The sequence below is a fragment of the Pseudomonas sp. DY-1 genome (genome assembly GCF_003626975.1).
Classification (GTDB): domain Bacteria; phylum Pseudomonadota; class Gammaproteobacteria; order Pseudomonadales; family Pseudomonadaceae; genus Metapseudomonas.
Window position 1 is genome coordinate 2479487 of sequence record NZ_CP032616.1, and the last position, 456521, is coordinate 2936007.

The 456521-nt window shown below is 63.1% G+C and carries 407 protein-coding genes, 8 tRNA genes, 3 pseudogenes and 1 riboswitch (2 of these 419 running past the window's edge); of the genes and pseudogenes, 183 read left to right on the forward strand and 235 right to left on the reverse strand.

Going from position 1 to position 456521, the window contains the following annotated elements:
• Positions 1-323 carry the 5' end (the start) of an IclR family transcriptional regulator gene (locus tag D6Z43_RS11775; protein WP_120652291.1) on the reverse strand. It extends 466 nt beyond the left edge of the window, so only the first 323 of its 789 coding nucleotides appear in the window; the start codon lies at positions 321-323; the stop codon falls past the left edge of the window.
• 103 nt (positions 324-426) lie between these two features.
• On the opposite strand from D6Z43_RS11775, the gene hmgA reads away from it, so the two are divergent.
• Positions 427-1722 carry a homogentisate 1,2-dioxygenase gene (gene hmgA / locus D6Z43_RS11780; protein WP_120652293.1) on the forward strand — a complete coding sequence of 432 codons (1296 nt, stop codon included), beginning with the start codon at positions 427-429 and terminating at the stop codon, positions 1720-1722.
• A gap of 1 nt (position 1723) precedes the next feature.
• A complete protein-coding gene (gene fahA, locus D6Z43_RS11785) occupies positions 1724-3028 on the forward strand; it encodes a fumarylacetoacetase (protein WP_120652295.1) in 1305 nt (434 codons plus the stop codon).
• Positions 3029-3067: 39 nt separating this feature from the next.
• Here fahA and D6Z43_RS11790 read toward each other — a convergent pair whose 3' ends face one another.
• Positions 3068-3559: a hypothetical protein gene (locus D6Z43_RS11790; RefSeq protein WP_256660996.1), complete on the reverse strand. Its 492-nt coding sequence runs from the start codon at positions 3557-3559 to the stop codon at positions 3068-3070.
• 231 nt (positions 3560-3790) lie between these two features.
• On the opposite strand from D6Z43_RS11790, the gene D6Z43_RS11795 reads away from it, so the two are divergent.
• The gene (locus D6Z43_RS11795) at positions 3791-4204 is read left to right on the forward strand and encodes an anti-virulence regulator CigR family protein (RefSeq protein WP_120652297.1); all 414 of its coding nucleotides are present in this window, start codon (positions 3791-3793) and stop codon (positions 4202-4204) included.
• A gap of 229 nt (positions 4205-4433) precedes the next feature.
• A complete protein-coding gene (locus D6Z43_RS11800; RefSeq protein ID WP_120652298.1) occupies positions 4434-4730 on the forward strand; it encodes a hypothetical protein in 297 nt (98 codons plus the stop codon).
• A 174-nt stretch (positions 4731-4904) separates the two neighbouring features.
• Here D6Z43_RS11800 and D6Z43_RS11805 read toward each other — a convergent pair whose 3' ends face one another.
• The 10 genes from D6Z43_RS11805 to D6Z43_RS11850 form a co-directional block, all read right to left on the reverse strand.
• Positions 4905-5558: a methionine ABC transporter permease gene (locus D6Z43_RS11805; protein ID WP_120652301.1), complete on the reverse strand. Its 654-nt coding sequence runs from the start codon at positions 5556-5558 to the stop codon at positions 4905-4907.
• Positions 5542-6621, reverse strand: coding sequence for a methionine ABC transporter ATP-binding protein (locus D6Z43_RS11810; protein ID WP_120652303.1), 1080 nt, complete (start codon positions 6619-6621; stop codon positions 5542-5544). Before D6Z43_RS11810 ends, D6Z43_RS11805 begins: the two co-directional genes overlap by 17 nt.
• A gap of 256 nt (positions 6622-6877) precedes the next feature.
• Entirely contained in the window at positions 6878-7675 is a 798-nt protein-coding gene (locus tag D6Z43_RS11815; protein WP_120652305.1) for a MetQ/NlpA family ABC transporter substrate-binding protein, read from the reverse strand.
• Between the two features lie 25 nt (positions 7676-7700).
• Positions 7701-9149, reverse strand: coding sequence for an LLM class flavin-dependent oxidoreductase (locus tag D6Z43_RS11820; RefSeq protein ID WP_120652307.1), 1449 nt, complete (start codon positions 9147-9149; stop codon positions 7701-7703).
• On the reverse strand, positions 9149-10357 hold the full coding sequence (locus D6Z43_RS11825) for an SfnB family sulfur acquisition oxidoreductase (protein WP_120652309.1): 1209 nt from the start codon (positions 10355-10357) through the stop codon (positions 9149-9151). The genes D6Z43_RS11820 and D6Z43_RS11825 overlap by 1 nt, the downstream gene beginning before the upstream one ends.
• 10 nt (positions 10358-10367) lie before the next feature.
• The gene (locus D6Z43_RS11830) at positions 10368-11603 is read right to left on the reverse strand and encodes an SfnB family sulfur acquisition oxidoreductase (protein WP_120652311.1); all 1236 of its coding nucleotides are present in this window, start codon (positions 11601-11603) and stop codon (positions 10368-10370) included.
• A 103-nt stretch (positions 11604-11706) separates the two neighbouring features.
• Complete coding sequence (locus D6Z43_RS11835; protein ID WP_120652312.1) at positions 11707-12477, reverse strand: MetQ/NlpA family ABC transporter substrate-binding protein; 771 nt, start codon at positions 12475-12477, stop codon at positions 11707-11709.
• Between the two features lie 94 nt (positions 12478-12571).
• Positions 12572-13237, reverse strand: coding sequence for a methionine ABC transporter permease (locus D6Z43_RS11840; protein ID WP_120652314.1), 666 nt, complete (start codon positions 13235-13237; stop codon positions 12572-12574).
• Entirely contained in the window at positions 13234-14607 is a 1374-nt protein-coding gene (locus D6Z43_RS11845; protein ID WP_120652316.1) for an LLM class flavin-dependent oxidoreductase, read from the reverse strand. The genes D6Z43_RS11840 and D6Z43_RS11845 overlap by 4 nt, the downstream gene beginning before the upstream one ends.
• Before the next feature lie 10 nt (positions 14608-14617).
• On the reverse strand, positions 14618-15841 hold the full coding sequence (locus tag D6Z43_RS11850; protein ID WP_120652317.1) for an SfnB family sulfur acquisition oxidoreductase: 1224 nt from the start codon (positions 15839-15841) through the stop codon (positions 14618-14620).
• A 509-nt stretch (positions 15842-16350) separates the two neighbouring features.
• On the opposite strand from D6Z43_RS11850, the gene D6Z43_RS11855 reads away from it, so the two are divergent.
• Positions 16351-17517, forward strand: coding sequence for a CBS domain-containing protein (locus D6Z43_RS11855; protein ID WP_120652319.1), 1167 nt, complete (start codon positions 16351-16353; stop codon positions 17515-17517).
• Positions 17518-17674: 157 nt separating this feature from the next.
• Here D6Z43_RS11855 and D6Z43_RS11860 read toward each other — a convergent pair whose 3' ends face one another.
• Complete coding sequence (locus tag D6Z43_RS11860; protein WP_120652321.1) at positions 17675-18535, reverse strand: LysR family transcriptional regulator; 861 nt, start codon at positions 18533-18535, stop codon at positions 17675-17677.
• Positions 18536-18611: 76 nt separating this feature from the next.
• Positions 18612-19580, reverse strand: coding sequence for a YafY family protein (locus tag D6Z43_RS11865; protein ID WP_120652323.1), 969 nt, complete (start codon positions 19578-19580; stop codon positions 18612-18614).
• A 128-nt stretch (positions 19581-19708) separates the two neighbouring features.
• Here D6Z43_RS11865 and D6Z43_RS11870 point away from each other — a divergent pair, with 128 nt between their 5' ends.
• Complete coding sequence (locus tag D6Z43_RS11870) at positions 19709-20416, forward strand: glutathione S-transferase family protein (protein ID WP_120652325.1); 708 nt, start codon at positions 19709-19711, stop codon at positions 20414-20416.
• 58 nt (positions 20417-20474) lie between these two features.
• Here the strand turns inward: D6Z43_RS11870 and D6Z43_RS11875 are convergent, their stop codons facing one another.
• The 5 genes from D6Z43_RS11875 to D6Z43_RS11895 form a co-directional block, all read right to left on the reverse strand.
• Positions 20475-20918, reverse strand: coding sequence for a nuclear transport factor 2 family protein (locus tag D6Z43_RS11875; protein WP_120652327.1), 444 nt, complete (start codon positions 20916-20918; stop codon positions 20475-20477).
• A 120-nt stretch (positions 20919-21038) separates the two neighbouring features.
• Complete coding sequence (locus tag D6Z43_RS11880; RefSeq protein WP_120655244.1) at positions 21039-22262, reverse strand: RNA polymerase sigma factor; 1224 nt, start codon at positions 22260-22262, stop codon at positions 21039-21041.
• Positions 22263-22293: 31 nt separating this feature from the next.
• Positions 22294-22671 (reverse strand): YciI family protein, encoded by a 378-nt coding sequence (locus D6Z43_RS11885; RefSeq protein ID WP_120652328.1) that lies wholly within the window; start codon positions 22669-22671, stop codon positions 22294-22296.
• Positions 22672-22861: 190 nt separating this feature from the next.
• Positions 22862-23389 carry an SRPBCC family protein gene (locus D6Z43_RS11890; protein ID WP_120652330.1) on the reverse strand — a complete coding sequence of 176 codons (528 nt, stop codon included), beginning with the start codon at positions 23387-23389 and terminating at the stop codon, positions 22862-22864.
• A 62-nt stretch (positions 23390-23451) separates the two neighbouring features.
• On the reverse strand, positions 23452-24345 hold the full coding sequence (locus tag D6Z43_RS11895; RefSeq protein ID WP_256660997.1) for a LysR family transcriptional regulator: 894 nt from the start codon (positions 24343-24345) through the stop codon (positions 23452-23454).
• 100 nt (positions 24346-24445) lie between these two features.
• Between D6Z43_RS11895 and D6Z43_RS11900 the strand changes: the two genes are divergently transcribed.
• Together D6Z43_RS11900 and D6Z43_RS11905 are read left to right on the forward strand one after the other, a co-directional pair.
• Positions 24446-25144: a CTP synthase gene (locus D6Z43_RS11900; protein ID WP_120652332.1), complete on the forward strand. Its 699-nt coding sequence runs from the start codon at positions 24446-24448 to the stop codon at positions 25142-25144.
• Positions 25141-25461 carry an antibiotic biosynthesis monooxygenase gene (locus D6Z43_RS11905; RefSeq protein ID WP_120652334.1) on the forward strand — a complete coding sequence of 107 codons (321 nt, stop codon included), beginning with the start codon at positions 25141-25143 and terminating at the stop codon, positions 25459-25461. The genes D6Z43_RS11900 and D6Z43_RS11905 overlap by 4 nt, the downstream gene beginning before the upstream one ends.
• A 20-nt stretch (positions 25462-25481) precedes the next feature.
• On the opposite strand, the gene D6Z43_RS11910 is transcribed toward D6Z43_RS11905, so the two are convergent.
• The 3 genes from D6Z43_RS11910 to ptsP are packed head-to-tail and all read right to left on the reverse strand — an operon-like array spanning position 25482 to position 31041.
• Complete coding sequence (locus tag D6Z43_RS11910) at positions 25482-27227, reverse strand: PTS fructose-like transporter subunit IIB (protein ID WP_120652336.1); 1746 nt, start codon at positions 27225-27227, stop codon at positions 25482-25484.
• Positions 27224-28180, reverse strand: coding sequence for a 1-phosphofructokinase (gene pfkB / locus D6Z43_RS11915; RefSeq protein ID WP_120652337.1), 957 nt, complete (start codon positions 28178-28180; stop codon positions 27224-27226). The genes D6Z43_RS11910 and pfkB overlap by 4 nt, the downstream gene beginning before the upstream one ends.
• Positions 28180-31041, reverse strand: coding sequence for a phosphoenolpyruvate--protein phosphotransferase (ptsP, locus tag D6Z43_RS11920; protein ID WP_120652339.1), 2862 nt, complete (start codon positions 31039-31041; stop codon positions 28180-28182). Before ptsP ends, pfkB begins: the two co-directional genes overlap by 1 nt.
• Before the next feature lie 203 nt (positions 31042-31244).
• Between ptsP and cra the strand changes: the two genes are divergently transcribed.
• Complete coding sequence (gene cra, locus D6Z43_RS11925) at positions 31245-32234, forward strand: catabolite repressor/activator (protein WP_120652341.1); 990 nt, start codon at positions 31245-31247, stop codon at positions 32232-32234.
• Between the two features lie 71 nt (positions 32235-32305).
• Here the strand turns inward: cra and feaR are convergent, their stop codons facing one another.
• From feaR to D6Z43_RS11945, 4 genes are all read right to left on the reverse strand, one after another.
• Positions 32306-33256 carry a transcriptional regulator FeaR gene (gene feaR / locus D6Z43_RS11930; RefSeq protein WP_120652342.1) on the reverse strand — a complete coding sequence of 317 codons (951 nt, stop codon included), beginning with the start codon at positions 33254-33256 and terminating at the stop codon, positions 32306-32308.
• Positions 33257-33396: 140 nt separating this feature from the next.
• Positions 33397-33975: a DUF3156 family protein gene (locus tag D6Z43_RS11935; protein ID WP_120652344.1), complete on the reverse strand. Its 579-nt coding sequence runs from the start codon at positions 33973-33975 to the stop codon at positions 33397-33399.
• A complete protein-coding gene (locus D6Z43_RS11940) occupies positions 33956-35455 on the reverse strand; it encodes an APC family permease (RefSeq protein ID WP_120652346.1) in 1500 nt (499 codons plus the stop codon). The genes D6Z43_RS11935 and D6Z43_RS11940 overlap by 20 nt, the downstream gene beginning before the upstream one ends.
• 143 nt (positions 35456-35598) lie before the next feature.
• A complete protein-coding gene (locus D6Z43_RS11945; RefSeq protein WP_120652348.1) occupies positions 35599-37086 on the reverse strand; it encodes an aldehyde dehydrogenase in 1488 nt (495 codons plus the stop codon).
• A gap of 332 nt (positions 37087-37418) precedes the next feature.
• Here D6Z43_RS11945 and D6Z43_RS11950 point away from each other — a divergent pair, with 332 nt between their 5' ends.
• On the forward strand, positions 37419-38756 hold the full coding sequence (locus tag D6Z43_RS11950) for an aspartate aminotransferase family protein (protein WP_120652350.1): 1338 nt from the start codon (positions 37419-37421) through the stop codon (positions 38754-38756).
• A 52-nt stretch (positions 38757-38808) separates the two neighbouring features.
• The gene (locus D6Z43_RS27910; RefSeq protein WP_153917707.1) at positions 38809-38982 is read left to right on the forward strand and encodes a hypothetical protein; all 174 of its coding nucleotides are present in this window, start codon (positions 38809-38811) and stop codon (positions 38980-38982) included.
• Here the strand turns inward: D6Z43_RS27910 and D6Z43_RS11955 are convergent.
• The gene (locus tag D6Z43_RS11955; RefSeq protein ID WP_120652352.1) at positions 38936-39712 is read right to left on the reverse strand and encodes an SDR family NAD(P)-dependent oxidoreductase; all 777 of its coding nucleotides are present in this window, start codon (positions 39710-39712) and stop codon (positions 38936-38938) included. The genes D6Z43_RS27910 and D6Z43_RS11955 overlap by 47 nt on opposite strands.
• 132 nt (positions 39713-39844) lie before the next feature.
• Here D6Z43_RS11955 and D6Z43_RS11960 point away from each other — a divergent pair.
• Positions 39845-40006, forward strand: a pseudogene (locus D6Z43_RS11960) (MoaF C-terminal domain-containing protein); the annotation flags it as partial.
• A 316-nt stretch (positions 40007-40322) separates the two neighbouring features.
• Here D6Z43_RS11960 and D6Z43_RS11965 read toward each other — a convergent pair.
• Positions 40323-40694 (reverse strand): phage infection protein, encoded by a 372-nt coding sequence (locus D6Z43_RS11965; protein WP_120652354.1) that lies wholly within the window; start codon positions 40692-40694, stop codon positions 40323-40325.
• A 266-nt stretch (positions 40695-40960) separates the two neighbouring features.
• Between D6Z43_RS11965 and D6Z43_RS11970 the strand changes: the two genes are divergently transcribed.
• Entirely contained in the window at positions 40961-42208 is a 1248-nt protein-coding gene (locus D6Z43_RS11970; protein ID WP_120652355.1) for an MFS transporter, read from the forward strand.
• A 195-nt stretch (positions 42209-42403) separates the two neighbouring features.
• Here the strand turns inward: D6Z43_RS11970 and hpaA are convergent, their stop codons facing one another.
• Positions 42404-43321: a 4-hydroxyphenylacetate catabolism regulatory protein HpaA gene (hpaA, locus tag D6Z43_RS11975; protein WP_120652357.1), complete on the reverse strand. Its 918-nt coding sequence runs from the start codon at positions 43319-43321 to the stop codon at positions 42404-42406.
• A 168-nt stretch (positions 43322-43489) separates the two neighbouring features.
• Between hpaA and D6Z43_RS11980 the strand changes: the two genes are divergently transcribed.
• The 8 genes from D6Z43_RS11980 to hpaI all read left to right on the forward strand — a co-directional run bounded on the left by D6Z43_RS11980 (position 43490) and on the right by hpaI (position 50926).
• A complete protein-coding gene (locus D6Z43_RS11980; protein ID WP_120652359.1) occupies positions 43490-44149 on the forward strand; it encodes a fumarylacetoacetate hydrolase family protein in 660 nt (219 codons plus the stop codon).
• A gap of 10 nt (positions 44150-44159) precedes the next feature.
• Positions 44160-44933: a fumarylacetoacetate hydrolase family protein gene (locus D6Z43_RS11985; RefSeq protein WP_120652361.1), complete on the forward strand. Its 774-nt coding sequence runs from the start codon at positions 44160-44162 to the stop codon at positions 44931-44933.
• Positions 44934-44938: 5 nt separating this feature from the next.
• A complete protein-coding gene (gene hpaE / locus D6Z43_RS11990) occupies positions 44939-46399 on the forward strand; it encodes a 5-carboxymethyl-2-hydroxymuconate semialdehyde dehydrogenase (protein WP_120655247.1) in 1461 nt (486 codons plus the stop codon).
• Between the two features lie 111 nt (positions 46400-46510).
• On the forward strand, positions 46511-47434 hold the full coding sequence (hpaD, locus tag D6Z43_RS11995) for a 3,4-dihydroxyphenylacetate 2,3-dioxygenase (protein WP_120652363.1): 924 nt from the start codon (positions 46511-46513) through the stop codon (positions 47432-47434).
• A 10-nt stretch (positions 47435-47444) separates the two neighbouring features.
• Complete coding sequence (locus D6Z43_RS12000; protein WP_120652364.1) at positions 47445-47837, forward strand: 5-carboxymethyl-2-hydroxymuconate Delta-isomerase; 393 nt, start codon at positions 47445-47447, stop codon at positions 47835-47837.
• Between the two features lie 50 nt (positions 47838-47887).
• On the forward strand, positions 47888-49198 hold the full coding sequence (locus tag D6Z43_RS12005; RefSeq protein ID WP_120652366.1) for an MFS transporter: 1311 nt from the start codon (positions 47888-47890) through the stop codon (positions 49196-49198).
• A gap of 11 nt (positions 49199-49209) precedes the next feature.
• A complete protein-coding gene (hpaH, locus tag D6Z43_RS12010) occupies positions 49210-50013 on the forward strand; it encodes a 2-oxo-hept-4-ene-1,7-dioate hydratase (protein WP_120652368.1) in 804 nt (267 codons plus the stop codon).
• A 112-nt stretch (positions 50014-50125) separates the two neighbouring features.
• A complete protein-coding gene (gene hpaI, locus D6Z43_RS12015; RefSeq protein WP_120652371.1) occupies positions 50126-50926 on the forward strand; it encodes a 4-hydroxy-2-oxoheptanedioate aldolase in 801 nt (266 codons plus the stop codon).
• 267 nt (positions 50927-51193) lie between these two features.
• Here the strand turns inward: hpaI and D6Z43_RS12020 are convergent, their stop codons facing one another.
• The 5 genes from D6Z43_RS12020 to D6Z43_RS12040 form a co-directional block, all read right to left on the reverse strand.
• Positions 51194-52132 carry a p-hydroxyphenylacetate 3-hydroxylase reductase component gene (locus D6Z43_RS12020; protein ID WP_120652373.1) on the reverse strand — a complete coding sequence of 313 codons (939 nt, stop codon included), beginning with the start codon at positions 52130-52132 and terminating at the stop codon, positions 51194-51196.
• Positions 52133-52232: 100 nt separating this feature from the next.
• Complete coding sequence (locus D6Z43_RS12025; RefSeq protein ID WP_120652375.1) at positions 52233-53402, reverse strand: p-hydroxyphenylacetate 3-hydroxylase oxygenase component; 1170 nt, start codon at positions 53400-53402, stop codon at positions 52233-52235.
• 233 nt (positions 53403-53635) lie between these two features.
• Positions 53636-54058 carry a homoprotocatechuate degradation operon regulator HpaR gene (hpaR, locus tag D6Z43_RS12030; RefSeq protein ID WP_120652376.1) on the reverse strand — a complete coding sequence of 141 codons (423 nt, stop codon included), beginning with the start codon at positions 54056-54058 and terminating at the stop codon, positions 53636-53638.
• Between the two features lie 107 nt (positions 54059-54165).
• Entirely contained in the window at positions 54166-55488 is a 1323-nt protein-coding gene (locus tag D6Z43_RS12035) for an APC family permease (RefSeq protein WP_120652378.1), read from the reverse strand.
• A gap of 85 nt (positions 55489-55573) precedes the next feature.
• Complete coding sequence (locus tag D6Z43_RS12040) at positions 55574-56389, reverse strand: carbon-nitrogen hydrolase family protein (protein ID WP_120652380.1); 816 nt, start codon at positions 56387-56389, stop codon at positions 55574-55576.
• Positions 56390-56523: 134 nt separating this feature from the next.
• Here D6Z43_RS12040 and D6Z43_RS12045 point away from each other — a divergent pair, with 134 nt between their 5' ends.
• Positions 56524-57312, forward strand: coding sequence for a helix-turn-helix transcriptional regulator (locus D6Z43_RS12045; RefSeq protein ID WP_120652382.1), 789 nt, complete (start codon positions 56524-56526; stop codon positions 57310-57312).
• Between the two features lie 60 nt (positions 57313-57372).
• On the opposite strand, the gene D6Z43_RS12050 is transcribed toward D6Z43_RS12045, so the two are convergent.
• The 5 genes from D6Z43_RS12050 to D6Z43_RS12070 form a co-directional block, all read right to left on the reverse strand.
• Entirely contained in the window at positions 57373-57636 is a 264-nt protein-coding gene (locus D6Z43_RS12050; RefSeq protein WP_120652384.1) for a DUF2790 domain-containing protein, read from the reverse strand.
• 179 nt (positions 57637-57815) lie between these two features.
• Positions 57816-58727 carry an HlyD family secretion protein gene (locus tag D6Z43_RS12055; protein WP_120652386.1) on the reverse strand — a complete coding sequence of 304 codons (912 nt, stop codon included), beginning with the start codon at positions 58725-58727 and terminating at the stop codon, positions 57816-57818.
• 7 nt (positions 58728-58734) lie between these two features.
• On the reverse strand, positions 58735-58935 hold the full coding sequence (locus D6Z43_RS12060; RefSeq protein WP_120652388.1) for a DUF1656 domain-containing protein: 201 nt from the start codon (positions 58933-58935) through the stop codon (positions 58735-58737).
• Positions 58925-61162, reverse strand: a complete 2238-nt coding sequence (locus D6Z43_RS12065; protein WP_120652390.1) for an FUSC family protein — start codon at positions 61160-61162, stop codon at positions 58925-58927. The genes D6Z43_RS12060 and D6Z43_RS12065 overlap by 11 nt, the downstream gene beginning before the upstream one ends.
• A 9-nt stretch (positions 61163-61171) precedes the next feature.
• Positions 61172-62680 carry an efflux transporter outer membrane subunit gene (locus D6Z43_RS12070; RefSeq protein WP_120652392.1) on the reverse strand — a complete coding sequence of 503 codons (1509 nt, stop codon included), beginning with the start codon at positions 62678-62680 and terminating at the stop codon, positions 61172-61174.
• Between the two features lie 178 nt (positions 62681-62858).
• On the opposite strand from D6Z43_RS12070, the gene D6Z43_RS12075 reads away from it, so the two are divergent.
• A complete protein-coding gene (locus D6Z43_RS12075; RefSeq protein WP_120652394.1) occupies positions 62859-63809 on the forward strand; it encodes a LysR family transcriptional regulator in 951 nt (316 codons plus the stop codon).
• A 446-nt stretch (positions 63810-64255) separates the two neighbouring features.
• Here D6Z43_RS12075 and D6Z43_RS12080 read toward each other — a convergent pair whose 3' ends face one another.
• The 7 genes from D6Z43_RS12080 to fadD2 form a co-directional block, all read right to left on the reverse strand.
• Complete coding sequence (locus D6Z43_RS12080) at positions 64256-64792, reverse strand: DUF3087 domain-containing protein (RefSeq protein ID WP_120652396.1); 537 nt, start codon at positions 64790-64792, stop codon at positions 64256-64258.
• Complete coding sequence (gene hrpA / locus D6Z43_RS12085; RefSeq protein ID WP_120652398.1) at positions 64792-68796, reverse strand: ATP-dependent RNA helicase HrpA; 4005 nt, start codon at positions 68794-68796, stop codon at positions 64792-64794. The genes D6Z43_RS12080 and hrpA overlap by 1 nt, the downstream gene beginning before the upstream one ends.
• A 133-nt stretch (positions 68797-68929) precedes the next feature.
• Positions 68930-69994: an HlyD family secretion protein gene (locus tag D6Z43_RS12090; protein ID WP_120652400.1), complete on the reverse strand. Its 1065-nt coding sequence runs from the start codon at positions 69992-69994 to the stop codon at positions 68930-68932.
• A 12-nt stretch (positions 69995-70006) separates the two neighbouring features.
• Positions 70007-71539, reverse strand: a complete 1533-nt coding sequence (locus tag D6Z43_RS12095; RefSeq protein WP_120652402.1) for an MFS transporter — start codon at positions 71537-71539, stop codon at positions 70007-70009.
• Positions 71540-71690: 151 nt separating this feature from the next.
• Positions 71691-72596 carry a LysR family transcriptional regulator gene (locus tag D6Z43_RS12100; RefSeq protein ID WP_120652403.1) on the reverse strand — a complete coding sequence of 302 codons (906 nt, stop codon included), beginning with the start codon at positions 72594-72596 and terminating at the stop codon, positions 71691-71693.
• A gap of 118 nt (positions 72597-72714) precedes the next feature.
• Positions 72715-74421, reverse strand: coding sequence for a long-chain-fatty-acid--CoA ligase FadD1 (fadD1, locus tag D6Z43_RS12105; RefSeq protein WP_120652405.1), 1707 nt, complete (start codon positions 74419-74421; stop codon positions 72715-72717).
• 356 nt (positions 74422-74777) lie between these two features.
• On the reverse strand, positions 74778-76466 hold the full coding sequence (gene fadD2 / locus D6Z43_RS12110) for a long-chain-fatty-acid--CoA ligase FadD2 (protein ID WP_120652407.1): 1689 nt from the start codon (positions 76464-76466) through the stop codon (positions 74778-74780).
• Positions 76467-76651: 185 nt separating this feature from the next.
• Between fadD2 and D6Z43_RS12115 the strand changes: the two genes are divergently transcribed.
• The 3 genes from D6Z43_RS12115 to D6Z43_RS12125 all read left to right on the forward strand — a co-directional run bounded on the left by D6Z43_RS12115 (position 76652) and on the right by D6Z43_RS12125 (position 78880).
• Positions 76652-77389: an ABC transporter substrate-binding protein gene (locus tag D6Z43_RS12115; protein ID WP_120652409.1), complete on the forward strand. Its 738-nt coding sequence runs from the start codon at positions 76652-76654 to the stop codon at positions 77387-77389.
• Between the two features lie 64 nt (positions 77390-77453).
• Positions 77454-78413, forward strand: coding sequence for an alpha/beta hydrolase (locus tag D6Z43_RS12120; protein ID WP_120652411.1), 960 nt, complete (start codon positions 77454-77456; stop codon positions 78411-78413).
• Positions 78410-78880 carry a MaoC family dehydratase gene (locus D6Z43_RS12125; protein WP_120652413.1) on the forward strand — a complete coding sequence of 157 codons (471 nt, stop codon included), beginning with the start codon at positions 78410-78412 and terminating at the stop codon, positions 78878-78880. The genes D6Z43_RS12120 and D6Z43_RS12125 overlap by 4 nt, the downstream gene beginning before the upstream one ends.
• 167 nt (positions 78881-79047) lie before the next feature.
• Here D6Z43_RS12125 and D6Z43_RS12130 read toward each other — a convergent pair whose 3' ends face one another.
• The 3 genes from D6Z43_RS12130 to D6Z43_RS12140 are packed head-to-tail and all read right to left on the reverse strand — an operon-like array spanning position 79048 to position 82095.
• Positions 79048-79902, reverse strand: coding sequence for an HlyD family secretion protein (locus D6Z43_RS12130; protein WP_120652415.1), 855 nt, complete (start codon positions 79900-79902; stop codon positions 79048-79050).
• A gap of 11 nt (positions 79903-79913) precedes the next feature.
• Positions 79914-80120 (reverse strand): DUF1656 domain-containing protein, encoded by a 207-nt coding sequence (locus D6Z43_RS12135; RefSeq protein WP_120652416.1) that lies wholly within the window; start codon positions 80118-80120, stop codon positions 79914-79916.
• On the reverse strand, positions 80107-82095 hold the full coding sequence (locus D6Z43_RS12140; RefSeq protein WP_120652418.1) for an FUSC family protein: 1989 nt from the start codon (positions 82093-82095) through the stop codon (positions 80107-80109). Before D6Z43_RS12140 ends, D6Z43_RS12135 begins: the two co-directional genes overlap by 14 nt.
• A gap of 192 nt (positions 82096-82287) precedes the next feature.
• Here D6Z43_RS12140 and D6Z43_RS12145 point away from each other — a divergent pair, with 192 nt between their 5' ends.
• The 4 genes from D6Z43_RS12145 to D6Z43_RS12160 are packed head-to-tail and all read left to right on the forward strand — an operon-like array spanning position 82288 to position 85895.
• Complete coding sequence (locus tag D6Z43_RS12145; protein WP_120652420.1) at positions 82288-82926, forward strand: TetR/AcrR family transcriptional regulator; 639 nt, start codon at positions 82288-82290, stop codon at positions 82924-82926.
• On the forward strand, positions 82923-83882 hold the full coding sequence (locus tag D6Z43_RS12150; RefSeq protein WP_120652422.1) for an HlyD family secretion protein: 960 nt from the start codon (positions 82923-82925) through the stop codon (positions 83880-83882). Before D6Z43_RS12145 ends, D6Z43_RS12150 begins: the two co-directional genes overlap by 4 nt.
• A complete protein-coding gene (locus D6Z43_RS12155) occupies positions 83872-84819 on the forward strand; it encodes an ABC transporter ATP-binding protein (RefSeq protein ID WP_153918798.1) in 948 nt (315 codons plus the stop codon). Before D6Z43_RS12150 ends, D6Z43_RS12155 begins: the two co-directional genes overlap by 11 nt.
• A complete protein-coding gene (locus D6Z43_RS12160; RefSeq protein ID WP_120652424.1) occupies positions 84816-85895 on the forward strand; it encodes an ABC transporter permease in 1080 nt (359 codons plus the stop codon). Before D6Z43_RS12155 ends, D6Z43_RS12160 begins: the two co-directional genes overlap by 4 nt.
• Before the next feature lie 96 nt (positions 85896-85991).
• Here D6Z43_RS12160 and D6Z43_RS12165 read toward each other — a convergent pair whose 3' ends face one another.
• From D6Z43_RS12165 to D6Z43_RS12190, 6 genes are all read right to left on the reverse strand, one after another.
• A complete protein-coding gene (locus D6Z43_RS12165) occupies positions 85992-87122 on the reverse strand; it encodes a TIGR03364 family FAD-dependent oxidoreductase (RefSeq protein WP_120652426.1) in 1131 nt (376 codons plus the stop codon).
• A 112-nt stretch (positions 87123-87234) separates the two neighbouring features.
• The gene (locus D6Z43_RS12170; RefSeq protein ID WP_120652428.1) at positions 87235-88254 is read right to left on the reverse strand and encodes a putative 2-aminoethylphosphonate ABC transporter substrate-binding protein; all 1020 of its coding nucleotides are present in this window, start codon (positions 88252-88254) and stop codon (positions 87235-87237) included.
• A 39-nt stretch (positions 88255-88293) separates the two neighbouring features.
• Positions 88294-90015: a putative 2-aminoethylphosphonate ABC transporter permease subunit gene (locus D6Z43_RS12175; RefSeq protein WP_120652430.1), complete on the reverse strand. Its 1722-nt coding sequence runs from the start codon at positions 90013-90015 to the stop codon at positions 88294-88296.
• A 1-nt stretch (position 90016) separates the two neighbouring features.
• The gene (locus D6Z43_RS12180; RefSeq protein WP_120652432.1) at positions 90017-91078 is read right to left on the reverse strand and encodes a putative 2-aminoethylphosphonate ABC transporter ATP-binding protein; all 1062 of its coding nucleotides are present in this window, start codon (positions 91076-91078) and stop codon (positions 90017-90019) included.
• A gap of 268 nt (positions 91079-91346) precedes the next feature.
• Positions 91347-92213, reverse strand: a complete 867-nt coding sequence (locus tag D6Z43_RS12185) for a LysR family transcriptional regulator (RefSeq protein WP_120652434.1) — start codon at positions 92211-92213, stop codon at positions 91347-91349.
• Positions 92214-92400: 187 nt separating this feature from the next.
• Positions 92401-93411: a GlxA family transcriptional regulator gene (locus D6Z43_RS12190; RefSeq protein ID WP_120652436.1), complete on the reverse strand. Its 1011-nt coding sequence runs from the start codon at positions 93409-93411 to the stop codon at positions 92401-92403.
• 99 nt (positions 93412-93510) lie between these two features.
• Here D6Z43_RS12190 and D6Z43_RS12195 point away from each other — a divergent pair, with 99 nt between their 5' ends.
• Entirely contained in the window at positions 93511-94122 is a 612-nt protein-coding gene (locus D6Z43_RS12195; RefSeq protein ID WP_120652438.1) for a LysE family translocator, read from the forward strand.
• A 47-nt stretch (positions 94123-94169) separates the two neighbouring features.
• Here the strand turns inward: D6Z43_RS12195 and D6Z43_RS28360 are convergent, their stop codons facing one another.
• The 4 genes from D6Z43_RS28360 to D6Z43_RS12210 form a co-directional block, all read right to left on the reverse strand.
• On the reverse strand, positions 94170-94301 hold the full coding sequence (locus D6Z43_RS28360; protein WP_256660999.1) for a hypothetical protein: 132 nt from the start codon (positions 94299-94301) through the stop codon (positions 94170-94172).
• A 118-nt stretch (positions 94302-94419) separates the two neighbouring features.
• A tRNA-Arg gene (locus D6Z43_RS12200) sits at positions 94420-94496 on the reverse strand.
• A 107-nt stretch (positions 94497-94603) separates the two neighbouring features.
• Positions 94604-95656 (reverse strand): Glu/Leu/Phe/Val dehydrogenase dimerization domain-containing protein, encoded by a 1053-nt coding sequence (locus D6Z43_RS12205; RefSeq protein WP_120652439.1) that lies wholly within the window; start codon positions 95654-95656, stop codon positions 94604-94606.
• Positions 95657-95810: 154 nt separating this feature from the next.
• The gene (locus D6Z43_RS12210; RefSeq protein ID WP_120652441.1) at positions 95811-99278 is read right to left on the reverse strand and encodes an indolepyruvate ferredoxin oxidoreductase family protein; all 3468 of its coding nucleotides are present in this window, start codon (positions 99276-99278) and stop codon (positions 95811-95813) included.
• Positions 99279-99478: 200 nt separating this feature from the next.
• On the opposite strand from D6Z43_RS12210, the gene D6Z43_RS12215 reads away from it, so the two are divergent.
• Positions 99479-99946: an Lrp/AsnC family transcriptional regulator gene (locus tag D6Z43_RS12215; RefSeq protein ID WP_120652443.1), complete on the forward strand. Its 468-nt coding sequence runs from the start codon at positions 99479-99481 to the stop codon at positions 99944-99946.
• A 3-nt stretch (positions 99947-99949) separates the two neighbouring features.
• Here the strand turns inward: D6Z43_RS12215 and phnN are convergent, their stop codons facing one another.
• Positions 99950-100534, reverse strand: a complete 585-nt coding sequence (gene phnN / locus D6Z43_RS12220; protein WP_120652445.1) for a phosphonate metabolism protein/1,5-bisphosphokinase (PRPP-forming) PhnN — start codon at positions 100532-100534, stop codon at positions 99950-99952.
• Between the two features lie 499 nt (positions 100535-101033).
• Here phnN and D6Z43_RS12225 point away from each other — a divergent pair, with 499 nt between their 5' ends.
• Positions 101034-101360, forward strand: coding sequence for an Arc family DNA-binding protein (locus D6Z43_RS12225; RefSeq protein ID WP_041770386.1), 327 nt, complete (start codon positions 101034-101036; stop codon positions 101358-101360).
• Between the two features lie 133 nt (positions 101361-101493).
• On the opposite strand, the gene mgtE is transcribed toward D6Z43_RS12225, so the two are convergent.
• Positions 101494-102936 carry a magnesium transporter gene (mgtE, locus tag D6Z43_RS12230; RefSeq protein ID WP_120652447.1) on the reverse strand — a complete coding sequence of 481 codons (1443 nt, stop codon included), beginning with the start codon at positions 102934-102936 and terminating at the stop codon, positions 101494-101496.
• Positions 102937-103252: 316 nt separating this feature from the next.
• Between mgtE and D6Z43_RS12235 the strand changes: the two genes are divergently transcribed.
• Complete coding sequence (locus D6Z43_RS12235; RefSeq protein ID WP_120652449.1) at positions 103253-103756, forward strand: DUF4124 domain-containing protein; 504 nt, start codon at positions 103253-103255, stop codon at positions 103754-103756.
• 45 nt (positions 103757-103801) lie between these two features.
• Here the strand turns inward: D6Z43_RS12235 and D6Z43_RS12240 are convergent.
• From D6Z43_RS12240 to D6Z43_RS12350, 23 genes are all read right to left on the reverse strand, one after another.
• Positions 103802-103878, reverse strand: a tRNA-Arg gene (locus D6Z43_RS12240).
• 71 nt (positions 103879-103949) lie between these two features.
• A tRNA-Arg gene (locus tag D6Z43_RS12245) sits at positions 103950-104026 on the reverse strand.
• Between the two features lie 106 nt (positions 104027-104132).
• Positions 104133-104223: transfer RNA gene (locus D6Z43_RS12250), tRNA-Ser, on the reverse strand.
• A gap of 62 nt (positions 104224-104285) precedes the next feature.
• Positions 104286-104471, reverse strand: coding sequence for a carbon storage regulator CsrA (gene csrA / locus D6Z43_RS12255; RefSeq protein WP_003283978.1), 186 nt, complete (start codon positions 104469-104471; stop codon positions 104286-104288).
• A gap of 185 nt (positions 104472-104656) precedes the next feature.
• Positions 104657-105892 carry an aspartate kinase gene (locus D6Z43_RS12260; protein WP_120652451.1) on the reverse strand — a complete coding sequence of 412 codons (1236 nt, stop codon included), beginning with the start codon at positions 105890-105892 and terminating at the stop codon, positions 104657-104659.
• Between the two features lie 100 nt (positions 105893-105992).
• Entirely contained in the window at positions 105993-108617 is a 2625-nt protein-coding gene (gene alaS, locus D6Z43_RS12265; RefSeq protein ID WP_120652454.1) for an alanine--tRNA ligase, read from the reverse strand.
• Between the two features lie 264 nt (positions 108618-108881).
• Entirely contained in the window at positions 108882-109886 is a 1005-nt protein-coding gene (gene ltaE / locus D6Z43_RS12270) for a low-specificity L-threonine aldolase (RefSeq protein WP_120652455.1), read from the reverse strand.
• A gap of 135 nt (positions 109887-110021) precedes the next feature.
• A complete protein-coding gene (gene astE, locus D6Z43_RS12275; RefSeq protein ID WP_120652457.1) occupies positions 110022-111020 on the reverse strand; it encodes a succinylglutamate desuccinylase in 999 nt (332 codons plus the stop codon).
• Between the two features lie 9 nt (positions 111021-111029).
• On the reverse strand, positions 111030-111314 hold the full coding sequence (locus D6Z43_RS12280) for a topoisomerase II (protein WP_120652459.1): 285 nt from the start codon (positions 111312-111314) through the stop codon (positions 111030-111032).
• Between the two features lie 10 nt (positions 111315-111324).
• Complete coding sequence (gene astB / locus D6Z43_RS12285; protein ID WP_120652460.1) at positions 111325-112671, reverse strand: N-succinylarginine dihydrolase; 1347 nt, start codon at positions 112669-112671, stop codon at positions 111325-111327.
• Entirely contained in the window at positions 112668-114131 is a 1464-nt protein-coding gene (gene astD, locus D6Z43_RS12290) for a succinylglutamate-semialdehyde dehydrogenase (protein WP_120652462.1), read from the reverse strand. The genes astB and astD overlap by 4 nt, the downstream gene beginning before the upstream one ends.
• Positions 114132-115154 carry an arginine N-succinyltransferase gene (gene astA / locus D6Z43_RS12295; protein WP_120652464.1) on the reverse strand — a complete coding sequence of 341 codons (1023 nt, stop codon included), beginning with the start codon at positions 115152-115154 and terminating at the stop codon, positions 114132-114134.
• 114 nt (positions 115155-115268) lie between these two features.
• On the reverse strand, positions 115269-116285 hold the full coding sequence (gene aruF / locus D6Z43_RS12300; RefSeq protein ID WP_120652466.1) for an arginine/ornithine succinyltransferase subunit alpha: 1017 nt from the start codon (positions 116283-116285) through the stop codon (positions 115269-115271).
• Positions 116286-116438: 153 nt separating this feature from the next.
• A complete protein-coding gene (locus D6Z43_RS12305; protein ID WP_120652468.1) occupies positions 116439-117659 on the reverse strand; it encodes an aspartate aminotransferase family protein in 1221 nt (406 codons plus the stop codon).
• A 359-nt stretch (positions 117660-118018) separates the two neighbouring features.
• Positions 118019-119005: a transcriptional regulator ArgR gene (gene argR, locus D6Z43_RS12310; protein ID WP_120652469.1), complete on the reverse strand. Its 987-nt coding sequence runs from the start codon at positions 119003-119005 to the stop codon at positions 118019-118021.
• 96 nt (positions 119006-119101) lie between these two features.
• Positions 119102-119866 (reverse strand): arginine/ornithine transport ATP-binding protein AotP, encoded by a 765-nt coding sequence (gene aotP / locus D6Z43_RS12315; RefSeq protein WP_028626373.1) that lies wholly within the window; start codon positions 119864-119866, stop codon positions 119102-119104.
• Positions 119867-119885: 19 nt separating this feature from the next.
• Entirely contained in the window at positions 119886-120998 is a 1113-nt protein-coding gene (locus tag D6Z43_RS12320) for a succinylglutamate desuccinylase/aspartoacylase family protein (protein WP_120652471.1), read from the reverse strand.
• Between the two features lie 3 nt (positions 120999-121001).
• Positions 121002-121700, reverse strand: coding sequence for an ABC transporter permease (locus tag D6Z43_RS12325; protein WP_120652473.1), 699 nt, complete (start codon positions 121698-121700; stop codon positions 121002-121004).
• Entirely contained in the window at positions 121697-122386 is a 690-nt protein-coding gene (locus D6Z43_RS12330; protein WP_120652475.1) for an ABC transporter permease, read from the reverse strand. Before D6Z43_RS12330 ends, D6Z43_RS12325 begins: the two co-directional genes overlap by 4 nt.
• 108 nt (positions 122387-122494) lie before the next feature.
• Positions 122495-123277 carry an ABC transporter substrate-binding protein gene (locus D6Z43_RS12335; RefSeq protein WP_120652476.1) on the reverse strand — a complete coding sequence of 261 codons (783 nt, stop codon included), beginning with the start codon at positions 123275-123277 and terminating at the stop codon, positions 122495-122497.
• Positions 123278-123885: 608 nt separating this feature from the next.
• Positions 123886-125841 (reverse strand): acetate--CoA ligase, encoded by a 1956-nt coding sequence (gene acs, locus D6Z43_RS12340; RefSeq protein WP_120652478.1) that lies wholly within the window; start codon positions 125839-125841, stop codon positions 123886-123888.
• 297 nt (positions 125842-126138) lie between these two features.
• Positions 126139-127632 carry a sodium/proline symporter PutP gene (putP, locus tag D6Z43_RS12345; RefSeq protein ID WP_120652479.1) on the reverse strand — a complete coding sequence of 498 codons (1494 nt, stop codon included), beginning with the start codon at positions 127630-127632 and terminating at the stop codon, positions 126139-126141.
• Between the two features lie 744 nt (positions 127633-128376).
• Positions 128377-129129 (reverse strand): AraC family transcriptional regulator, encoded by a 753-nt coding sequence (locus D6Z43_RS12350; protein WP_120652481.1) that lies wholly within the window; start codon positions 129127-129129, stop codon positions 128377-128379.
• Between the two features lie 147 nt (positions 129130-129276).
• On the opposite strand from D6Z43_RS12350, the gene lon reads away from it, so the two are divergent.
• The 6 genes from lon to cmoB all read left to right on the forward strand — a co-directional run bounded on the left by lon (position 129277) and on the right by cmoB (position 135405).
• On the forward strand, positions 129277-131676 hold the full coding sequence (gene lon / locus D6Z43_RS12355) for an endopeptidase La (RefSeq protein WP_120652483.1): 2400 nt from the start codon (positions 129277-129279) through the stop codon (positions 131674-131676).
• 170 nt (positions 131677-131846) lie between these two features.
• Positions 131847-132251: a protease inhibitor I42 family protein gene (locus D6Z43_RS12360; RefSeq protein ID WP_120652485.1), complete on the forward strand. Its 405-nt coding sequence runs from the start codon at positions 131847-131849 to the stop codon at positions 132249-132251.
• Positions 132252-132342: 91 nt separating this feature from the next.
• Entirely contained in the window at positions 132343-133032 is a 690-nt protein-coding gene (locus D6Z43_RS12365; RefSeq protein ID WP_120652487.1) for a lysoplasmalogenase, read from the forward strand.
• Between the two features lie 26 nt (positions 133033-133058).
• A complete protein-coding gene (locus D6Z43_RS12370) occupies positions 133059-133631 on the forward strand; it encodes a hypothetical protein (protein ID WP_120652489.1) in 573 nt (190 codons plus the stop codon).
• 65 nt (positions 133632-133696) lie between these two features.
• Positions 133697-134440, forward strand: coding sequence for a carboxy-S-adenosyl-L-methionine synthase CmoA (cmoA, locus tag D6Z43_RS12375; RefSeq protein ID WP_120652490.1), 744 nt, complete (start codon positions 133697-133699; stop codon positions 134438-134440).
• On the forward strand, positions 134437-135405 hold the full coding sequence (gene cmoB / locus D6Z43_RS12380; RefSeq protein ID WP_120652492.1) for a tRNA 5-methoxyuridine(34)/uridine 5-oxyacetic acid(34) synthase CmoB: 969 nt from the start codon (positions 134437-134439) through the stop codon (positions 135403-135405). The genes cmoA and cmoB overlap by 4 nt, the downstream gene beginning before the upstream one ends.
• A 149-nt stretch (positions 135406-135554) precedes the next feature.
• On the opposite strand, the gene pdxJ is transcribed toward cmoB, so the two are convergent.
• From pdxJ to rpoE, 11 genes are all read right to left on the reverse strand, one after another.
• Entirely contained in the window at positions 135555-136301 is a 747-nt protein-coding gene (gene pdxJ / locus D6Z43_RS12385; RefSeq protein WP_120652493.1) for a pyridoxine 5'-phosphate synthase, read from the reverse strand.
• Positions 136294-136992, reverse strand: coding sequence for a DNA repair protein RecO (gene recO / locus D6Z43_RS12390; protein ID WP_120652494.1), 699 nt, complete (start codon positions 136990-136992; stop codon positions 136294-136296). The genes pdxJ and recO overlap by 8 nt, the downstream gene beginning before the upstream one ends.
• 8 nt (positions 136993-137000) lie before the next feature.
• A complete protein-coding gene (era, locus tag D6Z43_RS12395) occupies positions 137001-137903 on the reverse strand; it encodes a GTPase Era (RefSeq protein WP_120652495.1) in 903 nt (300 codons plus the stop codon).
• The gene (gene rnc, locus D6Z43_RS12400) at positions 137896-138585 is read right to left on the reverse strand and encodes a ribonuclease III (RefSeq protein ID WP_077527417.1); all 690 of its coding nucleotides are present in this window, start codon (positions 138583-138585) and stop codon (positions 137896-137898) included. Before rnc ends, era begins: the two co-directional genes overlap by 8 nt.
• Entirely contained in the window at positions 138582-138959 is a 378-nt protein-coding gene (locus D6Z43_RS12405) for a DUF4845 domain-containing protein (RefSeq protein WP_120652496.1), read from the reverse strand. The genes rnc and D6Z43_RS12405 overlap by 4 nt, the downstream gene beginning before the upstream one ends.
• A 116-nt stretch (positions 138960-139075) precedes the next feature.
• Positions 139076-139930, reverse strand: a complete 855-nt coding sequence (gene lepB, locus D6Z43_RS12410) for a signal peptidase I (RefSeq protein ID WP_120652497.1) — start codon at positions 139928-139930, stop codon at positions 139076-139078.
• Between the two features lie 5 nt (positions 139931-139935).
• Positions 139936-141735, reverse strand: a complete 1800-nt coding sequence (gene lepA, locus D6Z43_RS12415) for a translation elongation factor 4 (protein WP_120652498.1) — start codon at positions 141733-141735, stop codon at positions 139936-139938.
• Positions 141736-141887: 152 nt separating this feature from the next.
• Positions 141888-143312, reverse strand: a complete 1425-nt coding sequence (locus D6Z43_RS12420; protein ID WP_120652499.1) for a DegQ family serine endoprotease — start codon at positions 143310-143312, stop codon at positions 141888-141890.
• Between the two features lie 192 nt (positions 143313-143504).
• Entirely contained in the window at positions 143505-144455 is a 951-nt protein-coding gene (locus tag D6Z43_RS12425) for a MucB/RseB C-terminal domain-containing protein (RefSeq protein WP_120652500.1), read from the reverse strand.
• Between the two features lie 8 nt (positions 144456-144463).
• Positions 144464-145057, reverse strand: coding sequence for an RseA family anti-sigma factor (locus D6Z43_RS12430; protein ID WP_120652501.1), 594 nt, complete (start codon positions 145055-145057; stop codon positions 144464-144466).
• A gap of 31 nt (positions 145058-145088) precedes the next feature.
• On the reverse strand, positions 145089-145670 hold the full coding sequence (gene rpoE / locus D6Z43_RS12435; RefSeq protein ID WP_077527424.1) for an RNA polymerase sigma factor RpoE: 582 nt from the start codon (positions 145668-145670) through the stop codon (positions 145089-145091).
• Between the two features lie 381 nt (positions 145671-146051).
• Between rpoE and nadB the strand changes: the two genes are divergently transcribed.
• Positions 146052-147668, forward strand: a complete 1617-nt coding sequence (nadB, locus tag D6Z43_RS12440) for an L-aspartate oxidase (RefSeq protein WP_120652502.1) — start codon at positions 146052-146054, stop codon at positions 147666-147668.
• Here the strand turns inward: nadB and D6Z43_RS12445 are convergent.
• On the reverse strand, positions 147637-148089 hold the full coding sequence (locus D6Z43_RS12445) for a protein YgfX (RefSeq protein WP_120652503.1): 453 nt from the start codon (positions 148087-148089) through the stop codon (positions 147637-147639). The two genes, nadB and D6Z43_RS12445, sit on opposite strands and share 32 nt — an antisense overlap.
• Entirely contained in the window at positions 148073-148327 is a 255-nt protein-coding gene (locus D6Z43_RS12450; protein WP_028626345.1) for a succinate dehydrogenase assembly factor 2, read from the reverse strand. Before D6Z43_RS12450 ends, D6Z43_RS12445 begins: the two co-directional genes overlap by 17 nt.
• Before the next feature lie 119 nt (positions 148328-148446).
• Here D6Z43_RS12450 and D6Z43_RS12455 point away from each other — a divergent pair, with 119 nt between their 5' ends.
• The 3 genes from D6Z43_RS12455 to D6Z43_RS12465 all read left to right on the forward strand — a co-directional run bounded on the left by D6Z43_RS12455 (position 148447) and on the right by D6Z43_RS12465 (position 151217).
• Positions 148447-149388 carry a folate-binding protein YgfZ gene (locus tag D6Z43_RS12455; protein WP_120652504.1) on the forward strand — a complete coding sequence of 314 codons (942 nt, stop codon included), beginning with the start codon at positions 148447-148449 and terminating at the stop codon, positions 149386-149388.
• 168 nt (positions 149389-149556) lie between these two features.
• Positions 149557-150393: an HDOD domain-containing protein gene (locus D6Z43_RS12460; protein WP_120652505.1), complete on the forward strand. Its 837-nt coding sequence runs from the start codon at positions 149557-149559 to the stop codon at positions 150391-150393.
• Positions 150394-150461: 68 nt separating this feature from the next.
• A complete protein-coding gene (locus tag D6Z43_RS12465; RefSeq protein WP_120652506.1) occupies positions 150462-151217 on the forward strand; it encodes an ABC transporter substrate-binding protein in 756 nt (251 codons plus the stop codon).
• Between the two features lie 121 nt (positions 151218-151338).
• Here D6Z43_RS12465 and D6Z43_RS12470 read toward each other — a convergent pair whose 3' ends face one another.
• Together D6Z43_RS12470 and D6Z43_RS12475 are read right to left on the reverse strand one after the other, a co-directional pair.
• Entirely contained in the window at positions 151339-152724 is a 1386-nt protein-coding gene (locus D6Z43_RS12470) for a sensor histidine kinase (RefSeq protein ID WP_120652507.1), read from the reverse strand.
• The gene (locus D6Z43_RS12475) at positions 152717-153388 is read right to left on the reverse strand and encodes a response regulator (protein ID WP_120652508.1); all 672 of its coding nucleotides are present in this window, start codon (positions 153386-153388) and stop codon (positions 152717-152719) included. The genes D6Z43_RS12470 and D6Z43_RS12475 overlap by 8 nt, the downstream gene beginning before the upstream one ends.
• A gap of 201 nt (positions 153389-153589) precedes the next feature.
• Between D6Z43_RS12475 and D6Z43_RS12480 the strand changes: the two genes are divergently transcribed.
• The 6 genes from D6Z43_RS12480 (at position 153590) to D6Z43_RS12505 (ending at position 159913) form a co-directional block, all read left to right on the forward strand.
• Positions 153590-154855 carry an OprD family porin gene (locus D6Z43_RS12480; RefSeq protein ID WP_120652509.1) on the forward strand — a complete coding sequence of 422 codons (1266 nt, stop codon included), beginning with the start codon at positions 153590-153592 and terminating at the stop codon, positions 154853-154855.
• Positions 154856-154886: 31 nt separating this feature from the next.
• Positions 154887-155861 carry a tripartite tricarboxylate transporter substrate binding protein gene (locus D6Z43_RS12485; RefSeq protein ID WP_120652510.1) on the forward strand — a complete coding sequence of 325 codons (975 nt, stop codon included), beginning with the start codon at positions 154887-154889 and terminating at the stop codon, positions 155859-155861.
• Between the two features lie 96 nt (positions 155862-155957).
• Entirely contained in the window at positions 155958-156401 is a 444-nt protein-coding gene (locus D6Z43_RS12490; protein ID WP_120652511.1) for a tripartite tricarboxylate transporter TctB family protein, read from the forward strand.
• Between the two features lies 1 nt (position 156402).
• On the forward strand, positions 156403-157914 hold the full coding sequence (locus D6Z43_RS12495; protein WP_120652512.1) for a tripartite tricarboxylate transporter permease: 1512 nt from the start codon (positions 156403-156405) through the stop codon (positions 157912-157914).
• The gene (locus D6Z43_RS12500; RefSeq protein WP_120652513.1) at positions 157907-158929 is read left to right on the forward strand and encodes an AbrB family transcriptional regulator; all 1023 of its coding nucleotides are present in this window, start codon (positions 157907-157909) and stop codon (positions 158927-158929) included. The genes D6Z43_RS12495 and D6Z43_RS12500 overlap by 8 nt, the downstream gene beginning before the upstream one ends.
• A gap of 120 nt (positions 158930-159049) precedes the next feature.
• On the forward strand, positions 159050-159913 hold the full coding sequence (locus D6Z43_RS12505) for a DUF6279 family lipoprotein (protein WP_120652514.1): 864 nt from the start codon (positions 159050-159052) through the stop codon (positions 159911-159913).
• Positions 159914-159923: 10 nt separating this feature from the next.
• Here D6Z43_RS12505 and ung read toward each other — a convergent pair whose 3' ends face one another.
• Positions 159924-160619: a uracil-DNA glycosylase gene (ung, locus tag D6Z43_RS12510; RefSeq protein ID WP_120652515.1), complete on the reverse strand. Its 696-nt coding sequence runs from the start codon at positions 160617-160619 to the stop codon at positions 159924-159926.
• 109 nt (positions 160620-160728) lie between these two features.
• Between ung and D6Z43_RS12515 the strand changes: the two genes are divergently transcribed.
• On the forward strand, positions 160729-161571 hold the full coding sequence (locus D6Z43_RS12515) for an HDOD domain-containing protein (protein ID WP_120652516.1): 843 nt from the start codon (positions 160729-160731) through the stop codon (positions 161569-161571).
• Between the two features lie 144 nt (positions 161572-161715).
• Here D6Z43_RS12515 and D6Z43_RS12520 read toward each other — a convergent pair whose 3' ends face one another.
• Complete coding sequence (locus D6Z43_RS12520; protein WP_120652517.1) at positions 161716-162597, reverse strand: AraC family transcriptional regulator; 882 nt, start codon at positions 162595-162597, stop codon at positions 161716-161718.
• A gap of 131 nt (positions 162598-162728) precedes the next feature.
• Between D6Z43_RS12520 and D6Z43_RS12525 the strand changes: the two genes are divergently transcribed.
• The 5 genes from D6Z43_RS12525 (at position 162729) to mmsB (ending at position 168333) form a co-directional block, all read left to right on the forward strand.
• Positions 162729-164222 (forward strand): CoA-acylating methylmalonate-semialdehyde dehydrogenase, encoded by a 1494-nt coding sequence (locus tag D6Z43_RS12525; RefSeq protein WP_120652518.1) that lies wholly within the window; start codon positions 162729-162731, stop codon positions 164220-164222.
• Positions 164223-164285: 63 nt separating this feature from the next.
• Positions 164286-165449: an isobutyryl-CoA dehydrogenase gene (locus D6Z43_RS12530; protein ID WP_120652519.1), complete on the forward strand. Its 1164-nt coding sequence runs from the start codon at positions 164286-164288 to the stop codon at positions 165447-165449.
• Positions 165450-165459: 10 nt separating this feature from the next.
• Positions 165460-166278, forward strand: a complete 819-nt coding sequence (locus D6Z43_RS12535) for an enoyl-CoA hydratase (protein WP_120652520.1) — start codon at positions 165460-165462, stop codon at positions 166276-166278.
• A gap of 23 nt (positions 166279-166301) precedes the next feature.
• The gene (locus tag D6Z43_RS12540) at positions 166302-167405 is read left to right on the forward strand and encodes an enoyl-CoA hydratase/isomerase family protein (protein ID WP_120652521.1); all 1104 of its coding nucleotides are present in this window, start codon (positions 166302-166304) and stop codon (positions 167403-167405) included.
• Between the two features lie 43 nt (positions 167406-167448).
• A complete protein-coding gene (gene mmsB / locus D6Z43_RS12545; RefSeq protein ID WP_120652522.1) occupies positions 167449-168333 on the forward strand; it encodes a 3-hydroxyisobutyrate dehydrogenase in 885 nt (294 codons plus the stop codon).
• Between the two features lie 63 nt (positions 168334-168396).
• Here mmsB and D6Z43_RS12550 read toward each other — a convergent pair whose 3' ends face one another.
• The 3 genes from D6Z43_RS12550 to D6Z43_RS12560 form a co-directional block, all read right to left on the reverse strand.
• Positions 168397-169755, reverse strand: coding sequence for an HlyD family type I secretion periplasmic adaptor subunit (locus D6Z43_RS12550; RefSeq protein ID WP_120652523.1), 1359 nt, complete (start codon positions 169753-169755; stop codon positions 168397-168399).
• Positions 169745-171901, reverse strand: coding sequence for a type I secretion system permease/ATPase (locus tag D6Z43_RS12555; RefSeq protein ID WP_120652524.1), 2157 nt, complete (start codon positions 171899-171901; stop codon positions 169745-169747). Before D6Z43_RS12555 ends, D6Z43_RS12550 begins: the two co-directional genes overlap by 11 nt.
• A gap of 110 nt (positions 171902-172011) precedes the next feature.
• Positions 172012-173364, reverse strand: coding sequence for a TolC family outer membrane protein (locus tag D6Z43_RS12560; protein WP_120655249.1), 1353 nt, complete (start codon positions 173362-173364; stop codon positions 172012-172014).
• A 337-nt stretch (positions 173365-173701) separates the two neighbouring features.
• Here D6Z43_RS12560 and D6Z43_RS12565 point away from each other — a divergent pair, with 337 nt between their 5' ends.
• Entirely contained in the window at positions 173702-184639 is a 10938-nt protein-coding gene (locus D6Z43_RS12565; protein ID WP_120652525.1) for a retention module-containing protein, read from the forward strand.
• 86 nt (positions 184640-184725) lie between these two features.
• Positions 184726-185076 (forward strand): tryptophan synthase subunit beta, encoded by a 351-nt coding sequence (locus tag D6Z43_RS12570; RefSeq protein ID WP_120652526.1) that lies wholly within the window; start codon positions 184726-184728, stop codon positions 185074-185076.
• 262 nt (positions 185077-185338) lie between these two features.
• Here D6Z43_RS12570 and lapD read toward each other — a convergent pair whose 3' ends face one another.
• The 4 genes from lapD to D6Z43_RS12590 all read right to left on the reverse strand — a co-directional run bounded on the left by lapD (position 185339) and on the right by D6Z43_RS12590 (position 190281).
• Positions 185339-187288: a cyclic di-GMP receptor LapD gene (lapD, locus tag D6Z43_RS12575; RefSeq protein WP_120652527.1), complete on the reverse strand. Its 1950-nt coding sequence runs from the start codon at positions 187286-187288 to the stop codon at positions 185339-185341.
• 8 nt (positions 187289-187296) lie between these two features.
• On the reverse strand, positions 187297-187956 hold the full coding sequence (lapG, locus tag D6Z43_RS12580) for a cysteine protease LapG (protein ID WP_174235582.1): 660 nt from the start codon (positions 187954-187956) through the stop codon (positions 187297-187299).
• 207 nt (positions 187957-188163) lie between these two features.
• The gene (locus D6Z43_RS12585) at positions 188164-188409 is read right to left on the reverse strand and encodes a DUF1145 domain-containing protein (protein WP_120655251.1); all 246 of its coding nucleotides are present in this window, start codon (positions 188407-188409) and stop codon (positions 188164-188166) included.
• 84 nt (positions 188410-188493) lie between these two features.
• Entirely contained in the window at positions 188494-190281 is a 1788-nt protein-coding gene (locus tag D6Z43_RS12590; protein WP_120652528.1) for an alkyl/aryl-sulfatase, read from the reverse strand.
• A gap of 98 nt (positions 190282-190379) precedes the next feature.
• Here D6Z43_RS12590 and D6Z43_RS12595 point away from each other — a divergent pair, with 98 nt between their 5' ends.
• Complete coding sequence (locus D6Z43_RS12595) at positions 190380-191282, forward strand: LysR family transcriptional regulator (protein WP_120652529.1); 903 nt, start codon at positions 190380-190382, stop codon at positions 191280-191282.
• On the opposite strand, the gene D6Z43_RS12600 is transcribed toward D6Z43_RS12595, so the two are convergent.
• Positions 191279-191827: a hypothetical protein gene (locus D6Z43_RS12600; protein WP_120652530.1), complete on the reverse strand. Its 549-nt coding sequence runs from the start codon at positions 191825-191827 to the stop codon at positions 191279-191281. The genes D6Z43_RS12595 and D6Z43_RS12600 overlap by 4 nt on opposite strands.
• 307 nt (positions 191828-192134) lie before the next feature.
• Positions 192135-192234: riboswitch (guanidine-I (ykkC/yxkD leader) on the forward strand.
• A gap of 64 nt (positions 192235-192298) precedes the next feature.
• Between D6Z43_RS12600 and D6Z43_RS12605 the strand changes: the two genes are divergently transcribed.
• From D6Z43_RS12605 to D6Z43_RS12645, 9 genes are all read left to right on the forward strand, one after another.
• A complete protein-coding gene (locus D6Z43_RS12605; RefSeq protein ID WP_120652531.1) occupies positions 192299-193366 on the forward strand; it encodes a putative urea ABC transporter substrate-binding protein in 1068 nt (355 codons plus the stop codon).
• A 107-nt stretch (positions 193367-193473) separates the two neighbouring features.
• Entirely contained in the window at positions 193474-194289 is an 816-nt protein-coding gene (locus D6Z43_RS12610; protein ID WP_120652532.1) for an ABC transporter permease, read from the forward strand.
• Positions 194286-195083 carry an ABC transporter ATP-binding protein gene (locus D6Z43_RS12615; RefSeq protein WP_120652533.1) on the forward strand — a complete coding sequence of 266 codons (798 nt, stop codon included), beginning with the start codon at positions 194286-194288 and terminating at the stop codon, positions 195081-195083. The genes D6Z43_RS12610 and D6Z43_RS12615 overlap by 4 nt, the downstream gene beginning before the upstream one ends.
• Positions 195084-195097: 14 nt before the next feature.
• Positions 195098-195826, forward strand: a complete 729-nt coding sequence (locus D6Z43_RS12620) for an urea amidolyase associated protein UAAP1 (protein WP_120652534.1) — start codon at positions 195098-195100, stop codon at positions 195824-195826.
• 11 nt (positions 195827-195837) lie between these two features.
• Positions 195838-196473, forward strand: coding sequence for an urea amidolyase associated protein UAAP2 (locus tag D6Z43_RS12625; RefSeq protein WP_120652535.1), 636 nt, complete (start codon positions 195838-195840; stop codon positions 196471-196473).
• Positions 196474-196693: 220 nt separating this feature from the next.
• Positions 196694-200296 (forward strand): urea carboxylase, encoded by a 3603-nt coding sequence (gene uca / locus D6Z43_RS12630; RefSeq protein WP_120652536.1) that lies wholly within the window; start codon positions 196694-196696, stop codon positions 200294-200296.
• 125 nt (positions 200297-200421) lie between these two features.
• Positions 200422-201492: a DUF2157 domain-containing protein gene (locus D6Z43_RS12635; protein WP_120652537.1), complete on the forward strand. Its 1071-nt coding sequence runs from the start codon at positions 200422-200424 to the stop codon at positions 201490-201492.
• Positions 201489-202343: a DUF4824 family protein gene (locus D6Z43_RS12640; RefSeq protein WP_120652538.1), complete on the forward strand. Its 855-nt coding sequence runs from the start codon at positions 201489-201491 to the stop codon at positions 202341-202343. The genes D6Z43_RS12635 and D6Z43_RS12640 overlap by 4 nt, the downstream gene beginning before the upstream one ends.
• 55 nt (positions 202344-202398) lie before the next feature.
• Positions 202399-203892 (forward strand): sensor domain-containing diguanylate cyclase, encoded by a 1494-nt coding sequence (locus D6Z43_RS12645; protein ID WP_120652539.1) that lies wholly within the window; start codon positions 202399-202401, stop codon positions 203890-203892.
• Positions 203893-203926: 34 nt separating this feature from the next.
• On the opposite strand, the gene D6Z43_RS12650 is transcribed toward D6Z43_RS12645, so the two are convergent.
• Entirely contained in the window at positions 203927-204685 is a 759-nt protein-coding gene (locus tag D6Z43_RS12650; RefSeq protein WP_120652540.1) for a cache domain-containing protein, read from the reverse strand.
• A gap of 110 nt (positions 204686-204795) precedes the next feature.
• The gene (locus tag D6Z43_RS12655; protein ID WP_256661000.1) at positions 204796-205542 is read right to left on the reverse strand and encodes a FadR/GntR family transcriptional regulator; all 747 of its coding nucleotides are present in this window, start codon (positions 205540-205542) and stop codon (positions 204796-204798) included.
• A gap of 356 nt (positions 205543-205898) precedes the next feature.
• Between D6Z43_RS12655 and D6Z43_RS12660 the strand changes: the two genes are divergently transcribed.
• Positions 205899-207392, forward strand: a complete 1494-nt coding sequence (locus D6Z43_RS12660; RefSeq protein WP_120652541.1) for an aldehyde dehydrogenase — start codon at positions 205899-205901, stop codon at positions 207390-207392.
• Between the two features lie 133 nt (positions 207393-207525).
• Positions 207526-209034 (forward strand): APC family permease, encoded by a 1509-nt coding sequence (locus D6Z43_RS12665; RefSeq protein ID WP_120652542.1) that lies wholly within the window; start codon positions 207526-207528, stop codon positions 209032-209034.
• Between the two features lie 41 nt (positions 209035-209075).
• Here the strand turns inward: D6Z43_RS12665 and modC are convergent, their stop codons facing one another.
• The 6 genes from modC to D6Z43_RS12695 all read right to left on the reverse strand — a co-directional run bounded on the left by modC (position 209076) and on the right by D6Z43_RS12695 (position 214872).
• Positions 209076-210161 (reverse strand): molybdenum ABC transporter ATP-binding protein, encoded by a 1086-nt coding sequence (modC, locus tag D6Z43_RS12670; protein WP_120652543.1) that lies wholly within the window; start codon positions 210159-210161, stop codon positions 209076-209078.
• 3 nt (positions 210162-210164) lie between these two features.
• Positions 210165-210851 (reverse strand): molybdate ABC transporter permease subunit, encoded by a 687-nt coding sequence (modB, locus tag D6Z43_RS12675; protein ID WP_120652544.1) that lies wholly within the window; start codon positions 210849-210851, stop codon positions 210165-210167.
• A gap of 74 nt (positions 210852-210925) precedes the next feature.
• The gene (locus D6Z43_RS12680; RefSeq protein ID WP_120652545.1) at positions 210926-211966 is read right to left on the reverse strand and encodes a sensor domain-containing diguanylate cyclase; all 1041 of its coding nucleotides are present in this window, start codon (positions 211964-211966) and stop codon (positions 210926-210928) included.
• 57 nt (positions 211967-212023) lie between these two features.
• Positions 212024-212416 (reverse strand): lactoylglutathione lyase, encoded by a 393-nt coding sequence (gene gloA / locus D6Z43_RS12685; protein ID WP_120652546.1) that lies wholly within the window; start codon positions 212414-212416, stop codon positions 212024-212026.
• 92 nt (positions 212417-212508) lie between these two features.
• Positions 212509-213726 carry an argininosuccinate synthase gene (locus D6Z43_RS12690; protein WP_120652547.1) on the reverse strand — a complete coding sequence of 406 codons (1218 nt, stop codon included), beginning with the start codon at positions 213724-213726 and terminating at the stop codon, positions 212509-212511.
• A 129-nt stretch (positions 213727-213855) separates the two neighbouring features.
• Positions 213856-214872 carry an OmpA family protein gene (locus tag D6Z43_RS12695; RefSeq protein WP_174235583.1) on the reverse strand — a complete coding sequence of 339 codons (1017 nt, stop codon included), beginning with the start codon at positions 214870-214872 and terminating at the stop codon, positions 213856-213858.
• A 167-nt stretch (positions 214873-215039) separates the two neighbouring features.
• Here D6Z43_RS12695 and pyrC point away from each other — a divergent pair, with 167 nt between their 5' ends.
• Both pyrC and rnt read left to right on the forward strand, forming a co-directional pair.
• Complete coding sequence (gene pyrC / locus D6Z43_RS12700) at positions 215040-216086, forward strand: dihydroorotase (RefSeq protein ID WP_120652548.1); 1047 nt, start codon at positions 215040-215042, stop codon at positions 216084-216086.
• Entirely contained in the window at positions 216083-216757 is a 675-nt protein-coding gene (gene rnt / locus D6Z43_RS12705) for a ribonuclease T (protein WP_120652549.1), read from the forward strand. The genes pyrC and rnt overlap by 4 nt, the downstream gene beginning before the upstream one ends.
• 68 nt (positions 216758-216825) lie before the next feature.
• On the opposite strand, the gene D6Z43_RS12710 is transcribed toward rnt, so the two are convergent.
• Positions 216826-217428 carry a peroxiredoxin gene (locus D6Z43_RS12710; protein WP_120652550.1) on the reverse strand — a complete coding sequence of 201 codons (603 nt, stop codon included), beginning with the start codon at positions 217426-217428 and terminating at the stop codon, positions 216826-216828.
• A gap of 281 nt (positions 217429-217709) precedes the next feature.
• Here D6Z43_RS12710 and D6Z43_RS12715 point away from each other — a divergent pair, with 281 nt between their 5' ends.
• Entirely contained in the window at positions 217710-217928 is a 219-nt protein-coding gene (locus tag D6Z43_RS12715) for a bacterioferritin-associated ferredoxin (RefSeq protein ID WP_069085145.1), read from the forward strand.
• 203 nt (positions 217929-218131) lie between these two features.
• Complete coding sequence (gene bfr, locus D6Z43_RS12720) at positions 218132-218602, forward strand: bacterioferritin (protein WP_120652551.1); 471 nt, start codon at positions 218132-218134, stop codon at positions 218600-218602.
• Between the two features lie 234 nt (positions 218603-218836).
• Here the strand turns inward: bfr and grxD are convergent, their stop codons facing one another.
• The 4 genes from grxD to D6Z43_RS12740 form a co-directional block, all read right to left on the reverse strand.
• The gene (grxD, locus tag D6Z43_RS12725) at positions 218837-219163 is read right to left on the reverse strand and encodes a Grx4 family monothiol glutaredoxin (protein WP_120652552.1); all 327 of its coding nucleotides are present in this window, start codon (positions 219161-219163) and stop codon (positions 218837-218839) included.
• A gap of 93 nt (positions 219164-219256) precedes the next feature.
• Positions 219257-221365: a molybdopterin oxidoreductase family protein gene (locus D6Z43_RS12730; protein WP_120652553.1), complete on the reverse strand. Its 2109-nt coding sequence runs from the start codon at positions 221363-221365 to the stop codon at positions 219257-219259.
• Positions 221366-221499: 134 nt separating this feature from the next.
• Positions 221500-221937 carry a hypothetical protein gene (locus D6Z43_RS12735; protein ID WP_120652554.1) on the reverse strand — a complete coding sequence of 146 codons (438 nt, stop codon included), beginning with the start codon at positions 221935-221937 and terminating at the stop codon, positions 221500-221502.
• A 195-nt stretch (positions 221938-222132) separates the two neighbouring features.
• Positions 222133-223656: a sensor domain-containing diguanylate cyclase gene (locus tag D6Z43_RS12740; RefSeq protein WP_120652555.1), complete on the reverse strand. Its 1524-nt coding sequence runs from the start codon at positions 223654-223656 to the stop codon at positions 222133-222135.
• Positions 223657-224016: 360 nt separating this feature from the next.
• Between D6Z43_RS12740 and argF the strand changes: the two genes are divergently transcribed.
• Positions 224017-224934 (forward strand): ornithine carbamoyltransferase, encoded by a 918-nt coding sequence (gene argF / locus D6Z43_RS12745; RefSeq protein WP_120652556.1) that lies wholly within the window; start codon positions 224017-224019, stop codon positions 224932-224934.
• Positions 224931-226040, forward strand: a complete 1110-nt coding sequence (locus D6Z43_RS12750) for an ABC transporter ATP-binding protein (RefSeq protein WP_120652557.1) — start codon at positions 224931-224933, stop codon at positions 226038-226040. The genes argF and D6Z43_RS12750 overlap by 4 nt, the downstream gene beginning before the upstream one ends.
• A gap of 59 nt (positions 226041-226099) precedes the next feature.
• On the opposite strand, the gene D6Z43_RS12755 is transcribed toward D6Z43_RS12750, so the two are convergent.
• From D6Z43_RS12755 to ybaK, 4 genes are all read right to left on the reverse strand, one after another.
• Entirely contained in the window at positions 226100-226882 is a 783-nt protein-coding gene (locus D6Z43_RS12755; RefSeq protein ID WP_120652558.1) for a PhzF family phenazine biosynthesis protein, read from the reverse strand.
• A gap of 100 nt (positions 226883-226982) precedes the next feature.
• A complete protein-coding gene (locus tag D6Z43_RS12760; RefSeq protein ID WP_256661001.1) occupies positions 226983-227711 on the reverse strand; it encodes an ABC transporter substrate-binding protein in 729 nt (242 codons plus the stop codon).
• Positions 227712-227802: 91 nt separating this feature from the next.
• A complete protein-coding gene (glpK, locus tag D6Z43_RS12765) occupies positions 227803-229290 on the reverse strand; it encodes a glycerol kinase GlpK (protein WP_120652560.1) in 1488 nt (495 codons plus the stop codon).
• A 29-nt stretch (positions 229291-229319) separates the two neighbouring features.
• Complete coding sequence (gene ybaK / locus D6Z43_RS12770) at positions 229320-229790, reverse strand: Cys-tRNA(Pro) deacylase (RefSeq protein WP_120652561.1); 471 nt, start codon at positions 229788-229790, stop codon at positions 229320-229322.
• 101 nt (positions 229791-229891) lie between these two features.
• Here ybaK and D6Z43_RS12775 point away from each other — a divergent pair, with 101 nt between their 5' ends.
• The 11 genes from D6Z43_RS12775 to D6Z43_RS12820 all read left to right on the forward strand — a co-directional run bounded on the left by D6Z43_RS12775 (position 229892) and on the right by D6Z43_RS12820 (position 241388).
• The gene (locus D6Z43_RS12775) at positions 229892-230650 is read left to right on the forward strand and encodes a DeoR/GlpR family DNA-binding transcription regulator (protein WP_120652562.1); all 759 of its coding nucleotides are present in this window, start codon (positions 229892-229894) and stop codon (positions 230648-230650) included.
• 138 nt (positions 230651-230788) lie between these two features.
• The gene (gene glpD / locus D6Z43_RS12780) at positions 230789-232318 is read left to right on the forward strand and encodes a glycerol-3-phosphate dehydrogenase (RefSeq protein WP_120652563.1); all 1530 of its coding nucleotides are present in this window, start codon (positions 230789-230791) and stop codon (positions 232316-232318) included.
• A 180-nt stretch (positions 232319-232498) separates the two neighbouring features.
• Positions 232499-232651: a PSPA7_2676 family Cys-rich small protein gene (locus D6Z43_RS27915; RefSeq protein ID WP_162945837.1), complete on the forward strand. Its 153-nt coding sequence runs from the start codon at positions 232499-232501 to the stop codon at positions 232649-232651.
• A gap of 533 nt (positions 232652-233184) precedes the next feature.
• Entirely contained in the window at positions 233185-233925 is a 741-nt protein-coding gene (locus D6Z43_RS28775) for a methyl-accepting chemotaxis protein (RefSeq protein WP_371924419.1), read from the forward strand.
• A gap of 202 nt (positions 233926-234127) precedes the next feature.
• On the forward strand, positions 234128-234493 hold the full coding sequence (locus tag D6Z43_RS12790; protein ID WP_077523849.1) for a response regulator: 366 nt from the start codon (positions 234128-234130) through the stop codon (positions 234491-234493).
• Positions 234494-234514: 21 nt separating this feature from the next.
• A complete protein-coding gene (locus D6Z43_RS12795) occupies positions 234515-236341 on the forward strand; it encodes a chemotaxis protein CheA (protein ID WP_120652565.1) in 1827 nt (608 codons plus the stop codon).
• Positions 236328-236813 (forward strand): chemotaxis protein CheW, encoded by a 486-nt coding sequence (locus D6Z43_RS12800; RefSeq protein ID WP_120652566.1) that lies wholly within the window; start codon positions 236328-236330, stop codon positions 236811-236813. The genes D6Z43_RS12795 and D6Z43_RS12800 overlap by 14 nt, the downstream gene beginning before the upstream one ends.
• Before the next feature lie 18 nt (positions 236814-236831).
• Entirely contained in the window at positions 236832-238835 is a 2004-nt protein-coding gene (locus D6Z43_RS12805; protein ID WP_120652567.1) for a methyl-accepting chemotaxis protein, read from the forward strand.
• Between the two features lie 48 nt (positions 238836-238883).
• A complete protein-coding gene (locus tag D6Z43_RS12810; protein WP_120652568.1) occupies positions 238884-239729 on the forward strand; it encodes a CheR family methyltransferase in 846 nt (281 codons plus the stop codon).
• Complete coding sequence (locus tag D6Z43_RS12815) at positions 239726-240337, forward strand: chemotaxis protein CheD (RefSeq protein WP_120652569.1); 612 nt, start codon at positions 239726-239728, stop codon at positions 240335-240337. The genes D6Z43_RS12810 and D6Z43_RS12815 overlap by 4 nt, the downstream gene beginning before the upstream one ends.
• A gap of 4 nt (positions 240338-240341) precedes the next feature.
• On the forward strand, positions 240342-241388 hold the full coding sequence (locus tag D6Z43_RS12820; RefSeq protein WP_120652570.1) for a chemotaxis response regulator protein-glutamate methylesterase: 1047 nt from the start codon (positions 240342-240344) through the stop codon (positions 241386-241388).
• A gap of 151 nt (positions 241389-241539) precedes the next feature.
• On the opposite strand, the gene D6Z43_RS12825 is transcribed toward D6Z43_RS12820, so the two are convergent.
• The 7 genes from D6Z43_RS12825 to D6Z43_RS12855 all read right to left on the reverse strand — a co-directional run bounded on the left by D6Z43_RS12825 (position 241540) and on the right by D6Z43_RS12855 (position 248715).
• Positions 241540-241941: a DUF1850 domain-containing protein gene (locus D6Z43_RS12825; RefSeq protein WP_120652571.1), complete on the reverse strand. Its 402-nt coding sequence runs from the start codon at positions 241939-241941 to the stop codon at positions 241540-241542.
• The gene (locus D6Z43_RS12830) at positions 241938-243965 is read right to left on the reverse strand and encodes a TRAP transporter permease (RefSeq protein ID WP_120652572.1); all 2028 of its coding nucleotides are present in this window, start codon (positions 243963-243965) and stop codon (positions 241938-241940) included. The genes D6Z43_RS12825 and D6Z43_RS12830 overlap by 4 nt, the downstream gene beginning before the upstream one ends.
• A gap of 54 nt (positions 243966-244019) precedes the next feature.
• Positions 244020-244976, reverse strand: coding sequence for a TAXI family TRAP transporter solute-binding subunit (locus D6Z43_RS12835; protein ID WP_120652573.1), 957 nt, complete (start codon positions 244974-244976; stop codon positions 244020-244022).
• Between the two features lie 150 nt (positions 244977-245126).
• Positions 245127-246161 (reverse strand): 4-hydroxy-2-oxovalerate aldolase, encoded by a 1035-nt coding sequence (gene dmpG, locus D6Z43_RS12840; RefSeq protein WP_120652574.1) that lies wholly within the window; start codon positions 246159-246161, stop codon positions 245127-245129.
• A 13-nt stretch (positions 246162-246174) separates the two neighbouring features.
• Positions 246175-247083: an acetaldehyde dehydrogenase (acetylating) gene (locus D6Z43_RS12845; RefSeq protein WP_120652575.1), complete on the reverse strand. Its 909-nt coding sequence runs from the start codon at positions 247081-247083 to the stop codon at positions 246175-246177.
• 16 nt (positions 247084-247099) lie between these two features.
• The gene (locus tag D6Z43_RS12850; protein WP_120652576.1) at positions 247100-247891 is read right to left on the reverse strand and encodes a fumarylacetoacetate hydrolase family protein; all 792 of its coding nucleotides are present in this window, start codon (positions 247889-247891) and stop codon (positions 247100-247102) included.
• Positions 247888-248715: an alpha/beta fold hydrolase gene (locus tag D6Z43_RS12855; RefSeq protein WP_120652577.1), complete on the reverse strand. Its 828-nt coding sequence runs from the start codon at positions 248713-248715 to the stop codon at positions 247888-247890. Before D6Z43_RS12855 ends, D6Z43_RS12850 begins: the two co-directional genes overlap by 4 nt.
• Positions 248716-249106: 391 nt before the next feature.
• Here D6Z43_RS12855 and D6Z43_RS12860 point away from each other — a divergent pair, with 391 nt between their 5' ends.
• The gene (locus D6Z43_RS12860; protein WP_120652578.1) at positions 249107-249880 is read left to right on the forward strand and encodes an SDR family oxidoreductase; all 774 of its coding nucleotides are present in this window, start codon (positions 249107-249109) and stop codon (positions 249878-249880) included.
• A 92-nt stretch (positions 249881-249972) separates the two neighbouring features.
• Here the strand turns inward: D6Z43_RS12860 and D6Z43_RS12865 are convergent, their stop codons facing one another.
• The 17 genes from D6Z43_RS12865 to D6Z43_RS12945 all read right to left on the reverse strand — a co-directional run bounded on the left by D6Z43_RS12865 (position 249973) and on the right by D6Z43_RS12945 (position 265899).
• The gene (locus tag D6Z43_RS12865) at positions 249973-250419 is read right to left on the reverse strand and encodes a nuclear transport factor 2 family protein (protein WP_120652579.1); all 447 of its coding nucleotides are present in this window, start codon (positions 250417-250419) and stop codon (positions 249973-249975) included.
• Complete coding sequence (locus tag D6Z43_RS12870; protein ID WP_120652580.1) at positions 250416-250805, reverse strand: nuclear transport factor 2 family protein; 390 nt, start codon at positions 250803-250805, stop codon at positions 250416-250418. Before D6Z43_RS12870 ends, D6Z43_RS12865 begins: the two co-directional genes overlap by 4 nt.
• A 10-nt stretch (positions 250806-250815) precedes the next feature.
• Complete coding sequence (locus tag D6Z43_RS12875) at positions 250816-252018, reverse strand: acetyl-CoA C-acyltransferase (RefSeq protein ID WP_120652581.1); 1203 nt, start codon at positions 252016-252018, stop codon at positions 250816-250818.
• A 158-nt stretch (positions 252019-252176) separates the two neighbouring features.
• Entirely contained in the window at positions 252177-252635 is a 459-nt protein-coding gene (locus tag D6Z43_RS12880; RefSeq protein WP_120652582.1) for a MaoC family dehydratase, read from the reverse strand.
• Positions 252636-252637: 2 nt separating this feature from the next.
• Positions 252638-253420 (reverse strand): SDR family oxidoreductase, encoded by a 783-nt coding sequence (locus D6Z43_RS12885; protein WP_120652583.1) that lies wholly within the window; start codon positions 253418-253420, stop codon positions 252638-252640.
• A 14-nt stretch (positions 253421-253434) separates the two neighbouring features.
• A complete protein-coding gene (locus tag D6Z43_RS12890; RefSeq protein WP_120652584.1) occupies positions 253435-254622 on the reverse strand; it encodes an acyl-CoA dehydrogenase family protein in 1188 nt (395 codons plus the stop codon).
• The gene (locus D6Z43_RS12895) at positions 254619-255776 is read right to left on the reverse strand and encodes an acyl-CoA dehydrogenase family protein (protein ID WP_120652585.1); all 1158 of its coding nucleotides are present in this window, start codon (positions 255774-255776) and stop codon (positions 254619-254621) included. Before D6Z43_RS12895 ends, D6Z43_RS12890 begins: the two co-directional genes overlap by 4 nt.
• A 210-nt stretch (positions 255777-255986) precedes the next feature.
• Positions 255987-256862, reverse strand: a complete 876-nt coding sequence (locus D6Z43_RS12900; protein ID WP_120652586.1) for an SDR family oxidoreductase — start codon at positions 256860-256862, stop codon at positions 255987-255989.
• Positions 256863-257020: 158 nt separating this feature from the next.
• Entirely contained in the window at positions 257021-258169 is a 1149-nt protein-coding gene (locus D6Z43_RS12905) for an acetyl-CoA C-acetyltransferase (protein WP_120652587.1), read from the reverse strand.
• 149 nt (positions 258170-258318) lie between these two features.
• A complete protein-coding gene (locus D6Z43_RS12910) occupies positions 258319-259371 on the reverse strand; it encodes an acyl-CoA dehydrogenase family protein (protein WP_120652588.1) in 1053 nt (350 codons plus the stop codon).
• Positions 259372-259381: 10 nt separating this feature from the next.
• A complete protein-coding gene (locus D6Z43_RS12915; RefSeq protein WP_120652589.1) occupies positions 259382-260548 on the reverse strand; it encodes an acyl-CoA dehydrogenase family protein in 1167 nt (388 codons plus the stop codon).
• A 4-nt stretch (positions 260549-260552) separates the two neighbouring features.
• Positions 260553-261311, reverse strand: a complete 759-nt coding sequence (locus D6Z43_RS12920) for an enoyl-CoA hydratase family protein (protein WP_120652590.1) — start codon at positions 261309-261311, stop codon at positions 260553-260555.
• A gap of 11 nt (positions 261312-261322) precedes the next feature.
• Positions 261323-262405, reverse strand: coding sequence for a nitronate monooxygenase family protein (locus D6Z43_RS12925; RefSeq protein WP_120652591.1), 1083 nt, complete (start codon positions 262403-262405; stop codon positions 261323-261325).
• Positions 262405-263274 carry an enoyl-CoA hydratase gene (locus tag D6Z43_RS12930; protein WP_120652592.1) on the reverse strand — a complete coding sequence of 290 codons (870 nt, stop codon included), beginning with the start codon at positions 263272-263274 and terminating at the stop codon, positions 262405-262407. The genes D6Z43_RS12925 and D6Z43_RS12930 overlap by 1 nt, the downstream gene beginning before the upstream one ends.
• A gap of 15 nt (positions 263275-263289) precedes the next feature.
• Entirely contained in the window at positions 263290-264102 is an 813-nt protein-coding gene (locus tag D6Z43_RS12935; protein ID WP_120652593.1) for a CoA-transferase subunit beta, read from the reverse strand.
• 10 nt (positions 264103-264112) lie between these two features.
• Positions 264113-264994, reverse strand: coding sequence for a CoA transferase subunit A (locus D6Z43_RS12940; protein ID WP_120652594.1), 882 nt, complete (start codon positions 264992-264994; stop codon positions 264113-264115).
• Between the two features lie 11 nt (positions 264995-265005).
• The gene (locus D6Z43_RS12945) at positions 265006-265899 is read right to left on the reverse strand and encodes a VOC family protein (RefSeq protein WP_120652595.1); all 894 of its coding nucleotides are present in this window, start codon (positions 265897-265899) and stop codon (positions 265006-265008) included.
• Between the two features lie 509 nt (positions 265900-266408).
• On the opposite strand from D6Z43_RS12945, the gene D6Z43_RS12950 reads away from it, so the two are divergent.
• From D6Z43_RS12950 to D6Z43_RS12960, 3 genes are all read left to right on the forward strand, one after another.
• Positions 266409-266699, forward strand: a complete 291-nt coding sequence (locus D6Z43_RS12950; protein ID WP_120652596.1) for a hypothetical protein — start codon at positions 266409-266411, stop codon at positions 266697-266699.
• Positions 266700-266890: 191 nt separating this feature from the next.
• Positions 266891-267928, forward strand: coding sequence for a metal-dependent hydrolase (locus tag D6Z43_RS12955; RefSeq protein WP_120652597.1), 1038 nt, complete (start codon positions 266891-266893; stop codon positions 267926-267928).
• A 118-nt stretch (positions 267929-268046) separates the two neighbouring features.
• Complete coding sequence (locus tag D6Z43_RS12960) at positions 268047-269654, forward strand: methyl-accepting chemotaxis protein (protein WP_120652598.1); 1608 nt, start codon at positions 268047-268049, stop codon at positions 269652-269654.
• A gap of 483 nt (positions 269655-270137) precedes the next feature.
• On the opposite strand, the gene D6Z43_RS12965 is transcribed toward D6Z43_RS12960, so the two are convergent.
• Both D6Z43_RS12965 and maiA read right to left on the reverse strand, forming a co-directional pair.
• A complete protein-coding gene (locus tag D6Z43_RS12965) occupies positions 270138-271553 on the reverse strand; it encodes an amino acid permease (RefSeq protein WP_120652599.1) in 1416 nt (471 codons plus the stop codon).
• Positions 271554-271640: 87 nt separating this feature from the next.
• Entirely contained in the window at positions 271641-272306 is a 666-nt protein-coding gene (gene maiA, locus D6Z43_RS12970; RefSeq protein WP_120652600.1) for a maleylacetoacetate isomerase, read from the reverse strand.
• 297 nt (positions 272307-272603) lie between these two features.
• On the opposite strand from maiA, the gene D6Z43_RS12975 reads away from it, so the two are divergent.
• Positions 272604-273701, forward strand: a complete 1098-nt coding sequence (locus tag D6Z43_RS12975; RefSeq protein ID WP_120652601.1) for a helix-turn-helix transcriptional regulator — start codon at positions 272604-272606, stop codon at positions 273699-273701.
• A gap of 153 nt (positions 273702-273854) precedes the next feature.
• The gene (locus D6Z43_RS12980; protein WP_120652602.1) at positions 273855-274751 is read left to right on the forward strand and encodes a class I SAM-dependent methyltransferase; all 897 of its coding nucleotides are present in this window, start codon (positions 273855-273857) and stop codon (positions 274749-274751) included.
• Positions 274752-274928: 177 nt separating this feature from the next.
• Here D6Z43_RS12980 and D6Z43_RS12985 read toward each other — a convergent pair whose 3' ends face one another.
• The 5 genes from D6Z43_RS12985 to D6Z43_RS13005 all read right to left on the reverse strand — a co-directional run bounded on the left by D6Z43_RS12985 (position 274929) and on the right by D6Z43_RS13005 (position 279320).
• The gene (locus D6Z43_RS12985) at positions 274929-276710 is read right to left on the reverse strand and encodes an ABC transporter ATP-binding protein (RefSeq protein WP_120652603.1); all 1782 of its coding nucleotides are present in this window, start codon (positions 276708-276710) and stop codon (positions 274929-274931) included.
• Positions 276703-277305 carry a DsbA family protein gene (locus D6Z43_RS12990; protein ID WP_162945897.1) on the reverse strand — a complete coding sequence of 201 codons (603 nt, stop codon included), beginning with the start codon at positions 277303-277305 and terminating at the stop codon, positions 276703-276705. The genes D6Z43_RS12985 and D6Z43_RS12990 overlap by 8 nt, the downstream gene beginning before the upstream one ends.
• A gap of 38 nt (positions 277306-277343) precedes the next feature.
• Entirely contained in the window at positions 277344-278279 is a 936-nt protein-coding gene (locus D6Z43_RS12995) for a rhodanese-related sulfurtransferase (protein WP_120652604.1), read from the reverse strand.
• Between the two features lie 212 nt (positions 278280-278491).
• Complete coding sequence (locus tag D6Z43_RS13000) at positions 278492-278797, reverse strand: BolA family transcriptional regulator (RefSeq protein ID WP_120652605.1); 306 nt, start codon at positions 278795-278797, stop codon at positions 278492-278494.
• 13 nt (positions 278798-278810) lie between these two features.
• Positions 278811-279320: a DUF2059 domain-containing protein gene (locus tag D6Z43_RS13005; protein WP_120652606.1), complete on the reverse strand. Its 510-nt coding sequence runs from the start codon at positions 279318-279320 to the stop codon at positions 278811-278813.
• Positions 279321-279662: 342 nt separating this feature from the next.
• Between D6Z43_RS13005 and D6Z43_RS13010 the strand changes: the two genes are divergently transcribed.
• From D6Z43_RS13010 to D6Z43_RS13020, 3 genes are all read left to right on the forward strand, one after another.
• Positions 279663-280673 (forward strand): DUF2804 domain-containing protein, encoded by a 1011-nt coding sequence (locus D6Z43_RS13010; protein ID WP_120652607.1) that lies wholly within the window; start codon positions 279663-279665, stop codon positions 280671-280673.
• Between the two features lie 72 nt (positions 280674-280745).
• Positions 280746-282140, forward strand: a complete 1395-nt coding sequence (locus tag D6Z43_RS13015; RefSeq protein WP_120652608.1) for a class II fumarate hydratase — start codon at positions 280746-280748, stop codon at positions 282138-282140.
• Positions 282133-282753: an NAD(P)H-dependent oxidoreductase gene (locus D6Z43_RS13020; protein WP_120652609.1), complete on the forward strand. Its 621-nt coding sequence runs from the start codon at positions 282133-282135 to the stop codon at positions 282751-282753. The genes D6Z43_RS13015 and D6Z43_RS13020 overlap by 8 nt, the downstream gene beginning before the upstream one ends.
• 63 nt (positions 282754-282816) lie before the next feature.
• Here D6Z43_RS13020 and D6Z43_RS13025 read toward each other — a convergent pair whose 3' ends face one another.
• Entirely contained in the window at positions 282817-283782 is a 966-nt protein-coding gene (locus D6Z43_RS13025) for a DMT family transporter (protein WP_120652610.1), read from the reverse strand.
• A 222-nt stretch (positions 283783-284004) separates the two neighbouring features.
• On the opposite strand from D6Z43_RS13025, the gene D6Z43_RS13030 reads away from it, so the two are divergent.
• Complete coding sequence (locus tag D6Z43_RS13030) at positions 284005-284214, forward strand: DUF6316 family protein (RefSeq protein ID WP_120652611.1); 210 nt, start codon at positions 284005-284007, stop codon at positions 284212-284214.
• 141 nt (positions 284215-284355) lie between these two features.
• Here the strand turns inward: D6Z43_RS13030 and D6Z43_RS13035 are convergent, their stop codons facing one another.
• Together D6Z43_RS13035 and pap are read right to left on the reverse strand one after the other, a co-directional pair.
• The gene (locus D6Z43_RS13035) at positions 284356-285540 is read right to left on the reverse strand and encodes a thiolase family protein (protein WP_120652612.1); all 1185 of its coding nucleotides are present in this window, start codon (positions 285538-285540) and stop codon (positions 284356-284358) included.
• Between the two features lie 105 nt (positions 285541-285645).
• Positions 285646-287133 (reverse strand): polyphosphate:AMP phosphotransferase, encoded by a 1488-nt coding sequence (pap, locus tag D6Z43_RS13040; RefSeq protein ID WP_120652613.1) that lies wholly within the window; start codon positions 287131-287133, stop codon positions 285646-285648.
• 200 nt (positions 287134-287333) lie between these two features.
• On the opposite strand from pap, the gene mnmC reads away from it, so the two are divergent.
• The 7 genes from mnmC (at position 287334) to D6Z43_RS13075 (ending at position 298186) form a co-directional block, all read left to right on the forward strand.
• A complete protein-coding gene (mnmC, locus tag D6Z43_RS13045; RefSeq protein WP_120655255.1) occupies positions 287334-289304 on the forward strand; it encodes a bifunctional tRNA (5-methylaminomethyl-2-thiouridine)(34)-methyltransferase MnmD/FAD-dependent 5-carboxymethylaminomethyl-2-thiouridine(34) oxidoreductase MnmC in 1971 nt (656 codons plus the stop codon).
• Between the two features lie 2 nt (positions 289305-289306).
• Positions 289307-290056 carry a sulfite exporter TauE/SafE family protein gene (locus D6Z43_RS13050; RefSeq protein WP_120652614.1) on the forward strand — a complete coding sequence of 250 codons (750 nt, stop codon included), beginning with the start codon at positions 289307-289309 and terminating at the stop codon, positions 290054-290056.
• Positions 290057-290175: 119 nt separating this feature from the next.
• Entirely contained in the window at positions 290176-291945 is a 1770-nt protein-coding gene (locus tag D6Z43_RS13055) for an N-acetylglutaminylglutamine amidotransferase (protein WP_120652615.1), read from the forward strand.
• Positions 291946-291949: 4 nt separating this feature from the next.
• On the forward strand, positions 291950-293695 hold the full coding sequence (gene ngg, locus D6Z43_RS13060) for an N-acetylglutaminylglutamine synthetase (protein WP_120652616.1): 1746 nt from the start codon (positions 291950-291952) through the stop codon (positions 293693-293695).
• 79 nt (positions 293696-293774) lie between these two features.
• Positions 293775-294968, forward strand: a complete 1194-nt coding sequence (locus tag D6Z43_RS13065) for an osmoprotectant NAGGN system M42 family peptidase (protein ID WP_120652617.1) — start codon at positions 293775-293777, stop codon at positions 294966-294968.
• Positions 294969-295128: 160 nt separating this feature from the next.
• The gene (locus tag D6Z43_RS13070) at positions 295129-297906 is read left to right on the forward strand and encodes a hybrid sensor histidine kinase/response regulator (RefSeq protein WP_120652618.1); all 2778 of its coding nucleotides are present in this window, start codon (positions 295129-295131) and stop codon (positions 297904-297906) included.
• 49 nt (positions 297907-297955) lie between these two features.
• Positions 297956-298186 (forward strand): YheU family protein, encoded by a 231-nt coding sequence (locus D6Z43_RS13075; RefSeq protein ID WP_120652619.1) that lies wholly within the window; start codon positions 297956-297958, stop codon positions 298184-298186.
• A 101-nt stretch (positions 298187-298287) separates the two neighbouring features.
• Here the strand turns inward: D6Z43_RS13075 and D6Z43_RS13080 are convergent, their stop codons facing one another.
• Positions 298288-299757 carry a multiheme c-type cytochrome gene (locus D6Z43_RS13080; protein WP_120652620.1) on the reverse strand — a complete coding sequence of 490 codons (1470 nt, stop codon included), beginning with the start codon at positions 299755-299757 and terminating at the stop codon, positions 298288-298290.
• Between the two features lie 824 nt (positions 299758-300581).
• Here D6Z43_RS13080 and D6Z43_RS13085 point away from each other — a divergent pair.
• Entirely contained in the window at positions 300582-300944 is a 363-nt protein-coding gene (locus D6Z43_RS13085) for a hypothetical protein (protein ID WP_256661002.1), read from the forward strand.
• Positions 300945-301103: 159 nt separating this feature from the next.
• Positions 301104-302189 carry an alpha/beta fold hydrolase gene (locus D6Z43_RS13090; RefSeq protein WP_256661003.1) on the forward strand — a complete coding sequence of 362 codons (1086 nt, stop codon included), beginning with the start codon at positions 301104-301106 and terminating at the stop codon, positions 302187-302189.
• 12 nt (positions 302190-302201) lie between these two features.
• Here the strand turns inward: D6Z43_RS13090 and cls are convergent, their stop codons facing one another.
• The 6 genes from cls to D6Z43_RS13120 all read right to left on the reverse strand — a co-directional run bounded on the left by cls (position 302202) and on the right by D6Z43_RS13120 (position 307317).
• On the reverse strand, positions 302202-303497 hold the full coding sequence (gene cls / locus D6Z43_RS13095; RefSeq protein WP_256661004.1) for a cardiolipin synthase: 1296 nt from the start codon (positions 303495-303497) through the stop codon (positions 302202-302204).
• A gap of 370 nt (positions 303498-303867) precedes the next feature.
• On the reverse strand, positions 303868-304200 hold the full coding sequence (locus tag D6Z43_RS13100) for a YnfA family protein (RefSeq protein WP_120652623.1): 333 nt from the start codon (positions 304198-304200) through the stop codon (positions 303868-303870).
• A 39-nt stretch (positions 304201-304239) separates the two neighbouring features.
• Positions 304240-304668, reverse strand: coding sequence for a hypothetical protein (locus D6Z43_RS13105; RefSeq protein ID WP_120652624.1), 429 nt, complete (start codon positions 304666-304668; stop codon positions 304240-304242).
• Between the two features lie 75 nt (positions 304669-304743).
• Entirely contained in the window at positions 304744-305898 is a 1155-nt protein-coding gene (locus D6Z43_RS13110; protein ID WP_120652625.1) for a CynX/NimT family MFS transporter, read from the reverse strand.
• A 133-nt stretch (positions 305899-306031) separates the two neighbouring features.
• Positions 306032-306844 carry an SDR family oxidoreductase gene (locus tag D6Z43_RS13115; protein WP_120652626.1) on the reverse strand — a complete coding sequence of 271 codons (813 nt, stop codon included), beginning with the start codon at positions 306842-306844 and terminating at the stop codon, positions 306032-306034.
• 104 nt (positions 306845-306948) lie between these two features.
• Positions 306949-307317, reverse strand: coding sequence for a DUF2784 domain-containing protein (locus D6Z43_RS13120; protein ID WP_120652627.1), 369 nt, complete (start codon positions 307315-307317; stop codon positions 306949-306951).
• A 136-nt stretch (positions 307318-307453) separates the two neighbouring features.
• On the opposite strand from D6Z43_RS13120, the gene D6Z43_RS13125 reads away from it, so the two are divergent.
• Entirely contained in the window at positions 307454-307609 is a 156-nt protein-coding gene (locus tag D6Z43_RS13125) for a DUF3309 family protein (RefSeq protein ID WP_107504050.1), read from the forward strand.
• Between the two features lie 223 nt (positions 307610-307832).
• On the opposite strand, the gene D6Z43_RS13130 is transcribed toward D6Z43_RS13125, so the two are convergent.
• Entirely contained in the window at positions 307833-309491 is a 1659-nt protein-coding gene (locus D6Z43_RS13130) for a cation acetate symporter (protein WP_120652628.1), read from the reverse strand.
• Positions 309491-309799, reverse strand: a complete 309-nt coding sequence (locus D6Z43_RS13135; RefSeq protein ID WP_120652629.1) for a DUF485 domain-containing protein — start codon at positions 309797-309799, stop codon at positions 309491-309493. Before D6Z43_RS13135 ends, D6Z43_RS13130 begins: the two co-directional genes overlap by 1 nt.
• A 223-nt stretch (positions 309800-310022) precedes the next feature.
• On the opposite strand from D6Z43_RS13135, the gene D6Z43_RS13140 reads away from it, so the two are divergent.
• Both D6Z43_RS13140 and D6Z43_RS13145 read left to right on the forward strand, forming a co-directional pair.
• Positions 310023-310247 (forward strand): DUF2061 domain-containing protein, encoded by a 225-nt coding sequence (locus D6Z43_RS13140; RefSeq protein ID WP_120652630.1) that lies wholly within the window; start codon positions 310023-310025, stop codon positions 310245-310247.
• 147 nt (positions 310248-310394) lie between these two features.
• Positions 310395-311945 (forward strand): beta (1-6) glucans synthase, encoded by a 1551-nt coding sequence (locus tag D6Z43_RS13145; RefSeq protein ID WP_120652631.1) that lies wholly within the window; start codon positions 310395-310397, stop codon positions 311943-311945.
• A gap of 134 nt (positions 311946-312079) precedes the next feature.
• On the opposite strand, the gene D6Z43_RS13150 is transcribed toward D6Z43_RS13145, so the two are convergent.
• The gene (locus tag D6Z43_RS13150; protein WP_120652632.1) at positions 312080-312463 is read right to left on the reverse strand and encodes a hypothetical protein; all 384 of its coding nucleotides are present in this window, start codon (positions 312461-312463) and stop codon (positions 312080-312082) included.
• Positions 312464-312731: 268 nt separating this feature from the next.
• Here D6Z43_RS13150 and D6Z43_RS13155 point away from each other — a divergent pair, with 268 nt between their 5' ends.
• From D6Z43_RS13155 to D6Z43_RS13165, 3 genes are all read left to right on the forward strand, one after another.
• Positions 312732-314027, forward strand: coding sequence for a serine/threonine protein kinase (locus tag D6Z43_RS13155; RefSeq protein ID WP_120652633.1), 1296 nt, complete (start codon positions 312732-312734; stop codon positions 314025-314027).
• Between the two features lie 13 nt (positions 314028-314040).
• Entirely contained in the window at positions 314041-314784 is a 744-nt protein-coding gene (locus D6Z43_RS13160; protein WP_371924420.1) for a VacJ family lipoprotein, read from the forward strand.
• A gap of 154 nt (positions 314785-314938) precedes the next feature.
• Complete coding sequence (locus tag D6Z43_RS13165) at positions 314939-315784, forward strand: pirin family protein (RefSeq protein ID WP_120652635.1); 846 nt, start codon at positions 314939-314941, stop codon at positions 315782-315784.
• 11 nt (positions 315785-315795) lie between these two features.
• Here the strand turns inward: D6Z43_RS13165 and D6Z43_RS13170 are convergent, their stop codons facing one another.
• Positions 315796-316998, reverse strand: coding sequence for a patatin-like phospholipase family protein (locus D6Z43_RS13170; protein ID WP_120652636.1), 1203 nt, complete (start codon positions 316996-316998; stop codon positions 315796-315798).
• A 43-nt stretch (positions 316999-317041) separates the two neighbouring features.
• Positions 317042-317962, reverse strand: coding sequence for a lipid A biosynthesis lauroyl acyltransferase (locus D6Z43_RS13175; protein WP_120652637.1), 921 nt, complete (start codon positions 317960-317962; stop codon positions 317042-317044).
• Between the two features lie 121 nt (positions 317963-318083).
• Here D6Z43_RS13175 and minC point away from each other — a divergent pair, with 121 nt between their 5' ends.
• The 7 genes from minC to lpcA all read left to right on the forward strand — a co-directional run bounded on the left by minC (position 318084) and on the right by lpcA (position 323371).
• Positions 318084-318830, forward strand: coding sequence for a septum site-determining protein MinC (gene minC, locus D6Z43_RS13180; RefSeq protein WP_120652638.1), 747 nt, complete (start codon positions 318084-318086; stop codon positions 318828-318830).
• Between the two features lie 99 nt (positions 318831-318929).
• Positions 318930-319745, forward strand: coding sequence for a septum site-determining protein MinD (gene minD, locus D6Z43_RS13185; protein WP_120652639.1), 816 nt, complete (start codon positions 318930-318932; stop codon positions 319743-319745).
• Complete coding sequence (gene minE / locus D6Z43_RS13190; RefSeq protein WP_120652640.1) at positions 319742-319996, forward strand: cell division topological specificity factor MinE; 255 nt, start codon at positions 319742-319744, stop codon at positions 319994-319996. The genes minD and minE overlap by 4 nt, the downstream gene beginning before the upstream one ends.
• Positions 319997-320059: 63 nt before the next feature.
• Positions 320060-320695, forward strand: a complete 636-nt coding sequence (locus D6Z43_RS13195) for an RluA family pseudouridine synthase (protein WP_120652641.1) — start codon at positions 320060-320062, stop codon at positions 320693-320695.
• 37 nt (positions 320696-320732) lie between these two features.
• Positions 320733-321308 (forward strand): trans-aconitate 2-methyltransferase, encoded by a 576-nt coding sequence (locus D6Z43_RS13200; RefSeq protein WP_120652642.1) that lies wholly within the window; start codon positions 320733-320735, stop codon positions 321306-321308.
• Between the two features lie 168 nt (positions 321309-321476).
• Entirely contained in the window at positions 321477-322766 is a 1290-nt protein-coding gene (locus D6Z43_RS13205) for a M18 family aminopeptidase (RefSeq protein WP_120652643.1), read from the forward strand.
• Between the two features lie 17 nt (positions 322767-322783).
• Positions 322784-323371: a D-sedoheptulose 7-phosphate isomerase gene (gene lpcA / locus D6Z43_RS13210; protein WP_120652644.1), complete on the forward strand. Its 588-nt coding sequence runs from the start codon at positions 322784-322786 to the stop codon at positions 323369-323371.
• A 255-nt stretch (positions 323372-323626) separates the two neighbouring features.
• On the opposite strand, the gene D6Z43_RS13215 is transcribed toward lpcA, so the two are convergent.
• Positions 323627-324343 carry a UTRA domain-containing protein gene (locus tag D6Z43_RS13215; RefSeq protein WP_120652645.1) on the reverse strand — a complete coding sequence of 239 codons (717 nt, stop codon included), beginning with the start codon at positions 324341-324343 and terminating at the stop codon, positions 323627-323629.
• Positions 324344-324644: 301 nt separating this feature from the next.
• Here D6Z43_RS13215 and D6Z43_RS13220 point away from each other — a divergent pair, with 301 nt between their 5' ends.
• Genes D6Z43_RS13220 through D6Z43_RS13245 form a run of 6 tightly spaced genes read left to right on the forward strand, consistent with a single transcriptional unit; the run spans position 324645 to position 329823 of the window.
• Entirely contained in the window at positions 324645-325703 is a 1059-nt protein-coding gene (locus D6Z43_RS13220) for an ABC transporter substrate-binding protein (protein ID WP_120652646.1), read from the forward strand.
• Between the two features lie 51 nt (positions 325704-325754).
• A complete protein-coding gene (locus D6Z43_RS13225) occupies positions 325755-326561 on the forward strand; it encodes an alkaline phosphatase family protein (RefSeq protein ID WP_120652647.1) in 807 nt (268 codons plus the stop codon).
• The gene (locus D6Z43_RS13230) at positions 326558-327400 is read left to right on the forward strand and encodes an ABC transporter permease subunit (RefSeq protein ID WP_120652648.1); all 843 of its coding nucleotides are present in this window, start codon (positions 326558-326560) and stop codon (positions 327398-327400) included. Before D6Z43_RS13225 ends, D6Z43_RS13230 begins: the two co-directional genes overlap by 4 nt.
• Positions 327387-328184, forward strand: a complete 798-nt coding sequence (locus D6Z43_RS13235; protein WP_120652649.1) for an ABC transporter permease — start codon at positions 327387-327389, stop codon at positions 328182-328184. Before D6Z43_RS13230 ends, D6Z43_RS13235 begins: the two co-directional genes overlap by 14 nt.
• On the forward strand, positions 328181-329170 hold the full coding sequence (locus tag D6Z43_RS13240; protein WP_120652650.1) for an ABC transporter ATP-binding protein: 990 nt from the start codon (positions 328181-328183) through the stop codon (positions 329168-329170). The genes D6Z43_RS13235 and D6Z43_RS13240 overlap by 4 nt, the downstream gene beginning before the upstream one ends.
• Positions 329170-329823 (forward strand): HAD family phosphatase, encoded by a 654-nt coding sequence (locus D6Z43_RS13245; RefSeq protein ID WP_120652651.1) that lies wholly within the window; start codon positions 329170-329172, stop codon positions 329821-329823. The genes D6Z43_RS13240 and D6Z43_RS13245 overlap by 1 nt, the downstream gene beginning before the upstream one ends.
• A gap of 232 nt (positions 329824-330055) precedes the next feature.
• On the opposite strand, the gene D6Z43_RS13250 is transcribed toward D6Z43_RS13245, so the two are convergent.
• Positions 330056-331387, reverse strand: a complete 1332-nt coding sequence (locus D6Z43_RS13250) for an OprD family porin (RefSeq protein ID WP_120652652.1) — start codon at positions 331385-331387, stop codon at positions 330056-330058.
• 254 nt (positions 331388-331641) lie between these two features.
• Here D6Z43_RS13250 and modA point away from each other — a divergent pair, with 254 nt between their 5' ends.
• A complete protein-coding gene (modA, locus tag D6Z43_RS13255) occupies positions 331642-332394 on the forward strand; it encodes a molybdate ABC transporter substrate-binding protein (protein ID WP_120652653.1) in 753 nt (250 codons plus the stop codon).
• Positions 332395-332467: 73 nt separating this feature from the next.
• Here the strand turns inward: modA and D6Z43_RS13260 are convergent, their stop codons facing one another.
• The 4 genes from D6Z43_RS13260 to D6Z43_RS13275 all read right to left on the reverse strand — a co-directional run bounded on the left by D6Z43_RS13260 (position 332468) and on the right by D6Z43_RS13275 (position 336625).
• Positions 332468-333007, reverse strand: coding sequence for a hypothetical protein (locus tag D6Z43_RS13260; RefSeq protein ID WP_120652654.1), 540 nt, complete (start codon positions 333005-333007; stop codon positions 332468-332470).
• A 119-nt stretch (positions 333008-333126) separates the two neighbouring features.
• On the reverse strand, positions 333127-334683 hold the full coding sequence (gene ahpF, locus D6Z43_RS13265) for an alkyl hydroperoxide reductase subunit F (RefSeq protein WP_120652655.1): 1557 nt from the start codon (positions 334681-334683) through the stop codon (positions 333127-333129).
• A 256-nt stretch (positions 334684-334939) separates the two neighbouring features.
• Positions 334940-335503, reverse strand: coding sequence for an alkyl hydroperoxide reductase subunit C (gene ahpC / locus D6Z43_RS13270; RefSeq protein WP_069082528.1), 564 nt, complete (start codon positions 335501-335503; stop codon positions 334940-334942).
• A 156-nt stretch (positions 335504-335659) separates the two neighbouring features.
• Positions 335660-336625, reverse strand: a complete 966-nt coding sequence (locus D6Z43_RS13275; RefSeq protein ID WP_120652656.1) for an NAD(P)H-quinone oxidoreductase — start codon at positions 336623-336625, stop codon at positions 335660-335662.
• Between the two features lie 126 nt (positions 336626-336751).
• On the opposite strand from D6Z43_RS13275, the gene D6Z43_RS13280 reads away from it, so the two are divergent.
• Positions 336752-338833, forward strand: coding sequence for a carboxy terminal-processing peptidase (locus D6Z43_RS13280; protein ID WP_120655257.1), 2082 nt, complete (start codon positions 336752-336754; stop codon positions 338831-338833).
• Between the two features lie 83 nt (positions 338834-338916).
• Complete coding sequence (locus tag D6Z43_RS13285) at positions 338917-340689, forward strand: bifunctional diguanylate cyclase/phosphodiesterase (protein ID WP_120652657.1); 1773 nt, start codon at positions 338917-338919, stop codon at positions 340687-340689.
• 1 nt (position 340690) lies between these two features.
• On the opposite strand, the gene D6Z43_RS13290 is transcribed toward D6Z43_RS13285, so the two are convergent.
• The 3 genes from D6Z43_RS13290 to D6Z43_RS13300 are packed head-to-tail and all read right to left on the reverse strand — an operon-like array spanning position 340691 to position 341834.
• Complete coding sequence (locus tag D6Z43_RS13290) at positions 340691-341158, reverse strand: tetratricopeptide repeat protein (protein WP_120652658.1); 468 nt, start codon at positions 341156-341158, stop codon at positions 340691-340693.
• Positions 341158-341523, reverse strand: coding sequence for a hypothetical protein (locus tag D6Z43_RS13295; RefSeq protein ID WP_153918869.1), 366 nt, complete (start codon positions 341521-341523; stop codon positions 341158-341160). The genes D6Z43_RS13290 and D6Z43_RS13295 overlap by 1 nt, the downstream gene beginning before the upstream one ends.
• Positions 341520-341834, reverse strand: a complete 315-nt coding sequence (locus D6Z43_RS13300; protein ID WP_120652660.1) for a helix-turn-helix domain-containing protein — start codon at positions 341832-341834, stop codon at positions 341520-341522. Before D6Z43_RS13300 ends, D6Z43_RS13295 begins: the two co-directional genes overlap by 4 nt.
• A 223-nt stretch (positions 341835-342057) precedes the next feature.
• Between D6Z43_RS13300 and D6Z43_RS13305 the strand changes: the two genes are divergently transcribed.
• Positions 342058-342717 carry an ABC transporter substrate-binding protein gene (locus tag D6Z43_RS13305; protein WP_256661005.1) on the forward strand — a complete coding sequence of 220 codons (660 nt, stop codon included), beginning with the start codon at positions 342058-342060 and terminating at the stop codon, positions 342715-342717.
• Here the strand turns inward: D6Z43_RS13305 and D6Z43_RS13310 are convergent.
• From D6Z43_RS13310 to D6Z43_RS13335, 6 genes are all read right to left on the reverse strand, one after another.
• Positions 342705-343139 (reverse strand): YkvA family protein, encoded by a 435-nt coding sequence (locus tag D6Z43_RS13310; RefSeq protein ID WP_120652662.1) that lies wholly within the window; start codon positions 343137-343139, stop codon positions 342705-342707. The two genes, D6Z43_RS13305 and D6Z43_RS13310, sit on opposite strands and share 13 nt — an antisense overlap.
• Before the next feature lie 372 nt (positions 343140-343511).
• Positions 343512-344222, reverse strand: a complete 711-nt coding sequence (locus D6Z43_RS13315) for an FKBP-type peptidyl-prolyl cis-trans isomerase (RefSeq protein WP_120652663.1) — start codon at positions 344220-344222, stop codon at positions 343512-343514.
• 213 nt (positions 344223-344435) lie between these two features.
• A tRNA-Asp gene (locus D6Z43_RS13320) sits at positions 344436-344512 on the reverse strand.
• Between the two features lie 15 nt (positions 344513-344527).
• A tRNA-Val gene (locus tag D6Z43_RS13325) sits at positions 344528-344603 on the reverse strand.
• Positions 344604-344677: 74 nt separating this feature from the next.
• Positions 344678-344754 (reverse strand) — tRNA-Asp (locus D6Z43_RS13330).
• Positions 344755-344769: 15 nt separating this feature from the next.
• Positions 344770-344845: transfer RNA gene (locus D6Z43_RS13335), tRNA-Val, on the reverse strand.
• A 159-nt stretch (positions 344846-345004) separates the two neighbouring features.
• Between D6Z43_RS13335 and rdgC the strand changes: the two genes are divergently transcribed.
• The 3 genes from rdgC (at position 345005) to sugE (ending at position 347382) form a co-directional block, all read left to right on the forward strand.
• Positions 345005-345925: a recombination-associated protein RdgC gene (gene rdgC, locus D6Z43_RS13340; protein ID WP_120652664.1), complete on the forward strand. Its 921-nt coding sequence runs from the start codon at positions 345005-345007 to the stop codon at positions 345923-345925.
• A gap of 56 nt (positions 345926-345981) precedes the next feature.
• A complete protein-coding gene (locus D6Z43_RS13345) occupies positions 345982-346926 on the forward strand; it encodes a bile acid:sodium symporter family protein (RefSeq protein WP_120652665.1) in 945 nt (314 codons plus the stop codon).
• Positions 346927-347067: 141 nt separating this feature from the next.
• Complete coding sequence (gene sugE, locus D6Z43_RS13350; protein WP_120652666.1) at positions 347068-347382, forward strand: quaternary ammonium compound efflux SMR transporter SugE; 315 nt, start codon at positions 347068-347070, stop codon at positions 347380-347382.
• Positions 347383-347424: 42 nt separating this feature from the next.
• On the opposite strand, the gene D6Z43_RS13355 is transcribed toward sugE, so the two are convergent.
• The 5 genes from D6Z43_RS13355 to D6Z43_RS13375 all read right to left on the reverse strand — a co-directional run bounded on the left by D6Z43_RS13355 (position 347425) and on the right by D6Z43_RS13375 (position 352024).
• Positions 347425-349299, reverse strand: coding sequence for an MFS transporter (locus D6Z43_RS13355; RefSeq protein ID WP_120652667.1), 1875 nt, complete (start codon positions 349297-349299; stop codon positions 347425-347427).
• 231 nt (positions 349300-349530) lie between these two features.
• A complete protein-coding gene (locus D6Z43_RS13360; protein WP_120652668.1) occupies positions 349531-349860 on the reverse strand; it encodes an AzlD domain-containing protein in 330 nt (109 codons plus the stop codon).
• Positions 349842-350573, reverse strand: a complete 732-nt coding sequence (locus tag D6Z43_RS13365; RefSeq protein WP_120652669.1) for an AzlC family ABC transporter permease — start codon at positions 350571-350573, stop codon at positions 349842-349844. The genes D6Z43_RS13360 and D6Z43_RS13365 overlap by 19 nt, the downstream gene beginning before the upstream one ends.
• 36 nt (positions 350574-350609) lie before the next feature.
• On the reverse strand, positions 350610-351452 hold the full coding sequence (locus D6Z43_RS13370; protein ID WP_120652670.1) for an AraC family transcriptional regulator: 843 nt from the start codon (positions 351450-351452) through the stop codon (positions 350610-350612).
• Positions 351453-351454: 2 nt separating this feature from the next.
• On the reverse strand, positions 351455-352024 hold the full coding sequence (locus tag D6Z43_RS13375; protein ID WP_120652671.1) for a GNAT family N-acetyltransferase: 570 nt from the start codon (positions 352022-352024) through the stop codon (positions 351455-351457).
• A 251-nt stretch (positions 352025-352275) separates the two neighbouring features.
• Between D6Z43_RS13375 and D6Z43_RS13380 the strand changes: the two genes are divergently transcribed.
• Positions 352276-355755, forward strand: coding sequence for a PAS domain-containing hybrid sensor histidine kinase/response regulator (locus D6Z43_RS13380; protein WP_120652672.1), 3480 nt, complete (start codon positions 352276-352278; stop codon positions 355753-355755).
• Between the two features lie 53 nt (positions 355756-355808).
• Here D6Z43_RS13380 and D6Z43_RS13385 read toward each other — a convergent pair whose 3' ends face one another.
• Entirely contained in the window at positions 355809-356228 is a 420-nt protein-coding gene (locus D6Z43_RS13385) for a hypothetical protein (RefSeq protein ID WP_120655258.1), read from the reverse strand.
• A 168-nt stretch (positions 356229-356396) separates the two neighbouring features.
• Here D6Z43_RS13385 and D6Z43_RS13390 point away from each other — a divergent pair, with 168 nt between their 5' ends.
• Positions 356397-356987, forward strand: coding sequence for a Crp/Fnr family transcriptional regulator (locus D6Z43_RS13390; protein ID WP_120652673.1), 591 nt, complete (start codon positions 356397-356399; stop codon positions 356985-356987).
• Here D6Z43_RS13390 and D6Z43_RS13395 read toward each other — a convergent pair.
• A complete protein-coding gene (locus D6Z43_RS13395) occupies positions 356965-358695 on the reverse strand; it encodes an AMP-binding protein (RefSeq protein WP_120652674.1) in 1731 nt (576 codons plus the stop codon). The genes D6Z43_RS13390 and D6Z43_RS13395 overlap by 23 nt on opposite strands.
• 274 nt (positions 358696-358969) lie before the next feature.
• Here D6Z43_RS13395 and D6Z43_RS13400 point away from each other — a divergent pair, with 274 nt between their 5' ends.
• Entirely contained in the window at positions 358970-359374 is a 405-nt protein-coding gene (locus tag D6Z43_RS13400; RefSeq protein WP_256661006.1) for a heme-binding protein, read from the forward strand.
• A gap of 9 nt (positions 359375-359383) precedes the next feature.
• Here the strand turns inward: D6Z43_RS13400 and zapE are convergent, their stop codons facing one another.
• Positions 359384-360490: a cell division protein ZapE gene (gene zapE, locus D6Z43_RS13405; protein ID WP_120652676.1), complete on the reverse strand. Its 1107-nt coding sequence runs from the start codon at positions 360488-360490 to the stop codon at positions 359384-359386.
• 156 nt (positions 360491-360646) lie between these two features.
• The gene (gene lysA / locus D6Z43_RS13410) at positions 360647-361885 is read right to left on the reverse strand and encodes a diaminopimelate decarboxylase (RefSeq protein WP_120652677.1); all 1239 of its coding nucleotides are present in this window, start codon (positions 361883-361885) and stop codon (positions 360647-360649) included.
• 113 nt (positions 361886-361998) lie between these two features.
• Here lysA and D6Z43_RS13415 point away from each other — a divergent pair, with 113 nt between their 5' ends.
• From D6Z43_RS13415 to D6Z43_RS13430, 4 genes are all read left to right on the forward strand, one after another.
• Entirely contained in the window at positions 361999-362925 is a 927-nt protein-coding gene (locus D6Z43_RS13415) for a LysR family transcriptional regulator (RefSeq protein ID WP_120652678.1), read from the forward strand.
• Between the two features lie 71 nt (positions 362926-362996).
• Entirely contained in the window at positions 362997-364493 is a 1497-nt protein-coding gene (locus D6Z43_RS13420) for a PLP-dependent aminotransferase family protein (RefSeq protein ID WP_120652679.1), read from the forward strand.
• 125 nt (positions 364494-364618) lie between these two features.
• Positions 364619-365686, forward strand: a complete 1068-nt coding sequence (locus D6Z43_RS13425; RefSeq protein WP_371924395.1) for a sugar phosphate isomerase/epimerase family protein — start codon at positions 364619-364621, stop codon at positions 365684-365686.
• 49 nt (positions 365687-365735) lie between these two features.
• Positions 365736-366995, forward strand: coding sequence for an MFS transporter (locus D6Z43_RS13430; protein WP_120652680.1), 1260 nt, complete (start codon positions 365736-365738; stop codon positions 366993-366995).
• 60 nt (positions 366996-367055) lie between these two features.
• Here D6Z43_RS13430 and pbpG read toward each other — a convergent pair whose 3' ends face one another.
• From pbpG to D6Z43_RS13445, 3 genes and pseudogenes are all read right to left on the reverse strand, one after another.
• On the reverse strand, positions 367056-368003 hold the full coding sequence (gene pbpG, locus D6Z43_RS13435) for a D-alanyl-D-alanine endopeptidase (protein WP_120652681.1): 948 nt from the start codon (positions 368001-368003) through the stop codon (positions 367056-367058).
• Between the two features lie 177 nt (positions 368004-368180).
• Positions 368181-368568, reverse strand: a pseudogene (locus D6Z43_RS13440) (DUF488 domain-containing protein).
• A 12-nt stretch (positions 368569-368580) separates the two neighbouring features.
• Positions 368581-369021: a thioesterase family protein gene (locus D6Z43_RS13445; RefSeq protein WP_120652682.1), complete on the reverse strand. Its 441-nt coding sequence runs from the start codon at positions 369019-369021 to the stop codon at positions 368581-368583.
• A gap of 96 nt (positions 369022-369117) precedes the next feature.
• On the opposite strand from D6Z43_RS13445, the gene D6Z43_RS13450 reads away from it, so the two are divergent.
• Positions 369118-370077: a GlxA family transcriptional regulator gene (locus tag D6Z43_RS13450; RefSeq protein WP_120652683.1), complete on the forward strand. Its 960-nt coding sequence runs from the start codon at positions 369118-369120 to the stop codon at positions 370075-370077.
• A 96-nt stretch (positions 370078-370173) separates the two neighbouring features.
• Positions 370174-370929 (forward strand): SDR family NAD(P)-dependent oxidoreductase, encoded by a 756-nt coding sequence (locus D6Z43_RS13455; RefSeq protein WP_256661007.1) that lies wholly within the window; start codon positions 370174-370176, stop codon positions 370927-370929.
• Between the two features lie 52 nt (positions 370930-370981).
• Here the strand turns inward: D6Z43_RS13455 and D6Z43_RS13460 are convergent, their stop codons facing one another.
• A complete protein-coding gene (locus D6Z43_RS13460; protein ID WP_120652685.1) occupies positions 370982-371860 on the reverse strand; it encodes an SDR family NAD(P)-dependent oxidoreductase in 879 nt (292 codons plus the stop codon).
• A gap of 112 nt (positions 371861-371972) precedes the next feature.
• On the reverse strand, positions 371973-373730 hold the full coding sequence (locus D6Z43_RS13465; protein WP_120652686.1) for an FAD-dependent oxidoreductase: 1758 nt from the start codon (positions 373728-373730) through the stop codon (positions 371973-371975).
• A gap of 233 nt (positions 373731-373963) precedes the next feature.
• Here D6Z43_RS13465 and D6Z43_RS13470 point away from each other — a divergent pair, with 233 nt between their 5' ends.
• From D6Z43_RS13470 to surE, 4 genes are all read left to right on the forward strand, one after another.
• Positions 373964-375601 (forward strand): DUF1302 domain-containing protein, encoded by a 1638-nt coding sequence (locus tag D6Z43_RS13470; protein ID WP_120652687.1) that lies wholly within the window; start codon positions 373964-373966, stop codon positions 375599-375601.
• Positions 375602-375624: 23 nt separating this feature from the next.
• Positions 375625-377001: a DUF1329 domain-containing protein gene (locus D6Z43_RS13475; protein WP_120652688.1), complete on the forward strand. Its 1377-nt coding sequence runs from the start codon at positions 375625-375627 to the stop codon at positions 376999-377001.
• An 80-nt stretch (positions 377002-377081) separates the two neighbouring features.
• Positions 377082-378458: a DUF1329 domain-containing protein gene (locus tag D6Z43_RS13480; protein ID WP_218569238.1), complete on the forward strand. Its 1377-nt coding sequence runs from the start codon at positions 377082-377084 to the stop codon at positions 378456-378458.
• 137 nt (positions 378459-378595) lie between these two features.
• Complete coding sequence (gene surE / locus D6Z43_RS13485) at positions 378596-379585, forward strand: 5'/3'-nucleotidase SurE (RefSeq protein WP_120652689.1); 990 nt, start codon at positions 378596-378598, stop codon at positions 379583-379585.
• Positions 379586-379852: 267 nt separating this feature from the next.
• On the opposite strand, the gene D6Z43_RS13490 is transcribed toward surE, so the two are convergent.
• From D6Z43_RS13490 to D6Z43_RS13525, 8 genes are all read right to left on the reverse strand, one after another.
• Positions 379853-380623: an SDR family NAD(P)-dependent oxidoreductase gene (locus tag D6Z43_RS13490; RefSeq protein WP_120652690.1), complete on the reverse strand. Its 771-nt coding sequence runs from the start codon at positions 380621-380623 to the stop codon at positions 379853-379855.
• A 133-nt stretch (positions 380624-380756) separates the two neighbouring features.
• On the reverse strand, positions 380757-381968 hold the full coding sequence (locus tag D6Z43_RS13495) for an NADH:flavin oxidoreductase (protein ID WP_120652691.1): 1212 nt from the start codon (positions 381966-381968) through the stop codon (positions 380757-380759).
• On the reverse strand, positions 381965-383050 hold the full coding sequence (gene ribB, locus D6Z43_RS13500) for a 3,4-dihydroxy-2-butanone-4-phosphate synthase (RefSeq protein WP_120652692.1): 1086 nt from the start codon (positions 383048-383050) through the stop codon (positions 381965-381967). Before ribB ends, D6Z43_RS13495 begins: the two co-directional genes overlap by 4 nt.
• Before the next feature lie 11 nt (positions 383051-383061).
• Complete coding sequence (locus D6Z43_RS13505; RefSeq protein ID WP_120652693.1) at positions 383062-383988, reverse strand: alpha/beta hydrolase; 927 nt, start codon at positions 383986-383988, stop codon at positions 383062-383064.
• Positions 383989-383998: 10 nt separating this feature from the next.
• The gene (locus D6Z43_RS13510; protein ID WP_120652694.1) at positions 383999-384814 is read right to left on the reverse strand and encodes an SDR family NAD(P)-dependent oxidoreductase; all 816 of its coding nucleotides are present in this window, start codon (positions 384812-384814) and stop codon (positions 383999-384001) included.
• Between the two features lie 88 nt (positions 384815-384902).
• Entirely contained in the window at positions 384903-385877 is a 975-nt protein-coding gene (locus tag D6Z43_RS13515; protein ID WP_120652695.1) for an NADP-dependent oxidoreductase, read from the reverse strand.
• Between the two features lie 13 nt (positions 385878-385890).
• Entirely contained in the window at positions 385891-386529 is a 639-nt protein-coding gene (locus D6Z43_RS13520) for a Dabb family protein (protein ID WP_120652696.1), read from the reverse strand.
• Positions 386519-386851, reverse strand: a complete 333-nt coding sequence (locus D6Z43_RS13525; protein ID WP_120652697.1) for a hypothetical protein — start codon at positions 386849-386851, stop codon at positions 386519-386521. The genes D6Z43_RS13520 and D6Z43_RS13525 overlap by 11 nt, the downstream gene beginning before the upstream one ends.
• 180 nt (positions 386852-387031) lie before the next feature.
• Here D6Z43_RS13525 and D6Z43_RS13530 point away from each other — a divergent pair, with 180 nt between their 5' ends.
• The 8 genes from D6Z43_RS13530 to D6Z43_RS13560 all read left to right on the forward strand — a co-directional run bounded on the left by D6Z43_RS13530 (position 387032) and on the right by D6Z43_RS13560 (position 395604).
• Positions 387032-388078 (forward strand): Rieske 2Fe-2S domain-containing protein, encoded by a 1047-nt coding sequence (locus D6Z43_RS13530; protein ID WP_120652698.1) that lies wholly within the window; start codon positions 387032-387034, stop codon positions 388076-388078.
• 108 nt (positions 388079-388186) lie between these two features.
• The gene (locus tag D6Z43_RS13535) at positions 388187-389317 is read left to right on the forward strand and encodes a LuxR C-terminal-related transcriptional regulator (protein WP_120652699.1); all 1131 of its coding nucleotides are present in this window, start codon (positions 388187-388189) and stop codon (positions 389315-389317) included.
• Between the two features lie 192 nt (positions 389318-389509).
• The gene (gene nudE, locus D6Z43_RS13540; RefSeq protein WP_120652700.1) at positions 389510-390094 is read left to right on the forward strand and encodes an ADP compounds hydrolase NudE; all 585 of its coding nucleotides are present in this window, start codon (positions 389510-389512) and stop codon (positions 390092-390094) included.
• A 44-nt stretch (positions 390095-390138) separates the two neighbouring features.
• Entirely contained in the window at positions 390139-390312 is a 174-nt protein-coding gene (locus D6Z43_RS27920) for a hypothetical protein (RefSeq protein ID WP_153922406.1), read from the forward strand.
• A 246-nt stretch (positions 390313-390558) separates the two neighbouring features.
• Complete coding sequence (gene ccoG, locus D6Z43_RS13545; RefSeq protein ID WP_120652701.1) at positions 390559-391974, forward strand: cytochrome c oxidase accessory protein CcoG; 1416 nt, start codon at positions 390559-390561, stop codon at positions 391972-391974.
• A gap of 81 nt (positions 391975-392055) precedes the next feature.
• Positions 392056-393477 (forward strand): GntR family transcriptional regulator MpaR, encoded by a 1422-nt coding sequence (mapR, locus tag D6Z43_RS13550; RefSeq protein WP_120655261.1) that lies wholly within the window; start codon positions 392056-392058, stop codon positions 393475-393477.
• A 302-nt stretch (positions 393478-393779) separates the two neighbouring features.
• Positions 393780-393977: a hypothetical protein gene (locus tag D6Z43_RS13555; RefSeq protein ID WP_028628576.1), complete on the forward strand. Its 198-nt coding sequence runs from the start codon at positions 393780-393782 to the stop codon at positions 393975-393977.
• Positions 393978-394131: 154 nt separating this feature from the next.
• Positions 394132-395604 carry an inorganic phosphate transporter gene (locus D6Z43_RS13560; protein ID WP_120652702.1) on the forward strand — a complete coding sequence of 491 codons (1473 nt, stop codon included), beginning with the start codon at positions 394132-394134 and terminating at the stop codon, positions 395602-395604.
• Between the two features lie 112 nt (positions 395605-395716).
• Here D6Z43_RS13560 and D6Z43_RS13565 read toward each other — a convergent pair whose 3' ends face one another.
• Positions 395717-397210 carry a helicase HerA-like domain-containing protein gene (locus D6Z43_RS13565; RefSeq protein WP_120652703.1) on the reverse strand — a complete coding sequence of 498 codons (1494 nt, stop codon included), beginning with the start codon at positions 397208-397210 and terminating at the stop codon, positions 395717-395719.
• A 124-nt stretch (positions 397211-397334) separates the two neighbouring features.
• Here D6Z43_RS13565 and D6Z43_RS13570 point away from each other — a divergent pair, with 124 nt between their 5' ends.
• Positions 397335-399212, forward strand: a complete 1878-nt coding sequence (locus D6Z43_RS13570; RefSeq protein ID WP_120652704.1) for a methyl-accepting chemotaxis protein — start codon at positions 397335-397337, stop codon at positions 399210-399212.
• Positions 399213-399459: 247 nt separating this feature from the next.
• Here D6Z43_RS13570 and D6Z43_RS13575 read toward each other — a convergent pair whose 3' ends face one another.
• Together D6Z43_RS13575 and purU are read right to left on the reverse strand one after the other, a co-directional pair.
• Positions 399460-399885, reverse strand: a complete 426-nt coding sequence (locus tag D6Z43_RS13575; RefSeq protein WP_120652705.1) for a CBS domain-containing protein — start codon at positions 399883-399885, stop codon at positions 399460-399462.
• Positions 399886-399933: 48 nt separating this feature from the next.
• Positions 399934-400785: a formyltetrahydrofolate deformylase gene (gene purU, locus D6Z43_RS13580; RefSeq protein WP_120652706.1), complete on the reverse strand. Its 852-nt coding sequence runs from the start codon at positions 400783-400785 to the stop codon at positions 399934-399936.
• Positions 400786-401110: 325 nt separating this feature from the next.
• On the opposite strand from purU, the gene mvaT reads away from it, so the two are divergent.
• Positions 401111-401491 carry a histone-like nucleoid-structuring protein MvaT gene (mvaT, locus tag D6Z43_RS13585; protein WP_120652707.1) on the forward strand — a complete coding sequence of 127 codons (381 nt, stop codon included), beginning with the start codon at positions 401111-401113 and terminating at the stop codon, positions 401489-401491.
• Positions 401492-401571: 80 nt separating this feature from the next.
• On the opposite strand, the gene sbcB is transcribed toward mvaT, so the two are convergent.
• On the reverse strand, positions 401572-403002 hold the full coding sequence (gene sbcB, locus D6Z43_RS13590) for an exodeoxyribonuclease I (RefSeq protein ID WP_120652708.1): 1431 nt from the start codon (positions 403000-403002) through the stop codon (positions 401572-401574).
• A 320-nt stretch (positions 403003-403322) separates the two neighbouring features.
• Here sbcB and D6Z43_RS13595 point away from each other — a divergent pair, with 320 nt between their 5' ends.
• The 8 genes from D6Z43_RS13595 to D6Z43_RS13630 all read left to right on the forward strand — a co-directional run bounded on the left by D6Z43_RS13595 (position 403323) and on the right by D6Z43_RS13630 (position 413149).
• Positions 403323-404057 (forward strand): RDD family protein, encoded by a 735-nt coding sequence (locus D6Z43_RS13595; RefSeq protein WP_120652709.1) that lies wholly within the window; start codon positions 403323-403325, stop codon positions 404055-404057.
• A complete protein-coding gene (locus D6Z43_RS13600; protein ID WP_120655262.1) occupies positions 404054-405034 on the forward strand; it encodes a stage II sporulation protein M in 981 nt (326 codons plus the stop codon). Before D6Z43_RS13595 ends, D6Z43_RS13600 begins: the two co-directional genes overlap by 4 nt.
• A complete protein-coding gene (locus D6Z43_RS13605; protein ID WP_120652710.1) occupies positions 405021-406604 on the forward strand; it encodes a DUF4129 domain-containing protein in 1584 nt (527 codons plus the stop codon). Before D6Z43_RS13600 ends, D6Z43_RS13605 begins: the two co-directional genes overlap by 14 nt.
• The gene (locus D6Z43_RS13610) at positions 406601-407842 is read left to right on the forward strand and encodes a DUF4350 domain-containing protein (protein WP_120652711.1); all 1242 of its coding nucleotides are present in this window, start codon (positions 406601-406603) and stop codon (positions 407840-407842) included. The genes D6Z43_RS13605 and D6Z43_RS13610 overlap by 4 nt, the downstream gene beginning before the upstream one ends.
• 156 nt (positions 407843-407998) lie before the next feature.
• The gene (locus D6Z43_RS13615) at positions 407999-409147 is read left to right on the forward strand and encodes a site-specific integrase (RefSeq protein WP_120652712.1); all 1149 of its coding nucleotides are present in this window, start codon (positions 407999-408001) and stop codon (positions 409145-409147) included.
• Positions 409147-410826 (forward strand): hypothetical protein, encoded by a 1680-nt coding sequence (locus tag D6Z43_RS13620; protein ID WP_120652713.1) that lies wholly within the window; start codon positions 409147-409149, stop codon positions 410824-410826. Before D6Z43_RS13615 ends, D6Z43_RS13620 begins: the two co-directional genes overlap by 1 nt.
• Positions 410823-412724, forward strand: coding sequence for an integrase (locus D6Z43_RS13625; RefSeq protein ID WP_120652714.1), 1902 nt, complete (start codon positions 410823-410825; stop codon positions 412722-412724). The genes D6Z43_RS13620 and D6Z43_RS13625 overlap by 4 nt, the downstream gene beginning before the upstream one ends.
• Positions 412721-413149, forward strand: a complete 429-nt coding sequence (locus tag D6Z43_RS13630; protein ID WP_120652715.1) for a DUF6262 family protein — start codon at positions 412721-412723, stop codon at positions 413147-413149. The genes D6Z43_RS13625 and D6Z43_RS13630 overlap by 4 nt, the downstream gene beginning before the upstream one ends.
• Before the next feature lie 208 nt (positions 413150-413357).
• On the opposite strand, the gene D6Z43_RS13635 is transcribed toward D6Z43_RS13630, so the two are convergent.
• The 6 genes from D6Z43_RS13635 to D6Z43_RS13660 form a co-directional block, all read right to left on the reverse strand.
• Positions 413358-414011 (reverse strand): peptidase M15, encoded by a 654-nt coding sequence (locus tag D6Z43_RS13635; protein WP_120652716.1) that lies wholly within the window; start codon positions 414009-414011, stop codon positions 413358-413360.
• Between the two features lie 52 nt (positions 414012-414063).
• Positions 414064-414621: an NADPH-dependent FMN reductase gene (locus D6Z43_RS13640; protein WP_120652717.1), complete on the reverse strand. Its 558-nt coding sequence runs from the start codon at positions 414619-414621 to the stop codon at positions 414064-414066.
• A gap of 12 nt (positions 414622-414633) precedes the next feature.
• Positions 414634-415815, reverse strand: coding sequence for an acetyl-CoA C-acetyltransferase (locus tag D6Z43_RS13645; protein WP_120652718.1), 1182 nt, complete (start codon positions 415813-415815; stop codon positions 414634-414636).
• A 63-nt stretch (positions 415816-415878) separates the two neighbouring features.
• Complete coding sequence (locus D6Z43_RS28365) at positions 415879-416166, reverse strand: cupin domain-containing protein (protein WP_120652719.1); 288 nt, start codon at positions 416164-416166, stop codon at positions 415879-415881.
• Positions 416167-416472: 306 nt separating this feature from the next.
• Positions 416473-417585 carry an alcohol dehydrogenase catalytic domain-containing protein gene (locus tag D6Z43_RS13655; RefSeq protein WP_120652720.1) on the reverse strand — a complete coding sequence of 371 codons (1113 nt, stop codon included), beginning with the start codon at positions 417583-417585 and terminating at the stop codon, positions 416473-416475.
• A gap of 84 nt (positions 417586-417669) precedes the next feature.
• Positions 417670-418251, reverse strand: coding sequence for an amino acid synthesis family protein (locus D6Z43_RS13660; RefSeq protein WP_120652721.1), 582 nt, complete (start codon positions 418249-418251; stop codon positions 417670-417672).
• A gap of 124 nt (positions 418252-418375) precedes the next feature.
• Here D6Z43_RS13660 and D6Z43_RS13665 point away from each other — a divergent pair, with 124 nt between their 5' ends.
• The 4 genes from D6Z43_RS13665 to D6Z43_RS13680 are packed head-to-tail and all read left to right on the forward strand — an operon-like array spanning position 418376 to position 422913.
• On the forward strand, positions 418376-419227 hold the full coding sequence (locus tag D6Z43_RS13665) for a fumarylacetoacetate hydrolase family protein (RefSeq protein WP_120652722.1): 852 nt from the start codon (positions 418376-418378) through the stop codon (positions 419225-419227).
• Positions 419228-419264: 37 nt separating this feature from the next.
• Positions 419265-419822, forward strand: coding sequence for a VOC family protein (locus D6Z43_RS13670; protein ID WP_120652723.1), 558 nt, complete (start codon positions 419265-419267; stop codon positions 419820-419822).
• 53 nt (positions 419823-419875) lie between these two features.
• On the forward strand, positions 419876-421306 hold the full coding sequence (locus tag D6Z43_RS13675; RefSeq protein ID WP_120652724.1) for an aldehyde dehydrogenase family protein: 1431 nt from the start codon (positions 419876-419878) through the stop codon (positions 421304-421306).
• Positions 421307-421350: 44 nt separating this feature from the next.
• Complete coding sequence (locus D6Z43_RS13680; RefSeq protein WP_120652725.1) at positions 421351-422913, forward strand: bifunctional 3-(3-hydroxy-phenyl)propionate/3-hydroxycinnamic acid hydroxylase; 1563 nt, start codon at positions 421351-421353, stop codon at positions 422911-422913.
• Positions 422914-423070: 157 nt separating this feature from the next.
• Here D6Z43_RS13680 and D6Z43_RS13685 read toward each other — a convergent pair whose 3' ends face one another.
• Both D6Z43_RS13685 and D6Z43_RS13690 read right to left on the reverse strand, forming a co-directional pair.
• On the reverse strand, positions 423071-423757 hold the full coding sequence (locus tag D6Z43_RS13685; RefSeq protein ID WP_120652726.1) for a GntR family transcriptional regulator: 687 nt from the start codon (positions 423755-423757) through the stop codon (positions 423071-423073).
• An 81-nt stretch (positions 423758-423838) separates the two neighbouring features.
• A complete protein-coding gene (locus D6Z43_RS13690; protein ID WP_256661008.1) occupies positions 423839-425779 on the reverse strand; it encodes a methyl-accepting chemotaxis protein in 1941 nt (646 codons plus the stop codon).
• 173 nt (positions 425780-425952) lie between these two features.
• Here D6Z43_RS13690 and D6Z43_RS13695 point away from each other — a divergent pair, with 173 nt between their 5' ends.
• The 7 genes from D6Z43_RS13695 to D6Z43_RS13725 all read left to right on the forward strand — a co-directional run bounded on the left by D6Z43_RS13695 (position 425953) and on the right by D6Z43_RS13725 (position 435242).
• Positions 425953-426360: a heme-binding protein gene (locus D6Z43_RS13695; RefSeq protein ID WP_120652727.1), complete on the forward strand. Its 408-nt coding sequence runs from the start codon at positions 425953-425955 to the stop codon at positions 426358-426360.
• A 107-nt stretch (positions 426361-426467) separates the two neighbouring features.
• Positions 426468-428120, forward strand: coding sequence for a DUF1302 domain-containing protein (locus D6Z43_RS13700; RefSeq protein ID WP_120652728.1), 1653 nt, complete (start codon positions 426468-426470; stop codon positions 428118-428120).
• Between the two features lie 24 nt (positions 428121-428144).
• Positions 428145-429497, forward strand: a complete 1353-nt coding sequence (locus tag D6Z43_RS13705; RefSeq protein WP_120652729.1) for a DUF1329 domain-containing protein — start codon at positions 428145-428147, stop codon at positions 429495-429497.
• A gap of 64 nt (positions 429498-429561) precedes the next feature.
• Positions 429562-430677 (forward strand): YCF48-related protein, encoded by a 1116-nt coding sequence (locus D6Z43_RS13710; RefSeq protein WP_256661009.1) that lies wholly within the window; start codon positions 429562-429564, stop codon positions 430675-430677.
• Positions 430667-433090 (forward strand): RND family transporter, encoded by a 2424-nt coding sequence (locus D6Z43_RS13715; RefSeq protein WP_256661010.1) that lies wholly within the window; start codon positions 430667-430669, stop codon positions 433088-433090. The genes D6Z43_RS13710 and D6Z43_RS13715 overlap by 11 nt, the downstream gene beginning before the upstream one ends.
• A 377-nt stretch (positions 433091-433467) precedes the next feature.
• A complete protein-coding gene (locus D6Z43_RS13720) occupies positions 433468-434763 on the forward strand; it encodes an AAA family ATPase (protein ID WP_120652731.1) in 1296 nt (431 codons plus the stop codon).
• Positions 434760-435242, forward strand: a complete 483-nt coding sequence (locus tag D6Z43_RS13725) for a hypothetical protein (RefSeq protein WP_120652732.1) — start codon at positions 434760-434762, stop codon at positions 435240-435242. Before D6Z43_RS13720 ends, D6Z43_RS13725 begins: the two co-directional genes overlap by 4 nt.
• Before the next feature lie 440 nt (positions 435243-435682).
• Here D6Z43_RS13725 and D6Z43_RS13730 read toward each other — a convergent pair whose 3' ends face one another.
• The 5 genes from D6Z43_RS13730 to D6Z43_RS28375 all read right to left on the reverse strand — a co-directional run bounded on the left by D6Z43_RS13730 (position 435683) and on the right by D6Z43_RS28375 (position 438990).
• Positions 435683-436150, reverse strand: a complete 468-nt coding sequence (locus tag D6Z43_RS13730) for a hypothetical protein (RefSeq protein WP_120652733.1) — start codon at positions 436148-436150, stop codon at positions 435683-435685.
• 168 nt (positions 436151-436318) lie between these two features.
• On the reverse strand, positions 436319-436672 hold the full coding sequence (locus D6Z43_RS28780) for a DUF6527 family protein (protein ID WP_371924397.1): 354 nt from the start codon (positions 436670-436672) through the stop codon (positions 436319-436321).
• A gap of 3 nt (positions 436673-436675) precedes the next feature.
• On the reverse strand, positions 436676-438088 hold the full coding sequence (locus D6Z43_RS13740) for a ThiF family adenylyltransferase (protein WP_120652735.1): 1413 nt from the start codon (positions 438086-438088) through the stop codon (positions 436676-436678).
• Positions 438085-438465: an E2/UBC family protein gene (locus D6Z43_RS28370; protein ID WP_256661011.1), complete on the reverse strand. Its 381-nt coding sequence runs from the start codon at positions 438463-438465 to the stop codon at positions 438085-438087. Before D6Z43_RS28370 ends, D6Z43_RS13740 begins: the two co-directional genes overlap by 4 nt.
• Positions 438466-438468: 3 nt before the next feature.
• Positions 438469-438990, reverse strand: a complete 522-nt coding sequence (locus tag D6Z43_RS28375; protein WP_256661012.1) for a multiubiquitin domain-containing protein — start codon at positions 438988-438990, stop codon at positions 438469-438471.
• Positions 438991-439135: 145 nt separating this feature from the next.
• Between D6Z43_RS28375 and D6Z43_RS13750 the strand changes: the two genes are divergently transcribed.
• Genes D6Z43_RS13750 through D6Z43_RS13770 form a run of 5 tightly spaced genes read left to right on the forward strand, consistent with a single transcriptional unit; the run spans position 439136 to position 441530 of the window.
• Positions 439136-439351, forward strand: a complete 216-nt coding sequence (locus D6Z43_RS13750) for a ribbon-helix-helix protein, CopG family (RefSeq protein ID WP_120652736.1) — start codon at positions 439136-439138, stop codon at positions 439349-439351.
• Entirely contained in the window at positions 439348-439965 is a 618-nt protein-coding gene (locus tag D6Z43_RS13755) for a GNAT family N-acetyltransferase (RefSeq protein WP_120652737.1), read from the forward strand. Before D6Z43_RS13750 ends, D6Z43_RS13755 begins: the two co-directional genes overlap by 4 nt.
• A gap of 1 nt (position 439966) precedes the next feature.
• Positions 439967-440449, forward strand: coding sequence for a helix-turn-helix transcriptional regulator (locus tag D6Z43_RS13760; RefSeq protein ID WP_120652738.1), 483 nt, complete (start codon positions 439967-439969; stop codon positions 440447-440449).
• An 8-nt stretch (positions 440450-440457) separates the two neighbouring features.
• A complete protein-coding gene (locus D6Z43_RS13765) occupies positions 440458-441387 on the forward strand; it encodes an ImmA/IrrE family metallo-endopeptidase (RefSeq protein ID WP_120652739.1) in 930 nt (309 codons plus the stop codon).
• Entirely contained in the window at positions 441384-441530 is a 147-nt protein-coding gene (locus D6Z43_RS13770) for a DUF3363 domain-containing protein (protein WP_371924399.1), read from the forward strand. Before D6Z43_RS13765 ends, D6Z43_RS13770 begins: the two co-directional genes overlap by 4 nt.
• 355 nt (positions 441531-441885) lie before the next feature.
• Here the strand turns inward: D6Z43_RS13770 and D6Z43_RS13775 are convergent.
• From D6Z43_RS13775 to D6Z43_RS13790, 4 genes and pseudogenes are all read right to left on the reverse strand, one after another.
• Positions 441886-441996: pseudogene (locus D6Z43_RS13775) on the reverse strand (ABC transporter ATP-binding protein); the annotation flags it as partial.
• Positions 441997-442086: 90 nt separating this feature from the next.
• On the reverse strand, positions 442087-442551 hold the full coding sequence (locus tag D6Z43_RS13780) for a hypothetical protein (protein ID WP_120652741.1): 465 nt from the start codon (positions 442549-442551) through the stop codon (positions 442087-442089).
• 84 nt (positions 442552-442635) lie between these two features.
• Positions 442636-444039 (reverse strand): DEAD/DEAH box helicase, encoded by a 1404-nt coding sequence (locus D6Z43_RS13785; protein WP_120652742.1) that lies wholly within the window; start codon positions 444037-444039, stop codon positions 442636-442638.
• Positions 444036-444626 carry a hypothetical protein gene (locus D6Z43_RS13790; protein ID WP_120652743.1) on the reverse strand — a complete coding sequence of 197 codons (591 nt, stop codon included), beginning with the start codon at positions 444624-444626 and terminating at the stop codon, positions 444036-444038. Before D6Z43_RS13790 ends, D6Z43_RS13785 begins: the two co-directional genes overlap by 4 nt.
• 104 nt (positions 444627-444730) lie before the next feature.
• Here D6Z43_RS13790 and D6Z43_RS13795 point away from each other — a divergent pair, with 104 nt between their 5' ends.
• The 3 genes from D6Z43_RS13795 (at position 444731) to D6Z43_RS13805 (ending at position 448679) form a co-directional block, all read left to right on the forward strand.
• Positions 444731-444952: a helix-turn-helix domain-containing protein gene (locus tag D6Z43_RS13795; protein WP_120652744.1), complete on the forward strand. Its 222-nt coding sequence runs from the start codon at positions 444731-444733 to the stop codon at positions 444950-444952.
• A gap of 1373 nt (positions 444953-446325) precedes the next feature.
• The gene (locus D6Z43_RS13800; RefSeq protein ID WP_120652745.1) at positions 446326-447351 is read left to right on the forward strand and encodes a MoxR family ATPase; all 1026 of its coding nucleotides are present in this window, start codon (positions 446326-446328) and stop codon (positions 447349-447351) included.
• Positions 447348-448679, forward strand: coding sequence for a DUF58 domain-containing protein (locus D6Z43_RS13805; RefSeq protein ID WP_120652746.1), 1332 nt, complete (start codon positions 447348-447350; stop codon positions 448677-448679). Before D6Z43_RS13800 ends, D6Z43_RS13805 begins: the two co-directional genes overlap by 4 nt.
• 99 nt (positions 448680-448778) lie before the next feature.
• On the opposite strand, the gene rhlB is transcribed toward D6Z43_RS13805, so the two are convergent.
• The 5 genes from rhlB to D6Z43_RS13830 form a co-directional block, all read right to left on the reverse strand.
• Positions 448779-450254 carry an ATP-dependent RNA helicase RhlB gene (gene rhlB / locus D6Z43_RS13810; protein WP_120652747.1) on the reverse strand — a complete coding sequence of 492 codons (1476 nt, stop codon included), beginning with the start codon at positions 450252-450254 and terminating at the stop codon, positions 448779-448781.
• A gap of 98 nt (positions 450255-450352) precedes the next feature.
• A complete protein-coding gene (locus D6Z43_RS13815; RefSeq protein ID WP_120652748.1) occupies positions 450353-451510 on the reverse strand; it encodes a dipeptidase in 1158 nt (385 codons plus the stop codon).
• 84 nt (positions 451511-451594) lie between these two features.
• Positions 451595-452533 (reverse strand): GGDEF domain-containing protein, encoded by a 939-nt coding sequence (locus D6Z43_RS13820; RefSeq protein ID WP_120652749.1) that lies wholly within the window; start codon positions 452531-452533, stop codon positions 451595-451597.
• Between the two features lie 310 nt (positions 452534-452843).
• On the reverse strand, positions 452844-454745 hold the full coding sequence (locus D6Z43_RS13825) for an acyl-CoA synthetase (RefSeq protein WP_120652750.1): 1902 nt from the start codon (positions 454743-454745) through the stop codon (positions 452844-452846).
• Positions 454746-454774: 29 nt separating this feature from the next.
• The gene (locus D6Z43_RS13830) at positions 454775-455434 is read right to left on the reverse strand and encodes an alpha/beta hydrolase (RefSeq protein ID WP_120652751.1); all 660 of its coding nucleotides are present in this window, start codon (positions 455432-455434) and stop codon (positions 454775-454777) included.
• 478 nt (positions 455435-455912) lie between these two features.
• Between D6Z43_RS13830 and D6Z43_RS13835 the strand changes: the two genes are divergently transcribed.
• Positions 455913-456521, forward strand: partial view of an amino acid ABC transporter substrate-binding protein gene (locus D6Z43_RS13835; RefSeq protein WP_120652752.1) — the 5' portion only. 420 nt of this gene lie beyond the right edge of the window; 609 of the gene's 1029 nt are visible here — the first part of the coding sequence; its start codon is at positions 455913-455915; its stop codon lies beyond the right edge, outside the window.

Here is a 456521-nt window from a genome sequence, read left to right on the forward strand (position 1 = left end):
AGCGCATCGCGCAACTCCACCAGATGTGGCATCGAGACTTTCACCACATCCAGCCGTCCGATGGCGGCCAGCCCAACCAGCAGCGCTTCGCGGCCAAGGCCATAGTGGTTGGTGGTGGCGTCCTGCTCGGCGAAACCGCTGGCGATCAGCGCTTGCAGGTAACGATGGACCTTGCTCGCCGGCATCCCGACGTGTTCGGCCAGTTTCGACAGCGAGGTGGCCGGCGCCAGCTCCGCCAGCCCCTTGAGGATGTCGGTGCCCACTTCCGCAGCCTGCACCTTCTGCCGGCGCGGTGCGCCTGCGCTGTCGTTGTCGTTCGTCATGTCCTGGCCTTGGTCGGAGTGGAGGGCGCTGTTATAGCTTGACCCCTTTTGCCTTTCAAATTACGTTATGCGTAATCAAATTACAAAAAACGTCGAGGTCGCCATGGTCTCCCCCACGCAGCTCACTTACCAATCCGGTTTCGATAACGAATTCAGCAGCGAAGCGCTGCCTGGCGCCCTGCCCGTTGGCCAGAACTCCCCGCAGAAAGTGCCCTACGGCCTTTATGCCGAACTGCTTTCCGGAACCGCCTTTACCGTTCCGCGCAGCGAAGCCCGGCGGACCTGGATGTACCGCATCAAGCCCTCGGCCAATCATCCGAAGTACCAGCGCCTGGAGCGCCAGATCGCTGGCAACCGCCTGGGTCCGGTGACGCCCAATCGCCTGCGCTGGAATCCGCAGGACATCCCCGCCGTTCCCACCGACTTCATCGACGGCCTGCTGACCATTGCAGCCACCGCCGATGCCGAACAGGCATCGGGCATCAGCGTGCACCTGTACTGCGCCAACATCTCGATGCAACGGGTGTTCTTCAATGCCGATGGCGAGCTGCTGATCGTTCCGGAACAAGGCCGACTGCGCATCGCCACCGAGCTGGGCCTGCTGGACGTGGAGCCGCTGGAAATCGCGGTAATCCCGCGTGGCATGAAGTTCCGTGTCGAACTGCTGGATGCCACCGCCCGTGGCTATATCAGCGAGAACCACGGCGCTGCGATGCGCTTGCCGGATCTCGGCCCTATCGGCAGCAACGGCCTGGCCAACCCGCGCGACTTCCTCGCCCCGGTGGCCCACTACGAAGACAGCGACACGCCGGTCACCCTGGTGCAGAAGTTCCTCGGCGAACTCTGGGCCACCGAGCTCGACCACTCGCCCCTGGATGTGGTCGCCTGGCACGGCAACAACGTGCCCTACAAGTACGACCTGCGCCGCTTCAACACCATCGGTACCGTGAGTTACGACCATCCGGACCCATCGATTTTCACCGTGCTCACCTCGCCCAGTGACACCCACGGCCAGGCCAACATCGACTTCGTGATCTTCCCGCCGCGCTGGATGGTGGCCGAGAAGACCTTCCGTCCGCCGTGGTTCCACCGCAACCTGATGAACGAATTCATGGGCCTGATCCAGGGCGCCTACGACGCGAAAGCCGAAGGCTTCTCCCCAGGCGGTGCCTCCCTGCACAACTGCATGAGCGCCCACGGCCCGGACAACGCCACTACCACCGGTGCCATCGCCGCGGATCTGAAACCGCACAAGATCGACAACACCATGGCCTTCATGTTCGAGACCAGCCGCGTGCTGCGCCCCAGCCAGTACGCGCTGGAATGCCCGCAATTGCAGAGCGACTACGATGCATGCTGGGCCGGCATGGCCAAGACTTTCGACAAGGGCAGGATTTGATATGACCCAAGCAGACAACCGCCGTAGCTGGATCGCCTCCGCCAACGGCCACCCGGACTTCCCGCTGCAGAACCTGCCGCTCGGTATCTTCAGCCCGGCTGGCGCCTCGCCGCGCGCTGGCGTGGCCATCGGCGACGCCATCTTCGACCTCAAGGTCGCCGCTGATGCCGGCCTGTTCAGTGGTGAAGCGGCTGAAGCCGCGCTCTCCGCCAGCGGTGACAGCCTCAATGCCTTCTTCGCCCTCGGGGCCTCCGCCCGCCGCGCCCTGCGCACCCAGCTGCAAGACCTGCTGGCCGAAGGCAGCAGTGCCCGCGAGCGCCTGGAAGCCATGGGCCAGGCGTTGCTGCCGTCCGCCGCCACGTGCCAGCTGCACCTGCCGGCCAGGGTTGGCGACTACACCGACTTCTACGTGGGCATCCACCACGCCAACAACGTCGGCCGCCTGTTCCGCCCGGACAACCCGCTGCTGCCCAACTACAAGTACGTGCCCATCGGCTACCACGGCCGTGCATCCACGGTGTGCGTCTCCGGTACCCCGGTGCGCCGCCCTGTCGGCCAGACCATGCCGCCGGGCCAGGAAGTACCGAGCTTTGGCCCCAGCAAGCGCCTGGACTACGAACTGGAACTGGGCATCTGGATCGGCCAGGGCAACGAGATGGGCGAGTCCATCGCCATCGCCGATGCCCAGCAGCACATCGCCGGCTACTGCCTGCTCAACGACTGGTCTGCCCGTGACGTGCAGGCCTGGGAATACCAGCCGCTCGGCCCCTTCCTGGCGAAGAACTTCGGCACCACAGTGTCGCCGTGGGTAGTCACAGCTGAAGCCCTGGAGCCCTTCCGCACAGCCCAGCCGGGGCGGCCGGAAGGTGATCCGCAACCGTTGCCCTACCTGCTGGACGAAGCGGACCAGGCCAAGGGCGCGTTCGATATCGAGCTGGAAGTGCTGATCCTCACCGCAGCCATGCGCGAGCAGGGCCTGGCGCCTCACCGACTGGCGCTGAGCAACACCCAGAACATGTACTGGACCGTGGCGCAGATGGTCGCCCACCACAGCGTAGGCGGCTGCAAGCTGCAAGCCGGCGATCTGTTCGGCTCCGGCACGCTCTCCGGTCCGCAACCCGAGGCCTTCGGCAGCCTGCTGGAGAGCACCTTCGGCGGCAAACAGGCCATCAGCCTGCCCAACGGCGAACAGCGCACCTTCCTGGAAGACGGGGATGAAGTGATTCTGCGTGCCCGTTGCCAGCGGGAGGGCTACCCCAGTATCGGCTTCGGCGAATGCCGTGGGGTATTGCTGGCGGCACGTTGAGATGAAAAAGGGGCAACCGATTGGTTGCCCCTTTCATGTTTAGCGATGGCTCTTGCCGTCGTTCTTGCTCGAAGACGCTTCAGCCCGATCACGGCCGCGGGCGTTGTGGTCGCCCGGCGTGGTCTCGGACACGGCGCGGGCGTTGGCCAGGCCGCGGCTGTCCTTGTCGCGGGCAACAGCGGACGTTGCATAGCCATGGCCATTGTCATCGTTGCGCAGGCTGCCGTAGCGGTTGCCCTTGTCCTCGCCATTGCGGGTCGCCTTGCCTGCATGATCGGCGCTCTTGCCGTAGCCGTGGCCCTTGCCGTCGTGGCTACCGGCATGACCGCCACCAACGCCGCCACCGAAGCCGCCGCCATGGCCACCGCCATGACCGCCACCGTTACCACCACCATTGCCGCCGCCGTTCCCGCCACCATTGCCGCGGGCATAGGCGGAGTCGACCAGGGATACGCCGCTTGGCAGCACGGTACTCGCCGCAAGGACCATCGCACAGGTGGCCGCGGCCAACAGGGTCTTCTTATTGATCAATTTGGAGCCTCCACAGGCTTCTTCACGATATGTGGTGAGACTCCGGGACCATGCGCCGGTTCAACTCCGGACGACGAGTGGAGGTCCCCTTCACAGCCAGGTTTCCGGGCTTTGAACCGGTTCATGTTTCGGCCTGCTCGCAGCAGCGGAATTTCTGCAATAGTTGCGGCACTCATCCCTGCATTCGCAGTCAATCAGCAAAGGGAAAAGCCCTTCATGGAGGCCACGGAAATGACCAGAACCCGCACCCTGATCGCCACCCTTGCCAGTATCGCCCTAATCACCAGCTCACCGGCCCTGCTCGCGGACCCGGGTAAAGGCAAGGGGCACGACAAGGGCCAGTCCAGTTCCCAAGGCAACAACTGGTCCGGCGGCCCGCAGGTGGATATCGGCGGCATCCGCATCATCCTCGACGACAACCGCGACTACTGGGGCCCAACCCAAGCCTTGCCTCCGGGCATCCAGAAGAACCTGGCGCGCGGCAAGCCGCTACCTCCGGGGATCGCCAAGAAACTCGACGGCCGACTGGTGAGCCGTCTACCGCACTACGAGGGCTACGACTGGGTCCGCGCCGGCACCGACCTGATCCTGGTCGCAGTGGCCACAGGGATCATCTATGAAGTGCTGCAGGACGTGATGGATTGACCCCCACAAGCCCCTCTTCCTGAAAGGGAGAGGGGTAATTCGCCCCCCCCCGGAGCGAATTCATTCGCAAAATTCCCGCTAGCTTGTTTACCCCTCTGATTAAAAAGCCCCTCACACACTATCAACAGTGTCGATGGCCCCTATCGAGAGTGATCACTTTTTAATCAATGCCCCATCCGTAAAATTGGCTCCGTACCCGGTTTCCAGCCCCGTTGAGGAGCCCACGATCATGAAAACCCAAGCCTTCGCCGTCCTGTTCATCGCCGCCCTGAGCACCAGCGCTTTCGCCCTGCCTGCCGCTTATCAGCCGGTACTGGGTGAATCGAAGGACAGCTCCAGCATCCAGATCATCGAACCGGTGGCCGAGGGGGGTTCCGACCGCACCGGCGCCAACCGCATCGCTGAAGGTGGTTCGGATCGCACCCATGGCTTCCGCGTAGCTGAAGGCGGCTCCGACCGCACCAACGCCCTGCGCGTTGCCGAAGGTGGCGCCGACCGCGTGCCTCAAGCCCAGCGCATCAGCTGATCGCACCTACCTGCATACAAAAAGCCCGGCAAATGCCGGGCTTTTCATTTGTGGGTATCCACCATCCCTCACCCCTACCCTCTCCCAGAGGGAGAGGGAGCCGCCCGCGCCCAGGCCAATCCGGGCACTTCCCTTTGGGAGCGAGTTCATTCGCGAACAGTCGGCTGCGGCGCGCTAAGTACGCTTGTTCAGCAACCGCGCCAGGCGGTCCCCGCCGAACTGGATCATCGTCACCAGCACCACCAGCAGAATGATCACGGTCAACATGATCTGCGTATCGAAACGCTGGTAGCCGTAGCGGTAGGCCAGGTCGCCGAGACCGCCCGCGCCGATGGCACCCGCCATGGCGGATGAGTTGATCATGGTCACCAGGGTGATGGTGAAGCCACCAACGATGCCCGACCGCGCTTCCGGCAGCAGCACGTTCCAGATGATGTGGCGCCGTTGGCAACCCATCGCCTGGGCCGCCTCCACCAGGCCGAAATCGACCTCGCGCAGGCTGACTTCGGCAATGCGTGCGAAGAACGGCGTAGCGGCGATGGTCAGCGGCACCACGGCAGCCCAGACGCCATAGCTGGTGCCGACGATCAGGCGGGTGAAGGGAATCAGCGCCACCATCAGGATCAGGAACGGGATCGAACGCAGCACGTTCACCACACTGCCCAGCGCACGGTTCAGCGTGCGGGCTTCGAAGATACCGCCGGGACCTGTGGTGACCAGCACCAGGGCTAGCGGTATTCCCACCAGGAACACGACCAGCGACGAAGCACCGATCATCAGCAGGGTGTCGAGGAAGCCCTGTAGCAGCCGGTCAAGCATGGGCGACATAGCCGAGCACCTCCGCCTTGTCCGCCAGGGGCCGCGCCCGCTCCAGCAGATCCAGCCCACCCTGCCCCGCCAGCGCCGCACTGAGCAGCAGATGGCCCTGGGCGCGCCCCTGGATGCGGTCGATACCGCCGTGCACCAGGCTCACACGCGTGCCGAGGGCCTGGGCGATGGCCAGCAGGTCCGGCTCACGGCCACTGGCGCCGGTGTAGTGCAGGTCCAGCAGCAGCGCGTTCGCGCCATCACCAGGCTGGTTGACCAGCCGCGCCAGCAAGTCGTCCGGCAAATCGTGACGCAGGGTGCCCAGCAGGGTGCGAGTGACATCGTGCTGCGGGTCACCGAACACCCGCCAGACCTCGCCCTGCTCCACCACCTGGCCGCGCTCCAGCACCACCACGCGGTCACAGATCTCGCGGATCACCGCCATCTCGTGGGTGATCAGTACGATGGTCAGCCCCAGCCGCTGGTTGATATCTCGCAGCAGGGCCAGGATGGCCTGGGTGCTTTCCGGGTCCAGCGCCGAAGTGGCTTCGTCGCAAAGCAGGATCTCCGGCTGATGCACCAGGGCACGGGCGATGCCAACGCGCTGCTTCTGCCCCCCGGAGAGTTGCGCCGGATAGGCATCGCGCTTGTCCGCGAGCCCTACCAGCTCCAGCAGTTCGCTGACCTTGCGCTCGATATCGGCCTTGGGCACGCCGGCAACTTTCAGCGGCAGCGCGACGTTCTGCCAGACAGTCTTGGCCGACATCAGGTTGAAGTGCTGGAAGATCATGCCGACCCGACGGCGCAGCAGCACGAGCTGCTTCTCGTCGAACTGGCCGATGTCTTCCTGGTCGATCACCACCTGGCCGCTGGTGGGCTTTTCCAGGCGGTTGAGGGTGCGGATCAACGACGACTTGCCCGCGCCGCTGCGGCCGATGATGCCGAACACTTCACCCCGACGGATCTCCAGGTCGATGCCCTGCAACGCCTGCACCGGCCCCTTGCTGCCCTGATAGGCCTTGCCCAACCCCTGCAGGCGGATATGCGGCAGGTCCAGGCTGATGTTGAGATTGAAACTGACCATATAGGGCCTCTCGTGATGCTGCTGTCTTTCCGTAGGAGCGAATTCATTCGCGATCAGGGCTTGCCCGGTAGCGCTTCGCGCTCCATTCGCGAATGAGTTCGCCCCTACAAGGATTCATCCTCGGACTCCAGGAGCGATCCCGGTGGTGCCAGGCAAGGCGCGAGGTTCGCGAAATTCATGAGCATGGTTCATCCATGTGATTGGATTTCGCGGTTCTCGCAACGCCGCATGGCGCCTCCGGGGACGTTCCCGTGCCTCATTCCCAGCCCGGTTGGTAGAGCTTGCCGTGTGCCTTATCCAGTGCAGCGCGCACCTGGGGCGAGTGCTGGTAGATGTCCACGAACTCGCCCAGGCGGCCGTCGTCCTGGTAGTCGGCCCGGGTGACGAACTGGATGATGTATTCCTTGTTTTCGATGCCGTCGAACAGCAGCGCACTGTTGGGATCGATGGTGCCGGCAAGTCGGATGTAGTGCGGGTAGCCCTGGGCCAGGTCGACGTCATCCAGGGCTCGCACCAACTGCACGGCTTCCAGTTCGATGATGTCGATCTTCTTCGGGTTCTCGACAATGTCGTCCAGCGTCGCCTTGTAGCCCACGCCTTCCTTGAGTTTCAGCAGCCCGGCCTTCTGCAGCAGTTGCAGGCCACGACCGCCGTTGATGGGGTCGTTGGCGATGGCCACCTTGGCTCCTTCCGGCAGGTCAGCTAGGCCCGCGTACTTCTTCGAGTAGAGGCCGACGTTGTTGATCACGCCGGGCGCGAAGGTCTTGAGCTGGAAGCCGCCCTCCTTCCTGGCGTTTTCCAGGAACGGCGTGTGTTGGAAGTAGTTCACGTCGATGTCGCCCGCGGCGAGGGTGATGTTCGGCGAGTTCCAGTCGGTGAACTCCACCAGCTCCACTTTCAGGCCTTTCTTCGCGGCCTCTTCCACCGCCACTTCCAGCGGCGGGGCGAAGGCGGCGGTGGTGCCGACCTTGAGTGTCTTGGAGTCGGCGGCATGGGCGATACCGGAGGCCATCAGCAGGCCGAGGGTGAGGGTCTTGAGGAGGTGTTTGGGCATGTCTGTAGTCCTTGGACAGTGGAATTCAGTGTGTAGGAGCGAATTCATTCGCGAAGGAAGGCGCAGCCTTTCCCTGGGAATTCGGGGTCAGCCCTAGGGACCGATTCGCGAATGAGTTCGCTCCCACAGAAAAGGCGGCGCCGCGGTGGTCAGCCGGCAGCCGGTCACCCGCACCAAACAACTTCTGGCGCAACGTGCCTTCGGCATACGCCGTCTTGTAGGCGCCGCGTGCCTGAAGCTCCGGCACAACAAGATCGATGAAGTCGGCGTAGCTTTCCGGGGTGACGATGCGGGTGAGGTTGAAACCGTCGAGGCCGGTCTCGTCCACCCAACTGAGCAGTTCATCGGCCACTTGTGTGGGCGAGCCCACTAGCAGGATGTAGCGCCCGCCCAAGGCGTGCTGCTCCAGCAACTGGCGGCGCGTCAGGCTGTTGTCCTTGAGCTTGCTGGCGGCCGACTCGATGGCGTTGGTCTTCACGTAGGGGATCGGCTCATCCAGCCCGAAGCGGGAGAAGTCGATGCCCGTGGAGCTGGCGAAGTGCGCCACACCCGCCTCGGCGCTGGCATGGGCCAGGTACTCGGCATGCTTGGCGCGTGCCTCGGCTTCCGTCGCGGCGACTATCACGCTGATGCCCATGAACACCTTCACCGACTGCGGATCACGGCCGGCGGCCTGGGCCGCCGCGCGTACCTTGTCCACCTGGGCACGGGTGGCGGCCTTGCTGTTGCCGCTGATGAACACGCACTCGGCATGCTCACCGGCAAAACGCAGCCCGCGAGCCGAGGCACCCGCCTGGAACAGCACCGGCGTGCGTTGCGGCGAGGGTTCGCAGAGGTGATAGCCCTCGACGTTGAAAAACTCACCTTCGTGACGAACCTTGTGCACCTTGTCCGCCTGGGCGTAGATGCGCCGCTGCCGGTCATTCAGCACGGCGCCCTCTTCCCAGCTGCCTTGCCAGAGCTTGTAGAGGACCTCCAGGTACTCGTCGGCCTGGTCATAGCGGCGGTCGTGCTCCACCTGCTGCGTCAGTCCCATGGCTCGGGCGGCGCTCTCCAGGTAGCCGGTGACGATGTTCCAGCCCACCCGGCCATCCGTGAGGTGGTCCAGCGTCGACATGCGCCGGGCGAACAGGTACGGCGCGTCGTAGCTGAGGTTCGCGGTCAGGCCGAAGCCGAGGTGGCGGGTCACGCCCGCCATGGCCGAGACCAGCAGCAGCGGATCGTTGACCGGAAGCTGGATGCTTTCCTTGAGGGTCAGGTCGACGTTGCCCTGGTAGACGTCGTAGACGCCGACGATGTCCGCCAGGAACAGGCCGTCGAACAATCCTCGCTCCAGCAACTGCGCCAGTTCGGTCCAGTAGGACAGCTTGCGATAGTCGGCCGAACGGTCGCGCGGGTGTGTCCAGAGCCCGTGATTGATATGCCCTACGCAATTCATGTTGAAGGCATTGAGGAGAATCTGCTTGCGCGCCATCAGATCGTCCCCCGGCGCGGTGGCAGTTTCTCGTTGAGATAGAAGTTGCCCACCGCGTGGTACTTCCAGCGCACCGGGTCGTGCAGCGTGTGCACGCGGGCGTTGCGCCAGTGGCGGTCGAGGTTGTGTTCGGCCAGGCTGGCGCGCGTGCCGGACAGCTCGAACAACTTGCTGCCGGCAGCCAGCGACACCTCGGTAGTCAGGGCACGGGCCTCGGCCACGCCAATGGACGCAGCCGCCACGCTGTCGGCGTCAGGATGGGTGGTGGCGGCATCCAGCAGGCGGCCGGCGCGGTCGAGGATCGCTTCGGCAGCATGCAGGCGGATCGCCAGGCGGCCGAATTCCTGGATGGTCAGCGGATCGTCGCTGGCCTTGTCCACCCCCGAGTCGATCCAAGGTCGCGAGCGGGTACGCACGAACTCCAGTGCATCCTCATAGGCAGCGCGGGCGATGCCGGCGTCGATGGCGGCGTGCAGGATCTGCGCGAAGGGGCCGACGGTGGTAGGACGCTCGAAGGCATCCTGGAAGGACACCAGGTCCTCGGTGCGCACCGGCACGTTCTCGAACACCACCGAACCACTGCCGGTAGTGCGCTGGCCGAAGCCGGACCAGTCATCGATGACCGTCAGGCCGGGCGCGTTGCGCGGCACGAAGGCGAGGTACTGGTGCCCGTCCTCGGCCACCACCAGGGTGGGCACCCGGTCGGCATAGAGGGCGCCGGTGCAATAGAACTTGCGGCCATTGATGCGGTATCCCGCACCTTCGCGGATCAGCCGGGTATTGCGGTCATTGGCGGTGCGCGTGCCGATTTCCGCCAGAGCGTTACCGAAGCGCTGGCCTGCCAGGGCTGCGGCGAACAGGCGCCGTTGCTGCGCCTTGCTGCCATTCACGCGGAGGACTTCCAGGGCGTAGAAATGGTTCTGTGGGATCTGCCCGAGGGAGGCGTCGGCGGCGCTGATGATGGCGATGACCCGGGCCAGGGTCACCCGCGATACACCAGCGCCACCGAATTCGCGCGGCACGCTGATGCCCCAGAGGCCGGAGCGGCTGAAGGCGTCGAGTTCCTCATGGGGCAGGCGACGGTCACGGTCACGCTCGGCGGCGCCGGGCTTGAATTCGGCGGCGATGCGGCGGGCCACGTCGATGGCCTCGGCATCGTCGCGAATGATGGCGACGCTGAAGGCCGGGGCGGGTTGCGGCAATGTCATGGAGAACTCCTCAAATCCAGGAATGACGGGCCGGCCGGGCACCGTTGAGATGCCAGGCTCCGACGGCCTGGACCTTCCAGCGCACCGGGTCGTGCAGTGTGTGGACGCGGGCGTTGCGCCAATGGCGATCGAGGTTGAACTCGGCGAGGCTGGCGCGGCTGCCGGCCAGTTCGAAGAGCTTTTCGCTGGCGAGCAGGCTGATCTCCGTCGTCAGCACCTTGGCCTCGGCCACGGCGATGGAGGCGCGGGCGGCGGCCTCGTCATCGATCGGCCCGGCGGCCACTTCGTCGAGTACCTGGCCGGCGCGTTCCAGCAGGGCGTTGGCAGCATTCAGCTCGGTCTTCAGGCGGCCGACCTCGGCGATGGTGTAGAGCTCCTCGCTGGCGCGTTCGACGCCGGCATCCACCCAGGGCCGCGAGCGTTCGCGGATGAAGGCGATGGTGTCGTCGATGGCCGCCTCGGCGATACCGGCGTCGATGGCGGCCTGGATCAGTTGCGAAACTGCACCCTGGATGCTCGGCACTTCGGCCAGTCGGCTGTTGTGGAAAACCAGGTCGTCAGCGACGGGCGCCTGGTCCAGCAACACGGTGCCGCTGGCAGTGGTGCGCTGGCCGAATCCGGACCAGTCATCGACTATGCGCAATCCCGGCACACCGCGCTCCACGAGGCCGAGCACGCCGACGCCGTTGTCGTCGATGGCCTTGACTGCCACCCAATGGGCGAACAGCGCGCCAGTGGAATAGAACTTCTCGCCGCTGACCTTCAGGCCCTCGCCGGTACGGGTGACGCGAGCCTTGATCTCCAGGGTGTGTTTCGTATTGCGCTCGGGGCCGGCATTGGCCAGCCGGCGCCCCGCGAGGATGCCGCCGAAGACTTTGCGCTTTTGCGCTTCGCTGCCGACGTTCTCGACTACGTTGAGCAGGCCGAACTGATTCTGCGGAATCTGCCCCAGGGCCGGGTCGGCGGCGCAGATGATGCGGAACACTTCGGCCAGGGTGACGTGGGACACCTCGGGCCCGCCGTATTGGCGTGGAATGCGAATGCCCCCCAGTCCCAGGCGGGTGAAGAGCTCCAGCTCGCGCCAGGGCAGCAGGCGGTCGCGGTCGCGTTGTGCCGCATTTTCCCTGGCCTGCCTCGCCACCTCGTGAGCGGCTTGCAGGGCCTGTGCATCGTTTTCGATCAGCGCCGCCGGGAGTAGTGACGGGGCTTCATCACGAAATGCGTTGTGGGCGGTTTCGTTTGTCATGCGGTATGGCCTTCAGCAATGGAGCGAGTCGGGTTTCCCTCACCCCAGCCCTCTCCCAAAGGGAGAGAGGGTCGTATCTGCGCCAGGGGAGGCAATGCGCGAGTCAGAACGCCGGGGCGATCTGGCCCTTGTAGCGGGTGACGATGAACTGGCGGACTTCCGGCGAGTTCAGGGCCTTGGCCAGCTTCTGCAGGCCGGGGTCCTGGAGGTTGTCCGGACGGGCGACGAGGAATTCGGCGTAGAGGTCCTTGCCCTTCTCGACGATCAGCGCGCTGTTGGTATCGATGCCGGCTTCCAGGGCGTAGTTGGCGAAGACGAAGGCCAGGTCCACCTGGCTGACGGAACGGGCCAGCAGTGCGCCTTCCAGTTCACGGATCTTCAGCTTCTTGGGGTTTTCGGCGATGTCGCGCTGGGTGGCCAGGGTGTTGCTCGGGTCCTTGAGCTTGATCAACCCGGCCTCGTGCAGCAGCACCAGTGCGCGTCCGGTGTTCACGGGGTCGTTGGGAATGGCCACTGACGCGCCGTCCTTCAGCTCGTCGAGTTTCTTGATCCTGGTGGAGTACGCGCCGAAGGGTTCGATGTGAATGCCCACCACCGGTACCAGGTTGGTGTGACGGCTCTTGTTGAACTCATCGAGGAAGGGTCGGTACTGGTAATAGTTGGCGTCGAGATTCTTCTCGGCCAATTGCACGTTGGGCTGGATGAAGTCGGTGAAGACCTTGATGTCCAGGTCCACGCCTTCCTTGGCCAGGGTGGGTTTGATGAACTCGAGGATTTCCGCGTGGGGGACCGGGGTGGCGCCGACCACCAGCTTCTCGCCGGCTTGGGCAGAGAAGGCGACGACGGCGGCGAGAATGGCGATAGCCTTTTTCATTGCAAGTGCTCCTGGGCAGATTTGGATTGGCCGTCGTGGGGTCAACGTGGGGCCTTGGGTGGGCAGCGAAAGCCGGCTGCCCTGCGGCGGGATTTCAACGGCGGCTGTAGCGGATCACGAGACGGTCGCCGCTCGTCTGCAGCGCCTGCACCAGCAGGACCAACAGGGCCACGGTGACCACCATTACGTCGGTCTGGAATCGCTGGTAGCCGAAGCGGATGGCCAGGTCGCCCAACCCACCGCCACCGATCACACCGGCCATGGCGGTGTAGTCCACCAGCACGATGGCGGTGACGGTCACGGCGGCGATCAACCCGGTGCGGGCTTCCGGTAGCAAGGTGTGCCAGATGATCTGCCAGGTGCTGGCACCCATGGCCTGAGTAGCCTCCACCAGTCCGCGGTCCACTTCGCGCAGGGCGGTTTCCACCAGCCGCGCGAAGAACGGCGTGCAGCCGGCCACCAGCGGCGGAATGGCCCCGGCGACGCCGAGGGAGGTGCCGGTGAGCAGCGTGGTCAGCGGGATCATCACGATCAGCAGGATGATGAAAGGCAGCGAGCGCAGCGTGTTCACCACCGCCGAAGCGAAGCGATAGAAACCAGGCTTCTCATGCATCTGCTTCTTGCCGGTGAGGTAGAGCAGTACGCCCAGCGGCAGGCCGAGCAGCACGGTAAAACCAAGCGCCAGGGCGAGCATGGTCAGGGTGTCGATGCAGGCCTGGCCGATCTCAACCCAATCGAGGTTGGCGAGCAGTTCGTTCATTGCCCCACCTTCCTGCGCAATCGCGCGGCCGGATGCGGCTCGACAAGACGGTCACCCTGGCCGAACAGCTTGTGGCGCAGGCTGCCGTCTTCGTACTCGCGCTTGAAAAGGCCACGGGCCTGAAGCTCCGGCACCAGCAGGTCGACGATATCCACAAAGGTTTCCGGCGCGACGATGCTGGACAGGTTGAAGCCGTCCACGTCGGTCTCTTCCACCCAGCCCTGCAGCTCATCGGCCACGGACTGCGGCGAACCCACCAGCAACGGGCCGTCACCGCCCAGGGCGCAGTAGTCGGCGATCTCGGCGGTGGTCCAGGTGCGGCTCGGGTCAGCGGCCGTGAAGGCATCCACCGCCGACTGGATGGCGTTGCTCTGGACCTGGCGCAGCACCAGGTCCGGCGCGTACGGGCCAAAGTCGATGCCGGTCCAGCCGGACATCAGCGTCAGGGCACCGTCATGGCTGGCGAACTCGCGGTACTCGCGCCACTTCGCCTGGGCCTCGGCATCGGTCCGCGCGACGATCACCGTGAGCTGGTTGAACACCCTGATGTCGCTGCCCTTGCGCCCAGCGGCTTCGGCCTGGCGGCGCAGGTCGGCCACCTGGTTGCGCAGGATGTGGCGGGTGGGCGCGGCGACGAACACGCACTCGGCATTACCGGCGGCGAAGGCCTTGCCCCGACTGGAAGCGCCGGCCTGGTAGAGCACCGGAGTGCGCTGCGGCGACGGCTCGCTGAGGTGGAAGCCGGGCACCTGGAAGTGCGCCCCCTCATGAGCAATCGGATGCACCTTCGTCGGGTCGGCATAGACACCGTGCTCGACGTCGGCGACCACTGCGTCCTCGTCCCAGCTGGCTTCCCAGAGCTTGTAGCAGACCTCCAGGTATTCCCCTGCCAGGGCATAACGCTGCTCATGATTGAGCTGCTGCTTGAGACCGATGTTGCGTGCGCCGCTCTCCAGGTAGGAGGTGACGATATTCCAGCCGGCACGACCGCCGGTGAGGTGATCCAGCGTGCTCATGCGCCGGGCGAACGGGTACGGGTGTTCGAAGGACACCGACGCGGTCACGCCGAAACCCAGGTGCCGGGTAGCGGCGGCCATTGCCGGCACCAGCAGCAGCGGGTCATTCACCGGCACCTGGGCGGCGGTGCGCAGCGCCTGCTCCGGTCCACCCTGGTAGACGTCGTAGACGCCCAGCACATCGGCGAGGAACAGGCCGTCGATCTTGCCGCGCTCCAGGGTTTGCGCCAGCTCGATCCAGTAGTGGATATCGGTGTAGCGCCGTGCCTGATCGCGCGGGTGGCGCCAGAGGCCGGGGGAAAGGTGGCCCACGGCGTTCATGGCAAAGGCGTTGAGGCGGATCTGCTTGCTCATGTCGCGCGCCTCAGGACCAGTCGTGACGCGGAGGCTTCACGCCGTTGAGCAGCCAGTTACCCACTACGTGGTACTTCCAGCGCACCGGGTCGTGCAGGGTATGCACGCGGGCATTTCGCCAGTGGCGATCATGGTTGTAGCGCGCCAGGGTGGATCGAGTGCCACCCAACTCGAACAGCTTGTTGGAGGCTTCGATGGCGACTTCGGTGGTCAGCACCTTGGCCTTGGCCACGGCTACCGAGGCGGCGGCCACATTGTCCTCGTCCGGTGCCGGGCGAGCGGCATCCATTACCTTGCCGGCACGCTCCAGCAGCGCTTCGGCGGCTTCCAGGCGAATCCCCAGGTTGCCCACCTGGATGATGGTCAGCGGGTCATCGCTGGCCTTCTCCACACCGGCATCGATCCACGGGCGCGCATGCTCACGGACGAAGGCGATGGTGTCGCGCAGGGCCGCACGGGCGATCCCGGCATCGATGGCAGCGGTGGTGATCTGGGCGAACGGGCCGGCCAGCGTCGGGCTCTCGTAGGAACGGTAGGTGGGGAACAGGTTAGTCGCCGGCACCCGCAGGTCCTGGGCCAGCACCGTGCCGCTGGAGGTGTTGCGCTGACCGATGCTGGACCAGTCGTCGACTATCACCAGCCCGTCGCTGCCACGCGGGACGAAAGCCAGCTGGGCCTTGTCGTCTTCGTCCACGGCCAGCACCGCCAGCCAGTGGGCGTAGAGCGAGCCGGTGCAGTAGCCCTTGCGACCGTTGATGACATGGGCATCACCGTCACGGCGGATGCGGGTCTGGATGTCCTGGACGTTCTTGCCGCCGGTTTCCGACAGGGCATTGGCGAAGCGGTTGCCCTTCAACGCCAGGCCGAAGAAGAGGCGCTTCTGTTCATAGGTGCCCTGCAGGCGAATGTCTTCCAGCAGGCAGTAGTGGTTCTGCGGGATCTGCCCGAGAGACGCATCGGCGGCCGAGATGATGGCGATCACCTCGGCCAGCGTGGCGTAGCTCACCTCGGCGCCGCCGAACACCTTGGGCACGGTAATGCCCCAGAGGCCGCTGTTGGAGAACACGTCCACGACTTCTGACGGAACCTGGCGAGTGCGATCGCGCTCGGCATCGCCCTCGAGCAGGAAGGCTGCAACGCGATGGGCCACTTCGATGGCTTGCGCATCGCTGCGAATGATCTGGGCGTCGGGGATACCAATGAGGTACTGGGCGGAAATCGGGGATTGCGACATGGGGCTCTCTGCACTGCTGTTTCGCCGCGAACAGTCGCGACCTTGCTTGCAGAGGGATAAAGCAGCACCCGTGCCAGTTCTGTTTTTATTTATAAATCAACGAGTTAGTAATTTCAGCAAACAGCCAATCCTGAATTAAGCAGGCAACTTGCTGCTCAGGTGTTGCTGGAGCAACACCTGGGAAGGGAAGAAAGAATCAGGAATTCATCTCCAGGTCCCAGTGCTTTAGTGCACTTTTTTTGCACTACACAAGCAATAACATTCATTAGTCTTCTATTTTTTCACCCCTTAGCATGCCCCCATCCCCGACGCCCGGCCCGGTGTGGCCTGCGCAAGCAGGCTCCCGAGGAACCGTGCGCGAGAGAAAACATTTCCATATCCAGGGATGGAGCTTCCCACTCCGGTGGGATTGAGAGGACCAGGGGTCTGTACGAAAAGCCGCCCGGCTCCGGCACTTTCCGTACAGCGCCTCCGGCCTCTCCCTTTATCAACTGCCTAGTGTCATGCCCATGCCCCAGAACCCATTGCGTCTCTGGCTGCAGCGACTGCTGCCGGACGCCAGTAATGCCCCTCCACGGGAGTGGCTGCGCGCTGCCATTGGTGGCTGCATCGCCGTCTTTCTCGCCGCGCTGGTTTGCAATCAGCTTTTCGGTACCGACCTGGCGTTGCGCCTGATCGCACCGTTCTCCGCCTCCGCGCTGCTGCTGTTTGCCGTCACCTCCAGTCCGGTTGCCCAGCCATGGCCAGTGGTCGCCGGCAATGTGCTGGCGGCAGCCATCGGCTTGCTGGTCAGCCACTGGGGCCTGCCCCCGCTGGCCGCCGCTGCAACCGCCTTCGGCCTGGCCCTGGTGGGTATGCAGGCGCTGCGTTGTCTGCATCCCCCCAGCTGCGCCATCGCCCTGGGGGCCGCGCTCGGTGGACCAGTCTTCTCCGCGCTCGGCTGGCATCTGCTGTTGCCCGTACTGTTGGGGTCGCTGGTACTGGTGAACACCGCACTGCTGTTCAACAACCTCAGCGGCGTCCCCTACCCGCGCAAGGTCGCGCACCCTGCCAGCGGCCCGCACCTGACCGCCGACCCCTTGCCCGGCGAGCGCAATGGCATCGCCGAGGTTGATCTGGACCGCGCACTGGCTGAGTTCGGCAGCTTCGTCGACGTCACCCGCGATGATCTCCAGCGCCTGCTCCAGCTCGCCGAAAAGCACGCGCTGCGCCGCACCATGGGCGACCTGCGAGCGGCACGGATCATGTCCCGCGACCTGCGCACCATCGGCCCCGAGGCCCCAGTCAGCGAGGCCTGGCGCCTGCTTGACCAGCATCATCTGAAAGCCCTGCCGGTACTGGACGACAAGCAGCACCTGGTGGGCATCCTGACCCTCTCCGACCTGCTCGGCCACGCGGCCAGCACGGCACCCCGCAGCCTCGCCGAACGCTTCCGCGCCCGCCGCGAAGCGCCCGTGTCGCGGCTGATGAGCCGGCCGGTGCGCTGCGTGACCGTGGACACGCCGTTGGTGGAGTTGGTGTCGCTGCTTTCCGACCAGGGCCTGCATTGCCTGCCGGTGCTGGACGACAGTGGCCGCGTGGTCGGGATCATCAGCCAAAGCGACCTGATCGCTGCGCTCTACCGCAACTGGCTGCAGGACCTGCAACAGCAGCCGGTACTGCAGCTGGCGAGTTGAGTCCCGCACACACCTGTGGGAGCGATTTCAATCGCGAATGAATTCGCTCCCATAATCGCTGCCCAGCTCCGTAGGGTGCGCCGCGCGCACCAACAATCCCGTGCTGGAACACTGGTGCGCATGGCGCACCCTACGGATTGACCTTGGCGGGATCGGCTCAGATCGGGTCCCAGCGCCGGGACCAGTCGATGTCCTCGGTCACCACGTCGCGCAGCACGTCGATGGCCTGGCGCAGGGCCGGGGAATCCTTCTCGCGGGAGTAGACCAGGTAGGTGGGATAGGTGAATTCCGGCGCCTTCTCCACCCGTTCCAGCTCGCCATTCTCCAGGTGCCCCTGCACCACGCGGGCCCGGAAGTAGCCGGAACCGCCGCACTGGAGGATGTAGTGGAGCGCCAGCGGCCCGAGATTGGTGGACAGCACGGCGCTGGCCTTTTCCGGTAGCGCGGCGTCATGGCGCTGGCGGAATTCCTGGCCCCAGTCGTTGTAGATGTAGGGCTCGGGATTGGTCGTCGAACGCACCTGGATCAGCTTCTCTTCCAGCAGCAACTCCACTTGCAGGCCCGGCCAGTAATCCGGGCGGTAGACCAGCGCGGCATCCAGCAGGCCGCGCTGCAGTTGCTGTTGCAGGTGGCCCGCCTCACCGACTTCCGCACGGACCGCATGGGATGGCATGCGCTCGCGCAGGCGGATTACCCAACTGAGCACCAGCGGACTGCACAGGCTGACTTCGCCGCCCAGGTTGAGCACGTCGCGAAAACCCTCGGGCAGCGGCAAATCGCGCCTGGCAGCCTCCCATGTCTGCACCAGTTGGCTGGCATAGGCAACGAACACTTCGCCATCGGCGGTCAGCCGCGCCCCCGCGCGATTGCGCACGAAGAGCCGGCAATCCAGTTGCTGCTCGAGGTTGTGCACCCGCGCGGTGATTGTGGTCTGGGTGACGTGCAGGCGCTCGGCCGCGGCGACGAAACTGCCGGTACGAACGATCTCCAGGAAGGTGCGCGCCAGGTCGATATCCATGGGTGTGCTCGGTGCGGAAAGAATGGCCGAGTTTAACGGCTGACGAAGCGCCTCGCGTCGACTTGTGGGGGCGAGTTCATTCGCCAATGGGCGTCCCCGTCTCCACCAGCCTCAGCAACCGTAAGGCACTGGCGCGAACTTCCTCACGCAAGGCCTCAGGTTCGCGCACCTCGAAATCGCAAGGCAGCTTCATCAGCTGTCGGGCGAACCAGCTCATGCTGTCGGTGCGGGTACGCAACAGCACGCCCTCCTCCTGCGGCTCCAGCAGGCCCATACCGCTGCTTAGCTCCTCGGCGGCACGGGCAAGGTCGCACTTGAGCAGCACTTCGACCGCCGTCGAACGGGGCAGTTGGGCGATGCTTCCGGTGAGGAAGGCGGCGGCGTCGAAGTCATGCGGACGTTCGAAGCGGGCGTCCAGAAGCAGCAGAGCCTGCATCCGGTCCAGGCGAAAGCTGCGTAGATCCCGGCGCAGATGACAGTAGCCGCTCATGTACCAGCGCCCGGCGCGATAGACCAGGCCATACGGATCGGCCTCGCGCTCGCTGCTTTCGCCATCGCTGGCGCTGTAGGTGAAACGCACCCGCTGGCGCATCTGCGTAGCGGCCGCGAGATCCAGCAACCAGCGCTCACTGGCATTGGCGCGCGATCCCGGCAAGTCCAGGGTGGCGGCTTCGCCCAGGGCCCGCAGCCGTGGCTTGAGGTTGGCCGGCATCACCCGCTCCAGCTTTGCACGGGCGCTGGCCACCGCTGGCGCCGCCTGATCCAGACCAAGGTTCTGCACCGCCAGCAGACCGAGGGACAGGGCCAGGGTTTCCTCGTTGGTGAACATCATGGGTGGCAGTTTGAAACCGGCTACCAGACGGTAGCCACCATGGCGGCCACGCTCGGCGGTCAGGGGAATGCCGATTTCCTCGAGGGTGGCGATGTAGCGCCGAAGGGTGCGGCTATCCACCTCCAGTCGCCGGGCCAGTTCGCTGCCACTGAGCTGGCCGTGGGTCTGCAGCAGCTCGAGTACGGCGAGCACGCGGGTGGTTGGATTAGGCATGGCCAGGCTCCCTGAAAAAAGTTCCAGGCACGAAATTAATTAGGGCGGAATATAGCCTGATTCACTCCTAAGGTGGTTCCACGGCCGCTCAGCAAGGCCTTTCACCCCCCACTACAAGGAGCAAGACTATGGAACCCGTTCTCTTCTATGGCGTACCGCAAGGTTGTTCGTTCGGCTCGATCGTGGCCCTCGAGTGGCTCGGCCTGCCCTACCGCCTGTGCCGCGTGGAGATGCTGGAGCAGCCTTGGGACCCGCTGTTCGCCCGCATCAATCCGTTGAACAAGACACCCGCCCTCCTGACCGAAAGCGGTCAGCCGGTCAGTGAAAGCCTGGCCATCCTGCTCAGCCTTGCCGGTCGGAATCCGGGCAGCGAGCTGTGCCCGATCCAGGGCAGTCCGGAATACGACCGCCTGAGCCAGATGCTGGCCTACCTGGTGACTGATTTCTTCGGCTCGTTCGCACCGCTCTGGGCGGCCTACGAGATGGCCGATGGCGATGACACCACCAAGGCCGTGCTACGCAAGAAAGGCACTGCGGACGTGAGAGTGCAATGCGCTTATCTGGATGGCCTGCTGCAGGATCGGGACTGGCTGCTAGGTGAACAACGCAGCCTGGCGGACGCTTACTTCGCCGGTGTCAGCCGCTGGGTGGAGTACATGAAGCTGTTCGACCTTGGCCGGGAGTGCCCGCACCTGCAACGCTACCTGCTGAAGCTGAAGGCCGACCCGGCCATCACCTTCGCCCGCGCCATCGAAGACGGCGAGCCGGCGCTCAGCGATGGAGGCTTCAAGGGGCATGTGACGCTGGAGCAACTGGCGCCACGCCTGGCGGCCTGATCCACCCTCGCGGGAGCGAGCCTTCGCGAGCAGAGGTCGCTCCTGCGGGGGATGGCGGTCAGGGCTGCAGATCGAACAGTGCGTTGCCGCTTTCGATATCGAAGGGCGCAGAGAAGTGCTCGTGGACGATCTTCCACTGTCCGCCACGCTTGACATAGCACTGGGTGCCGCGCATCCAGCTGGTCTTCACTTCCCCGTCCTGCTCACCGCCGCAGCGCACCAGGCAGTGCAGGAAGGCGACATTGGCATCGGCCTGGATGGTCGGGTCGGCCGGTTCGAAGATGCCGTCGCCAGCACACATCTCCATGCAGTAACGCCAGTGCTGGCCGTAGTCCTGGAGTCCCTTGAACTGCAACTTGAGGATCGCGTCATAGGCGATCACGTCGTCCGCATAACAGGTCAGGATGGCGTCCACGTTCTTGGCGCGGGCGGCTTTCAGCCACTGGTTGAAGACTTCGTGGACTTCCAGCTCTGCGGTGGCCTTGAGGGTTTCGCTGCTCATGGTGCGTCTCCTTGGTTCCGAAAAGGGGTTCCGTCGGCGGTTTGCCGGTGGGTTCACCCTTGGTCGTGGGCCGCTGTCCGGCTTCGACAAAGCGCTCGCCGGGATCGACGAACGGTGACGTCACTCCTCCAGTTCATGCAGGCGCATCTCGATGAAGCGCCGCTCGGGTTCCTGGCGTACCAGCGCCAGTGCGTTCTGGTACGCCGCACGCGCCTCGGCCTTGCGTCCGAGACGACGGCAGAAGTCAGCGCGGGTGGTATGCGCCAGGTGGTAGTCGCTGAGCTCGCCGGCATCCAACAAGGCGTCCACCTCGGCAAGCCCCGCTTCGGGACCATCGCGCATCGCAATGGCCACGGCGCGATTGAGCGCCACTACCGGCGACTGGACCAGCCGTTGCAGCAAATCGTAGAGCCCGACGATCTGTCCCCAGTCCGTTTGCGCGGCGCTCGCCGCCTGGGCATGCACGGCGCTGATCGCGGCCTGTAGCACATAGACGCCGGCGCGCCGGCTGGCCAGGGCTTGCGTAACCAGGGCGAGGCCTTCGGCTATCTGCGCCCGGTCCCACAGGGAGCGATCCTGTTGATCCAGCAGGATCAGGTCGCCGTTGTCGGTGGCACGGGCGGAACGGCGCGAGTCGTGCAGCAGCATCAGCGCCAGCAGGCCCATCACTTCCGGGTCCGGCAGCAACTCCAGCAGCAGCCGCGCCAGCCGGATGGCTTCGGCCGAAAGATCGGTACGGGTCAGGGAGTCGCCGGAGGACGCCGAATAGCCCTCGTTGAACACCAGATAGACGACCCGCAGGACGTTATCCAGCCGCTCCGGCAACTCGGCCAGCGACGGCACCTGATAGGGAATGCGCGCGTCGCGGATCTTCGTCTTGGCGCGGACGATGCGCTGGGCAATGGTGGATGGCGTACTCAGGAAGGCGCGGGCGATTTCTTCGGTCTTCAGGTCACAGACTTCACGCAGGGTCAGCGGTACCTGGGCATCGGCGGGCAGTGCCGGGTGGCAGCAGGTGAAGATCAGCCGCAGACGGTCGTCCTCCACATCCTCGCCCTCCTCGAACTCACTGGCAGCCTCTTCAAGTTCGGCCAGCAGGTGACGCTTCGACGCGTCGAAGCGGGCACGCCGGCGCAGGCCGTCGATGGCCTTGAAGCGGCCGGCCGAAACCAGCCAGGCGCGCGGATTGGTCGGAATGCCGTCCCGCGGCCACTGCTGCACGGCGGCGATGAAGGCATCGTGCAGGGCTTCCTCGGCCAGGTCGAAATCCCCCAGCAGACGGATCAGCGTGGCGAGGACGCGGCGCGAGTCGCTGCGATAGATCGCCTCGACCCGCTTGTGCAGTTCGGCCTCGTCCATCAGGCCCCCCGTTGCATCAGGAAACGGCACCCAGGGTCGGCCGGACCTCGGGCTCGCGCACAGGTCGCACCTCGATGCAGCCCAGGCGTGCCGGCGGGATCTTCGCGGCGATCTGCAGCGCCTCGTTGAGGTCGCGCGCCTCGATCAGGTAGAAGCCGCCGAGCTGCTCCTTGGTTTCCGCGAAGGGGCCGTCGGTCATCGATACGCGACCGCCCTGCAGGCGCAGTGTGGTGGCGGTCCGTACCGACTCCAGCGCATTGGACGCCAGGTAGTGGCCGCTGGCGGCGAGTTGCTCGGTGTATTCCACGCACTCACTGGCGATCGCCTGGTAGTCGGCGTCGGTCAGGGTGGCGAGCTTGGCTTCTTCGATATAGATCAGGCACAGGTATTTCATGATGGGCTCCTCGGGTGGCTGCGGGGTACTGACACCCATTGGTCGTTCGGCGCCAACGGGAATCGACAGCGGCGCGAGAAAATGTCGTGGCGAATTCATTCGCGAATGAATTCGCCCCCACGGGGGAGGAATTGAGGATAGCTCTGCCTGGCCGCCCGGCCCGCTGACGAGCCGAGCGGTCCGTTTCAGGTTATTTCTCGGCGGCGGCCTTGAGGTTCACCAGGCCCTGGTCGAACTTGCTGCCGACCATGTCATCCATGTCGAAGAACACCTGCATCAGGCGATGGGTATAGGGCGAAGGCCCGTACATGGCCCAGGTGACCTGGGTGCCGCCGTGCTGCGGCCGCAACATGAATTCGGCGGTGTTGTGGGCTTCGAAGGGCATCTGGAAGTCCAGCTTGATCTCCACCTTCGAGGCCGGCTCGCTCTGGGTGATTTCCATGCGCCCGGTGCCCACCTCGTTGTTGCCCTGCCAGGCATACGCGGCGCCGACGCCTTCCTTCGGGCCGCTGTAGCTGCGCTTGAGTGCCGGGTCGAGCTTTTCCCAGGGCGACCAGGACGTCCATTGGCGCAAGTCGTTGATCAGCGGGAAGACCTTCTCCGGTGGCGCCGCGATGGTGGTCGTGCGTTCGATGCGGAAATGATCCGGGCTGATCGCGGCGTACCCCAGCACGCCGAGTAACGCGATGACGATGATGGCGAGTATGGCTTTGAACATAGCGCCCTCCCGGGGCTTGCAGGCAGGTGGACTGGCACTTGGGCAGCATTGCCAGAACAAGGTTAGCCGCTCTGCGCCGCGACGCCTGGCAGCCGGATGTGTCGCCCCAACTCTTCGAACAGGGTGATGACCGAACGCAGCGCACGACAGTCCGGCCGGGTCAGTAGCCAGAGCGCGCTGGTGCAGCCGGGCAGGTCGCCTTCGAGAACCGTGAGTCCCGCTTCGCCACGCACCAGGAATTCCGGCAGCGCCGCCACACCGAGGCCGGCACGCACCAGTTGCGCCACCGACAGCATGCTGTTGCAGCGATGCATGGGCTGCACGTCGGGGAAGCGCTGGCGACGCCAGACCAGGCTGGGATGGTTGGGCAGGAAATCGTCAGGGGCTATCCAGGCCATGCGCGTCGGATCGCGTTCGGGCCAGCGCGCCAGATATGCATCCGCCGCGCAGAGGACGTAGGGCACCGGGCCCAGGCAGCGGCCCACAAGGTGGCCGGGCGGAGAGGTGGTCAGGCGCAGGGCGATATCCGCGTCGCGGCGGCTGAGGTTGGCGAAGTCGTTGGAGGTGGTCAGCTCCAGTTCCAGCGCGGGATAAGCGGGCATGAAGTGCGCGAGTGCGGGCAACAGCAGCCCGTGGAGTACGGCGTCGGTGCAGGTCAGGCGCAGGGTGCCACTGACAGCCTCGCTACCCTGCTCCAGGCCCAATCGCGCCGCTTCCAGCGCCTTCTCCGCCAGCTCGGCCTGCTGTGCCAGCAGTTGCGCCGCCATGTTGGGGAGGTAACCGGCGCGGCTTTTCTCGAACAGCACGCTGCCGAGCGCCTGTTCCAGGCGCCGGAGGGCGCGGAATACCGTGGAGACATCCACCTTGAGCTGCTCAGCGGCCCGAGCCAGGGTGCCACCACGAACCAGCGCAAGGACCAGAGCCAGGTCGGCGTGGTCGATCTTGTATTGCGTCACTGCAATCCCACCTTGCCAAATCGCCAATATTGATTGCCTTTTCGCAACTATATAGTCGACCGGAGCGGGCGCAAGCCGCGCCTGGCAATGGAGGACAGAGATGAAGCAACTGCGCATCGGCCTGGTTGGCGACAGGGACGACAACATCACCGCACACCGCGCCATTCCCCACGCCCTTGAGCTCGCCGCACGGGCCACCGGGAAGAACGTGGAAGGCATCTGGTTGGCTACGGAACGCATTGGCCAGACTCGGCTCGACAGCTTCGATGGCCTCTGGTGCATTCCCGCCACTCCTTACCGCAGCACCGAAGGCGCTCTGCAAGCGATTACCCACGCGCGCCGCAACGCCCAGCCATTTCTCGGCACCTGCGGTGGCTTCCAGCACGCGCTGCTGGAGTACGCGCGCAATGTGCTGGGCTGGTCCGATGCCGAGCACGCCGAAGAAGTCCCCCATGCATCGCGCGCCGTCATCAGCCCACTTGCATGCGCCCTGCGGGATACCCTGGAGCGCGTGCGACTGACCCCCGGCTCGCGCGTGGCCGAAGCCTACGGCGCCGAGGATGCCTTCGAGGGCTACTTCTGCGGATATGGACTCAACCCGACTTTCCGCGAAGCCCTCACCCAAGGTCCGCTGCGCGTTTCCGCCCAGGACCCCGCCGGGGCCGTGCGCGCAGTGGAACTGGACGACCACCCGTTCTTCATCGCCACCCTCTTCCAGCCGGAACGTGCTGCGCTGATCGGCCGCCTGCCACCGCTGGTACACGCCTTCGTCAATGCCTGCCAGGAGAATGCCCGATGATTGCCCAGACGCCGGAGCCGCCCTACTACGCAGTGATTTTCACCTCGCTGCGCAGTGAGACCGAGCAGGACTACGCCGCCACCGCCGAGCGCATGCTGGAACTGGCCGGTGACCAGCCCGGTTTCCTTGGCGTGGAATCCGCCCGTGGTGCCGACGGGCTGGGGATAACCGTGTCCTACTGGCGCAGCGAAGAAGACATCCGCACCTGGCGTCTCCAGGCCGAGCACCGTGAGGCGCAGCGGCGTGGACGGGAAGAGTGGTACCGGGCATTCCGCACCCGCGTGGCCCACGTCGAGCGGGACTACGGCAAGGCCTGAGCGCGGTGCACGACCAGGGGTCAGGCCACGCGCTGCGACTCCAGCACCAGCTCCTGCTCGGCTCCACGCTTGAGCAGCGCGTAGATCACTCCGGTCACCAGACTGCCGGCGACTATCGCCAGCAGGTAAAGCATCGCGTGGTTGATCGCGTTGGGGATCAGCAGCACGAACAGGCCACCATGGGGTGCCATCAGCTTGCAGCCGAAGTACATGGACAACGCGCCGGTCAGGGCACCGCCGGCGATGCTGGCCGGGATCACTCGCAACGGGTCCTTGGCAGCGAAGGGAATGGCGCCTTCGGAGATGAAGCACAACCCCAGCACAAGCGCCGCCTTGCCAGCCTCGCGTTCGCCCTGGGCGAACTTGCGACGCATCAGCAGGGTGGCGATGCCCATGCCGATGGGCGGCACCATGCCGGCGGCCATGGTGGCGGCCATCGGCGCATAGCTTTGCGATGCCAGCAGCCCCACGGAAAACGCGTAGGCGGCCTTGTTGATCGGCCCCCCGAGGTCCACGCACATCATCCCGCCCAGCAGCAGGCCAAGGAGGATGGCGTTGGACGTACCCATGTTGTCGAGGAAGTGGGTAAGGCTGGCGAGCATTCCCGCCACAGGCTTGCCCACCACGTAGATCATCACCAGGCCGGTGAACAGGCTGGCGAGCAACGGGATGATCAGGATCGGCTTCAGCGCCTCGACGCTCTGCGGCAGGTTCAGATGGCGATTGATCGCCCGCGCCGAGTAGCCCGCGAGAAAGCCCGCGACTATGCCGCCAATGAACCCGGCGCCGAGGATGCTGGCCAACAGGCCGCCGATCATGCCTGGCGCCAGGCCGGGACGGTCTGCAATGGAATAAGCGATGTAGCCGGCCAGCAGCGGCACCATCAGCTTGAAGGCCGCGTCGCCACCAATCTGCATCAGTGCGGCAGCGAGGCTGCCCTCCTCCTTGAACGCCTCGATGCCGAAGACGAAGGACAGGGCGATCAACAGCCCGCCCGCGACCACCATCGGCAGCATGTAGGAGACGCCGGTGAGCAAGTGCTTGTAGGCGCCCTTGGGTTCGGCCTTGGCCTTGCCTGCCTGGGCGTCAGTACCAGCCTTGGTGTCCAGCAACTGGCCTTCGCTCAGGGCACGCTTGAGGGTGGCTTCGGATTGCTTGAGGGCAACGCCGGTGCCGCAGCGAAAGACCTTCTTGCCGGCAAAGCGGGCTGTGTCCACTTCGATATCGGTAGCCAGCAGCACGGCGTCGGCGGCGGCGATGGCTTCGGGCGTCAGCGGATCACGGGCGCCTACCGAGCCCTGGGTTTCCACCTGGAGTTCGATGCCCAGGCGCTGCGCCGCCTGCTTCAGCGCTTCAGCCGCCATGAAGGTATGCGCCACACCGGTCGGGCAGGCGGTGACAGCGACGATGCGTGGCCGTGAACCCGCGACGGGAGCGGCAGTCGGTGCTTCGGCCGGCTGCTCCCGCGCATCGACGGCGGCGCGCAGAAGGAAGGACTCGCTGTCACGCAGGGCTTCGGCGGGGCTGGCGATGCACAGGCGCTTGCCGGTGAAGCGGGTCAGGTCCAGTGCACCGCTCTTGACTACCAGCACCCAGTCGGCGGCTTCCAGGGTAGCGGCCGACAACTGGTTTTCCGGGTGCTGCGGGTCGACGATTTCGACGCTGGTGCTCCAGCCCAGGCGCTGTGCGGCGGCGTCCAGCAGGCGCGCACAGAGCACGCTGGTAACCATGCCATTGGGGCAGGCAGTGACTATGGCGAGTTTCATCGGGACACCTCTTGTTGTTCTTCCAGCGCCCGGATCTCTACGGCGCCTTCGAGCTGTTGCAGTTGCGCGGCATCGCTGATGCCGAAGCCCACCTGGGTCACCGCCTGGGCGGCGATGGCGGTGGCGTGGCGCAGGGCGCGAGCGGCTGGCCAGTCCCAGAGCAGGCCGTGAACCATGCCGGCCAGCAGGGAATCGCCGGCACCCACGGTGCTGGCCACGCTGACCCTTGGCGGCTGGGCGTGCAGGGCGAAACCGGGGCCGAACCAGTTAACGCCGTCTGCGCCCTGGGAAATCACAATCTGCTCGATCCCCTGTGCCTGTAGCTGGCCAGCCTCTTCGCGTTGTGCCGCGATATCGGTCAGCGACCGGCCACAGAGTTCGCTCAGCTCTTCGGTGTTCGGCTTGATCAGCCAGGGCGAGGCCTGCAGGCCGGCACGCAAGGCTGCGCCGCTGGAATCCAGGGCCACTTTCAGGCCATGCCCCTTGAGCCGCGTGATCAGTTCGGCGAGAAAACACGGCGCCACACCTCGAGGCAGGCTGCCGGCCACCACGGCCAGATCATGCCCCGGCGCGACGGCATCCAGTCGCGACAGCAGCGCAGCCTGGGCGGAGGCATCCACCATCGGACCCGGGCCATTGATATCGGTGATGCGCCCGTCGGCTTCGGCCAACTTGATATTGCTGCGAGTTTCCCCCGGTACACGAACGAAGGCGTCGGAGAAACCACGCCGGGCGAACAACGCCTCGAAAGCTTCGGCGTTGTCCGCGCCGAGAAAGCCGGACACCGTCAGGTCGTGACCGAGGTCAGCCAGCACCTGGGCGACGTTCACGCCTTTACCGGCAGCATGGCTGGCTTGGGCCAGGCTGCGATTCACCCGGCCGGGTTCCAGGCGATCCAGGCGCAAGGTCAGGTCGAGGGCGGGGTTCAGGGTGATGCAGAGAATGCGAGCCATCAGAAACGCTCCGCCAGTTCGCGGACCGCCGCCGCGCTTTCCAGGGTCAGTGCACCTTCAGCCAGCTCACGGGCAGCACTCAGGTTGAACTCGCGCACCCGTGCCTTGACCTCGGCAATGCCACCCGTGGACAGGCTCAATTCATCCACGCCCAGCCCCACCAGCAGTGGCACCGCCAGCGGGTCGCCCGCCAGCTCGCCGCACACGCCCACCCATTTGCCCTGGGCGTGGGCTGCGCGCACCGTGAGGGCGATCAGTTGCAGCACTGCCGGGTGGAGGCCATCGGCCTGGGCGGAAAGCGTCGGGTGGCCACGGTCGATGGCGAGGCAGTACTGGGTCAGGTCGTTGGTGCCGATGCTGAAGAAGTCCACCTCGCGGGCCAGCACGGGGGCAATCAGAGCCGCGGACGGCACCTCGACCATGATCCCCAGTTGCAAGTCGGCCTGGGGAATCTCCGCGGCAACTTTCAGCGCCATGTCGCGGGCCTGACGCCATTCTTCGACCGTGCCGACCATGGGGAACATGATGCGCAGCGGCCGCCCTTCGCTGGCACGCATCAGCGCACGCAACTGGGTCTCCATCAGCTTCGGACGCTGCAGGGTCAGGCGCACCCCGCGCACGCCAAGGAAAGGGTTCTCCTCGTCCGGCACCGGCCAGTAAGGCAATGGCTTGTCACCACCGACATCCAGGGTACGGGCCACCAGCGGGCGGCCCTCGAGGGCGTCGAATACCCGGCGGTACTCCGCTTCCTGGGTGGCCAGGTCGGGCGCCTGCGGGTGAGCCATGAAGATGAACTCGGTGCGCAGCAGGCCGACGCCTTCCGCACCTTGCGCCACCGCCTTGGCGGCTCCCGCGCAGTCGCCCAGGTTGGCGCAGATTTCCACCCGGTGGCCATCGCGCGTCAGGGCCGGTTGCAGCTTGTCGGCATCGGCCAGTTGCAGGCGGCGCTGGCGCCCTTCCTGCTCCTGACGGGCCCGTTGCAGCTGTTCGGCATCGGGAGCAACGACCAGTCGGCCGCGCTGGCCGTCCAGCAGCAGCGGTGTAAGCGGTTCCAGCAGCAGCACACCGGCTCCGGCCCCAACCAGTGCGGGAATGCCCAGGGCACGGGCGACGATGGCGCTGTGGGAAGTGGCACCGCCACGGGCGGTGAGGATGCCAGCCACGCGGTCGCGGTCAAGGCGCGCAACGTCGGAAGGCGCCATCTCGTCCATCACCAGGACATAGGGCTCGTCCGGCTCGGAGGCCGCCTCCACGCCACAGAGCTGGGCCAGCACGCGGCGGCCGATATCCCGCAGGTCGGCGGCACGCTCGGCCAGCAGCGCATCGTGCAGGCTTTCCTGCTGGGCGGCGGCACCTTCCACCACCGCCAGCCAGGCAGCGGCTGCGCTTTCGCCCTGTTTCAGGCGGGCATCCACCTCGTCGCCCAGTTCCGGGTCGGTGAGCATTTCCAGATGGGTGATGAAGATTTCACGGATGGCTTTCGCCTCGCTGCGCAGCACCAGCGCCTCGATCTCGCCACGCACATGGCCGATGGCCTGTTGCAGGCGCGAGCGCTCGACGTCGGGGGACTCGCCACGCAGCGGATAGTCGAACTCCTTGTGCAGACGGATATGTGCAGGCCCAACGGCGATACCGGGGGCGGCGGGTACCGCGTGGAGCTGGCTGCCAGGCGTCGGGGCGGCGATGGGTTGCGCCTCCGCTTCGTCCTCCGGAGTGGCCTGCTCGCTGACCGGCAAGGGTTCGACCTCTTCGCCCAGACCCTGCTCGATGGCGGCTTTCAGCGCCGGCAAAGCGGCATCGGCGATAGCCGGTTCGGCAATGACCTCGATGAGCTGACCACGGCGGATGCCCAGGCTCAGGAGCTTGCTAAGGCTCTTGGCGGACACGGCGGCCGTGGCGCTGTCGGCAAGCCGCAGACGAATCTCGCCATCGAAGGTCTTGGCCAGTTGCGCCAGTTCCTTGGCCGGCCTCGCGTGCAGACCGTGAGCGTTGGCCAGGGGTAGACGCAGGCTCGGCCAGTCAGGCTGGATGTCTCCACCCAGGACCTCAAGTACCGCGCGACGTTGAGTGGCGCGGGCGAGCTCGCGGCCCCGCCCCTCGATCAACAGGGCGCATAGGCGTTCCAGCAGCGCCAGGTGGGCGTCGCCCAAGCTGGCCAGGCAGAACAGTCCGTTGAGGGGTTGGTCGAGAAGGCGCAGGGGTTTTTCCGGCGTCAGGTAGGCCAGGCCGGGACGCTGCACTGCCTGGTCGCTGTGCAGCCACCAGAGGCCCTCGCCCAGGGGCAGCGGTTCGCCCTGCAGCAACGCGGCGGCAAAGCTGCCGCCAACGCACTCGGCGCGACGCAACAGGCGAGCGCCTTGCAGCACCAGCTCGTCATAGTCTTCCACTGCCACGCCAAGGCCGATCAGTTGATCGTCCAGCGCCAGCTCCTGGGGAGCGCCCTGCAGCAGCTTGAGGATGTCTTCCGGGGTTTGCGCCTGTCGCAATTCGCTGCCGAGATCAGCTTCACCCAGGGCACGGGTGAGGATCTGCAGCAGGCGCAGGTGTTCATCGGATTTGGCGGCAATGCCGATGGCGAGGTAGACGATCTGTCCACCGCCCCAGTCGACCCCTTCGGGGAACTGCATCAGGCGCACGCCGGTGCTGAATACCAGCTCGCGGGTCTGCGGCGTGCCATGGGGAATGGCGATGCCCTGGCCAAGGAAGGTGGAGCCCTGGACCTCGCGAGCCTCGAGACCGGCGAGGTACCCCGCCGCCACCAGGCCATCGCCCTCAAGCAGCTCGGCGAGCATGCGCAACGCACCCGCCTTGTCCGCCGCGACCAGGCCCATGGAAATCTGCCCTGCGGTCAGTTCGAGCATCGCATCACCTCTTCGGGCCTTGCGCCCTTCTTATCGTTGTCACTTGCCATCAGCAGCGCCACCGAACGTCGGTTGGATCGGTCAAAGCGTAGACAGAGCGCTTGCTGAATCGTTTCACTAAACTGAGCTGGCACGTTACTCGATAATCTTCGATTCTTGAAGCCCGCCCGATGAAACACATCCGCATAACAGGAGTCGTGAACTTGAAACTCAGCGATATCGCCCGCCTGGCCGGTGTTTCGGTGACCACCGCCAGTTACGTGATCAACGGCAAGGCCGAGGAGAAGCGCATCAGCCCGGCCACCGTGGAGCGCGTGCAGGCGGTGGTGGATGAGCATGGTTTCAAGCCCAATCCCCAGGCCGCCGGCCTGCGCAGCCGACAGACGCGCACCCTGGGTTTCATCCTTCCAGACCTGGAAAACCCCAGCTACGCACGCCTGGCCAAGCTGCTCGAACAGGCCGCGCGGGCGCGGGGCTATCAGTTGCTGATCGCCAGTTCCGACGACGAGCCGGAAAGCGAGCGGCAGCTGCTCAAGCTGTTCCGCGCGCGGCGCTGCGATGCGCTGATAGTCGCCAGCTGCCTGCCGCCGGAAGACGACAGCCTCGCTCGTCTGCTGGACGAAGGATTGCCGGTGATCGCTGTCGACCGGGTGCGCGATCCGGCGCGCTTCTGTGCGGTGGTCAGCGACGACCGCCAGGCCAGCCTGCAGCTCACCCGCAGCCTTTTGAGCCCCGCTCCCCGCCGCGTCGCCCTGCTCGGTGCGCGGCCAGACCTGCCCATCAGCGCCGAACGCAGCGCGGGCTTCCATGACGCCTTGAAAGGGCTCAAGTGCGAAGTGCTGGAACTCCAGGGCGAAGACTTCAGTCGCGAGTGCGGCCAGCGCCTGATGGCCGACCTGCTCGGACAGGGCGAGTTGCCGGATGTGCTGATCACCACCGCCTACGTCCTGCTGGCAGGCGTGCTGGATGCCCTGCGCGAACACGGCGCCTGGCCGCAGGGGATGCGTGTGGGCACCTTCGGCGATACCCAGTTGCTGGACTTCCTGCCGCTACCGGTGAACTCCATGTACCAGCAGCACGAACTGATCGCCGAACAGGTCCTGGGGCTGGCCCTGGCGGCGGTTGAGCGGGACGTTTACGAGCCGGGCGTGCGCGGCGTAGCGCGGAAGTTGAAACAGAGGATTGCCCGGTAGGAGCGATCTTGCTCGCGAGAACTGCGCCGGAAGAGCTTCGCGGGCAAGCCCGCTCCTACAGAACCGCCCCCTCAACCGATGAACGCGTTTGCGCGGTAATCCCGCGGCGACTGCTCGAAGTGCTTCTTGAAGGTCCGGCTGAAATGCGCCGAATCGGTAAAGCCCCAGCGAAAGGCAATGTCGGTGATGGACTCATTACGCAGACGCGGATTGGAAAGGTCAGCGGCGCTGCGTTTCAGCCGAGCGCGCTGGATGAACCGGCAGACACTGTCGCCCTGGTCCTCGAACAGCCGGTAGAGCTGGCGCACGGAGATGTTCAGTTGCCTGGCCAGGGACAGCGGTGTCAGCCCGGGCTCTGACAGGGACTGGTCGATCAGTTGCTGGGCCATGCTGCGCAGGCCGGCATTGTGGCAGCCATCCTGTTCGCTGGTGGTTTGTCCGGGTTGCAGGCGCAGGGTCGGCGCCAACAGGGCGATCAGCGCTTCCTGCAGAGCCTCGCCCTCTTCGAGGCCAGCGCAATGGTCAAGCTCACCGCCGCATATCTGCTCCACCAGGGTTCGCAAGACCCGGCCGCTGGCGCAGTGCTGGGAGAGCTTGCCGAAGGTCGGCCGGCCTTCCGGCAAATGGCGGCAGACATCCTCGCGGGACAGGTGGAAGGAGGCGTGTTCGATCAGCCCGTGGGGGACGATCTCGCAACCGCGGGCCGAGTCCATCAAGGCCATCTCACCCGGAGCAAGCTCCACGCTTTCGCCATTCTGGCGCAATTGCGCACGACCTCTGCGCTGGACGATCAGGAAACAGTGGCGGTCATCGTCGTGGTCGATTGAGGTGCGCTGCCGGCTGATCATGCCGGCATTGGTGCGGATCTGGGCGACTTCCAGGCCGGCAAGGTCCTGGCGGGAGATTTCACCGATGAACAGCCCATGGCTGAGTGCGGGACGCGACTCGAAACGGCCGCAAACGCCTTGCAGAGAACGGAGCCAGGAATCGAAATCATGGGAGCGGACAGCTTGGGCAACCATCGGGAACCTCCGGATCGGGCTGACGCCACATTGTTGTTATGGCGACATTATTAACATGTTATCTATTTTGCCGACAAGGAAGCTGCCAGGCCCGAATAGATCGTTAATGCCTAAGCAAGAGGTGTACCCGTCCAGCTCGTTCAGTGGTTACCAAGAACGTCCTTGAATGCGCGCAACGCCTGCAACAGCAACTGCCGCTGTTCAGGCACGAGACGGATATAGCGGCGGAAGCCGGGCATCCGGTTGACCACTTCGCTGGCCCCCATGTGTTCCAGGCGGACTCTCCACTGCCGCCCTTCCCGCTCGATCACCAGACGTTTGAAATCCAGCGGCATCAGCGCCGCCCGCAACACCTGGTCGCTTTCCAGGCGCCCCAGCAACTCGCCCAGCGCGCGTGCATCGCCTGCACGCACATTGCAGGTGACTCCCTGGCGGCGAATCGCCCCACGATGGCTCAGTTCGATACGCACTGGTCCCACTCCGGTCGAAGGGACCTGCAAGACGAACTCGGTGAGCACCAGGTGCATGAGGAACTGCGCCTGGACCCGTTCACGAACATCGAAAACCAGGTCCCCGTCATCGCTGGAGAAGCGCGTGACCGCCCCCTCCAGCGTTTCGGCGCGCAAGCCTTGCAGGTCGCGCATCACCTTCAACAGCGTCGCCCCCGGCTGGTAGCCGGGAGGCGGCCGCCGCCAGTACTCAGACAGGCTTGGAAACATGGCTGAAATTCTCCACGGCGTGGGCAACAGGTTCGTGGCTGAACTCTTTTTCCAGCACTTCTTCCACCGGAACCGGAAGGAACGGATTGACCTTCTGAACCACCAGCGTCCAGAACAGCGCATAGGCAGCGGTAAGGCCCAACATCACGCCGAAGGGGATGTACACGTCACGGGGGTTCATGCCCGGCGGCGTGATGTACCAAAGACCGATGAGAATGCCGACGCTGGAGACGATCTGCGGCAGCGGGAACCAGGGCGAGCGATAGGCGCGCGGCAGGTCCGGACGACGGATGCGCAGCATCACCACCGACAGGGTCACCAGCAGGTAGGCGGTGCTCCAGGCGCAGACGGCGGCCAGAACCAGATTGAAGATGTCATCGGTATTGCCACCCAGCCACCAGGCGTGAATGCAGGGAATCGCTGCCGCCACGGCGATGCACAACAGCGGGGTCTTGAAGCGCGGATGCAGGTAGGTGAAGGCCTTGGGCAGCGCGCCATCGACGGCCATGCCGTACATGATGCGCGGAAGGCCGGCCATCAACGTGTTGATGGTGGCGGCACCGGCGAACAGGAAGCCGATACCCAGCCAGATCGGCCCGATATCGCCCATCACGGCCTGGGCGAACTGAGGAATGGCCATGGGCGTGTCCAGCAGATGCACGCCGGTCGCTTCGTCCAGCAGCACGTTTTCCACCTGGCGTTTCATGGCCGCGCCGTAGATGAACATGCAGGACGCCACTCCCAGAAGCCCAAGGGCCATCGCGCGCGGCAGGGTCCGGGCCGAACGGCGTACTTCCGGAGCCAGCGGGGTGACGAACTCGCAGCCGACGAACATGAACATCGCCATGCCCACCAGGGACAGGATGGTGGTCAGGTCAGTACCGATCAGCGAGGCGCCGAACCAGCCGTCCAGCTCCACCCTGGGCGCGGCAATGAGGCCAGCCACACCGAAGATCATCAGCGTCGTCCACATGCCAAAGGTGAGGATCACTTCGGCCTTGCTGAACACACTGATGCCAAACGCATTGAGGATGCCGAAGGTAATCACGAAGGCGACACCCAACAGCCAGGAGCCACCGGCGGACTCGACAAGGGTGTTGAGGTGCTCGAAGTTCACCAGGGCCATGACCCCGGAGAGGATGGTCTCGGCGGTGCCGGCGAACACATGCACGATCAGGTAGGCGGAAATGGTGCCGGTGATGGCGAAGAAGCGCCCCATGCCACAGGAGATGTAGTCGTATACCGAACCACTGGTGGGCAGGATCGATGCCGCCTCGGCAAAGGTGGTGGATTGCGCCAGCATCATCACGGCGGCGATCAGCATGGCCACGGCGAAGGCACTGCCACCGATACCGAAACCCATAGTGGCGGTGAGGATCACCGGGCTCGCCATGATCAGGCCGATGGTGCTGGCGAGCGCGGTGGGAAATCCGACCGTACCGCGATCCAGGTGTGCGGTGAGTCTTGCGTTGATGGACATGGTGGTGAACCTCGAAGGCGGATGTTGTCGTTGTTTGGTTCAAGGCATGTAAAAGGCCGGGCCTCCACAAGGGCCCGGCTTCGCCGCAGCAGGCGAAAGGTCTTCGGAGCGACGCCCGCACGGGTGTGCTCCTGGTACGGAACTCAGTAGGCGATGCAGACCGACTTGTTTTCGGTGAAGGCTTCGATGGCGGCATGCCCCATCTCGCGGCCGATGCCGGACTGCTTGAACCCGCCGAAAGGCATGGACGGGTCCAGCAGGTTGTGGGCGTTGACCCACACGGTGCCGGCCTTCAGGCGCGGGATCAGTCCCATGACCTGCTTCAGGTCGTTGGACCAGATGCTCGCCGCCAGGCCGTAGGGGCTATCGTTGGCCTGGTGCACCACTTCATCGATTTCGTCAAAGGCGGTGGCGACCACTACCGGACCGAAGATTTCCTCGCGCACCACCTGCATGTCCGAGCGCACGTTGGCGATCACCGTCGGCTTGACGAAGAAGCCTCGCTCGCCATGGGCCTCGCCACCGCAGATGACACTGGCGCCTTGGGCACGACCGCTCTCGATCATGCCCAGCACCCGGTGCTGCTGCTTGGCGGAGATCAGCGGATTGATCTGCGCGCTCGGATCCAGACCCGGACCAATGCTCAGGGAGCCAGCGATGCCCTGCAGGCGCTCCAGCACCTGGTCGAAGGACTTGCGCTGCACATAGAGGCGCGAACCGGCGGTACAGACCTGGCCCTGATTGAAGAAAATCGCCCCGGCGGCACCAGCAGCGGCGTTATCCAGAGCGATGTCGTCGAGCACGATCACCGGCGACTTGCCGCCCAGTTCCAGGGTGAAGCGGGTCATGTTCTCAACCGCCGCATGGCCGATCAGCTTGCCCACCGGGGTGGAGCCGGTGAACGCCAGCTTGTCGATCCCCGGATGGGCCGCCAGCGCGGCGCCCGCTTCGGCGCCCACACCGGTGACGATGTTCACCACGCCGGCAGGAATGCCCGCTTCCAGGCACAACTGGCCCAGGCGCAGGGCAGTAAGCGGGGTTTCGTCCGCTGGCTTGAGCACCACTGTGCAGCCACAGGCCAGGGCCGGCACGATCTTCCACAAGGCCATCATCAGCGGGAAGTTCCAGGGCACGATGGCCCCCACCACCCCCACCGGCTCCGGCACCGTGTAGGCGCGGAACTTGCCGCCGGGAATCGCTCCGATCGAGACATCCAGGCTCTTGCCCTCGATCTTGGTGGCCCAACCCGCCATATAGCGGGTGTACTCCACGCCTGCCCCCACTTCGATGGCGCGCGACAGGTTGATGGACTTGCCATTGTTCAGGGTTTCCAGCTGTGCCAGCTCTTCGCCGTGGGCCTCCAGCACGTCGGCCAACTTCAGCAGCAGGCGTTCTCGGTCGGCCGGGCGCTGTGCCGCCCAACTTCCATCGAAGGCACGGCGCGCCGCGGCCACTGCGAGGTCCACATCGGCCTTGCCGGCCACCGCCACCCGCGCCAGTTCTTCGCCCGTAGCCGGGTTATGCACCGGCATCTCGGCACCGGACAGAGCAGGACGGGACTGGCCGTCGATCAACAGGCCGTGGCGGGCCTCGACAAAGGCGGTCACGCGGGGGTCAAGGGCAATGCTCATCTCGGTTCCTCTTCTCGCTCGGCCGCTGGGGCGACCGGGTATCTCGGATAGTCGAGAGGCACTGTGCGCCAGGCCCGTGGCGCGATCTTGATCCTGGCTGCCGCCGGACTTGCCAATGGCTGCCAGGCACACTGGCAGGAAAAGGCAAACCCGCTGGCAGGCAGGTGCAAGTAATCAGCGGCGGCTTGAGGCACAAATGTAGCCACGCAGCTTGCACCGCTGCCCTTGGCGATGTTCGAAAAGTCGTCGAGCGACGGTCAGGCGAGCCGACTTTTAACGAAGCATCACCGATGCATAGGCACTTTTCGTACAAGGCCTGGAGGAGAATTCACATGACCACCCGCGACAATGCCTTCTGGCACCCCATGCTGCACCCCAACGAAATGAAGCAGCGCGAGCCCATCCGCATCCTCCGTGGCGAGGGCTGCTTCGTCTTCGATGACAAGGGCAACCGTCTGGTGGACGGCGTCGCCGGCCTGTGGAACGTCAACGTCGGCCACGGCCGCAAGGAGATCAAGGCGGCCATCGCCGCCCAGCTCGACGAGTTGGAATACTTCCAACTGTTCGACGGCATCAGCCACCCCCGCGCCGAAGAACTGGCCGCCAAGGTGATCGGCATGCTTGAACCCGAAGGCATGCGCCGTGTCGCCTTCAGCTCCGGCGGCTCGGATGCCGTGGAAACCGCGCTGAAGCTGGCCCGCCAGTACTGGAAGCTGCAGGGCCAGGCCGACCGCACCAAGTTCATCTCGCTGCGCCAGGGCTACCACGGCACCCACTTCGGCGGCGCCTCGGTCAACGGCAACACCGTATTCCGCCGCAACTACGAGCCGCTGCTGCCGGGCTGCTTCCATGTCGATACGCCCTGGCTCTACCGCAACCCCTACAGCCAGGACCCGGCAGAACTGGCACAGATCTGCGCCGACCTGCTGGAGCGGGAGATCCAGTTCCAGAGCCCGGACACCGTGGCCGCCTTCATCGCCGAGCCGATCCAGGGTGCTGGCGGCGTGATCGTGCCGCCGGAAAACTACTGGCCGCTGATCCGCAAGGTCTGCGACAAGTACGGCGTGCTGCTGATCGCCGACGAGATCGTTACCGGCTTCGGTCGTTCAGGCTCGATGTTCGGCAGCCGCCTGTGGGGCGTCAAACCCGACATCATGTGCCTGGCCAAGGGCATCTCCTCGGGTTACATCCCGCTGGGTGCCACCGTGGTCAATGAGCGCATCGAGCAGGCCTTTGCCAACAACGGCAACTTCACCGGCGCGATCATGCACGGCTACACCTACTCCGGGCACCCGGTGGCCTGCGCCGCCGGGCTGGCCAACCTGGACATCGTCGAGAAGGAAAACCTGCCGGCCAACGCAACGAAACAGGGCGACTACCTGCTGAAAAGCCTGGCCACCTTCCCCGAGCGTTTCGCCGCCGTGGGCGAAGTGCGCGGCAAGGGCCTGATGGTGGCGCTGGACCTGGTGAGCGACAAAACCACCCGCGAGCCCATCGACCCAATGGGCGGTTACGCCAACCGCGTCGCCGAAATCGCCCGCGCCAACGGCGTGATGGTGCGCCCGGTAGGCACCAAGATCATCCTGTCGCCGCCGCTGGTCATCGAGCAGGAGCAGATCGATACCATCGTCAATGCGCTGGCGATCGGCTTCCAGGAAGCGCATCGGTAAGCTCGACCCGGAGCGCGGAATTCCGCGCTCCGTCCCCCGTCGGGAGCCAACCATGAGCGACAACTTCGACCAGCAGTGCCTGACGGCTTTCAGCAAGGCCGTCCCGGCCACCTTCCTCGCCTTCTACCGGGTCGACGACCAGTTTCAGGCCCATGATTTCCAGTTGCTTGCGCCAGTCCTCAGACAGAGGAGAAGCAGTTATCCACAAAGAGATGCGCCCCACTGACGAAGGATGCCTCGTCCGATGCCAGGAACAACGCGGCACGGGCCACTTCCTCCGGCTCGCACAAACGCCCCTGCTGCAACGCGATGGCCGCCTCGCTGGCGTCCACGCCCATAGCCTGCAACTCCTTCATCTCGCGAACGCCATGAGCCGTGCGGATGAAGCCCGGCGCCACCGCATTGCAGCGGATTCCCCGGTCACGAAACTCCACTGCGATGGCCCTGGCGAACATCTGGCAGGCGCCCTTGGTGGCGTTGTAGACCACTTCGCCAGGCGTCGCGTATTCGGCGGAAATGGACGAGGTGCAGACGATGCTGCCTTTGCCTTTGGCGAGCATCTGCGGCAGCACGGCACGAGTCATCAGGTACATGCTCTTGACGTTGACCGCCATCAGCCAGTCCCACTCATCTTCCTCAACGTCGAGAAACGGCTTCACGATCAGGGTTCCGGCGTGATTGAACAGCACATCCGCGCCACCGAAGGTCGCCTCCGCTTTCGCCACGGCCGCGTTCACCTGGTCGGCCTTCGAAACGTCGGCGCCGATGCCAATCGCCTCACCACCGGCCGCCTTGATCTGCCGGGCCAGGTCCTCGGCGGCATCACCGTTGCGGTCGATGATCACCACCCTGGCACCTTCGGCAGCGAACAGACGACTGGCGGCTTCACCACAGCCACCCGCACCACCGCTGATGACAGCAACCTTGTCGAGCAGCCGGGGTCTTGCTAAGTGCATGGCGTACACCTCGTTTGCATGGGGACGTTCAGACCAGCGTAGTCCAGCCGGCTCCCACATCCGGCTGATACCGAACCGCCCCTATCCCACCCACCATCGACACACCCCAACCCACTGGAAACATGCGATGGAGAAAAGATCGTCCCGACGCTTGGCCTGGTCCTGATCGAACTGGAGAACCATCGCAGCGACGGCAAGATCCTCGGCTACGCCAGCGGCGATTCTGGCCAGCTGTCGCACGTCCCGATCAGTTCCCATTGCAGCGCGCTCAGTCGTACGGAGTACCCGCTGTGAAAGGCCTCGCCGTGCTGATTACCAGCGGCGGCACCGGCCAACAACCTACTGGCGACGGTACATATAGCGAACTACGGACAGGATCGGTTGAGCCTGTTCTGATCATGACGCGGATGAAGCCGCCCTTGTAGGTTGGGCACAGGAACGAAGCCCAACGGTGCGGGGTGGAGCGTTGCTTCGTCGGGCCTCGCCCCGCTCGACCAGCGTATCCCGGACCAACCTACGGGCCGCTGTGCGGCCATGTGCGAATGAATTTGCACCCACAAACAAAAAGCCCGGCATCTGCCGGGCTTTGAGGACTTGCAGCGAATTGCGATCAGCTGATGCGCTGGGCTTGCGGCAGACGGTCGGCGCCACCTTCGGCGACGCGCAGTGCCTTGGAGCGATCGGAGCCGCCTTCAGCTACGCGGAAGCCATGGGTGCGATCCGAGCCACTTTCGGCGATGCGGTTGGCACCGGTACGGTCGGAACCACCTTCGGCGATACGGTTGGCACCAGTGCGATCAGAACCACCTTCGGCCACGCGATCCAGGACCATGAAGCTGCCTTCGACTGCAACCGGATCGACAACCTGGATGTAGGCGCCTTCCTTCGACTCGCCCAACACCGGCTGGAAGTCGGACGGCAAGGCGAAGACGCTGGTGCTCAGGCTGGCGATGAACAGGGCGGCGAAGGCTTGGGTTTTCATGATCGTGGGCTCCTCGATGGGGGCTGGAAACTGAGTACGGAGCCCATATTACGGATGGGGATTCGATTAAAAAGTGATCACTCCCGATAGAGAACATCGACGCCGTTAATGGTCAATTAACCTAATAAATATCAATGACTTATCGATATAGAACAGACCGTTCAAGGTCAGATTCCGCACCTCAGTCGCCACGAGCAGGCCCGGGCAAACCCGGATTAAGTTAATATATTAACCTTTCCCCATCGCCGCTTTCCGCACTTATCCGAATGCCTGATCCTCGCCCCTGGCCCGTCGCCATCCGCGCCCTGCGCCATCGCAACTTCCGCTTGTACTTCGCCGGCCAGGCCATCTCCACCCTGGGTAGCTGGTTGCAGCAGGTCGCGCTGGCCTGGTTGATCTACCGCCTGACCGGTTCGGCCGCGTTGCTGGGCATCACCACCTTTGCGTCTTTACTGCCGCAATTGCTCGTAGGCCCGCTGGCCGGCGCCTGGATCGACCGGCATGACAAGCGCCGCCTGTTGATCGGCGTCCAGGGGCTGCTTGGACTCCAGGCCCTCAGCCTCGCGCTGTTGACTGCGACCGGCAGCATCGGCCCCGTACTGATCGTCGCCATGGCCGCGCTGCTGGGGGTGCTCAATGCCTTCGACACACCATTGCGGCAGTCCCTGCTGAGCCAGTTCGTCAGCGGCAAGCAGGATCTGCCGAACGCCCTTGCACTGAACGCGATGCTCTTCAACAGTTCGCGCTTCATTGGCCCGCCGCTGGCCGGACTGTTGCTGGGGTTCACCAGCGAAGCTGCCTGCTTCGCCCTCAACGCCCTCTCCTACATCGGCCTGGCCGTTGGACTCCTGATCATCCGCATGGCGCCGACACCGCGTGCCAGCGGGTCCACTGGAGACGTATTCCGCGAAGGGCTTGCGTATGTTGCCGGACGGCCGACCATTCGCCTGATGATGCTCAGTGTACTGGTGGTCAACCTCACCGCTTCCAGTTATGCAGTGCTGCTGCCGGTGTTCGCCAAGGACATCTTCGCTGGCGACGCGCGCACCCTTGGCTGGCTCTGGGGCGCCGCCGGGCTCGGCTCGTTGCTCGGTACGCTGTTCCTCGCCAATCGTCGCGGCCTTGCGGGGCTGGCAAACACCATCATGGGTTGCGCCATGGCTGGCGGTGCCGGCCTGCTGGCATTCGCCTTCAGCGAACGACTGGTGATCTCGCTGCTGGCCATGGCACTGCTCGGCTTCGCCATCACCAACTGCAACGTCGGCACCAACATCCTCCTGCAGAGCCTTGCCCCGGAGCATCTGCGTGGCCGCGTGGTATCGCTCTATACCTCGACGCGCTTCGGCTTCGACGCCATTGGTGGCCTGCTGGTGGGAGTGTTGGCCGAACATCTTGGCGCCCCCTGGGCCATGGCCAGCGCCGGGGTGCTGCTGCTCGGTTATTGCGCCTGGTTGCTACCGCGCCAGCGTCGGCTGGGCCGGGAGATTGCCGACTCGCCGACGGAGGACCATTGATCCCCATGCTGTCGGATCGATGTGTTGCATAGACTCGCCCAACGCCGACTCAACCTACCGGCCTGCAACGCAGAGATAGGGTCGTAGCTTCATCTAACTACCGGCCGTGTTGAGCAGGGTTTCGCTCGTTGGGTTTCGTGCCTCTACCCAACCTACAGCTCAACCCCAACGCCGTCCTTCCATGTGGCAGATGAATCAACGCCACGCATCTTCCTTGTCGGCGGCGCGGCGCTGGCGGTACTCGCCCGGAGTCATGCCGGCGTTACGGGCGAAGAAGCGGCTGAAGTAAGCCGGGTCCCTGAAGCCCAGCAGGTAGCAGATCTCATTGGCCGAGCTGCCGGTGAACAACAACAGGCGCTTGGCCTCCTGCATCACCCGGTCGTGGATCAGGCGCTTGGACGGCAGGTCAGCGATGCGTCGGCAGATGTCGTTCAGGCGCGCCTCGGTCACACCCATCTGCTCCGCGTACTGCCCAAGGGACCAGTGCTCGCGGTAGTGCGACTCGATCAAACCGTTGAAACGGTGGAACACCTGCAAGTCTTCATGCCGTGCCGGTTGCGCCTTCAGCGAACGGGCCGAAAGGCGCAACAGGCTGATGAAGATCAACCGGGTCAACGCCGACAGGCTGGCCTCGCGCCCCGGCCGGCTGGCGGTGAACTCGCTGCGCAGTTGGTCGAACAGCAGGTCGAGACGCTGCACCTCCTCGCGATACTCCTGCCCCAGTTCCGAAAAGGCTACGCAAACCGGCGCAATCTGCGGGCCATCGGCCAGACCCTGCTCAGCTTCCAGCAGCGGCCATACCAGTTGCTGACGAACCGTGAGTACGTGGCCATCGGCGTCCTGCTCGGTGACGAAGGCATGGGGAATGGTCGGTGGCGTGAGGAAGAACAGCGGCCCTTCCTGGCGGTACTGCTGCTCATCGAGGTAGACCCGCACCGAACCGCTCTTCACGTAATGCACCTGGAAGAAACGGTCGTGGCGGTGCACCGGCATGTTGCGACCGAAGAAGTCCGCCAGCTTGCCCAGGGCTTCGTAGTGCACCTCGGCATCGGCGTAACGCTGGTCGTAGACCTGGCCGATGTTGATGTTGGGAATGGGCTGGCGCTCTGCCATGGCGACCTTTCTCCGCTGCCTTCGCACACCTTCGATGACGAAAGGCGAAGACGCAAGGCTTGACGATCATTAACATGTTAAATATAACGTTAACACATTAACGAAATCCTCGTTACGGGTGGCGCTCCTGTCACGGCCCCACCCGTTTTTTATCCACAGGAGACGACCATGCGCCCCGCACTCGACCACGTCGCCACCGGTACCCTGTTCGGCGTTGCGCTGAATTACCGGGGCCTGCTGGAAAGCCGTCTGGACGAATTCCAGCAGCCGCCCTACCAGAAGCCGCCGGTCAAACCAGTTCTGTTCATCAAGACGCCCAATACCCGCAATGGCCACGGCCAGCAGGTGGTCTACCCGAAAGGCGTGGAACGCCTGCAGCCGGGCCCAGCCCTGGGCGTGGTGATCGGCAAGAGCGCCAGCCGCGTATCCGAGGCCAACGCCATGGCCCATGTGGCCGGCTACGTGATCGTCAACGAGTTCAGCCTGCCGGAAGAGAGCTACTACCGCCCGGCGGTGAAAGCCAAATGCCGCGACGGCTTCTGCCCCTTCGGCCCGGAACTCGTTCCCGCTGCCGATGTGCAGGACCCGCACGCGCTGACCCTGAAGCTGTTCGTCAACGGCGAACTGCGTCAGGAGAACAGCACCGCAAACCTGGTGCGCGGCATCCCGCGACTGATCGAGGAAATCAGCGAGTTCATGACCCTGCACGAGGGCGACGTGCTGATCACCGGCACCCCGGAAGGTCGCGTCGACGTGCATCCCGGTGACCTCGTGGAAGTGGAAATCAGCGGCCTTGGCCGCCTCGCCAACACCGTGGTTGCGGAATAAGGAGCCCGAGATGAAACACGCACGCATCCGTTACCAGGGCGAAGTCCACGCCGTTACCGTGGAAGGCGAAAATGCGGTCCGGCTCGCCGATGGCCGTCTGCTTGGTGAAAACCAGGTCGAGTGGCTGCCACCGGCCACCGGCAGCATGTTCGCCCTGGGCCTGAACTATGCCGACCACGCCGCCGAGCTGTCCTTCAAGGCGCCCACCGAACCACTGGCTTTCATCAAGTCGCCGGGCACCTATACCGGCCACAACCAAGTCACCTGGCGCCCGGACAACGTTGCCTACATGCACTACGAGTGCGAACTGGTGGCGGTGATCGGCAAGCCGGCGCGCAATGTGAAGCGCGAGGACGCCCTCGCCTACCTGGCCGGCTACACGGTGTGCAACGACTACGCCATCCGCGACTACCTGGAGAACTACTACCGGCCCAACTTGCGGGTGAAGAACCGCGACGCCAGCACTCCGGTCGGCCCGTGGATAGTCGACGCCGCCGACGTGCCCGATCCCTCGAAGCTCAAGCTGCGCACCTGGATCAACGGTGAGCTGAAGCAGGAAGGCACCACCGCGGACATGATCTTCGACATCCCCTACCTGATCGAATACTTCTCCAGCTTCATGAGCCTGCAGCCGGGCGACATGATCGCCACCGGCACGCCGGAGGGCCTGGCCGACGTGGTGCCTGGCGATGAAGTGGTAGTGGAAGTCGAAGGCGTGGGCCGCCTGGTCAACCGAATCGTCAGCGAAGAGGCCTTCTTCGCCCGCAAGCAACAAGAGGCATGAGCAGCATGATCAAGCACTGGATCAACGGCCAGGAAGTCGAGAGCAAAGAAGTTTTCGTCAACTACAACCCCGCCACCATGGACCCCATTGGCGAAGTCGCCAGCGGCGGTGCCGAGGAAATCGCCGCTGCCGTGGCCGCCGCCAAGGAAGCGTTCCCCAAGTGGGCCAACACCCCTGCGAAAGAGCGCGCGAAGCTGATGCGCAAGCTGGGTGAACTGATCGACCAGAACGTACCGCACCTGGCCGAACTGGAGACCCTGGACACCGGCCTGCCGATTCACCAGACGAAGAACGTGTTGATCCCCCGCGCCTCACACAACTTCGAGTTCTTCGCCGAGGTCTGCACCCGCATGGACGGCCACAGCTACCCGGTGGACGATCAGATGCTCAACTACACCCTCTACCAGCCGGTAGGCGTGTGCGGCCTGGTCTCCCCGTGGAACGTGCCCTTCATGACCGCCACCTGGAAGACCGCGCCTTGCCTCGCGCTGGGCAACACCGCAGTGCTGAAGATGAGCGAGCTGTCGCCTCTGACTGCCAATGAACTGGGCCGTCTGGCGCTGGAAGCCGGTATCCCGAAAGGCGTGCTGAACGTGGTGCAGGGCTACGGCTCCACCGCTGGTGACGCCCTGGTTCGTCACCCGGACGTGCGCGCGATCTCCTTCACCGGCGGCACCGCCACGGGGCGCAAGATCATGCAGACCGCCGGCCTGAAGAAATACTCCATGGAACTGGGCGGAAAGTCCCCGGTGCTGATCTTCGATGACGCCGACCTCGACCGCGCCCTGGACGCCGGGCTGTTCACCATCTTCTCGTTGAACGGCGAGCGCTGCACCGCGGGCAGCCGGATATTCATCCAGGAGTCCGTCTACGACCAATTCGTCGCCGAGTTCGCCGCCCGAGCCAAACGCCTGATCGTCGGCGACCCGCAGGACCCGAAGACCCAGGTCGGCTCGATGATCACCCAGCAGCACTACGACAAGGTCACCGGCTACATCCGCATCGGCATCGAGGAAGGCGCCACCCTGCTCGCGGGCGGCCTGGAGCGACCGGCCAACCTGCCGGCGCACCTGTCCCGTGGCCAGTTCATCCAGCCCACGGTGTTCGCCGATGTGGATAACCGCATGCGCATCGCCCAGGAAGAAATCTTCGGCCCGGTGGTCTGCCTGATGAAATTCAAGGACGAAGCCGAAGCCCTGCGCCTGGCCAACGACACCGAATATGGCCTGGCCTCGTATATCTGGACCCAGGACATCGGCAAGGCCCATCGCCTGGCCCGTGGCATCGAGGCCGGCATGGTCTTCATCAACAGCCAGAACGTACGCGACCTCCGCCAGCCCTTCGGCGGCGTGAAAGGCTCCGGCACCGGTCGCGAAGGCGGCCAGTACAGCTTCGAGGTCTTCGCCGAGATCAAGAACGTATGCATTTCCATGGGCAGCCACCACATCCCCCGTTGGGGCCTGTGAGATAACTGCTAATCCATGAAGAGGGGAGCACTGCTCCCCTCCCCGTGCCGGTGTGCAACCGACCCGATAACAAGGTTCCCCAAGAGGGGAATGACACGAGGAGTTACCGTCATGGGCAAACTTGCTCTGGCTGCCAAGATCACCCACGTCCCCTCCATGTACCTGTCCGAACTGCCGGGCCCGCGCCAGGGCTTTCGCCAGGCCGCCATCGACGGGCACCTCGAGATCAGCCGCCGCTGCCGCGAGCTGAACGTCGATACCATCGTCGTGTTCGATACCCACTGGCTGGTCAACGCGAACTACCACATCAACTGCGCGCTGAACTTCGAAGGCCTCTACACCAGCAACGAGCTGCCGCACTTCATCGCCAACATGGAGTACGGCTTCCCGGGCAATCCCGAACTGGGCCGCCTGCTGGCCGAGGAGTGCAATCGCTTCGGCGTGGAAACCATGGCCCACGACGCCACTACCCTGGCGCCGGAGTACGGCACCCTGGTGCCCATGCGCTACATGAACACCGACCGCCACTTCAAGGTGGTCTCGGTTTCGGCGCTGTGCACCTCCCACTACCTGAACGACAGCGCCCGTCTCGGCTGGGCCATGCGCAAAGCCGTGGAAGACCATTACGACGGCAACGTCGCCTTCCTCGCCAGCGGTTCGCTGTCCCACCGCTTCGCCCAGAACGGTCAGGCCCCGGACTTTGCCACCAGGGTCTGGAGCCCCTTCCTGGAAAACCTCGACCACCGCGTCGTGCAGATGTGGGAAGGCGGCGAGTGGGAGGATTTCTGCGCCATGCTTCCGGAGTACGCGGTCAAGGGCCACGGCGAAGGCTTCATGCACGACACCGCGATGTTGCTAGGCGCGCTGGGCTGGTCGAAGTACGACGGCAAGGCCGAAGTCGTCACCCCCTACTTCGGCTCCTCCGGCACCGGCCAGATCAACGCGATCTTCCCGGTTACGCCGCAGGACGGCTCCGCCATCCCCGCGGCCCAAGCCTCGAATCCGGCCGGCGTCGCCTCTAACAGCCGTCTCTGAGGGCCCCGCCGTGCCACATTTCATCGCCGAGTACACCCACAACATCGAAACCGAGGCGGACCTGCCGGGCCTCTTCGAGAAGGTCCATGCCTGCCTGGGCGCCTCGGGGGTCTTTCCCCTCGGAGGCATCCGCAGCCGCGCCATACGCCTGGATACCTGGCGCATGGCTGACGGAAAGCACGACTACGCGTTCGTCCACATGACCCTGAAGGTCGGTGCCGGCCGTGACCTGGAGACCCGGCGCAAGGTGGCCGACGAGCTGTTCGAGACGATCACCCGGCACTTCGCCGAGCTCCAGGCGCGTCGTCTGCTGGCCCTCTCCTTCGAGATGACCGAGCTGGATGCCGAGCTCAACTACAAGCTCAACAACGTGCATGCCTTCCTGAAGGGCCAGGGCGGCTGAAGTCGCCCCACCTTCCGCCGCTCTGCCTCATTCACAAAAAGTACAAGACCATGAGCACAGTCAATACTGCTTGTCCTGCCGACGCCGAAAACGCAGCCCGTGATGCGACCCATCGCGCCGTCACCTGGCGGCTGATGCCCCTGCTGCTGGTGTGTTACCTGTTCGCCCACCTTGACCGGATCAACATCGGCTTCGCCAAGATGCAGCTGAGCGCTGACCTGCAGTTCAGCGACACCGTCTACGGCCTCGGCGCCGGCCTGTTCTTCGTCGCCTACGCCCTGTTTGGCGTGCCCAGCAACCTCGCTCTGGAACGGGTCGGCCCGCGTCGCTGGATTGCCGTCCTGATGGTGGTCTGGGGCCTGTTGTCCACCGGCATGTTCCTGATCCAGGACGCCACCGGTTTCTACGCGCTGCGTTTCCTTCTTGGCGTGGCCGAGGCCGGTTTCTTCCCCGGCATCCTGGTTTACCTCAACCGCTGGTACCCAGCCCGCCGGCGCGCCCAGGTTACCGCCCTGTTCGCCATCGCCGTGCCAATGGCCGGGGTAATAGGGGGGCCGCTGTCTGGCGCCATACTCGAAGGCTTCCACGACCATCTTGGCCTGCGCGGCTGGCAGTGGATGTTCCTGCTCGAAGGTGCCCCGGTGATCCTCCTTGGCCTGGTTGTGTGGTTCAACCTGCCGGAGCGCTTTGATGCGGTTGCGTGGTTGAGCGAGGAACAGAAGCGCTGCTTGCGGGAGGACATGACGATCGAGGAGCAGCGCAAGCCCATCACCTCCTTCGCTGGCATCTTGCGCGATCGTTGGGTGTGGCTCCTGGTGGCCATCTACTTCGCAGTGATGCTGGCCGTTAATACCCTGGCCTTCTGGATGCCCACCCTGATCCACGGTGCCGGCGTCGCCCGCGACAGCCAGGTTGGCTTGCTCAGCGCCATACCCTATCTGGCGGGTGTTTGCTTCATGCTGGCCTGCGGCCGTTCCTCGGACCGCCACCGCGAGCGCCGCTGGCACCTGTGCGTGCCTCTACTGATGTGCGCCGCAGGCATTGCCCTCAGCGGGCTGCTACCTACCAGCACCGTCCCGGTGCTGGCCGGGCTGATTATCGCCGGCATGGGCGCCAGTGCTGCCCTGCCGATGTTCTGGCAGTTGCCGCCGGCCTTTCTCTCCATCCGCACCCAGGCTGCCGGAATCGGCTTGATCAGTTCCTTCGGCAGCATTGCCTCTTTCCTCGCGCCCTACCTGATCGGCTGGACGCGCGACACCACCCAGAGCGCCAGTCTCGCGCTGTTCGTCCTGGCCGTACTTATCGCCTTCGGCGCCGCGCTGGTGCTTCGCACTCCCGCCGATCTCGTCAATCCCCGCTAGAGAGACCCGTCATGCTCGACCCTACTCTGATCCAACAGGCCGCCGCTCGCCTCGACGCCGCCGAGCGCTCCCGCGAGCAGGTGCGTCAGTTCTCCCTCGACTACCCGTCCATCAGCATTGACGACGCCTACACCATCCAGCGCGCCTGGGTGGCGCAGAAAATCAAGGACGGCCGCAAGCTGGTGGGTCACAAGATTGGCCTCACCTCCCGCGCCATGCAGGTGTCGTCCAACATCACCGAGCCGGATTACGGCGCACTGCTGGACGACATGCTGTTCGAGGAAGGCAGCGACATTCCCTTCGAGCGCTTCATCGTCCCGCGTGTGGAGGTGGAGCTGGCCTTCATCCTCGGAAAGCCCCTGCGTGGCCCGAACTGCACCGTCTTCGACGTGCTGGAGGCCACCGAGTGGGTGATTCCAGCGCTGGAGATTATCGACGCGCGCATCCAGCAGGTGGACCCCGACACCAAGGTCACCCGCAAGGTGTTCGACACCATCTCCGATAACGCCGCCAACGCCGGCGTGGTGATGGGTGGGCGCGCCGTGCGCCCGACCGAGATCGACCTGCGCCGCGTGCCGGCAATCCTCTACCGCAATGGCGTGATCGAGGAATCCGGCGTTTCCGCCGCCGTGCTCAACCACCCGGCCAAGGGCGTGGCCTGGCTGGCCAATAAGCTGGCGCCCTACGACGTCACCCTGGAAGCCGGGCAGATCATCCTCGGCGGCTCCTTCACCCGTCCGGTGGCGGCCAATCCCGGCGACACCTTCCACGTCGACTACGACCAGCTGGGCTCTATCGCCTGCCGTTTCGTCTGACCACCACCCACCGTTGAACCGTAGGAGCGAGCTCTGCTCGCGAAGTGCCCGGGCAAAGAGCATTCGCCAGCAGAGCTGGCTCCTACATTTAATGCCTGCCAAGGAGTCCTCCATGGACCTGCCGATCAATACCTTCAAACAGCGCCTGCAATCCGGCCAGCCGCAGATCGGCCTCTGGCTGGGCCTGGCCGATGCCTACTGCGCGGAACTGGCGGCCAACGCTGGCTTCGACTGGCTGCTGCTGGACGGTGAACACGCCCCCAACGACCTGCGCAGTCTGCTCGCCCAGCTCCAGGCCATTGCGCCCTACCCGTCCCAGCCGATCATCCGTCCGCCCATCGGCGACACGGTGCTGATCAAGCAGCTACTGGACATAGGCGCCCAGACCCTGCTGGTGCCCATGGTGGAATCCGCCGAGCAGGCCGCCGAGCTGGTCCGAGCCATGCGCTACCCGCCGTTTGGCGTTCGGGGCGTGGGCAGCGCCCTGGCCCGAGCCTCCCGCTGGAACAGCATTCCCGGCTATCTGAATCACGCCGACGAGCAGATGTGCCTGCTGGTGCAGATCGAGAACCTCGACGGTCTGGCCAACCTGGATGTCATCGCTGCGGTGGAAGGCGTGGACGGTGTGTTCATTGGCCCGGCCGACCTCTCCGCCGCCATGGGGCATCGCGGTAACCCCGGTCACCCGGAGGTCCAGGCCGCCATCGAGGACGCCATCGTGCGCATCCGCAACGCCGGCAAGGCTGCCGGCATCCTCTCTGCCGACCAGGCCCTGGCGCGCCGCTACATCGAACTGGGCGCCGCCTTCGCCGCTGTTGGCGTGGATACCACGGTGCTGATGCGTGGCCTGCAGAGCCTGGCCGCGACTTTCAAGGGCACTGCGGCGCCGGTGAGCGGAGGCGGCGTGTATTGATTGCCCCGGTCATGACAGAAAGCCGGCTCAAGGAGCCGGCTTTCTTGTGCCTGTTTGTTGGCTCCGATAGGCGTGGAGTGCAGTCCCCATCGTAGGGTGCGCTGTGTGTTCAGCCGGGACACATGGCGCACCCTACGGCACCTGCCTCAACCTGCTGGTTCGCCGACTCGAAAGCCGACGACTGATGACCACGTCATCAGGAGCTGGTTTCACGCGCAAACGAAAATGGCGCCACTTGGGCGCCATTTTCACTGCACGGGTGCTCGATCAACCCAGCGCAATCACCGCCTTGAGCATGGCCTTGAAAGTCGACTGCTGCTCTTCGCTGAACTGCGCGAAGACCTTTTCCTGTTGCTCACGGGCGATACGCCAGAGTTCCTCCGCCTGCTGCACACCGAGCGGTGTCAGGACGTAGCGCTCATCGGAATCGACCACCATACCCTTGCGTTTGAGAATGGCCACGGCTTCCTCGATCTCGCGCATGGGCATTGCCACTTCACGCTGCAGGTCAGAGAGCCCCATGCCGGCGTCATTCTCCAGCACCATCAGCATCCGCGCCTCGCTGGTGCGCAGGCCGGTGGACAGCTGTTTCGGCTGGTAATCGGCCTGGTAGCCACGTACCGCCTGGGTCATCAGGTAGTAGAGGTTGTGCGCCAGGCGCCCCTGAAAAGCGCTGGAAGCGGGCTGGCCCTCGGACTTTCGAGTCATGCGGGTATGCGGCAGGACCATCGAATAGGCGCCCTGGTGATACAGCAGCGGCGAGCGACCGAAATCATCGAAACGGACCACCTTGCCGATGAGAATCCAGTGGTCGCCGCCTTCCACCCACTGGTGCATCTCGCATTCGAAACGCGCGGCGCAGTCGGGCAGCAGCGGCGCGCCACCAACGCCGGATTCCACCGCCACGCCCTCGAACTTGTCATCACGCGGGCGAGCGAACTGGTTGGACAAGTCGATCTGGTCGGCAGCGAGGATGTTCACCGCGAAATGGCTGGCCCGCTCGAACACGGCCAGGCTGCTGGAGCGCTTGTCGATGCTCCAGAGGATCAGCGGCGGCTCCAGCGACACCGAGTTGAAGCTGTTGGCGGTGACACCCACGCGAGTGCCATCAGGTGCAGTGGCGGTCACCACCGTGACACCGGTGGCGAAGTTGCCCAGGGCGCGACGGAAGGCACGGGAATCGAAGAGAGTTTCTTGAGAGGACATGACGCAACTCCTGGCGGCCGCCTTCCGGGACGGCCGCGCGTGAGTAGAGGATCGAGGCGGCGCGAGGCCGCCCCGCACGCAAGGGGATGGAGAGCCGGGCTCAGACCATGCTGGGGTCTGGCTCCAGCCCCATCAGCTCGCGGCCGAGGATTTGCGCGCAAACATCGTAGTCGGTGTAGGCATGGGCGCCGGTCATGTGGGAGTCGCGGAACAGGCGCTGCATTTCGTTGTTCTCGAACCAACTGGTACCGCCGGCGGCCTCGAACAGACGGTCCACGGCCTGGATGCACATCTTCACCGCGTAGGCCTGGTTGGTGCGCCAGAAGGCCAGGGTCTCACGGCTCGGGTACTGGTGGCGCTCACCGTGTTCGGCGTGCTCCTGCCAGGTCTTTTCCAGCAAGGCGCGGGCGGCGGCGACCTGGTGGGTGGATTCGGCCAGGCGCATCAGCGCCGGCGTGGCGGTTCCCACACTCACGCCGGTATAGGCGCGCACGCGGTTCTTCGTTTTCTCCTTGTAAGCCTCCAGCATGCGCTCGGCGATGCCCAGGCTGATGGCAGCAAAGCCGCTGGCAAAGTACGGACGGTAGGGTGCGTAGAAGATCTTGCTGTCCGGGTACAGGCCGAAGCCGTCGGAACGGCCCTCCATCATGTCCTTGGCCGCCTGGATGCGGTAGTTCGGCACGAAGGCGTCCCTGATGATCAGCGTCTTGGTTCCGCTGCCCTTCATGCCGGCGGCGTACCAGTCGTCGCGGATCTCGTAGTCGCTGCGCGGCAGTACGGCGAAGCAGTAGACCAGTTCGCCTTCGGTGCTCTTGCGGCGGCAGCCGACGATGGCCCACTCGGCATGGTCGCTACCACTGCTCCAGCCCATTTCGCCGCTGAACAGAACCCCGCCCTCGACCTCTTCCACCTTGCCGAATGGTGCGATGGAGCTGCTGGCAGTGGCGTCGGAATCCTCGCCCCAGACTTCCTCCTGCAGGCGTGCGGAGAACATCGCCAACTGATGGCTGTGGGTACACAGCAAACTGAAGGCCCAGGCAGTGCTGGCGCAGGCACCGGCCAGGGCAACCACGCAATCGGCGAACTCCGGCAGGGAGATTTCCATGCCGCCGTACTTCTTCGGTTGCAGCGCGCGGTGCAGGCCAATGCCCTTGAGGATGGCGATGTTCTCGTCCGGGACCTTGCGAAGCTGCTCGGCCCTGGCGGCGTTGGCTGCGATGGCCGGCAGGATCGCCCTGAGGTCATCGAGCAGTGGATTTGGCTTTTTCATGTCGAGGCCCTGCTTATTGTAAGTACTTGGAAAAGGCCAGGCGGATGGCTCATCTCGATGCGTAACGGCACGGGACGCCGGAGCCTGAAACGAGTAACCGAAGTGAATGCAGGGCGATTATGGGACGGGGCGTAGGCCCCAAAAATGGACGTTACGGTCTCTCGATTGCACTTTTCATGGCGCGCCGGGTGCATTGCACACCCGGCATATCCCCTAGGATGCCGTTGGTGCGATCAGGGCTTGATCTGCTTCAACTCGTTGAGCAATTCGAAGAGCTGCTTGAGCTTCGCCTCGCCGAACTGATCCTGGATCTTCTGGTAATTGGCTTCCATCCCCGAGCTCATGGAGACAAAGCACTGCTGGCCCTTTTCGGTGAGGTTCACCAACACACGGCGCTGGTCTTGCGGGGCCTTGCGGCGCACCACCATGCCATCACGCTCCAGACGCGCCAGCACGCCGGTCATGCTCGGCTTGAGGATGCAGGCAAGGTCGGCAAGCTGGTAACTCTCCAGTTCACCGTGCTGGCGCAGCAGGCGGATCACCCGCCATTGCTGTTCGGTCAGGTCGTGCTGGTTGAGCAGGGGACGGAAGAAACTCATGGTCGCTTCGCGCGCCTGCAACAGGGTGAGGGTCAGGGAGGGGCGGGTTTCGGGCATGGCGGCTGTGGTCCGGGAAGTATCGTGAATATTTTAACGAAAATATCCCCGGCACTGCAGCCCGGCAAGTGGAGCGGGCGGACGTCCGACGTCCGCCCGTTGACGCATCAGGCCTCTTCAAAGCTCAGTTCAGGTGGTTGGCGTCGGAAGCCACCGGTCAACCAGCCGAGGTAGATCACCCCCAGCGCCAGCCAGGAGAGGCCGAGGATGATTGCCAGGTGGTCCAGGCTGACCATCAGCCAGAGGGTCGCCACCATACCTGTCAGCGGGAACAGCAGGAACTGCACCAGCTCGCGCGGGCCGCGGCGATCACCGTTGAGCCAGTAGTGGAATATCACCGATAGGTTCACCAGGGTGAATGCCAGGAAGGCGCCGAAGTTGATGAAGGACGTGGACGTGGTCACGTCCATCTGCAGCGCCAGCAGGGCTACCACGCCACACAGCACGATGCTCCCAACCGGCGTGCCGAAGCGCTCGCTCAGGCGACCGAACAGGGATGGCGGCAGCACGCCGTCGCGCCCCATGGCGAACAGCAGGCGCGAGGCGCTGGCCTGGGCCGACAGGCCCGAGGTGAACTGCCCGACGATCAGGCCAATGAGGAAGATCGAGACGAACACATCGCCGCCGATGTTGCGGGCAATTTCGTAGGCCGCCGAATCGGCGCTCTGGAACTCGGTCGACGGGTGCGCCAGCTGCACGAAGTACGAGGTGGTGATAAAGATCAGCCCGCCGATCAGGGTAATCAGCAGGATTGCCTTGGGGATGGTGCGACGCGGGTCACGGGTTTCCTCGGTCAGGGTGCTCACGGCATCGAAGCCGAGGAAGGAATAGCAGGCGATGGCCGCGCCGCTCATGATCAGCGGCAGCTGCATCCCCTCCTTGATGAAGGGGGCCAGCGACCACAGCGGCTTGCTCGCATCACCCAGCACGTAGTGCACGCAGAGCGCGACGAAGGCGACCAATACCAGGAACTGCACCAGCATCAGTGCGCCGTTGACGTTCTTCGCCAGGCGCAATCCCACCACATTGATCGCAGTGGTCACCCCGATGAACGCCAGCACCCAGACGGGCTGGGGCACATTGGGAAACGCCGAGTGCAGGTACGCCGCACCGATCAACCAGATGGCCATCGGCAAGAAGAGGTAATCCAGCAATACCGCCCAGCCGGCAAGGAACCCCAGTTTGGGGTTGATGGCCTTGCGGACATAACTGTAGGCCGAGCCGGCCACCGGGAAGGCAGCGGCCATCCGGGCATAGCTGAACGCAGTGAAGAGCATGGCCACGGAAGCCGCCACGTAGGCGGCCGGGACCACACCGCCAGTGGTGTCGGCGAGGATGCCGAAGGTGCCAAGAACGATGATCGGGGTCATGTAGGCGATGCCGAAAAGCACCACCGACCCCAGCGACAAGGTGCGCTGAAGATGAGCCATTACCGCTACTCCGAATTGTTGGTTGTTGTGACAGAGCCGAAGTCGGCGTGAAGCGGCCGCCCTGCGGATGGGGCGGCCAAAGGGGTCAGGAAATCAGCAGCTCGCGACGACCGTCTGCGTGGTCGATACGCTCGCCCGGCAGCACGAACCGGCGCTCGTCCAGATAGCGATAGTCGCGGCGCGCAGATTCGAGTCGGGTCATGTCCAGTTCTACGATCTGCCGGCACTCCTCCCGCCCGGCCTCGCAGAGCAGTTGGCCGAAGGGGTCGACCACCGCGCTGCCACCCGCGAACACCAGGCTGCCATCACCCTCGCCCACGCGGTTCACCATCACGGCGTATGCCTGGTTCTCCATGGCACGGGCCATGATCGCGGTACGGTGGGTGGGGCCATAGGGGTCCATGTTGCCATTGGTCACCAGGATCAGCTCTGCACCCAATTGGCCAAGGGCGCGGGCGCTCTCCGGAAACTCGATGTCGAAACAGATCAGGATGCCGACGCGAATGCCTTTCCACAGCGCGGTGGCGTAACGGTCCCCGGGCGTGAAGATGCCGCGATCCGATGCCCACAAGTGAGTCTTGCGATAGCGCAGGGCGATGCCGTCCGGTGTGATCAGCAGCGTGGTGTTGTAGAAGGTTCCGGCATCGTTCTCCGCCACTCCGACGACCACCGCCACATTGCGCTCACGCGCAGCGCGCTGGACGGCCTGCACGCTGGGGCCATCCAGCGGCTCGGCAACGGCGGCGACGTTGGCTTCGGTGGGGAAACCCATCAATTGGGTTTCCGGAAAAACCACCAGGTCCGTACCCGGAGCACAGGCGGAGATGGCCTGGAGGGTACGTTCGAGGTTGTAGGCAGTGTCGCCGTCACGGCCGGCGAGTTGGACGAGTTCGACCTTCATGGGTGCTCCTGGTTCTTGTCAGCGGGCGAGCAGACGTCAGAATGCTCTGCACCCGCCCTGGCATGTCCGGAGTATGGAACGCGACAGGGCCTGGAGTAATTACGCGGGTGTGGTAACCCATCGGGGGTAGAAACATGAGTCTTACCTTGCAGGACATCGCCTGGCACCAGTCCGTCGGGCGGTTGATCGAACAGCTCGATCGCCCAGGCTTCTGGATCGCCCTGGTTCGCCAGCTGGAGCAGTACGTGCCTTTCGATAGCTGGGTCGCCCTGCTCTTCAGTCATGGACGCCCCCAGGTGCTCGCCGAATGTCCGGGCGCGGATGGCGGACCTGACCCGCTGTTCCAGGATTACCTGCGCGGCCTTTACCTGCTGGACCCCTTCTACATCGCCAGCCGCGAGCACAACACCGGCGGCCTGTTCCGTCTCGCTGACGTGGCGCCGGAATGCTTCGAGCAGACCGATTACTACCAGCGCTACTTCCGGCTCAACGTCGTAGCCGACGAGGTGCAGCTGAACGTGCCGCTCGATGGCGGGCGGACGCTATGCCTTTCGTTGGGCTCGCGGCAGCGCTTCAGCCCGGAGCAAATCGCCTTGCTCGGCCTGATCCAGCCCTGGGTTGCCGGTCTGATGCGCCAGCGCCTGGCTTTCGAGCAAGAGCTGATGGCCAACCCGCCTCCACCCGCCCCAGCTTGGCAGGAACAGCTGGAAGCCGCCGGCCAGAAGGTAGAAAGCGCCCTGACCGCCCGCGAACTGGAGGTCGGCCGCCTGATGCTGAGCGGCTGTTCGAGCAAGGAGATCGCACGCAAGCTGGATATCTCCGCCGAGACGGTGAAGGTCCACCGCAAGCACATCTACAGCAAGCTGGGGATCAAGTCTCAGTCGGAGCTGTTCCGCCTGTTCCTGAAGGCGCAGGAGGGGTAAGCGGGCTCGGTATTCTGCTTGCAGAGTGATAATTCGGTTTGATGAATGACATCCTGCCAATCAACCGTTACTGCAACCCTGGCCAAAAACCACATATTCCAGGCGATGAACTTTGCCCTGATGATCTTCGTAGGTCATATAGGCCGGAACCACGCCGCAGACATCGGAAATTTCACTTCGAGAAAGAACTTTGGCGATATCAAGTTCCATCCCGTAGTGATACTGCTCGATCACGGGTTCCCCGGCGACAGTGGATTCTGCCGGCTCTTCAGCCAAGGCGAAGGCAGACATGCCGGCAAGAACCAGCAAGGCAAGAGCTTTCATTGGATTGTTTCCCGAGTGCTTGGAATTTGGAACTTCGGCCAGCTCTCCACGAACTGGCCGAAGGTACAGCGCAACACCTTTCGGTGATGTTTACGGCAGCAAGTGCCTCATCGTGGGAGGCGGGATAATTTTAATATTCGGGAAACTTCACAAACAGCGCCGGATACAACAAGGACTGTTTACTGTGCGAACAGCAATCCATCGAGCCAGCCGGTAGTTTCCGGCCTGGCGCCCTTCTCCCCTATCACCACGGTGCAGGTCATGCCGGCAGCCAGCAGCACGCCTTCGGGAACCTCGTCCAGGTGGATGCGCACCGGCACCCGCTGGGCCAGTCGCACCCAGTTGAACGTCGGGTTCACGTCGGCGATCAGCTCGCGGCTTTCCGGGTTATCGCGGTCGTAGATGCCACGGGCGATGCTGTCCACTCGCCCGGTGAGGCGCTCGCCGCTCATCAGCCTGAGTTCGGCAAGATCCCCTACCTTGATGCGTGGCAGGCGGGTCTCTTCGAAGTAGCCGTTGACGTAGTAGGACTGCTCGTCCACCAGGGCCATGCTGGCTTCGCCGCGCTCGGCGAAGTCGCCCTTGTAGACGTTGAGGTTGGTGATATGCCCAGCCACCGGCGCCCGGACTTCGGTTCGCGCCAGGTTGAGCTTGGCGGCATCCAGGGCGGAGACAGCCTCCTGGTATTCAGCCAGGGCGGCGGCGGCCAGGTGGCCGGCGTCTTCGCGGCTCTCGCGGGATACCACCAGGTCGTCCATCTCGGCGCGGCGGTCGGCATTGACCTTGCGCATGGCGAGCGCCGCCTTGCGGGCCGCCACCAGGGCTTCGGCCTGCTCCACTACTACTGCGTAGTGGGACGGGTCGATGCGCAACAGCAGGTCACCGGCCTCTACCTGCTGGTTGTCGCGTACCGGCACGTCCACCACCAGGCCGGCCACGTCCGGGGCGATGTTGATCACATCGGCGCGCACGCGACCGTCGCGGGTCCAGGGCGAGTCCATGTAGTGCTGCCAGAGGGTGCGCACCAGCACGACCGCCAGCGCGAGGATGAGCAGGGTCGCGCCGACACTGATGATTCGTTTCAGGGACATGGAAGCCTCAACGGTAGATGGTCAGCGCCAGGGCGCCATACAGGCAGGTGAACAGGCCGACACGGAGCAGCGCCGGGTGCCAGGCGTGGCGGTAGAGGCCACACCAGGCGAACAGTCGATCCAGCGCCCAGCCGAGCAGGAACGCCACCAGGAACAAAAGGGTCAGGCTCGGCAGGTAGACACCGTGCAGTGCGATTTCACGCGGCATGGACGGTTCCTTGCGGATACGTCGTCGCTGCATCGCCGCCCAGCGGATTCTGAGGGTCCAGCAGCGAAGTACGGATGAAGTGCAGGTAACTCTGCAAGCGTCGCAGGGGCGAGGTTTCGAACTGCGGCGCGCATGGCTCGGCGGTGCTGCGCACGCTGTCGATGGCCTGTTCCACGGCGAACAGAGCGCGCTGGCGGTTGGTTTCCGAAGGCTGGATGAACAGCCGGATCAGTGCCCGGCCCATGGCACGGATGGCATTGCGCCAGGGCATGGATTCGGCATAGCAGGAGAGCGCCGGCAGGCGCGCCTGCTCCAGGCGCATCTCGATCACTGCATGCCCCACTTCCTGCACCAGGAACATCCAGCGCAGCAACTGGCGCTGCACGTCCGGGCGTCCGGCGGAATACAGGTAGGCCTGATTCAACAGGTCGCGGGTGCCGCTTTCGAAACCGGACACCAGCCCCTTCATCCGACCGCTCACGGCACGCACCACGCACATGCGCAGGTCGCGCTCCAGGCGCCGCCACAGCCAGGGCCGGTTGGGCGGCAGTAGCACCGCGGCGGCCGCGGTCGCCAGCGCCATGGAAATCACCGAGGCCAGGTATTCGTTGAGCACCCGGTGCGGGTCGAACAGTGTCTGGTTGGCCGGCATGGAGTTCATGCAGAACCAGATCAGCAGGCCCAGCCCGGCACCTGCCAGTTGCGGTCGCGCCAGCAGGTAGGCACCCAGCGCGACGACCGGCGCCAGGGCACAGCAGAGCAACGCGAAGCCGTCGATCTCGGGCAGGACACGGAAAGTCATGAAGATGCCCAGGCAAGCGCCCGCGCTGGCACCCAGGGTGAGTTGCAGTGAAAGGCGCCGAGGATTGGACGAGGATGATGCCAGCGCCGAAACCATGCCGATGGTCATGGCGAAGGTACCGCCGCTGGGCCAGGCGGTGGCCATCCAGAAGGCGCCGAGCAGCAGGATCAGCAGGCTGCTGCGCAGTCCCGCCACGGCCGCAGCCACGGCGTTGGCGCGGGGTCGGAAGCTTTCTTTCCACTGCTCGCGGGCATGGTGGTCATCCAACAGCGAGGCATGGGTCTGAGCGTAGCTGTGCAGGTCATCGGCAAAGCGGTAGAGCAGCTCGGCAGCCGTGTCGTAATCCAGGCTCTGGGCTTCACTGGGCTGCTGCACGGCAAGCTGCGCGCGACCGCTACGGATCAACTGCATCAGCTCTTGCTTGCAGGCCTCCAGGCGGATGGCGAGTCGGGTCGCGTCAGCCTCGCTGCTCAGGCGGTCACGCAGCGGCGCGAGCAGCCGTGAAACTTCCGCGAGGCAAGGCTGCAAAGCGTCGAGCACCATGCTCCCGTAGGAGCCAGCTCTGCTAGCGAACTCCATCGACTCCGAGCCTTCGCGAGCAGAGCTCGCTCCCACCTCTGGTGCAGGCGAGTTGGCCAGGCGCCGCAGCAACTGGTGCAGGCCATGGAAACGGGTGGAAAGCACCATGAATTCGTTGTTCAGGCGCGCCAGGCGCCCACTGCGCATGCGCATGTGCGGATCTTCGAAGGCGGTGGCGTTACGCATGTTCTCGAGATTCACGGCGGCGGCCGCAAAGCGCGCGTTGCTGGCATCAAAGCGTCCGGTATCGAGGCCGCCGGCCAGCCCTTCGCAGGCGAAAGCGGCGAAGTCGCGGAAACGTCCATGCAAGGTGTTGCGCAGGTCGGTACTGGTGCTCTGCGGCAGGATCAGGCCGTTGACCAGGCCGGTGCAAAGAATGCCCAGGCTGATCTCCAGGACCCGCCAGAGCGCGAGCATGAAGGCATCGTCCGGGTGCGAGGTGGCCGGCAGGCCGATCATCACCGCCGTGTAGCCCGCCAGTACGCATGCGTAGCCACGGAAATCCCGGTAGCGCGCGGCGCCGGCCGTGCACAGGCCGATCCAGATGGCCAGGCAGAGCATGAACAGCACCCGCTCCTGATTGAACAGGGCGATCAGCGCCACCATCACGGCCAGCCCCAGCAAGGTGCCGATGATGCGGTAGAAGCTCTTGGCCAGGACCTGTCCGCTCTGCGGCTGCATGACGATGAACACGGTCACCAGCACGGTGCCCGGTTGCGGCAGTTCCAGGCGATAGGCCAGCCAGAGGGCGAGGAAGGCGGTGAGCAGGGCCTTGAAGATGAAGGCCCAGGTCAGGCCGTCACTGCGCGCCCAATCGACCAGCGCGCGGTTGAAGGTTCGAACCATGTCGGGTCCTCAGTACTTGGGGAGAAAACGCAGGCGAGGTTCCTGCGGCGCCAGCGTTGCGGCGTCGGGGCCGCCGGGCTCGGGCAGCACACCGCCACCAAGGGCCAGCAGCAGGTCGGCCTGGGCGCCGAGCAATTCCGCGCGTACCTGCTGTTGCCGGAGCTGGCGCTGGAACAGGACGGGTTGGGTTTCCAGCACGGCGTCGAAGCCGGTGAGGCCGCGCTTCTGCGCCAGCAGCGCGAGGTCGCAGGTCTTTTGCGCGGCAGCCACCGCTTCAGCAGCGAGTGCCTGCTGCTGGTGCAGCGACCTGATGCGCACCAGGGCATCGGCCACCTGTTGCAGCGCACCGATCAAAGTCCGGTTGTACTGCTCCACCGCAATGTCGTACTCGGCGGCGGCAGCGCCCAACTGGCCACGGCGTAGCCCACCATCAAACACCGGCAGGCTGAGGGCCGGGCCAAGGTTGTAGGTGAGCTTGTCGTAGCGCAGGAAATCCAGCACGCCGCCCTGGGTGGCATTGGTGCCGATACCGCCCAGCAGGTTGACGTTGGGGTAGAAGCCCGCCTTGGCGACCTCGATGCCGCGCGCCTGCGCCGCCACCTGCCAGCGGCTGGCGACCAGGTCCGGTCGACGACCGAGTAGTTCCAGCGGCAGTTGCGCGGGAAGGCCGGGCAGCTGTTGCAGATCGAGCGTCGGACGCTGCAGGTGCTCGCCCTCCCCCGGCCCCTTGCCGGCCAGGGCGGCAAGCTGGTTGCGGGCAAGGTCGATGGATTCATCCAGGACGTCGATCTGCCGGTGGGACTCCGGCAATGGCGCTTCGGCACGACTGACTTCCAGGCGGGTGCCGATACCGTCGCGCAGGCGCTGTTCGGCCAACCGCAGGATTTGTTCCTGCTGTGCAAGAGCGGCCTGGGCTATGTCCTGTTGCGCATGCAAGAGGGCCAGGCGGACGTAGCTGCGCATCAGGTTGCCCTGAAGCTCCAGCGCCGCCAGGCGCCCTTCGGCCACCGCCATTCGGGCCCAGTCCAGCGCCTGGTGACTGCGGCTACGCTCGCGGCCCCAGAGGTCGAGGTCGTAGGAGAAGCCCAGCAGGCTGGCGTTGTTCCAGCTGGTGCTGCGGGCAAGATCGCCGGGACCATAGAAGTTGTCAGCCGGCCAGCGCTTGCGCTGCAGATTGGTATCGAAGGCGACCTGGGGCTGTTCAGCGGACTCCACCACCCCGGCCAGCGCCCGGGCCTTGCGCACACGGGCAGCGGCAATGGCCAGGCTGGGGCTGCCGGCAAGCGCCTGCTCCATCCAGGCGTCCAGCTGCGGGTCGCCATAGGCGCGCCACCATTGGGTGTCGGGCCAGGCGGCGTCACGCTCGGCGCGCCGAATGGCCGAGCCGGGGTCCAGTTGGGCAGCATCCAGGCGTTCTGCCTGGGGCGCTATGCCCTGACTATCGATACAAGCGGAGAGGAACGAAATGGCGGCGAACAGACTGGCGCGGGCGAAACCGGACCAAGGATTGCGGTGCACTGCGGCATATCCTGAATGCTGGGTAGCCAGGGACAGGGCCTGGATCGGCGGCGATTCTAGGGGCAGCCAGGGTGAAGGATAAGGCGACGGATAGATGAAGGATTGTGTACTGAATCAGCCATAATCCGGGGACATACTTCGTGACAAAATTTGCCTCCCTTCCGGGCCAGGACCCTCCATGGACATCCTCTTCAACATGCGCGCCTTCGTCTGTGTGGCGGAAACCGGCAGCTTCACCGCCGCTGCCCAGCGCATGGATCTCACGACCTCATACATCTCCCGCGCAGTCGCCACTCTCGAAACCCACCTGCGCACGCGCCTGCTGCACCGCACTACACGCCGCATCGCCCTGACCGAGGCCGGTCAGCGCTACCTGCTGCGCTGCGAACAGATCCTTGGCTACATCGAAGAAGCCGAGGCCGAGGCCAGCGAGGCCCATGCGCGCCCGGTGGGCAACCTGAAGGTGCATGCCATGACCGGCATCGGTCAGCACTACCTGATCAAGGCGATCGCCGGATACAGCGAGAAGTACCCGGACGTGAGCTTCGACCTGACCCTGGCCAACCGCACCACCGATATCCTCGACGAGGGGTACGACATCTCCGTGGTGATCGCCCAGGAACTGCCGGACTCGGGCTTCATTTCCAAGCAGCTCGGCACCACCTACAGCGTGCTTTGCGCTTCCCCCGGCTACATCGAGAAGCATGGGGCGCCGCGCATGCCTTCGGAGCTGTCGAAGCACCGCTGCCTGCGCCTGGTTAACAATGTGATGTCCCTGGACAAGTGGCTGTTCGAAGGCCCCGACGGACAGGAGATGGTCAGCGTCAACCAGACGCCCTTCCAGGTGAATACGGCCGATGCCATGACCGAAGCCATCAGGGCCGGGATAGGTGTGGGCGTGGTGCCGGTGTACTCGGCCATCAGCGGCCTGAAGGACGGCAGCCTCGTCCGCGTGCTGCCCAACCACAGCCTCTTCCCCCTCGGCATCTACGCGCTCTATCCGTCGCGACAGTTCCTCGATGCGAAGATCCGTACCTGGGTCGAGTTCCTTCGCGAGTTCCTGCCGGAGCGGGTCGCGGCGGACGAGAAGGCGGTGGCGGAGTACAGCTTGCGATTGGGGGTGCGTTAGCGACGACCCTGTCAGCGTTAGCGATTGCCAATCTGCGCCAGCCTGAGGAAACCCTCTTCCGAACGCGGCCCGCCCCCTCTCCCGCAGCCAGGCGAAGGGTGACTCGCGCTAGCGAGGCCCTTGCCATCCTGAAGCCGAAACGTGCCTGATAGTGAGCAACAGAGGCGGGGCAGCGACTCCGCCCCTTCAGCAGGCCGAGCGGAATCGTTGCGGAGGAGGACGAGCGGCATGGATGCCGCGAGAGGCGAGTGGGGCCATGGATGCCCCCTCGCACCGCGCCCCCGGCGCAACGATGAAGGGAGGGAACCCCGGCGAAGCCGGGGCCGAATGCAGGGGCAAGTTTTTTGCTTCCTTTTCAACGTTTGGAAAAGGGACTTACCTGGGAAGGCGAAACCAAAAATATCCGCAGAATTCGGTAAGCAGCTTGGCTCAGCGGGTTCTGGAAACTACTTGCCGTACCCCTTCACCGCTTCCAACCAGACCGGATCGAGGCGGTTCTGCTCCACCGGCAGTCCTTGCACTTCCATCGCTTCTCGGTGCCGGTCGATCTCGTGCACATGGTGGCTGAGGTCGGCGCTGTTGCCATCCAGTTGGTGCATCTGTGTCAGGCCCAGGTGGTAGAAGCGCAGCAGCTTCATCGCTGCCGGATCGCCGGCCGCCACCCCTGCCTTGACCTTGTGCATGACATTGGTCACGCGCATCAGATTGCGCTTGAGCTGCCAGCCGTAGACGGCCGGAGCCATCCACGGGCGTGGCCAGAGCTGAAGGCGCACGAAGGCGACGGTGAGCGCCAGGCCGGCCAGCACACCAATCAGGTTCCAGCGGAAATTGTCGCCACCAGGCGTACCAAACACCTGCACGCAAAAAGTGGACAACAGCAGCGCCAGGGCAATGAACAGGCCTGCGATGACCAGGGTGATGCGCCGGGTCTGCTGGCGATATTGCTCGGGGATCATCGGACGTATTTCGAAGGGCTCGCTCATCACGCTTCTACCTGGCTCCACTGTTTATTAAGACGCTTATCGGATACCGCCATCTTCGTGCCCAACTGCTGGGCGAACAGCGATACGCGGTATTCCTCCAGCATCCAGCGATAGAGCACCAGCTCCGGATCACGCTTACCCTCCTGGGCGTGCTTGGCCAGGCGGGCCTGGTACTGCTCCCAGTAGCCAGCCAACTCGCCGGACCAGACACGGTCACGTTGCAGCTGTGCGGCAATCTTGTCGAAGCGCTGCTCGATGGCCTTGAGGTAACGCGGCAGTTCCTTCAGCCACTCCGCCGGGGTTTCGCGAACGAAGCCCGGATAGACGAGATTACCCAGTTGCGCCTTGATGTCGTTGAGCGCCACTGCCTGCGCCAGGTCGATCCGGCCCTTGAAACGCTTCTGCAGGGCATGCCAGAGCTTGAGGATGTCCAGAGTCAGTCGCGCCAGCCGCTCGGCGTGCTCGGCCCAGGCGCCGCGTTTCTTCTCGGCGAGCGAGGCCAGGGCCGCGCCATCACGGGGCAGGTTGGCTTCGCCATCGAGGATGCAGCTGTCCAGACTGGCCAGGAGGATGTCCTCCACCAGCGCGTCGACACGTCCCATGTCGCGGTACAGCAGACCAAGTTCGGTAAGACCCGGCAGCTTGCCACGGAGGAACTTGGCGCTTTCGCCGAGCTGCTGCAGCAATAGGCGCTGCAGTGCGCGGCGATGCTGCCACTCGGCTTCGGCCTGGGTCGGGAAGCGGCTTTCCTTGACGGTGCCGCCCTCCTCTACCAGTGCCGGGTACACCGTCATGGAAAGACCGGCGACCTTTTGCTGGGTTTTCTCCGCGACCTGGGCGAAGCCCTTGGCTTCCACCGGCTTCTGTTCCTTCTGCGCCTGCGGAATGGCCAGGGCAGCCTGGCTGGCTTCGGCGAAGCGCGCGGTGATCTCGGCCAGTTCACGGCCTTCACCAAGGAACTTGCCGCGGGCGTCCACCACTTCGAGGTTCATCTTCAGGTGGCCTTCCAGCTGGGCAGCCGCCTCGACCCAGGCCTCTTCCGGCACGCGAGCACCGGTCATCCGCTGCAGCTCACGGCCGAGCGCTTCCGGCAACGAGCCTTGGGCGAACACCAATTTGGCCAAGGCCGCTTTCACGAAGTCCGGCACCGGCACGAAGTTCTTGCGGATGGCCTTGGGCAGGTTGCGCACCAGCGCCACGCACTTGGTTTCCAGCAGGCCGGGCACCAACCACTCAAGGCGCTCCGGCGGCAGCTGCGGCAGAAGCGGCGCGGGCACGCGCAGGGTCACGCCGTCACGGACGTGGCCGGGCTCGAAGTGGTAGGACAGCGGCAGTTCCAGTTCGCCCAGACGTAGTTTGTCCGGGTACTGCGCGGCGGTGACTTCACTGGCTTCGCGGGCCAGCACGTCTTCTTCGCGCATGATCAGCAGGTTCGGATTCTTCGCCCGCTCGCGCTCATACCAGCTATCAAAGCTGGCCGTCTGGTAGAGGTCTGCCGGCAGTCGCGCCGCGTAATAGGCGAAGAGGGTTTCTTCGTCGGCAAGGATGTCGCGGCGGCGTGCCTTGGCTTCCAGTTCGTCCAGCCGCTCCAGCAATTGGCGGTTGGCGGTCAGGCACTTCGCCTTGCTGTTGATCTCGCCACGTACCAGGCCTTCGCGAATGAACAACTCGCGGGAGACCTCCGGGTCCACCGGGCCGTAGTGCACAGCGCGACGGCCAACGATGATCAGGCCGTAGAGGGTGATCTGCTCGAAGGCCACGACCTGTCCGCGACGTTTCTCCCAATGGGGCTCCAGGTGATTCTTCTTCACCAGATGACCGGCCAGTGGCTCCAGCCAGTCCGGTTCGATCTTGGCCACCATGCGCGCGAACAGCTTGGTGGTTTCCACCAGTTCGGCGGCCATGATCCACTGCGGGCGCTTCTTCGCGATTGCGGTACCGGGGTGGATCCAGAAACGCCGTTGGCGGGCGCCCAGGTAGTCGCCGTCCTCGGTCTTCTGGCCGATCTGGCTCAGCAGGCCGCAGAGAATCGCCTTGTGCACCTTGGCGTAGTCGATGCTGCGTTCGGGCGTCTCCTCCTTGTGGGAGCCCCCTTGCTGGCGAACGGCGGAATCCTTCCGCGCCTTGCCAGATTCGCCAGCAAGCTGGCTCCTGCCGGCCTCGGGGAAGAGCTTCAGCTCACGGCAGATCAGCACCAGCTGGCGGTGGGCGTCACGCCATTCGCGCAGGCGCAGGTAGTTGAGGAAATTCTTCCGGCACCAGGTGCGCAGGGCGTTGGAGCCCAGCGCCTGGCGCTGTTCCTCGAAGCCGCGCCAGAGGTTGATAAGGGCAGCGAAATCGGAGTCCACATCCTTCCACTGGGCATGCGCCTGGTCGGCGGCCTGCTGGCGCTCCAGGGGGCGTTCACGCGGGTCCTGCACCGACAGCGCGGCCGTGATCACCAGCACTTCGTCCAGGCTGCCCTGGCGAACGCCTTCCAGCACCATGCGACCGAGGCGCGGGTCGATGGGCAGGCGCGCCAACTGGCGGCCGATGGGCGTGAGCTGGCACTCGCGGTTCACCGCCGAGAGTTCCTGCAGCAGCGTGAAGCCGTCCTTGATGGCCTTGCCGTCCGGCGGTTCGATGAAGGGGAAGGCCTCGATATCGCCCAGGCGCAGGTGGAGCATCTGCAGGATCACCGCCGCGAGGTTGGTGCGCAGGATCTCCGGGTCGGTGAAGGCCGGGCGGGAGATGAAATCCTCCTCGCTGTACAGCCGCACGCAGATACCCGGTTCGACACGGCCACAGCGGCCCTTGCGCTGGTTCGCGCTGGCCTGGGACACCGCTTCCACCGGCAGGCGCTGGACCTTGGCGCGATAGCTGTAGCGGCTGATGCGCGCGGTGCCACTGTCGATCACATAGCGGATGCCCGGTACCGTCAGCGACGTTTCCGCGACGTTGGTGGAAAGCACGATCTTGCGGCCCGGCATGGGGGCAAAAATCTTCTGTTGCTCGGCCGGCGTCAGCCGCGCGTACAGCGGCAGAACCTCGGTGTGCCTGAGGTTGGCCTTGCGCAGCACTTCTGCGCAATCGCGGATTTCCCGTTCGCCAGGGAGGAACACCAGCACGTCGCCGGGGCGCTTGCCCACTTCGCGTTCATGGGCGGTGATCTCGTCCAGGGCACGGAGGATGCCCTGGTCCACGGACAGGTCGTCGAACAGTGCTTCGCCGTCTTCGTCCACCTCGGCGGCCAGCGGCCGGTACCAGGTATCCACCGGATAGGTGCGGCCGGAAACCTCGATGATCGGGGCATCGCCAAAATGCTTCGAGAAGCGCTCCAGGTCGATGGTGGCCGAGGTGATGATCAGCTTGAGGTCCGGGCGGCGTGGCAGCAGGGTCTTGAGGTAGCCAAGGAGGAAGTCGATGTTCAGGCTGCGCTCGTGGGCCTCGTCGACAATGATCGTGTCGTAGCGTTCGAGAAAGCGGTCATGCTGGGTTTCAGCCAGCAGGATGCCGTCGGTCATCAGCTTGATCAGGCTGCGCTCGTTGGACTGGTCCTCGAAACGCACCTGGTAGCCCACCAGCTCGCCGAGCGGGCTGCCGATCTCTTCCGCCACGCGTGTCGCCACGCTACGCGCCGCCAGCCGGCGTGGCTGGGTGTGGCCGATCAGACCGTGGGTGCCACGGCCGATTTCCAGGCAGATCTTCGGCAATTGGGTCGTCTTGCCCGAGCCGGTTTCACCCGCGATCACCAGCACCTGGTGCTTTTCCAGCGCCGCCTTGATCTCGTCGCGTTTGGCGGCAATGGGCAGGGCGTCGTCGTAGCGCATCACCGGCACACTGGCGCGCCGCGCCTCGACCCGCGCGATGGAAGCCTGGAAGCGCTCGGCCCACTGCGCCAGCTTGGCGTCGTCCGGATGCTTGCGCAGCTCGTGGAGCTGTCGGCGCAGGCGATGGCGGTCGGCGCCCATGGCCTGGTCGAGGCGTTTCAGGAGTTGTTCGGCGCTGGGAGATTGCTCGCTCATCGGTTCCGCTGATTCTGCTGTCGTTTTCGGCAAGGGCGGAATTGTCGCAGATTTCCCAGCAGGCTGGCGTCTGTGTAGGAGCGAGCTTGCTCGCGAAAGGATGCGCTCAAAAGCTTCGCGGGCAAGCCCGCTCCTACAGGGGCACCTCGGCTACCGCCTCGGGTTCACTGCGCGTATCGATGCTCGCCTCTACTGACATTCCCACGCGCAGCTGGCCAAGCAGGGGCTGGCCGGCATCCAGCACGACCTTCACCGGAATGCGTTGCACCACCTTGGTGAAGTTGCCGGTGGCGTTGTCCGGCGCGATGGCGGCGAAGGTCACGCCGGTTGCTGGCGCAATGCTTTCCACACGGCCACGCAGGGATTCGCCGGGAAAGGTATCCACCGCGATCTCCACCTCCTGCCCCGGGCGCACGTGAGTGAGCTGGGTTTCCTGGAAGTTGGCCACCACATAGGCACGCTCCAGCGGCACCACCGCCAACAGCGCATCGCCGGGTTTGACGAAGGCGCCGACGCGCACGGCGCGGCGGCCGACCATGCCATCAATGGGCGCCCGCAGCTCGGTATGGGAAAGGTCCAGCTCGGCCTGGCGCAATGCCGCCTGGGCGCTGGACAGTGCAGCCTGCGCAGCATCGCGTTCGGCAGTGAGTATGTCGGTCTGCTTGCGCGTGGCGAGCAACGCGGCGCTGTGTTCGGCCTGTCGCGCCAGCACGCTGTCGAAACGGCTGCGGGCCAACTGCGCGGCCTGCAGTGTGCCGGCACCACGTCCTACCAGTTTCTGGTAGCGCTCCAGTTCATGCTGGGCGAAGACACGCTCGGCGCGGTCAGCCTCCAGCGTCGCCTGGGCCTGTTCGATCAGCGAATCCTGCCGCTCCAGGGTGGCCCCGGCATTTTCCAGTTGCGCTTGGGCACTGGCGACTTTCGCCCGCGCGCCTTCCAGGGCGGCACGGTAGTCGCGGTCATCGATGCGAGCGAGCAGCTGTCCGGCCTTCACCATCTGGTTGTCCTCCACCAGCACCTCGCGGATGAAGCCTGGCACCTTCGGTGCCGCCAAGGTGAAGTCAGCGTGAACGAAGGCGTCGTTGGTGTACTGGTCGGTGCTTTCGCCCAGCAGGTGCCAGGTGCCCCAGGCCAGCAGGCCGGCGCCCACCAGCAGGGCGACCGGGATAACGGGTTTGAGAATGCGGGATTGGTTCATGATCGACTCCGGTCAGGTCGGGGCGCGCGGCGGATAGATGCGCGTGGGCACGAAGGGAATGATGAGGAGCAGTGCGACCGCCACGGCGGACATGCAGAAATAGAGATCAGCGGATGTCAGCACCAGAGCCTGCAGATGCAGCCGGCGGGCGATTTCAACGCCTCCCTCGACCAGCGGGTTATTGCCCAGGCGGTCGACCAGTTGCGTCGAATGGAGATGCAGGCGCAGGGTGGCAAGCGCCTCCAGCACGCCGCCGGCAAGCACCGCGGCGAATCCCTTGACCGTGTTGAACCAGGCCGAGGCGAAAGGTCCGTCGGTGGGCTTGATGCTGCCTGTGGACAACATCAGCAGGGGCAGCACCGCCATCGGCTGGCCGAAGATCTGCAGCGCCTGCACCAGATAGAAATCGTCGCGGATCCAGGCCGATGTCAGCTGCGAAGCCAACCAGCAGGAACAGGCGAGCATGACCAGGCCGCAGGCGAGCACCCAGCGGCAATCGACCCAGCGCAGGTTGCACAGGGCCGCCACCAGCGGCAGCGCCAGCAGTTGCGGCAAGGCCACTACCAGCATGACCGGCGCGGTCTGCAACGGCCGATAGCCTTGCACCTGGGCCAGGTAGTTCGAGGGAATCATCACTGCCGCCAGCAGTACGAACAGCACCCCGCCCAGGGTGAACAGCGCAAAACTGAGGTTGCGCAGCTTGAGCAGTTGCAGCTTGAAGAACGGCAGTGGGTGCCTCCATTCGTTGAGCAGGAACAACACCAGCAACACGCTGCCGCCACCGAGCAGGACGCGGATCAAAGATGACTCGAACCAGTCCAGCCGCTCGCCCTGCACCAGGCCGACCACGAGCATGAACAGCGCGGGAAAGCCAAGCGCCAGACCCCGCCAGTTGAACTGACGGAAACGCTCCAGGCGCAACGGGTCCTGGGGCAACCCCCAGGCCACAGCGGCCATGGCCAGCAAGCTCGTTGGAACGATCTGCCAGAAGGCCCAGCGCCAACCTACGAACTCCACCCAGAACGCGGCCAGCGGCGTACCGAGGCTGGGGCCGAAGGTCGCGGTGAGGGCGTAGCTGGCGAGGCCGTAGATCTTGATGTTGGCGGGGAGGAAGCGCAGCGCCACGGTCATCAGGATCGGCGGCAAGGCTCCGCCGGCGAGCCCCTGCAGGCCGCGCAGCCACATCAGACTCTGCAGGTTCGGCGCCAGCGGGCTCAAAAGCCCGAGCAGCATGAAGGCGGCGATGGCCCAGAGGGTGAAGCGACGCAGGGACAAGGTCACCGCGAACCAGGGCGCGAAGGCCATGGCGCAAACCGAGGGCGCCGCATAGAGCGCCACCAGCCAGGTCCCTTCGTCACGACCAATGCCCATGGCGCCGCGGATATCCGCCAGGGCGATCTTGATCACGTTTTCATTGAAGCCGGAGACCAGGACAGCCAGCAGGACGCCGAGCATCCCGACCACCAGGCGTGGGGTGAAGGGAGTAGCGACAGGCGCCGCCACAGGGCCGGCGACCGGCAGCGGCATGGCCAGGGAGGCGTTCATCTGGACGCCTTTCCGCCGGCGCGAGAGGTGGAGTAAACGGACATGACGGGTTACCGGATTGCAGGCACGAGACTGAGTCTATTTGTGCTCCTGCCATGCCGATAACTGCAATTATGCGAATGAATCAGTGCGTTATACGCACGTATCCCCACTAGCTGCGCAGGCCCTCTTCGCAGCAGCGCTTGATCAGGCGGCGCAGCCAGCGATGGGCTGAATCGTTGTCGAAACGCGGATGCCAGGACTGGCGAACCCGCACCGATTCCAGCGGCAAGGGAATCGCAAACGAGCGCAGTGGCAGGCCGAGCCGCTCACACACCGAGATCACCGGGTCGGGCATGGGGAGGATCAGATCGGAATCGTGCAGGGCCAGCACCGCCGAGAAGAAGCTCGGGGAGATCAGCCCGACTCGGCGTGAAAGCCCCCGATCAGCGAGCGCCTGGTCGATGGGCCCGCGCGCCAGGCCTCGGCGCGAAACGCTGATCTGGTCGAAGGCGGCAAAGCGCTCCGCTGTGATGGGTGCGTCGAAGATCGGATGCCCCTCGCGCACCAGGCCGTTGAAACGGCATTCGAACAGGCCCTGGGACTTGATCTCGGGCGTCAGTTTGTCGGAAGCGCCGACGATCAGGTCGATGCGGCCGGCGCGCATGGCATCGTCGTCGCCATCGATCTCCGGAACGAAGCGCAGCACCGCGCCGGGCGCTTCCTGGCGCATCAGCTCGAACAGCCGGCCGCCATAGCAGACCATGAAGATGTCATTAGTCCGCACGTTGAACTGTCGCGCAAGACTCGAAAGGTCCACATCACGGGAATGGAAAAGTCCGCTGGCCTGCTCCACCAGCTCACGCACCTGTTCGCGCAGTTCCAGTGCGCGTGGCGTAGGCACCAGGCCGCGCCCGGCACGCACCAGGATCGGGTCGCCCACCGCATCGCGAATGCGCGCCAGCGTTCGGCTCATGGCCGGCGCACTCAGGTGCATGCGCCGTGCGGCGCCGGCCACGCTGCCCTCGTCGAGCAGAACATCCAGGGCCACCAGCAGGTTGAGGTCGGGCAATGACATTGCCGGCTCCAGCGCAAAAGAGAGATCGCCAATGTAGCGACCGGCCCGAATGCCGTCGATGGGACGCCATGAACGACAAGGCCCCGCGAGTGCGGGGCCTTGTCAGGAGCGATGGGGATCAGGCCTGGGCCTTCTCCTGCTTCGCCTTGAGCTTCTTCAGCTCTTCGTCACGCAGTTCGCGGCGCAGGATCTTGCCAACGTTGGTGGTCGGCAGCGCGTCGCGGAACTCGATGGCGCGCGGCACCTTGTAACCGGTGACGTTGCTGCGCATGTGCTCCATCACCTGTTCCTTGGTCAGGCTGACGCCGGGCTTGGCGACCACGAACATCTTGATCGCCTCGCCGGACTTCTCGTCCGGCACGCCGATGGCGGCGCACTGCAGCACGCCCGGCAGGGTCGCCAGCACGTCTTCCAGTTCGTTCGGGTACACGTTGAAGCCGGACACCAGGATCATGTCCTTCTTGCGGTCGACGATGCGCATGAAGCCGTCTTCCTGGATCACCGCAACGTCGCCGGTCTTCAGCCAGCCGTCGGCATCGAGGATTTCGTCGGTGGCTTCCTGGCGCTGCCAGTAGCCCTTCATCACCTGCGGGCCCTTCACGCACAGCTCGCCGGGCGCGCCCAGGCCAACGTCGTTGCCTTCGTCGTCCACCACCTTGCACAGGGTAGAGGGCACCGGAATGCCGATGGTGCCGATCTGGATGCTCTGGAAGGGGTTCACCGATACCACCGGGCTGGTCTCGGTCATGCCATAGCCTTCGCAGATGGCGCAGCCGGTGACCTGTTTCCAGCGCTCGGCGGCGGCCAGTTGCAGGGCCATGCCGCCTGACAGGGTCAGCTTCAGCGCGGAGAAGTCCAGCTTGCGGAAGTCCTCGTTGTTGCACAGGGCAACGAACAGGGTGTTCAGGCCCACGAAGCCGGTGAACTTGTACTTCGCCAGCTCCTTGGTCATGGACGGCAGGTCGCGCGGGTTGGAAATGAGGATGTTGTGGTTGCCGGTCAGCATCATCGCCATGCAATGGAAGGTGAAGGCGTAGATGTGATAGAGCGGCAGCGGGGTGATGAGGATCTCGCAACCTTCGTTCAGGTTGGCGCCCATCAGCGCCTTGCATTGCAGCATGTTGGCGATCAGGTTGCGGTGGGTCAGCATCGCGCCCTTGGCCACGCCGGTGGTGCCGCCGGTGTACTGCAGCACGGCGATGTCGCTGCCCTGCGGGCTGGCTTCGTTGACGGCACGGCCACGGCCCTTGGCCAGGGCATCGTTGAGCTTGACCGCCTGCGGCAGGCTGAACGGCGGCACCATCTTCTTCACGTGCTTGATCACGGCATTGACCAAGAGACGCTTGAAGGTCGGCAGCAGGTCGCCGACTTCAGTGACGACGACGTGCTTCACGCCGGTCCTGGGCAGCACTTCTTCAGCCAGGTGAGCCATGTTGGCCAGGCAGATAAGGGCCTTGGCGCCAGAGTCGTTGAACTGGTGCTCCATTTCCCGTGCGGTGTACAGCGGGTTGGTGTTGACCACGATCAGGCCGGCACGCATGGCGCCAAAGACGACTACCGGGTATTGCAGGATGTTCGGCAGTTGCACGGCGATGCGGTCGCCGGGCTTGAGATCGGTGTGACTCTGCAGGTAGGCGGCGAAGGCGCCGGAAAGTTCGTAGAGCTCACCGTAAGTGAGGGTCTTGCCCAGGTTGCTGAATGCGGGCTTGTCGGCAAAGCGTTGGCAGGACTGCTTCAATACCGCCTGGACGTTGGGGTATTGGTCGGCGTTGATCTCGGCAGGAACACCCGCCGGATATTTGTCCTTCCAGAAGTTTTCGGTCATGGAGGCCCACTCCTAAGCAACAGCTGATTTCACTGTCCTCGAGGGACAGTTGTTTGTTGTGTTCTGTGCGATTGTGCGCCCGTCCGGGCAAAAAAACGCGCCGAGATTAACAGCTTTGCCAGAGCCTCACCAGCACCAAAACAGCCCTTACCAGTAATAAAAATGACCAAATTCAGTGCATCTGGTCATTTTTGGAGTCTGAACTCTAATTAGCCGACAAACGGCGTATTTCGGGGCTTTCACGGGTTCTGAGGGGGGAGATTGACCGGGCGGACAGGCGGTTCGTGCTGAAATGCGGGGTGAAGAGGAGGCGGGAAGAACAAGGGCAGGACGGAAGACCCGCCCTGCCCTTTCGGTCAGGCGATATCGCGCAGTTCGCGACGCAGGATCTTGCCCACCGGAGTCATCGGCAGGGCTTCTTTCAGCACGATGTGCTTGGGCACTTTGTAACCCGTGAAGTTTTCCTTGCAGTAGGCCTTCAGCTCCTCGACGCTGACGCCGCCCTCGCGCGGCACCACGAAGAGCTTTACCGCCTCACCGGACTTGTCGTCGGGTACGCCGATGGCCGCGCAGTTGGCCACCTTCGGGTGGGCCATCACCACGTCCTCGATCTCGTTTGGATAGACGTTGAAGCCAGAAACGATGATCAGGTCCTTTTTGCGATCGACGATACGCACATAGCCGTCCGGATCGATCACCGCGATGTCGCCAGTCTTCAGCCAGCCTTCGGCATCCAGCACCTCGGCGCTGGCCTCGGGACGCTGCCAGTAGCCTTTCATCACCTGCGGCCCCTTGATGCACAGCTCGCCACGTTCCCCCAAGGGCAGTTCGTTGCCCGCATCGTCAATGGTCTTGAACGCGGTGCCCGGTACCGGAATGCCCACGGTCCCCAGGCGAGCCAGGCTGCCGTAGGGATTGGTGCTGGCCACGGGGGAGGTTTCGGTCAGGCCGTAGCCCTCCACCACGGAACAGCCGGTCATGGCCTGCCAGCGCTCGGCAGTAGCCTTGACCAGGGCGGTGCCGCCGGAATTGGTGACTTTGAGGTTGGAGAAGTCGAGGTTCTTGAACTCGGGGTGGTCCATCAGCGCAACGAACAGGGTGTTCAGGCCCAGCAGCGCAGAGAAACGCCACTTCTGCAGCTCCTTGATGAAGCCGCCGATATCGCGCGGGTTGGTGATGAGGATGTTGTGGTTGCCGTTGACCATCATGCACATGCAGTTCGCGGTGAAGGCATAGATGTGGTACAGCGGCAGCGGCGCAATCATGATTTCCTGGCCCTGCTTCATGAGCGGCGCGCCATCCGGGCCGTGCTGTGACAGGCAGGCGTCGACCTGCTGCATGTTGGCCACCAGGTTGCCGTGGGTCAGCATCGCGCCCTTGGCCACGCCCGTGGTGCCGCCGGTGTACTGCAGCACGGCGATGTCTTCCAGGCCGACCCGCACCGGCTTCAAGCCATGACCCTGGCCCTGCTTCAGCACGTCCTTGAAGGAGACGGCCTGGGGCAGGTGATAGTCGGGGACCATCTTCTTCAGCTTCTTCACCACGGTGTTGACGAGCCAGCCCTTGAGGCTTGGCAGCATGTCACCCATGCGCGCCTCGATCAGGTACTCGATCTCGGTGTCGGGCAGGACTTCCTCGACCAGCTTGCCGAACAGGTTGATGTAGACCAGCGCACGCACCCCGGCGTCCTTGAACTGGTGACGCATCTCACGGGCGGTATAGAGCGGGTTGGTGTTGACCACGATCAGGCCGGCGCGCAGGGCGCCGAACACGGCAATGGGGTACTGCAGCACGTTGGGCATCTGCACGGCGATGCGGTCGCCGGGTGCAAGGTCTGTGTTCTTCTGGAGGTAGGCGGCGAAGGCTGCGGACAGGCGATCCAGCTCGGCGTAGGTCAGGGTCACGCCCAGATTGCTGAAGGCCGGGCGGTCAGCGAACTTCTTGCAGGATCGTTCGAAGACCTCGATCACCGACTTGTAGGCGGCCAGATCGATTTGGTTGGGCACGCCGGCCGGGCGTTTGTCGCTCCAGAAATCAGGTTGCATTGTTCTTATCCTCGAAGCCCTGAAATAGTCTGGCCCGCACTGCGGGGCTGCCGGGAACTTAGCAGCTCCGAAGCGCAGCGCAAATATGCGACGGGGTGTCATTGACCGCGTGAATCTTACCGATAGTCCAGTTAGATTCGCCTAGCATCAGAACAAGAACATGACATCCGGATTACATATCACCCATGCGTTTCCCTCTGGCCCTGTGTGCGCTGCTGTCCTGCCTGTTCCTCAGCTGCGGCGTGCGGGCCGACCTCCGTCTGGCGACCCTGGAATATCCGCCCTACTGCTCACAGTCCCTGCCGCAAGGCGGCAGTATCATCGAGCTCACAACCCGCGCCTTCGCCACCCAGGGCTACAAGGTCCAGGTGGATTTCATGCCCTGGGCCCGCGTACGTGCAGCCCTGCACAGCGGCCACTACCAGGGCGCCCTGGCCCTCTGGCCGCGTGAAGTGGTGGAGGAGAACCTCCATGCTTCGCGCCCGCTGTTCTACAGCGAACTGGGATTCTTCGTACGCAAGGACACGCCTGTCAGCTTCAAGAGCCTCTCCGAACTCAAGGGACGCAAGGTGGGCGTGGTCAGGGGCTACGGCTACCCGACCCGTGTGCTGCGCTCGGGATTCAGTGCTGAAGAGGCGGTGGACGACATCTCCAACCTGCGCAAGCTGGATGCCCGACGTTTCGACCTGGTTCTGCTGGAGCGAGCCGTCGGCCAGTACCTGATCGCCACGGACGAGCACCTGCGCGGCAAGCTCCAATGGCAGCCGCCGGCCCTGGAACGCATCCCTCTGCTGGCGGGATTCAACGCGCCGCGTGCCGGACAACCGGACTGGGCGCAAATCTATGAGCGCGGCCTCAGGGCACTGCTGGCCAGCGGCGAATACATGCGCATCCTCGAACGCCACAACGTCCCGCCCAATTGAGCAGGCTTTGCGCCACCTTCGCCCCCGTGCACAATGCGCCGAATCCCCGGCAAAAGGATCGGCCATGCGCCACGACGCCTTCTGGCTAGACGCGAGCGATAGCGCGCCCCTGTACGTCAATCACTGGTCCGGCGAGACCCCGCCCAGGGCGGTAGTCATGCTCTCCCACGGCATGGCCGAGCACGGCGGCCGCTATGCCCGTCTGGGTGCGGCGCTGGTAGCCGTCGGTTTCGAGCTCTACGCCCTCGACCAGCGCGGTCATGGACGCAGCGCCGAGCATGGCGTTCTCGGCCAGTACGCGGCGGATGAAGGCTGGAGCAAGGTCATTGGCGACCTGGCGAGCCTCAATCACCACATCCGCCAACAGCACCCGCAAGTGCCGATCTTCCTCCTTGGCCACAGCATGGGCAGCTATATCGGCCAGGCCTACCTGATGCAGCACAGCTGCAGTCTGCAGGGCGCCATTCTTTCCGGCTCCAACTACCAGCCCGTCGCGCTGTACAAGGTGGCTGCACTGGTGGCCCGTTTCGAGCGCTGGCGCCAGGGCAAGGAAGGCCGTAGCGCGCTGATCGAGTTCCTCTCCTTCGGCTCCTTCAACAAGGCCTTCAAACCCAACCGCACGGCCTTCGACTGGCTCAGCCGCGACCCGGCTGAAGTGGACAAGTACGTCGAGGACCCGCTCTGCGGTTTCCGCTGCACCAACCAGTTGTGGCTCGACCTGCTTGGCGGGCTTCAGAACATCACCCCGCCGAAACACCTGGCGCAGATCGACCCCGATCTGCCGCTGCTGGTGATCGGCGGCGAACGCGATCCGGTCAGCGAGGGCCGGCGCCTGCAGGATCTTGCCGCGGCATTGCGCCGGGCCGGCATCAGGGACGTGCAGCTGAACATCTACCCTGACGCCCGTCATGAGCTGCTCAATGAGAGCAACCGCGACGAAGTGATCGAAGACTTGATCGACTGGCTGGAGCAGACCCTTGCCCACAGTCGGCACCAAAAAACGCAAGCCAAGGAGTCCGCATGAGCCAGGTAACCAACTTCACCTACGACGCCCTGGAAGTCGGCCAGAAAGCCACCTTCTCCACCACCGTCGAAGAGCGTCATATCCAGCTGTTCGCTGCCGTCTCCGGCGACCGCAACCCGGTGCACCTGGACGCCGAGTACGCTGCCGGCACCATGTTCAAGGAGCGCATCGCCCACGGCATGTTCACCGGCGCCCTGATCAGCGCCGCCATCGCCTGCGAAATGCCTGGCCCGGGCAGCATCTACCTCGGCCAGCAGCTCAAGTTCACCCGTCCGGTAAAACTGGGCGACACCCTGACCGTCGAGCTGGAAATCCTGGAGAAGCTGCCTAAGAACCGCGTACGCATCGCCACTCGCGTGTTCAACCAGAACTCGGACCAGGTCGTGGACGGCGAAGCCGAGGTGCTCGCGCCGAAGCAGCAGCTGTCGGTGGAACTGCCGGAACTGCCGCCGATCACCATCGGCTGAAGATGCAGCTGCCCAAAAAAAGCCCGGATGACTCCGGGCTTTTTTTGGGCACTGTCCCTGTGGGAGCGAATTCATTCGCGAAAGGGGTAGGCACCGAGCTGGCCTGACGCTGCCCTCACCCCAACCCTCTCCCAGAGTGAGAGGGGGTGGTCTGTGCCAGCCCTGCCCTACTCAGCCACCGTCACGCTGGCCGTCATCCCGGCGCTCAGTGTCACATCATCCGGCACCTTGTCCAGCTTGATCCGAACCGGAATCCGCTGGGCCAGGCGCACCCAGTTGAAGGTGGGTTCGACGTTCGCCAGCAACTGGGTATCGGGAATGGCATTGCGGTCGGTGATGCCACGGCTGATGCTTTCCACCTTACCGGTCAGCGGCTCCCCTGCACTCATCAACCAGACCTTCACTGGAGCGCCTACCTTGATGCGCGGCAGCTTGGTTTCTTCGAAATAGGCCTGGACGTAGAACGAACCGTCATCCACCAGCGCCATCACTGGCTGCCCGGCGCTCGCGTAGTTGCCCTGGGCCAGGCGCAGATTGGTCACTTGCCCACTACGTGGCGCACGCAACTCGCTGCGCGTGAGGTTGAGCTCGGCCACTCTCACCTCCGCCTGGGCTTCGCGGAATTCGGCACGGGCCACTTCCGCAGTGATCAGGGCGTTCTCCTTGAGCTCCGCACTGATCGCCTGGGGTCCCAGGTGCTCACGACGGGAGGCCTCGTGCTCGCGCAGGCGCAGCTGGTGCTGGCGGGTCTCGGCTACCGCGCGGGCCTTCTCCAGCGCCGCCTGGTAGCGCTCTCGGTCAATACTGAGCAACAGGTCGCCGGCCTTGACCTGCTGGTTGTCCTGGACCTTCAGCTCCATCACCCAGCCGGACACATCGGGCGATATCACCACCACGTCGGCGCGCACGCGCGCGTCGCGGGTCCAGGGTGCGAGCATGTAGTGCTGCCAGAGGCCATAGCCGGCCACGATGGCCACCACGACCAGGGCCAGGGTTACCATTACGCGCAGCGTGGAACGCATCTTCATCTCCTTCACGAGTGCCCGGTCAGCGCTACCAGCGCCGCCAGCACACAGACATACAAGGCACAGTCGAACAGCGCTTCGTGCCAGATCCAGCGCGCCAACCCGGCTCGAGCCAGACCGATTCGCAGTGCGCCGGTTACCAGCAGGGCCAGCAGCGCATAAAGCAGAAAGGGGCTGAGCAGCACGCCCCCCAGGGACCATTCACGCAAGCCCATGGCTCGCCTCCTGTTGTTCACACCATTGCCGCCAACTCTGCTGCAGCTGCAACAATGCCGCCTGGGCCAGGCGACGGTCGATACTCCTCCCGGCCCCCCGCAGAGCCTCCAGCAACTCTCCAACGGGCTCGTCGAGGGCCTGGGCGCGGCCCGGTGCCGGGCCTTGCAGCACGACGTGCTCGAGTTGCCGCATGAAGCGGTCCTCCGATGCGCCCAGCGGCCTGTCAGCCGCGGCCAGGCAGCGCCGCAGGTGCAGCAGTTCGTCGCCCAGGTCCAGGCTGGCGATACCATCGTCCCAGCGGCTGCGGCTCTGTTCCGGCAGCACCGGGTAGAGCCGCGCCAGTTGAAGCAAGCGGTCGGCCATGCGTCCGCCGAACCAGTTCTCCGCCCCGGCCAGGCGCACTCCGGTCAGGCGTGCCAGATCACTCAGGCTCGCCTTGAGCAGCCGCCGGCCGTGCCACACCGGATTGCGCAGTGGAATCAGGCGGAAGGTGAACACCGCGAAGCCGACTCCGAGCAGCATGGAAATCGCCTCATTGAAGAACAACCCGACATCGAAACGCATGAGGTTCTGTGGTGCACAGAGCACGATGAAATGCAGGCAGAAGGAGGTAGCCGTGGCACCCAGCGCAGGCTTGGCCATACCCAGCGCACCGAAGAACAGCGGTACACCGAGCGCCATGCAGAGCATCGCAAAGCCGCTGAGTTGGGGCAGGAACACCTGTCCAACGATAAAGGCCACGGGCAGCGCATAGACGATGCCGTGCAGGAACATCATGCCGATCTGCTCCGCGTTCTCGCGACTGGCGAACAGGCCACAGATCACGCAAGTCAGGGTCAGCGCGCCGACCGCGGAGGTCCAGGCGGTGGCCAGCCAGAAAGCCGACAGGCCGAGGAAGGCCAGGGCGCTGCGCAGGCCATAGATGGCGGCTGTCTGAACATCCCGGTGAGTAGACAGCGGCGGTGGTGCGTCCGCGGGCGCTTCGCCGCGTTCCACTGCATGCATGGCACCAACCGCCTCCGAGGCCTGGCGCATGACCACCGCCATGCGACCCAGACAGTATTGCTGGACAGTGGTCAGGGTCTCGTCCTCAGACGCCAACAGCAGCCGCTCGCGCAACGCATCCAGACGCGCCACATCAGGTTCGGCCAGGGTCTGTTCGACCTCTTCCACCCAGGGCCGCAGGCCATCGGCCTCGTCCTCGTCCAACTGACGCCACTGGCGCGCTACACCGCGAGCCAGACGTAGCAGACTGAGCAAGTCGCGACTGAGCACCTGCAAGGCCAGCGCACGCTGGCGACCAAGACTGCCTTCAAACCAGGCGTGCTCGCGCTGCGCATCCACCGCAACGATGCGCCCCAGCACACCCAGCAAGCCCTGGCGCTCCTGTCGCTCGCCCTTCAAGGCGGAGATCGACGCCTGGATGCCGCATTGCCAGGCGTCCCGTGCCTGGCGCGCCAGCTGGCGTTCCACCCGCTGCGGCCAGAGCAGTGCGCTGGTAAGGGTGGCGCAGATGATGCCGAGGCAGATTTCCGTGGAGCGCGCCACGGCCTGGTCGAACACCGCCAGCGGGTGGCTAATGGCGGGCAGGCCAATGATGGCGACCGTGTAACCGGCCAGCACGAAGGAATAGGACCAGGCACTGCGCATCATGGTCGAGGCGGCGGTGCAGATGCCCAACCAGGCGGCCAGGGCCAGCAGGAATAACCAGGGTGTCTGCGCGAAGAGGCCGACGATGGCCACTGACATGAACGTGCCGACCAAGGTGCCGAGCAGCCGCGCCAAGCCCTTCTGCACCACCATCCCGGACAACGGCTGTGCCACGATAAACGCCGTCATCAGCGCCCATTGCGGCTGCTGAAGATCGAAGCGAAAGGCACACCAGAGGGCAATGCCGCCTCCCAGCAAAGTCTTGATTGCGAATTGCAGCGCCGGAATGTCAGGCGCCAGGAAGGCACGCAGGGAATCGCGCACGGGCTAGGTCCAAGGATGATCCGTAGAAACTGAAGATAGCCCGCCAGAATCGGCAGGCCATAACCGCGAATATTGATAGCTTGCTAACAAAATCTCGTCCAGTGGGCGCTTCGCGTTCGTCGGCTGCTCGTTGTTAATTAATTAAATGCATATTTAAATAAACCCATCCCTTCTCGTCCGGAGATACTTACCGTGACCCGCCCTCGCTCCCCCGGCCGCCCCACGGGCGATTCCCAGCTCCAGCGCGAACGCCTGCTGGACGCCGCCACCGATGCGTTCGCCCATGTCGGCGTCCATGCTGCCAGCCTGCGGGGCATTGCCCAGCAGGCTGGCGTGACGCCCGCCCTGGTGAACTACTACTTCGGCAACAAGGAGCGCCTGGTGGAAGCCGTGGTCGAGGAGCGCCTGCTGCCCCTGTTCCAGGGCATGAGCGAACGCCTGCAACAGGTCGGTGACGATCCTATGGAACTGGTCGGCGCCTTCGTTCGCGGCATGAGCGCCAACCTCAGCAGGAACCCCTGGCTGCCGCCGCTCTGGGTCCGTGAAGTGCTCTGCGAAGGCGGTGCGCTGCGCGAAATGCTCACGTCCCGCTTCGCCCCGATGGTGCCCCTGCTGCTGGCCCAGCGCTTCGCTGCGGCGCAAGCGGGCGGTCGTCTCAACCCGGACGTCGACCCTCGCCTGCTGGTGGTTTCGCTGGTCGGCCTGGTGATGCTGCCCTACGCCGCCGGACAGATCTGGCGCGGCATTTTCGCCACGCCGGAACTGGGCGACGAAGCCATGGTGAAACACATCATGGCGCTACTCGAGCGCGGACTGGAGGTGAAGCCATGAAACACTTGCTTCCCTGTCTGCTGGCGTTCGCCCTGCTCAGTGGCTGCGAAGACCCCGCTCAACAGCCGCTGCTCGGCACCCTTGAATGGGACCGCATCGGGCTGCCCGCAGAAGCCTCGGAAACCATCCTCGCCTGGCGTGTGGCCGAGGGTGATCAGGTGCAGCAGGGCCAACTGCTGCTGGAACTGGACCCGCGTCGTCTCGATGCCCGTCTCAAGGAAGCGCAAGGCGACGTCGCCCAGGCAAAGGCGCGGCTTGACGAACTCAGCAATGGCGCCCGTAGCGAGACCGTGGACGCCGCCCGCGCCACCCTCACCCGCAATCGCGCGGAGCTGACCGACGCCGACCGAAACTTCCAGCGCATCGCCGCTCTCTATCAGCGCCGCCAGGTCGCCATTGCCGAGCTCGACCGCGCCCGCGCCGCCCGCGACCAGGCCAATGCTGCCGTGAACAATGCTGACGCCCAGCTGCGCGAACTCACCAACGGCACCCGTCCGGAACAGATCGAACAGGCCACCGCCCTGCTCCAGGCCGCCCAGGGCCGGCTGGCGCAATTGCAGGTCACCCGCGAGCACCTTAGCCTGCGCGCCCCCCGCGAGGGCCGGGTGGATACCCTCCCCTTCAAGCCTGGCGACCAACCGCCACTGAACGCCGAGCTGGTCAGCCTGCTGGTGGGTGAGGCGCCCTACGCGCGGGTCTACGTGCCTGCCTCGGTACGTACGCAGATCGCCATCGGCGATGCGCTCAAGGTGAAGGTCGAAGGCGTGGCCGAACCTTTCGACGCCACCGTGCGCAGCATCGCCAGCGAATCCAGCTTCACCCCCTACTTCGCCCTGACCGGCGACGACGCCAGCCGCCTGGTCTACCGCGCCGAACTGGTGCTGCAAGGCGAGGCTGCGCGCAAGCTGCCCGCGGGCTTGCCGGTGCAGGCGGAGCGAGTGAGCCATGAGCAGTGATGAAGCGGTAATCCGCGCCAGCGGCCTGACCAAGCGCTTCGGCCAGCTCACTGCCGTCGATGGGCTGAACCTGCACGTCAACCGCGCCGAAGTGTTCGGTTTCCTCGGTCCCAATGGCTGTGGCAAATCCACCACCATCCGCATGCTCTGTGGCCTGCTTCTGCCCAGCGCTGGCGAGATCGAAGTGCTCGGCTGCCGCATCCCGCAGGACGCCGAGGAACTGAAACGCCGCATCGGCTACATGACCCAGAAGTTCTCTCTGTACGAAGACCTGACGGTGGGCGAGAACCTGGAGTTCCTCGCTACCGTCCAGGGCCTGGATCGCCGCGAAGCCCGCCAGCGCATCGATGAACTGCTGGAGCGCTATTGGCTGGCGGATCGCCGCAAGCAGCTCGCCGGCACCATGAGCGGCGGCCAGAAACAGCGCCTGGCCCTGGCCGGCGCAGTGCTGCACAAGCCCGACCTGCTGCTCCTCGACGAACCCACCAGCGCCGTGGACCCGCAATCACGCCGGGAATTCTGGGATTCGCTCTTCGAACTGGCCGAAGCCGGCACCACCCTGCTGGTGTCCACCCACTATATGGATGAAGCCGAACGCTGCACCCGTCTGGGCATCCTCGATGCCGGACGCCTGGTGGCCGACGGCAGCCCCGCCGATCTGATGGCTGCCCTGCCAGGACGCCCGTTGCTGGTGGAATGCGCACAGCCACGCCAGGCCCAACGCGCCCTGCAAGGTGCCGAAGAAGTCATCGCCATGGCCCAGATCGGTGCCACGCTGCGCGTGCTCAGCGCCGTCGATGATGCTCGCGAACGCATCGCCCAACGCCTTGTCGACCAGGGCGTCGAGGCCGAGGTGAAGCCCACCGACGCCAACCTCGAAGATGTTTTCGTTGCCGTCACCCACCGCCCGCTGGAACGGGCCGGAGCCTCGTCATGAACCTGCGCCGCCTGGGGGCTATCGTCCTCAAGGAACTGCGCCAGCTGCGCCGCGACCGCCTGACCTTCGCCATGATCGTCGGCATCCCGATCATGCAACTGGTGCTCTTCGGCTACGCCATCAACATGGACGTGCGCGGCTTGCACGCCGCCGTGCTGGATCAGGCCGACACCGCCCGCTCCCGCGAAGTGATCGCCGAACTCGGCGCCAGCCAGGTGCTGGATTTCCGCTACCAGCTCGCCACGCCGCAAGAGCTGGACAAGCTGCTGCGCGAAGGCAACATCAGTGCAGCCCTGGTGGTGCCGCCGGACTTCGAAGCACGTCTGCAACGCAAGGACCGCCCGCCACTGCAGCTGGTGGTGGATGGTTCGGACCAGGTCGTGCAGGCCTCGGCCCGCCAACTGGCGGCCTACCCTCTGCCCGGCTGGCCGAACCTGACCGGCGTGCAGGTGGTGAACTTCTATAACCCCGAACGCCTGGCGCCCCTGAATACGGTGCCGGGGCTGATCGGAGTGATCCTCACCATGACCATGGTGCTGTTCACCGCCATCGCCCTGGTGCGCGAACGGGAACGCGGCAACATGGAACTGCTGATCACCACACCGCTCTCACCCTGGGAGCTGACCCTGGGCAAGGTCCTGCCCTTCGTCGGCATCGGCCTGGTGCAGGTGACAGTGATCCTGCTGGTGGGGCTGTGGCTGTTCGAGGTACCGGTGCGTGGCTCGCTGCTGGAACTCTATGGCGCGTCCCTGGTGTTCATCTTCGCCAGTCTGACCCTGGGGGTATTCATTTCCACCCTGGCGCGCAGCCAGTTCCAGGCCATGCAAATGGCCTTCTTCACCTTCCTGCCGCAGATCCTGCTGTCGGGTTTCATGTTCCCCTTCGCCGGCATGCCGCAGGCGGCGCAGTGGATCGCCGAAATCCTGCCGTTGACGCACTTCTTGCGTCTGACCCGCGGCATCATGCTGCGCGGCGCAGGCCTTGCCGATCTCTGGCTGGAACTGGTGGTGCTGCTGGTGTTCACCCTGGTGATGCTCACCTTCGCAGTAATGCGGGTGCACAAGCGGCTGGATTGAAATCCAGAAGGCCGAAACGCTTTTCGTAGGTTGGGTAGAGCGAAGCGAAACCCAACGATCAGCGCTCATTCGTTGGGCCTCGTTCCTCGGACCAACCTACGACAGCAACCCCGCCATGGTCCGCTCACCCAGTGCCGGTCCGACGCTCATGCCCACGCCACTGTGCATCAACACGGCAGTCACTCCCGGCGCGGCCTTGAGCACCGAGAAGGGCCCCGGCCCACGTGCGCCGTAGACGCCCTGCCAACGCTCCACCACGGTCAGGCGGGTACCCAGGGTGTGTTCGGCCAGTTCCAGCATGATTTCGTCCACCGCTTCGGCGTTGAAGGGCGAAGCATCTGTGCCGTAGTGGTGGGAATCGCCGACGATCAGCTCGCCATGGGGCGTCGGGCTGACCAAAAGGTGAATACCGTGCTCTTCCAGCTCCGGCTGCTCGCTCTGGATCTGCTCGCGAATGGCCTCGGCTTCCGGCAGGTCGGCGAACGCGCCGTAGTGCACGCAGCTGAGGCCCGTGAGCACCGCCTGATTCAAGCCAAAATCCTGTTCCGGGCGAACACGCAGCATCTGCAGGCGGCACACCTGGGGTTGCAGTGAAGCGATCTGCTCGGCCAGCAGGGTCTGGTAGTCATGCCCCGAGCAGACGACGATCTGCTCCGCGCGGCAGCTGCCTTTCGTGCTGTGGATAACCCCGGGTTCGACATCGCGCACCAGGGTGGAGAAATGGAACTCGACGCCGTGCTCGCGGCGCAGGTAATCCACCAGCGCGGGAACAGCCTCGCGGGAGTAGATCTGCTGGTCGTCCAGGCCCAGCAGCGCAGCGCGATGGTGGCTGAACTGGCCCCGGTACAGGTCGTGCAGACGTTCGCCACGCAGCAGTTCCACGTGATAGCCGTGCTCGGGCGCACGCACTTCGCAGAAGGCGTCCAGCAACTCTTCCTCGGCGCGGGTACGGGCGAACAGCAGGGAGCCATTGCGGCGGATTTGGAAGCCGGCGGCCTCGGCCCAACCGGCCCAGATTTCGCGACTGTCGCGGGCAAGCGCATGCATGGGGCCCGGCGGCTGGCCTGTGACCAGCGCCTGGCCGAAGTTGCGCACCGACGCGCCCAGCGGGGTGGCGCTGCGTTCGAAGACGCTGACGCGCAGTCCGCGGCGGGCGGCGGCATAGGCGTGGGATAGACCGAGGATGCCGGCGCCGACGATAGCGATATCGGTGTCTTGCAGGGGCATGGGGTTCTCCTTGAAAGCCCGTGCCTTCCCGCCCCCTCACCCCAGCCCTCTCCCAGAGGGAGAAAAGCAGCGAGGGAGAGGGGAAGGTTCGAGCGAGGGGATGATTGCGGAGTTACTGCGGCAGCTTCTCGGACTTGCCGTCGTAGCGCTTGCGCCATTCGGCCAGAATCTGGTCGCGGTTCTGCGAAGCCCAGGCGAAGTCGTTCTTGATCAGGCGCTGCTCGTAATCGGCGGGCAGTTCGGTCTGCGGCTTGGCGATACCGGGGGCGGCGAGTACGGCGAAGTTTTCCTTGTACAGCTCCATGGCCGCCGGGCTGGCGGAGAAGTCGGCGAGTTTCTTGGCCGCTTCAAGCTGGTCGGTGCCTTTCACGATACCGGTGGCTTCAATTTCCCAGCCCAGGCCTTCTTTCGGCAGGACGATGTCCAGCGGTGCGCCCTGGCGCTTGAGCTGCACGGCCGGGTATTCGAAAGAGATACCGATGGGGAACTCGCCGGCGGCGGCCAGCTTGCACGGCTTGGAGCCGGAATGGACGTACTGGCCGATGTTCTGGTGCAGGCCATCCATGTAGGTCCAGCCCTGCTTCTCGCCAAAGGTCTGCAGCCAGGCGCTGACGTCGAGGAATCCAGTGCCGGAGGACGCAGGGTTCGGCATCACGATCTTGCCCTTGTACTCCGGCTTGGTCAGGTCTTCCCAGCTATTGGGCTTGCTCAGGCCCTGCTTCTCGGCTTCCACGGTGTTGAAGCAGATGGTGGCGGCCCATACGTCCATGCCCACCCAGGCCGGCGGATTGGCAGCGTCGCGATAGTTGGCGCCGATGGTCTCCAGATGCTTGGGCGCGTACTTCTGCAACATGCCCTGTGCATCGAGGATGGCCAGGCTGGAAGCAGCCAGGCCCCACACGGCGTCGGCCTGCGGACGATCCTTCTCGGCCAGCAGCTTGGCGGTGATGATGCCGGTGGAGTCACGTACCCACTTGATCTCGATATCCGGGTTCTGCGCTTCGAAGGCCTTCTTGTAGGCCGACAGCTGCTCGGCTTCCAGGGCGGTGTAGACAGTCAGCTCGGTGGCGGCCTGGGCCTGGAGGCTGAAGCCGGCCATTACGGCGGCGGCGAGAGCGAGGCGTTTGAACATGGAAAGCTCCTTGTCGGGATTGCTTGGGGTTGTGGTTGTTCAGTGGGTGCCCGGCGTGCCCTGGCGCCAAGCCTGGGAGCGGCGCAGCAGGCCGCGCGAAGCCCAGGCCAGCAGCAGGGAAACCGTGGCGGAGGTCAGCAGGATCAGGGTGGACATGGCGGCCGCGCCGCCGACGTTGCCCGCGTCGTCCATGTTCAGCACAGCCACGGCGGCGAGGATGCTGTCGGGGCTGTAGAGGAAGATGGCGGCGGACACCGTGGTCATGGCCGAAACGAACAGGTAGCGGATGATGTCCAGCAGCGCCGGCAGGCAGATCGGCACCGTCACCCGCAGGTAGTGGCGCCAGAGCGGAGCCTTGAGCGACAGCGCGGCGGCCTCGAACTCGCCATCCAGCTGGCGCAGCGCGGTGGTGGCGGTCATCTGCGCAGTCGTCAGGAAGTGCGCGATGGAGCAGATCACCAGCAGGGTCATGCTGCCGTAGAGGGCGTGCAGCGGGTTGCCTGGCAGGTTGAAGAAGAACACGTAGCCAAGGCCGAGCACGAGGCCGGGTACGGCCATGGGCACGAAGCTGAGCAGGCGCAGCACCTGGTTGAGCCACTGCTGGCCACGGGTCTTCTCCATCAGGTAGGCGCCGGTGAAGATCAGCGCACTGCCGAAGATCGCGGTGCAGCTGGCCAGGGTCAGGCTGTTGCGGTAGGCCAGCCAGCCGCCACCGGCGGTTTCCTCGAATGCGTAATGACGCAGCGACAGCGACAGGTTGTAGGGCCAGAACTTCACCAGCGACGAATACACTGCCATGCCCAGCACCAGCAGGAGGATTGCGCAGACCGTCAGCACCAGGGCGAGGAAGCAGGCATCGCGGACCTTCGACGGTGTCGGGTGGAAGACCTGGGCCCGGCCGCTCATGGCCTCGCCCTGGCGACGACGCAACCAGGCGTCGACACCAAAGCTGAGCAGTGCCGGCAGCAGCAACACCATGCCGATCAGAGCGCCACGGCCGAACTGCTGCTGGCCGACCACGGCCTTGTAGGCTTCCAGCGCCAGCACCTGGTAGTCGCCACCGACGACCACGGGCACGCCGAAGTCGGTGATGGTCAGGGTGAACACCAGGCAGAAGGCGGCGAACGCAGCCTGGCGCGTCGCCGGCCAGGTGATGCTGCGAAAGGCCTTCCATGGACCGGCGCCCATGCTGGCGGCGGCGTCGAACAGGCGCGCATCGGCCATCGACAGCGCCGAGAGCAACACCATCAACGCATGTGGGAAGGTGTAGATGGCCTCACCGAGGACGATGCCCCAGAAGCCGTAGATGTTGTCCGGTAGCCAGTCACGCAGCAGTCCCTGGTTGCCGAACAGGTAGATCAGCGCGATGCCCGGCAGCATTGACGGTGCCAGCAACGGCAGCAGGGAGATTCCCCGCCAGAGGCCCTTGGCCGGAATCAACGTGCGTTGCAGGGCATAGGCGAACAGATAGGCGGTGGGCACCACGATGGCAGCCACGCTCAGAGACACCTTCAGGCTGTTTCCCAGCAGCCAATGGAAGTTGGCGCTGGCCAGCAGTTCCTTCGCCGCCAACAGACCACCCCCCTGCCCCGCCCCTGCGCTGAAGCCCCGCCAGAAGATCGCCAGCAGCGGCAGCAGCACAGCGAGAATCAGCAGGCCGAGGAACAGGTATTTACCACCGGTCACGAAGAGGCGGTCGAGCAGGTCACCACGCGCGGTGGCCCTGGCCGGAATCTTGTCCAGCTTGATCACGGCATCCATCTCAGGCGAACACCTGCAGGCTGTGCGCCGGAAGCGCCACCCAGATATCCGGGGTGCCGAGGCGCGGCAGGCTTTCAGGGCCCAGCTCGGCCAGCAGCGGATGGCCAGGCAGTTGCTCCAGCTCGAAGCTCATGCGGCAACGGTTGCCGAGGAAGGTGATCTCCCGCACCTGGGCACGGAAGCGATTGTCCTGCTGCTCGGCGGGATTGATAGCGATGGCCTCGGGGCGACAGAACAGGCGGCCGCGCGCGACACTGCCGGCGGTTTCAGGAAGGCGCAGGTGCATGTTGCCGACACGGGCGTGACCGCCCTGGCGCGAGTCGAAGGGCAGCCAGTTGCCCTGGCCGACGAACTCGGCAACGAAGGGTGTGGCGGGCTGGCGATAGATATCCTGGGGCGTGCCGTATTGTTCAACGCGGCCCTGGTTCATCACCGCAATTCGGTCGGCCATCAGCATGGCCTCGTCCTGGTTGTGGGTAACCATCAGCGTGGTGATGCCCAAGCGCTTCTGCAGTTGGCGCAGCTCGGTGCACAGATGCTCGCGGACGCGGGCGTCCAGCGCCGACATCGGCTCATCCAGCAGCAGCAGGGACGGCGCCGGAGCCAGGGCTCGGGCCAGGGCCACGCGCTGCTGCTGGCCACCGGAGAGCTGGCCGGGGAACTTCTTCTCGCTGCCGGCAAGGCCCACCAGCTCCAGCATCTCGGCAACGCGGGCACGCACCTGCTCGCGGCCGCTGCCGGACAGGCCATAGGCGATGTTCTGCTCCACCGTCAGGTTCGGGAACAGCGCATAGGACTGGAACAGGATGCCGTAGTCACGGGCCTGGGGCGGCAGGCGTGAGATATCCCGTGTGCCGATGTGGAGCGTGCCGCTGTCCTGCTGCTCCAAGCCGGCAATGCAGCGCAGCAGTGTCGTCTTGCCACAGCCGGACGGTCCCAGCAGGCACACGAGTTCGCCTGCAGCGATATCCAGGGAAACACCGCCCAACGCAGTGAAATGGCCGAAGCGCTTGTGGATATCTCGCACCCGCATATGGGTGGCGTGGTGATCGGCTGGGGTCATGGCGGTACCTCGTTAAGCAGTTGGCGTGCACGGGTGCACGGCTCGACGAGGTGGATGCTAGGGAGGCAATGCGAACGTCAGATGGCGATTGGGCAAATTACGCCGATAGTGGCATTGGTGGATTTGGGATAGGCCCCGGATCGGCGATTGCGCAATCCTCGTGGGAGCGATTTCAATCGCGAAGGGCAGCTCCGTTGCCCGTGTCTTCCAGGCACGCAGGACGCTCCTTCGGCCCGCTTCGCGAATGAATTCGCTCCTACAGGGCAGCCTATGACTGGTCAGCCGTATCCCGCGCTACGGCAAGGAACGCTGCGGGCAAGCGCGCCTGGCGGCGTTCCTTGAGGCAGTAGAGGTATTCGTCTATCTGCGGTGCGCCCTTGAGCGCGATCACCCGCAGTTCGGGGTTATCCGGCACTTCGTGGCGGGCGATGATGCTGATGCCGAGGTTTCGGATCACCGCTTCGCGGATGGATTCGCGGCTGCCGATCTCCAGCAGCGGGCCGATGGAAATGCCGGCATCCCTGAGCATGTCTTCGGTGAGCTGGCGAGTGGTCGAGCCTGGCTCACGCATCAACAGGCAATGGCCCCGGAGATCTTCGAGGCCGACCGACTTGCGCCGTGCCAGGGAATGCTCCCGGTGAACCGCCAGTACCAGCGGATCGCTGCCCAGCACCATGCGCGTCAGTCTGGCGTCATCCAGCTTCTGGGAAGACGCGGCAAGATCGACGCGGTACTCCTCCAGGGCTTCGATCACCTGCTGGGAATTGCCGATATCCAGGGAAACATCGATCTGCGGGAAGCGTTCGCGGAAGCTGCGCACCAGGTCGAGGATGTAGTAAGGCGCAGTGGCGCCGATGCGCAGGGTGCCCTGCATCTGTCCGCAATTGCGCAGGAAGAACTCGATATCGGCTTCCTGCTGCAACAGCACCTTGACCATGGGCAACAGTTTCGCCCCCTCCTCGCTCACCGTCAGGCGGCGCCCGCCACGATGGAACAGCTCGACGCCGTACTGGCCTTCCAGGTTGCGGATCTGCGTGGTCACCGTGGGCTGGCTGAGACCGAGCTTCTTCGCCGCCTGGGTAATGCTGCCCAGGCGGGCAACCATGTAGAAGGCCTTGAGCTCGGCGCTGAGCATGGGGGGTGGACCTCGGAGCGGTGGAATGCGGGCATTCTGCCTGCCGCCGGGTGGGCTGCACAGCCGTTGCAGCGGTCAGTGCTTGCGGTTTCAACGGAGAAGGATCAGGAAGTGATCGCGATAGCGCAGCAATACGCTCCGGACTCCAACGGCTCCTGGGGGCGCAAATTTGGCATTGATCCTCGGTTCAGCGATCAGACGACAGGCGCTCCACTGCCCTTTCCTGCCTCCGGAAAGCGGCAGGTGAAATGCCAAAGCGCGTACGAAACAACCTGGCCAGGTGGCTGGTATCCACCGCGCCGATTTCGTCGGCGATCAGCGCCAGGCTGTGATCGGAATTCAGCAGCCGCCATTTCACATGGTTCAGGCGCATCTCGGTCCAGTAGGCCTTTACCGTCACGCCGTGGCTGGCCTGGAACAATCGATCCAGCTGACGGCGACTGACGCCCACCACTTCCGAAAGCGCATCGGTGCCGGTTGCGGAATCCATCCATTGCCGCATCAGCGCGATGGCACGATCTACGTGCCGCCCATGTACCGTCGCGGCCTCTCGCGAGCGCAGCAGGTGTTCGCTGCTGCGGCTTTCATCCACCAGCATGTCGGCCAGTCCCTTGAGCGCCTTGATTCGGCCGCAGCCGCGCGACAGCAGTTCCACCGCCAGGTCGATGGCCGCAGCACCACCTGCACAGGAGATGCGATCGCCATCGAGGCAGTAGAGCTGCTCGTGCTGTAGCTGGATGCGAGGATAGGAGGCGCGGAACTCGGCTTCATGCCGCCAGTGCACCACCACCTTATGGCCGGCCAGCAGACCGCAGGCAGCGAAGAGGAAACAGGCGTTATCGATACACACCAGCTTCACGCCCTGTGCGGCGGCCTTGCGCAGGAATGGCCGGTAAATTGGTGCGAGGGCCTCGGTCGCGCCGGCACGTCGCCCCCCGAACACGACCAGGTAGTCGTAGTCGGCCAGCGCGACCTGCTCCGGACTGGCCTCCACCTGAACGGCCGCCCCGCTACTGGAAACCACGTGCCCGTGCTCGAGGCCGAGAATCGTCCAGCTGCAGTAGCGCTGCCGGCTGTAATCTTCGTCGTCGCCAGTGAAGCGCAGCTTGTCCAGGAAGCCACCGAATGGCAGCAGGCTGAATTCGGGAAGGGGCAGCAGGAGGAAGCGAACATCCGGTTGGCTGGCGTCTGCGTGCATGAGGGCATGTCCAGAAACTGCTAAACAATGTCTAGAAAATACCTCACTCCGAGACGAGCCGCCCCTAGACTGGCCGCAGGTTTTCACGAGGACTGGCACATGGCTCCGGACACCTGGCTGATCTACTTCATCGCCACCATCGGCCTGGCGCTCACCCCCGGCCCGAACAGCTTGCTTGCCCTGACTCACGGGGCACTGCACGGCTCGAAACGCACACTGTTCACCATCACCGGCAGCGTCTCCGGCTTCAGCGTACTGATCGCCTTGGCAATGTTCGGGCTGGGCGCTCTCCTGGAGGCCTCGTCGGCCGCGCTGACGGTGCTCAAGTGGGTTGGCGGCGCCTATCTGGTGTGGCTGGGCTTCCAGCTCTGGCGAGCCCCCGCCCTGCACCTGAATCCGCTGACCGGAACCGGCACACCGCCGCTGTCGAACCTGTTCCGCCAGGGGTTCCTGTCGGCGCTGGCCAATCCCAAGGTGCTGCTCTTCTACGGTGCTTTCCTGCCACAGTTCATCGATCTGCAGCGCTCGCTAGTCAGCCAGTTCATCGTCATGGCGGCGACCTTCGCGGCGGTGGAGTTCCTGGTGGAATACCTCCTGGCGCGCCTGGCGTTCAGGATCCGACCGTGGCTGGAGCGTGGTGGCAAGGGCTTCAACCGTGGCTGCGGGACGCTGTTCGCACTGATCGGCGCGGCCCTGCCCCTGACGCGCTGATGGCGCGACGACGAAGAAGCCCCGCAGGTCAGCGGGGCCTGTTCGTGTTAGTAGCCGCCGCTGCCCATTGGCTCGCTCTGCTGCGAACCACCACCGCCATCGTCGACGCCGTTACAGGACGAGCCACTGATCGCGATGAACAGCGCCACCATTACCAAGGGGATCAAGCGTCTGAGCATCTGAGTTCTCCCGTGAGGTGAGCCCCCAACATTCAGTCAAGCGTGGCGCACGGAGGGTCGCAAGCGCAGGCGGCCAGCGGTCGAGAACGGTCGGAAAGCTACGATCAGGCGGGAAAAATGGCGTCCCAGAGTGGGTTCGAACCACCAACCTTCCCCTTAGGAGGGGGATGCTCTATCCAATTGAGCTACTGGGACGCGGGGCTCGCCAGTTGCTGGCGAGGTCCGGAGGACGGGCGGCATGTTAGCGACGTCCGCGCCATTTGTCATGCCTCGCGGGACCAGTATCCCGCGAGGCATTCAGCTCAGCGACCGAAGCGCTCTTCGGCCAGGCGGTCGGCCACGGCGGTGGTAGTGCGGCCTTCGCTGTCGGCACGCACGAAGATTTCCCGCAGGGTCTCGCCAATGCCTTCGACATGCTGGCGCAGCGCCGCTTCGCTGCCGTTGCTGCGCTCGTACCAGACGTCGATGATGCCGCCGGCGTTGATGGCGTAGTCCGGTGCGTAGAGGGTACCGCGACGACGCAGCTCCTCGGCGAGGCCCGCGTCGGCCAACTGGTTATTGGCGGCACCGGCGATGATCGGCGCGCGCAGGGCTTCGAGGGTTTGCAGGTTGATGATGCCGCCCATGGCACAAGGGGCGAAGACATCCACATCGAGGCCGTAGATTTCATTCTGTCCTACCACCTGAGCACCCAGTTGCTCGGCGGCGCGACGGGCGTTGGCTTCGTGGATATCGCAGACCCAGAGCTGGGCACCGGCCTCCTTGAGGTACTGCGCCAAGCTGAAGCCCACCTGGCCGACGCCCTGGATGGCTACGCGCAGGCCGGTCAGGTCGTCGCGACCGAGGCGGTGCTTCGCCGCTACGCGGATACCGACGAAGGTGCCGTAAGCGGTGGACGGAGACGGGTTGCCGTCACGCACGCCGCCTCCCAGCGCTTCGCGGGTGCCGGAACCCGCCACGTGGCGGCTGCGCTCGGCCATGATGCGCATCTCGGTGACACCGGTGCCGGAGTCTGCGGCGGTGATATAGCGGCCGCCCAGACTGTCGACGAAATCGCCCATGGCCTGGAACAGCGCTTCGCTCTTGTCGCGGTGCGGGTCGCCAATGATCACGGCTTTACCACCGCCCAGCGGCAGGTTGGCCAGGGCGGACTTGTAGGTCATGCCGCGGGACAGCCGCAGTACGTCGCGCAGCGCCTGCTCGTCGTTCAGGTAGGGCCACATGCGGCAGCCGCCCAGGGCCGGGCCGAGGTTGCTGTTGTGGATGGCGATGATCGCCTTGAGACCGGTGGCCTTGTCGTGGCCATAGACCACCTGCTCGTGATCATCGAACTCGACATGGGTGAAGACGGACATGGGGGTTCCTCTGAATTCTTGTTGGCAACGTAGGGGGATTGATCAATCCCTTCTCCCTCTGGAAGAAGGTGGCCCGAAGTGACGGATGAGGGGAACGCGAGACAACTCGAGCTTCCCTCACCCCAACCCCTCTCCCGGAAGGAGAGGGGCTTTTTCAGGCAGCCGGGTCGAACAGGTGCAGCACCTGGATCTCGCTGGCGGTGAGGCGGGCGCGGAGCTGCTTCTCCTGCTCGCGGACCTTGGCCAGGGCGCGCTCCTTGACCGGGCCGTAGCCACGGATCTGCTCCGGCAGTTCGGCGAGGGCGACAGCGGCGGCGTAGTTGCTCGGTTTCAGCTCCTTGATGAGCAGGTCGACCGTGGCTTCGTACTCCGCGATCAGGTCGCGCTCGAGCTTGCGCTCCTCGCTGTAGCCGAAGGGGTCGAACGCGCTGCCTCGAAGGAACTTGAAGCCGGCGAGCACGCCGAAGGCCTTGAGCATCCAGGGCCCGAAACGACGCTTGCGCGGTTCGCCAGTCACCGGGTCAGCCTTGGCCAGCCAGGAAGGCGCCAGGTGGAACTCCAGGTGGTAGTCACCCTGGAACTGGGCGTCCAGTTGCTTGCGGAAGGTGGCATCGCTGTAGAGACGCGCCACTTCGTACTCGTCCTTGTAGGCCAGCAGCTTGGCGTAGTAGCGCGCAACGCTGAGGGTCAGGGCCTTGTCTTCGCCGATGTCGGCCTTACGCACGCGTTCCACCAGGGCACGGTAGCGCTCGGCGTAGGCGGCATTCTGGTAGGCACGAAGGTGGTCGGCGCGGTACTGGACGATCTCTTCAAGCGTCTCGCAGCGCGGGGCTTCTACTTCGGCTGGCTTGGCCAGCTTCTCCACTGCCGCCAAGTCATGGGCGGCACGGCGTCCCCATAGGAAGGCCTGTTGGTTGAGGTTGACCGATACGCCGTTGAGTTCGATGGCCTTGTCGATGGCTTCGGCGGAAATCGGGACCAGGCCGCGCTGGTAGGCGTAGCCGAGCATGAACAGGTTGGTGGCGATGCTGTCGCCCAGCAGGCGGGTAGCCAGGCGTGTGGCGTCGACAAAGTGGGTCTTGGCCACACCTACCGCTTCCACCAGGGCCTCGCGCATGGCAGCGCCCGGCACCTGGGCATCCGGGTTGCGGGTGAACTCGGCGGTCGCGGCTTCATGGCTGTTGACCACCGCGTGGGCGATGCGGTCGTTGAGCTTGGCCAGGGCTTCCTCGCTGGCGGCCACCACCAGGTCGCAACCAAGAAGCAGGTCGGTCTCGCCGGCGGCGATGCGCACGGCATAGATGTCGTCTTGCTTGGCGGCGATCCGGATATGGGTAACCACCGGACCGAACTTCTGAGCAAGGCCGGCCTGGTCGAGGACGGTGCAACCCTTGCCTTCGATGTGCGCAGCCATGCCCAGCAGCGCGCCGACAGTGGTCACGCCGCTGCCGCCGACGCCCGGCAGGAGGATGTTCCAGGGACGGTCCAGGCTCGGCTGACGCGGTTCCGGGAGGGCCACGAAGAGCGCCTTGGCACCCGCGGCTTCCGGCTTGCGCAGGCTACCGCCATGCACGGTGACGAAGCTCGGGCAGAAGCCTTCGACGCAGGAGAAGTCTTTGTTGCAGGCGTTCTGGTCGATCTGGCGCTTGCGCCCCAGTTCGGTTTCCAGGGGCAGCACGGACAAGCAATTGGATTTGACGCTGCAGTCGCCGCAGCCTTCGCATACGGCCGGGTTGATGAAGGCGCGCTTGGCCGGGTCGACCAGTTTGCCGCGCTTGCGGCGGCGGCGCTTCTCGGTGGCGCAGGTCTGGTCGTAGATCAGCACCGAAACGCCCTTGAACTCACGCAGCTCGCGCTGCACGGCATCCAGCTCGCGACGATGGTGGAAGGTGACGATGGGCGCGAAGGTGGCGCGGGTCGGATACTTCTCTGGCTCGTCGCTGACCAGGGCAATGCGCTTCACACCCTCGGCGAAGACCTGCTGGCTGAGTTGGTCGACGCGCAGTTCGCCGTCGATGGGCTGGCCACCAGTCATGGCCACGGCGTCGTTGTAGAGGATCTTGTAGGTGATGTTGACCCCGGCGGCGACGGCCGCGCGCAGGGCCAGTTGACCGGAGTGGAAGTAGGTGCCGTCACCCAGGTTCTGGAAGATGTGCGGGGTGTCGGTGAAGGGGGCCTGGCCGATCCAGGTGGCGCCCTCCCCGCCCATCTGGGTGAAGGTATCGGTGTTGCGGTCCATCCACTGGGTCATGTAGTGGCAACCGATGCCGCCCTGGGCGCGGCTGCCTTCCGGCAACTTGGTGGAACTGTTGTGCGGGCAGCCGGAGCAGAAATGCGGGGTGCGCGTGGTCGTGTGCTTAGGCTCGGCGAGGGCCTTTTCCTTCGCGGCGAGGAAGGCCAGGCGGGACTCGATCTGCTCACTGGAGTAGATCGGCGCCAGCCGCTTGGCGATGACGCGGGCGATCATCGCCGGCGTCAGTTCACTGAGGTTGGGCAGCAGCGAAGTGCCCTCCTCGTCGAACTCGCCCACCACGCGCGGGCGCTTGTCCACTGGCCAGTTGTAGAGCTGGCCGGTGACCTGGTCTTCGATGACGCTGCGCTTCTCTTCCACCACCAGGATCTCATCCAGGCCTTGGGCGAACTCGTGGACGGAGACAGGCTCCAGCGGCCAGCTCATGCCGACCTTGAGCACCCGCAGGCCGACCTTGGCGCAGAGTTCCTCGTCCAGGCCCAGGTCATTCAGGGCCTGGCGCACGTCGAGGTAGGACTTGCCGGTGGTGATGATGCCGAGGCGCGGGGTCGGCGAGTCGAGCATCACCTGGTTGAGGTTGTTGGCGCGGGCGAAGGCGCGGGCGGCGTAGATCTTGTACATGTTCAGGCGCTTTTCCTGCGCCAGGGGCGGATCCGGCCAGCGGATATGCACGCCATCTTCCGGCAGGACGAAGTCTTGCGGAATCTTCACATCCACGCGCAACGGGTCGACTTCCACCACCGCGGAGGAATCGACGTTCTCTGCAATGGTCTTCAGCGCCACCCAGCAGCCGCTGTAGCGCGACAGCTCCCAGCCGATGATCCCGTAGTCGAGAATCTCCTGGACGTTGGCCGGATTCAGTACCGGGATGGAGGCGCCAATGAAGGCATGCTCGCTCTGGTTGGCGATACTGGAGGACTTGCAACCGTGGTCGTCACCGGCCAGGAGCAAGACGCCGCCATGGGCCGAGACGCCGGCGGAGTTACCGTGCTTGAAGACGTCGCCGCAGCGATCCACGCCCGGCCCCTTGCCGTACCACATGGAAAACACGCCATCGTACTTGGCACCGGGGAACAGGCTGGTCTGCTGACTGCCCCAACAGGCGGTAGCCGCCAGTTCTTCGTTGACGCCGGGCTGGAAGTGAACGTGGTTTTCCTTGAGGAAGGACTTGGCTTCCCAGAGGCTCTTGTCGAGGTTGCCGAGCGGCGAACCGCGGTAGCCGGAAATGAAGCAGGCGGTGTTCAGGCCGTGAGCCTTGTCCCGCTGCTTCTGCAGCATCGGCAGGCGGGTAAGCGCCTGGGTGCCGGTGAGGTAGAGGTGACCGGTTTCGAGGCGGTATTTGTCATCCAGGCGGATCTCGGCCAGAGACATGTGGGCGCTCCTTTTATTTTTATGGCGACCTTGATGGCAACGGTGGGTGCCATCCTTTGTTCAGCCCGAAGCAGGATCGCTGCGTCGGACGCATGCCAAAACTATGACCGGACGGTGCTGATTTTTTCTTTCTATTTTCGGGTTTCAACGCCAGACTTGCGCATGATACTTCCAACAAAAACAAGTTTTCGGACTGATTCATGCAGAACCCTCTGAGTCCCATTGACCGCAAGATCTTGCGCCTACTGCAGCATGACGCCGACCTTTCCGCCGCCGAAGTGGCCGAAAGGGTGGAGCTGTCGCAGTCACCATGCTGGCGACGAATTCATCGCATGCAGGAAGACGGGTTGATCGAACGCAAGGTGGCCCTGCTCAATCCCAAATTGCTGGGTTTCTCGATCACGGTGTTCGTCAACATCAAGCTCTCCGCCCACGGCCGCAACAACCTCACGGAGTTCGAGGAGGCCATCGTCGGCTATCCGGAAGTGCTGGAGTGCTACACCATGGCCGGTGGCTCGGACTACCTGTTGAAGGTGGTGGCCAAGGACATCGCCAGCTACGAGCGCTTCCTGCGGGACCAGCTACTGCAGCGGCCCCATGTGCTGGAGGCGCACTCGAACATCGCCATGAGCGAGGTCAAGCGCACAACGGAGCTGCCGCTGGATTGAGGATCAGGCCGAATCAGGCCAGGCGACGGGGCGGTGTTCTTCGATGAGCTGCAGCAGGCGCTGGCAGGTCTCGGCGATGGAGCCGGAGTTATCCAGCAGGCAGAGGTCGGCGTTTTCGCCGGCGAGCAGGGTGTCGGCGAACCCGGTGTTGCGGGCCAGGCGAGCTTCGATCTCCTCCGCCGATTCACGACCACGGGTATGCAGGCGTCGACGCAGTACATCGTCCTCGACCGTCAACAGCACAGCCAGAAGGTGCGGGTAGCGCCGACGGGCTTCGGGAAGGTAGCCACGGGAACCGTTGACCAGCACGTCGTCGCCTGTTTCCAGCCAGTCGTCGATCAACCGGGGAATCCCGTAGGACAGGCCATTGGCGTACCAGCTCATGGCGAACTCGCCACGCTCCTCACGCTCGGCGAAGGCCTCGGGACTGACCGCCTCGGCGAGTTCCCCCTTGGCTTCTGCAGAACGGGTGATGACCCGGCGCGCTACGCGGCAGCCCTGCGCGTCCGAGCGCTCACGCACGGCATCGAGCAGGCTGTCTTTGCCGGAACCGGAAGGGCCTATCAGGTAGATGAGCCTGCCTTTCATGGGAACACCTGGAGGAATGCTAGTGGCCAAGGATCACAGCCGGGATTCGAAGAAATTCACCGCGAAAATTTTGAACCGCTTTTATGACAGCGCAAAGGATTCTTTTGCATAGGGCGTGGTCTGACAACTGCAGCTACCCTTTAGCATGATGGCCAGACAGCATCATGATGCCTTCATGGACCTTGAATGGGGCTTCGAGGGGCAATGCGGCTGTCGGACCGTGGTCAATGAAGGTTCTAGAGCGCTGGAAGAGGCATCCTGGAATTGTCTGTAAATTGTTCAGCCACTCGCAATTCGGACAATTGGTGCTGGCCAAAAGCCGCTATAATGATCACAATCCGACACCAAATTGACGTCAAGGAAACGTTTTGCTGACCTTAGGGTCATACCGATTCGAATCGCGAAACTGGTTGAACAATTGCTGCTAAGGACAGTCAAACCGGTGACAATCTTGCAGCTCATTGCCAGCATCGCTTTCCTGAACTAACCGGTTGAATGTATGCGCCCTATGAAACAGGCTATCTATTCCAGTCGCACGGCTGACAAATTCGTCGTTCGTCTCCCCGAGGGTATGCGAGAGCGCATTGCTGTCGTGGCCCGCAACCACCATCGCAGCATGAACTCCGAGATCATCGCCCGCCTCGAGCAGAGCATGCTCCAGGAAGGCGCGCTGGACGAAGGCGTTTCCATGCGCCTGGACAGCCCAGAGCTGACCCTGCATGAGCGCGAGCTGCTGCAGCGCTTCCGTCAGCTGTCGCGGCGCCAGCAGAATGCCCTGGTTGCCCTGATTGCCCACGATGCGGAACTGGCGGCTGAGGAATCCTGAAGCTCCCCGCATTGAATGAAAAAACCGGCTATTGCCGGTTTTTTCATGCCTTCGATTCGGAAGGGCCCCGTCTGGGACAGTCGCACTAACGAAAAAGCCGCCCTGCGGAGGCGGCTTCTTCGTTCATTCGATCTCAGAGCAGGAACAGGGTGGCCAGGCCAAGGAAGATGAAGAAGCCGCCGCTATCAGTCATGGCCGTGATCATCACACTGGAACCCATCGCCGGGTCGCGCCCCATGCGCGTCAGGGTCATGGGAATCAGCACCCCCATTAGCGCCGCCAGCAGCAGGTTGAGGGTCATCGCCCCCGTCATCACCACGCCCAGCGACCAGTTGCCATATAGATAGTAGGCAACCGCCCCAATTACCCCACCCCAGATCAGGCCATTGATCAGGGCTACACCCAGCTCTTTGCGCAGCAGGCGCGAAGTATTGCCGGGGCCCATCTGGTCCAGGGCCATGGCGCGGACGATCATGGTGATGGTCTGGTTGCCCGAGTTGCCGCCGATGCCAGCAACGATCGGCATCAGTGCCGCGAGTGCTACCAGCTTCTCGATGGAGCCCTCGAACAAACCGATCACACGGGACGCGATGAACGCAGTGACCAGGTTGACCGCCAACCAGGCCCAGCGGTTACCGACCGACTTCCAGACCGAGGCGAAGATGTCTTCCTCTTCGCGCAGACCGGCCATGTTGAGCACTTCGGTCTCACTTTCTTCCCGGATCAGGTCGACCATTTCGTCGATGGTCAAACGACCGATCAGCTTGCCGTTCTTGTCCACTACCGGTGCCGATACCAAGTCATAGCGCTCGAACGCCTGGGCAGCATCGTAAGCATCCTCATCCGGGTGGAAGCTCACCGGGTCGGTGGCCATGACTTCGGCCACTTCCTTGTCCGGGTCATTCACCAGCAGACGCTTGATGGGAAGAACGCCCTTGAGGACGCCATCGTAGTCCACCACGAAGAGCTTGTCGGTGTGGCCGGGCAGCTCCTTGAGACGGCGCAGGTAACGCAACACCACTTCGAGGGCCACATCATCGCGGATGGTGACCATCTCGAAATCCATCAGCGCGCCGACCTGGTCTTCCTCGTACGACAGCACGGAGCGAACACGCTCGCGCTGCTGCGCATCGAGGGACTCCATCAGCTCATGGATCACATCCCGCGGCAGCTCGGGCGCAAGGTCCGCCAGCTCGTCGGCGTCCATCTCCTTGGCAGCCGCGAGCAGCTCGTGATTGTCCATGTCCGCGATAAGCGTTTCGCGGACCGCATCGGACACTTCAAGGAGGATGTCGCCGTCGCGCTCAGCCTTGACCAGCTGCCAGACCGTCAGACGGTCCTGGAGCGGCAGGGCTTCGAGGATGTGGGCGATGTCGGCAGGGTGCAACTCGTCCAGCTTGCGCTGCAGTTCCGCGAGGTTCTGGCGGTGGACGAGATTTTCAACGAGGTCGCGATGCTGGCCTTCCTGACGATGCGTCAGGTCTTCCACCAGCTTGTGGCGATGCAGCAGTTCGATAACCTGGGCCAGACGGTCCTGCAGGCTCTCTTGCGGCTTTTTGGCTTCTACTTCAGTCATATAGCGCGCTCCACCCCCAGTGGCAGAGCACGCCAGAAGGGGTCAAACAGTCATTTCGCGATTGTGCAATCGGGATTCTGAGTAACTACTGGGTAAGTCCATGATGGTTGTCCGAATGCCCCGGCGGGGCTGACCGCGCAATGATAACACCGCCGTTAGACTCACGCGTTACAAAATCATGGAAAGAACAATCGCTTGCATCGCAAAGCTGGGATTGCCTTCACCCTCCTGCGACGTCGGCACGCATCTGTAGGACACGCGCACGCGTGGAGATTCAGCGGATACACTCGAGAGCCCATGCCAAGGAGAAGGCGCCATGAAACGACTCTCGATCCTCATCGTCACCGCCCTGCCCTGCTGGCCACAGCCCCCATTGAACGCGGCATCTGTCTTCCGCTGCAGCGATGCCGAGGGCAACGTCAGCTTCAACCAGCATGGCTGTCCAGTGGGCAGCCATGCCGAGCAACATCGCACCAGGACGCCAAACATCTTGAGTAGCGAACTGATACCGGGCGAACTGGGTGAGTCGTACTTTCCGATTCAGAAATGGGATAACCCCGAACTTCCTCAGGAAATAGTAGTGGTCGGTGAGCGGGAGGAGGTATGCGGCAACGCGATTTCGCCGCAGGATCGGCGCAGGGCGATTATCCGCAAGCAGATTCGCAGCGGCATGACCCGCTCAGATGTCGAGAGCGCCTTGGGCAAGCCGGACCGAATTAGCGGAAGCAGTGGCAAGTTGCGCTACCACTACAAGCCTAAGAAGGGCGTCAGCTACCACGTTGCGTTCAATGCCGAGGGATGCGTGATAGCGGGGAAGTAGAAGCGCAAAAGAAAAGGGCCTGCATTTCTGCAGGCCCTTTCGGTATGGCGCACTCAGGAGGATTCGAACCTCCGACCGCCCGGTTCGTAGCCGGGTACTCTATCCAGCTGAGCTATGAGTGCGCAGTTGGTGTTTTTAGACCAGATCACCGCTGGTTTTTTCACGACTCTGGCTACGCCACGAGTCTTGAAAATGGCGCACTCAGGAGGATTCGAACCTCCGACCGCCCGGTTCGTAGCCGGGTACTCTATCCAGCTGAGCTATGAGTGCGTTGTGGGCGCGCATTATAGGGATTTTCTTGCTTTGGTCAACTGCTTTTTCGAGAAGTTTCAATAACTTAACGATCTAGCAACCAACCACCCTACAACACGAAATATGGCGGAGAAGGGGGGATTCGAACCCCCGACACCCTTTTGAGGTGTACTCCCTTAGCAGGGGAGCGCCTTCGGCCACTCGGCCACCTCTCCGCAACACGGGGCGCATGATAACCATGTTTTCCCCGTTTGCAAAGCCAAAAATTGCAGAAAAATTAGTGGCTTGGTTCTTGGTCTTTCTCTTTCTGTATGCGCTGGTAAATTTCCTCACGGTGCACGGCAACCTCTTTGGGAGCATTGACACCAATGCGCACCTGATTACCTTTCACCCCAAGCACGGTCACAGTGACATCGTCACCCACCATCAGGGTCTCTCCGACCCGGCGAGTCAGAATCAGCATTCCTTTCTCCTTACGGATTCGTTTCGGGACAACAGTCTGCAAAAAAGAAATGGTTGCGGCCCCGGCACGGAATACGGCTGGAGCTTACACCCAAGTATTGACCAGCCCCGGCAAAAGGAAAGTTCCACCGTAGCAGCCAAAAACGACAAAAGGCGCGGGGTGAGCCGCGCCTTTTGAAAATTGCCTTATTCGCCCTGTCGGTTCGGGGCGTCTAGCTCGAACGCAGTGTGCAGTGCACGCACCGCCAGTTCGAGGTACTTCTCTTCGATGACCACGGACACCTTGATTTCCGAGGTAGAGATCATCTGGATGTTGATGGTTTCCTTGGCCAGGGCTTCGAACATGCGGCTGGCTACGCCGGCATGGGAGCGCATGCCAACACCCACGATGGAGACCTTGGCAATCTTGGTGTCGCCGATCACTTCACGGGCGCCGAGTTCGCTGGCGGTCTGCTCCAGCACGCGCTGGGCGTTCTGATAGTCGTTGCGGTGCACAGTGAAGGTGAAGTCGGTGGTGTTATCGTGCGCCACGTTCTGCACGATCATATCCACTTCGATATTTGCGGCACTGATCGGGCCCAGGATCTTGAAGGCCACGCCGGGGATGTCCGGCACGCCACGGATGGTCAGCTTGGCTTCGTCGCGATTGAAGGCGATGCCGGAGATGATCGGCTGTTCCATGGATTCCTCTTCATCAAGGGTAATGAGGGTGCCCGGACCCTCCTGGAAGCTGTGCAGCACGCGCAGCGGGACATTGTATTTGCCGGCGAACTCCACCGAGCGGATCTGCAGCACCTTGGAGCCGAGGCTGGCCATTTCCAGCATCTCTTCAAAGGTGATCTTGTCCAGGCGCTGGGCCTGGGGCACCACGCGCGGATCAGTGGTGTAGACGCCATCCACGTCGGTGTAGATCTGGCACTCGTCGGCCTTCAGGGCCGCTGCCAGGGCTACGCCGGTAGTGTCGGAACCGCCACGGCCGAGAGTGGTGATGTTGCCGTGCTCATCCACACCCTGGAAGCCCGCAACCACGACGACGCGACCTGCTTTGAGGTCGGCACGGATCTTCTGGTCGTCGATCTGCAGGATGCGCGCCTTGTTGTGGGCGCTGTCGGTAAGGATGCGCACCTGGTTACCGGTGTAGGAAACCGCCGGCACGCCGCGCTTGATCAGCGCCATGGCCAGCAGGGCGATGGTCACCTGCTCGCCGGTGGAGACCATTACGTCCAATTCGCGCGGTACCGGCTGCTCGCTGATCTGTTTGGCCAGATCGATCAGACGGTTGGTTTCGCCGCTCATGGCGGAAACCACGACCACGATGTCATCGCCGCCTTCGCGGAACTTCTTCACCTTCTCGGCCACCTGCTCGATGCGCTCGACAGTGCCGACCGAGGTCCCCCCAAACTTCTGTACGATCAAAGCCATTTCAAAAGCCGCCTAATCCCGTGAAGGGCGCCCATTAAACAATCAACGCAGAACACTGCCAAGGCCCGCCGGGCGTGGGGCGGACCGTTGGTGGCGGGCCTTAGAGGCCCTGTTCGACGAACGGTGCAGCCAGGGCCAGTGCCTGCTCAAGGGCCGCAGCGTCGGTACCGCCGCCACGCGCCATGTCAGGGCGGCCACCACCCTTGCCACCGACCGCCGCCGCGGCCTGCTTCATCAGATCGCCGGCTTTGAGTTGGCCGGTCAGGTCCTGGGTGACACCGGCGACCAGTGTCACCTTGCCCTCCAGCGCACTGCCGAGCAGGATCACCGCGCGGCCGAGCTTGTTCTTGAGTTGGTCGACCAGCGCCAAAAGCGCGTCGCCGTCCAGTCCGTCCAGGCGCGCCGCCAGGACCTTCACACCTTTGACGTCGATGGCCGAAGAAGCCAGATCGTCGCCGGCAGCACTGGCCGCCTTGGCTTTGAGCTGCTCCAGCTCTTTTTCCAGCTGACGGTTGCGCTCCAGCAAGGCGGACAGTTTGTCCAGCAGGTTGTCGCGACTGCCTTTCACCAGGCCCGCGGCTTCCTTGAGTTGTTCTTCGGCACCGTTGAGGTAGGCCAGGGCAGCAGCGCCAGTCACGGCTTCGATACGACGCACGCCAGCAGCCACACCGCCTTCGCTGGTGATCTTGAACAGGCCGATGTCGCCGGTACGGGATACGTGAGTACCACCGCAGAGCTCGACGGAGAAATCGCCACCCATGGTCAGTACGCGCACCTGATCGCCATACTTTTCACCAAACAGGGCCATGGCGCCTTTGGCCTTGGCAGTGTCGATGTCGGTCTCTTCGGTCTCGACTTCACTGTTCTTGCGGATTTCGGAGTTGACGATGTCTTCCAGAGCCTTCAGCTGCTCGGGCTTGATAGCCTCGAAATGGCTGAAGTCGAAGCGCAGGCGCTGGCTGTCGACCAGCGAGCCCTTCTGCTGGACATGATCACCCAGCACCTGGCGCAGCGCAGCGTGCAGCAGGTGAGTAGCGGAGTGGTTGAGTGCAGTCGCCTGACGAACGGTGGCATCCACCTGAGCAGTGACGGCAGAACCGACGCGCAGGGCGCCATGGTCGACCACGCCGTGGTGCAGGAAGGCGCCACCAGCCTTGGTGGTATCGCGCACGTCGAATCGCAGGCCGGCGGCGGCAATGAAACCGCAATCGCCCACCTGACCGCCGGACTCGGCATAGAACGGAGTGCGATCCAGGACCAGCACGCCCTCTTCGCCTTCGGCGAGCAGCTCGACTGCCTGGCCCTCCTTGAACAGGGCAACCACCTTGGCGTCGCCATGAGTGCACACGTAACCGGTGAAATCGGTATCGGCGTCCACCTTGACCAGGGAGTTGTAATCCATGCCGAAGGCGCTGGAGGCGCGGGACATCTCGCGCTGTTTCTCCATCTCGCGCTCGAAGCCTTCCTCATCGAGGGTCAGGCCGCGCTCACGGGCGATGTCACCGGTCAGGTCCATGGGGAAGCCGTAGGTGTCGTACAGCTTGAACACCACATCACCCGGGATCACGGTGCCGGAAAGACCGGACAGGTCCTGTTCGAGGATGCGCAAGCCCTGCTCCAGGGTCTTGGCGAACTGCTCTTCCTCGGTCTTCAGCACGCGCTCGATATGCGCTTGCTGCTGCTTGAGCTCAGGGAAGGCTTCGCCCATCTCGCCCACCAGAGCTGCGACGATCTTGTGGAAGAAGGCTCCGGTGGCGCCCAGCTTGTTACCGTGACGGCAGGCGCGGCGAATGATGCGGCGCAGTACATAACCACGGCCTTCGTTGGAAGGCAGCACGCCGTCGGCGATGAGGAAGGAGCAGGAACGGATGTGGTCGGCCACGACTTTCAGCGAGGGCGCGTCATCGTTGGCGCAACCGATAGCTTCAGCGGAAGCCTTCAGCAGGCTCTGGAACAGGTCGATCTCGTAGTTCGAGTGCACGTGCTGCAGCACGGCGCTGATACGCTCCAGGCCCATGCCAGTATCCACGCTCGGCGCCGGCAGCGGGTGCATCACGCCGTCCGCGGTGCGGTTGAACTGCATGAACACGTTGTTCCAGATCTCGATGTAGCGGTCGCCGTCTTCTTCCGGGGAGCCGGGCGGGCCGCCCCAGATTTCCGGGCCGTGGTCGAAGAAGATCTCGGTGCACGGACCGCAAGGACCGGTGTCGCCCATGGCCCAGAAGTTATCGGAGGCGTAAGGGGCACCCTTGTTGTCGCCAATGCGCACCATGCGCTCTTCCGGCACACCGACTTCCTTGGTCCAGATTTCGTAGGCCTCGTCGTCACTGGCGTAGACGGTGACCCAGAGCTTGTCCTTCGGCAGCTTCAGCCAATTGTCGCCGGTGAGGAATTCCCACGCGTAGTGAATGGCGTCGCGCTTGAAATAGTCACCGAAGCTGAAGTTACCCAGCATTTCGAAGAAAGTATGGTGACGCGCGGTGTAGCCGACGTTTTCCAGGTCGTTGTGCTTGCCGCCGGCACGTACGCATTTCTGGCTGGTGGTGGCACGGGTGTAGGCGCGCTTCTCCAGGCCAAGGAAGCAGTCCTTGAACTGGTTCATCCCCGCGTTAGTGAACAGCAGGGTCGGGTCGTTGCCCGGAATCAGGGAGCTGGAAGCGACACGGGTATGCCCCTTCTCTTCGAAGAAGCTCAGGAAGGCTTCACGGATTTCTGCGCTTTTCATAGGTTCTTCCACGGAAACTGCGGCCACGACGGCGGGTGCTAATCGTTATCGGCGAAGGGCGGCAAGCGGAAATCGGCGAAAAAGCAGCAGGTTCTCAAGAATATCCCGGCATTTAACGCCTGTTTCCCACATTGCGCGCGAAACTCGAAGCCGTCTGGCGACGGGCATACGAATCACCGGCAAAGGGCCGCATTATATCGGCCCTGCGCCAGCGGGATAGTCTCTTTGTGCGATAGATGGCGGCTATTTATGCGCGCCATCCGATCAGCCTTGCCGGAAAGTGGCAAAAGCCTCGATCACACGGGGAACATCGGCGGCTTGCACGTCCAGATGAGTCACCAGACGCAAGCGCGCGGCAGGGCTGACGCGAATGCCGCGAGCAGCGAGGAAGTCGCCCAGGGCGCGTGCCTGATCACCGATCTGCACGTAGACCATGTTGGTTTGCACCGGCTCGATGCTGTAACCCAGATCACGCAGGCCCGCCCCCAAGCGCTCAGCATTGGCGTGATCTTCCGCCAGACGTTCCACCTGCTGATCCAGTGCATAAATACCGGCCGCTGCCAGCAGACCGGCCTGGCGCATGCCACCACCAACCATCTTGCGCAGGCGTCGAGCCTTGGCGATCAGCGCCGCGCCACCACAGAGCACCGAACCCACCGGTGCCCCGAGGCCCTTGGACAGGCAAACGGATACCGAGTCGAAGTGCTGGGTAATCTCGCGGGCGTCCACTCCCAGCTTCACCGCAGCGTTGTACAACCGGGCGCCGTCCAGATGCAGGCCCAGACCACGACGACGAGTCAACTCGCGGGCAGCGGCCAGGTAATCAAGTGGCAGCACCTTGCCTTGCATGGTGTTTTCCAGCGCCAGCAGGCGGGTGCGTGCGAAGTGGAAATCGTCCTGCTTGATGGCAGCTTCGACCCTGGAGAGGTCCAGGCTGCCGTCAGCCTCGCCGTCGATGGGCTGGGGCTGGATAGAACCCAATACGGCGGCGCCACCGCCTTCGTACTTATAGGTATGCGCCTGCTGGCCGACGATGTACTCGTCGCCGCGCTCGCAATGGGCCATCAGGCCCAGCAAGTTGCTCATGGTTCCCGTCGGCACGAAGAGCGCTGCTTCGAAGCCCAGGCGTTCGGCCAGCGTAGCTTCCAGGCGGTTGACAGTCGGGTCTTCGCCATAGACGTCGTCGCCCAGTTCGGCACGCTGCATGGCCTCGCGCATCCCGGGCGTGGGTTGGGTGACGGTGTCGCTACGCAGATCGATCAGGCTCATGCCGGGCTCCTTGGATGGGCGAAGGACCCGATCCTAAATGCCGGCACCAGGCGGGTACAGGTACAGAAAGAAAGAAAGAAAGAAAGGCGCAGCACCTGTTCACGAACCGACGCGCAGCAGATCGTGGACAGGTTCTCAGACGTCGGCCGGAACTATCAGGATGCCGGCACGCAGGCCGTTCTTCACCTTGGGATTGGGGAAGATGATTCGCGCCCCCTGCTCTTCCACCACCCAGCGGGTACCGGCGATGTCTTCAGCCAGCAGGTAACCGACGGGTAGCTCGCTGAAGTTCTCGATATCCGGCGCAAGGTGCAGGCGGAAGGACTCGCTGTGCTTGATGATCTCGCGCGATACCGAGAACAGTTGCAGGCCGTCCAGGCTTTCACCATCAGCCTCTGGCTCGCACCCTTCGATCAGCCCATGCAGACGCGCCTCGAGCCGGTCGAGGTTGACCTCCTCGTTGCTGCCGAACGGACGTGCCTTGCCCAGTTCCAGGGTAAAGGCCTCGGCATCCAGTCGCGCGTACGTGTAGGAGCTGAAGGTGATGCCAGTCTTGTTCTGCAGCAGCACGGCGTCGATGCCGGCAGCGCGCAGGCGCGCCAGTTCCCTGCGCGAATGCTCGCGACCTTCGACATAGGGGTAGAGGGCGAACTGTTCAATCTTCGACCCACGAATGGCGGTATGCAGGTCGTAATGCAGGCGCAAGCGGTCGGGCTTGCTGAAGAAGGCAGCCGCGTAGCGCTCCAGCTCCCCGGCGCGCATGGCTTCGAAACCACTGGATTCGGCGTGCCGACCGTTGAACAGACGGTTGATGTCCTGCTCGACGAAGCGTTCGCCACGACGAATGGCTTCAGGGTTGCCCAGCAGGAAGAGAATGCGTGTACGCGGCTTCAACTGGCCGCGTGCGATGGCCTGGACCAGGCGGTCCAGCAATTCGATCGGAGCGGTCTCATTACCATGCACCCCGGCCGAAAGCAGCAGGTCGAGCCCACTGTCTTCGGCGGCCGGCGGGGTGACGTCCAGCGCCCCCTCCCCAAGCCAGTGCAGACGCACGCCCCCGGATGTCAGCTGGATCTTCTCGGTCGGCTCTCGGCCGGCGAGGGTCAGTTCGAGCAGTTTTCCGAGGGCTAGCATCCTGTTACCTCAATCGTGATCGCAGTCGGGACCATGTACATGGTCATCATCGTCGGCGTCGGCCGGTTCCATTTCCAGTTGCAGGCTGACCAGATTGGTGGCCAGCGGGCGCAGCAGCAGGTTGGCGTACTCGGTGTCGCCCTCCTCCACGTCCACGCCAATCAGCAGCTGGCCATTGCCGGCCTGCTGGATCCAGACTTCCTTGCCCTGCCAGACGACGGCGAAGCGGGTGCAAGAAGTTTCGAGCTGGGTGCCGTCGGTATCTTCGAGGATGAGTTGCAGGGCGTCGGACATTTCAGGTTTCTCAGTTGAGCTGGAAGGGATAAACAGCGCCCAGTTTAAGGATCTGCGTCAGTTCATCCAATGCCGTCCGGCACTCCACCAGCAATTGCGGATCAGCCAGGTCGGACTCGCTGAGTCGGTCGCGATAGTGTTTTTCGACCCAGGTGGTCAGGCTGGCGTGAAGTTGCGGGGTCATGATCACCCCTTGGTTCACCGCGGCCAGTTCGTCTTCCTTCAGTGCCACGCGCAGGCGCAGACAAGCCGGGCCACCTCCGTTCTGCATGCTCTGTTTGAGGTCGAAGACCTTCACTTCGCGGATCGGACCTTGCCCCGAGGTCAGCTCGTTCAGGTAGTTCCAGACATTGGCATTGCCACGGCATTCCTCCGGCACGATCAGCAGCATGCTGCCATCGGCGCGAGTGAGCAGCTGGCTGTTGAACAGGTAGGAACGCACTGCGTCTTCCACTCCCACCGCACTGCGCGGCACGCGCAACGCCTGGAAGCGACCACCACGCTTGCCAAGCTTGCTATCCAGCTCGGCCAGCACCTTGTCGGTCTCGAGGAAGGCATCCTCGTGATAGAACAGCACTTCGCCGTTACCCACAGAAATCACGTCGTTATGGAACACGCCCTGGTCGATAACCGCCGGGTTCTGTTGAGCGTAGACCACACCTTCCGCCCCTAGCCCGTGCAGCCGGGCGACCGCATGGCAGGCTTCCAGGGTCTGCCGCGCGGGATAACGCTGCGGCGACGGGAAACGGGTGTCGAAGGCGCTGCGGCCGAAGACGAAGAATTCAACGCCTGCCTCACCGTAGCCCTTGCAGAACCGCGTGTGGTTGGCCGCGCCTTCGTCGCCGAACTGGCCTACCGCTGGCAGCGCGGCATGGTGGGCGAAGTATTTGTCGTTGGCGAACATCGCGCCCAACACGCGACTGGTGGTCGGATGCTCGATGGAACGGTGGAACTTGCAGTTCAGGTTGGCAGCAGTGAAGTGCACACGGCCATCCGCGGTATCGGCACTGGGGCTGACGGTGCAGGAGTTGGCGGTCCACATGCTGGACGCGGAGCTGCAAGCGGCCAGCAATGGCATGGCCTCCTTCGCAGCCTGGGCGATGACCTGAGCATCGGTACCGGTGAAACCGAGGCTGCGCAAGGCGGCGACGTCCTGGCGCTCCTGCGGAGCGAACACGCCCTGCTTGAAGCCCATTTCCATCAGCGCCTTCATCTTGCCGAGGCCCTGCAGCGCCGCTTCCTTCGGGTTGGAAACCGCCTGGCTGTTGCTCTGCGAGGCGACGTTACCGTAGGACAGGCCACCGTAGTTATGGGTCGGGCCGACCAGTCCGTCGAAGTTCACTTCATAGGCGTTCACAGGCTGACTCCTGGGGTAAGGGTTGCAGGCAGGGCAAGGGTTTCGCTTTCCAGCGAGGCTACCGGGTAGGCGCAGTAGTCAGCGGCGTAATAAGCGCTGGCGCGGTGGTTGCCGGAGGCGCCGACGCCACCGAAGGGCGCGCTGCTGGCGGCACCGGTCAGCTGCTTGTTCCAGTTGACGATGCCGGCACGGCTCTCGATCAGGAATTGCTGGTAACGCTCGGCTGAATCCGACAGGAGGCCGGCGGCCAGGCCGTACTGGGTGGCATTGGCCTCGGTAATCGCCGCATCGAAGTCGCTGTAGCGAATCACCTGCAGCAGCGGTCCGAAGAACTCTTCATCCGGACGCTCAGCCACGGCGGTCACATCGAGGATGCCCGGAGTCAGCAGCGCCGCGTTCTCCAGCGGCTGGGACATGGCCAGCAGCACCGAGGCACCGCCCGCGATCAGGTGGTCCTGGGCCTTGAGCAGGTGGCGCGCCGCATCCAGGGAAATCACCGAGCCCATGAAAGGTGCGGGCTGGGCATCGAATGCGCCGACCTTGATGGTACTGGCGACGCTCACCAGGCGCGCCAGCAGGGCATCGCCCCAGGCACCCTCGGGCACCAGCAGGCGACGGGCGCAGGTGCAGCGCTGGCCGGCAGAAATGAAGGCCGACTGAATGATGGTGTAGACGGCGGCATCCACATCCTGAACCTGATCCACCACCAGCGGGTTGTTACCGCCCATTTCCAGGGCGAGGATCTTGTCCGGGCGGCCGGCGAACTGCTGGTGGAGCAGATTGCCGGTGCGGCTGGAGCCGGTAAAGAACAGGCCGTCGATCCCCGCATTGCCGGCCAGGGCAACACCGGTTTCACGGGCGCCCTGCACCAGATTGAGCACGCCGGCCGGCAGGCCAGCCTCGATCCAGCATTTCACCGTCAGCTCGGCGACCTTCGGGGTCAGCTCGCTGGGCTTGAAGATCACCGCGTTGCCGGCCAGCAGCGCAGGCACGATGTGGCCATTGGGCAGGTGGCCGGGGAAGTTGTAGGGACCGAACACCGCGACCACGCCGTGGGGCTTGTGGCGCAGCACCGCCGTAGCGTCAGCCAGAGGGCCACTTTTCTCGCCGGTGCGTTCACGGTAGCTCTGGATGGAAATGGCGACCTTGTTGACCATGCTGGTCACTTCGGTGGCCGACTCCCACAGCGGCTTGCCCGTTTCTTCGCCGATGCAACGGGCGAGTTCGTCGGCATGGCTGCGCAACGCCACGGCGAACTGTTCGAGAATGGCAATTCGTTCTTCCAGCGGGCGCCGTGCCCAGGCTGGGAACGCTGCACGGGCAGCCTTGACCGCTTCGTCCACCTGGACGGCGTTGGCGCCCTGGCCGGACCACACGACCGACTGCGTCACCGGATTCAGCGAATCAAAAGCCTCGCCCTGCCCTGCCTGCCAGTTACCAGCAATGAAATGGGTGCTCATTTAAACGGACTCCTTGGCCGACAGCGGAACAGCGCGAACCGAGGCACCGGCCGAGAGCTTCAGGCGCTTGGCCGTCAGTGCGTCGACCACTAGCGTTCCCGAGGCCAGGCGGGCCGGTGCAGCGGTGATGCGGCAGTCTTCGCGCTTGCGGTTATGGATCAGGAAAGGCGTAGCGTCATCACCTGGCGTACCGACGGCCAGCACCAGGCTCTGGCTGTCGCGCACAGCGCGAATCTTCGACGTTTGGCACTCGATGGCGGGACCGGCATCGAAGATGTCGACGTAGCCCTGGTAGCTGAAGCCCTCGCCCTTGAGCATGGCCAGCGCCGGCTCGGTGTCGGTGTGCACACGACCGATGATGTTGCGCGCTGCCTCGGAGAGGAAGCAGGTATACAGCGGGAAGCGGGGCATCAGTTCGGCGATGAAGGCCTTGTTGCCGACGCCGGTGAGGTAGTCGGCGCGGGAGAATTCCATCTTGAAGAAGTGCCGTCCGAGGCTTTCCCAGAACGGGGAAACGCCGTGTTCGTCGGACATACCGCGCATCTCGGCGATCACCTTGTCACCGAACAGCTCCGGGAATTCGGCGATGAACAGGAAGCGCGCCTTGGACAGCAACCGACCGTTCAGGCCGCTGCGGTGACCGGCATGGAGGAACAGCGAGCACAGCTCGGAGTTGCCGGTCAGGTCGTTGGCCAGGAACAGGGTGGGAATCTGCCGGTGGATGTGCAGTTCCTGCGAGGCGCTGACGGTCAGGCCGACCCGGTAGTTGTACCAGGGCTCGCGCAGACCCACGGCGCCTGCCACGGCGGAAATGCCAATGACGGTGCCATCGTCGTCCTCGAGAACGAACAGGTAGTCCGCGTCGGCACGCTCGGCCTCTCCACGGAAAGCCTTCTCCGCCCAGCCGACGCGATGCGCCAGGCGCTCCTCATTGGCCGGCAGCGTGGTCAGGCCTGCGCCGGTGCTGCGCGCCAGGTCGATCAGGGCCGGTAAGTCGGCGCTGCGTACGGGACGAACGATCATAGTGCCTCCAGAAATTGCGCCCCCTTCCGTCCGGGAAGGGAGCCAGGGAGAGAGCAGTGCCCTCATCCGGCCCAACCAGGGCCACCTCCTCCCGGCGGAAGGAGGGTCAAAGACTCAAACCGCAATCAGGCGGACGCTGGCGCCTTCGCCAACACCCAGCGCTTCGGCCGCTTCCTCGCCCAACACCACCGGCTTGCCGGGAACCCAGTCGAGCTCGGCGACGATCGCGCGAAAATCCTGCAGCTGGCCATTGCAAACCAGGTACTGGCGACCGCCCTTGCCCTGGTCGCCAAGCTTCACCGGAACCATGCGGCTCTGGGCGATCGAACGGATACTCGAGGTTCGGGCATGGAGGGTCGGACCGCCGTCGAAAATGTCGATGTAGTTGTCGGTCTCGAAGCCTTCGCGCATCAGGATGTCGAATGTAATCTGCGCACGTGGGTGCACCTGGCCCATGGATTCCTGGGCTTCATCCGGCAACAGCGGCACATAGATCGGGTAGTGCGGCATCAGCTCGGCAAGGAAAGTGCGGCTCTTCAGGCCCGACAGGCGTTCGGCCTCGGTGTAATTGAGGTCGAAGAAGTTGCGCCCCACAGCGTCCCAGAACGGCGACTCGCCGTGCTCATCGCTGTAACCCACGATTTCCACCACCACGGCATCGGCGAAGCGCTCCGGGTTGCTCGCCATGAACAGCAAGCGGCCACGCGAATTGAGTTCAGCAACGGAGGTGTTCACCAGGTCGCGTTCGACGTAGAAGCTGGTCAACAGGCTGTTGCCGGTGAGGTCGTGGCAGAGCGACAGGACGTGGATCTTGTTGTGGATCGAAAGCGAGCGAGAAGCGTGGACGAAGGTCTCGTTACGGAAGCTGTAGAAGGGCTCGGAGAAACCGGCCGAGGCAACGATCGCCGAGCAACCGGCGAGACGGCCGGTCTTGCTGTCTTCCAGGACGAAGAAATAGCTCTCCTCGCCATTGAAGCTCACTTCGGCGGCGAAAGACGCCTCGGACGCGGCAATCTTCTCGCCCAGCACTTCGGCGTCATCCGGCAACGAAGTGACACCCACGGGGCTATCCGCGGCCAGGCGCTGAACTTCAGCGAGATCGGCCATTTGCGCGGGGCGCATCACCAACATGGGGGTCACTCCTTTTCTTGTTGAAGACTCCGAACGAACCAGTGGTTCCATCCAGAGAAAAGACGGGCCCCTATGGCCCGCACTCACACATGAATCTGTTCCATCCCTGGGATCGCAGCGCAGCGCTTTCCCTGCACTGCGTCCAGCAGAGACTTAAGCCTGGGTCAGCTTGGCGACGGCGCGTTCGAAGCGGTCCAGACCTTCATCGATGTCCGCATCCGGGATTACCAGGCTGGGTGCGAAGCGCACCACATCCGGGCTGGCCTGGAGGACCATCACGGCTTCCTTCTCGGCTGCGTTAAGCACGTCTTTCGCCTTGCCCTGCCAGGCTTCGGAGAGAACGGCGCCAATCAGCAGGCCCAGGCCACGAACCTCGGTAAAGATGCCGTACTTGGTGCCGATGGCCTCGAGGCGAGCCTTGAAACGGTCATGCTTGGCATTGATGCCGCTGAGCACTTCCGGGGTGTTGATCACGTCCAGCACCGCTTCAGCAACAGCGCTGGCCAGCGGGTTGCCGCCATAGGTGGTGCCATGGGTGCCCACGGACAGGTGCTTGGCGATTTCGCTGGTGGTCAGCATGGCGCCGATAGGGAAACCACCGCCCAGGCTCTTGGCGCTGGAGAGGATGTCCGGGATCACGCCATAGTGCTCATAGGCGAACAGATGGCCGGTACGACCCATGCCACTCTGCACTTCGTCGAAGATCAGCAGCGCGTTGTGCTCGTCGCACAGCTTGCGGGCGCCTTCCAGGTAGGCCTTGTCGGCCGGCAGTACACCACCTTCGCCTTGCACGGGCTCCAGGACCACGGCACAGGTCTTGTCGGAGATGGCGGCCTTCAGGGCTTCCAGGTCGTTGTAGGGCACATGGCTGATGCCTTCCATCTTCGGACCGAAGCCGTCGGAATACTTCGGCTGGCCACCCACGGTCACGGTGAACAGGGTACGACCGTGGAAGCTGTTGGTGGCGGAGATAATCTCGTGTTTCTGCGGGCCATAGACGTCATGGGCATAACGACGGGCCAGTTTAAAAGCCGCTTCGTTGGCTTCAGCGCCGGAGTTGGCCAGGAACACGCGCTCGGCGAACGTGGCATCCACCAGCTTCTTGGCCAGGCGCAGGGCCGGCTCGTTGGTGAAGACGTTGGAGACGTGCCAGATCTTGTTGGCCTGCTCGGTCAGCGCCTTGACCAGCGCCGGGTGCGCGTGCCCCAGGGAGTTCACTGCGATACCGCCGGCAAAATCGATCAGCTCGCGACCGGATTGGTCCCAGACTCGGGAACCCTGACCACGCACCGGGATGAAAGCGGCGGGGGCGTAGTTGGGAACCATCACCTTGTCGAAATCGGCGCGCTCGACCTGCGCATGCTCAACGGACATCAGTTTCTCCTGCCATGAACGGCTAGTGATGAAAGGATTGTAGGGACTGATTCTGGGTTGGCATTGCCGCCATGCGACAACTTCTTACAGCGCCAACCCCGCTAAAACCGGCGCTTATGGAAATGCGACAGAAAGCGTCGGGAAGGCGCAGTTTAAACGCTGATCGCCACTGCTACGCACCCGACGGGAAAATTTCTCCACGGGGTGACTGGTGGGTATTGAGCAAAGGATCGCAGGAGGAATTGTGGGAGCGAATTCATTCGCGAAATGACCGCGACACATGCGCCGCCACTTCATGAGCAGGACTGTGTCCTGCAATCGCGAATGAATTCGCTCCCACAACGGAAGGAATTGCTTTCTTAGGTCCGCTCAGCCACAGGAGTCGGCTGCTGGGTCTCGAAGGGGCTGGCGCCGCGGCGCTGGTTGCGGTCTTCGCGCGGGGTAACACCGAAGAAATTGCGGTAGGCGCTGGAGAAATGCGGACCGGAAGAGAAGCCGCAGGACAGGCCGATCTGGATGATCGACTTGCTGGTCTGCATCAGCATCTGCCGGGCCTTGTTCAGGCGCAGCTCCAGGTAGTACTGGCTGGGTACGCGATTCAGGTACTGCTTGAAGATGCGCTCCAACTGGCGACGGGACACACAGACATGCTGAGCGATTTCGTCGGTGGTCAGCGGCTCTTCGATATTGGCTTCCATCAGCAGCACGGCCTGGGTCAGCTTCGGATGGCTGGAGCCCAGTCGATTCTGCAAAGGGATGCGCTGGCGTTCGCCACCCTCGCGGATGCGCTCCACAACCAGCTCTTCGGACACCGCACCGGCCAGCTCGGCGCCGTGATCTCGGGCCAGTACCGCCAGCAAAAGGTCAAGCACCGCCAACCCACCACATGCAGTCAGACGGTCACGATCCCAGTCGAACAGATGGCTGGTCGCAATGACCTTTGGGAAGCGCTCGGTGAAGTCGTCCTGCCAACGCCAGTGCACTGCGGCACGGTAACCATCCAGAAGACCCAGCTGTGCCAACGGATAGACGCCAGCGGAGAGGCCACCGACCACGCAACCGGCACGTACCGCCTGCTTGAGCGCAGCAGAGAGTGCAGGTGAAGTCTGTGCCGGCGGCTCGTCGGCCACCAGGAACAGGCGATGCAGGCCATCGAGCTTGCCGACCCAGGCGTCGCCCGGCAGGCGCCAGTTCCCCTCGGGGGCGGGCTCGGCCTGCAGGAAGGACATGTCGTAAACCACTTCCGGATGTAGTCGCTGGGCAACGCGCAGAGCTTCCTCGGCCAGCGCCAGGGTCAGCGCCTTGGTACCAGGCCAGAGGAGAAAAGCGATTCGATGGGCAGTCATGGCAGGCAGCTTAGCAGACCCCGGAGAAAGGAAAGAGACAAGGCGAATCAGGGATTCGAATGCGCTACGGCGGCCCCGAGGCCGCCGTAGCGGAGATCACTTCAGACTGCCGGAAAGGAACTGCTTGAGGCGATCGGATTGCGGGTTTGCCAGCACTTCCTTCGGGCAACCGCGCTCTTCCACCAGGCCCTTGTGCAGGAACACCAGCTGGTTGGACACCTCACGGGCAAAGCCCATTTCGTGCGTGACCACGACCATGGTGCGGCCTTCCACGGCCAGGTCCTTCATGACCTTCAGCACCTCGCCTACCAGTTCCGGGTCCAGGGCCGAAGTCGGCTCGTCAAACAACATCACTTCCGGTTCCATGGCCAGGGCACGGGCAATCGCCACGCGCTGTTGCTCACCACCGGACATGTGCGCCGGATAGGCGTCCTTGCGATGAGCCACACCCACCTTGGCCAGGTAATGCTCGGCTTTCTCGATGGCTTCCTTCTTCGGCACGCCGAGCACATGCACAGGCGCCTCGATGACGTTTTCCAGGGCGCTCATGTGCGACCAGAGGTTGAAATGCTGGAACACCATCGCCAGGCGCGAACGCATGCGCTGCAGCTGCTTGGCATCGGCCGCTTTCAGGCCGCCGTCCTTGTTGGCCACGAGCTTCAGCTCTTCTCCATTGAGGAGGATCTTGCCGCCGTGCGGCTGCTCCAGCATGTTGATGCAGCGCAGGAAGGTACTCTTGCCCGAGCCGCTCGAGCCGATGATGCTGATGACGTCGCCAGCCTTCGCCGCCAGGGACACGCCCTTGAGGACTTCGTGGCTGCCATAGCGCTTGTGCAGATCTTGGACTTCCAGTTTGTACATGGTTTCGGTCTCGTTTGGCTCAGTCGCTCAGCAGGCGTCCCTGACGAATGGGTTCACGGCCGGCCACCTTGGCCAGCCAAAGTCCAGGTTGCGCAAATCGCATCCTTTCACGCGCAAACAGCACGCCGTCCACCGACGCGCAAACCACCGCATGACGGTCTTCCAGCGGGTCAATCACCTCGAACAGCGGATCGCCAGCCTTGACCTTCGCACCGGCGCTCTGGAGGAAACTCACGACCCCTGAGTGCGGTGCGTAGAGATATTCAGCTCCCTCGAACGGCGTCGCCTCGCAGCAATCCTGCGGGGCCACCGGCCACTGGCCGGTGATCAGGCCCTGGTCGGCAAGGAAGGCCAGGATGGCTTCGGCGCGAGCCTCGGCCAGCGGCTTGTCGGTATCCGCCATGCTGCCCAGCTCCACGGTCGTCGCCATGCAAGCTGGAGGAATCGACGCTTCGGGGAAACGCTGGGCCAGTCGCAACCAGGGCAGCGAGCAGGACTCATCGAATGAACTGCCGCCGGAATCTTCGGCGGTCAGCACCGCGCCGGCTTCCAGGCGAGCAGCCAACGAACGCAGTTCGCTCCAGTGCTGCGGCAGGCAATAGAGATGCACCGCTGCCTCGAAATCGCAGTGCAGATCCAGCACCAGGTCGGCGTCGCAGGCATGCTGCAACAACAGACGCTGCATACCTGCCAGCTCTGAACCCGCCGCTGGCAACGCGGCCAGCGCCTCGCCCATGGCCTCGCGGATGAGCGCCACGTTCGCAGTTGCGTCGCTACCCAGACGGCCGTCCAGGTGCTCTGCCACAAGACTGGCAAGGTCCGCGAAATCACGGTTGAAGTTCTTGCCGCTACCCAGCTCGAAGCGACCCTGCTGGGCAGCCTGGACGAGCTGGCCAAGGCCGACGGGGTTGGCCACCGGCACCAACTCGATCAGGCCCTTCAGGCGACCCTGCTCTTCCAGCTCGCACAGGCGGCGCTTGAGCTCCACCGCCACTCGCATACCCGGCAGCTCATCAGCATGCAGGGACGCTTGGATGTAGGCCTTGCGCTCGCCGCTGCCGAAACGGAAAACCGTCAGCTGGCGGCGGGTCCCCAGGCATCCCCAGGGCAATTCATGGTCGATACGTTGCATGGATCAGGCCTTGCGCGGGGCCAGATAGGCCAGGTAGCGACGTTCGGCCGCCTTGAACAGGCGTACCAGAACGAAAGTCAGGCACAGGTAGAACGCACCCGCAGTGATGAAGGCTTCGAACGGCAGGTAGTACTGCGAGTTCACGGTACGCGCCGCACCGGTGATGTCGATCAGGGTGACGATGGACGCCAGGCTGGTGGTGTGCAGCATCATGATGACTTCGTTGCTGTATTGCGGCAGCGCACGACGCAGGGCCGACGGCAGCAGGATACGGCGGTAGAGCTTGCCGCGGGACATGCCCATGGCCTTGGCTGCCTCGATCTCGCCATGCGGCGTGGCCTTGATACTGCCGGCAAGAATCTCGGCGGTGTAGGCGCTGGTGTTTATCGCGAAAGCCAAGCAGGCGCAGAAGGTCGCATTGGACAGATAGGGCCAAAGCGCGCTTTCACGCACGGCCTCGAACTGGGCGAGCCCGTAGTAGATGAGGAACAGCTGCACCAGCATCGGGGTGCCACGGATCACATAGGTGTAGAGCCAGGCCGGCAAGTTCACCCAGGGCTGTTTGGAAACCCGCATCAGCGCCAGCGGCACAGCTGCGGTCAGGCCCAGCGCCAGGGAAATCGCCAGGAGCTTGAGGGTTACCAGCACACCGCCGAAGTAGAGCGGCAGGCTCTCCCAGATCACGTTGTAGTCGAAGATCATAGTTCAGCCGCCTTGATGCCCACCGAGTAACGTCGCTCCATGTACCGCAGCGCCAACAGCGAGACGCTGGTCAGCACCAGATAGAGCGCGGCAACCGCGAGGTAGAAAGTGAAGGGTTCACGGGTTGCATCCGCTGCACTCTTGGCCTTGAACATCATGTCCTGCAGGCCGACCACCGAAATCAGCGCGGTGGCCTTGGTCATCACCAGCCAGTTGTTGGTGAAGCCGGGAATCGCCAGGCGGATCATCTGCGGCACGAGGATGCGGAAGAACACCTTGGCACCGCTCATGCCATAGGCCATACCCGCCTCGCCCTGCCCTTTCGGGATCGCCATGAAGGCGCCCCGGAAGGTTTCCGAAAGGTAGGCGCCAAAGATGAAGCCGAGGGTGAAGACGCCGGACCAGAAAGGATCCAGATCGATGTAGTCGTCGTAGCCGACCATGGGGGCGACGACGTTCACGATCTGCTGGCCGCCGTAGAAGATCAGCAGGATCAGCACCAGGTCGGGAATGCCACGAATCACAGTGGCGTAGGTCTCGCCCAGCAGGGACAGCCACTTGATCGGGGACAGTCGGAAGGCGGCACCGATCAGGCCGAGTACCACTGCCATGGTTATGGAAGACAGGGCCAGCAACAGGGTGAGCCAGGCACCATCGAGTATGGTCGAGCCGTAGCCGTTGAGCATGATTCAGATCCTCATGCAGCGCGCCGGGATGCTCCGGGCGGCACCGCCACAACGAAAAAGTGGCACAAACCGCTATGTGAAGTTTGTGCCACTTTCAGGGAAAAGCGATTACTCGCCGTAGACGTCGAACTTGAAGTACTTGTCCTGCACTTCCTTGTACTTGCCATTGGCGCGGATGGCGGCGATGGCAGTGTTGATCTTCTCGGCCAGGGCCGTGTCGCCCTTGCGCACGGCAATGCCAGCGCCTTCACCGAAGTACTTTTTCTCGCTGAAGGCCGGACCTACCAGGGCGAAGCCTTTGCCGGCGTCGGTCTTGAGGAAGCCGTCGTCGATGTTCACCACGTCCGCCAGAGTGGCGTCGAGGCGGCCGGCGTTCATGTCCAGGAAGATTTCGTTCTGCGAGCTATAGCGAACCACTTCGACACCGGCCGGTGCAAAAACGTCGGTGGCGTAGCGATCGTAGATGGAAGCACGTTGCACACCGACTTTCTTGCCCTTGAGGTCAGTCAGCGGGTCATTGATGACGGTGCCTTCCTTCATCGCGAGACGAGCGGGGGTGTGGTAGTACTTCTTGGTGAAGTCCACAGACTTCAGGCGCTCTTCGGTGATGGTCATCGAGGAAAGTACGGCGTCGAACTTGCGTACTTTCAGGGCTGGGATCAGGCCGTCGAACTCCTGCTCGATCCATTTGCACTCGACTTTCATCTCTGCACACAGAGCGTTGCCGATGTCGTAGTCGAAGCCGGTGATCTTTCCTTCCGGAGTCTTGTAGGCGAAGGGCGGGTAAGCGGCTTCGATACCAATGCGCAGCGGCTTGGCGTCATCTGCAATGGCGGCCAACGGCGACAACAGGGACAGCGCCATGGCGCCGAGAAGTGCAATCTTCTTCATGTTATGACTCCTTCAAAGGGATATGGCTTCTGTTGGCAGCGTGAGATTCGCCCAGACGGTCCACGAATTGTAGAAAGAGTCGTCGTCTTTGCTGGCTGAATGCCGTGGGCAAAAGGCTCCGACTGGGTGTGCGGCATTCTAGCCACAGCCCCGAAGTCGATATTTCTTCAATGCGACAACAAATTACAGAAGCACTGGAGAGGGCTCAGAAGAGCATTGACAGGCACAGAGAAAAGTGCCGAAAAGATAACGCACAGAACCTGATTAAAAGGCAATTATCGGACCATAAAAAGCAGAAGCCCTCTATTCCGGGACCTGGCGAAACTCACATAGTTTTCAGAGCCGCGAAAAAAGCCCTGAAAGTGCGCGACACGTTCCCAATGGAACCAGTTTGGTGCATCTCGTAACCAGGACTGTTACCCAAGCTCCCCGCCCCCACCTGAAACCCGATAAGAAATCGGTAATTACAACGAGAGATTGATGCGCTACCCAAGAAGTGCCGATCGGTTATCGCGCTGCATTTCTGCAGCCCCTCATGTCCCCCATCGTAAAAATGCAAAACCCCGCCCCGGCTTGTGGCCAGAGCGGGGTTTTGCGACAAGCCCCGATCAGGCAGCTTGCATGGTGCGATGAGTATCGATGAGGTGCTGCACCACGCCGGGATCAGCCAGAGTGGAGATGTCGCCGAGGGCATCATATTCGGCAACGGCGATCTTGCGCAGGATACGGCGCATGATCTTGCCCGAGCGGGTCTTCGGAAGGCCCGGAGCCCACTGGATTACGTCCGGGGTCGCGATCGGACCGATCTCCTTGCGCACCCAGTTCCTCAGTTCCTGACGCAGTTGCTCGGAAGATTCCTCTCCCGCATTCAGAGTGACGTAAACGTAGATGCCCTGCCCTTTGATGTCGTGGGGCATACCCACCACCGCAGCCTCGGCAACTTTCGGGTGGGCGACCATCGCGCTCTCGATTTCTGCGGTACCCATGCGGTGGCCAGAGACGTTGAGCACATCATCCACACGACCGGTGATCCACCAGTAGCCGTCCTCGTCTCGACGCGCGCCGTCGCCGGTGAAGTACATGCCCTTGAAGGTCTTGAAGTAGGTGTCGACGAAGCGGTCGTGATCGCCGTACAGGGTGCGCGCCTGACCCGGCCAGGAATCGATGATCACCAGGTTGCCTTCGGTCGCGCCTTCCAGGATGTTGCCAAGGTTATCCACCAGTGCCGGTTGCACGCCGAAGAACGGCCGCGCAGCGGAGCCCGGCTTCATGGCGTGGGCGCCCGGCAGCGGGGTCATCAGGCAGGCGCCGGTTTCGGTCTGCCACCAGGTATCGACGATCGGGCAGCGGCCCTGGCCGACATTCTCGTAGTACCAGTGCCAGGCTTCCGGGTTGATCGGCTCACCCACCGAACCCAACAGACGCAGGCTGGAGCCGTCAGCGCCTTCGACCGCAGCCTTGCCCTCGGCCATCATGGCGCGAATAGCGGTGGGGGCGGTGTAGAGAACGTTGACCTTATGCTTATCGACGATTTTGGCGACGCGGGTCATGTCCGGGTAGTTCGGTACGCCTTCGAACATGACAGTCGTTGCGCCGTTGGACAGCGGACCGTACACCAGATAGGTGTGGCCGGTGACCCAACCGATGTCGGCGGTGCACCAGAACACTTCGCCCGGGCGGTAATCGAATACACGCTCATGGGTCAGCGAAGCGTAGGTGAGGTAGCCCCCGGTGGTGTGCAGTACACCCTTGGGTTTGCCGGTGGAGCCGGAGGTGTAGAGGATGAACAGCGGATCCTCGGCGCCCATTTCCTTCGGCGCGCAGGTGCTACCCGCCACCTTCATCAGATCCTCGTACCAGACATCGCGATGCTGATTCCACTTGATATCGCCACCGGTGCGCTTGACCACGATGATCTTCTGCACGCTGCTGGTTTCGGGGTTGGTCAGCGCGTCATCGACGTTGGCTTTCAGCGGGGTCTTCTTGCCGCCGCGCAAGCCTTCGTCGGCAGTGATCACCACCTTGGAACGGCAGTCTATGATGCGACCGGCCAGGGCTTCAGGGGAGAAGCCACCGAACACCACGGAGTGGATGGCACCGATACGGGTGCAGGCCAGCATGGCGACCACGGCTTCCGGGATCATCGGCATGTAGATGGTCACCACGTCACCGCGATGCACATCCTGGCCACGCAGGGCGTTGGCGAACTTGCAGACGCGCTCGTGCAGGTCGCGGTAGGTGATGTGCTCATGCTCGGAGGGATCGTCCCCCTCCCAGATGATCGCAACCTGGTCGCCACGCTCGGCAAGGTGGCGATCCAGGCAGTTGGCGGACACGTTGAGGGTGCCATCAGCGAACCACTTGATGTCGACATGGTGGTCGTCGAACGAAGTCTGCTTCACCTTGGTGAAGGGCTTGATCCAGTCGAGGCGCTTGGCCTGTTCACGCCAGAAGCCATCGGGGTTGATGACCGACTGCTGGTACATGGCTTTGTAGGTCGCTTCGTCGGTGAGGGACTGGGCGGCCACTTCAGGGCGGACCGGATACAGAGAAGCAGCACTCATGGGTCTTACCTCGGTGGGTAGTTGTTTTTGTATGGCGCCTTTTGTATCCCCCGCCCTTCTGTAGGGCCATTCGACCATGGTCTTACCAAACCCGGACTATGGTCTAAGCAGCGAGAATCGCGTAGTGCCGAGGCCTGGCGAACGAGCCGACCAGGAGCGCCCTCACCTTTCCACGGGCAAAAAAAACCGGCCCATATCCAGGGACATGGGCCGGTGAAGCACTATCGGGTCGTTGGTGAGAGCCCGGGATCAACCCGGAGCACGGCACACGGACGACCGGCCGCGTGCCGCACAGTGTCAGACGTGGGCGTCCTGGTATTCCTTCTCGGCTTCGTCGAAGCGCTTGATCATCGCGGCAGACGGGGCGTTGCCGATGCGGCTGAAGATCAGGATGCCGAGGGTGCAGAGGATGAAGCCCGGAACGATTTCGTACAGACCGGTCCAGCCGAAGAAGTTCTTCCACAGGACAACGGTCACAGCACCCAGGATCATACCGGCCAGAGCGCCGTTACGGGTCATGCCCTTCCAGACCAGGGACAGGATCACTACCGGACCGAAGGCAGCGCCGAAGCCAGCCCAGGCATAGGACACCAGGCCCAGCACCTTGCTTTCCGGGTCAGCGGCGATGGCGATAGCGATCACAGCCACCAGCAGCACCATGGCACGACCTACCCACACCAGCTCGGTCTGGCTGGCGTTCTTGCGGAAGAAGGCCTTGTAGAAGTCTTCGGTCAGGGCACTGGAGCACACCAGCAGCTGGCAGCTCAGGGTGGACATCACGGCAGCCAGGATAGCGGACAGCAGCACGCCAGCGACCCACGGGTTGAAGAGGATCTTGGCCAGCTCGATGAACACGCGCTCGTGGTTGGCAGTAACGGCACCAGCCTGGTCCGGATGAGCGGAGAAGTAGGCGATACCAAAGAAGCCCACGGCCACGGCGCCGGCCAGGCAGAAGATCATCCAGGCCATGGAGATGCGGCGGGCATTCGGGATGGACTTGACGGAGTCAGCAGCCATGAAGCGCGCCAGGATGTGCGGCTGACCGAAGTAGCCCAGGCCCCATGCCAGCAGGGAAATCACGCCGACGAAGCTGGCACCCTTGAGCATGTCGAAGTGGGCGGCATCTTTCATCTCGATGGCAGCGAAGGTGGTGTCCATGCCGCCGGTGGCAATCATCACGATGATCGGGGTGAGGATCAGGGCGAAGATCATCAGGCTGGCCTGCACAGTGTCAGTCCAGCTCACAGCCAGGAAGCCACCGACGAAGGTGTAGCAGATGGTCGCGGCTGCACCGGCCCACAGGGCGGTTTCGTAGGAAATGCCGAAGGTGCTCTCGAACAGGCGGGCACCGGCGACAACGCCAGAGGCGCAGTAGATGGTGAAGAACACCAGGATCACCACGGCGGAGAAGATGCGCAGGATGCGGCTGTTGTCTTCGAAGCGGTTGGTGAAGTAATCCGGCAGGGTCAGGGCGTTGCCGTTGTGTTCGGTCTGCACGCGCAGACGGCCGGCAACCAGCAGCCAGTTGAGGTAGGCGCCGATGATCAGGCCAATGGCGATCCAGCTTTCGGAGAGACCGGAGAGGTAGACGGCACCCGGCAGGCCCATCAGCAGCCAGCCACTCATGTCGGAGGCGCCGGCGGACAGTGCGGTAACGAAGCTACCGAGGCTGCGGCCACCGAGGATGTAGTCGGAAAGGTTGTTGGTGGAGCGATAGGCGGCAAAGCCGATCAGCACCATGGCCGCGATATAGATCACGAAAGTGATCAGCATCGGGTTGCTCATACTCATGGGGGTCTCCCCTGCTCGATTGTTTTTATTCGGAGGCGGCGGGTAGTCCGCTTCCGTGGTTGGTATTTGGCGGCCACTTGTGACGGCTACCGGTTTGCTTCCCGACCACGCCAGCCATGGGGCCGAGGTAATCCCGATCGGGCAATCATCACAGGGCGTCCGGCCCTGCCAATGCGACAGCGCACCGTGCCTCTGGAGGCTCGGTCCACCATGCGAATCAGTGGTAACGCCTGGTTGCCTCGCAATGGCCGCTCAAAGCGCGGCCAGCGAAAGGACTGGGCCGACTGGCCACGAGCAGCCAAAGGTAAGCAGGAGCAAGGGAATACCTGGCTCCGCTCGAGTAGGCGTGAATCGCTTTCGACATCACGCCCTCCTCTCTGGATTCGCTACTACTTCGGTCTAGTACAACCTCTCCAGCCCGCAAGAACGCTTCGAGCTCTGGGCAGCCGCAAGGCGAGTGCGGAATTTAGAGATATGGCACTGCGCCTTTCTTTTAGGATTCTCTGATTCCTTTGCCAGATCCTCTGATTCAGGGAACTTTCCGCCAAAAGGTGCAACCTGTTTGCAAGCCCATGAATAGGACATCCTGCGAATTTCACCAATGTCCACACGAAACAATGGGTTGCCCAAAAGGTACAACCTGATAGAGCCCACCCTGGCAAGGGTGCAACTCTTGGCAGCTAACCGGTGAAAAACTGATCGATGGCGGGCTCGGATGAATGCGACCGCCGCGACAGGAGGGAGCTACTTGCCGCCGCGCAGTCTCTTGGGCGTGAGCCCCAGGTAGCGGCGCATGGCGGTGGTCAACGCACTCTGGCTGGAGAAGCCGCACTCTTCGGCGATCCGCACCAGGGGTTGTTCGCTTTCACGCAACAGACGTGCGGCGCGATCGAGACGGGTTTTCAGCAGGTACTGGTGGGGCGTCAGGCCCAGGTTGTCCTTGAACTGGGCATGGAAATGACTCGGACTCAGGCAGGCGACCTGGGCCAGTTCCGCCACGCTGATCCGTCGCGACAGATTGCCCTGGATAAAGTCGTCCAGACGCTCGATATCGAGACTCCCCGCCGGGCGACGCTGCACATCCCCGAACAGGCGCAGGTACAGCGCACGCAAAAGAAGGCCGCCCAGGGAGCGAGCCAGCAGCGGATCGCTGCCGTAACGCGCCAGCTCCGCGCCGGCATAGCTCAGGAGGTTCTGGAAGTCCGCATCCAGTTCCGGATAACGCGGCGTCTCGAAAAGGCGCCCAAGCAACTCGAGGTCTTCGGCCGAAGTGCCGTGCTCATCCAGATCGAGGATGAGCATGCGATTCTCGCCCACACCTGCAAACCCGTGCCCGGCATCTCCCGGCACCAGGCAGGCACGCATCCGGCAGACCTCGCCACCGCGGCCGTCCACCTCGAACTCGGCGCGACCGGCAAGGGACATCACCAACTGGTGGTGGTCGTGGGCGTGGTGATGGGCCTGATCGTCCAGGCGCAGGAGGCGGGCTTCGAGCATGGTGCGATTTGATCAAAATTTGCGCATTCTAGCTGGTGCAACCGGGGTTGCACAGCGCCGCACGGCAGAAGGCCGTGGCTTTGGGTGGTTGAAAAGGCCATCGCCTTGCCCCATCTAGCCTGGGTAAGCCATTAGCCAGGTGCCCCCATGAGCGATCAGGACATCAACGCCGACATCGTCGAAGAAGCCACTTCCAGCCAGCGGACAGGCCTGGTACTGCCTGGCCAGACCCTGCCGGACAAGGTCTACATCATCCCCATCCACAACCGACCGTTCTTCCCGGCCCAGGTACTGCCGGTAATCGTCAACGAAGAACCCTGGGCGGAAACCCTCGAACTGGTATCCAAGACAGATCATCACTGCCTGGCGCTGTTCTTCATGGAAAACCCGCCGGAAGATCCACGTCATTTCGACCCCAGCACCCTGCCGGAACACGGAACCCTGGTGCGCGTACATCACGCCAGCCGCGAAGGCGGCAAGCTGCAATTCGTGGCCCAGGGGCTATCGCGCGTGCGCATCCGCGGCTGGCTCAAGCGCCATCGCCCGCCCTATCTGGTGGAAGTCGATTATCCACATAGCCCGCAGGACCCTCGCGATGAAGTGAAGGCCTACGGCATGGCGCTGATCAATGCGATCAAGGAACTGCTGCCGCTCAACCCGCTGTACAGCGAGGAATTGAAGAATTACCTCAACCGCTTCAGCCCGAACGACCCGTCGCCTCTGACGGACTTCGCCGCCGCACTGACTACGGCGCCCGCCCGTGAACTGCAGGAAGTGCTGGACACAGTGCCCATCCTCAAGCGCATGGAGAAGGTGCTGCCGCTGCTGCGCAAGGAAGTGGAAATGGCGCGACTGCAAAGCGAACTGTCCGCCGAGGTGAATCGCAAGATCGGCCAGCACCAGCGCGAGTTCTTCCTCAAGGAGCAGCTCAAGCTGATCCAGCAGGAGCTGGGCATCACCAAGGATGACCGCAGTGCCGACAGCGAGCAGTTCACCCAGCGCCTGGAAGGCAAGGTGCTGCCGGAACAGGCGAAGAAGCGCATCGACGATGAACTGAACAAGCTGTCGATCCTGGAAACCGGATCGCCGGAATACGCAGTCACCCGCAACTACCTGGACTGGGCTACGTCGGTGCCCTGGGGCGTCTATGGGGCGGACAGGCTCGATCTCAAGCACGCCCGCAGGGTGCTGGACAAGCACCACGCTGGGCTCGACGACGTGAAAAACCGCATCCTCGAATTTCTCGCCGTAGGTGCCTTCAAAGGTGAAATCTCGGGTTCCATTGTGCTGCTGGTCGGCCCGCCCGGCGTGGGCAAGACCAGCATTGGCAAGTCCATCGCCGAATCGCTGGGTCGCCCCTTCTACCGTTTCAGCGTCGGCGGCATGCGAGATGAGGCCGAAATCAAGGGCCATCGCCGCACTTACATTGGCGCCCTGCCCGGCAAGTTGGTGCAGGCGCTAAAGGAAGTGGAGGTGATGAACCCGGTCATCATGCTCGATGAGATCGACAAGCTCGGTGCCAGCTACCAGGGCGACCCGGCTTCAGCGCTGCTGGAGACACTCGACCCGGAGCAGAACGTCGAATTCCTCGACCACTACCTGGACCTGCGCCTGGACCTGTCCAAAGTGTTGTTCGTCTGCACGGCCAACACCATGGACTCCATCCCCGGCCCGCTGCTGGACCGTATGGAGACTATTCGCCTCTCCGGCTACATCACCGAAGAGAAGCATGCCATCGCCAAGCGCCATCTCTGGCCACGCCTGCTGGAACGTACCGGCGTGCCGAAGGATCGCCTGTCGATCACTGACGGCGCCCTGACCTCCGTGATCGACGGCTATGCGCGAGAGGCCGGCGTACGCCAGTTGGAGAAGCAGCTGGGCAAGATCATTCGCAAATCCGTGGTGCGACTGCTGGAGGAGCCCGAGGCGAGGATCAAGGTCGGGCAAAAGGATCTGGAAAGCTTCCTCGGCCTGCCGCCGTTCCGCAGGGAACAGCTGCTGACGGGTATCGGCGTGATCACCGGCCTGGCCTGGACGAGCCTGGGCGGTGCCACCCTGCCCATCGAAGCGACGCGCATTCACACGCTGAACCGGGGCTTCAAGCTCACCGGCCAGTTAGGCGACGTCATGAAGGAATCGGCCGAGATCGCCTACAGCTACATCAGCTCGCACCTGAAACGCTATGGCGGCGACCCGACGTTCTTCGACCAGGCGTTCGTCCACCTCCACGTGCCGGAAGGCGCCACACCCAAGGATGGCCCCAGCGCCGGTATCACCATGGCCAGCGCCCTGCTCTCTCTGGCGCGCAACCAGGCGCCGAAGAAAGGCGTGGCCATGACCGGCGAGCTGACGCTCACCGGCCAGGTGCTGCCCATCGGCGGAGTCCGCGAGAAAGTCATTGCCGCGCGCCGGCAGAAGATCTTCGAGCTGATCCTGCCCGAAGCCAACCGCGGTGCCTTCGAAGAGCTGCCGGATTACCTAAAGGACGGCCTGACGGTGCACTTCGCCAGACGCTTCGGGGACGTGGCGAAGGTGCTGTTCGACTGAGGCTGTGCGTCCGGTCCGCGGGAGCGAATTCATTCGCGATTGAATTCGCTCCCGCAGGCTTCTCCAAGCCAGGGGAAGCCGCGTCCCTTCCCCAAGATTTCTTCTCGGAGCCTACGCAAGGGCGAAGTCAGCCGTTATGCTGGCCCCGCCCTTGACCGACGGAGCCGCCGATGTCCTTCGTTCCCTCCCCTCGCCTGCTGTTACCCCTGGGACTCCTCCTGCTCACCGCCTGCGCCCAACAGAAGACCGGCCCGGTAGTACTCCAGGACCAGCAGGATGATTGCCCACTGTCACTCAGCCAGGGCCAACCGCTGGTGTTGACCCTGCCCAGCAATCCCACCACCGGCTTTCGCTGGGTAGTCCGCGACGCAGCCGCCAACGTGCTGCAAAGCCTCGGCCCGGAGGTCTATTCGACACCCGAAGACGCGGGCCTGGTTGGAAGCGCCGGGCAATCCACCTGGCGATTCAAGGCCAGCCAGCCCGGCGAGGGCCGCCTCCGCCTGGATTACCAGCGCCCCTGGGAGACCGACGTGGCGCCGGCCGAATCCTTCGACTGCCAGATCAGCGTCAAATAGCGCCAAATGACTGCACCAATGGCGTCCGCCGCCTGGCGAGCGCCGTGCTGCCTTTCCATAGTGCTGCTCTGACGGATTCGCAGGAGCATTCATGGGAACCTTGATCTTCGGACTGGCCGGGGCGCTGTCCTTCCTCGTCGGTGTAGCACTTGAACTGGACTGGTTGTGCCTGGTCAGCAAACCGGTCCCTATCGTCGCTCTGCTGCTTTGGTTGCGCCGTGCTCCGGCCGGGCCGTATCGCCGCTGGATCAGTATCGGCCTGCTCCTGTCCCTTCTCGGTGACATGTTGCTGGAATGGCCCGCCGACCTGTTCGTCTTCGGTCTTGGCGCCTTCCTGCTCGCCCACCTCGCCTACCTGTGCGCCTACCTACAGCAAAGCCGCCGACTGGCGCCCCTCGCCCTGCTGGTAGCGGCAGGCTGCGGAGGCGGCATCTTCGCACTGCTCGCCTCTGGCGGCCTGGGCGCCCTGCTCCTTCCGGTGGCCTGCTACGCCATCGCCATCAGCGCCATGCTCTGGCGTGCCCTGGCCCGCCTGGGTGCAGAACTCGACCGCAGGTCGGCAGTGCTGGCGGCAGGTGGCGCAGCACTATTCGTACTCTCCGACAGCCTCATCGGCATCAACCGTTTCGTCTCGCCATTCGACGGCGCGAGCTACTTCATCATTCTCAGCTACTGGCTGGGCCAGCTCGGAATCGCGGCCTCCGCTGCGGCATTTTCCAACGAGATACCATCCTCGAAAATTCCATCGGCACCCTCCCCGGAAATCGGCTATAGCAAATAGGCGGACACTCAAATAGGGAGCGTGTGATGGGCAGCCTGGTACGACTGTGGAGCCTGCTTTGCTGTGCGGTTCTTCTCGCAGGCTGCGGTAGCCTGCTGCCCAGCGAGCGAGCCGAAGTCCTGTCGCCATTCAGGGACTACACCGATGCAGAGATCCGTTATTCGCAGGCCGTACCGGGCAAGACAACACGCCCCGAGCTGTTTTCCCTGGGCTTCGATCCGCTGATCCAGGGCAATGGCAAGATGCTTTCCTTCATCGATGTGCGCCTGATGTTCGTCCAGCCGAACGTGCCCATCGACTACTTGCCTGAAGGCCTGATGAAGTGCCTGGAAGCCAAGGATCGCTGCATCGGCTACGCGTTCGAGTTCACCAAGACGGATACCCAGCGAGTCGGCAGCTTCTGGGCAGACGTATTCAACTTCCGCAAGAATCGGGAGTTGCAGGGCTGGATCTTCCGTGCGGTGTTCGTGCTGGTGGATGACACGCTGGTGCACAAGGTGAGCAATGGCGAGCCGAACATCCGCCGGCATGAAGTCAAGCGCAATCCGCTGGGCCCCTTGCAAGGCGCGGGCGAGTTCTTTTCCGATCAGCTGAAGTGAGGGTGGTTTGGCCGCGCCGCACAGTTCGTTAGAATGCCGGCCTTTTCCATTGCTGGTACCGGCCCGTGACCGAACGTCCCGATCGCATCTACGCCAATCCCCAGGCCCAAGTCGCCGACTTCGCCTTTAACGAGGACGTGGTCCGGGTCTTCCCGGACATGATCAAGCGCTCGGTACCGGGTTACCCCACCATCGTCGAGAACATTGGTGTGCTGGCGGCGCAGTTCGCCAAGCCCGGCACTCCGCTCTATGACCTGGGCAGTTCCCTCGGTGCAGTGACCCAGGCGCTGCGCCGCCACGTGAAGACCGACGGGTGCAAGGTCATCGCTGTGGATAACTCCAGCGCCATGGTGGAACGCTGCCGCGAATACCTGCACGCCCAGGACGCCATGTTCCAGGAGTTGCTGCCGGTCGATGTGGTCGAGGCCGATATCCTTGCCCTGGATTTCCAGCCCTGTTCACTGGTGGCGATGAACTTCACCCTGCAGTTCGTACCCCGCGAGCACCGCATCGAACTCCTCAGCCGCATCCGCAAGGCGCTGCTTCCGGGTGGTGCGTTGATCCTCTCCGAGAAGCTGCGCTTCGAAGACACCGAAGAGCACCAACTGCTCACCGAACTGCATATCGCCTTCAAACGTGCCAACGGCTACAGCGAGCTGGAAATCGCCCAGAAGCGCAGCGCGCTGGAAAACGTCATGCACCCGGACAGCCTGGAAGAACACCGCGAGCGCCTGCTGGCCGCCGGGTTTTCCAAGGTCGTGCCCTGGTTCCAGTGCCTCAACTTCGCCTCGCTGATCGCCCTGCCATGATTCGTACGCTGGACCTCGATGCCCTGCAGCAAAAGCTGGCGGGCACTCCCCTGCAGGATTGGGCAGCCGACCTGCCCGCACAACTCGATGCCAGGCTGGCGGTTGGCCACGGCGACCTTGAACGCTGGGGCGCTGCGGTCAACGCACTACCGCCACTACAGCCACAGCAGGTGGAGCTGGCGCAGCGCTTCCTGCTCGACGGCCCCTGTGACGAAGCGACTCGCGCCGCACTGAAGTCCGCGTTGCAGGGACTGATTCCATGGCGTAAAGGCCCGTTCGAACTATTCGGCGTACACGTCGATACCGAGTGGCGTTCAGACTGGAAGTGGTCACGGGTAGCGCCCCATCTGGACCTGCGCGGGCGCCGCGTGCTGGATGTCGGCTGTGGCAACGGCTACTACCAGTGGCGCATGTTGGGTGCCGGCGCCGACAGCGTAGTGGGTATCGATCCGAACTGGTTGTTCTTCTGCCAATTCCTCGCCATGAAGCGCTTTCTCCCAGAGCTCCCTGCCTGGCACCTGCCCCTGGCGCTCGAAGACCTGCCGCCGAAGCTGGAAGGTTTCGACACCGTGTTTTCCATGGGCGTGCTCTACCACCGCCGCTCGCCCATCGACCACTTGTTCGACCTCAAGGACTGCTTGCGCAGGAATGGCGAGCTGGTGCTGGAAACCCTGGTGGTGGAAGGTGACGCCCAGCAAGTGCTGGTGCCCGAGGACCGCTACGCGCAGATGCGCAACGTCTGGTTCCTGCCGTCGGTACCGGCGCTGGAATTGTGGCTGCGCCGCGCGGGCTACGTGGATGTCCGCTGCGTGGATGTCAGCTACACCAGCGTGGAAGAACAGCGCAGTACCGACTGGATGCGTTTCCAGTCGCTGCCCGAGTTCCTCGACCCTGCTGATCATAGCCGCACCATCGAAGGCCTGCCGGCACCCGCACGCGCCGTACTGATCGCGCGCAAGCCTTGACGCTCTCGATGTGTGGGAAAGAAATCGTTTGCGATTGAAGCCTCTCCCAAACGATGCGGCTGAAACAATTCGCCCCCACAGAAACGCAATCCTGTGGGGGCGAGTTCATTCGCCGAGCAGACCGCCGGCCCGGCTTCCGGAGACGCCTTTTATCGTTTGGGGGCGGCCGAAACGATCAGTTGCTTCATCTCGACCACCGCCTGCTTGAAGCCAACGAACAGCGCGTGGGCCACCAGGGCGTGGCCGATGTTCAGTTCGTTGATTCCAGGAATGGCCGCAACCGGCTCGACATTGTGGTAATGCAGGCCGTGGCCAGCATTGACGATAAGACCGAGCCTGAGGCCCAGCGCCACGCCTTCCTGGATGCGCTGCAGTTCGCGAGCGGCTTCTTCCGGATTATGGGCGTCGGCATAGCGGCCGGTATGCAACTCGATGGCCGGGGCGCCAACACGGTGGGCCGCCTCGATCTGCTGCGGATCGGCGTCGATGAACAGCGAAACCTCACTGCCAATTTTGGCCAGGCGCTCTACCGCAGCCTTGATGCGTGCCTCCTGGCCTGCAACGTCGAGGCCACCTTCAGTGGTCAGTTCCTGACGCGTCTCCGGCACCAGGCAGACATGCTCGGGACGAATCTCTTCGGCGAAGGCCATCATTTCTTCGGTCACCCCCATCTCGAAGTTCATGCGGGTCTGCAGAACTTCCTTGAGCAGGCGCACATCGCGCTCCTGGATGTGACGGCGGTCTTCACGCAGGTGCACGGTGATGCCGTCGGCGCCAGCCTCTTCAGCGTCCAGCGCTGCCTTCACCGGGTCCGGGTAACGGGTACCACGGGCCTGGCGAAGGGTTGCGACGTGGTCGATGTTTACGCCCAGAAGTACGCGGTTGGCTTCAGTCACGGGGAGGTTCCTTGATCGTCATGAATAGCTCGCGGCTGACCAGCGGCCGGCCGCCCAGATGAGGTGCCAGGGCCTGGCGCATCAAGCGCTTGGCCGCACCGAGGGCGCCTGGGGCGCTCCAGTCGGCTTCAGCCAGCGCAAGGAGTTCGCGGCCCTGGAACAGGCCGGGTTGCAACTGCCCCACCGGTTCCAGTCCGGCATCCGGCAGTAGGCGGTAGATGCCTTCTGGCGCGATGGGTTGCCCGGCGAGGTCCGAATCCAGGGCAAAACCATAGCCCAGCTCGTCCAGCAGACGCCATTCGAATGCGCGCAATAGAGGTTCCAGCGGACGGTTGGCGGCCAGCGCCTGGACGGTAACGGCGTAGTGCTCGAAAAGCGCCGGCTGCGGGTCTTCGGCCGGCAACAGGCGAACCAGCAGCTCGTTGAGGTAGAGGCCACTGAACAGCGCCTCGCCGGCCAGCAGGTTAGGGATGCCGGCGCTCTCCAGTCGGCCAACGTTCTTCAGCTCGCCCCGACCACGAAACTCGGCTTCCAGCGGCAAGAATGGCCTCGCCAAGGTACCGGCCTTGCCGCGGGCACCGCGAAGTACGGCGCGCAGACGGCCTTCGGGCGTAAAGAAGTCGACCAGCGCGCTGCTTTCCCGATAGGCCCTGCTGTGCAGGACGAATGCCGGTAGCGCCGCACTGATCATGGAGAGGCTCAGAGGTCGTTGTAGCCCAGGGAACGCAGGGCACGCTCGTCGTCGGACCAGCCGCCCTTCACTTTCACCCAGAGGTTGAGCATGACCTTGGAGTCGAACATGGTTTCCATGTCCTTGCGGGCATCCTGGCCGATGCGTTTGATGCGCTCACCACCGTCGCCGATGATGATCTTTTTCTGGCCATCGCGCTCGACGAGAATCAGGGCGTGGATATGCAGGACATGGCCTTCCTGCTTGAACTCTTCGATTTCCACGGTGATCTGGTAGGGCAGCTCGGCGCCCAGCTGGCGCATGATCTTCTCGCGAACGAGCTCTGCGGCAAGGAAGCGACTGCTGCGATCAGTGATCTGGTCTTCCGGGAAGAAGTGGTCGCCCTCCGGCAGACGCTCGGCCACCAGACGCTCCAGGGTATCCAGGTTGTGGCCCTGGAGAGCAGAGATCGGCACCAGTTCGGCATTAGGCAGCTGTTCCTGGAGCCAGGACAGGTGCGGGATCAGGTCACCCTTCTCGTCCATGCGGTCGGTCTTGTTCACGGCGAGCAGAACCGGGCCCTGCACATACTGCACTCGTTCCAGTACCAACTGGTCCTCTTCGGTCCAGCGGTCACGGTCGACAACGAAGACGACCACGTCCACGTCCTTCAACGCCGCCGAGGCGCTGCGGTTCATGTAGCGGTTCAGCGCCTTGTCGCTCTTCTTGTGCAGGCCGGGGGTGTCGACGTAAATCGCCTGGACACTACCCTCGGTCTTGATACCCAGCATGTTGTGGCGGGTGGTCTGGGGCTTGCGCGAAGTGATCGCCAGCTTCTGCCCGAGGATGTGGTTGAGCAGCGTGGACTTGCCCACATTGGGGCGGCCGACGATGGCGACATAGCCGCAGCGGGGGGTATCGATATCAGTCATTGCCATTCTCCACGCCGAGGGCGACCAGGGCGGCGGCCGCAGCCACCTGTTCGGCGATACGGCGGCTGGCGCCCTGGCCCTGGGTCTTGTCATTCAGCAGGGTGACCTGGCACTCGACGAAAAAGGTTCGGCAGTGCGGTTCACCCTGGATATCCACCACTTCATAACGTGGCAGTTCGCAGGCTCGCGATTGCAGGAATTCCTGCAGGCGGGTCTTGGGATCCTTGTTGGTATCTACCAGGGTCAGGCCTTCCAGTTCATTGGTCAGCCAGGCGAGTACGCGCTCACGCGCGGCCTCCATTCCGGAATCCAGGTAGATGGCGCCGATCAGTGCTTCCAGTGCATCGGCGAGGATCGACTCACGGCGAAATCCGCCGCTCTTCAGTTCGCCCGAACCCAAGCGCAGGTACTCGCCCAGTTCGAAACCACGAGCAAGAAGCGCCAGGGTCTCGCCCTTCACCAACCGTGCGCGCAAACGCGACAGCTGGCCCTCGCGGGCCTGGGGGAAGCGTTCGAACAGCGCCTCGCCAGCGACGAAATTGAGAATGGCGTCGCCGAGGAATTCGAGGCGTTCGTTGTTGCGCCCCGCAAAACTGCGGTGGGTCAGGGCCAGAGTCATCAGACTCTGGTCCTTGAAGGTATAGCCGAGCTTACGCTCGAGACGACTGAGGGATACGCTCACTGGGCTCGCACACGGAATTCTTTGTCGAAGCGCACCACCAGATCGAGGTTCTCGACCAGGGGTTCGCGTTTTTCATACTTCAGGTGTGCCTGGAACTCGTTGTTTTCCAGGGTCACCTTCAACGCCTTGTCCAGGTCCAGGTCTCGGATGCCGTTGACCTGCATGCCTTTGGACACATGGCTATAGAAGTCGGGAATAGTCCTGATTTCCAGGGCTTTCTCGGTTTCCACCGAGGTGATGATCTTCTCCAGGGAGAAGAAATCCAGGTAATGCGGGATGACCTTGAAAGCGGTGCTGGCCAGGAAAGCCACTACGGCCAGGACCAGCAGCCAGCCCATAACCGACATACCCTTCTGCTTACGCGCGAACGTCATGATCGACCTCAATGTCTGTTTTTATTGGAGGCCGGTTGGCCCGCAAGCAAGACTATATAGCGACTGCGGCGCTGTCATGAACAACGCCGCAAAACCGCGATGGCGAGGGGCCTGTGTCAGTGAATCAGGCCTACTCGAGAGAAGTTTGGCAAGTTTCGCAGTTTCGGATCGGGCCAGCTCATCCACACGGCGAACGCCTTGCCGACGATATTACGGTCCGGAACCATGCCGAGCAGGTCTTTCGGAATGCGGGGATCGTTCCAGTAGCGGCTGTCGTTGGAGTTGTCCCGGTTGTCGCCCATCATGAAGTAATGCCCCTGGGGCACCACCCATTCGCGGCCCGGCTCCATGCGGTAGCGCTTCATTTCCTTGCGGATCAGGTGTTCGGCTTCGCCCAACTTCTCCTGGTAGAGCATGGCGCTACCCAGGGTGCCCGGCTCTTCGCCCAGCAGCTTCTCGGCGACCGGCTGACCGTTGATGGTCAGGCGCTTGTCGCTGCTGTAGGCGATGCGGTCACCCGGTAGGCCGATAACACGCTTGATGTAGTTGATGTTCGGGTCGCTGGGGTAACGGAACACCATGACATCCCCGCGCTGTGGGTCACCCACTTCGATCACCTTGTTATCCAGCACGGGCAGGCGGATGCCATAGGCGAACTTGTTGACCAGGATGAAATCGCCCACTTCCAGAGTCGGCTTCATCGAGCCTGATGGGATCTGGAAAGGTTCGACCAGGAAAGAGCGCAGCACCAGCACGATGGCCAGCACCGGGAAGAACGACTTCCCATACTCCACCAGCAGCGGCTCCTTGTTCAGCCTGTCGAGGACGTCCGGATCGGGCTCGTTGACCTGCCCCTCGTAGGCGGCAATCGCTGAGCGCCGGCGCGGAGCCAGCAAAACAAGGTCGACAAGCGCGAGGACGCCGCTAACTGCCACGGCAATAACCAACAACAGCGGGAAATTGATCGACATAGACCCTAACTATCCACTTTGAGCACAGCAAGGAAGGCTTCCTGCGGGATTTCCACGCTGCCGACCTGCTTCATCCGTTTCTTACCGGCCTTCTGCTTTTCCAGCAGCTTTTTCTTGCGACTTACGTCACCGCCGTAGCATTTGGCCAGAACGTTCTTCCTGAGCGCCTTTACGGTAGTCCGTGCAACGATCTGTCCACCGATCGCTGCCTGAATCGCGACGTCGAACATCTGCCGCGGAATCAGTTCCTTCATTTTCTCGGTCAGCGCGCGGCCTTTGTAGTGGGCCTGGTCGCGGTGCACGATGAGTGCCAGGGCATCGACCTTCTCGCCATTGATCAGCACATCCAGCTTCACCAGATTAGCCGGTTCGAAACGATCGAAGCTGTAGTCCAGCGACGCATAGCCACGACTTACCGACTTCAGGCGATCGAAGAAGTCGAGTACCACCTCGTTCATCGGCAGGTCGTAGCAGACCTGGACCTGCGAACTGAGGAATTGCATGTCGCGCTGGACGCCACGCTTCTCGATGCACAGGGTGATGACGTTGCCGAGGTGCTCCTGAGGTACCAGGATGTTGGCGCGGACGATGGGTTCGCGCATTTCGGCGATAGAGGCGAGGTCGGGCAGCTTGGACGGGTTGTCGACGTATATCGTTTCGCCGTTCTTCTGCACGATCTCGAAGACCACGGTCGGCGCGGTGGTGATCAAGTCCAGGTCGTATTCGCGCTCCAGGCGCTCCTGGATGATCTCCATGTGCAGCATGCCGAGGAAGCCGATGCGGAAACCGAAGCCGAGGGCCTCGGAGCTTTCCGGCTCGTACTGCAGGGCCGCGTCGTTCAGGGTCAGCTTCTGCAGAGCTTCACGGAAGTCCTCGAAGTCGTCGGAACTGACCGGGAACAGACCGGCGTAAACCTGCGGCTTGATGCGCTGGAAGCCAGGTAAAACGTCCACGTCCGGAGTGTTGGACAGGGTCAGGGTATCGCCTACCGGTGCACCCAGGATGTCCTTGATACCGGCAATGATAAAACCTACTTCACCGGCCTTGAGGTCAGCCATTTCGGTGTGTTTCGGGGTGAATACGCCCACGCTGTCCACCTGGTGGATCTTGCCGGTGGACTTCACCAGAATCTTGTCGCCCTTCTTCACACGGCCATGCTTGACGCGTACCAGAGAGACTACGCCCAGGTAGTTGTCGAACCAGGAGTCGATGATCAGGGCCTGCAACGGTGCGTCGATCTCGCCTTCCGGAGCCGGGATCACTTCCACCAGGCGCTCCAGCACGTCGATCACACCCATGCCGCTCTTGGCGCTGCAGGGAACGGCGTCGGTGGCGTCGATGCCGATGATGTGTTCGATTTCTTCCTTCACCCGCTCCGGCTCGGCCTGGGGCAGGTCCATCTTGTTCAGCACGGGCATCACTTCCAGGCCCTGCTCGATGGCGGTGTAGCAGTTGGCCACGGACTGGGCTTCAACACCCTGGCCGGCATCCACCACCAGCAGCGCGCCCTCGCAGGCAGCCAGGGAACGGCTGACTTCATAGGTGAAGTCCACGTGGCCGGGGGTGTCGATGAAGTTCAGTTGGTAGGTCTTACCGTTCTGTGCCTTGTAGTGCAGGGTGACGCTGTGGGCCTTGATGGTGATGCCGCGCTCGCGTTCCAGGTCCATGGAGTCCAGTACCTGGGCCTCCATCTCGCGATCGGACAGGCCGCCGCACATCTGGATGAAGCGGTCAGCCAGGGTCGACTTGCCATGGTCGATGTGGGCGATGATGGAGAAATTGCGGATATGACTCAGGTCACTCACAGGTCAACACTCAAAAGAAGCCGCAAGCAGGTTGCTCGCCGAAAAATAGCGGGGGAGTTTACCTGATCGGCGACCTACCCGTCACGCCCATGCGGCGGAAGGCAGAAACGAAAAAGGGCGACCAATGGCCGCCCTCTCCTACTGCAACTGCTTTACTCGGCCAGCTTGAAGGTAATGAAGCTGGCGCGCCCCTGACGCAGGACACGCATGGACACCGAACGATTCTTCGGCAGGTCCTTAGCAACCTGGGTGAACGCCTTGGCAGAAGTGATGGCCTGATTGTTCAGGTGGGTAATCACATCACCCGGACGCAGCCCCATCATGGCAGCCGGACCATCCTGGACTTCCTTGATCACTACGCCGCCCTGGATATCCAGGGACTTTTTCTGCTCATCGGTCAACTCGACCACGCTCACACCGAGGCGATTACTGCTGCGCTCGACGCCGTCGCCGGTCGCGGCCGCCATTCCATCGCCATCCTCCGGAAGCGCGCCAATGGCCATGTCGAGCGACTTGCGGCTACCGCCACGCACTACATCGAGCTTGATCTTGCTACCCGGCTTGAGGTTACCCACCAGATGCGGCAGGTCGGCGGAAACCACGATGGGCTGGCCGTTCATGCTGAGAATGACGTCACCAACCTGCAGACCGCCCTTGGCCGCCGGACCACCTTCCTGGACCTGGGCAACCAGGGCACCGGCCGGCTTGTCCAGGCCGAAGGATTCGGCCAGGTCCTTGTTCACTTCCTGAATCACGACGCCCAGCCAACCGCGGCTGACCTTGCCTTCGGACTTGAGCTGGTCGGCCACGCTCATGGCCACGTCGATCGGGATGGCGAACGACAACCCCATGAAGCCACCGGAGCGGGTGAATATCTGGGAGTTGATGCCGACCACTTCGCCATCCAGGTTGAACAGCGGACCACCGGAGTTACCCGGGTTGATGGCTACGTCGGTCTGGATGAACGGTACATAGTTCTCGTTCGGCAGGCTGCGCCCCTTGGCACTGACGATACCGGCGGTCACCGAATGATCGAAGCCGAAGGGCGAACCAATGGCCAGCACCCAGCTTCCCACCTTGAGCTCGTCGGATTTGCCGATCTTCACGATTGGCAGATCCTTGCCCTCGACCTTCAACAGCGCCACGTCGGTACGCGGATCAGCACCGATCAGCTTGGCTTCCAACTCACTACGATCAGACAGACGCACGATGATCTCGTCGGCATCAGCCACCACATGGTTATTGGTCAGGACATAGCCGTCCTTGGAAATAATGAATCCGGAACCGAGGGACTGCGCCTCGCGCTGGCGGCCACCCTGGGGATTGCGCGGCACTTGCGGCATGTTGCGCTCGAAGAACTCGCGCAGCATGGGCGGCAGGCCTTCCAGGTCAGGCATTACCTGGGCACCGGCCGCACCGCGCTGGGGCAGTTTCTGCCGGGTACTGATGTTGACGACTGCCGGGGACGCCTCTTCGACCAGAGGCGTAAAGTCCGGCAGTTCGGCACGGGCCACGAGGGTTTGACCGAGCAGCAGCAAGGCTGCCACGGCGGTCATGCAGGATTTGAGGTTAAGCATCGACATACAGCTCCCGTCGCATAACGAGTGGTATGAACTCACCGGGCCGCCCGGCCCTGCGAGCAAAACAGAAACACAAAAGCAAAACAGGCCGGGAGCATCAGCTCCAGGCCCGGTGGAACATCGTGAAAAAGACAAGGCGGGAGCCTGGGCTCCCGCACTGCAATTCGGACGCAGATCCTGTAGCAGGGATCATTGTGTCGCAGTGGCCTCCGCTGCCCGCATGGACAGGGCAACCCGTTCGGCCGTTCCCAATGGAATCTCACCGACTACGGTCACCATAACGTCGCCATCTGGCGTACTGACCCGTTTGGACACCATGACTGTCGGCCCTAGCTGACTGCGCGCATCTTCGACGACGGCTCCATGCAGCGGCTCGAGGAATACCGAGAAGCGCGCCAGCCCGTCACTGTAGAGCAGGCTGGACACAGAGTCGGAGGACACCGGACTACGACGCTCCTGGGCACTGGAGAGGCTGAATCCCGGCGGCAGCCATTCGGAACGCCAGTGGGCCGGCTTATCGCCCGGCGCCTCGGTGAGCCGTACAGCCTTGCAAGCGGAGCTGGGCTGCACATCGGCATCAGCCGGAGTCCCAGCGGTATCGATGTTGGTAAACTGGAAGCGTTCCAGAAGCTGCCCCTTGTCGCTGAGGAGCAGGGACTTGAGCGGCAGGCCGGTATCCCGGTCCAGATGCAACTCGAAGCCATAACGATGCTGATCACGCGGGGTCAGGGTCAGCACCGTGGCCGGCCGCCCGGCTACACGTGACTCACCCGCCAGGCGCAGGTCATACCATTCGGAAAGCTGCTTGGCGTCGAGCGCCCTGGCAGGCCAGACTTGGCCATCGGACAACTGATCGGAAAGGGAACCACCCATGCACTGGGTGCGGCCATTAACCCGCACCACTTCCTGGGCCGGCCCATCGAGCTGTAGAAGACGCTCGCGCACCTCCCCACCCTGCTGGACCTGATGCCAGACTTTATGGGTGGAGAAGCTCCCATTTCGCTCGTAGACGAACGTTCCCTGGAAACTCTGGCGCTGCTCCGCGTCAGCGAGGCGCTGCAGCCAGTCCTGAGCGTCGGCGGCCAGAGCTGGTTGAGCCAACCAGCCGCCAAGCAAGATGATTACCGGTAGTGCGCGCATGTTCCTCCTCAGCGGCTCTCCAGACTGGCAGCGCGGGCGTATGGCAGAGCACTATCGCTACCGCTCATGGCCGCCTGCTGCGCGTGTTGCCGCAGGTAAGCCGGCAAGCGCTTCTCATGCCAACCAGAAGACGACTGGGTCGCGCCGATGGGCTGCTGCACCTGCTGGGCATCCTCACTATAGCCAGCCAGCACGGCACCTTGCTGGGCCTGCGGCATGACCATGGCGGGTTGGCCAGCTTGCTGCTGCGCCAGTTGCTGGGTACCTGCGGCTTCGTCCTGGTTGTACAGGCGCACACCTGCCAACACGGCCACAGTCACCGATGCGGCAACAGCAAGGCGACCCAGACTACGCCATGGCCCCCGAACCACCTTGACCGGCGGCGCGGCGTCCTCGGCCAGGGCAGCCGATACGGCAGCTGCGATGTCCAGGCGCGGCTCCAGTAACTCCTTGTGCATCACGGCCCGAGCAATCTGGTAACGCGACCAGGTTGCCCGCAACTCTTGATCTTCGCTGGCGGCGAGAACTCGACGCAGCTCCAGTTCGTCCGCCTCGTTATCCATCACCGCGGACAGCGATTCCTGCAAAGCTTCACGACTCATGGCGGTTCCCCTCTTGGCTGTCGCCGCTGTCTCAGGTTCCATGCAACAGAGGTTGCAAGGCTTTATCGATGGCTTCCCGCGCCCTGAAGATGCGGGATCGCACAGTACCGACCGGACACTGCATGACACTCGCAATGTCTTCGTAACTAAGTCCGTCGAACTCACGCAAGGTCAACGCCGTACGCAAGTCTTCTGGCAGTTGCTGGATGCTCCGGTGCACTGTGGCCTCGATCTCGTCGCGGAGCAGGGCTCGCTCTGGCGACTCGATATCCTTGAGGGCGTGGTCGCCGTCATAAAACTCGGCGTCCTCAGCACTTACATCGCTATCTGGCGGGCGTCTGCCACGCGCTACCAGATGGTTCTTCGCCGTGTTGATGGCGATACGGTACAGCCACGTATAAAACGCACTGTCGCCGCGGAAGTTTCCGAGCGCACGATAAGCCTTGATGAAGGCTTCCTGGGCTACGTCCTGGGCTTCCTGGGCGTCGTGCACGAACCGCACGATCAACCCGAGAATCTTGTGCTGGTATTTCAGCACCAGCAGATCGAAAGCCCGCTTGTCGCCTCGCTGCACCCGTTCGACCAGTTGCTGATCCTCTTCCTGGGTTAGCATGAACACTCCTCATCGATCTCGAAGGGGTGTTGCGCCAGCCAGTGGATCGGCTTGCCAAAATAGACTCGGGCGTTGCGCAAAAGTTCTCCCCTCCAAGCAAGCTTCCTGCAGATTGTTTTTTCATCTGCACGGAATGACGCAGCAGGGCTCGCGGCCGTGCTGCGCCGAATATAAGTCGCTTGATCTACAGGCATCCGGGTTGCACAGTTCAAGTGCATTCGTTGCATGAGTGTAAGCAAGCACCGTCTCTTCAAAATGGTGACCCTGAATGGAACCCGAACGACTAAAAAAGTTCCGTAGCACCATGCATGGTCATAAGCGCGCTATTGTGCCGTCCACCCCAGCTATATACTAGCCGCCGCTTTTTTCGCGGGAACCGACATGAGCCAACATTTCCAGCATGACGTACTGGTCATCGGCAGCGGCGCCGCCGGCCTGACCCTGGCCCTTACCCTGCCCTCGCACCTGAACATCGTGGTCCTGAGCAAGGCCGATCTCAGCAATGGTTCGACCTATTGGGCCCAAGGTGGTGTCGCCGCCGTGCTGGATGATACCGACACCGTTGACTCCCACGTCGAGGACACCCTCGTGGCCGGTGCCGGCCTGTGTCGCGAAGACGCCGTGCGCTTCACGGTAGAACACAGCCGCGCGGCCATCCAATGGCTGATCGACCAGGGCGTGCCGTTCACCCGCGACGACGAAAGCGCCCGCGAAGACGGCGGCTTCGAGTTCCACCTGACCCGCGAAGGCGGTCACAGCCATCGGCGCATCATCCATGCCGCCGACGCCACCGGCGCCGCCATCTTCAATACGCTGCTGGAACAGGCCAAGAAACGGCCCAACATCCAGTTGCTGGAGCAACGGGTGGCCGTCGACCTGATCACCGAGCGCAAGCTCGGCCGCGAGGGCCAGCGCTGCCTGGGCGCGTATGTACTGAACCGCAACAATGGTGAAGTGGATACCTTTCACGCCCGCTTCACGGTGCTCGCCTCCGGAGGCGCCGCCAAAGTCTACCTCTATACGAGCAATCCCGATGGTGCGTGCGGCGACGGTATCGCCATGGCCTGGCGCGCCGGCTGCCGGGTAGGCAACCTGGAGTTCAACCAGTTCCACCCCACCTGCCTCTATCACCCGCAAGCCAAGAGTTTCCTGATCACAGAAGCGGTACGGGGCGAGGGTGGACTGCTCAAGCTGCCCAACGGCGAGCGCTTCATGCAGCGCTTCCATCCGCGTGCCGAACTGGCCCCGCGCGATGTCGTGGCCCGGGCCATCGACCATGAGATGAAGCGCCTCGGCGTGGACTGCGTCTATCTGGACATCAGCCACAAACCAGCCGAGTTCGTGAAGAGCCACTTCCCCACTGTCTACGAACGCTGCCTGGACTTCGGCATCGACATCACCCGCGAGCCCATCCCGGTAGTTCCCGCGGCCCACTACACTTGCGGCGGCGTGGTGGTGGACAAGTTCGGGCGCACTGACATTCCCGGTCTCTACGCCATTGGCGAGACCAGCTTCACCGGCCTGCACGGTGCCAACCGCATGGCCAGCAACTCCCTGCTGGAGTGCTTCGTCTACGGCCGCTCGGCAGCGGAAGACATGCTCGGCCAGTTGGAGGCTGTACAAATGCCCACCAACCTGCCGACCTGGGACGCCAGCCAGGTAACCGACTCGGACGAGGACGTGATCATCGCCCACAACTGGGACGAACTGCGGCGCTTCATGTGGGACTACGTGGGCATCGTGCGTACCAACAAGCGCCTGCAGCGCGCCCAGCACCGGGTACGCCTGCTGCTCAGTGAAATCGACGAGTTCTACAGCAACTACAAAGTCAGCCGCGACCTGATCGAACTGCGCAACCTGGCGCAGGTGGCGGAACTGATCATCCGCTCTGCCATGCAACGCCACGAGAGCCGTGGCCTGCACTACACACTGGATTATCCGGACCTGCTTCCGGAAGCCAGGGACACTATCCTGGCTCCGTCCACCTTCGGCGACTGAATCCCAGCCTCACCCGCAACCGGCGGTGCTGCTCCCGATCGAGCGCATCCGCCGGAATGCATAAACCACCGCTCCGGAGCGTTCCTGGAACCCGAAAGCGCAGGATCACCGCCAGCGGTAACGCCATGCTGTCAGGGCGCAAGCGCACCGGCGTCCAGCCATCCACAGCTCGCCATAACTGCCAGCCATCGTCGTTCAGGCGTAATCCGGTAAAAGCCTTGGGGGACGTCAGGAGAATCTGCCTGGGCAGGCACCAGGCTGCGTGAGCCACGCAGGCAAGAAGGCCGCCCATCCGCGCCCAATGCGGTATGTCGGCAAGCGACAAGGCCAGAACGGCCAGGAATGACAGGATCAGGTAGAGCACCAGCAGGCGCCGCGACGGGCGCCAGTGGCATTCGAAGGCGTTACTTGGGCTGGACACGGTCCAGAATCATGCGAACCATGCGGCGCAAATCCGCATCTTCCGGCTCACCGCGCTGCATGAACCAGCCGAACATGTCCTGGTCTTCGCATTCCAGCAGTTTGCGGTAGCGGGCCTGGTCTTCGGCGTCGAGACTCGGATAGACCTCCTTCACGAAGGGGACGAGGAGCACGTCCAGTTCAAGCATGCCGCGACGGCTGTGCCAGAAGAGTCGGTTCAGTTCAATTGAGTCGGCCATCACAGCGCCTCCAGGAATGAGGCGCGCATTATAACCACAGCCGCCGCCCCGGGCACCCGCTGACAAGCCACCGGCGGGACTCTATGATGGCGCCCCAGACTTTTATCCAGCGATCCGCAATGGCCGACTCAGCATTCTTCTGTCCGCTCACCCATGAAGGCCTGCTCGCCGTCCGCGGCGTGGATGCCGCGAAATTCCTCCAGGGCCAGGTTACCTGCAACCTCAACTACCTGGACCAGGCCACCAGCAGCCTGGGCGCCCGTTGCACGCCAAAGGGCCGGATGACGTCCAGCTTCCGCATCCTCATCGAAGGCGAGGGTCTTCTCCTGGCCATGGCCAACGAGCTGGTCGAAACCCAACTGGCCGACCTGAAGAAATATGCCGTCTTCTCCAAGTCCACCTTGACCGACGAAAGCGCTGACTGGGTACGGTTTGGGCTCAGCCAGGGGGATGGGGTGCTACTTGCCCTGGGTCTCGACCTGCCACAGACCTCCGACAGCGTCGCCCGTGAGGGCAAGCTGATTGCCGTGCGCCTGGCCGACGGCCGCGTTGAGCTCTGGGCGCCCAAAGCCGAAGCCGCCACTCTGGAAGCCCGCCTGGCTGCGCAGCTGCCGCAAGCGCCGCTGGATGCCTGGCTGCTGGCCCAGGTGCGCGCTGGCATTGGCCAAGTGTTCGGCGCCACCCGCGAGCAGTTCATTCCGCAGATGATCAATCTCCAGGCCCTGGGCGGCGTCAGCTTCAAGAAAGGCTGCTATACGGGCCAGGAAATCGTTGCCCGCATGCAGTACCTGGGCAAACTCAAGCGCCGCCTCTACCGACTGGCTCTGGCCGCGGGCGAGCTGCCCCAGGCCGGCGCCGAACTTTATTCCCCGGTACACCAGAGCTCCGTGGGCGAAGTGGTGCTGGCAGCCCCGGCGCCGAACGGCTGCGAACTGCTCGCCGTGCTTCAGGAAGACGCCGTGAGCGATGGCCGCATCCACCTCGGCACCGCCGATGGCCCGGCACTAAACCTGCTCGACCTGCCCTATACCCTGGACGCCGACCGCGAAATTCAACGCTAGGTTTGTACGAAAGGCCGCCGAGCGAGGTCAGGCAAGGCGAAGTCGGCCGAAGAAGCACGGTTTGCATGTTGTAAATGAGCCTTCTGAGACCGACTTCAACGCAGCATCACTGAGCGCAGGCACTTTTCGTACATCACCTCCCCCTTCCGGCCACTGACGAGACATTCAATGAGCAAGCTTGCCGACAAAGTCCTACAAGACCTCACCAAAGCCATCGAATGCGATGAACTGGTGCTGCCGACCCTGCCGGAAGTGGCGCTGAAGGTGCGCGAAACTGCCGAAGACCCGAACTCCGGCATCCAGGACCTGGCCAAGGTCATCGGCAACGACGCCGCGCTGACCGCCCGAATCATCAAGGTGGTGAATAGCCCGCTGCTGCGTACCAGCAAGGAAATCACCGACCTGCAGATGGCTATCAGCCGTCTCGGCATCAACTACACCAGCAACCTCGCCACAGGCCTGGCCATGGAGCAGATGTTCCAGGCCACCACCGATGTGGTCGACCGCAAGATGCGCGAGGTCTGGAACAAGAGCACTGAAATCGCTGGAATCTGCCACGTGCTCTGCCGCCACTACACCCGCCTGATGCCCGACCAGGCCACCCTGGCCGGTCTGGTGCACCAGATTGGCGTACTGCCAATCCTCACCTATGCCGAAGAGCACAACGAGTTGCTGGCGGACTCCATCAGCCTCAACCACGTGATCGAGCGTATTCACCCGCTCATCGGCGACCGCATCCTGCGCGCCTGGGAATTCCCCGAGCCGATCGCCGCGGTTCCCAGCCAATACCTGGACTTCAGCCGCAACTCGGCCCGCGTCGACTACATCGACATCGTCCAGGTCGCCACCCTGCAGAGCTACCTCGGCAGCGAGCATCCCTACACCCAGCTGGACTGGGCCAATGTGCCCGCCTTCGCCAAGCTCGGCCTCGACCCGAACGTCGACATGCAGGCTGACGAAGACCTCTCTGCCGCCATGGAAGCGGCCATGGGCATGCTCCAGTAAACACCCACGCGCATTCATCCATCCGGCGCTAGACTCAGCCTTCTTCTGACGTCGCTGGATGGATCCGGATGCGCGTACTCCTTCTCGCCCTCTGCCTGCTGTGCCACTGCTTCGCCGCCGCGGAAGAGCTTCGCCTGACCAACGGCGAATGGGCGCCCTACCTTGGGGCCAAGCTACCTCACCAGGGCGTGGCATCGCGCATAGTCGAAGAAGCGTTCGCCCTGGAGGGCGTCAAGGTGCAGTGGGAGTTCTATCCCTGGGCCCGCTCGATGCACCTGGCCGAACGCGGCGAGCGCGCCGGCACCGCCGTCTGGCTGCGCAGCCCGGAACGGGAGCAACGCTTTTTCATCAGTGACCCGGTCGTGGAAAGCAGCTACTACCTCTTCCACCGTAAGGATCGCCCCCTCGACTGGACACACATCGCCGACCTCAAGGGAGTACGCCTGGGCGGCGCAATTGGCTATGACTACGGGACGACCTTCCAGCAGGCCGAGCGCAGCGGCCAGATCCAGGTCAAGCGCCTGAGCGGCGAGGAACAGGGCCTGCGCATGGTGCTTGCCGGACGGCTCGACGCATTTCCCATGGACAAGGTGGTCGCCTTCGCCCTGCTCAATGACAGGTTCAGCTCCACCGATCGCAAGCAAATGAGCTTCCATCCGCTGCCGCTGCGCAGCGACAGCCTGCACCTGATGCTCTCCCGCGAGGTGCCCGGCAATGCCGAGCTGATCGTCCGCTTCAACCAGGGTCTGGCCCGATTGCGCGAAAGCGGCAAGGTTGCCCAGTACCTGATGGAAGTCCAGCAGCCGCTGAGCCTGGCGCCTTGAATGTAGGGGCGATTTCAATCGCCAAGCAATCCGCAGGTTCGCCCAGCAAACTAAAGGGGGGCAGCTGCACCGCCCTTGGCGAATGAGTTCCCCCCCACAGGGGTTCAGCCTCGATACCAAATCAGGCCGGAGGGAAACTCACCCGTACCTTCAATCCGCCGCTGTCGCCATCGTGCAGGCTGATCTCCGCCTGATGGGCGCGGCAGATCTCACCGACGATGGCCAGACCCAGCCCTGCGCCGCCACTCTGGGCATTGCGGCGATAGAAGCGCTGGAACACCTTGTCGCGCTCCTCCGGTGGAATACCGCTGCCGTCGTCTTCGACTTCCAGCAAAGCAGGAGAACGCACCCGAAGGATCACATTGCCGCCCTTGGGCGTATGGGCCAGTGCGTTGTCCACCAGGTTGCAGAGCAGTTCATTGAGCAAGGTCGGCTCGCCCATTACCCAGACCTGATCTTCCGCCTCCAGGGCGAGTGCGATACCACGTGCGTGCGCCAGGGGCGCCAGCGCCATGCCCAGTTCCCGGGCCAGTTGGCCCAGTTCGATGCGCTCAGCACCGCCTTCGGCAATGGCCCGCGCACCGCTTTCGATACGTGCCAGGGACAACAACTGATTGGCCAGGTGGGTCAGGCGGTCGGTGTTCTGCGCCGCCTCCTCAAGGGTCGAGCGCCAAACCGCCGGTTCGTGCTCACGCAAGCCTAACTCCACCCGGGCCTTGAGGGCGGCCAGCGGCGTACGCAATTCGTGGGAAGCGTCGGCAATGAAGTCCGCCTGGCGCTGGAACAGCCCGCGCAGACGTTCGGTGAACTGATTCAGCGCATCCACCAGTGGACGCAATTCGCGCTGTACCGCCACTTCCGGCAACGGGCGAAGATCATCCACCTGACGCTCTTCCACCGCCAGGCGCAACTTGTTCAGCGGCCGGAGCGCAGCGCTAACCGCCAGCCAGACCAGCACCAGCGCCGCCACTACCAGCAACACCAGGCGCCACAGACTATCCACCAGCAGCCCCCTCGCCAGGCGCTCCCGTGCGCTTTCGGTTTCGGCCACGCGGATCTCCGCGATGCCATTCAGCCTGGGCTCGCTCACCGGCTGCAGCAGGCTTACCACCCGCACGCCCGTGCCTTCGTACTCGGCATCATAGAAGCGCGCCAGCGCCGGGTAATCGTCCGTACGAGGCGTACCCGGCGGCGGTGCCGGCAGGTGGTCGTAGCCGGAAACCAGCTTCCCGTCCGGGTCGATCACCTGGTAGAAAATGCGGCCGGCGCTGTCGTACGCGAAGACATCGAGCGCCACATAGGGCACGTCGGCCTTCAGGCGACCATCGGTCTCGTAGAGGCCATCGGCGATGGCTCGCGCCGAAGCCAGCAGAGTGCGGTCGTAGGCAGTATCGGCGGCTTCGCGGGCATTCCAGTAGGAACTCAGGCTGGCGATCAGCAGCAACGCACCCAGCATCAACGCCAAGCGCCGCAGCAGCCGTCCGCGCAGGCTGCCGGCTTCACGCATCCTGGCTCTCCAGCAGGTAGCCCAGGCCACGGAAAGTCACGATACGCACTGCGCTGCCCTCCAGCTTCTTGCGCAGGCGATGGATGTAGATCTCGATTGCGTCGGGACTGGCCTCCTCGTCGAGGCCGAATACCTGGGAAGCCAGTTGCTCCTTGCTCATCACTCGCCCCGGCCGGGCAATCAACGCTTCCAGCACAGACTGCTCCCGTGAGGTCAGGCTGAGGATTTCGTCCGCCAGGCTGAAGCGCCGCGTGCCCAGGTCATACACCAGGACGCCGCAGCGCTGTTGTTGCTCGCCACCGAGAACGCTACGGCGCAGCAGCGCTTTCACCCGCGCTTCCAGCTCGGTCAGTTCGAAAGGCTTGGCCAGGTAATCGTCGGCACCGAGATTCAGGCCATGGACCCGGTCCTTCACCTCTCCCCGGGCGGTCAGCATCAGCACCGGCAGCGTCTTGCCGCGTCCGCGCAAACGCGCCAGCACCTCGAAACCGTCCATGCGCGGCAAGCCAACGTCCAGCACCGCCAGCGCGTATTCCTCGCTGGCAAGTGCCAGGTCGGCGGCGACGCCGTCGTGCAATACGTCCACCGTCCAACCCGCGCCCTTGAGCACTTGGGCAACGCTCTCAGCCAACTGTGGATGGTCTTCGACCAACAGGATGCGCACGACAAATTCTCCGAAATGGCAGCGATCGCTCAGAAGTTTAACGGTGCTCCGGCCTCTGTGAACGACATGACGACTTTCTTTCACGCTGAAAGGCTGGCGAAAGTTTCACTGCATAGCATCGCGACAGGGTGGCAAGTACCACCCAATAAAAGTCGGCCCGTGGTTGCGCCGGCTTACAAGAACAACAATGGAGACCACTCGATGCTCACTGCCGCACGGCAGGCGCATGCGCCTGTTCGCACCCTCAGTCTCGCCATCGCTGGCTGCACCCTGGCCACCCAGGCCCATGCCGAGTTTTTCAAGGACAGCTCGGCGACCCTCGAAGCCCGCAACATCTACCTGAATCGCGACTTTCGCGATGGCAGTGGCCAGTCCAAGCGCGAAGAATGGGCGCAAGGCTTCATCCTCAATCTTGAATCCGGCTACACCGAAGGCACGGTCGGCGTGGGCCTCGACGCCCTTGGCATGCTCGGTATCAAGCTCGACTCAGGCCCCGGCCGCAGCGGCACGGACCTGCTTCCGGTGCAGGACGACGGCGGCACCCCGGACGAGTACAGCAAGCTCGGCCTGACCGCGAAAATCCGCGCTTCAAAGAGCGAGCTGCGGCTGGGAACGCACATTCCCGAGCTGCCGGTTGTTAAAGCCAGCGACAGCCGCATTCTGCCCCAGGTATTCGAGGGTGGGCTGCTCACTTCGAAGGAGATCAGCAACCTGACCTTCACCGGCGGGCGCCTGTCGGAGGTCAAGGATCGCGCTTCCACCAACTCCGAAGACCTGGCCATCAGCAACAAGAACAAGCGCTTCGCCGCAGCCGCCACTGGGGATCACTTCGATCTGGCCGGCGCCGATTACGCCTTCAACAAGCAGTTCACCGGCCGCTATTACTTCGCCGAACTGGACGACGTCTACCGCCAGAACTTCTTTGGCCTGCTGGCCATCCAGCCCCTCGGCGCGGGCACCCTGAGTGCCGACCTGCGCTATGCCATCAGCGCTGACGTCGGCCGAGCCGAGGCCGGCAAGGTGGACAACCGCGCCCTCAACGGCATGGTCAGCTACGGCCAGGGCAGCCACAAGTTCGGCCTGGGCTACCAGCGCATGAGCGGCGACACCGGCTTCGCCTACATCGACGGCAGCGACCCGTTCCTCATCAACTTCGTGCAGATCAACGACTTCGCCAATGCCGACCAACGCTCCTGGCAAGCCCGCTATGACCTGGACTTTGCCGCCATGGGCGTGCCGGGCCTGAGTTTCATGACCCGCTACATCACCAGCGACAACGCCGAGGTCACCAACAGCCTTGAAGAAGGCCGCGAGTGGGAACGCGATGTCGAGTTCAAGTACGTGGTGCCGAGCGGCAGCCTTAAGAACCTCACCTTCCGCGCCCGCCACGCAGGATTCCGCTCCACCTTCGCCCGCGATGCGGATGAACTGCGCCTGATCGTCAGTTACGCACTGCCGATCTGGTGAACCACAATAAAACTCCACAGGAGAACCCCCGATGAAAACCGCCCTCTCCCGCATCGCCCTGATCACCTCCGGCCTGTTGCTGTCCACCCAGTTGATGGCCGAGCCCAAGCGTCCCGAATGCATCGCCCCGGCCAAACCCGGCGGTGGCTTCGACCTCACCTGCAAGCTGGCACAGAGTGGTCTGAAGGATGAAGGCCTGCTCAAGGCCCCCATGCGAGTGACCTACATGCCAGGCGGCGTCGGCGCCGTGGCCTACAACGCAGTGGTAGCCCAGCGACCGAAGGACGCCGGCACCATCACCGCATTCTCATCCGGTTCCCTGCTGAACCTCGCCCAAGGCAAGTTCGGCCGCTACGACGAGAACGCGGTGCGTTGGCTGGCAGGCATCGGCACCGATTACGGCGCAATCTCCGTACGCGCCGACTCACCCTACAAGACCCTGGCCGAGCTGGTCGAAGCGGTGAAGAAAGACCCGGCCGCCATCGTCTTCGGCGCTGGCGCCACCATTGGCGGCCAGGACTGGATGCAGACGGCGCTGATCGCCCGCGCTGCCGGTATCGACCCGCAGAAGCTGCGCTACGTGGCCTTTGAGGGCGGTGGCGAGACCCTTACCGCCATGCTCGGTGGCCACGTACAGGTCACCAGCAGCGGCCTGGGCGAAATCACACCGCAGCTCGCCGCCGGCAAGATCCGAATCCTCGCGGTACTGTCCGATCAGCGCCTGCCAGGCAAGTTGGCGGAGATTCCCACTGCCAAGGAACAGGGGTTCGACATCGTCTGGCCGGTGATCCGCGGCTTCTACATGGGCCCGGAAGTGAGCGACGAGGACTTCAACTGGTGGAAGCAGCAGTTCGACACCCTCCTGGCCAGCGAGGAGTTCGGCAAGCTGCGTGAACAGCGCGACTTGTTCCCCCTGAGCCTCACCGGCGAACAGTTGAAGGCCTACGTCCTCGACCAGGTGAAGCAGTACAAGCAACTCGCAGGCGAATTCGGCCTGGCGCAGTAGCCCTCCCCTGAAGATCGGGTGATGCGGTCGATCCCCTCACCCACGGCCCCTCTTCCATTGGGAGAGGGGAGATCAATGACTCCTAGGTAAACCGCCATGTACGTACGAATCTTCGCTGCGGTCTGGCTGCTCGTCTGCGCCGTGCTCGCCGTGGTCGCCTGGGGCTTCCAGGCCCCCTTCAGCTATGACCCGGTCGGCCCGCGTGCCTACCCCCTGCTGCTGCTGTTCCTGATGGCCACGGCCGCGCTATGGCTGATCTACAAGCCGGGCGATGCCGACAGTCTGCCGATTTCCTGGCCACTGGCGCGCAAGGTGGCCCTCTGTGTACTCGCCCTGTTCGCCTACGCCCTGCTCTTCGAACCCCTGGGCTTCGTCGTCAGCACGTCCCTGGTCGGTTTCGGCCTCGGCCTGCTGTTCATGGGGCGACCGCTGGCCAGCCTGGTCAGCGGTGTGCTGATGGGCTTGCTGCTCTACGGCCTGTTCGACTACCTGCTGGATGTCCCGCTGCCCTTGGGCCTGCTGGCATTCCTGGAGAACTGAGATGGAAACCCTGAACTTCCTGGCCCAGGGCTTCGATGTCGCCCTGCGCCCGATCAACCTGCTGGTGGCGCTGTTCGGCGCCTTCGTCGGTACCGTCGTCGGCCTGCTTCCAGGGCTGGGGCCGATCAACGGCGTGGCGATCCTGCTGCCACTGGCCTTCGCCCTCGGCCTGCCGCCGGAAACCGCACTGATCCTGCTGGCCGCCGTGTACCTGGGCTGCGAGTACGGCGGACGCATTTCGGCCATCCTGCTCAACGTACCGGGCGACGCCGCCGCCATCATGACCACCCTCGACGGCTACCCCCTGGCGCGCCAGGGCAAGGGCGGCATTGCCCTGTCGCTGTCGGCCATGAGCTCCTTCATCGGCAGCACCATTGCCACCATGGGCGTGGTGCTCTTCGCGCCGATCCTGGCCAACTGGGCGGTAGCCTTCGGCCCGGCGGAGTACTTCGTGCTGATGGTCTTCGCTATCGCCTGCCTGGGCGGCATGGTCGGCGACAAGCCGGTCAAGACCCTGCTCTCGGCGCTGATCGGCCTCGGCTTGGCCACGGTCGGCGTGGACGCCACCACCGGCGTGTACCGCTTCACCTTCGACAGCGTCGGTCTCTCTGACGGTATCCAGTTCGTGATCGTGGTCATCGGCCTGTTCAGCGTCAGTGAAGTGCTGCTGATGCTCGAACACACCACCACCGGCCAACAGGCGGTCAAGGCCAGCGGACGCATGCTGTTCAACTTCAAGGAGTTCACCTTCACCTGGTGGAGCAGCGTGCGCAGCTCCCTGGCTGGCTTCGTCATCGGCGTGCTGCCTGGCGCCGGCGCAACCATCGCCAGCGCCATCACCTACATGAGCGAGAAGCGCATGGCAGGTAGCTCCGGCCGCTTCGGCGAAGGCGACCTGCGTGGTGTCGCAGCTCCGGAAGCGGCCAACAATGCTTCCGCCTGCGGCTCGCTGATCCCGATGCTGACCCTCGGCGTACCGGGTTCGGGCACCACCGCCGTGATGATCGGCGCGCTGACCCTGTACAACATCACGCCCGGCCCGCTGCTGTTCGAGCAGCAGCCCGATGTTGTCTGGGGCCTGATCGCCTCATTGTTCATCGGCAACGTCATCCTGCTGGTGATGAACATCCCGTTGGTGGGCCTGTTCGCACGCATGCTCAGCGTGCCGACCTGGATCCTGGTGCCGGCGATCACCATCGTCAGCGTGGTCGGCGTCTACGCCGTGCACAGCACCACCTTCGACCTGGTGCTGATGGCCGCCCTCGGGGTGTTCGGCTATCTACTGCGCAAGATGGACTTCCCGCTGTCGTCGCTGATTCTCGGCTTCGTCCTCGGTGAACTGATGGAATCCAACCTGCGCCGCGCACTTTCCATCACCGATGGCGACCTGAGCATCCTCTGGAGCAGCCCGATCACCATCGCCCTCTGGGTGCTGACTGCGATCATGCTGGCCCTGCCGGGCATCCGCTGGATGCGCGCACGCCGCGCCAGGGCGAAGCTGGCCCATGCCTAAGTGGTTGCTGACGCCGCTGGTGGGCGCCGCCGGCGGATGGCTGGCCAGCCTGATTGGCTGGCCGTTGCCATGGATGGTGGGCTCACTGCTGGCGGTGATCGCTGCGCGCTGTATTGGCAACCTGCCGCTGACAGAAGTACCCGGCGGCCGCAAATGCGGGCAGTGGATCGTCGGCGTCGGCATCGGCCTGCATTTCACCCCGGCGGTCATCGAGCAGGTGCTGGCCAATAGCGCGATCATCCTGGTCGGTGCCGTGGCCACCACCCTCTCTAGCGTCATCGGCATCAGCCTCATGCTGCGCAGTGGCGAGGACCGCGCGACTGCGTTCTTCGCCAGCATGCCGGGCGGTGCCAGCGAGATGGTCAACCTCGGCCAGCGTAACGGTGCAGTACTCAGTCGAGTCGCCGCTGGCCAGAGCCTGCGTCTGCTTCTGGTGGTGCTGAGCGTGCCAGCGCTGTTCCAGCTGTTCGTTGGCGTCCCGGCCGTGCAGCATCCGGTTGCACAGGTCGACTGGGGTTGGCTGGCCCTTCTGCTGGCTGGCGGGGCGTTGCTGGCGATGCTGATGCAACGCTTTCACCAGCCCAATCCCTGGCTGATCGGCCCACTGCTGGTCAGCGCAGCGATGAGCATCGGCTTCGACCTGCAACTGGGCCTGCCGGAGGGCGCCAGTCAGCTCGGCCAATGGCTGATCGGCAGTGCCCTGGGTTGCCACTTCGACCGCGCATTCTTCCGCCGCGCGCCCTCCTTCATAGCCCGAACGCTACTCGCCACGTCCCTGGGCATGGCCTTTGCCGCCCTGGCGGCCGAACTGCTCGGCTGGCTGGATGGGCTCGATCATCGCTCGCTGATGCTGGGTATGATGCCGGGTGGTATCGCCGAGCTCAGCCTGACCGCAGAGGCCCTGCAGCTTTCGGTGCCGCTGGTCACCGCCCTGCAGGTGCTGCGCTTGCTATTGGTCCTGTTCCTCGCCGAGCCGGTATTCCGACACTGGCAGAAGCAAGAGACCCACGCTTAGCCCGCCTTGTGCGGGCCTTTTTTATTCTTCTGCAACATTCGATTGCAGGCACCGGTCCACTGGAAATGGGGCGCGCCTATGCTCTCCTCTATTATTCGCTGGTCGCCAAGGCTGCCATTCATGTCCGGACGTACCGACCCATTTCGCTATCTGCTGCTCGCCGTAGCCATCGGGCTGCTGGCCGCCTGCAGCCGCCTCGACCTGGCCTACCGCAATCTCGACCTGGTCATCCCCTGGTGGATCAGCAACTACCTCACCCTCGACGACAGCCAGCAAGCCTGGATGACGCCGCGCCTGGAAAAGCACCTCGCCTGGCACTGCAGCACTCAACTGCCGGAATACGTCGCCTGGCTGGAACAACTGGACCAGCTGAGTCAGCGTCCGCAACTGACCGTCACTGACCTGCAAGGCCAATTCGCGCAGGTGCGCGAATCCGTAAACAACATCGCCGTGCAGGTCACCCCCACGGTGCTGGGCCTGGCGAAGGGCCTCTCACCCAAGCAGATGGGCGAACTTTACGTGGCGATGGACGAACGCAATGCGGAACTCCGCGAAGAACATGTCGCGCCGTCCCTTAAGGATCAGGTGACGGCAAGGTCGCTACGGATGCGAGAGCGCGTCGAAGAATGGATGGGGCCGCTACGGGCGAGCCAGCAAGCGCGAATCGACACCTGGGCAAGGCGCCAGGGCGACTACAACCGCATCTGGGCGGAGAACCGCGAGAGTTGGCAGAAGGAGCTGCGCAACGCCCTGTACGGTCGACACGCCTCGAACTTCCCGGCACGTCTGACCGCATTGCTGCAGGAGCCGGATGACTTCTGGACGCCGGATTACCGCAAGGCGTATCCGGCAGCGGAGACATCCCTTGCGCAGCTGCTCGCCGACCTGTTCAACAGCGCCGACGAGCGCCAACGCAATGCCCTGCGCGAATACATTGGCGGAATGATTTCCGACCTCAAGGGGCTGGAGTGCTACCCGCGATGAACGCCCGATCTCAGAGGTCGGGCAGGCGCCAGTCGATCGGTTCCAGTCCGTGTTGGGCAAGGAACTTGTTGCAGCGACTGAAATGGCCATTGCCGAGGAAGCCCCGGTAGGCCGACAGCGGCGACGGATGAGCCGACTTAAGGATCAGGTGCTTGGTGGGGTCGATCAGCCGCTCCTTGCTCTGTGCATGGGAACCCCAGAGCAGGAACACCAGGCGCGGACGGCTCTGGCTCACGACTTCGATGACCTTGTCGGTGAAGGGCTGCCAACCGGCACCGGCGTGGGAGCCGGCACGAGCCTGCTCGACGGTGAGGGAAGTGTTAAGCAGCAACACGCCCTGCTCCGCCCAGGACTGCAGGTAGCCGTGGGAGGGAATCTCGATGTTCAGATCGCGCTTGAGTTCCTTGTAGATGTTCTGCAAGGACGGCGGCGTAGGCACGCCCGGTTGTACCGAGAAGCACAGGCCGTGAGCCTGGCCGGGGCCGTGGTATGGGTCCTGGCCGATGACGACCACCTTCACCTGTTCCAGCGGCGTGGAGTTCAGCGCATTGAAGATCAGCGGCCCCGGCGGGAAGATCACCTTGCCGGCATTCTTTTCCTGGCGCAGGAAGTCGCCCAGGGCCTTCATGTAGGGCTTTTCGAACTCATCCCGCAGGGCTTCTTTCCAGCTCTCTTCGAGCTTGATCCGGTCGTCGCTTTCAGTCATTGCTCTATCAGTTCCGTGGCGGTTGCCGGGGCGCTTCCCGCCCGATGGTCGGGCACCCTAAGAAATGCCCACTACCCTTGTCAATCAAGGACGCCCGGAGCAAGCCCACATGGACAATCGCCACGACACGGTGAAACTTGCGCTCTACGAGCGCTTTCTCAAGGACGCCGGCGCGCTGCCGTCGATGCCTGAGGCCTCCCTGCGCCTGCGCCAATTGCTGACCGGTGACGCCCCTTCCCACGAGCAGGCCAGTGCCCTGCTGGAGACTTATCCCTCCCTGGCCGAACGCCTGATGGAGTTCGCGTCTCTGCCACTGCTCGGCCATATCCAACCTGGAGCGCGGCTCCTGGACGTGGTCAGGCAACTGGATGGCAAGCGCCTCTCCAACCTGGTACTGGCCTTCGAGTTGCATCAGCTGTTCGATGGCAAGGAACCCAGCCTGCGCAAAGTCTTCAACAAGCGCTGGCACCTCAACCTGCAACGAGCCGCCGTCAGCGCCGGCCTGGCCCAGCACCTGCCCCACCTGGAAGAAGAAGATGCCCTGCTGGCGGGTCTGCTGCAGGACATCGGCAGCCTGCCGCTCCTCGAGGAGCTGCACCGATGGCCTCAGGTATCGCGCCTGGAAGTCGACCTGCAGCGGCTCTGCGAACAACTCTCAGCCGAAGTGGGCGTGCTGCTGCTCATTGCCTGGAAACTGCCCGCCAGTCTTCAGGACTGTGCACGCCTGCGCCGCGACTGGTGTCGCCAGCACAAGGGAGCAGTCGACCTGGCCGATGTGGTGCAGGTCGCCAGCCAGTTGCTGGAAGAACCTCGTAACGACGACCGCCTGGCGCGGTTACCGGCATACCAGCGCATGGACCTGCCGACGCCCCAGGTGCTGCGCGCCGAGCTGGCCGAGGTGGTGGCGCTATGGCTCAAGTTGTTGGGTGGTCGGCCACCGGAAGCGGATTGAGGCGTTTGCAGGGTGCGCACGTAGGGCGCCTGGCGCTCTTTTTCCATCATCGGAACCAATCTGAGCTGCCCCCCGTCAAGCACCAAGGGCGAACCGGTGGTCCGCTTGGCGATTGAAATCGCCCCTACAGGAGTCCATCGCGGTTTAGCCCCGGTGCAACACACGGTAGTGACTGGGCGCCATGCCCACAACCTTCCGAAACAGCCGCGAGAAGTAGTAAACGTCCTCGTAACCCAGTTGCTCAGCGATCTGTTTCACGCCTCGGTCACCCTCATCAAGCAGACGACAGGCGTGGGCCATCTTCAGCTGGATGAAGTCCTGGATCGGCGCATGGCCAGTCAGGGCGCGGTAGGTCTTGGCGAAATGGAAGCGCGACAGCTTGAACTGCGCCGCCAGCTGATCGAGATTGAGGCTGTCGTGCAGATGGGCGCGCATTACCGCCTGCACCGCGTCCACGTCCAATACCCGGCCTGACTTGAGATACCCCCGCACCGGCAGCACCGCGAGTGAAGTCAGCAGAGTCTGCAACTGGTGCGCTGCATGGATGAAGTGCGGCAGGTTCAGACCCTGCTTGCGTAATCCCAGCAAGGCGTCGAAATCCGCCAGCAGCCGCGGTTGCACACCAATCCGACGCAACACTGACTTGCCCAGCGGGCGCAGGTAGTCCTCCACCAATTCGCCTTCGAAATGCACCCAGTAGATGCTCCAGGGCCGCTGCGCATCCGCGCCGTAGGCATGGACCTGCCCCTTGGGCAGCAGCAACAGGTCTCCACCGCCCACCTCGAATCGTCCATCCCGGCAGTCCAGCCAGCCCTGCCCGGATCGGCAGTAGATCAGCAGATTGTCTTCAGGTTGATGGCGTTCCATGCGGTGTCCCAGCGCCTCTGGGTAATAGCCCAGGGCCAGCGGGTAGCAGGCGGAAGTCAGCGGGTGGCGGGCCAGCAGGCGACGCAAGCGCGGCGGCGTGGTGAAGCGCACGCCGTTTGCCGGCAAAGGCCAGTTGGAGGTTTCGACGGTGCGGCTCATGTTGGTTCTTGTAGTGGCCTGCAATGCCAAGATCGTCCATCCAACCACCAAGATCGTCAATCCACATCTGTATCGGCGGCCGCTATAAGGGCAAGAAACAACAAGGTCCCGTCTCACGGGTGGAGGACCAGATGCCCCGGACAATTCCGCAGTTGATCGACGGTGAGTGGCGCGACAGCCGCGCCCGCGAACTGATCGAAATCACCGACCCGGCGACCCAGGAAGTCCTCGCCCTGGCCCCCAAGGCCACCGCGGAGGAAATCGAGGCCGCTGTCGCCAGTGCCAAGGCGGCCTTTCTAACCTGGCGCGAAGTGCCGGTCCCCGAGCGCGCCCGGTTGATGCTGCGCTACCAGCAACTGCTCAAGGAGCATCACGACGAATTGGCCGAGCTGCTGGCCAGCGAGACCGGCAAGACCTTCGCCGATGCCAAGGGCGATGTCTGGCGGGGCATCGAGGTGGCCGAGCACGCCGCCAACGTGGCCAGCCTGATGATGGGCGAGACGGTGGAGAACGTCGCCCGCGAAATCGATACGGCCAGCTGGGTGCAACCCTTGGGCGTGTGCGTTGGCATCACCCCCTTCAACTTCCCGGCGATGATCCCGCTATGGATGTTTCCGCTTGCCATCGCCTGCGGCAATACCTTCGTCCTCAAGCCCTCGGAACAGGACCCGCTGACGCCCAACCGCCTCGCCGAGCTGTTCATCGAAGCCGGCGCCCCCAAAGGTGTGCTGCAAGTGCTCCATGGCGGACGCGAACAGGTGGACGCCCTGCTCACCCATCCCGATGTGCGCGCGATTTCCTTCGTCGGCTCGGTTCCAGTGGGCCAGCACATCTACCGAACCGGCACTGCGCACCTGAAGCGGGTGCAAGCCTTTGCCGGCGCCAAGAACCACATGGTGGTGCTGCCCGACGCCAACAAGGACCAGGTGCTCAGCAATCTGATAGGTGCGAGCTGTGGCGCCGCTGGCCAGCGCTGCATGGCCATCAGCGTGGCCATTTTCGTTGGCGAGGCGCGTGAGTGGATCTCGGAATTGGCCGCGCAGATGGCTGAACTGCGTCCCGGCCACTGGAAGGACGCCCATTCCGCCTTCGGCCCCTTGATCAGCCAGCAGGCTCGCCAACGCGTCCTGCGCTTGATCGCCGAAGGCAAGGCGGAAGGTGCGCAATGCCTGCTAGACGGTTCGCAGTGCGAGGTGCCCGGCTATCCAAACGGCAACTGGCTTGGCCCCACCCTCTTCCGTGGCGTAACCGCGAAGATGGGTCTGTACCGTGAGGAAATATTCGGCCCGGTGCTGGTGTGCATGGAAGTGGACAACCTGGAAGACGCCATCACCCTGGTGAATGCCAATCCCTACGGCAACGGCACCAGTCTGTTCACCCGTTCCGGCGGCGCCGCGCGGCACTTCCAGCATGCGGTTGAAGTGGGACAGGTGGGGATCAACGTCCCCATCCCCGTGCCCCTTCCGTTCTTTTCCTTCACTGGTTGGAAAGGCTCTTTCTATGGCGACCTGCACGCCTACGGCAAGCAGGCGGTGCGCTTCTACACCGAAACCAAGACGGTCACCTCCCGCTGGTTCGATGACAGTCCGGTCACCGGCCCGAACCTGACCATCCAGCTGAAGTAGCGGCAAACTCATTCGCCAAGCGGTGCCCAGCATCGCCCGGGACCGAGCAAAGGCAGACGACATATGGATTTCGACCTCACAGAAGAACAACGCCTGCTGGTGGATAGCGCCCGCGCCTTCGCCCGCCACGAATTGATGCCCTTTGCCGCAGACTGGGACCGCAACCACCACTTCCCGCTGGAGGTGATACGGCGCGCTGCGGAACAGGGTTTCCTGGCGCTCTATATCGCTGAAGAAGATGGCGGCCTGGGCCTTTCCCGGCTCAGTGCCTCGCTGATCTTTGAACAGCTCGCGGCAGGCTGCGTAGCCACCACCGCCTACCTGACCATCCATAACATGGCCACCTGGATGCTCGCGTCCTTCGGTGATGCCGAGCTGAAGGCACGCTGGCTGCCAGGGCTGATCGGCGGCGAACTGCTCGCCTCGTACTGCCTGACGGAGCCGGACGCAGGCTCCGATGCAGCCAACCTGCGTACCCGCGCTCGCCGCGATGGCGACCACTATGTGCTGGACGGCAGCAAATGCTTCATTTCCGGCGCTGGCAGTACACAGGTGCTGATTGTCATGGCGCGCACCGGACAAGATGGCGCCAAGGGCATTTCGTGCTTCCTGGTGCCGGCCGATGCCGAAGGTATCCGCTACGGCCGCAACGAAGACAAGATGGGCTGGCGTGCCCAGCCCACCCGCACCATCACCTTCGAAGGCGTGCGCATTCCTGCCGCAAATCGCATAGGCCCGGAAGGCCAGGGCTTCGTCTATGCCATGAAAGGCCTGGACGGCGGTCGTCTGAATATCGCCAGCTGCTCACTCGGTGCCGCCCAGGCGGCACTGGAACAGAGCTTGCGCTACGTGGAGGAACGCAAGCAGTTCGGCAAGCCTCTGGCCGACTTCCAGGCATTGCAGTTCAAGCTGGCCGACATGCTCACGGCACTCACCGCCAGTCGGCAGATGGTGCGCCTGGCCGCCTACCGCCTGGACCAGCGCCACGCCGAGGCCAGCCTCTATTGCGCGATGGCCAAGCGCTTTGCCACCGACCAGTGCTTCGAGCTGTGCAACGAGGCCCTGCAACTGCATGGCGGCTACGGTTATCTGAACGACTATCCTCTGGAGCGCTGGGTACGGGATACCCGGGTGCACCAGATACTCGAAGGCACCAATGAGATCATGCGCGTCATCGTGGCGCGCCGTTTACTGGAACAAGGCGGAGCCATCGACCGCCTGCTGTAAGGAGATGCACATGTCTACTGCCGTTGAACCCTACCAGCCCGGAATCTTCGACCTGACCCACAAGTTGACGGTGGAAAAACACGGCCACACCGCACTCATTACCATCAACCATCCGCCGGCCAATACCTGGGATCGTGAGTCGCTGATCGGTCTCAAGCAACTGATCACGCACCTCAACCACGACGACCAGATCTACGCGCTGGTGGTAACCGGCCAGGGGCCGAAGTTCTTCAGTGCCGGGGCAGACCTCAATCTCTTCGCCGATGGCGACAAGGCCCGTGCCCGCGAAATGGCCCGACGCTTCGGCGAGGCGTTCGAAGCCCTGCGGGATTTTCGTGGCGTGTCCATCGCTGCAATCAACGGCTATGCCATGGGTGGCGGCCTGGAATGTGCCTTGGCCTGCGATATCCGCATTGCCGAACGCCAGGCGCAGATGGCGTTGCCGGAGGCCGCTGTTGGCCTGCTGCCTTGCGCGGGCGGCACCCAGGCGCTGTCCTGGACGGTGGGTGAAGGCTGGGCCAAGCGCATGATCCTCTGCGGCGAGCGCGTGGATGCCGAAACCGCCCTGCGCATCGGCCTGGTGGAGCAGGTCGTGGACAGCGGCGAAGCCCGTGGCACTGCCTTGCTGCTCGCCGCCAAGGTGGCGCGCCAGAGCCCTGTCGCGGTACGCACCATCAAGCCGCTGATCCAGGGCGCGCGGGAGCGTGGGCCGAACAGCTGGCTGTCGGAAGAACGCGAGCGCTTCGTCGACCTGTTCGATGCCGAGGACACCCGCGAAGGCGTCAACGCCTTCCTGGAAAAGCGCGACCCGCACTGGCGCAATAAATGACCTCGAGCCCGACGAGAACGATCATGAATGTGAGTTTCGAAGAACGCAGCGGCCTCCACGGTGCACGCATCGGCATCGCCAGCCTGGACGCCGAAACCAGCCTCAACGCCCTTTCCCTGCCGATGATCGAGGCTCTGGACGCGAAACTGCGCGCCTGGGCCGATGACCCGGAAATCGTCTGCGTACTGCTCCGCGGCAACGGCCCCAAGGCGTTCTGCGCTGGTGGCGATGTCCGTAAGCTGGTGGATGCGTGCCGCGAGCATCCCGGCGTGGTGCCGCCACTGGCGGGCCGCTTCTTCTCTGATGAATACCGGCTCGACCATCGCATCCACACCTACCCCAAACCGCTGATCTGCTGGGCACACGGCCATGTGCTGGGCGGTGGCATGGGGCTGATGCAGGGTGCATCCATCCGCATCGTCACGCCCTCCAGTCGCCTGGGCATGCCGGAGATCAACATCGGTCTCTATCCCGATGTGGGCGGCAGTTGGTTCCTCGCCCGCCTGCCGGGCAAGCTCGGCCTGTTCCTCGGCCTCGGTGCCGGCACAATCAACGCCCGCGATGCCCTGGACCTCGACCTTGCCGACCGCTTCCTGCTGGAAGATCAGCAGGATGCCCTGGTTGCAGGGCTGATCCAGCTCAATTGGCGCGACCACCCCGAAGCCCAGCTCAACAGCCTGCTCAAGGCGCTGGAGCACGAAGCCCGCGGCCACCTGCCGGAGGCCCAGTGGCTGCCACGGCGCCAGCGTATCGACGAGCTGCTGGATGTGCCCGACCTGCCTGCTGCCTGGAAGGCCATTGCCGCTCTACAGCATGACAGCGACGTGCCACTGGCACGTGCCGCCAAGACCCTTGTTGGCGGCTGCCCGCTCACCGCACACCTGGTGTGGGAACAGATACGCCGGGCGAAGCACCTCTCCCTGGCTGAAGTGTTCCGCATGGAATACGCCATGAGCCTGAATTGCTGCCGTCATCCGGAGTTTCCCGAGGGGGTGCGTGCCCGACTCATCGACAAGGACAACGCCCCGCGCTGGCACTGGCCGGATGTGGCGGCCATTCCCCGTGCCGTGATCGAGGCCCATTTCAAGCCGGTGTGGGAAGGCCGGCATCCGCTGGACGATCTCTGACAACTCGCCCGACGCCACACGCGTCGGGCCAAGGAGAAACACGATGAGCAAGATCGCCTTTATCGGACTTGGCCACATGGGCCTGCCCATGGCCCGCAACCTGCTCAAGGCTGGACACGAGCTAAGCGTCTACGACCTGGTTCAGGCCGCCGTCGACGAGCTGGCGGCCGAGGGCGCCAAGTCGGCCCGAGACGCTCGTGACGCGGTCAGCGGCGCCCAAGTCGTCATCACGATGTTGCCGGCGAGCAAACATGTGGAAGGTCTGCTGCTGGGTAGCGGGGGGTTGCTGGAGTCCATTGCCCCCGGCAGCGTAGTGCTGGAATGCTCGACCATTGCCCCGGAATCCGCACGCAAGGTACACGCAGCCGCCAAGGCCAAGGGTATCGAACTGCTGGATGCTCCGGTGTCAGGAGGCACCGCAGGCGCCGCCGCTGGCACCCTGACGTTCATGGTGGGCGGCGAGGCGGCAACGCTGGAGAAAGCACGACCGGTGTTCCAGGCCATGGGCAAGAACATTTTTCACGCGGGTCCCGACGGCGCCGGCCAGGTGGCCAAAGTCTGCAACAACCAGCTGCTGGCAGTGCAGATGATCGGCACTGCGGAGTCCATGGCCCTGGGCGTGGCCAATGGCCTGGACCCGGCCGTGCTGGCCGAGATCATGCGCCAGAGTTCGGGCGGCAACTGGGTGCTTGAACGCTACAACCCCTGGCCGGGGGTGATGCCCAACGCGCCGGCGAGCAAGGACTACGATGGCGGCTTCATGGCCGAACTGATGGCCAAGGACCTTGGGCTGGCCCAGGAGACGGCACAGGTCAGCCTCTCCAGCACTCCGATGGGTGCTCTGGCGCTGCAGCTCTATCGCCTGCTGCTCAAGCAGGGCAAGGGCAAGAAGGACTTCTCGGTGGTGCAGAAGCTGTTCGCGGAGTGAGTCAGCGATACCTTCCTTGTAGGAGCGAATTCATTCGCGAACAAATTCGCTCCTACAGGTCGATCACCGCTCCCGCAACGCTTCGGCGCGGGCCTTGATGATGGGCTTGAGCAGATAACTCAGGATGCTCTTCTTACCGGTCATGATGTCGACCGAGGCCACCATGCCAGGGATGATCAACAGCGGGTTCTGTTCGCTTCCCAGATGGCTTTTCTGGGTGCGCAACTTGATCAGGTAGAAGCTGTTGCCTTCATCGTCGGTAATGGTGTCCGCGCCGATCTGCTCGAGGTCCGCAGTCAACCCACCGTAGATGGTGAAGTCATAGGCGGTGAACTTGACCATGGCGCTCTGCCCGGGGTGCAGGAAGGCGATGTCCTGCGGGCGGATGCGCGCTTCCACCAGCAGCGTGTCGTCCAGCGGGACGATTTCCACAAGGTCGCTGCCCGGCTGGATCACACCACCGATGGTGTTGACCAGCAACTGCTTGACGATACCCCGCACTGGCGACGTGACCAGCGTGCGCTTGACACGGTCCTCCAGGGCCTTGCCGGTGGCATTGGCCTTGTTCAGCTCGGTGCGTGCCTCGTTGAGCTGGGCCAGCGCCTCGCTGCGGAAGCGCGAGCGGGTCTCGGCGATCTTGCGCTCGGCTTCCTTGATCGCCGATTCCGCACGGGGAATGGCCAGGCTGGTAGCTTCCAGCTCGCCGCGATTCTCCACTTCGGCGCGGCGCAGGCGCAGGACCTCCACCTTGGAAATCGCCCCCTGGGCCACGAGTGGCTCGGAAATGGCGATTTCCTGACGCAGGAGCTGCAAGCTGTTGCGGTACTGGCCCTGCTTGGAGATGAACTCCTGCAGCTCCTGGCGGCGCTGCACCAGTTGCTCTTCGAGTCCGGCCACCTCCTCCTGCAGTTGCTGCTGGCGGCTGCGGTAAAGGGCGTCTTCACTGTTCGCCTGCTCGGGCGCGAGCTTACGCAGCTCTTCGGAAATCTGCAGCGGGCGGTCGTCCACCTCGGCGCTCAGGCGCTCCACCCGCAGCTGCATGGCGTTGCGGTCAGCTTCGGTTTCACCGACGTTGGACTCGAAGCGGGTCGGGTCCAGGCGCAGCAGCGGATCACCGACCTCCACCACCTGGCCCTCGTGAATGAACAGTTCGGAAACGATGCCGCCTTCCAGGTTCTGCACCTTCTGCAACTTGGAAGATGGAATCGCCTTGCCTTCGCCACGAGTGACCTCGTCCACCTGGGCGAAGTGCGCCCAGAGCAGCATGAACAGAGTGAAGCCGATGAGCGTCCAGATGGTCAGGCGCACCACGCGCGGCGCATCCTCCACCAGGGCTTTGTTGACCTCCGGCAGCGGCTGATCGGAAAGCGAATCGCCACCCTTGAAGTACTGGCGCAGTGCGCCGAAACCCTTATGCGACACTGATCTGCCCCTTCTTCAGTGCTTCCATGACCGCTTCCTTCGGGCCGTCGGCGATGACCCGGCCACGGTCGATGATCAACAGACGGTCCACCAGCGAAAGCATCGAGGCACGGTGCGTGACCAGCAGCAGGGTCTTGTTGGCGATTACCGCGGATAGACGTTCCTTGAGACGTTCTTCGCCAGGGTTGTCCATGGAGCTGGTTGGTTCGTCGAGCAGCAGGATTGGCGGATCCAGCAGCAGTGCGCGGGACAGGGCGACGTTCTGCCGCTGGCCGCCGGAGAGGTTCTGACCACGCTCGCCGACCTGCAACTCATAGCCCTGCGGGTGCATCCGGGCGAACTCGTGCACGCCGGACAACTCGGCTGCCTGCAATACCAGCTCGTCTTCCACATAGCGGGCGCCGGACATGAGGTTGTCGCGCAGGGTGCCGCTGAACAGCTGGATGTCCTGGGGTACATAGCCGACGTTGTGGCGCAGCTCGCTGACGTCCAGCTGGCGGATGTCGGTGCCGTCCACCAGCAGGCTGCCCGAGTCGGCCTGGTAGAGGCCTACGATCAACTTGGCCAGGGAACTCTTGCCCGAGCCGCTGCGGCCAATGATGCCGATCTTCTCCCCCGGGCGGATGATCAGGTTGACCTCGCTGAGCGCAGGCGTCTGCTGATGCGGGTAGGTGAAGTTGATCTGCCGCAGTTCGAGGCTGCCCTGCAGCTTCGAACGTACCAGGGGCTGTTCGCTTTCCTGGCGTTCCTGGGGCAGGTCCATCATCTGGTCCACGGACTTCATGGTCAGGCGTGCCTGCTGGTAGCGGGTCAGCAGGCCGGAAAGCTGGGTCAGCGGACCGAGGGCACGACCGTTGAGCATGTAGCACGCGATCAGGCCGCCCATGCTGAGGTCGCCGGTCATGATCAGGTAGACGCCGGCGACGATCATCACCACGCCCGCCAGCTGCTGGATCATCAGCGTCAGGTTCATCGCCAGGCTGGAGAGCATCTTCACCCGTAGCTCGAGGCGGCCCAGGGTGCCGATGGTCTGTTCCCAGAGGTACTGGCGGTCGCTTTCAGCGTTGTTGACCTTCACCGCATCGAGGCCGGCGAGGGTTTCGATCAGGCTCGACTGGCGCTCGGCGGCCAGCGCCATGGTGCGATCCATGGTCGCCACCAGCGGCTTCTGCAACAGCCAGCTGATAGCCATGGCGAGCGGGAACGCCAGGATCGGCACCCACACCAGGTGACCGCCGAGCAAGCCGATCACCAGCAGGATCAACAGGGTGAACGGCAGGTCGATGACACTGGTCATCGTCAGTGAGGCCAGGAAGTCCCGAAGCGTCTGGAACTCGTGGATGTTCTGGGCGAAGCTGCCGACCCGCGCCGGTCGGTACTTCATCGCCATACCGACGATGCGCTCGAACAGGGTCGCGGAAATGATCAGGTCGGTCTTCTTCCCGGCCAGATCCAGGCACAGGCCGCGCATGGTCTTGAGCAAAAGGTCGAACAGGTAGGCGCCGGAGATACCGATGGCCAGCACCCAAAGGGTGGCGACGGCCTGGTTGGGCACCACGCGGTCATAGACGTTCATCACGAAGAGCGGAGCGCCAAGGCCGATCAGGTTGATCAGCAGGCTGGCGGCAACCGCATCGGTGTAGAGCCAGCGCGAGCGCTTGAGAGTGTCGCGGAACCAGGATTTGGTGCGCGGGATGAGGCTGCCCTGGTTGAGGTCGTACTTGTGCTGCGGCTGGGCAAAGAACACCTGGCCGCTGTAGTCCTCCTGCAGCAGCTCGCGAGTGACCTTCACCTCGCCACCGTCGCTCTCGCTGAGCAGCAGGCGTGCACTGCCGTCGTCGTCCCAACCGAGCATCACCGCGCAACGGCCTTCCTTGAGCAGCAGCAAGGCCGGCATGGCGATCTTCGGAATCTGCTCCAGACGACGCTGCAGCAAGCGGCCCTGCAGGCCGACGCGGGCTGCGGCGCGAGGCAGCAGCTCGGCGGTCAGGCGTTGCTTGGGCAGCGGCAGGCCGCTGGTGAGCATGGCCCGATTGGCAGGTTTTCTGTGCAGGACACAAAGGGACAGCAACGAGTCGAGCAAAGGATCGTCATGCTGACCGCGGGGATCGGTATTGATGTGAACTCGACTGACTTCTGGATCCACGCCTGGATTCTCTGCTCTGGGTTCTACGGGTATCAGGTCCCAGGCCGGATGCCGGCGGCGCAGGAGGGAGGTGAACTCCCCGCTGCGCCATGCGGATCCGAATCAGGTACCTAGTTCAGGCCGGGGAGTGTTGCTTCTGGCTTGAGTTCGGTCTGCACGACCGTGGCCATAGGTGCCACCACTCCCTGGCTCTTCAGCAACTCGCCTATGGTCGCCTTGATGCGGTACTGAGTAAACAGCTCGGTGTAACGCAGGTCCACCAGGCGACGCGAGGCGGTGAACAGCTCGTTTTCGCTGTCCAGGAGGTCGAGCAGGGTACGTTCGCCGATGCTGAATTGCTGCTGGTAGGACTCACGCACACGGGTGCTGTAGTCGACGTATTGCTGGGCGATCGGCAGTTGCTCGCGAGCATTGCCGAGAGCGTTCCAGGACAGGCCCAGCTCTTCGTTCAACACGCGCAGGGCGTTGTTGCGGATATCCAGCGCTTCGTTGACCTGGTAGGCCTTGGACTCCAGGTCCGCTTTGTTGCTACCGCCAGCGAACAGGTTGTAACGCATGCGCAACATCGCCTGCCACTCGTTGACGTGGCCGTTCTCACCGTCCAGATCATTGTCCGCTCCGCGGGACAATTCCGCGTCGAAGCGCGGGTAGAAGAAGGACTTGGCGGCATCGTACTGTTTCTCGGCAGCAGCGACGTCGGACTCGGCGGAACGCAGGATCGGGCTATTGGCCAGCAGGGTCTGGCGGGCGCCCTCGAGGGATTCCGGCAATTGCCCCGGCAGGCCGGCCGGCTCGCTCAGGTCCACCGGGTCCATGCCCACGACGCTGTAGTAGTTGGTGCGGGCGTCGCTGAGGTTGGTCTGCTCTGTGATCAGGTTGTTACGGGCTTGGGCCAGACGTGCTTCCGCCTGGTCCTGGTCGGCCAGACGCCCTACCCCGCGCTCGCTGCGCAGGCTGATCTGATCGAAGATTCTCTCGTGGCTGCGCAGGTTGGCCTGGGCCAGTCGCACCATTTCTTCACGGCGCAGCACATCTATGTAGACCTGGGCCACGTCCAGCGCGGTGCGCTCGGAGGTCCCGAGCAGCGAGTAGGCACGGGAATTCACGGTGGCCTGCTGGCGGCCGACTTCGTTCTGCGTGGCAAAGCCGTCGAACACCATTTGTTGCAGGCGCAGGCTGGACTCACCACGGGTCATGGTCTTCCAGTGGTCATTGCCCGTGGCACGGGTGGTGGTGTTGTCGGTGCTTTCGCGACCATAGCCGCCCAGCAGGTCGACGGACGGTAGGTAGCCGCCCTTGGCTGCCCTCAACTGCTTGTCGGCCGACAGACGGCTATTAACACCAGCCTGGATTTCCGGGTGAACGTCCATGGCTCGCTGCATGGCTTCAGAAAGGCTCTGTGCTTGTACGGGAAGGCTCGCCGCCAGGGCAAATGGGAGGAAGGTGGAGAGTCTCAGACGCATGTTCTTGGCATCCTTTTCGTTGAATTGGAGGTCCTGAAACTTCACCGGAGCTTGCTTCCTGCCCAGGCCAGGTTTCGTGAATCACATCACATCAGAAGCTGCCAGATGAGGAAGCAAATATCAAAGTGACAGCATGGAATTGATTGTTTAGGATGGAAGTCAATTGGTCAATACTTTGGCATATATGCAATAGCCAATTGTAATAAGCCAATATATTGGCGCCACCTTTTCGCCATGCATTAAATATAGATAGGGAATGTCAGTCCTGCGCAAAGTCCTCGTTATTCGACTCCAGTGACGACAAGCCAGCTGAAAGCCAATTCAGGAGAGTCACCCCATGAGCAGTGTTATTGCGATCGTCAAAAGCATTGTTGGCCAGGTTTTCGCAATGTCCCCGGAAGGGTTCCAGCGCCTGCTCGTAGAAGGTGACCGCCTATTCAAGGGTGACCAGTTACAGACGGGCATCGAGGGGATGGTGACTCTCGAGCTCACTGACGGCCGCACCGTCGATCTGGGCCGCGACACGCAATGGAGCGAGTCCGACGCCGTCGCCAGCGTCGAAACACTGCCTGCCCAGGCTGCTTCCCCGACGCCCGCCGATGACGTTGCTCAACTGCAGAAGGCCATCGAGGCAGGCGTCGACCCGACCAAGGAACTCGAAGCCACTGCGGCAGGCCCGGGCGCTGGTGGCGCTGGCGGTGGTGCCGCTGGTGGCGGCCACAGTTTCGTGATGCTGGATGCGACGGCCGACCGCGTCGACCCGACCATTGGATTCTCCACGGGAATCGAGCCACTGGCCGGAGAAGTGCTGGCGGAAGAAGACAACACACCGACTGTAGATGCCACGCTTCCGTCGAATGACGGCCAACAGCCCACCCCTGAACTGCCGGACAGCCCCAACGCGTCCCCGCAAGGCCAGGACGCCAGCCTGACCACCGACGAAGACACCCCAGTGAAGGGGCAACTGGGCGCCACCGACCCCGACGGCGACCCGCTCACCTACACGCCCGGCGACGTTCCGCGCAACGGCACCGTTGTGATCAACCCGGACGGTTCCTACACCTACACGCCCAACCCGAACTTCAACGGCACCGATACCTTCACCGTAATTGTCGATGACGGCAAAGGCGGCACCGACACAATCGTCGTCACTATCGGCGTGAATCCGGTGAACGACGCTCCCGTTGCGGCCAACGACGGCCCGGCTGCAGTGACCGAGGACACTCCTGCCACCGGCAATGTCCTGACCAACGACAGCGACGCCGACGGCGATAGCCTGACCGTCACCCAGTTCACCGTTGGCGGAACCACCTACACCGCCGGCCAGACTGCCACCCTCACCGGCGTTGGCACCCTGGTCATCAATGCCAATGGCTCCTACACCTTCACCCCGGCACCGAACTACAACGGCCCGGTGCCGACCGCGACCTACACCGTCACCGACGGTACCGCCACCGATACCGGCGAGCTGAGCTTCGGCAACGTGAGCCCGGTAGACGATGCCTCCGCCCTGGTCGCCGACAGCAACACCGTGGCCGAGGACAACCCGGCCACCGGCAACGTGCTGGGCAACGACAGCGATGTGGATAACACCCTCACCGTCGCCAGCTTCAGCGTGGCCGGCGTCAATGGCACCTTCACCGCCGGCACCACCGCCACTATCAATGGCATCGGCAGCCTGGTGATCAATGCCGACGGCACCTACACCTTCACGCCGAATGCCAACTGGAACGGCGCGGTACCGCAGGTCAGCTACACCACCAACACCGGCAGCAGCTCGACACTGAACATCAGCGTCACGCCGGTGAACGATGCTCCGGTCGCCGCTAACGATGGCCCCGTCCCGGTCACCGAGGACACCCCGGCCATCGGCAATGTGCTGACCAACGACAGCGATGTGGAAGGCGATACCCTCACCGTCACCCAATTCACCGTGGGCGGGACCACCTACACCGCCGGCCAGACCGCCACCCTCAGCGGCGCTGGCACCCTGGTCATCAACAGTGACGGCAGCTTCACCTTCACTCCGACACCGAACTACAACGGCCCGGTGCCGACCGCGACCTATACCGTCACCGACGGTACCGCCACCGATACCGCTGAGCTGAGCTTCGGCAACGTCAGCCCGGTCAATGACGCACCGGTCGCCAGCAATGACGGCCCGATTGCCGTGACCGAAGACACCCCGGCCACCGGCAACGTGCTGACCAATGACAGCGACGCCGACGGCGATACCCTGACAGTTACCGGCTTCAGCTTCGGCGGTGCCAGTTACCTGGCCGGCCAGACCGCGACCATCAATGGCGTCGGCACCCTGGTCATCAATGCCAACGGCAGCTTCACCTTTACTCCGTCGCAGAACTACAACGGCCCGGTGCCGACCGCGACCTATACCGTCACCGACGGCACGGCCACTGATACCGCCGAGCTGAGCTTCGGCAACGTCAGCCCGGTGAACAACGCACCGCTCGCCAGCAACGACGGCCCGGTCCCGGTCATCGAGGACCTCGCGGCGGTTGGCAATGTCCTGACCAACGACAGCGACGTCGACAACGACACCCTGACCGTCACTCAGTTCGAAGTGAGCGGCAGCACGTATCTGGCCGGCCAGACTGCCACCCTCGCGGGCGTCGGCACCCTGGTGATCAATGCCAATGGCAGCTTCACCTTCACACCGGCGCAGAACTACAACGGCCCGGTGCCGACTGCGACTTACACCGTCTCCGACGGCACCACCACCGACACTGCCGAACTGAGCTTCGCCGACGTCACCCCGGTTGACGATGCCTCCGTCCTGGTCGCTGACAGCAACACCGTGGCCGAAGACAACCCGGCCACCGGCAACGTTCTGGGTAACGACAGCGATGTGGATAACACCCTCACCGTTGCCAGCTTCACCATCAATGGCGTCCCCGGCAGCTTCACCGCCGGTTCCAGCGCGGTGATCGCCGGTGTCGGCACGCTGAGCATTGCCGCTAACGGCAACTACACCTTTACCCCGGTGCAGAACTGGAACGGCGACGTCCCGCAGGTCACCTACACCACCAACACCGGCAGCAACTCCACTCTGGATATCACCGTTACCCCGGTGGACGATGCGTCCGTCCTGGTGGCGGATACCAATAGCGTCGCCGAAGACAACCCGGCCACCGGCAATGTGCTGGGCAACGACAGCGATGTGGATAACACGCTCACCGTTGCCAGCTTCAGCGTGGCCGGCATTACCGGCAGCTTCACCGCCGGCCAGACCGCGACCATCGCCAACGTGGGTACCTTCACCCTCGGCAGCAATGGTGATTACACCTTTACCCCGGCCGCGAACTGGAACGGCACGGTGCCGCAGGTCACCTATGTCACCAACACCGGCAGCGATTCGACGCTGGACATCACCGTCACGCCTGTGAACGACGCGCCTATCGCCTCCAACGATGGCCCGATTGCGGTCACCGAGGACACGCCGGCCATCGGCAACGTCCTGACCAATGACAGCGATATCGATGGCGACAGCCTGACCGTCACTCAATTCGAAGTCGGTGGCAGCACTTATCTGGCCGGCCAGACTGCCTCCCTCACGGGTGTCGGCACCCTGGTGATCAACGCCAATGGCAGCTTCACCTTCACCCCGGCGCTGAACTACAACGGCCCGGTGCCGACTGCGACTTACACCGTCTCCGACGGCACCACCACCGACACTGCCGAACTGAGCTTCGCCGACGTCACCCCGGTTGACGATGCCTCCGTCCTGGTCGCTGACAGCAACACCGTGGCCGAAGACAACCCGGCCACTGGCAATGTGCTGAGCAACGACAGCGACGTGGATAACGTCCTGACTGTCGCCAGCTTCACCGTGACCGGTGTTACTGGCAGCTTCAACGCCGGCCAGACCGCCACCATCGCCAACGTCGGTACCTTCACCCTCGGCAGCAATGGTGACTACACCTTCACCCCGGTCGCCAACTGGAACGGTGACATCCCGCAAATCGCCTACACCACCAACACCGGCAGCAGCTCCACGCTGGATATCACCGTCACCCCGGAGAATGACGCACCTGTCGCCTCCAACGACGGCCCGATTGCGGTAACCGAGGACACCCCGGCCACCGGCAATGTCCTCACCAACGACAGCGATGTCGACGGTGACAGCCTCACTGTCACCCAGTTCGAAGTGGGCGGCGCCACCTACACCGCTGGGCAGACCGCCACCCTCACCGGTGTCGGCACCCTGGTGATCAATGCCAATGGCAGCTTCACCTTCACACCGGCGCAGAACTACAACGGCCCGGTGCCGACGGCGACCTACACCCTCTCGGACGGCAACCTCACCGACACCGCCGAACTGAGCTTCGCCGACGTCACCCCGGTGGACGATGCTTCCGTCCTGGTGGCGGATACCAACAGCGTCGCCGAGGACAACCCCGCCACCGGCAACGTGCTGGGCAACGACAGCGATGTGGATAACACCCTCACCGTTGCCAGCTTCACCATCAATGGCGTCCCCGGCAGCTTCACCGCCGGTTCCAGCGCGGTGATCGCCGGTGTCGGCACGCTGAGCATTGCCGCTAATGGCAACTACACCTTTACCCCGGTGCAGAACTGGAACGGCGACGTCCCGCAGGTCACCTACACCACCAACACCGGCAGCAACTCCACTCTGGATATCACCGTTACCCCGGTGGACGATGCGTCCGTCCTGGTGGCGGATACCAATAGCGTCGCCGAAGACAACCCGGCCACCGGCAATGTGCTGGGCAACGACAGCGATGTGGATAACACGCTCACCGTTGCCAGCTTCAGCGTGGCCGGCATTACCGGCAGCTTCACCGCCGGCCAGACCGCGGCCATCGCCAACGTCGGTACCTTCACCCTCGGCAGCAATGGTGACTACACCTTCACCCCGGTCGCCAACTGGAACGGTGACATCCCGCAAATCGCCTACACCACCAACACCGGCAGCAGCTCGACGCTGGACATCACCGTCACGCCTGTGAACGACGCGCCTATCGCCTCCAACGATGGCCCGATTGCGGTCACCGAGGACACGCCGGCCATCGGCAACGTCCTGACCAATGACAGCGATATCGATGGCGACAGCCTGACCGTCACTCAATTCGAAGTCGGTGGCAGCACTTATCTGGCCGGCCAGACTGCCTCCCTCTCGGGTGTCGGCACCCTGGTGATCAACGCCAATGGCAGCTTCACCTTCACCCCGGCGCTGAACTACAACGGCCCGGTACCAACGGCGACCTACACCCTCTCGGACGGCAACCTCACCGACACCGCCGAACTGAGCTTCGCCGACGTCACCCCGGTGGACGATGCCTCCGTCCTGGTCGCCGATACCAACACCGTGGCCGAGGACAACCCGGCCACTGGAAACGTCCTGGGTAACGACAGCGACGTGGATAACGTCCTGACTGTCGCCAGCTTCACCGTGACCGGTGTTACTGGCAGCTTCAACGCCGGCCAGACCGCCACCATCGCCAACGTCGGTACCTTCACCCTCGGCAGCAATGGTGACTACACCTTCACCCCGGTCGCCGACTGGAACGGTGACATCCCGCAAATCGCCTACACCACCAACACCGGCAGCAGCTCGACGCTGGACATCACCGTGACGCCGGTCAACGACGCGCCGCAAACCAATGCAGCCGCGGGCTCGGGCAACGAAGACAACCCGATCACCGTCAACCTCAGCGGTTCGGACATCGATGGCAGTGTCGACCACTTTGTCATCAAGACACTGCCCACTGACGGCACCCTGATGCTCAACGGTGTCGTCCTGGGCCTTGGTGCAATCGTTCCTGCCACCGGCAACGGTGCCAGCCTCACGTTCGTGCCGAATAACAATTGGAATGGCAGCAACACCTTCCAGTACGCCTCGGTGGATAACCAAGGCCTGGAAGATGCCACGCCAGCCACCGGCACCATCACGGTCAATGCGGTGGACGATGCTTCCGCGCTGATTGCCGATAGCAATACTGTGGCCGAAGACAACCCGGCGACCGGCAACGTGCTGGGCAACGACAGCGATGTGGATAACACACTCACCGTTGCCAGCTTCACCATCAATGGCGTGCCTGGCAGCTTCACCGCCGGTTCCAGCGCGGTGATCGCCGGTGTCGGCACCCTGAGCATTGCGGCTAACGGCAGCTACACCTTCACCCCGGTGCAGAACTGGAACGGCGACGTCCCGCAGGTCACCTACACCACCAATACCGGTAGCAGCTCCACGCTGGATATCACCGTCACCCCGGAGAATGACGCGCCTGTCGCCTCCAACGACGGTCCGATCGCGGTAACCGAGGACACCCCGGCCACCGGCAATGTCCTGACCAACGACAGCGATATCGACAACGACACCCTGACAGTCACCCAGTTCGAGGTCGGGGGCAGTACCTACCTGGCTGGCCAGACTGCCACTCTTACCGGTGTCGGCACCTTGGTGATCAACGCCAACGGCAGCTTCACCTTCACCCCGGCACTGAACTACAACGGCCCGGTACCGACCGCGACCTATACCGTCACCGACGGTACCGCCACCGATACCGCCGAACTGAGCTTCGGCAACGTCATTCCGGTGAACGACGCCTCGGTCCTGACGCCCGACACCAACAGCGTGGCCGAAGACAACCCGGCCACCGGCAACGTGCTGGGTAACGACAGCGATGTGGACAACGTCCTGACTGTCGCCAGCTTCAGCGTCGCGGGAGTCACCGGCAGCTTCACTGCTGGCCAGTCCGCCATCATCGTCAACGTCGGTACCTTCACCCTTGGCAGCAACGGTGACTACATCTTCACCCCGGCGCAGAACTGGAACGGTTCGGTGCCGCAGGTTACTTACGTCACCAATACCGGCAGCAGCTCGACTCTGGATATCACCGTGACGCCGGTGGACGACGCGTCGGTCATGGTGCCCGACACCAACACCGTGGCCGAGGACAATCCGGCCACCGGCAACGTGCTGGGTAATGACAGCGATGTGGACAACACCCTCAGCGTTGCCAGCTTCAGCGTGGCCGGCGTCACCGGCAGCTTCACCGCCGGTTCCAGCGCGGTGATCGCCGGCGTCGGCACCCTGACCATCGCCGCCAATGGCAACTACACCTTCACCCCGGTGGCCAACTGGAACGGCGCGGTGCCGCAAGTCACCTACGTCACCAACACCGGCAGCGAGAGCACGCTGGATATCAGCGTCACACCCGTGAACGATGCGCCGCTGGCAAATAACGACGGCCCGATTGCTGTCACCGAAGACAGCCCGACCACCGGCAATGTCCTGACCAATGACAGCGACATTGATGGCGATAGCCTGACCGTCACTCAGTTTGAAGTGGACGGCACCACCTATACGGCCGGCCAGACCGCGACTATCAATGACGTCGGCTCGCTGGTCATCAATGCCAACGGCAGCTTCACCTTCACTCCGGCACCGAACTACAACGGCCCGGTACCAACCGCGACCTACACCGTCACCGACGGCACCGCCACCGACACCGCCGAACTGAGCTTCGGCAACGTCACCCCGGTCGACGATGCCTCCGCCCTGGTCGCCGACACCAACACCGTCGCCGAAGACAATCCGGCTACCGGCAACGTGCTGGGCAACGACAGCGATGTGGACAACACCCTCAGCGTCGCCAGCTTCAGCGTGGCCGGCGTCACCGGCAGCTTCACCGCCGGTTCCAGCGCGGTGATCGCCGGCGTCGGTACCCTGACCATCGCCGCCAATGGCAACTACACCTTTACCCCGGTGGCCAACTGGAATGGCGCGGTGCCGCAAGTCACCTACGTCACCAACACCGGCAGCAGCTCGACGCTGGATATCACCGTCACCCCGGTCGACGATGCGTCGGTTATGACGCCCGACACCAACACCGTCGCCGAAGACAACCCCGCCACCGGCAATGTGCTGGGCAACGACAGCGATGTGGATAACACCCTCAGCGTCGCTAGCTTCAGCGTGGCCGGCGTCACCGGCAGCTTCACCGCCGGTTCCAGCGCGGTGATCGCCGGCGTCGGTACCCTGACCATCGCCGCCAATGGCAACTACACCTTTACCCCAGTGACCAACTGGAATGGCGAGGTGCCGCAGGTCACCTACGTCACCAACACCGGCAGCGAGAGCACGCTGGATATCACCGTCACCCCGGTGGACAATGCCTCCGCCCTGGTGGCCGACACCAACACCGTCGCCGAGGACAACCCCGCCACCGGCAACGTGCTCGGCAACGACAGCGATGTGGACAACACCCTCAGCGTTGCCAGCTTCAGCGTGGCCGGCGTCACCGGTAGCTTCACCGCCGGTTCCAGCGCGGTGATCGCCGGCGTCGGCACCCTGACCATCGCCGCCAATGGCAACTACACCTTTACCCCGGAGGCCAACTGGAATGGCGCGGTGCCGCAAGTCACCTACGTCACCAATACCGGCAGCGAGAGCACACTGGATATCACCGTCACCCCGGTGGACGATGCCTCCGCCCTGGTCGCCGACACCAACACCGTCGCCGAAGACAATCCGGCTACCGGCAATGTGCTGGGCAACGACAGCGATGTGGACAACACCCTCAGCGTCGCCAGCTTCAGCGTGGCCGGCGTCACCGGCAGCTTCACCGCCGGTTCCAGCGCGGTGATCGCCGGCGTCGGCACCCTGACCATCGCCGCCAATGGCAACTACACCTTCACCCCGGTGGCCAACTGGAATGGCGCGGTGCCGCAAGTCACCTACGTCACCAATACCGGCAGCGAGAGCACGCTGGATATCACCGTCACCCCGGTCGACGATGCCTCCGCCCTGGTGGCCGACACCAACACCGTCGCCGAGGACAACCCCGCCACCGGCAACGTGCTCGGCAACGACAGCGATGTGGACAACACCCTCAGCGTCGCCAGCTTCAGCGTGGCCGGCGTCACCGGCAGCTTCACCGCCGGTTCCAGCGCGGTGATCGCCGGCGTCGGCACCCTGACCATCGCCGCCAATGGCAACTACACCTTCACCCCGGTGGCCAACTGGAATGGCGCGGTGCCGCAGGTCACCTACACCACCAATACCGGTAGCAGCAGCACGCTGAATATCACCGTAACTCCGGTCAACGACGCACCGGAAACCCTTGCAGCCAGTGGCAGCGGTAATGAAGACACGGTGATCGCCGTCAACCTCAGCGGTTCGGATGCCGACGGCACCGTCGCCAGCTTCAAGCTGACCTCGCTGCCGGCCAACGGCACCTTCTACAGCGATGCCGCCGCCACCGACCCGCTCAGCACCAGCAGCGTCATCAACGCGGCGAGCAATGGCGCGACCATCTACTTCAAACCAAACGCAAACTGGAATGGCACAACCACCTTCCAGTACGCCTCCACCGACAACCAGGGCCTGGCAGATGCCACCCCGGCAACCGGCACCATTACCGTCAACCCGGCCAACGATGCACCCGTATTCGGTACCATCAGCGGAACCGCAACCGTCTCTGAAGAGGGGCTGACCAGCGGCTTGCCGGACACTACCGGGGCACCGACTGACTCAACCAATGCACAGGTCGCAAACGGCACCTTCGCTATCAGCGACATCGACGGGCCAAGCCTGAATGTAACGCTGACGGCGCCAACCACTGCCCTGACCTCGAATGGGGTTCCCCTTACGTGGTCCGGCAGTGGCACATCTACGTTGAGCGCTACAGCTGGTGGCCAGACAATCATGACCATCAGTATCACCAGCTCGGGCGCCTATACCGTTACATTGCTCGGCCAGCTGGATCATGCGGTGGCGAATGCGGAGGATGTGCGTGGTTTTACAGTGGCGGTGACTGCCAGCGACGGCGTGAGTTCCTCCAGCGGGACCTTACAGATCAACGTCGAAGACGATGCGCCAGTCATGGCGACCCCGATGCAAAGCATTCTTCTCGACTCGTCCAGTACCACAGCCATTGGTGAACTCAATCTGTCGATTGGCGCCGACGCCAATGGTGCTTCGATTCAGTTCAGCACAACCACCGGTGTATCCGTCGACAGCAGCGGATACATCCTCAGCACCACTCTGGACAAAAGCGGTAACGAGATCAGTACTTCCAGCTATCTGACTTACCAGGGCAGCAAGCTGCATTACGTGACCGGGACCAATTCCGTGAGCGCCTTGGCGGCCAATGGAACCGAGGTATTCAGGATTACTGCAGACCCAATCAGTGGCCAATACAAGGTGACCAACTTCGTCGATCTGGACTCGCCCTCCGCGGTACTCAGCAACTTCAATCTCTCGGGCGGAAATTCGGGTCTCTACGACTTGGGCACCAATAGCAGGTTCTCGCTTCAAGCCTCGGCTACGGCCAACGGCGTAGCTGACACCGTGAATACCAGCAACAACAGTTTCGGAGTCGGTACCGGCCAGTCGATCGATACGGGGGATCTGCTCAACTTCACTTTCATCGACAAGAGCACCAATCAGTCGACTGACTTGACGTCTGTCACACTGACCACCGACAAATTAGGCAACAACGAGTCCCTCACCTGGTCGGCCTATAACTCGTCCGGAGCCCTCGTTGGCGCCGGGACGCTGAATGGCGTGTCCAGTGGTACAACCACCTTCACGATTGACGCCAGCAAGCTCAACAGTGGCCAGTTCGAGTTCAGCACCATCAAATTCGGTGCGGGCTCCGGCACCTCGTACAAGCTGATCATCGACTCTCTCACCGGACAGACCGAAGCCTACGACCAGCGGATTACGCTGGGCGTCAAGGCAACGGACGGAGACCACGACAGCACGGCCAGCCACCCCCTGCAGATCACCTTCGACTCGGACAACACCCTCCAGGCTGGCTCTACTGGCACCGCCCTGGGTGGCGCAGCCGGAGCTAACAACCTGATTGGCGGCGTCGGCGACGACACCCTCACGGGAGGCAAGGGCAGTGACACTCTGTGGGGTGGCACGGGCGCCGACACCTTCGTCTGGAAGGCCGGCGACGCGGGCAGCACAGGCAGTCCGGACCTGGATGTGGTGAAGGACTTCAAGATGAGCGAGGGCGACAAGCTCAACCTCAGCGATCTGCTGCAAGGGGAAACCAGCGCCACCATCGACAACTTCCTCAAGCTGATCGTCGATGCCGGCACCGGCAACGCCACACTGCTGGTCAGCAAGGACGGCCATCTGAACGACGCCGGAGGCACTGTCGCCAGCCACGCCGACCTGTCCATCACCCTCGAGGGCGCCGCAGCCCAGCTCAGTGGTTCGTCCATCAACTCCCTGATCGCGGGTGCTGATCCGACCATCAAGGTGGACCAGAACTGATGTTCTCCGGTCCGCAGCCACCCAGGTGGTTGCGGACCGGGGGCATCTGCCCTCATGCTCGCGGCATTCCTGAAGGGAGACTCGCCATGCTCTATATCCAGCGCGACGAAGAAGGAAGCCTGGTTCGCGTCGAGGCCGCGGCATTCGATGAGATGACCGGCAGCCTGCCGGCCGACGACCAGGAGATCCAGGCCTGGTACGCCAACCTGGCAATGCAAAGCAGCCTGCTGCAGCTGAAACAGAGCGACCTGGACATGATCCGGGTACTCGACGACCTGATCACAGTGCTGATGGCCAAGGGCGTGATCCGCATCACCGACCTGCCACCAGCCGCACAATCCAAGCTGCTCAGCCGGAACCAGGCGCGTGAGGCCCTTGGCGGCATTTCTCGGCTGATCGTCGAAGAAGACGACGAGCTGGGCTCCGGACTGATCTGAGCCGGACCGCACGACTACCCGCTCTTCGTGGGAGCGAATTCATTCGCGAAATCCCCGCACGCTCCACGCAGCACCGTTCTTGTAGGAGCGGTCTTGCTCGCGAAGCTCCTGAGTCCGGCCTTTCGCGAGCAAGCTCGCTCCTACGGAAACGCCAGGTTCATCCTGGCACTCGGAGCATTCTGGTTGTAGATGACGTCCTGGGGACGCAGCGCCCCAGGCTCGAATTCGACCCGACGAACATCCTCCTGAACTCAACCCACCGTCAACGCCAGGGCGCCGGCGCACCGAACAGTTGACCCTGCACGCCCTGGATACCCATCGCCCGCAACACCTCCAGTTCCCCTTCGGTTTCCACGCGCTCGGCAATCAACGGCAGGTCGATGCTATGCGCTGCACGCTGCATGGCCTCGATGAACAGACGCTTGTCGGCTTCCAGGTCGATGGCGCGAATGTAGCTGCCGTCCACTTTCAGGTAGGCCAGACCCAGGCGGGCCAGGTTGCCGATCATGCTGAAGCGGCCGCCGAAGTGCTGCAGGCTGAGGCTGAAGCCCAGCTCGCGCAGGCGTCGGGTGAGTTGCTCCAGCGTGGCCTGCTCGGGCAGCTGATCCTCTCCCAGCTCCAGCACCAGGCGCGGCCCCAGTTGGGCGTGCTTGCGCAGCAGCTCGAAGGCCTTGTCCAGCGCCTGTGGCTCGCGCAGCAATGCGCCGGAAAGGTTGAGCGCCAGGGTTTCGCCATGGCTGGCCATCTGCTGCAGCACCAGCTCCAGCATCAGCAGATCGAGGCGCGCCATCCAGCCGAAGCGCTGCAGCCAGGGCAGGAAACGTCCGGCCGGAATGTTCCCACCGTGCTCGTCGCGCAGGCGTGACAACACCTTGTAATGCAACACCCGCGCACGATCACGACTGTCCACCACTGGTTGGAAATAGAGCTGCAGCTGCCGCTGGCTGAGGGCGTGATCCAGCATCTGGTGCCAGGCGTGGCGTTCATCACCCACGCTGGGCGCTTCGCCCTGGGTCAGCGTCGCCCAGGTCCGGTCGGTCTGGCTTTCCGCCTTGGCCAGGGCTTCGTCGGCCAGGCGCAGCAGGTCGGACAGCGCTTCACCCGGGTTGAACGGCACCAGTCCCATATGGGCAACGGGCAACGCATCGGCCGAGCCCGTGGTCACCAGATTGGCCAGCCCGGCATCCAGGCGTTGCGCCAGCTGCTCGGCTTCTTCCGCCACCAGACCGGGCAACAGCAGGGCGAAATCGCCGCCCCGACTGCGCGCAACCAACCGGCCGGCGCCCTGCCCCGCCGCCACCTGGGTCAACAGCTCGGCCACCGCCAACAGCAACTGGTCGGTGCGCTGGCCACCCAGACGCTGGTTCAGGCCGGCCAGGTCATGCACCCGCAACAGGAACAGGTAACCCGCACTGGCGTGGTCCTCGGCGCTAAGGCGCGCCTGCAACTGCATCTCGAAATAGCGGCGGTTGGCCAGGCCGGTGAGGTTGTCGCGATAGGCCTCGTCGCGCAGGCGCTCGCTGCGTTCGGCCTGTTCCTGAAACAGTGCCTTGAGCTTCTCCACCATCTGGTTCATCGCCTGTACCACGCGACGCAACTCAGGGGTGCGCGGCAGTTCCGGCAGGCTGAGGAACTCGCGGCGCGAAATGGCGTGGGACTGTTCGACCATGTAATCCAGCGGTTTGAGCTGGCGGCGCAGGAGGAAGGCGCCGAGGCCGGCACTGACCAGCCCGCAAACCAGTAACCAGCCGAGGCTGCCCAATGCGCTCTGCCAGAGCCGGGACAGCGCGAACAGAGGGTGGCTCTGCACTTCCACCCGTGCGGCCTGCTGCCAGCCACGGCTGACGATGGCGTCGCCACCAGCCGAGCGCAGGCCGATCAGGTCGACGAACCACTGCGGCACCTGGGCGCCCACGGCATCGGGCACGCCGGTACGCTCCACCAGGACCTTGCCGCTTTCCAGGTCAATCACCCGGATGCTCTCGTAATAGCCACTGTCGAAGATGGAGCTGACCATCAGTTCGACCATCGCCGGGTCGTCTATATGCGGGGTCAGCGACAGGCCGAGGGCAGTCGCCGCATCCTGGGCGTGAGAGCGCAATTGGTTGACGTACTGCTCTCTCGAACTCTCCAGGCCGACCATGAAGCTGCCGCTGAAGGCGACGACCAGGAACAGGCAGATGGCGATCAACAACTGTTTGAACAGAGACATCTCGACTCCTATCGGGCCGGTTCTACGGGGAAGCCTTCGGCCTTCATCTTCTTGAGCAATTCCTGCCAGCGCGAAAGGCGCTTGGCGTCGCCCACCTGCTTGCCGCTGCCTTTGCCGGCAAGCCAGAGGCCTTCGGCGTTGAAGGCGTAGACCGGCAACAAGTCGGCGCGTTGACTGGCGGGACGGATGACGCCCACCAGGTTGTCCAGCACCAGCGGCATGGCATCGGGCGTGGCGTAATAGGTCAGCACCATGTGCGCCTGGTTCAGCCGCAGGGCCTTGACGTAGGTGATACGCAACTTCTCGCTGGGCACACCGAGTTGACGCAGGCTGAAGTACTTGGCGATGGCGAAGTCTTCGCAATCGCCGGCACCTATACGCAAGGCTTGCACGGGCGTCGCCCAGTAATCGGTTTCACCCCAGAGTTCGCGGTCATCACGAAAGCGCAGCTTGGCGTTGAAGAAGCGGTTCACTTCTTCCAGTTGCTTCTTCTCGTCGACGCCGGAGAGGCGCCCGAGCATGGCCTGCCAGTCGTCTATCCGTTGCTTGCCGGGGCCGAGGGGGCCATAGAGGGATTCGGCACGCTGGCTGATCAGGGTGAAATCCCAGTCCGCCCGCAACGCTCCAGCCAGCAGCGCTGGGAGCAACGCCGCGACCAGGGCCGGCATCCGCCACCCCCTGCGCGTACGCCAGGCCTGAACGCAACCTTGGAACATCCACCATCCCGTCTAGGAGGCCATCGGGGCCCCATGGAACACGGCGCGAATGGTGCGGGCTGGCCCTGAAAAAAACAATGGCATTCTGCCGCTACACAGCAGACGACAGCGCGTAGGGTGCGCACAGCGCACCCTACCTGTCGAACCTCGTCGGTGGATTCAGCGCAGACCGCGCAGATGCAGGAAGCCGAACAGCAGAACCTGCAGCCGTTCCAGCCAAGGGAAGGGACGTGCCTTCAGCTTGCGATTGAACAGCGCCGCCTCGCCTACGTGGGCCAACAGCACCAGACCCGCCGCCAGCAGCAATGGCCGGTGCAAGGGTTCGCCAAAGGGATAGATCACATTGAGCAGCGCCACCAGCCAGAACATGGCCAGGGCGCCCTTGAGGAAGGATGACAGGTGCATGGTGCCTCCGAAGTTTGCGGACCAGGCGGCCAGTGTGCCGCCTGGTGCCTTGCGGCTCTCCGCACTTTCGGTTGGCGCGGTCACTCAACGCACAGTGAGGGCGATGGGGGCTTCCTCGAAGTCGAAGCAACCGAGGAAGGTCTTGATGTCCATCAGGTTGCCATCCACCTTCACATCCCCCAATACGGCCCCTTTGAGCAGGCTGTTCTGGCCGCTGATGACGGTATCGAGATAGGTCTTGTCGAAGGTCAGCTTGAGCGTGGTGCCTTCGGGGATGCCTTTGTGCAACTCGGCTACGCCACGGCGCACTTCCAGCGCCCACTCTTCCTTGATGTCGGGGAACACGAAGCCCAGGGTTAGGTTCACGTCGGCGCTCTTTTCCGGATCGATTCGGGTCACCCAGTTCTGCAGGAAGATGCGCGCCGGCAGGTTCTTCAGCATGTCGTCGGACAGGAAGGCGTTGCGCATGCCCTGGGACAATTGAAGTGCAGCGTCGCCGTCCAGTTTGCCTTCCAGTTCCATGGCGCTCATCAGGTACCAGTTGCGCCAGTTGATGTTCATGCTGGCGTAACCCATGCGACGGAAGCTGCGCGCCTTGATCTCGCGGGCCAGTTGGTCGTCGTGATCGATGTGGATCGCGTGGCTCGCCAGCTCGGCGGCCCATTGGTAGTCACCCTTGAGATAGGCCTCGCCAGCCGCCATCAATACCTTCTCGCGGCCACCCATCAGGGCGACCAGGCGCTTGGACTTCTCCACCGGTGGAATCGGGTCGAGGTCCACCGGGTCGCCCTGGAACCATCCCAGGTAGCCCTGATAGATCTGCCGCACGCTGTGCTTCACGGTGCCGTAGTACTCGCGTAGGTAGGGCGTGTAGCCCGCCAGGTAAGGCGGCAGCTTGACCTTCTCCACCAGCTCGTCGGGCGTCAGGCCCTTGTTCATCCAGCGCACGGTCTGGTCATGGACATAGGCGATGGCGTCGCGGGTCATACGCAGCACCTCTTCCACCTTGTCCTTGCCGGACACCGGCTGGCCGTGCAGCGGAACCATGAAGTCGGCCTGGTAGGCGCGCAGTTTGTCGAGGCTGTTCACCCACACCACCGGATCGCGGAACTTGGTACCACGCAGGGTATGGATGTTCGGCAGGGTCGGTCCCTGCGTCACCTCGGCGCTGATCAGCACGCGGTTCTGCGGCAGGAACAGCACGATTTCGTCCGGTGCTTCGCTGGGTACGTGGAGGAACTGCACCGGCAGTCCGGCGATGGTGGTGTCGAGCTTGTCCTTGAAGGTGATGGTGGGCGCGATGAAGGTGGATTTGCCCTCATGTGCCAGCGGGCCGAGCCCGGCGTTCATATCCTTCTTGTCGCTGTCCGGCAGAGCGGCACCGAAGCTGTAACCCGAGCGCATACCGAGAATGGGGCCGACCAGCGCACCCTGGGTGACCACGTTCTCCAGCAGGGTTTCCTGGGCATAGATCTGCACCTCACCACTCTTCACCTGCTCTTCACTGACGAAGCCTTTCACACCGTTGATGTGGTCGGGATGGAAGTGGGTATAGACGATGGCCTTGATGGGCTTTTCGCTGATCTTGCGGAACTCCGCCAGGACCTTGCGCGACTGCTCGGCCGACTCGCCCGTGTCGACGATGATCAGGCCTTCGGGAGCATCGATCATCACGCTGTTGGCCAGGTTCCAGCCCACCGCCGAGTACACGTTGTCGGCGATCTTGTAGACCTTCTCGTTGAAGTGCCTGGTGTGCTCGGCCAGCTCGGCGTTGATGCTGGGCTGAATGGACTCTTCCGGCAGTGCAGCGTCGGCGCCCAGGGGCAGTGCGGCAGCCAGGAGCAGGCCGCTGAATCGGGTGGAGATGCGCATGGTTCGCTCGGGGATTGTTGTTATAGGCCGAGACAGGCTGGCAGGGGCCTGCTAATAATTCCAATGCATTCTTCTTCAATAATTGATGCACAGCGCGCATGAACGACCTTCGACAGCTTCGCCATTTCGTTGCCCTTGCCGAATACGGCCATTTCGCCCGTGCGGCAGAAGCGGTCAATCTCAGCCAGCCAGCACTCAGCCGTAGCATCCAGGCACTGGAGGCGAACCTGGGATGCAGCCTGCTGGACCGAGGGCCAAGGCAGATCAGCCTGACCGCCCATGGCCGATTGGTGCTGGAGCATGCCCGAAGACTGCTGGACGGCAGCCGTGCGCTGCACAGCGCCGTGGCCCAACTGGAAAACCTCGACAGCGGCGAGTTGCATCTGGGTGCAGGCCCCTACCCCGCCGCACGCCTCGTGCCACGCGCCCTGGGACGGTTCGCCAGCCAGCATCCGGGGGTGCGAGTGCAGCTCAGCCTGGAAAACTGGCACCGCTTGCGCCGCCAACTGCTGGATGACGCCATCGAGATGTTCGTCGCCGACATCCGCGAGCTCGACGGCGATCCCCTGCTGGACATCATTCCCCTGCGCCGCCATCCCGGCACCCTTTTCTGCCGCCCCGACCATCCACTGCTCGAGCAGGATCAGGTGCGGCTGACCGACCTGGCCCGCTATGCACTGGCCGGTACGCAACTGCCGATGGAAGTGGCGCGGGCAATCGGCGAGCTCGCGGGCAACGAAAAACCGCTGGGCATCGAGTGCGACAACTTCATGGTGCTGAAGGCGGTAGTCGCCGACAGCGACGTGGTCAGCATGGCGCCTTGGGATGTGGTCGCCGAAGACGTGATGGCTGGTCGACTGGCCGTGCTGGAGCCCCTTGCCAGCACCAGGACCCTATCGGCCTACGGCGTGGTCAGTCATGCCGCGCGCAGCCTGTCTCCGGCTGCGCGGGCAATGCGTGATCTCTTGCTGGAAGAGGACAGCCGCTTTCCTTCCGGCTAGCGCCGGTTCTCCATCGACCAGTTACCGCGGTTGTTGTAGCGGGGATTGTTGTGCGGGCGTGCTTCGTAGCCCGGCTGCACCCGGTACTGCTGGCGGTAATTGTTCCGCCGATAGTCGTTCTGATGATTGGTCGGCGGACGATAGCCCGGCTGGCGGTCATTGCGGCCCCAGGTCTGCAGCCGCGGGGTGTAGTCGTGACGACGTTCCTGGAAATTGTCCCGGGGCTGCTGGTAGTAGCGCCGGTCGTTACGGTACTTGCGGTCGTCGTAATAGCGCTTGTCGTAACGGTGCTTGTCGGACTTGTAGTAGTCCTTGCGGCCATCGTAGTTGCGGCGGTCGTAATAGCGGCGCTCGTAGTAACCATCGTCGTAACGCTGATCGACGATGCGGTATGTCGTCCTTGGTGAGTCGTGGTAGTAACGGTGCACACGGTAGTCGTCGTCGCCGTAGTAGCGGCGACCGTAGTAGTCGTTGTCGTAGTCATAGACGGCACAGCCGCCCAGGGTCAGGGTCAGTACGGCAAGGAAGAATGATCGGTAGGACATGGCGGCCTCCTTCGACCGCGAGGGGCGACGCAGACAGATGTCGGCGCCTGGGATTGCTCCCACTGCGTTGGACAACCGGTCCTACAGAACAGCCTGCGCTGCCTGTCGGAAAAATCCTTTACCAGTTGTTGCCGCGCACCAAGTTGACGCCGCACGCCCCATCAGCGGGCACCCCGCCTGGCCTGGAACGACACGCGAATTCCCATAAGCCCCGTGCCAGACGCGTTGCGCAATCTTGGCACGCCCTTCGCTTTGGCAATGTCGTGCAGGAGCTACTCGGGCGACCGGGTTCGCGGCACCACAATATGCAATGGCTGGCTAGGGTTCCGGTCCGCGAAAGCGGATGACTGGTCCGAGAGCTGGCGACCTCCAGCGAGGTTACACGGCGGGACAAAAGCCCGGGAGAACGCGCCCCTTTACAGGGAAGTGCCGCGCAGCTCCGCCCGCCCTAAACCGAACTGGAGGTCCTCCATGCGCAAGTCTCGTCTGTTCGCCCTCGCCGTTGCCGGTCTCGCCGCCGCCCTCAGCTTCAACACCTCCGCCGCCCAGAAAGACAGCTTCAACGTCTGCTGGACCATCTACGCCGGCTGGATGCCCTGGGAGTACGGCGCCACCAAAGGCATCGTCGACAAGTGGGCGAAGAAGTACGGCATCGAAATCAAGGTCACCCAGCTCAACGACTACGTCGAATCCATCAACCAGTACACAGCTGGCCAGTTCGACGGCTGCACCATGACCAACATGGATGCCCTGACCATTCCCGCCGCTGGTGGCGTGGATAGCACCGCGCTGATCGTCGGCGACTTCTCCAACGGCAACGATGGCGTCGTGGTGAAGGGCGAAGGCAAGACCCTGGCCGACCTCAAGGACATGCCCATCAACCTGGTGGAATTGTCCGTGTCCCACTACCTGCTGGCCCGCGCCCTGGAGCGCGCCGACCTTTCCGAGAAAGACGTGCAAGTGGTGAACACCTCCGACGCCGACATCGCCGCCGCCTTCGACACCGCCGAGGTCCAGGCCGTGACCACCTGGAACCCAATGCTCGCCGACATCAAGGCCAAGCCCGACACCAGCCTGGTGTTCGACTCCAGCAAGGTGCCCGGCGAGATCATGGACATGATGGTGGTGAACACCGAGACCCTGAAGGACAACCCGGCCCTGGGCAAGGCACTCACCGGCGCCTGGTTCGAGATCGTCGCCCTGATGAAGGCCGGTAATGCAGAAAGTGCCGCTGCCCTGGAGCACATGGCCAAGGCCTCCGGTACCGACCTTGCCGGTTACCAGGCGCAACTGGACGCCACCCGCCTGTTCCACACCCCGGCCGATGCGCTGGCCTTCGTCACCAGCCCGAAACTGCCGGCCACCATGGACAAGGTGGCCAGTTTCAGTTTCCACCACGGCCTGCTGGGCGAAGGCGCCAAGGATGCCAGCGCCGTCGGCATGAGCTTCGCCAAGGGCGTGGTCACCGGTGACAAGGGCAACGTGAAACTGCGCTTCGACCCGACCTACGTGCAGATGGCTGCCGACGGCAAGCTCTGACCTCCGGTCCTCGTCCGTAGGTTGGCGCTGAGCGAAGACCAACACCGCAATGTTGGACCTCGTACCTCGGACCAACCTACGCCGCCTCTCCGAACCGAGTAACCGCCATGCGCCTGATCAACCGCCAACCGGACCGCGCCGGACGCCTGATCCTGGTCCTGCTGCCGTTCGCCCTGCTGCTGTTCGCCTACTTCACAGGCTCGGCGGCCCGGCTGACGGAGAATCCCAACGACAAGCTGCTCCCCAGCGCGGCACAGATGGCCGACGCCGTGGAACGCCTGGCGTTCACCGAAGACAAGCGCAGCGGCGACTACCTGTTCTGGAAGGACTCCGCCTCAAGCCTGAAACGCCTGGCGCTGGGGCTGTCCATCGCCGCGCTGCTGGGCCTGGCACTGGGCATCGCCGCCGGCACCCTGCCGCTGTTCGGTGCCCCCTTGTCGCCCCTGTTGACGGTGCTGTCGATGATTCCGCCACTGGCGATCCTGCCGATCCTGTTCATCGTCTTCGGCCTGGGCGAGCTGTCCAAGGTGATGCTGATCGTCATCGGCGTGGCCCCCTGCATCGCCCGCGACCTGGAGCAGCGCGCGCGGGAAATCCCCCGTGAACTGCTGATCAAGGCACAGACGCTCGGTGCCAACACTTGGACGCTGATCCTGCGGGTGGTGCTGCCGCAACTGATGCCGCGCCTGCTCATCTCCCTGCGCCTGGTGCTGGGCTCGGCCTGGCTGTTCCTGATTGCCGCCGAAGCCATCGCCTCCACCGATGGCCTGGGCTACCGCATTTTCCTGGTCCGCCGCTACCTGGCCATGGACGTGATCCTCCCCTACGTGGTGTGGATCACCTTCCTCGCCTGGCTGATGGACCTGGGCCTGCGCCAGCTGACCCGGCTGGCCTTCCCCTGGTACGAAGGAGCCAAGGCATGAGTTTCATCAGCGTCCGCAATGTCTGGCAGGAGTACGACGACCAGGTCGTGCTGGAGAACCTCGACCTGTCGGTGAATGAAGGCGAGTTCTGCACCCTGGTCGGCGCTTCCGGCTGCGGCAAATCCACCTTCCTGCGCATGCTGCTGGGCCAGGAAACGCCCAGCCGCGGCAGCATCCTGCTCGACGGTAAACCGCTGGCCGCCGAGCCCGATGCCAGCCGCGGCGTTGTGTTCCAGCGCTATTCGGTGTTCCCCCACCTGAGTGTGCTGGACAACGTCGCCCTCGGCCTGGAACTGCCTCGCTCGCCCCTGCTCGGCCGGCTGTTCGGCGGCGCCAAGCGCGCCGCCCGCGAGGAGGCCGCCGCGATCCTCGCCAAGGTCGGTCTGAGTCATGCCTTGGACAAGTACCCCAGCCAACTTTCCGGCGGCATGCAACAACGCCTGGCCATAGCACAGGCGCTGATCATGAAACCCCGCGTGCTGCTGCTGGACGAGCCCTTCGGCGCCCTCGACCCAGGCATCCGCAAGGACATGCAGGAGCTGTTGCTCGGACTCTGGAACGAAACCCGGCTGACCGTATTCATGGTCACCCACGACCTCTCTGAAGGCTTCAGCCTGGGCACCCGGTTGCTGGTTTTCGACAAGGTGCGCCAGGACCCACACGCCCCCTACGCCTTCGGCGCGCGCGTGACCTACGACATTCCCCTTAACAGCGACCGCCGTGCCGCCCGCGCGGCGGTCGAGGCCCTGCCGGAGCGAGTCACCGCCGCCCTGCAGCCCGCCATCGCCCACTGACAAGGAGCCTGCCCATGACCGCATCCCTGGCCCTGAGCCCAACCCTCTATGAAGAAACCGTCCCCGGTGGCGGCCACACCTCCTTCGTACTCAAGCGTGGCCAGCAACTACGCATCACCGATATCGAAGGCGGCGCCAACGTCAGCCTGTTGCTGCTCAACGCCTCCGAGAAGAGCGAGCGCCTCAACCTGCCGGACAGCCTCAAGTGCCAACACACCGCCAAGCTCACCGCCGGCCACTGCCTCTACTCCGACATGGGTCGGGTACTGGCCGCCATCACCGCTGACACCTGCGGCTGGCACGACAGCTTCGGCGGCGTGCTCAACGCGGATGAAGTGAAGGAAAAGTACGGTGCCGGGCGTTACCAGGAGTTGCGCAACGGTTTCTTCCGTAACGGTGTGGATAACCTGCTGGTGGAGATGGGCAAGTGGGACCTGAACCTGCAGGACCTGCTGATGTGCCTGAATCTGTTCAGCAAGGTCACCGTGGACAGCGACGGCTGCTTCCACTTCCAGCCGGGCAACTCCAAGGCCGGTGACTACATCGAGCTCTACGCGCCCATGGACACGCTGGTGGTGCTCACCGCCCTGCAGCACCCCATGGACCCTGCTCCGGAATATGCACCCAAGCCGGTGCAACTCACCTGGCAGCAAGTACAAAGCGACGGCATCACCCTGCTCTGCCGCACCTCGCGCCCGGAGAACGGTCGCGGCTTCCACAACACCGAACGCCTGTACATCTGAGGGCCACCGACATGCACCTGACCCACAGCGAAAAACATTCCGAAGCTGCCGTGTACCGCGCCGTCATTGCCGCCGGCGAACCCTTCATGACCGAAGTGAAGGCCGGTCAGACCGTTCGCCTGCTGGACCTGGAAGGCAACCAGGCGGTGGACACCCTCTTCTACAGCGCACGCAACCCACGCGAGCGTTACGACGTGCAGCGCACCCTTCGTAGGCAGAACCGCGTCTACCTCAGCGCCGGCAGCGTGCTCTATTCCAACCTCGGCAACCCGATGCTGACTCTCACCGCCGACACCTGCGGCCGCCACGACACCCTCGGCGGCGCCTGCGCCCAGGAAAGCAACACCGTGCGCTACGCCCTGGACAAGCGCTACATGCACAGCTGCCGCGATAACTTCCTGCGCGCCAGCCTGCACGACGGCCGCCTCACCAAGCGCGACATCAGCGCCAACATCAACTTCTTCATGAACGTACCGGTCACCCCGGAAGGCGGCCTGACCTTCGAGGACGGCATCTCCGCCGCTGGCAAGTACGTCGAGCTCAAGGCGCACATGGACATCATCGTGCTGATCTCCAACTGCCCTCAGCTGAACAACCCCTGCAACGCCTACAACCCCACTCCCGCCGAGGTGCTGGTATGGGACTGAAACGCCTGCGCGCCTGGCTGTTCCTGATCTGCCAGAGCCGGTCGGGGCAGTGCCTGAATTCCCCCACTTCGAAGCCGGACCAGTAGGAGCCAGCTCTGCTGGCGAAGCCTTTCGCGAGTAGAGCTCGCTCCTACGGACGACACCGAAATTCCAGCCACGGACGACCGTGGTGCAGACGAATAAGACGGGACGGCCCGTCACCCCTTTCGAGGGTTCTGCAATGTTCGACAAACTCCTGATCGCCAACCGCGGTGCCATCGCCTGCCGCATCCTGCGTACCCTGCGCCAGCTCGACGTCCGCGGCGTAGCCGTGTATTCCGAAGCCGACGCCGCCAGCCTGCATATCCAGCAGGCAGACCAGGCGATCAGCCTGGGCGACGGTCCGGCCGCCAACACCTATCTGGTGGTCGACAAGATCCTCGCGGCCGCACGCAGCAGTGGTGCCCAGGCCATCCACCCCGGCTACGGCTTCCTCTCCGAAAACGCCGCCTTCGCCGAAGCCTGCGAGGCCGCCGGCATCGCCTTCGTCGGCCCGACGCCTGAGCAGCTGCGCGTGTTCGGCCTCAAGCACACGGCCCGCGCCCTGGCCAAACAGCACGACGTGCCGATGCTCGAAGGCACCGAACTGCTGGAAGACCTCACCGCGGCCCTCGCCGCCGGCGAACAGGTGGGTTACCCGGTGATGCTGAAAAGCACAGCCGGCGGCGGAGGCATCGGCATGCGCGTATGCCGCTCGGCCACAGAGTTGAGCGAGGCCTTCGAGGCCGTGAAGCGACTCGGGCAGAACAACTTCAGCGACTCCGGCGTGTTCATCGAGAAGTACATCCAGCGCGCACGCCATCTGGAAGTACAGGTATTCGGCGACGGCCGCGGCGAGGTTATCGCCCTGGGCGTGCGCGACTGCTCGGTGCAACGTCGCAACCAGAAGGTGCTGGAAGAAACCCCCGCACCCAACCTGCCCGCCGGCATGGCTGACGAGCTATGCGCCGCCGCTATCAAGCTGGCCAAGGCGGTTAGCTACCGCAGTGCCGGTACCGTGGAGTTCGTCTACGACAGCGAGGCCGAGCGCTTCTACTTCCTCGAAGTGAACACCCGCCTGCAGGTGGAACACGGTGTCACCGAACAGGTCTGGGGCGTCGACCTGGTTCGCTGGATGATCGAGCTGGCCGCCGGCACCCTGCCGCCCCTGGCCGACCTAGTGGCGAGCCTCGCCCCGAGCGGGCATGCCATCCAGGCTCGGCTCTATGCCGAAGACCCTGGCCGCGATTTCCAGCCCTGCCCCGGTCTGCTCACCGCAGTCGCCTTCCCCAAGGCCGATGGCAAGCGCCTGCGCATCGACACCTGGGTGGAGGCGGGTTGCGAAATCCCCCCCTACTTCGACCCGATGATCGCCAAGCTCATCAGCTGGGCGCCGAGCCGAGAGCAAGCCAGCAACGAGCTGGACCAGGCGCTGGCCGACACTACGCTCTACGGCGTGGAATCCAACCGCAGTTTCCTGCGGCAGATCCTGGCTGATGCGCCCTTTGCCAGCGGCTCGCCCTGGACCCGTTGCCTGGACGGGCTCAGCTATCGCGCGAACACCTTCGAAGTGCTCGGCGCCGGCACCCAGACCACGGTGCAGGACTACCCCGGCCGACTCGGTTACTGGGCGGTAGGTGTGCCGCCGTCCGGCCCCATGGACAGTCGCGCCTTGCGCCTGGGCAATCGTCTTCTGGGTAACGCCGAGGGCGAGGCCGGGCTGGAAGTCACCATGAGCGGCCCAACCCTGCGCTTCAATACCGACGCCGTGGTGGCAGTCACCGGCGCGCCGATTCCGCTGACCCTCGACGGCCAGCCGCAGCCGATGGACACCGCCTTGTTCGTGCCTGCCGGCGCCACCCTTGCGCTTGGCACGATCGCCGGAGCCGGGGCGCGCAGCTACCTCTGCGTACGCGGTGGCCTGCAAGTGCCGGATTATCTCGGCAGCAAAAGCACCTTCACCCTCGGCCAGTTCGGCGGCCACGGCGGCCGCGCCCTGCGTGCCGGCGATGTCCTGCACCTCCCGCAGCTAGCTGACCACAGCGCTGGCCAGACGCTGGAACTGCACACTGAACTGCCCGAGGTGCGCACGCTGCGGGTGATCTACGGCCCCCACGGAGCCCCGGAGTACTTCACCCCGGCCTACATCGACACCTTCTTCGCCACCGACTGGGAAGTGCACTTCAACTCCAGCCGCACCGGCGTGCGCCTGATCGGGCCGAAGCCCGAATGGGTGCGCGAGAGCGGCGGCGAAGCCGGCCTGCATCCTTCCAACATTCACGACAATCCCTATGCCATCGGCGCGGTGGATTTCACCGGCGACATGCCAGTGATCCTTGGCCCGGACGGCCCCAGCCTGGGCGGCTTCGTCTGCCCGGTGACGATTATCGAAGCGGACCTCTGGCAGCTCGGGCAGTTGAAGGCCGGGGACAAGGTAAGGTTCGTGGCGGTGAGCATCGCGCAGGCACGTGAACTGGCTCGGACACTGCTGCGTAGGAGCGAGATTGCTCGCGAACATCCCAGCGTCGAATTCGCGAGCAAGCTCGCTCCTACAAGCTCACCGATCGTGCTCGACCTCGGCCAGTCCGACAAACGTCTGGTCGCCCGTCTCTCCGGTGACACCCACCTGCTGCTGGAGATCGGCGCGCCGGAGCTGGACCTGGTGCTGCGCTTCCGCGCCCATGCGCTGATGCAGGCACTGGAGGCCCGTACCCTGGATGGCGTGATCGACCTGACACCGGGAATCCGTTCCCTGCAGGTCCACTACCAGCCGGAAACGCTGCCCCTGGATACGCTGCTGCAGACCATCGCCGGACTCTGGGATGGCGTCTGTGCCGCCGGCGACCTGAAAGTGCCGTCGCGCATCGTCCATTTGCCGCTTTCCTGGGACGACCCGGCCTGCCAACTGGCCATCGAGAAGTACATGACCACCGTGCGCAAGGATGCGCCCTGGTGCCCGAGCAACCTGGAGTTCATCCGCCGCATCAACGACCTGCCGAACCTGGATGAAGTGCAGCGCACCGTGTTCGATGCCAGTTACCTGGTGATGGGCCTGGGCGACGTCTACCTCGGTGCCCCGGTGGCCACGCCGCTGGACCCGCGCCACCGCCTGGTGACCACCAAGTACAACCCGGCGCGCACCTGGACCGCCGAGAACTCGGTGGGTATCGGCGGCGCCTACATGTGCGTCTATGGCATGGAAGGCCCCGGCGGCTACCAGTTCGTCGGCCGCACCCTGCAGATGTGGAACCGCTACCGCGACGTCGAAGCCTTCGATGGCAAGCCCTGGCTGCTGCGATTCTTCGACCAGATCCGCTTCTACCCCGTCTCAGCCGAAGAACTGCTGAAGATTCGCCGCGACTTCCCCCTCGGCCGCTATCCACTGCGCATCGAGGAGAGCGAGCTTTGCCTGGCCGACTACCAGGCCTTCCTCACCCGCGAAGCCGAGGGCATCGCCGCCTTCCGCAGCCAGCAGCAGGCTGCCTTCAATGCCGAGCGGGAGCGCTGGATCGCTTCCGGGCAGGCCCATTTCGACAGCGAGGAGATCGCCGCCGACCTGGGTGAAGACACCCCATTGAGCGCCGGCCAGCACGCGGTGGAAAGTCATATCGCCGGCAACCTCTGGCAGGTGCAGGTGGAAGAAGGCGCCAGCGTGAAGGCCGGGGACATCCTGGTGATCCTCGAATCCATGAAGATGGAAATCCCCCTCACCGCTCCCCGCGACGGCGTGGTGCGTGAAGTGCGGGTGCAGCCGGGTTCGCCGGTACGCGCCGGGCAACGGGTGGTGGTGATGGAGGAGGCCTGAGGCCACCGGGATGTTTTATCTGTAGGGGCGAATTCATTCGCCCCTACAGATATATGCAGTGCTCATTGCCGGCCCCCATCCGCACACCTAGAGTTCAAGCGGCACCGCACGCAAAAGGACCCGCAATGCCGCCGCTCAGCCGCGACCAGGCACAACACCGCGCCGACGATATCCAGGCCTTCTGCCGGGAAGTCGAACGCCTGCACGATGAGCAGGTGCTGCTGCTCTCCCCCGAACAGATCGACCGCCTCGGCGAACACCATCGCCAGTTGCTGGCGAACTACCGCGACACGTTCGACATAGATCCGGACGCCCAGGCCCGGCGTCTGTCCCTCGGCATGCGCATCGCGTCCCTGCTGGGCGCTCTGGCGCTGGCGGCCAGCCTGCTGTTCTTCTTCTACCAGTTCTGGGGGCTGTTCCCGGAAACCGCCCAGGTAGGCATCCTCGTCGGCTTTTCCCTGGGCAGCCTTCTGCTGACCCTGCTGCTGCGCCAGCGTGACCAGACCTCTTACTTCACCAGATTGACGACGGTCCTGGCGTTCGCCTGCTTCGTATTGAACGTGGTCATGCTGGGTCAGATCTTCAACATCACGCCCAGCGACAAGGCCTTGCTGCCCTGGGCCGCCTACGCCCTGCTGCTGGCCTACGCTTGCGAGGTTCGTCTACTGCTCGGTGCGGGCCTCGGCTGCATCATGGCCCTGATCGCCACCCGGCTGACAAGCTGGAGCGGCCTCTACTGGCTGGACTGCACCGAACGTCCGGAACACCTGCTGCCCGCTGGACTGCTGATTTTCCTGCTACCGCAGCTCTTCTCCCAGGCGCGCTACAGTGGCTTCGCTGCGATCTACCGGGTCATGGGCATGCTCGGCCTGTTCGTGCCGGTGCTGATATTGGCCAACTGGGCGTACGGCAGTTACCTGCCCTGGTCCCGCGATGCAGTGGAAAGCCTTTACCAGCTCGTCGGCTTCGTTGGCGCCGCGCTGGCTATCTGGCTCGGCAACCGCCGCGACTGGCCGGAAGTGATGCACACCGGCGTGCTGTTCTTCGTGCTCTTCCTCTTCATCAAACTGTTCGACTGGTGGTGGGAGGTGATGCCGAAGTACCTGTTCTTCCTCGTCGTGGGGCTCGTCGCCGTGCTGCTTCTACTGGTGCTCGGCCGCCTGCGCCGAGCCCACAAGGGAGACCAGCGAGCATGAAAATGCGTACCGCATTGCTGGGCGGCCTGGCGCTGATCGGACTCACCAATGCCATTACCCTGGGTGGCGTGTGGATCAATCGCGGCGGCGAGCCGGACAGCCGCCTGCTGCTTTCCGAACGCGAACTGCGCCGCTCCCTCGACTGGACCATGCGCGAGAACAGTAGCCTGGCCCTACGCCTGGACTGGCGACGCCCCAGCGACCCGAAGGGTGACGACCGCTACGAGCGCCTGCTGCTCGATGAGTCCGCGCTGCTGAAACTTGGCTTCACGGTTGGCGACCGCGAACAGATGCGCTTCGACAACCGCAATCGCGAGGTGCTGGTGGTGCTCGAGCTCGATGGCCCTGCACGCAAGGCCGAGCTTGAGCGCGCCCGGCAGCGACAGCAGACCGCCGAGAGCGAGCTGCGCGCAGCGCCCGCAGACAAGCGTCGAGAGGACGCCGAACGCGCGGCCCGCGACTATGTTGAACAGGAAGAGAGACGCGAAAGCCGCCTGTTCGCGGTGGATGCGGGACAGGACCGCGAGGCCCTGCGGGGCCGCTACCCCGATCGCAGCCGCTATGCCATCGTGCCCGGCAACGTCAGTGCATGGGTTCGCGACGGACGCCTCACCGGCCAGATCAGCAGCCTGCGTATCTCCGAGATCAACGTGCCCCATGCCTGGCGCAAGCCGCTGGACGAGGAGTTAGTGCGCGACCCTAACGGCGCCGTACCTCCGCGCTTCCGGCTCTGGCTCAGCATCGGTCAGCGCCTGGAACCCTGGATCGATTCGGCCCCGGAGTTTCCGCGTGGCGGTCGTCAAGCAACACCCGAAGACGCCGATAGCCTGGCGTCAAGTACCCGTCCGTGACGATCTCGTCGACGAACGCTAGCATTGCGCCACTAGCCTGAGGTCAAGTAGTCCGATGCCGTTTCCCGAAGTCACGAAGCAACGCCACCGCCTGTTGGTTCTCGCCCTGGTACTGCTGCTCGGCGGCGGATTCCTGGCCACCTCGCTGGTCAGCTACCAGGCATCGCTCAAGTCCATTCGCAGCAGCATCGTCAACACCGAGTTGCCGCTCACCTCGGACAACGTCTATTCGGAAATCCAGAAGGACCTGGTCCGGCCTATCCTGATTTCCTCGATGATGAGCCGCGATACCTTCGTGCGTGACTGGGTGATGCAAGGCGAGAAGAATGTCGAGCCCATGACCCGCTACCTGCGTGAAGTGCAGCAGCACTATGGTGCCTTCACCTCCTTCTTCATTTCCGACCGAACCCTCACCTACTACCAGACCAAGGGCGTGCTCAAGCAGGTGAACCCTAAGGAGCCGCGTGACATCTGGTACTTCCGTGTACGGGACATGAAGGAGCCGTACGAGATCAATGTCGACGTGGACATGGCCAACCAGGACCGGCTGACCATCTTCATCAACTACAAGGTGTTCGATTACGACGGCAAGTTCCTTGGCGCCACCGGCGTCGGCCTGACGGTGGACGCGGTGATCAAGCTGATAGACGAATACCAGCGCCGCTACGACCGCAGTGTCTATTTCGTCGATACCACCGGACGCATCGTCCTGACCGGTGCCGATGGTGGTCCTCTGGGCGCGCGGGTCGGTCAGTCGCTGGCCGACGTACCGGGGCTTGAGGAACTGCAGGCCCGGCTGGGGCGCCCGCAGACCGGCAAGTTCGCGTATCACGAACGTGGTCGCGACCATTACCTGAACGTGCGTTACATTCCCGAACTGGATTGGTACCTGTTCGTCGACAAGCACGAAGACGGCCTGCTCACCGGCCTGCGCAACACCCTCTACCTCAACCTGCTGATCTGCCTGATCGTGACCAGCATCATCCTGGTGCTGGTAATCCGCCTGATGCGCCGCTACCAGCGCAGCATCGCCGCCCTGGCCACCACCGACAGCCTGACCGGGCTTCCCAACCGGCGCGGCTTCGAGCTACTCGCCGGCCAGGCGCTGCAGGAGGCCCGGCGCGAGCGCAAACCCCTGGCAGCCCTGCTGCTGGACCTCGACCACTTCAAGATGCTCAACGATACCTACGGCCACCAGGCCGGCGACCAGGTGCTGCAGGGCTTCGCCCAGAACCTGCGCGACAGCCTTCGCCAAGCGGACATCATCTGTCGCTGGGGCGGCGAGGAATTCATCATTCTGCTCAAGGACACCGGTAGCGCCACGGCCCACCAGTTGGCGGAGAAGGTTCGCCTCGAAGTAGCCGCCCAGCGCTACCCGTTCAAGGGCGTGAACCTCCACGTGACCACCAGCATCGGCCTGGCCGACATGCACCCGGAAGACGCCCTCGACAGCCTGATCGGCCGCGCTGACCGGGGCCTGTATCGCGCCAAGCAGTCGGGGCGCAATTGCGTGTGTGTAGAGCCATCAGGCAACCACAGTGTGCTCTAGGTCAGTGCTCGCGAGCGTGCTGGGAGGTGCCGCCTCAGGCGGCGCCCTCGATGTAGCGGCTGATGGGCCTCTCGATCAACGACCACTGCGCGGATGACTCCGCTAACGGCAGGACCCGTGAACGGTTGTCGTCACGCGCAAACACTTGCCTGGCCATATCGCCCACCAGCCAGTTAGCAGTGTTGCAGGCCACTACTCGGCCTTCGGCGTTTACGATCAGCGCTTCCTTGTCCGTGCGCATCAGCCCGGCGAGCAGTACTCGCTCGAACTCGTGCAGGGCGATGTCCGCAGCCGCCACCCCCACGAATCGACCGTCGACGTGGATAGGTACGGAGAAGGCCATGATGTACTGGTCGGCGCCATAGAGATCGACGAACGGCCCCTCGACCCAGGGCTGGCCTGTCTCCCGAGGCCGGGAAAACCAAGGCATGCCCTGATAGTTGTAGAAGCTCTCGCTGCGTCGATTGAGGTTGAGCAGCATGGGCGTGACCTTGCCCGCCGGAGCTCTGCACCACCACTCCAGGTGCATCTCCTGATCAGCCAGCTCGCCCGGTTCCAGCACCACTCCGGTGCCGTGAATGCAGTTGCGCTCCTGCTGCAAGCGGGCCTGGATCGCCGGACGCAAGGCACAGAGATCCCGGGTAGTGGGCTTGCGACCCTCAGCCTGCAATTGCTTCCAGATCGCGACTACGTCCTCGGCCAGCAGATTCAACTGTGCAAACAGGTTACCGATCGAAGCATTGATGAGAACTGCACACTCGCTGAGCTGATCCACCTGCACATCTCGGGACATAGCCTGGGCCTCGTCTGGCTCTTGTTATTAGGTTTCGGATAAGTTCATGTCGCGCTTGCCGCCACGTCGCAACGCATTACCGGCGAAATCCCGAGCAAGTGCCGTGCCATTCAGATCTCTGCGCTGAGCAGCTGCAAACGCAGATTGATCAGGCGTTTGATTCCCCGCGTCACATGCGCTTCCGCCAGCGCGCCGGCCAGGTTCGCATCAGTAGCGACGATGGCGTCGGCGATCGCTCGATGTTCCAGCACCAGGCCTTCGACAGCGAGAGGGCCATCGGGAGATAGCCACAACAACTCTCCCAGTTCGGCCTGCAGGTTCATTTCTGCATGGGTCAGGCGCACCGATTGCGCGGCAACGGCCACTTCAAGGTGGAAGCGCGCGTCGGCGCGACGCTGCTCCTGACGCGACGATGCCTGGCGCAGCGCGTCGATATAGACCTCCAGGCGGGCATGGTGCTGGGCCGACGAGCGCTGCGCGGCCAGCCTTGCGGCAGCGCCGGAAATCGCCACATGCTCATCGCACAGGTCGCGCAACTCCAGCGCACTCATGGCCTTGAGCTGAGCGAACAACGCCTCGTCCTTGGTAGCAGGCGGTGCACAGACGAAGCTGCCACCATTGCGTCCCCGGCGAGTCTCGATCACGCCACGTTCGCGCAAGCTCGCCAGGGCGTCGCGCAGCGTGACGGTCGCGACCCCGAACTGGGTGGCCAAGTCACTCTCGCTGGGCAGTTGCTCGCCCTCACTGAACAACCCGAGTTCGACCAACTCGATCAAACGACGCGCCACTTCCTCCGTACGCCCTTCCTGGCGCAGGCGCATGAAATTGGCAGGTCGGACGTTCTTCAACTCGTTCATAGGCGGCTAAGCCGAATACCTCCCTGGCTTGGTACACGTGCGTGAGTCACACCCATGGCGGGTGATGCTGCGGGCCATTATGGCCATCGCCGGACAGGCCGCAATTAAAAATTTATTTTCATATCTTTCAATCAAAACCTGAAGAAAGACTGACTCTAAAGCGGTCAAGACTCGGGTAAATACGGCAAACAATCGACAGAAACCCCACCAGGATGTCGCTGTATTGGCAGGACCGAAAACATAAGATATGGTTTTAAATGTTTTAGCAACCTACCCGCCAAAACCGCCCCACGCACGCCCTGGCAGCCCTGACTGTCGCTAGCCGTGCCGGGATTCTCCAGAGGAGCACACCCGCGATGACCGAACTGACCCGAGCCGACTGGGAAGAACGCGCCAGCCGGCTGAGAATCGAAGGCCGCGCCTTCATCCAAGGTGAGTATGTGGAAGCTGCCAGCGGCGATACCTTCGACTGCATCAGCCCGGTCGATGGACGCCTGCTCTGCAAGGTCGCCAGTAGCGGCGAGGCGGATGCGATGCGGGCAGTTGCCTCAGCCCGTGCAACCTTCGACTCCGGCCTCTGGTCTCGCCTGGCACCGGTCGAGCGCAAGCAGGCGATGATCCGCTTCGCCGAGCTGATCGATGCCCACGCCGAGGAACTGGCCCTGCTGGAAACCCTGGACATGGGTAAACCGATCAGCGACTCGCTGAACGTTGACCTTCCTTGCGCGGTAGACGCCATTCGCTGGAGCGCCGAAGCCATCGACAAGGTCTACGACGAAGTGGCCGCAACGCCTCATGACCAACTGGGCCTGGTGACCCGTGAGCCGGTGGGGGTTGTTGCCGCCATCGTGCCGTGGAACTTCCCCCTGCTGATGACCTGCTGGAAGCTAGGCCCTGCGCTAGCTACCGGTAACTCGGTGGTCCTCAAGCCGTCCGAACGCTCCCCGCTGACCGCCATTCGCCTGGCCCAGTTGGCCTGTGATGCCGGCATCCCGGCTGGCGTGCTGAACGTGCTGCCAGGCTTCGGCCACAGTGTGGGCAAGGCTCTGGCCCTGCACATGGATGTCGACACCCTGGCCTTTACCGGCTCCACCCGCACCGCCAAGCAGCTGCTGATCAATTCTGGCGAATCCAACATGAAGCGCGTCTGGCTGGAAGCCGGCGGCAAGAGCCCGAACATCGTCTTCGCTGACGCCCCTGACCTGCAGGCCGCCGCCGAAGCCGCTGCCGGCGCCATCGCCTTCAACCAGGGCGAAGTCTGCACCGCGGGTTCGCGCCTGCTGGTAGAGCGCTCCATCAAGGACAAGTTCGTGCCCATGGTGGTCGACGCGATCAAGGCCTGGAAGCCGGGCAACCCATTGGACCCGGCGACCAACGTCGGTGCCCTGGTGGACAGCCAGCAACTGGACATCGTGCTTGGCTACATCGAATCCGGCCACGCCGACGGTGCCAAGCTGGTGGCTGGCGGCAAACGTGTGCTGGAAGAAACCGGCGGCACCTACGTCGAGCCGACCATCTTCGACGGCGTGGACAACGCCATGCGCATCGCCAAGGAAGAAATCTTTGGCCCGGTGCTCTCGGTCATCGCCTTCGACAGCGAAGAAGAAGCGGTCGCCATCGCCAACGACACCATCTACGGCCTGGCCGCGGCGGTGTGGACCAGCAACCTGTCCCGCGCCCACCTGGTCGGCAAGGCCCTGCGCGCTGGCAGCGTCTGGATCAACCAGTACGACGGCGGCGACATGACCGCGCCCTTCGGCGGCTTCAAACAGTCCGGCAACGGCCGCGACAAGTCGCTGCACGCCTTCGACAAGTACACCGAGCTGAAAGCGACCTGGATCAAGCTCTGACCTATGGCAGGTGGCAACCGGACGGGGAGAGGTCCGGTTGCCACCCTCAACGAAGAGACCACCGGCGGCGCGCGGCCGCCTTATCACCGCTTCTTGTTCGATACCGATACAAAACCAATAAAGGAACCGACCGATGAGCAATGCACCCAGCAAGGCTGCAGTGGCTGACCGGGACGCGGAGCAATTACGCGCCCTGGGCTACACGTCCAACTTCGAACGCAGCATGAGCCTTTGGGAGAACTTTGCCCTGGGCTTCACCTACCTGTCCCCGGTGGTGGGGGTCTATACCCTGTTCGGCCTGTGTCTGGCGGCCGGAGGCCCACCGATGTTCTGGTCCTACCTGCTGGTGGGCATCGGTCAGTTGCTGGTGTGCCTCGTGTTCTGTGAAGTAGTTTCGCAATTCCCCATCTCCGGTGGCGTCTATCCCTGGGCACGGCGCCTGGTGGGCAAGCGCTGGGCCTGGATGGTGGGCTGGCTTTACTCCGTCTCGCTCTGCGTGACCATCGCTGCAGTCGCCCTCGGTGCCGGCCCCTACATCGCCAACCTGCTTGGCTTCGAGCCCACGGCCGTCACCAATACGCTGATCGCCCTTGGCCTGACCCTGATAGCGACCCTGTTGAACCTGAGCGGCACGAAACTACTGGCCCGTGTGGCGATGTTCGGCTTCATCTGCGAATTGCTGGGCGCCCTGGTAATCGGTGGCTACCTGCTGATCTTCGAGCGCCACCAACCTATCAGCGTGCTGTTCAACACGTTCGACATCAGCATCGACGGCAGCTACTGGCCCGCGTTCCTCACGGCGTCGTTGGCCGGCATGTTCCTCTACTACGGCTTCGAGGCTTGCGGCGACGTTGCCGAGGAAACACCGAACCCGAGCAAGCGCATTCCCAAGGCCATGCGCATGACCGTCTATATCGGCGGCGGCGCTGCCATGTTTGCGGCGATAGCGCTGATCCTCGCGGTGCCGGACATGGCCAAGGTGATTTCGGGCGAAGACAGCGACCCGATGTCCACCATCCTCAACAACGCTTTCGGCCCCCTCGGGTCGCGACTGGTCATGGCGGTGATCATCGTTTCCTTCGTCTCTTGCGTACTGAGCCTGCAGGCCGCAGCAAGCCGGCTGCTGTACTCCTATGCGCGTGACGAGATGGTCATGGGCAGTTCGCTGCTCAAGCGTCTGTCGCCCAACACCCATGTACCGGCCGCTGCACTGGTAGTCTGCGGCCTGCTGCCGGCCGCCATCGTCTGCGCGGGCTTCTTCTTGCAGAATGCCATCGCCGCAGTGGTTGCCTTCGCCGCGATCGGCATCTACCTGTCATTCCAGATGATCGTTGGCGGCGCGCTGTTCGCTCGCGTCCGCGGCTGGCAACCGAGCGGGCAATTCACCCTGGGCAACTGGGGTTGGGTCGTCAACATTGCGGCCCTGATCTACGGCGTGCTGGCCATCGTCAACATGTCCTGGCCGCGCACTCCGGACGCGCCGTGGTACGTCAATTACGGAATCGTCGTCACAGCGGCCGTAATCATTGCAATCGGCCTGCTCTACATGCTCGTACTCAAGCCTTACGACCGCGGCCAGGCCCCTGCTGGGGACGCGTGGAAACTGTCGACGCCAGCGCTGGAGAGCGAGCCGGCACGTTGAGTCAAACAGGGTGGGGCTGCCAGGCCCCGCCCTCCCCGCCTTCAAGCCAGCAGTGCCACCGACTTGATCTGCGCCCAGAGGGTCTGGCCAGGGTAGAGGCCAAGCTGGTCACGGGAGAAGCGGGTGATGCGCGCCAGCATGGGCGTGCCATCCACATCGAGACGCACCAGCACGTGGGCTGGATTGGCGGCCGGAGACTCTTCCACCATCCGTGCCGGCAATAGGTTGAGGATGCTGCTGTCGCGCTGTTTCTCCAGGCTCAGGCTGACGTCCCGCGCCAGCACCCGGAAGCGCAGGGAGCGGCTTTCGGCAACCGGCGAATGGGCCACCCTCACGCTGAGAGAGCTACCGGGCAACGCCAGGGTCAGCAACTGGTACTGGGCATCGAAACCCTGCACCCGCCCTTCGATCACCACACCGGCCTCGTCTTCCTGCGCGGTGGGAAGATCCAGGCGGGCGAGGGTCTGCTCCAGCGGCCCGCTGGCCAGCACCTGGCCGTTATCCAGCAGCACCAGGTGATCGGCCAGGCGCGCCACTTCATCCGGCGAATGGCTGACGTAGAGGACCGGGATGTCCAACTCGTCATGCAGGCGCTCCAGGTAGGGCAGGATCTCGCCCTTGCGCTTGAGGTCCAGCGCCGCCAGGGGCTCATCCATCAACAGCAGGCGCGGACTGGTCAGCAGGGCACGGGCAATGCCGACACGCTGGCGCTCGCCGCCGGACAAACCGTCCGGCATGCGCTCGAGCAGATGGCTGATACCCAGAAGTTTCACCGCCTGCTCCAACGCGACACGGCGCTCCCGCGCGGGTATACGCCGCTGGCCGAACTCCAGATTACGCAGGACCGAGAGATGTTCGAACAGGCTGGCTTCCTGGAACACATACCCCAGGGGGCGCTTGTGGGTGGGCAGGAAATGGCCACGGGCACTGTCCTGCCAGACCTCCCCATTGATCTCCAGGTAGCCCTCGGCGGCGCGCTCCAGGCCCGCGATGCAGCGCAGCAGGCTGGTCTTGCCCGATCCGGAGTGGCCGAACAGGGCGCTGACGCCACGGCCAGGTAGTTCGAGATCGGTCTCCAGGACAAAGTCCGGATGGCGCAGGCGGAATCGCGCGCGAATCTGTTGCATAAGTCAGGTCCAGCCGGGTTTCAGGCGTCGGCTGGTATTCAGCGCCAGCAGGATGAGGAAGGAGAACAACAGCATGCCGCCGGCCAACCAGTGGGCTTGGGCGTACTCCATGGCTTCGACGTGATCGAAGATCTGCACCGAGACCACGCGGGTCTTCTCCGGAATGTTGCCGCCAATCATCAGCACTACGCCGAACTCACCCACGGTATGGGCGAAGCCGAGGATGGACGCGGTGACGAAACCTGGCCTGGCCAGTGGCAGGACCACCGAGAAAAAGGTGTCCCAAGGACTGGCTCGCAGTGTGGCGGCTACTTCCAGCGGACGTTGGCCGATGGTGGTGAAGGCGTTCTGCAGGGGCTGCACGACAAAGGGCATGGAATAGATCACCGAACCCACCACCAGGCCGGCAAAGGTGAAGGGCAAGGTGCCGAGGCCTAGGCTCTGGGTGAACTGGCCGATGAACCCGTGGGGTCCCATGCTGACGAGCAAATAGAAACCGATGACCGTAGGCGGTAGCACCAGCGGCAGGGCGACCACGGCTGCGACTGTCCCCTTCAGGCGTGAACGGGTGCGCGCCAGCCACCAGGCGATAGGAGTGCCCACCACGAGCAGGAGCAGCGTGGTGAGGGTGGCAAGTTCCAGGGTCAGCCAGATGGCGGCCAGATCGGTACGGTCGAGGGGAAAGCTCATGGGTTGGCCGAATGATCACTTTTCGCTGTGTTGCGAACTATATAGCGAAGCTGCGTAGCCAGCCAGAATCAGGCTTAACCCCACCCCGGTCCGCTGCGGTGCAGGGCGTTGTCCGCGTCGAACAAGAGTTGCTCAAGGTCCTGCGCTCGCGAGGATTCGGCATGGCCGATTCGCAGGGTCAGGCTCTGCTCAGTCGCGCGATTGAAAGCACCAAGACCAGCACGCAGGCGCTGCAGGACGGCATTCGGATCGCCATAACCGGAAGTCAGCACAAGGAACTCCCCGCCCCCGAGGCGCGCCAACAGGTCACCGCGCCGGAACTGCGCCCGAAGCATGCGAGCGGCAGTCAGCGGCAGGCTCTCACCTGGCCCGCTGTCGTTGCTGCCAACCAGCAGGTGGAGCAACAGGCAAGGTGTGTCGCGCTGGCGTGAGGCGTCCAGTTCTCCGGCGGCGTGGTGCAGGAAACCGAGACGGTTGTGCAGGCCGGTGAGCTCATCGGTCATGGAGAAGCGCTGGATGTCCTGTTCGACCCGCTCGCGCTCGCAGGCTTCGTCATAGAGCAGCCGGTTGGCGGCGACCAGGTCCTGGGTACGGGCGATGACGCGCTGCTCCAGTTCGTTGTAGAGCTGGACATTCTCCATGGCCACCGAGGTGGAGTCCGCCAGGGCCTGCAACAGACCGACCTCCCGAACACTCGCCATGCGCGGGGTGGCCCAGTAGGTGCCGATCGCCCCCACCGGGGCCATGCTGCGCATGGGCACCATCACCAGGCTTTTGACGAAGGTGGGGCGGTAGGCGTCGTGGGGGATGCGTGGGTCCTGGTAGATATCTTCGATCACTGCGGGCTCGCGGTTGATCATCGCCCAGCCGCTGATGCAGGTTTCCATGGGAAAGCGCAGGCCCTTCCACAGCGGTGAGATGGCGTCCTCATCCTTGTAGAAGCAGCGATCACCGTCACGCAGGACGAAGGTGGCACCATCCGCCCCTACCAGTTCCCGCGCAGCGCTGCGCACGATCTCTGCGATACGGTCGAGATCGCGGGCCAGGGACAATTCCTGAATGGCCCGTACCAGGCATTCGAGATTGCGTTCATAGCTGACAGCGGAACCTTCCATAGACCCACGCCTCCAGTCCGGAGCGAAGACGCCCCGGATTCATATCAGCACAGAGCTTCAGTCCTTGCGAGAGGGCGACAGCAATTCGATCTTGTAGCCGTCGGGATCTTCCACGAAGGCCAGGATACTGGTGCCGTGCTTCATCGGCCCCGGCTCACGGGTGATCTTGCCACCACGGGCACGGATGTCCTCGCAGGCCTTGTAGACATCGTCCACTTCCAGCGCGATGTGGCCATAGGCAGTGCCCAGCTCGTATTTATCCACACCCCAGTTGTAGGTGAGTTCGATCACGCTGTTGTGGGCTTCGTCGCCGTAGCCGACGAACGCGAGGGTGAACTGGCCGTCCGGATAGTCCTTGCGACGCAGCAGGGTCATGCCTAGCACTTCGGTGTAGAAGGCGATGGATTTGTCCAGGTCGCCGACGCGCAGCATGGTATGCAGCAGTCTCATCGTTGCTTCCTCATCGGTTGCCCGTTTTGCCGGGCTATAAATGCGAACCCCGGCTCGTGGCCGGGGTTCGTAGGCTCATGCTGACAAGCTTATCAGAACAGCTTGCGGCCCTTGCCTGCAGCGATGCGCATGCGCAGGGCGTTGAGCTTGATGAAGCCAGCGGCGTCGGCCTGATTGTAGGCGCCGGCATCGTCCTCGAAGGTGGCGATGTTGGCGTCGAACAGGGAGTCGTCGGACTTGCGACCGACCACGATGACGTTACCCTTGTAAAGCTTCAGGCGTACCACACCGTTCACGTTGGTCTGGGAGGCGTCGATCATCTGCTGCAGCATCAGACGCTCCGGGCTCCACCAGTAACCGGTGTAGATCAGGCTGGCGTACTTCGGCATCAGCTCGTCTTTCAGGTGCGCGACTTCGCGGTCCAGGGTAATGGACTCGATAGCGCGGTGGGCACGAAGCATGATGGTGCCGCCGGGGGTCTCGTAGCAGCCACGGGACTTCATGCCGACATAACGGTTCTCGACGATGTCGAGGCGGCCGATGCCGTTGATGCCGCCGACGCGGTTCAGCTCGGTCAGCACCTGGGCCGGAGTCAGTTCCTTGCCGTCGATGGCGACGATGTCACCATTGCGATAGGTCAGTTCGATGTAGGTCGGGGTATCCGGCGCCTTTTCCGGGGAAGTGGTCCACTTCCACATGTCTTCTTCGTGCTCGGTCCAGGTGTCTTCCAGCACGCCGCCTTCATAGGAGATATGCAGCAGGTTGGCGTCCATGGAGTACGGGGACTTCTTCTTGCCGTGGCGCTCGATCGGGATGGCGTGCTTCTCGGCATAGTCCATCAGCTTCTCGCGGGACAGCAGGTCCCACTCGCGCCAGGGAGCGATCACTTTCACGCCCGGCTTCAGTGCATAGGCACCCAGTTCGAAACGCACCTGGTCGTTGCCCTTGCCGGTGGCGCCGTGGGAGATGGCGTCGGCGCCGGTCTCGTTGGCGATTTCGATCAGGCGCTTGGCGATCAGCGGACGGGCGATGGAGGTGCCCAGCAGGTACTCGCCTTCATAGATGGTGTTGGCGCGGAACATCGGGAATACGAAGTCGCGAACGAATTCTTCGCGCAGGTCATCGATGTAGATTTCCTTGACGCCCATCGCCTGGGCCTTGGCGCGGGCCGGCTCGACCTCTTCGCCCTGGCCGAGGTCAGCGGTGAAGGTCACTACTTCGCAGTTATAGGTATCTTGCAGCCACTTGAGGATCACCGAGGTGTCCAGGCCACCGGAATAAGCCAGGACAACCTTCTTCACGTCCGCCATGCCATCAACTCCACGGGGGTTGTACGAAAAACCCGTGATTCTACTGACCCTGGCGGTCAAATTACAGTGGCGCGACAGCTTATGACGACGAGGCGACAGAATCTGTCGACTGTGCGACGAGCGGCAGGGTCAGGAACCGCTCGGGGTCTTGGGGGCGGGAGCAGCACCCTGGACGCCCGGAGCGGGAGCCGGGCCGGTCGGAGCGGCGTCGGGAACGCCAGGCTTGACGGGATCCGGCGCCTCCGCCGGAGCAGGAGCAGGAGCGGGCGCTGCGGCCGGCGCCTCCACAGGCAGGTCGACGCGCGACAACTGCACGGTGGCTCGGCGATTCTTGGCCCGGTTGGCCGAGCTGTTGTTCGGCGCCAGCGGATAGCGCTCACCATGGAAGCGCATGACCATTTGCGCCTCGGGGAAACCGTTGGCCTTGAAGTAGTCGTACACCACCAGGGCGCGGCGGCGCGAGAGGTCGCGGTTGGTCAGACGATTGCCGCTGTTGTCGGAATGGCCATCGATCTCGATGTGATTGACGCTTGGATCAGCCTTGATGAAGTCGAGCATGATTTCCAGCTTCGCCCGCGCGATATCGTCCAGCTCCATGCCGCCCCCCGGAAAGCCGACCTGCACATGCTTGACCTGGTCGAAGTTCACCGGCAGCAGCTTGGCGGTGCACGCGAGATAATCCTGGTAGGCCTGGTTGAATTTCACCGGCAGCAGGCGCACTTCCATGGCGTCGCCGCCCTGCAGGGTGCGATGGCGTATCAGAGGGCTGCGGCCCTCCATCAGGCCGGCAAGCAGACGCCCGGCCTGCTGCTGGGAACTGTTGAAGGGCACCTCACCGCCGCCGACGCTGACCACACCAAGGTTGATATCGCCCCTGCCCGGCTGCCAGGGCGCTGCAGCCGCCAGCAAGGTCGCTGACCCCGCCCCCATCCAGCGTTCGTGAGCCTTCAGGCGGAAAGTGGCCTGCTCGCCGGCACGACGCACGAACTCACCCGCACCGAAGTCCGTGATGGATTGCGAAAGGCGGCATTCGAACTTGTCACCCTCGACTTTCCACTCCACCTTCTCCAGGCGAGTCTGGAATGTGATGGCCATGGCCGGCAGGCTGGCGAGCAAACTCAGGATGGCGAGATAACGCTGGCGCACGGCTGGCTCCACGGGGAATTACGGCGTTCCTGCTGGATATCGGTGGCGCTCGACAAAACTTGAGCGCGGATTTACCTGCGCACTCGCCCGAGGATTAGGCCCTGCGTGCCCCTGCAGGGCTTTTCCGGTAGCATGTCCGCCCAGTTCTGCCCGCCTGGAAGCCCCTCATGTCCGACCGTTTGACCCTCCTGCGTCCCGACGACTGGCACATCCATCTGCGCGATGGTGCCGTCCTGGCCCACACCGTTGCGGATGCTGCCCGTACTTTCGGCCGCGCCATCATCATGCCCAACCTGGTACCTCCGGTTCGCAATGCCGAGGAAGCCGACGCGTATCGCCAGCGCATCCTTGCCGCCCGTCCGGCGGGCAGCCACTTCGAACCCTTGATGGTGCTGTACCTCACCGATCGCACCAGCCCGGAGGACATTCGCGCGGCCAAGGCTTCCGGTTTCGTGCACGCGGCCAAGCTTTATCCGGCCGGCGCCACCACCAACTCGGATTCCGGCGTCACCAGCGTAGACAAGATCTTCCCGGCCCTGGAAGCCATGGCCGAAGTCGGCATGCTGCTGCTGGTCCACGGTGAAGTGACCCGTGGCGAAATCGACGTATTCGACCGCGAGAAAGCATTCATCGACGAACACCTGACCCGCGTAGTCGAGCGCTTCCCAACCCTCAAGGTGGTGTTCGAACACATCACCACCGGCGACGCGGTGCAGTTCGTGCAATCGGCTTCGGCCAATGTCGGCGCCACCATCACCGCCCACCACCTGCTGTACAACCGCAACCACATGCTGGTTGGCGGCATTCGTCCGCACTTCTATTGCCTGCCGATCCTCAAGCGCAACGTACATCAGGAAGCACTACTGGACGCTGCCACCAGCGGCAGCGCCAAGTTCTTCCTCGGCACCGACTCGGCGCCCCACGCCAAGCACGCCAAGGAAGCCGCGTGCGGCTGCGCCGGCTGCTACACCGCGTATGCCGCCATCGAGCTCTATGCTGAAGCCTTCGAGCAGCGCAATGCGCTGGACAAGCTGGAGGCCTTCGCCAGCTTCCACGGTCCGGACTTCTACGGCCTGCCACGCAACACCGACCGCATCACCCTGGTCCGCGAAGAATGGACCGCCCCCGCCACCCTGCCGCTGGGCGAGCAGGTGGTGGTACCGCTGCGCGCTGGCGAGAAGCTGCAATGGCGCCTGCTGGAGGAACAAGCGTGAGCGAGGACCTTTACGACGACGAACTGGACGGCAGCCTGCCCTCCGGCCCGCGCCACCCCATGGCAGCGCGCTTCCGTGGTTACCTGCCGGTGGTGGTAGATGTGGAGACCGGCGGTTTCAACGCCGCGACCGATGCCTTGCTGGAGATCGCCGCGACCACCATCGCGATGGATGAGCAGGGTTTCCTCTACCCGGACCATACCCACTTCTTCCGCATCGAGCCGTTCGAAGGCGCCAATATCGAACAGGCCGCGCTGGAGTTCACCGGGATCAAGCTGGATCACCCACTGCGCATGGCGGTGAGCGAGGAGCACGCGCTGACGGAAATCTTCCGTGGCCTGCGCAAGTCGATCAAAGCCAATGGCTGCAAGCGCGCCATCCTGGTCGGCCACAACTCCAGCTTCGACCTCGGTTTCCTGAATGCTGCAGTGAACCGGACCGCTCTCAAGCGCAATCCATTCCACCCCTTCTCCAGCTTCGACACCGCGACCCTGGCTGGCCTCGCCTACGGTCAGACCGTACTGGCCAAGGCTTGCCAGGCCGCCGGCATCGATTTCGACGGCCGCGAGGCACACTCGGCGCGCTACGACACCGAGAAGACTGCCGAGCTGTTCTGCGGCATCGTCAACCGCTGGAAGGAAATGGGCGGCTGGATCGACGACGACGATTGAGTCCCCATCGAAACTCCAGACATGAAAAAGCCCGGCATATGCCGGGCTTTTTCTTTAGCTGGAAACGCTTACAGGGAAGAAGCGTTCTCGGCCAGGTACTGGGCAACACCTTCCGGAGAAGCGGTCATGCCCTTGTCGCCTTTCTTCCAGTTGGCCGGGCAGACTTCGCCGTGCTCTTCGGTGAACTGCAGGGCGTCGACCAGACGCAGCAGCTCGTCCATGTTACGGCCCAGCGGCAGGTCGTTGACGATCTGGGAACGCACAACGCCGTTCTTGTCGATCAGGAAAGCGCCGCGGTAAGCCACGCCGTCTTCGGATTCGACGTCGTAGGCCTTGGCGATTTCGTGCTTCATGTCGGCAGCCAGGGTGTACTTGACCGGGCCGATGCCGCCCTTGTCTACCGGGGTGTTACGCCAGGCGTTGTGGGTGAAGTGGGAGTCGATCGACACGCCGATCACTTCCACGCCACGGGCCTGGAACTCGGGAATGCGGTGGTCCAGGGCGATCAGCTCGGACGGGCAGACGAAGGTGAAGTCCAGCGGGTAGAAGAACACCAGACCGTATTTGCCCTTGATGGCCTCGGACAGGGTGAAGCTGTCGACGATTTCGCCATTGCCCAGAACGGCGGCAACGGTGAAGTCCGGAGCCTGCTTGCCTACGAGTACGCTCATTCCATGTCTCCTGAGTTGTCATGAGTAGTCAGTGGGGTCGGGGTCACAGCCTGGCCGACCAATGTGGCGACGCCATGACACCCGTTTCCAAAAGGACGGGCAATAATACACTCGACGGCTAACCCCGCCCACCGCTTTCGACTGGCGGGTCAACGTCCGCCGCTGACCGCCGAATTACGCGGGAACACCTCTGGCCCGGGCGTTTCAGGCAAATCTTTGACAATCATTCTCATTACTATTAGTATCCCCTCATCCAACCACTCCCCTGAGTTCTGAGTGCTATGTACGTCTGTCTCTGTCTAGGTGTCACTGACGGTCAAATTCGCGAAGCCATCTATGAAGGCTGCTGCAGCTATCGCGAAGTACGCAACACGCTGGAAGTGGGCACCCAATGCGGCAAGTGTGCTTGCCTGGCCAAGCAGGTGGTCAAGGAGACCTTGGCCGAGGTGCAGAGCAGCCAGGCGGCCCTCGCCTACCCCGCGGCATACGCCATCGCCTGACCATTCGGCGGAATCACAGGAAACCGGACCGCAGCGTCCGGTTTTTTGTGCCTGATTTTCAATACTTTAGAGTTCAAATGTAGAAGTAAAACATTCTTATTAATATTCAAATTCATTTGTAATTCAACAACTTAGATTTGACACAATAAATTGCGAGGATCAGAATTTCTTAACCATCCACTCTTCCTACGGCAGGATTCCACATGAAAGGCGACAAGAAAGTCATACAGCATCTCAACAAGATCCTCGGAAACGAGCTTGTTGCGATCAACCAGTACTTCCTGCACGCCCGCATGTACGAAGATTGGGGTCTGAAGAAACTGGGTGAACACGAGTACCACGAGTCCATCGACGAGATGAAGCATGCGGACAAGCTGATCAAGCGCATTCTCTTCCTCGAGGGCCTCCCCAACCTGCAAGACCTTGGCAAGCTGATGATCGGCGAGAACACCAAGGAGATGCTGGCCAGCGACCTCAAGCTGGAGCTGGCAGCCGTTCCGGACCTGAAGACGGCTATTGCCTACTGCGAAAGCGTCGGTGACTACGGCAGCCGCGAACTGCTGGAAGAAATCCTCGAGTCCGAGGAAGAACATATCGACTGGCTGGAAACCCAACTGGGCCTGATCGACAAAGTCGGCCTGGAGAACTATTTGCAGTCGCAGATGGACGAGTAATCCGCCGACAAAAAAGAAGCCCCGCCAATGCGGGGCTTTTTAATTTGATGCACCGCCAAATCATTCTCCTCGAATCCGGAACACTATTAACTATCGAAAAACGGACCGACATGAATGAGTAACTTTCAACATCAAGATGCCTTCTCAATTTGAGAAGCCAGTATCTTCCCGAACAGCTAACGATAAGCAAAAAAAACCCCGCATTTGCGGGGCTTTTTTCGAATCCGGAGCGGATCAGGCGCTGGCCTTGCTCACGGCATCCTTGACCAGGGTCTGCAGCTCACCCTTTTCGAACATCTCGGTAATGATGTCGCTGCCACCAACCAGTTCACCGCCTACCCACAGCTGGGGGAAGGTCGGCCAGTTCGCGTACTTCGGCAGATTCGCGCGGATTTCCGGATTCTGCAGAATGTCGACATAAGCGAACTTCTCGCCACAAGCCATCAGGACTTGCGCGGCGCGGGCCGAGAAGCCGCACTGCGGAGCGTTCGGCGAGCCTTTCATGTACAGCAGGACAGTGTTGTTGGCGATCTGCTCTTTGATGGTTTCGATGATATCCATTGGGCACCTCGGCTGAACTTTCCGACTGGCAAGTCGGCAGGATGGCGGCATTGTAACGGAAAGCCGAGCGGCGCGCTCGGGCTTCCCTTGTCTTCAGGCGGCCACCACTTCCACAGGAACGCCATTGAGTGCGGCGTTACCAGAAACCGCATCCAGTTGGCGTTCATCGGTCAGATCGTTGGCACTGGCGCCCGGCTGCTCGCTGGCGATGCCCATGCGCACACCGGGCCGTGCATGCCCCCAACCATGGGGAAGGCTGACTACGCCCGGCATCATGTCCTCGCTGGCGCCTACCTCTACCTCGATCATCCCAACCCGCGAACGCACCCTTACCCGTTGCCCATCTACCAGTCCACGTGCTTCCAGGTCGCGCGGGTGCATCAGCAACTGATGACGCGGCTTGCCTTTCACCAAGCGGTGGTAGTTGTGCATCCAGGAGTTGTTGCTGCGCACATGGCGGCGACCAATCAGCACCAGCTCGCCCTCCCGGGGAGTGGGTTGTGCCGCGAAGCGTTCGAGATCGGCCAGGAGAATCGACGGAGCTGCCTCGACCTTGCGGCTGGTCGTCTTCAGCCGACCGGCCAGATTGGGCTTTAGCGGGCCGAGGTCAACGCCGTGGGGATGTTCCCGCAACCGCGCCACGGAAAGCTTGAGCTCGGAGCGGTCACCATAGGCACCGGCACGCAGCCCCAGATCGATCATCTGCTCGGGGGCCATGGTGGGCTTCAGTTCGATACCGGTGCGAGCGGCAAAGGCCTTGGCCAGCCCGACGAAGATTTCCCAGTCGTGCAGCGCCCCCGCTGGCTTGGCCAGTACGGACTCGTTGAAGCGGGTGACGTTGCGGACGGCGAAAAGGTTGAAGGTGGTGTCGTAGTGCTCGTGCTCCAGGGGCGAGGTGGGCGGCAGGATCAGGTCGGCATAGCGGGTAGTCTCGTTGATATAGAGGTCGATGCTGAGCATGAACTCCAGGCCATCCAGCGCCTGTTCCAACTGACGACCGTTGGGCGTGGACAACACCGGATTGCCGGCAACCGTCACCAACGCCCTCACCTGCCCCTCGCCAGGAGTGAGCATTTCTTCAGCCAGTGCCGCTACCGGCAGCTCTCCGCCGTACTCGGGCAAGCCGGATACCCGGCTCTGCCAGCGATTGAAATGACCGCCCGACGTGGCGGCTACCAGGTCTACCGCCGGTTCGGTGCAGAGCACACCACCCACCCGATCCAGGTTGCCGGTAACCAGGTTGATCAGCTGGATCAGCCATTGGCAGAGGCTGCCGAAGGCCTGGGTCGATACGCCCATTCGGCCATAGCAAACCGCACTCTCGGCCGCCGCGAAGTCCCGGGCCAGTTGGCGAATGTGTTCTGCCGGAACGCCGCAACGCTGGCTCATGGCCTCTGGCGTGAATCGGTCGATGGCCTCCCGCACCTGTTCAAGACCTTCGATCTCAAGATGGGTGGCGCGACCAAGGCGCTCTTCGAACAGGGTATTGAGCAAGCCGAACAGAAGCGCCGCATCCTGCCCCGGACGCACGAACAGGTGTTGATCGGCCATGGCCGCGGTTTCGCTGCGTCGGGGGTCGACTACCACCAGTTTTCCTCCCCGCGCCTGTAGCGCCTTCAGGCGCTTCTCCACATCCGGCACGGTCATGATGCTGCCGTTCGAAGCCAGTGGGTTGCCGCCCAGGATGAGCATGAACTGTGTCTGATCGATGTCCGGAATCGGAATCAGCAAGCCGTGACCGTACATTTGCTGGCTGATCAGGTGATGGGGCAACTGGTCCACCGAAGTCGCCGAAAAGCGTCCGCGGGTCTTGAGCAAACCGAGGAAGTAGTTGCTGTGAGTCATCAACCCATAGTTGTGCACGCTTGGGTTGCCCTGATAGACGGCCACCGCATTGTTGCCATGACGTCCCTGGATATCCGCCAGACGCTCGGCCACCAGCGCAAAGGCTTCATCCCACTCGATGGGCAACCATTCGTTGCCGGCTCGGCGCATGGGTTGGCGAATACGGTCAGGATCGTTCTGGATGTCCTGCAGGGCCACCGCCTTGGGGCAGATATGGCCTCGACTGAAGCTGTCCTGGGCGTCGCCCTTGATGGAAAGGATGCGCCGGCTGCCATCCTCCTGGTCTTCGGTCTCGATGGTCAGGCCGCAGATGGCCTCGCAGAGATGGCACGCACGGTGATGAAGGGTCTTGGTCATTGCCTGGCCTCATTCTTGTTCGAGACGACCGGTCAGGTCGCAAGAACGAGACTATGGAACCAGAAGTGCCGCTCGGCCAGCAGCGTCATCGCCGTGAATCGGCAGGCATCATGCCTGCCGATTCACCAGCCCCGTCAGCGGATGGACTGGATGGTGCCCTTGTTGCCGGTCACCTTGGCGGTCACCTTCTTGAATACGACGTAATCCTTCACGCTCAGCTCGTAGCGCGGAGCGACGATCAGGTCTGCCCCCGAAGACTTGACAGCCTTGTAGGCCGCAGCAGACTTGACGGCGGAGATGGGGTCCGGACCGAAAGGCAGGCCGCCACCACTGTCGCCGCCATAGGCCACGCCATCAGCGAACTCCGCGTCCCCACCGAACTGCAGGAAGCTGAACAGGATGTTCACCTCGGACTGCCCAGTGATTTGCTCGCCCACTTTGATATCGGCCTTGAGGTCGGTCTTCACGTTGCCGTTCAGCGGTGAAGTCGGTTGGCTGACGTTGTAGCTGCTGCAGCCGGTCATGGCAGCGAAGGTGACAGCCAGGGCAGTGGGTACAAGGAACTTCTTCATTGCGATCTCCATGGATCATAGAAAGTCTGAACGGCTCCGCTGGATTTCCATGCGCGGTAGCCGTCCCCGGAAAACACCCGAATCCGGGGACGCGCAAACCTATCAATCCGCTTCACGCGGCATCAGTTCACGCGTTCCGAAAAGACCTTCAGATATTTTCCCGCCGAGTGGCGGTAGATGGAGTAGGCCCACATCTCAGGGCGTAGGCTCAGCCAGGCAGACCCGATTACGCCCCCCACTCTTGGCCCGATAGAGTGCTGCATCGGCCTGCTCCAGCAGGTGTTCGGGGCGGTCGTCCTGCGCCGGCACCTCACTGTGCGCGCCCACGCTCACCGTTACCACGCCAAAGGGATTGCCGGAGTGCACCAGGCCCTGCTCGTAGACCGCCTGCCGAATCCGCTCCGCCACCAAGCGTGCGCCGGCGACATCGGTATGGGGCAGCAGTACGGCGAACTCCTCGCCGCCATAACGGGCCACCGTGTCTCCGGCGCGCACCTTGAAACGACGTAGCACGTCGCCCACCGCCTTGAGGCAGACGTCGCCTGCCTGGTGGCCGTAGCGGTCGTTGTAGGCCTTGAAGAAATCAACGTCGATCATCACCAGCGCCAGTGGCGAGCCAACCGTAGCGGCGCGGTGGTACTCGACCTGCAAGGCCTGATCGAACTGCCGTCGATTGGAGATGCCGGTCAGGCTGTCACGGTTGGCTAGACGGAACAGTTCGCGGTTTTCCCGCGCAATGCTCTGGGCGGCAGCCATGCGCTTGCGCATCCGCGTAGCCAATCCACCGCCGACAAGGATCAGCGCCAGCACCAGCATCGCCACCAGGCAGGCGACCACCGCAGTCTTTCGCCCCCACTCGGCCAGCACTTCCTGGCGGGACATGGACACCGCCACCACCAGCGGGAAGTGATCCAGGGCGCGGTACGCGTAGATGCGGTCCACCCCATCGAGCACGGAAATGCTCGCCCCCAGCCCCACTGGCGAACGCTTGAGATCAGACTGGAACATGTAGCTGCCGGCCATGCTCTCGCCCGTAGCGCCGGAGGTTTCAGGCCGGCGGTAGACGATCGTGCCGTCGTTCATGGCAACCAGGAGGGAACCCTGCACGCCCATGTCGAAGTGCTTGTAGAACTCGCGGAAGTGATCGATGCGGATGGTCGCCAGCACTACCCCGGCGAAACGACCGTCCCTGTCATTGAAGCGGCGCGACACCGGTAGAATCCACTCACCGGTGGAACGGCTGCGAATCGGGTTGCTCACTTCGGTATCGCGACTCACGGAATGGAGGTGATGCTGGAAGTAGGCGCGATCCGAGTTGTTCGCGTCGTTTGCTGGCGGCGGATTGGTGTAGTAGAGCCAACGCCCTTCGGCGTCATAGACGAACAGTCCGGCCAGTTGCGAGGCTCGCTGCTTGTAGGTCACCAGCAACTGATTGATGGTTTCGGGACTGCTCTCCCCCCGCTCCAGCAGATTCACCAGGCCACCGAGGATGATATCGGCCTCCTTGATGGACTCCTGGCCATGCTGGGCAATGGAATAGGCCAGGTTGGCGTTGGCCTTGTCCGCTTCCCTCAGGTAGACCTGCTTGGAATCCAGCACCTGGGCCAGGTTCATCAGGATGGCTCCCAGACCCGCCAACAGCAGCAGCGCGTACGCCAACCACAGTGAACGTCGCGTTCCCTGGTAGCCCTGAACGGGTTCCGGACCGGTTCCAGCCATCCGCACACTCCTCACTGCCCGTGCCTGCGCTCACCTTAGACAAGCGACTGTGCCGAAACAATCTGGAATGATGGACATTTGCCGCCGGTCCCAGGGCCGTTGTACAACGCCCGACCTCACGCAAACAGCACGCCAGAGCGGTCCACCGGATTGCGCCGTAAAGCCCCGGGCGCCAGGCGTATAGCCACGAACGACGAGGTTTCTGGCACGTATTGGAAAACCGCGACATTTCCTTATAAGATCGCGCCTTTCCCTAGAATCGTCGCCACGTGCGGCTTCGACCGCGCGTCCCGCCTGCTTTGTTCCCGCAATACCCGGCCAGGACACGCGGCCAGTGACAAAAGAAGAAAGGTAGTAACCATGAGCGCTAGGCATTTTCTCTCCCTGATGGACTGCACTCCCCAGGAGCTGAACAGCCTGATCCGTCGAGGCACCGAGCTGAAGGATCTGCGCAACCGAGGCGTGCGTTACGAGCCCCTGAAAAGCCGCGTATTGGGCATGATCTTCGAGAAGGCCTCCACCCGCACCCGTCTCTCCTTCGAAGCGGGCATGATCCAGCTCGGCGGCCAGGCGATCTTCCTGTCCCCGCGTGATACCCAGCTCGGTCGAGGCGAACCGATCAGCGACAGCGCAATCGTCATGTCGCGCATGCTCGACGCGGTGATGATCCGGACCTTCGCCCACAGCACCCTCACCGAGTTCGCCGCTCACTCGCGGGTTCCGGTCATCAATGGCCTGTCGGACGACCTGCACCCCTGCCAATTGCTGGCAGACATGCAGACCTTCCTCGAACATCGCGGCAGCATCCAGGGCAAGACCGTGGCCTGGATCGGTGATGGCAACAATATGTGCAACACCTATATTGAGGCAGCGATCCAGTTCGACTTCCAGCTGCGCGTCGCTTGCCCAGAAGGCTACGAGCCCAACGCGGAATTCCTCGCCCAGGCCGGAGACCGTGTCAGGGTCGTGCGTGACCCGCGCGAAGCCGTGGCCGGCGCGCACCTGGTCAGCACCGACGTCTGGACCTCCATGGGCCAGGAGGAAGAAACCGCCAGACGCCTGGCGTTGTTCTCCCCCTACCAGGTGAACAAGGCGCTCCTCGACCTGGCCGCGGACGACGTGATATTCATGCACTGCCTGCCGGCCCACCGCGGCGAAGAGATTAGCGTCGATCTGCTCGACGATCCGCGCTCGGTAGCCTGGGACCAGGCGGAAAACCGCCTTCACGCCCAGAAGGCCCTGCTGGAACTGCTGGTCGAACACGCCCATCACGCATGACTCGCGAACTGCTCCTCAGCCTCCACAACCTCAGCTGCGGTTATCACGAACAGCAGGTTGTGCGAGGCCTGAACCTCCATCTCAATGCCGGTGACATCGGCTGCCTGCTCGGCCCTTCGGGTTGCGGCAAGACTACGACCCTGCGCGCCATCGCCGGTTTCGAACCGGTACTGGAAGGCGAAATCCAGCTGGCCGGCGAGGTCATCTCGCGCGCCGGCTTCACCCTGGCACCGGAGAAGCGGCGAATCGGCATGGTGTTCCAGGACTATGCCCTGTTCCCTCACCTGACCGTGGCCGACAACGTCGCCTTCGGCATCCGCAAGGAGCCCGACTGCGAACGCAAGGTCGGTGAACTCCTGGAACTGGTGAAGCTGAACCATCTGGCCAAACGCTATCCCCACGAACTGTCCGGCGGCCAGCAACAGCGCGTTTCGCTGGCCCGCGCCCTGGCGCCGGAACCGCGCCTGCTGTTGCTCGACGAACCCTTTTCCAATCTCGATGGCGAGCTGCGTCGGCGCCTCAGCCAGGAAGTCCGCGAGATCCTCAAGGTACGCGGCACAAGTGCCATTCTGGTGACCCACGACCAGGAAGAAGCCTTCGCCGTCAGCGATCAGGTTGGTGTATTCAGGAATGGCCTGCTGGAGCAGTGGGACACCCCCTACAACCTCTACCACGAGCCCCTGACTCCCTTCGTCGCCAGCTTCGTCGGCCAGGGCTACTTCATTCGCGGCCAGCTTATTTCAGCCGATGCCGTGACCACCGAACTCGGCATAATCCGTGGCAATCGCGCCTACACCTTGCCGCAAGGCTCCGCAGTCGACGTGCTGCTACGCCCTGATGACATAGTCCATGCACCGGAGAGCGAGCTACGCGCCATCGTCATCGGCAAGACGTTCCTCGGCGCCGCCACCCTCTATCGCCTGCAACTGACCACCGGCAGCCAGCTGGAATCGATCTTTCCCAGCCACGCCGATCACCAGCCAGGCCAGGAGGTCGGCATCCGCATCGCCGCCGATCACTTGGTGGTCTTCCCCGCCCAGGGCAGCGTCGCCGCCCACTTCACCCCCCAGGAATCCGGCGTGCGTCGCATCAGCGGCGCGCTCTGAAACCTGTAGGGGCGATCTCAACAGCAAGAACAGCACAGCTGCCTCTGACAGAGGTCGCCCTACACCCAAAGCCGCCCGCTGGCCACCAGCACCGAATGCCCGGCAATACTCACCCGCTCACCATCCAGGCGGCACCAGAGCTCGCCGCTTCGTGCGGAGCACTGCTGGGCCCGCAGCACTCTCTTGTTGAGGCGATTGGCCCAGTAGGGAATCAGGGCGCAGTGGGCAGCACCGGTCACCGGGTCTTCCTCGATCCCGATCACCGGGGCGAAGAAGCGCGAAACGAAGTCATGTTTAATCCCCGCCGCCGTGACGATCACCCCTGACCAAGGCAGCTTGGCCAGCGCCTTGAAGTCCGGTGCGCACGCGCGCACGTCCTGCTCCGACTCCAGTACTGCCATCAGGAAGTTGGCGCCCAGCGCATCCACCGGGGCGATGCCGAGGGCGTGTTCCAGGTCAAGGGTGACGCCCACCTCTTGTGGCACCTGCGCAGGGAAGTCCAGGGCCAGACGTCCCTCCTCTTCGCGCGTGACACGCAATTCGCCGGACTTGCTGGTGAATTCCAGGCGGTCGCCCGGCTCCTGGTAGAGATCGAACAGCACATGGGCGCTGGCCAGGGTAGCGTGGCCGCAGAGTGGCACCTCGGCCTTGGGTGTGAACCAGCGGATGTGCCAAGCACTACCCTCCTTCACCAGAAATGCGGTTTCCGACAGATTGTGCTCGGAGGCGATGCGTTGCATGAGCTGGTCATCGAGCCAGGCGTCGAGGCGATAGACCACCGCCGGGTTGCCGCCGAAAGGCCGTTGGGTGAAGGCATCGACCTGATGAAAGTCCAGCTGCATGACTCGCTCCTTGATGTGGGGTGGGGGCAACACAAGCATGCCAGCCACCAGCGCTCCTTGCGCGATACAGTGGCCGGTCGATATCGGTGGAACAGCCTGATCAGTCTAGCGGAGGCAGGCCATAGCGCTGCAGCAACGCGTTCATTCGCCCGGACTCACGCAAGCGCTTGAGCCCGGTGTCGAACAGCGCGGCATGGCGTGCGCTGCCTTTGAGGGCTGGAGAGAACGCCAGGAAGATGGGCACGTCCGGCAAGCGGCAGCCGGCCTTCACCAGCTTGCCCTGTTGACCACTTTCGGCAAGCCAGGCATCCATCACCCAGGCGTTCTCGATGGTGGCATCGATGCGTCCGAGCAGGACTTTCTCCACATTCATTTCCAGGGCCTGGTCGCCGGACACAACCTGCACCCGCGCCGGATCGTCCCGCTTTATGCGGATATAGGTGTCGAGTTCCTGGCCGTAGCTGTAACTGTTGATGCTTCCCAGCCGGACATTGGCTAGCGACTCCAATCCGCGGTAGCGCCATTGGCTGTTGGGTGCGACGTAGAAACACATGCGCGACACGCCGGGCGGTGTGGCGGTGAAGACGAAGTCGGGAGCGTCCTGGATGCCGGCGCCGATCAGGGCGTCCAGCCGGCCGTTGCGGGTGTCATGCACCGCGCGCGCCCAGTTCACCAGGCGGTATTCCACGTCGATGCCTGCTTCTCCGAAGATTTCCTGCGCCAGCTCGACGAAAACGCCCGGTTTTCGGGAGCCGGGCTCACAATTGATCGGGCACCAGATGTCCCCGGCGATCACCAGGGTTTCGGCGTGGGCCGATGGGAAGAGCAAAGATGCGACCAGCAGGGCCAGAGCCTGCCAACCGCGTTTCAGCGACCCTCGCCCTCTCCCCATTCCGCCTCCCAGCATCCATGCAGCCCTGTCATGCGCCGCTGCGCACCCGCTGCACGGCATCCAGCCAGCCGTCGTAGAGCTTCTTGCGGTGCTCGTCGGCCATGCGCGGAACAAAACGTTGTTGACGATGCCAGTGACTGGCCACTTCGTCCAGATCGCGGTAGAGCCCCGCCTGCAAACCTGCGAGATAGGCCACACCCAGAGCCGTCGTTTCCGTCACCTCCGGGCGCTCCACCGGGACCCCGAGGATGTCCGAAAGGAACTGCATTACCCAGTTGTTCTCCACCATGCCGCCATCCACCCGTAGGGCACTGGGCGCGGCAGCGCCGTCTTGCGCCATGGCTTCCAGCAGGTCACGAGTCTGGTAGCAGACCGACTGCAGGCCCGCGGTGACGATCTCCTTGATACCGGTATCGCGGGTCAGGCCGAAGATTGCACCGCGGGCGCGCGGGTCCCAGTACGGAGCACCGAGGCCGGTGAAGGCCGGCACCAGGTAAACACCACAGGCGTCGCCGGTCTGCTCGGCAAGGGCTTCCGTATCACGGGCGTGGCTGATCAGCTTGATGCCGTCGCGCAGCCACTGCACGGCGGCTCCGGCAACGAAGATGCTGCCCTCCACCGCATAGCTCACCTTGCCATTCAGTCGGTAGCCAACGGTGGTCAGCAGTCGGTTGCGGGAAACCACCGGCTGGTCGCCGGTGTTCTGGATCATGAAGCAGCCGGTGCCGTACGTGCTCTTCACCATGCCCGGCTGGAAGCAGGCCTGGCCGATCAACGCCGCCTGCTGATCGCCCGCCATGCCGCGCACGGGAATACTGGCACCGAGCAACGCGGCGTCGGTATCGCCGAACTCGGCGGCACAGTCCAGTACTTCCGGCAGCAGGCTGGTGGGGATGTCGAACAGACGCAGCAGCTCCGCGTCCCACTGCTGGCTGTGGATATTGAATAGCAGCGTACGTGAGGCGTTGGTGGCATCGGTGCGGTGCACCTTGCCGCCGGTCAGGCGCCAAAGCAGGAAGCAATCTACCGTGCCGAAGCGCAGCTCGCCGCGCTCAGCGCGCTCACGGGCCCCTGGCACGTTCTCCAGCACCCAGCGCAGCTTGGTGGCGGAGAAGTAGGGGTCGATCAGAAGTCCTGTGCGATTGGCCACGTCGGCTTCATGGCCGTCGGCCTTGAGCGTGGAGCAATAATCCGCAGTGCGACGGTCCTGCCAGACGATGGCCGGATGGATCGGAGTACCGGTCTTCGCATCCCATACCAGCGTGGTCTCACGCTGGTTGGTGATGCCGATGGCGGCAATCTCGACCGGATTCAGCCCGCTCTGCTCTATGGCTTCACGGCAGACCTTGAGCGTCGTAAGCCAGATCTCCTCACCGTCGTGCTCTACCCAACCGTCCTTGGGAAAGTACTGCTTGAACTCCTGTTGGGCGCGCGCCACTGGCAGCCCCTGGGCGCTGAATACGATGGCGCGGCTGCTGGTGGTGCCCTGGTCGATGGCGAGCAGGTATTGGGCCATGGCGATGCTTCCTTGTTCTTGTTCTGGGTTCAGGGGCGACCGATATCGGCGAACTGGCCTTGAGTGTGAGTCGCCAGGGTATCGGCGGAAAGTTCGACCTCCAGCCCGCGCCTACCGGCGCTGACATGGATACTCTCGAAGTTCCGCGCAGTGCCATCGATGAAGGTACGCAGGCGCTTCTTCTGCCCTAGCGGACTGATGCCGCCCACCAGGTAGCCGGTGGAGCGCTGGGCCTGGGTGGGGTCGGCCATCTCGGCCTTCTTCGCACCGGCAGCATGGGCCAGGGCCTTGAGGTCGAGACTGCCGGCCACCGGCACGACGGCCACCAGCAATTCGCCTTTCTCGGTGGCGGCGAGCAGCGTCTTGAATACCCGCGCCGGGTCCAGGTTGAGTTTTTCGGCGGCTTCCAGACCATAGGACGGCGCCTTGGGATCGTGGTGATAGCTGTGCACCTTGTGCTCAGCCTTGGCTTTCTTCAGCAGATCGATGGCGGGAGTCATGTTCGATTGTGAAAATCCTGCGGCAGATTCGGCGTACCTTAACGGAAAAGCGGTGATTCGACAGCCCGCCGCTATAATGCCGCGCAAAACAAGGAGCCAGCATGATCCTGGGCCCACGACAACAAGACATCCTCGACCTCACTCGCGAGCGTGGCTACGTCAGCATCGACGAACTGGCCCAGGCCTTCGGCGTCACCCCGCAGACTATCCGGCGCGATATCAACCAACTCGCCGAACACGGCCTGCTGCGACGCACCCACGGCGGCGCTGCCAGCGAAGGCTCGAGCACCCAGAACACCGCCTACGCCATGCGCGCCGGGCAGAACCGCGACGAAAAACAGCGCATCGCCGATGCAGTGGCCGAATACATCCCGGACCACGCCTCGCTCTTCATCAATATCGGCACCACCACCGAAGCCATCGCCCGCGCACTGATGGGCCACAAGGGCCTGAAGGTGATCACCAACAACCTGCACGTGGCGGCGCAACTGGCCGACAAGCCGGACTTCGAAGTACTGGTGGCCGGAGGCACAGTGCGCAGCGACGGTGGCATCGTGGGCCAGGCAGCGGTGGACTTCATCCAGCAGTTCAAAGTGGACTACGCACTCGTAGGCATCAGCGGGATCGACGAAGATGGCAGCCTGCTCGACTTCGATTACCAGGAAGTGCGCGTCTCCCAAGCCATCATCGAGAACGCCCGCCAGGTGTTCCTCGCCGCCGACTCCAGCAAGTTCGGTCGCAACGCCGTAGTACGCCTGGGCGCCATTTCCCTGGTGGACCGGCTGTTCACCGACCACCAGCCCTCCCCCGCCCTGACCCGCCTGCTCGCCGAGCACAAGGTGCACCTCGACCGGGTCTGAGCTGCTCTTCCCCTGTGTGAATTTTCCATGACCACCCGGCGCGATTTCGCGCATTGGGCTAGTCATTTCGTACGCGCTCATCTAGGCTATTTTCGAAAATGAACACTGAAAGTTCGGTTTCGACCTTGGTGCCTGCCAATGAACCACAACCATTCTCCCATCGCGGAAGTCTATGACCTCGCAATCGTCGGCGGCGGCATCAACGGTGTCGGCATTGCCGCTGATGCGGCCGGACGCGGCCTGTCGGTCTTCCTCTGCGAGAAGGACGACCTCGCCCAGCACACCTCCTCGGCCAGCAGCAAACTGATCCACGGCGGCCTGCGCTACCTGGAACACCACGAGTTCCGCCTGGTGCGCGAAGCCCTGGCCGAGCGTGAGGTGCTGCTTGCCAAGGCGCCGCACATCGTCAAACCGATGCGCTTCATTCTTCCGCACCGGCCGCACCTGCGGCCGGCGTGGATGATCCGTGCCGGCCTGTTTCTCTACGATCACCTCGGCAAGCGCAAGCGCCTACCCGCCTCCCGCAGCCTGCGCTTCGGCGCCGGCAGCCCGTTGCAGGCTGAAATCACCCAGGGTTTCGAATACTCCGATTGCTGGGTCGACGACGCGCGCCTGGTGGTACTCAACGCCATGGCCGCCCGCGAGCGCGGGGCCCATGTGCATACCCGCACCCGCTGCGTCAGCGCCCGGCGCAGCAAGGGCCTCTGGCATATCCACCTGGAACGCGTCGACGGCAGCCTGCTGTCGATCCGCGCCCGTGCCCTGGTCAACGCCGCCGGCCCCTGGGTGGCGCGCTTCATCCAGCAGGACCTCAAGCAGGCGACGCCCTATGGCATCCGTCTCATCCAGGGCAGCCACATCATCGTGCCGCGCCTGCACGACGGCGAGCAGGCCTACATCCTGCAGAACGAGGATCGCCGTATCGTCTTCGCGATTCCGTACCTGGAGCGTTTCACCCTTATCGGCACCACCGACCGCGAATACCACGGCGACCCGGCGGAAGTGGCGATCACCGCCGAAGAAACCCACTATCTGCTGGACGTGGTCAACCGCCACTTCAAGCACCAGTTGAGCGAGCAGGACATCCTCCACAGCTATTCCGGCGTGCGCCCGCTGTGTGATGACGAGTCGGACGATCCGTCAGCGGTGACGCGCGACTACACCCTCGCCCTCTCAGCCCATCCCGGCGAGGCTCCCCTGCTCTCGGTGTTCGGCGGCAAGCTGACCACGTACCGCAAACTGGCCGAGACCGCCCTCCAGCAACTGACGCCCTGGTTCCCCTTCGCCAAGGGCGCCTGGACCGCCAGCGCGCCGCTGCCCGGCGGCGAAAAGATGGAATGCCGCAGCGCCCTGGTGGAAGCCCTTTGCTCGAGCTTCGGCTGGTTGCCCACGCATATCGCCAGACGCTGGGCCAACCTCTATGGCAGCCGTTGCTGGCATCTGTTGCGCGGCGTACGGGAACTGGCTGACCTCGGCGAGCATCTGGGCGCCGGCCTCTATTCCCGCGAAGTGGACTATCTCTGCCAGCAGGAATGGGCGGTAAGCGCCGAGGACATCCTCTGGCGCCGCACCAAGCTCGGTCTGTTCATGAGCCCCAGCCAGAAAGCGCGTCTGGCTCATTACCTGAAACCGGAGCATCCGCGCCGACCGCGCGTGGATGCAGCGTAACCCTTCCCTGCTCCCTCCATTCCCCGACCAACGGCCCCACCGCTCGCCCTTTTAGGTTGCCGACTCTAGAGCGGTCGGCCGATCCTTCACGGCGCCCCATGCCTCCAACAAGAACAAGGCGAGTGCAGTTCATCCCACCACTGCCGGATCGAACCAGGGGGTGCGCCCCCGGGAGGAGTCATGCGTATTCGTTGCTTCCTGCTCGGTTGCCAATGGACCGAAGGTTTTCGTACAGAAGTCGGCGCTGTTCCCATGATCTGCCAGCGTTGCCTGCGTTGCGGCACCCATCGCTATCTCAGCCCGCCCGAAGAGGAGGCTGAAACAGCGGGTTGAAAGGCAAACGAATCCGACGGATAGCCATTTGACAGCACACCGCAACCCTCTAGTTTTAACCAGCGTTGCCGATGGCCTTTTCAGAAGCCATCAGCCAGACAACCTTGGCAAGGGAGTGCTCCATGTCGCATCCGTCGTCCGCCAACCCAATCAAGGGCCTGGCCCTGCACTCCCTGATCTGGCTGGCCTGTGCCGGCATGGTCGCTGTTGACCTGCCGGTCTGGCTGGTCCTGGGCGGAGGCTGGCTGGCTAGCCTGCTGCTGACCTGGTTGCAGCGAGAGTCGCGCCCACGTGCCACGCAGGCCACTACCCACCCCATCGTGGCACCCGACTGGCAGCAGGCCCAGAATGCCGTGGACGAACACCTTGGCACCTTGCAGGCACATGCTGGGCAGGTCGACGGGTTGCTGCAGGACGCCATCGCTCGCTTGGGCGACAGCTTCCAGGGCCTGGCCGCCCGCATCGACCAGCAGCGTGCCCATTCCCACTCTCTGATCGAGCGCTACGGCAACCAGCAGGGCACCGATGACGGCATGAATTTCCAGGAGTTCATCTCCACCACCCGTAACACCCTGGGCCTGTTCGTCGAGGCCACACTGGAAACCAGCCAGACCTCCCAGGAACTGGTCAAGCGCATGGACCGGGTGACACAGAAAATCGCCGATATCCTTAAATCCACCCACGATATGGACGCCATCGCCAAACAAACCAACCTGCTGGCGCTGAACGCCGCCATCGAGGCCGCCCGCGCCGGTGAAAGCGGTCGCGGCTTCGCCGTGGTCGCCGACGAAGTACGCGCCCTCTCCACCCGCTCCACCGGATTCTCGGAGCAGATTCGCAAGCATGTGGACGTGGTCTACCGCGAAATCCAGGACGCCGAGTCGGCCATCTCCCAGTTGGCAGACAAGGACATGGGAATTGCCCTGGAATCCAAACAGCAGTTGCACCACATGCTGGAAGACCTGGAAGGCATGAACCGGCACACGCTGAAAGTGATCCAGGAACTGGATCGCATTTCTCTGGAGGTGGGCTCAGGCGTCGACCAGGCCATTACCGCCTTGCAGTTCCAGGACATGAGCAGCCAGCTGATCGGCCAGATGCGCAAGCATTTCGCCAAACTTGGCGGATTCGCCGCAGCGCTTGGCGGGCTGCGCACAGTGACGCCGGAGCAGTGGGCCGAATGCGTCGACCAGGAAACCCTCGAGCTGCGCAAACCTGTCGCCAATCCCGTCGCCCAGAGCAGCGTATGTGCCGGCGAGGTGGAGCTTTTCTGAACCGATGGGCGTCATGCATTCGCCACCTATCCGTGCGACGAATGGATGACGTCAATAGCTGGACGCTCACAAGGCGCCCATCTACACATAAGCATGGCCAGTGGCCATGCAGCGAGGCGGGATTCTGTAGGGACGAATGAAATCGCCCCTACAAGGAAGAAGAGGCATCACCCCAGAAAAAGCGGCAAGGAGAGCGGCACTGATGAGCAAGCAGATCCTGATCGTTGACGACTCAGCATCCATAAGGCAGATGCTGAGCTTCACTCTCAAAGCCGCCGGATACCTCGTGGACGAGGCGGTAGATGGCAAGGATGGCCTCGGCAAGGCGCAGAGCAAGGCATACAACCTGGTCTTCACCGACCAGAACATGCCCAACATGGATGGCCTCAGCCTGATTCGCAGTCTGCGCGGTCTGCCCGGCTACCGCGCCACCCCCATCCTCATGCTGACCACCGAATCCAGTGACAGCATGAAGCAGCAAGGCAAGTCCGCCGGCGCCACTGGCTGGCTGGTCAAGCCCTTCGATCCGCCAAAACTGCTGGAAGTCACCCGCAAGGTCCTCCCCTGACCCCAGCACAAGGCGCCTCCCATGAGTGAAGGGATGAATCAGTTCCTCCAGGTCTTCTTCGAGGAAACAGAAGAACACCTGGCAAGCCTCGAACTACTGCTGCTCGGTCTCGACCTGCAGCAGCCTGACGCGGAAGAACTCAACGGCATCTTCCGCGCCGCGCATTCCATCAAGGGCTCCGCCGGCATGTTCGGCTTCGATGACCTGACCGCCGTGACCCACGAGCTGGAAACTCTGCTCGACCGAATCCGCAGCGGCCAGATGGCTCTGCGTGCGGAAATGGTCGACCTGTTCCTGCAAGCCCGCGACGTGCTGATGCGTCTGCTGGATGCCCACCGCCAGAAGTGCCCCGACCCGAGCGTGCCGGTTGAAGAAACGGTGACCCGCCTGCGCGGGCTGCTGGACACCACGCCGACGCCTGTCGAAGAGGCGGATTTCGGTTTCTTCGATGACGCACCCGGCCTGCCCGAATCAGCGGCCGCCGACGACTTCGGCTTCTTCGACGATGCGCCTGGCGTGCCTACCCAGGACGCATCCGGCGCCTTCGGCTTTTTCGATGAAGCCCCTGGCGCACCCGCCGCGGCCATCGCCTCCCCGCCTAAGCCGACTCCTGCAGCTGCAGCGCCCGCCAGCAAACCTGCAACGAGCGAAAACGAGTCCAGCTCGATCCGTGTCAGCGTCGAGAAAATCGATAGCCTGATCAACCTGGTGGGCGAACTCGTCATCACGCAGGCCATGCTCGGCCAGCTCGGCGGTGCGCTCGACCCGAGTCAGCACGAGCGTATCCACCAGGCCTTGGCGCAGCTCGAGCACAACACCCGCGACCTGCAGGAATCGGTGATGTCGATCCGCATGTTGCCCATCAGCTTCATCTTCAGCCGCTTCCCGCGCCTGGTGCGCGACACCTCATCGCGCCTCGGCAAACAAGTGGAACTGGTGCTGCAGGGCGAACACACCGAGCTGGACAAAGGGGTCATCGAGCGCCTCAGCGACCCGCTCACCCACATCGTGCGTAACAGCATCGACCATGGCATCGAGCAACCCGAGGCACGTCTGGCCGCCGGTAAACCGGCCAGCGGCACCGTGCGCCTGGGCGCCTTCCACCAGGGCGGTAGCATCGTTGTCGAGATCAGCGATGACGGCCGTGGCCTGAACCGCGAGCGCATTCTCGCCAAAGCCCGCGAGAAGGGCCTGGCGGTGCACGACGGCATGAGTGACACCGAGGTCTGGCAACTGGTCTTCATGCCCGGTTTCTCCACTGCCGAAGTAGTCACCGACCTCTCGGGACGCGGCGTCGGCATGGACGTGGTCAAGCGCAACATCCAGGCCATGGGCGGGCGCATCGACATCGACTCGGCCGCGGGCCTGGGCACCCGCATCAACATCCGCCTGCCGCTGACGCTAGCCATCCTCGACGGCCTGATCGTCGCCGTGGCGCGCACCCATTACGTGATACCACTGACCTACATCGTCGAATCGCTGCAGCCCAAGGCAGAGGACATCCGTGGCCTGGGGGGCGAGGAAGGCGCGGTGATCCGCGTGCGCGGCGAGTACCTGCCGCTGCTCTCGCTGCACGACCTGTTGGGCGAATCCACCCCGCCGCTGCCGGCCGAGCAGTCCATCGTGGTCATCCTCGAAGCCGACGGGCGCCACTTCGCCCTGCTGGTGGATGACCTGGTGGGCCAGCAGCAGGTGGTGATCAAGAGCCTGGAACAGAACTTCCGCCGGATCGAAGGCATCGCCGGCGCCACCATCATGGGCGACGGCAGCGTCGCCCTGATCCTGGATGTCGACGCCCTGCCGGGCCTGGCCCAACAACAAGGAGCGGTACTGCATGAACTCACCTAGTGCGGAACAGGCCGGACAGCCGGCCCAGGAGTACCTGACCTTCACCCTCGGTCGCGAGGAGTACGCCATCGACATACTCCGGGTGCAGGAAATTCGCGGCTATGACCAGGTGACCGCCATCGCCAACAGCCCGGCCTTCATCAAGGGCGTGATCAACCTGCGCGGCGCCATCGTTCCCATCGTCGACCTGCGCATCAAGTTCAACCTCGCCGACGTCACCTACGACCCGTTCACCGTGGTGATCATCCTCAACATCGGCCGACGCATCGTCGGTGTGGTGGTGGATTCGGTGTCCGACGTGATCGCCCTGTCGGGTGACGAGATAAAGCCGCCGCCGGAGTTCGGCGCCAGTTTCGATACGGAGTACCTGCTGGGCCTTGCCACCGCGGCCGAGCGGATGTTGATCCTGGTGGATATCGAGAAGCTGATGACCAGCCGCGAAATGGCCCTGGTCGAAGCAGCCGCAGCCTGACACGCAAGGGGATAATCCATGGGACTGTTCAACGGAAAAGCACAAGCACAGCTTCGCGCGCAGCACCTGGCCAGCCTGATCCAGGGCCTGGCCGAGGGTAATCTCGACCAATCCATCGGCGCCGGTGACGACCCGATCTGGACATCGGTCTACGACAGCCTCGCCCGTTTGCAGAAGGGCCTGCGCCAACAGCACGTAGAAAGTGCCAGCACCGAGGCACTGAGCCAGGCACTGGTGGAGATGACCCGCCAGCACACTGACGGCTGGATCGACCAGGTCATACCGGAAGACCGCTTCACTGGTACCCACGCGCGCATCGCGAAGGGCGTCAACGAACTGGTGGCCGCCCATATCGCGGTGAAGATGCAGGTCGTGGGAGTGGTCACCGCCTATGGCCGTGGCGACTTCAGCAAGGACATGGAGCGCCTGCCGGGCAAGAAGGCGCAGATCACCGACGCCATCGACGGTGTGCGCGACCGTCTCAAGGCTGCGGCCCAGGCCGCCGCTGAGAACACCCGGATCAAGAGTGCGCTGGACAACTGCAGTACCAACGTGATGATCGCCGACGGCGAACGCAACATCATCTACATGAACAAGACCGTCACCAGCATGCTGCAGAACGCCGAGGCCGACCTGCGCAAGGCACTGCCGTCGTTCTCCGTGAACAAGCTGCTGGGCGGTTCGATCGACCAGTTCCACAAGAACCCCGAGCACCAGAAGCGCCTGCTCGCCACCTTCACCAGCACCTTCCGCACCCAGATCGACGTGGGCGGACGGACCTTCGGCCTGGTGGCCAACCCGGTCATCAGCGATGCCGGTGAACGCCTCGGCTCGGTAGTCGAATGGGCCGACCGGACCCTGGAGGTGCAGGTCGAACGTGAGGTCGCGGCGCTGGTCGGCGCAGCCGCAGCGGGTGACTTCTCCAAGCGCATCGATGAAAGCGGCAAGAGCGGCTTCATCCTCAACCTGGCTACCGGCCTGAACAGCCTGGTGGAAACCGCCGACAAGGGCCTCAAGGACGTCTCGCGGATGCTCGGCGCACTCGCCCAGGGCGACCTGTCGCAAAGCATCAGTGCCGACTACCAGGGCACCTTCGGCGAACTCAAGGACTACTCCAACGAAACCGCGCAGAGCCTGTCGCGCATGCTCGGACAGATCCGCGAGTCCGCCGACACCATCAACACCGCCGCCAGTGAAATCGCCAGTGGCAACGCCGAACTCTCCACCCGCACCGAACAGCAGGCCTCCAGCCTGGAGGAAACCGCCTCCAGCATGGAAGAACTGACCAGTACGGTGAAACTCAACGCCGAGAACGCGCGCCAGGCCAACTCCCTGGCGGTGAATGCCTCGGAAGTGGCCACGGAAGGCGGCAACGTGGTGCAGAAGGTGGTCAGCACCATGACCGCCATCAACGACTCGGCACGGAAGATTTCCGACATCATCGGAGTCATCGATGGCATCGCCTTCCAGACCAACATTCTCGCCCTCAACGCCGCGGTGGAAGCGGCGCGTGCCGGTGAGCAGGGTCGCGGCTTCGCCGTGGTGGCCGCCGAGGTTCGCACGCTGGCACAGCGCTCGGCGGCGGCGGCCAAGGAAATCAAGACACTGATCTCCGATTCGGTGAGCAAGGTGGAGAACGGCAACACCCTGGTGGCCCAGGCCGGCCAGACCATGAGCGACATCGTGATCGCCATCAAGCGGGTCACCGACATCATGGCCGAGATCGCCGCCGCCTCCACCGAACAGAGCCGGGGCATCGAGGAAGTGAACGGAGCGGTCAACCAGATGGACGAGATGACCCAGCAGAACGCCGCGCTGGTGGAACAGGCCGCCGCAGCCGCCGAGGCCCTCCAGGAGCAGGCCGGGCTGATGGCGCAGTCGGTTGCGGTATTCAAGCTGGACCCGGCCCACGCTGGCCAGCCCGCAGCTGCCCGCAGCAACGCACGCCAACCCCAGGCCGCACGCCCGACACGTGCAGGGCGAAGCGCGCGCAGTAAAGAAGAGGAATGGGAAGAGTTCTAGCCCCGTAACCCCCGGCGCCCTGGCGCCGGGGGTCATTGAGGTAACGCAATGAATGCGCACGTCCTGGGCGAACACGAGTTCGGCTACAACGACCGCGATTTCGAGCAGGTGCGCGAGCGGCTCTATCGTCGTGCCGGCATCAGCTTGGCCACCAGCAAGCAGCAGATGGTCTACAGCCGACTGGCACGGCGCCTACGCCAACTCGAACTGCGCACCTTCTCCAGCTACCTGGCCTACCTCGACCATCATCCCGAGGAATGGCAGCCCTTTATCAATGCGCTGACCACCAACATCACCGCCTTCTTCCGTGAACGGCACCACTTCGACCAACTCGCTGCATTGGCCAAGGATCCCTCGCGCCGGAGCCGGCCGCTGCGCTTCTGGTCGGCCGCCTCCAGCACCGGGGAAGAGCCCTACTCCATGGCCATCGCCCTGCACCAGGCCCTGGGTGAGCGAGCGCAGGGCGTGCAGATCATCGCGTCGGACATCGACACCGGCGTACTGGAAACCGCACGGCGCGGCGTCTACCCGGTGGAGCGTCTCGAGCAACTGGACCCTGCCGTGAAGAAGCGTTACTTCCAGCGCGGCACTGGAGCCAATGCCGGTCTCGCGCGGGTAGTGCCCGAGCTGCGGCAGATGGTGGAATTCCGCCGCATCAACCTGCTGGATGCCGACTGGCATCTCAGCGGCGGACTGGACGCCATCTTCTGCCGCAACGTCATGATCTATTTCGACAAGCCCACCCAGGTACGGCTGCTGGAGCGAATGGTGCGACTGCTGCGGCCAGACGGCCTGTTCTTCGCCGGACATTCGGAAAGCTTCGTGCAGGCCAACCATGTGGTGAAACTGGTCAGCCGCACCGTCTACCAGCCTGTACCGGGAGCCTCATCATGAAAGGGGAAACTGCAGGCGCCATTGCCGCAACCCGCTACTACGATCCCGATTTCCAGCTGCCGGCGGTCAAGGTGCTGCCTGGCGAGTTCTACGCCACCACCGAGGACCAGGTGCTGGTCTCAGTGCTTGGCAGTTGCGTCGCAGTGTGCCTCTTCGACCTGCAGCGCGGCGTCGGCGGCATGAACCAGTTCCTCCTGCCAGAACCCGGCCCTGGCAGCGGCCTGGCCAGCGCTGCCACCCACCACGGGGTGCGCATCATGGAGCAACTCAGCGAAGAGATGCTGCGCCAGGGCGCACGGCGGCATCAGTTGGCGGCCAAGGTATTTGGCGCCGGCAACCTGCCCAATGACTTGCTGCGCTTCGACGCCACACTGCGCACCGTGGAGTTCGTCCACAGCTACCTGGACACCGAAGGCATTCCCCTGCTGGCCGAGGACGTGATGGGAGCCGAAGCGCGCAAGGTCTACATCTTCCCCTCTAGCGGCAAGGTGCTGGTGAAGAAGCTCAAGAGCCTGCACAACGACACCATCCTGCAACGCGAACTGGAATACATCCTCTACCTCAAGCGCGGGGAGGCGCTGGGGCCATACGACTTGTTCAAGGAGTGAGCACGTGCCCATAAAGGTGCTGGTAGTGGACGATTCGGCGCTCATCCGCAGCCTGCTCAGTGAGATCGTCCGCGCCGACAACGAACTGCAACTGGTGGGCGTGGCGCCCGACGCCTATGTCGCCCGCGATCTGATCAAACAGCACTCGCCCGACGTCATCACCCTGGACGTGGAAATGCCGCGCATGGACGGTCTGACCTTCCTCGACAAACTGATGAAGGGCCGCCCCACCCCGGTGGTGATGATCTCCTCGCTGACCGAGCGCGGCTCCGAGGCGACCCTGCGCGCCCTGGAGCTGGGCGCCATCGATTTTGTCGCCAAGCCCAAGCTGGGCATCGCCGAAGGCATGCAAGCCTACGCCGAAGAAATCCGCGCCAAGCTCAAGGTGGCCGCACGCGCGAGAATGATCCGCCGTATCGCTGTGGAGCGCCCGGTCGAACGCGGCCTGCCCATCGTCGGCACTGAAAAGCTGATCGCCATCGGCGCCTCCACCGGCGGCACCGAAGCCATCAAGGAAGTGCTGCTGGGCCTGCCAGCGGACAGCCCAGGCGTGGTCATCACCCAGCACATGCCCGCGGGCTTTACCCGCTCCTTCGCCGCGCGTCTGGACAAGCTCTGCCGCATCAGCGTCAGCGAGGCCCGCGATGGCGACCGCATCCTCCCCGGCACCGCCCTTATCGCACCCGGAGGCCTGCACATGGAGGTGGCGCGCTCCGGCGCCAACTACGTCGCGCGCCTGTCCGAAGCGCCACCGGTCAACGGCCACCGCCCAGCCGTGGACGTGATGTTCAACAGTGCCGCCCGCTGCGCCGGGCGCAACCTCATCGCCGCCCTGCTCACCGGCATGGGCAAGGATGGCGCCCGTGGCCTGCTGGAAATCCGCGAGGCCGGCGGCTACACCGTCGCCCAGGACGAAGCCAGCTGCGTGGTCTACGGAATGCCTCGGGAAGCGGCGGAGATTGGTGCTGCGGAAGAGGTGCTGGCACTGGAAGAGATCGGGCCGGCGCTGCTGGCGCAAGCGCGGCGCCGGGGCAGTGGGAACAGGGTGTGAGGGCCGAGGGTGGTCTGATGGCCACCGTTGATGACGCCAAGCTTGCACGGAAAGCTCCCTCTCCCTCTGGGAGAGAATTGGGGTGAGGGAAGCCAGGTGTTGCCCGGTCGACACATCATGCACACCCTGTTGAGCTTCGCTCAGCACCCTTCTACAAGGGCGCTGTGTGCCTATCCTCGCAGGCCCAAAGCTCCACCATCGGCTGATCGGCATCCGGCGGCCCCAACCACTCGGCCAGTTCGCGGCACCGACCGTTGTTGCAAAGCTGGTAATCCCCCGCCTCCGGCGTCCGCCCGAGGCGCAGGGGATTCAGAGGTGGCAACCGGCGCCGGAAATGCCAGGCGCCGTCCCGCAGTACGGCGCCGTCGGGAATGTCCATACCCGCCCCGCTGCCCCGCACCCGTGCCTCGCGCAGTTCCAGGCCCTGCGGGGTAATTCGGTAGTCCTCCTCCCAGCGCACTTTTTCCACCGTGTGCTGCCAGGCCAGGGTGAACTCGGTGACCGGTAGCGTCGCCCAGACGCTACCGGCCAACCCCAGGCACAGGCCGATCATGCGGTGGCGGCGCCTGCCCGGCGAGCGCGCCAGACATGCTGGGCAATGAACAAGACGGACAGGACGAAGCCCAGCTCATCGGTCACCGGCAAGGCGAGGATCAGCAATGCGCCAGCGGCGAAGGCCAGGGTACGCTCCCACCATGCCAGGCCCACCTGCAGGTGCCCGGTGAACACCGCGCCCCACAGGCCGATGGCCAGAACCGCCTTCAGCAGTACATAGAGCGTCGCCCAGCCGTTTTCACCCTGTAGCATCAGCGCCGGATCGTAGACCGCCATGAAGGGCACCACGAAGCCCGCCACGGCGATGCGCACGGCCCAGAGGCTGATCAGCAGTCCCCGCTCGCGGGCAATCGGCGCCGCCGCGAAACAGGCCAGGGCAACCGGTGGCGTGAGGTCGGCCATGATCCCGAAGTAGAAGACGAACATGTGCGACACCAGCAGCGGCACGCCCAGTTCCAGCAGCGCCGGTGCGGCGATGGAGCTGGTGATGATGTAGTTGGGAATGGTCGGGATGCCCATGCCCAGCACCAGGCAGGTGAGCATCGTCAGGACCAGGGAAAGGAACAGGTTCTCCTGGCCGATGGCGAGTATGTAGCCGGCGAAGGTGGAGGCCGCGCCGGTCAGGCTGACGACGCCGATGATCACCCCCACCAGGGCACAGGCGATGCCCACCGGCACCGCATGCCGTGCGCCTTCCACCAGCGCATGGAGGCACAGGCGCAAGGTTGCCCGGCCGCCCTTGACGAACCAGCAGGCCGCCACCAGCGCGGCGATCACTCCGAAGATCACCCCGATACCCAGTTGGAAGAACCCTGCGCAGAGCAGCCCCAGGGCGATCCAGAAGGCGATACGCAGGCCGAATGACGACACCCGCAGGATGATCGCCGAGCCGAGGATGACGATGGCCGTCAGCGCCAGGCCAACGGTGCCGGAGAACAGCGGCGTGCGTCCGGAGAACAACAGGTAGATCAGCACGAACAGCGGTATCAGCAGGTACCAGCGGTCCTTCACCGCCCCCCAGGCGCTCGGGCACTGCTCCTTGGGCAGGCCCACCAGATTGGAGCGCCGCGCTTCCAGGTGGACCATCCAGAAGGTCGAGCCGAAATAGAGCAAGGCCGGAATCAACGCCGCCTTGGCCACTTCGAAATAGGGCAGGTTGATGGTTTCTGCCATGATGAAAGCCACCGCCCCCATCACCGGCGGCATGATCTGGCTGCCCATGCTCGCGGTGGCCTCCACCCCACCGGCAAAGGCAGCCCGGTAGCCGAAGCGCTTCATCAGCGGAATGGTGAACTGGCCGGTGGTGACCACGTTGGCCACGCCCGAGCCGGTGATGGTGCCCATCAAGGCCGAAGACACCACCGACACCTTGGCCGGCCCGCCGAGCTTGTGGCCGAACAGGCCGAGGGAAAAATCGGTGAACAGCTTGATCATCCCCGCCTGTTCGAGGAAGGCGCCGAACAGGATGAACAGGAAGATGTAGGTCGCGGACACGTAGGTGGGCGTGCCGTAGAACCCCTCGGTGCCGAAGGACAACTGGTTGACGATCTGATCCAACCCGTAGCCCCGGTGCGCCAGGTCGCCCGGCAGGTACTCGCCGAGCAGGCCGTAGGCAAGGAACACGCCGCAGATCAGCGGCAGCGCGATACCCATCACACGGCGCGCCGCCTCGAACACCAGCGCAATCAGCAACAGGCCGATGGCCATGTCGGCGCCGGTGAGGTCGCCCGAGCGCTGGATAAGGTCCACCTCGAAAATCCACTGGTAGGCCGCGGTGGCCGCACCCGCCAGGGCCAGCAGCCACGCCAGCGGTTGCCAGGGCGGCGTCCGGCCAACGGCGGGATAGCTGAGGAACACCAGCATCAGCAGGAAGCCGACGTGTACGGCCCGCAGTATCTGCGTGGAAACCGGGTGGAAAGCGGCGGTTACGATCTGGAAGCAGGTGAACAGCAAGGCGACGACGAACAACGCCTTGGGCCAGTCCGACACGCTGGCGCCGAGCCCCGAATGGTCTTCTGTCATGACACGTCCTCTACTGCCTGGAATGCCGGCGGCCCCCGCCGCCGGCGCGGGCCATCACTTGAGTACGCCGGCTTCCTTGTAGAAGCGCTCGGCGCCCGGATGCAGAGGGATGGGCAGGTTCTGCGCCGCCGTTTCCAGCTTGATGTCCTTGGCCGCGGCATGGGAAGTGACCAGTCGACCAAGGTTGTCGAACATCAGCTTGGTCATCTGGTAGGCCAGCTCATCGGACACGCCTTCGTGTGTCACCAGGATGTTGGTGATGGCCACGGTCGCCACGTCCAGGTCCTGGCCGTCATAGGTCTTGGCCGGGATCACCGCCGGCTGATAGGCCGCATTGCCGATCTTGGCCGTGACCTCCTTCGGTACCTCGACAAAATTGATCGGCATGGTCGCGGACAGGTCGCGGATTGCCGCCATGCCCAACCCAGAGGACTGCAGCGTGGCATCCAACTGGCGGTTCTTGATCAGCTCCACCGACTCGGCATAAGGCAGGAACTCGACCTTGCCCATGTCTTCGTAGCTGAGGCCGGCTGCCGCGAAGATCGCCCGCGCGTTCAGTTCCGTACCGGACTTGGGCGCCCCCACCGAAATGCGCTTGCCCTTGAGGTCGGCCAGGGTTTTGATGCCCGACTCCTTGGCGGCGACGATCTGGATGTAGTTCGGGTAGGTGGCGGCGATGGCCCGCAGCTTCTTCAATGGCGCCTTGAAGCCCGCCTCTTCGACGCCCGTCCAGGCGTCGCTCACCGAGTCGCCCAGGGCCAGGGCCAACTCGCCGCGCCCGGCCTGCAGCAGATTGAGGTTCTCCACCGAGGCCTTGGTGGCCTGCACCGAGGTCTTCGAGCCTTCGATGCCGCTGCCGTAGATCTGCGAAAGACCGACACCAATGGGGTAGTACACCCCGCTGGTGCCGCCGGTGAGAATATTGATGAAGGTGGGCGCGGCCAGCGCTGCGGCGCTGGCCGCCAGGGCGGAAAGAAAGGCAATGGAACGGATCGAGGTACGCAGTCGCATGGGGGACTCCCTTCTTGTTGTCATGGTCTCGAAGCATTGACTCTAGACCATCGACCAGAAGGGATGCAGCCCATGCGCACTGGGCTGAAAGGAGCATTGCGCCAAGACCGGAAATGATGTTGACACCCCTCGATCCAATTCCCGCCCCCCTCAGGTCGGCAACACCTCGCGCTGGCGGGACAGGGTCAACGCCAGGTCTTCGATCATGTCTTCCTGCCCGCCCACCGTACCTCGACGGCCCAGTTCCACCAGCAGTTCGCGGGCCTGGATGCCGTATTTCTTCTCGGCACGCTTGGCGAACAGCAGGAAGGAGCTGTACACCCCGGCATAACCCAGGGTCAGGGCATCGCGGTCGACGCGGATCGGCTGGTCCATCATCGGCACCACCAGGTCCTCGGCCACATCCATGATCCTGTAGAGGTCGATACCGGTAGCCACGCCCATGCGCTCCAACACCGCCACGAACACCTCCAGCGGGGTGTTGCCGGCACCAGCCCCCAGGCCCGCTACCGAGCCGTCGATACGCGCGGCACCCGCCTCGATGGCAGCCAGGGAGTTGGCGATGGCCATGCCCATGTTGTGGTGGCCGTGGAAACCGACTTCGGTGCCGGCGTTCAACCCGTTACGCAGCACGGCGATCTTCTCGGTCACCTCATCCGGCAGCATGTAGCCCGCCGAATCGGTGCAGTAGATGCAGTTGGCGCCGTAGCTCTCCATCAGCTTCGCCTGCTCCAGGAGTTTTTCCGCGCTGACCATGTGCGCCATCATCAGGAACCCGACCGTGTCCAGGCCCATCTTCGCCGCCATGCCAATGTGCTGGCCGGAGACGTCCGCCTCGGTGCAGTGGGTGGCGACGCGGATGGTGGAAACGCCGAGGTCATGGGCCATTTTCAGGTGCTCGACGGTGCCGATGCCCGGCAGCAGCAGGGCCGAAACCTTGGCCTGCTTGAGCTTGGGGATCACCGCATCGAAGTACTCCTCGTCCGAGTGGGCCGGGAAACCGTAGTTCAGCGAGCTGCCGCCCAGGCCATCGCCATGCGTGATCTCGATCAGCGGCACGCCGGCGGCGTCGAGGCCGGTGGCCACGGCGACCATCTCGTCCAGGCTGATCTGGTGGCGCTTGGCATGCATGCCGTCGCGCAGGCTCATGTCGTGCAGGCGCACGTGCTTACCTTGCAGGTTCATGGGGTATCTCCACTCAACGGACGGGCAATTGCAGGGCGCCCTTGTGGGCTTCTTCGGCGAACATCTCGGCGGTGCGCAGACCGGCGGCGGTCATGATGTCCAGGTTGCCGGCGGACTTGGGCAGGAAGTCGCCCAGGCCTTCGACCTCGATGAAGATCGACACCTTGCGACCGTCGAACACCGGGCCGTTGATCAGCTTGTAGCCCGGCACATAGCGCTGCACTTCCTTGACCATGTGCAGCACCGAGGTGCGGATCTCCGCCTGGTTCGGCTCGCCTTCGGTGAGGCAATGGATGGTGTCGCGCATCATCAGGGGCGGCTCGGCCGGGTTGATGACGATGATGGCCTTGCCGCGCTTGGCGCCGCCGATTTTCTCCACGGCACCGGCGGTGGTGCGGGTGAATTCGTCGATGTTCTGCCGGGTACCCGGCCCCACCGAGCGGGACGACACCGTGGCAACGATTTCGCCGTACTCCACCGGCTGCACGCGGGACACCGCCGCCACCATGGGAATGGTGGCCTGGCCGCCGCAGGTGACCATGTTGACGTTGAGCGCCAGCGTCTCGGCGTGCTCCTTGAGGTTGACCGGCGGCACGCAGTACGGACCGATGGCCGCAGGGGTGAGGTCGATCATGATCACGCCCAGCTCATTGAGCTTGCGGCTGTTCTCGGCGTGGACGTAGGCCGAGGTGGCATCGAAGGCAATGCGGATATCGTCGTCCAGCACATGCGGCAACAGACCGTCGACGCCGTCTGAGGTTGTCTTCAGACCAAACTCGGCGGCGCGCTTGAGGCCTTCGGAGGTCGGGTCAACACCCACCATCCATACCGGTTCGATCCATTCCGACCGACGCATCTTGATCAGCAGGTCGGTACCGATATTGCCCGGCCCGATGATGGCCGCCTTGAGTTTCTTGCTCATGTTCATTCCCCCGGAGTCAGTCGCGGAAGGACACCCGGGCACTGCCCAGGCCGTCGATGGTCAGTTCGAATTGGTCGCCGGCACGCGCCGGCTCCAGAGGAACCAGGGAGCCTGAGAGGATGATCTCCCCGGCCTTGAAAGGGATGCCGAAGGCGCCCAGGGTGTTGGCCAGCCAGGCCACGGCGGTAAGCGGATTGCCCTGCACAGCCGAGCCCAGGCCCTGGCTGATCTGCGTGCCGTTCTTGAATACGCTCATGCGCAGGTTGGGCAGGTCCAGCTCGCGCGGGTCCACCTGCTCGCGGCCGAGTACGAAGACACCGCAGGAGGCGTTGTCGGCCACGGTGTCCTGGATGCGGATTTTCCAGTCGTGGATGCGCGAGTCGACGATCTCGAAGCAGGGCATCACGTACTCGGTGGCATCGAGCACGTCCTGCTCGGTGACGCCCGGACCGATCAGATCGTGCTTGAGCTTGAAGGCGATCTCGCCCTCGGCGCGGGGCTGGATCAGGCGGTTCCCGGCCAGCGAGATGCTGTCGCCGTCGTCGAACCACATGTCACGGGTGATGAAACCGAAGTCCGGCTGGTGCACATCGAGCATGCGCTGCACGGCTTCGGAGGTGACGCCGATCTTCTTGCCGACGATGGCATCGCCCGCCGCCACACGACGCTCGATGCTGTAGAGAGAAATGCGGTAGGCGTCTTCGATCGTGATCTCAGGCCAGCGCTCGGTCAGCGGCGCCAGGGTGCGACCGGCGAGCAGGGCCTGGTAGAGCTCCTCGCCAAATTCACGTTGCCGGACTTCGCTCATGGCCGCCCCTCCGCGAGGAAGCCGAGGCAGGTGCGATTGAACAGCTCGCGGTGTTCCACCATCACCCAGTGCCCACACTCGCTGAGCATCACGAAGCGGACATTGCGACAGTTTTCCAGCATGGTCTGCGCACCGGAAGACGGGCAGAACTTATCGTTCATGCCCCAGAAACCGAGGATCGGGCAGGTCAGCTCGGACAGGCGCCCGGTCATATTCGGCACCTGCATGGTGCTGAGTACGCAACGCGGCTGCTGCTGGACCACCGCAACGCGCTCGTTGACGGTCTCGTCGCTGATCAGCGAGGCATCGTAGAGCTGCAGGCCGAGCAGGCGACGCATGCCATCGGCATCGTTCAGCTCGCCATTGGCGAAAGCCGCGCCCATTTTCTGGATGCCTTCCATTTGCAGGTAGTACTGCTCCTTCTCCATCAACCCGCCGGGTGCCATCAGTACCAGGCGACTGACGCGCTTGGGCGCATCCAGCGCCAGCTTGATGGCGATGGCACCCCCCAGGGAGTTGCCCACCAGCACGCAGCGCTGGATATCCAGGGCGTCCAGCAGGCCGGTCAGGGCGGCGACAAAGAAGTCCAGGCTGTAAGTGGTTTCCGGCTTGTCAGAGGCGCCATAGCCCGGCAGGTCGGGAACGATGACGCGGTAACCGGCGTCAGCGAATTCCAGATAGTTCTGCTTGAAGTTGCTATGGCCGCTGGCGCCGGGGCCGCTGCCATGGATGAACACCACCGTTTCGCCTTCTCCCGCCTCGATGTAATGCAGTCGCAGGCCATCGGGCAGCGTGACGAAACGCCCTGGCAATCGCGCGTCCATGGGACTCTCCTCGGCTTGTTGTTTGCCGGGATTATTCGGGCGGGCCGGCAGGCCAACATCGTCCGAGAGGACTAGCAGACACTGCGCCGGGTTGGGATGAAGTACTTGTAGGTGCGAACGCATTCGCTATTGCAGCGTTAGCTTTTGCGAGCGATTTACAATCGGGCCAAGAGCCTTGTAGGAGCTGGCTTGCCAGCGAAACGGGGCCATTCGCTGGCAAGCCAGCTCCTACAGGCCATGCATCTACTTGCAACACGTCATGCAGAAAGAGCCAATTCATTCGCCCCTGCAGAAATGGGCCCCAAACGTGGAAGCCCTAGTCCTCCCGGACGTAGGCGGCCCGTCCTGCCCGCCCTAGCCTCTGCCCATCGACATTTCAGAGGAAACGACCATGGGCGATGCATTGGATTTCAGCGGCAAGGTGGTTCTGGTAACCGGTGGCGGCAAGGGTGTGGGCCGGGGCATCAGCCAGCGCTTTCTCGCCGGTGGCGCCGAGGTGGTGATCTGCGGCCGCAATGCCCCGGACGTATTGCCCCGTCACGCAGGCCGCGAGGCTCTGTTCCTGCCGTGTGACGTGCGCGATATCGAGCAGCTGCAACGCATGCTGGACAACATCGTCGAGCGCTTCGGACGGCTCGACGTACTGGTGAACAACGCTGGCGGCGCACCCCATGCCGAGGCGGCCACGGCCTCGCCGCGCTTCTCCGAATCCATCATCCGTCTCAACCTGCTGGCGCCGCTCAACCTCTGCCAACTGGCCAACCGGGTGATGCAGGCCCAGCCCGAGGGCGGCGCCATCGTCAACATCTGCAGCGTCAGCGCCACCCGCCCCTCCCCTGGCACCGCCGCTTATGGTGCGGCCAAGGCCGGACTGCTCAACCTCACCCGCTCGCTCGCGGTGGAATGGGCGCCCAAAGTAAGGGTGAATGCCATAACGGCGGGGCTGATCCTCACCGAACAGGCGGAGCTGCATTACGGCGATGCCGAGGGTGTGGCACGGGTAGCGGCGGGAATTCCGCTGCAGCGCATGGCGAGCCCCGAGGACATTGGTGATGCCTGTCTGTACCTGGCATCGCGCCTTTCCAGCTACGTGAGCGGCGCGGATATCTGCGTGCATGGCGGGGGAGAGAAGCCGGCGTTTCTGGAGCAGGCGGGGGCAAATTGAACGCGCGCCTGTAGGTTGGCACTGCGTTTGAAAAGCCCAACATCACCCGGGTCGACCTGACGATGTTGGGCCTCGCTTCGTTCGGCGCCAACCTACGAGGATGTCGAGGCGCCTACAACCATCGAATGCGCCCGAAACACCGTCTCGACGATCTTCCACTGCCCGTCGATGCGGCGATAGCGATCCTGGTAGACCCCGCCCAGTTGTCGCGTAGCACCAGACTCGGCATCGACATTGAAGTAGTAGAGCGCCCAGCGCCCCGCAACTTCGTCGTCAACCAGATGTTCCAGTTCGGGATTGGCGCCGTGGTGCAGGTCGATCACCCGTTCGTTGCAGGCCAGTGACTGGTAGAGCGCGACAAAGCTGTCACGCTCCTGGAAGGTGCCCACCGGGCCGTAGTCGATCGTGATCGGCCCCTCGGCAAAGCAGGCACGAATCGTCTCCACGTCCTTCAGATCGCAGGCGTTGAGATAGCGGTGCTTGAGCAGACGAACAGCCTCCAGCGCTTCGAGGCGCGCGATGCGCTGTTCAAGGTTCATGACGCGTTCCTCGCCACCAGGTTGGCCTCGCCCCAGAAGGCCTTCATCGAGCGGATGCGGCCTTCGGCGTCGAACTCCATCACATCGATCACCTGGATGGAGCACGGCGCGCCGTTCCATACCAGGTCCACGCAGAACGGCACCGCGCCGCTGCCGGCGTGGCTGGCAGATACCGGACCCGTGCGGCGGGCGCGGGCGTTGGCGCGGCCCAGCCCCTCGCGGTAGAAGCGGTCGATGGCCTCGATGCCCACATGGGGCGGGCTGCCGACGGGGTCTTCCACCGTGGCATCGGCGGCGTAGAGCGCGACGATGCCATCGATATCGCAGGCGTCCACCAGCTCGACGTAGCGGGCCATGGTTTCCTGTACCTGTTGCGGACTGATCATCAGATGCTCCTCATAGGGTCTCGAACAGGGCGGCGGCGCCCATGCCACCACCAATGCACATGCTCACCACCACGTAGCGCACACCGCGGCGCTTACCTTCGATGAGCGCATGGCCGACCATGCGTGCGCCGGACATGCCGAAGGGATGGCCAATGGCGATGGCGCCGCCGTTGACGTTCAGGCGCTCGTCGGGAATGCCCAACGTGTCGCGGCAGTGGATCACCTGGCAGGCGAACGCCTCGTTCAGCTCCCACAGGCCGATGTGATCCATGGTCAGGCCGTAGCGCTTGAGCAGCTTGGGGATAGCGAAGACCGGGCCGATGCCCATCTCGTCGGAGTCACAGCCCGCGACCGCCAAACCACGATAGAGCCCCAGGGGCTCCAGGCCCCGGCGCTCGGCCTCGCGCGCGCTCATCAGCAACGAGGCACTGGCGCCATCGGATAGCTGCGAGGCATTGCCGGCAGTGATGAAGCGCCCGGCGCCGGACCATTGACCGCCCTGCCAAACAGGTTCCAGGGCGCTCAGGCTTTCGCGGGTGGTGTCGACGCGATTGCACTCATCGCGAGTCAGGGTGACTGATTCGTGGCGGCTCTCACCCGTGGCCTTGTCCGTTACCAGCTTGCGTACCGCCAACGGCGCCAACTCGGCATCGAACAGCCCTGCGCTCTGCGCCAAGGCCGTGCGCATCTGGCTCTGGTAGCTGTACTCATCCTGCGCCTCGCGGGAAATGCCATAGCGCCCGGCGACGATCTCCGCCGTCTCGATCATCGGGATATACGCGCGCGGGTCGTGCGCCAGCACCGCTTCGGACTGGTTGCGGTAGCTGTTCTTGTGCTTGTTCTGCACCAGGGAGATGGACTCCAGGCCACCTGCGATGGCGATGTCGATCTCGTCGCAGATGATGCTCTTGGCCGCCAGGGCGATGCTCATCAGACCGGACGAACACTGGCGCTCTACCGCCATGCCGGCCACGCTGGAAGGCAGCCCGCCGGCCACCGCGCAGAGGCGACCGAGGTTGTATGCCTGGGTACCTTGCTGCGCGGCGGCGCCCATGATCACGTCATCCACCTCCCCTGGCTCGACGCCGGCGCGACGCAGCGCCTCACGCACTACATGGCCGCCCATCAGCGGCGCCTCGGTGTCGTTGAACGCTCCCCGGAAGGCCTTGCCGATGGGGGTTCGGGCGGTGGATACGATTACGGCTTCTTTCATTCTGTTGTCCTCTGGATTCGCGCGGGGCAAGGGGAGACTTTGTGGGGCCGAATTCTTTCGCTATGCAGACCGCAGGTCTGCCCTGCGTGGCCTGAAGGGGGCAGCTGCGCTGCCCTTTCGCGAATGAATTCGCTCCCACAGGAAAAGCGCACCTCAGATCACGCCGGGTAATACCGACTGATGGTGTCCACCACGCAGCCCGGACGATCCTCCCCCTCGATCTCCACACTGATGCGGATGGTGGCCTGGACTCCGCCCTTCACGGCTTCGGCGGCGATAAGTTGCGCACTGCCGCGCACACGGTTGCCGGCGCGGACCACATTGGGGAAACGGACCTTCTCGCAGCCGTAGTTCACCCCCATGGAGATGCCGCGCACCTCGACTATCTGCGGCAGGAACAGGTTGACCAGGGCCAGGGTCAGGTAGCCGTGGGCGATGCAGGCACCGAAGGGGCCGCTGGCGGCGCGAACCGGGTCGACGTGGATCCACTGGTGGTCGCCGGTGGCATCGGCGAATTGGTCGATGCGCGACTGCTCGACACTCAACCACTCGCTGTGACCCAGTTGTTCGCCCACCCGCTCCAGCAAGGCAGCCGGGGTTTCGAAGATCACCTTCATGCTCAGGCCCTCTGGCTGGAAACCGACAGCACTTCGCCGGTCATGTAGGAGCTGTAGTCGCTGGCCAGGAACATCATCACGTTGGCCACTTCCCAGACTTCTGCGGCGCGGCCGAAGGCCTCGCGGGAGGCGAGCTGGTCCAGCAACTCCTTGGGTGCGGATCGCTTCAGGAAGTCATGCAGGGCGATGCTCGGACTCACCGCGTTGATGCGGATGCCGTGTTCGGCCGCCTCCACCGCTGCGCAGCGGGTCAAGGCCATGACACCGGCCTTGGCGGCGGCGTAGTGGCTTTGTTCCTTCTGCGCGCGCCAGCCGAGTACCGAGGCGTTGTTGACGATCACGCCGGCCTGGCGCTCGATCATCTTCGGCAGCATGGCGCGGGTCATGCGCATGGTGCCGGTGAGGGTTACGTCGAGGACGCGGTTCCATTCCTCATCGCTCATCTCCACCAGCAGGCGCGATCCACCCAGGCCAGCATTGTTGATCAGCACATCGACTCCGCCCAGCTCGCGCTCGGCCGCCGTGACCAGGGCCTGCACCTGCTCCTCAATGGTGACGTTGCAGACCTGGCCATGGACCTGATCGAGTCCGGTGGCCTCGCGAATCTTCGCCACCGCCTCCTGCAGGCGTCCTTCATGGATGTCGCTGATCATCAGTGCGCGACAGCCTTCCTCGGCAGCGCGCAAGGCGGCAGAGAAGCCGATACCAGCACCAGCCGCGGCAGTGATCAGAACCGATTTGCCGCGCAGCAGGCCGTGGCCGGGAACGTAGGTTGGAATGGTCATGCAAGGTCCTCGGATCAGGCGCGCACGCGCGGTTCGCGGGGCATGCCCAGGGCGCGTTCGGCGATGATGTTGCGTTGGATTTCGTTGGTGCCGCCGTAGATGGAATCGGAGCGGCTGAAGAGGAACATCGACTGCAGACGGCCCAGTTCATAGGGCGCGCCCTCCAGCAATTCAGCGTCGGGGCCGAGGACGTCCATGGCCAGTTTGCCCAGCTCGACATGCCAATTGGCCCAGCACAGCTTGTAGATCATCGCCTCGCGACGCAGCGCGCCATCCTGTGCACCGGAGAGCATGCGCAGGGAGTTGTAGCGCAGGATGCGCAACCCACCCCAGGCTTCGGCGATGCGCTGACGCAGCAATGGGTCACGGGCGGCACCGTTGGCGCGGGCAATCTGGATGATCTCTTCCAGTTCGTTCTGGAACAGCATCTGCTGGCCGAGGGTGGAGACACCACGCTCGAAGCCCAGCAGGGCCATGGCGATCTTCCAGCCATCGCCCGGCACGCCGAGGATGTTATCGGCGTCGGTCAGCGCGTCATCGAAGAACACTTCGTTGAATTCGGAGGTACCGGTGAGCTGCTCGATGGGGCGCACCGTGATACCCGGCTGGTGCATGGGCACCAGCAGGAATGACAGCCCCTGGTGGCCAACGCTGCCCGCCTCGGTACGGGCGATGACGAAGCACCATTCGGATTCGTGGGCGAGCGAGGTCCAGACTTTCTGACCGCTGATGCGCCACTGGCCGTTCTCCAGCACCGCGCGGGTCTTCACATTGGCCAGATCCGAGCCTGCGGCCGGCTCGGAGTAGCCCTGGCACCAGAACTCGGTGCCCGCGACTATCCCCGGCAACAGGCGACGCTTTTGCTCCTCGGTGCCGAAGGCGGCGATGGTCGGCCCTGCCAGGCCTTCACCGATGTGTCCCATGCGGCCGGGGCCACCGGCGCGGGCGTACTCCTCGTGGAAGATCACCTGCTGATTGATAGAAAGGCCACGCCCGCCATGTTCCGGCGCCCAGCCCACGCAGGTCCAGCCACCTTCGGCCAGCTTGCGCTCCCAGGCTTTGCGCTCCTCGGGAAAGCTGTGCTCATCGCCCGGCCCACCGCGAAAGCGCAGCGGCTCGAAATCGCCCCGGAGATTGTCCGCCAGCCAGCCGGCCACCTCGCGGCGGAAGGCTTCGTCCGCCTCACTGAAACTGATCTTCATGCGTATTCCCCAAGGAGGGCCACGGCGATGCGCTCGCGGTGCCAGGACGGCGCGCCGAACAGGGCCTCGCTGGCCCGTGCGCGCTTGAAGTAGAGGTGCGGGTCGTACTCCCAGGTGAAGCCGACGCCACCATGCATCTGGATCGATTCCGCCGCGCAATGGAAAAACGCCTCAGAGCAACGCGACTTGGCCAGGGCAGCGGCCAGAGGCAGTTCGGCGGCGACTTCGGGATCGCCATTACCGGCCAGGACTTCCTCGGCCACACAAGCGGCGTACAAGGCGGCCGATCGCGCGCACTCCACCTCCAGCATCATGTCGGCGGCGCGGTGCTTGATGGCCTGGAAGCTGGCGATGGCGCGACCAAACTGTTGCCGTTCAGCTGTATAGGCCAGCGTCAGGTCGAGGGCCTGCTGGGCGCCGCCAGTCTGCTCGGCGGCCAGGGCCACGCAAGCCAGTTGCAGGATTTTCTCCAGCAACTCACCGCCCTGCCCCGGCGTGCCCAGCGCGGCATCGGCACCGACATACACGTGGTTGAGTTCGACTTCGGCCAGCTTGCGGGTCTGGTCCAGTGTCGGAACCAGCTTGCGGCTGATGCCGGGCGTGTCCGCCGGAATGGCGAACAGGCCGATGCCCTCGCTACCCCGTGCCGCCACGACCAGCAGACCAGCACTGTGACCATCGATCACCTGGCGCAACTTGCCGTCGAGGACAAAGCCTTTACCCTCGTCGCGCACGCTGGCCTGTACCGAATCCAGCCCGTTACGGGTACTGCTGGTGTACGCCAGGGTGGCGGTCAGGCGGCCTTCGGCCAGTTGCGGAAGCCATTTCGCTTTCTGCTCCTCGCTCCCTCCCAGCAGCAGGGCCGGGGTGGCCAGGCAGGCGCTGGCGAAGAAGGGCGAGCAGAACAGACGACGCCCCATTTGCTCCAGCAGGATCGCCAGTTCCACGAAGCCCAAGCCAAGGCCACCATAGGCTTCGGGAATGTGGATGGCCGGCCAGACCATCTCGCTGCACACGCGCTGCCAGAGCACCGGGTCGTGGCCTAGATCGCTGGCCATCGCCGCACGCACGGCGGCGGAGTCAGATACATCCGCGAGAAAACTCTCGGCGGACTCGCGGATCATCTCCTGCTCATCGCTGAATGCGAATTCCATAACGCTGCCTTCTTGTGATTCCAGGGCTGGAAAGGAGTCTGGCGAGTTGCGGAAGGCGGGGAATCGTCCGGATGGACGAAGCAGGCAGGTGGGTTGAAGGAGGGTGTGGGAGCGAATTCATTCGCCAAGCAGAATCAGAGGCCGCTGCACGGCCAATCGCGAATGAATTCGCTCCCACAAAGAAAAGAAAGCAGCAGGGACGTGCGGGGCTCAGCTGCCGTACACCTTCTGCGCCGGCACCGTTTCGGCGAGCAGGCGTTCGACCACCCCGCCCACTTCCTCCGGCTGGTAGCGTGCGCCCTTGTCGAACTCGGGGCCACGGCGCCAGCCGTCGGCGATCGAGAGCCTGCCGCCTTCCACTTCGAACATGCGCCCGGTGATGGCCTGCGAGTCCTCTGAGCCCAGCCACACCACCAACGGGGCGACGTTCTCGGGGGCGAAGTGGTCGAAGCCTTCGTCCGGTCTCTTCATCACCTCGGCAAACACTTCCTCGGTCATGCCGGTGCGGGCGGCCGGGGCCAGGGCATTGGCGGTGATGCCGTAGCGCGCCAGTTCGGCCGCCTGCACCAGCGTCAGGGAAGCGATGCCACCTTTCGCAGCTGCGTAGTTGGACTGGCCGATGGAACCCTGCAGGCCGGCGCCGGAACTGGTGTTGATGATTCGGGCCTTGACCGCGACACCGCCCTTGGCCTGTTCGCGCCAGTGCTTCACGGCATGGCTGGCGAGACAGAAATGGCCCTTCAGGTGTACCGCCATCACGGCGTCCCAGTCGGCCTCGGTGAGGCTTGCGAACATGCGGTCGCGGCAGATACCGGCGTTGTTCACCAGCACGTGAAGGTCGCCAAAGGCTTCGATGGCCTGGCGCACGATTTCGCCGGCAGCGGCGTAGTTGGTGATATCGCCGTTGCTGGCGACAGCTTCGCCGCCCTTGGCGCGGATTTCGGCGACCACCGCTTCGGCGGCCGGCAGGTTGATGTCATTGACCAGTACGTTGGCGCCTTCGGCGGCGAAGGCCAGTGCATAAGCACGGCCCAGCCCGCCGCCGGCGCCAGTGATGATGACGGAGCGGTTCTGGCAGATTGGCATTTGGGGTTCTCCGGTGAGTTCGAATGGTGGTGACGGCCCTCACCCCAAGCCTCTCCCAGAGGGAGAGGGGGCGGTCCGTGCAGTGGTCGAGTTCGGCACAGACTGCGTTGCTCCCCTCTCCTATTCAGGGAGAGGGGCCGGGGGAGAGGGGAGCGAGGTCAAAGGCGCTCGATGATGGTCACGTTCGCCTGCCCACCGCCTTCGCACATGGTCTGCATTCCGAAGCGGCCGCCGCTGCGTTCCAGCTCGTGCAGCAGCGTGCACATCAGCCGGGTGCCGGTGGCGCCCAGAGGGTGGCCGAGGGCGATAGCGCCACCGTTGACGTTGGTGCGTTCATGGGGGTAGCCGGTTTCCTTCAGCCAGGCCAGCGCGACCGAGGCAAAGGCTTCGTTGATTTCCACCCGATCGATGTCGTCCAGCTTCATGCCGGCACGCTTCAGCGCGTACGCGGTGGCCGGAATGGGCGCGGTGAGCATCCATACGGGGTCGTCGGCACGCACGCTGATGTGGTGGATGCGCGCACGGGGTGTGAGGTTGTAGCGCTTGAGCGCCGCCTCGGAGACCACCAGCAGCGCACTGGCGCCATCGCAGGTCTGGCTGGAAACCCCTGCAGTGACGCGGTCGCAGCCGAACAGGGTTTCAAGCTCGGCCATCTTGTCCAGGCTGGTCTGGCGCGGGGTTTCGTCGTGCTCGACGCCGGCCAGTGGCACGATCTCGCGGGCGAAACGGCCCTGCTCGATGGCGCGCAAGGCGCGGCGGTGAGATTCCAGGGCGTAGGCCTCCAGCGCCTGGCGGGACAGGCCCCAGCGTTCGGCGATCATCTGCGCAGAGCGGAACTGGGTCGGCGGCACCTTGCCATAGCGCTTCACCCAGCCTTCGGAGCCGGAAAATGGGTCAGTGAAGCCCAGCGGTTCGGCGGCGGTCATGGCCGAAGAAATCGGAATCTGCGTCATGGTCTGCACGCCACCGGCGATCACCACGTCCTGGGTGCCGCTCATCACGGCCTGGGCGGCGAAGTGCACCGCTTGCTGCGAAGAACCGCACTGGCGGTCGATGGTGGTGCCGGGCACGGCCTGGTCGAGGCCGGCGGCAAGCCAGCAGGTGCGGGCGATGTCCCCAGCCAGCGGGCCGATGGTGTCGACGCAACCGAAGATCACATCGTCGTAGTCGGCGTCGGGAATGGAGTTGCGGGCGACCAGTTCGCGCAATACGTGGGCGCCCAGGTCAGCGGCGTGGATCTGGCTCAGGCCACCCTTGCGCCGGCCGGTGGGCGTGCGCAGGGCGTCGACTATGTAGGCTTCGGGCATTAGGTGGTCTCTTTGTAAGGTTGAAGTCGGTAGCCCTCTCCCCAGCCCTCTCCCTGAAGGGAGAGGGGGCTGTCCGTGCACGGTATGGCAGGCGCGAGTCACCCCTCTCCTCTTCAGGGAGAGGGGCCGGGGGGAGAGGGCGCTATCAATCAGAACGTATTCCCCGCCCCCGGCTGGACGGTGCCCGAGAACAGCGCCTGGCGAATCCGTGCCTTGTGCCAGCCACGATCACCCCAGACCTTGTCCAGGGCCCAGGCGCGTTTCATGAAAAGTTGCAGGTCCACTTCCCAGGTGTATCCCATGGCGCCGTGGGTCTGGATGGCGTTCTTGGCGGCCAGCAGTGCCGCTTCGGTACAGGCGATGCGGGCGTGGGAAACCTGTACGTCCCGCTCCGGCAGGTTCTGCGCGACGGCATGGGCGGCGCGGTAGAGCGGGCCCTTGGCGAACTCGATCTGCACCGCGACGTTGGCCATCAAGTGCTTCACCGCCTGGAAGGAACCCACCGGCTTGCCGAACTGCTTGCGCTCGAAGCTGTAGTCCACCGCCAAATCCACCATGCGCTTTGCCAGGCCCAGCAGTTGGGCGGCGGTTCCCAGCGCCCCACGGTTCTTCGCGGCGGCCCAAAGTGCCCTGCCCTGCTCGCCTTCGGCCACGCGGGTCCCCGCGGTCGGCTTCCAGTCGACGCGGAACAGCTGCCGGCTCGGGTCCACTGATTCGTTGCGGGTAAGCTGAACCTGCTCGGGCAACACGGCGTGCACTTCATCGCCGTGGGGTAGCAACAGCAGACCGGCCACATGGGCGTCGGCCACCAGAGGGTTGCCCGGCTCGCCGACGGCGAGGCGGGCCTTGCCTTCGGCGATTCGGGTCAGCCATTCGCCTTGCAGGTCGAGCTGGTTCGGCAGGGCGGCAAGCAGCGGCACGCCGATGAGCATGGTGTCCACCAGGGGCTCGGGCAGGCCGGCGTAGCCGCACTCCTGGGCGAGGAGGATGAAGTCCAGCTCATTCATGTCCAGGCCGCCGAAGCCGTCCGGCACGGTCAGGGCGGTTAGGCCGAGTTCTGTAAGTTGGCCCCAGAGTTCGTCGCTGCGGCCGCTCCCGGTCTGCCATAACTCGCGGATGCGCTCCGGGATCACTTCGTTGGTAAGGAAGGCGCGCACGTTGTCCTGGAACAGCAGTTGGTCATCGCTGAAGGTGAAGTCCATGGCGCGCTCCTCAGGCTCGCGGCATGCCGAGCATGCGCTCGGCGATGATGTTGCGTTGGATCTCGTTGGTGCCGGCGTAGATGGGCCCGGCCTGGGCGAACAGGAAGCCGTCCAGCCAGTGCCCGACATCACCCGCATCCGGTGCTTCCGGCAGCAACTCGCCGCGCAGGCCGAGGATCGACAGCGCCGTCTCGTGCATTCGCTGGTCCAGTTCGGACCAGAAGATCTTGTTGGTGGAGGATTCCGGACCGATCTTGCCGCCCTTCACCAGCCGCGACGCCGTCATGTAGGTGTTCAGGGTGTAGGCCTCGGCGTCCATCCAGGCCCGCATCACCGCTTCGCCGATGGCCGGGTCCAGGTCCGCCTGTTCCCGGTTGGCCAGGTAGAGTTGCACCAGGCGCCGCGCGGTTTCCTGGAAGCGGGCCGGCGAGCGCAGCATCAGGCCGCGTTCGAAGCCGGCAGTGGACATCGCCACGTGCCAGCCCATGCCCTCCCCGCCCAGCACGTTATCCACAGGCACTTCCACGTCGTCGAAGAAAATTTCGGCGAAGCCCGGCAGGCCGTTGAGCTGCGGGATCGGGCGCACGGTGATACCGGGGCTGTTCAGCGGCAGGAGGATGAAAGTCAGTCCGTGGTGGCGGCTGGATTGCGGGTCGCTGCGGAACAGGCCGAACAGCCAGTCGGCCCAGACGGCGCGGGTGGACCAGGTTTTCTGGCCGTTGATCACATAGACGTCGCCCTTGCGCTCGGCCCGGCAGCGGATGGCAGCCATGTCCGAGCCGGCGTTGGGTTCCGACCAGCCCTGGGCCCAGATTTCCTCGCCCGTGGCCATCTTCGGCAGGAAGCGCTCCTGCTGTGCGGCGGTGCCGAACTCCATCAGGGTTGGGCCGAGCAGGAAGATGCCGTTCTGGTTGACCCGTGCCGGTGCGCCCGCGCGGTAGTACTCCTCTTCGAAGATCAACCACTGGATCAGGTCGCAGCCGCGTCCACCGAGTTCCTTTGGCCAGGTCACCATGCCCCAGCGACCCTCGTTGAGTTTCGCTTCCCAGACGCGGTGCTGGCGGAAGCCTTCCTCGCAGTCGAAGGATTGCAGCGGTTCAGCCGGCACATTGGCCGCCAGCCAGGCGCGGACCTCCTCACGGAAGGCCTGCTGTTCAGGTGTGTAGGTCAGGTCCATGGGCTCATCCCTTGAAGGTGGCGGTGCGCTTGTCGACGAAGGCATCGCGGGCTTCCTGGGAATCCAGCGAGCGGTAGGCCTGCAGGGTGAAGCCCTGCTCCCAGCGGTATTTGTCTTCGAGGTTGCCGTCTTCGATGCCGGTCAGCGCCTCCTTGGCCAGGGCGATCATGGCCGGGCTCTTGGCGGCGATCTTGCGGGCGATCTCCAGGGCCGCCTCGCGCAACTCGGCGCGGGGTACAACACGTTCCACGGCACCCAGGCGATAGGCCTCGGCGGCGTCGATCATCTCGCCGGTGAAGTACATGTGGCGCACCTTCTGCACCGGGAAAAGGCGCTGTAGGTGGGCGCCGCCGCCCATGGCACCACGGTCCACCTCGGGTACGCCGAAACGCGCGCAGTCAGAGGCGACCAGGATGTCCGCTGCGCCACACAGGCCGATGCCGCCACCGAGGACGAAACCGTGCACAGCGATGATCACTGGCTTGGGATTGCGGTGGACGGCCTTGAAGCTGTCGTAGTTGCCCTTGTTCACCGCGACTATCAGGTTGCCGTCAGCGGCCAGTTCCTTGATGTCTACGCCTGCGCAGAAGCCACGACCCTCGGCGCGGATGATGATGACCCGAACCTCGGGCGACTCGCCCAGGTGCTCGAGCTCGGCGGCGATGGCCGCCCAGCCTTTACTGTCGAAGGCGTTCACCGGCGGATGGTCGAAGACCATCTCGGCAATGCCGTTATCGATGCTCACGTGAAATGGACTGCTCATCCGGCTACCCCTTAGTTGTTCGATTTGTCGGTCACGCGGCGGCACAGCTCGGCGAGCCGTTGCTCGGCCTGCTGCACGATGGATTCGATGAGTTCGGCACAGCCCGGCAGGCTGTCGATGCTGGCGGCGATCTGCCCGGCGGGAAGTACGCCTGCCGCCGGCAGGCCCTCGACCATGGCCTTCTGGATCACCATCGGCGCGTTGGCGGCCATCAGCATCTGCGCGGCGCTGAGACCGTCGCTACCGCCGAGCTTCAACGCGCTGCCCAGCAGCTGGGCGATACTCGCGCCGCTGTGACGGCGGTAGGCCAGTGCACTGCGCAGGGCCAGCAACAGGCGTTTCAGGCCGCCGGAGCGTTCCAGGCTGTCGAGCAATTCGTTGCGGATCATCCGTTGCGGCATGCCATCGATGGCGCGACTGATGATGATGGCGGCTGGGTCGCGGACTTTCAGGTAGCGCTCCAGGGTGGCTGGCGGCACCGGGCTTTCGGCACTCATCAAAAAGCGCGTGCCCATGGCAATGCCTTCGGCACCGAGGGCCAGGGCCGATATCAGGCCGCGCCCGTCCTTGAAGCCGCCGGCGGCGACCACCGGAACATCGACGGCGTCCACCACCTGGCCGAGCAGAATCGAGGTGGGCACCGAGCCGGTGTGGCCACCACCCTCCCCGCCCTGCACGGTGACGGCGTCGGCGCCCATCTCCACCGCCTTCACTGCATGCTTGAGCGCACCCACCGTGGGTATGCAAACCACACCGGCATCCTTCAGGCGGGTGATCATCGCCTTGCCGGGCGAACGGCTGTAGCTCACCGCACGCACACCGTGCCTGAGCACCAGCTCGACGATCTCGCCGGCATTGGCCTGGTACATGTGGAAGTTGACGCCGAATGGCTGATCGGTGAGCGCCTTGGTTTCGAGGATGGCGGCTTCCATGCGCTGCGGTTCGATGGTGGCGCCGGCCAGGAAGCCAAAGCCGCCGGCGTTGCCGGTGGCCGCTACCAGTTTCGGATCGGCCACCCAGCCCATGGCGGTCTGGATGATCGGATAGCGACAACCCAGCAGTCGGGTCAGGCGAGTATCGAGTGAAATCGCCATCACGCCTCCGATGAGTTGCGCTGGGACTGCGCCATGCCGCGGGCGTCGTAGCCGCCGAGCTTGTCGCCGCTGACCAGTTCGTTGTGCACATGGGCGAAGTGATGGAGGCCGAACACCATGTCCATGGTGGCGCGCTTGCCCATCAGGTCCTCGGCGTTGTTCACCGCCTGTTTGGTCAGTTGCAGGCCCAGGCGCGGCATCTGCGCGATGCGCCGGGCTACGTCCAGGGTCACGTCTTCCAGCACGTCGCGTGGCACCACCTTGTTGACCATGCCCATCTGGTAGGCACGATCGGCGCCCATGCGCTCGCCGAGGAAGAGGAACTCCTTGGCGATGCGCGGATTCAGTTCGTGCACGTGGGCGAAGTACTCGACCCCCGGAATCCCCATGCGCACCACCGGATCGGCGAAATAGGCGTCCTCCGAGGCGATGATCAGGTCGCAGACCCAGGCCAGCATCAGTCCGCCGGCGATGCAGGCGCCCTGCACCATGGCGATGGTCGGCTTGGGCATGTCGCGCCAACGCCGGCACATGCCGAGATAGACCTCCTGCTCGCGGGCGTAGAGGAACTCTCCGCCTGGCTTGTTCACGTGGTCGTACCAGAGGCTGGTGCGTTCGAAGCTCTGGTTCACGTCGCGACCAGGCGTACCGATGTCGTGCCCGGCGGAGAAGTGCTTGCCGGCACCGCGCAGGACGATGACCTTGACCGCGTCGTCATCGCAGGCGCGACGGAAGGCGGCGTCCAGGGCGTAAGTCATGCGCGAGTTCTGCGCGTTGTGATACTCGGGGCGGTGCATGGTGACCAGGGCCAGCGGGCCCTGAACCTCGTACTGCACCACGTCTGCTTCTGCGGCCTGTTCGTGGCTCATGTGGGCGGCTCCGCCTCAGTGGGTCATGGCCCGGGCGCGCACGCCCGGCGGATTGTCCTTGAGCTGGCTGGCGCGCAGGTTGTGCGGGTCCAGCTGCTGGATGAGGATCAGTTGCTCGAGGGTCGGTGCGGCGGTGGTGGGAATCGCGTTCGGCACATGCAGCGGGAAGCTGGTGGCGGCCTGTACCTCTTCCACGCTGACACCGGGGTGCAGGGAGCGGATGCGCATCTGCCGACCGGGACCCTGGAAGTCGAGCACGCAGAGGTCGGTGACGATCATGCGGATATCGATCTCGTCCAGCGACCAGCCACGGGCGAGGCGCTCGGGGTTGTAGCCAACGGAGGCCACCACATCCACTTCGCCATCGACGAACACACGTTTGTTGTGGCTGGGCACCATGAACGAGTTCGCGTGGCTGATGGAATTGCCGGGGAAGCCACGTACGCCGAGCATCTGCGATTTGGGCTTGGCGTGTTCGCCGATGCAGGAAATGTTGGCCTGGCCGAAGCGGTCGATCTGCACCGGTCCCACCAGGGCATGGCGCTTGCCACTCCAGACATTGTCGAAGATGCGCGAAAAGCCCATCCAGCTGTCGAGTTTCGGCTGGTAGCCGCCGCGCGACCCGACCGGCACCGGCTCGGCGACCATGAAGGCTTCGGAGTCGGTCATCATCAGTTCGGCATTGCAGTTGAGCATCGCCAGCGACGCGGCCAGGCGCTGCAGCACGCCGATTCCAGTGGCGAGCACTTCACCGTCACCGGCGAACGCTTCGGAGGCGGCGCAGATCATCAGTTCAGCGAGGCTGTAGGGTTGTTTGGTGGCAGTCATCTCAGCGTCCTCAGAAAACCGGGAGCGGCAGTTGGCGGATGGCGTCCAGGCCACCTACGCGCGCGAGGTACTCCGCTTCCCCGCAGTTCACGTAGCGCTCCATGTAGGCCTGCCAGCCTTCTGGCTCGGCGGCCGAGGCGTTGTAGGCCTTGAAGTGAGCGGTGTCGAAGCCGTAGAGCGGCGCACAGGACGACGGGTGGGCGCCGCCTGGCAGATGAACGACGGCACTGGTGCGGTTGCGTTCCCAGAACACCTGGCGGGCGCGGGCCGGGTCCTCATGGAACCAGGCGCTGTCGACCAGCTCGTCACAACTGACAAAAGCCTTCTGTGCGGCACGCACGAAGAGGTCGTCCATATAGTGGTCGGGACCAGCGATCTGGCAGACGCCGCGGACATCGGCGCGGTCGACGTGAACCAGCGCCGCATCGAGCTTCAGCGCGGGCATGGCAACCCAGTCGCGACTGTCGTCGTAGGGGGAACTGACCAGCTTCAGTTCCGGGTTGATGCTCAGCACGTCGGTGCCCAGGCCCACGGCAGTGGGAATGAACGGCACGTTCATGGCGGCGGCCCTGAGGCCGAGCAGTAGCATGCCTTCGTCGATCTCCATCACTTCCACGGCGCCTTCCTGGCGGGCCTTGCGGAAGTAGGGTTCGAGCGGGATGAAGTCCAGCGAGACGAAGGCGTAGACCAGCTTCTTCACCTTGCCGGCGGCACAGAGCATGCCGACGTCGGCGCCGCCATAGGCGACCACCGTGAGGTCCTTGAGGCCGGAGCGCAGAATCTCGCGGACCAGGGCCATGGGCTTGCGCCTCGGGCCCCAACCGCCGATGCCAATGGTCATGCCGTCGCGTAGCTGTCCGACCACGTCGGCAGCGGTCATGCGTTTGTCCATGGGGCGGCTCCTTATTGACGGCCGACGCTGAAGTCATGGCCCCAGTGGCTGACCACGGTGCTCTCGAAGGGGGTATGGCGCTCCCAGTCCATGACCTTGCCGCCACAGCCGTACTCCAGGTCGAAGCCGCCCGGGGTCTGCATGTAGAAGCTGGTCATGTCGTCGTTGGTATGGCGACCGAGGGTGGCGGAGAGCTTCACACCGCTGGCGTGCATGCGGTCCAGCGCGCGGCCGACGTCATCCAGTTCGTGCACTTCCACCATCAGGTGCACGCAGCCCGACGGGATCGGACACTCGAACAGCGCCAGGGAGTGGTGGCGGCCGTTGTTGCAATGGAGGAAGTGGATGCGCTTTTCCGGTTCGGCCGGATCGGGGGTGAAGCGCACCTTCATCAGGTCGGAAAGGCCGAAGCCCATGACGCGCTCGTAGAAATCCAGGCAGCGGTCGAAGGCCGGTGCCGGCAGTACGGCATGGCCCATGCCGAGGTCGCTGGTGACGAAGCCGGAAACACCGACCGGGGACATGAAGGGAGCGAAGTCCTGCAGCGGACCCCAGAACAGCTCGTGACGGTTGCCGTCCGGATCAGCGAATCGCGCCAGTTCCTGCACCTTGCGGCTGACGGCATCGGCCGCGCTACCGCGCTGGACTTCCACATCGGCCTGTTGCAGCTCGGCAATGGCCTGCTCGAAGGCAGCCTTGCCGGCGACCTCCCAACCGCAGGCGCCATATCCGTCATGGTCGGCGCGCTCAACCAGGATGCGGTAGGGACGTTCGTCCATTTTCAGGTAGAGCCGCTCGCCCGCTACGGCATCCACCATCATGCCGAGCACCCCGGTGGCGTAATCGCCCCAGCGCTTCAGGTCTGTCGAGGCTACGGTGACGTAACCCAGGCCACGGATATCCATGCGGTCCTCCTCATTGTCGTTATCGCCGCGTACTCGGGGCACGGGGCACTATGGGGAGGGATTAAATCCGCAGGTCAGGAGGTGGACATCGTCCAATGGGACTAGCGCGAAAGGCGCGTGGGACGGGGCTCTGGCGTTTGCGTCAAGGCTCATCGATTGGAACGCGAGCGCGTATTTCATGGCGGCATTGAATTGCAGCCGGCGATGCCGATCAAAAGTCGGACCAACATCCTCTTTCATTGAACTTGTTTTGTTTCTGAAGTGTTTCAATGAAACCCGACAGAAACAATTCAATTACAGCCGATTACATACATACAAACAGTCCGTTACATGCACTTAAAAATAGCATTAACCACGGAATACTCCATGCCAATCAGCACCTTATAAAACTACCAATCATCTTTAAATTTGCCATTTGTCAGGCACCACAAAATAGTACTGGCGACGTTTTAGTTCTTCCTTAACATCCGGCATCGGGGGTTGTTCAAGTGTTTAAACGAGGAAGAAACATGAAATCCGCAATTAGCACCACTGCCTTCTCCAGCCTGTTGTTCTCTCTTGTCGCGCTGACTTCTTTCCAGGCCACAGCTGAAGGAGGCAGTGATCGCCTCATCCAGTACCGGGAATATCAAGTGCGCCAGCAGACGACCGAAGACGAAAGCGAGCGTTTCGCCCAGTTGGTCGAGGAAAAACCAACTGCGGCCGGATCAGGGACAGCCACAGAAGCGGCTGAACCGGCCATGAAATCCTCAAATCGCTATCAATCTCGCATCCACCATCAACGCGTGGTGTACGAGTAATCGGCCTGCAACACCCACCCTTCCTGGTGCGTTCCGCCCCGCGCCAGGAAGGGAACAGGGCGCTTGAATTCTCTTCCGAAGCCAATACTCAACTCTTCTCCATCGCTCGAAAAATCTGGTGGGAATTTCCCGCTGCCGGGATGGCTGTCGGCGCAGTAATTTAGCCGGCGGATCATTCTCGAGGGACGGCGATGGACTCACTCACCCAGGCGGTGCTCGGCGCTACCATCCAGGGCGCGCTGCTCGGACGCTGGCAGGGGCGCAAGGCGCTGCTCTATGGCGCCATGCTCGGCACCTTGCCGGACCTGGACGTGGTGATCCGCTACACGGACGCGGTGGCGGCGATGACCTACCACCGTGGCTTCAGCCACTCCATCTTCGTGCTCAGTGCCCTGGCGGCACTACTGACCTTGCTGGTACGACGATGGCGCCCCAATCCGGGATATTCCACCCAACGCCTGTTCCTCACCCTCTGGCTGGTGCTGGTGACCCATCCCTTGCTGGACGCCTTCACCAGCTATGGCACCCAACTGCTCTGGCCGATGCAGACCCCACCCATCGCCTGGTCGAGCATCTTCATCATCGATCCGCTGTACACCCTGCCCCTTTTCGCAGCGGTGATCGGTGGACTGCTATTCGGACTACGCGAGCGCACCCCACGCCTGCCCGTGGCGGCGCTGGCACTGTCGAGCCTCTACCTGCTTTCAAGCCTGGGCGGCAAGTTCATGGCCGAACAGCGGGTTCATGAGGTGCTGGAACGGGAAGGCATCCGTCCGCAGGCCATCTTCAGCGCCCCGACGCCCTTCAACACACTGCTCTGGCGCGTCACCGTGCTGGACGGCGAGGACTATCACGAAGCGCTGGTCAGCTGGTTCGACCATGAGCCGCCCAGGCTCGAGCGCATCCCCCGCGGCACCGACCTGGCCCGGCGCCTTCGGGATTCGCCACAACACGTACGCCTGGCCTGGTTTACCCACGGCATCCTGCGCTACGACCAGATCGACCAGATGCTGGTGGTCACCGACCTCCGCCTGGGCATGACCGGTTTCCATCCTTTCCGCTTCATCCTCGCGGAGCAACGCGACGGCCGCTGGCAACCGGTGGCGCAAGCGCGGCGCTGGCCGACGAGCCGGGGCGACCTGGCGCGCCTGAAGCTGCTATGGCAGCGGATCTGGCATGAGGATCAGGTGATTCCCTTATCCAGTTGGGCGGGAATGCTGCAGCGCTAGGGAATTTACTGAGTCGCGCCTCTCTCATGACGCTCGCACAGCGGCCGATAAACTCTCCAGCGCCACTGGTTGCTGGACTACCCTTGCCAGCATCGGGCCAATCCAGCGGGTACAGGACATGAAAATAAGACAGAAAATGGTCGCCTCCGGGGCAATCAGCGTCGTGGCCGCCGCCCTCCTGGGTGGCATCGGCTACTGGGGACAAACCGAGCTGGCCGACGCTCTGGCCGAGAACCAGCTCAGCGTCAGCGCACTGCGCAATCATCTGGAGGGCGACATGATGCATGACGCCCTGCGCGCGGACGTTCTGGCCGCCCTGGTGGTGCAGCCGGGTGACCAGGCCGGCGCCGATCAGGTGCGCAATGACCTGCGCGAGCACAGTGAATGGTTCCGCCGCACGCTCGGCGACAATGCCAAGCTGCCGCTCACGGCGGACATCCGCACCGCAATCGCCGAATCCCAGCCTGCCCTGGAAAGCTACATCGGCGAAGCCGAGCGGATCGTCAATCTCGCCCTGCGCGATCCGCAGGCGGCCCGTGCCGAACTGCCCTCCTTCGAGCGCAGTTTCGGCGAGCTGGAAGAGAAGAACGAAGCCCTCAGCAGCAAGATCGAATCCCACGCGGCCCAGACCCGCGCCGACGGCGAAGCTGCCGTCAGCAGTGCTGCCGCCTGGCTCGTCGGCGGCATCCTGCTGGTGATCGGCCTGCTCTGCGTGGTCACCAGTCAATTGATGCGCGCCGTGCTACGGCCGCTGGAGAAGACCGTCGGCGTGGCGCGAGCCATCGCCCAGGGCAACCTGCTCACCCAGGTCAGCATCGACAGCGACGACGAGGCCGGCCAGTTGCAGCGGGCGCTGGCCGAGATGCAAGTCAACCTGCGCCAGATGATCACCACCATCCGTAGCGAAAGCGAGGAGCTGCGCGGCACCGCGCACCGTCTCAGCAAAACCTCGCAAAGCATCGTGGATGGCGCCAGCGAGCAATCCGACAGTGCCACCAGCATGGCCGCGGCCATGGAACAGATGATCACCAACATCGGCCAGATCGCCGAACACGCGCGCAATGCGCAGAATATTTCCGCCCAGTCGGAAGACCTCGCCGGCAGTGGCGGCAAGGTGATCCTCGGGGTGGTTGAAGGCATGAACCGCATTGCCGACGCGGTCAACCAGTCCTCCAGCACCATCACCGCGCTGGGCCAGTCGTCGGAGGAGATCCACTCCATCATCCAGGTGATCAAAGGCATCGCCGAACAGACCAACCTGCTGGCGCTGAACGCCGCCATCGAGGCCGCCCGCGCCGGGGAAGCCGGGCGGGGTTTCGCCGTGGTGGCGGACGAGGTACGCAACCTGGCGGCGCGCACCGCGCAGTCGACCCAGGAAATCACCGGGATGATCCAGCGCATCCGCGAGTCCACCCAGAACGCGGTGGACAGCATGCAGACAGGCGTGGAGCGGGTGCAGGATGGCGTCGGCCTGGCGCGCCAGGCGGGCGAGTCGATCAGCGAGATTCGCAGCGGCGCTCACCGTGCCGCAGAAGTGGTGGAGGAGATTTCCCACACCATCGGCGAGCAGTCCAAGGCCAGTAACGAAGTAGCCCAGCGCGTCGAACTGATCGCCCAGATGTCGCGCAACAACAGTCAGGCAATGCTGGACCTCGCCCAGGCCGCCGACCGCCTGGATGCCGTGGCCAGTTCGATGCAATCGTCGGTGGCGCGGTTTCAGATCTGAGGTTGACGCCCCATCTTCTGCCCCTCCGCGCTGAACTGGAACCACCCTCACCCCCACCCCTCTCCCGGAGGGCGAGGGGTGACTCGCGCCACATTTCTGAAGCAGACAGCGGCCTGAAACTGAGCACTCGAGGTGAGGCAGCGACTCCGCCCCTTCAGGTGGCCGAGCGGAATCGTTGTGCAGGGGGACGAGCGGCATGAATGCCGCGAGAGGCGTGCGGGGCCATGGATGGCCTAACTCTCCGTGCCCCCGGCGCAACGATGGAAGGGAGGGCACCCGACGAAGTCGGGCCGGATGGTGGGGCAAGCGTTTGGGGTTACTTTTGCCGCGATTGGCAAAAGTGACTCGCCCGTAAAGGCGAAACAGAAAGCCGAAGCCCGCTCGGCAATGAACTGGAAACCAATCTCCAAGCCGACTCACACCGTGAACAACCAAAAGAAAACCCCGGCACTTGGCCGGGGTTTTCTTGGCAGCAACGGATTATCAACCCGCCTCGTATCCAGCGACCTTGCTGGCCTGGGCCTTGCCGCCCAGCTTCAGGCGGTAGCAGCCCCACATCACCAGCAGCCAGACCGGGATGGCGTACACGGACACCTGGATGCCCGGGATCATCAGCATGATGCCGAGGATGAACAGCACGAAGGCCAGGCACAGGTAGTTGCCCATGGGGAACCAGAGCGCGCGGAAGCCGGTGCGGACACCGTCCCGGTCCATGCGCTGGCGGAACTTCAAGTGCGAGTAGCTGATCATCGCCCAGTTGATCACCAAGGCAGCCACCACCAGAGACATCAGCAGCTCCAGGGCATTGTGCGGTACCACGTAGTTGACGATGACGGCCAGGAACGTCACCCCGGCCGACACCAGCAGCGAGCGTACCGGTACACCACGCTTGTCGACCTTGGCGAGGGAACGCGGGGCGTCGCCCTGCTCGGCCAGGCCCAGCAGCATGCGGCCGTTGCAGTAGGTACCGCTGTTGTAGACCGACAACGCGGCGGTGAGCACCACGAAGTTCAGCAAGTGAGCAGCGGTATCGCTGCCGATAAGAGCGAATATCTTCACGAAGGGGCTGCCGCTGTAGGCGTCACCGGCGCTGTTGATGGATGCCAGCAGCGCATCCCAGGGGCTCAGCGAGAGCAGCACTACCAGGGCACCGACATAGAAGATCAGGATGCGGTAGATCACCTGGTTGATCGCCTTCGGGATCACCTGCTTGGGCTTGTCCGCCTCAGCTGCGGTGAAGCCAAGCATTTCCAGGCCACCGAAGGAGAACATGATGAAGGCCATGGCCATCACCAGGCCGCTGACGCCATTGGGGAAGAAGCCGCCATGGGCCCAGAGGTTGCTCACGGCCGCCTGCTCGCCGCCGCTTCCGCTGAACAACATCCAGCACCCCAGGACGATCATGCCGACGATGGCGACCACCTTGATCATGGCGAACCAGAATTCGGCTTCGCCGAACAGCTTCACGTTGGCCAGGTTGATGGCGTTCACCACCAGGAAGAACACCGCGGCGGTGGCCCAGGTGGGCACTTCCGGCCACCAGTAATGAATGTACTTGCCCACAGCGGTGAGCTCGCTCATGCCTACCAGGATGTAGAGCACCCAGCAGTTCCAGCCGGAAAGGAAGCCGGCGAATCCGCCCCAGTATTTGTGCGCGAAATGGCTGAATGAGCCGGCAACCGGCTCTTCGACGATCATCTCGCCGAGCTGGCGCATGATCAGGAAGGCGATGAATCCGCAGATGGCATAGCCAAGGATCATCGAAGGACCGGCGGACTTGAGCACCCCGGCGGAGCCGAGGAAAAGACCGGTGCCGATGGCGCCACCGAGGGCAATCAACTGGATGTGGCGATTCTTCAGGCCGCGTTTCAGCTCGCCTGAGTGTTGCATGTCACTCATTGCGTCACCTTTTGTTGTTGTCGTGACGGGATTTCACCCGCCGGACTTGTGGTCCGGCGGAGGTTTGCAAGGCAGGTGGGTAAACCTTTACTGCGCGTCTGGCTGTACCTCCGGAGCAGCATTCCTGAATGCTTCGAGGGCGTCGCAGCGCGCTGCGATATCGAGGATGCGCGGATAGGCCGACAGGTCACAGTCGAAGCGTCGGGCGTTGTAGACCTGAGGCACCAGGCAGGCCTCCAGGTAACCCGGCCGGCTACCCAGGGAGAGCTTGCCGCCGAGGGGCTCCAGGCCCTTTTCCACAGCCGCTAGGCCGAGGGCGACCCAGTGGCGGTACCAAGCGTCCTTGGCCTCGTCTGCCACGCCCAGTTCGGCCTTGAGGTACTGCAGCACGCGCAGGTTGTTCAGCGGATGCACGTCGCAGGCGATATGCATGGCGAGGGAACGCACCAGCGCACGTTGGGCCGGATCAGCCGGCAGTAACGCCGGTACGGGGAAGACTTCATCGAGGTATTCGAGGATTGCCAGGGACTGTGCAATGCGGATTTCGCCACCAGCATTACCCGAATCCACCAGCAGTGGCAGGAGGCCTTGGGGGTTGAGATCGCGATAGGCCGCCTGGTGCTGCTGGCCACCATCCTTGACCAGGTGCACGGGTTCCTGGCGATAGGCCAGGCCCTTGAGGTTGAGGGCGATACGCACGCGGTACGCAGCGCTGGAGCGCCAGTACCCGTAGAGGGTGAGTTCAGTATTCATGGCGTCGGGCCGATTTTTTGTTTGCGCCATCTCACTCTGGCAGCGCCTGGCGAACAAGGCGCGAGATTGCGCTTGGCGCGGCGCCGAACGGTCGATCCGGAAAGTTTTCCTTACGCCACCCCGGGTGTGTCGATACCGCCTGCCAGGCGCACCACTCGCGTAAGGATTTCTTGACGGGGCGTTCATCCAGGCTTCCAGGTGCGATCCCTCCTGGCCGACCAGCGGCGATAGGCAAGAAGTTCTGGCCTGTGCCATATGAAAGCAATGCGCCACCAATCCTCGCAGGGAAGCTGCCTGATGCCGCACCTGAACGACCTGTACGACAACCTGGTTAACCTTTGCTACGAGTGCGTCCTCGACGAGGGCGCGTGGCGCTCGCTGCTGGAGGGGCTGGCGAGCGCGACCGGCCACCAGATGGGTGCCCTGTTGTTCGTCGACCAGCGCGACCAGCGACCGCAGGTCACCGCCATCAATCTGTGCGACCCGGCCAGCGTCGAGGCGTACAACGCTTACTACCACCAATACGACCCGGCCAAGGCGGTGCTGGTACCGCGCCCGGTGGGCAGTTGGTATCACGACCTGGAAGACCTCGGCCCGCAGCGCATTCGCCGCGACCCGTACTATCAGGAGTTTCACATCCCCTTCGGCATGAACAACATCTCCTGCATCAAGCTGCACGAGCAGGATGGCTCGGGCATCTACCTGTCTCTCCTGACTGCGGTGGGAGCGGCTTTGCCGGAGATGCTGCAGCGCGACCTACTGCAACGCCTGAGCCCTCACCTGCTGCGTGCGGCACGGATGAGCAATCGACTCCAGGAGCTGAAGCTGGACGTGGCACGCCGCGACCTGCTGCTGGAGCGCCATCCAGCGCCCGTCTGGCTGCTGAATGGCGAGGGGCGGGTACTGTTCTGCAATCGCGAGGCGGAACGACGCATAGGCCAGGCGGCCTTCGCTCTGCAGGACCGCCACGGACGCTTGCATGGCAAGACCCTGGACGGGCGCCTGCAAGCGCTCATCCGCCAAGCTACCGGGTCCGACGGCAAGCGCCGCGCTGGTTGGCTGAACCTGGCCGGCGATCCACCCGCTCGCCTGTTGGTGACGCCGGTCCCCGAAGCGTCCGGGCTGGCGCCCCGACGCAGCAGTCCCCTGGCAATGCTGGCACTGCTGGAAAACCGGCCAGGAAGCCAGTGGCTCGCCGATCTGTTCCAGCTCAGCCCAGCTGAGCAGCGTCTGGCCGAACTGCTCCTCCAGGGACTGACACCGGAGGCGTGCGCCGAGAAACTCAACGTCTCGATCAACACCGTGCGCACGCAACTGCGCGCACTTTTCCGCAAGACCGAAACAGAACGCCAGGCGGAACTGGTCACCCTCCTCACTCGCTTGCAAGGGCTCTGAATAGTGCTGTCCAGTCGTGCCGAAAGCACGATTTCATCTATATGGATGATTGCAGGCAGATAGCCATCAACTAAGGTTCAACTCGAAGTGAATATCTGCCTTCATCCCGCGTGACGGGTCTAGGAATCCACGTCTGGCCAGAGGAGATGGCAAGTGGAAGAGATCAGTGATCCGGAAGAGTTGAACAAAGGCATAGAACAACAACAGCGACTTCACGACGAGCTGGAACAAATCAGGGCCGAACGTGAGCAGTTGCGCCTCGAGAAGCCGACGCCTCCCCGCGAGGCGGAGCCGCCACCGAGCAATATCCTGCCGTTTCCCTACCGTAAATTGCCGAGCCCAAGTCTGCGCTGCGGCAACGCCTTGCTGCAGGACTATCTCTATGGCGTGGAATCCGACGCTTTGCGCACCCTGCCGGAAGAGCGCACCCGCCAGTTGTTCGACTTCGCCACCGGCGCACCTGCGGCCCGTGCCCTGCGCTGCCGACGGCGCATGTTGGCCCGCGCCCTGGATGACACCTGCCTGCGCGCCGGCAAGGCGGCTCGCATGCTGTGCATCTCCGGCGGTCATTTCCGCGAGGCGGAACTAGCCCGTGAACTGCGCCATGGACGCTTCGGCGAAATGATGGTGTTCGATGACGATGCGGCGCGCCTGGAAACCGTGCGCAGGAGCTATGGCGCGCTGGGCGTACTCACGCGTCACGGCACTCTGGACCAGTTGCTGGCAGGCGAATGCGGATTCGAGGGCTACGACCTGGTGTACTCCGCCGGAGTCACCGAGTTGCTGGATGACCGCCGTAGCGAGCGCCTGGTGAATCGGCTGTTCCAGGCCTTGCGGCCGGGCGGACGCCTGTTGCTGGCCAACTTCCGTCCCGGGGTCAACGGCATTGGCTTCCTTGAGGGGCTGCTGGACTGGCGCCCGCAATACCGCCACGACGTGCAGATGCTCAGCCTGCTGGACGGCGTCGACTACAACCAGATCGCCTCGGCGCGCGTATTCCACGATATCGGTCAGCGCGTGGTGTTTCTGGAAGCAGTGAAGTACGGCTAAGAGGATGGGCGTTGCGGGTCGGGTGCACCGAGCGCCAGCAATGTCAGGCCCCACGACTGTTCCGCTTGTGACGCCGAACCGGTGCGCATGGCGCACCCTACTGCTACCGATTGGCGTCGCCTTCTTCAGCCTGGGCGTGGGAGCGGATTCAGTCGCGATTGAAATCGCTCCCACCATTCAGCCCTGTTGCAGGTGCCCGTAAAGCTTGGCGTAGAGACCACCTTCAGCGATGAGCTGCTGGTGGTCGCCGTCCTCGGCGATGTGGCCGCCGTCGAACACGAGCACCCGGTCGGCCTGCTTAACCGCAGACAAGCGGTGGGCGATGATCAGGGTGGTGCGTCCGTTGAGGAAGGTGCCGAGGGCCTGGTGCAGGGCGTACTCGGTGGCGGCGTCCAGGGCTGAGGTGGCTTCGTCGAGGATCACCACCTTCGGCTGGGCCAGCACCATGCGGGCAATGGCCAGCCGCTGCCGCTGGCCGCCGGAAAGGCGCACGCCGGATCGACCCACCACGCTGTCCAGCCCCATGGGCAGGTTACGGATGGTTTCGGCCAACTGGGCGATTTCCAGGGCGCGCCAGCAGGCCTCGTCGCTGCGCTCGCGGCCCATGGTCAGGTTGGCGCGCACGCTGTCGTTGAACAGCGCCGGGTGTTGCAGGACCACCGCGACGTTGTCGCGCACTTCGGCCAGGCCGATCTCGTCCAGCCGGCTGCCGCCAAAGCGGATCTGCCCGGCCTGGGGCTGGTAGAGCCCCAGCAGCAATTGCACCAGGGTGCTCTTGCCGCCACCGCTGGCGCCCACGATGGCGACCTTCTCGCCAGGGGCAATGGACAGGTTGAGGCCATCCAGCACCGGTTCATCGCCATAGGCGAAGCGCAGCCCCTTCACTTCGATCCCCACGGTCTCGCGGCCCCGGAACGGATCGACGCTCGGGTTGTACTGGGGCTCGTCGGCACGGGCCAGCAGCTCGTTGATCCGGCCGAGCGCGGCGCCGGCTGCATAGTAGGAATACTGCAGGCCGAGCAACTGCTCCACCGGACCGATCATGAACCAGAGGTAGCTGAACACCGCCAGCATCTGGCCAATGGAAAGGTCGGAGAAGAGCACCGTGAGCATGGCCGCGGCGCGGAAGAAATCGATACCGAACTGGAACAGCAGGCCACTGGTGCGCCCCGCTGCGTCGCTCTTCCACTGGGACGCGACGGCATAGTCACGGACTTCCTGGGCGCGCTGGCCGAGGCGGCCGAAGAAGAAGCCCTGGCGGTTGCTGGTACGCACTTCCTGGATGGCTTCCAGGGTTTCGGTGAGCGCCTGGGTGAAGCGCGCGGTGCTGTCGTTTTCCAGCTTCTTGAGGTGCTTGACCTTCTTGCCCAGTTGCACCGTGGCGTAAATCACCAGCGGGTTGAACAACAGGATCAGCAGCGCCAGCTGCCAATGCATCCAGACCAGGATGGCTGCCGTGCCGGTGAGGGTCAGCACTGCCACGAGGAAACGGCTTAGCGTCTCGCCGACGAATTTGTCCAGGGTATCCAGGTCGGTCACCAGGTGAGCGGTGACGGTCCCACCACCGAGGCTCTCGTATTCGCCGAGGGATATACGTTTCAAGCGTTCGATCAGGCGGGTACGGATGCGATAGACGATGTCCTTGGCCAGTCGCGCGAACAGGCGTGCCTGCAGCACGTTGAACACCAGGGCCATGCCACGCAGCAGCAGGGTCACGACCAACATCAGGCCGATGTAGCCGACGGCGCTTTCCCAGGGCTGGGGCAGGAAGTTGTCCATGAAGCGCAGGGCAGCATCGCCGCGCTGCAGCAGCACTTCATCGACCAGCAACGGCAGCAGCAATGGAATGGGCACGCTGCAGAGTGTGGCCAGCACGGCGACCAGATTGGCCAGCCAGAGGGCCCTCTTGTGGTGCAGGGCCAGACGACGGATTTCCGCCCAGCTCAGGCGATCAGGCATGGGCACCCCGCTCCAGCCAGCGGCCCAGCAAAGGCGCGAGTTCATCAAGTGGCTGGTAGCCGTTGGTCAGTAGCGCAAGCTGGCCGTCACGCTCGGCCAGCAGGGTAGGAAAGCCGGCGATACCGAGGTCCTGCACCCAGGTGAAATCGGCGACCGTCGCCTCATGGCTGGTGGCGGCATCGAAAGCGGCGGCGAACTCGATGCGCGGAATGCCGATCTGTTCGGCCAACTCCACCAGGACGGCGGCCTGGGTCACGTTGCGACCCTCCGCGTAGAAGGCGTGCTGGATTCGCTTCACCAGCGGCCAGGCCAGCTCCGGCGCCAGGGAGCGGGCAACCACCAGGGCGCGGCAGGCCGGCTCGGTGTCGTAAATGAAGCCGTCGGGCATAGCGCCTTCGAAACGGAAGGGCTGCCCGGTGGCCTGGTTGACCGCCTGCCAATGTTCGAGGATGTAGCGCTTGGTCTGGGCATCCAGTGCAGCGCCCTGGCCGGTACGCAGGCCACCGGCCACCAGGTGCAGCTGAATTCCGGCTGCAGCAGCCTGCTCGGCGAGCGCCGTGACCACCGGGGCGAAGCCCCAGCACCAGGAACACATCGGGTCCATCACATAGAGCAGGCGGGCGTTAGGCAAGCTCAGTCCTCCAGGGCTTGACGCGGGTCTCGGCCGATCGGGTGAGGCAGATTGCGGGCCTTGGCCAGTTCGATCTGCTTCTGCCGCTCGATGGCACTGGCACGGGTCTTCTCACTCAGGCTATCCCAGCAGTGCGGGCAGCTGATGCCGGCGGCGTAATGCTCCGACCGGCGATCTTCCACGGAAATCGGGTTGCGACAGGCATGGCACTGGTCGAAATCCCCTTCCGAGAGATCGTGACGCACGGTGACACGGTTATCGAAGACGAAGCAGTCGCCACGCCACAGGGTTTCTTCCTGGGGCACTTCTTCGAGGTACTTGAGAATGCCGCCCTTGAGGTGGAAGACCTCTTCGAAGCCCTGGCCGAGCATGTAGCTGGAAGCCTTCTCGCAGCGGATGCCGCCGGTGCAGAACATTGCGACCTTCTTGTGCACCGCAGGGTCGAAGTTGGCCTTGATGTAGTCGGGAAACTCGCGGAACGACTTGGTCTCGGGGTCGATGGCGCCCTCGAAGGTGCCAATGGCCACCTCGTAGTCGTTGCGTGTATCGATCAGCAGCACTTCGGGGTTGCTGATCAGGGCGTTCCAGTCCTTGGGGTCGACGTAAGTGCCGACATTCTGGTTAGGGTCTACGCCGGGCACGCCAAGGGTGACGATTTCCTTCTTCAGCTTGACCTTGGTGCGATAGAAGGGCTGCTCATCGCAGTAGGACTCCTTGTGGTCCAGGTCCACCAGGCGCGGATCGATCCTGAGCCATGCAATAAGCGCGTCGATGGCTTCACGCGTGCCGGACACAGTGCCGTTGATGCCTTCCTCAGCCAGCAACAGGGTGCCCTTGACGCCATTATCGAGCATGGTCTTGAGCAGGGGTTCACGCAGCGCGACGTAGTCCTTCAGGGTGACGAACTTGTACAGCGCCGCAACAACGATCTGGGTCATGCGGTACTTCCTCCAGTGGTCGCCCGCGTAAAGGGCGGACCGGGTGACAGAAACGACAGCGCCGGCTGGGCCGGCGCTGTGCGAAGTCTATCAAAAAGCCGCGGGCCGGAGGCTGCGTGAAATGGTCTCAGGCGCCGAATGGAAGTTCGAAAACCTCGGCGAGGCCGCCGCGACCAGACGCAACACGGTATTGGCAAATCAGACAGTTTTACTCAGTGATCGTGCTTGCTGCCGCCACGGCAGGTCGGCGAATCCGGCGCGGCGCCCTGCGCGGCCCACTCCTCGGGGGTGTAGGTATGCAGGGCCAGGGCATGGACTTGCCCCATCAGGTCGCCGAGGCTGGCGTAGACCTTCTGGTGGCGCTTGACGGCATTCAGCCCGGCGAACACCGGGCTGACGATCACCGCCTTGTAATGGGTTTCCAGGCCACGACTGTGCATGTGGCTCTCGTCCAGCACGTCAAGGTGCTGCGGTTCGAGGGCCTGCAAGGCGTTCAGGATGCGGTCACGCATGGACATCGATCGACTCCGCTTACTGCTTCTTCTTGTCCTGGGGCGCCAGTTCGCTGGTCATGTCGCTCAGCAACTTGTTGACCTCGGGTACGGCGGCTTCCAGGCGGCCCTGGGTGAGCTGGGCGGATTGCTGGGTCAGAGACGGCATCTTTTCCAGCACTTTCTTGCCCAGGGGGGATTCATAGAAGGTGATCAGTTCCTTCAGTTCGCTCTCACTGAAGTTGCTGGTGTAGATCTTCACCAGTTCAGGCTTCAGCTTGTCCCAACCGACGGCCTTGTCCAGGGCAGCATTGGCCTTGGCCTGATAGCTCTCAAGGGTGGCCTTCTTGCTCGCGGGCGCCTGGGTCTGCTGGAAACGCTGTTCGAACATCTGCTGCACCTGGGCATAGACCGGAACGGTCAGCTTGTCGGCACGGGCGAGCTTGAGGAAGCGCTCGGCATCGGCGGCATGGCTGGCGGCATCGGCCAGGACCTGGCCACTGGCGCAAGCCAGCAGTACGGCGGTGCAGAGAACGCGAAGCTTGGTCATTGGGTTTCCTTGTCTGGGCTCGGATGACGGGGTGCTGCCCCGGGGCTGGTCATTCTGCGCTCAAGCGGAGATCGGGCTCAAGCAGCGGCTTTTTTCGACAACCGTGTGGCAAAAATGTGCAATACCGCACTCCACGAAGATGTTGTCAAAATGCCATCACTTGCTCATGCTTCCGCCCACTGGGCATGCTTTGGCGACTAGGAAATCTGCCGGCCCCATCGACGGAATTTCCGATGAGGTGCAATCAGTTTCAACAAGTTCCGTACGAAAAGTCACCAAGCGCAGACCGATTTCGTCGAGAAACTGAAGTGCCCAGGCTTCGCACACACATGGACGTGCCCGATGAACAGCCATATATCCACCCTGCCGCCGGGAATTCCCGCGCTCTGCGATGCCCGCGGCAAACTCGCGCCCGCTGCTGTCGGCTGGTCAAGTCGACCACGCTTGAACTGCGCGATCCCCGGTAACTTCGGTCGTCGCAAGCGCTGGAACCACTGGTGCATCACCACCCCGCGCTGGATGCTCTCGCTGACCCTCGCGGACCTGGATCTCCTGGGCTACGGCGCCGCGTACTTCCTCGATCTCGATACTGGCCAGGCGGTCGCCCATACCCAGTTGCGGCCATTCGCCCTCGGCTGCCGCCTTCCGAATACGCCGCTGGAAAGCCACAGCTTCGATCATCCCCATCTGCAGATCCGCGTCGACGAGCACCCCGGCCGCCTGAGCCTGCGAGTGGAAGCGCCAGACCTTGGAGGCCAGCCGCTGCACGTCGCCCTGGATGTCCTGCGTCCGGCTCATCTGGATTCTGTGAATCTGGTCGCCCCCCTCCCCGGCGGCTGCTTCCATGCCAGCAGCCGCCAACTCGGCCTGCCCGCCAGCGGCAGCGTGCAACTGGGAACACGGCATTACGACTGCATTACCGGCCATAGCTTCGCCGCGCTCGATTTCGGCCGTGGCGTCTGGCCCTTCCATAGCCAATGGACCCGCGCCGCTTTCGCCGCCCCAGGTGGTATCGCCGGTAATTTCGGTGCCGGCTGGACCGACTCGAGCGGCCTGACCGAGAACGCCCTTTGGTTCGGCGGCAGCCTGTCCAAGCTCGACCGTCCCGTGCAGATCGAACAGGCACCGAACAACCCCCTGGCGCCCTGGCGCCTGTCCACCGCCTGTCGCCGGGTAGAGCTGACATTCACGCCGCGACAGCTGCACCAGGCCCGTCCGCGCCTGGGGCTGTTCTATGCCAACACGCGGCAATGGTTCGGCCGCTTCGACGGCGTGCTGCGCAGCCCGGATGGTGAATGCGTGCCAGTGACCAACGCCCTCGGCTGGTTGGGGGCCACCCACGCGCGCTGGTAATTGCCCGAACGGTTGAACCGAGTGCGGGAGAGAGAGCCTAAACTGCGGAATCAATAGCCGGAGCCAACCCAAATGAGCCGCACAGAAACCGACAGCCTGGGGCCAGTCGAAGTCGCCGACGACGCCTATTGGGGCGCCCAGACCCAACGTTCGCTGGAGAATTTCGCCATTGGCGGCGAACGCATGCCCCTGGCGCTGGTGCACGCCCTGGCCCTGATCAAGAAAGCCGCCGCGCGGGTCAACGGCCGCGACGGCGACCTGCCGCCGGACGTCGCACGGCTGATCGAACAGGCTGCCGACGAAGTGCTGGCCGGCAAGCATGACGACCAGTTCCCCCTGGTGGTCTGGCAGACCGGCAGCGGAACCCAGAGCAACATGAACGTCAACGAGGTGATCGCCGGCCGCGCCAACGAACTGGCCACCGGACAGCGCGGCGGCAAGAGCCCGGTCCACCCCAATGACCACGTGAACTTCGCCCAGAGCTCCAACGATTGCTTCCCCACCGCGATGCATATCGCCATCGCCAAGGCGGTGCAGCAGGAGCTGCTGCCGGCCATCGCCGAACTCTCCGGTGGCCTGGCCGAGCAATCGGCGCGCCACGCGCACCTGGTGAAGACCGGCCGTACACACATGATGGATGCCACGCCGATCACCTTCGGCCAGGAACTCTCCGCCTTCGTCGCACAGCTCGACTACGCGGAGAAGGCCATTCGCGCCGCCCTGCCCGCGATCCTGCAACTGGCCCAGGGTGGTACCGCCGTAGGCACCGGCCTGAATGCCCCCCACGGTTTCGCCGATTCCATGGCCGCCGAGCTGGCGGCGCTGTCGGGGCTGCATTTCGTCTCGGCACCGAACAAGTTCGCCGCCCTCGCCGGCCATGAGCCGCTGGTGAACCTCTCCGGCGCCCTCAAGACCCTGGCCGTGGCCCTGATGAAAATCGCCAACGACCTGCGCCTGCTGGGCTCCGGTCCACGTGGAGGCCTGGCCGAAGTGCGCCTGCCGGCGAACGAACCGGGCAGCTCGATCATGCCCGGCAAGGTCAACCCCACCCAGTGCGAGGCGCTGTCGATGCTGGCCTGCCAGGTGATGGGCAATGACGTCACCGTCGGTTTCGCCGCCAGCCAGGGGCACCTGCAACTGAACGTGTTCAAGCCGGTGATCGTGCATAACCTGCTGCAGTCCATTCGCCTGCTCGGTGACGGTTGCCGAAACTTCCAGCAGCACTGTGTGGCCGGCATGGAGCCGGATGCAGCACGCATGGCCGACCACCTGGAACGCGGCCTGATGCTGGTCACCGCGCTCAACCCACACATTGGCTACGACAAGGCTGCGCAGATCGCCAAGAAGGCCTACACGGAAGGGACCACCTTGCGTGCAGCGGCTCTGGCGCTGGGCTACCTGACCGAAGAGCAGTTCGACGCCTGGGTGAGGCCGGAAGGCATGCTGGAGGCCGGTCAACATGGTTGAGACGGTCAAGCACGGCGCCACGCCGCTGGAAGGTGATGGCAAGCGCATCCTGATGATCCTCGGCACGCCCAAGGGCGGCAGCCTGTGCCATGCCTTGAGCGAAGCCTACGCACAGGGTGCACGCAGCGAGGGTCACGTGGTACGCCTGCTGAAGCTCGGCGAGATGCATTTCGACCCGGTGCTGCGCGAGGGTTATGACCAGAGCCAGAACCTGGAGCCCGACCTGCTCGAAGCGCAGCGGCAAATCCACTGGGCGGAACACCTGGTGTTCGTCTACCCGGTCTGGTGGGGCGGCCTTCCGGCGCTGCTCAAGGGCTTCTTCGACCGCGTATTCCTGCCCGGTTTCGCCTTCCGCTATCGCGGTCAGTCACAGGCCTGGGACAAGCTGCTGACCGGGCGAACCGCCGACCTGCTGGTGACCCTGGATACACCGCCCTGGTACTTCCGCTGGATCTACGGCGCGCCGGCGCACAGGCAGATGGTGCGCACGATCCTCGGCTTCTGCGGCATCAGGACGCGCCGCCTGACCGAGTTCTCCCCGGTGCGCCCCTCCTCGGAGGAGCAGCGCCAGACCTGGTTGCGCAAGGCGGAAACGCTCGGCACCCGCTGCTAGGCTCCTGCTGCCTTTGGAAGTGGGAGCGAATTCATTCACGAATGAATCCGTTCCCAGCGTCCATTATTCCCCGCCCACCAATGCCGCCTGACGACGCGCGCGCCAGCTGCGCACCAGCGAAGGGGCCAATGCGGTGAGGGCCGAACCCAGCACGACGAACAACGCGCCGGCATAGGCGATCAGGTTGATTTCTTCCGGCTGCACATGATCCGGCCAGAGTGCCGCGCAGGCGGCGACGCTGGCGAAGGTCACCAGCGGGGTGATGGCCAGGGTGGCACTGACCCGCGAGGCTTCCCAGTGGGCCAGGGCTTCGGCGAAAGCACCGTATGCCACCAGTGTGTTCAAGCAGCAGGCCAGCAGCAGCCAGCCCTGCAGCGGGCTGAGGTTGAACAGTTCCATGGGGTGCGCCCAGGGCGTCAGCAAGGCGGCGCAGCCGAGGTAGATCACCATCATCACCTGCGCCGAGCTCCAGTGACTCAGCAATTGCTTCTGAGCCAGGCCATAGAAGGTCCAGACGAAGGCCGACAGCAGGATCACCAGTACGCCCAGGGTGTACTCGCTCATGGAGGTCAGCAGTTCTTCCAGTCGCTGATTGAAGAACAGGCCGAAGCCGAGCACCGTCACCACCAGGCCGAATGCCTGCCCAAGGCTGAAGCTCTCCTTGAAGACAAACAGGCTGCTCAGCAGGAACAGGATGGGCGCTACCTGGATCACCAGTTGCGTGGTGCCTGGGCTCAGCATGCGCAGGCCGATCAGGTAGCACACGTAGTTGCCGGTGAGTCCTCCCACCGCCAGCACCACCAACCAGCGTCCCCGCGCACCCAGCGGGCGAATGGCCGGCAGCCTGCGGTTGGCGCCCAGGTAGAGGAACAACAACGAGCCCGCGACGACCAGGCGGTACCAGGTGACAGTCACCGGGTCCATGCTCTGCAGGACTTCCTTCAGCCAGATGGGCAGGACGCCCCAGAGCACAGCCGTGACCAGGGCAAGGAACAGGCCGTAGACCCAACGGCCGGAGGAGATATGCATGGGGACCTCAGGAGGAGCCCGCCGGCGCCGGCAGCAGGCGAAATGGAAGAGGCCATTCTAGAAGGGTCGGGTTCCAGGGCACAGGAACAGTTTCGGTCCTGTCAGTGACACAACTGTACCTGTCGCACCGGCCCCAGTTCCGGCAGCCGCCTGTCGAACCCCGGAGCAAGCGCGCCAGCGCTGATTAGACTCAAATAGCCAATGCATGACGGAGGTGGTCCGATGTTCGGTCGACGTGCGTGCGACGTGGCCTCAAACACCCACTATCGGAGTGAGCGGGTCAGCGCCGTGAACGGTCAGTACTTCTTTTCCACCCGAGAGGGAACGCTGGAGGGGCCCTACTTCACACGAGTGGATGCGGAGCGGGAAATCGCGCTGTACATCCGCCGCATCCAGCAATCCAACACCCTCCTCGCGCTTCGGGGCCGATAAGTGCCCCGCAATGAAAGAACCCGCGCCAGGCGCGGGTTTTTCTTGTTTGGTCGACTCCGTCTGGCTTCCTGCCGCTGTGGGAGCGATTTCAATCGCGAATGAATTCGCTCCCACAGGTCGCCCCGACAGCGAGCCCAGGCCTTAGCGGTAAGCCTCGAACAGCCCGGTGGCGCCCATGCCGCCGCCGACGCACATGGTGACGATGCCGAAGCGCTTGTCGCGACGCTGCAGTTCGCGCACCAGGTGGCCGACCTGGCGTGAACCGGTCATGCCGAATGGGTGGCCGATGGAGATGGAGCCGCCATTGACGTTGTACTTCTCGTTGTCGATCCCCAAGCGATCACGGGCATAGAGGCACTGGGAAGCGAAGGCTTCGTTCAGTTCCCACAGATCGATATCGTCTACAGTCAGGCCCTTGGCCTTGAGCAGCTTCGGCACCGAGAACACCGGCCCGATGCCCATTTCGTCAGGTTCGCAACCGGCAACGGTGAATCCGCGGAAGTATGCAATCGGTTTCAGGCCCAGCTCCAGCGCTTTGTCCAGGCTCATAAGCAGGGTCATGGAGGCACCGTCGGACAGCTGCGAGGAGTTGCCGGCGGTCACCGAACCGTCCTCGGCAAATACCGGTTTCAGGGACGACAGGCCTTCCAGGGTGGTATCGGCGCGGTTGCAGTCGTCGCGATCCACCACGCCGTCCAGGATGTTCTTCTGGCCGGTGGCCTTGTCCTCGACAAAGTACTTCACGCTCATTGGCACGATTTCATCGTTGAACAGCCCCGCGGCCTGGGCGCGAGCAGTGCGCTGCTGGCTTTGCAGGGCATAGAGGTCCTGCGCTTCGCGGGTGACGTTGTAACGGCGCGCGACGATTTCGGCGGTCTGCCCCATGGGGTAGTAGATGCCGGGGTGTTCGAGCTTCAGGCGCGGGTTGACGAAGTTGTCCTGGTTGATGCTCTTGAGCGTCAGGGTGATGGACTCGACTCCGCCGGCCACCATCACGTCGCTGCAACCCGAAGCGATCTGGTTGGCAGCAATGGCGATGGCCTGCAGACCCGAGGAACAGTAGCGGTTGAGGGTCATACCGGCGACGCCGACGCCCAGTCCCGAAAGGACTGCCACGTTGCGGCCGATATTGTGGCCCTGGGCGCCTTCGTTGGAGCCAGCACCGACCACGCAATCGTCCACCAGCGCCGGGTCGATATCGTTGCGCGACAGCAGTGCGTTCACGCAATGGGCGGCCATGTCGTCCGGCCGGGTCATGTTGAACTTGCCGCGGAAGGACTTGGCCAGGCCAGTCCGCACGCTGTCGACGATCACCACTTCACGCATGACGCACCTCGTTCCAGTTGGGAGGGATAGTGGGGGCGAGAATAGTTCCGGCCCATATTCTGGCACCACGATCATTCACCCCGCGTATGCGCGCCCATCCTCTGCTCAGTCCTTCTTGAAGGCGGCCTCCAGCGCATCGTTGATGGTGCGCAGAACCTTTACCCGGGCGTAGCGCTTGTCGTTCGCCTCCACCAGGGTCCAGGGCGCGATCTCGGTACTGGTACGGTCGACCATGTCGTCGACGGCGTCGACGTAGTGGTCCCATTTGTCCCTATTGCGCCAATCCTCCTCGGTGATCTTGTAACGCTTGAAGGCCACCTCCTCACGCTCCTTGAAGCGCTGCATCTGGGTGTCCTTGTCGATGGACAGCCAGAACTTCACCAGCACGATGCCGTAGTTGTGCAGTTGTTCCTCGAAGTCGTTGATCTCGCTGTAGGCACGCATCCAGTCCGCCTGGGAGCAGAATCCCTCGACCCGTTCCACCAGTACGCGGCCATACCAGGAGCGGTCGAAGATGGTGAACTGGCCGCGACCCGGCACGTGCCGCCAGAAGCGCCAGAGGTAGGGCTGAGCTCGTTCTTCTTCGGTGGGTGCCGCAATCGGTACCGTACGGTACTGCCGTGGATCCAGCGCGCCGGTCACGCGGCGGATAGCGCCGCCCTTACCGGCCGCGTCGTTACCCTCGAATACCGCCATCAGCGCGTGGCCGCGCATCCGCTTGTCCCGCAGCAGACCGTTCAAGCGGGCCTGTTCGGTGGCCAACTGCTCCTTGTAGTCGTCCTTGTCCAGCTTGAGCGAGAGGTCGAGGCTGTCTAACAGGCTGCGTCTGTCCAGGCTGGACATGAGCGGCGCCGCGCGGGTGTTCGGCTTGCGCCCGGAATCCTGTTTGAGCGCAGCCTGCAGCCCTTCGAGAATGATGCGGCCGACACTGAGGCTGCGGTAATTCGGGTCGACCCCTTCGATCACGTACCACGGGGCATAGTCGCGGCTGGTGCGGCGCAGTACACGCTCGCCGAAGCGTACGAAGCGGTCGTAGACCTCGCTCTGTTTCCAGTCCAGGGGATTGATCTGCCAGCTGCGTTGGGGGTCCTTTTCCAGAGCCTTGAGGCGCTCCTTGAGTTGTTTCTTCGAGAGGTGAAACCAGAACTTGAGGATCAGCGCCCCCTCGTCGCAAAGCATGCGCTCGAAGTCTTCCGCGTCATTGATAGCCTGGTCCAGGCGGGCGTCCTTGATATCGCCCTCGACCCGGGCATGCAGCATCTGGCTGTACCAATTGCCAAAGAAGATGCCGATCCGTCCCTTGGGCGGCAGCTTGCGCCAGAAGCGCCATTGCGGCGGGCGGGAAAGCTCTTCGTCAGTCGGCCGCAGGAAGCTCTCGACGTTGATCAGGCGCGGGTCCATCCACTCATTGAGCAGCTTGACCGTCTCGCCCTTGCCGGCGCCTTCGATGCCATTGATCAGGATGAGCACCGGGAATCGCGCCTTCTCCTTCAGCTCGAACTGCGCCTCCAGCAAGGCCTCGCGCAACTCGAGCACGGCTTTTTCATAGGTATCCTTGTCAATGGAATGGCCGATCTCGGCGGATTCGAACATGCAGACCTCCTTGGCTTGATTGGGAAAAGGTAGCGGACAGACTCACGAAGGAGCGAGCTCTGTTCGCGAAAATCTCGATGACCCGATTCGCAAGCAAAGCTCGCTCCTACCCTTGCATCGACGCGCTCCGCTGTTTCGGATCAAACCGAAGCAGCCTTCCGATCAGCTACTATTCGCGCTTCGCAGTCTCGGAAACCTCCATGTCCGACTTCCACCACGCCCAACTCGACTGGGACGAACAGGGCCAACCGCTGTCGCGGGAATTCGACGACGTCTACTTCTCCCCGACCTCGGGTATCGACGAAACCCACCATGTTTTCCTCAATGGCAACGACCTCGCCCGGCGCTTCACTGAATTGCCGGCCGGTGGGCGTTTCTGCATTGGCGAAACGGGCTTCGGCACAGGACTGAACTTCCTTTGCGCCTGGCAGCTGTTCGAGCATCACGCCCCCGCAGACGCTCGGCTGCACTTCGTCAGCGTGGAAAAATTCCCTCTCTCCCGCGATGACCTCCAACGCGCCCTGGCCCTCTGGCCGGAACTGGCCCCCTTGGCCACTGAACTGATCGATCAGTACGTGGCCGTGCATCCCGGCTTCCAGCGGTTCAACCTGGCCCAAGGCCGTGTCGTGCTGACCCTGCTGGTGGGGGATGCGATGGACTGCCTGCCCGAACTGGACGCACGCATCGACGCCTGGTTCCTCGACGGTTTCGCCCCGGCGAAGAATCCGGAGATGTGGAGCCCCAGCCTCTTCGCCCAACTGGCGCGCCTGTCCGCCCCCGGCGCCACGCTCGCCACCTTCACGTCCGCCGGCTTCGTACGCCGCGCACTGAAGGAGGCTGGCTTCGCCATCAAGCGCACACCCGGTTTCGGCAAGAAATGGGAAATGAGCCAGGGCCGCTTCGAGGGGCCTGCCAGCATCGATGCCAGCAAACCCTGGTTCGCCCGCCCGCGTTTCGTACCAGAGTGCCGTGAGGCACTGGTGATAGGCGCAGGGCTCGCCGGCTGCGCCAGCGCCGCCAGTCTGGCGGCCCGTGGCTGGCGGGTAACCCTTCTGGAGCGCCACGACGCCCCGGCCCGCGAGGCCTCGGGAAACCCCCAGGGGGTGCTCTACCTCAAGCTATCCGCCCATGGCACGGCACTTTCACGGCTGATCCTCAGTGGCTTCGGCCATACCCGCCGACTGCTGCAGCGGCTGGAACAGGGCTACGACTGGCAGGCCTGCGGCGTACTGCAACTGGCCTTCGACGACAAGGAAGCACAGCGCCAGGCCAAGCTGGCCGAAGCCTTCCCCGCCGACCTGCTGCACAGTCTCGACCAAGCTGCGGCGGAAGCTGTGTCCGGAGTCAGCCTGCCCGCCGGGGGCCTGTTCTATCCCGAGGCCGGCTGGGTCCACCCGCCGGCTCTCTGCCAACTGCTGGCCGGGCATCCGAATATCCATCTGGTCACTCATGCCGAAGCCCTGGAACTGCGTCGGGAAGGCGGTCTCTGGCACGCCCGCGATAGCGAGCGCACCCTGGCCTCCGCGCCAGTGGTGGTGCTGGCCAGTGCCGCTGAAGTGCTGCGTTTTCCACAAGCTGCCGGGCTGCAGCTCAAGCGTATCCGCGGCCAGATCAGTCGCCTGACAGCCACCGCTGAAAGCGCGGGGCTTGGCACCGTGCTCTGTGCCGAGGGCTATGTGGCGCCGCCGCGTGATGGCGAACACACCCTGGGCGCCAGTTTCGACTTCCACAGCACGGACCTGCAGCCGACCGCTGCGGAACATGCGGGCAACCTGGAACTGCTGGAAGAGATTTCCCCCGACCTGGGACGCCGCCTGCACGCAGCCGAACTCCAACCGGAGCGCCTGGAAGGCCGCGCCGCCTTCCGCTGCACCACGCCGGACTACTTGCCCATCGTCGGTCCGCTGGCGGATGCCAAGGCCTTCGCTGAGGCCTATGCGGTGCTGGCCAGGGACGCGCGCCAGGTGCCGGAAGCAGCCGCGCCCTGGCTCGACGGCCTGTATGTGAACAGTGCCCACGGCTCACGCGGGCTGATTACCGCTCCACTTTCCGGTGAATTGCTGGCTGCCTGGCTCGATGACGAGCCGCTACCGGTTCCCCGAGCCGTGGCCGAGGCCTGTCATCCCAACCGTTTCGCTTTGCGCCGCCTGATCCGCGGCGGGAACGCCTGAGCATGGACTTGCTCCTGATCGAAGCCCTGGCAATCGGTAGCGTGCTCGGCCTGCTGCTGGGCCTGACCGGCGCCGGAGGCTCGCTGGTAGCGCTGCCCCTGCTGCTCAGCCTGCACTTGCCACTGCGCGATGCCATTGGCGTGAGCCTGGGCGCGGTCGCCCTGTCCGCAGCCATCGGCGCCATTCCACGCGCGCGCCAGGGATTTGTGTCCTGGCGCCCAGTGCTGTTGCTCGCGATCAGCGGGCTGCCCGGCAATGCCGTCGGTCAGTGGCTGGGCCACTACATTCCGGAGACGGTGTTGATTCTCGGCTTTTGCCTGCTGGTGCTCTGGTCGGCATGGCGCATGTGGCGCGGCGCGTCTCTTCCCAAGCGCAATGCCGGCCCGTTGCGAATTGCTCCGCTGGTAATGATTGGTGCCGGCGTCGGCCTGCTGTCCGGGGTAATGGGTGTGGGTGGCGGTTTCCTCGTGGTGCCGGCGCTGCTCTGGTACACGCCGTTGTCGATGCTGGCCGCCACCGCTACTTCGATGGCGGTGATTGCGCTGGTTTCCGGTGGAGGCTTCCTCCTCTACCTCACCGGTGCCCAGCCCCCCATGGCCCTGCTCGGCGGTCTGGCGGCCGGCGGTGCGGTCGGCGTGCTCTTCGGTAACCAGTTGGCCACGCGCCTGCGCGGCGCCACCCTGCAACGGCTATTCGCGGTGATGCTGGTGGCAGTCAGCCTGTCCCTGGCCGCCCAGAAACTTCTCTCCTGACAGGCCAAGCTATATAACCAAACGATATAAAACTCACAGAACTGCACAGGGGTCGGACCCTTTAGTGCCTTCTGCAAAAGTCGGCACGAACTCCCCAACGGCAACACCGGTAAGGACTTATGTGCGGCATTTCTGGAGAACTTCGTTTCGACAAACAACCGGCCGATCTGGCCGCCCTCGACAAGATCACTCACCATCTCGCACCCCGTGGCCCAGACGCCTGGGGCGTGCACAGCCAGGGACCGATCGCCCTGGGCCATCGACGGCTGAAGATCATGGACCTGGCCGAGGCCTCCGGGCAGCCCATGCTGGACCCCGAACTGGGCCTGGCCATGGTGTTCAATGGCGCCATCTACAACTACCCCGACCTGCGCAAGGAGTTGCTGAGCCTGGGTTACCGTTTCCATTCTGACGGTGACACCGAGGTACTGCTCAAGGCATGGCACGCCTGGGGCAAGGACATGCTGCCCAAGCTCAATGGCATGTTCGCCCTGGCCATCTGGGAACGCGACGAACAGAGCCTGTTCCTCGCTCGCGACCGCCTCGGCATCAAGCCGCTGTACCTGGCGCGCAACCACCAGCGCCTGCGCTTCGCCTCCAGCCTGCCGGCGCTGCTCAAGGGCGGCGACCTGGATAACGGGTTGGACCCGCAAGCGCTGAACTTCTACCTCAACTTCCATGCCGTGGTGCCCGCGCCCCTCACCCTGGTCAAGGGTGTGGAGAAACTGCCACCGGCCAGCTGGATTCAGATCGACGCCGACGGCAACTGCAGCCAGGGCATCTGGTGGCAGCTGGAATACGGTCCGCACGAGAGCGAACAGGGCCTTGGCATGGATGACTGGCGCGACCGTCTGCTGGCCAGCCTGCGCGATGCCGTATCGATTCGCCAACGCGCCGCCCGCGAGGTCGGCGTGCTGCTCTCCGGCGGAGTGGACTCCAGTCTGCTGGTGGGCTTGCTGGCAGAAACCGGCGTGGAGCAGCTCGCTACGTTCTCCATCGGTTTCCAGGATGCCGGTGGCGAGCGCGGCGACGAGTTCGAGTACTCCGACCTGATCGCCCGCCACTACGGCACTCGCCACCAGCAACTACGAATCGACGAGCGCGAGGTGCTGGATCAGCTCCCGGCAGCCTTCACGGCCATGAGCGAGCCCATGGTCAGCCACGACTGCATCGCCTTCTATTTGCTCTCACGCGAAGTGTCGAAGCACTGCAAGGTAGTGCAGAGCGGCCAGGGTGCCGATGAACTGTTCGGCGGCTACCACTGGTACCCGCCCCTGGCCGATACCACGGATCCGTTCAACAGCTATCGGGCGGCCTTCTTCGACCGCGCCCACACCGAATACCAGGCCACGGTACAGCCAGCCTGGCTCACCGATGACCTGGCCGGCGACTTCGTACGCCAGCACTTCGAGCAACCCGGCGCCCTCGACCCCGTCGACAAGGCATTGCGCCTGGACAGCACCGTGATGCTGGTGGACGACCCGGTGAAGCGAGTGGACAACATGACGATGGCCTGGGGGCTGGAAGCGCGCGTGCCCTTCCTCGACTACCGAGTGGCCGAACTCTCGGCGCGAATTCCCTCCCGTTTCAAGCTCGGCGATGGCGGCAAGGCGGTGCTCAAGGCTGCCGCGCGCAAGGTCATTCCCCATGAAGTGATCGACCGGCCCAAGGGCTATTTCCCGGTGCCCGGCCTCAAGCACCTGGAAGGTCGGACCCGCGACTGGGTGCGCGAGCTGCTGCTGGACCCGAGCCAGGACCGCGGTCTGTTCCAGCCAGCGATGCTCGAGCGTCTGCTTGCCAGCCCCACGGAAGACATCACCCCGCTGCGAGGCTCGAAGCTCTGGCAGATGGCTGCTCTCAATCTCTGGCTCAACCAACAGGGACTCTGAATCAATGAAAGCCCATACCCTGCACAGCCAGCGTCTCTTGCGTGGCCAGGCGCCCTCCTACCAGCGCCTTCAGGCCCAGTTGGCCGAAGGTCACCAGGAGCCACACGATGAACCGCAGATACTCCACTGCGGCTGGGGTCGTCTGCTGCTCGGCCACACCTTTCCCGACCCGACCAGTCTCGCCAGCGAGCTTTTGGCCGAACAGCCCGGCGAACGTGACATCGCCCTCTATGTCGCCGCTCCCCAGCAAGTGCTGGCCCAGGCTCCCCAGCAACTGTTCCTCGATCCCTCCGACACCCTGCGTCTCTGGTTCTCCGACTATCGCCCCGCACGCCGGGGTTTCCGCGGATTCCGCATCCGCCGCGCACAGAGCGAGGCCGACTGGCAGGCAGTCAACCAGCTCTACCGCTGTCGCGGCATGCTGCCGGTGGACCAGGACGCCATCACCCCACGCCACCTTGGCGGGCCGGTCTACTGGCTGGCCGAGGATGAACGCGACAACCAGGTAATAGGCGCTGTGATGGGCCTCAACCATCGCAAGGCCTTTCACGACCCGGAGTGCGGCTCCAGCCTCTGGTGTCTGGCAGTGGACCCGCAGTGCAGCCGCCCCGGCGTCGGCGAAGCCCTGGTACGCCATCTGGTGGAACACTTCATGAGCCGCGAGCTCAACTACCTCGACCTGTCGGTGCTGCACGACAACGCCCAGGCCAAGGCGCTCTACGCCAAACTCGGTTTTCGCGAGCTGGCCACCTTCGCGGTGAAGCGCAAGAACAGCATCAACCAAACCCTGTTTATCGGCCCCGGTCCGGAAGAGAAGCTCAACCCCTACGCGCGCATCATCGTCGACGAAGCCCTGCGTCGCGGCATCGAAGTGCAGGTAGACGATGCCGAGGGTGGGCTTTTCAGCCTCAATCACGGAGGCCGGCGCATCCGTTGCCGTGAATCCCTGAGCGATCTCACCAGTGCCGTGAGCATGACCCTCTGCCAGGACAAGCACCTCACCCATCGCACGCTGGCCCGCGTGGGTATCCGGCAGCCGTCCCAGTGCCTGGCCACCAGCGATGAGGCGAACGCCGAATTCCTCGCCGAGCACGGCAGCATCGTCGTCAAACCGGTGAATGGCGAGCAGGGCCAGGGGGTGGCCGTCGACCTGCGCACCCTGGACGAAGTGAAGACCGCCATCGCCAGGGCCGAGCATTTCGACAGCCGCGTGCTGCTGGAAAGCTGTCACCAGGGCTTTGACCTGCGAGTGGTGGTGATCAACTACGAAGTGGTGGCTGCCGCTATCCGCCGTCCTGCCGAGGTAGTGGGCGATGGCCAGCAATCCCTGCGCTTGCTGATCGAGCACCAGAGCCGACGACGCCAGGCCGCCACCCAGGGCGAAAGCCGTATCCCGCTGGATGCCGAAACCGAGCGCACCCTGCAAGCCGCCGGCTACACCTATGACGATGTACTGCCCGCCGGCACCCGCCTGGCCGTGCGCCGCACCGCCAACCTGCACACCGGCGGCACCCTGGAAGACGTCACCGCGACCCTGCACCCGGCCCTGGCCGAGGCGTCGATCCTTGCCGCGCGCACGCTGGAAATCCCGGTGGTCGGCCTGGACCTGCTGGTGTCTTCCGCCGACCAGCCGGACTACGTGCTGATCGAAGCCAACGAACGGGTTGGCCTTGCCAACCACCAGCCGCAGCCCACGGCGGAGCGCTTCATCGACTTGCTGTTCCCGCTGACGCGAGTGCCCTTGGCCTGAAACCTGTGGGAGCGAACTCATTCGCGAATGAATTCGCTCCCACGATCAAGTCGCGCCTTGGCCTCAGAAAGGAGATGTCATGAGCAAGAGACTCCCCGAACCCGACCTCGCCTACCTGCAACAGGTCCTGCTGGAGATGCTGGCCATTCCCAGCCCCACGGGGTTCACCGACACCATCGTGCGTTACGTTGCCGAGCGCCTGGATGAGATCGGCATTCCCTATGAACTGACCCGTCGCGGCACTATCCGCGCCACGGTCAAGGGCCGCCAGAACAGTCCGGACCGCGCCGTGTCGGCGCATCTGGACACCATTGGCGCCATCGTCCGCGAGATCAAGGACAACGGCCGACTCGCCCTGGCACCCGTGGGTTGCTGGTCCAGCCGCTTCGCCGAAGGTAGTCGCGTGAGCCTGTTCTGCGACAGCCGGGTGTTGCGCGGCAGCGTCTTGCCCTTGCTGGCTTCAGGACATGCGTTCAACACCCAAGTGGACAGCCTGCCGATCAGTTGGGACCACATCGAACTGCGCCTGGATGCCTACAGCACCACGCGCGCCGATTGCGAAAGCCTGGGTGTCTCGATCGGCGATTTCGTTGCCTTCGACCCCCTGCCGGAATTTACCGAGAGCGGCCATATCAGCGCGCGCCACCTGGACGACAAGGCCGGCGTCGCCGCCCTGCTCACCGCGCTCAAGGGCATCACCGAAGCCCGGCTGGTGCCGCCGATCGACTGCCACCCGCTGTTCACCATCACCGAGGAGATCGGCTCCGGCTCCGCTGCAGCGCTACCCTGGGACGTCAGCGAGTTCGTCGGCATCGATATCGCCCCGGTCGCCCCCGGCCAGCATTCCAGCGAACACGCGGTCAGCGTGGCCCTGCAGGATTCCGGCGGCCCCTACGATTTCCACCTTTCCCGGCACCTGTTGAAGCTGGGCGATGAGCATTCCATCCCGCTGCGCCGCGACCTGTTCCGTTACTACCACAGCGACGCACAGTCAGCGGTCACCGCCGGGCATGACATCCGCACCGCTTTGCTGGCCTTCGGCTGCGATGCGACCCACGGTTACGAGCGCACTCATATCGACAGCCTGGAGGCCCTGACCCGGCTGCTCGGTGCCTACCTGATGAGCCCGCCGGTGTTCGCCACCGACGCGGTCACCAGCCAGCAGTCCCTCGAACCTTTCAGCCACCAGTTGGAGCATGACGCGCAGATGGAGAGCGAGACGCGCGTCCCGACCGTGGAAAGTCTTGTGGGAAAGGGTGACGCCGGCCCTTGAAGGGCGAACCCGCCAGGAGCAAAGTGCCACCTATGCTCAATACGAAGGCTACGCGGGTGCGGTGAGGCCGTGTCGAACATCGATTTCTGCCTGGCATCGCCGCCCCTCGGCTACCTTTCGTAGAGGGACAAAGGACGAATAACAACGCGGGTGGTCACCCATGCTTCACCTCTCAGGCTGTGTGAAAACTGTCGCACTCGGTCTGGCCTTGCTCCTGCTCCTGGTCTGCCGGCCCGCCTTCGCACTGGAGGCCGCGCCTCTCGATCAGGATCAGCTGCGCCTTTCCCTCGGCCACTGGGTCGGCTACCTGGAAGACCCCAGGGGCGAACTCGACCTAGAACAGGTACGTAAGCTCCCCGACCCGGCGTTCCAGCAGGTTCGCGGCGAGCAGGCCAACCTCGGCAAGAACCGTTCGGTCTGGTGGTTCAAGGTGCATCTGGACAACAGCCGCGCCCATGCGCTGGACGGCTACCTGGAAGCCAACTACCCGCTGCTGGATAACATCCGCCTCTACTACCTCACCCCCGACGGCCGGGTGCAGGCGCAGGAGACCGGCGACCATTTCGCCTTCTCCCAGCGTCCGGTGCAGGTGCGCAACTTCTGGTTCCCCCTGCACGTCGAGCCCGGGCAGAGCACACTGATCCTGCGGGTGGAAAGCACCAGCACCATCTTCGTGCCGCTGGTGTTCAGCACCTTCGGCGCCAGCGCCGCGGCCCAGGAGAACCTCATGGGGTTCAACGGCGCCTTCTACGGCGTGCTCTTTGCCATGTTCTTCTACAACCTGTTCCTCTACCTGTCGCTACGCGAGCCGGCCTACCTCTGGTACCTGGCCTACAACCTCAACGTCGGCCTGCTCGCCGCCTGCTTCGACGGCATGCTGTTCAAACTGCTGCCCGACCACGTTGTGCTGCAATCGGTGGCGATCTACATCTTCATGTACCTGCATTGCCTGACGGCATTGCAGTTCAGCCGTCGCTTCCTCCACACCGGGTTGCACTTCCCTCGCCTGGACAAGGTACTGCGGGGGCTGATGGTGGCGACTCTGGTGGCACTGCTGAGTGCTCCGCTGATCGGCCTGCAGAGCTGGAACATCCTTGCCAGCCTCACCGTGTCGGGCATCTCCGCCTTCCTGCTGCTCACCGGCCTTTATGTCTGGCGCAAGGGTCTGCGCTACGGCTCCTACTACACCCTCGCCTGGGGCGTGCTGCTGTTCGCCTTCATCCAGATCACCACCGGTTCCCTTGGCGTCGAAGTGCTCGGACTGTTTGGCGCGACGGTAGTGAAGATCGGCGTCACCATCGAACTGATCACCCTCTCCATCGGCCTGGCCGACCGCATCAACACGCTCAAGGAAGAAGGCTTCCGCTCACGCCAGGCCGCCGAGCAGGCGGACTTCGAGAACCAGGCCAAGAGTCGTTTCCTGGCCACCATGAGCCATGAGATCCGCACCCCGCTCAATGGCGTGCTGGGCATGCTGCAGCTGCTCAAGGAAACCCCGCTGGACCGCAGCCAGCGCTTCTACGTCGACACCATCTCCAGTTCCGGCACGGCGCTGATGGCGGTGATCAACGACATCCTCGACTTCGCCCGCATCGAATCCGGCAAGCTGGAACTGGAGCACATCGAGTTCGATCTGGAAGACCTGGTGTCGGAAACCCTCGGGCTGTTCACCGCCCAGGCCATGGACAAGCGACTGGGGCTGCACCTGAGCCTGGACGCCGGCGTCCCCCGGCGCATCCTCGGCGACCCGACGCGGCTCAAGCAGGTCCTGATGAACCTCCTGGGCAACGCCCTCAAGTTCACCGCCGAGGGGCATGTCGCCCTCCACCTTTCTCTACGCCGCAGAACCGATGGCAATTCGCGCCTGGTGTTCAGCGTCAGCGACAGCGGCATCGGCATCCGTCCCGAAGCCCTGAGCCAATTGTTCGACTCCTTCGCCCAGGGCGACTCCAGCACCACCCGCCGCTATGGCGGCAGCGGTCTGGGCCTGGCCATCAGCAAGGAGCTGGTGGAAATGATGGGCGGGCACATCGAAGTGCAGAGCACGCTGCACCAGGGCACCCGCTTCAGCTTCGATATACCGTTGCAGCCCGGAGAATTCAGGACCGATGAACTGAACCGGTTGCTCGATGGCCGCACCGCCCTGCTCGCCTGTCAGGACGCGCTCGGCCTGGATGCCCTGGGGCGCCTGCTCGGGCGCTGGGGCATGCGCTGCGAACGTTGCCAGGATCCGGACAGGCTGATCCAGCATCTGGAGGATTTCGCCGTACCGCCGCTGCTGGTGCTGCAGTCTCCCTGGCCCGGCGACCCTGAACGCTGGATGGACAGGCTGCGGCCTCATCTCGAGCACGGCCAGCGCATCATGTTGATCTGTCCGCCGGAGTACTGTCAGAACCTGCCCGCGGGCGCCGGCCTGCGTCTGCGGGCCGTGGCCCAGCCGCTGACCCTGGCGCAGTTGCGCGACACCTTGCAGGAGCTTTACCGCGAGCGGCGCCTCGAAGAACGGACCCAGCAGCAGGAGGAGCGTCGCCGGGTGAGCGCGACACCCTGCATCCTGGTGGCCGAAGACAATCCGGTGAATCAGATGGTGGTGCAGGGTTTCCTCAAGAAGCGCGGCTACCTGGTACGTACCGTCGCCAATGGCGTGGCAGCAGTGGACGAGTACCAGCGCGATCCGGAAGGTATCCAGTTGATCCTGATGGACTGCGAAATGCCGGAAATGGACGGCTTCGAAGCCACCCGGCAGATCCGCCGACTGGAACACGCTCGCAACTGGCTGCCGGTGCCCATCGTCGCCCTTACTGCGCATATTCTGGAGGAACATCGCCAGGCCGGTGCCGACGCCGGCATGGATGACTTCCTCGGCAAACCCCTGGACAGCGCCCTGCTGTTCGCCACCCTCGAACGTTTCATCCAGCGCCAGAGCGTGGATGGATGACGGCGCCCGGCGGCGGCGTTAGCATTCCGCCCCCGCCGGAGATACCTCGATGCTCATCCCCTTTGACCTGCTCGAAGCCGAAACCCTGACCCGCCTGATCGAGGACTTCGTCACCCGCGAAGGTACCGACAATGGCGACGATACCCCGCTGGAGACCCGCGTCGAGCGTGTGCGCAAGGCGCTGAAGAAAGGCGAGGCAGTAATCGTCTATGACCCCGACAGCCAGCTCTGCCAGCTGATGCTCAAGCTCGACGTGCCCAAGGAGTGGCTGGAGGAGTAGCCCATCGCCCGACCACTGTAGGGGCGAATTCATTCGCCAAGGGCGGCGCAGTTGCCCCCCCGGAAGGCCGAATGGACCCTCCAGAAGAGCAGCGTCGATCTTCACAATTTCGCGGCCTGCACGGGCGGCCCCAGCGGGAGTTCGCGCACCACCTGCCCCATGCGCGTCACTTCCACCTTCAGCTTGTTCGCACCCAATAGGTAATCCACCAGGCGCTGCGGGAATGGCCAGTAGTTCAGCTCTGCCGTCAGGGTGACGGGACCAACCGCGTCCGCCGGCACCACGAAGGAGAATTCGCGGACATCGTAGCCTTTGGGCAGGATGCGGTTGTCCGAGAGGATCTGCGTGGCGTTCCAGACTTCGATGTCCAGCTCCTTGCCATCCTTGTCGCCCAGATGAACCTTGAAGTTGCGGGTGTCAGGTTCAGTGGCGCCATCGCGAACCGCACCCAAGCGGTAGAACTCGTGGCCGGCTGCGTCCACGGCATGGAAGTCGATCCAGACCTCGCGACCTTCGGGAAATCCCGTGGGCAGCTTGTGCCCGGCCCCGACATTGGCGACCTTCACCCGCACCGACGCTTCCTGGCCCGGCACCAGCTGCCCGGGAACCGACTCGAAACTGATCTCCGCGGCCTTGGCCAGGTATTCGCGGGCGCGCTGCGCCGCATCCTTCTGGCCCAGGTACTCCAGCACCGCCGCGTTGGCGCCCGTGAACCAGTGGGACGCGACATCCGCGCGCTCGGGGCCCATGATCGCCGCCTTGCCGGCGAAGCCCGGCATGTGGCAGCTCTGGCAGGTCTGGCCGCTGAAGCTGTAGGGACTCTCCAGCCATTCGTCATAGGTCCGCTCGACGGCCACCGTACTGAAGGGATGGGTGACGTTGTGGCAGGTGGCGCAGAAGTCGGAACGGGTGTGCAGATCGGAGTAAACGGTGTCGTGATAGGGCGACGTGGCGTCGCTGCGCGGGCCGAACTTGGTTGGCTTGCCATGGGCGCGCGGACTCAGGACATATGCCCCGTTATCCAGGCCGGTGCGAGCGCTGATGTTGTGGCAGGTCTCGCAATCCACGCCGGGCATGGGGTTGTGCTCGGCGGTGAAATCTACCGATGCGCGATTGACCGTCGAGTTGATCTGTCCGGTGGTCAGGCCGATGGGGGTATGGCAGCCGGTGCAGAAGTTATCCACACGCCCCTCGGTGGCCTCGCTGGCGTGTTTCAGCAATGCCCGGTAGATCGGTTCCTCCCAGGCATGGGACATCATCGAGGTACGCCACTGCTGATAGATCTGGTCATGGCAGGCGCCGCAGACCTGCGCGTCATCGAAGTCCCCTGCGTTGAGCACGACGTTGTTCGGTGTGTTGGCCCGATGCGGAAAGAACGGCATCCCCTGCTTGTCTTCTAGCAATCGAGAGCGCGCCGGCTCCAGCCACTTGTCGTCAAGGCGGGACGTTTCGGCAACGGCAACCAGGGTGGCCAGCAAGGCGAGCAGTATGCAGAACGCCAGCCGAATGCTGAGGGTTCCCAACCGCGCGGCTGGAGCTGACGGAAAGGCCTTCTTTGCCGGATCGTCCATTGCCCTGCCCCGCCTGCACATGCCTCATCCAAATAGCGCGAGAATCCGGCAGAATCACGGCAATAGCCGTTTCTTTCAGCGCAACTTAGCCGGAATTCAAACCTCTCCCCCGCATTTGGGGGCGTAAGTCAGTAGTAGATGGCGCGCGGGGCAGCGTCAAAGGACTGGCAATCGTCAGAGTTGCCCAATCGCATGGACTATCTGATTGATATATATGAAGTGATCCATTACTGAATATGACGCAGCAGGCGATGAAGTGGCGATAATTCCGTACCAGCGACAGGTCGGTCAGCCACATGAACGGCGGGCACAAAAAAGGCCGCCACGGGGCGACCCAAACAAAGCACAGAGCACCAATAGACTCTGAGGTCAGAGTGTAGAAGCTCTGCTACGAAATGATGACAGAACTCAGAAAAACAACGGGCATTTCGTCGGTAAAATCGCCGAAATTTTGCGCAATCGCTCTAGATCGCGCCATAGCCGCGCCCCCTCGATACAGATTGCCCGCACCGATCATCTTGCTGCTCCACCAGGTGCTTTCGATAGGAAATTTCGCACAAAACATCACCCTTGAGCGCCTACAACGGCCCTCGCTAGAGTCCCCAGCCATCGCGGTTGGAACCGCGACCGGGAGTCGCAACCCGAACCTCACGCAGGCCACGTCCTACCCCAAGCGTAATTGCCGTATGGTGGGCCGTGCAGGGAAGGCTTAGGCCTTGCCGGGTTTTCCTCGCGTAACCGGTTTGCGACCCCTGTACGGCCCGCCGCCCTTATGAGTCGTGACAGCAAGGAGCGGCGCCTCTATCACGCGAGGAAGCAAGGATATGCACACCCCACACGCAATGCAGACAGAGCCCCGCCCCGTTGCCCATTGCCCAACACGCAGACTGCCAGTCACCGGTTTCACCCCCCTCCCGCCGCCATCCCAGCCCTACGAAGACGTCCTGTTCATCAACGATCGCGCGCCCTCATGCCATCTGTTCGAAGCGGCCAACCAACGCATGAGCGCCCTTGGCGACTTGCTGCGGATCATCGAGTCAGGTAGCCGCAACGGCGCCCTGGCCCAGGAAACTGCGCGGCTGGCATCGGCCCTCGGGATGCTCTTGGCGGATGCCCAGGCGCTGCATGAAGCCGCCTTCCATCGCGTTCGGGAAGAAGGGCTTCGGCCGGGTGATTCGCCCACCTGATCCACCTCTTATCTACCCACCGAAAACGTCGGTCCACTTCAACAAAGCGTCGAACTGCATCAAAGATTGCCATCGGCCCTTCCCTAGACTTGGCCTGCCCGCACTCCCAGTCCCGGGAAAATGCGAGCAGGACCACCAACAACAAGAAGGAAGGTACACATGAGCGTTTACCGTAATGGATTGGCGTTGGCGTTCTCCTGGATGCTGGCCGTTGGGGCCGCGCAGGCATCCGGGCCCATTCAGGTCCAGAACACGTTCGACTCCATGGGACCGGAGATGCAGAGCTGGGTCGATGGCAAGGGCAAGACGCTCCACTACCTGGATGAAGGCCCGCGAGATGGCCTGCCCGTGGTGCTGGTCGGCGGCAATGGCACCAGCGGACGGGTACTTGCCCTCACCGACTTCCTGCGCAGCCTGCGCGAGCAACTGGACTTGCGCTTCATCACCCTGGAACGCAATGGCTTCGGCCAGACCGAGTTCGACCCCTCAGGCAATTACCAGTCGTACGCCGAAGAAGTAACGGCCCTGCTCGATCACCTGAATGTCAGGCGCTTCTCCCTGGTGGCAATCTCCGGCGGTGGTCCCTACGTGGCGCAAATCGCTTCCAGCCTGGCACCTCGCGTACGCTCGGTGCACATGGCGGCAGCCTTCTCGCAAACGGAAGGGGTGATGGCGACTCCGGCCCGCTGCGCCCTGAGCGATCAGCAGGTAGCCGAGGCCTATCTTGCCGGCCACTACGATGTGCCCTCGGTCTGGTGGGATCTGGGACCGAACACCGCGGTGAACCGTATCCATGGTTTTCTCGACGAAGCCGCCGATGAAGGTGCACGCTTCTACTACGCGAAAGGATCCAAAGGCTTCGACATGGCCCCCCTGACCCATGAACTGCGCCTGTATTGCGAACAGCCGATAGCCGACCTTTCCGCCGTTTACGCACCGGTATTCCTCTACTACGGACTCGCCGATACCACGGCCACCCCCGCCCATGCTGAATTCTGGAAAAGCCGCTTCCCGAATGTTGCCGCCGAACGCCTCTACGCGGGCGAAGGCCACGATGTCCAGTATCGGCACTGGGGCCAGATCCTCTCGGACCTGGCGTATCAGGGAAGACGCATTCTGTTGTGCAGCAAGGGCCGTTCCCAACTGGTGGATTCGGACCAGGCCCAACGTTTGCTGCAGCGCGGCGCCAGCCTGGACATCTGCGCCTGGCAACAGTCGGCCGGACGTTCTGACCAACAGCCCTGACCGCTCAAAGGCCTAGAGCCAGTATTCCCAGACGCGCCCGATACGTTCACTCACGCGGGCGCGGATGGGGCGCCGTTTCCAGCTCTCAAGGGTCAGTTCGTGCGAACTCTTCACGTCCTCCAGGAAGGCGCCTCGCATCCGCTCGCCGAAATCCGTCCCCAGCACCACCACGTTGACCTCGTGGTTGTGCAGGAAACTGCGCCAGTCCAGGTTGGTGGAACCCACGGTGGACCAGACACCGTCGATCACCCCAGCCTTCACATGCAACAGTGCGTCCTTGCGCTCGTAGAGGCGCACCCCCGCTTCCAGCAGTTCCTTGTAGTAGGCCCGCCCGGCATGGAATACCAGCCATGAGTCGGTACTGCTGGGCACCACCAGGCGTACATCGACGCCGCGCCGCACCGCCGCCTTGAGGGCGTCGAGCAGCTGTGGGTCAGGCACGAAGTAGGCGCTGGTGAGCCAGATTTCGCTCTGCGCGCTTTGCAGTGCGGAGATGAGCGTTGCGTAGATCTGGCTGTAGGGTTCTTCGGGCGAACTGCCGATGGCGCGCACCACTTCCTTGCCCATGGGCTGAATCGGCGGGAAGTAGTGGCGGGGCACCAGGGTTCCACCCTTCTGTTGGTCCCAGGTGCCGATGAAGAGCTTCTGCAGCTCAGCGACAACCGGGCCTTCGATGCGCAGGTCGGTATCGCGCCAGGGCAGCTCCCCATCCGACGGCACCTGGGTACTGGAGCCAAAGGAGCCACCGGAATACACACTGCTGATGTTGATGCCGCCGAGAATGGCGATACGCCCGTCGACGATCAGCAGCTTGCGGTGGTCCCGCTGGTTCAGTTCCCAGCCGGCCTTGGCGCTCATCGGATTGACCGGATTGAACTCCACCAGGCGAATGCCGGACTGGCGCAGTCGCTCGAAGTATTCCGGTGGAGTGCCAAGGGTGCCGACGCTGTCGTAGATCAGGTTGACCTGCACGCCACTGCGTTGCTTGGCGATCAACTTGTCGGCGAAACGCTGCCCCACTTCATCGCCTTCCAGGATGTAGGTTTCCATGTTGATGTGATCGCGGGCACCTTCGATCGCTTCGAACATGGACGCATAGGTGTCCGGCCCGTCCTGCAATAGCTCCACCTTGTTCCCCGCCGTCAGCGGGCTACCCACCAGGGTCTCTTCGATCGCCAGGTGCAGGTCGAAGATGTTGGTCTCCATCCCGGAGGCCTCGAGACGTTCGAGAACGGCCTTGCTGCGCGCCTCGGAAAGCGGGCCATGAGCGCCGTCGACCTGTACCGGCGTCTCTGGTGAATGAGCCATATCGGGATTGATGCGAGGCAATGAAGTGCAACCCAGGAGGAGCGATGAAAGCACCGCCAGGACACACGCCACTGTCCCTGATGACGGCAATTTCATTCAGCATCCTCCACCTGAGGACGGTCGATACCGGGAAAGCCGATCCGCCACTGCAAAGCGCGTTTCCGGACGGCCTTGAGCGATTCGACAGTGACTGCAGATAAAAGGTTGGAAGAATCTTCGAACGGAGCAGCAGGCGATCAGTTCGGTGCCGAGCTCGCAGAGCAGCCAGGCAATGACCAGGCCGACGCCACAGGTCATCGCCATCATGAACAGTACAGGGCAGAAACGAAGCGGTCAGGCGCGATTCATCAAACCCATCCCTGGCCGTCCATCAGCTTTGCGAGAAGCGCGGCCCCAGCAGGATGATGGTCGCGCCCATTACGCAGAGGGCAGCCCCCAACCAGTCGCTCGCCAGCGGCCGGGTACGCTCCACGACGCCAAGCCAGAGCAGCGAAGCGACGATGTAGATGCCGCCATAGGCCGCATAGGCGCGACCAGCGTAGGCGGCTTCCACACGTGTCAGCAGCAGGGCGAAGAGGGTCAGGCTGAGCAGGCCGGGAACGACCCACCAGGCGCTCTTGCCCATTCGCAGCCAGAGCCAGAAGGCGTAGCAGCCGCCGATTTCGAAGAGGGCGGCGAGGAAGAACCAGAGGTAGTTGAGCATCGATGTTTTCCCCGCGAGTGGAGCCCGCCCGGTCTGGCTTCAGCCGTGCACGCCGCCTTCACGCTCCCAGGCGCAGCGCACGCGCAGGTTGTCTTCCTGGGGGCTGTGGAAGCCCTGCTCGCTTTCCCAGCGGAAGGTGTGGATGCCGTTGAGTTCGGTTTCCAGATGGACCACAGCGCTGCTCCAGTAGAGTTGTTTGAGCAACGCTTCAAACGCCTTCACCCAGAGGCTCCATTCGTATTCAACCGCCGGGTAGCTGGCACCGAAGTGGATCACCTGGGTACGGAAAAGCCCTTCGCCAGGTTGTTCGCAGCAGGAGAACATATCGCGCCCAAGGAACGGCCAGGCCTCACCGCTGGGCAGGCTGTCCAGCACTCGGCGGTTGGTCTCGCGGCGCAGGCGGTGTTCCTGATCATCGAGCGACGGCCAGTCGCGGATGCAACCATAGACGATGGATTCGGACTCCACGCGGGCACTCCAGTAAAACAGTGGCAGCCTTCTAACACAGGACTGCCACGGGAGAAAGGAATTGCGTCGAAGTCTTCAAGCCGGTCTGCGGCCAAGTAGCCAGGCTAGCGCGCACATCACCAGGGCAAGCCCTGTGATGACCATGAAAGGCGCCTGGTAGCTACCCGCCAGATCACGACCAAAACCGGCCAGGACCGGAGCGAAACTGGCCATCCCATAGCCTGCAAACAGCATCATCGCGGTCCAGCGGCTCACCGCCAGCGGTGTGTGCGCCTCATAGAGCGGCAGCACCAGGGACAGCGCGAACGAGCCACTGAGGCCCAGGCCCAGGAAGGCCGCCCAGACTTCCGGCAGCAGTGCCGGCTGGAAGCAGATCATCCCCAGGCAGACGGTGCTGACGAGGCCGCAAACCAGCAGCAACTGGTAGCGGTTGTCGAAGCGCTGGGCCAGCCAGGGCAGGATGAAGGCGCTGGGCAGCCCTACCAGCATGAACAGACTGAACAGGCTGTTGCTGCGTAACAGGCTGAGGCCTGCCTCGTGGTAGCGGGCCACCAGCCAGGTGGTCAGGGCATAGAACAAGCCAGCCTGTAGGGCGAAGAACGCCGTAATCAGCCAGGCTCGCGGTTCGCCCCAGGGCAATCCGCCCTGCCCCGCTTCGCTCGCGGTTTCAGCGCGATTCGGCACCGCCAGCCAGAGCAACAGTGCGCCAAGCGCCGGCAGGGCCCAGAAAGCCAATCCGAAATGCCATTGATCCCCCAGTAACTGAGTAACCGGTGGCGTCAGCACCGCACCGGCGGCCCCGCCAATGGTCATGCTCAGGGAGTACCAGGCGACCACGCGACCGACCTGATCATGGAAATGACGCTTGATGAAACCGGACAGCAGTGGTCCGGCCACTGCGATACCTGCCCCCATCACCACGGCACTACCGATCAGCACGCCGCTGGCATGGCTGCCCAGGCGGGCGAGCAAGGCAACGCCGATCAGGCCCAGGCACGCCGTGATCACCCGCTCCAGGCCATAACGCACTGCCAGCCGTGGCGCCAGGGGCGCGAGCAAGCCCATGCAGAGCACCGGCAGGGCCGTGGTCAGGCTGATCAGACTGCGACTGAGCGCCAGTTCCTGGGCGATGCGCTCGATCAGGGGGGCAAGGGAAGTGATGCCGGGCCGCAGATTGATTGCGGCCAGTACCAGCGCCAGCATCAGCAGCGCACGGGAAAGGGGTTTCACGGTGGAACCATCCGGGTTGGCGGTCAGGCCGGGGGAGCAACCCTACTCCCCCGATCCGCCGCCGGGCAACCCCGAGCGGCGCGAAAGCTGACCGAACGGACAGCCTCGCTTTGAACTTGCGAGATAAGGATCCTTACGCGTTGCCGTGATGCTTGGCCCGCATCTTCGCGGCCATGCTGGCCATTTCGTCGTAGAGCGCCTGGGGGTTCTTCTGCTTCACGGCCCAGGCCATGCGGCCCTGTTCGTGGGGCAGGATCATGAAGGTGCCGGCAGCGACTTCCTGGAAGATGTAGTCAGCGATGTCGGTGGCGCTGATCGGAGAGCTTTCCAGCAGCTTGCCCACCTGTTGCTTCATGGCCGGGGTCGGTCCGCGGAAAGAGTCCAGCAGATTGGTCTGGAAGAACGACGGGCAGACCACGTGCACGCCGACACCCTCTTCCTTGAGTTCGATCAGCAGGCTTTCGGACAGGGCCACCACGCCGGCCTTGGCGACGTTGTAGTTGCTCATGGCCGGGCCTTGCATCAGCGCCGCCATGGAGGCGACGTTGACAATCCGTCCCTTACTCTTCTGCAGCAACGGGAGGAAGGCCTTGCAGCCCTTGACCACGCCCATCAGGTTGATCGCGATCTGCCAATCCCAGTCTTCCAGCGACAGCTCTTCGAAGAAGCCGCCCGAAGCGACGCCGGCGTTATTGACGATGATGTCGATGCCACCCAGCTTCTCTTCGCAGGCCTGAGCAAAGGCCGTGAGCTGGCTGTAGTCACGAACATCGCAGCGCTGTGTGAAGCCATCGCCGCCGGCTTCGCGGACCAGCTTGAGGGTTTCGGCCAGGCCGCCTTCGTTGACGTCGGACAGGGCCAGCTTCCAGCCCTCGCGCGCCCAGCGCAGGGCAATTTCGCGACCGAGTCCGGAACCGGCGCCGGTAATCATGATGCGGTTGTGCATGGTGAGGTGCCTTTCTGCTTGTGCGGTAGATGAACCGCAGTGTAGCGAAGGCAATAGTGCAGCCACCCCTGAATCACGGCGCTGAATGATGACGGCAAACGCAGCTAGCGGCGCTGGATCAGGCGCCTCGCCAGCAGCCCGTACGGCACCAGGTTGAGCAGCAGCACGAATGCCCCGAGCCAGAGCTGGATGCCCGGCGTCAGCCCGGCGGGGTAGATCATCGGTACCAGGTAGTGCTCGATGAACCCGCCGCTGTACCCCTGCTCTCCAGCCGCCAGGCGCAGACGATTCTCCAGCGGCGTGAGCGGGCAGATCAGATGGAGAAATTCCACCGTGGCTCCCCAGGCCACCGCAGGCAGGTGCAGCAGAGCCAGGCGCGGCCATTTCAGCACCAGCAATCCGCCCGACACCACAAAGAGGATAAAGGCCAGATGCAGCAGCAATACGGCGTCAGCGGCGATCCGGTAACTCATGGCTTGGCATCCACAAAGTCGTTTTCCTTGAACCATCACGAAAGGTGGTCAGTCGGTTATTACAGGCGCATCAATTTGCCACCAACCATAACGCGACGTGCCCCTGGCAATCCCAGATACCGAGGAAACATTGCCCATGATCACCATTCTGCTGCTCGTCATCCTGATCCTGCTGCTGATTGGCGGCCTGCCAGTCTTCCCCCACTCCCGTAACTGGGGCTACGGCCCATCCGGCATGGTCGGGGTGCTTCTGGTCATTGTGGTAGTGCTGCTACTGCTCGGGATGATCTAGCCAGCCATTCTGCGTCTGGCTCACCACTGGACCTGTAGGAGCGAGCTTGCTCGCGAATAGTCCGGGCACGATCTTTCGCGAGCAAGCTCGCTCCTGCACAAAGTGCCAATCGGAGCATTTCGGCTCCGGTGACTCATGACCAGGTTCTAGGTAGGTGGTTTCCGAAGTTCAAATGAAAAGGGCGGCCCGAAGGCCGCCCTTTTTGTGGCGCAAGAGTCGTGGATCAGTGGGCTACCGCACCGCTGGCACCCAGACCGGTCTGGGAACGTACGAACTGCGGGTAGAAGCGCGCACGTTCCTCGTCTGCGGCTGCCGACTTGTCGGTAATGGAGAAGAACCAGATACCGACGAAGGCAACGATGATGGAGAACAGCGCCGGGTACTCGTAGGGGTAGATCGCGGTCGCATGGCCGAGGATCTGAACCCAGATGGTTGGGCCGAGAACCATCAGCGCAACGGCGGTGATCAGGCCCAGCCAGCCGCCGATCATGGCGCCACGGGTGGTCAGTTTCTTCCAGTACATGGAGAGGATCAGCACCGGGAAGTTGCAGCTGGCGGCGATCGAGAAGGCCAGACCCACCATGAAGGCGATGTTCTGCTTCTCGAACAGGATGCCGAGGCCGATGGCCACGAAGCCCAACACCACGGTGGTGATCTTCGATACGCGCAGCTCGTCCTTCTCGCTCGCCTTGCCCTTCTTGAACACGGAAGCGTAGAGGTCGTGAGACACAGCCGAAGCGCCAGCCAGGGTCAGGCCGGCAACCACCGCGAGGATGGTGGCGAAGGCCACGGCGGAGATGAAGCCCAGGAACAGGCTGCCGCCTACGGCGTTGGCCAGGTGTACCGCCGCCATGTTGTTGCCGCCCAGCAGTGCGCCGGTGGCGTCCTTGAAGGCCGGGTTGGTGCTGACCAGCAGGATGGCGCCGAAGCCGATGATGAAGGTCAGGATGTAGAAGTAGCCGATGAAGCCGGTGGCATAGAACACCGATTTACGGGCTTCCTTGGCGTCGCTGACAGTGAAGAAGCGCATCAGGATGTGCGGCAGGCCGGCGGTACCGAACATCAGTGCCAGACCCAGGGAGATCGCAGAGATCGGATCTTTCACCAGGCCACCGGGGCTCATGATGGCCTCGCCTTTCGGGTGGACCTTGATGGCCTCGCTGAACAGGGTGGCGATGTCGAAGTTGACGTGCTTGAGCACCATGATCGCCATGAAGGAGGCGCCCGAGAGCAGCAGCACGGCCTTGATGATCTGTACCCAAGTGGTAGCCAGCATGCCTCCGAACAGGACGTAGAGCACCATCAGGATACCGACCAGGACCACGGCCACGTGGTAGTTGAGGCCGAACAGCAGTTCGATCAGCTTGCCGGCACCCACCATCTGGGCGATCAGGTAGAAGGCCACCACCACCAGCGAACCGCTGGCGGACAGGGTGCGGATTTCCTTCTGTTTCAGGCGGTAGGAAGCCACGTCGGCGAAGGTGTACTTGCCGAGGTTGCGCAGCCGCTCTGCGATCAGGAAGAGAATCACCGGCCAGCCCACCAGGAAGCCGATGGAGTAGATCAGGCCGTCGTAGCCGGAGGTGAACACCAGGGCGGAAATACCCAGGAAGGACGCCGCCGACATGTAGTCACCGGCGATTGCCAGGCCGTTCTGGAAACCGGTGATGCTGCCACCGGCGGTGTAGAAGTCGGAGGCCGACTTGCTGCGCTTGGAGGCCCAATAGGTGATGTAGAGGGTGGCGCCGACGAAGGCGACGAACATGACGATGGCCGAGGTGTTCAGCGGCTGCCGCTGGACATCACCCTCGATGGCACCGGCAGCCCAGAGGGCCGGCGCCACAACCATCAGGCCGAGGACGGCAAGGATGCGCGCGATCATTACTGGACCTCCTTGAGGATTTCCGCGTTCAGACGGTCGAACTCGCCGTTGGCACGGCGGACGTAAATACCGGTCAGCACGAAGGCGGACAGGATGAGACCGACACCGATCGGGATACCCCAGGTGACAGGAGAGTCAGTGCTGATGCGAGTGCCGAGCAACTGCGGCTCGAAGGCGATCAGAAGAATGAAGGCCAGATAGAGGCCGAGCATGATGGCAGAGAGTATCCAGGCGAAGCGTTCTCGCTTGGACACCAGTTCCTGAAAGCGCGGATTCTCTTGAATCCGCTTGTAGGTGCTGTCGTTCATTATTGTTGTCCTCCACAGCGCGGGTTGCTGGTGAGCCAACAATAGAACGGCCGTACATGCGCAACAGACGACCTTAGTCTTACTCGGGGCGATTCTCGACCAAGGTCGTACTCCATCCATACAGCAAAACTATCAACGCCATGCTGGATGAACATTTCCATGTATAACGCAATGGACCTAGCCTGAGCTCACCGAATAATCATTCTCATTATCGAGGTGCGCCATGCTCAAGACCGTGACTTTCACTATCATGCACTTCTGCATCGCCTTCAGCGTGGCGTACGCCCTGACCGGCAGCATGACGGTCGGCGGCCTGGTCGCGGCGGTGGAGCCGCTGTGCAACTCGGTAGGTTTCTACTTCCATGAGAAATTCTGGAAGCGCTTCGAAAAGGCCGACAAGCCGACCCAGGAAATACCGAAGCACGCCTGGTTGCACCACCACGCATGACGCCGCGATCTCTAACTCGCGAGATCGCGGACTCTTTCTAACCCTCATGAAATCCCCTGTGCGGATTTTCCGGCTGCCGCCGTAGGAGTGTGGGGGGCTAATCCGCTAAGATGCGCGGCTTTGCCCCCCACGCAAGCACCCTTAGCCATGAGTCAGAACGACCGCTTCCCTGCGCTCCCCTACCTGCTTTCCTTCGTGATTGCCACGCTCGCCCTTGCCGGCCTCTGGTACGGCCTTGGCAAGCCGGTGATCCTGCCGGATGCCGCCACCCCCAGCCACAAGCTGCAGTGCGCCTCCTACAGCCCGTTCGACAAGGACCAATCACCGTTCGACCAGCCCTTCGTGCTACGCCCCGAGCGCATGGATGCCGATCTGGCCTTGCTGGCGACCCGTTTCCACTGCGTGCGCACTTATTCCATGACCGGTCTGGAAGCCATCCCTGAGCTGGCGCGCAAGCACGGCCTCAAGCTGATGCTGGGCGCCTGGGTGAACGGCAACCCGGTGGATACGCAGAAAGAGATCGACGCACTGGTCAAGGCGGCCAATGCCAACCCGGACGTGGTGCAGTCGGTGATCGTGGGCAACGAGACGCTGTTGCGCAAGGAAGTCACCGGCGCGCAACTGGCCACGCTGATCGGACAGGTCAAGGCCCAGGTGAAGCAACCGGTGACCTACGCAGACGTTTGGGAATTCTGGCTGCGCCATCCGGAGGTAGCGCCGGCGGTGGACTTCCTCACCATCCACCTGCTGCCATACTGGGAAGACGATCCCGCTGGCATCGACCAGGCCCTGCGCCATGTCGGCGAAATCCGCCAGGTATTCGGCAACAAGTTCGCTCCCAAGGACGTCTTCATCGGCGAAACCGGCTGGCCCAGCGAAGGCCGACAGCGCGAAACCGCCGTGCCGAGCCGGGTCAACGAAGCCAAGTTCATCCGTGGATTCGTCGCCATGGCCGAGCAGAATGGCTGGGGCTACAACCTGATCGAGGCCTTCGACCAACCCTGGAAGCGCGCCAGCGAAGGTGCGGTGGGCGGTTATTGGGGTCTGTTCGACGCCGACCGCCAGGAGAAAGGCGTGCTCGCCGGCCCGGTCACCAATCTGCCTTACTGGCCCATGTGGCTGGGTGTTTCCGGCCTGATTTTCCTCGCGACCCTGGCGCTTGCCGGCCGACCCGCCTCCGCGCGCGCAGCACTGGTGCTGCCGCTGCTGGCGGCAACCGGTGCGGCGTGCATCGGCCTCTGGGGCGAAATGGCACGGGTCACCAGCCGCTTCGTCGGCGAATGGGCCTGGGCAGCCTTCCTGGTCGGTCTCAACCTGATGGTCCTGGCACACGGTGCCATGGCGCTGTCGGCTCGTGGCGGGGTACGCAGCCGCCTGTTCGACTGGCTGGAAGCCCGTGGCGGCTGGTGGTTGTTAGCCTCCGGCTTCGCCGGCGCGGTGCTGATGCTGGCGCTGGTATTCGACGCCCGCTACCGCAGCTTCCCCAGCGCCGCCCTGCTGCTACCGGCCCTGGTCTACCTGTTCCGCCCGGTAGCCGCCCCGCGCCGCGAAATCGCCCTGATGGCGGTGTTGGTCGGCGCCGGCATCGTGCCCCAGCTCTATGAAGAAACCCTGGGCAACGTCCAGGCCATCGGCTGGGCCGTCGTGAGTGCTCTGCTGCTGGGCGCCCTGTGGCGCAGCCTGCGGGTTCGCGGTTGATCCGGGACGTGGTCCGCCCCTATGGGAGCGAATTCATTCGCAATTGAAATCGCTCCCAGAGGCACGACATTCATCCTTCACCGGAAACAAAAAAGGACGCCCAAGGCGTCCTTTTTTACTGCGTGCTGGAAAACTCAGGCGTTTGCCGCCACCAGCTCAGGCTGGCGCCGCACCAGACGCAGGCCGGCGATGACGCAGGCGAACACGGCGAGGCTGGCGGTATAGAGCACCAATGCCGGCAGCGCGAACAGCAGGGCCAACAGGGCCAGGAGCCAACCGGCGCGACCCCGGACGAAGAAGGCGACGAGAGCGGCGCCCAGACCGATCCAGGCGATCACGCGGAAATGAATCAACAGACCCAGGCCTGCGCGAACCTGGCATTCCCAGCGCTGAGCCTCATCAACGCACAACCCGACCCATTGGCCGTCCTCCATCAGGACGAAACGAACGCCGTAGCTGGCGGCCAGCCAGAGCGGCAGCAGGATCAGCAGCAGGATGAGGGACGAACGGCTGGACATGGTGATCTCCGAATGGGTAAGCGGCGCCAAGGATACCCCCACGCCCACGCTATGCAAGGACCTTCCAACCATCAGTAACAACCTGGACTGACATACGGCCCGCACTCTCGGAACTTGCAGTTGTCATAGGCTCGGTATTCACTCATCACGTTCTCTTATAAGGAACATGGCCCGGCAGCCCTGAACGGGGCGGGACCAGGGGAGAGGCTGGAGCCTGCACATGACTGCGGGATCGGGCCTCCGCAGAAACTGTACAGGGACCCTTCCTATGCTCCGTCTTCGCCTCGCCGCCCTGCTGGGCAGCCTGACCTTCTGTGCCCACGTGCTGGCCACGGACCTGGATGCGGCAAGCTACGGCTTTCCGATCAGCAACCCATTCGAAGCGACCATCGCTACGACGCCGCCGGACTTGCGCAGCAAAGTGCCAGCGGACGAAGACATCGACCAGGCTGACTACGATCTGAAGCTGCGCCCAGAGCGTGAGACCGAATTACCCGACAATTTCTGGTCGGTGAAGAAACTGCGCTACCGCCTCGCCCAGCAGAAAGGCTCCGCCCCGCTGGTCTTCGTCATCGCCGGCACCGGCGGTAATTACACCAGCACCCACGCCGAGAGCCTCAAGAAGCTGTTCTATGGCGCCGGCTACCACGTTGTGCAGTTGTCCTCGCCCACCAGCTACGACTTCATGGCCGCTGCCTCGCGCCACGCCACGCCCGGACTTACAGCCGAGGATGCCGACGATCTCTACCGGGTGATGCAGGCCGTGCGCGCGCAGCATCCGGGCTTGGAGGTCACAGACTTCTACCTCACCGGGTACAGCCTTGGCGCCCTGCAGGCAGCTTTCGTCAGCCACCTGGATGAGACCCGTCGCAGCTTCAACTTCAAGCGCGTTCTGCTGCTGAATCCACCGGTGAATCTCTACACCTCGGTGACCAACCTCGACCGTCTGGTGCAAACCCGCGTGAAAGGCGTCGACGACAACACGACCTTCTATCAGGTGGTGCTCGGCAAACTGACCCGCTACTTCCAGCAGAAGGGCTACATCGATCTCAACGACGCGCTGATGTTCGACTTCCAGGAATCCAAGCAGCGGCTGTCCAATGAACAAATGGCAATGCTGATCGGCACCTCGTTCCGCTTCTCATCTTCGGATATCGCCTTCACCTCGGACCTGATCAACCATCGCGGCCTGATCACGCCGGTGAAATACCCGATCAGCGAGGGCACCAGCCTGACGCCTTTCTACAAGCGCGCCCTGCAGTGCGACTTCGATTGCTACATCACAGAGCAGCTGATCCCTTACTGGCGCGCCCGCTATGACGGCGGCAGCCTGACCCAACTGATCAACCAGGTCAGCCTCTATGCCCTGGAGGACTACCTGAAAGGCAACAGCAAGATCGCCGTCATGCACAACGCCGATGACTTGATCCTCGGCCCGGGCGACCTGGGTTTCCTGCGTCGCACCATGGGCGACCGCCTGACCGTCTATCCCCACGGCGGCCACTGCGGCAACCTCAACTACCGCGTCAACGGCGACGCCATGCTGGAGTTCTTCCGTGGCTAAGAAAGCACTCTTCATCGCCCTGCTGTTGACCAGCGGCCTGGCCTGGGCCCAGGAACCCGATCAGGACGGTTTCACCCAGCCACTCAAAGACCTGAAGTTCAACCCCGGCCTCGACCAGCGCGAGTTCGAGCGCTCGACCCTGGACGCATTGAACGTCTACGACCCCTACGAGCCCTGGAATCGGCGGATCTACCACTTCAACTACCGGTTCGACGAATGGGTGTTCCTGCCCGTTGTGCACGGCTACCGGTATGTCACGCCAGGGTTCGTGCGCAGCGGTGTGAGCAATTTCTTCAGCAACCTGGGCGATATTCCCAACTTGCTGAACAGCGTGTTGCAGCTCAAGGGCCAACGTTCCATGGAAATCACCGGGCGCCTGCTGCTGAACACCACCATCGGCGTAGTCGGTCTCTGGGACCCAGCCACGCGCATGGGGCTGCCCAAGCAGAACGAGGACTTCGGCCAGACCCTTGGCTACTACGGCGTGGGTGATGGCCCCTACCTGATGTTGCCGATCCTCGGTCCATCCAACCTGCGGGACACCGGTGGGCTGGTGGTGGATTACGTGGCCGACTACCAGATCAACTTCCTCAATGTGCCGGAAGTCAGCAGCGACCATCCAGAAATCACGGCGCTGCGGATGGTGGACAAGCGCTACACCACCAACTTCCGCTATGGCCAGCTCAATACCCCCTTCGAGTACGAGAAGCTGCGCTACGTCTACACCCAGTCGCGCAAGTTGCAGATTGCTGAGTAGGTCGCCGGCCTCGGCACCTGTGGGGGCGAATGAATTCGCCCCCACAGGAAATCAGAAACATCGACAAAAAAGATAGGAACAAAGAAAAAAGCCGCACCATTGATTCAATTATCAGGCGTAGCATCGCGCTCATTCCAACCTTGAGGAGGTTCAGATGAGCTATCGCCAGATTCTCGAACAACGCCCCGGCCAACCCGCATCCGACGGTGCCGGAGTCAACCTCACCCGTGTTTTCGCCGAGCAGGGCGTCCCGCGCTTCGACCCCTTCCTGATGCTCGACGAGTTCGGCTCGGCCAACCCGGACGACTATGTCGCCGGCTTCCCGCCGCACCCGCACCGGGGCTTCGAGACCATCACCTATATGATCGAAGGACGCATGCGCCATGAAGATCACCTGGGTAACAGCGGTCTGCTGCAGAACGGCGGCGTGCAATGGATGACCGCGGCGCGCGGGATCATCCACAGCGAAATGCCGGAGCAGGAGGAAGGCGTAATGCGCGGTTTCCAGATCTGGCTGAACCTGCCGGGCAAGGACAAGATGGGCGATCCTGGCTACCGCGACTTCGATCCGGCTGAGATTCCACGGATACGCACTGAACAAGGCGTCGAGGCGCTGGTAATTGCCGGACGCTTCGACGATGGCCAGACCAGCCAGGACGGAGCCGTACAGCGCCCGCACAGTGAACCGCACATCTTCGACCTGGACCTGCCCGCCGGTAGCCGGGTGGCGCCACACCTCGCCGATGGCCTGCGGGTGATGCTCTACGTCTATGAGGGCGACGTAACGGTCAATGGACAGGCCATCGGCAAGGGTCGACTGGTACGCCTCGCCGAAAAAGGCGCACTGGAACTGGCCAGCGACATTGGTGCCAGGATCCTGCTGCTGGCGGGCCGTCCGCTGGGCGAACCCATTGTCCAGTACGGCCCCTTCGTAATGAACACCCGTGAAGAAATCGAGCAGGCACTGCGGGACTACCGCGACGGACGCTTCGGCGAGTAACCTGCGTCGGATCAGAGCGCCGGGAGCACCTGCGGGTGTACCGGCGCCGTCTCCAATCCGAGGAAGCTCTGCAGTTCGGCGCGTTTGGCCATGGCGTCCTGGTATCCCAGTTCGATCAACTCATTGCAATAGCCGGGCTCGAACAGCAGATAACTGAGCACCCCTGCCCCGCTCGCCCTGGTCGCTCCCGGTCCGCGCAGGAAGGTGCGGATGGCGCGCGGCATTTCGCGTCGATGGCGGGCAGCGATTTCATCCAGTGGCCGGCTCGGGGAAATCACCAGCACGTCCACCTGTTCCGAACTGAGGTTTCGCGGCCGCAACTCCGCCGGAATGGCCCGGCTCATGCGGTTGATCCTCTCCAGCAGTTCGATATCGCTTTCGAGGTTGTCGATGAAGGTGCTGTTCAGCAGGTGTCCGCTGATCTGCGCCAGGGATGGCGGACGGCCACTCTGGGGCTGCGGGATTTCCTGATTGGGGTTCATGCCCAACGGGTTGCCACTAACCCCGACCACCAGGACCCGGTTGGCCCCCAGATGCAAGGCCGGGCTGATTGGCGCCGTCTGGCGTACTGCGCCGTCGCCGAAGTATTCACGCCCCAGGCGAACCGCGGGGAAAAGCACCGGAATTGCCGCACTGGCCATAAGGTGCTCGACGCCTAGCCGTGTCGGCACGCCGACACGGCGATGGCGGAACCAGGGGTCGATGGTGGCGCGGCCCTGGTAGAAGGTCACCGCCTGCCCGGACTCATAACCGAAGGCGGTCACCGCCACGGCACGGAGTTGACGGGTGCGCACGGCGGCGGAAATGCCGGAGAAATCCAACTCGCGTTCCAGCAATTCGCGCAATGGAGCGTTGTCCAGCAGGGCCGCGGGGATGTCGCGGCCAAGACCAAGCAGGTTATGGCCGAAGAAGCGCGAGCTCTGGTGCAGAACGCCGGGCCAGTCACTGCGATAGATCTGCCCGCAACGGAAGCCCTGCCAGACTGCGTTCAGGCGACGAATGGCCTGGCTGAAGTGCAGTGCGCCACAGGCCAGGCCGACGGCATTCACCGCGCCGGCCGAGGTGCCGACGATCACGGGGAAAGGGTTGCGCGCGGCATCCGGCAACAGGTCGGCGATGGCGCCCAGCACCCCAACCTGATAGGCCGCCCGCGAACCACCACCGGAAAGAATCAGCCCTGTTACAGGCTTCGTGGTGGCGGCGCTGGCATCCATGGACTGCTCTCCGGGCGGGATTTTCCGAGTATAGGTTCAGCTTTCAGTAAAGCTTCGGCGCGCCTTCCGGCCGGGTCTTGAAGCGGCGATGGGCCCAGAGGTACTGCTCAGGGCATTCGCGTACGGCATCTTCGACCCACTGATTGACGCGCAGGCAGTCGGCCTCTTCGGTTTCACCAGGGAAGTCGGACAGCGGCGGATGAATCACCAGCCTGTAGCCGGTGCCATCGTCCAGGCGGCGCTGAGTGAAGGGCAGCACGATGGCCCGGCCCAGACGGGCGAACTTGGTGGTGGCAGTAACGGTAGCGGCCTCAATGCCGAACAGAGGCACGAACAGGCTCTGCTTGCGGCCATAGTCCTGGTCCGGCGCGTACCAGATTGCGCGACCAGCGCGCAGAACCTTGAGCATGGCACGCACATCCTCGCGTTCGATGGCGGTGGCATCCAGGTTGTGGCGCTCACGGCCGCGACGCTGGATGAAATCGAACAGCGCGTTCTTGTGCTCACGGTACATGCCGTCGATGGTGTGCACTTGTCCAAGCAACGCGGCACCGATTTCCAGGGTAGTGAAGTGCAGGGCCATGAGGATCACCCCCTGCCCTTCGGCCTGTGCCTTCTGCAGGTGCTCCAGCCCTTCTATATGAGAAAGCTGCGCCAGACGGGGCTTGGGCCACCACCAGCTCATGGCCATCTCGAAGAAAGCAATACCGGTGGAAGCAAAGTTCTCCCGCAGCAGACGCTCCCGCTCAGAGCTGGACAGCTCCGGGAAGCACAACTCAAGGTTGCGCCGGGCGATCTTTCTTCGCGAACCGGCCACACGCAGCATCAACGCCCCAAGTGCGCGCCCCATCCCCAGTTGCACCCGATAGGGCAACAAAGTGATCAGCCACAGCACGCCAAGTCCCAGCCACAGCGGCCAAAAGCGCGGCTGGAGGAACTGTGGGCGAAATTGAGGTCTATCCATCTCTGAATCCGCTTGAGCGAGAAAACCGCGCATTCTACTCCAAATGCGCCGCCCCCTTCCGGCTTGCTAGCGCCGGACGATCTCGCTATAAGTCCTCGCCATTCACGACTGCAGGCAGACCATGAGCCAAGCTGACCTTCTCGACCAAGACCCCGTGTTCCAGCTCAAGGGCAGCATGCTCGCCATCACCGTGATGGAGCTGGCACACAATGACCTCGAACGACTCGATCGGCAATTGGACGAGAAAGTCGCCCAGGCGCCCAACTTCTTCCAGAACACACCGCTGGTCATGGCGCTGGACAAGCTGCCAGACGGCGAGCAGCCGCTGGACCTGCCCGCGCTGCTGGAAATCTGCCGCCGCCATGGCCTGCGCACCCTGGCAATCCGCGCCAGCCGCGAAGAGCATATCGCCGCCGCCGATGCCCTGGACATCCCGGTCCTGCCGCCGTCCGGCGCCCGCGAGCGCCCCATCGACCCGGTAGAACCCGAGGCCAAGAAGAAAGTCGAGAAACCTGTCGAGCCGCCCAAACCCGAGGTGCAACCGACAAAGGTCATCACTACTCCGGTGCGCGGTGGCCAGCAGGTGTATGCTCCGGGCGGCGATCTCGTAGTGTTGGCTGCGGTCAGCCCCGGCGCGGAACTTCTCGCCGATGGCAACATCCATGTTTACGGTCCCATGCGCGGTCGTGCACTTGCAGGGATCAAGGGCGATACCAAAGCTCGCATTTTCTGCCGTCAACTGGCCGCCGAGCTGGTCTCGGTGGCGGGTCAGTACAAGGTTGCCGACGACCTGCGGCGCGACCCGCTCTGGGGTCAGCAGGTACAAGTCAGCCTGTCGGGTGACGTGTTGAACATCACCCGCCTTTAACGGATACTGCCGCGAATTTTCAGGGACCTGAAAGGGAAGAGGAATGGCTCGATCGGGCCGATAACTTCCCGATTTTCTTATCATTTGGGGTGAATCACCTTGGCCAAGATCCTCGTTGTCACGTCCGGCAAGGGTGGTGTGGGTAAAACCACCACCAGCGCCGCAATCGGTACCGGTCTCGCACTGCGCGGTCACAAGACCGTCATCGTCGACTTCGACGTCGGCCTGCGTAACCTGGACCTGATCATGGGTTGCGAACGCCGCGTGGTGTACGACTTCGTCAACGTCATCAATGGCGAAGCGTCCCTCACCCAGGCCCTGATCAAGGACAAACGCCTGGAAAACCTCTACGTCCTGGCTGCCAGCCAGACTCGCGACAAGGATGCGCTGACCCTCGAAGGCGTCGGCAAGGTCATCGAGGAACTGTCGCAGAACTTCGAATACGTGGTCTGCGATTCGCCGGCCGGTATCGAGAAAGGCGCCCACCTGGCCATGTACTACGCCGACGAGGCGATCGTCGTGACCAACCCGGAAGTCTCCTCCGTGCGTGACTCGGATCGCATGCTTGGCCTGCTGGCCAGCAAGTCCCGCCGCGCAGAGAAGGGCGAAGACCCGATCAAGGAACGCCTGCTCCTGACCCGTTACAACCCCGAGCGCGTCACCAAGGGCGAAATGCTCGGCGTCGAAGACGTCGAGGAAATCCTCGCCATCAACCTGCTCGGTGTCATCCCGGAATCCCAGGCGGTACTCAAGGCCTCCAACCAGGGTATTCCGGTCATCCTCGACGACCAGAGCGACGCCGGCCAGGCGTACAGCGATGCCGTCGACCGCCTGCTCGGCAAGGAGCTGCCCCATCGCTTCCTCGACGTGCAGAAGAAGGGACTCTTACAACGCCTGTTCGGAGGCCGTGAATGAACATTTTCGACTTCTTTCGCGAGCGGAAGAAGCAGAACAGCGCTTCGATCGCTAAGGAACGACTCCAGATCATCGTTGCCCACGAACGTGGCCAGCGTAGCCAACCCGACTATCTGCCTGCCCTGCAGAAAGATCTGGTGGACGTGATTCGCAAGTACGTCAACATCGACCAGGAACAAGTTCAGGTCATGCTGGAGAACCAGGGCAGCTGCTCCATCCTGGAACTGAACATCACCCTGCCCGATCGTTGATCGACGCAGTTGTGCAATAACGGCGGCCTCGGCCGCCGTTTGCTTTTTCGGACGCCCCAATCCATGCCGCTTTCCCAGATCGAGTTCATCCACAAGGACGATGCCCTGCTGGTGGTCAACAAGCCGACCCTGCTGCTGTCCGTGCCCGGCCGGGCCGACGACAACAAGGACTGCCTGATCACCCGCCTGCAGGAGAATGGCTACCCGGAGGCGCGCATCGTCCACCGGCTGGACTGGGAAACGTCGGGCCTGATCGTGCTGGCCCGCGACGCCGACAGCCATCGCGAACTGTCCCGGCAGTTCCACGACCGCGAGACCGAGAAGGCCTACACAGCCTTATGCTGGGGCGAACCGGAGCTGGACAGTGGCCGCATCGAACTCCCCCTGCGCTACGACCCACCAACCAAGCCCCGCCACGTGGTGGACTTCGAGCAGGGCCGCCATGCCCTGACCTTCTGGCAGGTGGTCGAGCGCTGCGGCCATTACAGCCGCGTCGAACTCACTCCCATCACCGGCCGCTCGCACCAACTCCGCGTGCACATGCTCTCCATCGGCCACCCACTTCTGGGCGACCGCCTCTATGCCAACCCCGAGGCCCTGGCCGCCCATGACCGCCTGTGCCTGCATGCCAGCATGCTGTGCCTTACCCATCCGCAGACGGGTGAGCGCCTGAGATTCGAGTGTCCGGCGCCGTTCTGACCTAGGCTCAAGAAAAAGGCTGCAGTTCGGGAAAACCATGAGCTTCACCGAGTTCTACAACGCCACAGAAGGCCAACCTGCCCGCGTCACCCTGCGCACCGCCCTGGAACTCTGGGACGGGCCGCCCGGCCACGCACTGGACCTGGGCTGCGGTGCCGGACGCGATACCCTGGAACTGCTCAGGCGTGGCTGGCAGGTGCTGGCCGTGGATGCCGAGCCCGAAGCACTGGCCCGCCTCGAAGCCCAGGTGGACGACGAACGGCGCCAGCGACTGCAGAGCCGCTGTTGCCGTTTCGAAACCATGCCGCTGCCGGCGGCGCACCTGGTCAATTCGAGTTTCGCTCTGCCCCTCTGCCCGCCCGAGGCCTTTCCTTCCCTCTGGCAAGCGATCTGCGGCGCCCTGCCGACTGGCGGCCTGTTCGCTGGCCACTTGTTCGGCGAGCGGGACGACTGGGCCAACAACGGCATCACCATCCTGCGCCGCCGGCAACTGGAAGAACTGCTTTCGGGCTGGGATGTGCTGATGCTCGAAGAGAAAGAAGAAGACGGCATCACTGCCAAAGGCCGCAACAAGCACTGGCACCTGTTCTCGGTAGTCGCCCGGCGCCTTTGATCGGACATTCCATCCAGTGGGAGCGATCCCAATCGCGAATGAATTCGCTCCCACAACTGACGCAACTTCCCTCACTATCGGCCTGTTAGGAAAAATCACCGCTGCTCGCCCTCCTAATCCCCGGGGACGATGGGATAAACTCGCGCCACTGCTGTCTGGAGTCCCCCAATGCGCGAAGAGTTGAACCAGGGCCTGATCGATTTCCTCAAGGCCTCGCCCACCCCCTTCCACGCCACCCGCAGCCTGGCCAAGCGGCTCGAAGCCGCCGGCTATGTGCGCCTCGACGAACGCGAGGCCTGGCGTATCGAAAGCGGCGGCCGTTACTACGTCACCCGCAATGACTCCTCCATCGTCGCCATCAAGCTGGGCAAACGCCCGGTACTGGAAGGCGGTCTGCGCCTGGTCGGCGCCCACACCGACAGCCCCTGCCTGCGGGTCAAGCCGAACCCGGAGTTGCACAAGCAGGGGTTCTGGCAACTGGGCGTGGAAGTCTATGGTGGCGCCCTGCTGGCCCCGTGGTTCGACCGCGACCTGTCGCTCGCCGGCCGCGTCACCTATCGCGCCGCCGGCATGGTGGAAAGTCAACTGGTGGACTTCCAGGCGCCCATCGCCGTGATTCCCAACCTGGCCATCCACCTCAACCGTGAGGCCAATCAAGGCTGGGCCATCAACGCCCAGACCGAGCTGCCGCCGATCCTCGCCCAGCTCGCTGCCGGCCAGGCCCGCGAGTTCCGCGACCTGCTGGCCGAGCAGTTGACCCTGGAACACGGCGTGGTCGCAGATGCAGTACTGGACTACGAACTGTCCTTCTACGACACCCAGAGCGCTGCGGTCATCGGCCTGGACGGGGACTTCATCGCCGGTGCGCGCCTGGACAACCTGCTGTCCTGCTATGCCGGCCTGCAAGCCCTGCTGGCCGCCGAGGCCGACGAGAGCTGCGTACTGGTCTGCACCGACCACGAGGAAGTGGGTTCCTGCTCCGCCTGCGGCGCCGACGGCCCGATGCTGGAACAGATCCTGCGCCGCGTGCTGCCCGAAGGCGACGCCTTCGCGCGCGTCATCCAGCGCTCGCTGCTGGTCTCCGCCGACAACGCCCATGGCGTTCATCCGAACTACGCGGACAAGCACGACGGTAACCACGGTCCGAAGCTCAACGCCGGCCCGGTGATCAAGGTCAACAGCAACCAGCGCTACGCCACCAACAGTGAAACCGCCGGCTTCTTCCGCCACCTGTGCCTGGAGAACGAAGTGCCGGTACAGAGCTTCGTGACCCGCAGCGACATGGGCTGCGGCTCTACCATTGGTCCGATCACCGCCAGCCAGCTCGGCGTCCGCACCGTGGACATCGGCCTGCCCACCTTCGCCATGCACTCCATCCGCGAACTGGCCGGCAGTCACGACCTGGCTCATCTGGTGAAGGTGCTGGCCGCTTTCTATTCCAGCCACGACCTGCCCTGAGCAGGAGGGATACCCGTATGCTCAGCCATATTCGCAACACCCTGGAAGAAGCCAGGCGCGCCCTGGACAACTTCATCGCCAACGAGCAGACGCTGAAGAACATCGAGCGTGCGGCGGAGTTCCTGGTCGAATCATTCGAGAAAAAGGGCAAGGCGTTTTCCTGCGGCAACGGTGGCTCCATGTGCGACGCCATGCACTTCGCCGAGGAGCTGACGGGCCGCTACCGCAAGAATCGACCTGGCGTCGCTGCCATCTCCATCAGCGATGCCAGCCACATCAGTTGCGTGGCCAATGACTTCGGCTACGACCACATCTTCTCCCGCTATATCGAATCCCACGGTCGCGAAGGCGATGTATTGCTCGCGTTCAGCACCAGTGGCCGGAGCCCCAACGTGATCAAGGCCGCCGAAGCCGCCCGCGCCCTCGGTGTGAAAGTGATCGCCCTCACGGGTAAGCCCGGTTCTGCCCTGGAGACCCTGGCCGATGTGTGCATCTGTGCGCCCGGCGGCGACTTCGCCGACCGCGTGCAGGAACTGCACATCAAGGTCGTGCATATCCTCATAGAGCTGGTCGAGCGCAAGCTTTCCCCCGAGAACTATGCCTGAGGGGTGATCACCTCACCCCGTAAGGTTGGTTCTTAGCGCAGCGAGGCCCAACGATTTCCGGCATCAGCCACGAATCGTTGGGTTTCGTTCCTCTAACCAACCTACAAGTGCCGCCGTCTTCTGTGGGGGCGAACTCATTCGCCAAGGGCGGCGCAGCCGCCCCGTAGGTTGGCTCCGAGCGCAGCGAGGCCCAACGATTTCCGGCATCAGCCGCGAAATGTTGGGCTTCGTTCCCCTAGCCAACCTACAGTGCCCTCACTCCGGCACTTCGACGCTCACGTGAATCGCATCGTGCCGCCAGAACTCCAGGTCGCAGTCGATCAGCCGGCCATGCTGGTCACGGTTGATGCGGGTGATCCTCAGCGCCGGACTGCCGGCTGACACTTTCAGCGGCGCCGCAGCCTCCGGGTGCAGAGCGGTTGGCACCATGTCGAAGCGCACCCGGCCATAGCGGATGCCGTACTGATCGTCATACAGCTCGGTCAGTGAGCGGGTCAGGTCGAAATCGATGATGCCGGGGAAGTAGGCTGGATTGAGGTAGTGCTCCACATAGAGCACCAGGCGTCCGTCGACACGACGCGCGCGGCGTATTTGATAGACGCTGGACAGTGCCGGCAACTCCAGCAATTCGCAAATCTCCACACTGGCCGGAATCAACCGTGCCCCAAGCACTTCGGTCGCCGGAACCCGGCCCTGCCCGGCCACCATGGCGTGAAAGTGGCTGCGCACCAGTGGGTTGTAGAGCAGGCGGGGCGGCGAGACGAACCAGCCACGTCGTTCCTCGCGGTAGATCAGCCCCTGGGCCTCCAGTTGCCCCAACGCCTCCCGCAAGGTGATGCGGGTCGTATCAAACAGTTCGCTCAACTTGCGCTCGGCCGGCAGCTTGCTGCCCTGGGGTAGCAAGCCGTGTTCGATCTGTTCCTGCAGCGCACTACAGATGGCGGTCAGGGTGCGGGGCGCCTCATCGCGCATCGAAAAACTCCAATCTGGAATAGACCAGCACCACTTGGGTGCGTCATGGCCGGGCTTGCCGGCCATCCTAGGCAGCCTAGATGACTGCGGGATGACAGTCAGGCGCGCCTGCATGCGCCATGCCATCGCCAATCGCGACAACCCTGTGAATCAGCCACTGGGCCATGGTCTACGCTTTTCAGGCGTCTGCCGCCGCCAGACCGGGCGGCGACCCTGAAATCAAACCGTCATCCAAGGCTTTTAGATTTGGCCTGGGTCTTGCTGATCTAGACCAACCTCCAAACCTGCTAAGGAGCTTCACATGAAACGCCTGTTGCTGGCTTCACTGATGGGAACGGCCATCGCCCTGGGGACCCAGGCGATGGCAAGCGACGCAGATCTGAAGAGTCTCGAACAAGCTGCGCGCAAGGAAGGCGCGGTGAACAGCGTGGGCATGCCCGACAGCTGGGCCAACTGGAAGGACACCTGGATCGACCTGAACAAGCAGTACGGACTCAAGCACGTCGACACCGACATGAGTTCGGCCCAGGAAATCGCCAAGTTCGCTGCCGAGAAGGACAACGCCACCGCCGATATCGGCGACGTGGGCGCTGCCTTCGGCCCCATCGCCGTCCAGCAGGGCGTGACCCAGCCCTACAAGCCCAGCACCTGGGCGCAGATCCCCGACTGGGCCAAGGATGCCGACGGCCACTGGATGCTGGCCTATACCGGCTCCATCGCCTTCATCGTCAACAAGCAACTGGTGAAGGAAGCGCCCAAGTCCTGGGCCGACCTGAAGCAAGGCAAGTACAAGGTCGCTATCGGTGACGTCAGCGCCGCCGCCCAGGCTGTCAATGGCGTGCTCGCCGCTGCCATCGCCAACGGAGGTAACGAGAAGAACATCCAGCCGGGTCTGGACTTCTTCGCCGAGATCGCCAAACAGGGTCGCCTGTCGCTGTCCAACCCGACCATCCAGACCCTGGAGAAGGGCGAGGTGGAAGTGGGCATCGTCTGGGACTTCAATGGCCTGTCCTACCGCGACCAGATCGACCCCAGCCGCTTCGAAGTGCTGATCCCTTCGGATGGCTCGGTGATTTCCGGCTACACCACCATCATCAACAAGTACGCGAAGAACCCCAACGCCGCGAAGTTGGCCCGCGAGTACATCCTCAGCGACGCCGGCCAGATCAACCTGGCCAAGGGGAACGCCCGTCCGATCCGTGCCGAACACTTGACCCTGCCGGCTGAGGTCAAGGCCAAGCTCCTGCCCAACGAGCAGTACGCCAAGGTCCAGCCAATCAAGGATGCCAAGGCCTGGGAAGAAACCTCGAAAGCCCTGCCGCAGCTGTGGCAGGAGCACGTGATCATCGAGATGGAGTGAGTCATGGCCGGGCGCCCCTGCGGCGCCCGCCTGTCTCCAGAGGCAAGTCGAATGAAGAACAAAGTCATCCTCGTCCTGCTGGATGGCCTGAACTACGAGGTGGCCCGGCATGCGCTGGGTCACCTTCAGGCCTGGTGCGTCGCCGGCAAGGCGGTGCTCTACAAGCTCCAGTGCGAGCTACCGGCACTGTCCCGCCCGCTCTACGAATGCATCCTTACCGGCGTTCCACCGATCGAGAGCGGCATCGTCCATAACGATGTCATGCGTCTGTCGAAGGAGCGCAGCATCTTTCACTACGCCAGCGCCGCCGGATTGAGCACTGCCGCCGCCGCGTACCACTGGGTCAGCGAGCTGTACAACAATTCGCCCTTCAATGCCGCCCGCGACCGCCACACAGAAGCGCCGCAGCTGCCGATCCAGAACGGCCACTTCTATTACGCGGATCATTACCCGGATTCGCACCTGTTCGCCGACGCGGAAAGCCTGCGCCAGCGCCACAACCCGGATTTCCTCCTGGTGCACCCGATGAATGTCGACGACGCCGGCCACAAGCACGGCCTGGACTCGCCGCAGTACCGCAACAGCGCGCGGGTCGCCGACATCCTGCTGGCCGAGTACCTGCAACGCTGGCTGGACGCCGGCTACCAGGTGCTGGTAACCGCCGACCACGGCATGAACAACGACCGCTCCCACAACGGCCTGCTCCCCGAAGAGCGCGAAGTTCCGCTGTTCGTGCTGGGCGATGCCTTCAGCCTGGACGCCACGGCGCAGCCGAAACAGACCGAACTGTGCGGCACCGTTTGCGAGCTGCTGGGCGCATCCCACGACAAGCCGGTCTGCCGGGAGCTGCTGAAGTGAATTCAACCAACCGGGGCAAATGGCTGGCACTGCTCTGCCTGCTGCCCTTCGCCCTGTTCTTCATCCTGTTTCAGATCGCGCCGCTGGCCTGGGTTGCTATCCACAGCCTGAACACACCGGAAGGCTGGGGCCTGGCCAACTACGCCAAGGTGTTCAGCTCCAAGTTCTACCTGCAGGCCATCAAGCACAGCCTGCAGATCGCGTTCTGGTCGAGCCTGTTCGGCATCGTAATCGCGGTGATCGGCAGCTATTCGCTGCGCAAGGTGGATTCGAAGCTGCGCGACTTCGTCATGGCCTTCTCCAACATGACCAGCAACTTCGCCGGCGTGCCACTGGCCTTCGCCTTCATCATCCTGCTCGGCTTCAACGGCGCGCTGACTATCCTGCTCAAGCAGTCAGGGGTGATCGAGGACTTCAACCTCTATTCCAAGGCCGGCCTGATCGTGCTCTACACCTACTTCCAGATTCCCCTCGGCGTGCTCCTGCTCTATCCAGCCTTCGACGCCCTGCGCGAGGACTGGCGCGAGTCGGCCGCCCTGCTGGGCGCCAGCCCCTGGCAGTTCTGGCGACACATCGGCCTGCCAGTGCTGACGCCCGCACTGCTGGGCACCTTCGTCATCCTGCTGGCCAATGCCCTGGGCGCCTACGCCACCGTCTATGCCCTGACCACTGGCAACTTCAACGTGCTGACCATCCGCATCGCGGCCATGGTCGCTGGCGATATCGCGCTCAACCCCAATCTGGCCAGCGCCCTGGCGATGGTGCTGGTGGGCCTGATGGCCCTGATCACCGTGGTCCATCAGTGGCTGTTGAAGAGGAGCTACCATGTCGCGCGCTGAACTCCGCAACGGCGGCCTCTACCATCGTGCGGTGGTCTGGATACTGTTCCTGATTCTGTTGCTACCGTTGGCCGGCACCTTGCTCTACTCGCTCTCCACCAGCTGGTCGGCGACGATCCTGCCGGACGGGCTGACGCTCAAGTGGTACCTGGCATTGTGGAGCGACGCCCGGTTCCTCACCGCCTTCGGTCAGTCGCTGCTGGTGTGCTTCGGAGCCCTGGCGCTGTCGGTGGTGCTGATCCTGCCGCTGCTGTTCGTGGTGCATTACCACTTCCCACGGCTCGACGGGCTGATGAACATACTCATCCTGCTGCCATTCGCGGTTCCGCCGGTGGTGTCCTCGGTGGGGCTGTTGCAGATCTATGGTTCCGGTCCACTGGCCATGGTCGGCACGCCCTGGATCCTGATCGGCTGTTTCTTCACCATCGCCCTGCCCTTCATGTACCGCGCCATCACCAACAACTTGCAGGCGATCAACCTGCGCGACCTGATGGACGCAGCCCAACTGCTCGGCGCCAGCACCTGGAAGGCCGCCTTCCTGGTGGTGCTGCCCAACCTGCGCAAGGGCCTGATGGTGTCGCTGTTCCTGTCGTTCTCCTTCCTCTTCGGCGAGTTCGTCTTCGCCAACCTGCTGGTGGGAACCCGCTACGAGACCCTCCAGGTCTACCTGAACAACATGCGCAACAGCAGTGGCCACTTCAACAGCGCCCTGGTGATCTCCTACTTCTTCTTCGTGCTGCTGTTCACCTGGGCAGCCAACCGTCTGAACAAGGACAACGCATGAGTTTTCTTTCCATCCGTGGCCTGCACAAGAACTACGGCCAGACCGTCATCTTCAGCGACATCCATTGCGAAATCGGCAAGGGCGAATTCGTGACCCTGCTCGGCCCCTCTGGCTGCGGCAAATCCACTCTGTTGCGCTGCATCGCCGGCCTGACCGAAGTGAATGGCGGGCAGATCCTGCTGGACGGCCAGGACCTGGTGCCCGTGTCACCCCAGAAGCGCGGTATCGGCATGGTGTTCCAGAGCTACGCGCTGTTTCCCAATATGACCGTACAGCAGAACGTCGCCTTCGGCCTGCGCATGCAAAAAGTCAGCGCTGCCGACAGCAAGCAACGAGTCGACGAAGTGCTGGCCATGGTTGAGCTGTCGGACTTCACCACGCGCTACCCCCACCAGCTCTCCGGCGGCCAGTGCCAACGCGTGGCCCTGGCACGCTCGCTGGTTACCCGCCCGCGACTGCTGCTGCTGGACGAGCCGCTGTCGGCGCTGGACGCGCGCATCCGCAAGCACCTGCGCGAACAGATCCGCGCCATCCAGCAGGAGCTGGGATTGACCACCATCTTCGTCACCCACGACCAGGAAGAAGCCCTGACCCTGTCGGACCGCATCTTCCTGATGAACGCTGGACGCATCGTCCAGAGCGGCGATGCGGAAACCCTCTACACCGCGCCGGTGGACGCCTTCGCCGCCGGCTTCATCGGCAACTACAACCTGCTCGACGCCGATGCCGCCAGCCGCCTGCTGCAACGTACGTTCAACAGCCGCATCGCCATTCGTCCGGAGGCCATCGCCTTGAGCCGTGAAGGCGGCATCGAGGCCGAAGTGCGCAGCCACAGCCTGCTGGGCAATGTAGTGCGATATCGCGTCGAGGCACGCGGCGTGGAACTGGTGGTGGACGTACTCAACCGCTCCGCCGAAGATCTGCACCGCAAAGGCCAACGCATCGGCCTTCGAATAGACGATCACGCAATCCGGGAGGTGGCCTGATGGCCCTGGCAATCTTCGACCTTGACGACACCCTGATAGACGGCGACTGCGCCAGCCTGTGGAGCGCCCACATGGCCGAACTGGGTTGGGTCGATGGGGAATCCTTCGTCCGCAAGGACCATGAACTCATGGCGCTGTATGCCGAGGGAAAACTGGCCATGGAGGACTACATGGCCTTCAGCCTGTCGCCCCTGGTGGGCCGCACCGCTGAGGAAGTGGAGTTCGTGGTCGGTCCCTTCGTCGAGGATGTGGTCGAGCCCCTGATCCACTCTGATGCCATGCGCTGCCTGGCCCGGCACCGTGCCGCTGGTGATCGCATCCTGATCATTTCCGCCTCGGCGCATTTTCTGGTCAGCGCCATCGCCGAACGCCTGGGCGTGGAAGAAGTCCTGGCCATCGACCTGGAGGAACAACACGACTGCTACAGCGGCCGCACCCGCGGCGTGCTCACCTACCGTGAAGGCAAGGTGACCCGGCTCAATGCCTGGCTGGAAGAACAGGGCGAAAACCTGGAAGGCGCCTACTTCTATTCCGATTCGCGCAACGATCTGCCGCTGCTCTCGCTGGTAGCCAACCCTCATACGGTCAACCCCGACGCGGCTTTGCGCACCCACGCCGAGCAAGCCGGCTGGCCGATTCTGGACTGGCGCTGACCGTGCGTGGGGGCGAATTCATTTTCCAAGGACCGCGCAGAAGCCCCGTAGGTTGGCCCGAGCCTGCAAGGCCCAACACAACGAAGCTCCGGGCGGGCCTTATTTGCCTCCCCCCAACCCTCTCCCGCAAACGGGAGAGGGAGTCGTCCGTGCTGAGGCCTGACATGGGAACCATCCCTGTAGGAGCGAATTCATTCGCGATTGAAATTGCTCCCACAGGCCCCAGGGCGCTTTACAGCAAGGTCAGGGTGTAGCTCAGGATCAGCCGGTTCTCGTCCTGGTCGCGGGCTGCGTCGCTGCGCAGTGCGGCGTTGCGCCAGGACACGCCGAGCCCCTTCAGCGGACCGTCCTGCAGCACGTAGTCGAGGCGGAAGTCGCGCTCCCACTCGCCCTGGTCGCTGCCCTGGGTCTCGATGTTGCTGCCCTTCAGGTAGGTGCCCACCGCCTTCAGCCCCGGCACGCCGAGCTTGGCGAAGTCGTAGCCGTATTCGGCCACCCAGGTGCGCTCGCCGGCGCTGAGGAACTTGCCGATCTGGCGGTCGGTGATCAGGTAGGCGGTGGCGCCATCCCCCTGGTTGAGGAAGGGGAAGGCACTGTCGCCGGAGACCTGCTGGTAGCCCAGGCTGGCCGCGTGGCCGCCGAGGGTGTAGGTGAACAGCGCGCTCCAGGTGCGGTTGTCCACTTCATAGCGGTCCGGGTCGTTGGCCGCCCAGTTGCCCGAGCTGCGGAAGCCTTCGCGGCGGCCGGCCACGCTGGCGTTCTTGCCGTCGGAATCGCTGTAGAAGTAGCGCAGGTCGGACTTCAGCGCGCCCACCGGCAGCGCCCAGTTGTGGGTCAGGCCGAGGAAGTGCTGGTTGTAGAAGTCTTCCAGGTTGCCGTAGTAGTACTGCGCGAGCAGGTTGTCGCTGACCTTGTAGTCGCCCCCGGCGAAGTAGAACTTGTTGACGAACTGGCCGCTGCGGGCGTTGTTCGCGCCGGCGATCGACAGGCCACGGGCGTCGCTGGAGTTACGCCCCTTGGCGTGTTCCAGCTGGCCACCGACCAGGGTCAGGCCGGCGATCTCGCTGGAGGTCACCTGGCCACCCTCGAAGGTCTGCGGCAGCAGGCGGCCGTCGTTGTAGGTCACCACCGGCAGCTTCGGCAGCAGGGTGCCGATGCGCGCTTCGGTCTTGGAAATGCGCACCTTGCCGGTCACGCCGAGGCTGCCGAAATCGTCCTTGGCGCGGCCGTCGTTGTCGGTCGGGAACACGGTGCCGCCGTAGCTGGCGCTGGTCGGGTTGTAGTGGCGGCCCTTGCCGGAATCCAGCTTCACGCCCAACAGGCCGAGGGCATCGACGCCAACCCCGACGGTGCCTTCGGTGTAGCCGGAGGCGTAGTTGAAGAGGAAGCCCTGGCCCCACTCTTCCTGCTTGGACGGCGCGTCGGCGAACTGGCGGTTGTCCGAGTTGATGTAGAAGTTGCGCAGGGTCAGGCTGGCCTTGCTGTCTTCGATGAAACCGCCAGCGGCGGCCTGCTGGGCCAGCACGCCGAGGGCGACGGCCAGGGCGAAATGAGAGCGTTTCATTGCTGTACTCCGATGCATTGGGTCTTGAAGTCCTCCCGAAACCAATCGCACATCGCTGTATTATTTTGTATATAGCGCTAGGCGAACATCATCGACCTGATCAAAAGGTCACCGAAGCAGATTGGCGGGCGGTGCAGATCAAACAGAAACTTGACTTTGAAGTCAACCAATCCCAACAATGCGTCGCAATCGCTATATAGATATATACATAACGCTAAAACAAGAACCTCAGCACTTCACCAAGGAGTCGTCTCATGAGTCATCACCTTTCCCGCGCCGCCGCCGCGCTCGTAGCTTTCGCCTTGGGCAGCGCGTCGGCCGCGGAAGTCCAAGTGGCTGTCGCCGCCAACTTCACCGCGCCGATCCAGGCCATTGCCAAGGACTTCGAGAAAGATACCGGCCACAAACTGGTCGCCGCCTCCGGTGCCACCGGCCAGCTCTTTACCCAGATCAAGAATGGCGCCCCCTTCGAGGTCTTTCTTTCGGCCGACGACACCACTCCGGCCAAGCTGGAAAAAGAAGGCGATTCGGTGCCTGGCTCACGCTTCACGTACGCCATCGGCACCCTGGTGCTTTGGTCGGCGCAGGACGGCTATGTGGACGCCAAGGGCGATGTGCTGAAGAGCGGCCAGTACAAACACCTGTCCATCGCCAATCCGAAGACTGCACCTTACGGCCTGGCGGCCACCCAGGTGCTGGACAAGCTGGGCCTGGCCTCTGAAGTCAAACCCAAGCTGGTGGAAGGCCAGAACATCACCCAGGCCCTGCAGTTCGTTTCCAGCGGGAATGCCGAGCTGGGCTTCGTCGCCCTGTCCCAGGTGTACAAGGACGGCAAGATCACCAGCGGCTCCGCCTGGATCGTGCCGGCCGACATGCATGAGCCGATCAAGCAGGACGCACTGATCCTGAAGAAGGGCGAAGCCAATCCGGCCGCCAAGGCACTGGTGGACTACCTGAGGGGGCCAAAGGCTGCGGAAGTGATCAAGTCTTACGGCTATCAGCTGTAACGACGGCACGGGGTGACGCTCCCTCACCCCCGGCCCCTCTCCTGGAGCGAAAGGGGCGCCCGTCGGCGACGACTCAGTCGTCGCCCTCCTCCATCGCGGCCTTGAGGGCCTCGTACGCCGGGGCGGCGTAAATACCGACGTCCACGGCCAGTTGCACGACCTTCTCCAGATCGTTCTTGTAGACCAGTACGCACTGCAGTTCGTCATCCAGCGGCTCGCTGAAATCCACCAGCACGTAGCCACCCTTTTCCGGGTAGAGACTGCCCATCTGAACCTGGATACGGTTGAGGGCCTTGAGTGGCTCGACCTTCACCAGTTGCTTGGGCTTGAGCACGAAATTCACGCTCGGACCGAAAGAATCCACCACCTGCTGGAACAACTGGTCGTAGCTGTCTGCCTGGAACAGCACGGTATCCGGTAGGCTGCCCACCACCACCCACTCGCCGAGGGGGATGGGGAAGCTGTCGTCGTAGTTGATATCGGGGTTGGCGGCGAGGAAGGCGTCCGCATCGGCGTAAGCCTGGGTCGCCTCAGAGGCGACGCGTTCGATCTCATCCTCGGCCATGCAGCCGGAGCTGATCGCCGCGATCAATTCGATAAGTTGCTGTTTCACGAGAAGAGCCCTGCCGCTTGAGGAACGAAAGCGCGAAGGATACAGGGAAGCCACACGGACATAAAAAAGCGGAGGACCCTTTCGGGCCTCCGCCATATCAGCACACCACGCTGAGTAAATCAGGTCGTACGGATCAGGTGATCGAAGGCCCCCAGCGACGCCTTGGCGCCCTCACCCACGGCGATCACGATCTGCTTGTACGGAACGGTTGTCACATCGCCCGCAGCGAACACGCCGGGGATATTGGTCAGCCCCTTGGCGTCGACGATGATCTCGCCGCGCGGGGACAGCTCCACAACACCCTTCAGCCACTCGCTGTTGGGCAGCAGGCCAATCTGCACGAAGATGCCTTCCAGTTCCAGGGTGCGCAGCTCGTCAGTGGTGCGGTCCTTGTAGACCAGGCCATTGACCTTCTGGCCGTCGCCTTTCACTTCAGTGGTCAGCGCGCTCTTGATGACGTTGACGTTGGGCAAGCTGGCCAGCTTCTTCTGCAGCACGGCGTCAGCACGCAGCTTGTCGTCGAATTCGATCAAGGTGACCTGGGCAACAAGGCCGGCCAGGTCGATAGCAGCTTCCACGCCGGAGTTGCCTCCACCGATCACCGCCACACGCTTGCCCTTGAACAACGGGCCGTCGCAGTGCGGGCAGTAGGCCACGCCACGGCCGCGGTATTCCTGCTCACCGGGCACGTTCATTTCGCGCCAGCGGGCGCCGGTGGAGAGGATCACGGTTTTCGCCTTCAGCGACGCACCGCTCTCGAACTTGACTTCATGCAGCTCGCCCTCAGCCTTGGCCGGGACCAGCGCACTGGCGCGCTGCAAGTTCATGATGTCGACGTCGTATTGCTTGACGTGCTCTTCCAGGGCGCGGGCCAGTTTCGGGCCTTCGGTCTCCTGAACGGAGATGAAGTTCTCGATGGCCATGGTGTCCAGCACCTGGCCACCGAAGCGCTCGGCGGCAACGCCGGTGCGGATGCCTTTGCGCGCCGCGTAGATGGCTGCGGAAGCACCAGCAGGGCCACCGCCGATCACCAGCACGTCGAAAGGCGCCTTGGCATTCAGTTTCTCGGCATCGCGAGCGGCGGCGCCGGTGTCGATCTTGGCGAGGATTTCTTCCACGCCCATGCGGCCCTGGCCGAACAGTTCGCCGTTCAGGTAGATGCTGGGCACAGACATGATCTGGCGCTGCTCGACTTCATCCTGGAACAGTGCGCCGTCGATGGCGACGTGGCGGATGTTCGGGTTGAGCACGGCCATCAGGTTCAGCGCCTGCACCACGTCGGGGCAGTTCTGGCAGGACAGCGAGAAATAGGTTTCGAAAGTGAACTCACCTTCGATCGACTTGATCTGCTCGATCACGTCGGTGCCGAGCTTGGACGGGTGACCGCCCACTTGCAGCAAGGCCAGCACCAGCGAGGTGAACTCGTGGCCCATGGGAATGCCGGCGAAGCGCAGGGAGATGTCCGCGCCAGGGCGATTCAGGGAGAACGACGGACGACGGGCGTCGCTACCATCGGTCTTCAGGGTGATCTTGTCGGTCAGGCCGACGATGTCTTGCAGCAGCCCGAGCAATTCGCGGGATTTGTCGCCGTCATCGAGGGACGCGACGATCTCGAACGGCTGGGTGACCTTTTCGAGGTAGGCCTTCAACTGGGTTTTAAGATTGGCGTCCAACATGTGCGAATTCCTTTATTGCGGGCATGAGTCACCCCTCGGCGGCCGTCGCCAGCCGCCCGAAACGGGATGAGGGGTGATGCAGACGGATGGCCAGGCCATCCGCCGAAGCAAGAAGCGAAATGGGATGGAACACGTCGCGAGCGACGGCAGTGCAAGGCGAAATCAGGCGAGGGCGCGGAGTTTACGAGCTGTAAATGAGCAGCCCGAGCCTGATTTCAACGCAGCAATGCCTAGCGCAGCAGCGTTCCGCCCATTCTTAGATCTTGCCTACGAGGTCGAGGGAAGGAGCCAGAGTGGCTTCGCCTTCTTTCCACTTGGCCGGGCAGACTTCGCCCGGGTGAGCGGCAACGTACTGGGCAGCCTTGACCTTGCGCAGCAGCTCCTGGGCGTCACGGCCGATACCGCCAGCGTTGACTTCAACGATCTGGATCTTGCCTTCCGGGTCGATCACGAAGGTGCCACGGTCAGCCAGGCCTGCTTCTTCGATCAGTACTTCGAAGTTCTTGGACAGAACCCAGGTGGGGTCGCCAACAAGCGGGTACTGGATCTTGCCGATGGTGTCGGAAGTGTCGTGCCAGGCCTTGTGGGTGAAGTGGGTGTCGGTGGACACGCCGTAGATTTCCACGCCCAGCTTCTGGAACTCGGCGTAGTTGTCAGCCAGGTCGCCCAGCTCGGTCGGGCAGACGAAGGTGAAGTCGGCCGGGTAGAAGAAGAATACGGACCACTTGCCCTTCAGGTTGGCTTCGGTCAGTTCGACGAACTTGCCGTGGTGGTAGGCGGTGGCTTTGAACGGTTTGACTTCGGTGTTGATCAGAGACATCGCAACGTCCTCGTTGGGTTAGAAATTTACCCGACAAAGACTATTGGGCTATTCCAAAAAGAGCATATTGAATGACCCCATCAGAACGATTGATTACCTCAATGCAACTCCTCGACGCCCCGGACCACGGGGGCTTGAGCGTCGAGGAAAGGGACGTCAAACCAGGCTTTCGTCCAGCACAAGCACTAGTTTTCCTTCCACTTGGTTGCTCGCCAGGGCTTCGAAAGCCGCCTCGGCGTCCTTGGCAGGGAAGGCTCGTTCCAGTCTCGGTTGCAGGCGGCCCTCCTCGAACAGCGGCCATACGTGCTGGCGCAATTCGCTGATGAGATCGGCCTTGAACTGCTCGTCGCGGCTGCGCAGGGTGGACCCGATCAGTTGCACGCGCTTACCCAGCAGCAGAGCCATGTCGAGCTCGGCCTTGCGTCCGCCCATCAGGCCGATGTTCACCCAGCGGCCATCGGTGGCAGCCAGGGCGAGGTTGAGACTGGCATAGTTGCCCCCCACCGGATCGAGGATCACGTCGAAGGGCGCGAAGTCACGCAGGCTTTCCAGAGCTTCGCCACGCAGCGCACCGCCCTGGGCCCCAAGGGATTCGCAATAGGCCAGGCGCTCGGCCGACCCCACACTGACCCAGCAGGGATTGCCGAAAGCCTTGCACAGCTGGATGGAGGCGGAGCCGACGCCGCTTGCGCCAGCATGCAGCAGCACCTTTTCGCCCGGCCTGAGAGCGGCCAGCTGGAACAGGTTGAGCCAGGCGGTCGCATAGACTTCGGGCAACGCGGCGGCTTCGGCCAGGGATAGCCCCTCTGGCGCCGGCAGCACATGGCGCGCATCCACCACGACTTCCTCGGCCATGCCCCCCCCGGCGAGCAGGCAGCAGACACGGTCACCTACCTGCCAGGCACCACTGCCCGGGCCCACTTCGGCGATCACCCCGGAGGCTTCCAGTCCCAGGATATCGCTGGCCCCTGGCGGCGGCGGATATAGTCCCGCACGTTGTAACAGGTCGGCTCGGTTCAGACCGGCGGCGGCCACACGAATCCGCACTTGCCCCACATCACAGGCCGGGCTGGCCCGCTCCCCCCACTCCACGCGCCCTTCGACGCCTTGCAATGCCTTCACGGTGCCTCCATAGTGAGCTTGGACCTGGCCCGGCGACCTGCTGGGCCTTCGCGTTGCGCCAATGGAACCCGGCGCCCTCAAATACGGCCTAATATGCGTTATCACCTGTCCCGACGTCGAATCAGCATGAAGCGCTCCCTGATCAGTTCTGCCCTTACCTTGGCCCTCAGCGTCAGCGTCCTGCCGTTGCATGCCGCCCCTACCGCCCCGAACAGTTGGGACTCCATTCAACCCGACCGTGAACAGGTGATCGCCAGCCTCAATGTGGTGGAGCTGCTCAAGCGTCATCACTACAACAAGCCGCCGCTCAACGACGAGCGCTCGGTGAAGATCTACGAGGGCTACCTCAAGCTGCTCGACCCGGCACGGATGTATTTCACCGCCGGCGATATCGCCGAGTTCGACAAATGGCGCACGCGTTTCGACGACCTGCTGAAAAGCGGCGACCTGGAGCCGGGCTTCATCATCTACAAACGTCATCTGGACCGACTCAAGGAGCGCCTGGACTTCGCCCTGGCGCTGCTGGACAAGGGCGTCGACAAGATCGACTTCAATGTCGACGAAAGCCTGGAGATCGATCGCGAGAAGGCGCCCTGGGCCAAGGACCGCGCCGCCCTCGACGACCTCTGGCGCAAGCGCGTGAAAGATGAAGTGCTGCGCCTGAAGATCGCCAAGAAGGAACCCAAGGCCATCCAGGAGTTGCTGGTCAAACGCTACAAGAACCAGCTCTCCCGCCTCGAGCAGACCCGTGGCGAGGATGTGTTCCAGGCCTACATCAATGCCTTTGCCCAGACATACGACCCGCACACCCAGTACCTCTCCCCGGACAACGCGGAGAACTTCGACATCAACATGAGCCTGTCCCTCGAGGGCATCGGCGCCGTGCTGCAAAGCGACAACGAGTACGTGAAGGTGGTGCGCCTGGTCCCGGCGGGTCCGGCCGAGAAGAGCAAGCAGGTAGCACCGGCGGACAAGATCGTCGGCGTCGCGCAGGGCAATGGCGAAATGGTCGACGTGATCGGCTGGCGCCTGGACGAAGTGGTCAAGCTGATCCGTGGCCCGAAAGGCTCTGTGGTTCGCCTGGAAGTGATCCCGGCCAGCAACGCGCCAAACGACCAGACCAGCAAGATCGTCGCCATCACCCGCGAAGCGGTGAAGCTCGAAGAACAGGCTGCGAAGAAATCCGTACTCAACCTCGAGCATGAAGGCAGCAAGTTCAAGCTCGGCGTGATCGAGGTACCGGCCTTCTACCTGGACTTCAAGGCGTTCCGCGCTGGCGACCCCGAGTACAAGAGCACCACCCGCGACGTGAAGAAACTCCTCGGCGAATTGCAGAAGGAAAAAGTCGACGGCGTGGTCATCGACCTGCGCAACAACGGCGGCGGCTCCTTGCAGGAAGCCACCGAGCTGACCGGCCTGTTCATCGACCAGGGCCCGACCGTATTGGTGCGAAATAGCGACGGCCGCGTCGACGTGCTGGCCGACGAGAACACCGGCGCCTACTACACCGGCCCGATGGCCGTACTGGTCAACCGCCTGTCCGCGTCGGCTTCGGAGATTTTCGCCGGCGCCATGCAGGACTATCACCGCGCGTTGATCATCGGTGGCCAGACCTTCGGAAAAGGCACCGTGCAGACCATCCAGCCGTTGAACCACGGCGAGCTGAAGCTGACCCTGGCCAAGTTCTACCGCGTCTCCGGCCAGAGCACCCAGCACCAGGGCGTGCTGCCGGACATCGAGTACCCCTCGGTTGTGGATACCAAGCAGATCGGTGAAAGCGCCCTGCCAGAGGCCATGCCCTGGGACAGCATCCGTCCGGCCATCAAGCCTGAACTGGACCCGTTCAAGCCGTTCCTGGCTGAGCTGAAGTCTCGCCACGATGCGCGCACCGCGCAGGATCCGGACTTCGTCTACAGCCGTGAGCGCCTGGCGCTGGCCCAGAAACTGCTGAAGGAGACTGAGGTCAGCCTCAATGAGACCAAGCGTCGCGCCCAGCAGTCCGACATTGAAGCCAAGCAGTTGGCGATGGAAAACACCCGTCGTAAGGCCAAGGGCGAGGAACTCTTGAAGGAACTCAAGCCGGAAGACGAAGACGCCGCACCGGTAGAAGAGGAAAAGACCAAGCCGGAAGACGACGCCTACCTGACTGAAACCGGGCAGATCCTGCTGGACTATCTGGGTCTGAACGCAGCTGTGGCGAAACATTGAAATGATGTCATAAGGCCGTCACACAACTGTCGTGAAATCCGGGGGCCGCAATTGCGGCCCCTTTCTTTTTCACGAGTAACAGCATGACCGTCACCGAGCAGTTGAGCGCACTGGGCCTGATCCTCGCTCACGGCGACTTGCACAGCCTGTTTCAGCCGATTCTGTCGCTGTCGGAGCGACGCATCCTCGGCTACGAGGCGCTGACCCGCGGCCCCTCCAACAGCCCTTTGCACTCCCCCATGACCCTGTTCGCGGTGGCGCGCCACGCCGGACGTCTGAGCGAACTTGAAATGGCCTGCCGCAAGACTGCGTGCCACCGTTTCAAGGACCTCAAGCTCGATGGCCTGCTGTTCCTCAACGTGTCTCCGGAGTCCCTGCTGGACCCGGCGCACCAGCCAGGCCGCACCTTGAAGATGCTGCAAGCCTTCGGTATCCCTCCGAGCCAGGTGGTGATCGAACTGACGGAGCAAACTCCGACCGAAGACTTCAACCTGCTCGATACCGCCCTGCACCATTACCGCGCCATGGGCTTCTCCATCGCCCTCGACGATCTGGGTGCAGGCTATTCCAGCCTCCGCCTCTGGTCCGAACTGCGCCCGGACTATGTGAAGATCGACCGCCACTTCATCGACGGTATCCACCAGGACGCGGTGAAGCGAGAGTTCGTCGAGTCTATCCTGAAGATGGCAAAAGCCTCGCGGGCCCAGGTCATCGCCGAAGGTATCGAACTGCCGGAAGAGCTCGCGGTGCTTGCGGAAATGGGGGTCGACCTGGTCCAGGGCTACCTGCTTGGACGCCCCCAGGAACGTCCCTCGCGAGACGCCCGCGCGTTGTTGCCGACAATGGAATCGCTCAGCAGCATGAACGAGGAGAACCGCGACCTCTGCGCACTACTCAACGAACAGCTGGCGGTACATGAGGACACGCCCATCCACGAGGTGCTGGAAACGTTCCGGGCCCAGGCCAACCTCAACTCGCTGGCTGTGCTGGACGCCCATCAGCGCCCGGTTGGCATCGTGCATCGTCATCTGCTCTCCGAAGCCCTGCTGCGTCCTTTCGCTACTGACCTGTTCACCCGGAAATCGGTGAATCGACTGATGAGCGCAGACTTCCTCGCCGTGGAGATGGGGCAGTCGCTGCAACAGGTCAGCCGCCTTATCACCAGCCGTGCGCGGCAACGTATCGAAGAGGACTTCATCATCATTCTCGACGGTCGCTACCGGGGCCTCGGACGGGTGATCGACGTGCTCAAGCTGATTACCGAACTGAAGATCCAGCAAGCCCGCCATGCCAATCCACTGACCCTGCTACCGGGCAACGTGCCCATCCAGCAATGCCTGACACGCCTGCTGCAACAACGCCGTCAGGCGGTGGTTTGCTACGTCGACATCGACAGCTTCAAGCCCTTCAACGACCTCTATGGCTACGCCAAGGGCGACGAGGTGCTGCTGTGCCTGGCCCAGTGCCTGAGCGAGCGCGTGGACCCGGCACGGGACTTCGTCGGTCATATCGGCGGTGACGATTTCATGCTGGTACTGGGATCGGACGATTGGCGCATGCGGCTCAACCATCTGCTGGAAGACTTCCAGGGTCAGTGTCGGCGCTTCTACCGCAACGATCATCTGGAGGCGGGCTGCTTCGTTGCCCACAATCGCCACGGCCAGCGCGAGGAGTATCCGCTGCTGTCGCTGTCCATCGGTGTAGTAACACTCAAGGCCGAAGACTGCGTGCGGCTTGATGCCTCGCAACTGGCGGGGCTCGCCTCGGAGGCCAAACGCCACGCCAAGACAATGCCAGGCTACAGCTTGCACATCATCGAAGCGGTTTCATCAGGGGCGGAGTCAATCCCCCAATGAGTCAGAGACCGAGCTCACCTGCGCGCTGCTCAGCGCGCCTGGCCGAATCGCCATCGGGCTCCAGGCCCGGGCCGCCGTCGCGGTAAAGGTCGACCAGCTTTCGCGCCGCCAGTGGATGACCGGCATCGGCCGCCAGCTTCCACCAGCGTGCAGCTTCCGCGGCATCCGGAGCCTGGCGGGCATCGCCGGCCAGACTCAGCACACCGAGCTGATAGGCGGACTTGCCATCTCCGGCCTGAGCTGCCAGACGGAGCAGGCGAATACCCTCTTCCCGCGCGCCGAAGCCATGTCCCCGGTGCAGCAGGAGATGGCCGTAAAAGCTCTGTGCAGGAACATCGCCCAAAGCAGCCATGCGCGCGAACTGGCCTTGCATCCACTGCCAGGCACGCGGATGGGCCACCAGCTTGGGGAAGCGCATGAGCCGGCGTGCCACCAGGTAGCCGAGCCGAGCCCGCAGCTTCCAGAGCATCACTGCTCCTCGGGGTAGGTGAACTCGAACACCCGTGCCACTTCAGCCGCATGCCAGGACGCGGCAGCGGTGCCATCCGGTGGACCGGCGAAGCGGCCAAGGCGTTCCACACACTCGAAGAAGCCGGTACGCGGCAGGCGGCTGGCGCCCTGGCTGATCACCAGGGAGCTACGCAACGGGCGCTCGGCGCGTGCATCGAGGGCGGCCAGGTGTTCGAGGGCCGCGGTGAGAGTCTGCATCGCCGGGGACGGCAATTGCAGGCGCTCGATCAACGCGCGGTAGGTCAGCAGGTGACGCTGGCGGCGAGCATCTTCCAGTTCATCCAACAAGGCTTGCCAGTGCTGGCGGCTGATTCGCAGACTCAAGATCCGGACTCCCAGCCGGATACGCCGAGGACACGCGCCAGACTACGCTTAATGGCTTCGTCGGGCTCGCGTTCGCCGCTTTCGATCAGCCCGAGGTAGTGAGGGCTGATCCCCACGGTGCGGGCCAATTGCTCCAGACTCTGGCCTTGCGCTTCGCGCAGCGACTTCAGTTGTCCGAGCGCAACCTTGGCTTGTTCGGTGACCGACTCCGTAGTGGCCTGGCCGGCGGCGCGCAGCAGCGCCTGGTATTCGGACCAGGGCAGTACCGCGTACTCCGCCTGGCCGTCACGCATGATCACTTGCACACTCATTGAAGCTCCCCGTGGAACGCAGTGCCGACTGCTTCAGCACCTCCATGCAGGCGGCCATATTATCAGGCCGAGGGCCCGCAGAGGGTGAACTATACTGCGTCCACCTGGCGGGGGAAGGCTCGTGACGCGGCATTTTCTTATAGTTCTCTGGATACTTGTCAGCCTCTGGCCCGGACTATCACTGGGCGAGGAGTTGCGCTGGGGTTTTGGCCCGGCCGATGGCATGCCCTACGCACAGGTAAGCGACCATGCCCTGCTCGGCGGTTTCATCCGTCATCTGGGCGAACGCATCGCCGAAGACCTGTCCATAAAAGTCAGCTTCATCGAAACGCCGAACAAGCGCATCGAGGAATCCCTGAAGAACGGGCGCATCCACCTGATCTGCAATTCGAATCCGGAATGGATGGTGGACGCAGCTGCGTATCACTGGTCGCCATCGCTGTTCGAAGAGGAAGACGCCCTCCTTCAGCATCGTGATAGCCCGCGCATCGCCAGCCTTGCCGACCTCAAGGGCAAGGTACTGGGTACCAGCCTGGGCTTCGCCTACAGCATGCCGCTGATGGAAGCCTTCGCGAACAACGACGTGGAACGCAAGGACGTGCGCGATCTCGACACCCGCCTGAACTTGCTAAGCCACAAGCGACTGGACGCCATCATCGATATGCGCCGCGCCCTTGCCTATGAACTGGCCGTGCGACCCGACGCCCCGCTGGTATTCAGTCCCTGGGTAGTGGAACGCTACCGGCTGCACTGCGCCTATGGCCGTCAGCTGCCGATACCGGCCGAACAACTGGACGCCGCCCTGCAACGCCTGAGGGACAGTGGTGAAATCGAATCATTGCTACAGGGCGAGCAACAGCGCGCGGGACTTCAGGATCGCTGAGAATCCGGCGCCGGCAACTGTTCCAGGGCTGCTCGTACAGCCGGCGTCTGTCCATCGCGCCACGCACGGAAGGCATCCAGTTCGCCACCCCAGGTTTTCAGGACCCACGCCAGCACCGCCAGATCGTCGACAAAGCCCATGCCTACCAGCCAATCCGGCAGCGCATCGAGCGGCGTGACGAAGTAAATCAAGGCTCCCACCACGGCGAGAAACGCCTTGGGGTTGATCTGCCGGTACTCACCGCGCAGCCAGGCATTGGCGAGGGACAGTAACAGTCGCAGGTCATCCTTCACCGCACCAAGCCGGCCGCTCTGGCTCGAGCTCTTGCGCGATACCGCCAGCAGCAGTGACGGCAATCGCCCACCGGCGAGGAAACGCTGCGCCAGGGTCAGGTAACGCTGGAAATTCCAGGGTGCTTTCACGGCTACTCCTCGGCAGAAGCCTGGCCTAGAGGGCTTGGCGCGGTTATCCACGAAATCTGTGGATAACCTTGTTAACAGTTTTCCACATTACAGGGAAAAGGCCCATGTCATGCGGCTCCGCGACAGATCGGGCAAATTTTGCCCACTACCAAAAGGCCAGGAAAATCAATCATTTGACCAGACGGTCTGCAATGCGACTGCAAGTCGCACCGAGCACAATCGTGGTTACCCGGTCATGTGCATAACCGTAACACCTTTTCGACGCTCTACTCCCGATGTGACTGAAAAGTCGACTTCAGGCTCAGATGAGACTGGCGCTGGAAACGAAAACGCCCCGTCGAGACGGGGCGTTCACGCGAAGGCAACTGCCGCTTATTGCTTGTCGGCGGCCGCCGGATCCTTGATGCCGAGCAGTTCCAGGTCGAACACCAGAACCGAGTTGGCCGGAATGGCCGGGCTCGGGCTCTGCTCGCCATAGGCCAGCTCGCTGGGGATGAAGAGTTTGACCTTCTCACCCACGTGCATCAGTTGCAGACCTTCGACCCAACCCGGGATCACGCCATTGACCGGCAGGTCGATGGGGCTGCCACGCTGGACGGAGCTGTCGAAGACGGTACCGTCAGTCAGCTTGCCTTCGTAGTGAACGGTCACCACGTCAGTCGCCTTGGGCTGGGCACCCTCGGCCTTCTTGACGATCTCGTACTGCAGGCCGGAAGCGGTGGTCACAACACCTTCGCGCTTGCCGTTGTCTTCGAGGAATTTCTTGCCGGCTTTTGCGTTCTCGGCATTCAGCGCGGTCATGCGCTCTTCGGCACGCTTCTGCAGGAAGGCGAAGGCTTCAACCAGCTCTTCGTCCTTCAGGCGCTGCTCTTTCTTGCCGATGGCATCTTCGATGCCCTGGGCGACAGCCTTGGGATCGAGGTCGTCCATACCTTCCTGGGCGAGGCTCTTGCCCATGTTCAGGCCAATACCGTAGGAGGCTTTCTGGGCCGGAGTCTTGAGTTCAACGCTGGTCTGCGAATCGCAGCCCGCGAGAACCAGGCCCACCAGGGCCACAGCGGCCGCCAACCGATGTTGTTTCATGCTGAATCCTTGTCTGTCGCCATGATGGCAATACGATGGAGCGGCGAGCTTAGCAGGCCGCCGCGAGAGGTGGCTATGGGCAATAAGAACGGAGAGTCTGCAATAAGTTCAGCAGCTTGCGCGGCATCACGTAAGCATTGACTGCAGTGTTGCCGGGGATTTTCGACAGGCAAAGAAAAAGCCCCCAGGCATTGCTACCTGAGGGCTTTTGTATGGCGCAGCGGACGGGACTCGAACCCGCGACCCCCGGCGTGACAGGCCGGTATTCTAACCGACTGAACTACCGCTGCGCGTAACCTTGAAACTGGTGGGTGATGACGGGATCGAACCGCCGACCCTCTGCTTGTAAGGCAGATGCTCTCCCGGCTGAGCTAATCACCCCAATATGCGCCCAATGAAGGGTCACACACTAAATGAAAAACCCTCAGGCATTACTACCTAAGGGCTTTCGAATATGGCGCAGCGGACGGGACTCGAACCCGCGACCCCCGGCGTGACAGGCCGGTATTCTAACCGACTGAACTACCGCTGCGCGTAACTGCGAGATTGGTGGGTGATGACGGGATCGAACCGCCGACCCTCTGCTTGTAAGGCAGATGCTCTCCCGGCTGAGCTAATCACCCTTCACTCTCGAAGTGGGGCGCATTCTAGAGAGGTATCCCGCCTCTGGCAAGTCCCTTTTGAAAAAAAATTATCAGGCCTTCCAAAGGCTTAGCTCAGGGTTGAGCCCGACGCCTCCCGATGAGAATAATGCGCGCTTTGTGTCCGGAGGTTTTCCCCTTATGTGGTTTCGCAACCTGCTTGTCTATCGCCTCACCCAGGATCTGAATATTGATGCCGAGGCGCTGGAAGCCGCGCTGGCGACCAAGCCCGCACGGCCATGTGCCAGCCAGGAGCTGACCACCTACGGTTTCGTGGCGCCGTTCGGCAAGGGCGCGGATGCACCACTGGTGCACGTCAGCGAAGGCTTCTTCCTGGTTGCCGCGCGCAAGGAAGAACGCATCCTCCCCGGCAGCGTGGTGCGTGACGCCCTGAAAGAAAAGGTCGACCAGATCGAGACCGAGCAGATGCGCAAGGTCTACAAGAAGGAACGCGACCAGCTGAAGGACGAGATCGTCCAGACTTTCCTGCCGCGCGCCTTCATCCGCAAGTCCGCTACATTCGCAGCTATCGCGCCGGCCCAGGGCCTGATCCTGGTCGATGCGTCCAGCCCCAAGCGCGCCGAAGACCTGCTTTCCACCCTGCGTGAAGCGATCGGTTCGCTGCCGGTGCGTCCGGCTTCAGTGAAGATCGCCCCCACCGCTACCCTCACCCAGTGGGTCCAGACCCAGGAAGCGGCCAGCGACTTCTACGTGCTGGACGAGTGCGAACTGCGCGACACCGACGAAGACGGCGGCGTGGTGCGCTGCAAGCGCCAGGACTTGACCAGCGACGAAATCCAGCTGCACCTGACTTCCGGCAAGTTGGTCACCCAGCTTTCCCTGGCCTGGCAAGACAAGCTGTCCTTCATCCTCGACGACAAGCTGGTGATCAAGCGCCTGCGCTTCGAGGATCTGCTGCAAGAGAAGGCCGAGCAGGATGGTGGTGATGACTCCCTGAGCCAACTCGACGCCAGCTTCACCTTGATGATGCTGACTCTGGTGGAGTTCATCCCGCAGCTCTTCGAAGCCCTGGGCGGCGAAGAGATTCCGCAGGGCGTCTGACCCCTCCGAGCGCCGGCCCCGAGCCGGCGCTTTCACAACGGAGAGAAGGAGGCGCCATGCACGCCCTCGTCACTTTCAGTCGCTTCGTCGGCAACACCTTTGCCTTCTGGATCCTGCTGTTCGCGGTACTGGCCTTCTACCAGCCCGCCTGGTTCCTGCCGGTCATCCACTGGCTGGTCCCGCTGCTCGGCCTGATCATGTTCGGCATGGGGCTGACGCTCAAGACCGAAGACTTCCGCGAGGTGTTGCGACGCCCGTTGCGGGTGCTGATCGGCGTACTGGCGCAGTTCATCATCATGCCGGGACTGGCGTGGCTGCTTTGCAAGCTGATGCAACTACCGGCAGAGATCGCCGTCGGCGTCATCCTGGTGGGCTGCTGCCCAGGCGGCACCGCCTCTAACGTGATCACCTGGTTCGCCCGTGGCGATGTCGCCCTGTCGGTAGCCATTACCGCTGCGACTACGCTACTCGCCCCGCTGGTAACGCCGGCGCTGATCTGGCTGCTGGCCACGGAGTGGCTGCCGGTCCAGTTCGGCGCCCTGTTCACGTCCATCCTGCAGGTGGTGGTCCTGCCCATTGCGCTCGGACTGGTCGCCCAACGGCTGCTGGGAGAACGCGTCCGCCTGGCGGTCGACGTGCTGCCGCTGGTATCGGTGGTGTGCATCGTCGCGCTCGTCGCCTCGATCGTAGCCGCCAGCCAGGCGAAGATCGCCGAATCCGGCCTGCTGATCATGGCCGTAGTGGTCCTGCACAATGGGCTCGGTCTGGCCCTGGGGTACTTGGCGGGCCGCCTCTGTGGCCTGCCGCTGGCCCAGCGCAAGACGCTCTCCATCGAAGTCGGAATGCAGAACTCGGGACTCGGCGCGGCCCTTGCGACCGCGCATTTCTCGCCGCTGGCCGCAGTGCCCAGCGCGCTGTTCAGCGTCTGGCACAACCTCTCAGGATCGCTGCTGGCTGCGGTGTTCCGGCGCATGGATGAGCCCCGGAAGGAACGCGAGTAACCCCATCCCACCTGGCCGGTCGGACTTGTCCAACCGGCCAGGATGTGCAAAATACTGCGCAACGTAAGGACGACCTTACCACTCTGCGAGTGATCGACGGGGACGGCCCCATTTCAATCTGTCGTCCAACTGGAGGTCACCATGTCCTGGATCATTCTCTTCTTCGCAGGCCTGTTCGAGGTGGGTTGGGCCGTCGGCCTGAAGTACACCGACGGCTTCAGCAAGCCACTACCCACGGCCCTCACCGTCATCGCCATGCTCATCAGCCTGGGCCTGCTTGGCCTGGCCATGAAAGAGTTGCCGCTGGGCACTGCCTACGCTATCTGGACGGGGGTCGGCGCGGTCGGCACTGTCATCGCCGGCGTCATCCTGTTCGGCGAATCCATGGCGCTGGTACGCCTGCTCAGCGTCGCGTTGATCATCGGCGGCCTGATCGGCCTCAAGCTCAGCCACTGACCCCTACAACGGAAAAGCCCGCCATTCGGCGGGCTTTTTCATTCAGCGGGCATCGCCTCGCAGTTCGGCCACCTGCAACTGCAGGCTCTGCCTGTCGGCCAACTCAGGCGATACCGGAGCCCCCGCCACCAGGCGTATGCGTGACCAGAAGCGCTTGAAGAGTCCTTTGGACGGATCACGGCTGAAGAAGCTGCCCCAAAGCCCCAGCAGCGCCATCGGGATTACCGGCACCGGGTTCTCCTCGAGGATACGTTCGATGCCGTTCTTGAACTCGTTCAGTTCGCCGTCGCCGGTCAGCTTGCCCTCGGGGAAGATGCATACCACCTCACCATTGCGCAGATACTCGGCGATCTTCTTGAAGGCCGCATCGTAGACCAGCAGATCCTCGTGGCGCGCCGCGATCGGCACGGTACCGGCGGTGCGGAAGATGAAGTTCAGCACCGGAAGCTGGTAGATCTTGTAGTACATGACGAAGCGCACCGGGCGCCGCACCGCGCCGCCAATCAGCAACGCATCGACGAAGGACACGTGGTTGCACACCAGCACCGCCGGCCCTTCCTCGGGAATCGCCTCAAGGCCTTTGTGTTCTACGCGATACATGGAATGGCCAAGCAGCCAGACCAGGAAGCGCATCGTGAACTCGGGGACGATCTTGAAGATGTAGCTGTTCACCGCGATGTTCATCAGCGACACCACCAGGAACAGCTCGGGGATCGACAGCCCGGCGACGCTGAGGAAAAGGATCGAGGCGATGGCCGAGACCACCATGAACAGCGCGTTGAGAATGTTGTTCGCGGCGATCACCCGCGCGCGCTCGTTCTCCGCCGTGCGCGACTGGATCAGCGCGTAGAGCGGCACGATGTAGAAACCGCCGAACAGCCCGATGCCGAGGATGTCGGCAAGGATCAGCCAGGACTGGCCATGACCGAGCAGCGCCAGCCAGTCGTGCGGCGTCGCACCTTGCGGGAACTCACCGGAATGCCACCAGAGCAACAGGCCGAACAGGGTCAGGCCAATGGAACCGAAGGGCACCAGGCCGATTTCCACCTTGCCGCCCGAGAGGCGCTCGCAAAGCATCGAGCCCAATGCAATCCCCACCGAGAACACCGTGAGGATCAGTGTCACCACGCTTTCGTCGCCGTGCAGCAGCTCCTTGGAATAGGCCGGGATCTGCGTCAGGTAGACGGCCCCGAGGAACCAGAACCAGGAGTTACCCACCAGAGAGCGCGATACCGAAGGGCGCTGACCAAGCCCCAGGCGCATGATCTGCCAGGACTGGCGGAAGATGTTCCAGTCGAGCGCGAGCCCCGGCAGCGCTGCCGCTGCGCGCGGAATGCCGCGACTGGCCAGGTAGCCGAGACTGGCAGTGAGCACGATGGCGCAGGCCACGATCGGCTCGTAGCGCTCGACGGACATCATGAGGCCGGCACTAATGGTGCCCGCGAGAATGGCCAGGAAGGTGCCCATCTCCACCAGGGCGTTGCCCCCTACCAGTTCGTCCTCACGCAGCACCTGCGGCAGGATCGAGTACTTCACCGGGCCGAACAGCGCCGAGTGGGTGCCCATGGCGAATAGCGCCAGGAACAGCAGCGGCAGACTGTCGAAGAAGAAGCCCAGGGCCCCCACCGCCATGATGGCGACCTCGGCCAGCTTGATGGCGCGGATCAGCGCGTCCTTGGCGAACTTCTCGCCGAACTGTCCGCCCAGTGCGGAAAACAGGAAGAACGGCAGGATGAACAGCAGCGCGCAGAGGTTGGTGAAAACACTCTTGTCGCCGGAAATGGCGAGTTTGTAGAGGATGGCGAGAATCAGCGACTGCTTGAAGATGTTGTCGTTGAACGCGCCGAGCAACTGAGTCACGAAGAACGGCAGGAATCGCCGTGTGCCCAGCAGGGCAAATTGCGAGTGTTGGCTCATCTTCCTTGGTACCTGGTCATTAGCAGGGATACGGCCCCGTGCGCATGAATTCGCACGTCGCTGATTGGACTGCAGGACTATGGCGGAAAGCCACATTGGCCAGAAGGATGTTTGTGCGAATTCGCAAAAGACCGTCTGTGTAGGGGCGAATTCATTCGCCAAGGGCGGCGAGGCTGCCCCCTGCAAAGTCAAAGGGCGAACCTGCGGTCCGCTTGGCGATTAAGATCGCCCCTACATCGGCGGTTGCCCCAGCACCCAGCGCAGCAGGAAGAACAGCACCAGCCCACCAAGGATGGTCGCCAGCAGGTGGCGGCTCAGGGCAGCAATCAGGATTGCACCGAGCCCGGCCAGCAGGTAGGCGTTGTCCAGCGCCAGGTGAAAGTGCTGGCCGTCGGGCATCAGCATTCCCGGCACGACGATGGCGGTGAGCACAGCGGTCGGCACGTAGTGCAGGCCCTGGCGCACCACCGGCGGGAAACTGAGGTTCGGCCAGGCGAACAGGCTGTAGCGGATGGCGAAGGTGATGACCGCCATGCCGAAGATCAGGCTCCAGGTTTGCATGAGATACCCTCCCCCAGCAGGTCGAGGCGATAACGACGTTCCAGCACCACCCCGACGACGATGCCGCTCAAGGCAGCCGCCATCAGGCCCAGCTTGTAGGGCAGGCCATGACAGATCAGCGCCACGGCGCCGGCCACGAGCGCGGCAGCCACCTGCGGCTTGTTGCGCAGCATGGGCACGACGATGCCGATGAATGTGGCGAGCATGGCGAAATCGAGGCCCCATGCCGCCAGGTTGGGCACCGCCTGGCCAAACAGCACGCCCACCAGGGTGCAGAGCTGCCAGTTCAGGTACATGGCCAGGGCCCCGCCGAAGAAGTACCAGTGCTTGTGCGGCGAGTCGTCCTTCTCGGCATAACGATGCTGGACCACCGCGAAGGCCTCGTCCGTCAACCAGAACGCCAGAGGCATGCGCCAGCGCGTCGGCAGGTGGCGCACGTACGGCTGCAGGGTTGCGCTGTACAGGGCGTGGCGCAGGTTGACCACGAAGGTGGTCAGCAGCACCACGGCCATCCCGGCGCCCCCGCTGAGCAGGGTGATGGCGATGAACTGGGACGAGCCGGCGAACACCAGCAGCGACATGCCGATGGTCTGCCAGGCGGACAAGCCGGCGCCCGCGGCCAGGGTGCCGAAAATGATGCCGAACGGAATCGCGCCAACGATCATCGGAACGATGTCGCGGGCGCCGTGGATGAACTCAGTGATACGGGACATGTGGCCTCCTTGTCCCGAAAGGCTAGCGTCAGGCCATCAGTGCGTCTTGAACGATCTTGCGCACGCGTTGCGATATTCGCCCGGCCCCACGCCATAAGCCTGCTTGAACTGGCGGGTCAGATGGCTCTGATCGGCGAACCCCAGCTGTGCCGCCACACCGGCTGGCGCGCAACCGGCCTTGAGCAGGGCACGGGCCTGATCCAGGCGCTGCTGCTTGAGCCAGGCGTGGGGCGGCATGCCGGTGGCGCGGCGGAAGGTACGAGCGAAATGGAATGGCGAGAGCTTCACGGCAGTGGCCAGTTCCTCGAGGGACGGCGGCTCGGCCAGGCGTTCACGCAGCAGTTCCTTGGCACGCAGCACAGCCAGAGGCTCACGGCCCGGGGCGCCGGGCTCGGGCAGCCTGGAATGACGACGGAACAGCGACAACAGGGCCTCGCGCCAGGCAGTCTGCTGTTGCAGGGCACTGGCATTTGCCTCCAGCAGCCGATGCAGATGGGTGAACATCTGGACCAGGTCGGGATCGTGATGAACGCTGCCGATAAAGGCCGGCATGCCAGCCAGAGGAAGCTCGAGCTCCTCCAGGGCGCTGCGTACCAACGCGATATCCGGATAGAACACCCGGTAGCGCCAACCGTCGTCGTGTCCCTTGGAACCGGTGTGCACCTCATCCGGGTTGATCAGCGCCAGGCTGCCGGCACCGGCCAGGTGATCGACGCCGCGATAGCGATAGCGCTCGGCCCCTGCCTCCACCACGGCGATCACATAGCCGTCGTGTACATGGGGGGCGAAGCGATGTTCGATGTAGCGAGCAGACAGCAGCTCCAGGCCATCCAGATGGCCCGCCTGCCAGAAATGCGCGTCTTCCCTATGCTCGCCCAAGGTTATGCGCTGAACAGCGCCTCCAGCCGTTGCTTCACTCCCGGCCAGTCGTGGTCGGTGATGCTGTATAGCACGCTGTCGTCAAGGCGGCCGTCAGCCAGGCGACGATGGTTGCGCAGCACGCCCTCGCGCTGGGCGCCGAGCTTTTCGATGGCGCGCTGGGAGCGCAGGTTGCTGGCGGCGGTTTTCAGTTGCACCCGCACCACTTGCCACTCCTCGAATGCATGGCGCAGCATCAGATACTTGATCGAGGCATTCAGGCCACTGCCGTGCTCACCGGCGGCGAGCCAGGTCCAGCCAATCTCGGCGGCCGGCAGGTTGGGCATGAAATCGGAGAAACGCGTGGTGCCTACCAGGTTGTCACCCAGGCGAATGGCGAAGACCACCGCCCGCCCTTCCCGCTGGTCGGCCAGGGCGTGGCGATACCAGTCGGGTCGCAGGGGGCCGTTCATGTAGGCCAGGGCTTCGCGGTTGGCCTCAGCCAGGGTAACCAGCGCCGGGATGTCGGCCTCTGCCAGCGGTTCGAGGCGCAAGGCGCCGCGCTGCAGGATGACCGGTTGTGGATTGAACATCTGCGCCCTCCTCAGGCGAAAGAACCCTGCCGGATGAGAACGTCGCGCCAAGCGGAAGTGCCGTGCAGGTTCCCACGCGAGACAAACAAAACTGCGCGGGCAATGGACCACGCTAGCAGCCCCGGTGCGGGGGCTCAATAGCGCCTGCGACCTTGGTAGCAGCGGCCTGACGAATTGCCGACTTTGGTGCGAAACTGCTGGAAGTCGAAATCTCGCGGGCATGCCCCGCCACCGCACCATCCGGAGCTGCAATGTCGCTGTCCAGCGGGCTGATCGCCACGGTCGCCTTCCTCTACATGGCCATCCTCTTCGCCATCGCCTTCTATGGCGACCGACGCAGCACACCCCTGTCGCCGCGCATGCGCGCCTGGGTCTACAGCCTGTCCCTGGCGGTGTACTGCACCAGCTGGACCTTCTTTGGCGCTGTCGGCCAGGCCGCCGGTCAGGTCTGGAACTTCCTGCCCATCTACCTGGGCCCCATCCTGCTGCTGCTGTTGGCGCCCTGGGTGGTGCAGAAGATGGTGATCATCAGCAAGCAGGAGAACATCACTTCCATCGCCGACTTCATCGCCGCGCGCTATGGCAAATCCCAGGCCCTGGCGGTAGTGGTGGCTCTGATCTGCCTGGTCAGCGTGCTGCCCTACATCGCCCTGCAGCTGAAGGGCATCGTCCTCGGGGTGAACCTGCTGATCGGCCCAAGTGCCGAATCCTCTGGCACCCGCGCCCAGGACACAGCGCTCATCGTGTCGCTGGTGCTCGCCCTGTTCACCATCCTCTTCGGCACCCGCAACCTGGACGCGACTGAACACCACCGCGGCATGGTGCTGGCGATCGCCTTCGAGTCCCTGGTCAAGTTGCTGGCCTTCCTCGCAGTGGGCGCCTACGTCACCTTCGGCCTGTTCGACGGTTTCGACGACCTGTTCACCCGTGCCCGCAGCGCTCCGCAGCTGGAGCACTACTGGTCGCAATCCATGGACTGGTCCTCGCTGCTGGTGCAGACCGGCGTCGCGATGCTCGCGATCATCTGCCTGCCCCGGCAATTCCACGTGACGGTGGTGGAGAACATCGAACCGCGTGACCTCCGCCAGGCACGCTGGGTGTTCCCCATCTACCTGGCCCTGGCGGCGCTGTTCGTGGTGCCCATCGCCCTGGCCGGGCAGATGCTGCTGCCCAGCGGTGTGATCCCGGACTCCTTCGTCATCAGCCTGCCGCTGGCCGAGGCGCACCCGGCCCTGGCGCTGCTGGCCTTCATCGGTGGTGCGTCGGCCGCCACCGGCATGGTGATCGTCGAAGCCGTGGCCCTGTCCACCATGGTTTCCAACGACATGCTGCTGCCATGGCTGCTGCGCCGGCAGAACGCCGAACGCCCGTTCGAAGTGTTCCGCCACTGGATGCTCTCGGTACGCCGGGTGAGCATCGTGGTGATCATCCTGCTGGGTTACGTCAGCTACCGCCTGCTGGGCTCCACCGCGAGCCTGGCGACCATCGGCCAGATCGCCTTTGCCTCCATCGCCCAGCTCGGCCCGGCCATGATCGGCGCGCTGTTCTGGAAGCAGGCCAACCGCCGTGGCGTGTTCGCCGGCCTCGCTGCCGGCGCTGCCCTCTGGGCCTACACCCTGGTATTGCCGGTGATGGCTCGCGGCCTCGGCTGGCCGCTGGAAAACTTCCCCGGCCTCTCCTGGATGATGGAAAACCCCCTGAACCTGCCCATCGAACCCCTGACCCAGGGCGTGGTGATCTCGCTGGCGGGCAACTGGATCCTCTTCGCCTGGGTGTCGGTGTTCTCCCGCACCCGCGTGTCCGAGCACTGGCAGGCCAGCCGCTTCGTCGGCCAGCAGGTTTCCGCACGAGCCAGTTCCCGCACCCTGCTGGCGGTCCAGGTGGACGACCTGCTGATGCTCGCCTCGCGCTTCGTCGGTGAAGAGCGCGCGCGGCAGAGCTTCATCCGTTTCGCCTATCGCCTGGGCATCAGCTTCAACCCGGCGCAGAACGCCAACCAGGATTGGATCACCCACACCGAACGCCTGCTCGCCGGCGTACTCGGCGCCTCGTCGGCGCGGGCCGTGGTGAAGGCGGCCATCGAAGGCCGCGAGATGCAGGTGGAGGACGTTGTGCGCATCGCCGACGAGGCTTCCGAGGTGCTGCAGTTCAACCGAGCCCTGCTTCAAGGCGCCATCGAGAACATCACCCAGGGCATCAGCGTCGTCGACCAGTCGCTGCGACTGGTGGCCTGGAACCACCGCTATCTGGAGCTGTTCGACTATCCCGAAGGCCTGATCAGCGTCGGCCGCCCCATCGCCGACATCATCCGCTACAACGCCGAACGTGGACTCTGCGGGCCCGGCGAGGTGGAATCCCATGTCGCTCGCCGCTTGTTCTGGATGCGCCAGGGCAGGCCGCACACCTCGGAGCGCCTGTTCCCCAATGGCCGGGTCATTGAACTGATCGGCAACCCCATGCCCGGTGGCGGCTTCGTCATGAGCTTCACCGACATCACCGCCTATCGCCAGGCCGAACAGGACCTCAAGGATGCCAACGAAGGGCTGGAACGACGGGTCACCGAACGGACCCTGGAACTCTCCCAACTCAACCACGCGCTGATCGAGGCCAAAGGCACGGCGGAAGCGGCCAACCAGTCCAAGACCCGCTTCCTCGCCGCCGTCAGTCACGACCTGATGCAACCGCTCAACGCCGCGCGACTGTTCTCCGCCGCCCTTGGCCACCAGCAGGAGGTCCTGCCCCGCGAGGCCCGCGAACTGGTCAACCACCTGGACAGCTCGCTGCGCTCGGCCGAGGACCTGATCACCGACCTGCTGGACATCTCGCGCCTGGAGAGCGGCCGAGTCACTCCCGACCGTACCGCTTTCCCGCTGGCTTCGCTGTTCGACACCCTCGGCGCCGAGTTCAAGGTGCTGGCCCAGGAGCAGCACATGGACTTCCGCCTGCGCGGCAGCAAGCTGCGCGTGGAAAGCGACATGAAACTGCTGCGCCGAATCCTGCAGAACTTCCTGACCAACGCCTTCCGCTACGCCAAGGGACGCGTCCTGCTGGGTGCCCGGCGCGACGGCGACAATCTGCGCCTGGAGGTCTGGGACCGTGGCCCCGGTATCCCGGAAGACAAGCGCAAGGTGATATTCGAGGAGTTCAAGCGCCTGGACAGCCATCAGACCCGCGCCGAGAAAGGCCTGGGGCTGGGCCTCGCCATCGCCGACGGCCTCTGCCGCGTGCTCGACCACAAGCTGGAAGTGCGCTCCTGGCCGGGCAAGGGCAGCGTGTTCAGCGTCACCGTGCCGCTGGCGCGCGTTCAGCAACCCTCGCCTGTGGTGCAGAAACTGGCCGAAGCCAACGGCCAGACGCTCAACGGCACCCAGGTACTGTGCATCGACAACGAGGACAGCATCCTCACTGGCATGCACAGCCTGCTGTCACGCTGGGGCTGCCAGGTGTGGACGGCGCGCAACCGCCTGGAATGCGAACACCTGCTGGCCGAGGAAGTGCGGCCGCAACTGGCGCTGGTGGACTACCACCTCGATGAAGGCGAGACCGGCACCGAACTCATGGCCTGGTTGCGGACCCGCCTGGGTGAACCGTTGCCCGGCGTGGTGATCAGCGCCGACGGCCGCGCCGAGCTGGTGGCCGAAGTCCACGCCGCCGGCCTGGACTATCTGGCCAAGCCGGTGAAGCCGGCCGCGCTACGGGCACTGATCAGCCGGCACGTGAACCTGCGCTGAAGGCGATCTCCGTTCGTGGGAGCGAATAGATTCGCGATGAGCCGGACGGCGGATCAGTCTTCCTCGTCCTCTCGCACCAGCACACAGTGCATGCCTTCTTCGTCTTCGTTGCAGTCGTAGAGGTAGAACATCTGTACCTCGCCGGAAGCGGCGACCACCGCGACGAAGTCACCGGCATCGGCGAGGAAGAAATCACGCGTCGACGGATCGGCCTGGCATTCGATCAGCGCCGTGACGAACGAGGCGGGATCGATGTCGCCGAAGTAATCCTCGCGGTCCTGCGCGCTCCATTCAGCCGGAGCCTTGAATGCACCGGTAAAGAGAATGCGCGCATCGCCCAGGTCTTCTTCTTCCGCGTCCAGGTCGTTCTCGTCGGGACGATAGAGTGAGCAATCCAGGGCATCGGCATGACCCAGCACGGCCTCGCGGGCAGCCAGGCGCTTTTCCGGATCGAGTCCGGCGGCCAGGCAAATCTGGGCCCAGCTGTCTTGTTCGCGTGGGGACACGGGAGAGTTCCTTCTTGGTTGGGGCTGAAAAAAGGAGTCTAGTGTCAGGCACACGGAGGCGACGGGCAATTGTGGATTGGGAGCCGAGCGCCCGCCTGTGCTTAGATGAGTTCAGTACCTCCAGGCCAGCCCCCCATGATACCCGCCGACATCCAGCTCCAGTTGCAGGACATCTTCCACGCCCACGGCATGGCCGACTCGGCGCTGCAGGAGTGCCTGTTGCAGGTGCTCAAGCTGCGCGACTACGACCATGATCAACCGATCATCCGCGCAGGCGAGCGTCCCACCCACTTCTACGTGATCCTCTCCGGCGTGGCGCGCTACTACTACCTGTCCCCGGAAGGCCGCCAATGGAACAAGACCTTCTTCCGCGAAGGCCAGTTGATTGGCTCTCTCAGCGCCCACCTCAAGCAGCAACCCTGCACTTACAGCATTGCCGCGGTGGAAAGGTGCCGGCTGGCGAGCCTGCCCCTGGCGATACTCGACCAGTACGGCAAGCGCTTCCCGCAGCTGCAGCAGATGCAAGACCTGGTAACCCGGCAGATCATGCTGCGCAACGAGGACCGCGAGGCACTGCTGCTCACTCGCAATGGCGAGCAGCGCTACCAGTGGCTGCTGGATAACGAGCCCTGGCTGCTGGACCGGGTGCCGCAGTACCAGTTGGCCAGCTACCTGGGGATGGACCCGGTGTCCTTCTCACGGGTCAAGCGCAAACGGGCGGGCTGAGCGACTCGCGCACTCGCAGTCCCAGCGCTTCGGCCCGCTGAACGCAGAACTCACGCTGCCCAGCAGGTACATCCGCCAGACTTATCCACAGGCTGCCATCGGCGCCCTGGGTTACCTCGCAACCCAGGGTCGGGCAGGCGCTGCCAACCCGATCGCGATAAACGCTGGCTGCCGCCAGCTCCCGCAGCTTCTGCTTGTAGATCTTCCCCACCACCGTCACCGGCAGGGCATCCACCAGGAATATCCGTTTCGGGCAGGCCGGACGTTCAGCGATGTGCTCGAAGGCGAACCGCTGCAGTTCGTCGAGGCTGGCCGCCTGACCCTGGCGCAGCTGCACGAACACCACCGGCAGCTCGCCGGCGTACTCGTCGGGCATGCCCACGGCAGCAGCCATGGAGACTGCCGGGTGGCTTTCCAGGCAGTTCTCGATCAGCGCCGGATCGATATTGTGGCCGCTGCGGATGATCAGGTCCTTGGCACGCCCGGTGATGAACAGATTGCCGTTTTCGTCCAGGTGCCCCAGATCGCCACTGCGCAACCAGCCTCCCTCCAGTGGCGACCGGTCCTGCCCCAGGTAGCCGGGAAAAACCGTGGGGCCGCGCACGCAGATTTCCCCGCCGTCGATCCGCACTTCGATTGGCGCCGCCACATGCCCGGCACTGCCCGGAATCGCCGGACGACTCAGATTGGGCAACGCGATCACGCCGCTGCATTCCGTCATGCCGTAGGCCTGGTACAGCTCCAGCCCTGTCTGTGCCTTCACCTTCTCGCACAGGGCCGCCGGTACCGGTGCGCCGCCGGAAAGCATGAAACGCAGACTGCTGATGTCGTGCCCGTCGATCGGGACTTCCAGCATTGCCGCCACCGAGGTGGGAATGCCGCCACTGAGGGTGATGCCGTAATGCTCCACCAGACGCCAGTGTTGGCGGATCACCTCCGGATTGCGGAAGCCGCCCAGTGTCGGCAGCAACATGCGCAACCCGCTGGCCAGGCCGCCCAGGCTATTCACGAGGGCACCGGCTACGTGGAAGATCGGCAAACCGTTCAGCGCCACATCCTCAGGGCCGGCCTCCATGCAGGCGCGATAGGCGCAAGCGGCGGCTACCTGGTTCGCATGGGTCTGCCGGGCGAGCTTGGGCACCCCCGTGGTACCGCCGGTATGGAAGTAGGCGGCAATGTCGTCTGGCCGAGGCAGCAGTGCCGGCTCCAATGCCGCGCCGGAGTAGCGTTCGAGCAACTGGTCGTAGAAAAACTCGCCGCCCTGTACCAGTACCGACACGCACCTGGGTCGCTTCGACAAGCGCAACGAAGCGCCCAGCGCCTTTTGCCACAGGTCCGAGCCCGGCACCGGACCGAGCGCCACCAACAGATCCGTGCCGGCCTTGTCCATCAGGCTGGCCAGGGCTTCTTCGCTCAGCAGCGGGTTGATCGGGTTGGCGATGCCGACGCTGGCGGCGGCCCACAGCAGGCACTGGCTCTGCGGTATGTTCGGCAGCAGCAGCGTGATCACCGGCCTGCGCGTGCCGGCCAGGTCCAGCAGCATCCGCGCGCTGCGATTGAGCTGGTCAAAGAATGCCCAATAGCTCAGGTCCTGCTCGCCCATCTCCTCCCCGAGGTTGTGGATAAAGGTCAGCGCCATTCGTTCCGGGTGAGCGGCCGCCGAGGCCTGCAATAGTTCGTAGACAGTGGTGGGAATCTGGCTGGACATGGCGGCCTCCTGGACCTGCGCGTTGTTGTGCGCCGATTCTTGGGGGCCGCCGCAAAGGCGGCATTAACAAATGTTAAGAAGGCTGGCGAGGCTTGTAACCCTCGGCCAGCGCCTACCTGACGACATCGTTTCGCCGTCCCTGTCTCCCGGCCAAAGGCAAAGGTTTCATGCGTGCCGCGACAGGAGAAGCCGCCATGAAATCACTCCAGTACCTCGCCCTGGTGGTCTTGCTGCCTGCCTGAGCGCCCATGCCAAAGTCGCCAGCGAAAAGAACATGACCCTCAAGATCGCCAGCGACATCGCCAACGCCGCGGTGCAGGCCTGCACCGCCAAGGGCTACAACGTCACGGCCGCAGTGATGGACCGCGCCGGCGGTGTGCGCACCATCCTCCGCACGGACAAGGCGGGCCCGCACACCCTCGACTCTGCCCGGCGTAAGGCCTACACCGCCGCCTCGACCAAGCGCAGCAACACCGAAATGCTTGAGAACGTGCAGAAGAGTCCTGCGGCCCAGTACTTGCCGATGATCGACGGATTCCTGGTAGTGAGCGGCGGCGTACCGGTGAAAGTGGGCGATGAGGTGATCGGTGCCGTGGGCGTGGGCGGCGCGCCTGGCGGGCACCTGGATGAACAGTGCGCCAACGCAGGCCTGGAAGTGGTTGAGGATCAGCTCAAGTAGTACCGGACGTCAGAACCGCGCCAACTGCATCTCCTTCAGCCGGCTCAGGGTGCGGCGGAAGGGGAACTCCAGATAGCCCTCGGTGTAGAGGCGGTCCATGGCCACGGCCGCCTCGAGGTAAAGCGGCACCCGGCGGTCGTAGCACTCGTCCACCAGCGCGATGAAACGGCGCACGCCGTCGTCATGCACCGACAACTGCGGCAATTCGCGGTCGCCGGCGTCGACCCGTTCCGCACCATCTTCGGTACCCCGGGCGATACGCCCTTCGCGACGAGACGCACTCAAGTTGGGCACATCCCCCAGCAGAATCACCGGGAAGCGGTCACACAGGGCGATGAAATCCAGGGCCGCCAGCGGTTGCTGGCAAAGGTCTTCATAGCGGAACCAGACCGCCGCCGCGCATTGGCGCACCACCGGTATCGGGCGATGGCCGAGCTCCACCGGCTGGTTGGAACTGCCCTGCCCCGCTGCGAGCCGTTCGAAGACTTCGGCGAGGAAACCGGGCTTGCCCGGCTCGGCCACCCAGTAGCGCTGATGGGCCGTACCCGGGTGCAGGCGATGATCCTCACCGCCGTCCACTGCCACCACCTGCATGTGCCGCTCGATGGCGTCGATGGCCGGCACGAAACGCTCGCGGTTGAAGCCATCGGCGTAGAGTTGCTGCGGAGGCTGATTGGAGGTGGCGACCATGGCTACGCCTTCATCGAACATCGCCCGCAACAAGCGGCCAAGCAGCATCGCGTCGCCGATGTCATTGACGAACAGCTCGTCGAAGCACAGCACCCGCACCTCTTGCGCCAACTCACGGGCCAGCGCTTGCAGCGGGTCCGGCGTGCCGGTGAGCTGGAACAGCCGCTGATGGACCCAGCGCATGAAGTGATGGAAATGCTGACGCCGTGCCGGGACCCTGAGGCTCTGGTGGAAGCGGTCCATCAGCCAGGTCTTGCCGCGCCCTACCGGCCCCCAGAGATAGACGCCTGTTACCTCGCCGGCGTGGTGCAGCGCCTCATGACAGGCCTGTAGGCAATCGACCGCGCGCCGCTGGGCCGGGTCAGGCAGGAAACCACCCTGCTCGAGGGCGTGATGGTAGGCGGCGAGTGGGGAATCGAAGGTCATGGCGCGGCATTGTGGAGGTTGCAGACGCCTTCGGGAAGGTTCGTAGGTTGGCGCAGAGCGCAGCGAAGCCCAACGCATTCTGCCTCGGATACTTCCGCGTGGCGGGAAAACCCTCACCCTGCCCCCCTCTCCCGGAGGGAGAGGGGGGCAGAACACTCAGAACTGCTCGAGCGCCAGCAGGTCCGCCAGGGGCTGGCGGCGGCGAATCAGGCGGGCTTCCTCGCCATCCACCAGCACCTCCGGCAGCAGCGGCCGGCTGTTGTAGTTGGATGACATCGACGCGCCATAGGCGCCGGTGTCGTGGATCAGCAGCAGGTCGCCAACCTGGGCCGCCGGCAGGGCGCGCGGCGCCACCAGGCCACCGTCGTGCTGGGTGAAGACGTCGCCGGATTCGCACAGCGGGCCGGCGACCACCGTCTGGCGCTGCGGGGCGGTAACCGGGTTGCCGGCATCATCCAGCAGGCTCATGTCGTGGAAGCTGCCGTACATGGACGGGCGCATCAGGTCGTTGAAGCCGGCATCCACCAGGATGAAGTGGTTGCTGCCCACATCCTTCACCGCGCGCACTTCGCTGAGCAGACAGCCGGACTCGGCTACCAGGAAGCGACCCGGTTCCAGTTCCAGGCGCACCGGATGCTTGACGATGCCTTCGATCTCGCGACGGGCCTGGTTCCACAGTTCCGCATAGCGCGGAATGTCCACCACCGGGTCGCCCTGGCGATAGGGAATGGACAGGCCGCCACCGGCGGAAATGGCTTCCAGGTCGCAACCCAGGTCACGTACCGCGCCGACCATTGCCCCGCAAACCTCTTCCAGGTGGCTGTAGTCCACACCGGAGCCGATGTGCATGTGCAGGCCCACCAGAACCAGACCGTAATCACGGATCACCGCCATCGCGGCGTCCAGCTGGCTGTGCCAGATGCCGTGTTTGCTGTTCTCGCCGCCGGTATTGGTCTTCTGGCTGTGGCCATGGCCGAAGCCGGGGTTGATGCGCAGCCACACGCGATGGCCGGGGCTTGCCTGGCCGAGCTGGGTGAGCATGTCGATTGAGCCGACGTTGACCTCGATACCCAGTTCAACGGCGCGCTTGAGGGTGGCACGGTCAAGCAGGTCGCAGGTCAGCACCACGCCCGCCGGTTCACCCTTGGGCGAGTAGCCCGCCAGCAGAGCGCGCTCGATTTCGCCGAGGGATACCGCGTCCACCTGCACACCCTCTTCGCGCATCAGGCGCAGGATGCTCAGGTTGGAGCAGGCCTTCTGGGCGAAACGGATCACATCGAAGCCCTTGAGCTGGGCGATTCGCTCGCGGATCACAGCCGCGTCGTAGCACCACAGCGGGGTGCCGTGTTCACGGACGAGGTTGGCGAGGGTAGCGGCGGGAATGTTCGGGCGCATGGCGGCCTCCGGAATCGAGATGCCGCCATGATCGCAAGCCGTACTGATTCATAAAAATACCAATTCATCACAACTCGATTCATTATTGATATGCAAACCACTCGGTACCGCCCATGGACCTTTCCCTCCGCCATATCGAAATCTTCCGCGCCGTGATGACTGCCGGCAGCGTCACCGGCGCAGCGCGCCTGCTGTTCACCTCCCAGCCCACCGTGAGCCGCGAGCTGGCACGCTTCGAGCACCTGCTGGGCTTCCGTCTGTTCGATCGCGAAGGCGGGCGCCTGTCTCCCACTGCGCAGGGGTTGGCGCTGTTCGACGAGGTGCAGCGTGCCTACACCGGCCTGGAACGCATCGCCGGTGCGGCCCAGGCGATTCGGCGCTACGACCAGGGCCAGTTGGCCATCACCGGGCTGCCGGTGTTTGCCCAGACCCTGCTGCCAGCGTTTGCCCAGGCGCTACAGGAACGCCACCCCGGCGTCAGCCTGAGCATCGCTGCACAAGAGTCACCGCTACTGGAGGAGTCCCTGAGCGGCCAGCGCCACGACCTCGGCCTCCTGGAAACCGAACTGGTGCCGCGCGGCACCCAGGGCAGCACCCTGCTGGCAGCTGACATGGTATGCATCCTCCCCGCTGGCCACCGTCTGCTACAGAAGCCGGTACTGGACCTGGCCGACTTCCATGACCAGCCGTTCATCAGCCTCTCGGGCCTGGACATCTATCGCCAGAGTCTGGATACGCACTTCGTCACCGCCGGTGTGCAACGCCGCCTGGTCGTTGAAACCAGCACCGCCGCCTCGGTCTGCGCCATGGTGCGCCAGGGACTGGGCCTGGCCATCGTCAACCCGCTGAGCGCCCTCGATGAAGCCGGACGGGGTCTGGAAATGCGCCGCCTCGCCGTATCGGTGCCCTTCCGTGTGCAACTCATCCGCCCCGAGTTCCGCCCTGCTTCGACCCTGGTCGACACGGCGATGCAACTCTTCCGCGAACAGGCCGAGGCGATCCAGCAACGACTGGCGCATCGCCTCATCGGCAACCCTTGATACCTCCCCGCAGCCAGCACCGGCGCGCACAATAGGCGCCCGGCGCACTCCGTGCAGAAGGCAGGACCCGAATGAAGACCCCCGGCGGCATGTTGCTCTCCGGCATCGAACTGGACCGTTCCAGCGCGGTGCCGCTCTATCGTCAGCTCTACCTGCAAGTGCGCAAGCAGATCCTCTCCGGGCGGCTGCCAGGTGGTACCCGCCTGCCCTCCACACGAACCCTGTGCAAGGAGCTGGCGCTGTCGCGCATCACATTGCTCAATGCCTTCGACCAGCTCACCGCCGAAGGCTTCCTGGCACCGCGCACCGGAGCCGGCACCTATGTAAGCGATGAATGGGAGGGCCGTGACGCCGCTGCCGACGCCCCGCGTAAACCACCGCGCCTGTCGAGCCTGAGCCAGGCGGTGCATTCCATGCGCAGCGAGCACTTTGGCGGAGTGTCCTACAACGCCTGGGCGGCGGATTGCCCGACCTCCTTCCTGCCCAGCCACCCGGCCTACGATGCCTTTCCGATGCCTGTCTGGAAGCGCCTGGTCGACCGTCACCTGCGTAAGCCGAGCAAGGCGCAACTGGGCTACGGCGAACTGAAGGGGCTGCAGCGCCTGCGCGAAGCAATAGTCGAATACGTGTTCGACGCCCGCGGCATCGACTGCAGCGTGGATCAGGTCGTGATCACCTCTGGTGCCCAGCAGGCCTTCAACCTGCTGGGCATGCTGCTGCTCAACCCCAGCGACAGCGTATGGATGGAAGACCCCGGCCACATAGCCGCGCGTATCGCCTTCCAGGCCCTGGGTTGCCAACTGGTGCCCCTGCGTATCGACGAGCAGGGACTGGACGTGCAGCAGGGACTGCGCGAATGCCCGGACGCGCGCCTGGCCTTCACCACCCCCTCTCGGCAGCACCCGCTGGGTACCACCATGAGCTATGCGCGCCGCCAGGAACTGATCGACTGGGCTGGACGCGGCCAGGGCTGGATAGTCGAAGACGACTGTGACAGCGAGTTCCGCTACGTCGGTCGCTCGCTGCCGGCGCTCTACGCCATGGACCCATGGCAGAAGGTCATCTACGTCGGCACCTTCAGCAAAGTGCTCTACCCCTCGCTGCGCCTTGGCTACGTGATTCTTCCCGAGGCGCTGGTCGAACCCTTCTGCGCCATCCGCGCGGTGATGGACCGCAGCCCCTCCACACTGCATCAGGCCACCACCGCCGACTTCATGCAGGACGGGCACTTTCTAGGCCACATCCGCCGCATGCGCAGTCTGTACCAGGCACGCCAGGCCAGCCTGGTGGAGGCACTGCAGCGCCACCTGGGTGGGTTCCTCAGGGTGGACCCGGTAGAAGCCGGCCTGCACCTGATCGGCTGGCTGGACGAATCGGTGGACGACGACGCCCTGGCACGGGGGCTGGCCGATCACCAGGTCTACACCTACGCCCTGCGCGACTACTGCATCCGCCGATACCTGCCACCGGGACTGCTGCTGGGTTTCGCCGCCACCCCGGAGGAGCAGGCGGAGCAGCGCGTCCGTGAGTTCGCCAGCGCCTTGCGCGCCCTCGGGATGAAGGTTTGAGCATCGCCACACGGGCTACCAAAGTGGTCATAACAACAAAAGGAAAATGGCTATAGGGATAGCACCATTCCGGAGCGATAAAGGCATCGCCGGCCACCCCGGCGTCGCTATCAGGAATGACAATAATGAATGCTATCCAAGCCCGATTCGCCGCCCTGCTGAGCCATAACGCAGGGGCTGGTTCCGAGCCTCCGCCGCTCACCCCCGACCTCGCCCGCCGTCTGCTGCAGCGCCTCGACAGCCTGCGCCTGTTCGCCCACGGCTATCCCCTGCTGACCAACCTTACCCAGGGCCGGGTCAGCCCCGAAGACATGCTCGACTTCGCCTATCGGCACGAACTCGATGGGCTCTCCCTGCACCTGCTGGATGGCGAACACAACAGCCTCTCGCAGATGTCGTCTGAGCGCCTCGCCGCCTTCGCCTCCAAGGCCCGCACCTTGGGTCTGGACGTCCACGTGGAGATCAGCAGCACCCTGCCTGAAGATGTCGACCAGGCCGTGGCCGTGGCCCGCGCTATCGGCAGCCGCAACATCCGTGTCTATTCCCGCTACGAGGGTCACCTTTCGCGGGTCATGGACCTTATCGAGGACGACCTGCGGCGCCTGGCACGACTGGCCGACGAACATGATCTCAACTTCGATTTCGAGCAGCACGAGGAACTCAAGAGCGACGAGATCGCCACGCTGCTGCGCCGCGTCGGACACCCGCGGCTAAATGCCCTGTTCGACTTCGGCAACATGATCAACGCGTGCGAACAGCCGTTGCCGGCACTCGCCAACCTCGCGCCCTTCATCCGCCAGGTTCACCTCAAGGGCGTACGCGTGGTGCCCGAGCAGAAAGGCTTCGGCCACTACGGTGTGCTCCAGGGCAGCGCCGAGGACCAGCTGCCCGGCGCGCGCATGCTGCTGGAACTGCTGCTGTTGGGTGAATCGGCACCGCAGGTGGTGGCCTTCATCCTGGAGCAGGAAAACCACTACATCGCCCCGGCCTTCCGTCAGACCAGCGAAGACGCCGACCCCTTCATTCCCTATCGCGAGATGAGCGAAACGCCGCTGCCGCCGGGCTACAGCCTGGAGCGAATGCTGGCCGACGAGCACCGCTGGGCCAACAACCAGGTGCGCCATGTCCGCGGCCTGCTGAACGAACTCCGCCTGCTGGCCGAGCTGACCCTGGCCGACGCCGAACGAACCTGACCGGCCGTCCTGACGGCTCCCCGTAACCCGGAAACTGTGGAGAACAACAATGACAGCACAGGCTAAAGCCAAGTGGCTCCGCTTCCTGGTCCTCGTCCTTGGCGGCGGGACCATCTATAAACTGTCCAGTCTCAAGGACGCGTTCTATATCCCGATGCAGGAGCACATGGGGCTGACCCACACCGAGATCGGCACCCTGCTCAGCGCCAACGCCATCGTCGCCACCGCCCTGTTCGTGGTAGGCGGCTTCCTCGCCGACCGTTTCGAAACCCGCAAGCTGATCCCACTCGGGCTGGTCGGCACCGGCGCCCTGGGCCTGTACCTGGCCAGCTTCCCCGGCTACAACCACCTGCTCATCGTCTTCGCGCTGCTGGCGGTGTGCGCCGACTGCCTGTTCTGGCCGTCGCTGCTGAAAGCTGTTCGCAATCTCGGTGACGACGGCGAACAGGGACGCATGTTCGGTTTCCTCGAAGGTGGCCGCGGCGTGGTCGACACCCTGGTGGCGTTCGCCGCCTTGGGCGTATTCATCGCCCTGGGCTCCGGTGCCGCCGGGCTGAAAGCGGCGATCCTGTTCTACTCCGTCATCGACATCAGCGTCGGCCTGCTCACCCTGTTCCTGTTGCGCGGCGCTCGTCAGGACAACACCGCGCGTGACCCCGTCGGTCTCGCTGGTCTGCTGGAGGCGGTGCGCGTGCCGGGCATCTGGCTGGTGAGCCTGAATGTCTTCATGGTCTACATCGTCTATTGCGGCCTGACCTACTTCATCCCCTACCTGAAGGACATGTACCAGTTGCCGGTAGCCCTGGTCGGTGCCTACGGCATCATCAACCAGTACTTCCTCAAGGTATTGGGCGGACCGGCTGGCGGCTTCCTGGCCGACAAGGGCCTGAAGAGTCCGAGCCGCTACCTGAAGTGGGCCTTCCTCGCCCTGCTGCCACTGATGGCGGTGATCCTCAGCATTCCGCGTGGCGAGAGCTTCATCTATGCCGGTATGGCCGCGACCCTGAGCTTCGCCCTGGTGGTCTTCACCATGCGCGGCGTGTTCTGGGCCCCGATGAGCGAAGTGGGTATCCCATCCCGCATCACCGGGTCCGCCTTCGGTATCGGCTGCCTGATCGGCTACGCCCCGGGGATGTTCGCCTACGTCATCTACGGTGCACTGCTCGACCACTACCCGGGCGAACAGGGCTACACCTACGTGTTCAGCCTGATGAGCGTGCTCGCGGTAATCGGCTTCCTTGTTTCCAGCCTGCTGCACCGTGCGGTGAACAAGCGTGCCACCGTCACTGCCGGCGAGGCCCTGGCCTAACGATTGCGCAAAACGAAAAAGCCAGCCTCACGGCTGGCTTTTCCATGGTCCCGCAGAACCTCAGTTCTTCACCTCCGTCTGCACCGTCGCCTCGCGAATCTGACTGTCCTTGTACTGACGGTAGTTCTTCGCCGCCGCCGGCACCGGGCCGCTCTTGCCGGTTTCCAGCCAGCGGCGCATGCGCGTGGCATCGGCCACGTGGGTGTATTTGCCGAAGGCATCCAGCAGCACCATGGCCACCGGGCGGCCATTCATCTGGGTCAGCATCACCAGGCAGTGGCCAGCCTCATCGGTAAAGCCGGTCTTAGTCACCTGGATGCTCCAGCCAGGCTTGCGGACCAGGTTGTTGGTGTTACGGAAACCCAGGCTGTAGCGCGGTTTGACGAAAGTGATGGTCTTTTCCGGGGTAGTGCTGAGCTTGCTCAGCATCGGGTACTTGCGCGCTTCCTTGAGCAGCAGCACCAGATCGTGGGCGCTGGACACGTTGTGCAGCGACAGGCCGGTGGGTTCGACATAGCGGGTGCTGCTCATACCGAGGGCACGGGCCTTGGTGTTCATCGCCTTGATGAACGCCGAATAGCCGCCCGGATAGGCCGCGGCCAGGGCAGTGGCAGCACGGTTCTCCGAAGACATCAGGGTCATCAGCAGCATGTCGTGGCGATTCACCTGGCTGCCCACACGCACCCGTGAATACACGCCCTTCATGTCCGGGTTGTCGCGGATAGTCACGGTGATGACTTCGTCCATCGGCTGCTTTGCATCCAGCACGACCATGGCAGTCATCAGCTTGGTCACCGAGGCGATGGGGGCAACCAGATTGGAATTTCGGGAATACAGAATCTTGTCGGTATTCAGGTCAAGCAGCATCACGCTGCCGGAAGCCAGGTGCAACTGTGCCGGGTCGCGAACCGGCAGAGGCGCCTCCTGGGCTTGAACTGGCGAGCCTGCAAGCACGAACAGGCAGGAACCGAGGACGAACAGCTTGGCGATCGAACTGCGAATTTTCACGATGCGTCCAGTAACGAAAATGTAGGAAATGAGAGAGATGAAAAGTAGGACCCATACCGGCGAAGTATAGGAACGGAGGCGCCAAATACTCAGCGCCTTCCGTCGTCGGGGCGCGATTTTGCGCCTTTGGTCGAATGACTGCCAGCGGGAAATGCTCGCCGAAAATCGCCGCCAGACTCAGCGAATCGAGGCTCCGCGCTCGGCCAGCAACTGACGCAGCACGGAGCGATGGCAACGTGCCTCATTTTCGCAGTAGCAGCCCACCGCAAAGTGGCTGCTGTGGGAGAGCGCTGACAGCAGGTCAAGCACCCGCGCCCCTTCCCCGCCCTCCATCTCGGCGCGGTAGCGCTTGGCGAAGCGGGCCCAGTCGGCATCGCTTTCAGCGGCCTTGCCCTCGGCCATCAACTCGGCGCTGGGCGCCAGCAGCGGCAACCAGGTGTCCGTAGTAGTCGCGGCTGGCGAATTCGGCCTTGGGTACCCCCCGTGGAGGTCTGCGCACGGTGCCGATGCGCAGGCCTTCGCCGTCCGCCCGCGCGGTTCCCAGCTGAACGATGCTGATGCTCATTTCCACTCCTCCTCAGCGGTTGCTGCCAGGCAGTACGCGGAAATCCTCGCTCTCTTCCAGGGCCTGAAGCGCCTCCAGCAGTGCGGGTGGCGGAACCACCAGCTTGCGTTGCTCCAGGTCGAACCAGCCGGCCGTGGAGGTGACCCGCGCCGCCAGCGTACTGCCTCGATAGAACTCGTTGCGCAGCATCATTCGGCTGCCGTCCTCGGACAGGCCGGACAAGCGCATGCTGATGTCCATTTCGTCCAGCAGATGGAATTCGCGGAAGTACTCGATCTCGTCCTTCATGACCACCGGCCCCAGGCGCAGACGGCGAAACTCCGACATGGGGAAGCCGCGATCGGAGAAATACATCATGCGCACGTCGGCGGACTTGTCGAGGTAGGCGGTGTTGCGCATGTGAGAGTTGAAGTCCATGTCGCCCCAACCGGCGATAAGGGTCTTCCGGTACATGATGAGTCTCCGCAGCAAGGTGGGTGGAGCTCACTTTATGGCCTGTCGGGCCTCTGCAATACTGGCGCGATTGACAACTTTGGTAGCGATCTCGCCATGAAGATCACCGTCCTCGCCCTTGAAGGGGTTTTCGATACAGGTCTGGCCGCCGTCCTCGATGCACTGACCACCGCCAACGAGCTGGCCACCTTGCATGGTCTACCCTGCCCGCAGTTCGAGGTGGCCCTGGCGGGCGTGCGGCCCCAGGTGAACAGCTCGCTGGGGTTCGGCGTTCCCGTGCGCCTGGTGACGGACTGTCCGGTACCGGAATGGGTGATCGTTCCGGCTATGGGCTACAAGATGCCCGACCCGTTGCAACAGGCCCTGGCGCGTCCAGACGTAGCCGATGCGGTCGCCGCCCTGCGCGCCTGGGCCGAAGGGGGGGCGCGCATTGCCGCTGCCTGCATCGGCACCTTCGTGCTGGCGGAAACCGGCTTGCTGGACGGCCATGAGGCCACTACCACCTGGTGGCTGACGCCGCTTTTCCGGCAACGTTATCCACAGGTGCAACTCGATGCCGGGCGAATGATCGTCAGCTCCGGGCAGTGGGTCACCGCCGGCGCCGCGCTGAGCCATCTGGACCTGACCCTCTGGCTGATTCGCCAGACCAGCCCGGAACTGGCCGCCCTGGTGGCGCGCTACCTGATCGTCGACTCACGCCCGTCGCAATCGGCCTATGCCCTCTCCGACCACTTGGCTCACGCCGACCCGCTGGTGCAGCGCTTCGATCGCTGGGTGCGCGACCGCCTGGCGGAAGGGTTCAACCTCGACGTCGCCGCTGGCGAACTGGCCACCAGCAAGCGCACCCTCGCCCGGCGCATCCACGAAGTGCTGGGCAAAACGCCCCTGGCCTATGTGCAGGACCTGCGCATCGAACGCGCCGTGCATCTGCTGAAGACCAGTGAGCACAGCGTCGACCAGGTCGCCGGACTGGTGGGCTACGCCGACGGCGTGACCCTGCGTACCCTGCTGCGCAAGCGCCTGGGCAAGGGCATTCGCGAACTTCGCGCCGGCTGACGCGATCGCTAGTCCCTGCGGACGATGCAACCTCCTGGTATCGGTGGGAGGTTCCCCTGTGCAGTCCCCATTGAAGACTCTCAGGAGAGACAACCGATGAAAATGCTGGAAGGCAAGGTCGCATTGGTGACCGGTGGTGGCCAGGGCGTCGGCCAGGGTATAGCCCTGGCACTGGCAGCCGAGGGCGCGCGCGTCGCAGTGGCAGGACGCACCATCGCCACACTGGAGCAAACCTGCGCACAGATCGCGCAGCGCGGAGGTACGGGATTGGCGGTGACCTGCGACGTAACGGATCCCGCTGATATCGAACGCTGTGTCGCCCAGGTAGTGGACGCTTTCGGCGGCCTGAACATCCTGGTGAACAACGCGCAGATCATTCCGCTGGGCCGTATTCTGGAGGTCACAGACGAGGACTTCAGCAAGGGACTCGACTCTGGTCCGATGGCAGCCGTGCGCCTGATGCGCGCCTGTTACCCGCATCTGAAGGGCGACGGCGCAGTGGTCAACCTGGCCTCTTCCGCCGCCGTCCGCTGGGATGCCTCCGGCTACGGACATTACGCCGCGACGAAAGAGGCCATTCGCGCGCTCAGCCGTGGTGCCGCCTGTGAATGGGGGCCGGATGGCATCCGCGTCAATGTCATCGCGCCGCTTGCGTTGTCGCCCGGTCTGCGCGGCTGGATGGACGCCTACCCGGATGAAGCGGCAGCGTTCGTTCACAGCATTCCCCTGGGCCGGGTCGGCGATTGCGAGAACGATATTGGCCGCACCGTGGCCTTCCTGGTCAGCGACCAGGCCCGCTACCTGACCGGTGCAACCATTCCGCTGGATGGTGGCCAGGCGCACTGGGGCTGAGCCACTGGAAGAAAAAAGGGGCGGCCTCGGCCGCCCCTTTTGCAATCCCGCTTCAAATCACCCGCGCCGGATGTTGCACACGAGGGCTGCCGAGCATCTCCCGATAGGACGGCGGTTGGCGCCCTTCGGCTTCACTGATGCCATAGCCCTGCGCCAACTCCGCCGTCACCAGGGTCTGTCCGGAGAGGCTGGAAAGCTGCGGGTCGTTCAGCAAGGCATGGATCACCTGGCCGTTGAACTCAGGGGTTTCCGCCACGGCCAGGAAGGCTTCGTACTGGTCGGCCCGTTCGGCACCGGCGATTGCGGTGCGCTCGGTTCGCTGCGGCCCGAGCCACAGGGAAACCGCGCTGACGCCCGTGCCTTCGAGATCCACCGCCATATCTGCCGCGAACTTGTCCACACCCGCCTTCTGCGCGCCATAGGCCGGGCCGTGCATATAGCAGCCGGCGCCGTAGGACGAGACGAAGGCGATCAGGCCGTGGCCGTTCTTCACCAGTAATGGCGCCGCGTGGTAGCTGGCGATGTAGGCGGAGCGCAGGCCGACATCGAGGATGTCCACCAGTTCCAGGGGCTTTTCCCAGAAAGGGCCGGGGTCGATCAGGTTCTCGTGGAGGAAAGCGGCGTTGTTCACCAGCAGGTCGAGACGACCCTGCTCCCGTTCGATACGGGCGAAGAGTGCGTGCACCTGTTCGTCATCGCGATGATCGCAGGGCACGGCGATGCCCTGGCCGCCAGCCCGGGTCACTGCTTCGGCGGTTTCCGCCAGGCTGCCGGGCAACAACTGGCCACGCAGGCGGCTGGCGCTTTCGGTACTGGAGCGACCGCTGAGGTAGACGGTCATACCGGCGGCGCCCAGGGCGATGGCGATGCCCTTGCCGACGCCACGGCTGGCGCCGGTGACCAGGGCGATACGGGGTTTGCTTGCAGTCATGGGATTCTCCCGAATGGGTAGGGTGCGCCATGCGCACCGGAAGCCCCGTGCGGATGTTTCGGTGTGCGCAGCACACGCTACGGGGAGTAGTGAGAATTCGTTCTTCCCTGAATCAGGAGGGCAGACCCGCGGCCTGTTTCGCGAATGAATTCGCCCCTACAGCCTCCTGCTCCGCATCGTGGATATGACTGGCGGCGAGGAAGCCGAACACCATGGCCGGGCCGATGGTGGAGCCGGCACCGGGATATGTGCGGCCCATCATGGAAGCGGCGGTGTTGCCGATGGCATAGAGCCCGGCGATGGGGCTTCCATCCTCTCGCAGCACACGGGCGTGCACATCGGTGAGCAAGCCGCCCTTGGTGCCGATGTCGCCGGCGTCCACTTTCACGGCGTAGTAAGGCGCTTGCAGCAGCGGCGCCAGGCAGGGATTCGGTTGCACAGTGGGGTCACCGTAGTAGCGATCGAACAGCGAGTCGCCCTTGTGGAAGTCCTCATCCCGCCCGGCCTCGGCCATCGGGTTGAAGCGCTCAACTGTTCGCAACAGCCCGGCGGGATCGACGCCGATCTGCCCGGCCAGTTCCACCAGGCTATCGGCCTTGTAGAAATAGCCCTGCAAGTGCTTCGGCAAACGGCTATCCGGCATCGCGTAGCCCGGCAACAGCGCACCGCAGGGGTACTTGCGACGGAACTCGGCATCGAACACCAGCCAGCAAGGCACGCTGCGGGCGCCTTCACTGTCGTGCTCGTACATCGCATAGACGATATCGGTGTAGGGCGCGGCTTCATTGACAAAGCGCTGCCCCGCCGCATCCACCATGATGCAGCCAGGCAGAGTGCGCTCGACGAACAGCGCACGCTGCTTCTCCTCGCCTTCGACATGGGTGGTGGGCGCCCACCAGCTGTGGTCCATCAACGCGGTGGCGGCGCCGAGTGCCTGCCCAGCACGAATGGCATCGCCGGTGTTGTACGGCGGCGTGGCGCTCCAGGCACTGCGGGAGGGTTGCGGATGATGCTGGCTGCGCATTTCCTGGTTGCGCTCGAAACCACCAGCGCCGAGCACCACACCACGACGGGCACGAATCAGCAGGCGGCGGCCATCACGGATCACTTCGGCGCCCAGCACGCGGCCGTCTTCCTCGATCAGGCGCTCGAGCCGGCAGTTGAGCCAGAGCGGTACGTCGCGGTCCAGCAGAGAACGGCGCAAGGCGGCAACCAGCGCGTTGCCAAGAGTCAGGAAACGGTCGCGCTTCGAGCGCAGTCGTCCCGGCAGGTCGCGCCAGTAGCGCCAGAGAATCTTCAAGGTCAGGCCGAACCAGCCAGGGCCGCGGCACAACAGCACCTGCGCTTCCTTCATGGTCATGGCCATGCGGCCCATCATCAGGGTGCCGGGAGAAGGCTCGCGCATACGGGCGAACTCGTCCCCCAGCAGGCGTGCGTCGAAGGGTAGCGGGTCCATGGAGCGGTAGCCTGGCTTGCCGCCGGGGACTTCCGGGTAGTAGTCGGCGTAACGTGGCTGGGCCTCGAATCGCACCCGCGAATTGGCTTCGAGGTAGCGTACCACCTGATGCCCCTGTTCCACGTAGGCCTCGATGCGTCCGTCATCGATCTCGCCATGGGTCACGGCGCGGATGTAGGCGATCGCTTCTTCGGCCGAGTCTTCACCGCCGAGGGCCTCGATGCGGTGGTTGCAGGGTATCCAGATACCACCACCGGATACGGCCGAGGTGCCGCCGTAGCGGTCGCTCTTCTCCACCACCAGCACCTTCGAACCGAGGTCTCGGGCACGGAGCGCAGCGGTCATGGCGCCGGCTCCTGACCCAACCACCAGTACGTCGCAACTGTCGTCCCACTGCAGGCTGTTGGCGCTCATCGGGTTACTCCCTTGTTGTTCTGTATGCGCAATCCAGCCGGATTCTCGACAGCCCTCCTTGCAGCAACATCGTCCGTTGGGACTAGCGGTAGACACCTTGTGCCGGGCCGTTCCGCTTAGTCTTTTCGGACGATGTTGCGCCCTCTCGGTGACCACATAGTCAGCCCGCCACACTCAACTCAATCTTGGGCCTGGCGGAACGAGCTGTGCCCAGACACGCCGAGAGCGACATCATGATAAGAACAACAAAGGGGCATCCCCTTGCGCCGCTTCACTCCGCGATCCGCTTTGCCTGCCTGGGCCTTGCCCTCGGCCATGCTGGCCAGGGTCACGCTCTGGCTTTCCAGCCCAACGATGACCTGAAAATCTCCTGGGACACGACCCTCACCTACGCCCTCGCCTGGCGTACCGAGTCCCGCGATCACGCGCTGTCCAACGGTTTCCCGAACCCGAACATCGCCAACATCGACGACGGCAACAACGCTTTCGACAAGGGCAGCCTGATCACCAACCGCGCCAGCTTCCTCACCGAGGCCAACTTCAACTGGCGCAGCGATTTCGGCCTGTTCATGCGCGCCAGCGGCTTCTACGACGATGTCTACAACCGCAGCAATGACAACGGCACCGGCACCTCCAACTGCCTCGCTGGCGGCGGCTGCTCCCAGGCCAACCACTTCCCCCATGACACCATCGACCAGCACGGCAAGGACGTCCGCCTGCTCGACTCCTACCTCTACGGCGCCTGGGACATGGGCGGCCACGACATCAACCTGCGCCTCGGCGACCAGGTGGTGAGCTGGGGCGAGAGCCTGTTCATCGCCAACGGCATTTCCTCAGCCATGAGCCCGGCCGATGGCACCAAGGTGAATACCCCTGGCGTGGAGGTGAAGGAAATCTTCCTGCCGGTCGGCCAGCTCTTCGGCCAGCTCAGCCTCACCGACAACCTCGGCCTGCAGGCCTACTACCAGTACGACTGGGACAAGACCGAGATCGATGGTGTCGGCAGCTTCTTCTCGGTCACCGACCAGATGGATAAAGGCGGTTTCACCGACGCCTTCGGCCTGACCCGCCGGATCGGCGACGACAAGCCGAGCGACAGCGGCCAGTACGGCGTGGCCATGACCTACGTCGCCGAGTCGCTGAACAACACCGAATTTGGTCTCTACTACATCCGCTTCCACGACAAGGCGCCGACCCTGGACTTCCTCACCAACTGGAACTCCGCCCAGTACCAGGTGCGCTACTTCGACAACATCGACCTCTATGGCGCCAGCTTCTCCACTGTGCTCGGCGAGACCAACGTGAGCGGTGAAGTGAGCTACCGCGATGGCCAACCGGTGCTGGTGGATACCGGCCTGACACCGCACGCGGTGCGCGCCGAGACCCTGCAGGCGCAGGTGTCGTTCATCCATTCCTTCGGTGACCAGCCCTTCGCCGACAACACCACCCTGACCGGTGAGGTTGGCTACAACGAGGTGCTCGACAACGACCGCGCGCCCAGCTTCAACGTCTTCGTACCGGACGGCTTCGGCGGCGCCGTGCCCATCACCACCAACAACACCGACGAGCTCTACAACGACAAGAAGGCCTGGGGCTACACCCTCAACCTGTCGCTTGAGTACCTGAACATCTTCGAAGGCTGGGACCTGACCGTTCCGCTCATCTACAGCCAGTCGCTCGGCGGCGACTCCTCCATGGCCGGCAGCTTCGGCATGGGCGAAGGCGACGACCGCCTCGGCATCGGCACCACCTGGCGCTACCTCAACAACTTCACCGTCGAGGCCCGCTACAACGCCTTCCTCGGCGACGCCGGCGACACCCCTCTGGCTGACCGCGACAACTTCGGCCTCAGCGCCAAGTACAGCTTCTGATCCACCGCAGCAGGAGAGACGAGATGCAAGCGCACAACAACAAACCGCTCCTCATCGCCCTCTTCGCCGCCAGCCTGGCCAGCACTCCCGTGCTGGCCAAGGTCAGCCCCGAAGAAGCCGCCCGCCTGGGCAAGGACCTGACCCCCATGGGCGCCGAGATGGCCGGTAACGCCGATGGCAGCATTCCCGCCTGGAGCGGAAAATGGCTGGGCGCCCCACCCCATGTGAAATTCGACGGCACCGGCAGCAAGCGCCCCGATCCCTATGCGGGCGAGAAGCCGCTGTTCACCATTACCGCGGCCAACGTGGAGCAGTACAAGGACAAGCTATCCGACGGCCAACTGGCGCTGTTCAAGCGTTACCCGGACACCTACCGGATCGTGGTGTATCCCAGCCATCGCGACTTCCGCTTTTCACCCGTAGTGGAAGCCAACATCAAGCAGAACGCGCTCAGCGCCGAACTGGTCAACGACGGCAATGGCGTGGCTAATGCCTTCGGCGGTTCGCCCTTCCCGATCCCGAAGAATGGCTACGAGTTGATGTGGAACCAGAACCTGCCGGCGCGTGCCTGGAAGGAAGAGGCCACCTACAACATGTCGCTGGTGCTGGCCAACAACAGCCGCGTGAACGAGAAGGTCGGCTACCAGATCCTGTCGCTCTGGGATGATCCCAGGGGTTCCGTCCAGGGCTTCGACGGCACCCAGGCGTGCGCGATGATCAGCACCCAGGAGCCGGCCCGCAAGAAGGGCGAAATCATCCTCAGCTGCGACTTCACCGATCCGCTGGCCAAGCCGCGCCAGGCCTGGCAGTACCTGCCCGGCAACCGCCGTGTACGCCGCGCACCCACCATCGGCTACGACACGCCCTACGGTGCAGGCGGCTTCCGCGTGATGGACGAGGACCGCCTGTTCAACGGCGCCCCAGACCGCTACGACTGGAAGCTGGTGGGCAAGAAGGAGATGTACATCCCCTACAACAACTACGTCCTCGACGACCCGGACCTGCCCGCCAGTGAAATCACCGGCGCCACCGGCCACATCAACCCCGACTACGTGCGCTTCGAACTGCACCGTGTCTGGGTACTGGAAGCGACCCTCAAGCCGGGCAAGCGCCATGTCTATGGCAAGCGCGTGTTCTATCTCGACGAGGACAGCTGGGCGGCCGCGCTGGGCGACAACTACGACGGCAAGGGCCAGCTCTGGCGCACCAACACTCAAACCTCCGTGTACGCCTACGAGATCCAGGCCTTCCACGCCCGCGTGGCGGTGTACCAGGACCTGATCGCCGGTTCTTACCTGGCCGACCGTCTGGTCAACGGCCTGACGCCGGCAAAGCTGAACGACGCGGCCTTCGACGCCAGCTACTTCACCGCCGCCAACCTGCGCAAGCTCGGCAAATAAGCCGAGCCCCTCCCTGGCACCCGTGCCGCGCAAGACGGCGGGGCCAGGGCTTCCCCGCAACCCTCACGGAAGCCTTGCACATGTTCATGAAAAACCCCGCCCCTCTGTTGGGCGCCCTGCTCGTTGCCAGCATCGCCAGCGCTCCTGCCCTGGCCAAGGTCGGTCCGGAAGAAGCCGCACGCCTGGGCCAGGAGCTGACCCCCACCGGTGCAGAGAAAGCCGGCAACGCCGACGGCAGCATTCCCGCCTGGAGCGGCAAGTGGCGCGGTGCACCGCCCCAGGTGCAATTTGCCGGCAGTGGCAACAAGCACCCTGACCCGTACGCTGGCGAACAGCCCCTGTTCACCATCACCGCGCAGAACATGGCGCAGTACGCCGACCAGCTTTCGGACGGGCAGAAGGCGCTGTTCCAGCGTTATCCACAGAGTTTCAAGATGCCGGTCTACCCGAGTCACCGGGACTTCCGCTACGCCCAGTGGGTGGAAGATGCGATCAAGCAGAATGCCTTGAACGCCGAGCTCGTGAATGACGGCAACGGAGTGGCCAACGCCTACGGTGGTGCGCCATTCCCCATCCCGAAGAATGGCTACGAGCTGATGTGGAACCACAACCTCCACACCGTGGCCTGGAAGGAAGACGCTACCTACAAGATGGCCCTGACCCTGGCCAACGGTAACCGCCAGTTCGAGTTGGTGAACTACAAGATCCTCTCGCCCTGGACCGATCCCAAGGGCAACGCGACCGGGTTCAACGGCATCCAGGCGCACTTCATGATCACCACCATGGAACCCACCCGGAAGCGGGGAGAGATCTTCCTTGGCAACGAGTTCACCGACCCCCTGGCCCAACCGCGCCAGAGCTGGCAGTACTTGCCCGGCAACCGCCGCGTGCGCCGCGCACCCACTGTGGCCTATGACACCCCATACGGCGCCGGCGGCTTCCGCGTGATGGACGAGGACCGCCTGTTCAACGGTGCCCCCGACCGCTACGACTGGAAGCTGGTGGGCAAGAAGGAGCTGTACATCCCCTACAACAACTACCGGCTCGATGACCCGGCCGTGAAGCTCGACCAATTGCTGTCCACCAGCGGCCACATCAACCCGGAATACATGCGCTATGAGAAGCACCGTGTCTGGGTGCTGGAAGCCACCCTCAAGCCCGGCAAGCGCCACGTCTACGGCAAGCGCGTGATGTACCTCGATGAGGACACCTGGGCCGCCGCCCTGGCCGACAACTACGACGGCAAGGGCCAGCTCTGGCGCACCAACATGCAGGCTTCGATCTACGCCTATGAGCTGCAGGGCTTCCACGCCCGCGTCGCGGTCTATCACGACCTGATCGCCGGCTCCTACCTGGCCGATCGCCTGATCAACGACCAGGACGCGCCGAAGCTCAACGCCAGCGACTTCGACGCCAGCAACTTCACCGTCGCGAGCCTGCGCAAGCAGGGTCGCTGATCCCAGGCATGCCGGGTGGCGGAGCCGCAATGGCGCCGCCGCCCGGCAGCAGTTGCAACAGCACCCTCGAAAGCCTGTAACAAATCGACCCTAGGGTCAGCTTTTTCCAAACAGCCCCACCTCACGAGGAAACAACAATGAAAACGCTGTTGAGCGCCGGCATCTGCCTGGCCGCCCTTGGCCTGTCCGCACAGGCCAGCGCCCTGAACATCCTCCTGACCAACGACGACGGCTGCCGCGCGCCCGGTATCGACGCCGTCTACCAGGCGCTGGTCGCCGCCGGCCACCAGGTAACCCTCGTCGGTCCGCAGAACGACAGCAGCGGCATCGGCGCTGCCAGCGTCGTGGTACCAGGCCAGCCGGTCGCCATTACCCAACTTGCCCAGGACAAATACTGCGTCGGTGCTCCGGCCGGCTATGTCCCGCCAGCCGGAAAGACCTCTGCAATTGGTACGCCTGTGGACGCGGTGAACGTCGGCCTTGACCTGCTGCTCAAGGACAACCGCCCTGACCTGGTGGTGTCCGGCACCAACTTCGGTGACAACGTCGGACCGCTGACGCAGATGTCCGGCACCGTCAACGCCGCCGTCCGTGCCATGTTCAAGGGTGTGCCAGCAGTAGCCGTGTCCACCGCCATCGACCTGCAACTGATCGCCCAGAACCCGCAGGCCGGCTACCAGAAAACCCTGAACGCCATGGACGACACCGCACGCTTCGCGGTCCGCGTGATCAACCGCGCGGCCGCCATCGGCGCCGAGGCGAAACGCACCTGCGACAAGAGCCATGGCAAGGCCAAGCCCTACTGCGAAACCAACGTGATTGGCCTGCCGGGCAATACCGGGTTGAACATCAACTACCCGGCGCTGGAGTCAGGCGAGGTTACGGGCGTGGCCTTCGCCCCGATCAGCGACTGGGGAAATGTGGTCTTCGCCCCCCAGCAGGGCGCTGACGGCGTCGTACGGGTAAACCTCGTGCCGCCGCCCGCACCGACTACCGAACAGAAGCAGGGCGACTCTTACCAGCTGTCCCTCGGCAAGGCGGTGATCACCCCCATCGACGGCAACTACACCGCCTCGCCGCTGGTACAGGCTCAGGCGAAGCTGATGCTGGGCGGGTTGAAGCCTTGAGATTCCAGTGATCGAAAAGAAGCCCCGCGAATGCGGGGCTTTTTTGTACGACCCGTAGGTTGTGGCTGAGCTACGCGAAACCCAACGGTGCGGACCTGATACCGAGCCACGTTGGGCTTCGCTGCGCTCTGCACCAACCTACGTACACTCGCAACGTGCGTAAGGTGGATGTCGCCGTACACATCCACCAGCGGAGTCCGGATGAATCACGAATGGTGGACCGGTAGAGCGTGGCCCCACCCTACAGCAAGCCCAACGCCTCAAGCGTCAGACCCCGTATCCCCCATCCACCGCCAGCACCTGGCCTGTGGTGTAGCCGGCACGATTGGAGGCGAGGAAAGCCACTGCCTCGGCCACCTCCTCTGCCATGCCCCAGCGTTTGACGCAGAGCTTGCCCTGTACCGCGTCCTTCCACTGCTCGTCAAAGGTGCCGTCCGCCCAGAGACGGTGGAAGATTCCCGCGTCTATCACGCCGATGGCCACGCTGTTGGCGCGGATGCCATGACGGCCTTCTTCCTTGGCGATCCCCTGGATCAACGACTCGATGGCAGCCTTCGGCGCCACCGACAACACGTCACCCTCAGGCCAGCGGAACAGCCCGGCGGAGCTGATATGCACGATCGAACCACCGCCCTGATCGCGCATATGCGGCAGCAGGCAGAGCACAAGGTTGAGGAAACCGTTGAGGTCGGCGTCAATCACTCGTTTCCATTGCGCGAGGTCGAGATCACCGATGCGCGGCTGACTGATGTCGGAGCCGGAGGCGATCACCAGGGTATGAATACGCCGGCCGGCGGTGAGCTGCCGCAGCGTCGCGGCAACGGCCACTTCATCGCCCAGGGTCAGTTGCACCGCCTCGGCACGACGACTGCGCTCCATTACCGCGCCTACCACGGACTGCGCGCGTTCGGCGTTGCGGTGGTAGGTGAGCACCACATCGCTTCCGGCCTCGGCGAGGCGCTCGCAGATCGCCTGGCCCATGCCACCACTGCCGCCCACTACCAGGGCGACGCCATCGGGGAATGCTTCACGAGTCATGGGTGTTCCTTCTGGTTGGATACTTGATGGGCACACGATCCCTGTAGGGGCGAATTCATTCGCCAAGGGATGCGAAGCCTCCCCGGAAAGTACCGGACCGGTCCTAAGGACCGGTTGGCGAATGAATTCACCCCTATAGGAAGGCGGCCGACTGGTTCAGCACGCAGCGAATCCCACCCGGCAACGCCATGCTGGCTACGCACTGGTTGCAGTGGGTGCAGGCGCTACGCCAGTTCGAGCCTTCATGCCGAAGGCGCTGCGGCAGGTGCGGGTCATTGAGCAAGGCACGTCCCAGGGCGAGGAAGTCGAATCCCTCCTGCGCCGCCTGAGAGATGCCTTCGCCACTTGTGACGCCGCCGAGATACACCAGTGGCATGCTCACCGCGCTTCGCATCTGCCGGGCCAGCTCGAGGAAGTACAGCTCTTCGAATGGCAGGTCCGGGAAGCTGGCGCCACCGAACCACTTCATCGCTGTGCGCTGCAAAGGGTTCTTCTCCAGCGGCACCATCTGCGGCAGCGGGCTCGCGCCTCGAAAGAGGAACATCGGTGTGCGACTGACCAACCCGCCGCTCATGACAATGGCGTCCAGTCCCGCCTCCTCCAGCAGACGCGCCGCCTGGCAGGACTCTTCGATCTGCAGGCCACCGGCAAATCCGTCGCTGAGATTGAGCTTGGCCAGAATTGGGAAATCGCGTCCCACCTCGCCACGCACCGCCGCCAGCACCTGCAGTGGCAGGCGCATGCGGTTTTCCAGCGCGCCGCCGTATGCGTCGCGACGCTTGTTCAACGCTGGCGAGATGAACTGGCTGAGCAAGTAGCCATGCCCCATGTGGATTTCGATGGCATCGAAGCCGGCATCGCGGACCAACCCGGCTGCCGCGGCATACTCAGCGACCGTTCGGCCGATGTCGACGATGCCCATGGCACCTCCGAAGGGAATGCCGGAGAACAGGCCGTACTGGTTGATGCAGGCGCTCGGACCGCGAGGCCGGGGAATGTTGAGCGGGCGATTGCGGCTGAAGTAGCCGCAGTGGGCGAGTTGGGCGGAAATAGCGCCACCTTCGGCATGCACCGCCGCGGTCAGGCGCTGCAGCTGCGGGAAGATGCCGGCGTGCATCCACATCTGGTCGTGAAAGGTGAGTCCGTCGGGCGAGACACCGCAATAAGCCACGGTGGTCAGGCCGACACCGCCGCGAGCCATGGCCGCGTGATGCTCGATCAGGTCGTCGCCGGGAATCCCGCCGGGGCACATGCCTTCGAAGGTGGCCGTCTTGATCAGTCGGTTGCGCAGTTGAAGCCCGGCAAGCCGGGCCGGTTGCAACACACAGTCGAGGTGCGGGTTCATGCCTGCTCCTGATCCAAGGAAACGAACTCGACGACTTCAAGCTCGAAGCCAGACACCGCCTTGTAGTTCACCGGGAAACTCAGCAGGCGCATCTTGCGAACGCCCACATCCCGCAGGATTTGTGCACCGATTCCCAGCGTGCGCTGGGGAAAGCTTGGCGGGCGGGGCTTGTGCGTGCCCTGCTGGAGCTGTTCGATCAACGCGGCCGGCGTTTCCTGCTGTGCCAGCAGTACCACGACGCCGGCGCCCTCTTCTGCCACCCTCGCCAGCGAACGGTCAAGGTTCCACTGCCCAGGGTGGCTATCGAGCAGGTCCCTCAGGGTTTCCGCGGCCTGTACCCGCACCAGTGCCGGTCGGTCGCGGTGGACTTCGCCGCGTACCAGGGCCAGGTGCAGTTGCCCCTGGTAGTCGTCCAGGTAGGTGATGACGCGGAACTCGCCATGACGGGTCTGGATTGGGTATTCGCCCGAGCGGCGAATAGTGCCTTCGTGGAGGATGCGGTAGTGGATCAGGTCGGCCACGCTGCCCAGCGGCAGACCGTGCCGTTGCGCGAACTCACGCAGGGTCTGGCCACGCGCGGGCTCACCGTCTTCGTCGAGGATGCCGACCAGTACGGCGGCCGGGATCAGGCCGGCGAGGCGCGCCAGGTCGCACGCGGCTTCGACATGTCCGGCACGCTGCATCACCCCGCCCGGCTGGGCACGCAGGGGGAAAATGTGGCCGGGCTGCACCAGGTCGCTGGCGCTGCTGGCCGGGTCCACCGCGACCTCGATCGTGCGTGCACGGTCGGCAGCGGAGATACCGGTGGAAACCCCAGTACGTGCCTCGATGGACAGGGTAAAACCCATGCCTTGGCGGGCGCGTGAGTTGGGCACCATGAGTTCCAGGCCGAGGGTCTTGCAGCGCTCCTCGGTGAGCGCTAGGCAGATCAGCCCACGCGCTTCGCGGGCCATGAAGTTGATGGCAGCGGCATCGGCCCGGCAGGCAGAAATTACCAGCGAGCCTTCACCTTCATCGTCATCGGTCACCACGAGCATTGCGCCGCTGGCCATGGCCTCGATCAGTCGCTGTGGGCTGTCCATGGGCGCTCCTTCTAGTTCAATGCGCGACGCAGGTCGGCACAGGCGGATTCCAGCGCGGCCTGGGCCCGTCCGACGAACGCGGCCATGCTGATGAACCCGTGGATCATGCCTTCGCAACGCTCCATGCGGACCTGCACCCCGGCCTGTTGCAGGCGCTGGGCGAAGGCTTCGCCTTCATCACGCAGCGGGTCGTACTCGGCGCTGATCAGCGTGGTAGGCGGCAGGCCGACCAGGTCCTCGGCGCGCACTGGGGATGCCAGGGCGTCGTCGACCAGTTCGGCGCGCGGCAGGTATTGGCTCCAGAACCAGCGCATCTGTTCACGGGTGAGGAAGAAGCCCTCAGCGAAGGCTGCATGGGACGCGCTATCGCAACGGGCATCGGTGGCCGGATAGAACAGGCACTGCCAGGCGATACGCGGGCCCTTGCGAATCTGGGCCAGGCGACTCACGGCGATGGCCAGGTTGGCCCCTGCGCTGTCTCCGGCCAGGGCCAGGCGACTGGCATCGAAGCCCAGTTCGCGGGCCCGTTCCACCAGGTCGCAGGTGGCGCGGTAACAGTCGTAGGGCGCCGCCGGGAAGCGGCTTTCCGGTGCCAGCCGGTACGCCACCGACACCACCACCGCGTTGCACAGGCGCGCCAGGCTGCGGCACAGGTTGTCGTGGGTATCGAGGTTGCCAATGACGAAGCCGCCGCCATGGAAGAACACCAGCAGCGGCAGATCATCGCGGTCTTCAGGTCGGTAAAGGCGCGCGTCCAGCTCGCCCTCGGCCCCGGCCAGGCCCAGGTTGCGCACCTCGAACAGGCGCTCGCCGGGAATCGGCGGCATCAGGTTGTCGCAGAACTGCCGGTACTGGACCGGATCGAGCTGGCTGTAGTCCGGTTGCGGCATGCCGCTGAATTGCTGGAGTACGGCGGCGATCTGAGGATCGAGGGGCATGATGCGGTCCTTAGGCTTCGGCCATCTGGAAGACCGGGTTGGTCTCGTCGAGGATGCTGGTGAGGCGCCGTTCCAGCGCCGGTTTGAAATTCTTGTGGGGCAGCAGCCAGAAGCGTCCGGCCTCGATGCCGGCGAAGACTTCGCGGGCAAGATCGCGCGGGTCCATGCCCTGGCGGATGCTGCTGTCGAGCAACGCATCGAGCTGGCCACTAGCGGCACCGGCAGTCCGGTTGGACGCCATGATGTCGCTGGCTACCGGGCCCGGACAGAGCACGGCCACGCTGACCTGTGACTGCAACGCAGCCAGTTCGTAGTGCAGGGTTTCCGACAGCGCCACCACCGCCTGCTTGCTCACGGTGTAGGGGCCGAGCATGGGGCTGCAAACCAGTCCGGCCAGGGACGCGGTGTTGACCACCTGAGCCGGGCGCTGCTGGCCAAGCAGCAGGGGGACGAAGCTGCGGATGCCGTTGATCACGCCCCCCAGGTTGATATCCAGCAGGCGTTGCCAGCGACTGGCTTCGATCTCCCAGCTGAAGCCGGTCTGAATGACGCCGGCATTGTTGAACAGCAGATCGACGCCGCCGAAGCGTTCGACGGCGAGATCGCGCAAAGCATCCACCTGGGACGCATCGGCTACGTTGGCCTCGCGGCTGACTACTTCGACGCCTTGCGCCTGAAGTTGTCCGGCCAGGGCCGCTAAACGCTGCGGGTCCACGTCGCTCAGCACCAGGCGCAGGCCGCGCGCGCCCCCTTCTTCCGCCAGGCCGCGGCCGATGCCGCCGGCCGCACCCGTGATCACCGCCACCTGGCCCTGTTCGATTCGCATGGCTGACGCCCCTCGCTCTAGTTGTTGTCGGAGCCAGTAGAGCCGCTTCGGCTGGCCAATCCATCGTCCGAGCGGACGAGGGCGTCACTCACTCGGCGACTTGCAGAACCTGCTTGCGCCGCACGCGGCCCTGCTTGAGGCGCTCGTGGGCATTGGCCACCTCCGCCAGCGGTAGCAGGTCCAAGGCCGGGGGCCGCACCCGTCCAGCGGCCAGCAGGCTGGCGATGCGCCCCAGCAGTTCGCCGCTGGGCATGCGGCTGTAGGCCACCGCGGTGCGAAGCCCACGCCGGGCCGCTTCGGTATGGTCGGGACCGGCATCGCCCGGCGCCAGGGTGAGGATGGCGACGAGGGCACCACCAGGGCGCAACAGGTCGAGCGCGCCTGTCAGGCTGCCGCCGCCAATGCAGTCGAGTACCAGATCGACCCCTTCCGGTGCCCACCGCCCAAGTGCCTTGTGGATATCTTCAGCGCGATAGTCGATGGCGACCTCGGCACCCAGGGCGCATGCCTGGCTGGCGTTAGCTGCGCTGCAGGTAGTCGCGATGCGGGCCCCGGCACAGCGGGCGAACTGGATGGCAAAGCCACCTACCGCGCTTCCGCCACCGTGGATCAGCACAGTCTGGCCCGGACGCAGGGCGCCCTCTTCGAGCAGGCCGGTCCAGGCCGCCAGTGCCGGCGTGGGCACGGCCGCCGCAGCGGCGAAACCGAGATTGTCGGGCATGGGTACCAGGGACGCGCGGGATACGCAGGCGTACTCGGCGTAGGAACCCCACTTGCCCGCGCCGACATCACTCTGGGCAAACACCCGACTGCCCGGCGTCAGGTCGCCCACGCCCTCACCCAGTTCAGCGACTGTTCCTGCGAGGTCGAAACCAAGGATGAAAGGGAAGCGATAGTCGAGGAATCCTCCCAGGTAGCCTTCGCGGCACTTCCAGTCCGCCGGGTTGACGCCAGCGCAAACCACCCGCACCAGTACCTCGCCGGGACCGGGCCGGGGGCGTTCGACTTCCATCATTTGCAGCACCTCGGCTCCACCAAGGCGTTCGATGACCACTGCGCGCATGCGAGTCTCCCGGTCAGTTGTCTGTAAAAGGGGCAACCCTGCCAAGCAGGCTTGCCTGGAAGGGACAGAAGACATGGGCGATGGCGTCTACCGTCCAGTCCGGGCAATCCGGATCGAACCAGCGATCCACCCAGGCCCAGTGATAGGGGTGGCTGAGGTATTCCCCGAGCAGATCGTCGACCCGGGCGAATTCCTGCTGCCAGACGTGGGTCCAGCGTCCCGGAGACTGCACTCGTGAAAGCTGCCAGTTACGGATGCCGGGCATGTAGGCAGGCATCCGCAGCAAGTCCTGCTCCAGCGCCGCACGCTGTTGCGTGGTTGCCTGCGGCCGCACCCGAAGTAGCAGCGTGCGCCAGATGCCGCTGGCCATGGTCGGCTTCCTGAGCCCGCCACCGATGCGCTGGTAGCGAACACGCTGGACGCCAGCCAAGCCGGGAACACGCCCGAGGATATCGTCGAGGTCAGTGGGGGCCGACTCGGAGAACGCCAGGTCGAGGGTGCAATCGGCGGCGCCCCAGCTACCGGGCAGGTTCGCACCAAAGCCCAGATGCAGCAGGCCGGGCAACGCCTGGAGACTCTCGCGCAGATGGTATTCGACGGCAGCCGGATCAGAGTCCTGAGCCAGGGTCAGTTGCAGGGTCTCACTCCACATCGGGCGCCTCCAGGGGGTGCCCCGCCGGGCCGAGTACGTGACGGCGCCGTCCATCGCAATCCGCTTCCACCAGGTCCCAGAAGGCACGCACCTCATCGCCGGCCGCACTGCGCATGGCGTAGTAGGCCCACACGTCGGCCACCTGCCAGAGCAGCCAGATCGTATTCATCTGCCCCGGCACCACCACCGGCGGCGAAACCCAGCGCTGTTCCAGGGTCAGACCACGTGCGGCGCAGGCCGGCAGGTAGAGACGCTCAAGCGCTTCCAGCACCGGCGCGAGACGCGCCGCGGCCAGCGGAATTTCATCGAGTATGTGGATCACCCTCGGGTACTCCTGGTCGTTGCTCCCGCCCGCAGTAAAACCGTGGCGCCGGCCAGGGCCATCGTCCGATCAGACGATGCCGGGAAATGCTGGCACCGCAGAATCCGGTCAGTGCATCCGCTGCGCCGGTCTGCCTGAGCCGCAAGCAGCCCTCGAGAACCCCGATGGGAGAACAAGAAGATGAGTACCCTGCACCGAATCGAAGCCAAGCAGCTGGAACCCCGCTTCGCACGCGGCTGGCATTGCCTGGGCCTGGCCGCGCAGTACCGTGATGGCAAGGCGCATCGTCTGGATGTGTTCGGCACCCGCCTGGTGGCCTTCGCCGGGGAAGATGGACAGATCCGCATCCTCGACGGCTTCTGCCCGCACATGGGGGCGGACCTGAGCCAGGGCTGTGTCGAGGGCGACGCGATCCGCTGTCCCTTCCACGAATGGCGCTGGCGCGCCGACGGCGTGTGCGATGACATTCCCTACGCCAAGCGCATTCCCCCGCGGGCGAAGATCAAGTCCTGGCCGGTGTCGGAGCAGAACAACCTGGTGTTCGTCTGGAACGACCCGGAAGGCAATGCGCCGATCGAAGAACAGGCCATCCCGCGCATCGACGCCTGCTTCAGCGAAGAATGGGCGGACTGGGAAGTAGCCGAGCTGAAGATCGACACCAACTGCCGCGAGCTGATCGACAACATCTCCGACATGGCTCACTTCGACTCGGTGCACGGCACCGACCTCAACCACTTCAGCAACACCTTCGAGCGCCACATGGCAGTGCAGGTGATGCGCGGCAGCAGCGCACGCCTGTCCGGCGACAGCGAGCTGACCACGGTGGCCACCTACTACGGCCCGGCCTACCAGATCACCGAGATGACTGGGGCCATGGACGGCGTGCAAATCCACTCGATCCTGCTCAACTGCCACGTCCCTATCGACCTGAACAGCTTCACCCTGCGTTACGGCGTACTGGTGAAGAAGGTTCCCGGCCTGACCGACGAGCAGAACCGCGAAATGGCCAAGGCCTACGTGCAGCAGGCCCAGGCCGCCTTCTATGAAGACGTGGCCATATGGCACAGCAAGACCCGTGTAGATAACCCGCTGCTGTGCGACGGCGACGGCCCGGTCTATCAGCTGCGCAAGTGGTACGACCAGTTCTACACCGACATCGCCGAGCTGCCCGCAAGTCTCGTCGAGCCACGCTCCTTCGTTGTTCTGGACATCACCGAGACCGCCTGAGTCCGGTAGGGATCGATCGTCTCCCGATCAGTGGGAGACGATCAGTCTTGATGAATGATCCCGTTAGTCTGTAAGAAGCTCCCTACAAAAATAAAAAGCGGTTCAGACATGGCACACAATCTCACGCTCGATGAATTCAGCGGGATGCTCGGCAACCTCTATCAGGGACCGCTGGAAGACATCCCCTGGGCAACCTTTCTCAATCAGCTGAACCAGTACCTGCAGAGCAAGTACGTCACCTTTATCCTGCGGCCACCGAGCGAGAACGCCGAAGGCCTGATGGTCAACACCACGGGCAGCTCCTCCGAGGTCACCGCGTCCTACAACAAGCACTTCTTCGCACTGGACCCCTTTGTCGGTCTGCCCAACCGGCAGGTAGTGACCAATAGCGAATTCCTCTCCCGCACGGAGTGGGAAGAGTCGGAATTCTTCAAGAGCTTCCTGGAGCCAGTGGGGGTGTTCCACATCCTCGGCGCCGATATCCGGACCAGTGACGGTGCGCAATGCCGCATCCGCGTCAGCCGGGGCCGCGAGGACGCGGAATTCACTGAAGACGACAAGGCGCTGGTGGCACAGTTCATCCCGCACCTGGAACGCTCGATCAAGATCCACATGCAGCTCAACCGCATCGAGACCGAGCGCAACCTGTACGCCGGCGCGGTGGACCAGCTCGCCGTGGGCACCATCATCCTCGACGAGGACGGCAAGGTGCTGCAGACGAACCGGGTGGCCGAACGCCTTCTGCAGGACAAGGACGGCCTCAAGCTGGTCAACGATGGTTTGCAGGTGGGCAACCCACGGGATACCCAGGAGTTCCGCCGTCTGGTCAAGCAGGCCCTGCAATCGCAGAAAAACAACCTGCCATCGGTGGTAGAGGCCTTGCGGGTGCAGCGGCCGTCCGGCAAGTCGGACCTCGGCATCATCGTGCGTTCGGTGCCGCTGTCGGCCTGGAACGAAGGCAAGCAGTGCCCGTCGGTAGTGATCTTCATCAGCGATCCGGAACAGGAATCCAGCGCACCCCAAGAGATCGTCAAGGCACTGTTCGACCTGACCCCGGCCGAAGCCCAACTGGCCATGCTGCTGGCCAACGGCCTGACCCTGGATGAGGCCTCCGACGCCCTGGGCATCAGCCGCAACACGGCACGGGCGCACCTGCGCTCCACCTTCTCCAAGACCGGAGTGACGCGCCAGACCATGTTGGTACGACTGATTCTGCGCAGCGTGGCGACGCTGGGGTGAGCGGTCGGGCCCATGCCCTTTCGTAGGAGCGAGCTTGCTCGCGAACACTCCCGCTCGCGGCCGTTCGCCAGCAAGCTGGCTCCTACAGCACCACCCGCAGCCCTGCGCCCTGGCTGTGACTTAGTCCATCCAGACGATGCCCTTAGCACCGATGCGCGCGACGCTCTATTGGGTCCGCCACGGGAGCCCGCCATGCGCAGCCTGCCCACTATCGTCAAAACCGAACTGCTGGCCAGGAGCGACTGGTTCCAGATCGAAGCCCTGCACCTGGAGTTCGCCAACGGCCAGCAGCGGGTGTACGAGCGTCTGCGCGGTTCCGGCTATCAATCGGTACTGGTGGTGGCCCTGCCCGATCCCCACCACGTGCTGCTGGTTCGCGAATATGCCGTCGGCGTCGAACAACGCGTGCTTGGCCTGCCCAAGGGCGGTGTCGAGCCCGGCGAAACCATGCTGCAAGCTGCTAATCGCGAACTGATGGAGGAAGTCGGCCTACGCGCCGGACGCCTCCGCGAGCTGGGCGTACTGACCCTGGCTCCCGGGCACCTGTGCCATAGCTGCAGCGTGGTGCTGGCGGAGGAGCTGCAACCTTGCATGGCCACAGGCGATGAACCGGAACCCCTGGAGGTCATGCAGGTACCCCTGTCACGGCTGCCGGCACTGGTGGCGTCGGGTGAGCTGCAGGAAGCGCGCGCCATTGCCGCGCTCTTCATGGCACTCAGCAGTTCGTCCCAGCATCTAGTCCATTCGGACGAGGCGGTTTGTCGCAGCGGTTCCTAGTCTTGCCCCATAACAAGATGTCCCTCCGTTGCAGAGGCATGACCATGAAAACAAGAAGAAAGCTGTTTCTCGCCGTCATCATCTGCGCCTTCGGTGCTGCCTACGCCGCAATACTGATGCGCCCCCTGCCACAACCTCTGGCCGTGACCCAGTACTGTCCGCCCGCTTACCCAAGCTGCGCCATACCGGTGGCAAGCATCGGTTCGATGTTGCATTGACAGTACAGCCCGGGCGTCCGTGCGGATCAGAATCACGCACGGCGCTGGACTCCCCCAACGGCCCGCGACTGGATGTCGCACAGCTGCAACGCATTCCGTCGCAAGGTGCCCATGCCACGCGCCTTGCGGCCTGGCGTCCCCTTATGGCCAATCTGATATGGTTTTTACCGGCTGATCTGAATCTGTTTTGCCCATCAGTGCATTCCTATAGTCCGTCTCGCCGTAACAGCCTGATGGGCACTGATCATGAGCGAGAGAATTCCAGCGCAGGTAATAGAGGTCACCCCTAACCTGCCGCCGATAGCAAGCAAACCCCTTTCTGCCTCCAACGGACCTGTCCACACACGTAGCTTCACCGGTTTCTACCGTGACCTGCGCCGCCTCGGCGCGGGCCTGCTGTGCCTGCTCTTCTTCGGCACCCTGTGGCTCGACTGGGACGGTCGCCAGGCGGTGCTGTGGAGCCTGGAAGACAGCAAGTTCTATATCTTCGGCGCTACGTTCTGGCCCCAGGATTTCATCCTGCTCTCGGGGCTGCTGATCATTTGCGCCTTCGGCCTGTTCTTCATCACGGTATTCGCCGGTCGCGTCTGGTGCGGCTACACCTGCCCGCAGAGCGTCTGGACCTGGATCTTCATGTGGTGCGAGCAGATCACCGAGGGCGACCGCAACCAGCGCATCAAGCTGGCCGCCGCGCCCTGGAGCGCCGGCAAGTTGCTGCGCCGCTCCGCCAAGCACGGTCTCTGGCTCGCCATCAGCCTGGCTACTGCCATTACCTTCGTCGGCTACTTCACCCCGGTACGCGATCTGGTGGCGAACCTGGCGACCTGGGAGGTCGGCGGGACTGCGCTGTTCTGGGTGATCTTCTTCACCGCCGCCACCTATATAAATGCAGGCTGGATGCGCGAGCAGGTGTGCATCCACATGTGCCCCTACGCCCGCTTCCAGAGCGTGATGTTCGACAAGGACACGCTGATCGTCTCTTACGATGCCACTCGCGGCGAGTCCCGTGGCCCGCGCAAGAAAGGCAGCGACCCGAAAACCCAGGGTCTGGGGGATTGCATCGATTGCCAGATGTGCGTGCAGGTCTGCCCCACCGGCATCGATATTCGCGACGGCCTGCAGATCGCCTGCATCGGCTGCGCCGCCTGCATCGACGCCTGCGACTCGATCATGGATCGCATGGGTTACGCCCGCGGCCTGGTGGGCTACAGCTCGGAGCGCGCGCTGGAAGGTGGCAAGACCCACCTGCTGCGCCCGCGACTGATCGGCTATGCCATCGCCCTGATGCTGATGATCATCGCTCTCTTCTGGCTGGGTGCGACTCGTCCACAACTGTCGGTCGACGTGATCAAGGACCGCGGCATGTTCCGCGAGAACGCCGTCGGCGAGATCGAGAACATCTACAACCTCAAGCTGATCAACAAGACCCAGCGGGAGCAGCGCTATGTGGTGGAGCTGGCGGATGCCCCTGGTTTCCGCCTGCAAGGCGAGCATCAGGTAAGCATCGGCGCTGGCGAGATTCTCTCGCTACCGGTCTCGGTGGCGCACACCGACGATAGCGGCCCGGCCGGTTCTCGCCCGCTGCGTTTCGTAGTACGCAGCCTGGACGACCCGACCACCGAGACCAGCGCCAACAGTACCTTCGTCAGTCCGAGGCGCTGAAGCATGGCCTGGGATCATGGCGGCGCACGCGCCGAGCGCTTAGAGTTGGGCACCAACTGGCCGCTGCCCAACCAGGAAAAGATGAAGCGCTACGAGAAATTCGCCGACGAGATCGCCGAACTGATCCGCACCGGGGTGCTTGCCCCGGGACAGAAAGTGCCCTCGGTGCGCCACGCCAGCCGCACCTACGGTGTGAGCGCTTCCACCGTGTTCCAGGCCTATTACTTACTGGAGAGTCGCGGGCTGATCATGGCCCGTGCACGCTCCGGTTACTTTGTCTGCGAGCACGTGCGCCGCCCGCTTCCGGAGCCCCAGCCCGGGCCGAGGGAAGCCGCGACCACCGAGGTGGACGTCAGCGAACTGGTGTTCTCGGTACTCAGCTCCATCAAAGACCCGGACACCGTGCCTTTCGGCTCGGCCTTCCCCAGCCCGGAACTGTTCCCCCTGCAACGCCTGGCCCGCTCCATGGCTCACGCGGTGCGGGAGATGGACCCGCGCTCGACGGTGTCCGACATGACGCCGGGCAACCATGCCCTGCGTCGGCAGATCGCCTTGCGCTACATGGTCGGCGGCCTGCCGTTGCCCATCGAGGAGTTGGTGATCTGCAATGGCGCACTGGAAGCGCTGAACCTCTGCCTGCAGGTGGTGGCGCGTCCAGGCGATCTCGTCGCCATCGAGGCACCGGCCTTCTATGCGAGCCTCCAGGTGCTCGAACGGCTGAAGCTGAAAGCAGTGGAAATCCCCGTCCACCCACGCGATGGCATCGACCTGCAAGTGCTGGAAGACAGCCTGGAGCGGCTGCCGATCAAGGCCTGCTGGTTCATGAGCAACTTCCAGAACCCTCTGGGGGCAAGTCTTTCCGAAGACAAAAAGCGCCAACTGGCGGCCCTGCTGGCCAAACATCAGGTACCGATGATCGAAGACGACGTCTACGCCGAGCTGTACTTCGGCCAGCACGCACCCAAGCCGGTCAAAGCCTTCGACAGCGAAGGCCTGGTGATGCATTGCAGTTCCTTCTCCAAGAGCCTGGCTCCCGGCTACCGGGTGGGCTGGGTGTCAGGCGGACGCTTCGCCGGACAGATCGAGCGACTGAAGCTGATGACCAGCATCTCCGCCTCGGTGCCGGCCCAGGCCGCCATCGCCGACTACCTGCAACATGGCGGCTATGACCGCCACCTGCGCAAGTTGCGCTATGCCCTGGAAAGCCAGCGCAATGCGATGCTTGCGGCGGTGGCACGGCACTTCCCCGAGGAGACCCGCGTCAGCCGCCCGGAAGGTGGCTACTTCCTCTGGCTGGAATTCCCCGAACAGGTGGATTCACTGCGCCTGTTCCAGCTCGCCCTGGCGCAGGGCATCAGCATCGCGCCGGGGCCGATTTTTTCGGCAACACGGCGTTTCGGCCATTGCGCCCGCCTCAACTATGGCCATCCCTGGAGCAATTCCAGTGAACAGGCAATGGAAACTCTCGGCAGGATAATCAGGTCTCTACTAGGCAACTCCTGATTCCGCAAACGCAGATATCTCTCACTCGAACGGGAACTCCAATAATGGAGCTTTCCCGTTTGCTTGTTATACTCGGGAATGTTCCGTCTGGGCCTTTACAGAAATCGACTTCTATTCCCAGAACATTCGCAGGGTCTTTCCGTAGTGCGTAGGTAAGTCCCCAGTAGTTGCGAGAACCGAACATTGTCCTACAAGAAGACCGCTACGACGGTCTCTATCGGGTGACCGACGCTTAGGAGGCAGACGCCTCTAGATCGCCCGCTGCAGCTGAAGACCATTAATCAGAGAAACGGATTAACCACGTGACGAAAGACGAACTGCGCGCCGAACTCGAGCGCCAGGCGCAACGTTACAAGGATGTATACGGCGGCGAAGTAACCACCTATGCCGCGCAAAGGGACCCCGAACGCAAGCCCTGGCGCAAGAAGCCCAGCCTGCTCGACAAGAGCTTCGAAAAAGAGTTGGAGAAGATCGAGAAAGAGCTCAGAGAGGAACCCTGACAAATTGTCGCACCCGGCCAGCCGAGGGAACTTTCGTATTGATTTGCGACAACTTCTGCCAGGGATACCAGGGACCGCTCGACGCCCGGGTCTGGGCGACGACCGGTTTTCTGGCATAATCGCGGCCCCTTCATGAGCCAGTCACACAACTTTCATGTTCGATCTCTTCAGCGGGCTAGATGCCTGGCTGGTGCTGAGCCTCTGTCTCGCCCTGGCATTCGTCCTGACCTTCGAGTTCATCAACGGTTTCCATGACACCGCCAACGCGGTGGCCACTGTCATCTACACCAAGGCCATGTCGCCCTACCGGGCGGTGTTCCTCTCGGGAGTCTTCAACTTCCTCGGTGTGTTGCTGGGCGGCGTCGGCGTGGCCTATGCCATCGTCCACCTGCTGCCTGTGGAACTGCTGATCAACGTCAATACCGGCCATGGCCTGGCCATGGTGTTCAGCCTGCTCACCGCGGCCATCGCCTGGAACCTGGGCACTTGGTACTTCGGTATTCCGGCCTCCAGCTCCCACACCCTGATCGGTTCGATCCTCGGTGTCGGTCTGGCCAACGCGGTGCTCACCGATGTGCCGCTGGCCGAAGGCGTGAACTGGGGCAAGGCCATCGACATCGGCCTGTCGCTGATCTTCTCGCCGGCAGCGGGCTTCCTGGTCGCCGCCCTGGTACTGCTCAGCCTGAAATGGCTGTATCCGCTGTCGAAGATGCACAAGACGCCGGAAACCCGTAAGGAACTTGACGAGAAGAAGCACCCGCCCTTCTGGAACCGCCTGGTACTGGTGCTTTCCGCAATGGCTGTGAGCTTCGTGCACGGTTCCAACGACGGCCAGAAAGGTGTTGGCCTGATCATGCTGGTGCTGATCGGTATCGTGCCGGCCAAGTTCGTCCTGGACCTGAACAGCACCACCTACCAGATCGAGCGTACCCGCGACGCAGCAACCCACCTGAGCCAGTTCTACCAGCGTCATACCAACACCCTTGGTGAAATGCTGGCCCTGGGCAAGAGCAATGGCAGCGAGATGCCGCAGCTCTATCGCTGCGATCCGAAGCAGACCGAGCCGACCATCGCCGCCCTGCTGGACAAGCTTAACGGCGTTGCCAACTACCGGGACCTGAGCGACGAAACCCGCGTGGAAGTACGCCGCTACCTGCTCTGCCTGGACGACACCGCGAAGAAAGTGGGCAAGCTTTCCGAGCTGCCGGCCCGTGAAAAGGCCGACCTGGAGAAGCTGCGCAAGGACCTGACCGCCACCACCGAGTACGCGCCGTTCTGGGTGATCCTGGCCGTGGCCCTGGCGCTCGGCATCGGCACCATGGTGGGCTGGAAGCGTGTGGTGCGCACCGTCGGTGAAAAGATCGGCAAGCACGGCATGACCTACGCACAGGGCATGAGCGCGCAGATCACCGCTGCCTGCGCCATCGGCCTGGCCAACGTCTACAGCCTGCCGGTGTCCACCACCCACGTGCTGTCGTCCGGAGTCGCCGGCACCATGGTCGCCAACAAGAGCGGCCTGCAAGGCGGTACCGTGCGCAACATCCTGATGGCCTGGGTACTCACCCTGCCGACTACGATCGTGTTGTCCGCCGCCCTCTTCTGGCTGGCCATCACCTTCATCGTCTGATTCGGACGAGCATGAAAAACGGGCGCCTTGTGGCGCCCTTTTTCGTTCCTGATTCTTCAACTACGGGAGCGAATTCATTCGCGAGTAAATTCGCTCCCACAATGAGTTCCCTTCAACGGCGCTTGCTACTACCCAGCAACGATCCCATCAGGCCGCGCACCAGTTGCCGGCCGAGCTGATTGGCCGCCTGGCGCACCGCCGTCTTCATCGCCTGGCTGGCGAAGGAACCCAGCAGCTCACCGGCGAGGTCTCCCACGCCAGGCTGGCTGGCCGAAGCCTTGCCGCCCGTCTGCTCCGGCTCTTCGACGGGCGCCTGGGCTGCGCGGGCGGTGAGCATTTCATAGGCGGACTCGCGATCGATCGGCTTATCGTAACGACCGGCCTGGGGCGAACTCCGCACCAGTGCGGCGCGTTCGCTGTCATTCAACGGACCGATTCGCGACTGCGGCGGAGCGATGGCTACGCGCTGGACCATGGCCGGCGTGCCCTTTTCTTCCAGGGTGCCCACCAGGGCCTCGCCGATACCCAGTTCAGTGAGCACAGCCAACGCGTCGAACGCCGGGTTGGGGCGGAAACCATCGGCCACTGCGCGTAGCGACTTCTGTTCCTTGGCGGTGAAAGCGCGCAGGCCATGCTGGATGCGCAAGCCGAGCTGCGCCAGCACATCATCCGGCAGATCGCTGGGGGATTGGGTGACGAAGTACACGCCAACGCCCTTGGAACGAATCAGTCTCACCACTTGCTCCAGGCGCTCCTGGAGGGCCTTCGGGGTACCTGTGAAGAGCAGATGCGCTTCATCGAAGAACAGCGCCAGCACCGGTTTGTCGGCATCGCCACGCTCGGGCAGTTGCTCGAAAAGTTCGGCCAGCAGCCAGAGCAGGAAAGTGGCGTACACCTTGGGAGCCTCATGGACGAGACGACTGGCATCCAGCAGATGGATGCGCCCACGGCCGTCTCGATCCGGCTGGAGGATGTCCTCCAGTTGCAGTGCCGGCTCCCCGAACAGTGCCTCGGCGCCCTGCTGTTCCAGGGTGGCCAGGCGCCGCAGGAGTGCCTGGGCAGAGGAACCCGCGAACAGGGCGCGGTCCTCTCCCAGCAGCTCCGGGTGATCCTTGAGGTGGTTGAGCAGGGCTTTCAGATCCTTCAGGTCGAGCAGCAGCAGACCCTCACGATCAGCCACCTGGAAGGCTGCATAGAGCGCGGCCTGCTGGCTGTCGGTCAGTTCCAGCAGGTTACCCAGCAGCAGCGGCCCCATCTCGCTGAGCGTGGTACGCAGCGGATGGCCGGACTGCCCGGCAACGTCCCAGAGCGTTACCGGGTAGGCCTGGGGCCGGTGGCCCAGCCAGGGCATGGAGGCGATGCGCTCGGCCACCTTGCCCTGGGGGTTGCCCATTGCGCCAAGACCGCACAGATCACCTTTGATATCCGCCGCGAACACCGCCACACCGGCATCGCTGAAGACTTCGGCCAGATGCTGGAGGGTCACGGTCTTGCCGGTGCCAGTGGCGCCAGCGATCAGCCCGTGGCGATTGGCCAGTTTCATGGCCTGGGATACGGCATTGCCCTGTGGGCCAGCGCCGAGAACCAGGGAACTTTGATCGGGCATTTCGCCTTCCTCGGTTAAAGCTTTCATTGATTCCCGCCGATATATAAACCGACGTTTCTACTCAGTTTTTCAGCACTCGCGTGCCATAAAGACTGGTGCCTGACCCAACCGGACGCAAGCAAACATGATCAAAAACCTCAGGTTCAGCCACAAGATTCTGCTCGCCGCCTCGCTGGTGGTCATTGCAGCCTTCTCGCTGTTCACCCTGTACAACGATTACTTGCAAAGGAATGCGCTCCGAGACGATTTGGAAAACTACCTGCAGGAAATGGGCGATGTCACCGCCAGCAATATCCAGAACTGGCTATCGGGCCGGATTCTGCTGGTGGAAAGCGTGGCCGAATCCCTGGCTGCCAACTCTTCACCTGAGGCCGTACCTGCGTTGCTGCAACAGCGGGCACTGAGCTCGACATTTGCGTTCACCTATTTCGGTACCCAGGACGGGCAATTCACCATGCGCCCGGACAGCGCAATGCCTGAGGGCTACGACCCGCGCACCCGTCCCTGGTACCAGGGCGCCAAGAGCGCTGGCGGCACCACCCTCACCGAACCCTATGTGGACGCAGCCACCGGCCAGCTGATCATGACCATTGCCACACCGGTCCAGTCCCTCGGCGTAGCCGGTGGCGACCTGAGCCTGCAGACGCTGGTGCAGATCATCAACGCGCTGGACTTCGACGGCATGGGCTACGCCTTCCTGGTTAGTTCCGACGGCAAGATCCTGGTGCATCCGAACAAGGACATGGTGATGAAAAGCCTGCGGGACATCTATCCGCAGAACACGCCTGCCATCAGCACCGGTTTCAGCGAAGTCGAACTGGATGGCAGCACCCGCATCCTCACTTTCGCCCCGGTAAAGGGCCTGCCTTCTGTTAACTGGTACATCGGTGTCTCGGTGGACAAAGACAAGGCCTACAGCATGCTCAGCGAGTTCCGTGCATCGGCCATCATTGCCACCGTGATCGCAGTGGTGATCATCATGATCCTGCTCGGCATGCTGATCCGTGTGCTGATGCAGCCCTTGCACATCATGGGTCGCGCCATGCAGGACATCGCCCAGGGTGAAGGCGACCTGACTCGCCGCCTGGCGATCCATACCCAGGATGAGTTCGGCGAACTGGCCAGTGCTTTCAACCGCTTCGTCGAGCGTATCCACGGCTCCATCCGCGAAGTGTCCTCGGCCACCAATCAGGTGAACCAGGTGGCCAAGCTCGTGCTCAACGCCTCCAACTCGTCCATGAGCAACTCCGACGAGCAGGCCAACCGCACCAACAGCGTCGCCGCGGCGATCAATGAACTGGGCGCCGCCGCCCAGGAAATCGCCCGCAACGCCGCCGATGCCTCGCACCAGGCGTCCTCCGCACGCACCCTCGCCGAGGATGGCCGTCAGGTGGTGGAGCGCACCATTTCCGCGATGAACGAACTGTCCGGGAAGATCCGCGCCTCCTGCGGCAACATCGAGACGCTGAACAGCAAGACGGTGAACATCGGCCAAATCCTCGAAGTGATCAAAGGCATTTCCGAACAGACCAACCTGCTGGCACTCAACGCCGCCATCGAGGCCGCCCGCGCCGGGGAAGCCGGCCGTGGTTTCGCCGTGGTGGCCGATGAAGTGCGCAACCTGGCGCATCGCACCCAGGAGTCGGCGCAGGAAATCCAGCAGATGATCGAGGAACTGCAGGTCGGCGCCCGCGAAGCGGTCACCACCATGACCGAGAGCCAGCGCTACAGCGAGCAGAGCGTGGAAATCGCCAACCAGGCCGGCGAGCGCCTGGGCAGCGTGACCCATCGCATCGGCGAGATCGACGGCATGAACCAGTCGGTGGCCACCGCCACCGAGGAACAGACCGCCGTGGTCGACTCGCTGAACATGGACATCACCGAGATCAACACCCTCAACCAGGAAGGCGTGGAAAACCTCCAGGCCACCCTGCGCGCCTGTGCCGACCTCGACCAGCAGGCTGCGCGTCTGCAACAACTGGTGGGCAGCTTCCGGATCTGACCCCAACTCTCTCCTCTTCGGAGAGAGGGCGATTAACGCCCCAAACGAAGAAGGCGCCCTATGGCGCCTTCTTCGCTTCTTCTTCCTCTTCCTGCGTCTTTCGCCACAACTCGGCGGCCCCTGGGAACTCGGTGCCGTTTTCCTCGCTCAGCTCATCGGGGGTCATAACGCCGCACGCAGCCTTCGCCGAGCGTAGGCGGCGGACTGGAGGTTGCTCGGTCACGTGGGTCAGCCATGGCAGCGATCCTCAGACTTCCGGTGGTTGTTCAGGGTCATGCTGAGCAAAGCCCTTCACCGCGCGCAGCACATCGCGGCGACTGATCTGGCCGACCAGAACCCCCTCCTCGACTACTGGAAAACGCCGTCGCTTGTCGCGCAGGAAGCGCTGGCAGACATCAATGATGTCGGCTTCGGGCGAAACGCTCTCCACTTGGGTGGACATATATCCGCCGACATTGCCAATCGCCGCTTCGTAATACGCGCCGGAAAGTATGCCGCGCAGGCAATCGCCCTCCGAGAGCATGCCAATAAGGTGGCCCTGCGAGTCCACCACGGGCGCACCAGATACCCGATGCTCCAGTAGCCGCTCGATGGCGAGGAGAAGATCGGTGTCGGGCCTGAAGGTCACCAGGTGGCGGGTCATGTAGTCGCGCACCTTTATGGATTTGAGCATGGGCGGGCTCCTGTTCCGGTTGACCGGAGCGGATGCCCGCCAAGGTCGTCAGTTGAACACGACGGTCTTGTTGTCGTGCACCAGTACCCGGTCTTCAAGGTGATAGCGTAGTCCACGGGACAGCACCATCTTCTCCACGTCCTTGCCGAAGCGAACCATGTCTTCAACGCTGTCGCGATGGGTCACTCGCACCACGTCCTGTTCGATGATCGGGCCGGCATCCAGCTCTTCAGTGACGTAGTGGCACGTGGCGCCGATCAGCTTCACACCACGCAGTGAAGCCTGGTGGTAAGGCTTGGCCCCCACGAAGGACGGCAGGAAGCTGTGGTGAATGTTGATCACCTGATGGGCATAACGCTGGCAGAGTTCCGGCGGGAGAATCTGCATGTAGCGGGCAAGCACGACGGTATCGGCATTGTGCTCCTCCACCAGGCGCGAAACCTCATCGAAGGCCGGCTGCTTGTTCTTCGCATCCACCGGTACGTGGAAATAAGGAATGCCGTGCCACTCCACCATGCTGCGCAGGTCATCGTGGTTGGCGATCACGCAGGGTATCTCGCAATCCAGCTCACCGCTGTGCCAGCGGTGCAGCAAGTCGGCCAGGCAGTGGGACTCGCGACTGGCCATCAGCACGACGCGCTTCTTCACTTCGGAGTCGGTCACCCGCCAGTCCATGGCGAACTCACGGGCTATGGGCGCGAACGCCTGGCGGAAACCATCCAGATCGAAAGGCAGGGAATCGGCACGGATTTCATGGCGCATGAAGAACCAGCCGCTCTGATTATCCGAATGATGGCTGGCCTCGGTAATCCAGCCGTTGTAGGTAGCCAGGAAGTTACTGACCTTGGCTACGATGCCGACGCCGTCCGGACAGGCAATCACCAGACGAAATGTGCGCATTTGGGAACACTCCAGAGACTTCACAAAGGCGGCCATTCTAGCCACTACGCGCAAAAACTTCAGTAACCACGTGGGTTACAGCGGATTGCCGGCCATCGTAAAAAAAGCGCGACGCACAACTAAGGGGCGTAAGCGGACATCGATATAGCGAGTGTACGAAGCGCAATTACGCACTTGAGCGACCGGCGGACTAGTATGAAAGAAGAAGTCGCCGACAATGCGTACAAAAGTTTTCCTGCTTATTTACTTGCAGATAATCGCTGTCTATTATTGATGACACTTCGCAATCGCAAGTCAACGTACGATTCCAACAAGGGACGCCGACATGTCGCTGATCAACGAATACCGGGCAACGGAAGAAGCCATCAAGGAGCTCCAGGAGCGCCTGAAGAACCTGTCCCAGGACGACAAGCTGAAAAAAGAACTTGAGTTCGAAGGCAAACTGCGCACTCTGATGGGCGAATATCAGAAGTCCCTGCGCGACATCATTGCCCTGCTCGATCCCGATGCCCGCTCCACCAAGGCCCCGCGCGCCGCGAAAGCTTCTGCCACCGGCAGCAAGCGCGCCCGCAAGGTCAAGCAGTACAAAAACCCGAACACCGGTGAAGTCATCGAAACCAAAGGCGGCAACCACAAGACTCTGAAAGAGTGGAAAGCCAAGTGGGGCGCTGACACCGTTGAAAGCTGGGCCACCATCCTGGGCTAAGCCTTCAGCAATAAAGAACGCCAGCATCTGCTGGCGTTTTTTATTGGCGCGGGTAAACCCCGGAAGTACCCGGGGCGTTTTCACAACTGATAGCGATGCCGCAGTTCCGTGGCATATCGACGCCACTCCAGCAACACCACCTGTTGTGCCGGATCAGCTTTGAGCTGGAACTCATCCAGCGCCTTGAAAAAACTCTCCATGGTATTAGGCGCCCCGAATTCCGGGCTATTCAGCCGATTCCTGCAAAACGCCTCCCATCGTGAGCGGTCGGATTCCGACAAAGTTTCAGGGAAGTTTCTTGCACGGTAACGGAACAGCAACTCAGGCAGGCGCGGGTCATCGAACGGCCAATTCTCGCGAGACAAACGTTGCGGATCGGCGAGCCGCACTTGTTCACACAGGCGACGATCACGGTCACCGAGGAATCCGTCATACAATTGCTGCTCCGGATCATCCGGCGAAGAGAATTCCTCTTCCGCATAAATAACCGGCAACTTCTCTTGCCAGATGACAGCCTGCTCGGTGAGCAACGCGGCACGACGTTGGCAGAGTTCCAGATCAACGCCCAGGCGCTGCCGATCAGCTTCGCGCAGCACCGCTAGGGGAGCGACTACCGGACAACGATTGATATGCAGCAATTTCAGTGGCACCGGCAGTTCGCCTTCAGCCAGGTCATCGCGTCGGGTATAGAGGCGCTGGCGCAGCACTTCCGCATCCAGTTCGAGCAGCGGGCCCGGCTCCGACTGCAGGTCCAACACGATCAGCGCGTTGCGGTTGCGCGGATGCCAGGCAAGGGGTAGCACCACTGCCAGGTAATGTCGCTCACCGGAGAAGCGCCCGGAGATGTGCACCAGAGGTTGCAGCAGCCGCACCTGCTCCTGGACCTTGTGCTTGCTGCGCAGCTGGTAGAGATAGTCGAACAGCTTCGGCTGGCGCTCGCGCAGGAGGCGTGCCAGGGCAATGGTCGCGCGGACGTCGGAAAGTGCATCGTGGGCCTGACCATGGTCGATGCCGTTGGCCGCAGTGAGCAGCTCCAGCCGCAGGCTGACGCGACCGTCCTGTTGCGGCCACTCGATGCCCTCTGGACGCAGTGCATAGGCAGTACGTACCAGGTCGATCAGATCCCAGCGGCTGTTACCGCCCTGCCACTCGCGAGCGTAAGGATCATAGAAGTTGCGATAGAGGCTGTAGCGGGTGACTTCATCATCGAAGCGCAGGGTGTTGTAGCCGGCGCCGCAGGTTCCTGGCAGGGCCAATTCGGCATGTACCCGATGCATGAACTCGGCTTCGCCCAACCCTTTCGCCGCCAGGGTAGCGGGCAGGATGCCGGTGACCAGGCAAGCGGCCGGATGGGGCAGGATGTCATCGCTGGGCTTGCAGTAGAGGTTGATCGGCTCGCCGATCTCGTTGAGCGCCTCGTCAGTCCGAATTCCGGCTACCTGCAGTGGCCGGTCGCACCGCGGGTTGATGCCGGTGGTTTCGTAGTCGTGCCAGAAAATGCTGGAAGTCACGGCGTCCCCCTTGTTCGTGAGCTGGGCAGTCTATCACCGGGACGTGTATGGCAAAGGCGCTGAACGGGCGGTGAAACTTCGCCATCCAACGACTTGCTGGGCGGTTTCCGGCGTGCCTAGAATCGCCGCCACTGGACGATCGCCCCCCGCCAAGGACTGCCCCATGCCCGTGCCTCTCGCACTTCGCGCACGCACCTGCGTGCCATGCGCTCCGTCGAAAACTCCAAATCTTTCACAGCATGCGGGCTGAGTCTTCTCGGCCAGGTTGCCTGGATACCGGCCGCTCGCTAGCATCTGGCTTTCCCCTTGGCGCCCAGCCGATGCCCGCAAACCGAGCCAGTCCCCAACCTGCCGACTCCCAGGCCCAACCGCTGGACACCCGCTACCAGGTGGAAACACCGGAAGGCATCGACCTGATTCTGCGTCCGGCCGGCCTGTTGCCACGCGCTCTTGCCTATGCCATCGACCTGGCCATTCGTGGCGCCATCATGCTGGTGCTGTTCATTGCCCTGGCCCTGCTCGGACAACTCGGTTTCGGCCTCGGCCTGATCCTCATGTTCCTGCTCAACTGGTGGTACATGGTGCTGTTCGAAGTACTCAATCAGGGCCGCTCGCCCGGCAAGCAGATAATGGGGCTGCGTGTCGTGCATGACGACGGTACTCCCATTGGCTGGTCCGCCTCCCTGGTGCGAAACCTGTTGCGCTTCGTCGATCTGCTGCCCTTCGCCTATACCCTGGGCGCCCTCAGCTGCCTCCTGCATCCAACGTTCAAGCGCCTGGGTGATATCGCCGCCGGCAGCCTGGTGGTCTATCGCGACGAGAAGACCCAGCGTCCCGAACTACCAGATGCCGAGCCTGAGCGCGCACCATTCGACCTGACCCTCGCCGACCAGCGCGCCCTGCTGGGATTCGCCGAACGCCAGGCCGACTTGTCACCGGCCCGCCGCGCTGAACTCGCCGGCATCCTCGCCGCGCCGCTGAACGTGATGCCGCAACAGGCCCAAGCCCGCATCAACGGCATCGCCCGTGGTCTGCTGGGATCGAGCACGCCATGAAACAGAATCTCTTCGAACGCCAGCATCAGGCTGGCTGGAAAGCCTTCGCCGATCTGCTCGATCGCCTCGAACGTGGCAAGGCCGATGCTCGCGCCTGCGAAAGCTTCTCCGCCGACTACAGGCAGGTCTGCCAACAGCTGGCGCTGGCCCAGGAGCGCGGTTATAGCAGCCACCTGGTGGAGCACCTGCACCGACTGGCCATGCGCGGCCACCAGCAGTTCTACCGCCATCGCAGCCACCTCGGCGCGCGCCTGCTGGGCTTCCTGCTGGGCGGATTCCCGCGCCTGGTGCGCAGCCAGTGGCGCAGCATCGCTGCCGCCTGCCTGCTGTTCTATGGCAGCCTGCTGTTGATGGGCCTGCTGGTGCACAACTGGCCGGATCTGGTCTACAGCGTGCTGGATCCGGAGCAGGTGTCGTCGATGGAGTCCATGTACGACCCTGACGCCCGACGCATCGGCCCCATGAGCGAACGAGACTCCGGGGACGACTGGATGATGTTCGGCCACTACATCATGAACAACATCGGCATCGCCTTTCAGACTTACGCAGGCGGCCTGCTCTTCGGCGTCGGTAGCCTGTTCTTCCTTTTGTTCAACGGCCTCCACATAGGTGCGGTGGCCGGGCACCTGACTCAGATCGGCTTCGGCGAAACCTTCTGGTCCTTCGTCATCGGTCACGGTGCGTTCGAACTCACCGCCATCGCCTTCGCCGGTGCCGCCGGCCTGCAACTGGGCTGGGCCCTGCTCGCGCCAGGCCGTCTGCCCCGCGGCGAAGCGCTGCGCCTGGCCGGTGCACGCAGCGTACAGCTGGTAGCCGGAGTGATACTGCTGCTGGTGATCGCTGCTTTCATCGAAGCCTATTGGTCCTCCATGACCCTGGTCACGCCCCAGGTGAAATACTGGGTTGGCGCCTGCCTCTGGCTGCTGGTCGCGCTCTATTTCGGGCTGGTGGGCAGGAGGACTCATGCGCCTGACTGACGCCAGCGTCACTATCCGTCCGCGTAGCGCCTGGGAGGCCATGGACCTCGGCGTACTGCTGGCGCGTCGCCATGCCGGCCTGCTGATGGCCAGTTGGGCACTGGTGACCCTGCCGGTGTTCGGCCTCCTCACGCTGGTTTGCTGGAAGTATCCGGGCCTGGCGGTCTTCCTTTTCTGGCTGCTGAAGCCCGCCTATGAACGGCTGCCGCTGTACATTCTCTCCCGCGCCCTGTTTGGCGACACGCCGACCCTCAGGCAGGCCCTGCGCGCATACCCGCGACTGCTCAAGCCGCAGTTGCTCGCCAGCCTGACCTGGCGGCGCCTCAGCACCACCCGAAGTTTCGATCTGCCGGTGCTGCAACTGGAAGGACTTTCCGGGCAGGCACGCAGCCAGCGCCTGGTGGTCCTGGGGCAACGCAACGCGGGCGGTGCCACTTGGCTGACGGTGATCGGCGTGCATCTGGAATCCGCCCTCTGGTTCGGCTTCATCACACTGCTCTACCTGATGCTGCCCCAGCAGGTGGTGATCGACTGGGACTGGCAGAAGCTTCTGGAAATGGCCTCGGGCGAGTGGCTCTGGCTGGAGCACCTGTCCAACAGCCTCTATGCCTTGGTACTGGTGATCTGGGGACCGGTCTACGTCGCCTGCGGTTTCACCCTGTACCTGAACCGTCGAACGTCCCTGGAAGGCTGGGACATCGAATTGCAGTTCCGCCGCATGCGCCAGCGCCTGACCGGTACCGCTTACGCGCTTCTGCTGGGCCTGGGATTGCTGCTAAGCCAGCTGCCGCAACCGGCCATGGCAGATGACGCGCCGGCCCTGTGCCTTGCACCCCAGGCCTTCCTCGATGGCCCCGATGCCGAACGCCTCACCCACCAGTCGCTGACCGGCAAGGCCGCGAAGGAAGACATTGGCGCCCTGCTGGACAATCCGCCCTTCCAGAACCGGGAAACCGTCACTCGCTGGCGTCTGGGCGAGGAGGCCGCCGACAAGGAACTGAAGCCCGAAGACGTCGAAGGCTGGGCCGAGTTCATCCGCAGCCTGTTCAAGCTGGCCGAGTACGCCAAGAGCCTGGACACACTTGCCCTGGTCATCAAGGTACTGCTCTGGGGTGCGCTGATCAGCCTTCTGGCCCTGCTGCTCTGGCGCTATCGCGACTGGCTCAGCACCTTCGCCGGACGACTGGGACTGCCCCAGCACCGCACACGCGTAGCGCCTTCAGTGCTGTTCGGTCTGGAGCTGGCGCCGGAAAGCCTTCCGGACGATGTCGCTGCGGAGGCCGAGCGCCTCTGGTCCAGCCAACCCCGCGAAGCCCTCGGTTTGCTCTATCGCGCCCTGCTGAGCCGCTTGCTGCACGACTTCCGCCTGCCGCTCAAGCAATCCCATACCGAAGGTGAAGTGCTGCAACTGGTGCGTCGCCTGGACAACACCGAGCTGGAAGGTTTCAGCCAGGTCCTCACCGGGCACTGGCAGAACCTCGCCTACGGCCACCGCCTGCCCGCAAGCGAATTGCGCCAAGGCCTCTGCGATGGCTGGCGTCGCCTGTTCAACGCCGGAGCCGCAACATGAAACCGCGCCTGCGCTTCCTGATCTGCGCCGGCCTGTTCCTTTTACTGGGCCTGCTGGCGATCCATCTTGGTGGGCGTCTGCAGCCCTATCAGGACATCGTCGAACATGGCCCCGCGCCGGAAGTACTGGGCAATCCGTACCTCGCCGCCGAGCACTTCCTGCGCAAGCAGGGCCTGCAAGTAGTGCGGGCGAACGGCCTGGAAGTACTCGACAATCTGCCCAGTGCCGGCCACAGCCTGTTGCTGCTCGGCAGCCGCTCACGCATGACGCCACGCCAGGCCGACCGCCTGCTGGAGTGGGCGAGCAAGGGCGGACACCTACTGTTCATCGCCGAGCGCATCTATGACGAAAGCGACGGCAAGAGCGGCGACCTGCTGGCGGATCGACTGGGCATCCAGCAATTCGAAGCCAAGGAGCTCGACGAAGACAAAAGCACTGAGCCCGAGGCGCCTGAGGACAACCGCACCGAGGAACAGGCTGCGGCCTCTGTCTCTCCCCAGGACGACCAGGAGCTCGCAGAGGGAGATCCGTTCCCCGAGCTGACCAAGCTCTATCTGGAAAATGAACAGGCACCGGCCTACGCCGGCTTCGACCCTGAATTCCATCTCTACGACAGCCAGAACCGCGCCCATGCCTGGGCCAACAGCGCCAAGGCCACGCACATGCTGCAGCTGGACCACGGCGACGGTCTGGTCACCGTGCTTACCGACGGCTGGATCTGGCAGAACCGCGATATCGACGAGTACGACAACGCCTGGCTGCTCTGGTATCTGACCCAGGACAGCACCGTCACCCTGCTCTACCGCGCCGAACGCGACAGCCTGGTCACCCTGCTCGGACAGAACTTCCCCGAAGCCCTGGTGGCCCTCGCCCTGTTCGTCGTCCTGCTGCTTTGGCACGTTGGCCAACGCCAGGGGCCGCTACAGGCGCCAGCCAGCCGCGCGCGCCGGCAACTGCAAGAACACCTGCGCGGAAGCGCCGACTTCCTGCTCCGTCGCAGTGGCCAGTCCAGCCTGCTGCAAGGTCTGCAACGTGATATCCAGCGCCGCGCCCGTCATCGTCACCCCGGATTCGAACGGCTCCCCGTGGCCGAGCAGTGGCAGGTGCTGGGCCGCCTGACCCGTCTGCCGCCCAGCGCCATCAGCCAGGCCATGCGGCCGCTGCCTAAGCAACGGCTTACCGCCGCCGACTTCACCCGCCAGGTCGCCCACCTGCAAACCCTCAGGAATGCCCTATGATCTGGCACCTTGCAAAGGTTAGATTCCCGTTCTATTAAGGAATCGTCCCTGACGAGCCCTTTGTCCTGAGATGGTGCTTGAGGGTCGATCTAATGGCCCTAACTCTGCGAAAGCAGGCAAAGGGATTAAGTGTCTGGTCAGCGCAGGGGACGGCAGATGGAGCTTGTATGGGCTACTAAAGATTTTGTGATTGCTGGGCAACCCTATTCAGGGTTCCCGATTCTGCTTTGGGACTCGATGGAAAGCTGCGTCCCGGCCAACCTGTTCATTCGTGACTACATATTGCGTGGCAGGATTGGCTCCAAGCGATCTTGGCCCAGCACAGGACGCGCTCTGTACGACTTCTTCAGCTTCCTCCAGGCCCATGATCTGGATTGGCGCGACGTTGATCGGGGCGAGGCCAAGTCCCTTGTGGCGGCCTATCGGGGCTACTGCCTGGACTCATGCGAACTGGCACCGAACACCACTTACCAGCGCCTGCATTACATCTGCGAGTTCTACGAATTCGCGCTAAAGCAGGGGTGGGTGAAGCGCCTGCCCTTCACCTACGAAGAACGCACCGTGAGGCGCCAAACAGGTTTCCTAGCGCATCTCGATGCCAGTGGTGGTAAGGCCATGGTGAACGATGCGATGCCGCATCGCCCCAAGGCCCTGCCCAAGTTCTTGAGCATGGCCGAGGTCAAGGCGCTCCTAGCCGCAGTGGAGAACCCCCATCATCGGATGATGATGCGCCTGGCGCTGCAGACGGGTCTGCGCCGCGAGGAAATCGCCACCTTCCCACTGACCTATGTCTTCGACCCAGACAAGGGGGGAAAAACCGAGCGGAATCTCCGCATTCACCTCGATCCGTCCGACGGCAGCGGCATGGCGACCAAGGGCAGCAAGCCGCGAAAGATTCACGTCAGCCGCAAGTTCATGGCCGAACTCTACCGCTATGTGACCAAGGTTCGCGGCGAGCGTGCCTCGCTGAGCAAGACCCCACAAAGGGCGCTGTTCCTCAACCAGTTCGGGGAACCCTATAGCGAGGACGGCAAGAGCCTCAATCGGATCATCAGCGAGGCCGGCAAGCGGGCTGGAATCAAGGTCCATACGCACATGCTCCGGCATACCTATGCCACCCATACCCTGGTCAGCCTTCAGCGCACTCCTGAGAGCGGGTTGGAGCCTTTGGTATACGTTCAGCGGCAACTCGGCCACAGCTCGATTCAGACGACGATGGTGTACCTGCATTTGGTCAACGAAATGGCAGACCAGGCGGTGCTGGCCTATGACGACGAGTTGAACGCATTGGCGGAGGCGGCCTGATGGGCAAGCGCAAGGTCTTTGCCAAGACCGACCTCAGCGTCCCGCAAATCGAGCACTCACTCGACACCGCAGGCAATGTGGTCATTCTGCCCGAGGCCATCCCTCCGACGAACACCACGGTCGAGTTCGGGCGGAACACCTCTAGCGCCCGTCGCTTCGACTTTGCCCGCTGGTACGGCGCCGGTGTCGACCCCATCACCTACGCCTGCCAGCGCCAGATCGAACGCTTCCTCGCCGGCCAGGAGGGCATTCTCGCGGCCGGCACCGTGGTTAGCTACTGCAATAGTGGGCTGCGCTATTTTCTCGAGTACTGTGTGTTGCGGGCGACGGCTTTTGGCCGTGACTTGGCCCTGGCCGATGTGAACCGGGACCTAATCGACGGCTATCTCGGCCATCTGGCTGGGCGGGGCGTGGAGACTACCACTCAGAAGTCCTTCTACTCGCAGACCAAGCCCGTCCTGCTCGCCTTAGGGCGGCGCGGTCTGATCCCCTTGGTCGCCTCCGGAGATGCGGCCACCTTCCCCTGCAACCCCTTCCCGAACAGCAACCGTAAGGCCAGAGGTGAAACGGCGCTGTCCAACCGCGAGCGGCAGGCGTTCACCGTGGCGCTGCGACAGGAGATCAAGCCGATTTGGGCCGACGGCGCGCCTGTGACCAGTGAACTGCTGGGCTTGGCCTTGCTGATCGTGGCGTTGCACACCGGACGCAATACCACGCCACTGCTGGAAATGGGCCGCGACTGCCTGCGCCCGCACCCCAAGGACAACACCGTTTTCCTGGTGCTATGGAAGCGGCGCGGCTACAACACCAGCAAGGTGGCGCTACGAGCAGAGTCAGACGCCGAGCGCCTTCTAGAGTCCACGCCGAGCGTGCGAACCAACGTGGAGCGCCTGATCCGCCGCGTGATGACATTGACCGAGCCCCTGGATGCGGAGGCCCCGGATGACCTCAAGGGCCGCGTATGGCTGTACCGCAGTCGCAACGGCAAGAGTGTCGGTCAAGTCACGGTTTTGAGCGCAGAAATGTTGGCTCGGGCGACAAACCTCCTCGTAGCCAAGCATGGTCTGATCGACAGCGACGGAGAGCCACTGCGCATCAATATCTCGCGCTTGCGTAAGACGTTTGCCAACCGCATCTTCGAGTTGACCGACGGCGATTTGGCGACCACCGCCGCGGCCCTCGGCAATACCCTGCAGGTGGCCGACCAACACTACCTGGCGCCCGGCAAGGATGCCCGTCGCAACTGGCAGTTCATGGGCGAGGTACTGGTGCAGGAACTGCTGACTCGAACCATCGGTGCGACTTATACGGACACACCTATGGGCCACTGCGCCGACCAGATTTATGGCCAGTACGCCCCGAAGCGCGAGGGCGTGACTTGCATGAACTTCATGAACTGCCTGCGCTGCAAGCACTACGCGGTAACCGCCGAGGATCTGTACAAGCTGTTCAGCTTCTACTTCCGTGTGCTGGCCGAGCGCTCGCGCATGGACAAGCGGCGCTGGGCACGGGAGTACGCCCACATCCCCCGCTTGATCGACCACTACATCGTTGCCGAGGGGCTGCGACGCGGCACCTTCAAGACCGCAGCCGTGGAAGCCGCCCGTGAGCGCGCCCGCACACAGCCGCACCCGTTCTGGTCGGTTGATTTGATCGACAGTCTGGAGGTCATTGCATGAATGACAACACCCTGGCGACGCTACCCTCACCCCTTGCCGCCCAGCCAAGTGATGCGCGCGGGCTCCCCGAGCCCGAACGCGACGCCCTGATCATCAGCGCTACTCAGGTCGATGGGCAGTGGGTCATCCGCAGCCGCTACGGCGACAACATTTGGCACCTCGACGGTTTCACTAGCAACGCGCAGGCCAGCAGGAAATGGCTGGACTTCAGCACCGTCCCGCCGGCGTTTCGGGCGGTGATGAAGGCGATGCTGTACCGCTATCTACGGCGTGGGCGTCGCGGGGCGGTTCGGCCTAAAGGCGCCATGCTGCAAAAGAATTTCTGTGATGCAAGGCTATTCCTGCGCCACCTAGAGGCGCTCAAGATCGACCAACTGGGCGCGGTGACACCCCTGGTCTGCAAGACCTATGTGGAAGCCTGCAAGGCGCACCGGCAGACCAACCGGTCCAAGGGCAAGCCGCTGTCACCGCGCGCGCTGCAAAGCCGTTTCAGCGCCGTCGAAGCGCTCCATGAACTGAGCCAGTACACCGACGAGCCGATGCCACAGCATCCTTGGCCCCAGACTTCCGCGAGGGCGATGGCAGGACTCACCGGACACGGAGTCGAGGGCAGCAAGACGCCGCTGATCCCCGATGATGTGTTCTGCACCTTGTTCGAGCAGGCCTACCAGCAGGTTGAACGCGGCCAGCAACTGCTTGACCTACGCGATGCGCTGGATGCCCTCGCGGCTCAGCGAAAGGAACAGCGAATGGGGCAGAGTCGGGAGGCTATCACTGCGGCCAAGAACCGCCACCTGGAGATCCTTGGTTGGATAGGCGGTCTGAGGGTATTCAACAAAGCACTGATCGACCTGCGCACGGCCTGCTACATCGTCCTGGCCAGCACCTCCGGCTGTCGCAACCACGAACTGGCCAACGTGCAGTCGGGAGCGCACCACCGCACCCAGGACGATGAGGGCACCATCTACCACTGGATGCGCTCACGGTCGGAGAAGACCGATACTGGCATCCATGACTGGATGATCCCCGAGGCTGCCGTGCGTACCCTCCGCCTGATGGAACGTTGGGCCGCGCCCTACCAGGCCATGATCGCCGCCGAGATCGTGCAGCGCCGCCGCGCCACCCCGAATGATCCGCAGATCGTCGAGGCTCAGAAGCACCGCCACGCGCTCTTTCTCGGCGTTAATGCGACAGAGGGCAATGAGGTACGCACGCTTTCTACCTCTACTTGGAACGAAAAACTTAAGGCATTCGCCAAGACTTGCGGGCTGAGCTGGGACCTCGCCAGCCACCAGTTCCGCCGCAAGTTCGCCAACTACGCCGCGCACAGCCGCTTCGGTGACCTGCGCTACCTCAAGGAGCATTTCGCGCACTGGTCGCTGGACATGACTTTGGGCTACGCCATGGACGACAGTTGGGGGCAGCACCTGGACCTTGAGTTGTTCGACGATATTCAGGACGAGTTGGACGATATCAAGCTCGGCGTCGTCGATAACTGGCTGGGTGACGCCCCCCTGGCCGGAGGCTATGGCCGCGCCCTCAAGCATTGGCAACGGGAGCCGCAGAACCTGCTGATCTTCAAGGATCGCGCCTCGATGCTGAAGTCCATTGCCGATAGCACTGCGATACGCAGCAACGGCCATGCCTGGTGTACAGCGGACGATGGCGGCTGCGTCGGTAATACCCTTGAGCCCAGCCGCTGCGGGAACAATTGCAGCAATGCCGTGATCGGGCTCCGCCACGCGGCCATCTATAAGCAACTCTACGGTGATCTGAAAGAGGTGCTGGATTGCCCGGACATTGGCGAGGGCGGCCGCCAGCGCGTGGAGCGTGACCTGAGGCGCTACCGTGACGTATTGGCCCAGTTGGGCATCGACCCGGAGATTCTGATCGCATGAAGCGCAAGGAAAAGGCAGCCAACTACAAACCGGCCGAGGATCGGGAGAAGGATCTGAAGCTCGCCCTCCTCCGTATCCAGAAGGGCCGCGCCCGCACCGGGGAAACCAAGGTTACCATCGCCGCGGTAGCCCGCGAGGCGGGCGTATCGAAGGCGCTGATTCACAACTACTACCCACGAATTGCCGAGGCTATCCGCGAGGCTCAGGGGCGCTCCAGTCGCGCCATGCGCGATGTGAAGCACCAAGACTTGCTTGCCGAGCGCAAGAAGTCCGCAGCCTACCGTCAGGAGATCGAGGAACTGCGGGCCAAGGTCGCCAATCTCGCGTCCATCAATGAGGTGCTGTTGGAGGAGAACCGTGTGCTCGAGGCTAAGATGAACGACCGCAAGGTGGTCGATCTGGCTTCAAGAAAGCCGCATGGATAGGTCGATTTCGCATTGCAACATTGCATCCCCCATCTGACTAGCCAATTACATCGTTGATGACCGCTGATGGCAGCAACGCGACAGGCAGAGATCGACCAATAGCTGCCGAGATCGACCCATAGCGGCCGCTTCCAAAAGGCTGAAAGCGACCAAAATCGGGCACCCTGGCACATCACTTCGTTCGAGAAAACTGCATCGCGCACGAGAGTTAACTTCCGCTTAAGCTCGATATCCAGCGATCAACTAGCGCGCATCTCTCGTCACGCGATAGCGATGCAACACCGTCAGTCACCAGCGCATCAGTGCCTCCAGTTTGCGGATTCACCACGTTGGTTCCAATGCTTTGCCGGGTGTTTGGATTTGCGCTCCAGCGCAGATTAAAAGCCGCCAAACGAGGAAACCAGAACTGGCTGGTGTAGGGGAGGTGGTCATGAATCCACCAAGCCAATGGGGTCCAGTCACCATACCGCTCGTACCACGGTAGCAAGGCAGGGACAACAATGCAGGCCGTTGCGCCAAGGTAGCCCTCAGTGTCGGGGTAATCCCAGATATGAGAAGCGAAGTTCCGCTCGTTGTCAGCACAGCTGTACTGCCGATTATTCTCTGCCCCCTTGGCATTTACGGCAGGAGCGCGGTATGCCGACCGGATGGCAATTCGGCCGAAACGATCCTGCAACGGCTCGAGTAGCTCTTCACACAGCTTTCGCCCCGCCTGGATCGCCCTTTCAGGGAAATCCGGGATGTTGGGGATGCCCTCTATCTGGCTGATTTCCGAGTAAAGGAAGTCACGCATGAAGAAGCTCTTCGACAACCGCTCGCGGCCCAAGTCTTCCAGGCCTCGAACGGTCGATGGCTTGTCCATATCTATTCACCTCAGGTGTACGGGTCAGCTAAAGCTCGGTAGCACTTGCTGTCTAGAAGCGCGGGATCATTGCTCGAAGCTCCAGCAGCCCCTTTTCCAAAAACTGCCGCACGGCGTCATCCACAAGCCGTCCCTGAGCGATCTTCGAGTTCACGCCACCAATCACTATCTGGGGATAGCGAACCAACTCCATGGGCATAGCCCAGAGCGTTTCGTTGAGTTGTTGTTGGGCGCGGACTCCGCCAGTAAATGCGGGAGAGGCGGTGAAGGTCAGAACGGGCTTGCCCTTGAGTACCGACTTGCCGTGTGGGCGAGACAGCCAATCAAGCGCGTTTTTCATCACGCCCGACATGCCATGGTTGTACTCCGGAGACCCGATCACTAGGCCATCCGCTTCGAGGACAACTTGCCGGAACCGCCGGACCGGCTCAGGAGCCTTAGCGCCTTCGCCGTCCAGATCCTCGTTGTACAGGGGAATCTCGTGGAGGCAGTGCACGATCAACCGGGTATCCACCGGCAAAAGCTCCTCGGAGATCGTGCGAAGGATCACGTCGTGAGCTGAGTTGGCTCTCAAGCTTCCTGAAAGCCCCACAAGTTGGACTGTTCTCATCCAGATTTCCCCTCAGCCACGTTCCAAGGCAAGGGCAACGCCCTGCCCGCCACCGATGCATAGCGTGGCGAGTCCACACCGTGCATCGCGCCTGCCCATTTCGTGCAACAGCGACACCAGGATGCGGCAACCTGAGGCGCCAAGCGGATGGCCCAGAGCGATGGCCCCGCCATTGACGTTGACCTTGCCAGTGTCCCAACCCAACTCCCGGCCTACCGCCAGGGTCTGAACTGCAAATGCTTCGTTGGCTTCGATGAGATCGAGCTGATCCAGGCTCCACCCCGCCTTTTGCAGGCAGAGGTCGGTTGCGAATACCGGTCCTATCCCCATCACCGAAGGCTCGACGCCAACGCTTGCAAATGCTCTAACCGTCGCCAATACAGGTAGACCATAAGTTCGGGCTCGGTGAGCACTCATGACCATGACTGCTGCAGCACCATCATTCAACGACGACGCGTTTCCTGCCGTTACCGAACCATCCCGGTGAAAGGCCGGCCGGAGCCTGCTTAAACCTTCCAGGGTAGGTTCCGCAGTCGACGGCTCATCTTCTACGAGCGTTTGGGCTCCACCTTTGTGTCCCACCACGGTCACCGGAACAACCTCTGCTTCAAACCGGCCAGCAAGCCTCGCGTTAACTGCTCGCCGATGGGACGACAGCGCATAGGTGTCTTGCTGCTCACGAGTGATCCCATACTGTTCGGCCAGGTTCTCCGCGGTCATGCCCATGTGATAGTCATTGAAGGCGTCCCACAATCCGTCATGGATCATGCTGTCCAGTAGCTCGGCATGCCCCATGCGCAGCCCCTGCCGTGCACGCTCCAGCAGATAGGGAGTGGCGCTCATATTCTCTTGCCCGCCAGCCAAGACAATTTCGGCATCTCCGCTGCGAATAGCCTGGACGGCCAGATGAACTGCCTTGAGTCCAGAGCCACATACCTTGTTGAGAGTGAACGCCGGAACTGTGAACGGCAGCCCGGCAGCTACTGAGCTCTGGCGAGCGGGATTCTGCCCGGCAGCTGCTGTCAGGACCTGCCCCATGATGACCTCATCGACATCCTTCGCTGGCACCCTAGTGCGGTCCAATAGGGCACGTAAAACCACTGCTCCCAGTTCGGTGGCTGGAACTTGGGACAGCATTCCGCCGAACCGTCCGATGGGCGTGCGGACAGCGGCAACAATCACAACTTCAGTCATTGCACTTCTCTGAACTAACCCGTCCACCCCGCCCGAAGGCGGAGGTAACAAGGCCCTGATGGATCAGGTGGTGGAACAACCCACCATGAAAAAGGCGGCCTTGGCGACAGCTTGCGAGCGGTTGCGCCAGGCATGCCGCGTTGCGTTCTGGATGATCACATCACCAGCACGCAGCAGTTTCTCCTGGCCGTCATCGAGTTCCAGCCAGAGCTCGCCTTCCAGCAAAATGCCGTAGTCGATCGTGGGGGTCCGGTGCATACCCGGCTGGTCAGGCTCGAAGCATTCGAACAGTCCGGGCAGAGCATCGATCAGCTCGCCCAGCGCACGGCCAGGATCGATAGGTGTCGCCATAACAGTGTCCGGCGGGAAATTGACCATCAGCAACGACGTAGCGCCTGGACCAGGAATGAGCGATCCGTAGAGTAGGGTCGGATCACCGTTCTCCTCACTCCCGGCGCCAGAACACCAAATTTGTGCCACACCGTGACCTGGTAGGTCCTGGAAATCCTTGTGCCGGGGAGCCGGACCATCAGAAAGGAAGACCGAACGCCCCGATTCATCATGCCCAGTCACAACTCTTCTTACTTGCATGCTCGACACCACTCAGGTCAGGTAGATCGAAGTGCCGGGCAGAGTAAGCCCCTGCCCGGCGCTTGCTCAGGGCGCGATGACGTAGTTGCTGAAACCGCCGTGTCGGTTCTCAATGCCACTGATCGCCTGGTTGACCTGCTCGAGCGGGAACACTGTGTGCTCGAAGAACGACAAGTTCAGTACGCCTGCCTCGACCATATCGGCCATCTCCTGACCTTGTCCGGTGGTGAACCATGCCGAACCGCAGACATTGATGTCATTGTCCATGATCCAGTGCAGATCGAGGGGAACATCTCCGGCTACGGCACCGATGTTGACCAGATGGCCGGAGCGATGCAGGGCCCGCAGTGCATCAACCAGCGGTTCGTACGTAGCGCCAGGGCCGAGAGCATCGATGACAACATCAACGCCTTCCCCGTGAGTGACTTTTTCCGCCCACTGCGCGATGGAGCCGGTGCCCAGGGTGTGGATCTCGATACGGCCGGGTGCAGCCAGATCCTTAACCTTTTGGAACAACGCCTCGTTGCGTGCTGTACCAAGGATCTTGCGTGCCCCCATGGCCAATGCCAGCGCAACCGCACCCAGCCCCAACGTCCCGCTGATGCCGTTGATAAGGACAGTGCTCCCCGGGCCAACATTGGCCTTTTTCAGCGCGCGATAAGCCGTGCCAAGGTAGCCCAGCCGAGCTGCAGTCTCGAAGTTCATGCTGTCCGGGATCTTAACCAGGCTGTACTGGGGAGCTGGCATGTACTCGCACAGCCCGCCGTAGGGATAGTGCTCGAACATTTGGGGGCTGCGGGGTGTGAAGCCGAAGTAACCATTGAAGGTATAAGCGCTGCATCCGGTGGTGTTGCCAGATCGGCAGGCGCGGCAGGAGCCGCAGTGGCGGGCCGGATTGACGTAAACGCGGTCACCTGGCTTGAAATCGAAAACCTGCTCACCAACCTGCTCGACTACACCCGCGGGATCAAGCCCGAATATGGCAGGCAGTTTTGGCAGCGGTAGATGAGGAAACCAGGTAGTCCAGTTGGTCAGGATGTTGTGCAGGTTGGGCACGATTCCACAGGCCTTGACTCGAACCAGGACCTCCGTGGGACGAATGGATGGAACCGGAATGTTCTCAAGCTCCATGGGTTTGCCGCATTCATACATACGGGCAGCACGCATCATTTTCGTCATGGGTATCTCCAACTTTTGTTCTTGTTGTGCAGATACGCCCCGGCGGCAAGCCGAGTGCGGTACTTCTAATCGAGTTATGGATGATTAGCGAAGGCCGTCTTCGCCCTTGACGTCAGCTGCAGCCAAGCCACCCAGACGCGCATGAATTCGCCCACCGGTAGCCATCGCCAGTCCGAATGCAATCTCGTTGCGACGGGGACCATCCCAGAGAGTCATTTCAGCGACGCCGAAGTGGCTGCGGACGTAGGCCGCCTGGATATGCCCAAGGGGTAGCACCAGACGGCAACCAGGACCACCGATGGTCTTCGCTGAGGGCACGATTGCTTTGGGGTCGCCCAGAGCCTCGCGCATCGCCCAGCCACCTGCCTCGTGCCAGACGGCACCGTGCTCAAGCTCGCCATCCTCACCCACGATTGCGGCCTTGCCATATGCCTGAACCTTTTCCCTGCCGCCGAGTGCCTCGATCAGGCGGCCCGACAGGTCGCGGCCAAGCGTGCGTAGCTCCTGCATAAACGGCAGCAGGTCTTCGACATAACGGCCCGCATAGGGGTTTTCGACTACAGCCACTGCGACAGCAATTCGCAGTGGCTGCGCAGCGATTGGGCCTCCTTCATGGAGGATCTCCTCCACGTCCAATTTGTACTTGCGAACTTTCACCAAAGACATTCTCGTTCTCCTGCTGGTACTGCCGAGAAAGATTTTCACGACGGGGCTATCGCATTATGCATCTTGCGGTTTATTGTGCAAGGAATTATGTTTTGTGCACAAAAAACACCCCGGAGGGTACCTAATGAAACTCATCTCATACCAGTTCAACGGCCAAGCCAGCTTCGGTGCCGTCGTTGGGGATCGCGTTGTGAACCTCTCCAAGCATTTGCCTGGCGTACCGGACCTGGCCAGCTTGATTTCCAACCCTGATAAGCTCTCCCAGGCCAAGCTGCTGGCCGCCAATGCAACCAGCGATCACGCGTTGGATGAGGTACGCCTCGACCCAGTGATTCCCGCGCCCGGAAAGGTTATCTGCGTAGGTATCAACTACGTGGCTCACGCCGAGGAGGCAGGTCGCAAGGTCGGCAAGCACCCTGTCATTTTCCAGCGTTTCGCTGAAACGCTGCTGGCCCATGGTGCCCCGTTGGTTCGTCCGACAGTCTCGGAGGAGTTCGACTTCGAAGCCGAACTGGCAGTAGTCATCGGAAAAGGCGGGTCGCACATCGCGCCCGAGAATGCGATGGACCACGTCGCCGGCTACACCTGCTTTAACGATGCCAGTGTCCGTGATTGGCAGTTCCACACCCACCAGTACGGCATGGGCAAGACGTTCCGCAGCACTGGCTCGCTGGGACCGTGGCTGGTGACGGCAGATGAAATCGTCGACTATCGCCAGCTCCAAGTCCGAGGGATCCTCAACGGCGAGCAGATGCAAGAGGGCAGTCTGTCCGAGCTGGCATTCGATATCCCCCACCTGATCTCGTACGTCTCGCAAGCACTGGACTGGAACCCCGGCGACATTCTCGCCACCGGTACCCCAAGCGGAATCGGCTTCAAACGTACGCCGCCGATCTTCCTCAAACCGGGCGATGTATTCGAGGTGGTCATTTCCCAGATCGGAACGCTCTCGAACCCCGTCATCGACGAAGTCTGATCTTCCATCCCACAATCACAAGAACAGGACATAGCACATGGCCACTCTTCCGCGGATCAACTTCACCCACACCGGAACCTTCTGTGCCGACCTGGACAACATGGTCGAGTTCTACTGCCAAAAGCTCGGGTTCATCGTCAGTGACAAGGGCGTAGCCTCCACCGGCCACCGGCTCTTCTTCATGACCCAAAACCCCGAAATCCATCACCAGCTGGTGCTGTTCGATGGCAAGCCTGTCGACCTGCCGTTCAACCCTATCAACCAGCTGTCATTCCTGCTCGACTCGCTGGATGACCTCAAGAGCTACTACGCCTTTGCCAAGGCCAATGGCATCCAGAACATCGACCAGGTAGACCATGGCAATGCCTGGTCCATGTACTTCAAGGACCCCGAGGGCAACCCGATCGAGATGTACGTGGACTCGCCGTTCTACACCAACCAGCCGTGCCGCGAGCCGCTGGACTTGGACCAGAGCAGCGAAGAAATCCTCGCTCGCACCGAGGCGATGTGCCACAGCCGGCCGGGCTTCCAAACCCGCGAAGAGTGGATCGAGTCCACGCGTCAGCGTATCGCCGAACAGCGCGTTCGCTGGTAACCCATCCAGCGCGGTCCTCACGGGCCGCGCCTTCTGCGGGTAGAGCTTTGGCTATGCACAAGAACTTTATCGACGGAGTCTGGTGCGAGGGGCCTGGCGTTCGCGAGAACCTGAACCCTTCGGACCTCTCCAACCTGGTCGGACTTTACGCACAGGCGGATTCGCAGCAGACACAGCAGGCCATTCAAGCTGCTGCGTATGTTCAACCGCTCTGGGCGGCATACGGTCCGCAACGACGCGCCGAAGCGCTTGATCAGATAGGCACGGAAATTCTGGCCCGCCGCGAGGAGCTGGGGCGATTACTGGCAAGTGAAGAAGGAAAGGTGCTGCCCGAGGCAGTCGCGGAAGTCAGCCGCGCAGGCCATATTTTCAAGTTCTTCGCTGGCGAAGCGCTGAGAATGACAGGCGAACACCTGGACTCGGTCCGGCCCGGCATTGAAGTCGACATCCTACGCCAGCCAGTTGGCGTGGTAGGCATCATCACACCTTGGAACTTCCCCATCGCGATCCCGGCCTGGAAGATTGCCCCTGCCCTGGCCTACGGAAACAGCGTGGTGTTCAAGCCGGCGGACTTGGTTCCGGGCAGCGCTTGGGCACTTGCCGAGATCATCAGTCGTGCAGGCCTGCCGGCCGGTACCTTCAATTTAGTGATGGGGCGCGGCAGCGTGGTGGGTCAGGTGTTAGCCGAATCAGCGAATGTTTCGGCAATCACCTTCACCGGATCGACCTCGACAGGGCGCCATCTGATGCAGGTTGCAGGGGCGCGCCTGGCGAGACTGCAATTGGAAATGGGCGGCAAGAACCCTCTGGTGGTGCTGGACGACGCCGACCTCGAGCATGCTGTTGAGTGTGCTGTGCAAGGCGCCTACTTCTCCACCGGACAACGCTGCACAGCTTCGTCTCGTATCATCGTCGAGAAAGGTATCCATCAGCGCTTCATTGAGGCTGTTGCGTCCCGCCTGAGTGAAATCCGGGTTGGCCATGCGCTTCACGAAGGTACTCACATCGGTCCTGTCGCAGAGGAAGCTCAACTCCGCCAGAACCTTGAATATGTGGATATCGGTCAGGCCGAAGGTGCCCGTCTCGCCTATGGCGGCCAACCTCTAAGCCGGACGAGCGAAGGCTACTACATGAGCCCAGCTCTCTTCGTCGATGCCGCCCCCGATATGCGTATCGCGCAGGAGGAAATCTTCGGTCCGGTCGCCTGCGTCATTCCTGCGGATGACTACGAGCACGCCCTGGAAATCGCCAACGGCACCCCGTTCGGGTTGTCGGCTGGAATCTGCACCGGTTCGCTGAAACACGCCACTCATTTCAAACGGCATGTGAAGAGCGGCATGGTGATGGTCAACACACCCACCGCCGGCGTTGACTATCACGTGCCCTTCGGTGGAACCAAGGCTTCCAGCTACGGCCCGCGAGAGCAGGGTCATCAGGCTATCGAATTCTTCACGACATTGAAGACCGCATACACCTTGGCCTGATCACAACCTGCGGCCGTTAAGACAACAACAAGATGGAGACCACAATGGATTTCGATCTGATCATCGTGGGCATGGGCCCCGTCGGCGCAACTGCTGCCAACCTCGCCGGCCAGCGGGGCTTGAAAACCCTCGTGCTGGACAAAAGCGACACCATTTACCAAAACCCCAGGGCGATGGGCCTCGACCAAGAGGTCATGCGGACCTTCGACAACATTGGCCTGGCCGATGCCATCGAATCCCACGTCATGCCCTACCGCGCCTCGCATTACGTCAACGGCCAAGGCCAATTGATCAAGCGCATCGAAGCCGCCAAGGCTCCATACACTCTGGGCTGGGCTCCGAACTACGTCTTCTCTCAGCCGCCGCTCGAACGTGCGTTGCGCGAGAACATCCAGTTCTTCAGCAACGTGGATGTCTGGCTGGGGAATGAAGTGCAGGAGGTTTCGGAAGAGAACGGCGTTTGCAGGGTTCGGATCGTCCGTAAGGATGGCTCCACCCAGGACCTCACTAGCGCCTATGTGCTGGCCTGTGACGGCGGCACCAGTCCGGTTCGAACTCGCCTGCAGCTTCAGATGGAAGATCTGGAGTTCGATGAACCCTGGCTGGTAGTGGACGTGCTACTCAAAGACGGTGCCGGAGCCGGCCTTCCCGAAACCAACGTTCAGTACTGCGATACCGAGCGTCCCTGCACCTTCGTTGTGGGACCAGGGCGACATCGCCGCTGGGAGTTCATGATCAATCCTGGTGAATTGCCCTCCGACATCGTTCGCACCGACTCCATACAGCAGCTCATCTCGCGCTGGCTACCAGCTGGGGAGTACGACATCTGGCGCGCCTCGACCTACCGATTCCACGCGTTGATTCTCGAGCGCTGGCGCGTTGGCAATCTGCTGTTCGTGGGCGACGCTGCCCACATGACACCGCCCTTCCTGGCTCAAGGCATGTGTCAGGGCATTCGCGATGCAATGAACCTGATCTGGAAGCTCGCCCTGGTTCGCCGCGGCCAGGCGTCGCCTAGGTTGCTCGACTCGTACCAGGAAGAGCGCATTCCGCATGTACGGCGCACCACCGAGGTCGCCAAGGAGTTCGGCCAGACCATTTGTGAACGTAATCCACAGAGGGCCCTCGTACGCGATGAACGCCTCCTGGCGGAGATGCGCGCGAATCCTGGTGGCACCATTCGTCAGGCCTTGATTCCAGGTCTAACTGGCGGATTCATCGATCACCAGGCCCCCGCTGGCGAGCTCTTCCCGCAACCCCGAGTCATCAATTGCTTCGGTGAGGAGAACCTCCTGGATCGCTTCACAGGGCAACAATTCCGCCTGGTCGTTGCCGAGTCGTTCGAGCAGACGGAAGAACTGATCTCGCTCACTGAGCAGAACCTGAAGAAGCGGGGTCTTTCCATGGCGCTGGTTCGCCTCACCAGCGACGATCCGCAGGAAGTGAACCAGTATCGTGAACTCGACGATGTCCTGGGTAACTGGATGACGCAGAAAAACTGCAAGGTTCTGTTGGTTCGCCCTGACCACTATGTGTTCGGAGGCGCCCAATCCCTGGAAGAGGCAATCGCAATGCTGGATCGTTGCCTGAGCAGGCTGGAAGGTTGAGCGTTGCGCAGCCCCAATGTGGTTTCGGGGCTGCGCGTTTTATTCAAGGGTTGCTCGCCACAGCAATCCTGACGCGCTCACTCACAAGGAGAGCGCGTTCACTCCTAAGTGTTTCATTCCGTAGAAGTCCTATGCACCCTACCCGGGTGCATAGGCGTCATTGCATGGTTGAATGCTGGTCAAGCAGTACGTCAGATACGCGTGCAAGCGTATGGCTGATGTGAGCCTGAAGCATTGAAACAGCTTTTGCCGAGTCCCGAGCCAGCACGGCTTCCATCAGGCGTTTGTGCTCGTCCCCTTTTCTCCGCTCCACCTTTCGACGAAGGGCGCAGAAGCGGCGATAACGCTCCGCTCGATCGAACAACGAGTCAATAATTCCCAGCATTAGGGGCGACGGGCACGCCGACATCAGTGCAAAGTGGAACGCCTTGTGGCGGGCCGACCAATCGTCGTCCAGCGCAACACCAATATTGCCAAGCTTCTTCTCGACCACCCCTAGGCGGTGGAAGGCGCCCAATACATCGGCCTCCCACGCATCATCACCGCAACGGATCGAGTCTGAGAGGGCCTCTCCCTCCAGCAGGCAGCGCAGTCGAGTAATCTGATCGAAATCGTCGACCGACAAGCCCGCCACGCGAAAGCCTTTGTTCTCGCTGGCATCCACAATTCCCTCTTGTGCCAAGCGATTGAGCGCCTCGCGAATGGGGGAGCTGCTGAGGCCATAGGCTTGGGAAAGTTCAGCAACCTTGAGTTTTTCACCAGGCGCAAGCTCGCAGCAGATGATTGAACGCTTCATCTGCTGCAGCGCCACCTCGATCAGGGGGCTACTTTGTGTGGTTTGCATAGGATGACAAGTCCATAAAAGGTTGCACGACAAGCAATTTTATGCACAAAGATAGAATTGTGCAATTTCAAGCAGGGCGTTTTACAAAAGCGTGAAGTGCTTCAGAACCACCCTCAGTTGCTCCGCCAGCTGGGCAAGCTCCCGCGAAGCCCGCAGGAGTTGGTCTCCTCGCTCCTTGCCTTGCTCGGCAGCCTCGCGAACACGGACCATGCTCTGGCTGACATCACCAGACATACGGCTTTGAATTTCCGTCTCGGCAGCGACTTGCAGGTTCATGGCATGGATGTTCGCGACGTCTTCACTGACTCGCGCAAGTGCCGCGCTTGCTTTGGATGAATGTTCTCGGGCACAGGCCGAATCTTGCCGCGCACGAGCTACTCTTTGTAGTCCCTCCTTGCTCTCTCGCTGCAGCGCTTCAATCATGCCGGCAATCTCGCCTGCCGAATCCTGGGTCCGATTAGCAAGGTTCCGTACCTCGTCCGCTACTACCGAGAAGCCTCGCCCCATCTCTCCCGCCCTTGCAGCTTCGATTGCTGCGTTCAGCGCAAGCAGGTTCGTCTGCTCAGCCAGCCCCCGAATCACCTCCAGTACACGACCTATGCGTTCGCTTTGCGCATCCAACACGGCCATGCCCTGGCTAACTTCCTGAATCTGCTCATCTAGGAGATCGACCTGCCGCAATACGGCTGCCGCACTCTCACTGCCCTCGACTGCCTCCCGGCGGGCCGAACTGGCCGATCCCGAGGCTTGCTCTGTCCGGACTGCAACCTCTCCCAGGGATTCGCTCATCCTGAGCATTGCCTCCAGCACGCGGTCGGTCTCATGTGATTGCGCCACCGCGCCCGACGCCAAGTCCTCGGTCACTAGCGCCAAAGAGCCCGCCGCCCCCTCCAGTTGCACGCTACCCAGTTCGATTCGGCTAACAATGGTGTGCAGGCTATCTTTCATCCGACCCATCGCCTCCAGAACTCGTCCCAACTCGTCGGTACGCCCCACATGGACCGGTCGATTTAACTGTCCGCCAGCAATCTGGTTCACAACTTCGGCGGTATAGCGAAGGGGGTGGATGATCTGCCGCCTGATCAGCAGTGCCGCCCCCGCCCCCAGCATCAGGGTCAAAGCGGCCATCGCCACGAGCCAGATGTAGACGTCTCGATTGAGTACTCTCTGGCGGTCATTCACGGATTGCCGGGCACGAGTGGCCATATCCATCATCTCCCCCGCGATCCGATCCATTTCCAGCTCGGCCTCGTGGCTTATCAGCGTGCTGGACCGATACTCTTCGAAGGCCGAACGATAGGTTTCAAGTGAGCGCGAGGCACTCTCAAGCACCTCGCGCTGTCGATCCGCGGCACCTGCCGCAAGAGCCTGGGTGGATGAACGCAGATCGCTCATGAGCAAAACCCATTGGTCATAGCGACCTTGGTCTGAGTTGCGGTCATATTCCCATTCGGCGTTGCGCAACACCATCAGCTTGCGCATCAGCGACGTCGCTCCGTCCAGCAACATCAATGAAGCGCGTCCTTCTGGACCGTCAACCATGGCCGACTCGATCAGATCCTGCTCGACGCCCTCAAATCCAATTCGCGCCGCATCTGCCTCACGAGCCATCACCGCTTTCGTTCGAGCGACCTGGTCATGGGCATCTACCAGACGCTCGAACTGACTGAGATACCGCTCGCAAGACTGGATCAGGGGTTCCATTACCCCGCCCAATGCAGTGAGTTGCGCCGGAATTCCGCTGACGATTCGATGCACCTCCTCGCGAGCCGTCGCCACACCATTCAGCCTGTAGCTTTTTTCCAAGCTGCGCGCACCGAGAATTCCGGCATGAACGTCGGCGATGACCTGCAGGTGTGATTCGCCCTTGAACACCGCTTGCAGGCTGGCCACAGCCACCACAGCCAGAAAGGCAGAGAGCCCACCAAGCAGGCTAAAGCCCATGGCCAGCAGTCTCCCGATGGAAAGGCGCGCCAGCGCCTCGGACACGAATTTCATCTTGTTGTTGTTCCCGTAATCCATGGCTTCCCCATCGCCCGACCTCGACTGGTCGAATGGCCCCCCTGCAAAGGACGTCGGGGCAGCATTCTTTTTTCTTGACTTTGAGTCTGCAGGGGCCCTATTTTTGTGCACAAAGCATGTTTTGGTGCAAATAAATCTTTTTTGCGCACAAAAACAAAATCAGGAGACAGCCCATGCAGCACCGCCCAGTACTCGATGCAAATGACATCGACCAGATGCTCAATGCCGCGGCCAAAGAGGCCCAGGAGAACGGCTGGGGCGTTTCAATAGCCGTAGTAGACGAAGGTGGACACCTTCTCGCCTTTCGCCGCCTCCCGGGGGCCACGCCGTCTTCTGCACAGATCGCAATCGACAAGGCGCGTAGTGCCGCGCTCACCCGGCGTCCGACCCGTTTCTTCGCCGACATGCTGGCCGCCGGCGAGCTTGGGACCAGCTCCCTGAGGGATGTGATTCCCATGGGTGGCGGACTACCGGTGTTGCAGGGCAGCTATGCCTTGGGAGGCATTGCCGCAAGCGGTGTGAAATCCGAATTCGACGTGCTGATAGCCACTGCCGGGCTAGCCGCGCTGAACTTGGAATAGATCCCTAAATCCTGATCCGAGGAGAGATCCGCACTTCAACCCGAACTCATCCGCATCTACGGATGGAGCCACTTGCAACAAAAACAAAAAATGCAGAAGAGGTATCCATGAACATGCAGCAACGTCGTCCGGTTTCGCCGGCGGTACCAGCTTTCGCACTGAATGCCATCGGCGCCGCAATCGCACTGATGTCCGCCCACTCTCTGGCCTTTCAGTTCGACACTGGTATCGACGGCCTTTCTACCAGCTGGGATAACACCGTTAAGTACAGCAACGCCTTTCGCCTGCACGGCCGAGAAGCCAGCGTTTCTGCTGGACCGGGCAGTAGCGTGGGCAATCCCAACATGGATGATGGGGACCGCAACTTCAGCACTGGCCTCATCTCGAACCGCTTCGACTTGCTTTCCGAACTGGACATCAAGTACGGCGACGTCGGCGCACGACTAAGCGGTGCCGCTTGGTACGACACTGTCTACAACGACAGCAACGACAACGATTCACCCGGTACCGCGAACGCAATCAGCGTGCCGCATGACCATTTCACTGACGACACTGAGAAGCTGCACGGGCGCAAAGCGGAATTACTCGATGCATTCGTCTACGGCGCTACCGACGTCGGCTCAACGCGCCTCTCCGGTCGCTTGGGCCAGTTCACTCAGATCTACGGGGAAAGCTTGTTCTTCGGCGCCAATGGCATCGCCAATGCCCAATCGACGGTGGACCTGGTGAAACTGCAGTCGGTGCCCGGTTCGCAGTTCAAGGAAATCCTGCTGCCCACCGAGCAGATTTCCGGCAACTGGCAGCTTACCGATACCGTCAGCGTCGGCGCCTACTACCAGTTCGAGTGGAACAAGACGCGCCTACCTGCTTCGGGCAGCTATTTCAGCGGTGGCGATTTCGTTGGCGACGGAGCCGAAAGCGTCTTCTTCCCGACCGGACGACTGCTCCGCGACCATAGCATCCGTGCCCGCGACTCCGGCCAGTTTGGTGCCCAGCTGAAGTTCAGCGTTGAAGACTGGGAATTCGGTATCTACGCAGCTCGATACCACGAGAAGACGCCCATCTTCTACTTCCGTCCGGCGGCCCTGGTGCCCGGTGCAGACGACACCTATGTCAGCGTCTATCCGGAAGACGTAAAGGTCTACGGCGCGAGCTTCAGCACGTTGGTCGGCGAGGCCAACGTGGCTGGCGAGGTGTCGATGCGCGTGGATACTCCGTTGGCGCCCACAGGCGGTGTTGTCATCACCGGGATGGACGCCGACAACGACAGCAACCCCGCTTACCCGATCGGCGACTCGCTGCATGCCAACCTGTCGATGATCAACGTCTACGGCGGCTCGGCTCTTTGGGATGGTGCGAGCCTCGTTGGTGAGCTGGCCTTCAACCGCCGGCTGAAGGTGAAGGAGAACGGCGACCAACTCGATCCCAATACCACGCGCGACGCCTACTCGCTGCGCTTCACCTTCGAGCCCCAGTACTTCCAGGTCTTCCCGGGAGTGGACATGCAGGTGCCGATCACCGTGGGCTACAACCCCCACGGCCGCTCTTCGGTTACCCCGCAAGCCTTCGGCCCCGAACATGGCGGGGACTTCACCATTGGCCTGAAGGCCGACTACCAGAAGGCCTGGTACGCCTCCCTCAGCTACACCAACTTCTTTGGCGAGGGCGGCTCGGTCATCGACAACACCAATGCGTACACCTTCAAGCAGACGCTCAAGGATCGCGACTTCATCGCGTTCTCGATCCAGCGCACCTTCTGATCAGCCATGCCTAGGAGAACAAGTATGAAAAAGCATGCCCTGCTTCTGTCGGCGACCCTCACAGCTGCCCTTCTGGCAAACCATGCCACTGCCGCGGTCTCCCCAGAAGAAGCCAACGCGCTGAAAAGCAACCTGACGCCAATGGGCGCAGAGAAGGCCGGTAATAGCGACGGCACCATTCCTGCCTGGACCGGCGGACTTACCGGAGACGTTTCCGGAGCTCGATTCGGTGACGTACCGGTAGACCCCTTCCCGGGAGAGAAGCCGCTGTTCCGAATCGATGCCAAGAACGCCGCTCAGCATGCTGACAAGCTCAACGAAGGTACCAAGGCATTGTTGGCGAAGTACCCGGACAGCTTTTTTCTCGATGTATATCCGTCGCATCGTACTGCTGCCGCTCCCCAATCGGTGTACGACAACACCTTCGCTAACGCCACGCGCTGCAAGCTGACCCAGGGTGGTCTGTCGGTCGACGGCTGCTATGGCGGTATCCCTTTCCCAATCCCGAAGGATGGCAGCGAGGCGATCTGGAACTTCCTCCTGCGCGTCGAAGCGCCATCCATCGAGATGGGCTACGTCAACATGATTGGCAATGCTGACGGCTCCCGCACCATGGCAAGCCGCGGCATCGAGAACTGGCAGTACCCGTACTACTACAAGGATGGTGGGCTCGATAAATGGTCGGGCCAGTACGTCTTGTTGCGCTTCCTCACCAACGAACCACCGTTCAAGGCCGGTGAGTCCCTCGTGACTCATGACAGCGTGGATCCGGGGACACCCCGTGAGGCCTGGCAATACCTGGTGGGCCAGCGTCGCGTGCGCCGCGCACCGACCGTGGGCTATGACACGCCGGACTTCGTGGCCTCGGGTGCCAACTACTTCGATGAAGTGCACGGGTTCATCGGCCACCCAGACCGTTACCAGTGGAAGCTGATTGGCAAGAAGGAGATGTACATCCCCTACAACACCAATAAATTCCACTCTGAGAAGCGCGACGAGGTCTACACCAAAGACACCTTGGCATCCGACAAGATGCGCTGGGAACTCCATCGGGTCTGGGAAGTTGAGGCCACCGTGGCGCCCGGCAAGCGCCATGCCGTACCGAAACGCCGCTTCTACATTGACGAGGACAGCTGGACCATCGCCCTGGCGGACGGCTACGACGCCCAAGGCAAGTTGTGGCGTGTGTCCCAGGTTCTGCCCTTCGTTGTGCCCGCCATCCCCGCGGTAGTGGTGAAACCGGTGGTCATCTACAACCTGCAGGCCAACACCTACAGCATGGTGCAGGGACTCAACGGCGAGAGCTACAAGGTAGTGCCGACCAAGTCGGAGAAATTCTTCACCGGCAACGCGGTGGCATCCGGCTCCGTACGTTGAGGCCCGCGGCGGGCCGGCCCCTCTGGGTCGCCCGCCCTTGGTGATTCCCCTGAGGTCCTTCGAAATGCATTACTCCCAATACAGGCCCTGGCTCGGGCGCCTGTCGGTCGCGGTCGCGCTCGTCACAGCTCTGGGCATGGACGGCGCGGTGGCCAGCGACGTCCCCCGGCAGGGCAACCTATTCGAACAGCCCGCGCTCCAGAGCAATCTGGCGGTGCGCTCCTTGATGCTCAGCTTGGCCCAAGCGGGTGAGCGCTTGGTGGCCGTTGGTGAACGCGGCTTCATTCTGATTTCAGAGGATCACGGCGCCACTTGGCAGCAGGTGGACTCGCCAGTGAGCGTGACTCTTACTCGCGTACGATTTGCAACAGCCTCCGACGGCTGGGCGGTCGGGCACGCCGGCGTGGTCCTACACAGCGGCGATGGCGGCCGCACCTGGTCACGGCAATTGGATGGCGTGCAGGCGGCACAGTTGGCGCTCGGGGCAGCACAGGCCGAGTCGGGAGAAGATGCCGAGGATCGACTGGCTGAAGCGCAGCGTCTGGTAGACGACGGGCCCGACAAACCCTTCCTCAACCTGCACTTCTTCGACGCTCAGCGCGGCATCGTGGTCGGCGCATACGGCCTGGCCTTCGCCACCGACGATGGAGGCAAGAGCTGGAAGTCCATCAGTGCACGCCTGGACAACCCATCGGCCCTGCATCTCTACGACATCCTGGAACTCGACGGGTCTCTGTTCATCGCCGGCGAACAGGGACTGATGCTGCGCTCCAGCGACGGTGGCGCGAGCTTCCAGACATTGGAGTCACCGGCCAGCGGGACCCTGTTCGGCATGGTTGCGACAGGCCCGAGCAGCCTCGTCGCATACGGTCTTCGAGGTAAGGCCTACCGCACCGAGGACTTAGGTGCGACCTGGCAACCCTTGCCGAACCACCAGTCGGCCACTCTCACCGCTGGCACCCGACTGAGCAGCGGCGAGCTAGTCCTTGCCGACGAGACCGGCACCATCCTGCTGTCCCGTGATGACGGCAGGACCTTCCAGATGCTGCCCATTCCTGAGTCCGGTTTCCTCTCCGGCATCAGCGAACTGCCCGATGGCCAATTCGCTGTCTCCACCACCCACGGCGTAATCCGCATCGCCAACCGAGACCTGAATCGGAGCACCGCTCGTGAACAGTAAAGTGACCCATCACCAGCCGGACGTTGAAAGCTCCCTTCTGCCCTTTGACCGGCAGTCCGGTAGCCTGGTCGAACGCCTCCTCTTCAACAATCGCGGTCTGGTCGTGGCGCTCTGCCTACTGCTCAGCTGCCTGTTCGCCTACCAGGCAACAAACCTGCGCCTGAGCGCGGCGTTCGAGAAGATGATCCCGGTGGATCACCCCTACATCCAGAACTACTTCCAGTACCGCGCCCAGCTTGGCGAGGGTGGCAACACCCTGCGAATCGCACTCAGGGTGAACGAGGGCACCATCTACACCACGGAGTACCTGGAAACCCTCAAGAAGCTCAACGACGAACTGTTCCTGCTGGGCGGCATCGATCGCCCCTACATGAAGTCGCTGTGGACCCCAGCCACTCGCTGGATCGGCGTCACCGAAGACGGCTTTGACGGCGGCCCAGTGATTCCCGACGATTACGACGGCTCGCCCGCGAGCCTTGAGCAGGTACGCCAGAATGTCGAGCGTTCTGGCGAGATCGGGCGCCTGGTGGCGGCGAACATGCGCTCCAGCGTGATCCTCTTGCCCCTGCAAGACGCCAGCGCCAATGGCGCGACACCCATCGACTACCACCAGCTGTCCAGCCAACTCGAGACGTTGCGCCAGAAGTATCAAAGCGACAATGTGAAGATCTCCATCACCGGCTTCGCCAAGGTGGTAGGCGATCTGATGGACGGCCTGCGGCTAATGCAGGTGTTCTTCGCCGGCACCCTGGTGATCTGCGCCCTGGTGCTGTTCTGGTACACCCGCTGCGTACGCAGCACCCTGCTGGTACTGAGTTGCTCTCTGGTGGCCGTGGTCTGGTTGCTTGGCCTACTTCCGACTCTAGGCTATGACCTAGACCCTTACTCGATCCTCGTCCCTTTCCTCGTATTCGCCATTGGCCTCAGTCACGGCGCGCAGAAGATGAACGGGATCATGCAGGATATCGGGCGTGGGGCGGACAAGCTGGTCGCGGCACGCTTCACCTTCCGCCGCCTCTTCCTAACCGGCGCCATGGCCTTGCTAGCGGATGCGGTGGGTTTTGCCGTGCTGATGATCATCAATATCCCGGTGATTCAGGACCTAGCGGTCACTGCAACCCTGGGTGTCATGGTCCTCGTCCTGACCAACCTAGTGTTGCTGCCCGTGCTGCTGTCCTACACCGGGGTCAGCAAGACCGCCGCCCGTCGCGAAGCCGAAGCGGAGCGCCTGGCTCTGAACGACCTGGAGCACAGTCGGCATCCGCTCTGGGCATTCCTGGATCGTTTCACTCAGCTGAAATGGGCAACACTGGCCTTGGTCATCGCGGGCGTGCTGGGCGTCGCGGGGTTCGTCATCAGCCTGCAGGTCAAAGTCGGGGACCTCAATCCGGGCGCCCCCGAGCTCCGAGCGGACTCTCGGTATAACCTCGACAACGCCTTCATGATCAGCAACTACGCGGCTAGCAGCGACAAGTACGTGGTGATGGTCAAGACTCCGCAGTACTACTGCGCCAACTACGACACCTTGGTCACCGTGGATGCTCTGGAGGCACGTCTGCAACAACTACCTGGCGTCGTCTCCACCACTTCCTTGGCTGCCCTAAGTAAGCAGGCCGCCGCAGGCATGAACGAGGGCAGCCTGACCTGGTACGAGATCCCCCGTAACCAGGGCCTGCTGAACGCCATAATCACCCGCGCCCCCCGTGAACTGTTTAACCAGAACTGCGACCTGTTGACCGTCAACGTCTTCCTCGCCGACCACAAGGCCGACACCCTCAGCCGCGTGGCAGCCACGGTGGAAGAGTTCGCTGCAGCGCACAATACAGAGACACTCCAGTTCATGTCCGCAGCCGGCAATGCCGGGATCGAGGCGGCAACCAACATCGTGGTGAAGAAGGCCAACTTGCAGATGCTGATGATGGTCTATGCGGCCGTGATCGCGCTGTGTTTAATCACCTTTCGCTCCTGGCGTGCCGTGGTCTGCACCGTACTGCCGCTGATGCTGACTTCGGTGCTTTGCGAGGCGCTCATGGTAGGTCTGGATATCGGGCTGAAGGTTGCCACGCTGCCGGTGATCGCCCTAGGTGTGGGCATCGGTGTGGACTACTCGCTGTACATTCTCAGCATCACCCTCGCCAACCTGCGCCAGGGCATGGCCCTGTCCCAAGCCTACTACCTGGCGCTGCTCTCAACCGGCAAGGTGGTGATCCTCACCGGCGTCACCCTGGGCATCGCTGTGGCCACTTGGGCGCTCTCTCCCATCAAGTTCCAAGCCGACATGGGCATCCTGCTGGCATTCATGTTCATTTGGAACATGCTCGGCGCCCTCATCCTCACCCCGGCCCTGGCCAGGTTCCTGCTGTCACCGCGGAGCCAGGCTGAACAGAGCGGTTGCACGCGCTCCGCTACTTAGTCAAAAGCACTCGCTGGAGACTTTGGCCGCCCAATGGGCGGCCTTCTTTTTGGTTCCTGCTAATGTTCCTCAGTCCCAAAATTTACGGAGCCACCTCCTGCAGAAAATGTCCGCTTCTGGCCGGTTGTGCCCTATCGCGATAGGCCGGAGTCGACCCACAGCGGCCAGTCGCGTCAGGCGGAAACCGGCAAGAAGCAGCCACTCAGTTCGGACTGCTTTCGACCCTTTGCGGGTGGTCGCATGCGTCTAGGAAACCAACGTCGACTCACTCGCTCTCAACAAACGTAGCTCTGGTGTAAATTGGTTGAAATGACTCAGAATCGGCCAAATTTTTCTAGAAAGCGTATGAAGCGTCATCACTCCAGCAAGGAGCATACATGTTAAAAAGCATTCATATTGAGAGTTTCAAAAGCTATCTTAGCCAGGATTTGCAGCTTGCGCCGCTTACTCTGATGATTGGTGCAAACGCATCGGGCAAGAGCAACGCTCTTGAAGCGTTCCGCTTTTTGTGTTGGTTAAGCCAGGGACAAAAACTCTCTGTGCTCAAACATCGCGTTGACGACTCTGAAGAAATTCTTCGCGGTCAAATTAAGGATCTTGGCTATCTGGGCGCATCCTCCATCAAGCTAGGATGTCATACAGATGATAAAGGCTGGGATAAGCTTGAGGTAGAGATTGCAATTCGTGAGAACGAATTACACATAACCCAAGAAAGTATCTCATCTCCCTCTGAAAACTTTCCGCTTTATCGAGTTGAGCAAGCCGCGACCGGATTAAATTCCGACATTCGAGTAGCCTACAACAACTTTGCTCGGGGAGGAAAAAAACCACAAGTAACCTGCACAGACCAGATAGCAGTAATGTGCCAGCTCGCAAGCTCAGCACTGTTTGAGTCAGGGCACAAAAAAGCGCAAGTGGAAATTCCCAAAGCAACGGATAAATTTCAAAGCCTTCTATCGAATACGCTGTTCCTAGATCCCGTACCTTCACTGATGCGCGGGGATAGTTATCCTGACAAGAAGCTTAGAGGTGACTGCTCTAATCTTTCAGGAGTATTGCATACACTATGGCAGGATGATGTTGCTCGACCCATAATCATTGAATTTATCAGGAGTCTGCCTGAACAAGACGTTAAGAGTATAGATTTCTTCGCGGATCGACGGGGGCGCTTTTCGCTCGAATTGGTAGAAAGCTTTGGTAATGTCGAACGGAAATGGTCTGTAGAGGTGTTGTCAGACGGGACACTTAGAGTTCTCGCCATAGCAGCTGCATTGCTTTCCGCACCTGAGGGGTCAACAGTAGTGATCGAGGAGGTGGATAACGGCATCCACCCCTCGCGCGCCAGGCAACTACTGAAAACGATGCGAGACCAAGCCACGGCACGCAACATTCGCTTGCTATTGTCAACCCATAATCCTGCACTGATGGATGCACTCCCTGATGAGGCTTTAGCCGATGTCGTTTTCTGCTACCGTGACTCTTTACAGGGTGATAGCAGGTTACTGCGCCTATCGGACCTTCAAGATTATGCAGCCTTGGTATCCCAAGGGCCTTTAGGTGAGCTGATCACTAACGGAATAGTTGATCGTTTCGTCAAATCCCCTGTCACCCCGGAAGACAAGAAGAGAAAGGCGCTTGACTGGTTGACCCGCATGCAGGGTGTCGATCAATGAGTGCCATTTGCTTAATCGATACAAGTATCTTTCTTAATATCCTGAATGTTCCTGGGAGAAATAATGAGGTCGCACAAGTAACTCAAAGTTATCAAGAATATGTGGAGCTTGGCTGTACGTTTATTCTTCCTATGGCAACCATTCTCGAAACCGGCAATCATATTGCGCAAAATGGCAATGGCGCAGTTCGACTGTGTACAGCAAAGCGCTTTTGCGAAGCAGTTGCAGGGGCTTTCTCCGGCGAGGCTCCATGGCGGCCAAGCGAATTTCCCAACAGCTCAGAAGTGACTTCTTGGATTAATGAATTTCCGCCCCTTGCGGGCCAGAACAAGTCGCCCTCAAAAACAACGGAAGGAACCAGTTTCGGAGATCTCAGCATCATAAAAGAATATGAAAAATGCCTTCGTAAATTTAGCATGTCCGAAGTTTTCATCTGGTCCCTGGACTCCGACCTGTGCAACTACCATCGAAAGCCCTGATACTGTTTAGAGTACAGATTTGGTCTCGCTCACGTGCATCCCGAGACAGAGGTGAGTGACAGCTTTTGGCCGAGTTCTGCCGTTGGTGAGAGGCGGCTTTCGGCAGCCAAAAACGCCCATTCTGGCCGGGTCAGCATTCGAGTTAGGACATTGTCGGAAAAAGATCTGTCACCTGTTCTGATCGCTGGACCACCCACCACTTCATCCCGGGACTCCAGGATGGCCAGTCTGCTGCGGTAGAGCCTTGAATACGCATCGGAAGTAGTGGGGTTGGTCACAAGAAGAACAGTGTCGCACTTCATCATCCAGTGGGGCTGGGAGGGAGTTTTCAGCTTCACAGCGGGTACAGCGATAATCGAAATAGTGAAGCCTTTTAACCTTCAACGTGCTCCCGAACCCCTTGATTCTGTATCGAGCTGGACAGGCCGAGTTGTAGCACTCTAATTCGGCCTGAGATCGATTTGCTCGCCACTGAAATAAATTGCTGTGCCACATTTGTCACAGGGGACGTGAGCCGTGATGGTGAAGCTCATTACCATGCTGGAGTCCGCAACGTACTCTAGCCTCTCCAGAATGTTGCTGAGTGATGGCGCGTCTGGCGGAGTGGCGCTGTCCTGCTCGAAAAGAGCGGGAACATGAAGAAACTTGCCGAGCTTGTTGTAGTTCTTGTTCAACCATTGAACTGTCAATGCACGCGCCTCACCCAGATCTGTCCAGTCTCCTAACGGAGACCCATCCTCTGCGACCGAGCTAATCGACATCGACACGCTTTGATCTGCTCGCGGTTCAAAACCCAACAGGAGCTTCATGGCTTTGTTGGGCTGCCATGTGCGATACACCTCGGGAGGGTTTTTTCCGGCTAGTTGAGAAAGCTTCGCGTAAACGATCTTCTCAATGGCGAAGCGCATTTCCAAGCATGCGTACCGAAGTGAGACTTCGTCTCCGGCCCTCAAAAGCGTCCGTGCCCGTTCTAGATACTCTGCCACATTGAAAACGTCCACCTTCCACTCCCATCGCCTGCCCAATGCTTTCGCACCACGCGCTCACCCCAATGCAGAAGTCATGTTCATCTTCTTCTAACGCCCGCTGTCGCGACACCATTCAACATCTCCATTTCTAATCCAATAGTGCCCTCGGCAGGCGTTCAATTGACGGACTGACGGAAACACAGTCGGGCGACTGAGCCAATCTGAAGACAATCTCCAACTAGGCCTGGTCTTGGGGTTAAGAGATAGCTGCATTCGGTTCCCACATCCACAAGGACAGATGAAGCAGGCCCATTTCTCCTTACCACCACTTTTCACTAGCACTAGCTCACCAGCTGTGAGCTCTTCTGGAGCAGGATGGCGATCGACAGTCCTTAAAAGGTATCTAGGAGGTCGAATTACCCGCAATGCGACCATGACGTTTCTGACAAAGTGCTTCAGCATGATCTAGCCCACTCGATCAAGGAACGGCTCAATGTCACCGCGCCCCCAGTAAGTCATATCAGTACAAATCGGGCAGTTTGGATTGTGTAGCGCTCCTGGTTTTCGATCCTGGAGAAGGTCAAATCGCCGGACTCTCTGCCAAGTCCACCCCTGTTCACCCCGAAAATTTGTTAATCCTTGGAGTAACTCATCGACTGCCAAACAAGCAGTTGCTGTTGTGAAGGTCACAACAGCAGGAGCGGGGTTATCTCCACCCCGGACATATGCTTCTCGCTTTCTACGCTCATGCTCTTCGGGGTTGTGACGCCGAAGGCTTTCTTCGCGCGCGCGAGTAGGGTTAACAATGCCTCGACACAGCAGGCAAGATGAGCCCGGCACAAGAATCGTGACTCGACCGCTCAGGTCCAGCATTCCAACGTGCTGCTGGCCTGGTTGAATGGCCAACCCCATATCGATGACCGGGATGAGGTAGAAGTACGCCAATCTGTTAAGCATCAATCGCCCATCGTGATCGTCGGTGCAGCCAAAAATCACGTCGCAAGATTTCAGCGCGTCCCGGCACTCGGGAGATCCAATCCAACTCCTGATCGGCACCACGCGCACCCCAAGGGCAAGTTCGGTGATTTCACGTGCAAGCACTTCCACTTTGGGGCGCATAGCGTCGGCATCCGCTCTCCTTGCTCCATGCAGACGGTTGAGATTTGTAACCTCAACAATGTCCTCATCGAAGAGGACTATCTGACCTACACCCAAGCGTGCCAGGAGCAGTGCTGTCGGACTACCCGTTCCGCCACAGCCAACGATTCCTACTTTGAGCCCTCGGAGCCGCGTATTGATAACAGGCCCGAACGCTAGCGCTTGGCGGGCGAACGCTTCATTTTGGGGGCATTGCCCATCGGTGACATCAAACACCTTCAGATTACGTCCGATAACTCGAACAGGATTGATCGCAATTGGCTCCAGGTCGTTTAGCCAAACACGAGCACGGACCTCGTCCGCCCCGGCCAGCACAATGCTAACCATTACGGCACCAGCGCCGTTACGGTTTCGCGCCAAGCGAAACAACTCTGCTTCATTGATGCCATCTTGCTCGGAAAACGACGCAGGTCCGTTTGGGTGCGTATGGACCACGCCCACTACCAGATTTTCATTGGCCGCGCGCTTGAGCAGCCGGATGAAAGACTGCGTAGACCATGTAACGTGAACCGGGCTGCTGGATATCCAGTCCTCTTCCGGAACGGCAATCACCTCATGCGAGCTATAACGAGTCCGGCTACGACGATCCCAGGGGTCAGAGGTGATAAGGGCTTGGCCAAAAAGCACATAAGCTGCGGCCTCGCTGCCATCCTCTCGATGTGTCAGTTCGCGGAGCTGCTCAAGATGCTGCTCCTGAAGCGTCAGGTCCGTAAGAGTCATGCGGCCACCTCCATTGCGGTCTCAATTCGCTTCAGCATGGTCCAGATACCATCGATACCCGGACGCCAGTGATTGTTATGCCGGGACCATCGTTGCCAGGATTGCCCCAGATAGGAATGCGCTACGTCGGCTGCTCGAGGGTAGGTGGTGGAACTTGCCAACTTGAGCCAAGGCAGTGTGTAAAACATGTCTGGTGCACTGTCCGGGTAACTCGTTGGCAGCAGGATAAGCACGTCCGCTGCCGGCGCGTCGAAGTGCCCCACCGGCAGAGAAACATTTTTCAGAAGGAGGGCCTTCTGGCCCTCTGCTTCGACTTCCTGAAAATCCACGCCTCGATCGTCCAAATAGCGACGGCATTTGAGCGGGAGGAAGGACATAGATCAGCCCTCCGTGGTTTCGACGATGCCAGTGAAGAAGCGCTCAACACCCGGCCGCGACAAATCGAAGAGCTCCTGATCGCCGATGCGCAGGTCTTCACCGCGGTGAACCTCCAGCCACACCCCGTACGTCGCGAGATCAACCGCGGCCAGCTTCTTTAGCGTGAGGCCGGAAATGCGAGTTCCGCCCCATTCGAAGTTGCGGCCATCGAGTTCGAAGCGGAACGAACGATCGTTGCGGAAGATCAGAAACGCCTCAACTCCGCGAGTCCGTAGGTCGGTAGTCTCATCCGGACGGAGCTCTTCCAGGAGTCCGCTGGAGAGCACCTGAAACACCAGATGCTCTTCGGCCGGACGAGAGCCAGCAGCTTCCAGGATCTGACGACCGGTTGGCACCGGATCCTCCAGCGTGACAGGGTGGTATTCCAGTTGCTCGTTGCCAACTTGGATCAAGTAGGGACCATGATCACGTACGCCCCGACCCGAGCGGACCGCATCTTTCACATCTTCGATTTCACCATTCATAGCTACACCTTTTCCGTAAGCAGTCGAGGTTACGACCATGTGCGTAATTTATAGCTATTTTTTAGCTAGTCAATAGCTTTGACGTGGCTGTTTTTTGGTGATAACGTCACTGGATCATCCATAAATTCGCCCGAAGGATTCACCAATGGCTGCTGCCAAAAAGACCATGACTCTGAACCTGACAGATGCAGAGATGGCCGCTCTGGAGGAGCTTTGTGAGAAGAAGGATCTCAGCAAGACCTCTGTGGTCCGTCAGGCCTTGCGTCTATATCAGCTGATCGAAGCGAGGATGGAGAAGGGGGATAAGCTGTTTTTTGAGGACGAGAAGACCAAGCAGAAAGCAGAGGTCATGATGCTATGACGATCAGCACTGTCCCTCTCTGGCAGCCCAGCACCCAGTCATGGGTAGAAGCCAGCCTTCAACCTATAACTCAGAAGGATGCGTCTGACTGGGTACAGTACTGGGTACCTGCCATCCAAAACGGATTGCAGCAAGCCACGATCCGAGCCGCCAGCGTTGACGTGGGGCAAATCCCACGCTGGAACTGGAAAGACAAAATTGAGGCGATCCATGGATTGCTCAGCAAAAACGGGTTCAGCATCACCTATGAGGGTGTGACTCAAGGGCTCATGATTTACGACCTATCAGTACATCGGTGTCGTTTGGAAGAGCAGAAAGGAAAGGATCTCGTCTATGTTGAGTACTTGGAGGTCGCTCCCTGGAACCGCAATGACCTTATGCAGGGGCAAGCAAGGTTCGGCGGCATAGGCAGCACCCTTTTAGCGGCAGCAATTGAGCTAAGTCGACAAGAGGACTTCAAAGGGCGCATAGGTCTTCACTCACTGCCGGGGTCTGAATCGTTCTACGCCTATGGCGGTATGTCGGACTTGGGAGTAGATGAAAGTTCTGAAGGCCTACGATATTTCGAGATGACAGCAGAACAAGCAACTGCTTTCTTTCGGAAGGGCGATTAATATGAAAATTGAAATTACTAAAGAATGGATGCGTCGAATGGCGACGATAGAGGAAAACTCTGTTATAGGTGCAGGCCTAGTTGCTAGAGACCCCGCCGCAAAATCTTTTAAAGATTTTATAGTTCCTCCAGTAGATGAAGCAAATTTAGCATTCGGGCGCTTCGTTTGTCTGATGAGAAGAAAACAGGGGCTAAGCTTAGAAGGATTAGCTGAAAAAGCTGACATTGAGCTCTCCGATCTCGTAGAAATCGAAGGTGATACTAGGCATAGGCCAGAGCCTAGAACCGTTTATCAACTAGCCAGTTATTTTCACATAAACAAATCCAATCTAATGCAAATAGCTGGATTATCTACAAGAAGAGACGAAAGGTTAGTAAATGAGTCCGTGAGATTTGCAGCTCGCTCAGATCCATCAGCATCACTATCCAAAGAAGAAAGTAGCGCACTGGATGCGTTTATCAGGGCGCTAGATAGCCAAGAGTAAGGATACCCGTGACTAAAAGCTTAATAGTTTCTCCAAAAACAGCAAAAGATATCGACAGTAGAATCGATAGAGTGTTGAAGGGGCTGGGTTATCCTGAACCGCCGCTGCGACTGGAAGATGTTAGGGAGCTTTTGAGGCTTGACTTGAGGTTTTACACGGCTGATAACCCAGGCTACCTTCAAGAGGTCACGAATCGAATATTTGTTGGCACGAAACAAGTCTTTCAGCGACCAGCTCTATTGATGGACGCCATCAGCAAGCTTTCGCTGCAGGCGCTTTATTTACCTGACCGTAAAAGAATCCTTCTCGACGACAATGTACCTAAATTAAAGCACCGCTGGAACGAAGCTCACGAAATTGGACACAGCTTACTGCCATGGCACCAGGAAATGATGCATGGAGATGATGAAAATACCTTATCTCAGCACTGCCATGAACATATAGAGCTGGAAGCAAATTTTGCAGCTGCACGGCTATTATTTTTGCGTGACAGATTTACTGAAGAGGCCCGCGCAATGGCCGAGAAATTCGCTTCAATCAAGAGCCTTCAAACCGCTTACGGTAATACATTATCCACCACCCTTTACCGTTTTGTTGAATGCATCGGCACTGAAAAACCAGTTGTTGGCGTTATATCAGGACATCCACATATTTCAAAAAGAACGGACAAATTTGATGCAGCCAATCCCTGCAGGCATTTTATTCAGTCACCAGCATTCGCTCAGAAATTTTCTAATGTATCGGAATTAGAGGTTTTCAAATCAATTTCGGCATATTGTGGTAGACAAGGTGGAGGCATTCTTGGGGAGGACGAGGTTTTCCTTGAGGATGATAACGGCCAAAAGCATATTTTCCGTTTCGAAACTTTTTATAACCGATACGATTGCCTTACCTTAGGAGTCCATCTGGCCCCTGCAAAAAGCCCTATATTCTTTTGATTCATGAAAGGGGAGCGACAAGGTTCTCCCTGATGCCGTGGAAGTCGCTATTTGAGCAACGGATGGGTCAGCAGATTGCCACGACGGTATGTGGCGATTGGGTGTCGCGAGAGGTTGGGCAACAACGTGGGCCTGTTGCCTGAGCCGCAATTCAGTGTGAGCTGTCGTCGTCCGTAATAACGTTCAACCCTGAAAGCGCTTGCCATACTTTCAGACGTTTTTTTGGTCGACGGCGCGCACGTTTCGCTCCCAAATCGGACGCTTATTCAGGTGGATGACAGGATATCTGAGAGGCGCTTACGTAGCGCCAAGTGAACGTCCGCTTCCGGCCGATTCTGTTGAAAAACTCCCTCCGCAATGTCTGGCCGCGAAAGTGAGCGGCTGACGTTGAAATCTGAGCCAGCGTCAACACTGAATTGCTCCAGATTTCGCATAGCGACGCCTCAATCGGATGTATTTCCGGCCTCGAATGAGTGAATCGTGACGACACCGACTTTTTCAACAGAATCGGCCAGAACCGGACGTCCTGATCTCACCGTTCGCCATCACGGGCAGCTTCAATGCATGGTTGGCGCTTTGCTCGACGAGGACGATAGTCATGCCGGTCTTCGTCTCGCCTTGCTTCACCTCCAACGACACCGTTCCTGCAAGGAGTAGGTTGATCTGTGCTATTGCCCGCCCATGCAAAGGCGCGCTGGGTCAGCCATGTGGGATGCCCTGGAGTTCGTCATACGCTGCTGCAACTACTTGATCAGGATGTGTGGTCAGTAGGTCTTGAGGTCGTTTGCCACCCAAGTAGCTATTTACGGAGACGAACCAACAAGCGACTCCCCAACTGTCCTTCGTAGGTCCAAAGGCTCTCAAGACATCAGACATAGCCTTTATCGGCCTATATCCGTCCAGTTCATCCAGTGCATAACTCGGAAAATAGTCGCCGCCATCGTGGTGGATCGAGAATATCTTCCCATCTCGCAGCCACCCCGAAGTCTGATCCGTAGCGCCCTTGCCGTGGACACCACAAAGTCCCTCGATTTCCGTCGCGGAGAGCCACCGAGTGCTTTCCAGTACACCTTGCTTGGCCCTGGTCAGCATCTGTGCGGTCTTGTGATCCGAAGTGAGTTTCATAATCGTGCCATTTGAAAAAGGAAGCATGACCCAGCGCAATAAGCTCTCCTGGCTCACAGTGTTAGGTTAGCCAACCCATCATTTCCCCGGCTACGACTTCCCATTGAGCACGGCGTCGCAGCGTTAAAAGCAAGCTAGCAACTGCTGCCTGTAATGCTGGGAAAAACTCACCTGATAACTTGGCTCGGCTGTAGCGCCCCCAAGAGAAATTATGGTCGTAGCGACTGCTCCGATAGTCTGACCAGTGTTATTTCCCATATTGCCGTCTAGGCCATTGATATTGCCGGGAGCACCAATAAAACCAGGTTGCTTGGCATCTGGAGTGAAGGCTGGCATCTGTACCGCGTTTAGTACCGCTAGGTCATCCGGTAGGTCATCCGCAATTCGCTCTGCAAACCCCTGTAGCGTCAGTTCCGCCAGCATATACATCCATGCCTGATCATCGGCCTCGCCTGTGCGCCGAAGCACTCGCCCCAGCACTTGCCGGTAATGCAACTCGGTGCGGATGCGGCTGAGATAGCAGCACACTTGCAGCCGTGGGATGTCCGTGCCTTCGCTGATCATTCCAACCGCAACAATCCACCGGCAGGCGCCATGTCTGAACGCATTGATCACCTGCTGCGCATCCGCGGTTTTGTTGGTCACGATGCGGCAACCCTCACCCCTGGCGCCCAGGGCTTGAGCAATTTGCTGGGCGTGCTCTATGTCGCTGGCAACCACCAAACCAGCCGCATCAGGTTTGATCTGGCGAAGCTCATCCAGTTTGCTGCAGCCGAGATCGAGCAGTTGCTCGATCACCTCGTCATGCCGCAGCAGTTCTTCGTAGGTGACGGGTGATTCCCCCAGCAGCTTGGCAATGCTGGGAAACATCCTCACTGTGCTGTCAGTACCCTGCTCCTCGGTGAGTTTCACCTTCTGATTGTCGAGTAGGACAATGCGCGGAGAACGGCACACTCCGTCGGCAATGGCTTCTTTCAGGCCATAGCGGTAGTCGCAGATCAAGTGCCTCTCTGGCGTCGAATAACGCGCCTGGGCAATGGCCCTGTCGTCCGAACGCCATGGTGTGCCGGAGAGAGCCAAGGTGAAGGCAGCCCGGTCTTGTATCCGGCACAGTATCTGTTGACCCCAGGCGTTGCTGAGAAGGGGGTCTTGACCAGCGCAGTGGTGGATTTCATCGAAGACCACGAACACTCGATAGTCATCAAGAAGCTGCCAGAACCCCTCATCTCGGTATTCCATGGCCTGGTAGGTGAACGCCGCTCCCACTGCGCCTATCTGGCCATCCAGACGCCTGCCGAGCACCGCAGCAAAGGTCGAGCGAAAGCCCTCAACAACTTGGCAGGACGGCGCAAAGCACAACACCAGATCGATCTTGTCCTGCTCAAACAGTTTGCCGGCCAGCTCTGCAGCCATACGCGTTTTGCCGGCACCCGGCGTTGCCTGACAGAAGAAGTGCGGCGTGACGTTAAAGTGCTCCAACGCCATGTTGATGCAGCTGAACTGCCAGTCTCGTAGCGATCTAGTCATCGTGCAGCAGCAAGCGTCATGAGTGTCTTCTCGATAGCACGGAGATGCCCCAGCAGGCGTGAACTGCGGTCTCTAGCCTCCAGGTACTCGGCTTCGACCTTGTCACGCAGATGCGGCATATCATCTAGGAGCAGCTTGTATCGTTCCGCCTCGCCCATCGACGACAGGAAGTCCAACCGGATCTCATTATGGAGCGCCTCCAAGTGCTGCTCCGCATTGGATGAAGGTTGAAGCGGATCAGACGGATCATCAGGACCTGAAGATTCCTGCACTGGCTCAGACGCAGTTTTGAGACTGTTCTCGAACCCGTTGTCGATCAGCTCCAGCTGCAGATGGGCCGGTGTGGGTTGCAGGCAGTAGACCTGCCCCCGCGCCCGACGCTCCTCATCGAGTACAACCCAGCCGATGCGCAGCATTCGGCGGATTTGCTCATACACATAGCGGCGCACATCGCCGATACGGAAAGTCATGCCATCCAGGCGCTTGGCATAGGCATCACGCAGTTCACGAGTCGTGAACCTTGCTCGCGCTTCCTCCTGAAGCAGCTCATACAGACGCCTGTCGAAGGTAAACGAGGCCGTTTTCATCGAGGGACCACAAGAGTTAACGCGTAAAAAATACGGATTATAATCCGTGGCTCGTGTGTCCGCAAACGCACGATAGTGCCGCCTCAAGTGAAATTGAGACGGTCATGGACAACTTGGCGAAAGCGTTAGGGGAACGCATCCGAGCCCAGAGGAAGGCCTGCGGAATTTCTCAAGATGCTCTAGCGCTGGCCTGCAGTATCGACCGCAGCTACATGGGGCGGATCGAGCGCGGTGAAGTAAACATCACCGTCGAGAAGCTATATCGGATCGCAAGCGAGCTCGCCTGCGAACCGTCCTGCCTTCTGCCTCAGATGTCAGAGCTATAGCCCAGCATCTGATTGAGAGCGGCGCTCCAAAAGCCCTTTCGAATAGACGTTTAGACGAATGGGCCAGCCAACCGCCCAGTGGGTTCACACTCCTTGCCCTTCTCCAAACCGACCTTAAGGAAACGACGCTGATTGGCGGAAACTTGTCCGGCCAAACGGCGAGCTTCAGCTTCATACTGCTCGATTGGCGAGGGTAGAGCGTGACGATCCTTAGGTTGCATGAGCGATCTCCACCGCAGCGGGATGTGGGGAGAATTTCATGGGCTCGAGCCGGCCGCAAGCACGGCACAGCCAGCTGACTGTCTGGCTAGCCCCTCTAAGACCCTCCGGTTCTCGGAAATTCGAGATCCTCAATTCAGCTACGTACACGACCCTGGCCTCCCTCCCTGATTCGTCCACCTTCGGCCTGGGAATAGCCTTAGCGTAGCCTCAGGCTGCACTTACGAAATTGGACAAGCGGCCACGCGTGGACACCAGATTGGTACAGCATCATGATCAGGCCGATGGCTAAGGGGATATGCTGAGGGGGCAAGAATGACTAGCAAAGCTGCATACGTATCCTGCTACCGGACAATCTGCGACTCCGTGGACCGCCACTGTGATGTTCGCGGAAGCGTTCTAAGCGATGTGGTGCATTTGTGCCTCCTGAATCATGGAAAGCTGGCGCAGGCGCGACGCGAGCAATTTCGTCGCTATGCTCCTGAGGAGGTTTTCGACTACGTCGAGGCCGTAGCAACTACTGTCCTATACGGAAGCCAAGGTCTGCTCGGAAGGAGTAGAACTATGGCCAACTCTAGTGGGGCGGGAAGGCATTAACGCTGACATTAGCGCTCCAAGTTCTACCTGCCGTCACGTCAGCCCACAGGAAACTGTCCTAACGATTGGCTCCTGCGTGGATCGCGAGAGTCATTCCTCCCTGGCTGCTAAATCCACGGTTGCTTAATGAGGTGCTGTGACGCGGCATAATTGGGCCCATCGGGTCGGCTTCTGACAGTTTCAACGGACTGAGACCGGCCCGAAGCAGCCCCTTGGAAGTGGTTACAATATCAGGGACGATTCAGTCTGATCAGTTGATGAACGTGCTTGACCAGGTAAACAGGAAGTATCGGAAGAATGCGCTTCATTCTAGACGCATCCCCAAGGAGCCAGGGTGGTCATCACTAGCATCTTCAAAATCACTAGCGCAAAAGCCCGGCTCTTGGTGTCGTTATCCAGCACTTCAAGCGACAGCTTCTCGTGGCCGGATTGCAACTGTGCAGGTTGGCAGTCACTCACCCGCTCCGCACAAAAAAACTCGAAAAAAGTTAGATTAGGTAAGTGATTGATTTATGACAGATAAACCACATGTAACAGTTAACAGGGTTCCGGAACGCATGAGCGAAGAGATTTCCGATCCGTCGCAAACCGAAGCCAGCAGCGCTTCCGCGCCCTCGGCCGCCATCCAGCGTCAGCGCGCCAGCCAATTGGCCCAGGCGTTGCGCGTGGAATTGCAGAAGGCCGTGATCGGCCAGGTCGCCGTAATCGACGATGTGCTCACTGCCTTGCTGGCTGGCGGCCACGTATTGGTGGAAGGTGTGCCGGGCCTCGGCAAGACGCTGCTGGTCCGCGCCCTGGCCCGCTGCTTCGGCGGCGAGTTCTCGCGTATCCAGTTCACCCCCGACCTGATGCCCAGCGACGTGACTGGCCACGCCGTGTATGACATGCAGAGCGAGCAGTTCAAGCTGCGCAAGGGACCGGTGTTCACCAACCTGCTACTGGCGGACGAGATCAACCGTGCCCCGGCCAAGACCCAGGCCGCGCTACTGGAAGTGATGCAGGAACGCCAGGTGACTCTGGAAGGCCGCGCCCTGCCGGTACCCCAACCCTTCCTCGTGCTGGCGACGCAGAACCCTATCGAGCAGGAAGGTACCTATCCCCTGCCAGAAGCCGAGCTGGACCGCTTCATGCTCAAGCTGCGCATGGATTACCCGGCCGCTGATGAAGAACTGAACCTGGTACGCCAGGTCACCCGCTCGGCTCGCGCCGATATGCTCGAAGTGGCGCCGTTGCGCACCCTGTTGCAAGCCCGTGACGTCCTGGCTCTGCAGAGGATCGCCAGCGATCTGCCGGTGGACGACCAGGTGCTGGACTACGCCGTGCGCCTGGCCCGCGCCACACGTAGCTGGCCTGGCCTGGCCATGGGGGCCGGACCGCGCGCTTCCATCGCCCTGGTCCGCGGTGGCCGTGCCCGCGCACTGCTGCGCGGCGGCGATTTCGTGCTGCCGGACGACATCAAGGGCTGTGCCCTGGCGGTACTGCGCCATCGCGTACGCCTTTCGCCGGAACTGGATATCGAGGGCCTGTCGGTGGATCAGGTACTCCAGCAACTCCTAGATCAGGTACCGGCGCCGCGCCTATGAAGCCTTCCCGCGCACTGCTGGTGCTGGTGGCCGGGCTCTTCGGCCTGGCCCTGCTGCTCGGCACGCTGCCAGCGTTGGGCATCAAGCTGCCCGAGCAGTTGAACCTGCTCTGGTGGGGTCTACTCTGCGCCCTCATCCTGCTTGGCCTGTTGGATTGCGCCTGGCTGCGCCGCCTGCCATCACCGCGCCTGGAGCGTAACCTTCCGGGGAATCTGGCACTGGGACGCTGGAGCGATGTCCGACTGACCCTCCATCACGGCTATGGCCGCTCCGTGGAAATCGATCTGTTCGACCAGGTCCCGGCCGCCATGGAGTTCGAGCCCCTGCCCCAGCGCGTAGCTCTGCACCCGGGTGAGCACACCGACTTCGGCTATCGGGTGCGCCCAGTCAAGCGCGGCCATTTCCACTTCCCAGCCTGCGAAGTGCAACTGCCCAGTCCGCTGGGCCTGTGGCGGCACAAGCGCGTGCTCGACCTGCCCGGTGAAGCACGCGTCTACCCGGACTTCGCGCGCCTCTATGGCGCGCAACTGAAGGCCGTGGACGACTGGCTCAGCCAACTCGGCGTGCGCCAGCGACCGCGCCGCGGCCTGGGCCTTGAATTCCACCAGCTTCGGGAGTTCCGCGACGGCGACACCTTGCGTCAGATCGACTGGAAGGCCACCGCGCGCAAACGCACGCCGATCGCCCGCGAGTACCAGGACGAGCGTGACCAGCAGATCGTCTTTTTGCTCGACTGCGGTCGCCGCATGCGTAGCCAGGACGGCGATCTCTCGCACTTCGACCACGCCCTCAACGCAAGCCTGCTGCTCAGCTATGTGGCGCTGCGCCAGGGCGATGCGGTTGGCCTGTCCACCTTCGCTGCCGAACGTGATCGCTTCGTGGCGCCGGTGAAGGGGCCGGCGCAGTTGAATGTGCTGCTCAATGGCGTCTACGACCTGGACAGCACCCTGCGCCCAGCCGACTACAGCGCCGCTGCGGACGTGCTGCTGGCACGCCAGCGGCGCCGCGCACTGGTGGTACTGGTGAGCAACTTGCGCGATGAGGACGACACTGAACTGTTCAACGCAGTGAAACGCCTCGGTCGCCAACACCGACTGCTGGTAGTCAGCTTGCGTGAGGAAGTCCTCGACAGCCTGCGCCATACCCCGGTCCAGGGCTTCGATGACGCCCTCGCCTATTGCGGCACAGTGGACTACCTGAATGCCCGCAACAGCCTGCATGAACGCCTCGCAGCCCACGGCGTGCCGGTACTGGACGCGCGCCCCAGCGAGCTGGGACCCCAGCTGGTGAGCCGCTACCTGGCGTGGAAGAAGGCAGGAGCGCTGTAGGGGCGAATTCATTCGCCAAGGAGAACGCAGGTCTCCCCCTCCCTCCCCCAAAGAAAAAGGCGAAGCACCTGGCTTCGCCTTTTCCCACTCCACTGAACCTCAGTGGTGCTTGCGCGGCACCGACTTGAGCAGTTCGGCCGGAGGCATCTCACAGTTGATCTTGCGCCCCAGCAGCTCCTCGATCGGCGGCAGTGCGAAGGCATCGTCCTCACCAGCGAAGCTGATGGAGGTGCCGCTGGCGCCAGCGCGGCCGGTACGGCCGATGCGGTGGACGTAATCGTCCGGATCTTCCGGCAAGGTGAAGTTGATCACGTGGCTGATGCCGTCGATGTGGATACCACGGCCGGCGACATCGGTGGCCACCAGTACGCGGATCTTGCCTTCACGGAAGCCTTCCAGGGTCTTGATGCGCTTGTGCTGGGGCACGTCACCGGACATCTGGGCGGCGCTGATGCCGTCCTTCGTCAGACGTTCCTCGATACGGCGCACTTCGTCCTTGCGGTTGGCGAAGACCATGACGCGGGTCCAGTCGTTCTGGGCGATCAGGTTGTAGAGCAGCTTGTACTTGTCGCTGCCAGCCACGGCGTAGACGTGCTGTTCAACGGTTTCGCTGGCAACGTTCTCCGGCTCGATCTCGACGATGGCCGGGTCGACGGTCCACTGCTTGGCCAGATTCATCACGTCTTCGGTGAAGGTGGCCGAGAACAGCAGGGTCTGGCGCTCCCCCTTGAACGGAGTCTGGCGGATGATCTGGCGCACTTGCGGAATGAAGCCCATGTCCAGCATTCGGTCGGCTTCGTCCAGCACCATCACTTCGACCATGTCCAGGTGCACTTCGCCGCGCTGGTTGAAGTCCAGCAGCCGGCCGGGGGTGGCGACCAGGATGTCGCAGAAGCGCGATTCCAGTTGCTTGAGCTGCTTGTCGAAGTCCATACCGCCGACGAAGCTCATTACGGTCAGGCCGCTGTGCTTGGTAAGTGCCTGGGCATCCTTGGCGATCTGCACTACCAGTTCGCGGGTCGGCGCGATGATCAGCGCGCGCGGCTCGCCCATGTAGCGCTCTTTCGGTGGCGGGGTCTGCAGCAGCTGGGTAATGGTGGAAATCAGGAAGGCGGCGGTCTTGCCGGTACCGGTTTGGGCACGGCCGATTGCATCCTTGCCCTTCAGGGTGTGGCCGAGGACCTGTGCCTGGATCGGGGTGCAGTAGGGGAAGCCCAGATCGTGGATGGCGTGCATAAGGCTCGGATCGAGGTTGAAGTCGTGGAAGCGGGTTTTGCCTTCCTGGGGCTCCACCACGAAGTCTTCGAGCTTCCAGTTATCCACAGGGCGCGCAGCCTTGGTTGGGCGCTCACGACGCGGCTTGTCGGATTTTGGTTTGTCGCTGCGGGGCTTTTTCTCGCCACGGGGCGGGCGTTCGCTGGAGCCTTCGGCCTTTTCGCCTGCTTCGTGAGGCGCTTTCTTCGGTTTGGCCGGACGCTCTTCCTTGTCGGTACGGGCGGGGGCTGGAGCGGTTGGGGTGGGGCCGGCCTGCGGCTCTTCACCCTTGCTGAAAATCTTCTTGAGTGCTTTGAGCACGGTGGTCTCGTCGATTGATTAAGGAATGAACGGCCGCCAGTGTAAAGCAAGATGCCCGCAGGGCGAAGAGCTGCGGGCATTCAAGGGCTTGACTTGGACTACGGAAGCGTCTCCAGCAGCAGCCTGCGAACGTTTCCGCCCATGATGAGGGCAATGTCCGCTTCGCTGAATCCGGCGTCCTTGAGGCCTTGGGTCAGTTGCGCCAGGCCACTGGTGTCGAACGGGGTGTGCACGGCGCCGTCGAAGTCCGAACCCAGCGCTACGTGTCGCACGCCCACCTTGTCGGCGACATAGCGAATCGCCGTGACGATGGCTTTCACCGAGGTCTCGCACACTGCGGTGTCCCAGTAGCCGATGCCGATCACCCCGCCGGTGGCGGCAATGCGCTGGACATGTGCGTCACTGAGGTTCCGGGTGCCCGGGCAGGTGCCTTCGACACCGGTGTGGGACACCAGCACCGGACGCTCGGCCATGTTCAGCACGTCGTCGATCAGCGCACGGGACGCATGGGCCAGGTCCACCAGCATCTTCTTCTCTTCCAGGTGGGCTATGACCCGGCGGCCGAAGGGGGTCAGACCGCCCTTCTCCAGGCCGTGGGCGGAACCACCAACCTCGTTATCGAAGAAATGCGTCAGGCCCATGATGCGGAAACCCGCGTCATACATACGGTCGACGTTCTCCAGCCTGCCCTCCAGCGGATGCAGGCCTTCGGTCGCAAGGATGGCGGCCGTCTGGTTCGAATCCTTCTCCCATGAGGCGAGGTACCTGGCGAAATCATCGCGGCTGCGCACCAGGGTCAGCTTGCCCTGGCTGCCGGCTGCGGCTTCTTCCAGCTTCTTGCCTTGATACAGGGCACGTTCCAGCAGGCTGTGCCAGGTCGCACGGGGCCAGCGCTGGGCCATGACCAGCAGGGTGATGTCGTCGGTGTCCGAACCATTGCGCTCGTAGTTGAGGCCGCGCGGGGTCTTGGTGACGGTGGAGAACACCTGCAGGCCGACATGGCCTTCGAGCAGGCGGGGCAGATCGCTGTGGCCGAAGTCATGGCGCTCCAGCAGGTTGCGGTTCCACAGCAGCGCATCGTCGTGCAGGTCGGCGACGAACAGGGTCTTGTGCAGTTGCTCGGCCTCGTCCGAGGCGCGATAGGGTGGCGGCGCGGCTACCGTGTTCATTTCACGGTCGAGGAACCCCGGCAGGTAGAAGAAGATCCCCAGGCCAGCGGCCGCCAGCAATAGCAAAGCGATAAGGAGTTTACGCATGTCCAGCTTCCCGGCTGTCTTGTAGTGAACGGACTCTAGCAAACAGACGTTTGAAGGAAGCGGAAATGTAATGCAGGGATGAAATTACCCGTTCAGCCGGTTACGCCCATCCTGCTTGGCCTGGTAGAGCGCGTTGTCGGCCCGTGAAATCATGCCCTGCAGGCTGTCCGGACGCTGCATCTCCGCGAGACCGATTGAGATGGTCACGCCGGGCAATACGCCCAGCGGTGAATAGAAGGAAGGGATCTGCTCCAGGCTGCTCCGCAGCCGCTCGCCGATGGTGCGGGCCTCTTCGCCGCCCATTTCCGGAAGCAGGATGACGAACTCCTCGCCGCCGTAGCGCGCCATGCTGTCCTTGGGTCGCAGCTGGTTGCGCAGGGTGTGGGACACCAGGCAAAGCGCGTAGTCCCCTGCCAGGTGCCCGTGGCGGTCGTTGTATGACTTGAAGTGGTCGACATCCAGCATGAGCATCGACATTGGCTGCTCATTGAAGGAACAGCGCGTGCTTTCGCGCTGGTAGATCTGCTCCAGCCAGCGCCGGTTGAAGAGCCCGGTCAGGGTGTCGATCTTGGCGTTCTGCTCGGTGTCGAGAATGATCCGGTTGCCCTGACGCACACGGTCGCAAAGCACTTCCAGCAGGTTCTGCATCAACTGCGGCGACTGCTGGAACAGGCTGACGAGCGATTGCCGATGCAGACGCAACACGGTAGTGGGTTCTGCGGCCACCACGTAGGCCGAAGGATGGTCGTTGTCGATGAAGCTGATCTCACCGGCGCACTCTCCAGGCCCTATGGAGCTGACGGGATTGTTGTCCAGCGAGCCGAGGTAAACCTTCAACCTCCCGCTCACAACGAGATAAAGGTACTGGTTGCGGTTGAACGGACTCAGCACAATCTCGCCGGCATCCAGGTCGCAGGCGCGGAACTCCTTGAGCAATTGCCCGAGGCTGCTCGCCGTGACGTTCTGGAACAGACGCAGTCGGCCCAACAGGGCCATGTCTTCTTGCCAGTGGACATGCTTCATGGCTGCAACGGCCTCGGATGGCAGTCGAAGCGGACGGCACCGCTAACGATCCCTGTCTCAGTTGTTAACCCAGTGCGACAGTATTCCCGCACTTTTGGACTGACAATGCCCGCCCAAAGTTGGGCCGACGGGCGGCAGGATATCGGTAAGGAACGCGACAATTCCTGATATTCGCCACAATTTCGCAACAGTTTTATGGACGCACGGAAACGCCCCGGACAACTACCCAGGGCGCCGGCGCCAAACAATCAATGTTGCAGTGACCAGAAGGCCGCCCGGAGGCGGCCTTCTGAGGGCAGTATAGATGGCCTCAAGCCATCAGTCTGAACTTCACCGAGTAGCCCGCCATGCGTGCTTCCAGCAGCGCCCGCAGTGACGCATCCAGCCCCGGTACGCGGATCTCGGCGACCTGACCGTGGCGATCATCGTTCACCATCTCCACCGTCACGCCTTGGGCGATAGCCCCCAGTACTTCTTCCAGCACTCGGCGAGTGGCGTCCAAGCGCAGCGCCGGCTTGAAGGTCTTGCCTACCGCGGTCACCGGGATGGCCTCGATGATCCACACATCCTTGGGCACTGCCGCGCGCTCGGGCACATGAAGCGATGCGTGCGCCAGCAACTCGGCCTCGCTGACGACGGCACCAGGCTTGAGCTGCACATAGGCCACAGGCAGTTCACCAACCTTGTCGTCCGGCTTGCCCACAGCAGCGGCCATGGCCACGCCAGGGTGACGATGCAGGGCTTCCTCGATCATCTGCGGATCGATGTTGTGCCCGCCGCGGATGATCAGGTCTTTGCTGCGGCCGGTGAGCCAGATGTAGCCGTCGGCGTCCATGCGGCCAAGATCACCGGTGTTGAACCAGTCGCCATCGACCCAGATGTCCTTGTTCTTGCTCGCCTGCAAGTAGCCCTTGAACACGGTCACGCCACGCACGCAGAGGTTGCCGATCTCATCGGAGGCAGCATCGCGCAGGTACTGGCCCTGCTCGTCGAGTACCGCGATCTTCACCTGGCAATAGGGCATGCGCATGCCGATGGAGCCTGGCCGGCGCTCGCCGTGGGCCGGATTGCCGCAAGTGCCGCAGGTGGCCTCGGTCAGGCCGTAGCCTTCGATCAGCTTGAGGCCGGTCTTGGCCTCGAACTGGCGGATCAGCTCGACCGGCATGGGTGCAGCGCCGCACAAGGCGTAGCGCAGGCTGGACAGGTCGTGCCCCTCGCTGGGTACCTGCAGCAGGCCGGCATAGATGGTCGGCACACCGCTGAAGAAACTCACGCGATAGCGTTCGATGACTTTCCAGAAGTTCTGGATCAACCGTGTGTTGCGATAGCCCTGTGGCGTGGCGATGAGGATTTCCGCTCCAGCGAAGAATGGGGCAAGTCCGGTGACCATCACGCCGTTGACGTGGAACAGTGGCAGCCCGCAGAGCGTATTGTCGCCCTCACCCAGGTTGATCGCGTAAGCGAGGATCATCGCCATGGCCACTTCGTTGCGGTGGCTGTGGGGCGCCAGCTTAGGCGTTCCGGTGGTGCCACCGGTGTGGAAATAGGAGGCTACATCATCCGGCGCAATCACCCGACCGCTCTGCAAGTGGTCGGAGGGAAAGCGGTCGAGCAGCTCATCGAAATCCAGCACACCCTCGGGCAACGCTCCGCGCTGAGCCTTGACGGCACTGCGCTGCGGCTCAGGCAGCAGATTGGCCAGGTCGACCGTGACGATGGCTTCCAGCTCGGGCAAACGGTCACGCAGGCTGGCAACCTTGTCCCAGAGATCAGTACCGGGGAACGGCGCCAGGGTCACCAGCACCTTGGAGTCGGCGGCATGGACCAGCTCGGCGATGTGCTCCGGCTCCAACAGCGGGTTGATGGCATTGACCACACCAGCCGCCTCCCCGCCCCAGATGGTGAAGTGCGTATGGGGCAGGTTCGGCAGCAGGAAGGACACCGCCTTGCCCGGACGCACACCCAGATGGTGGAAGGCGTTGGCGGCCTGGGTCACCCGCGCCAGCAGCTCCCCATAGGTCAGCTCGACGGGCGTCTCTTCAGCGTCGCCCTGAAGCAGGAAGGTCATGACTCGCTTGCTTGGGTAACGCTCGGCGCTGCGACGGATCAGCTCGTAGGTGCTGTCCGGCATGCCGCGCTGTTCCAGTGAAAGACGCTCGAGTTCTTCGATATCGCGCAGGTTGGCGATGGGCGGAGCTAAGGTCTGGGCCATGGTCGCTTCTTGTTCTGAAGGGTTGCAGTTCAGCTGTGCAGCCGTTCCACCAGCCAGGTGCCGATGTCGCGGATCTGCTGCGGCAATACTTCGTGGGCCATTGGATAGTCGCGCCACTCCACGGGGACCCCGGCGGCCACCAGGCGATCGTGGGCGGAGCGCCCCATCGCGGGAAGCACCACATCGTCGAAAGTGCCATGCAAGCAAAGGACTGGCAGTTGTCGTTTTGTATCCGACAGTGTCATTTCATCGCTGAAGGTCGGTGCGTAGGTGGAAAGCGCCAGCACACCACCCAGCTCATCCGGCCAGCGCAGAAAGGCCGTGTGCAGGACGACTGCGCCGCCCTGGGAGAATCCGGCCAGGAAGATGCGGCGCGGCTCGATGCCACCGTCGACCTGTGCCTGCGCCAGGGCCATGACCTGTTCCGCCGACTCTTCCAGCTGGGCCTCGTTGATGGCGCGCTCCGGACTCATGGCAAGGATGTCGTACCAGGAGGGCATGGCCCAACCGCCATTGATGGTCACGGCGCGAGTCGGTGCCTGCGGTAGCACGAAGCGGGTTGTACCCAACACTTCCTGCAGGGCCTCGGCCACTGGCAGGAAGTCATAGCGATCCGCGCCGAGGCCGTGGAGCCAGATAATGCAGGCATCGGCACGATGTGGGGGCTCGAGGATCAGTGTGTCGCTCATGTGTGGCTCCGTTGTGGTGCATCTGCACAGTTGTGGGGCGATGACATTGGAAGGGATGGTTTGATAACTGAAAAAGATGTCGCACCGCTAAAACTTTACCTATTGACCTATCGGAATAGGCCTACTGGCACCTGGCTGGTACGTCCTTTGCTAACGAGCTCCAGACTGAATATTGCGCCTGGGTTCGGTAACACTTGCCCTGGCGTGCAGCGGGTTGGGTAGCAACTCAGGTTGCTACCTTGCAGGCGATCACCTGGTGCCATTCGTGGTGCGAGGGTGGCGCAATCCGTCTCCAGCCCATTTGACCAATGGGCGAGGAAAGGTCTGGTGGCGAGCGGAGCAGCGCCAACTAGACTCCTTCCTTAGGTCTGACACCCCGGTTGACCTTTTCCAGTGCATGAAAGGTTGAACCTGCCTCACGAGGGTACGGCGGTGGGACCGAGACTCCAACACCAATAAAAGCAACTGGAGGTTTTTGATGAAGATGGTGAAATCCACCCTGGCCGTGCTGACCGCGGCAACCGTTCTCGGTGTCAGCGGTTTCGCGCAGGCGGGCGCTACCCTGGACTCGGTGAAGAAGAAAGGCTTCGTACAATGCGGCATCAGCGACGGCCTCCCGGGCTTCTCGTATGCCGATGGCAAGGGCAACTACAAAGGCATCGACGTTGACGTTTGCCGTGCCGTTGCCGCCGCCGTGTTCGGCGATGCCAGCAAGGTCAAATTCAGCCCGCTGACCGCCAAGGAACGTTTCACCGCGCTGCAGTCCGGCGAAGTCGACGTCCTTTCGCGCAACAGCACTTGGACCAGCTCCCGTGACGCAGCCATGGGCCTGAACTTCACCGGCGTGACCTACTACGACGGTCAAGGCTTCCTGGTGAACAAGAAGCTCGGCGTTTCCAGCGCCAAGGAACTCGATGGCGCCACCGTCTGCATCCAGGCCGGTACTACCACCGAGCTGAACCTGTCCGACTACTTCCGCGCGAACAACCTGAAGTACACCCCCATCACCTACGACACTTCCGACGAGAGCGCCAAGTCGCTTGAGTCCGGTCGTTGCGACGTGCTGACCTCCGACCAGTCCCAGCTC

What these genes read in the sequence shown, in the direction of transcription:
- hmgA (WP_120652293.1), top strand. Translation starts at nt 427, where the DNA reads ATGGTCTCCCCCACGCAGCTCACTTACCAATCCGGTTTCGATAACGAA.
- fahA (WP_120652295.1), top strand. Translation starts at nt 1,724, where the DNA reads ATGACCCAAGCAGACAACCGCCGTAGCTGGATCGCCTCCGCCAACGGC.
- D6Z43_RS11795 (WP_120652297.1), top strand. Translation starts at nt 3,791, where the DNA reads ATGACCAGAACCCGCACCCTGATCGCCACCCTTGCCAGTATCGCCCTA.
- D6Z43_RS11800 (WP_120652298.1), top strand. Translation starts at nt 4,434, where the DNA reads ATGAAAACCCAAGCCTTCGCCGTCCTGTTCATCGCCGCCCTGAGCACC.
- D6Z43_RS11805 (WP_120652301.1), bottom strand. Translation starts at nt 5,558, where the DNA reads ATGTCGCCCATGCTTGACCGGCTGCTACAGGGCTTCCTCGACACCCTG.
- D6Z43_RS11810 (WP_120652303.1), bottom strand. Translation starts at nt 6,621, where the DNA reads ATGGTCAGTTTCAATCTCAACATCAGCCTGGACCTGCCGCATATCCGC.
- D6Z43_RS11815 (WP_120652305.1), bottom strand. Translation starts at nt 7,675, where the DNA reads ATGCCCAAACACCTCCTCAAGACCCTCACCCTCGGCCTGCTGATGGCC.
- D6Z43_RS11820 (WP_120652307.1), bottom strand. Translation starts at nt 9,149, where the DNA reads ATGGCGCGCAAGCAGATTCTCCTCAATGCCTTCAACATGAATTGCGTA.
- D6Z43_RS11825 (WP_120652309.1), bottom strand. Translation starts at nt 10,357, where the DNA reads ATGACATTGCCGCAACCCGCCCCGGCCTTCAGCGTCGCCATCATTCGC.
- D6Z43_RS11830 (WP_120652311.1), bottom strand. Translation starts at nt 11,603, where the DNA reads ATGACAAACGAAACCGCCCACAACGCATTTCGTGATGAAGCCCCGTCA.
- D6Z43_RS11835 (WP_120652312.1), bottom strand. Translation starts at nt 12,477, where the DNA reads ATGAAAAAGGCTATCGCCATTCTCGCCGCCGTCGTCGCCTTCTCTGCC.
- D6Z43_RS11840 (WP_120652314.1), bottom strand. Translation starts at nt 13,237, where the DNA reads ATGAACGAACTGCTCGCCAACCTCGATTGGGTTGAGATCGGCCAGGCC.
- D6Z43_RS11845 (WP_120652316.1), bottom strand. Translation starts at nt 14,607, where the DNA reads ATGAGCAAGCAGATCCGCCTCAACGCCTTTGCCATGAACGCCGTGGGC.
- D6Z43_RS11850 (WP_120652317.1), bottom strand. Translation starts at nt 15,841, where the DNA reads ATGTCGCAATCCCCGATTTCCGCCCAGTACCTCATTGGTATCCCCGAC.
- D6Z43_RS11855 (WP_120652319.1), top strand. Translation starts at nt 16,351, where the DNA reads ATGCCCCAGAACCCATTGCGTCTCTGGCTGCAGCGACTGCTGCCGGAC.
- D6Z43_RS11860 (WP_120652321.1), bottom strand. Translation starts at nt 18,535, where the DNA reads ATGGATATCGACCTGGCGCGCACCTTCCTGGAGATCGTTCGTACCGGC.
- D6Z43_RS11865 (WP_120652323.1), bottom strand. Translation starts at nt 19,580, where the DNA reads ATGCCTAATCCAACCACCCGCGTGCTCGCCGTACTCGAGCTGCTGCAG.
- D6Z43_RS11870 (WP_120652325.1), top strand. Translation starts at nt 19,709, where the DNA reads ATGGAACCCGTTCTCTTCTATGGCGTACCGCAAGGTTGTTCGTTCGGC.
- D6Z43_RS11875 (WP_120652327.1), bottom strand. Translation starts at nt 20,918, where the DNA reads ATGAGCAGCGAAACCCTCAAGGCCACCGCAGAGCTGGAAGTCCACGAA.
- D6Z43_RS11885 (WP_120652328.1), bottom strand. Translation starts at nt 22,671, where the DNA reads ATGAAATACCTGTGCCTGATCTATATCGAAGAAGCCAAGCTCGCCACC.
- D6Z43_RS11890 (WP_120652330.1), bottom strand. Translation starts at nt 23,389, where the DNA reads ATGTTCAAAGCCATACTCGCCATCATCGTCATCGCGTTACTCGGCGTG.
- D6Z43_RS11900 (WP_120652332.1), top strand. Translation starts at nt 24,446, where the DNA reads ATGAAGCAACTGCGCATCGGCCTGGTTGGCGACAGGGACGACAACATC.
- D6Z43_RS11905 (WP_120652334.1), top strand. Translation starts at nt 25,141, where the DNA reads ATGATTGCCCAGACGCCGGAGCCGCCCTACTACGCAGTGATTTTCACC.
- D6Z43_RS11910 (WP_120652336.1), bottom strand. Translation starts at nt 27,227, where the DNA reads ATGAAACTCGCCATAGTCACTGCCTGCCCCAATGGCATGGTTACCAGC.
- pfkB (WP_120652337.1), bottom strand. Translation starts at nt 28,180, where the DNA reads ATGGCTCGCATTCTCTGCATCACCCTGAACCCCGCCCTCGACCTGACC.
- ptsP (WP_120652339.1), bottom strand. Translation starts at nt 31,041, where the DNA reads ATGCTCGAACTGACCGCAGGGCAGATTTCCATGGGCCTGGTCGCGGCG.
- feaR (WP_120652342.1), bottom strand. Translation starts at nt 33,256, where the DNA reads ATGGTTGCCCAAGCTGTCCGCTCCCATGATTTCGATTCCTGGCTCCGT.
- D6Z43_RS11935 (WP_120652344.1), bottom strand. Translation starts at nt 33,975, where the DNA reads ATGTTTCCAAGCCTGTCTGAGTACTGGCGGCGGCCGCCTCCCGGCTAC.
- D6Z43_RS11940 (WP_120652346.1), bottom strand. Translation starts at nt 35,455, where the DNA reads ATGTCCATCAACGCAAGACTCACCGCACACCTGGATCGCGGTACGGTC.
- D6Z43_RS11945 (WP_120652348.1), bottom strand. Translation starts at nt 37,086, where the DNA reads ATGAGCATTGCCCTTGACCCCCGCGTGACCGCCTTTGTCGAGGCCCGC.
- D6Z43_RS11950 (WP_120652350.1), top strand. Translation starts at nt 37,419, where the DNA reads ATGACCACCCGCGACAATGCCTTCTGGCACCCCATGCTGCACCCCAAC.
- D6Z43_RS27910 (WP_153917707.1), top strand. Translation starts at nt 38,809, where the DNA reads ATGAGCGACAACTTCGACCAGCAGTGCCTGACGGCTTTCAGCAAGGCC.
- D6Z43_RS11955 (WP_120652352.1), bottom strand. Translation starts at nt 39,712, where the DNA reads ATGCACTTAGCAAGACCCCGGCTGCTCGACAAGGTTGCTGTCATCAGC.
- D6Z43_RS11965 (WP_120652354.1), bottom strand. Translation starts at nt 40,694, where the DNA reads ATGAAAACCCAAGCCTTCGCCGCCCTGTTCATCGCCAGCCTGAGCACC.
- D6Z43_RS11970 (WP_120652355.1), top strand. Translation starts at nt 40,961, where the DNA reads ATGCCTGATCCTCGCCCCTGGCCCGTCGCCATCCGCGCCCTGCGCCAT.
- hpaA (WP_120652357.1), bottom strand. Translation starts at nt 43,321, where the DNA reads ATGGCAGAGCGCCAGCCCATTCCCAACATCAACATCGGCCAGGTCTAC.
- D6Z43_RS11980 (WP_120652359.1), top strand. Translation starts at nt 43,490, where the DNA reads ATGCGCCCCGCACTCGACCACGTCGCCACCGGTACCCTGTTCGGCGTT.
- D6Z43_RS11985 (WP_120652361.1), top strand. Translation starts at nt 44,160, where the DNA reads ATGAAACACGCACGCATCCGTTACCAGGGCGAAGTCCACGCCGTTACC.
- hpaE (WP_120655247.1), top strand. Translation starts at nt 44,939, where the DNA reads ATGATCAAGCACTGGATCAACGGCCAGGAAGTCGAGAGCAAAGAAGTT.
- hpaD (WP_120652363.1), top strand. Translation starts at nt 46,511, where the DNA reads ATGGGCAAACTTGCTCTGGCTGCCAAGATCACCCACGTCCCCTCCATG.
- D6Z43_RS12005 (WP_120652366.1), top strand. Translation starts at nt 47,888, where the DNA reads ATGAGCACAGTCAATACTGCTTGTCCTGCCGACGCCGAAAACGCAGCC.
- hpaH (WP_120652368.1), top strand. Translation starts at nt 49,210, where the DNA reads ATGCTCGACCCTACTCTGATCCAACAGGCCGCCGCTCGCCTCGACGCC.
- hpaI (WP_120652371.1), top strand. Translation starts at nt 50,126, where the DNA reads ATGGACCTGCCGATCAATACCTTCAAACAGCGCCTGCAATCCGGCCAG.
- D6Z43_RS12020 (WP_120652373.1), bottom strand. Translation starts at nt 52,132, where the DNA reads ATGTCCTCTCAAGAAACTCTCTTCGATTCCCGTGCCTTCCGTCGCGCC.
- D6Z43_RS12025 (WP_120652375.1), bottom strand. Translation starts at nt 53,402, where the DNA reads ATGAAAAAGCCAAATCCACTGCTCGATGACCTCAGGGCGATCCTGCCG.
- hpaR (WP_120652376.1), bottom strand. Translation starts at nt 54,058, where the DNA reads ATGCCCGAAACCCGCCCCTCCCTGACCCTCACCCTGTTGCAGGCGCGC.
- D6Z43_RS12035 (WP_120652378.1), bottom strand. Translation starts at nt 55,488, where the DNA reads ATGGCTCATCTTCAGCGCACCTTGTCGCTGGGGTCGGTGGTGCTTTTC.
- D6Z43_RS12040 (WP_120652380.1), bottom strand. Translation starts at nt 56,389, where the DNA reads ATGAAGGTCGAACTCGTCCAACTCGCCGGCCGTGACGGCGACACTGCC.
- D6Z43_RS12045 (WP_120652382.1), top strand. Translation starts at nt 56,524, where the DNA reads ATGAGTCTTACCTTGCAGGACATCGCCTGGCACCAGTCCGTCGGGCGG.
- D6Z43_RS12050 (WP_120652384.1), bottom strand. Translation starts at nt 57,636, where the DNA reads ATGAAAGCTCTTGCCTTGCTGGTTCTTGCCGGCATGTCTGCCTTCGCC.
- D6Z43_RS12055 (WP_120652386.1), bottom strand. Translation starts at nt 58,727, where the DNA reads ATGTCCCTGAAACGAATCATCAGTGTCGGCGCGACCCTGCTCATCCTC.
- D6Z43_RS12060 (WP_120652388.1), bottom strand. Translation starts at nt 58,935, where the DNA reads ATGCCGCGTGAAATCGCACTGCACGGTGTCTACCTGCCGAGCCTGACC.
- D6Z43_RS12065 (WP_120652390.1), bottom strand. Translation starts at nt 61,162, where the DNA reads ATGGTTCGAACCTTCAACCGCGCGCTGGTCGATTGGGCGCGCAGTGAC.
- D6Z43_RS12075 (WP_120652394.1), top strand. Translation starts at nt 62,859, where the DNA reads ATGGACATCCTCTTCAACATGCGCGCCTTCGTCTGTGTGGCGGAAACC.
- D6Z43_RS12080 (WP_120652396.1), bottom strand. Translation starts at nt 64,792, where the DNA reads ATGAGCGAGCCCTTCGAAATACGTCCGATGATCCCCGAGCAATATCGC.
- hrpA (WP_120652398.1), bottom strand. Translation starts at nt 68,796, where the DNA reads ATGAGCGAGCAATCTCCCAGCGCCGAACAACTCCTGAAACGCCTCGAC.
- D6Z43_RS12090 (WP_120652400.1), bottom strand. Translation starts at nt 69,994, where the DNA reads ATGAACCAATCCCGCATTCTCAAACCCGTTATCCCGGTCGCCCTGCTG.
- D6Z43_RS12095 (WP_120652402.1), bottom strand. Translation starts at nt 71,539, where the DNA reads ATGAACGCCTCCCTGGCCATGCCGCTGCCGGTCGCCGGCCCTGTGGCG.
- D6Z43_RS12100 (WP_120652403.1), bottom strand. Translation starts at nt 72,596, where the DNA reads ATGTCATTGCCCGACCTCAACCTGCTGGTGGCCCTGGATGTTCTGCTC.
- fadD1 (WP_120652405.1), bottom strand. Translation starts at nt 74,421, where the DNA reads ATGACCGAAAACTTCTGGAAGGACAAATATCCGGCGGGTGTTCCTGCC.
- fadD2 (WP_120652407.1), bottom strand. Translation starts at nt 76,466, where the DNA reads ATGCAACCTGATTTCTGGAGCGACAAACGCCCGGCCGGCGTGCCCAAC.
- D6Z43_RS12115 (WP_120652409.1), top strand. Translation starts at nt 76,652, where the DNA reads ATGCGTTTCCCTCTGGCCCTGTGTGCGCTGCTGTCCTGCCTGTTCCTC.
- D6Z43_RS12120 (WP_120652411.1), top strand. Translation starts at nt 77,454, where the DNA reads ATGCGCCACGACGCCTTCTGGCTAGACGCGAGCGATAGCGCGCCCCTG.
- D6Z43_RS12125 (WP_120652413.1), top strand. Translation starts at nt 78,410, where the DNA reads ATGAGCCAGGTAACCAACTTCACCTACGACGCCCTGGAAGTCGGCCAG.
- D6Z43_RS12130 (WP_120652415.1), bottom strand. Translation starts at nt 79,902, where the DNA reads ATGCGTTCCACGCTGCGCGTAATGGTAACCCTGGCCCTGGTCGTGGTG.
- D6Z43_RS12135 (WP_120652416.1), bottom strand. Translation starts at nt 80,120, where the DNA reads ATGGGCTTGCGTGAATGGTCCCTGGGGGGCGTGCTGCTCAGCCCCTTT.
- D6Z43_RS12150 (WP_120652422.1), top strand. Translation starts at nt 82,923, where the DNA reads ATGAAACACTTGCTTCCCTGTCTGCTGGCGTTCGCCCTGCTCAGTGGC.
- D6Z43_RS12155 (WP_153918798.1), top strand. Translation starts at nt 83,872, where the DNA reads ATGAGCAGTGATGAAGCGGTAATCCGCGCCAGCGGCCTGACCAAGCGC.
- D6Z43_RS12160 (WP_120652424.1), top strand. Translation starts at nt 84,816, where the DNA reads ATGAACCTGCGCCGCCTGGGGGCTATCGTCCTCAAGGAACTGCGCCAG.
- D6Z43_RS12165 (WP_120652426.1), bottom strand. Translation starts at nt 87,122, where the DNA reads ATGCCCCTGCAAGACACCGATATCGCTATCGTCGGCGCCGGCATCCTC.
- D6Z43_RS12170 (WP_120652428.1), bottom strand. Translation starts at nt 88,254, where the DNA reads ATGTTCAAACGCCTCGCTCTCGCCGCCGCCGTAATGGCCGGCTTCAGC.
- D6Z43_RS12175 (WP_120652430.1), bottom strand. Translation starts at nt 90,015, where the DNA reads ATGGATGCCGTGATCAAGCTGGACAAGATTCCGGCCAGGGCCACCGCG.
- D6Z43_RS12180 (WP_120652432.1), bottom strand. Translation starts at nt 91,078, where the DNA reads ATGACCCCAGCCGATCACCACGCCACCCATATGCGGGTGCGAGATATC.
- D6Z43_RS12185 (WP_120652434.1), bottom strand. Translation starts at nt 92,213, where the DNA reads ATGCTCAGCGCCGAGCTCAAGGCCTTCTACATGGTTGCCCGCCTGGGC.
- D6Z43_RS12190 (WP_120652436.1), bottom strand. Translation starts at nt 93,411, where the DNA reads ATGCACGCAGACGCCAGCCAACCGGATGTTCGCTTCCTCCTGCTGCCC.
- D6Z43_RS12195 (WP_120652438.1), top strand. Translation starts at nt 93,511, where the DNA reads ATGGCTCCGGACACCTGGCTGATCTACTTCATCGCCACCATCGGCCTG.
- D6Z43_RS28360 (WP_256660999.1), bottom strand. Translation starts at nt 94,301, where the DNA reads ATGCTCAGACGCTTGATCCCCTTGGTAATGGTGGCGCTGTTCATCGCG.
- D6Z43_RS12205 (WP_120652439.1), bottom strand. Translation starts at nt 95,656, where the DNA reads ATGTCCGTCTTCACCCATGTCGAGTTCGATGATCACGAGCAGGTGGTC.
- D6Z43_RS12210 (WP_120652441.1), bottom strand. Translation starts at nt 99,278, where the DNA reads ATGTCTCTGGCCGAGATCCGCCTGGATGACAAATACCGCCTCGAAACC.
- D6Z43_RS12215 (WP_120652443.1), top strand. Translation starts at nt 99,479, where the DNA reads ATGCAGAACCCTCTGAGTCCCATTGACCGCAAGATCTTGCGCCTACTG.
- phnN (WP_120652445.1), bottom strand. Translation starts at nt 100,534, where the DNA reads ATGAAAGGCAGGCTCATCTACCTGATAGGCCCTTCCGGTTCCGGCAAA.
- D6Z43_RS12225 (WP_041770386.1), top strand. Translation starts at nt 101,034, where the DNA reads ATGCGCCCTATGAAACAGGCTATCTATTCCAGTCGCACGGCTGACAAA.
- mgtE (WP_120652447.1), bottom strand. Translation starts at nt 102,936, where the DNA reads ATGACTGAAGTAGAAGCCAAAAAGCCGCAAGAGAGCCTGCAGGACCGT.
- D6Z43_RS12235 (WP_120652449.1), top strand. Translation starts at nt 103,253, where the DNA reads ATGAAACGACTCTCGATCCTCATCGTCACCGCCCTGCCCTGCTGGCCA.
- csrA (WP_003283978.1), bottom strand. Translation starts at nt 104,471, where the DNA reads ATGCTGATTCTGACTCGCCGGGTCGGAGAGACCCTGATGGTGGGTGAC.
- D6Z43_RS12260 (WP_120652451.1), bottom strand. Translation starts at nt 105,892, where the DNA reads ATGGCTTTGATCGTACAGAAGTTTGGGGGGACCTCGGTCGGCACTGTC.
- alaS (WP_120652454.1), bottom strand. Translation starts at nt 108,617, where the DNA reads ATGAAAAGCGCAGAAATCCGTGAAGCCTTCCTGAGCTTCTTCGAAGAG.
- ltaE (WP_120652455.1), bottom strand. Translation starts at nt 109,886, where the DNA reads ATGAGCCTGATCGATCTGCGTAGCGACACCGTCACCCAACCCACGCCC.
- astE (WP_120652457.1), bottom strand. Translation starts at nt 111,020, where the DNA reads ATGCTAGCCCTCGGAAAACTGCTCGAACTGACCCTCGCCGGCCGAGAG.
- D6Z43_RS12280 (WP_120652459.1), bottom strand. Translation starts at nt 111,314, where the DNA reads ATGTCCGACGCCCTGCAACTCATCCTCGAAGATACCGACGGCACCCAG.
- astD (WP_120652462.1), bottom strand. Translation starts at nt 114,131, where the DNA reads ATGAGCACCCATTTCATTGCTGGTAACTGGCAGGCAGGGCAGGGCGAG.
- astA (WP_120652464.1), bottom strand. Translation starts at nt 115,154, where the DNA reads ATGATCGTTCGTCCCGTACGCAGCGCCGACTTACCGGCCCTGATCGAC.
- aruF (WP_120652466.1), bottom strand. Translation starts at nt 116,285, where the DNA reads ATGTTGGTGATGCGCCCCGCGCAAATGGCCGATCTCGCTGAAGTTCAG.
- D6Z43_RS12305 (WP_120652468.1), bottom strand. Translation starts at nt 117,659, where the DNA reads ATGTCCGTTGAGCATGCGCAGGTCGAGCGCGCCGATTTCGACAAGGTG.
- argR (WP_120652469.1), bottom strand. Translation starts at nt 119,005, where the DNA reads ATGACTGCCCATCGAATCGCTTTTCTCCTCTGGCCTGGTACCAAGGCG.
- aotP (WP_028626373.1), bottom strand. Translation starts at nt 119,866, where the DNA reads ATGTACAAACTGGAAGTCCAAGATCTGCACAAGCGCTATGGCAGCCAC.
- D6Z43_RS12320 (WP_120652471.1), bottom strand. Translation starts at nt 120,998, where the DNA reads ATGCAACGTATCGACCATGAATTGCCCTGGGGATGCCTGGGGACCCGC.
- D6Z43_RS12325 (WP_120652473.1), bottom strand. Translation starts at nt 121,700, where the DNA reads ATGATCTTCGACTACAACGTGATCTGGGAGAGCCTGCCGCTCTACTTC.
- D6Z43_RS12330 (WP_120652475.1), bottom strand. Translation starts at nt 122,386, where the DNA reads ATGCTCAACGGCTACGGCTCGACCATACTCGATGGTGCCTGGCTCACC.
- D6Z43_RS12335 (WP_120652476.1), bottom strand. Translation starts at nt 123,277, where the DNA reads ATGAAGAAGATTGCACTTCTCGGCGCCATGGCGCTGTCCCTGTTGTCG.
- acs (WP_120652478.1), bottom strand. Translation starts at nt 125,841, where the DNA reads ATGAGTGCTGCTTCTCTGTATCCGGTCCGCCCTGAAGTGGCCGCCCAG.
- putP (WP_120652479.1), bottom strand. Translation starts at nt 127,632, where the DNA reads ATGAGTATGAGCAACCCGATGCTGATCACTTTCGTGATCTATATCGCG.
- D6Z43_RS12350 (WP_120652481.1), bottom strand. Translation starts at nt 129,129, where the DNA reads ATGCTCGAAGCCCGCCTCCTGCGCCTGGACGATCAGGCCCATCACCAC.
- lon (WP_120652483.1), top strand. Translation starts at nt 129,277, where the DNA reads ATGAGCGATCAGGACATCAACGCCGACATCGTCGAAGAAGCCACTTCC.
- D6Z43_RS12360 (WP_120652485.1), top strand. Translation starts at nt 131,847, where the DNA reads ATGTCCTTCGTTCCCTCCCCTCGCCTGCTGTTACCCCTGGGACTCCTC.
- D6Z43_RS12365 (WP_120652487.1), top strand. Translation starts at nt 132,343, where the DNA reads ATGGGAACCTTGATCTTCGGACTGGCCGGGGCGCTGTCCTTCCTCGTC.
- D6Z43_RS12370 (WP_120652489.1), top strand. Translation starts at nt 133,059, where the DNA reads ATGGGCAGCCTGGTACGACTGTGGAGCCTGCTTTGCTGTGCGGTTCTT.
- cmoB (WP_120652492.1), top strand. Translation starts at nt 134,437, where the DNA reads ATGATTCGTACGCTGGACCTCGATGCCCTGCAGCAAAAGCTGGCGGGC.
- recO (WP_120652494.1), bottom strand. Translation starts at nt 136,992, where the DNA reads ATGATCAGTGCGGCGCTACCGGCATTCGTCCTGCACAGCAGGGCCTAT.
- era (WP_120652495.1), bottom strand. Translation starts at nt 137,903, where the DNA reads ATGACTGATATCGATACCCCCCGCTGCGGCTATGTCGCCATCGTCGGC.
- D6Z43_RS12405 (WP_120652496.1), bottom strand. Translation starts at nt 138,959, where the DNA reads ATGACGTTCGCGCGTAAGCAGAAGGGTATGTCGGTTATGGGCTGGCTG.
- lepB (WP_120652497.1), bottom strand. Translation starts at nt 139,930, where the DNA reads ATGTCGATCAATTTCCCGCTGTTGTTGGTTATTGCCGTGGCAGTTAGC.
- D6Z43_RS12420 (WP_120652499.1), bottom strand. Translation starts at nt 143,312, where the DNA reads ATGCTTAACCTCAAATCCTGCATGACCGCCGTGGCAGCCTTGCTGCTG.
- D6Z43_RS12425 (WP_120652500.1), bottom strand. Translation starts at nt 144,455, where the DNA reads ATGCGCGCACTACCGGTAATCATCTTGCTTGGCGGCTGGTTGGCTCAA.
- D6Z43_RS12430 (WP_120652501.1), bottom strand. Translation starts at nt 145,057, where the DNA reads ATGAGTCGTGAAGCTTTGCAGGAATCGCTGTCCGCGGTGATGGATAAC.
- rpoE (WP_077527424.1), bottom strand. Translation starts at nt 145,670, where the DNA reads ATGCTAACCCAGGAAGAGGATCAGCAACTGGTCGAACGGGTGCAGCGA.
- nadB (WP_120652502.1), top strand. Translation starts at nt 146,052, where the DNA reads ATGAGCCAACATTTCCAGCATGACGTACTGGTCATCGGCAGCGGCGCC.
- D6Z43_RS12450 (WP_028626345.1), bottom strand. Translation starts at nt 148,327, where the DNA reads ATGGCCGACTCAATTGAACTGAACCGACTCTTCTGGCACAGCCGTCGC.
- D6Z43_RS12455 (WP_120652504.1), top strand. Translation starts at nt 148,447, where the DNA reads ATGGCCGACTCAGCATTCTTCTGTCCGCTCACCCATGAAGGCCTGCTC.
- D6Z43_RS12460 (WP_120652505.1), top strand. Translation starts at nt 149,557, where the DNA reads ATGAGCAAGCTTGCCGACAAAGTCCTACAAGACCTCACCAAAGCCATC.
- D6Z43_RS12465 (WP_120652506.1), top strand. Translation starts at nt 150,462, where the DNA reads ATGCGCGTACTCCTTCTCGCCCTCTGCCTGCTGTGCCACTGCTTCGCC.
- D6Z43_RS12470 (WP_120652507.1), bottom strand. Translation starts at nt 152,724, where the DNA reads ATGCGTGAAGCCGGCAGCCTGCGCGGACGGCTGCTGCGGCGCTTGGCG.
- D6Z43_RS12480 (WP_120652509.1), top strand. Translation starts at nt 153,590, where the DNA reads ATGCTCACTGCCGCACGGCAGGCGCATGCGCCTGTTCGCACCCTCAGT.
- D6Z43_RS12485 (WP_120652510.1), top strand. Translation starts at nt 154,887, where the DNA reads ATGAAAACCGCCCTCTCCCGCATCGCCCTGATCACCTCCGGCCTGTTG.
- D6Z43_RS12490 (WP_120652511.1), top strand. Translation starts at nt 155,958, where the DNA reads ATGTACGTACGAATCTTCGCTGCGGTCTGGCTGCTCGTCTGCGCCGTG.
- D6Z43_RS12495 (WP_120652512.1), top strand. Translation starts at nt 156,403, where the DNA reads ATGGAAACCCTGAACTTCCTGGCCCAGGGCTTCGATGTCGCCCTGCGC.
- D6Z43_RS12500 (WP_120652513.1), top strand. Translation starts at nt 157,907, where the DNA reads ATGCCTAAGTGGTTGCTGACGCCGCTGGTGGGCGCCGCCGGCGGATGG.
- D6Z43_RS12505 (WP_120652514.1), top strand. Translation starts at nt 159,050, where the DNA reads ATGTCCGGACGTACCGACCCATTTCGCTATCTGCTGCTCGCCGTAGCC.
- ung (WP_120652515.1), bottom strand. Translation starts at nt 160,619, where the DNA reads ATGACTGAAAGCGACGACCGGATCAAGCTCGAAGAGAGCTGGAAAGAA.
- D6Z43_RS12515 (WP_120652516.1), top strand. Translation starts at nt 160,729, where the DNA reads ATGGACAATCGCCACGACACGGTGAAACTTGCGCTCTACGAGCGCTTT.
- D6Z43_RS12520 (WP_120652517.1), bottom strand. Translation starts at nt 162,597, where the DNA reads ATGAGCCGCACCGTCGAAACCTCCAACTGGCCTTTGCCGGCAAACGGC.
- D6Z43_RS12525 (WP_120652518.1), top strand. Translation starts at nt 162,729, where the DNA reads ATGCCCCGGACAATTCCGCAGTTGATCGACGGTGAGTGGCGCGACAGC.
- D6Z43_RS12530 (WP_120652519.1), top strand. Translation starts at nt 164,286, where the DNA reads ATGGATTTCGACCTCACAGAAGAACAACGCCTGCTGGTGGATAGCGCC.
- D6Z43_RS12535 (WP_120652520.1), top strand. Translation starts at nt 165,460, where the DNA reads ATGTCTACTGCCGTTGAACCCTACCAGCCCGGAATCTTCGACCTGACC.
- D6Z43_RS12540 (WP_120652521.1), top strand. Translation starts at nt 166,302, where the DNA reads ATGAATGTGAGTTTCGAAGAACGCAGCGGCCTCCACGGTGCACGCATC.
- mmsB (WP_120652522.1), top strand. Translation starts at nt 167,449, where the DNA reads ATGAGCAAGATCGCCTTTATCGGACTTGGCCACATGGGCCTGCCCATG.
- D6Z43_RS12560 (WP_120655249.1), bottom strand. Translation starts at nt 173,364, where the DNA reads ATGCGTCTGAGACTCTCCACCTTCCTCCCATTTGCCCTGGCGGCGAGC.
- D6Z43_RS12565 (WP_120652525.1), top strand. Translation starts at nt 173,702, where the DNA reads ATGAGCAGTGTTATTGCGATCGTCAAAAGCATTGTTGGCCAGGTTTTC.
- D6Z43_RS12570 (WP_120652526.1), top strand. Translation starts at nt 184,726, where the DNA reads ATGCTCTATATCCAGCGCGACGAAGAAGGAAGCCTGGTTCGCGTCGAG.
- lapD (WP_120652527.1), bottom strand. Translation starts at nt 187,288, where the DNA reads ATGTCTCTGTTCAAACAGTTGTTGATCGCCATCTGCCTGTTCCTGGTC.
- lapG (WP_174235582.1), bottom strand. Translation starts at nt 187,956, where the DNA reads ATGCCGGCCCTGGTCGCGGCGTTGCTCCCAGCGCTGCTGGCTGGAGCG.
- D6Z43_RS12585 (WP_120655251.1), bottom strand. Translation starts at nt 188,409, where the DNA reads ATGCACCTGTCATCCTTCCTCAAGGGCGCCCTGGCCATGTTCTGGCTG.
- D6Z43_RS12590 (WP_120652528.1), bottom strand. Translation starts at nt 190,281, where the DNA reads ATGCGCATCTCCACCCGATTCAGCGGCCTGCTCCTGGCTGCCGCACTG.
- D6Z43_RS12595 (WP_120652529.1), top strand. Translation starts at nt 190,380, where the DNA reads ATGAACGACCTTCGACAGCTTCGCCATTTCGTTGCCCTTGCCGAATAC.
- D6Z43_RS12600 (WP_120652530.1), bottom strand. Translation starts at nt 191,827, where the DNA reads ATGTCCTACCGATCATTCTTCCTTGCCGTACTGACCCTGACCCTGGGC.
- D6Z43_RS12605 (WP_120652531.1), top strand. Translation starts at nt 192,299, where the DNA reads ATGCGCAAGTCTCGTCTGTTCGCCCTCGCCGTTGCCGGTCTCGCCGCC.
- D6Z43_RS12610 (WP_120652532.1), top strand. Translation starts at nt 193,474, where the DNA reads ATGCGCCTGATCAACCGCCAACCGGACCGCGCCGGACGCCTGATCCTG.
- D6Z43_RS12615 (WP_120652533.1), top strand. Translation starts at nt 194,286, where the DNA reads ATGAGTTTCATCAGCGTCCGCAATGTCTGGCAGGAGTACGACGACCAG.
- D6Z43_RS12620 (WP_120652534.1), top strand. Translation starts at nt 195,098, where the DNA reads ATGACCGCATCCCTGGCCCTGAGCCCAACCCTCTATGAAGAAACCGTC.
- D6Z43_RS12625 (WP_120652535.1), top strand. Translation starts at nt 195,838, where the DNA reads ATGCACCTGACCCACAGCGAAAAACATTCCGAAGCTGCCGTGTACCGC.
- uca (WP_120652536.1), top strand. Translation starts at nt 196,694, where the DNA reads ATGTTCGACAAACTCCTGATCGCCAACCGCGGTGCCATCGCCTGCCGC.
- D6Z43_RS12635 (WP_120652537.1), top strand. Translation starts at nt 200,422, where the DNA reads ATGCCGCCGCTCAGCCGCGACCAGGCACAACACCGCGCCGACGATATC.
- D6Z43_RS12640 (WP_120652538.1), top strand. Translation starts at nt 201,489, where the DNA reads ATGAAAATGCGTACCGCATTGCTGGGCGGCCTGGCGCTGATCGGACTC.
- D6Z43_RS12645 (WP_120652539.1), top strand. Translation starts at nt 202,399, where the DNA reads ATGCCGTTTCCCGAAGTCACGAAGCAACGCCACCGCCTGTTGGTTCTC.
- D6Z43_RS12650 (WP_120652540.1), bottom strand. Translation starts at nt 204,685, where the DNA reads ATGTCCCGAGATGTGCAGGTGGATCAGCTCAGCGAGTGTGCAGTTCTC.
- D6Z43_RS12655 (WP_256661000.1), bottom strand. Translation starts at nt 205,542, where the DNA reads ATGAACGAGTTGAAGAACGTCCGACCTGCCAATTTCATGCGCCTGCGC.
- D6Z43_RS12660 (WP_120652541.1), top strand. Translation starts at nt 205,899, where the DNA reads ATGACCGAACTGACCCGAGCCGACTGGGAAGAACGCGCCAGCCGGCTG.
- D6Z43_RS12665 (WP_120652542.1), top strand. Translation starts at nt 207,526, where the DNA reads ATGAGCAATGCACCCAGCAAGGCTGCAGTGGCTGACCGGGACGCGGAG.
- modC (WP_120652543.1), bottom strand. Translation starts at nt 210,161, where the DNA reads ATGCAACAGATTCGCGCGCGATTCCGCCTGCGCCATCCGGACTTTGTC.
- modB (WP_120652544.1), bottom strand. Translation starts at nt 210,851, where the DNA reads ATGAGCTTTCCCCTCGACCGTACCGATCTGGCCGCCATCTGGCTGACC.
- D6Z43_RS12680 (WP_120652545.1), bottom strand. Translation starts at nt 211,966, where the DNA reads ATGGAAGGTTCCGCTGTCAGCTATGAACGCAATCTCGAATGCCTGGTA.
- gloA (WP_120652546.1), bottom strand. Translation starts at nt 212,416, where the DNA reads ATGAGACTGCTGCATACCATGCTGCGCGTCGGCGACCTGGACAAATCC.
- D6Z43_RS12690 (WP_120652547.1), bottom strand. Translation starts at nt 213,726, where the DNA reads ATGGCGGACGTGAAGAAGGTTGTCCTGGCTTATTCCGGTGGCCTGGAC.
- pyrC (WP_120652548.1), top strand. Translation starts at nt 215,040, where the DNA reads ATGTCCGACCGTTTGACCCTCCTGCGTCCCGACGACTGGCACATCCAT.
- D6Z43_RS12710 (WP_120652550.1), bottom strand. Translation starts at nt 217,428, where the DNA reads ATGAGCGTACTCGTAGGCAAGCAGGCTCCGGACTTCACCGTTGCCGCC.
- D6Z43_RS12715 (WP_069085145.1), top strand. Translation starts at nt 217,710, where the DNA reads ATGTACGTCTGTCTCTGTCTAGGTGTCACTGACGGTCAAATTCGCGAA.
- bfr (WP_120652551.1), top strand. Translation starts at nt 218,132, where the DNA reads ATGAAAGGCGACAAGAAAGTCATACAGCATCTCAACAAGATCCTCGGA.
- grxD (WP_120652552.1), bottom strand. Translation starts at nt 219,163, where the DNA reads ATGGATATCATCGAAACCATCAAAGAGCAGATCGCCAACAACACTGTC.
- D6Z43_RS12730 (WP_120652553.1), bottom strand. Translation starts at nt 221,365, where the DNA reads ATGACCAAGACCCTTCATCACCGTGCGTGCCATCTCTGCGAGGCCATC.
- D6Z43_RS12735 (WP_120652554.1), bottom strand. Translation starts at nt 221,937, where the DNA reads ATGAAGAAGTTCCTTGTACCCACTGCCCTGGCTGTCACCTTCGCTGCC.
- D6Z43_RS12740 (WP_120652555.1), bottom strand. Translation starts at nt 223,656, where the DNA reads ATGGCTGGAACCGGTCCGGAACCCGTTCAGGGCTACCAGGGAACGCGA.
- argF (WP_120652556.1), top strand. Translation starts at nt 224,017, where the DNA reads ATGAGCGCTAGGCATTTTCTCTCCCTGATGGACTGCACTCCCCAGGAG.
- D6Z43_RS12750 (WP_120652557.1), top strand. Translation starts at nt 224,931, where the DNA reads ATGACTCGCGAACTGCTCCTCAGCCTCCACAACCTCAGCTGCGGTTAT.
- D6Z43_RS12755 (WP_120652558.1), bottom strand. Translation starts at nt 226,882, where the DNA reads ATGCAGCTGGACTTTCATCAGGTCGATGCCTTCACCCAACGGCCTTTC.
- glpK (WP_120652560.1), bottom strand. Translation starts at nt 229,290, where the DNA reads ATGGCCCAATACCTGCTCGCCATCGACCAGGGCACCACCAGCAGCCGC.
- ybaK (WP_120652561.1), bottom strand. Translation starts at nt 229,790, where the DNA reads ATGACTCCCGCCATCGATCTGCTGAAGAAAGCCAAGGCTGAGCACAAG.
- D6Z43_RS12775 (WP_120652562.1), top strand. Translation starts at nt 229,892, where the DNA reads ATGATCCTGGGCCCACGACAACAAGACATCCTCGACCTCACTCGCGAG.
- glpD (WP_120652563.1), top strand. Translation starts at nt 230,789, where the DNA reads ATGAACCACAACCATTCTCCCATCGCGGAAGTCTATGACCTCGCAATC.
- D6Z43_RS27915 (WP_162945837.1), top strand. Translation starts at nt 232,499, where the DNA reads ATGCGTATTCGTTGCTTCCTGCTCGGTTGCCAATGGACCGAAGGTTTT.
- D6Z43_RS28775 (WP_371924419.1), top strand. Translation starts at nt 233,185, where the DNA reads ATGAATTTCCAGGAGTTCATCTCCACCACCCGTAACACCCTGGGCCTG.
- D6Z43_RS12790 (WP_077523849.1), top strand. Translation starts at nt 234,128, where the DNA reads ATGAGCAAGCAGATCCTGATCGTTGACGACTCAGCATCCATAAGGCAG.
- D6Z43_RS12795 (WP_120652565.1), top strand. Translation starts at nt 234,515, where the DNA reads ATGAGTGAAGGGATGAATCAGTTCCTCCAGGTCTTCTTCGAGGAAACA.
- D6Z43_RS12800 (WP_120652566.1), top strand. Translation starts at nt 236,328, where the DNA reads ATGAACTCACCTAGTGCGGAACAGGCCGGACAGCCGGCCCAGGAGTAC.
- D6Z43_RS12805 (WP_120652567.1), top strand. Translation starts at nt 236,832, where the DNA reads ATGGGACTGTTCAACGGAAAAGCACAAGCACAGCTTCGCGCGCAGCAC.
- D6Z43_RS12810 (WP_120652568.1), top strand. Translation starts at nt 238,884, where the DNA reads ATGAATGCGCACGTCCTGGGCGAACACGAGTTCGGCTACAACGACCGC.
- D6Z43_RS12815 (WP_120652569.1), top strand. Translation starts at nt 239,726, where the DNA reads ATGAAAGGGGAAACTGCAGGCGCCATTGCCGCAACCCGCTACTACGAT.
- D6Z43_RS12825 (WP_120652571.1), bottom strand. Translation starts at nt 241,941, where the DNA reads ATGATCGGCCTGTGCCTGGGGTTGGCCGGTAGCGTCTGGGCGACGCTA.
- D6Z43_RS12830 (WP_120652572.1), bottom strand. Translation starts at nt 243,965, where the DNA reads ATGACAGAAGACCATTCGGGGCTCGGCGCCAGCGTGTCGGACTGGCCC.
- D6Z43_RS12835 (WP_120652573.1), bottom strand. Translation starts at nt 244,976, where the DNA reads ATGCGACTGCGTACCTCGATCCGTTCCATTGCCTTTCTTTCCGCCCTG.
- dmpG (WP_120652574.1), bottom strand. Translation starts at nt 246,161, where the DNA reads ATGAACCTGCAAGGTAAGCACGTGCGCCTGCACGACATGAGCCTGCGC.
- D6Z43_RS12845 (WP_120652575.1), bottom strand. Translation starts at nt 247,083, where the DNA reads ATGAGCAAGAAACTCAAGGCGGCCATCATCGGGCCGGGCAATATCGGT.
- D6Z43_RS12850 (WP_120652576.1), bottom strand. Translation starts at nt 247,891, where the DNA reads ATGAGCGAAGTCCGGCAACGTGAATTTGGCGAGGAGCTCTACCAGGCC.
- D6Z43_RS12855 (WP_120652577.1), bottom strand. Translation starts at nt 248,715, where the DNA reads ATGGACGCGCGATTGCCAGGGCGTTTCGTCACGCTGCCCGATGGCCTG.
- D6Z43_RS12860 (WP_120652578.1), top strand. Translation starts at nt 249,107, where the DNA reads ATGGGCGATGCATTGGATTTCAGCGGCAAGGTGGTTCTGGTAACCGGT.
- D6Z43_RS12865 (WP_120652579.1), bottom strand. Translation starts at nt 250,419, where the DNA reads ATGAACCTTGAACAGCGCATCGCGCGCCTCGAAGCGCTGGAGGCTGTT.
- D6Z43_RS12870 (WP_120652580.1), bottom strand. Translation starts at nt 250,805, where the DNA reads ATGATCAGTCCGCAACAGGTACAGGAAACCATGGCCCGCTACGTCGAG.
- D6Z43_RS12875 (WP_120652581.1), bottom strand. Translation starts at nt 252,018, where the DNA reads ATGAAAGAAGCCGTAATCGTATCCACCGCCCGAACCCCCATCGGCAAG.
- D6Z43_RS12880 (WP_120652582.1), bottom strand. Translation starts at nt 252,635, where the DNA reads ATGAAGGTGATCTTCGAAACCCCGGCTGCCTTGCTGGAGCGGGTGGGC.
- D6Z43_RS12885 (WP_120652583.1), bottom strand. Translation starts at nt 253,420, where the DNA reads ATGACCATTCCAACCTACGTTCCCGGCCACGGCCTGCTGCGCGGCAAA.
- D6Z43_RS12890 (WP_120652584.1), bottom strand. Translation starts at nt 254,622, where the DNA reads ATGAAGATCAGTTTCAGTGAGGCGGACGAAGCCTTCCGCCGCGAGGTG.
- D6Z43_RS12895 (WP_120652585.1), bottom strand. Translation starts at nt 255,776, where the DNA reads ATGGAATTCGCATTCAGCGATGAGCAGGAGATGATCCGCGAGTCCGCC.
- D6Z43_RS12900 (WP_120652586.1), bottom strand. Translation starts at nt 256,862, where the DNA reads ATGCCAATCTGCCAGAACCGCTCCGTCATCATCACTGGCGCCGGCGGC.
- D6Z43_RS12905 (WP_120652587.1), bottom strand. Translation starts at nt 258,169, where the DNA reads ATGCCCGAAGCCTACATAGTCGACGCCCTGCGCACGCCCACCGGCCGG.
- D6Z43_RS12910 (WP_120652588.1), bottom strand. Translation starts at nt 259,371, where the DNA reads ATGGACTTCACCTTCAGCGATGACCAACTGCTGTTCCAGGACAACGTG.
- D6Z43_RS12915 (WP_120652589.1), bottom strand. Translation starts at nt 260,548, where the DNA reads ATGGACCTGACCTACACACCTGAACAGCAGGCCTTCCGTGAGGAGGTC.
- D6Z43_RS12920 (WP_120652590.1), bottom strand. Translation starts at nt 261,311, where the DNA reads ATGAGCAGTCCATTTCACGTGAGCATCGATAACGGCATTGCCGAGATG.
- D6Z43_RS12925 (WP_120652591.1), bottom strand. Translation starts at nt 262,405, where the DNA reads ATGGCGATTTCACTCGATACTCGCCTGACCCGACTGCTGGGTTGTCGC.
- D6Z43_RS12930 (WP_120652592.1), bottom strand. Translation starts at nt 263,274, where the DNA reads ATGAGCCACGAACAGGCCGCAGAAGCAGACGTGGTGCAGTACGAGGTT.
- D6Z43_RS12935 (WP_120652593.1), bottom strand. Translation starts at nt 264,102, where the DNA reads ATGACTGCCACCAAACAACCCTACAGCCTCGCTGAACTGATGATCTGC.
- D6Z43_RS12940 (WP_120652594.1), bottom strand. Translation starts at nt 264,994, where the DNA reads ATGGACAAACGCATGACCGCTGCCGACGTGGTCGGACAGCTACGCGAC.
- D6Z43_RS12945 (WP_120652595.1), bottom strand. Translation starts at nt 265,899, where the DNA reads ATGGATATCCGTGGCCTGGGTTACGTCACCGTAGCCTCGACAGACCTG.
- D6Z43_RS12950 (WP_120652596.1), top strand. Translation starts at nt 266,409, where the DNA reads ATGAAATCCGCAATTAGCACCACTGCCTTCTCCAGCCTGTTGTTCTCT.
- D6Z43_RS12955 (WP_120652597.1), top strand. Translation starts at nt 266,891, where the DNA reads ATGGACTCACTCACCCAGGCGGTGCTCGGCGCTACCATCCAGGGCGCG.
- D6Z43_RS12960 (WP_120652598.1), top strand. Translation starts at nt 268,047, where the DNA reads ATGAAAATAAGACAGAAAATGGTCGCCTCCGGGGCAATCAGCGTCGTG.
- D6Z43_RS12965 (WP_120652599.1), bottom strand. Translation starts at nt 271,553, where the DNA reads ATGAGTGACATGCAACACTCAGGCGAGCTGAAACGCGGCCTGAAGAAT.
- maiA (WP_120652600.1), bottom strand. Translation starts at nt 272,306, where the DNA reads ATGAATACTGAACTCACCCTCTACGGGTACTGGCGCTCCAGCGCTGCG.
- D6Z43_RS12975 (WP_120652601.1), top strand. Translation starts at nt 272,604, where the DNA reads ATGCCGCACCTGAACGACCTGTACGACAACCTGGTTAACCTTTGCTAC.
- D6Z43_RS12985 (WP_120652603.1), bottom strand. Translation starts at nt 276,710, where the DNA reads ATGCCTGATCGCCTGAGCTGGGCGGAAATCCGTCGTCTGGCCCTGCAC.
- D6Z43_RS12990 (WP_162945897.1), bottom strand. Translation starts at nt 277,305, where the DNA reads ATGTGTTCCTGGTGCTGGGGCTTCGCCCCGGTGGTCACGGCGCTCGCC.
- D6Z43_RS12995 (WP_120652604.1), bottom strand. Translation starts at nt 278,279, where the DNA reads ATGACCCAGATCGTTGTTGCGGCGCTGTACAAGTTCGTCACCCTGAAG.
- D6Z43_RS13000 (WP_120652605.1), bottom strand. Translation starts at nt 278,797, where the DNA reads ATGTCCATGCGTGACCGCATCCTGAACGCCTTGCAGGCCCTCGAACCG.
- D6Z43_RS13005 (WP_120652606.1), bottom strand. Translation starts at nt 279,320, where the DNA reads ATGACCAAGCTTCGCGTTCTCTGCACCGCCGTACTGCTGGCTTGCGCC.
- D6Z43_RS13010 (WP_120652607.1), top strand. Translation starts at nt 279,663, where the DNA reads ATGAACAGCCATATATCCACCCTGCCGCCGGGAATTCCCGCGCTCTGC.
- D6Z43_RS13015 (WP_120652608.1), top strand. Translation starts at nt 280,746, where the DNA reads ATGAGCCGCACAGAAACCGACAGCCTGGGGCCAGTCGAAGTCGCCGAC.
- D6Z43_RS13020 (WP_120652609.1), top strand. Translation starts at nt 282,133, where the DNA reads ATGGTTGAGACGGTCAAGCACGGCGCCACGCCGCTGGAAGGTGATGGC.
- D6Z43_RS13025 (WP_120652610.1), bottom strand. Translation starts at nt 283,782, where the DNA reads ATGCATATCTCCTCCGGCCGTTGGGTCTACGGCCTGTTCCTTGCCCTG.
- D6Z43_RS13030 (WP_120652611.1), top strand. Translation starts at nt 284,005, where the DNA reads ATGTTCGGTCGACGTGCGTGCGACGTGGCCTCAAACACCCACTATCGG.
- D6Z43_RS13035 (WP_120652612.1), bottom strand. Translation starts at nt 285,540, where the DNA reads ATGCGTGAAGTGGTGATCGTCGACAGCGTGCGGACTGGCCTGGCCAAG.
- pap (WP_120652613.1), bottom strand. Translation starts at nt 287,133, where the DNA reads ATGTTCGAATCCGCCGAGATCGGCCATTCCATTGACAAGGATACCTAT.
- mnmC (WP_120655255.1), top strand. Translation starts at nt 287,334, where the DNA reads ATGTCCGACTTCCACCACGCCCAACTCGACTGGGACGAACAGGGCCAA.
- D6Z43_RS13050 (WP_120652614.1), top strand. Translation starts at nt 289,307, where the DNA reads ATGGACTTGCTCCTGATCGAAGCCCTGGCAATCGGTAGCGTGCTCGGC.
- D6Z43_RS13055 (WP_120652615.1), top strand. Translation starts at nt 290,176, where the DNA reads ATGTGCGGCATTTCTGGAGAACTTCGTTTCGACAAACAACCGGCCGAT.
- ngg (WP_120652616.1), top strand. Translation starts at nt 291,950, where the DNA reads ATGAAAGCCCATACCCTGCACAGCCAGCGTCTCTTGCGTGGCCAGGCG.
- D6Z43_RS13065 (WP_120652617.1), top strand. Translation starts at nt 293,775, where the DNA reads ATGAGCAAGAGACTCCCCGAACCCGACCTCGCCTACCTGCAACAGGTC.
- D6Z43_RS13070 (WP_120652618.1), top strand. Translation starts at nt 295,129, where the DNA reads ATGCTTCACCTCTCAGGCTGTGTGAAAACTGTCGCACTCGGTCTGGCC.
- D6Z43_RS13075 (WP_120652619.1), top strand. Translation starts at nt 297,956, where the DNA reads ATGCTCATCCCCTTTGACCTGCTCGAAGCCGAAACCCTGACCCGCCTG.
- D6Z43_RS13080 (WP_120652620.1), bottom strand. Translation starts at nt 299,757, where the DNA reads ATGGACGATCCGGCAAAGAAGGCCTTTCCGTCAGCTCCAGCCGCGCGG.
- D6Z43_RS13085 (WP_256661002.1), top strand. Translation starts at nt 300,582, where the DNA reads ATGCACACCCCACACGCAATGCAGACAGAGCCCCGCCCCGTTGCCCAT.
- D6Z43_RS13090 (WP_256661003.1), top strand. Translation starts at nt 301,104, where the DNA reads ATGAGCGTTTACCGTAATGGATTGGCGTTGGCGTTCTCCTGGATGCTG.
- cls (WP_256661004.1), bottom strand. Translation starts at nt 303,497, where the DNA reads ATGGCTCATTCACCAGAGACGCCGGTACAGGTCGACGGCGCTCATGGC.
- D6Z43_RS13100 (WP_120652623.1), bottom strand. Translation starts at nt 304,200, where the DNA reads ATGCTCAACTACCTCTGGTTCTTCCTCGCCGCCCTCTTCGAAATCGGC.
- D6Z43_RS13115 (WP_120652626.1), bottom strand. Translation starts at nt 306,844, where the DNA reads ATGCACAACCGCATCATGATTACCGGCGCCGGTTCCGGACTCGGTCGC.
- D6Z43_RS13120 (WP_120652627.1), bottom strand. Translation starts at nt 307,317, where the DNA reads ATGAGTTACCGGATCGCCGCTGACGCCGTATTGCTGCTGCATCTGGCC.
- D6Z43_RS13125 (WP_107504050.1), top strand. Translation starts at nt 307,454, where the DNA reads ATGATCACCATTCTGCTGCTCGTCATCCTGATCCTGCTGCTGATTGGC.
- D6Z43_RS13130 (WP_120652628.1), bottom strand. Translation starts at nt 309,491, where the DNA reads ATGATCGCGCGCATCCTTGCCGTCCTCGGCCTGATGGTTGTGGCGCCG.
- D6Z43_RS13135 (WP_120652629.1), bottom strand. Translation starts at nt 309,799, where the DNA reads ATGAACGACAGCACCTACAAGCGGATTCAAGAGAATCCGCGCTTTCAG.
- D6Z43_RS13140 (WP_120652630.1), top strand. Translation starts at nt 310,023, where the DNA reads ATGCTCAAGACCGTGACTTTCACTATCATGCACTTCTGCATCGCCTTC.
- D6Z43_RS13145 (WP_120652631.1), top strand. Translation starts at nt 310,395, where the DNA reads ATGAGTCAGAACGACCGCTTCCCTGCGCTCCCCTACCTGCTTTCCTTC.
- D6Z43_RS13150 (WP_120652632.1), bottom strand. Translation starts at nt 312,463, where the DNA reads ATGTCCAGCCGTTCGTCCCTCATCCTGCTGCTGATCCTGCTGCCGCTC.
- D6Z43_RS13155 (WP_120652633.1), top strand. Translation starts at nt 312,732, where the DNA reads ATGCTCCGTCTTCGCCTCGCCGCCCTGCTGGGCAGCCTGACCTTCTGT.
- D6Z43_RS13165 (WP_120652635.1), top strand. Translation starts at nt 314,939, where the DNA reads ATGAGCTATCGCCAGATTCTCGAACAACGCCCCGGCCAACCCGCATCC.
- D6Z43_RS13170 (WP_120652636.1), bottom strand. Translation starts at nt 316,998, where the DNA reads ATGGATGCCAGCGCCGCCACCACGAAGCCTGTAACAGGGCTGATTCTT.
- D6Z43_RS13175 (WP_120652637.1), bottom strand. Translation starts at nt 317,962, where the DNA reads ATGGATAGACCTCAATTTCGCCCACAGTTCCTCCAGCCGCGCTTTTGG.
- minC (WP_120652638.1), top strand. Translation starts at nt 318,084, where the DNA reads ATGAGCCAAGCTGACCTTCTCGACCAAGACCCCGTGTTCCAGCTCAAG.
- minE (WP_120652640.1), top strand. Translation starts at nt 319,742, where the DNA reads ATGAACATTTTCGACTTCTTTCGCGAGCGGAAGAAGCAGAACAGCGCT.
- D6Z43_RS13195 (WP_120652641.1), top strand. Translation starts at nt 320,060, where the DNA reads ATGCCGCTTTCCCAGATCGAGTTCATCCACAAGGACGATGCCCTGCTG.
- D6Z43_RS13200 (WP_120652642.1), top strand. Translation starts at nt 320,733, where the DNA reads ATGAGCTTCACCGAGTTCTACAACGCCACAGAAGGCCAACCTGCCCGC.
- D6Z43_RS13205 (WP_120652643.1), top strand. Translation starts at nt 321,477, where the DNA reads ATGCGCGAAGAGTTGAACCAGGGCCTGATCGATTTCCTCAAGGCCTCG.
- lpcA (WP_120652644.1), top strand. Translation starts at nt 322,784, where the DNA reads ATGCTCAGCCATATTCGCAACACCCTGGAAGAAGCCAGGCGCGCCCTG.
- D6Z43_RS13215 (WP_120652645.1), bottom strand. Translation starts at nt 324,343, where the DNA reads ATGCGCGATGAGGCGCCCCGCACCCTGACCGCCATCTGTAGTGCGCTG.
- D6Z43_RS13220 (WP_120652646.1), top strand. Translation starts at nt 324,645, where the DNA reads ATGAAACGCCTGTTGCTGGCTTCACTGATGGGAACGGCCATCGCCCTG.
- D6Z43_RS13225 (WP_120652647.1), top strand. Translation starts at nt 325,755, where the DNA reads ATGAAGAACAAAGTCATCCTCGTCCTGCTGGATGGCCTGAACTACGAG.
- D6Z43_RS13235 (WP_120652649.1), top strand. Translation starts at nt 327,387, where the DNA reads ATGTCGCGCGCTGAACTCCGCAACGGCGGCCTCTACCATCGTGCGGTG.
- D6Z43_RS13240 (WP_120652650.1), top strand. Translation starts at nt 328,181, where the DNA reads ATGAGTTTTCTTTCCATCCGTGGCCTGCACAAGAACTACGGCCAGACC.
- D6Z43_RS13245 (WP_120652651.1), top strand. Translation starts at nt 329,170, where the DNA reads ATGGCCCTGGCAATCTTCGACCTTGACGACACCCTGATAGACGGCGAC.
- D6Z43_RS13250 (WP_120652652.1), bottom strand. Translation starts at nt 331,387, where the DNA reads ATGAAACGCTCTCATTTCGCCCTGGCCGTCGCCCTCGGCGTGCTGGCC.
- modA (WP_120652653.1), top strand. Translation starts at nt 331,642, where the DNA reads ATGAGTCATCACCTTTCCCGCGCCGCCGCCGCGCTCGTAGCTTTCGCC.
- ahpF (WP_120652655.1), bottom strand. Translation starts at nt 334,683, where the DNA reads ATGTTGGACGCCAATCTTAAAACCCAGTTGAAGGCCTACCTCGAAAAG.
- ahpC (WP_069082528.1), bottom strand. Translation starts at nt 335,503, where the DNA reads ATGTCTCTGATCAACACCGAAGTCAAACCGTTCAAAGCCACCGCCTAC.
- D6Z43_RS13280 (WP_120655257.1), top strand. Translation starts at nt 336,752, where the DNA reads ATGAAGCGCTCCCTGATCAGTTCTGCCCTTACCTTGGCCCTCAGCGTC.
- D6Z43_RS13285 (WP_120652657.1), top strand. Translation starts at nt 338,917, where the DNA reads ATGACCGTCACCGAGCAGTTGAGCGCACTGGGCCTGATCCTCGCTCAC.
- D6Z43_RS13290 (WP_120652658.1), bottom strand. Translation starts at nt 341,158, where the DNA reads ATGCTCTGGAAGCTGCGGGCTCGGCTCGGCTACCTGGTGGCACGCCGG.
- D6Z43_RS13300 (WP_120652660.1), bottom strand. Translation starts at nt 341,834, where the DNA reads ATGAGTGTGCAAGTGATCATGCGTGACGGCCAGGCGGAGTACGCGGTA.
- D6Z43_RS13305 (WP_256661005.1), top strand. Translation starts at nt 342,058, where the DNA reads ATGCCCTACGCACAGGTAAGCGACCATGCCCTGCTCGGCGGTTTCATC.
- D6Z43_RS13315 (WP_120652663.1), bottom strand. Translation starts at nt 344,222, where the DNA reads ATGAAACAACATCGGTTGGCGGCCGCTGTGGCCCTGGTGGGCCTGGTT.
- rdgC (WP_120652664.1), top strand. Translation starts at nt 345,005, where the DNA reads ATGTGGTTTCGCAACCTGCTTGTCTATCGCCTCACCCAGGATCTGAAT.
- D6Z43_RS13345 (WP_120652665.1), top strand. Translation starts at nt 345,982, where the DNA reads ATGCACGCCCTCGTCACTTTCAGTCGCTTCGTCGGCAACACCTTTGCC.
- sugE (WP_120652666.1), top strand. Translation starts at nt 347,068, where the DNA reads ATGTCCTGGATCATTCTCTTCTTCGCAGGCCTGTTCGAGGTGGGTTGG.
- D6Z43_RS13355 (WP_120652667.1), bottom strand. Translation starts at nt 349,299, where the DNA reads ATGAGCCAACACTCGCAATTTGCCCTGCTGGGCACACGGCGATTCCTG.
- D6Z43_RS13360 (WP_120652668.1), bottom strand. Translation starts at nt 349,860, where the DNA reads ATGCAAACCTGGAGCCTGATCTTCGGCATGGCGGTCATCACCTTCGCC.
- D6Z43_RS13365 (WP_120652669.1), bottom strand. Translation starts at nt 350,573, where the DNA reads ATGTCCCGTATCACTGAGTTCATCCACGGCGCCCGCGACATCGTTCCG.
- D6Z43_RS13375 (WP_120652671.1), bottom strand. Translation starts at nt 352,024, where the DNA reads ATGTTCAATCCACAACCGGTCATCCTGCAGCGCGGCGCCTTGCGCCTC.
- D6Z43_RS13380 (WP_120652672.1), top strand. Translation starts at nt 352,276, where the DNA reads ATGTCGCTGTCCAGCGGGCTGATCGCCACGGTCGCCTTCCTCTACATG.
- D6Z43_RS13390 (WP_120652673.1), top strand. Translation starts at nt 356,397, where the DNA reads ATGATACCCGCCGACATCCAGCTCCAGTTGCAGGACATCTTCCACGCC.
- D6Z43_RS13395 (WP_120652674.1), bottom strand. Translation starts at nt 358,695, where the DNA reads ATGTCCAGCCAGATTCCCACCACTGTCTACGAACTATTGCAGGCCTCG.
- D6Z43_RS13400 (WP_256661006.1), top strand. Translation starts at nt 358,970, where the DNA reads ATGACCCTCAAGATCGCCAGCGACATCGCCAACGCCGCGGTGCAGGCC.
- zapE (WP_120652676.1), bottom strand. Translation starts at nt 360,490, where the DNA reads ATGACCTTCGATTCCCCACTCGCCGCCTACCATCACGCCCTCGAGCAG.
- lysA (WP_120652677.1), bottom strand. Translation starts at nt 361,885, where the DNA reads ATGCGCCCGAACATTCCCGCCGCTACCCTCGCCAACCTCGTCCGTGAA.
- D6Z43_RS13415 (WP_120652678.1), top strand. Translation starts at nt 361,999, where the DNA reads ATGGACCTTTCCCTCCGCCATATCGAAATCTTCCGCGCCGTGATGACT.
- D6Z43_RS13420 (WP_120652679.1), top strand. Translation starts at nt 362,997, where the DNA reads ATGAAGACCCCCGGCGGCATGTTGCTCTCCGGCATCGAACTGGACCGT.
- D6Z43_RS13425 (WP_371924395.1), top strand. Translation starts at nt 364,619, where the DNA reads ATGAATGCTATCCAAGCCCGATTCGCCGCCCTGCTGAGCCATAACGCA.
- D6Z43_RS13430 (WP_120652680.1), top strand. Translation starts at nt 365,736, where the DNA reads ATGACAGCACAGGCTAAAGCCAAGTGGCTCCGCTTCCTGGTCCTCGTC.
- D6Z43_RS13445 (WP_120652682.1), bottom strand. Translation starts at nt 369,021, where the DNA reads ATGTACCGGAAGACCCTTATCGCCGGTTGGGGCGACATGGACTTCAAC.
- D6Z43_RS13450 (WP_120652683.1), top strand. Translation starts at nt 369,118, where the DNA reads ATGAAGATCACCGTCCTCGCCCTTGAAGGGGTTTTCGATACAGGTCTG.
- D6Z43_RS13455 (WP_256661007.1), top strand. Translation starts at nt 370,174, where the DNA reads ATGAAAATGCTGGAAGGCAAGGTCGCATTGGTGACCGGTGGTGGCCAG.
- D6Z43_RS13460 (WP_120652685.1), bottom strand. Translation starts at nt 371,860, where the DNA reads ATGACTGCAAGCAAACCCCGTATCGCCCTGGTCACCGGCGCCAGCCGT.
- D6Z43_RS13465 (WP_120652686.1), bottom strand. Translation starts at nt 373,730, where the DNA reads ATGAGCGCCAACAGCCTGCAGTGGGACGACAGTTGCGACGTACTGGTG.
- D6Z43_RS13470 (WP_120652687.1), top strand. Translation starts at nt 373,964, where the DNA reads ATGATAAGAACAACAAAGGGGCATCCCCTTGCGCCGCTTCACTCCGCG.
- D6Z43_RS13475 (WP_120652688.1), top strand. Translation starts at nt 375,625, where the DNA reads ATGCAAGCGCACAACAACAAACCGCTCCTCATCGCCCTCTTCGCCGCC.
- D6Z43_RS13480 (WP_218569238.1), top strand. Translation starts at nt 377,082, where the DNA reads ATGTTCATGAAAAACCCCGCCCCTCTGTTGGGCGCCCTGCTCGTTGCC.
- surE (WP_120652689.1), top strand. Translation starts at nt 378,596, where the DNA reads ATGAAAACGCTGTTGAGCGCCGGCATCTGCCTGGCCGCCCTTGGCCTG.
- D6Z43_RS13490 (WP_120652690.1), bottom strand. Translation starts at nt 380,623, where the DNA reads ATGACTCGTGAAGCATTCCCCGATGGCGTCGCCCTGGTAGTGGGCGGC.
- D6Z43_RS13495 (WP_120652691.1), bottom strand. Translation starts at nt 381,968, where the DNA reads ATGAACCCGCACCTCGACTGTGTGTTGCAACCGGCCCGGCTTGCCGGG.
- ribB (WP_120652692.1), bottom strand. Translation starts at nt 383,050, where the DNA reads ATGGACAGCCCACAGCGACTGATCGAGGCCATGGCCAGCGGCGCAATG.
- D6Z43_RS13505 (WP_120652693.1), bottom strand. Translation starts at nt 383,988, where the DNA reads ATGCCCCTCGATCCTCAGATCGCCGCCGTACTCCAGCAATTCAGCGGC.
- D6Z43_RS13510 (WP_120652694.1), bottom strand. Translation starts at nt 384,814, where the DNA reads ATGCGAATCGAACAGGGCCAGGTGGCGGTGATCACGGGTGCGGCCGGC.
- D6Z43_RS13515 (WP_120652695.1), bottom strand. Translation starts at nt 385,877, where the DNA reads ATGCGCGCAGTGGTCATCGAACGCCTTGGTGGAGCCGAGGTGCTGCAA.
- D6Z43_RS13520 (WP_120652696.1), bottom strand. Translation starts at nt 386,529, where the DNA reads ATGTGGAGTGAGACCCTGCAACTGACCCTGGCTCAGGACTCTGATCCG.
- D6Z43_RS13530 (WP_120652698.1), top strand. Translation starts at nt 387,032, where the DNA reads ATGAGTACCCTGCACCGAATCGAAGCCAAGCAGCTGGAACCCCGCTTC.
- D6Z43_RS13535 (WP_120652699.1), top strand. Translation starts at nt 388,187, where the DNA reads ATGGCACACAATCTCACGCTCGATGAATTCAGCGGGATGCTCGGCAAC.
- nudE (WP_120652700.1), top strand. Translation starts at nt 389,510, where the DNA reads ATGCGCAGCCTGCCCACTATCGTCAAAACCGAACTGCTGGCCAGGAGC.
- D6Z43_RS27920 (WP_153922406.1), top strand. Translation starts at nt 390,139, where the DNA reads ATGAAAACAAGAAGAAAGCTGTTTCTCGCCGTCATCATCTGCGCCTTC.
- ccoG (WP_120652701.1), top strand. Translation starts at nt 390,559, where the DNA reads ATGAGCGAGAGAATTCCAGCGCAGGTAATAGAGGTCACCCCTAACCTG.
- mapR (WP_120655261.1), top strand. Translation starts at nt 392,056, where the DNA reads ATGAAGCGCTACGAGAAATTCGCCGACGAGATCGCCGAACTGATCCGC.
- D6Z43_RS13560 (WP_120652702.1), top strand. Translation starts at nt 394,132, where the DNA reads ATGTTCGATCTCTTCAGCGGGCTAGATGCCTGGCTGGTGCTGAGCCTC.
- D6Z43_RS13565 (WP_120652703.1), bottom strand. Translation starts at nt 397,210, where the DNA reads ATGCCCGATCAAAGTTCCCTGGTTCTCGGCGCTGGCCCACAGGGCAAT.
- D6Z43_RS13570 (WP_120652704.1), top strand. Translation starts at nt 397,335, where the DNA reads ATGATCAAAAACCTCAGGTTCAGCCACAAGATTCTGCTCGCCGCCTCG.
- D6Z43_RS13575 (WP_120652705.1), bottom strand. Translation starts at nt 399,885, where the DNA reads ATGCTCAAATCCATAAAGGTGCGCGACTACATGACCCGCCACCTGGTG.
- purU (WP_120652706.1), bottom strand. Translation starts at nt 400,785, where the DNA reads ATGCGCACATTTCGTCTGGTGATTGCCTGTCCGGACGGCGTCGGCATC.
- mvaT (WP_120652707.1), top strand. Translation starts at nt 401,111, where the DNA reads ATGTCGCTGATCAACGAATACCGGGCAACGGAAGAAGCCATCAAGGAG.
- D6Z43_RS13595 (WP_120652709.1), top strand. Translation starts at nt 403,323, where the DNA reads ATGCCCGCAAACCGAGCCAGTCCCCAACCTGCCGACTCCCAGGCCCAA.
- D6Z43_RS13600 (WP_120655262.1), top strand. Translation starts at nt 404,054, where the DNA reads ATGAAACAGAATCTCTTCGAACGCCAGCATCAGGCTGGCTGGAAAGCC.
- D6Z43_RS13605 (WP_120652710.1), top strand. Translation starts at nt 405,021, where the DNA reads ATGCGCCTGACTGACGCCAGCGTCACTATCCGTCCGCGTAGCGCCTGG.
- D6Z43_RS13610 (WP_120652711.1), top strand. Translation starts at nt 406,601, where the DNA reads ATGAAACCGCGCCTGCGCTTCCTGATCTGCGCCGGCCTGTTCCTTTTA.
- D6Z43_RS13615 (WP_120652712.1), top strand. Translation starts at nt 407,999, where the DNA reads ATGGAGCTTGTATGGGCTACTAAAGATTTTGTGATTGCTGGGCAACCC.
- D6Z43_RS13620 (WP_120652713.1), top strand. Translation starts at nt 409,147, where the DNA reads ATGGGCAAGCGCAAGGTCTTTGCCAAGACCGACCTCAGCGTCCCGCAA.
- D6Z43_RS13625 (WP_120652714.1), top strand. Translation starts at nt 410,823, where the DNA reads ATGAATGACAACACCCTGGCGACGCTACCCTCACCCCTTGCCGCCCAG.
- D6Z43_RS13630 (WP_120652715.1), top strand. Translation starts at nt 412,721, where the DNA reads ATGAAGCGCAAGGAAAAGGCAGCCAACTACAAACCGGCCGAGGATCGG.
- D6Z43_RS13635 (WP_120652716.1), bottom strand. Translation starts at nt 414,011, where the DNA reads ATGGACAAGCCATCGACCGTTCGAGGCCTGGAAGACTTGGGCCGCGAG.
- D6Z43_RS13640 (WP_120652717.1), bottom strand. Translation starts at nt 414,621, where the DNA reads ATGAGAACAGTCCAACTTGTGGGGCTTTCAGGAAGCTTGAGAGCCAAC.
- D6Z43_RS13645 (WP_120652718.1), bottom strand. Translation starts at nt 415,815, where the DNA reads ATGACTGAAGTTGTGATTGTTGCCGCTGTCCGCACGCCCATCGGACGG.
- D6Z43_RS28365 (WP_120652719.1), bottom strand. Translation starts at nt 416,166, where the DNA reads ATGGCGACACCTATCGATCCTGGCCGTGCGCTGGGCGAGCTGATCGAT.
- D6Z43_RS13655 (WP_120652720.1), bottom strand. Translation starts at nt 417,585, where the DNA reads ATGACGAAAATGATGCGTGCTGCCCGTATGTATGAATGCGGCAAACCC.
- D6Z43_RS13660 (WP_120652721.1), bottom strand. Translation starts at nt 418,251, where the DNA reads ATGTCTTTGGTGAAAGTTCGCAAGTACAAATTGGACGTGGAGGAGATC.
- D6Z43_RS13665 (WP_120652722.1), top strand. Translation starts at nt 418,376, where the DNA reads ATGAAACTCATCTCATACCAGTTCAACGGCCAAGCCAGCTTCGGTGCC.
- D6Z43_RS13670 (WP_120652723.1), top strand. Translation starts at nt 419,265, where the DNA reads ATGGCCACTCTTCCGCGGATCAACTTCACCCACACCGGAACCTTCTGT.
- D6Z43_RS13675 (WP_120652724.1), top strand. Translation starts at nt 419,876, where the DNA reads ATGCACAAGAACTTTATCGACGGAGTCTGGTGCGAGGGGCCTGGCGTT.
- D6Z43_RS13680 (WP_120652725.1), top strand. Translation starts at nt 421,351, where the DNA reads ATGGATTTCGATCTGATCATCGTGGGCATGGGCCCCGTCGGCGCAACT.
- D6Z43_RS13685 (WP_120652726.1), bottom strand. Translation starts at nt 423,757, where the DNA reads ATGCAAACCACACAAAGTAGCCCCCTGATCGAGGTGGCGCTGCAGCAG.
- D6Z43_RS13690 (WP_256661008.1), bottom strand. Translation starts at nt 425,779, where the DNA reads ATGGATTACGGGAACAACAACAAGATGAAATTCGTGTCCGAGGCGCTG.
- D6Z43_RS13695 (WP_120652727.1), top strand. Translation starts at nt 425,953, where the DNA reads ATGCAGCACCGCCCAGTACTCGATGCAAATGACATCGACCAGATGCTC.
- D6Z43_RS13700 (WP_120652728.1), top strand. Translation starts at nt 426,468, where the DNA reads ATGAACATGCAGCAACGTCGTCCGGTTTCGCCGGCGGTACCAGCTTTC.
- D6Z43_RS13705 (WP_120652729.1), top strand. Translation starts at nt 428,145, where the DNA reads ATGAAAAAGCATGCCCTGCTTCTGTCGGCGACCCTCACAGCTGCCCTT.
- D6Z43_RS13710 (WP_256661009.1), top strand. Translation starts at nt 429,562, where the DNA reads ATGCATTACTCCCAATACAGGCCCTGGCTCGGGCGCCTGTCGGTCGCG.
- D6Z43_RS13720 (WP_120652731.1), top strand. Translation starts at nt 433,468, where the DNA reads ATGTTAAAAAGCATTCATATTGAGAGTTTCAAAAGCTATCTTAGCCAG.
- D6Z43_RS13725 (WP_120652732.1), top strand. Translation starts at nt 434,760, where the DNA reads ATGAGTGCCATTTGCTTAATCGATACAAGTATCTTTCTTAATATCCTG.
- D6Z43_RS13730 (WP_120652733.1), bottom strand. Translation starts at nt 436,150, where the DNA reads ATGCGCTTCGCCATTGAGAAGATCGTTTACGCGAAGCTTTCTCAACTA.
- D6Z43_RS28780 (WP_371924397.1), bottom strand. Translation starts at nt 436,672, where the DNA reads ATGCTGAAGCACTTTGTCAGAAACGTCATGGTCGCATTGCGGGTAATT.
- D6Z43_RS13740 (WP_120652735.1), bottom strand. Translation starts at nt 438,088, where the DNA reads ATGACTCTTACGGACCTGACGCTTCAGGAGCAGCATCTTGAGCAGCTC.
- D6Z43_RS28370 (WP_256661011.1), bottom strand. Translation starts at nt 438,465, where the DNA reads ATGTCCTTCCTCCCGCTCAAATGCCGTCGCTATTTGGACGATCGAGGC.
- D6Z43_RS28375 (WP_256661012.1), bottom strand. Translation starts at nt 438,990, where the DNA reads ATGAATGGTGAAATCGAAGATGTGAAAGATGCGGTCCGCTCGGGTCGG.
- D6Z43_RS13750 (WP_120652736.1), top strand. Translation starts at nt 439,136, where the DNA reads ATGGCTGCTGCCAAAAAGACCATGACTCTGAACCTGACAGATGCAGAG.
- D6Z43_RS13755 (WP_120652737.1), top strand. Translation starts at nt 439,348, where the DNA reads ATGACGATCAGCACTGTCCCTCTCTGGCAGCCCAGCACCCAGTCATGG.
- D6Z43_RS13760 (WP_120652738.1), top strand. Translation starts at nt 439,967, where the DNA reads ATGAAAATTGAAATTACTAAAGAATGGATGCGTCGAATGGCGACGATA.
- D6Z43_RS13785 (WP_120652742.1), bottom strand. Translation starts at nt 444,039, where the DNA reads ATGACTAGATCGCTACGAGACTGGCAGTTCAGCTGCATCAACATGGCG.
- D6Z43_RS13790 (WP_120652743.1), bottom strand. Translation starts at nt 444,626, where the DNA reads ATGAAAACGGCCTCGTTTACCTTCGACAGGCGTCTGTATGAGCTGCTT.
- D6Z43_RS13795 (WP_120652744.1), top strand. Translation starts at nt 444,731, where the DNA reads ATGGACAACTTGGCGAAAGCGTTAGGGGAACGCATCCGAGCCCAGAGG.
- D6Z43_RS13800 (WP_120652745.1), top strand. Translation starts at nt 446,326, where the DNA reads ATGAGCGAAGAGATTTCCGATCCGTCGCAAACCGAAGCCAGCAGCGCT.
- D6Z43_RS13805 (WP_120652746.1), top strand. Translation starts at nt 447,348, where the DNA reads ATGAAGCCTTCCCGCGCACTGCTGGTGCTGGTGGCCGGGCTCTTCGGC.
- D6Z43_RS13815 (WP_120652748.1), bottom strand. Translation starts at nt 451,510, where the DNA reads ATGCGTAAACTCCTTATCGCTTTGCTATTGCTGGCGGCCGCTGGCCTG.
- D6Z43_RS13820 (WP_120652749.1), bottom strand. Translation starts at nt 452,533, where the DNA reads ATGAAGCATGTCCACTGGCAAGAAGACATGGCCCTGTTGGGCCGACTG.
- D6Z43_RS13825 (WP_120652750.1), bottom strand. Translation starts at nt 454,745, where the DNA reads ATGGCCCAGACCTTAGCTCCGCCCATCGCCAACCTGCGCGATATCGAA.
- D6Z43_RS13830 (WP_120652751.1), bottom strand. Translation starts at nt 455,434, where the DNA reads ATGAGCGACACACTGATCCTCGAGCCCCCACATCGTGCCGATGCCTGC.